Below are 461,373 nucleotides of genomic sequence, written 5' to 3'. Positions count from 1 at the left end.
AAACATGAGTAAAAACAGAGAACAAATAATCAAATTAGCTTGTCAGGGAGATGAACAAGCAATTGAAAAGTTATTGTTGATTTGTCAGCCCGATATTAAACGATTCGCTCGAAGAACATGTTCAACCTCAGAAGATGTTGAGGATGCTGTTCAAATTGCATTATGGCAGTTATATCGAAAAATAGGGATGTTAAAAACAGTAGCAACGTTTACAGGATGGTTATTTCGTATAGTTGAACGAGAATGCTATCGGTTATTTAAAATTAGGCGCTCAAAAACTATTAATTCAGACTTTGAACTTGATAATTTGCCTGCAACATACCTTGATATGGATCTAAAAATTGACTTAATTAATGCAATTATTGTTTTGCCATTAATCTATCGAGAAGTCCTAATTTTAAAAGATGTTCAGGAATATTCCTCTCCTGAAGTTGCGACCAAATTAGGCATTAGTGTCCAAGCCGTAAAAAGCAGATTGCACCGAGCTAGAACAATAATAAAAGAACAAATTAATTCACAAAAAATTTCTAATATTTAAATTAACAATAGGAGAGCATTATGTATTGTCGTAATTCAATAACTTTAGATTTAATAAGAGGGTTGTATGCAGTTATATTGATTATAGGAGTCTTTGTATTTCAACTTTCACTTGTTACACAACTGTTTTTTATTCTTTGTGCAGTTATTTTGTTACGAGGCTGTCCTGCTTGTTGGTTTTTCGGTTTAATTAAAAAACGACAAATACAAAAAGGAGAATAACATGAGTAATTATCAATCAAGTAGTGATTTTAAATATCTTGCTTCATTATTGAAATATGCACCCAATGAAACCCAAGCATTTATACATTTTGATCAGCAGACGATTAAGCGAACTGATGGAGTTATTCCAACAAAAACACGAGAATTAATTGCATTAGCTATAGCACTTACGACGCAATGTGCTTATTGTATTGATGTTCATGTTAAAGGTGCAAAACGAGCAGGGGCAACCGTTGATGAGTTGGCTGAATTGATTTCGATTTCCGCATCGGTAAGAGCTGGCGCAACCATGGCTCACGGTCTGTTAGCAATGCGCCTGTTTGAACAAAATAATAGTTAAATTCTATTTGTTATAATCGTATTTTAAAAAATGGCAGTAATTAAGAAAAAAGTTAAACTGCCAAATTTTACTATTTAACTATCTAATTAGATGGCATTTTTATCTTTTCTTCTCCAATTTTATCTCTTTATCTTAATGTAAGATAAATTTTCCTTATTATGTTTTTATTTATTATTTTTCCTTATCAATAAGGAAAAAGTTGGTTAGTAATTAATTATTTTTCCTTTTATACTGAAGTTGAAATGTTAATAAATATAGGTACTTGATTATGAATAATAAAGGTTTACCAGAAGGTTTTTTATGGGGAGGAGCTGTTGCCGCTCATCAATTAGAAGGTGCTTGGCAAGCTGGTGGTAAGGGTCCTAGTGTTGCTGATGTGATGACTGTTGGATCGCCAAAAAGTTATCGAAAAATCACGGAAGGCATTATTCCGGGAGAATATTATCCTAATCATGAAGCTATCGATTTTTATCATCATTACAAAGATGATATTAAACTTTTTGCTGAAATGGGTTTCAAATGTTTTCGAACCTCAATTGCTTGGACTCGTATTTTTCCGAAAGGTGATGAGCTTGAACCAAATGAAGAAGGTCTGAAGTTTTATGATGATCTTTTCGATGAGTGTTTGAAATATAACATTGAGCCAGTTGTTACCCTTTCGCACTTTGAGTTGCCTTATTATTTAGTTACCGAATATGGCGGTTTTCGAAATCGAAAATTAATTGATTTCTTTGTGCGCTTTGCTGCCGTTTGTTTTGATCGCTATAAGAATAAAGTTAAATATTGGATGACTTTTAACGAAATCAATAACCAAGCTAATTTTAACGAAGATTTTGCCCCATTCACTAACTCTGGTATTTATTATAAACCAGGCGATAATCGCGAAGAAATCATGTATCAAGCCGCACATTATGAATTAGTTGCTAGTGCTAAAGCGGTACAAATTGGTCATGCGATTAATCCTGATTTTGAGATTGGTTGTATGATTGCTTTAGTACCAATCTATCCAGAAACATGCAAACCAAGCGATATCTTAATGGCTCAAAAAGTCATGGAACGTAAGTATTTCTTTACTGATGTCCATGTTCATGGTGAATACCCAAATTACATAAAAAAATATTGGCAACGTAAAAACATTAAACTTGATATTACCCCACAAGATTTGGAAGTGTTAACGAAAGGAACAGTTGACTATATTGGATTTAGTTATTACATGTCGAATGTGGTTAGACACAATAAGGGTAATGACCATTTTGATTATAATGAAAAAACTGATTTAGTCGGCAATCAGTATGTCAAAAAATCCGATTGGGGGTGGCAAATTGACCCTGAAGGTTTACGTTATACATTAAATTGGTTAACCGATACTTACCGTTTACCACTTTTCATCGTTGAAAATGGTTTTGGTGCCTATGACAAAGTTGAAGCAGATGGAAGTATTCATGATACTTATCGAATTGAATATTTACGTGAGCATATAAAACAAATGAAGTTAGCCGTTGAAGAAGATGGCGTTGATTTGATGGGATATACCCCTTGGGGCTGTATTGATTTAGTTTCAGCAGGAACCGGCGAAATGGAAAAACGTTACGGTTTTATCTACGTCGATAAAGACAATAAAGGCAATGGAACCTTAAAACGTAGTCGAAAAGATTCATTTGCTTGGTATAAAAAAGTCATTGAGTCAAATGGTGAAACTTTATAACGATAAAATTCATTAGGAGAGATTATGAAAAAAGCGTTAATTATTTGTGCTGCAGGTATGTCATCATCACTTATGGCTAAAAAGGTAACTGAATTTTTTGCTAGCCAAAATAAATCTATTGAACTTGATGCGGTATCGGCAACACAAGGCAGTAATATGATTAAAAATAGTGATTTTGCACTGTTTTTAATTAGCCCTCAAACCATGATGATGTTTGATAAATTAAAAGCATTAGGTGATGAAGTAGGTAAACCAGTAGTCAGTATTCCATTTCAAGCCTATATCCCTATCCAATCGGGTATAGAGCAGTTAGCTAAATTAGTTGAGGATAATATTAATTAAAAATTAAGAAAATCCCAGTTCTACCGATCTAAATATGATGCGATTGCTTAATTAAATGATCGCATCATAAAAATGGTTCAAGTTTTTAAGTGATATTTTAATAATTTAACCATTTAGGATAGATTTAGTTAATAGCTTAGGTATAGTAGATAATGATAAAACATAAACAACGAGAACTCATTAGTTTACTAGTTCGTTCTAAAAATGAATATAAAAGTAGTCAAGAACTTGCTACGGAATTATCCTTATCTGACCGTACTGTACGTACTTACCTTAAAGATTTAAAAAGTTTAATTGAACGCAATGGCGGTAATATAGTCAGTAAGCAAGGCTATGGCTTCCAGTTAGAAATTTTAGATAGAACTTCGTTTAACTTATTTTTAATTGAACATCATTTATTAGATAAAAATCTTGAACAATCTCAATGTCGTGAAGCCAGTGAGCGGAAACATTTTATCCTTAATTTGTTATTACTAGAGAGTCAAAAAGTTGATGTTGAAGAGTTATCTGAACAGCTATATATTAGTTCATCACAATTAAATAAAGATATTGCTGAGATAAAATCTCAATTACAGGCTTATGAATTAACCCTTAAAAAAAATCGATCTTTAATTTTTGTCGACGGTGAAGAAAAAGCCAAACGTCATTTTATAATGAGTTACTTTTTCCATGAAGATTCGATTAATTTTTTACACCATTTATCTTATTTCAATCAATCATGTGAAGCTATTAGCTTTGATACTCTTACTATCATTATTTTAGATGAGTGTCGTGAAGCAAATATCAAATTATCTGATGTAATGATTCAAAATATTGTATTGCATCTATCACTAAGCATTAAGCGTTTACAATCAGGACTTTCTATTCAAAATCTTGATTTGCCCGTTTCAACCAGTACAACGCTTGAATACCAAGTTGCCAATAAAATCATTGCACGCATTGAATCTGTAATTGGTTTTCACTTTCCGAAAGAAGAGCAAATGTATCTTACTTTACATTTGATGAGTAAATCTAATTTAATTCAAGATGTTCTTGATGATGAACTCTGCTCGTCATTAACCAATTTACTTTTAAAAATTCAACAAGAGACTGGCTACCCTTTTTGGCATGATGAACAATTAAAAAATGGATTAATTCAACACCTAAAACCTATGTTAGTGCGTTTAGAACAAAATATAAAATTAGAAAATCCATTAATAGATGAAATTAAGGATCAATATTTAGATGTTTTTATGTTAGTTAAACGTTATTTAAGTCAATTACCTAGTTTAAATAAATATAAGGTCAATGATGATGAATGGGGGTATTTAGCGCTGCATTTTTTAGCTTCACTTGAAAAGTTAAAAAACGAACAGAAGGCTAAAGTTTTGATCATTTGTGCAACAGGAGTAGGCAGTGCACAATTATTAAAAAGTCGGGTCCAGAGCGAATTTGATGAGCGTGTAAAAATAGTTGCAACCCGTGGTTACTATGAAATTGAACCCGAAATGATAAATGATATTGACTTTATTATTTCATCTGTCGATTTATCATCAAAAGTATTTAAAGTCCCCGTATTTCATGTATCAGTATTTTTTGGTGAAGAGGATGTTCAAGCAATTCGTCGATATCTTTCTCATAGACAAGCACCCAATTTATTACACAAAGATTCCTTACCAATAACAACAGAACACAAGAAGCAAAATCATTCAAATTATATTGCTCAGATTTTTGATGATATTGCCGCTGATTATTTTTATTTGTGCCATCGAAAGACAACTAGACAAACCGTATTAGATCATTTAGTTGATCTATTATCCGTTAATGAAGTTAAAAACTTCAAACAAGAGATGAAAAAGCAAATGGAAAAACGTATGGCCATTGGCGAAATACTCTTTAGTCCCACAATTGTGGTTCCACATCCTGCTATACCGGTTGGCAAGATAGCGAAAATAGCCATTGCCGTGATTCCCGATGGTTTGTTTTGGGATGACAATTATCAGAACGTCAAATTTGTTTTTATGATTTCACCATCTATTTATCAAAATTCAAACTTAGCCATGATGACAAAAGCAATCGTCAACTTAATTGATGATTTACCCATGCAACAGGCGATGTTAGACATTTCAGATTTTAATCAATTTAAATCACTTTTTATCCAACTAATTGAAAAAGGAGCGTAGCAATGAATGACAAAATGAGCTCAGAGGATATTCAAATTACTGCTTTCAATATTATTTTGCACAGTGGTAATGCTAAAACCAAAATCCATTCGGCTTTCGAATTGATGCGAAAGGGTGAGTTTGATAAAGCTAATCAGCTTTTAGATGAAGCGAATGATGAGATTTTAGAAGCCCATGAGTCGCAAACAGGGCTACTTCAATCTTATGCTAATGGGACTAAAATTGAAATGGAAATTATCATGGTTCATGCTCAAGATCATTTGATGACCACAATGACGCTTCGTGAAATTGCTATTGAGATGTCTCATCTATATCAACAAACATACAAGTTATCCCGTTAATTAAGAGGTCAGCTATGGATTCTCAATTAGAAAGCCAACTTAAAACGCATAAAAAAATGAGTTTGACTAATCTCTATTTTAATCGTTTTTTAGCGGTTCGTTATACCACGGCATTTTTTCTATTTTTAAACCTCTATTGGGCTGTTTTTTTTATGGGGAGCTTATCTGTTGCCATTGTGCTACCACTATTGCTCATTTTGCTTGCTACCTTAACCAGCTTTGAGCAAATTAGACTTTATCGAAATCATCAAAACCATTTACGATATGCTAGTCTTTTCTATAGGATAATGTTGATAAGTATCATTACGTTAATTGTTTCAATTTATACCCCATTATTTCACTTTTTCTTTCCATTTTTAAAATATTCACAAGAGGCTTTAAACGTATTATTAGGAATTTTGGCAGCAAGCTTAGTTTTTACTATTTTTATACTGATTAAACTGAAAAAAATTGAGCGTAATGAGGATAAACATTTTAAAAGAATCCAAGCTTATCAAGAAATCATTAATTAAATGAGGAAAACAAAATGAATAACGGATTTGTGTTGTTACAAAAATATCTAATGACTCCGATGGCAAAAATATCGCAGTTTAAGATTGTTCGAGCCGTAATGGCGGCGGGAATGGCATCAGTTCCTTTTTGTATCGTTGGCTCGATGTTTTTAGTGTTTAATACGTTACCGATGACCTTTACTGGATTGGAAACAGCTTTTGATAATTCTGTTTTCAGAGTAAGAGATCTTTATATGATAGCTAATACTGCAACAATGGGAATATTAGCACTTTATTTTAACATTGTTGTCGGTTATGAATTAACTAAAATCGAGGAAGAAGAGACTGGTTTAAAAGTTAATGCTCTTAATGGCGCAATGCTATCTGTTTTTGCTTTCATCATGACATTACCAGAATTAGTTATGCAAAACGGATCGATGGTGTTATTTAATGATCAAAGTGCAACTGTCTATAACGGCTTACGCCTAAGCCCTTTTGTCGCTCGATTAGGAACTTCTGGTATCTTTATTGCAATTGTCATGGCAATTTTAGCAACACAACTTTATTTTCTGTGTGTACGTCGTAATTTGGTAGTTAAAATGCCTGAAACCGTTCCATTAGGAGTATCACGCTCATTTACTGCACTTATTCCAACATTTATCATTGCATTTACAGTTATTATTTTAAATGGTGTTTTGATTTATTTTGGTACTGACATTTTTAATATCATCGGCATTCCGTTTATCTTTGTAACCAATTTAACTAAAAGCTGGCTTGGCATTATGGTGATTCTATTTTTAATCCATGCTCTTTGGGTTGTTGGTATTCATGGTGCAAGTATTATCGGTGCCTTTATTACTCCGATAATGCTTAGCAATATGAATGAAAATGTTGGTGGAGCAGCCATTCCGTTTGCGGGTGAATTTAATAACTCATTGGTCATTTTAGGTGGTTCGGGCTCAACACTTCTTATGACATTCTTTATTGCTTTTTGTGCTAAATCAAGCCAATTAAAGATTTTAGGTCGTGCCTCAGCGGTTCCTGCGATTTTTAACATTAATGAACCAATCATTTTTGGTATGCCAATTGTATATAACCCATATCTTGCTTTACCATTCTTATTAGCTCCAATGGCATGCGGTACTCTAGGCTACTTTGCTATAAGTTCAGGTTTTATGAATCCAATCATTGCGTTGATACCTTGGCCATCTCCAATGGGCTTAGGTGCGTTTATTGGTACTGGTGGTGATTATCGAGCTATGTTTGTAGCCATACTTTCTGCAATCTTAGCACTGATAATTTATCTTCCATTTGTAAAAATTTATGACAACAAGCTATATAAAGAAGAACAGGCTAAATCTGTAAATCAAGAGCAATTAGCTTAATTGCCAATGGATTGAAAAGAGCGTAGATAATTGTATGTCATTATTTATGCTCTTTTTATTTTTCTAAATTTCAGCCTAAAACTTAAATAAAGTACAAAGTTAGACAGTCTTGCTTTTATTTGTGCTGATCATTATTTGCTCGTCTCTTTGATTTTCTATGCTATATTGATTATTACCTCTTTCATTAAATTCACAATATAAAATTTATTTTTTTGAGTTATGGGAAGATGTTAATTATTTATCTTTAGGAGGTTTAAAATGTTCTATCTTAAACGTAGGTTGATCAAGTATAGCTGTTTTATTGCGTTTTTAATGATAAGTCAGCAAGCTATTTCCGCTGAAAATCTTCAACCTAAATTCGAAGCAGGTGCGGTTGCCTCTCCTGATTATTATGGTGCCATCGCTGCCAAAGAGATGTTATCCAAAGAGGGGAATGCTGTCGATGCGGCTGTCGCTACAGCTTTTACATTAGCGGTTACTTATCCTGAAGCGGGTAATATAGGTGGTGGTGGATTTATGACACTTTGGATCGAAGGAAAACCTTATTTTCTGGATTATCGTGAAGTTGCACCTAGCAAAGCAGATAAAGATATGTTTCTGGATGGTAAAAAAAATGTAATCGACAATCTGAGTTTATATTCTCATAAAGCGTCAGGTGTTCCAGGTACTGTTGCGGGAATGTGGGCTGTTCATCAACGCTTTGGTCGGTTAAGTTGGAAAGAAGTTATGGCGCCAGCGATTCGTTTTGCTAATGATGGATTCAGAGTTAATAAGCAATTAATAACTCGTTATCAAGAAATAGAACCAACGGCACCAGCCAATGGTTACTTTAAGCACTATTTTGGTTCTATGCAAGAAGGACAGATGTTTAAACAACCTGAACTGGGAAAAGTATTAGAACGTATTGCAAGGCAAGGTAGTGATGGATTTTATAAAGGAGAAACCGCTAAATTAATTGCACAGCAAATGGCAAAAAATGATGGTTTAATTACGGAGAGTGATTTAGCCAATTATCAAGCAAAATGGCGAGATCCTTTAGTTGCAAATTGGCAAGATATGCAAGTTATTACCGCACCACCACCGAGTTCAGGCGGGGTAGGTTTAATTCAACTATTATCAATGAAACAAGAATTAGCGAATGATTTTGAAGGTGTTAAAGTTAATTCATCAAAATATATTCACCTAATGGCAGAAATAGAAAAACGTGTTTTTGCCGATCGAGCGGAATATATGGGAGATCCTGATTTTGTAACCGTACCCGTTTCTCAATTAATCAATACTCATTATATGGCTCAAAGGGCTAAACAAGTTAATCCAAAAAGCATTTCCAATACAGAACACGTTAAACCTGGTTTAGATAATGGAGAAAAATTACAAACAACCCATTTTTCAATTGTGGATAAATGGGGCAATGCAGCTTCTAATACTTATACACTGAACGGTTGGTTTGGTTCTGCTGTCGTTGTGCAAGGTACTGGTATTATACTAAATAATGAGATGGATGATTTTAGTAGTAAACCTGGTGTCGCTAACCAGTTTGGTGTTGTAGGTAAAGATGCAAATGCAATAGAACCCAATAAACGACCTTTATCTTCGATGACACCCAGTATCTTCATTAAAGATAATAATGTGGTAATGGTTATTGGTACACCGGGCGGCTCAAGGATTTTTACCTCTATCTTTCAAGTTGTAACCAATGTTTTTGATAACCATATGACTTTGAAACAAGCTGTACAAGCGCCGCGTTATCATCATCAATTATTACCAAGCAATGTTATTTATATCGAAAGTTTTCAAAATAATGTACCAAAGCAATTGAAAACTGAACTTGAGCAGATGGGATATAGCTTTTATCAACAAGATTTTAGTGGAGATATTCAGGTTATAAAAATTACCAATAATAAACCTGATGCTGTATCAGATATCCGTGGTCGAGGTAAAGCAATAATTGTAGAATAAAATTTTTATAACATTCTTGTTGCTATAGCAATTTATTTAATAGTAGTAAAAAATTGTTACTAATACATAATAAAAAACCCGCCAGTTTGACGGGTTTTTTTATTGAATGATAATTATTCAGGAATAATTTCAATAATAAGTTTAGCAAAAGCTTCGCTGTGTACTTGGAAGAACACTTCGTGTTCACCAGTTGTACGTAATACACCATTTGGTAAACGAACTTCGCTTTTTGATACTTGAACACCGCGAGCTTTAACTGCATCAGCGATATCACGAGTACCAATAGAACCAAATAAACGACCTTCGTCACCTGCTTTAGAAGCAATGGTTACTTTTTCAAGTGCGTTAATTTCGTTAACACGTTGTTCAGCGGCTTTTAATGTTTCAGCAAGTTTTGCTTCTAAATCAGCACGACGCGCTTCAAAGAATTCAATATTCTTTTTAGTTGCTGGTACTGCTTTACCTTGTGGAATTAAAAAGTTACGTGCGTAACCCGCTTTAACATTAACTTGATCACCTAAGCTGCCTAAATTAGCAACTTTATCGAGTAGAATAATTTGCATTATATGTTCCCTCTGTTGCTAATTACTGATGGTTGTCAGTATATGGTAATAATGCCAAGTAACGAGCGCGTTTGATAGCGCGAGCTAATTGACGTTGATATTTTGCGCTAGTACCAGTAATACGGCTTGGTACAATTTTACCACTTTCTGTGATATAGCTTTTTAATAAAGAAACATCTTTATAATCAATTTCTTTAACGCCTTCTGCTGTAAAACGGCAGAATTTGCGACGACGGAAATAACGTGCCATTTGGCTATTCTCCTAATAGTTTAACTTGGTCAGCATGCAAAACAAGTTGACTTGTTTGATTGCGTTTTGTGTGGGTACTTATAAAACCGCTCACTAAAACTTTGCTGCCTTTTTTTATGTAACTTAACTCTTGTTGTCCACTGACAATTACGGGCATTATGCACCATGCTTGTCTGGTAAGTTCTGCTTCAATTTGTTCAGAAACATGTTCTAAATAAAACTGACAATGCGAGATCCCACTTGGACTCATTTTTTGTATCGGTGTTTTTTTTACAATACCCGATAACACTAAACGATTATTCGTCCGAATCATCGTCCATGTTTACTTCGCTAAAATCTTCTTCAGAGTTACGACGCTCATCTTTAGCTTTTAACATAGGTGAAGTTTCAGTTACAGAATTTTTGGTACGCATAATTAAACTGCGAATTACTGCATCATTAAAACGGAAGTTATCTTCAAGCTCATTCACAGCTTCTTGAGTTGCTTCAACGTTCATTAACACATAATGTGCTTTGTGCAGTTTTTCGATAGGATAGGCTAATTGACGACGACCCCAATCTTCTAAACGATGAATTTTACCACCATCAGCGGTTAATGTACCAGTATAACGTTCAATCATACCCGGTACTTGTTCACTTTGATCTGGGTGAACCATAAATACTATTTCGTAATGACGCATTATCGCTCCCTACGGATTAATCAGCTTTCTGTCGGGGCAACCGCAACCCATTGAAAGCAAGGAACATGAAAATAAGCGGTTGAAATCGACGGGGCATTATATATCAACTTATTTTAATTGACAAATGAATATATTAAGGATGTTCCCTACTGTGTCTGAATTTATGTTTAGAAGTTAAATTCAGACTAAAATAACAATTAAATGGTATAGACTCCTGAATAATTTTTACAAAATATGATATATTTATATTTAAAAATTGTTTTGGTTAATCATTCTTGACAATAATGTTGTTGTCTTCTGATTAAACATAAGTATTTTAATAAAACAGCAAGTAGACTAGTATTACCATTATTTTTTATATTGAAATAAATGGCTGAACGCTAAAATGTAACGATATCTATACATTATTAATATCAAAATATGTTATGCTTGAACTAATGTAAATTTTTATTCTTAGGCATACAATAAAAGGAGAAATATGATGGCTCAGGAAACTATTTTTAGTAAAATTATTCGGAAAGAAATTGTCTCTGATATTGTTTTTCAAGATGATAAAGTGACCGCTTTTCGTGATATATCGCCTCAAGCTCCGACGCATATTTTAATTATTCCAAATAAACTTATCCCTACCGTTAATGACGTTCAAGAAGAAGATGAGATTGTGCTTGGGCATATGATGATTGTTGCCGCAAAAATTGCAAAGCAAGAAGGCATTGATAAAAGTGGTTATCGTTTAATTGTGAATTGTAATGAAGATGCAGGGCAAGAAGTCTTTCATATCCATATGCATTTATTGGGTGGAAAAAAATTAGGTCGATTAATAGGTTAATGTATGAAACAGATAAAACGTATAGTTGTTACTTCGGCAATAGCTTTTGTTTTAACGGGTTGTCATCTTTTAGATAATAAAGATGATATCATGACGCCTCCTGTTATTATAAATCCAACTGATGGAGATGTAATTGAAACCCCACCTTTAATTACTAAGAAAACGGATTGGAATACAATTTTGTCACCATTTACAAATAAACTGATAAATGATTCATCTTCTCTGAATGATGAAAACAAAGTTTTGTTAATTAGTGATATTCAAAATCGCAGTGGTGATTATTTGATAAATAACCAAATTGATGAAGCGTTACATCAATTAATGAATAAACAAAATAAATTCACTATCGCTAGTAGACAATCTATCAACCAAGCTAAACAAGCATTAGGCATTTCACCTGATGATAAATTGGTTTCAAGAGGTAAAATGATTGGGTTAGCCAAATCAATGAATGCTGGTTATGTACTTTTTACCACCATTTACAAAATACCAACAGAAAATAATGAAGCTAATCTTTCTATGGAATTAATTTCAACCCAAACAGGTGAAATATTAAATCGAGTAACATCTAAAGATTTTTCTAAGCAAAGTACCAATGATAATCAACAAAGTGAGGCTAGTGAGTAATGGGTCCATTGTTGATTGATTTTGATGGCATAACCCTAACTGATGATGATAAGAAACTACTGCAAAATCCATTGGTTGCAGGTGTAATTCTATTTAGCCGTAATTATCAAGAACCAAAACAATTGAGCGAATTGATAAAGCAGATCCGTGCAGCATCGAATGAGCGATTATTAATTTCGGTCGATCATGAAGGTGGACGAGTTCAACGTTTTAAACAGGGGTTTACTCTTATTCCACCAGCCCAAGCTTTTGCTGCACTTAACGATCTTGAACATGCTAAATCATTAGCATTTGATGCGGGTTGGATGTTAGCTATGGAGCTGATTGCTTTTGATATCGATCTTAGTTACGCACCCGTTTTAGATTTAGGCTATGACTGTCTAGCTATTGGCACAAGATCATTTCATCATGATGCTGATATTGCCTATCAAATTGCCTCATCTATGATTGATGGTATGCATATGGCGGGAATGAAAACTACAGGTAAACATTTTCCGGGACATGGTCATGTTATTGCAGATTCACATAAAGAAACGCCTATTGATGATCGTGAAAAATCAGTGATTGAACAAGATATGCAAATTTTCTCGAAACTTATCTCAGATAATAAACTTGATGCAATTATGCCAGCACATGTGATTTATCCAGTATTTGATGATAAACCCGCTAGTGGATCGTCATACTGGCTCAAAACAGTGCTTCGAGAACAGTTACATTTTAACGGTGTGATATTTTCTGATGATTTATCTATGGAGGGTGCATCAGTAATGGGAAATCATGCTCAACGAGCACAGGCTGCGTTAGCTGCAGGTTGTGATCTACTTTTGGCTTGTAATAATCGACAAGGTTCATTAGCGATTTTAGAACAGCTGATGATTTTGGATAAAACTCAGCCTTTAGCAACAAATAAAGCAAAACTTCTATTATCCAACACTAAAATAACCTTTGATGAATTAACTAAAAGCCTTGAGTGGCGGCATCGTCGTGATAAATTAACCAAACTAAATGAGAAATGGGCAGATTATGCAAGCAGCAATCATTGAAATCAATAATGACCAACAATTAATTAACTATAATCAACAAGCTGGTGAACTGATTTCGTCTGATTTGTTAAATTTGGATCAACCTTTTAATTATCATGATGTATTTTCTCTTGATAATTCCGTGAATTTGGATAAGCAAGATGATACGATTATTGTTTTAAATAACCAATACTATTTATTACAAAAAGTAGTGGAATCGTCAAAAACGATTTTTATTATACAATCAATCGAATATCTAAAAAAACGTTTATCAAAAATTAATGTTGTTGATCATCAGGCTTTTAATATTTTTGCAACGCAAAGCGCTGTTATGCAAAAACTTATTGCACAGGCAAAAGCCTTTTCAATGCAGCGTGAACCACTATTAATCTCGGGTGAGACGGGAACAGGCAAAGATCTGCTTGCCCATGCTTGCCATCAATATAGTTCACGGGGCGATCAAACCTTTTTAGCATTAAATTGTGCAGCAATGCCTGATGAAGTAGTTGAAAGTGAACTTTATGGTCATGCAGTAGGCGCTTATCCTGGCGCAATAGAAAGTAAAAAAGGTTTTTTTGAACAAGCAAACGGCGGTTCTGTATTACTTGATGGTATTGATGAAATGTCATTTCAAATGCAAACCAAATTATTGCGTTTTATTAATGATGGCTATTTTCGGCGTGTCGGCGATGATGATGAAGTCTATGTCGATGTGCGCATAATATGTGCGACAAAAGTTGACCTAGCTGGTTTAGTTGAGCAGGGAAAATTTAGGAAAGATCTTTATTACCGTCTAAATGTTTTGCCTCTTAATTTACCGTCATTGCAAGAACGTAAAGATGATATTGCCTTACTTACACAAATTTTTGTCGATGAATTTGCCCTTAAACAAGGCATTACTTCTCCCACCATTGATACTAGTGTGACCGAATCTTTAACACGCTATCCTTGGCCGGGTAATGTAAGACAACTTAAAAATGTTCTTTATTCAGCATTGGCACAATTGAAATCGACAATATTAACCATGGAAGATATAGTGTTACCTACAGCAAACAGTTCTCAATTACCATGGACTAATAATATTGGAAATAAAACGCTTGATGAAATGACTAAACAGTTTGAAAAAGAAATTTTAAAAAGCTTGTATATTGAATATCCAAGCTCCAGAAAACTCGCAAAAAGATTAGGGGTATCACATACTGCAATTGCTAATAAGCTTAGGGATTATGGGATAGGTAGATAAATTCAATTGATTTATCTAAATTTAGATTGAAAAGAGAATTATATCTATCAAAATAATATATTTATAAGCTACATTTGAAGTTTTATAATCAAAATATAAATAAATTAACATGATATAAAACGTATAAAAGGACAAGGAAATTATGAGAGTTTTATCAAGTTTTTAATAGTAGCTTTTACTAATGTGATTGCTGAAAAAAGATGATTGCATCTTTGTTAAATAGTGATACAGTGGCGAAAAAACTTGTCGTAGAAGTTTCATTAAAAGGAAACCATTATTCTAATATAGAGCTCAATATATATAGAGCATCTTTCTATAGTGATTATATATTTGATTGTTAAAAAATCAAAAATTACTAAATATGATATACCAGACGCTTATCCGATGGTTGAAAATACATAAATAATAAAAAGAGCCATTTTAAATCCCCATAATAATGGTGCTTCTTTTATTGTACCTTATCATGTGGATATTTTACCTAATAACTTTGAAGAGGACATTAATCATGCTACATCCAAATTGAAAAAATAATAAGGAGTATCATTCAAATGTATATTTCAAAGCCCTTATTAAGTATTGAGCAATAACTAATTGGGTATCTAATAATTAATATTATTTTGAATTATCATTGTTTTATTTTTTATAATGTAAATAAATTAGCTTTTAATTTAAAAGATAATTTATTAATAAAATAATAGGCTTAAATGTTTATGCTAAAAGTATTAATATGTACTAATCATATGGCAAGCATTGGTGGTTCAGAAATAGTTGCATTGGAAGTAGCAGAATGCTTCAAGAAGAATAATTATTTAGTTGATATTGTGGCGAATTATATCGATTCTCCAGTAATTGAGATCGCTAAAAATTCTGATATCAATTTATTCAATACTGATGAATTACCAAACCCATTCAATTATGATATTGTTTGGTCCCAACATCAGGTACTACCAATTCTTATCAATCATTATATAGATAGTTTTAATAATAAAACTTTCTTTGTATTTGCACACCTATCTCCTTATGAGCATTTAGAGACTTTTGGATTATATACAGAAAGGTTATTAGCTAATAAGATTTTTTTTAATAGCGAGGAAACATATAATCAGTTAAGTAATTTTGGTGTTCCTATTAATATTAGTGAAGTTTTTTATAATGCTGCTCCATCAGAATTTATTTGTGAAAAAGATTCTAAAAATGAACAATTAAAAAATATACTTTTAGTCAGTAATCATCCTCCACAAGAAGTGTTAGATGCACTGGATATTTTAAAAAATGAACATGGATTAAATATAATAAATATAGGTGTTAAAGGTCATGTAGGTCGATTAACACCTAAAATGATTGAGGATGCCGATGCGGTAATAACAATAGGAAAAACAGTTCAATATGCCATTGTTAGTGATACACCAGTTTACTGTTATGACCATTTTGGCGGAATAGGGTGGCTTTTGATTGACAATTATAAAAATTCAGAACAGTTTAATTATTCTGGAAGATGTTGTTTAAGACGAATATCTGCTAGGGAAATTGTTGACGAAATAATAACTTATTTTCCAAAAGCTAAACGTGATGTCTCAAAAATTAAGAGTGAAACTTTAACAAAATACAATTTAAATAAATATATTATAAATATAATCAATATTGCTAAAGAAAGCATTTCAGAAAAAACTTTAAATTTAGATGATCGTCAGAAGATAAAATCGGAATCAGAAATCGTAAAATCCATTAAGCAATATTATAACGCATATAATAGATTATTATTAGAGCATAAACAACTAACTATTAATAACAATGAATTAATCATTAAAAATTCTGAGTTAAATTCTGAAAATAGGGTGAAATCTGCAAGGATTGAAGATCAAAAATTAAAACACCAAGAACTTTTAACAAAATTTCAAGAAATATCATATAATAATGAAGAATTAATAGAGGAAAAGGAATCTATCTCAAACAAACTGGGACAATTAATAGAGGAAAAGGAATCTATCTCAAACAAACTGGGACAATTAATAGAGGAAAAGGAATCTATCTCAAACAAACTGGGACAATTAATAGAGGAAAAGGAATCTATCTCAAACAAACTGGGGCAATTAAAAGAGGAAAAGGAATCTATCTCAAACAAACTGGGACAATTAAAAGAGGAAAAGGAATCTATCTCAAACAAACTGGGGCAATTAAAAGAGGAAAAGGAATCTATCTCAAATAAACTGGGACAATTAAAAGAGGAAAAGGAGTCTATTTCAAACAAACTGGAACAATTAATTGAAGAATATAATAATCAATTATTGGAAAATCAGCTTAATTTGGATAATTACAACCAATTACTCAATTCATATAATACGTTAGAAACTCAATATCAGAAATATAAAAATACATTTTTTAACAGATTAACCAGAAGAATTAAAAGACTATATAGCAAAAATGTTGATTAATATTAGTATATAAAAAACCAATCTTTTATATGTTATTGAGTGATAAAACATAAAAGAAAGATTGGTTTACATTAATTATCATTTAAAAATTAAAAATGATATTACTTTGAAGCTTCATTCCATAGTTTATCTATGTTTAAATTTAGTATTAAATCCGAGATGCCTCTTGGGTTATGCATTAACAATGGGTCTAATTTTACAACCCAATTATGGTCTTTGCCTCTCTCTCCTTGCGCTCCAATATCAAACACTAACGTAGGTATTTTTAAGGCTAACGCGATTGATAATGTATAAGAAAAAGTTTCTTCCCATATACTAGGTAACAATATCAAATCAGGCGAAATTTTTCTAAGTTGGTTAATACATTCTTCATCATTATGATATTTACCAGTGACTTTAACATTATTGGTTTGCATCACATGTTGATCACTAGGATTACTATACCCAACTAAAAAATAGGATAATTTCAAATCTCGATTTTTGGCATCGACGGCTAATGCAGCTAATACTTGTGAACCTTTTTCGATACTTAATGCACCTATTGATGCAATTTTTATTTTATCTTTATCCTTATTTCTCTGTGCTGGTACAATATTTTTGAAAACATTTTCATGTGGAATAACATCAATATTTATTTCTGGAAAATCATATAATACAATGTCACGAGTTCGATAAGATGGCGCTTCAATCTTAGAACATTTATTAAAAAATAGATTATAAGCTTTATGCTTTTCAATTGCGTCTGAAATATTTACTTCATAATCAGCAGGTAATGATTTCCAGTTGTTCCAAATATTCCTTTGAGCTAAAGTTGGAAGTCCTTTGTAAATATATTCAGGGCTCAGTAGTTTGTAATCGTACGACATGCAAGCATAATCATGAATGATAAATTTATAATTCCAATCTGATGAAGCAAAATAATACAATAGTTTTTCATGATGATGCCAATCAAGGCCCGCAAAGCTATTGATGTGTATTAAATCTGGTTGACTTGTTTTAAAAAAGAAGTCTAAAAATCCAAAATCGCAACTCAAAGATAAATTCTTCAAATTAGGTAATTCTATATTATAATTTTCTGGAACTTCAATTGAATAATATTTTTTGTCATGAACTTTTAATAGAATGCAATCAATATTTTGATTTTTATATTGTTTTACTATTTGTTTAAGATAGGTATTGATACCGCCATCCCATGCATGAGAAACAATCACAACAGTTTTTCGATTTTCGAGTTTCAATTTTAGTCTAGCGATATCTAAATTACGTCTAAGGATTAAAACTGGATCAACATTTAAAAAGTGATGTACCATGTTTAAATAGTTTGGATGCTTCAGTTTTAGAGCATTTTCCCCTTTTTTCATATTTTCGGCTTTAATGGCAGAAAAAGAGACTGAACCAACATGAAAGACAAAGACATCTCCAATGATAATATTTTTGTAACCGGCATGAAGTGCCCTCATACAAAAATCATTTTCTTCACCATATCCAACTTTGAAAGCGTTATCATCTAACATACCTATTTTATTGATAACTTCTCTTCTCATATAAAAACAAAAACCAACCCCGGTTGGGGTTTCTATATATGCCCCTTTATTTATCTTGGCTGCTAATTGATCCAATTCAGCAGGAGTAACCTCTAGAACCTTATTGTTATCTTGACATGTGAATGGATAACTACAGATCGTTGCATTATTAGACATTGGTGTAATTGTGGCTATCGATTTATCACTATTAGCATAATCAATCATTCTTTCAAACCAGCCTTCAAACACAAAAGCATCAGAATTTAATAATATTACATCAAGATTATGCGATAGATTGCTTATGGCAAAATTAATCGTTTTAACGAATCCTAGATTTTCTTTATTCAGATGATAATCAAATAGCCCTTTTTGAGAAAGCTCATCAAGTTTTAGATTTAACTCCTGATCAGGACCTGCATCATTGATAACTAATAAACTATACTCATCCGTTGTTTTACTTTTTAATGCATGATAAATAGAACATAAAGATTCATCTAAACCTTTATAAATAGGTAATATAACGACACAACGTGTTCTTGAAGAATATTTGGCTGGTTGCAACTCATCCCATAAATGATCTTCAGGAGTTAGGGGGGTAAACCATAATTTTTTTTGTACATCGGATATTATGTCTGAATGATTGTACAAATTATTATCTGGATTTAATACATTACTTTTTACAGGAAGCTTTTTTGATAAAATATTTAAACCAAGAAAACTTATTTTTTTATAGCCATTATCGCGTTTTATCACGAAGACTTTTTTTAAAAAAAATTGCTCATTTGAGTCAAGTTTTCTTTTATAAATAGTGATTCCCAAACATTTGAGCTTCACTGCTGATTGTGTCGTAATTCTTTTTAGCATTATTTCCACACCATTTTATGTTATGATTTCGATTTTAAAAAATTATAACCTTATTTTGAATTCAATTAAACATGTAAAATTAATTCATTTTAATTCAATTAAACATATAATATTAATTCATTTATATTTATATTAAAGCATGATAAAATAATTTTTTAATTATATATTTACTTAAACTAACTATCTTATTCCGGATCTAAATTATGAAAATAATAGTAACTGGAGGTGCTGGTTTTATTGGTTCTGCTGTTGTTCGCTATATTATTGAGCAAACCGATGATGAAGTATTAGTCATAGATAAATTAACTTATGCTGGGAATTTGGAGTCTTTAGATCAAGTATCTAAAAGTAATCGATTTCATTTTAAACAAATTGATATTTGTGATAGAAACTCTTTAGCTAAAGCAATTAATGAATTTCAGCCAAATATTATTATGCATTTAGCTGCTGAAAGTCACGTTGACCGATCAATTGATAATCCATCAACATTTATAGAAACCAATGTAATCGGTACTTTTTCGCTTTTACAAGAATCATTAGTATATTGGAAAAAATTAGATTCAGATAAACAAAAATGCTTTCGTTTTCATCATATTTCTACCGATGAAGTATATGGTGATTTACATGGTACAGAAGATCTTTTTACTGAAACGACGCCTTATTCACCAAGTAGTCCATATTCAGCCTCTAAAGCATCAAGTGATCATTTGGTTCGTGCTTGGCATAGAACATTTAATTTACCTACAGTTATTACCAATTGTTCAAATAATTATGGACCTTATCACTTTCCAGAAAAAATAATACCATTGATGATACTCAATGCTCTTGAAGGTAAACCATTGCCTGTATATGGTAATGGTCAGCAAATAAGAGATTGGTTATATGTGGAAGATCATGCTAAAGCGCTTTATCTAGTTGCTACTAAGGCAAAAGTAGGTGAGACTTATAATATTGGTGGTCACAATGAACAAAAAAACATTAATGTTGTAAATATTATTTGTAAATTACTTGAAGAGTTTGTTCCAAATAAACCAGATGGAGTTAAGTATTATAAAGATCTTATTACTTATGTTACCGATCGACCGGGTCATGATCAACGTTATGCTATAGATGCTTCAAAGATCTATCTAGATTTAGGATGGAAACCTCAGGAGACATTTGAAACAGGAATGCGTAAAACAGTAATGTGGTATATACAGAACAAACAATGGTGTGAGCATATTAAAGATGGTTCGTATGCGCGTTCAAGACAAGGTATTATAAACTAAGGTAAATATATGAAAGGAATTGTACTTGCAGGTGGTTCGGGAACACGGCTATATCCTATAACTAGAGGTATTTCAAAACAATTACTTCCTATATATGATAAGCCAATGATTTATTATCCAATATCTGTTCTTATGATAGCTGGCATTACTGATATATTAATCATTTCAACTCCAGATGATTTACCGATGTTCAAGCGACTATTAGGTGATGGTTCCCGATTTGGAATTAAGCTCAGTTATGCCGAGCAACCAAAACCAGAAGGCTTAGCCCAAGCCTTTTTAATTGGTGAAGAGTTTATTAAAGGTCAAAGATGCAGTTTGATCTTAGGTGATAACCTATTTTTTGGTGAAAGTTTTAGTAAAAAATTACAAAAAGTAGTGAAACAAACAGAAGGTGCGACTATTTTTGGTTATCAAGTTGTTGATCCAGAACGTTTTGGTGTTGTTGATTTTGATGAAAATTTTAAAGCATTATCAATTGAAGAAAAGCCTATTAAACCAAAATCGAATTGGGCTGTTACAGGACTCTATTTTTATGATGAAAATGTTGTTGAAATGGCTAAACAAATTAAACCTTCTCATAGAGGGGAATTGGAAATAACAACACTGAATCAGATGTATTTAGAAGCAGGATTATTGAATGTTGAAATCCTCGGCAGAGGATTTTCTTGGCTCGATACTGGAACCCATGATAGTTTAATCGAAGCTTCATCTTTTGTTCAGATCATTGAAAAACGTCAAGGATTAAAAATAGCGTGTCTTGAAGAAATTGCCTATCGTAATGGTTGGTTAACTTTAGAGCAAGTAAAACAAGAAGCAGCAAGTTTAGGTAAAACATTGTATGGGCAATATTTATCTCAATTAATTGAGGAGTAGGTAAGTAAATGCAAGTAATCAAAACAGAAATTCCTGATGTTAAAATTATTAATCCTAAAGTTTTCGGCGATCAACGCGGTTTTTTTTTAGAAACCTATGAACAAAAACGTTATCAAGAAATGTTAAATATCAACTTAACTTTTGTTCAAGATAACCATTCTCGGTCACAAAAAAATGTTTTAAGAGGTTTACATTTTCAAAAAGAAAATCCACAAGGGAAACTCGTTAGAGTTGTCAGGGGTGAAGTATTTGATGTGGCTGTAGATATTAGAAAAGATTCATTGACTTATGGTAAATGGGTCGGTGTTATTCTTTCAGAAGACAATAAAAGTCAACTGTGGATCCCTCCAGGTCTTGCTCATGGATTCTTAGTTTTGTCTGATATAGCTGATTTTGAATATAAATGCACTAATTATTATGATCCTAAATCTGAAGGATGTTTACTTTGGAATGACCCAACAGTAAATATCAATTGGCCTATATCAACACCAATCTTATCTGACAAAGACAGATTAGGTAAAACATTACAGGAGCTATAATAAATCATATGAAAGTTTTATTAACTGGAGCTAATGGTCAACTAGGTAATTGTTTTGTGGATATTTTCCCATCAAAATGGGAACTGATTAAGACCGACACTGAACAACTTGATATTACTGATGAGTATGCGGTAGATAGTTTCATTGCTAAATATAAACCTGATGTCGTTATTAATGCTGCTGCATATACTGCGGTTGATAAAGCGGAGGACGAACCTCAACTGGCTTACAACGTCAATGTTATAGGCCCTAAAAATTTAGCCATTTCATCAAAAAAATATAATGCGAAATTTTTTCATGTTTCGACTGATTATGTCTTTGATGGAACTAACAATATTCCATATACGGAAGAAGATACTACTAACCCGATTAATATCTATGGCAAAACAAAACGTGATGGTGAATTAGCGGTTTTAGATAATGCTCCATCTTCTATTATTATCAGAACTTCTTGGGTATTTAGTCCATATGGTAATAATTTTGTTAAAACAATGTTGAGATTAGCTACTGAAAAACAACAATTATCAATAATTGATGATCAACTTGGTAATCCAACTTATGCAGGCGATCTGGCCCAAATTATTATTTATTTACTTGATAAAAAAATAGATGGAGGGATTTATCATTTTTGTGGCGATAGTTCAACCTCTTGGTTTTTATTTGCCAAAAGAATTTTTGAAATTGCCTTAACCCTAAAAGTGATAAACCAATCTCCAGAAATTATTCCAGTCAAAACGCAAGCATTTCCTACAAAAGCTAAAAGACCAAAATATTCAGTAATGAGTGTTGAAAAATTAAGAAAGTATGGTTTATTAGCTTCAGATTGGAATAAAGGTTTGATTCACAGTATTTCTAAAATTAAATTTGATAATTAATTTAAATAATCTAACATATTATGACTATTTATTTTGCAGAATGGAATGCTGATTATGAAAAGTATATGATCAACGCCCTTAAGCATGAATATGATGTTATACTTTTTAATAAATTGATGAAGCATTTTAGAGATATCAATTTTTCTTTAGAAAGAAAAAATCTTCCACGACAATGGTTTATCAAACTAAATAAATTAATAAAGTTAAGAAAATTAAAGCCTGATGATATTTTATTATGCAGTGGTTTTGCTATATCCGGATTTATAGATTTGGTTAAATATGCTAATTGCCATCGGGTGTTAGTTTTAAGAGATACTATTGATGTATTAAATAATAGTATGAAAAATAAAAAAAAATGGCTACGTCAGGATGAAGATTTTATCACCAAAATTACCCCTCATTTTAATAAAATATACAGTTTTGATTATGAAGATTGTAAAAAATATCACTTTAACTATTTGAATCAGTTTCTACCTTTTAGTTTCTCTGAAATGAAAAAGATTCGAGAAAGATCATTTGATAATAACACTGAAAAAAAATGTTTTTTTATTGGTGAATATTGGGATAATCGAGTTGAAGTGATTAATAAACTCGCTCCTATATTACAACTTAATAATTGTAGAACTGATTTCAATTTAATCAATTATGAAGTACTTAAAAAAGCTAATATAACTTATAAACAATCAGAATATTACAATATAGGACAAAAAATTAGCTATTTTGACAATATAGAAAAGGTAAAACAAAGTGATATTATTTTAGAAATTGTGCAAATAGGTCAATCAGGGGTAACCTTAAGATCCATAGAAGCGATATTATTTAATAAAAAATTAATCACTACAAATAAATCGATAAAAAAATATGATTTTTATAACCCTAATCAGATTTTTATTCTTGAAAATGAGAATTATAGCGACATCATAAAATTTTTACATACAAAATTTACACCCGCTCCTTTAGACATTTTGTACCAATATAGTTCTGATGCAATGTTAACGACCATTAAAAATGATTCAATAAAATATAATTGATTTTATTAATTTTTAGTTAATTTTTTAAGGCAATAGATGATATTACAAATTATTCCAGAAAAATACTTTTTTTGGTGTATTTTGTGTTTGGAACAATATCTCATTTGAGTAGCTGTAGTAGCAGGCAGTAGTGGCATAGATTTTAATGGTGATTGTTGTTTTGCATTTATAAAGTATTGTGCACATTTATAATGGTTTGCCCATGTATGCCAAGGCTTGGTTGGTCCGATATAATGTATTAATATTGCTTGCTCTAAATTAGGTGAACAGGTGTTATTCTTATTTTTATATTTTAGTTCATAATTAATGCTTACTTGTTGATTGTACTTTTTATTAAGATATTTAACCTTATCAAGTAGTAATAAATTCAAAACATCTTGATCGAGATGCGTAAATTTTTTTGATTTATTGGTATCAGAAAGTAATTCTAATGCTTTATCATTTATATTGAATTCATGCCATTTATTTAAATTCATTAGTAAAAAACCAGCATTAAAATAACTTTTTGATAATTTACTTTCATCAAGTCGAATTGCACATTTATTCCACCAAATAGCATCTTTATCTGTAACCACATAAGCGATATTTTCTTCGAATGGTAACGTTAATAATTCTTTTAATGATCCAGTGCATATTATATCTGCATCAATATAAAGAATTTTATCAATTTTTTTATAAAAATAATCGGCTATTATAAATCTAAAATAAGTTGCTATTGTCCAGTTTTTTGTTGTTGGAAGTTTCGACAAGCCTACGTCATCAACTAAATATAGTGTTATATTCGTTTTATATTGTTCAGATAATAATTTTAGATTTTTTTCAAAATCGCATGATAAATGGTTAGTAAAGATGTGAAAAGAAAATTCGAGATTAGTATTAGATATTAGAATAGAAGAGATTGAAACAGCACAACCTAAGAAAAAATTTTCATCGATTCCGTAGGCTATATCCAGCTGATCAGCATTGCTCCTATTATTACTATGAAAAGTTATTTTTTTTTTAATAATATGATTAGCATCGAGATACATTAGTGATTTCCTATTTGGAATAATCCACAAATAAACGCATTCAATAAAAATAAGGATATTGTTGTTGTAAAAATTAACTTGCTAATTAAATTAAATATAAAATGAATTGAATTACAGATAAAGTCTAACCCATTAGACATCATACACATTATATAGATAATACAAATAATATCTAGTTTGTACAATAAATGGTTAGTAAAGATGTGAAAAGAAAATTCGAGATTAGTATTAGATATTAAAATAGAAAAGATTAAAACAACAAAACCTAAGAAAAAGTTTTCATAGATTCCGTAATCTATATCTAGCTGATTAACATTGGTACTATTATAGTTATAAAAAATTTTATTTTTAATAAAATGATGACGATAGAGACACATTGATGATTTCCTATTTGGAATAATCCATAAATAAACGCATTCAATAAAAATAAGCATACGATTATTGTAAAAAAATTAACATGGTGATTAAAATAAATATAAAATATAGATAATACAATTTAGATCTAGTTGAAAAAGAATTGAAATAAAATATTAAACAATATAGTTTATATAGTATAATTAGTGTTTTGATAAATTATTCTCTTTTATGAAAAATAAATATAGCTCATTAAACACAATTAAGCAATTGTGGCCATTTATTTCTCCATATAAAAAAGCTTTAATAGTTGCTGTTATTGCACTTTTACTAAATGCTGCAACTGATGCAACATTAATCTCGCTAACTAAACCACTATTAGATAATGGCTTAATGGATAAAAATTATGAACTTTTAGTCCTTTTCTCAATTGGTATTATTGGTTTGATTGCTTTACGTGGATTATCAAATTATTTTTCTACCTATTGTCTTTCTTGGTTATCAGGAAAAGTTGTAACTAAATTTCGTCAATTAATTTTTAACCATTTAGTCAAAAGTCCAACAAGTTTTCTCCATAAAAGTTCAATTGGGGATCTCGTCACACTTATTACTTATAATACGCAACTATTATCTAAAGCATCATCGGATGCCTTGATTATACTCGTTAGAGAAATCGCATATGCTATTGGTTTAGGTATAGTAATGTTCTATGGTAATTGGAAATTAGCTTCTGTATTAATTATTGTTGTACCTGTTGTTATTTTTATTGCTCAATTTATTGCAAAAAAATTTCGTCATGCTCTAATATCTATGCAAAAAGGAATTGGGACCATAACGACAGCTGCCGATGAGATGATTAAAGGGCATAAAGAAATTCTTGTCTATAATGCTCAAAAATATGAAAAAGAAAACTTTTATATAATTAACAAAATTTTTAGGCGAGGTTTATTGAAGATTGTTTTAGTTTCTGGATTATCCTCACCTATTATTCAATTAGTCGCTACAGCCGCTTTAGGCTTAATATTATTTCTTGTCGCAAATCAAACTTTAGATATTACACCGGGTTCATTTACTGTTGTTTTTTCTGCAATGGTTGCTATGATGAGACCATTAAGAGAATTAACCAGTGTTCACCTTGAATTACAAAAAGGTTCTGTTGCTTGTGAAGCACTATTCACTCTTTTAGACACTCCTTTAGAGGAAGACAATGGAAAAATTGAATTAAAAGATGTAAAAGATGATATTGTTTTTCGTCATGTAACTTATACCTATCCAACCAATAGTGTGCCATCATTAAAGAATGTAAGTTTTAAAATTAAGAAAGGTGAAACAGTCGCTTTAGTTGGTCGCTCTGGCGCAGGCAAATCAACAATAGCAAGTTTATTACCAAGATTTTATGATATTGTTAAAGGCGAGATATTAATTGATTCTATCAATATCAAACAATATACTCTTAAATCATTACGTGACCAAATTGGGTATGTATCACAGCAAGTTCACTTATTTAATGGAACTATTGCAGATAATATTGCTTATGGAGCTAAAAATAGATATACCAGACAAGATATTATCGAGGCTGCTAAGCAAGCTAATGCAATGGAATTTATTGATAAATTAGAAAATGGAATTGATACTGAGATTGGCGATAATGGAATTTTGTTATCTGGCGGTCAGCGCCAACGAATTGCGATTGCAAGGGTTCTATTACGTAATAATTCAATTCTTATTTTTGATGAAGCGACTTCTGCGTTAGATAATGAGTCGGAAAGATTAGTACAACAAGCAATTGAAAACTTACAAAAAAATAGAACTTCAATCGTTATTGCTCATAGATTATCAACAATTGAAAAGGCAGATCGTATTTTAGTTATTGATGGAGGGAAGCTGGTAGAGGATGGGACTCACCAAACTTTGTTATCCCAAAAAGGCATTTATGCCTCAATGTATCAACTACAATTTAACTCTTAATTAAACTTAAATTATGAAACAAAATAGCACAACAACAAATAATGATATTGATCGAGACTTCTCAACGTTACATACGTTTTCTAAATTATGGCCATATATAACCAAGCATAAATTTCTACTTTTTTTAGCAATAATATTATTAATTATTAGCGCTTTTGCTGATACTTCACTTATTGGAATATTGCAACCATTACTTGATAAGGGGTTTGTTGAAAATGATCAGCACTTTTTATTTATGGCACCAATTTATATTTTTACTTTAGTTTTTCTTCGTGGTGCTGCAAATTATGGGTATTCTTATTTTTTATCACTAATTTCAAGTAAAATTGTGCTTAAAATTCGTCAAAGGCTTTTTAATCATTTCGTTGATGCACCGGTGAGTTTTTATGATAAAAACTCTACTGGTCGGTTATTATCGCGTATAACGTATGATACTGATCAAGTAGCCTCTTCTTCTTCTGATGCATTAATTACTATTGTACGTGAATCAGCATTTATTTGCGGCTTATTTTATACAATGTTTATAAATAGTTGGCAATTATCTCTATCTTTGATTTTTATTACACCTATCGTTATTGGTCTAATCACATTTGTGTCAATAAAGTTCCGAAAAATGGCCAAAAACATGCAGAACTCAATGGGTAATGTCACTATGTCTGTTGAGCAAATGCTAAAAGGTCATAGAGAAATCATTCTTTTTGGTGCTCAAGATGAAGAGTCGGCTAATTTTGAAAAAGCAAGTAATAAATTCCGAAGAGATACGATGCGATTAGTTTCCATTTCTGCTTTGTCTACTCCAATTGTTCAATTAATTATATCGTTTGCCATCGCTTTTGTATTATTAATGGCGAGTAATCCAGATTTAAATATTACCCCAGGACAATTTACAGTCGTATTTTCTTCTTTAGTTGCATTAATGCAACCAATCAAAAGTTTAACAAGTGTTAATGCTGACTTTCAAAAAGGAATGGCTGCATGCCAAACTTTATTTTCGATATTTGATCAACCTATTGAAAAAGACAATGGCAATTTAACTATTGAACGAGTAAAAGGTAAGATAGAATTTAAACATGTTTCTTTTACATATGAAACTAGACAAGAACCCGCATTAAAAGATATTAATTTTACAGTAGAGTACGGTAAAACCATTGCCTTTGTAGGTCGTTCAGGTTCTGGTAAAACGACTATAGCAAGCTTAATTACACGTTTCTATGATATAAGTGAAGGAGAAATTCTAATTGATAATCATAATATCCAGGATTTAACTCTATATAGTTTACGAAACCAAATTGGTTTAGTATCTCAAAATGTTCATTTATTCAATGATACCATAGCTAATAATATTGCTTATGGGCAAATAGGTGAATATTCACAAAGTCAGATTGAAGAAGCCGCTAAAAAAGCTTATGCGTATGATTTTATTAAAGAACTTGAGGATGGATTCGAAACTGTTGTTGGCGAAAATGGAATATTATTATCTGGAGGACAACGTCAACGCATTGCTATCGCTAGGGCTTTATTGCGTGATAACCCAATTTTAATTTTAGATGAAGCAACGTCCGCGCTTGATTCAGAATCGGAAAAAGCAATACAAAACGCATTGGAAGAATTACAAAAAGGGCGAACTTCAATTGTTATTGCACATCGATTATCGACGATTGAAAAAGCTGATAAAATTCTTGTTATTGATAGTGGTGAAATTATTGAACAAGGAACCCATCAAGAACTATTATCTCAACAAGGATTATACTCAAAATTATATGAAAATAAATTAGCAAACTAGTTTATTTACTTTCAAAATAAAATTGAAAACATATATTTTTTATATATGAGATTAAAAATTTAATATACTTAGTTTTAGTTTACCTATAAACTCTCAAAGGAATTTATTGTGTAAACACAGCAATAATATTATAATAGTTTAATATATCTAAAACCTAATATAAGCAATACAGATTTATTTTGAATTAAATTTTTTTTATATTTTTTTTAGATATATTAGTTGAAAATATTAACACAGTATTAATAACATTCATTAAAAACCAATCATTTCTTTAAGTAAAATTTATATTTTAAGTATAAAATATAATAATACATAGATGATATAAACTTACCTTTGTGTATTAAGTATTTTGAGTAATTTCTTATAGAAGAACTATTTCCGCTTAATGGTAAGTCATTTTCTTTCCAAGGAGATAAACTTAAATAGCGATTGAATATTTCAGATTGATAAACTTTAAACCAAGGTTTATTTTGTGAGATATAATGTAGAATCACTGTATATGGTCTAATTTCTTTTTCTTGATGTGCATCAATTGCAATTTTTATTTTAGTATTAAATTTTATAGGCAATAGTAATGTTTTATTTTCCAAAAGGATATTCAAAACATCTTGATCAGCATATTTATAAATTTTACCACTATTAATTAAATCAAATGCTTTTTGTGAAATTTTTTCCTCACACCACCGTTTTGTATTAATTAGTAATACACCAGCATTAAAATATTTCTCTGCGTTAATTTTATACATTGCCTTGATTTCTTTTTGCATGTCCAAACTATCAGGTATAACGCCAGCAATATAATTTTCAATAGAGTATTTTGCTAATTTTTCTAAGGATTGTAAACATATTGTATCGCTATCTAAATATATGATTCGGTCTGTGATTGAAAATAATATATCAGGTATAATAAAACGAATACATGTTGAAATAGTTGTTATATGTAAAACTAAAGTTTTTGGATTTATAATAAAATTACTATTAATAGTATAAAGTGTTATTGCAATTTTATCATTTGCTAATTGTTTAAATTTATCAATATTTGAATTCGATACCTTATCAACGAAAAGATGAAAATGTAAATTATAGTTTGGTGTATTATTTATAACTGATAATATAGTTACGCCTGCGGGTAAAGCATAATTATCATCAAAACCTAGAGCAATGTGCAAAGTTGAACAATAAGGGACAAGGTTATTAACTATTGTTTTTTGGGATTCAATAAAATCTTCTGCATTAAACATATATTTATATCATCATAAGTATTAACTAAAGATATTATAAACTAAATTTATTTATTAAAATAACCTAATAAAATAATTCTTTATCCTTTAATAAAATATCGAGAAATGAACCCTCTATTTTGTTTTTATATCTATATGTTAATTTATGTATGGATGATTGTTGTTTAATCTCATTTAACTCATATAAAGAAAAATCTCTATTAAACGATGATTGTATTCTATGGGTAGGTTCTTCAATTAAGTTAAAAGCTAATTCCCACTCTTCAGCTAAATGAGAATATTTATTTATCAAACCTGTAAAAATAAAATATATTAAAAAATAATCAATAATCTTGTTTTCATTTTTCCAATACTCAAAAAGTGCATTTCTTACACTACAAATGATATTATTATTTGGTTGGGCGTGCATAAACCAACTAGCAGACGTTAAAAAACTATGACAATCAAACCAAGAGCTTTCTTGAGTAATTCGAAAACCAAAAAAATCAGAATTAAGTATTTGAGGGTTAATTTCATTAGTTAATAATACCGTTGCATCAATCCAAGTTCCACCATATTTTGCTAATAAACAAACTCTAATGATGTCAGAAAGGTGTACTGAAGTAATAATACCTTTATTGTATTTATCGATTATATAATCAGGTAAATCGATGTAATTAAGGTAATTCTTTTCCGTTAGCCTAATTATTTGCCTATTACTATTATATTTTTCAATGCTTTGAAAGCATAATTTTATTATTTGAGGTGCTGCTGTTTCACCTTGAAACCAAATTTGCCATATAGGTAATCTATCAGATTGAATAAAATTTGATTTATTCTTCTCTGGTGTATACTTACAATATTTCAAAATATATTCATAGAATTCTTTCTGTCTACGATAAGGTAAGTCAAATATTTTATATTTTAAATAAGTTTTAACCTGTTTTCTGATAGGTTTTATAAATATAGGAAATGTTATGATTTTAATGATTTCTTTTGAGATTTTGTATGATAGCATAACGTTAAATTTTAACTATTTATTTGGGAATGGTAACATAATGTAACTTTACTTTCTATAAATTGTATATGGGGTTTGTTTAAAATTGCATCATAAATAAAATATTTATCAAGAGTGGTATATGTTGGAATTAAAGAAATACATTAATAAGATAGAATCTTTTTCAAAGAATGAATTACGATTATCTAATTTAGTTCATGTTGCACTAGCATTTGATGATAACTATGCTATGCCTGCAGGTGTAACTATAACTTCAGTAATAAAAAACAATGATAGCTTACACTTTTGTTTTCATCTTCTTGTTGATAACGTATCTAATGATAATATAGCTAAACTAAAAGAACTTGTTCAACATAATGTTAGCATTAAAATATACTATTTAAATGATAATTTTGATATTAACCCTGATACTTTAGTGTTAGGTTACTTATCTGCCGTTTCTTGTGTGCGTTTTATTCTACCTGCTTTGTTACATTCTCAAACCAAAAAATTTTTATACCTTGATAGTGATATTCTTTGTTTGAAGTCCATTTCAGAATTATATAATACGGATATATCTAATTATGTTGCAGGGGTTATTCCAGACGATAAACCAATGCAGAATGAAATAAAAACTCTATATACTATCGATGCTAAAAAATATTTCAATTCAGGTGTGTTATTAATCAATACTGATGAGTGGATGAAAAATAATCTTACAAATAAATGTATTAATAAGGTAAATGATGGGAATGTTTATCGTTTTGCTGATCAAGATGTTCTAAATATTTTATTAGAAAATAAAACTATCCTTTTACCTATTAAATATAATACAAAAATTCATATCACTATCCCTTGTAGTGAAGAAAAAGAAATTGCGCCATATACTGTTTTGTTACATTATGTGACAGGATATAAGCCATGGTATCAAACGTTTAATTCTCAATTATTTAAGAAATATTATCAACTATCGCCCTGGAAAAATATGGAATGCCCATTAGCATTAAAAAAATCATGGTTACGAAATTATGCAAAGTATTGTTTCAAACAAAAAAAATATATTTTATCTATACAATTTTATTATTTCTACTTGCTAAGAAAAATAAATTAATTACTTCTTAAATAGTTTTAGTTTTAAATAATGTAAAAAATATTTAGCGCTTTCTATGAATTTTTTATTTTTTAAGGAAGATATAGAATAAATTCGATAATCATTTACTCGCATTTTGGATTTATAACTTTTTAAACTGTTGTTACTCCAAGGAGTAAAATGTTTATAGAAACAATAAATATTTTGGGCAATACCGGTATGCTCTTGGTACCATATTTTTCTTGCGCCAGTAAAATGCACAAAATAAGGTAATGATTGTTTATTATGGAAAAAAGATTCTTTTTCCTGATTATTCATCCAAGTAAATAAATAATTCCATTTAACATCAATATAAGCAACTTGATTTTGTAAAACAATGTTCAGAGCATCCTGATCAGGATATAATAAATTAAAATTTTGAGGTGATAATAATATTTGATTAGCTTTATTTTCAGTATCAAACTTTTTCCAATTTTGGGTATTTATGTATAAAAAACCTGAATTAAAATATTTTTCAGATGCTAAATTTAACCGCTTTTTATTTTGTAACATATTATTTGCATCTAAAGAGTCAGCTGTTGCAGCACAAACTACAGAATCTATATTGATATTCAAAATAGAAGATATATCTCCGAAGCATAATATATCCGCATCTAAATAAATGAATTTATCAACATAATCAGGTAATAATCGAGGTACAGATAAGCGAATATACATCGAGCGATTGATATGTGTTATTTTGTGGTTTTGAATGTCGGGGTATTTATTCAACTCATTAAGAGGAATTGAATAAAGAAAAATTGAACTGCTGATTTGCTGTAGCTTGTTTTTCTCTTCTTCTGAAACATCATATAAGAAAACATGAAAATGAATATTATTGTGTTTATTATTAAGTATAATTGAAGTTATAGATACACCTACATGTTCAAAATAATTTGAATCAGTACAATATACAATATTAATAATACTATTATTCATTTCAAATACTCATCAATACAATTTTTTAAATATACCATAGCTATTTATCTATTACAAAATAGTTATACAAATATAAAATTGATAGTTAATTTTTTCATAATAATTGGTTATGCTACAATAAATCAAATTTCAAATCCTCGGTATTACTAGAATATGTTAGCAGAAAATCTTTTTATCAGTAAGACTACAACATTATTTAATAACACTCTGGCAGCTTTAGAAACTTTACACATTGCTTTTTGTTTCGATGATAATTATGCAATGCCTGCCGGTATTGCAATGTCATCAGTGATATTAAATAATCCTAATAAAAATCTGGTTTTTCATTTATTTGTCAATAATGTATCAAATGAGAAAATCCAGCGATTCAATCAGTTAAATAAAGCAAATGCTTCAATAATTTGTTATGAAATTAGTAATGAATTTTCGATAAATCCAGATACCTTAGTTTTACATGTTTCTGCTTCAACGTGTCTAAGATTTGTTGTTCCGCAAATTTTGAATAAAGTGACTTCTCGTGTTTTATATCTTGATTGTGATGTATTATGTATCAATAATCTTGATGAGCTTGTTTCCACTGATTTAACAAATAAGTTCTCTGCCGTTGTAGCTGATATCGGTAAAACACAAGAAAAGCAATGTGCGGCTTGTGATATTCCATATGGAGAATATTTTAATGCAGGTATGATTTATATCAATACGGATATGTGGGTTGAAAATAACTTAACTGAAAAAGCGTTTAACATGATAAACAGCGGTAAAGTCTATAAATTTGCTGATCAAGATGTATTGAATATTTTAATGCAAGGTCAAACGGTATTTTTACCTAGACATTTTAACACCATTACTGCGCTTACCGTTGGCGGTAATGAAGATAGTTTTATTGAAGCCAATACAGCTATCATCCATTATGTAACAGGTAATAAACCTTGGTATCAATTATACATTACACCACTTTATCAACACTATATAGCCACTTCACCATGGGCAAACGATAAATTATTACTTGCTAATGAAAATGCTCCATCGACAACAAGAAGATATGCAAAATTACTTGCTAGTCAACATAAGTATTTAGCTGCGATTAAATATTATTTGCTTTACTTAAAGCATAAAACTACAAAAAAACGTTAAGGAATAACTTTGTGATTGAAGTTGATAACTTTATTACTCAAAAAAATGAACTATTATCATCTGGTTTGGAATGTAAACAAACTGTATTACATATTTTATTATGTTTTGATGATAACTATGCTTTGTCTGCTGGTGTAGATATAATTTCTGTTATCGAAAATAATAAAAAGTATCAGCTTCATTTTCATTTGTTTACTCACAACCTATCAGAAGCTAATAGGAAAAACATAGCTAAAATCAAATCGGATAATAGTTCAATAACAGAATATGTAATTAATGATCAGTTTAGCGTTGATCAAAAAAATACTGAACAGTTTCCCATTGCAGCTTGTATGCGATTAATTGCCCCAGAGATATTAAAAGATATTACTGCAAAATTACTTTATATTGATAGTGATACGTTATGTATTAATAGCTTTGATTTTATTAATAAAATCAATTTAGACGATGCAATTGTTGCAGCTGTCGCTGATGAGCAATATATGCAAGAATCTCAATGCAGTAAATATGATATTGTTATGGGAACATATTTTAATTCTGGAGTGATGCTGATAAATATACCTCTATGGTGTCATGAAAATATCACAACTAAAACATTGACGTTATTGAATAGTGGTGAGAAATATCAATATCCAGATCAGGATGTTTTAAATATTGTTATCGGTCAAAAAAGAATCATATTGGAAAGGCAATATAACAATCTTTTGGCTCTTTCAATAAATGGTAATGAAGATTCTAACGTACCAGAAAATACGACTTTGATTCATTATATTACAAAAAATAAACCTTGGCATCAGCCTTACCGTTCAAAATTATTTGATTTTTATTTAGATAAATCACCTTGGAAAAACGACCCATTGCCTTTGTATAGTCGGAAAAAAACTTCCTCAATACGAGCCTATTCTCGATTGATGTTTAAACAAAATAACTATTTGTCTGGAATAAAGCATTATTGTATTTATTTAAAAACCAAATTCATTAACTAGTTGTTTGTTAACATTTTTTATGTTGAAATTTATTGATTATATAATAAATAATATTTAAAGTAATAAGAGTAAATTTAGCTATTTGATTAGGGTTTATTCATTACATTGATTATTAATTGTAAAATTTATTGTTTACTTATTTCAAATACATCATATTAGTTATAAGTAAACAATATTGTATATCTTTTTAACTTGGTAACTGTTATAGTATATCTGTTAATTAAGTTTTTAATCGTTCAATTCCATTACAATAAATTCATCCCATTTTGAAATGAAGTCATGATATTTTCATAGCGTTGTATTATCCCTTTAATCTATTTTTATTGGTATATTGAACTTATCTTTATATTAGGTGTGTTTTAAGTGATTGATGATTTTTCAGAAAATGGTTTGCTTGCGACTGCTATAGATGGTTTTGTTGCAAGAGAGCCACAAAGACGTATGGCAAATAAAGTCACTGAAGCAATCAAAGCGGAACATTCTCTGGTGGTAGAAGCGGGAACCGGAACAGGCAAAACATTTGCTTATTTAGTGCCAGCTTTGCGTAGTGATAAAAAAGTAATTCTTTCGACGGGGTCAAAAAATTTACAAGAACAACTCTTTAGTAAAGATCTACCTATTATAAAAAAAGCCCTTAATTACACAGGTAAAATATCACTCCTTAAGGGACGAGCTAATTATCTTTGTTTAGAGCGTTTGTATCATCAATATGCAGGCGCAGGCGATCTTGATAAAGATTTACGCGTCGATCTTGTTCGAGTTAAAAATTGGTCAATTAAAACTAAAGATGGTGATATTAGTAAATGTACTACTGTAACTGAAGACAACCCTGTTTGGTCAATTTTAACCAGTACTAACGATAATTGTTTAGGGAGTGACTGTGAACATTATAATGATTGCTATGTTGTCAAAGCGCGTAAACGAGCATTAAACGCAGATGTTGTCGTGGTGAATCACCATCTATTTTTAGCTGATGTAGTAGTAAAAGATACGGGGTTTGGGGAACTTATCCCGAAAGCAGATGTCATGATTTTTGATGAAGCACATCAGCTACCCGATCTAGCTTGTCACTACTTTGGGCAACAGTTAACCAGTCGGCAACTGTTCGATCTGGCTAAGGAGATAAATCTTGCATATCGCACTGAAGTGAAAGATATGGCACAGTTACAGCAGTGTGCGGATAAACTTCATAAATGCGCACAAGATCTACGATTAGTCATCAACCAACATTCGCCAAAAGGGAACTTACGTTATTTATTCAATCAAGAAGCAGTAAAAAATGAGTTATCTTATTTGGTTGATGCTTTAAATTTTTGTCATGAAGTTTTATTACTAGCTGTGGGACGATCGTCAACTTTAGATAATTGTTTTGAAAGAATAAATCAATACCATGCTCTTTTGAGTCGATTACAGCAGACAAATATAACAGGCTTTAGTTATTGGTATGAAAGCACTAATAACTATTTTATTTTTGCTTTGACTCCATTATCAGTAGCTGACAAATTCACTCAATTAATTGCTGAACGTAATGGCAGCTGGATTTTTACTTCTGCAACACTATCGGTTGATAATCGATTAGACTATTTTACTAAACGTTTAGGCTTAGATAATGCAGAGTCGCTAATTCTAGAAAGCCCATTTGATTATGCAAATCAAACTATTATGTGTGTTCCACGCTATATTCCTTCACCAAATGAACAAGGGAATGCACAGAAATTAATTGATATTCTATTGCCTGTTATTGAAGCTAATCAAGGGCGTTGTTTCTTTTTATGTACTTCCTATGCAATGATGAATGCACTAGCCAAACAATTTCGAGAATTAACTACTTTGCCGGTATTGGTTCAAGGCGAAACCAGTAAAGTTAAATTGTTGGAGCAATTTATTCATAAAGGTAATGCATTATTGATTGCAACCAGTAGCTTTTGGGAAGGTATTGATGTTAGGGGAGACACCCTCTCATGTGTTATCATAGATAAATTACCTTTTACTTCGCCAGATGATCCTCTAATTAAAGCCCGTATGGAAGATTGTCAAATGCAAGGAGGCGATGCATTTAATGAAGTTCAATTACCTGAAGCTGTAATCACGTTAAAACAGGGGGTTGGGCGATTGATACGCCACCATAACGATCGAGGTGCAATTATCATTTGTGATAATCGATTAGTGATGCGAGCTTATGGTGCAACATTTATTAATAGCTTGCCACCTTCGCCAAGAACACGTGATATAAATAAGGTGATAAATTTTTTATTAGCTAAAAGTTAATTACAAAAATAAATTATTTTGGGAAAAAAATGAGTACTATTTTAGCCATTGATACCGCTACAGAAGCTTGCTCTGTTGCATTACTCTATTGTAATGAAATCACATACGATTTTAAAATTTCTGCCCGTGATCATACTAAGCAGATCTTACCTATGATTGACAACCTTTTAAAACAATCGGATTGCTCACTTTCTCAGGTAGATGCTGTAGCCTTTGGGGCTGGTCCAGGTAGTTTTACTGGTGTTAGAATTGGTATAGGTGTAGCGCAAGGATTAGCACTCGGTATTGATAAACCCATGATAGGGGTTTCAACCTTAATGACATTAGCTCAAGGGGTGTATCGTACCAGACAGATAACAAATGTTATTCCTGCGATAGATGCCAGAATGAATGAAGTCTATTTAGGTCAATATCAATACATCGATGACCATTGGCAAGCAATTATTCCAGAGTGTGTCATTGCGCCAGAAAAAGTAATAGATAAAGTTCAAGATATTCGTAATGATAGTTATAGCGCTGGTACTGGATGGCAAACTTATCCAGATATGCTGGAAAATATTCACACAAGCGATATTTTGTTACCACATGCTCAGGATTTAATTGTCATAGCCGATAAGAAGTGGCAAAAAGATGAATGGGTTAGTGTTGAAAATGCTGAGCCAACCTATTTGCGTAATGAAGTTACATGGCAAAAACTGCCTGGCCGTTAAAAATAAAAAGCCACCTAATGGTGGCTAAATGAATATCAAAAAACTATGTTCGCTTACTCACTAAATAGTCCTAAGTGCTCTTTAGCATAAGCTTCAAAATCAGTGCAACCACCAATTGGCTTTTCATCAATAAAAATTTGAGGAACTGTTTCTACTGGTTTGCCAACACTTTTAGAAAGATCTTCTTTAGTAATGCCTTCAGCATTAATATCGATATAACGATAAGAAAAATCATCACGTTCTTTAGACAGTTTTTCAGCTAACTCTTTAGCTCGAACACAATATGGACAACCTTGACGACCAAAAATTACAGTATACATTTTTCACCTCTGATAAATTATTTTTTGAATATATTGATACTATACTTTACTTTTTGAGAAAAAAAAGCAGTTAAATATAGTTGTTTTAATAGATTATATCTATTGATACTATGAGCTCATTATAAAGATCGTCTGTAAAAGAGATAACTTTAATATGTTTCTTTTATTCGTAGTATTTATTGGGTTAATTTATTATAACATTCAGGAACCTGAAATTTTTTATATCCTGTTATTAGACTTTTATAAAAATGAAATAGTACATAACCTATTAGTTAAAAACAATTATCAAAACGGAACAACGAAAATAAAACTAATGAGTGGAGTTGAATCTTCAAAAAAATTTTTAATTGTTGTAAAAAAGTTTCAGGTTAACTATACGTTTCAGTATAAATTAGATATATATGCTTGGCAACTTCATTCATCAACTGTATTAGGTTCTTTTGGTAAGAGAGATTTCAACGCGACGCTATGACGATCTAAAAAATATCTTTAAAAATGGTTAAATAAAAAATGCTTTAGATAAGTAATTTAAGTAACCTTGATAAGAATAGATGAATAATATCTTTTATTAACAAGTTTATTGCTACTTACACTTAAAAAACGCTCTAATAAATTAGAGATAAACTGTAATGACATAATAAAGATTTTTTATTATATTAATTGAGAATCAATCGCTATAATTTATTTTAATAAAAAAACTGGATACAGATATGTTAAAGAAATTATTATTGATGGTAATCATTTTTCCTGCCACATTATTTGCCGCTCAAAAAGAGTGTCCAGTTAAACCGAGCTATAATGTCGCAATAACCAAAGAAAATGTCCATATTTTCAATAAAAAAAATGATTTAATGATCAAATCTAACGGAGAAGTTGTATTTAATGAAAAAATTGTTTTACTGCAACCTCCACTCGAAAAACAAACGCAAAAACTCCAGACAGATTTACGACAGCAATTACCAAAATTGGAACAAGAAGCATTAAGTATTTTAGCTGAAATTAAAATAACATTTGAAAGTGCGATAAAAAATAAATTAGGTAACGATAATGAACTGTATGGTGAATTAAATAAATTATATAAAAGATTAGTCAAATTACTCCATAAATCCATAATATCAGAAAGTGGTAATACTCAATTTTATTACCAAAATTTTAATAATTTAAAAAAAGATGGAGAAGAGATTGGTAAGCATATTTTTTATAACATAGTGGGTGGTAGCATTATAAATTTTGATTTTTTTAAAAATTATGGCGCAATAAAACAGATTTCAAAAAATGAATGGAAAGCTCAGAAGCCTAAACTAAAAGCGTTTGATGCTCATATTTGTTCCGTTATCACTAATATTGATGGTCAATATCAAGAAATATTAACTCAACTTAACCAATCAACCTATAAGTGAATAGACATTAATAAAAACTTTTGCGAAAATATCTAACTATTATCAATCCAGTTGAAGATGCAGAAGTTTATGACAGCCAATATTATTGATGGAAAATTTTTAGCGAAGCAAATCAGAGATGATATTGCTGATAAAGTAAAACAAAGAATTGAAAATGGTTTATCTGTTCCAGGACTTGCTGTAGTGCAGGTGGGGTCAGACCCAGCTTCAAAAATTTATGTTAGAAATAAGCAAAAGGCCTGTGATGATGTTGGATTTGCTTCTTTCTCTTATGATTTTCCTACTTCAACCACAGAAGAGTTGTTAACTCTTATTGATAAACTTAATCAACGTGACGATGTCCATGGTATTTTAGTTCAACTTCCTTTACCGGATAATATTGATAAAACTAAAGTCCTTGAACGTATACATCCTAGTAAAGATGTTGATGGTTTTCATCCCTATAATATTGGCCATTTATTGCAACGAGATCCGCTTTTACGTCCATGTACCCCTTATGGTGTGGTTAAAATGTTAGAATCAACGGGTATTAATTTAGCTGGATTAAATGCCACCGTTGTCGGGGCTTCAAGTATTGTTGGTCGCCCTATGGCACTTGAGCTTTTATTACTAGGTTGCACAACAACGATTACTCATAGTCGTACCGTGGATTTAGCAAAACATGTTAGTAATGCTGATATTGTTGTTGCAGGCGTTGGTATTGCCAATTATGTTAAAGGTGAATGGATCAAACCAGGGGCAATTGTCATTGATGTCGGTATCAATCGATTACCCGACGGTAAGCTAGCTGGGGATGTTGAATTTGAAACGGCTGTTGAACGTGCTGGTTGGATAACTCCAGTTCCTGGTGGTGTTGGTCCTATGACAGTTGCAATGCTAATGAGTAACACGCTAGAAGCATGTGAAAAATTTGGCAAATAAATAGAGAATCATTCTTTTAGTTTTTGATTTGTAAGTGTAAGTTAAAAAATGAAAATAATAAGGAACATTTTATGATTATATTTCATACTTCTTTAGGTGATATAAAAATTGACACTTTTGACGATAAAGCGCCAGAAACAGTTAAAAATTTTGTTGAATATTGCCAAGAAGGTTTCTACAACAATACGATCTTCCACCGTGTTATTAATAATTTTATGATTCAAGGTGGTGGTTTTGAACCTGGTATGAAGCAGAAAAAAACCAAGGCTCCGATCAAAAACGAAGCGGATAATGGCTTAAAAAATAATCGTGGCACTTTAGCTATGGCTCGCACATCCGATCCTCATTCTGCTACTGCGCAATTTTTTATTAATGTCGTTGATAATGATTATTTGAATTATCGTTCATCTGACATTAATGGTTATGGCTATTGTGTTTTTGCACAAGTAGTTGATGGTATGGACGTGGTTGATAAAATTAAAGGAGTAAAAACAGGACGCAGTGGTATGCATTCTGATGTGCCTGTTGAAGATGTAATCATTAAGAGCGTAACGGTTGAATAATCCAATTCGTTATTTTATTGCAGATATTCATCTAACAGATAATGAGCCTGTTTCGGGTTATTTTGATATAACCGCGGGCTTTTTATCTTTCTTAGAGAGCCTTCCTGATTGCTGTGAGCTTTATATTCTTGGTGATTTATTTGATTACTGGATAGGTGATGATGTTGATTCAAAATTGCATCAACAAATTTCACTTGCATTGCGATCACTAACAGAACGTCAAATTAAAATCTATTTTGTTCATGGTAATCGTGATTTTCTATTAGGAGAAAGATATGCTAAATCATGTAATATGACGATTTTAGCCGATATTAACTGTTTACCTAATGCATATAGTAATATCCTCTTTTTACATGGTGACTTATTATGCACGGATGATCCACAGTATCAAAAATTTCGTAAGATCATGCATAAAAAATGGTTACAAAAACTTTTCTTGAAACTTCCACTGTTTATTCGTTTAAAGATTGCAGGCAAATTGCGACAAAAGAGCAGTTTACACAATCAAATTAAATCAGAAAGTATTATGGATGTGAATCAACAAGCTGTTGAAAAAATGATGAGTAAATATAATGCCAATATTATGGTACATGGTCATACACATAAGCCAGCGACACATCAATTCTTAATTGATGGTAAACCTGCTAGTCGATTGGTGTTAGGTGCTTGGCATGATGGCGTATCTTACATTAAACAAGACAGTAATTGTGATATATTGCAACTTTATAACCACTCTTTTAAATAATCACTTTGTAAAATGTTTTGAGTTTCCCCATGAGACAGTAATTTTCCCTGTTCTAAAATAACCACATAGTTGGCTATGCGTTTAACTTCATTAATGTTATGAGTGACATAAATGATCGGCACTTTTAACTCGTTAACTAATATATCAATGTAGCTTAATAGCTCTTTTTTTCTTGGTATATCTAGTGCCGATAATGGCTCATCCATTAATAATAATTGGGGATTAGTTAATAACGCCCGACCAATTGCCACTCGCTGTTTTTCACCACCAGATAACATTGCAGGGTAGCGTTTTAATAAGTGGTTAATGTTGAGTACTTCAATAATTTCATCGAATTTTTGTTGATTAATCTTCTTTGTACCATAAGTGAGATTCTTTATTACATTCAAGTGAGGGAAAAGTAAAGCATCTTGAAAAACGGTACCAATATTCCTTTGTTCGGGGGGAACAAAAATATTTTGTTGAGTCGAAACCAACGTCACATCATTAAGTATAATTTTACCCTTATCAGGTTTAATCAAACCATTTATTAAGTTTATTAATGTTGATTTTCCCGCACCTGAAACACCTAAAATAGCTGTCACACCTTGACAGGGAATGGTTTGCTTGAATTCAAAGGAAAAAGTGGTCAATTGTTTAATAACATCTATATTTATCATCATTTATTGTCCCAATAATTTCCTTTTATGCCAGCGGTTTAACACTTCTGATAAAAATAACGCAACCAACGATAGCGCAATTGAAATAATGCATAGCCTTAAAGCCGCATTTTCTCCATTAGGCATTTGCAATAATGTATACATTGCAAGGGGGAGAGTTCTTGTTTCACCTTGAATATTCGATACAAATGTAATAGTAGCCCCAAATTCGCCAAGACAACGCGCGAAACCTAGCACTGTGCCCATTAAAATACCAGGAAAAGCCAAAGGCAGTGTGATTGTCATAAACACTCGTAAAGGGTTTGCGCCTAATGTCCGTGCGACATTTTCCAAACGTGAATCAATCGACTCTATCGCTAAACGAATTGAGCGAACCAGTAATGGAAAAGCCACCACAGCAGAAGCTAATGCAGCACCTTGCCAGTTAAAACTAAAGCTAATATTCAAATAATGGTTTAACCAATTACCGATGATACCGTTACGCCCCATTGTTAACAGCAATAAATAACCAAGTACTACCGGTGGTAATACTAAAGGCAAATGTATAATGCTATCTAATAGCGATTTCCCATAAAATTGACATCTAGCTAAAATCCAAGCGGTTAAAATACCAATAGGCAAACTAAATAAAATGGCTACTCCAGCTATTTTTAAACTAAGTAGCAATGTTTGCCATTCATATACGGTCAATATCATAATACTTCGTTGCTATTTTGTTACAAATCCGTATCTTTCAAAAATCATTTTAGCTTGTGGTGATTTTAAATATTGGTAAAAATCGTTTGCTTCTGGTTTTAATAAAGTAATGGGATACTCAATAGAAGTAAAAGTTTCGGCAGGAAAGATACCAACAATTTTTACTTTATTACTTACTTTTGCATCAGTACTATAAACAATACCCAGTGCTGCTTCATTACGTTCAACCAACATCAATGCATCACGAACATTACTTGCAGGGGCAAATTGTGGTGCAAGTTTGTCAAATACACCTAAATGAGTTAATGACTCTTTAGCATAAAGCCCTGCTGGAACATGATCGGGATCACCGATTGCTATCCTTTCTCCTTTAGGAAGGATCTCATTCCAATTGGTATTCATATTAATGTCAACTTTGTCTAGTTTTGATTGTGTCGGTGCGATCAAAACTAATGCATTTTTAAGTAAATCTTCTTTATTTTTAATTAATTTATTTTCAATAAGGTAGGTCATCCATTTTTGGTCGGCTGACATGAAAATATCGGCAGGAGCACCTTGTTGAATTTGCTTGGCTAAAACCGAAGAAGAAGCAAACGAAAAAACGACTTCAACATTTTTATGATCTGCTTTATATTCTGAAGCGATATCTTGCATCGCATTCGTTAATGATGCAGCTGCAAATACCGTGACTTTTTCAAGTGCCTGTGCTGTAAAAGTGAATATTAAAGTCGTTAAAGCAACAATTAATATAGAGATTTTTTTCATTCTATTCCTCACTACCAAAGATAATTGATCGTAATTAGTTAATAATGTACGTTATGATTATTTTACTAATGCTCGATGTATTTTATTTAGAAAACATGAAAACTGAATCATAGTGCAAAACATAGTAACATTTGGTTATATAAAATAAAACATATCGATGTAATTGAGCGTATTGATAATAAACAAATAAATTAGCAAAAATCTAATTTTGTATCACTTAAGTAATAAAGGTTGCTGGGATAGAATTTATCTAATTGAGTTATCAATTTTCTTTGTCAAAGAAAGAATTATTTCTCACAAATTTTGTAGGAAGCAATAAAAGGGTCTACAATACCTAAATTGTTTTTTAATAGAGCTATTTTAAAGTTTATCAAGGTATACAAATGATCCTCTCGCCCGATATTTTGTTAACACTCAATTTGAACCAACAACTCTTTATTGATCCAAAGCGCATTGCTTTACTCAAAGCCATTGAAAAAACAGGTTCATTAAGCCAAGCAGCCAAACAAATAGGGTTGAGTTATAAAACGGCTTGGGATGCAATAAGTGAAATTAATAGGCTGACAACCAAGCCTTTTTTAATTACCGCAATTGGTGGTAAAAATGGTGGTGGTACTAAATTAAGTTCCTACGCAGTAAGATTTATTCAACTTTACGATCTTTTAACCCACTTACAACATAACGCTTTTAATATATTAAATGATGATAATGTACCTCTAGATGATATTTTAAAAGCCACCGCAAGATTATCATTACAAACCAGTGCTCGAAATCAATTGTATGGTAGTGTTAAACATATTGAAACCAACCATGTTGCCGGATATGTTACGGTTAAATTAAGCGATAACCAAACAGAATTAAAAGGTTATATCACGCAACAAAGTATTGAAAGATTAAAGCTAAGTGTGGATAAAACCGTACTTCTGCTAATCAAAGCGCCCTTAATTGAGTTAAATGATGCCAATGAAAATAGTTTATCGGTTAAGGTTGAAACTATAAAAACTGATGGTGAATGGACTGAAATTGAATTTACATTGCCATCGGGTATCAAACTTTATGCAAGTAAATTAACCCAAGAAGTCAAGCAGTATAATTTATACAAAGATAAACCACTAACAATATCAATTAATCCTCTGCATATTATTGTTGCCACATTAGTTTAGTAAAACGAGGTCATTATGTTAACCATTGAAAATGCTCACTACAAGATTAGTGACTATAAAGTTTTTACCATTGAATCACTCACTATCAGTCCAGGACAAAGTATTGCTTTTGTTGGCCGTAATGGGAGTGGAAAGTCTGTATTGGCTAAAGCACTTGCGGGCGAACAGAAATTATTATCGGGTCGAGTGATTAATCAGTTTGAATCCTTAGCCTATATTTCGTTTGAACAGTTACAAAAGTTAATTGAAGAGGAATGGCAACGCAATAATACCGATATGCTTAGTGAAGGTGAAAATGATACAGGATTAACCACTCAACAAATTATTCAAGAAAATAAAAAAGATGAAAAACTTTGTCTCAAACTTGCAGAACAGTTTGGAATAAGTCATCTGTTAAATCGGCGATTTAAATATCTTTCGACGGGTGAGACACGTAAAACACTCATCTGTCGAATGTTAATGCTAAATCCTCAATTATTAATATTGGACGAACCGTTTGATGGTTTAGATATCTTATCGCGCGAAAATTTAGCAGAAAAACTTGGTCAATTAGCCAAACAAGGCATTTCAATAGTATTGGTTTTGAATAGATTTAATGAAATTCCAATCTTTATTGAAAATATTGGTCTTCTTGTTGATTGTCAGCTATTGAAATTTGGTCCTAAAGCAACCATATTAAACGATGAAATCGTTAAGCAGCTAGCAGATTTAGAAAACCTGCCCAATATGCCGTTACCCGAAGCAGACGAACCACCAATTCAATTAGCCGATCAATTAGAACGTGTAAGCTTAAATAATGTTTATATTCAATACGATGATAAATTTATCATTAATGGATTAACGTGGCAGGTAAAAGCCAATGAGAATTGGCAAATTGTCGGGCCGAATGGTGCAGGCAAATCCACGCTATTGAGTTTAATAACTGGGGATCATCCACAAGGTTATTGTAATGATCTTACTTTATTTGGTCGCAAACGTGGTTCTGGCGAAACCATTTGGGATATTAAACGGCACATTGGTTATGTGAGCAGCAGTTTGCATCTCGATTATCGTGTAAGTACCAGTGTTAAAGCTGTACTAATTTCTGGATATTTTGATTCGATTGGGGTGTATCAGGCCGCTAGTGATAAGCAAGCGAAATTAGCTGATGAATGGTTACATCTACTAGGTCTAAAAGATCATGCTGATAAGCCTTTTCAATCATTATCATGGGGACAGCAAAGATTAATATTGATAGCAAGAGCGTTGGTTAAACATCCAACACTACTTATTTTAGATGAACCTTTACAAGGGTTAGATCATCTTAATCGAGAGTTAGTAAAATGTTGGATAGATCGCTTAATAAATGAAGGGCACACACAACTATTATTTGTATCTCATCATGTGGAAGATGCTCCAAAATGCATCACTCATCGATTAATATTTGTGCCCAACTTCGATCATAGCTATCAATATAAATTTGAAGTACTGAATTAGTTATTAGTTTTTAACTATTAAAACCGACTTAAAAAATAGAAATAACCTTAAAAAAAAAGGTGTTTTTATTAAGTATTTTTTGCTTGATCTTTGAAAAAAGTTTATAGCAATTATACTTAGAGAGTTATCCCCGTTGCCTGTGGATAACTCTGTGAGTAGTTTATTGAAAAAAGCTCAGAAGCCAGTGGCTATCAGGTTTTAAGTTGGTTTGGTCACATGTTGGTCATGATTTATATTATTGTTATTTATCAATGAGTTATATTAAATCAAGCTGTTGTTTCTGAACTAATCTGATAAGCGTTTTTGTTAACTGAACAAAAAATATAAGATTTTAAAAGGTCAAGCCTTTTTGGGGATAATTTTTATTAATAGGTAAAATATTAGGTTACGATGTAATGAAAAAATTTAAATTGTGTTCCGAATTCAAACCTGCTGGTGATCAACCAGAAGCAATAAAAAGGATTAATCAAAATCTTGATGATGGAATTGCACATCAAACATTATTAGGTGTAACAGGATCGGGTAAAACGTTCACTATGGCAAACGTTATTGCTCATCACAATCGCCCTACAATTATTCTTGCGCCAAACAAAACATTGGCAGCTCAATTATACGGTGAAATGAAAGCTTTTTTCCCCGAAAATGCTGTTGAGTATTTTGTTTCTTATTATGACTATTATCAACCAGAGTCTTATGTGCCTTCAACCGATACATTTATTGAAAAAGATGCATCGATTAATGAACACATTGAACAAATGCGTTTGTCAGCAACCAAATCATTACTTGAACGTCGTGATGTCGTGATCGTTGCCTCCGTGTCCGCTATCTATGGATTAGGTGCGCCTGAGACCTATATGTCAATGATATTGCATTTAACTAAAGGTACGATAACCGATCAACGAGCAATCCTAACCCGTCTTGCTGAACTACAATATACGCGTAATGAAATTGGTTTTAGCCGAGGTACGTTTCGGGTTCGTGGCGATGTGATCGATATTTTTCCTGCTGACTCAGATGAACTTGCTGTGCGCGTTGAGCTGTTTGATGATGAAGTTGATCGGATTGTGATGTTCGATCCTTTAACGGGGAGTGCTGTGAATGAAGTATCACGTATTACCATCTATCCAAAAACTCACTACGTGACACCAAGAAACATTATGGACAATGCGATAGCACAAATTAAGCAGGAACTAAAAGAGCGTCAAAAGGTACTTCTTGATAATAATCGCCTTTTAGAAGAGCAACGATTAACGCAACGTACACTCTTTGATATTGAGATGATGACAGAGCTTGGTTATTGTTCGGGGATCGAAAATTATTCGCGTTTTCTATCACAGCGTAATCCAGGCGATCCACCTGCAACGTTATTTGATTATTTACCGGCAGATGGGCTACTGTTTATTGACGAATCGCATGTGGCCATTCCACAGCTTGGAGCCATGTACAATGGTGACCGATCACGTAAACTGAATTTGGTTGAATATGGATTTCGTTTACCATCGGCGTTAGATAATAGACCTTTAAAGTTTTCTGAATTTGAAAATATTATGCCACAAACGATATACGTATCGGCAACACCAGCGGCCTATGAAATTGAAAAATCTGGGGGCGAAATCATTGAACAAGTCGTGAGGCCAACAGGTTTATTGGATCCAATTATCGAAGTTAGACCAGTTGCGACACAAGTGGATGATCTCTTATCAGAAATTAAACTCCGTATTAATAAGGATGAGCGAGTGTTGGTTACTACATTGACTAAACGAATGTCAGAAAACTTAACGGATTACTTATCTGAACATAATGTGAATGTTAAATATTTACATTCAGATATCAATACCGTTGAACGAATGGAAATAATTCGTGACTTACGTCTTGGTAAAGTCGATGTTTTAGTGGGCATTAACTTATTGCGTGAAGGGTTAGATATTCCTGAAGTTTCACTGGTTGCCATTTTAGATGCTGATCGGGAAGGCTTTTTGCGTTCTGAGAGTTCATTGATTCAAACCGTTGGTCGAGCAGCGCGTAATGTGAATGGGAAGGCAATTTTATATGCTGATAAGATTACCCCTGCAATGCAGAAAACGATTGACGAAACGGCTCGGCGCCGTAAAAAGCAGCAGGATTTTAATACTAATCACGGTATAACACCAAAATCAGTACGCAAAGAAATTAAAGATATTTTGGACGCAGGATTGAGCACTAAAAAAGCAACAGCTAAAATACAGGCGTTTGAACCAAATAAACCGTATAATTATGTGTCGGTTAAAGACGTACAAGCAAGAGTTAAAGAGCTTGAAGCAATGATGTACGAAGCTGCGCAAAATCTGGAGTTTGAAAAAGCGGGTGTATTACGTGACGAGATCAAAAAATTGCGTGCAGATTTTATTAAAGTATCTTAGTTAATCATCGAACAAGGAAATCATGATGACAATTATTCGAATTGACCCACAAGATCGTTGGTCAGAAGCAGTGATTCACAATAATGTTATATATTACACTAGTGTGCCAAGCAATTTAATCCATGACGCTTATGAGCAGACTAAAAGTGCTCTAACAGAAATCGATAAAATTTTAGTCAGTGCAGGCAGTGACAAAAGTCATATTTTAGATGTGACGATATTTTTAGTAAATAAAAGTGATTTTGAAGCAATGAATAAAGCTTGGGACGAGTGGGTTGCTAAAGGATCTGCGCCTGTGCGGTGTACCGTACAGGCTGGCTTAATGAACCCTGATTACTTAGTTGAAATAAAAATCATTGCTGCTATAAAAAAATAAAGTTGTACAATTCCGCCATTAAAGATGGCGGATCCCTTTTAAACGGTCTGTTTACCTACTTAAATCTTCAGAAATAAAATCTCTTTCTATTAGTAAAATGATCGAATTTTTTAACTTTGATATTTCAAATCATGGTTATTCTTATCCCCATAAGATAAAATTTGGTGTATACTTCAACAACATAATAATTTATATACACATATAATTTTATATGCATATTCAACCTAAAATTGCCATTGTAATGGGCTCCAAAAGTGATTGGGCAACCATGCAACATGCTGCCGATATTCTTGACGCTTTAGCTATCAATTATCATGTCGAAATTGTTTCCGCTCATCGAACTCCTGATAAATTATTTCAATTTGCACAAGAAGCCAAACAACGAGGTTTTGATGTCATTATTGCTGGAGCAGGCGGTGCGGCGCATTTGCCTGGTATGTTAGCGGCAAAAACCTTATTACCAGTATTAGGTGTACCTGTTCAAAGTGCAGCCTTAAATGGTGTTGATAGCCTCTATTCTATTGTACAGATGCCAAAAGGTATACCTGTTGGAACACTGGCTATTGGTAAAGCAGGTGCAGCCAACGCGGCACTATTAGCAGCGCAAATCCTTGCTTTACATAACCAAGAACTCTATCAACGTTTAACCACTTGGCGATTAAGTCAAACAGATGAAGTATTAAATAACCCCGATCCAAGAGTAGATGCTTAAAATGACGATTAAATCAGTTTGTGTTTTAGGGAATGGTCAATTAGGCCGAATGTTAAAACAAGCAGGTGAACCATTAGGCGTTCATGTATTTCCTGTTGGCTTAGATGTTGATCCAACAACTATCCCATACCAACAATCGGTCATTACAGCCGAGATTGAACGTTGGCCAGATACCCCTTTTACTCAAATTTTAGCTAATCATTCTCATTTTATTAATCGAGATATTTTTCCGATTATTGCTGATCGACTAACCCAAAAACAGCTATTTGATGAACTAGGTTTGCCTACCGCTAAATGGTCATTATTAGAAGATCCGCAAAATTGGACAAAATTATTTGCAGAGTTTGGTGAATTGTTAATTGTCAAACGTCGAACTGGAGGATACGACGGTCGAGGGCAATGGCGTATCACTAATCAAAGCGATATAACCGTACCTGATGATATATACCATAATGCGATTGTAGAACAGGCTATTGCTTTTGAAAAAGAGATCTCCTTAGTTGGAGCACGTAATGGAAAAGGTGAAACTGTTTTTTATCCGCTGACGAATAATTTGCATCAAGACGGTATTTTAAAAATGAGTGTCGCTATCCCTGATCAATATCCAATATTACAAGCTAAAGCAGAAAAAATGCTAAAGGCTATTATGGATAAACTTAATTATATTGGTGTAATGGCAATGGAATGTTTTGTCATGGGCGATAACTTATTGATTAATGAGTTAGCGCCAAGGGTACATAATAGTGGACATTGGACACAAAATGGTGCTTCTATTAGTCAATTTGAGTTACATTTGCGAGCGATATTGGCATTACCACTCCCACAACCGAATGTATTTGCGCCATCGGTTATGATCAACTTAGTTGGGACTCAATTAAACCTAAATTGGTTGTCTGTTGATTTAGTTCATCTACATTGGTATGAAAAAGAAGTTAGAGTAGGTCGTAAAGTTGGGCATCTAAATTTAACTCACAATCAACCAGAGAAATTAAAACACTCTTTATCTCTTTTAACACCGCTTTTACCGGATGAGTATCAATCATCGATAGAATGGGCAAAAAAACAATTTTTGTAGTTTAAATACAAAGGATTGAATATGGTAGACTTTTCAAAAAAAATCAATTATCAACGTGATGCAAGTAAAGCACACGAGGTTTTAACTGATCCCTATTCAATCGTTCGCCAGTTTGAGAGTGATCGAGGAAGAATAATTAATTCCGCTGCGATAAGACGTTTACAACAAAAAACACAAGTCTTTCCTCTAGAAAGAAACTCTGTTGTTAGAACTCGTCTTACTCACTCAATGGAAGTTCAACAAGTCGGTCGATATATTGTTAAAGAAATCATCCATCGACTAAGCAAGTCAAAAAAACTTAAAACCTATGGATTTGATAATATTGTTTCCTCGATTGAAAGTTTAGTTGAAATGGCTTGCTTAATGCATGATATTGGCAATCCGCCATTTGGCCATTTTGGTGAAAAAGCAATAAATCACTGGTTTGTTAAACAGTTAGGTGTAGATGTTCAACCAAAATATTCCGTACTTCAACCCCAAGAGTCGGATGATGAGACGATTAAGGAACTAAAAATTAAAATTCGTCGTGATTTATCCAACTTTGAAGGTAATGCTCAAGCCATAAGGTTAGTGCATAGTATCCAAAGATTAAATCTCACTTATTCACAAGTCGCATCAATATTAAAATACACTAAACCTGCTTATTTGCCTAAAGAAGATATACCTACAGAGTTTTCTTATTTAATGAAAAAACCTGGTTATTATTTGTCTGAAGAACTATTTATAAAAAAATTATCTAACCAACTGGAAATTCAGCCATTTCATCGTTATCCACTCACTTATATTATGGAAGCTGCGGACGATATCTCTTATTGTATAGCGGATCTTGAAGATGCAGTAGAAAAGAAACTCTTTACGGTTCAACAGCTCTATCACTATTTAGAAAAAGCTTGGGGAATTATTAAAGAGGGTGATTTATTTGACAAAGTAGTAAAACGCCCATACGTAAATCTGGAGCAAAAAAAGTTTAACTCAATTGCTATTGGGCAATTTTTTATGTATCTGCGAGTGAATACCATTGGTAAACTTGTTTACCATGCCGCTGAACGCTTTGTTGAAAATATTGAAGACATCTATCATGGTTCGTTTAATCATGCATTATTGGAAGATCATGGAGCCGAATATCAATTATTAAAAATATTTAAAAGCGTGGGTGTCGAACATGTTTTTAATCATGAATCGGTAGAAAATATAGAATTACAAGGTTATCGTATTATCAGTGGATTATTAGATATTTACAGTCCGTTGTTAAAGATGCCGACTAATGAATTTTTCAAACTTGCTGAAGAAAACAATCATCATCAATACCCAATTGAAACTAGGCTTTATCATAAACTCTCTGCCAAACATTGTGATGCTTATCTACAGGCAACGAACTTGATTGGAAAAAAAGATCCCAAATTTGCCTATTGGGAATTTTATTACCGTTGTCGATTGTTGCAAGATTATATTAGCGGTATGACTGATCACTTTGCTTATGATGAATACCGTAAATTGATGGTAACTTTTTAATCTTATTATCATTTTATCGAACAGAGCACCAAATAGAAGCATAAGCACTATATTTGTGCATAATAAAATAATACATCTATTTTTGTTAATTAGAATTTTAAAAGAGAGTAAATTAACACATCAACATTGGTATATTAATAATAACTCCAGCTCAATTAATATCAATTCGGATAATTTTCAACACAATACTACTGATTAATTGCTTACTACTTTAAATATTTCGTAGGTTAATAAAGTTGCATTTTAATTATCCAGTATTTTACTTAAATAACATTGAAATTAAAGAGTCCTTTATTGCATAAAACTTCGAATAAAAGAACATTTGTAATTTATTGTAAATCTATTTAATGACAGAAAAAACAAATCGATTTTGCAGTTTTTAATAATTTTTATATGAATTTTAAAAGCAAGATATAGGAGTAGCGTAAATATAGTTTTGTGGCACAGAGTTTGCATATTTCATCATATACCATATTCATGAGGAAAAATTAATGAAATTAGTCACAGTAATTATTAAGCCTTTCAAGTTAGAAGAAGTCAGAGAGTCATTATCAAATATAGGGATCACTGGATTAACCGTTACTGAAGTTAAAGGTTTTGGGCGACAAAAAGGGCACGCAGAACTCTATCGCGGGGCGGAATACAACGTTAATTTTTTACCAAAAGTGAAAATAGATTTAGCTATCAATGATGAACAACTTGATGAAGTTATTAGTACTATTTCTAAAGCTGCTTATACTGGCAAAATTGGTGACGGTAAGATTTTTGTAACTTCACTTGAGCATGTCGTTCGTATTCGTACCGGTGAAACGGATGAATCAGCTTTGTAATCATAATTAAGGATATTATTATGTTGAAGAAATGTATTTTACCATTGTGTCTTATTTTTCCTTCATACGCCTTTGCAGATGTTGTTCTAGAACACGCGGATAATGCGGATAATGGTTTTATGATGATTTGTACTGCATTAGTACTATTTATGTCTATTCCTGGTATTGCATTATTCTATGGTGGTTTATTACGATCTAAAAACGTGTTATCTATGTTATCACAAGTATTAGTTACTTTTTCACTGATTTCTGTGTTATGGATCGTTTATGGTTACACGCTTACTTTTGGTGAGGGAAATTGGTTTTTTGGTGATTTCGAACATTTGCTCTTAGTAGGTATTGATATAACGGATGTTAATGGTTCAATTTATGAACTCATTTGGGTTGCATTTCAAGGGTCCTTTGCTTGTATTACATGTTGTTTAATACTTGGTGCTTTTGCTGAAAGAATACGCTTTTCTGCTGTACTAATATTTATGGTGTTATGGTTTACGTTCTCATACATACCAATGGCTCATATGGTATGGGGTGGTGGTATTTTAGGTGATGAAGGTGCTTTAGATTTTGCTGGTGGCACGGTTGTTCATATTAACGCTGCGGTTGCTGGTTTGATAGGGGCTTATTTACTTAAAAATCGAATCGGTTTTAATCGTGAGCCATTAAAACCATTTAATCTTCCTTATGTTTACCTTGGCGCGGCAATTCTTTATATAGGTTGGTTTGGATTCAATGCAGGCTCTTCAACTCGTGCTGATGAAGTTGCAGGATTAGCGTTTATTAATACTGTCGCAGCAACAGCTGCAGCGGTTTTATCTTGGTCATTTGCCGAATGGGTTTTACGAGGAAAACCGTCATGTTTAGGTGCCGCATCAGGTGTAATAGCTGGTTTAGTTGGAATCACACCAGCAGCAGGATTTGTTGGTGTAGGGGGCGCAATGCTTATTGGCCTTATTTGTGGCTTTGCAGGTGTTTGGGGCGTCTCTTCACTAAAAAGAATCTTAAAAATTGATGATACTTGTGACGTATTTGGTGTACATGGAGTTTGTGGTATCGTTGGTTGCTTATTGACGGGTATCTTTGCTTCAAAATCATTAGGTGGAATAGGCTATGCCGATGGAATAGGTATGACGACTCAAGTTGGAATCCAATTAATGAGTGTGATTACCTGTGTCATTTGGACGGCTGTTATCGCTTTTGTGGCTTATAAAATTGCGGATATTTGTGTTGGTTTACGCGTTAGTGAAGAACATGAACGAGAAGGTCTTGATATTAACAGTCATGGTGAAAGTGCTTTTAACAGTTGAGTTAAACTAACGAAATAGTTTATAGAAATAGAATCTCTTTATTAAAAAGTTTACCAACTAAATGTGGTAAACTTTTTATTTATATTGGTTAGAATATTTTTCTGCTTCATTTGTCTTCTTAGAAATGACCTTGTATCATCATAAATGATACTTTTTTGTTTGTTTATCTTAAGAGTTAATGTGGATAAAAAGTTGAATATATAAAATTATTGATTATCTTAACAAAGCAATATAAATAAAATCTACAGCATAACCGCTGTAGATTTTTTTATATTATTTAATATTAACTGATTAATCATCCCAAAGCATAATGGCATTATCATCCGTTAATATGAGTGGCGGAGCAAAAAGGTGTTCTTTGATTTTTGTTGGTATCACATTGATATTATTTAGATCAATCTCAACACAAGGGTAAATCTTTGCCATTTGTTTTAAACGGCTACCAAGTAATTGTTTGACTTTATTTGATTCTTTAGCTAAAGCTAATTCATCTTTTAAAATACCAATTTGTTTTTTATGATGTTCTGACTCAAAATTTTCACCAAATATAAAACGAAATTCTTTATTGCTTTCATTATGGTGTTTACAGTTGAATTCTTTATCTTTATATTCACCGTGATGTAATTTAAGCTCTTTGATGCGCAATGCAATAATTTCATTAATACTATCAGGATAATTTAATTTAGAATCTAAAAAACTTAATGTATTTGTTTCGGGTATTGATTCACTGCTCTGTACTAAGGTAAATAATGGTTTTTTATGTGTCTTCATTCTATAACTTCCTTTTTATTCAGGACAATAATATAACAATGTGTAGGACAATTAAAAAAACGATTGTTACTATGTTGTAAAGATGTTTTATGCCAATGTAATGTTTTAGTATAAAAATAAACTAAAACTGCCAAATTTTATTTCTACTTTCTCATTAATTTTCAGGGTGTTCTAATTTTGAAAAAAACACCATAAAAATAATTATTTATAATATTAACTGTTTAATTTATTTTATATTTTTGCTAGGCTAAGATATTTTCCCATTTCCTCCTTTGGAACCATGCCACCACCAGTTGCCCAGACTAAGTGTATCGCATTTGTTAAAATTTCTCGTGAAACATTAATTCTTTCTAAATATGTTGAATTTTTTTCAACATGTAATAAACCAAGCATTCCCGCTAAAGCTGAAGGTTCTAATTGAATTTGTTGTTGTTGATTTAATAAACCGAGTAAATCGTACATCTCTTGATCATTAATGGTGTAATAGCCATCAATTAATCTTTCCATTGCTCGTCCTACAAATCCAGAAGGTCTGCCTACGGCTAAACCGTCAGCAGCGGTGATATTATCAATACCAATATCTTGAACAGAAATATGGTTATGTAATCCAGTGTAAACACCTAAAAACATACAAGGTGAATGTGTTGGTTCAGCGAAAATGCAGTGTACATCATCACCAAAAGCAAGTTTTAATCCAAAAGCAATGCCTCCCGGTCCACCACCTACTCCACAAGGAAGGTAAACAAACAATGGATGTTGTTTATCCACTTTTATATTCATTTCAGTAAACTGTTTTTTAAGGCGTTCGCCAGCCACTGCATAACCTAAAAATAAGGTTTTTGAGTTTTCATCATCAATAAAAAAGCAATTAGGATCAGACTCAGCTGCTTTGCGGCCTTTTTCAACTGCAACACTATAGTCTTGATGGTATTCGATAACATTTACACCGTGTGAACGTAATTTCTGTTTTTTCCATTCGCGAGCATCACTAGACATATGAACATTAACTTTAAAACCTAATTTGGCACTCATAATACCAATAGATAGGGCTAAGTTACCTGTTGAACCTACTGCAATACTATATCGACTAAAAAATTGGGTGAATCTGTCAGAAAATAATTTGGTGTAGTCATCCTTTTCGGTTAATAAGCCATTTTCAATAGCAAGCTTTTCTGCATGGGTCAGTACTTCATATACACCACCGCGAGCTTTTATAGAACCAGAAATTGGTAAATGGCTATCTTTCTTGAGGAACAGACTTCCTATGATCTTGTGTTGATAACGGCTTTCAAGAACCGCTCTCATATTGGGAATCGCAACAACCTCGGATTCAATTACTCCTTTCGTTACTGCTGTTTCTGGAAATGCTTTACATAAGTAAGGTGCAAATCTTGCTAATCGCTTACTTGCATCCTTAACATCTTGCTTTTTAAGTGTTACATAAGATAACCCATCTGTCAAGTTCGTTATATTTGGGTTAAACCAAGCTGTTTCTTTTAGTTGTATTAAGTTAGCGACTAAAGGATATTTTTGTATTAACTTTTCAATATCTTTAGGGATCATAATTTATTCCTGTAATATATTTTTAAATAATATAAGATAGTAAAAAAGTACCTGCTAATACGACTAATGATGCAATAAAAGTGACTGATGTAGAGTATTTAAATATTTCATTTAATGTTGCGCCACAATATTGCTTAACTAACCAAAATAAAGAATTTATAACAATTGTGCGTCCAATAGTTCCCGAACCGCTTGCTAATGTAATGATTTCTGGACTTACGTCAGGGTAACGCGGTAAAATTGGCGAAACGACGACTGTTGAGTCCATCATTGCGACTGTTGCCGATCCTACCGCTGCATGTAAAATGATTGCCACTAACCATGCCAATAAAATCGAGTGCATATCTAAATGGGAAAAAATGCCAACTAAACCATCACTTAATCCACTATTTTTTAAAATACCGTTAAATGCTCCACCTGCACCAATGATTAATAAAATATTCGCAATGGATGAAAAGCACTTCTCTGTCTTAAATAAGAACATGGGTATAGCCATATTGCATCGAATGCCTAACATATGGTAAGCAACAAAGGCTCCTATAAACATTGCTGCAATAGGATTACCGATAAATTCTAACACTGAGTAACTAAAATAATTTTTATCCACAATAAAGTCACCTACTGTTTTTATTAGCATCAAAACAATCGGAAGTAATATTGTAAATAATATGCAACCTAAAGAAGGAAGTGTTTCTTCCGTTCTCTCTTTCGTATCTGAAAACTCTTCAGGTACTGTTTTAAAAGGGATCTTATTGCTAATGCAATTTAAAAAGATAGATCCTCCAATTAGCGATGCTAATAATTCAATAACCAATCCGTAAACGATTACAGTTCCAATATCAGCACACAATGCTTTGGTGACAAATAGTGCAGAAGAATGAGGTGGAACAATACAATGAACTGCCATTAATGCAGTGCAGAGAGGAATAGCTAGCACTAAAAGAGAAGTTTGAGTTTTTTTAGCAATTGAAAAAGCTATTGGAATTAATAAAACAACACCCACTTCAACAAACAGGGTAATACCGCAAATCAGACCTACCAGCACCATAATAACTTGTGGTGATAACCAGCGACATTTTTGTAATGTCAGTCCTATTCGTTCTGCTGCACCTGAAATTTCCATCATTTTGCCAAGAATAGTACCTAAACCAATTACCGCAGCTAAAAAACCTAATGTACTACCAATACCGTCTTCAATTGCTGCAATCATTTTTAGTAGGGGCATTTTCATTAACGCACCCACATAAAAGCTGGCAAGTAATAACGCTAAAAAAGGATGAAGTTTAAATTTTATGATCGAGATTACTATAAGGATAATACTGGTGATTAATACACTAATAATCCACAACTGCGAATCCATATTACCCTCCATTCTTTTTATTAATTGTCAGCTTTATTAGAAGTTTTTGGTGATAATTTGACAAATGATCAATAATGGTTTTAACCTGAATTAAATTCATCTATAAGTGTGATTAAAATCAAAAAATGCTAATATTTCAATAAATTTCGTGTAAATAATTATTTAGAAGCGTAAGCTTTGGAATGTTTATACATGAAATAGTATACTAATGGATTAGTAAAGGAGAATTATTATGTATGATGAAAATAGATTTTTTAATAAAAATCATGTTATTAATCGTTATCAGCTCTCTAAGCTGCATACGTTTGAGTCAGTCGCTCGTCATTTATCATTTGCATTAGCAGCTGAAGAACTTTGCATTAGTCCGAGTGCAGTAAGTCATCAAATTAATAAACTGGAAGATGAACTTTCATTTAAATTATTTCAGCGCTATCATCGACGAATAGCCTTGACTCATGAAGGTATGAACTTATTTAAAGTAGTCAAAAAGTCTCTAAATATTTTAAATCAAGAAATATTGGAAATTAAAAATCAAGAAGCTTTTGGAACTTTGACTATCTTTTCAAGACCTTCTTTTGCTCAAAATTGGTTAATTCCAAAATTATCACTATTTGCTAGGCACTATCCTTATATATTGTTAAACATTGTTTCAGGTAACGAAATTATCAATTTCAGTCGCCATCGGGTTGATCTAGCCATTTATTATGATGATCTGACTTATGATGATTTAACCTGTGAACATTTGTTAGATGAAACCATTATTCCCGTTTGCAGTCCTTATTATGCACAGCAAAATGATTTATATAACAAGATTGAGAATTTATCGAAATGCTTTATACTACATGACACTCAAGCGTGGGGATATGATTCAAATTTTGATGAATGGGAAAGTTGGGCAAAACATTTTTCCTTAACTTATGATTTTAATGAAATGCAAAATATATGTTTTGACCGTTCCGATTTGGCTGCAATAGCTGCAATAAATCATGCTGGTATTGCAATGGGAAGAAAGCAAGTCATTAAAAATTACCTCGAATCTGGCTTACTAATTACTCCATTTGAAGGGATGGAGGTAAAGTGCTCTCAACATTATTATATCTGTACACCAAAAGAGAGATATAACCCTAAAGCTGATTTATTTATCAAATGGTTAAAAAGTTATATGTAAGACTTTTTTAGCAAAACATTAGATTGATTAATATACTCACCTTAACTAAAGGTGCGGAAGTTAACCGCACTCACTCATAAATTACCTACTATTTTTAAAATGTTTTAAATTTGATAGTGCAATGGCCAATAGGATAATTATTACGCCCATCCATTGGTTAAAAAACACTAACTCTTTTAGATAAAGATAAGAACAGGTAACCGCCACGGGCAATTCTGCTGCTGATAGTATTGCACTTAATGAAATCCCAATTTTAGGCATACCCACTGCAAATAAAAATGGTGGCAAAACGGTACCGAACAAAGCTAATAAAAAGCCTAACTGATAAAGTTTATCACTGATATCGAGTTTAATGAAAAATATAGGCGGAAAAATTAAAAATGTCACAATGCAAGCGCCCGTTATCATCAATGCACTTTTTTCTAATTTCGGTAAATCATTACCAATATTACTACTTGTTGTGATGAATAATGAGTACATCAATGCGGCTAAAAAACCAAACAGACAGCCAGTTAAATTCAATTTAATGTCTTCATTAAAAATACCTGCAGCTAAACAGCTACCAAAAATAATTGCTATTACGGTTAAAATTTGAATGTTAGTTGGTTTATTTTTAAAGATAACAAAATCAATAATGATACTGATCCAAAGGTATTGCATCAATAAGATAATAGCAATTGAAGCGGGAACTAATTGTACGCATTGATAATAACAAATGCCCACTAATCCAGGAAAAATACCGACGGCACAGGCTTTCCATTTTTTAGTTAATTGAGGTTTTGGGGTTAAATCAGGTTTAGATTTATTCAGTGTTTTAACCAGAAAATGAATCAACCACAACATTATCATACCTAAAAAGCATTGAACACCCGTCACTTCGCCAAGTGTGTAGCCATCTTTATAAGCGGTTTTTACAATAGATGAGAGCACCCCAAAGCTACATGCTCCTAAAAAAACTAATAAACCACCCAAAAATTTCTCTTTCATATTTAAATCTCATTACTCTAACAAAATATTTTATTTAACACACACAATTAAAGCTCACAGGGGATATCCCCTGTGACTCTTAAATTATTTAATAATTAGTATAAAGAATACTAAACGAATCAGAACTGAATGAACGTTATTAGGTTTAGCTCATTAGTTTGACCAGTAAATTTGACCAGTAAATTATTGCTCAACAGGCTCTGACTTACTGTGGCGGTAGTTAAATGTAAAATAAAAAACTACTCCTAATACCAGTGCATAAGATGCAAAAATGATCCAAATTGTTTGCCAATCTTTAACACCGTCATGCGTGCACATATCAACAACAAAACCACTCAATATTGACCCTAAATAAGCACCAATGCCATTCACCATGGTCATATATAATCCTTGTGCACTCGCTCGGATATTTGGGCTTACTTCTTTTTCGATAAAAATAGAACCCGAAATATTGAAGAAGTCAAAGGCACAGCCATACACAATCATCGACAGCATTAACAGTACAAAACCAAATGGTGTCGGATCACCAAAAGCAAACAGACCGAATCTGAGTGTCCAAGCAATTAAGCTTATCATAATGACTTTTTTGATGCCAAATTTCTTAAGAAAGAATGGAATGGTCAAAATAAATGCCACTTCTGCCATTTGTGAAACAGATAACAAAATTGCTGGATACTGTACAATTAAGCTATTTTTAAACTCTGGAATTTTACCAAAATCATGTAAAAATGCACCACCAAATGTATTGGTGATTTGCAATATTGCGCCAAGTAACATCGCAAATAGAAAAAAAAGAACCATAGTGGGATTCTTGAATAGCACAAATGCATCTAAACCTAAACGGGAACTCCAAGACTGTTGCTGTGTTTTATTCATGTTAATGTTAGGTAACGTGGCGCTATACACCGCTAGCAAAACTGATGCCGCGCTCGCTACATAAAGCTGAGCGTTGCTCAATTCAAATTTCAGTAAGCTAATCATCCACATCGCAACAATAAAACCAATAGTACCAAATACCCTAATTTTAGGAAAAACAGCGACTGTATCTAATTTTTCCTCATCCAGACAGTGGTAACTGATTGAATTTGATAATGCAATGGTTGGCATAAAAGCAAATGCATTACATAACATCACCCAAAATAGCATTATCGAACTATTGACTGATGCAGCATAAAACAGAGCAATAGCACAAATGCAATGGCAAAGCATATACAAATATTTAGGTTGTAAAAATTTGTCTGCAATAATGCCAATAATACATGGCATTATTAATGCGGCTAAACCTTTTGTACTAAAAATCATTCCTACTTCGGCGCCTGAAAAGTGCAACGTGTTGAACAGATAACCGCCGAAAGTCACTAACCAGCTTCCCCAAATAAAATATTGGAAAAACATCATTATTTTCAATCTATCTTTAATGTTCATTATTTATCCCTAAAATAATGTGAACTTTTTATATAAAATAATAAATAATAAAAAGTATTGATTAAAAACGCGCTATTGTTTTAGTGATTAGCTGTAAAAATGTTGATTTAACACGCTCTGCTGTTTCAATTACTTCTTCGTGGCCTAAAGGTTGATCTAATATGCCGCATGCCATGTTAGTTAAACAAGAGATACCAATGGTTTTAATACCTGAATGATGAGCAATGATTGCTTCAGGTACTGTTGACATACCCACTGCATCCGCCCCTAAAACTCGAATCATTCTCACTTCGGCTGGAGTTTCATAGGTTGGTCCTGTCCACCATGCATAAACACCTTGTTGTAGTGTAATATTTAGTTCGTTTGCTACATCAGACACGATTTTACGTAATTGTTTATTATAAACTTCGCTTACATCTAAAAAGCGAACGCCAAGTTCTGGATTATTTGGTCCAATTAACGGGTTATTAGCTGTTAGATTAATATGATCGGTGATGAGCATCAAATCGCCTGGTTTAAAACTCGTATTTACAGCACCACAAGCATTAGTAATAATCAGTTTTTCAACGCCGAGCATTTTCATTACACGAACTGGAAAAGTAACCTGATCTAATGTAAAACCTTCATAATAGTGAAAACGGCCTTTCATCGCGATTACAGTTTTATCTCCACTTTTACCAATGACTAATTCGTTAGCATGTCCAACTGCGGCAGATTTCGCAAAATGAGGAATTGTGTCATAAGGAATGTGAACCGCATCTTCAAGCGTATCGGCAAAAGGGCCTAAACCTGAACCAAGAATAATCCCAATCGTTGGTTTTTTATCGGTATGTTGTTGAATAAAATTAACTGCTTGCTGTATATCAGATGTTTGATGCATGACTGTACCCTTTCAAATTATCGAAAAAAACGAAAAAAATGGGTGATTAAACATAATCACAAAAAACTTAGATGTCTCTTTACTAACAATTATTGTTAGTTTTGAGAAACAGAGTTATAAATAATATACTATTCAGTAAGAGAGAATAATCGATATAAATAACTCTATTTTTCATTTACAGAAAAAGATCACCTAAAAATCTACAAGAAAAACAAAGTATTTGTTATTCATAGTTGTATATTATGCTGATCTTCATGGAATAAAGAAAGATGCTTATTAATTTATCTTTCATTTAATTATGGGATAAAAATAGTTTTATTATTTTCTAATGTACTATTTTGGAATGCATCACATTGATAATATGAAAAAAATACTTTTTGAGTATCGTATGGTTATTTGATAACGCTTAGTTCAGATTAAATTTAATCTCATCCCAAAATACGCCCGAAATCGGAATAAATAACCCCTTTATCACCTCGAAAAAAACCAATCAACGTTAAGTTATTTTGTTTGGCTTTATCAATGGCCATTGACGTTGCGGCAGAAACAGCCAAAAGAATTTCGATTCCACAGATAGCTGTTTTTTGAACCATTTCGTAGCTAGCGCGGCTAGAAACCAGAATAACGCCTTTCTGTTCTCGATTACTCAATTGTTGCTGTTTTGCTCGATAACCGAGTAATTTATCTAATGCAACATGCCTACCGATATCTTCAAAGCCAGCTAAAAATTGCCCGTTTAAATCAAGCCAGACAGCAGCATGGGTACAGCCAGTTTGTTTGCCAACCAATTGAACTTGATTTAAGCATGAAAGAGAATCGCTAAAATTGGATAATTCGATTGTATCGTTTATTTGAAGCGGTGAAATACTTTGACAAACTTGCTCAATTTGTTCAGTACCACAAATTCCGCATCCTGTTCTGCCCGTTAAATTACGACGTTTTTCTTTTAATTGAGCAAAACGTCTTGATGATAATTCAATATTAACTTCAATTCCTTGCGATCTTTCAACGATATCAATGCCATAGATATCATTAACTGATTCAATTATGTTTTCAGTTAATGAAAAACCAATAGCAAAATAGTCAAGATCTTTAGGTGTTGCCATCATAACAACATGGGAAATTCCGTTATAAACTAAGGCAACGGGTTTTTCGATAGCTACTTTATCCGCTTGTGGGTTTTGTAATGTACTGTTACTGAATTTGGTTACTTCCAATGAAGTGGTTCCGATCGTCATAATTGAACTCTGGCTATTTTAATTGTTAACAAATAGGTTTTTTTATGATCAGCTTATTAATGTTAATAATGAGTAAATCAATACACTTATTATTATAAAAGCAGCCAATAATTAATACGCTCAAATCCTATACGTTTAATATTATGGTAAAATAAAAAGCTAATATCAATTGCTAATTTATCAAGTCAAACTATGTCATTACAAGAAATTACACATATAATAATGCAATTTATTCAAACACATCAAATGTGGGCATTGCCAATTATATTTTTACTGGCTTTTGGTGAGTCAATGGCTGTTATTTCCTTACTTGTGCCAGCAACTGCCATATTATTGGGGGCAGGCGCCTTAGTTGGCGGTGGTGCGATATCGTTTTTTCCTGTGATGATTGCTGCTTCAGCCGGAGCAGTTTTAGGGGATTGGGTATCTTATTGGTTAGGTAAGCACTACCATCAACAAGTGATTGCCTCATGGCCATTAAACAAACACCCAAAACTTATTTTTCGAGCCGAACAATTCTTTCAACGTTATGGTACGTTAGGCGTCTTTATCGGTCGGTTTTTTGGTCCATTACGAGCATTTGTACCACTCATTGCTGGCACGATGCATATGCCAGCAAGTAAATTTAATTTAGCTAATATCGCTTCAGCACCAATTTGGGCATTTGTGCTTTTGGCTCCCGGTGCATTTGGTGTACCTTGGTTAGAAACCCTATTTGGTTAAATCGTACCAACATTATAACTACGACGCCCACTTTTGCGACCAAGCGCTTCCAAATTGGTTTGTAAAGGTGGGAATGGTAATTGTAAATTGTGTTCACGGTAAGCTTCTAATATCAATTTATGAATTGCACTGCGTAGCCGCATACGGTGTCCCATTTCTGCTGCAAATACGCGTATTTCAAACAACTGAATACCTTCTTGAATGTCCACTAAAAACACTTGTGGTTCAGGATCTTTAAGTACATATTCACACTCTTCACAAGCCTGTTGTAGCAATTTGATCACAAGATCACTATCCGCATCAATGGTTGCGGGAATGGTTAATACAATTCGGGTTATTGAATCGGATAATGACCAATTGACTAGTTGCTCGGTAATAAATGCCTTATTGGGCATAACAATTTCTTTGCGATCCCAATCGACAATGGTAATGGCACGCGTATTGATTTTGGTGATATTTCCCGTTAAATCCCGAATGGTAACGGTATCGCCAATTCGCACAGGTTTTTCAAACAAGATAATTAAACCTGAAATAAAGTTTGCAAATATCTCTTGTAAACCAAATCCTAAACCGACACCTAATGCCGCAATAAGCCACTGAATTTTTGCCCAATCAATACCGATAAACGAAAACGCAATCATACTGCCTATCATCAAAACGATATATTTTGATACGGTTGAGATGGCATACCCCGTGCCTGGGGCTAAATCTAAATGTTGAAGAATACCTAATTCAAGTAGTGCTGGCAGATTTTTTACTAATTGAACGGTAATGGTCATAACTAAAATGGCAATACAAATAGCACCTAAAGTAATGTACTGTTCAACTTCGGTTCCATTTATTATTACACTCGTGCCCCAGAGTTTAATATTGTTCATAAAGGCAAAAGCTGAGTGCAATTCTGACCAAAGTAATATCATACTGATTAATGCTATCAGCATAATAATCGATCTAACTAACTGTAATGATTGAGCACTAATTGCATCTAAATCTATGACAGGCTCATCCATGTTGTCATTAATTGTTAACTCTTCCTCATGACTTCTAGCGCGTTGCATACGTTCTAGTCGGCGCTGTTTTGCTCGTTCAAATTCAATGCGACGTTTTTGAATCCACATCCAACGACGAATCATAAAATAGATAACTAATAAACCGAACCAAATAAAAACAGAAGCTTCAAGGCGACCTAATAGAACTTGAGCCGTTGATAAATATCCTAAACAGGCAGCGATAATGGCTAACCACGGAGCACTTAATAAGATAAACCATAAAATATGGCTTAAGAGATTATCACCTGAGCCTTTTTTATCTATATACAATGGAACACCCGCTCGGTGAATTGAGTTGCTCATAAATACCAATGCAAAACACAAAATAATAAAGGCACTACGACCAATAGTAGCAGCGAATTGGCGGTTACTAAATTGATCAAAACTCATCACAATCATTACAAGGGGGATCACTAACCAAACTGAAAGTTTATAATATTTCATTGCTTCACGGACGTTAGCTTTTGACCAGCCAAAATGGGTAATAAAGAGTCCTGATTCTTCCGCAAAATGAGCCGTGATTATAAAGACCCATAAAATCGGTGCTGCAGCATTAACACCATAGCCTAGTGCTATAGCTACCGGATAATCCCAATTAATTTGTTGTAATGCATAACCAAAAACAGCCCATAAAATGGGTACAGGTAACGCCATGATTAATGAGTAAACAACCACTTTTAACGTTAATGAATAACTGTCTTGGGTCACTTTACCCACACGCGCAGCGGATTTGTTTAAAAATGCATAATATTTAGCTCGCATTTTGAAATGTGCGAAAACAAATATTATGGATAATGTTAATAAAAATAGTAACTTAGGTGAAGATAATATTTCACAACTGGCATTATAGAGTTGAGTTAGGGTATCAATAGAAAAAAGAACATAAACCACATCTTTAGCTAAATTTACTGGATATTCCAACGAAATTGGATTTACATCGGCAACCCAGAAAAAATAACGATGTGCAGCATCATTAACTTCATCGATGGCATTGGTTAATTGCTTATTGGATATTTTTAATTTTGTTAACTCCAAAATAGTGGTATCTGTACCTGAAATTAACGTTTTAAGCAATTCGCTTTGTTCTCGAATTGATCGGCGATACTGGCTGGCAAGTTTTGAACTATTAAGTTGGGTTGATAATATAGGATAGTTCTCTAATGCCTTTAAATTATTACTGTAATTTAATTGCTGAACTTTTGCTTCCGCTATTTCTGCATCAAGTGGTTGTGATTTTGGTTTTTCTGGTAGATTTAACAATTGTTGGCGAAGTGTTTCGCCAAGTGCAGTTGAAAAGCTTAACCATTCCCCTTGTTCAGCAAGGGTTGATAATGTATTTTGAACATGCGAAATTTGCGTAGTAATATTATTTTGTTCATTAGTAATGCTGGTTAAATGTGTTTTTTGAAGTTCTAAATTTTGACGGAGTTCATCATTTTTATCACTTATTTGATTGACTGTTTGTGACAGTTCTTCTTCATTATCAATGGTAATAGCTGTTTGTTCAGCTAATGTTATTGATGTAAACAGCAATAAAGCACAACATAAAATACTACGCATCCACATAAAGCTATATCCTTTCAGCTAATTTTTGACCAACACGTGTTGTATTACCAACTTTTAAGTGGCTATCAAATTCAATTGTGTTAGATGCAAACAAGGTAATGACGGTTGAACCGAGTTTAAAACATCCCATATCTTGTCCTTTAACTAATTTTACTTCACCTGAATAGACCCAACGTTTCATTATGCCTTCACGTGGTGGAGTAATACAGCCTTCCCATTGTACTTCAATACTGCCAACGATGGTTGCACCAACTAAAATCTGTGCCATTGGCCCGAAATCGGTTTCAAATAAACAGATTACGCGTTCATTGCGAGCAAAAATATTTGGTATGCATTCAGTAGTTGCTTGACTCACAGAAAAGAGTGAACCCGGTACATAAATCATTTCACGTAAAACCCCATCACAAGGCATGTGAAAACGGTGATAATTTTTCGGCGAAAGGTAGGTGGTTGCATAAGAGCCATTTTTAAAGAATTTAATCATATCGGAATGGCAAGCAAGGAGTGATTCTAAAGAATAATAATGTCCTTTTGCTTGTAATAATAAATTATCTTGAATCGTACCAAATTGGCTAATAGTCCCATCAGCAGGCATAACTATAGAGTTAACCGCGCTATCAATTGGGCGTGCATCTTCTTTTAGTTTACGCGCAAAAAAATCATTGAAAGTTTTATAGTCTTTGGCATTTTCTAATTTTGCTTCACTCAGATCTATTTTATACAGTTTCATAAAGCCCTGAATTATCCAAGTAGTAACTTTACCTAATTGCTTTTTAGCCAGCCAACCAAATAACGAGGTTAATAACTGTTTAGGAAGAAGATACTGAATAACTGCTTTTAACTGATTTGACATGGATTACTCTCAAATTTTGTCTAAAAGAATTATTATACCAATAATTTATTGGAATGTATAAAACCGATAAAATCGGCAATTTGTGTGATAGATCACACTTAGTTTAAAAATTTTGCCAATATCCATTAAACAATGGCAATCAATTAAAAGTCTCTATATTTACTTCTATCTAAACTATCACCATTAATAAAACTAAGGGCAGTGTTAATGGAAGATAGATATATTGTAGCAATAGACTTAGGGGCATCCAGTGGTCGGGTAATGCTGTCATGCTATCAACAGCAAAATCAAAAAATAACGCTTGAAGAGATTCACCGATTTAATAATGGATTTAAAGCGATAGGTAATCATTTTTGTTGGGATTTAGTTTATCTTGAACAACAAATATTAATCGGTCTAAATAAAATTATTCAGCAAAATATCAAAATTGATAGTATTGGTATTGATACTTGGGGGGTTGATTATGTATTAATTGATAAAAATGGACAAGTAGTTGGCCCCACTTACGCTTATCGTGATCACAGAACAGATAATATCATGTCACTTGTGCAATCAGATCTGGGCACAGAAACGATTTATCAAAAAACGGGTATCCAATTTCTTACTTTTAATACTCTTTATCAACTCAAAGCGATGATGATTGAGCATCCTACTTGGTTATCACAAGTAACCGATTTAGTGATGATCCCTGATTATCTTATTTATAGATTAACTGGCCAATTAAATCGTGAATACACTAACGCCTCTACCACTCAATTAGTTAATGTTGCTACTCATGACTGGGATGATGACTTGCTCAACTATTTAGGTGTTCCGCGTAAATGGTTTGGTGAAATTACTCAACCTGGTAATCAAGTCGGAATGTGGCGGGCACCAACAGGCGATCAAATTCCTGTCATAGCCATTGCTAGCCATGATACGGCTAGTGCAGTTATTGCCGCACCCATTACCGATAAAAATAGTGCTTATTTATGTTCTGGTACGTGGTCATTAATAGGGATCGAATCAAAACAATCGTTTACTGGGAAACAAGCATTAAACGCGAATATTACCAACGAAGGTGGCGTTGATGGGCATTATCGGGTATTAAAAAACATAATGGGACTTTGGTTATTCCAACGAATCTGCGCTGAAAACGAAGTTAAGGATATCACCTCATTAATTCAATTAGCACAACAAGAATCCCCATTTGCCTACATTATCAACCCAAATGATTCTCGTTTTTTAAATCCTCAATCAATGACAGAAACCATAAAACAAGTTTGTTTAGAAAATTACGGTCATGCACCTGAACGTTTATCGGAGTTAGTACGATGTGTTTTTGACAGTTTGGCTCATTTATATCGTGATGTAACTAAAGAATTGGCAACGATCACAAATGAAGAAATCAATACTTTACATATCGTTGGAGGTGGCTGCCAAAACACCTTTTTAAATCAGTTATGTGCCAATCTTTGTCAAATCAATGTTACTGCTGGGCCAATTGAATCTTCAGCACTCGGGAACGTGGGTTATCAATTGATTTCGTTAGGCGCTATTAAAAATGTCAAAAATTTGCGTCAGATCATTGCTCAAAATTTTGATACCAAATACTACTATCCAAACAATAGTTAATTAATAAAAAAATTATATATCTTATAAAGGAGTATTCCATGAATGTAGTTGAAAATGCATATCAAATTGCCAAATCAAGATTTGCTGAAATAGGTGTAGACACGGATGCCGCCATTGCCGCTATGGCTCGCTTGCCAATTTCAGTACATTGCTGGCAAGGTGATGATGTGGCTGGTTTTGAAAAGCAAGAGGGCGAATTAACCGGAGGTATTCAAGCAACTGGAAATTATCCTGGCAAAGCTCGTAGTGCTGATGAACTTCGCTTAGATTTAGATAAAGCATTTAGTTTAATTCCTGGACCTAAACGTCTTAATTTACATGCCTGTTACCTAGAAGCCGATCACAAAGTTGATCGTAACGAGATCAAACCCGAACATTTTGTCAATTGGGTGCGGTGGGCAAAAAAACAGCAAATTGGTTTAGACTTCAATCCTACTTACTTTTCGCATCCATTGAGTAATGACGGGACTTTAACTCACACTAACGACCAAATTCGTCAATTTTGGATCGATCATGGCAAAGCGTGTCGTAAAGTATCAGAATACTTTGGTAAAGAGTTAGGTACGCCATCAATTATGAACATCTGGTTACCAGATGGCATGAAAGATATCACCGTTGACAAATTTGGACCAAGACAACGTCTAGTCGAATCTATTGATGAGATTATTAGTGAAAAAATCGATCCAAAATATCACATTGATGCAGTCGAAAGTAAATTATTTGGTATTGGTTTAGAATCATATACTGCTGGCTCTAACGAATTTTATTTAGCTTATGCCACCTCTCGTAAAACGGCATTATGTTTAGATGCAGGCCATTTCCATCCAACAGAAGTTATTTCAGATAAGATTTCAGCTGTTATGCCATTTGTTGAACATCTTTTACTACACGTTAGCCGTCCGGTACGTTGGGACAGCGATCATGTCGTGTTATTTGATGATGAAACTCAAAATATTGCCAGCGAAATCATTCGTAATAAATTGTTCGATCGTGTTCATATCGGCTTAGACTTTTTTGATGCTTCCATCAACCGAATTGCTGCTTGGGTAATTGGTACTCGCAATATGAAAAAATGTCTATTAAAAGCTCTATTAGAACCAACAGATAAACTCAAACAATATGAACATAACCGTGATTTTACTTCCCGTTTAGCATTATTAGAAGAACAAAAATCACTGCCTTGGCAAGCAGTTTGGGACAAATATTGTCAACTTAATGATGTCCCAGTAGGGCAAGCATGGTTAGACGAAGTTCGTCAGTATGAACAACAAGTATTAAGTCAACGATAATAAAGGTGATAACTATGCAACAAATACAATCTTCATGGTTTGTTCAAGGCATGATTAAAGCGACCTATGACATGTGGTTAAAAGGTTGGGATGAACGTAATGGCGGTAATGTAAGTCTGCGATTATTGGAAAGCGATATCATATCTTTCAAAAACGATTTTTATCAAAACCCACGTCATGTAACGCTTACTCAAGATGTAAGCAAATTGACCAATCAATACTTTATAGTTACAGGTTCGGGTAAATTCTTTCGTAATGTGATTTTAGATCCTGCTGATACTTTAGCGGTTGTAAAAATTGACGAAGAAGGCAAAGGCTATTACATCATGTGGGGATTGATTAATGGTGGATTGCCAACTTCAGAATTGGCAGCACATTTGCAATCACATATTGTCCGAATTGAGAAAAGTCAGGGTAAAGATCGTGTCATTATGCACTGCCATGCGACCAATTTAATTGCATTAACCTATGTGCTTGAACTTGATACTGCGGTCATTACCCGCTTGTTATGGGAAATGAGTACCGAATGCTTGGTAGTCTTTCCTGACGGTGTTGGAGTGGTGCCTTGGATGGTGCCGGGCAAAGATGAAATTGGTTATGCAACCGCGCAAGAAATGGCAAAACACACTTTAGTACTTTGGGCATTTCATGGTGTTTTTGGCACAGGGCAAAACTTAGATGAAGCCTTTGGCTTAATTGATACAGCTGAAAAATCAGCAGAAGTATTAGTTAAAGTATTATCAATGGGAGGTAAGAGACAAACCATTACGACAGAGCAATTTAGGCTACTTGCTCAACGGTTTGATGTTACTCCTTTAGAGGATGCTTTAAAACAATAAATAAGCTTAGTAAAAATAGCCTAATTAATATTGTTTAGATATAAGGATACAAATATGGGTAGTTCGATTTTTCTAGGCATCTTTTGGCACTTTGTGGGTGCCACTTCTGCTGCTTGTTTTTATGCACCATTAAAAAAAGTGAAAAACTGGTCATGGGAAACGATGTGGTCAATAGCAGGTCTGTTTTCTTGGATTATTTTACCATGGTCTATTAGCTACTTTTTATTACCCGATTTTTGGGCTTATTATGGTTCATTTGGTTCACAAATATTGATACCCGTTTTTCTATTTGGCGCAATGTGGGGAGTGGGTAATGTCGGCTATGGCCTTACCATGCGTTATTTGGGTATGTCGATGGGAATCGGTATCGCAATTGGTATTACCTTAATTGTTGGTACTTTGATGACGCCGATTTTACAAGGAAAATTTGGTGAACTGGTTGCTTCGACTGGCGGTAAGATGACATTATTAGGCGTTGCTGTCGCAGTTGTCGGGGTTGGTATTGTTACTTATGCTGGACTTTTAAAAGAGAAAACCCTTGGAGTACAAATCGTCGATTTTAACCTTAAAAAAGGGTTATTGCTGGCTATTATGTGTGGTATTTTTTCAGCCGGTATGTCATTTGCAATGAGTGCAGCTGTACCTATGCACACAAAAGCGGCTGAATTAGGTGTGGATAACCTTTATGTTGCACTACCAAGTTATGTTGTCATTATGGGTGGCGGAGCGATTATTAATCTTGGTTTCTGTATTACACGCCTCTGTATTAAAAAAGATCTGTCATTCAAACAAGATATTTCTGTTGCAAAATCGTTACTCATCAGTAATGTACTTTTTGCCATATTGGGCGGGGCAATGTGGTATTTCCAATTCTTCTTTTATGCATGGGGACATGCCAATATCCCAACCGAATATGGTTTTATGAGTTGGATGTTACATATGAGTTTTTATGTATTATGTGGTGGTATCGTTGGATTAGTATTAAAAGAGTGGCTTGGTACCGGTACAAAACCAGTAAGAGTTCTTTGCATTGGTTGTTTGGTGATTATTGTTGCTGCCAATATTGTTGGTTTAGGCATGGCAAATTAATTTGAAGGAAAAAATTATGTCTTATCGTATGATTCTAAATGAAACGTCATATTTTGGCGCAGGTTCAATTGTTCAAATTGTGGATGAAGTTAAAAAACGAGGTTTTAAAAAAGCTTTGGTTGTAACGGACAAAGATCTTATTAAATTCAATGTTGCGACCAAAGTTACAAAATTATTGGATGACAATGGTTTGAGTTATCAAATTTTTGATGATGTCATACCTAATCCTACGATTGGTGTAGTGCAAAAGGGCGTTGAAATTTTCAAACAATCAGGTGCTGATTATCTAATCGCGATTGGTGGTGGTTCACCACAAGATACTGCTAAAGCAATTGGCATCATTATTAATAATCCTGAATATTCCGATGTCCGCAGTTTAGAAGGCGTTGCACCAACTAAAAAACCGGCGGTTCCAACCATCGCCATACCAACTACAGCTGGAACTGCTGCTGAAGTAACGATCAATTACGTTATCACAGATGAAGAGAAAAAACGCAAATTTGTTTGTGTTGATCCGCATGACATTCCAGCTGTTGCCATTATTGATTCCGATATGATGGCAAGCATGCCTGCAAGTTTAAAAGCAGCAACGGGCGTTGATGCGTTAACTCATGCTATTGAAGGGTATATTACTAAAGGTGCATGGGAACTCTCTGACATGTTCCATCTTAAAGCGATTGAAATCATTTCACGTTCACTGCGTGATTCGGTTAAAGGCGTAGAAAAAGGGGGAGAAGAGATGGCACTTGGGCAATATATTGCTGGCATGGGCTTTTCAAACGTTGGTTTAGGGCTTGTCCATGGTATGGCTCATCCTCTAGGTGCATTTTATAGTACACTGCATGGTGTGGCAAATGCGGTTTTGCTCCCTCACATCATGGCTTACAATGCTGATTTTACCGCTGATAAATTCCGTGCTATTGCTAAGGCAATGGGGGTTGTTGGCACTGAAAGTATGAGCATTGAACAAGCCAGACAAGCCGCTATTGATGCCGTAAAACAACTTAATCAAGATGTTGGTATTCCAGCTAATTTGAAAGCAATTGGTGTGAAACGTGAAGACATCCCAGCACTTGCAAAAGCTGCTTTTGATGATGTATGCACAGGCGGTAATCCTCGTGATACAAATGTTAGTGAAATTGAACAACTTTATCATGCTATATATGAATAAAACATTCATCCGTTAATAACGTCGGGATAGGTTAGATGATGTTTATTTTAATCTATCTTGTTATTTATAAATAAGATTAAAAGGAGTGATCATGTTAAGAAAAGCGACAATCATGCAAGTACATCCAGATAAACATGCGGAATATAAAAAAAGACATGATGAAATATTTCCGGAGTTGGTCACAGAACTTAAAGCTCACGGTGCACACAACTATTCGATCTTTTTGGATACTAAACGCAGTTTACTTTTCGCATATGTAGAAATTGAATCCCAAGAGCGTTGGGATGCGGTTGCTAAAACTCAAGCTTGTCAAAAATGGTGGGCATTTATGAAAGATATTATGCCAAGTAATGCCGATAATAGCCCAATAAGTGAAGAGTTATTACCGGTATTTTACCTCAATTAATGTGTTGCTCTCTTTTACTGATTTAAAAGAGAGTTAACTTTAACAATCTATTTTAATTCAATAAATTTAGATTTTTATTAATTTTATCTTTGAATTTCGCTCGATATTGGGATGGCGTTTGTTGCGTCTCTTTTTTAAAAACAACAGAAAAATAGTTACTATCATCATAACCACATTCTGATGAAATCATACTGATCGAATATTGAGTATTGCGCAGTAATGACATTGCATTACATAAACGGCGTTTTTGCAGATACTCATTAATGGTCATGCCAGTTTGGCTTTTAAATAAACGACTAATCGAACGTTTAGCAATATGATTTTGTTTGCAAAACATCTCTAAATTAAATGAACTGCCAATACTGTTATGCAGTGTTGTAAAGAGCAGATCCAACTGATGAGTTGCCGTAGGGGATTGTTCATTAGGAACTTGCTTGATTCTATCTAACAAAATCACTAACTGTAAAAATAACGCTTCGGACAAATGCACTGAAGCTAAATTATTTTTTTTTGATTCTAAGGTTAATTGATCAACTAACGGAGTTAGCTGCTTAATAAATGAAGGATTAATACGCCAAACGCGTTCCGTATGTTTAGTGTTATGTTTAGGAAGATATTTTTCAATTATTGTTGATAAAAAAAGCGTTTCTCGCAAATATAATATATTAAATAATTTAAGGTTATTTACTGATTCATAACCATGAATATCTTTAGGTGTGATATATAAAATATCGCCACTGGTAATAGGATAAATATAATCATTCCAATGATGCAAACCATTACCCGAACAGACAATGACAATTTCATGGAAATCATGATCATGCAAAGGAAAAGGTTGTTGATGATCTCTTTTTTCGACAGTAACACTATTTATTTCTGATATAAAATAGTCCTGTTTATATAAACGTAAATGTTTATTCATAACCTGTTCCTGACGTCCGTGTATAGCCATTAATGATAACGTTTTTCTGGATCATTACGTAATATTTGTGGACCAACTTTAAACTCTTGTTTAAAACATGTTGAAAAGTAGGCGCTATCATTAAATCCACATTCCTGAGCAATTTCGGTAATTGATTTACTAGTATATATTAATTGGCTATAGGCCTCTGCTAAACGTAATTTTATTAAATATTTTTGAGGAGTAATACCTAATTGGTTTTTCATGTGGCGATGAAAAGAGCGCAGTGACAGTGAAAATTGTTGAGTGATCTTATCCCAATCAATGGTTTCTTTAAAATGAATTTGTAGCCAGTGTAATAACTGTTTAACTCGAGTATCTGTCGAACCTGATCCCTGATTCACATACTGATTTTGTTTAAATAACAAAAGTAGCTGTAAAAAAAGGCTTTCCTGAATAGGATTTGGCTGTTCATTAACTTGATTGAGTTGATTCAAAATGGTTTGCACATGTTGGTTACATTTTTTGTCTACAAAATAGTGCGATTGGCTAGAATTTTGAGTAGGTATTAATTCGCCAATGCCATTGATGAAATTGAATTTATCGGGCTGTCTATATAAGATATTTGTTAAATGTAGATTATTAACGTTTTCGTATAAATGGCAATCACTAGCATGAATATAAAACATCATGCCTGGATAAAGGTCAAAAAGCTGACCATTTAAAATATGTTTACCCGAACCCTTTGTAACAATAACAATTTCATTAAAATTATGAGTATGTTCAGGATATACGGGTTGTGGTGCTCGAGGTTCAAGGGTGATGTTTTGCTCACTAGAAACAAAAAAATCCTTATCAAGTAGCTTCTGAATCATAGATGACCTCATCGATTTACTAATCATTATATCTATATTCTAAGAGTAAAATCTTATCTGACCTTTAATATCTGGACATGGAAAATCTTTTTTTGGCTGTAATTTATAGGAAGTTTGGACTTTTTATCAAATTTGTGCGAAGACTCACACTTTTGACAACCTATTAAACTTACAAGCTGAGCTATTAATTATTAGCTTAATCAACTGAATTTTGTTTACCGATTTTCCTTTCTTCACTTGGTGTAATACCAAATGTTTTTTTATATAACGTTGTAAAATGAGTACTATTGATAAAACCGCAAAGTAAAGATATTTCAGTAATGGTCATATCACTTTCACGAATTTTTGAGCGTGCGGATAATAATCTTAGTCGTTTGATGTAGTTTTCTGGTGTTAAACCTGTTGCTTGTTTAATATGCCTGAACATTGTTCTAAGCGTTAAATGAAAATGTTGAGCAATAGTATGCCAATCATATTCATCAAAGCAGTTTTCTTGTAAATGATTAAGCAGAAGGTGAAGCTTATAACGTGTGTTATTTTTTTGTGCTTGCCGTTGTGATTGATCAATAATGGTAATTAATTTAAAAAATAAAAATTCACGATACTCTAATGAGTTTTGCAAATCGAACATTTGATCGATAACAGCATTACACTCTTTTCTTAGGCTAGGTGCTAACCAAACATAAGAATTTAAATCACTTGCGGAAATTCGATTTAATAACATTTCTATCTTATCCAAAAACATAAATTTTCGACGAGGATTAATCAAGATATTTGTCAGTTTTAAAGTGCCCAGATCATCATAGAAATGATAATCATGGCAACGTACTAAAAACACATCACCTTGTTGAATAAATAAAGGTTTACCATTAATAACGTGCAGTCCATGGCCTTGCTCTACAATGACCAGCTCATCAAACTCATGGTTATGCTCACAACTATTATCTTCTGGATCACTTTTATACAGTGCTAATTTATCTAATTCAGAATTAAAATAAGTAATGATTTTTAAATGGTTCATAATGCTTACCTAACTTCTTTTAATTAATTCTAATTATGCTGAGTGAAAATGCAGAGTTAAAAAAGGTGTAGCCGTAATGATTGTTAAAATTATTTTCACTTTCACTCCTCATACAATAATGTAATTAACTTTCCATTTAAAAATAATAATTCTAAAAATGTGAACTGACACTTAATGATCTTTTTACTACTGCCATTTATACCGCTAATCTGGCAGTGTCAAAGTAGCTGCCTTAAGCACCGCATAGCTATACTCCTAAAAATAGATATTTTAAAGGAGAAGACTATGTCACAAGCGATGCAAAAAAATGATGATCTTGTTATGATTCGAGACATAACGTTTATTTCTAAAGCCGAAAATTTATTACCCACAATTCATCAAACAATCATCAAAGCACAAAATATCATCTCATTAGTCAATGATCCTAAAGCGGTTCATGGATGGTCGGCTAAGGTCATTAGCCCTGCGACAGTTTATTTCAATCAAAGCTTTCAAACTGGCGAAAGTTTTATTATTGATTTTGGACAACATGGTGTTGGGTATTTATCTTTTTTGTGTGATGCGGTAGGAAGTCCTCCCGATGCTCCTGCACATATCAAGTTCACCTTTGTGGAAACTTTAGGTGAACTTGCAGAGCCATTTAGTCAATATCAAGGATGGTTAAGTAAAAGTTGGTTACAAGAACACGATGAATACATTGATGTGCTACCTGCACAAATAAGCTTATCCAGACGTTACTGTTTTCGCTATTTGAAAATAGAGATTGTTTCACTATCGCCTAAATACAATTTGACGTTTAAAGATCTCGAGTTTAAAACGGTAAGTTCAGCACCTAAATACTGTATTGAATGTCAAACACAAGATCCTCAACTGGCTAAAATAGATCAAGTATCAGTGCACACATTGCGAAACTGTATGCAAGAAGTGTTTGAAGATGGCCCTAAACGAGATAGACGATTGTGGTTAGGAGACCTACGACTTCAAGCTTTAGTCAACAATGTTACATTTAAACAACATGACCTTGTTCGCCGTTGCTTATATTTGTTTGCAAGCCATAGGCGAGAAGATGGAATGGTTTCGGCTAATATTTTTGTCAAACCACAAATTATTGCTGATGATACGTTCTTATTTGATTATTCGTTGTTTTACATTGATGTCTTATATGACTATTTCATGGCAACAAGTGATCATAATACGGTCAAAGAATTATGGCCTATAGCCTTACAACAGATCGACATCGCGCTAAAACGTTGTGATGAATATGGGCTAGTAGTTGATAGTGATGACTGGTGGTCATTTATTGATTGGCATGAAAAACTCAATAAACAAGGTGCTTCACAAGGTGTTTTAATTTATTGTTTAGATAAAGCGATAAAGCTATCTCAAACCTTTCAACCAGAAATATCCTCAAATTTACAACAAAAATTGGATTTTGTTAAACACGCTGCCGACCAACTATGGGATGACAAATCAGGATTTTACATAAGTGGAGCGCAACATCAAGTTAGCTATGCAACGCAAATTTGGATGATTCTTGCTGATGTAGGGGATCGTAACCATCAGCAAAAATTGATGAATAAGTTGCTATTAACTCCTCCTGATATCGGCATGAACACACCTTACTTACGTCATCACTATATTTTAGCTTTATTAAAAGTCGGTATGACAAAACAGGCGATAGACGAAATTAAAGCCTATTGGGGAAAAATGGTTGAATATGGCGCTGACACTTTTTGGGAACTTTTTGATCCCAACGATCTCAATTATTCACCTTACGGAAACAAAATAATTAACAGTTACTGCCATGCATGGAGCTGTACACCTGCTTGGTTTATTCGTCAACACTCTCTTTAACCAATCAATATTATTAAAGGATCTTAAAATGATGCATTCAATATTTAAACTTTGGCAACAACGAATTGGTTATGGGATTGCTGATTTATCCTGTAACTTAGTATGGCAATTAATTTCATTGTATCTTATGTATTTTTATACCGATGTAATGGAACTTCCCGCTTACTATGTTGGTATTATGTTTTTAGTTACCCGATTGGTTGATGGTGTCGCTGACGTATTAATGGGGCTTATCATTGATAATACATCAACCCGTTGGGGACGTTGTCGCCCATGGTTATTAATCGGCGCAGTTCCTTTTGGTATACTATGTGTGTTGGTATTTTATGTGCCTGATTTTGGCACCACAGGTAAACTTATCTATGCATTTGTGACCTACTTGTGTCTGTCATTTATCTACACCATTGTTAATATTCCTTTTAGTGCAATGTTACCGTTTTTAACGGCGGACTCCTTAGAACGTACAACATTATCCTCAGTAAGAATTTTATTAGGATCGTTAGGATCAACCATTGTTGCGGTGGCAACATTACCTTTAGTTGCAACACTAGGTAATGGTAATCAAAATCATGGTTTTTTATATACTGCAATCATTTTTGGTGGCATTGCAACTTTCTTTTTAATTGTCAGTTTTAAAAATGTTGAAGAAAAAATCTCAATAACCCAAGATAAAATGACGCTAACACGAGCATGGCAAGGTTTAAAAAATAATACCCCTTGGAAAGTATTTGCTTTCAATATCTTTCTCATGTGGGGAGCATTCTTTTTACAAACGGGCGCGTTAGTTTATTTTTTCAATTATTATGTCCAAAGCACTGAATTAACCGCCATTATTGCAGGTGTATCAACTTTTGTACCATTACTTGGAACGCTCACCGTTCCTTTCTTAGCTAATCGTCTTAAAAAACGCCATATTTACCTATTTGCTAGCACCATTAATTTAGTTGGAATGGGGATTATGATGCTATCAGGCATTAATCATCTTGGCTTAATAATTGGTGCGGTGATTTTATCGATTGGAGCAGGTCAACGTTTAGCGATCTATTTTTCAATGCAAGCCGATCCTGTTGATTATGGCGTCTGGAAAACAGGCATTAATACTGCCGGTATCTTAACCTCTATAAACGGTTTTTTAGGTAAGGTTGCGATGGCAGGTGCGGGTGCAATTACAGGCTTTTTACTCTCTTCTGGTGGTTATATCGCTAATGCAGAACAAGTACCAAGTGCACTTTTTGCCATCAAGCTTTGCTACCTCTATCTACCTGCAATTTTAATCATAGCTTCTATGTTTTGGATTGGTAAATTTTACAAACTTGATGACATTTATGCGTCCATCTGTGCAGAACTTGATGCCAAACGATTAAATGAAAGTGAATAAGAAGATAAGTAAGCGTACTAAAGGTTATTTTGATAATTTAAAAGGAGAGGTCTATGTAGCTAAAAATTGTCGTTGCAGGCTGATGTTTATATTTGCTTCCAACACCTGCATCATTTGAATGGTAGACAGAACAAGGTACACTTAAGTTAAAGGGTGAGGGTGAATTCAATATTGATGCTACAAATGAAAAATATCAACCATCTATTAAAATGACAGTAAAAAAGATTTAGATGTCAAATATGGCGAACGGTGGAGAGTGAATAGTCGAATCTCAATTAGTTTAGACGGTAAATATGAGTTAGCCAATCACTCTTATGCCGCTTTTTCAATACAACCACTGGTCGATCTCAGTGGTAAAGTTAATTTAGATGATGCTAGCTTTTATTTTGGTTAAAAAGATGATTGGCAAAGTTAATTTAGAACAGTACAAAAAAGATTAAATTATCTATTATAAATACTGGAATCAAAATACCAATTGACCATTTCATATAACCAAAAAAGCTAGGCATAATGATTTTGCTTTGGGTTGCAATACTTTTAACCATAAAGTTAGGGGCGTTACCGATATAGCTAAGTGCTCCCATAAAAACCGACCCCATTGAAATTGCAAGTAAAGTTTTTTCAAGTGTGGTCATTAAAAGTTCGGCATCGCCAGAGGCTAAATTAAAAAAGACTAAATAAGTGGGCGCATTATCTAAAAATCCTGACAACAAACCTGAAAGCCAAAAATACATACTATTAATTGGGTCATTTTGTGAATCACTTACCAAAGCAACAACGGGCGCCAAAGCACCGTCATGACCCTCTCTTAAAATAGCTAGTACTGGCACTATAGTAATAAAAATTCCTAAAAATAATTTAGCAACCTCAATAATTGGATCCCAATTAAATTCATTTCCAGCTCTTACTTGCTTCGGGGTAATGAGCACTGATGTAATGGTGATTATCACAAAAATGATGTCGCGGACTAAATTAGGTAATGCAATATGAACTTCTAAAAATTCAAAACTAATGGATGATTGCCAAATGCCCGACATAAGCACACTAGCAATAATTGCTATCAATAAAAATACATTCTTAATCCCATAGATCTTAATTGATTTGCTATGTGAAAAGGTGGATGCCATTACGGGCAATTTACCATATTGTAGACTAAAATATTTGTGATCAATCACATAAAAAATAGCCAATAACAAGCTCGATGTCAGCAAAACAGGCAACAGCATATGTTGAACTGTCCAACCAAAATCGACACCTTTTAAAAAACCAATAAACAAAGGAGGATCACCCAGTGGTGTAAGACCGCCTCCAATATTGGCGACTAAAAAGATGAAAAAAATAACAATATGCACGGCATGTTGACGATCACGATTAGCTCTAATTAAAGGCCGAATCATTAGCATGGCTGCACCTGTTGTGCCCATTACTGATGCAAGCAGAGTTCCTATTGCCAGCAAACCAACATTTAATTTTGGGGTACTTACTATATCACTTTTAATTAAAATCCCACCCGAAACTGTAAACAGTGCCAGCAGTAATAAAATAAAAGGGATAAACTCAGCAATAATGGCGTGCGCTGTTAAATTTAACGTTGTTTGCCAGCCAAACGTTACCAATGCAAACAATAAAAATATCAGCGTCCAGCCTAATGTGACTTTACCATAATGATGATGCCAAAGCCGTGGTAAAAACAGCGGCATTAACGCAATTGAAAGTAAAATTCCGACAAAGGGAATACCCCAATAAATTGACAAATCATGACCACTAAAATCTGCAGCATAGATATCAAACGGCATTAATATTAATAAAATAGATGATAGTAATGATAAATTAAAGTGGGTTTTCATATGCTATTACAGGCGTTAAAGCAAAGAATTATAGCCGAAATGTTCAACGTTTACCAATCAAACTATTAATGAAACTTTAGGCAAAAACTGGTTAAACATTGAAATAAAAAGTTAGAAAGATTTGTATGCTAAATTGGATCTTAGGGTAATGATCCCTTAGTGAATGTTTTATCGACAATATAATGAAAAATACTCTTTCAGCATTTGTAAAAAATATTCAGGAGTCTATACCGTTTCAATTTTTTATATGAATTTAATATTTAAAAACGGATCAAACTAATACAAGGCTTAACCTTTTTACTAATATCCTTTGAGCTTATCTCTTATAAACTGTGTTTTTAATAACGAAATGGTATAGACTCCTGAATATTTTTTACAGAATAAATTGTAACCTGATAATATAATTATATTTTTATATTCATTTAAATCTAATCATTCAATATTATCTAAATTCTATTCATTATCTTAGTAATACTTTTAAAAAGTATTTTTTGCTGTTGTGCTGTCAGTTATTTTGTCAAAAAGTTTCAGGTTATGGGTATGTTTGAGTAAAATGAAATTTCTAGATATAAAATCTTAAATAATCTTCAATACAAAATCCATAAAATCCAAGATCTGTTTATCCTTTTTTGATCATATTTAGACCAAATTTTAATTATATTTTGTTGGCAAAATTGAATATCGGGAGTTATCTCAAAATCACAAGATTGCATGACTTATTGCAGTGAAAGTTAGCAAATCTATCTAAAGATAACTTGGTAACAGCTATTTATGAAAAAAGATAATAGGGGATAAGCATGTCTTATAAATGATGGTTTATTTGCTGATAGAATTGTTTTATAAATTTAGTCATCCTAAAAATAAGGTTAATATTTTTGATATTTTTTATTATGTGATTACAACGTATCAGCTTGAATACTCTTTTTTATTAGGCAAAATGTTTTAAGCTAATCTGATCATCATCACGATTGTCTTGTTTATCGATAACGATAATATTTTTTATCAACATTTTTGGATTCATCTGTTCATTATGTCTTTTATTTTCTCCTTTTTCTTTAATAGCACAATATGTATCTATTTTATTTATTTTAGCGGTTATAAAATAATCAATTGCAATTTTGGGTGATCTTTTAATTTTTTATATAGGAAAAAAGACTATGAACAGCAACGAAACAACGGCGTTTATTGAAAAACTACAATCCATTGTGGGCAAGAAACATACATTAACCGATCCTGCACGTACCTTATTTTACCGTCAAGGTGCTCGTTTTGGTAAAGGCGATGCGTTGGCGGTGGTTTTGCCCGGTACGCTCGTTGAGCAGTGGCATGTATTAAAAGCGTGTGTAGAAGCTGATGTCATAGTGATCACTCAATCTGCAAATACTGGATTAACAGGGGGATCAACACCAGACGGTAATGATTATGATCGCCCAATTGTAATTGTTAGTACTCGTCGTTTGGATGGCATTAATGTTATCGAAAATGGCGAACAGGTGGTCTGTTTACCTGGTAGTACGTTGTTTCGTTTAGAAAAAGAGTTGAAAAAATATAAGCGAGGTCCTCACTCGGTTATTGGTTCCTCTTGTATTGGGGCATCGGTGATGGGGGGAGTATGCAATAACTCAGGAGGCGCACTGATTCAACACGGTCCTGCTTATACACAAATGGCAGTATTTGCTCAGCTTGATGCACAAGGTAAGTTGCAATTGGTAAATCATTTAGGAATTGAATTAGGTAATGATCCCGATACCATTTTGCAAAATCTTCAAAATCATAATTATTCCGATAAAGATATTCAGCGAGATGCTGGTTTGGGGCATGATCATGATTATTGTGATCATGTGCGTCAAATCGATGCAGATACACCAGCAAGGTATAACGCTGATCCAGCTCGTCACTATGAAGCATCAGGCAGTGCTGGGCGGTTGATGGTATTTGCTGTTCGGTTAGATACGTTTCCTTTAGAAGAAAATACGGCGGTGTTTTATATTGGAACGAATAATACCAATGAATTGGATGATATTCGCCGTCATATTTTAGGACAATTTAAAAATTTGCCTGTATCGGGTGAGTATATTCACCGAGATGCGTTTGATATAGCAGCAGTATATGGTAAACATCTGTTTTTGGCGATTCAAAAGTTGGGTACCGATACCATACCAAAGATGTATGCATTAAAGAATTTTGTCGATCGAATAATGAGTAAAATTCCTTGTTTTTCTGGTAGCTTTTCCGATAAATTCGCAGTAACTGTATGTAAATTATGGCCAAATCATTTACCAAAATCTCTGCGTGATTATCGTGATCGTTATGCACATCACTTGATTTTAAAAATGTCAGATGAAGGTATTGCCGAAGCTGAAGCATTTTTGAAATCCTACTTTGATAATAGTTCAACCGCTGAAAAACGTGATGGCAGTTATTTCCGTTGTAATAATAAAGAAGCGGAGGCTGCAATGTTGCACCGTTTTGCCGTTGCTGGCGCAGCTACAGTGTATCGTAATGTGCATACCAAAACGGTTGAGGATTTAGTGGCGTTGGATATTGCTTTAAGACGCAATGATAAAGATTGGTTCGAAACGTTACCTGAAAGTATAAGTCAGCATTTCATCTATAAATTGTATTATGGTCATTTTTTCTGTTCTGTATTCCATCAAGATTATATTGCTAAAAAAGGTACTGATTGCAGTAAAGTGGAAGAGGAGATGTTAGCTATACTTGATCAGCGTGGAGCGCAATATCCAGCAGAGCATAATGTTGGGCATTTGTATCATGCTAATGAGGATTTGAAAAAATTCTATCATGCGCTAGATCCAACTAATAGCTTTAATCCAGGAATAGGTAAAACATCTAAGAAGAAATATTGGCAGTAATAATCGGGCAGATTTTATCTGCCTTAAAATTGTCATTATTGGGAAATGCTATAGTAATAACGAGTCTAATAAAAATGTTACCCAATGTTTAGCATTGGGTATGTATCATTTATTAATTCAATATGGTTTTAAAGCATTTTCTTTAATTGATATAACACGTCAAGCGCTTGTTTTGGTGATAAAGCATCAGGATCAATCTGTTTTAGTGCTTCTTCAACTTCTGAAGGTTCGCTTATTGCTTCAAAACTCAGTTGCGATTGGTCAACGTGACTATTTGCTGCTTGTTTTGAAATGATTTCAAGCTCTTTTAGCTTTTGTTTGGCGCGTCTTAATACCTGTTTGGGTACGCCTGCCAGTCCTGCCACCGCAATACCAAAACTTTTACTGGCAGCGCCTTCAGATACTTCGTGGATAAAGGCCACCGTGTTGTCATGTTCTATGGCATCAAAATGAATGTTATAAACGCCTTGCATATGTTCAGGTAATTGCGTTAATTCAAAATAATGGGTGGCAAAGAGCGTCATCGCTTTAATTTGGTTTGCTAAGTTTTCAGCACATGCCCAAGCTAAAGATAGTCCGTCATAAGTTGAAGTACCGCGTCCAATTTCGTCCATTAGCACTAGACTTTGTTCAGTGGCATTATGCATAATATTAGCCGTTTCAGTCATTTCGACCATGAAAGTTGAACGGCCTGATGCTAAATCATCCGATGCACCAATTCGAGTAAATATGCGATCAACCGGTCCAATGATTGCTTGTGATGCAGGTACAAAACTACCAATATAGGTGAGTAAAACAATTAAGGCCGCTTGGCGCATATAAGTACTTTTCCCACCCATATTCGGCCCAGTAATAATTAACAACCGTCTGTCAGGCGATAATTGCAGGGAATTGGCGATGAATGGGGTTTGTAATACTTGTTCAATCACCACATGTCGACCATCTTTTATATTAATTCCCGCTTTATTTGCAAGCGTTGGTTGCTGATAGTTTAATGTTAATGCCCGTTCAGCAAGGTTAATGAGTACATCAAGTTCAGCGATAGCATCGGCACTCAGTTGCATATCGGCAAGCTGTGGCATAAGTAAATCAAATAATTCATCATACAACTGTTTTTCAAGTGCTAAAGCACGACCTTTTGAGGTGAGGACTTTATCTTCATACTCTTTAAGCTCTGGAATGATGTAGCGCTCAACATTTTTAAGCGTTTGGCGTCGTGTGTAGTGAATCGGTGCTAAATGGCTTTGTCCTCGACTAATTTGAATATAATAACCATGTACAGCATTAAACCCTACTTTGAGTGTGTCTATACCTAAGGTTTCACGTTCTCTTATTTCTAGTTGTTCTAGGTAATTAGTGGCACCATCTGCAAGATTACGCAGTTCATCAAGTTCGGCATTGTAACCACCTGCAATGACTCCACCATCACGAATTATTACAGGAGGCGCTTCAACGATTGCTCGCGTTAAAATATCTGCAATGTGATCAAATTGGTTGATTTTCGCTCGCAAGCCAACTAAAGCTGGTGCATTGAGTTGGTTTAGTAATTGCTGCATTTGAGGCAGTAAGTTATATGCATCACGCAAACGGGCAAAATCACGTGGGCGAGCGGTACGCAAGGCAAGCCTAGCTAAAATTCGTTCAAGATCGCCAATCAGTTTTAATAACGGTTGAATATCATCAATATGGTTTTGTAACTCACTGATTGCCTGCTGACGGTGTTGTAATAAGTTTATGTTACGAATAGGGGCATGTAACCAGCGTTTCAGCATGCGGCTACCCATTGGAGTTTGGGTTTTATCTAAAATTTCAGCAACCGTGTTTTGCGTACCTCCAGATAAATTTTCGGTGATTTCAAGGTTGCGCCGCGTTGCTGCATCAAGTACCACAAAGTCGAAAGCTGATTGTTTGATGATTGAACGAATATGCGGTAGGGCGGTGCGCTGTGTATCTTTCACATATTGCAGTAAACAGCCAGCCGCGCTAAGTGCATAACTGCAATCGTCCACCCCAAATCCGACTAAATCATTAGTACCAAATTGTAAATTAAGCTGCTGTTTGGCGGTTTCAAGATCAAAATCCCAAATTGGGCGACGTCTTAACCCATTGCGTTGTTCAATCAAAGTCATTGATTGAAAATCTTCCGGATAAAGCAGTTCGGCTGGATTGGTGCGCTGTAATTCAGCCTGCATTGACTCGTAACTTTCCGTTTCAAAAATAAAAAATCGTCCAGAACTAATATCGAGTGTGGCATAACCATAATGGTTTTTTGATTGCCAAATTGATGCTAATAAATTATCTTTCCGATCTTCTAATAATAATTCATCACTGACGGTACCCGGTGTGACAATACGGACAATTTTTCGTTCGACGGGGCCTTTAGTTGTCGCAGGATCGCCGATTTGTTCACAAATCGCGACCGATTCACCAAGGGAAATTAATTTAGCTAAATAGCTTTCAACCGCATGATATGGCACGCCTGCCATAGGAATCGGTTCACCATTAGAAGCACCACGTTTAGTTAACGAAATATCTAAAAGCTGTGAGGCTCGCTTGGCATCATCATAAAACATCTCATAGAAATCCCCCATACGATAAAACAATAAGATATCGGGATTTTCAGCTTTTAACTTTAGATACTGTCGCATCATTGGAGTGTGGTTGTCAAAATTGTCTTCGTTTATCATGGTGGTATTTCTTATTAATATTTCAATTGGAAGTATAAAGTATTGGGTTTTATTAAAAACCATTAATCTCACAAAATTATACTGATTTTTAATATAGCTCAGTGTTATAGCTAATTTTGGTTAGATAATAGAATTAACCAATAAATAATGATGCATTATAACTGATTCTTCATGTGTAGTAGAGTGGGAATTTATATCAATGACTAAACTAAAAACATTATTTTATCAAGCTTTATTAAAATTCTCTGATAAACCCTTATCTGATTCAAATGAAAATCGTGGATTAAGGGTGGAATGTTCAAAAACAGGTAAGAAAAGATTTATTTATAGATACAGACGGAAAGATGGAAAACTTGTTGAAATGACATTAGGTTATTTTCCTCAATTACAATTAGCTGAGGCTCGTTTAAAACTGCAAGAATTAAAAAAATTCGTGAGCTAGGGTTATGTCCTAAAACAGAGCAAAAAAATCAAAAGCACAATGAGTTGAAACAACAGGAATTGCAGTTAAAACAGTCTAGTTTCACTATTAAAGCAATGATTGATCTATACTTAAATGAATATATTCAAGATAGATATACGATTGAAGGTAAATTAATAAAGGGCGCGAGAAAACCTAAGGGACAAGATGAAGTTAGAAGAACTCTGTATACTGATGTAGTGCAGTCATTAGGAGAGAAAACCGGCAATCGAAGTAACAAGAAAAAATATTATTGATCTTATTAATGTTATTTTGAGTAGAGGTGCAAATGTTCAAGCAGGTAATGTTTTACGAGAACTAAATGCGGCATATGAGTATGCAATAGGTACTGGCAAAATTGATACTGATTTTAGCAATCCAGCAGTTCTTGTAAAGAATAGCTTGCGAAAGGCTAAAGTCAAATTGTCTGCAAAAAAAGGTACAAAGGTATTATCTGATCTCGAACTTAAAAAGTTTTTAGATTGGTTGCCTAATTGTAAGTTACCAGATAAAGCCAAACAAATATTTTTATTAACTTTATATACTGGATGTAGAACTGGAGAATGGTGTAATGCCAAATGGGAGGATATTAATTTTGATAAAAAAACTTTCCATATAAAACAAACCAAATCGAGAACTGAGCGTTATATACAATTAACAGATTATGCGATCAATCTTTTAAGTAGTATTAAAGAAAATTGTACAACCGATTATATATTTGTTTCCAATTATACTGGTAAGCCATTGTCACAAAAAAAATTAACAGAATATACCTGGTGTTTACGAAGAGATAAACAAATGTTAGATATATTCCACATTGGACTCCTCATGATCTACGTCGAACTGTTCGCACAGGGCTAGCACGATTGGAATGCCCTAATGTAGTAGCCGAAGCTATATTAGGGCATTCACGAAAAGGAATTGAAGGTACATATGACTTATATTCATATGATAAACAATGCGTTAAATGGTTAAAAAATGGGGCGACTATTTATAGGAATTATACAGTACTCATTTTATAATAAGCTGCTGATTATTAGCTAAAATGGCTACAACTATTATATTATAGGTATTAATATGGAAATATTACTGGTAAAAAGTGATGAATATTCAAAATATTATAAAAAACTTAAAGAAGTATTAGATAAAGAAAATAAAGAGACTAATTATTCTGTGGGTATTGTTGATTTGATTAGTAATGCTCCTTATTTTCATTTTATTACAGTTGAAAATGATGAACCCTTAGGCATTGCTACAGTAATTTTTTTCCATGAAATATTTAAACTTTATGTGGTTCCCGAAAAAAGAAAAAGCCATGTTGCCTCTGAGCTTGTTAAACATACTATGTCTTTTTTAAAGACAAATGATGAACACTCGTTATTTATCGAATATACAGAACAGTCAAAAATTTTTTGGGAACAATTTTTGCTAAAAAATAAACTAGATTACATATTTTACCGCGGACAATCAAAATTTTCTATCAAGTTAAAATAAAGTATGTCTATAATTTATATTATCAATAAATTAAGTTCAAAACGAATTAAAAAGGGGGAGTATTTCCCTCTTTTTAATTAGATATATTTATATAAAATAGTTAAAAAATATAACGCATACCAACCATTAAATCTGTTGTACTAAGTTTTAATGATGATTTTGAGCTATTATCATTTGTCGTTACACTTATTTTCCCACCGTAAATATAGTGAGCTTGTAAATCTGTATACCAATTCTCTGAAATTTTATAAGAAGCTCCAATCCCCACAGAATAAGCAAAATTGGTTTTACTTTTTGAATCAGTATCAGCATCTTCGTTACTTTCACCTTTTACTAATCCAGTCCTTTCATATTTCAAAAATGCAGCACCAAAACCTAGCGAAGCATAAGGTGTAAATTTTGTGCCAGTATCAAACTCATAATATGTATTTAACATTAAAGTATTCATACGTGTTTTCATTCGTAAATAATAATTAGCAGTTTGTGCATCACCATCATCATCAATATATGACACATTTCGGGAGTTAGTATTTTTGTTTAAATTTCCTCGTTTAGTAAATATTAAATCGGTGCGTATGGGAATGTTAAATTGTGGTTTAAAGTCATAACCAATTCCAATACCTCCATTGAATACAGTTTTATTTTTAGAACCAAATCCTAAATTAGATGATTCATTACCATCTTCATAGAAATTATGCTTAATACTTCCTGCTTTTAACCGACTAGCACCAAGTTGACCATTAAGATAAAGTCCTGATGTTTCAGCATAGGAAAAACTACTTATACTTGCTAAAAGAGTTGTTGCGATAAAATATTTTTTCATTTTCATTCCTTGTCTATCCAAAATTAACTTTAAAATTATAAATCAAAATTATTTTTATATTAATTATTGAATTATTTTTGGTGTTTTATATCAATAAATGATATTCAACAAAAGAAATAACATCTCGACAATAAGTATTAATGTAAATTAAGTTTGAGCAAAGACGATTAATGGCAAAAGCACCTGTATCAGATATAGACAAAAAAGTAGGTAAACGAATACAACAATGTAGAAAAGAAAATAACTTAACAATAGCTGAATTATCTGAGCTAGTTGAACTATCTACCCAGCAATTATCTCGTTATGAAAGAGGTGTAAATAAAATTAATCTTGACCATCTTACTAAAATATCAATTAAATTAAATACACCAATAAGTTAGTTTCTGATTGATGAAGAACAAAATTATATTTCTGATGTACCAAACAAAATCAATGAAAACAAAGTGGGATATTATACTACTCAAAACGATTTAAAAACTCGTCTACTGCAACGTTGGGATAAGCTCTCAATCGATCAGAAACGAGCGTTAATAATTTTAATTGATACTATGTAATGAAAATAAATTTTATTATATTTTTTTTAAACCTTTTGGTGCTTTTTCCGACGTTTTTAAATGATAAGAAGATATATATAAATAAGTTATTCGAACTCCTTTATTTGAAAAAATTTCGTATATATCAATACATGAATTAATATTATTTGTATATGTACTTCCTACTCTTTTCCATCTTATTTTTGAGCCATCAGCTAAACGTAGGCTAGATAGATAATAATCATTTTCTAAAATACTATTAACAGGAATAGGGTTTGTAACAGACAAACCAAACTCACCAAAATCTTGTGGAATCCCATTTGTTTCACATGCTTGAGGATTTTTATTAATTAATAATTTAAATATTTGTGATAAATTTTATCTTTTATATGTTTAACTGTTTTTTTCATAACTTTTTAGTCCTATTTAAATTTTAATTGGTTTATCAATAATTACTTAACCAATTCAGAATATTTTTATTGGTTAAGTTAAATTTAATTTACAAAAAATTTTTATTGATATTGGAGTAACCAACTTTAAATGGGTTCGTTTAAGTTTTTGATATTATTAAATATTTTTTATGATTTGTGTTTTTTGTGGTATAATAAAATAAAGTGAAAATCAGTATTTCATTGGTAATAGGCAACAAATGATATTGTCCAAACAGGGTAGTCTTGATAACTTTTGTGGCATTTATAGTATAGTGAATGCAGTCTCTTACCTATATATTAAGAAACTCAAACCTAAAAATTTATTTCTTAGGTTAATTAACCAATATCATCAAAAATACAATATTACTGATTTGATCAATTATGGTATGACTAATGTTGAAATGGATAATCTAATAATTGATGTGCTTCAACAAGGATACTATTATCAACATTATCCTATAACAGTAACTATGCCATACCGAAATACTTCAAACCTAACAATACCACAATTATTTTCTCAAATTAATCGATTTCTTAATAAATATCCAGATAAAAGAACATGTGTCATTATCGGTACTCAATACCACTGGTCTTTAATACGTGCTATGAATAGTAAGTTTATTTATTTTTCAGATAGTAGTAATTTTAATAAACTGTATCGACATAGTTTTTCAATAGTAAATCACAATAAGACTTATCAGATTAATTTAGATGATATTTATTTTTTTGAGCGTTCAACATGATGATACCAAGTATTAGTGAACATGATTTAATTATTATTCAAGAAGCTAAAGCTATTATTGCTAAACTTGTGCAAACAGGTAAAAAAATATGTTCTCCTAAAGATGTAAAAGATTATTTTATTTTAAATTTTGGTTTATATGAATATGAAATGTTTGGTGTTTTGTATTTAAATCAGCAAAATCAGGTTATCAAATTTGAAGAAATGTTTAGAGGTACCTTAAATGAAACGAGTGTTTATCCTAGAGAAATAGCTAAACAAACACTCATTTATAATGCTGTATCAGTTATCTTGGTACATAATCATCCAAGTGGGGAGTGTAAACCTAGTCAACAAGATATTTTACTAACAAAAAAATTGAACAAATATTGGCATTTATTGATGTTAATATTTTAGATCATTTTATTGTAAGTAATCATAATTATCTTTCATTAAAAGAACATGGATATTGTTAATACTAGATATCATTTATCACTAATAGAATTCAGTTTTTCGATATTTTCATTTATAAAATTACTGTCTAGTGATCTTTTTAAAATATTTTCATCCCACTTTTTATTTGATTTAGTATTTTTATTTAGATTTAGCTTATTTTCAGAATAATATATAGGGTTACTTAAATTAACAGATTTGTCATTTTGTTTATTTTCTAACTCATTCAATTTTTCTATAATTTGTGAATTAGATAGGTTTGGTATATCTTTATAAAATTGGGCAACGAGACACCGACGATAAAATCCTTTTGTAATTTTTTTCTCAGGAATTTGTCTTTGATAATTTTTTATAATATGTATAAAAATTTCACTGTAAGTTTTTATTACTTTTTTTTGACCAGGACTAATATTTCCTTGCAAAAGAAACCTACTCATTTTATTAAGAAGCTTATATTGTTCTTTATTTAATTCTAAAGTTACTTTAATAATCCCATCCTCTTTCTTTTTTTTTCGGATTTCTTTCTGTATATACGTATTTCTTTTCATTTTAATATTCCTTTTTTTATGACTGTCATTTTTAAATAATAAATGACAGTCATTTTTTAAAGAGTTAATGACTGTCATTTATTTATAACATATTAATTATGGTGAATGACAGTCATTTTAACTTAGAAATGACTGTCATTCTAATGATAAATTAATTTTAGTTTCATTTTTATTTTAATTGTCTAATAGCCAGCTATAGCTACATTTATAAGGATAATAATTTATAAAGTTTAATGCTCAATGGTTAATTATTTTAATTCTCTAAGATTAATTTTTTGATCTTGTAAATGACCACCGTTGGAATTGCATGGTGCGATTCCTTAATTGGAAAAGGTCAATCAAGATGACAGTCATTTTTAAATTAAAAACGGTATGTGACATTACTACATTATCAAAAGCAACAATTTATCGGGAGATTAAACAAGGAAAATTTCCTGCACCAATTCAATTAACAAATAGAAGTGTTGGCTGGTTAGAAACTGATATTAATGCTTGGGTGTTATCACGAAAAAAAGTTGATTTAACTCGTTCATCAGAAGTATGGAGGGGTGAGTAATGAATAACTTAGTAAGTACTATCCCTAAAAAAAATATTGATTTTGGGAAGAATTATATTGAAGTTTTGGATAATGTTTTTACTGGTCATAAAACAACGTTAAGAGTAGATAAGTTATCTTTTACCAGTGAGCCTAAAAATAGAGAAAATCTGACGGGTTCCCTTAAAAGCTTAAAAAGCACATCAAAATATAAGGTTGAGCATTACGAATCGACAGGAGATATAAGTAAGCTTTATACAAGAACTATTGAAATATCATCTAAAAAGAACAGGAATATTGGTCTGATTATTCATTACAAACCAAAGGTTAAAAATATTAATTTTATTCGGTTTGAACTATCACCACAGCATATTAAACCTAAAAAAATGGCTTATTTAATCAATTTTTTGGCAAAGCCAGTTCATTTAGGCGATGAGATATTTAATTTATTAAAAATTGCCAAAGTTACTCGCATTGACATTGCATTAGATATATATGGTATATCTTGTTTTGACTATTACTTTGGTTTAGATAAAGCAACAAAGGGCAAACTTTATCCAAAAGAAACAAATAATGGTTTTGGCGGTGTAAGATTAGGAAGCTACCTTTCTAATTTACACATTACTGCTTATGATAAGGTTTTTATAAAAAAAAGCACACTGACGCTTGATGTAGTTAGTAATGAAATATTTAGGTTTATGAGAATCGAAGCAAGGATAAAACCCAAATCACAGGATGCCCCATTACTGTCAGATTTGTTTTTTGTTGAAAATTTCCCTAATCCGTTTGAACGATTAAGTATTTATCCGTTGAGTATTAAGGAACAGTTATTTAAACATCGCTATTTTTGTGATTTATTGGATAAAATGACGATTCCAGAAGCACTTTGTCATCTTGAAAAAGGATATGGTAAAGACTGTATCCGTAAAATTTTACAACAAAATAAAGTATGTGTATTTGATAGCAAATTGCTTTGGGAGCGTGAAAAAATGTTGTGTATGCAACTGATTAGCCCATTACAGCAACCCGCATATTGGGATAGAGTCCAGTGGAGTAAATTTATTTCTAAGCTAAGGTGCTAGTAGTACAAATATATTATACTTTAGTTATATATGAATTAATATATAACTAAAGTAAAATTTAAGTTCAATTTTTTGTGTTTATAAAAGGTTAACAATATGAGTTTATTATCCAAGGCTTACTACAAAGAAAAAGGAGGGCAGCTAGTTACCCCATCTCAATATGAGGCAAATAATCGAGCCAATGATATTGAATATCCTGCATTATGTATCTCCTGCAATGAACCGTTATTTTCGTATGGTGTGAATAGCCCAAATGTTACAGAATGTTTTAAACACCATAAAGCAACTAATATAATTCATAAATGTCCATTGCATAGTTCATCAGCTAGAAATGGTTTTTTGGATCGGACACCTTTAGATATTGAAAATGGCATGTCATTACGTAATGAGTTTTTTAAAAAAGAAAATCTGCTTTGTGCTTATGAATTATGTCATAAAATTAAAGGTGGAAAAAGTGGATGTTTATCTCAAAGTGAATTCATTGACATAATTCAAGCAGCTGATGCAACAGGTATATGGAATTATAAGGGAATTAAGCTATGGGGGATCATGATTATTCTTTTACTTAAATCTAATTACTCATTTAGTAGTGGAATACAGTATTACTACAAATTTAAGCGTAAAAAAATACGTAGAAAATGTCCCGAAAATGAATGGTGGAATGATGTGATTTTACAGCCATGTTTTCTTGAGAATAACAAAGAAGTTGACGAAAAATATAAAAAATGTATTCCTTTTTCTGAAAGTTGGTATCAAAAACAAATTAGTACTCGGCATTTCAAAGAAGAGCACGCAAAAATAATTTTTTCTTATTTTAAGGTCTAAAGTATATGTATTTATCTAAATTGATAATAAAAAATTTTCGTAAAATAGAATATGCGGAATTTAATTTTGTTTCAGGTTTAAATGTCATTTTAGGGCCAAATAATATTGGTAAAACAGCAGTTGTTGATGCTTTAAGGTCCCTTTTGGCTGGTCATGAAGACCCTTATCCTCGATTGTCTATTGACGATATCCATCGAATTGATATGAAACCTTGCAGTGACAATATAGAGTTTAATTTTATATTTAGTGAATTAGATGAACAAGATGAAGCTGAGTTCCTTAATGCCTTAGTTCCAATAGAAGAAAACAGGTTTGAGGCGCACATTAATATTCGTTATAGTCTAATAGATGAAACAGGTAAAATGCGTATTAAACGCTGGAGTGGTAAACTTGAAGATACACCAGTAACTATAGATATGTTAGAAAGCCTTAAAGGAGTCTATTTGCAGCCTCTTCGAGATGCTTCATCAGGCTTAAAACCTAATCGTAACAGCCAGCTAGCTCGTTTAATGCGTTTATATGGTAAACAGGATTTAAAAGGTAAAGAAAGTGTAGAAACATTAATTAAGAGGTTCGAACTTTTATTAAAACGACGATCACCAGTAAAAAATACTGAACAATCTATATTAGAAAGGCATAACTTAATGCTTGGGAAACAATTATCTCAAGCATTACAATTAGATGTAAGTGGAACAACCTATGAGCAATTAACTTCTAGATTATCAATGTTAACTAATGGATTTGATATAGATTATAATGGATTAGGGTATAACAATCTTATATATATGGCTGTAGTCCTTAGTGAAATGATCAATGATCCTAATGTCATTTATCGAGGCTTAATAATAGAAGAACCAGAAGCACATTTACATCCTCAATTACAAGTTATTTTGTTAGAGTATTTTAAACAGATTCAATCTAACAATATCCAGTTATTTATTACAAGTCATTCATCTAATTTTGCTAGCTTAGCAAAACTCAATTCTTTAACGTGTATGATTGAAAATAACAACAAAGTTAGAGCCTTTTCACCTAGAAATATTAAATTTGATACATCTAAAACTGAACATAAAAAAAAGTTGTATAAACTTGAACGATACTTAGATATAACTAGAGCAGAGTTGTTTTTTTCGCAAAAAATAATATTAGTAGAAGGGGCTGCTGAATTAGTGCTTGTTCATTCATTAGCTAACTTTACTAAAAATAAATTTAATTTAAGAGAACATGCAATTAGTTTGATTAGTGTAGATGGTTTAAATTTTGATTGTTTTATACCATTGTTCTGTGATGATGGATTAACTATACCTGTTAGTATTATTACCGATGCAGATCCTGAAAAAATCAAAGGGTTAGATGGATATAAATATTCTCAATACCCAAAATTAGGTGAAATAGTTACAGTTTCTAATAACACAAATAGGTTAAAAGCTCTAGAAAGTGATTTAATCAAGGTCTTTTACGGAGTGAAAACCTTCGAGTATGATCTTGCATTATATGAAAACAACCGAACTATAATGTTAAAAGCTTTAAGTGAGTTACATCCTAAAATAGCGAATGACTTAAAAGATAAGTTAGATCCAACAAAAAGCAATGAAGAAAATGCTAAAATTTTGTTTTGTGGTATGTTTGAACGTGAAAATGGTGATAATATTTCAAAAGGTCGATTTGCTCAGTCTTTAGCATATATATTAGCTGATCTAGACGATATAGATTCATTTACTGTTCCTGAATATATTGAAAATGCGTTAACTCATGTTTGTGTTTGAGGTAAAAATTATAATGGAATTATCTGAACAACAACAAATAGTAGTAGATTCGGAACCCGAATCAATGTGTATTATTGCATGCGCAGGTAGTGGAAAAACAGAAACTGCAATACAAAAATTGATAAAATTACGTACAAGAATGGCTAATCATAGAGGATATATAGCTTTACTCTCATTTACCAATACTGCTATAAAAACCTTTAGAGAAGGATATTATGGTTCAGTTCAGAAAAATATTGATAGATTTAGTAATAGGGTTTGTATAGAAACTCTTGATAGTTTTATCACTAAAAATATTTTACATCCTCATTCATTTCATGTAATGGGTTGTAAATCATCTCCTTTTTTGATTTCTGGAAAAGAAGCTTTTCTAAAAAATAGTAGTTTTACATATTGGTATGAGACAAAGTTGGGCAATAAACAACCTGTACCCAGAGAAGATATAAATAACGTTACTATTAGAGTAAAAGATAACAAATTGAAGTTTTTTTATAGAATACACAATGAGTTATTTTCTATAAATAATGGTGTTGATGTAACTAAACGTTTGGCTAATATTGGTGCATATACTCATGAATTAGGTAAGTTTTGGGTTTTACAAACCCTTGCGAAAAATAAAAATCTATTATCTGCAATAGTTAATCGTTTTCCTATTATCATTGTTGATGAAGCTCAAGATATTGATCTTATGCACGGATTAATATTGGAAACTTTACATAAAGCAGGAAGTAAATTAATATTAATTGGTGATCCTAATCAAGCAATATTTGAATTCTCAGGAGCGGATGGTTCGTTTCTTACATCATTTAGCGAGAAAATAAAGAATAGTTACTCGTTATCAACTAATTATCGTTCTATTCCAAATATTGTTTTAACGGCGAATTCAATTTCTAAAAGAGATGATACCGCATACAGACAACAAGAAAATGCTGATTATGGCATATATTATATATTGTATAATGAAAATCAAACTGAAAATGTGATAGATAATTTTATTTCAAAGGTTGATTCAATAGGAATGAATCTTGATAATTCTGCTGTTTTATATCGGGGTTGGTCTGGTATTGACAAATTATTAAAGGTAAAAGAATTAGGGCAAGGTAAGACTAAACAATTAGCTTTGGCAACGATAAAAAGAGATAAAAATAAAAATTATAAAGAAGCTTTTGATATTGTTGTTTCTTGTTTATCTGGACTGTTAATTTCATTACCTATTAATTTCGTTCAAATAATTAATACTGATCCTGAGTTTAAACTTTTAAAAAAAATGATTTGGACATTTGTTCGTAATCCACTGACAGGATTACCGTCAGGAAGTTTATTAGCGAAAAAACAATGGCATCCAATGCTAAAATCTAACATCACTAATTTATTAACTGAAATAGAAAAAAATTATGGATATGAAACTGATGGCATGATTGGTCATATTATATCTTCAAAAAAACTTTCAGAAGAAGCTTTGATTGCAGATTCTGATTTATTGAAAGGTGATGGTAAAAAAAATATACGAATTGATACAGTTCATCAAGTAAAAGGAGAGAGCCTTGAGGCTGTGTTATATATGCCAAAAGAAAAAAAGCATTTAAGAGAAATGATGAATGGTACAGAAACTGAATTAGGTCGTATTGGTTATGTAGCATTAACTCGAGCTAGGAATTTTTTTGTGATTGGCATTCCAAATAAATGGCATAAAGAATTTGCTAAACAACTTTTGGATTTAAATATAAAACCTTTATCAATTATTGACAAGAGGCTAAGAATTGATAGATGTTATTTGTGTGGAGAGGAGTTCAATCAATTATCAGTTGTGGATCATCGTGAACATATCATACAACAGGCAATTGGGGGACAATTGACTGGTGATAGAATTTTATGTAAAGATTGTGGAATTCTACTAGGGAAAGGGATTGATAAACCATTCTCTGATATATTTAAAAATATATCCAGTCTACTTGATATTCGAAAAGATAGAGAGTCTAGAACAAAAACAAAATCTATAAAAGGTATAATTATCAGTGAAATAGATGAATATGGAGTAAATGTAAAAGGAATAGAGGTGGTTTGGAATAATTTTAAAATTACACCTGTTAAGCCATTTTATCGATATATTGAGAATGGAAAAAAATTAATTATATATGCGAGTAAAAAGCAGTTACCAAAATATATTAAGAAGGTTGAGAGGGAAATTAAAAATAATAAACCAGAAATAATAAAGTGCCATAATATTAAAGCGTTAGTTGAATTTTCATTTCCAATGAATAGTGAACATTTTAACAGAGGAATTGCAAAGATTGCGATTGGTTTTGCTTGTAGTCAAGGTATTTTGAGAGACAAACTACCACTAGTATTAGATTTGAATGTTAATTTATCTAATAGAATTAAAGAAAAAATAACATTAGTACAATATTATCCATTGCAGATTATTGACTCGATAATAGAAAGAGAGAAATCAGAAATTAGGAATTTCCCATCTCATTGTTTGATACTGTTTACCACGTTAACAAAACCAACTAAATTGGTTTGTTATATTGAACTTTTTTCAACATTTCAGTGGTATGTAATTCTCAATAATGACTATCAAGGAGAAGAAATATATAAATACTATTTCCAATCACTTAAAAAATTAGATGATTATCATTTTGAGCCAGATAGAAGGTATTACAAAGAACGAAAGATGCACCTTGACCAATTAGGTATTACTGAAGATATGATAGAGACTGCATTCCGTAACCAGAAAGATGGAAAAGAGAAAATGTCAAAAGAGGAGATAGAATATAAAATAGTTAAAGAGGAATATATTAAACAGAAATATAAAGTTGATTTTGAAGATCAAGTCAAAGTATTTGTTCGTTTTGCTTCACAAAAATTTTTATCTAAAAATAAAAAATTTAATGAATATATTAATTTTTATATAAATTTTAAATTATTTTACCCTACGATGGATGAAAGTGACTTTAACATCAACAGTTATAGGCGATTCTATAGTAGAGGTGAAAGTTACAGGGATTATGTTAATGATTCATATGTTCTATCAAAAGTGGATCCTGATAAAATGAGTAAATATGCCAGTTTTAAGTATAATGAATTATTAACTTTTATAGAAAATCAGATAAAAAAGTAAAAATTCTCGAAATAATGATATGTATAAATTTCTTCTCTTTATTATTAATATCCAGTTAAGATGATTACTCAATGAATAATAATGAATTAATAAAACTAAATTGGTTTCATAGAACTAATTGTTAACCATGTGAAAGTGGATATGGCCGCCCCTACTAAACCGAAAGAGCCCAAATGTACGTACAGGTATTTTTTTACCCCTAATTTAACTATAACGAAGAATGTGGGTAATAATATTGCTCGGGTATCTCTTAACAGTAATATATAAATATTTAATTCTATTCATGACCAAGAAAAAAAGTGAGAAACGAAGGCTAGCGGTTATAAAAAATAATCCAATATCTATGTATACATCTAATGTACAGTATGACTATTGATTGGATTACTGGAGATGTCCTTCGTATCGCTTTATTTAAAGATAGTTAACCATTACGTAAAAATATTGATTTCTTGAAGTAAATGTTAATGAAAGAAAATTATCTTTCTGAAGATCAAGGAATTAAAATAGTACTTCATTTATCAACTAAATATCATATTGAAATGATTTGTGTTGAGGCTAAGAGATTAGATTTTGATGTTATATTGGGATGCCAAGTTTATAGACAATCAAAGTTTGGAGAGAAATTAAAACAACCGTAGTTATCCATATTTTATGAATCTAAAATATCCTCACCTAATTGGAGTATTATAGATAAATTAACTAAGTGATAATGGTAGTATTAATTGATTAAGTATAACAAAAAGTATAACAAATCATTTTCTTTGATAAAAATCCATTAAAAATCAAATTAACCATACAAACGCATCATTGGAGTGTGGTTGTCAAAATTGTCTTCGTTTATCATGGCGGTATTTCTTTTTTATTTAAAGTTCAGGCGATTACTGTATTACACTATCTAACTTTCTACAAAATCTAAGATTTTGCTATTTTTATGGTCGGTTACTGCAATAACGTTCAATTTGTGATATACCAAAAGGTATAATCAATAAAGATTATGCAATTTAATTGTGTACTAAATCATAGATAATAAGCGGTTATTATAACCTATTATTTAAATGGTTTGTATAAATACAAAATAGGTGGTAATAAGTTGATATTCTTGGTTGAACCTTGTGCTTGTAATAGTCAGTTATATTACTGAAAGTTATAATCACTAGGTAAGTTTTTATAACTTTAAAACTTCTGTTTTAGCGATTGTAATCAACAATTTTAATTCGAAGTTTTTAAGTTGCATAATCAAATCCACATAAGGGTTTATTTGCTGATATAAAAAGCCAAGAGTCAATGTAAGTCGCTATGTTGTATAAACGTCAATATGAATTGCGTATTGTGAGATCTAAACTTTGAAAGTATTTTGAAAATCCTTACATATGATCTTACCTCATTTATTTCAAATTTATCTTTACCATTTAAAGTGAAAGATTGAGCATTTAAATATAATTATTAAGCAATAATAAGTACATAGATTAATAAAGTGCATAATTTATGCAGTATAGGTGAACAATGGTCATGTAGTTGAGTCAGCCGTTACTATTGTTTTAATTTTAGGTACTATTTTTTGCTTCTTTATTTTGTCAGGTCGAATGTTTTGAATAAGTAAATGATTTTATTGCCAATCATCTTATTCCAATAATTTTCCGTTAAAACTATTTAATGAATTAGTGTCTAAATTGATCGAATGATCTTGAATAAACCGTTAAAATTTGATAGTTTACAGCAAAGATTTTTTACATTTAAAAACACAAAAAAGAAGGTAATTGTTATGACAATCAAAGTAGGTATTAATGGTTTCGGCCGTATTGGTCGTATTGTTTTCCGTGCTGCTCAAAAACGTTCAGACATCGAAATCGTTGCTATCAATGATTTATTAGATGTTGAATATATGGCTTATATGCTTAAATATGACTCAACTCACGGTCGTTTCGACGGTACTGTTGAAGTTAAAGATGGCAAATTAGTCGTTAACGGTAAAACTATCCGCGTTACTGCTGAAAGAGATCCTGCAAACTTAAAATGGAACGAAGTAGGTGTTGATGTTGTTGCTGAAGCAACAGGTCTTTTCTTAGATGATGCAACTGCTCGTAAACACATCCAAGCTGGTGCTAAGAAAGTTGTTTTAACTGGTCCTTCTAAAGATAGCACTCCTATGTTTGTAATGGGTGTTAATGATAAAGACTACGCTGGTCAAGATATCGTTTCTAACGCTTCATGTACTACTAACTGTTTAGCGCCTTTAGCTAAAGTTATCAATGATAACTTTGGTATCGTTGAAGGTTTAATGACTACCGTTCACGCTACAACAGCTACTCAAAAAACTGTTGATGGCCCATCTCACAAAGATTGGCGTGGTGGTCGTGGTGCTGCTCAAAACATCATCCCATCTTCAACTGGTGCTGCTAAAGCTGTAGGTAAAGTTATCCCTGAATTAAACGGTAAATTAACTGGTATGGCTTTCCGTGTTCCTACTCCAGACGTTTCTGTAGTGGATTTAACTGCGCGTTTAGCTAAACCAGCTAAATACGAAGATATCTGTAAAGCTATCAAAGCAGCTTCTGAAGGCCCAATGAAAGGTGTTCTTGGTTATACTGAAGATGCAGTTGTTTCAACTGACTTCTTAGGTGAAGTTTGTACTTCTGTATTTGATGCGAAAGCAGGTATCCAAATCAGCGATACTTTCGTGAAACTTGTTGCTTGGTATGACAACGAAGTGGGTTATTCTAACAAAGTATTAGATTTAATCGCTGTAGTTTCTAAATAATAGAAGCAATTCTGCCTATTTCAATAAGCGGCCTTTGGGTCGCTTTTTTATTGCAAGATTGTTATCAATTTATAAATGCAATAAAAAGCCCATTTGGTTTAATGGGCTTTTGCATTCAAACTAATAAAGAAATTAGTTGGTTAAATAACAACAACTTCAGCTGCTGCTGGTCCACGAGGGCTATCTTGGATAGCAAATTCGACTTGTTGACCTTCAGCTAAAGTTTTAAATCCGTCGCCGGAAATAGCTGAGAAGTGAACAAATACGTCCTTACTTCCATCGGTAGGGGTTATAAAACCGAAACCTTTACTCTCGTTAAACCATTTTACTTGGCCAGTTTTCTTATTCATTTACTAGACATCCTAACAATAATTAATAATTTGCCTTTAAGGCACGAATAGACCTTCACTTAGTATTATTAATTCAACTCAAAACTAAAAATATGATTAATGTTACATAAAAAAAGTTAATCGTTTTCATAATAAAATACTGCGTTGTAAGTCTGGTACTATTACCGCATAAATTATAATCGAAAGCAAGGTTTTAATGACAATTTTTTAATCTTAGAGTGCCGTTTTATATAAATTTTTGTTTAAAATAAATTTAATTTGATATAAAACAATTAAAACATGACAAAAAAATTATATTTATTTCGAAAGTCAAAGTTCACTCAAAAAAAAGAGTCACTAAACATTTTTTAGCGACTCTTTTTTTTAACGTTTACTTAATATAAATTTTGTAAATTTTTTATTTAAGTCTATTTTTTGTTAGCTCTTTCGAAAGATTCGATAATTTCTTTACGAGCCGCATCTGCGTTTTCCCATCCATCAACTTTAACCCATTTACCTTTTTCGAGTGCTTTGTATTGTTCGAAAAAGTGTTTGATTTGAGATTTAAGTAATTCTGGTAAATCTTCAACATCTTTAATATGGTCATATTCTTTTGAAAGTTTAGTATGTGGTACCGCAACTAATTTAGCATCTTCACCCGATTCGTCAGTCATTTTTAATACACCAACAGGACGACAACGAATAACTGAACCTGGTTGTAATGGGTATGGAGTTGGGACTAATACATCAACAGGGTCACCATCAAGAGATAATGTGTTATTGATATAGCCATAGTTACATGGGTAAAACATAGCTGTAGCCATAAAGCGGTCAACAAATATCGCGCCAGTATCTTTATCTACTTCATATTTGATTGGATCTGCATTGGCAGGAATTTCAATCACAACATAAATATCATCTGGTAATTCTTTACCTGCTGGTACATTTAAAAGTCCCATTTTTGTATCCTCTATCTAGGTTAATAATAGTTTAGTTCATCAGTAATGAGCGTACATTATAAAACTTATTCTGTATCGCTCAATTCTTTTAAATATTGAAAAATTTGTCTTGCTGTTTTAGGTGGCTTATTGGATTGTAACTCTTTTTTGGCTAAACGAGCTAAAGTACGCAGTTGTTGCCTGTCAGCATTAGGGTATAAACCAATAATGGTTTCTGCATCACCTGTTTCAATAAGTTCATCGCGCAATTTTTCTAATTTATGAAATATTGCTACTTGTTGATTATGGCGATTTTTAAGTTTGTTTAGAGCAAGGGTTATCGGTTCGATATCTCGACTGCGAAGCAACTTGCCAATATATTGAATTTGTCTTCTATAACCTTCTTTTTTGATTTTTTGCGCTAATTCGATAGCGTAAAGTAAATCTTCATCAAGAGGAATTTTAACAATTTCATTTTTACTTAGATTAACTAGCTCAATTCCGAGTTTTTTAAGTTCTTCAGCATCTCTTTTGATTTCGCTCTTACTGACGTAAATGATCTCATCTTCGATCTCGTCGACAGCTAAGTTTGGCTCTTTGATTGTCTCTTGATTTTGATTCATATGATTTCTTTTGTTAACTAAAATGCAATTCTGGCTTATTATAACGTATCACTAGCAGAATTGTAGAAAATAATAAAATGAGTATAGAACAAATCAAAAAAGACGCTTTAACCCAAAAAGAAAATTTATCCGCTATTGTTGCTCATGCTATTGAGCAAGCTAAACCAAGAGTTGATTCGGTTGAAGTTTCAATTAATCAATCCACGGGTATAAGTATCAGCACTCGTATGGGTGAAACTGAAAACGTAGAATTTAATAGCGATGGTGCATTAGGCATTACGGTTTATCAAAACCAACGTAAGGGAAGTGCATCAACAAATGATTTATCCCCGCAGGCGATTGCCCAAACCATTGATATGGCCATCAACATTATGCAATATACTTCACCCGATCCTTATTCTGGTTTAGGTGATGTAGATTTGATGGCATTTGATGCACCTGATTTAGATCTGTTCTATCCAAGTGATTTGAATGTCGATAAAGCCATAGAGCAAGCCAAACAAGCAGAAGAAGCTGCTTTAGCCTATCCCGAAATCATTAATAGTGATGGCAGTTATTTTGGAAGCCGTTATGGTATTTATATGTATGGGAATAGCTTGGGTATGTTGAATGGTTACTGTGCAAGTTCTCATTCACTATCTTGTTCAGTTATTGCAAAACAAGATGAACAAATGGAGCGCAATTATGCTTTCACTTCATCACGGGACATTAACAATCTAAAATCACCACTATGGGTCGGGCAACAAGCTGCCGAAAAAACGATTTCCCATTTAGGGGCGAGACAAATTGAGACCATGCAAGTCCCCGTTCTGTTTTGTGCGGATGTAGCGGTCGGATTAATTAGACACTTAGTGAGTGCGATAAGTGGTGGTGCAATTTATCGTAAATCTTCGTTTTTGTTAGATAGTGTGGGTAAAACAATATTCCCATCTTGGTTAACTATTTTGGAAGATCCTTTCATTTTAAAAGGAATTGGTTCTTCACCATTTGATAGTGAAGGAACAAAAACCGTTAAACGTAATATTATTGAGCAGGGTATTTTACAAACTTATTTATTGAGTAATTACTCAGCCAGAAAATTAGGTCTAAAATCAACAGGACATGCTGGGGGGATACATAATTGGTTAGTCTCATCAAGTCAAACAGATGCAGACTTTAATGCTATGTTAGCCAAATTAGATAAAGGTGTGGTTGTAACCTCTTTAATGGGGGATGGTGTTAATAATGTCACGGGAGATTATTCACGTGGAGCCACTGGATTTTGGGTGGAAAATGGTCAAATCCAGTATCCAATCAATGAATTTACGGTTGCTGGTAATCTCAAAGATATGTATCAAAATATCGTTGCGATAGGGAATGATCTTGAAACAAGAAGTAATATTCAATGCGGATCAATTTTAATTGAAAACATAAGTATAGCTGGAAGATAATAAAACATGCAAAAAGTGGAAAACAAAGGGATATTACAAAAAATAGCATTGTGGATGCCAGGATTAATCAGTTTATTGCATTATAGACGGGAATATTTTAATTCTGATATAAAAGCAGGCTTATCGGTCGCGGCTGTTTCGTTACCTGTATCAATTGCATATGCTGAATTAACGGGAGTAGGTGCTATAGCTGGATTATATTCAACCATTTTACCCCTTATTGTTTATGCACTTTTTGGCTCTTCCAAACAACTTATTGTAGGTCCAGATACCGCAACCTGTGCGGTAGTTGCAGCCGTTGTTTTTCCTTTGGCGGCAAATGATCCCATCTTACGTTGGCAACTGGTTATATTGTTAACCATTATGATTGGAATATGGTGTATTATTGCTGGTAAGTTGCATTTAGGGGCGTTAGCTGATTTGCTCAGTCAACCGATTTTAATTGGTCTACTTAATGGGATTTCAATCACAATTATCATTGATCAGTTGGCTAAAACATTAGGTTTCTCTTATGACTTTTCATACTTAATTGAACGAGTCGTGTATTTACCTTTTAAAATCTCTGAAATCCATATTTTAACTGCATTGGTCTCGTTTTTTACTTTACTCATACTCGTTGCTTTGAAAAGATTAAGGCCTCGCTATCCAGCTCCGCTTTTCGCTGTAGTGATAATGACCTTTTTTTCATGGTTATTTAATTTTGAATCGCACAGTATACGTATCATCGGTCAAGTTAGTGGTGAATTTATACCTGCTGAATCATGGATTGGCTTTGATAAATCAAAAATGCGAGATTTAGTGGTTCCATCATTGAATATAGCGGTTATCTGTTTTGTTAGTATGATGATAACGGTTCGTAGCTTTGCCTCTAAAAATAATTATGAAACAAACGCAGATGTAGAATTTAGAGCATTAGGTATGGCAAATATTGTAGCAGGATTATCACAAGGATTTGTGGTCAGTGGCACTTCATCGCGTACTGCGGTTAATGATGCCAATGGTGGTAAAACTCAGCTTGTTTCAATTATTGCTGCGATATTAATTGGTTTTGTGGTTCTGTTTTTTCTGTCGCCTTTACAATACATTCCCACTTGTGTATTAGGGGTGATTTTAATTTACTCTTCGCTATCTCTTATTAATTTCCAAACTATATTTCGTTTTTTCAAGTTTGATCGCGATGCGTTTTACTTAAGTTTAATCACGTTTATTTCGGTGTTATTGATTGGCATTATCCCAGGTATGGCGCTCGCAGTGTTGTTAGGACTCTTTCTGTTTTTACGCCGTGTTTTCAGACCAAAAGATCAACTTTTAGGGATGGATGATAGTGGTCGCATTCACTCTTTAGGTAAAGAGGTTAAACCACTAAAAAGTACAATTATTTATCGATTTAATTCCCCACTCACTTATTTCAATATTGCATATTTCAAGCGAAAAATTATAAGTTATATTGACGAGTCAGAAGAGCCAATAAACTACGTGATTGTAGATGCGATTCCTTGTTTTACTTACAAAGATGTCAGCGTTTTACTTGGTATTGAAGAGTTAGTTAAATCTTTAAAGGTTAGGAATGTTATTTTGATCCTATCTGGTAGGCGAAAAACACTCAAAAATTGGTTTAAACAGATGAATATACAGCTTGATGAAGAGTATATTGAATTTGCTTATGATCTCTATTTTTCAGTCAGGTTAGTGCAAAGTAAAGAACATATAAACAATGACGAAGACGATGTGAATAGCATAGAACATATAGACAATAATGATGAAGAAGATGTAGATAGCAAAGATATTGATAATTGATCATTGCGTGGTTTATGGGGTATTTTATGAATAAAAAAATAATTAAGATCGAAATGCTCAGTACTGGTGATGAGGTTTTATATGGGCAAATAATTGATACCAACGCGGCTTGGTTGTCTGAATTGCTTTTACAGGAAGGCATCTTAATGACTTCCAGACACACGGTTGGCGATGATTTAACTCAACTTATTTGCACACTTAAACAACATAGTTTAGATAATGATATTATTATTGTAAACGGTGGTTTAGGACCAACAAGTGATGATTTAAGTGCACAGGCAGCAGCTTTAGCCAATCACGAATCCCTTATATTGCATCAAGAGTGGGTGGATAAAATTGAGCAATATTTTTTAAGCCGTGGTAAAACGATGTCACCAAGTAATATAAAACAGGCGATGTTACCCCAAAGTGCTACTTTAATTGATAATCCTATGGGAACGGCATGTGGCTTTAAAATGCAGATCAATCAGTGCTTTTTATATTTTACTCCTGGTGTCCCGAGCGAATTCAAAGAAATGGTTAAAACCTCAATTTTGCCTGAAATTAAATTAAGGTTTCCAACATTAGAAAAGAAATTATGTTATCGACTGATGACCATGGGACAAACAGAAAGTGATTTAGCAACGAAAATTGATAACAAACTAAATATACCAACTGATATTGTGGTTGGATATCGAGCAGCAATGCCAATGATTGAACTGAAATTAACGGGTTCAGAACAACAAAAAAATAAGATGGATGAGTTATGGCAACAAATAAAATCAATTGTGGCTAACAATTTCTTGTATGAAGGTGTTTTAACTCAACATGGCGATCTAGGCTTAGCAATGCTTGTTTCTAGAATTTTAATCGAAAAAGGACAAACAATCGCTGTTATTGAACAACAATCAGCAGGCGTTATTGCTCAGCAATTATTTGAGTGTGAAGCTCCGCTGGTTAAGTCGGAAATCGTTCCATTGTTTCCTGAGGATTCTAAAGACTATTTTTTAGACACATTAACTAAAAATAGGGCTGATATCGTACTTGGGCTAGTTAATTTTAGAGAAAGGAATACGGAATTTACTTTGATCATAGCTACGTCACAGCAGTTTTTAAAATTTAATTTGAAATACACAGGTCGACAACAGAATCGTCACATCACTCAAAAAATTCTTTGTGCAATTGCTTTAGATGCTTTACGCCGCTATTTTGAAAACATGCCAATTATTGGTACGAATGTTTGGTTAGATTTGATTGAATAACGATTGATAGTTTTTTGTAAAAAATCCAGCTAGCTTGGGTTTAAAAATAATATTAATATGGACAATTTGCTACAAAATTAAGTACAATAATAGATCTTTCAAATAAAGCAATTTAGTAAAACAAATTAGAGGTAAAAATGGCTCGTGTAACTGTCCAAGATGCAGTAGAAAAAATTGGTAATCGCTTTGATCTCGTTTTAGTTGCAGCAAGACGTGCTCGTCAATTACAAATTGAAAATAAATCGCCATTAATTCCAGAAGAAAACGACAAGGAAACCGTTGTTGCGTTACGTGAAATTGAAGATGGCCTTGTCAACAAACAAATTCTTGATACTGCTGATTTCCAAGCTCGTCAAGATGAAGAAGCGGAAGTTCGTTCTGCACTTCATGAATCGATTCTTCTTGATAATACTCCCTCGTACGAATAAATTCTGATGAGAATTGCTTATGCAATATTTTGATGGTTTAAAAGAGGTTGTCACATCTTATCTTCCAGCTAAACAAGTTGAAATTATTCAAGATGCTTATCTCTTTGCTCAAAAGGCGCATGACGGGCAATTCCGATGTAGCGGTGAACCTTATATCACTCATCCAGTCGCGGTTGCGACAATTTTAGCCGATATGCGACTGGATTATGAAACAATCATCGCTGCACTCTTACATGATACTATTGAAGACACACCTGTCACCTTTCAAGATATAACGGAAAAATTTGGTAAACACGTTGCTATCTTAGTTGAAGGTGTTTCTAAATTAGATAAATTAAAATTTCGCAACAGACAAGAGGCACAAGCTGAAAATTTTCGCAAAATGGTTCTCGCCATGACCGAAGATGTACGCGTTATTTTAATTAAACTTGCTGACCGTACCCATAATATGCGAACACTGGGCTCATTAAGACCCGATAAACGCCGTCGCATAGCAAAAGAGACATTAGAGATTTATGCTCCTTTAGCACATCGTTTAGGTATTCATCATATTAAAACTGAGCTTGAAATATTGGGCTTTACCGCGATGCATCCTAATCGCGCAAAAGTTTTAGAAAAAGTCGTTGATGTCGCTCGTGGCACCAGAAAAGAACTTATTAAGCAAATTTTGTCAGAAATTAGAGGGCGTTTAGCTGATGCTCATATTGATGCAGTCGTGGAAGGATTAGAAAAAAATATCTATGTGATTTATCAGAAAATGCAAATGCGTGAACAGCATTTTCACTCAATCATGGATATCTATATTTTTCGCGTTGTCGTTAAAGATGTTGATGCCTGTTACCGAGCTCTGGGTTTAGTACATAATCTATATAAACCACGTCTTAATCGTTTTAAAGATTATATTGCCATTCCTAAAGCCAATGGTTACCAATCGTTACATTCATCGTTAATTGGTCCACATGGTACCCCAGTAGAGGTGCAAATACGCACTGAAGATATGGATCAAATGGCTGAAATGGGTGTAGCTGCTCATTGGGTATATAATGAAAAAGATGAGATTACGCATACAACAGCCCAAATTAAGGCTCAACGTTGGATGCAAAGCTTATTAGAACTGCAACAGAGTGTTGGTAATTCATATGAATTTATTGAAAATGTGAAATCGGATCTGTTTCCTAAAGAGATCTATGTCTTTACGCCTAAAGGCCGCATTGTTCAATTACCTGAAGGGGCAACAGCCGTTGATCTCGCTTACGCAGTCCATACTGATATTGGTCATCAATGTATTGGTGCAATAGTTGATCGCAAACCTTATCCGCTATCTCAGCCATTAAGTAATGGACAAACGGTTGAGATTATTACTTCACCTGAAGCTCGACCTAATGCTCGCTGGCTCAGTTTTGTGGTGAGTTCCAAAGCTAGATCGCGTATTCGTCAAGCGTTAAAATCGTTAAAACGTGAAGATGCTATGGTGCTAGGGCGTCGATTACTCAATTTAGCACTAGTTAACACAGGTGGAATTGAAGATCTTACTGATCAACAGATCAAGAAAATTTTACAAATTACCAAATTACAATCCTTTGATGATGTGTTGGCTGAAATTGGTTTAGGTAATATTATGAGTCACTTTATCGCCAAAGGCTTAAAGCATAATGAATTATTGCAGGATCAATCTGATCCGAGTTCAACTTTAGTGATAACGGGAAGTGAAGGTGTTTTAGTTACTTTTTCTAAATGTTGTCATCCAATACCTAATGACCCTATCATTGGTCATGTGAGTACAGAAAAAGGTTTAACTGTACATCATGAATCTTGTCGTAATATAACCGGTTATCAAAATAATCCTGACAAGTATATTCCTCTTAAATGGGCGACAAATATTGATCAGTTTTTTGTTGCTGAAATTTGGGTAGATATCTTAAATAATCAAGGATCATTAGGTCATGTTCTTTCCATCATAAACGATGAAAAAGCTCATTTACAATGGTTAAATACGGAAGAAAAAGATCGACAAATTTATACTATTATCTTACAAATTGAAGTGAAAAACTCTCAACAACTCAATGAGTTAATACGAAAACTATCTTTACAACAAGATGTTGTGAGTGTGACTCGCAATATCAATTAATTATTATGGTAAACCGTTTTTTCAATCACATTCCATTAATTAAATTAAGTGGAATTGGTAGTAGTTTAGAAAAAAAATTTCATGCCCTTGGTATTGATACCATTCAAGACTTATTATTCCATTTTCCCTTACGTTATGAAGATCGCTCTTCATCATGTGCCATTGGTGATGTAGCTATTGGCGAACATACCACGATTGAAGGTTGCATTATAAAAACCGAAGTGATCTTAAAACGCAAACAAATGTTAGTTTGTCATATACAGGATGAATCAGGCATAGCGATATTGAGATTTATGAATTTTAATGCTGGTATTAAAGCAAGTTTGGCTCAAGGAAAATGGGTAAGTGCCTACGGTGAAATAAAAAGTGGAAAAAATTATCCAGAAATTATTCATCCACAATATAAAGTTAAAGCGAGTCGTGAAGATAATGCCTTAGCCGATGCAAGTCAGGAAAGATATACCCCTATATATCCGACAACCTATGGGTTAACTCAAAATGTGATTCGTAAGTTGATTCAATCTGCTTTATTACTGTTAAAACGTAATCCTCCTGCTGAGATTTTACCTCCTCAATTAGCGAGCCATTTTTTACCCGCGTTAGATTCATTAAATATCATTCATAACCCACCAATTGATACCGATATTAATCAATTAGTTACTGGTGAGCATTGTGCGATTAAACGATTTATTTTTGAAGAGTTACTTGCTTATCACTTAAGTATGTTGCTATTGAAAGTCGATAATCAAAAGCAACAAGCTTATGCCATGCATACAAGTCAGAAGTTTATAAACCCTTTTTTAGCATCATTACCTTTTAGTCCTACGAATGCTCAGCAACGTGTCGTTGGGGATATTTATAAAGACATGGCTAAACCTATTCCGATGATGCGTTTAATTCAAGGGGATGTGGGTTCAGGTAAAACTTTAGTTGCTGCATTGGCGGCATTAAATGCCATAGAAAATAATCAACAAGTTGTCTTAATGGCACCGACCGAGATATTAGCGGAACAGCACTATAACAATTTTAAACAATGGTTTGAACCTCTTGGCATAACTGTGGATTGGTTATCTGGGCGTTTAACTGCAAAAAATAAAAAGCTGCGTTATGAAGGCGTACAAAGTGGCAATATCACTATGTTAATTGGTACGCATGCTGTTTTTGTTGATAAAGTGGAATTTGCAGCTTTAGGCTTGGTGATTATTGATGAACAGCACCGCTTTGGTGTTAATCAGCGATTAACATTGTGGGAAAAAGGTATAAAAGAAAGTATGCATCCTCATCAGTTAATTATGACGGCAACACCGATCCCAAGAACGTTGGCAATGACTGTCTATGCTGATTTAGATGTCTCGGTGATTGATGAGTTACCGCCTGGCCGCACGCCTGTTACAACGGTCGTTATACCTAATTCTAGACGAGATGAGATTATTGAAAAAGTCAATCAAGCTTGTTTAAGTGCACGGCAAGTTTATTGGGTTTGTACCTTAGTTGAAGAGTCAGAAACACTTGATGCCCAAGCTGCTGAAATATTAGTTGAGGAATTGCGTGAGCGATTACCTAATTTATCCATAGCGTTAATACATGGCAAAATGAAATCAGATGAAAAGCAGTTAGTCATGCAAAACTTTAAAGCAGGTAACACTCAACTCTTAGTTGCAACAACGGTAATTGAAGTTGGTGTTGATGTTCCCAATGCAAGTTTGATGATTATTGAAAATGCTGAACGACTGGGATTAGCTCAATTGCACCAATTACGTGGGCGAGTCGGTCGGGGTAGTGCCGTTTCTCATTGTGTTTTAATGTATCAAGCTCCACTTAGTAAGGTCGCTCAAGCCCGAATGAGAGTCATGCGTGAAAGCAATGATGGTTTTGTTATTGCCCAAAAAGATCTTGAAATTCGTGGTAGTGGTGAAATTTTAGGGACTCGTCAAATGGGTGTGGCAAACTTTAAAATCGTTGATTTAATCCGTGATCAACATCTGATTAGTGAAGTACAAAAAACATCTAACTATCTACAACAAAACTACCCTCAAGTTGCCCAGCAATTAATAGCTTGTTGGCTTCCAGATCGTCAAAAATACATTAATGCTTAGTGCTAAACGATTATTTATTTTTTAAGCTTAATCAATCAGATTAAATATAACTCTAATACGACTGTTCTTTTTATAAATAATTTTTTTTAGAAATTTTTTTGTAAAAAAGTTTCAGGTAACACCTACGTTTCAGTAAAAAATGGCTGGGATAATGGTATGAGTCGTAATGATCTAACGTTAAATGCTCGTATTTATCAGTAAAATCAGACGTATTAAAAGATCTTTTTTTTGACTAAATAAAAGTAGGTTTGTAAAAAAGTTTCAGGTAACACCTACGTTTCAGTAAAAAATGGCTAGGATAATAGTATGAGTTGTTATGATCTAATACTATATGTCACATCTATCAGTAAAAAAGACCAGTGTATGGATTGTTAAATAGCATTCAAAAAAAGTGATCAATATAAAATAATTGGATACGCCCATTTTTTAATTGATGTCGTTATAGATCGGTTCATAAAAACTCATTTGATCCAAAAAATTAAAAATTAGATTGAATATTGCAACCTAACTTAACATAAGTAAACAAATGAATATTTTTGATATCAAAGTAATATATAACGATTTGATTATTTATGCTTTGCACGGATATGGCTATCGTGTAATATAGTCGGCATCATACAAATGAAATAATTGTGAATGTTCTATGAAATCATCTATAAAATTACTTTCTATACTTTTAGTTACATTGACATTATTGGGGTGTGGATTGAAAGGGCCTCTTTATATGCCGGCTGAAAACCCAACAGCATCAATGGATTCGTATTCAATTAACCAAACATCATAACGGAATAGCTTATGGATTTTCTACATTATCAAAACGGTCAATTATTTGCTAGTCAAGTCGCCATATCTGATTTAGCTGAGCAGTATGGTACACCACTATATGTCTATTCATCAGATTATATCACTAAACAGTTTTTAGCTTATCAACAAGCTTTAACCGATACGAACCACTTAATCTGTTATGCAGTTAAGGCTAACAGTAATTTATCCGTATTAAAACAATTGGCAAATTTAGGCGCAGGATTTGATATTGTATCTCAGGGTGAGTTGGAACGCGTGCTAAAAGCGGGGGCAGATGCTAACAAAGTTGTCTTTTCTGGTGTGGCAAAATCAATTGTTGAAATTGAACGTGCACTGACAGTGGGTATCAAATGTTTTAATGTTGAGTCCGAACCTGAGCTTTACCGAATCAATGATATTGCTAAAAGATTAAATAAGATTGCAGCAATATCGTTAAGAATTAACCCCGATGTTGATGCCAAAACTCATCCTTATATTTCAACCGGATTACGTGAAAATAAATTTGGTATTAGCTATCAGTTAGCGTTGGATGTGTATCGTAAAGCCCAATCATTATCGAATATCAAAATAGCAGGCATTGACTGTCATATCGGTTCTCAGTTAACTGAATTATCGCCATTTTTAGATGCTGCTGATCGTATTGTGGCATTAGTTGACGAATTAAACGCTAATGACATTAGTATTGAACATATTGATTTAGGTGGTGGACTTGGTGTTTGTTATAATGAGGAAAAAACCATATCACCTTTACAACTTGTTACTGAGTTGAAAAAGAAATTTGCCAAATACACTAATGTTGAGCTTCTCTTTGAGCCTGGTCGTTGTATTGTGGCCAATGCGGGACTATTAATTACAAAAGTAGAATATACTAAGCATCAAGATGGTAATCATTTTGCAATTGTGGATGCGGGTATGAACGATTTAATTAGACCAGCCCTATATGACGCTTGGATGCGAGTTTTACCAGCAAAAGAACCAAAATCATCAGATGAGACCTTGATATATAATGTCGTCGGCCCAATTTGTGAATCAAGTGATGTATTGGCTCATCAACGTGAGCTTTCGGTTCAACAAGATGATTTGTTAGTGGTTTGTAGTGCTGGTGCTTATGGATTTAGTATGGCATCGAATTATAACAGTCATCCAAGACCTGCAGAGGTGATGCTAATTGGCGAGCAACAACATAAAATTATTCGCCAGCGAGAGTCATTTGACGATTTATGGCGAGGTGAATCTCTATAATAAATAAAATTTCTGATGATTTAGAAATTCAGTGATAGGGTTTCATTCATCAGTCATTGTGATGAACCTTATTAGGTAATATAACTCAATAGATAATTATGTTTTTTTCAATAGAAGGTAGAAATAGATGAACTTTTCAAAAATGCATGGACTCGGAAATGATTTTATGGTCATTGATGCGGTAACCCAAAATGTTCATCTTTCGACTGAAATGATTAAACGTCTTGCTGATAGATATACTGGAGTTGGTTTTGATCAACTTTTGATTGTTGAGCCTCCTTATGCTCCAGATACCGATTTTCATTATCGAATTTTTAATGCTGATGGTAGTGAGGTTCAGCAGTGTGGAAATGGAGCTCGTTGTTTTGCGCGTTTTGTTCGCTTAAAAGGTTTGACTAAAAAACGTACTTTAAAAGTTAGCACGATGAAAGGTAATATTGTGTTAACTGTTAACGATGATGAGACGGTAAGAGTCAATATGGGGCAGCCTACTTTTGAGCCGAGCAAAGTACCATTTAAAGCAATCAAAGAAGAAAAAACATACATCATTCGTGCCCAAGAACGCACAATATTATGTGGCGTTGCTTCAATGGGTAATCCGCATTGTGTTCTTCAAGTGGATAATGTCATTACCGCAGAAGTAGAAAAATTAGGTCCATTATTGGAGTCGCACGAACGTTTTCCTGAACGAGCCAATATTGGTTTTATGCATATTATCGATCGTAATAATATCAATTTACGCGTATTTGAACGTGGTGTTGGTGAAACTCAAGCTTGTGGAACTGGGGCATGTGCTGCTGTCGCGGTTGGTATTAATCAAGGATTGCTTAACAGCAGAGTTAAAGTAAACCTGCCTGGGGGTAAGTTAGTCATAGAATGGCAAGGAGCAAATAAACCGCTTTACATGACAGGCCCCGCAACGCATGTTTACGATGGATTTATTGCGATTTAAATTTGGTTTGATAGTAAAGTCGATTAGTAAAATTTCATTTTTGGTTAATAAATTATTTAAAAAAACTAACTATTATGATTTTAAGTAATTTTTTAGCCTAGTGTGTCATATCGGTTATAACAGAGATTCAGCATGGTTGCTAAAACAACACAATCTTATAAAACAAAAAATACAAAACCAACAACTCGTAAAATGAAATTGAATGATGAGATGGTTAGTCAATATTTGAATGACAATCCAGATTTTTTTATTAGAAACGCAAGTCTTTTTGAAAATATGCGCATTCCTCACCCAATTAGAGGAGGCGTTTCACTCCCTGAATGGCAAATGGCAAGGCAGCGCAATAAAATTAGTCATCTTGAGGCTGAAATAACTTTGTTAATGGAATATGCGCGTTCTAATGAATTGTTGTTTAATCAATTTATGGATCTGCAAATTCAAATATTTAAAGCTGATGATCTTGATGAATTGGTACAAATATTAAAAAATTGGGCAAAATCGTTGGGTCTTAATGGTGCTTATTTATATCTTTTTGATGATAAATGGTTAATTAACGCTCCTTCAAAATATCAACACTATGCTTTAAATCGTTCAGGTTTTGATTTTATTCGAGTTAGGCATCTACAATACAGCAACCAATATCTAGGTCCATTAAATACTACTGAACTAGATTTTTTATTATCTGAACGTAATTATATCGGTTCTGTTGCTTTATCCTTATTAGGACAATTTGGTGATTTGGGGATCTTAATGTTTACCAGTTCTGATCCGCATCATTATCAAGAAAAACAAGGTACACTATTATTGGAAAAAGTGAGTCAACTATTACCTATATTAATTGAAAAATGGGTTATGCGAAAAAAATAAGGTAAGTTATGATTCAATCCTCTCAAAATAATCTTTGTTTACTAACCGAACCGGTTGATCGTTTTCTAAATTATCTAAAATCGGAAAAACAGCTTAGCCTAAATACCCAAGTCAATTATCGACGTCAGCTTTATGCGCTTATAGCCATCGCAAAAGAAGTGGGTATCACCAAATGGCAAGATGTAGATTCATCAGCAGTAAGATTATTAATTAGTCATAGCAAACGAACCGGTTTACAGGCAAGAAGTTTATCTTTAAGGTTATCGGCGCTACGCAGTTTTTGTGATTGGATGATAAAAAATGAATCTATTAGTGCCAATCCCGCTCGTGGTGTTTTAAATCCTAAATTAGGGCAACATCTTCCTAAAAATATTGATATTGATGAAATTAATCAATTGCTCGATATTAATTATAATGATCCTCTTTCTGTACGCGATAGAGCAATGCTTGAACTTATGTATGGTTCAGGTCTACGATTGTCAGAATTAGTCAATCTTAATTGCCGTGAATTGAACTTGAATGAAGGCGAAGTCCGAGTGATGGGGAAGGGGAATAAAGAGCGAAAATTACCATTAGGTTATGAGTCTATTAAATGGATTAATAATTGGTTATCAATGCGTAATTTATTGGATCCCAAGGATGATTCCTTATTTATATCCAAATTAGGTAAACGCATTTCACCTCGTAATGTCGAAAAAAGATTTGCACAATGGGGTGTTAAACGCGGATTATCAGTGCATGTTCATCCGCATAAATTACGGCACTCATTTGCCACTCATATGTTAGAATCAAGTGGTGATTTGCGAGCTGTACAAGAGTTGTTAGGTCATGCAGATTTATCGACCACACAAGTTTATACTCATTTAGATTTTTCACATCTGTCTGAAGTTTATGATTCTACCCATCCAAGAGCGAAAAGAGGAAACAAGTAATGCATATTTATCGTTCCATGAACACAATTAAGGCAATCACTTTCGATCTGGATGATACTTTGTATGATAATAGTGACATTGTTGAAAAATCCGAAGAGGAAATTGTCAAATATTTAAAGCGTTATGAGGGTTTACAGCATTTGACCGTATCAGGACTGCATTTAGAGAAAAAAGCAGTGCTTACTGCGAATCCAGAAATTTATCATGATGTTGTAGTTTGGCGAATTGAAACTATCAAATCTCTTTTAAATAAAGCAAAAATTCCATCAGAAAAATGGTCAAACATTATTGACGAAACAATGGATACATTTAATTTTTGGCGTCATAAAATGCATGTTCCACCGTCGACTCACGCCTTATTAACTAAATTAGCATCCAAAGTCCCTTTAGCGGTGATCACCAATGGTAATGTTGAGGTTAATAAAATTGGATTAAGTGATTACTTTCAATTTTCTTTACGTGGGGGCGCTGATGGACGTTCAAAACCTTTTCCTGAAATTTTTAATTTAGCGATTTCCAAATTGGGTGTACCAGCAGGTAACATATTACATGTAGGCGATAACTTGTTAACTGATGTGAATGGTGCCATCAATAATGGTTTATTAGCGTGTTGGATAAATATCTTTAATCAAGATATTTTTCATCTTGCCGATGCTCGATGTTTACCCCATATTGAGATAAGCCAATTGCCTGAATTGGATAATCTGTTATAATTTTGTAAATATCTGTATAAATAGACAGTGAGGCTAAGTAGGATCTACATTTAATTAACAACCTTTCTTTATATCCTATTTATTTACAGTCCATAAACAATATTTAGAAACACAATGAATATATTTATAATGCTTATGAAATTGAAACCAACACGTATTTGTTATAACCAAAATAGGTTTAAATATAATGGAAATTAAAAAATCATTATTAGAAGACCTCAATACCGAACAACAAAATGCAGTGACTACCGATAACCAATATACTGTTGTACTTGCAGGTGCTGGAAGTGGTAAAACACGTGTTTTAGTTCACCGAATTGCATGGCTGTGCATGGAAAAACATTACTCTTCCCAATCCATCTTTGCCGTAACTTTTACGAATAAAGCGGCTGTTGAAATGCAAGAGCGTATCCAAGCATTAGTTGGCGAAGGGTATTTTAGTGGGATGTGGATTGGTACCTTTCACGGATTAACTCATCGTTTGTTACGGATGTTTTCACAGCAAGCCAAATTACCTTCTAACTTTCAGCTTATTGACTCGGAAGATCAGATTCGTCTTATTAAACGAATTTTTCGAGAGCATAAAGTTGATGAAAAACAGTGGTCAGCGAAAGAGTGCGCAGCTTTTATCTCTAATCAAAAAGAGATGGGATTACGAGCTAATGACATCACACCAGAAGATCCTAAGCAAGTAATGTGGCAAACCATCTATCGAGATTATCAAGCAATTTGTGACAGAGTTGGGTATGTTGATTTTTCGGAATTAATTTTACGAGCTTATGAACTGCTTAACCAAAATCATGACGTACTAAATTATTGTCATCAGCGTTTTTCTAATATTTTAATTGATGAGTTCCAAGATACGAACTTAATTCAATATCGATTAGTAAAAAAATTGGCTGGCGATACAGCTAACGTCATGATTGTTGGTGATGATGATCAATCCATCTATAGCTGGCGTGGTGCTAATGCCGATAACTTACAATTGTTTATTAATGATTATCCAGATACTGAAATCATCCGTCTAGAACAAAACTATCGTTCAACCAGTAATATTTTAGATGCGGCTAACATTTTAATCGCCAAAAATCAAAATCGCTTAGGTAAAAACCTATGGACAGATAGTGGCGAAGGTGAAAAGATTTCACTCTATGTCGGTTTTAATGATATTGATGAAGCAAGATTTGTAATTGGTCAAATCAAAAAACGTCATGAAGAAGGTGATAAATATTCAAGCTGTGCCATTTTATACCGTAATAATGTTCAATCGCGTATTTTTGAAGATACTTTATTACAAGCAGGATTACCGTACCAAATTTATGGTTCAATACGCTTTTATGAACGGCAAGAGGTTAAACTAGCACTGGCATATTTGCGTTTACTGCATGATCACAGCAATGATATGGCTTTTGAAGCGACCGTCAATACTCCAACCCGCGGTATTGGTAATGTTACACTTGATAAAGTGAGGCTTACTGCTAAACAACATAATCTTTCATTATGGGATGCTTGTTTAATGTTAATCCAAACAAATGCGTTAACTGAAAGACAGCGTTCAGGTTTGAGTCGTTTTCTTGAATTGATGGCATCAATTCATGAAGAAGTGAGACAGTTGCCATTTTATCAGCAGCTTGATGTAATGATTAAATTATCTGGTGTACAGCAAATGTATGAGCAAGAGCCAGGAATTAAAGGACAATCACGATTAGAAAATCTTGAAGAACTGGTGTCGGCTGCGGAACAATTTTTCCATAACAATGAAAACACGGTTATTCAGGATAATGTAACGGGTAAAACACTCACAGTACTTGAGTCCTTTTTAGCTTTTACCTCACTAGAAAGCCGCGATGTTGTCAAAGCTCAAGATTCAGTGCAGTTAATGACGTTGCATTCAGCTAAAGGATTAGAGTTTGATAATGTTTTCATTGTCGGATTAGAAGAAGGCCTCTTTCCTGCGCAACGTTCAGTGAAAGATAATGACCGTATGGAAGAAGAGCGACGCTTAGCCTATGTTGGTATCACTCGTGCTCGAAAACATTTGACATTAACTTTATGTGAATTAAGACGACTTTACGGCCGCGAAGAACGTAATTTACCTTCTCGTTTTTTAGCGGAATTACCGGTTGATCGATTAAACGAAGTTAGTTACCGAGGTATGATCACCTCATCTGAGTTTAAATCGAATGATCTAAACAAAAAAGACCTCAGTAAAAATGAGCAATTTATTCTTGATCGTAAAAAATCCTATCTTGAAAAACAACGGGAAAGTGATGGTTATATTTTAGGTCGAAAAGTTAAACACCATCGCTTTGGAGAAGGCACCATTATTAATCTTGATGGCGAAGGTGATCATAAACGCGTTCAAATTGCCTTTGTTGATGAAGGGGTTAAATGGTTGGTGATTAAATTAGCTAATCTTACTTTACTTTAATATTGAAAACTTGAGTAATAATAAAGGCAAAAATTTAATTTGCCTTACCTATTTTTAGAACTTTGTCGTTATACTGTCGCTTGATCCGTGACTGATTGTGAGAAGATTTTATCAAATGATTGCTTAGTGCGAGTGCATACCCAATCATTTTCTGAATAATCAAAGTGATATCCTTGTTTTTCTGTCGCTAGCCAAACTTGGAAAAGAGGTTCTTGAGTATTGACGATAATTTTACTGTAATTGGGAAAAGTTATGGTAATCACATTACCATTTATTTCATAATCAATGTCAATGTCTTGTTCTTCGGCAAAGTGATCTAAAAATAATTCGATCTTATTAAATAGTTGATCGGTAATTGCATGAAATTCAGTGATGTTCATAGGAAATTAATCAATATTGATGTAGTAAAATGATATTAGCATAATCGATAACTATCTGCCACAAGAAGTGGCAGTCAGATATCAACAAAAAATCAGTAATATTTAATGAGCAATAGATAATGAACAAGCAACAATTAACAATCGACGTTGTTCATTATTGTCAATTGCATTTGCCCATTGGTTAGGTGTGTCATTAGTACTCACCAAACGACCATCACCAAAGTAATTTTCAAATAATTGGATTATTCCTTTAGCGATTTCTTTCTTGTCACAGTTTGCGAAATGTTGAATCACAATTGATCGGTATGTGATTTTTTCACCTTCACTATTTTCTTGCGTGAGTGGAGGGATAAAATTCACCACCTCATTAAATACTCGAATTTTTTTATTATAGGGATGCAGAACAATAGAACTCCTATCAATAAAAGAATAGCCTATCGATTTATCTTCATTAAATTTAGTCATTGGGATAAATTGTTCCCCAATGCGCGAATCTTTTAAATTTTCATTTGTTTCCTGAGAGTTACTTGTATTACTTTTATTATTACTGGTTGAAGCTGAAGTGTTAAAATCATTACCTAAAGCTGAAAAAGAAAAGAGAATAAATAACAAATATAATTTTTTCATTTAGAGTTTATCCCCATTTTTTGAATTAGTTATGATTAACTTTTGATTAATATCTTTTTCTTGCTGGGATTTCAGTTTTTCTTGATTCTCTTTTTGTTTTAATCGGTTATAATCTTCAATTCTTTTTTTACGCTTTGCTTCATACTCCTTATCGATAGGTTTCATATCTGGGCGTACTGAATAGAGAATTTTTTTATTAATATCTCCTTGTATTGAGCAAATTATACGACTCTGATTATCTGCAATCGGTTCTAAATATAAGGACTTTTCAACAGTACCCGGTTTTGGTATCACCATGTCAATTGAATAAGGGTTATCTAACCAAGTTTGATTTTTACTTTTGCGGTCATAAATTCTAGGATTAGCAAAATAAATTTTTTCGTTAAAATTTAACCAGTTAATGTTAGTAAGCGACTGTTTAACGTCTTGAGATTTATTGTCTAAAATAAATCCCCAATAATAAAATTGGCCAGATAATGGTGTTGGGATAAAGATATTTTGATAGCCAACAATCTTTAATCCTTTGTATTCAATTGGTTTTTTAAATATCACCTTATTTTTGTTATTATATTCAACCGAATCGACAACAATATAAGCAAAGTTATCAACAGTGGCTAAATCCGCATACTGACCGAAAGTGTTTTTACTTATTGCTAATTGCTTGAAAAATTGATTATCACACTGAAAAAAAGAATCAACTACTTTATTTGTTTCATTTACGATAGTTTGGTCTTGTGCATAAACCACAAAAGAAATTAGTGAAGAGCAAATAAGCACAAACAGTTTTTTAATGAACATGGAGGAGGCCCTTTTTAAGTAATTCTTCTGCTAATGTGTGTATAGTTGTGTACGGTATTGTAAAGTAATGTAAATGTTATTGTCAATCTTGTGTACATTTATTTTCTATAAAAACAAGTAAATCACCGTTTTTAAAGGATATTTCTACAAAATCCATGATGGCTTTATTTCTTAAGCTTGTTAATCCTCTTAACGTTAATGTTGCATTACTTAATGGATATTTAACGCCTGTAATTGTGACATTTGTGACTTTAGACAAAGGGATAAAAGAAATGATATGGTTTTTTACATCATAAATAGTTTGCTGTTTTTTGGAAAAAAAGAACTGACAATAGTTATCATAAAAAGTAAAATCCAATCGATGATAATAATACATTGCAACTGATAAATTTCCTAAGAAATGGTCACTGGCATGACCAGAAGCACCATAAATATCAAATTTTTTCACCCCTTTATTTGCTAAAAATAAGATTGCTTTCTCAAAATCCGTTTTATTCTGATCAGGGGTATGAATAATTTCAGTTCCTCTTGGTAGAGAACGGCTTTTATCTAAACTATCTAAATCACCAATAATATAATTAGGGATTATTGATGAAGTATAAAGATAGTTATGATAAGCCCCATCTGTTGCGGCAATAAAAGCATATTTATCTATATTGTTGGGATAGCACTTGGGCGGTTCCCCATTTACAAAAAGTAGGGCTCTATTGCTTTGCATTGTCATATACTTTGCTGTTTTATAAAGTTAAGGTATAGGCCATTATAATGGCATCTTCCTGTTTTCCATCAACAGTTGGGTAATAATTTTTTCTGATTGTTATTTGGTTAAAACCAAGTGAATGATATAAGCGAATCGCTGCATTGTTGGATTTTCTCACTTCTAACCATAAAGAGGCAATAGGTTTATTAGAATTGAGTGACATCAATTCTTCAATTAATTTATTTAAAAGCTCTTTAGCTAAGCCTTTCTGTCTAAATTCAGGATGAATAGCAATGTTAAATAGATTGGCTTCATCGGCAACTAGTTGGCAGATGCAAAAACCAATTATTTTATTATCTATGGTCAGTTTTAAATTTAAATAACGATCGCCTTGATTTGAAAAAAACGTCGTTTTAGACCATGGAAGCGTATGGCAAAGCTGCTCTAAAGCAAAAGCCTCGGTTAAATCATTGTGGTTGAGGATGGAAATAGTTTTCATATTGGCATAATTGTCGCCAAAGTTGGCGTTTTTGTTGTGGTGCATTAGCTAAAACATCTAAACTTGCTGTTTGTATGGTTAATTGATTTTGCCAGTTTTCATCAGGCGTAATATCGATAAACCAAACTACTGTTTTTATATCGCTAGCTGGAATAATCAATTGTGATGGTGTAAGTATTAATACTTGATCTTCTTTAAGTCGAATAGCATTAAGAATATCTTTGTATATTTTTTGCATTGGTTTTTGGTCGGCAACAACAATTAAACGAATTTCATCACTAATATGGGTTGCCATTTCACCTTTAAATACTGCTGAATTACGCAAAATATATTGAGTAATATTGCATTGTTGCAAATACCAATCTTGTTCAGTCATTATGGAATTACTATTTTTTATTAGTGAATAATAAGGGTTAATTGTATAATCAACGACTAAAATTATAAAGGTTTTTTCATTGAGGTACTATGGCAACATCTGTTTTTACTCCAGCAAGTCAGGTAATTGAACGTCATCAAACATTTTTTAATGATAAAAATGTGATTATTGCAGGTGATATTCAAGATAGTTATCCTGCAATAATGGTCGCAAATCAAGTTAAAATTCACTGTACTCAGTTTCATACTTATTTGCGTCTAAAAAATAGTGTGCGTGGAGCGCAAACTAATTTTTCGTTACTCCCGGATGCTAAATTTTATGCTGGAATGAATACGCTAATTTATTACTGGCCAAAAACGAAAAGTGAAGCACAATTTCAGCTCTCTTATTTACTTAATAATATGCCCAAAGGGAGCGATATCTTTATCGTCGGCGAAAATCGTACTGGTGTAAAAAGTGTTGAAGCTTTATTAAATGATTTTGGTACCATTCAAAAAATTGATAGTGCAAGACGCTGTGGATTGTACCATTTTCAGGCTGAAAGTCGTTTAGCGTTTGATTTAAATGAATGGTGGTTGAGTTATCATCTAACCATTGAAAATCAAAATATTGAAATTAAAAGTTTGCCAGGTGTGTTTAGCCAAAAAGGGTTAGATTCTGGAACCGAATTATTACTCAATGCTTTAGTTGACCATGCTGAAATCATCAAAGGCAATGTGTTAGATGTTGGCTGTGGTTCGGGCATATTATCTACGGTTGTCGGTAAACTATATCCAGATATTGAGCTCACCCTGTCAGATGTGAGTAGTGCAGCAATTGAGTCAAGTAAAGCTACGCTAAATTGTAACCATGTCAAAGGAAGTGTTGTTGCAAGTGATGTATTTTCTAATTTGAATGATAAATATCATCTTATCATCTCTAACCCTCCTTTTCATGATGGTAAAGAGACAAATTACACAGCCGTCAATACGCTAATTAAAGAAGCCAAAAAGCATCTAAAATTAAATGGTTATTTGTGCATTGTGGCAAATTCATTTTTGCCTTATCAATCAATTTTAGACGAAACATTCAAAAGTGTGGAAGTCATTGCACAAACAACTAAATTTAAAGTTTATTTAGCGAGTCATTAAATAGCTAAAAGCATTTCTTTCAATTTATTTAAATAAGTTACGGTGTTAGCCGTAACTTTTTGGGCTTAACTAAAATTAAATTACTCGCGAAAACTGCTGTTGTCTTGCCATTTTACGCATATAAGTATCAAAACACATGCAGATATTACGGATCAGTAAATGACCTTTAAGTGGAACTTCAATTTTATCGCAATGAATGATGACCAATCCATCTTTCTGCAATGGCTGTAAAAGTGCTAAATCTTCGGCAAAATAATCTTCGAAATTAATATTGTATTGCTGTTCAATCATTTTTTTATCAAGATAAAAATGACAAATTAATTGTTTTATCACATCACGACGGATAAGGTCATCACGATCTAATGTGAAGCCTTTCCATAAACCATTACCAATCTCTTCGACTTGTTGCTGGTAGATTTTAAGATCTTTTTGATTTTGCGCATAACTATCGCCTAACATACTAATTGAAGAGACACCTAATCCGAGCAAATCTGCATCGCCTTGTGTGGTATAACCTTGAAAGTTTCGATGTAATTTATTGTTCTGTTGAGCAAGAGCAAGTTCATCGGTTGGTTTAGCAAAATGATCCATACCAATATATTGATAGCCTGCTTGGGTTAGCTTTTCAATACTGGTTTGTAAAATCAATAATTTTTGCGCCGCATTGGGCAAATCGTTATCTTTGATTTTGCGTTGAGCTGCAAAGCGACTTGGTAAATGTGCATAATTGAACACACTTAAACGATCCGGCGAGATATCAATCACTTTATTGAGTGTTTCGGTAAAGCTGGCAACCGTTTGTTTGGGTAAACCATAAATTAGATCAAGGCTAATTGAATGAAAACGATTTTTGCGAGCTTGGTCGATCAATGACCGAATTAGATTTTCGTCCTGTTCGCGATTAATCAGATTTTGGATTTCATGATTAAAATCCTGAATCCCCATACTTAAGCGATTAAACCCAACACTGGCTAAATGATCGATAGTTTGTGGCGTAATTTCACGAGGATCGATTTCAATTGACAGCTCGGCATTATCAGCAAAGTTAAAATGGGATTTTAGAGAGGTAATTAATCGGCTAATTTCTTGAACCGTTAAAAAGGTGGGGGTTCCTCCTCCCCAATGCATTTGTGTAACAACTCTGTTTTCAAAAAGTTTGGCGCGTTTTGCTATTTCAATGTCTAAAATATCAAGGTATTTAGTGACTTTGTGTGTTTGACGAGTAATAAGTTTGTTACAACCACAAAAATAACAAAGTTTATGACAAAACGGAATATGTACATATAAGGATAATGGTTGAGTGGGGTAACGAGAAGTCGCGTTCAAAAAATCCTGTTCATTATAACTTTCATTAAATTCAAGTGCAGTGGGATACGAAGTATATCTTGGACCAGAATAGTTATATTTTTCAATTAAGGTCTGATCCCATAATTGTGTTTCAGTCATGCTTCTTTTTCCGTTTAAGTCTGTGTTTAGCGTTATTATATCCATGACTTATTAAAGTTGGTTTTCGCTTAGTTATACGTTTTGCTCTGGTTTTTGTTGTCAGTTTCAGTTTAATCTGGTTTGTTTTATGCAAATACAATAATGTGCAAATTAATAATCCAAAATATAAACTTAACATTATCAATATTGGCATTACTATTTGCTCGCTATTGTTATAAATTATGATTTGAATAAGACATCCATTATTATCAACGTGTGTCAGGGATTTTTTATGACTCAATCCCTGACGTTACTGAAAAATTAATATTAGGCAAGCTAAAACCATTACCTACTATTAATTACGTTTTAATAAACTCACGATATCTTCTTTTTGATCATCGAGATCTTCAAAATCATCGTCGGTATAACCCAATTCTTGCATCAGTTCATCAATTCGATTTAATTTGCTGTCCAAATAAGTTTGTTGCTCTTTAGTCAACTTGCCATTTTGTTCAACTAAATCGAGTAACATATCCAATTTAGGATCGTTTTCAAGTTGCTCTAATTCTTGTTGTGGTGAAAAAACAGTTTTTTTAGGTTTAGATTGTTTAACTACTTTAGTAGTATTGATATTTGTATCAACGACTAAAGCAATCGGCGTTTTACTGCCTATACGTGGATCTTTTACTGCTTTTTGAGTATTGTTATTTTTGTTATTATCTGTATTATTAAAGCGTGAACCACTAGGCAAACCTTTATGTTTGCGTTTACGTTTGAGTTCACGAGACTCTTCATTAATTTCTTGACGGCTTTTTTTGGGTTTTTGTTTCGATTTAGTTTTTAACATACTATCTCTGTTTTACACTTTGGTTAATCATTTATTCAACGTATTTTATCAGTAAGTCTTAAATATAGCTATGAGGAAGACACATTGTGAATTTGTGATTGTAAAATTACAGTTTTATGTATAATCTGAGCCGAATATTCTAGAGTCAATCATTATAGAGAAATAAACATGAATAATCATTTGAGTCCATACATGCAATTTAGCCGTAAAGAATGGGCAAGCTTGCGTAATGCGGAACCAATGACCTTAACACCTGGAGAACTCGTTTCTCTACAGGGAATCAATGAAGATTTATCAATGGATGAAGTGAGTGAAATTTACTTACCTTTATCAAGATTGCTTAATTTCTATATTAGTAACAGTTTTAGTCGGCAGGCAGTATTATCCAAATTTTTAGGTAAAAGCCAAAAAATCCCTTATATAATTGGTATTGCTGGCAGTGTTGCTGTCGGTAAAAGTACTACAGCACGTGTATTACAGGCATTGTTAACTCGCTGGCCTGAACATAGAAAAGTAGCTTTAGTTACCACTGACGGTTTTTTATATCCAAATAAATGCCTTGAAGATCTAGGCATTATGAATAAAAAAGGTTTTCCACAATCTTACAATCTTAAAAAGCTAATTAACTTTGTTGCGGATATTAAATCAGGACAAGCGGAAGTTAAAGCGCCGGTTTATTCACATTTAGTTTATGATATTGTAGAAAATGAAGAGATCGTAATTGACAGCCCAGATATTTTAATTTTGGAAGGATTAAACGTATTACAAGGTCCGGTCAATTATACTCAAGCACATAATCGAGTCTTTGTTTCGGATTATGTCGATTTTTCAATATACGTTGATGCTGATTTATCTTTATTAAATCAGTGGTATGTGAACCGTTTTTTAAAATTTAGAGCAGGGGCTTTTAGTGATCCTAATTCATACTTCAATCACTATTCTAAATTGCCTGAACAAGAGGCAATCAGTATTGCCAATCGCTTATGGCGCGATATAAACGAATTAAATTTAGTTGAAAACATTTTACCAACCCGAGAAAGAGCCAGTTTAATTTTGACAAAAGGTGAAGATCACAAAGTAGATTATGTTCAATTAAGAAAATAAACTTAGGGGGTTCAATATGAAATCAGCAATAGGGTTATTAAGTAAATTAGGCATTATCACTTTAGTTACAGCGTTTTCAGTAAATAGTTATGCATCAAGTAAGGATACACGTGAAGAATTAACTTGCAATGCTAAAAAGCAAGCAATCGAAACAAAAATAGAACAAGCTAAAAAAGCCAATAATACTTTTGAAGTAACAGGGCTTGAAAAAGCACTTCAACAAGTTAATACCAATTGTTCCGATGAAACATTGGAGCAAAAATATAAAAGATTGGTGGATGAAAAAAGCAAAAATGTTTCTGACAAAACCAAAGAATTAGCCGAAAAAACGAAAGAGTATGAAAAAGATGGTGTTGATGCAAATCATGATAAAATTGATGCATTAAAATCTAAATTACATGATGCAGAAAAAGAACTTTCTGAAGCAAAAAATAACCTAGCGGATTATTATGAAAAAGCTAAAACTAAATAATCTGAATTTTTTAATTTTGCCCTAATTAAAAAAATAGGTTCATACGGCAAAATAATATTGAAATTTATTTAATCAACATTGACCTCATGTAGTTATTTAACTATTTGAGGTCATCTTTTATATGTTATATAACTAAAATTCTGGCAAATATATTTTCATTTCACTTAGATTATTCCTGTAAAAATTGTTTTAACCCTTAACGCTAGTAAAAAAGATGAAGTTTTGTATTATCATTTACCTGACTATTTTTTAATAAACGATTAGAAATCGAAGGGTATTATGACGTTATACAGATAATTTTGTAGAGAAATATTCGCTAGTTTTTACAGTTAACTAATTCATTCGTTCACACGTCATATGTTTAATCACAAGGGTTAAGAACGATATTCTAGACTTTTTTTGTAAAAAAGAGTAATGTGTGCGGTTTGTCTCGTGGTTCGTGAACCTCCCACGCTAAAAAACTAAGGAAAATTATGAGTAAAGTTACATTATTAGGCGATCAGTCTGTTCGCTATCCAACAAACTATAGTCCAGAAATTCTGGAAACTTTTGATAATAAACATCCCGGTAATGATTATTTTGTTAAATTTAATTGTCCGGAATTTACCAGTCTTTGTCCTATTACTGGGCAACCTGATTTTGCCACAATTTATATTTCTTATGTGCCTAACATTAAAATGGTTGAAAGCAAATCTCTTAAGCTGTACCTGTTTAGCTTTCGTAATCATGGTGATTACCATGAAGATTGCATCAATATCATTATGAAAGATCTGATCAAATTAATGGATCCTAAATACATTGAAGTGTGGGGTAAATTCACACCACGTGGAGGTATTTCAATTGATCCTTATGCCAATTATGGTAAAGCTGATACTCGATGGGAGCAAATTGCGCTCAATCGTTTAGCGAATCATGATCTTTATCCTGAAAAAGTCGATAATCGCTAATTTGTTCAATCTGACAGGAATTTTTTTCATGAAAAATCGTAAAGCACTCGTGATATTTTCTGGCGGGCAAGATTCGACTACATGTTTATTACAAGCCATTGCCGATTATGGACGTGAGAATGTTGAAACTATCAGCTTTCAATATGGTCAACGTCATAGTATTGAATTAGATAAAGCTAAATGGATTGCTGAAGATTTAGGTGTCAAGCAAACCGTAATTGATACATCGGTTATTAAACAGACGACCAATAACGCTTTGATTGACGATTCACAAGAAATTAAAGCTGCACAAGATGGCGATTATCCAAATACGTTTGTCGATGGTCGTAATATGCTGTTTTTATTGTTAGCAGGTTGTTATGCCAAACAGCAAGGTATTAACGATATTATTATTGGCGTATGTGAAACAGATTTTAGTGGTTATCCCGATTGTCGAGATATTTTTATTAAGTCTGTGAATGTTTCCATGAATTTGGCAATGGATTTTACGTTTAATATTAAAACGCCGTTGATGTATCTTACTAAAGCACAAACATGGGAAATGGCTGATAAATTGGGTTATCTTGATTATATTCGTCAAAATACTCATACCTGTTATTACGGTGTAGAAGGGGGATGCGGTAAATGCCCAAGTTGTATGCTGCGTGATAAAGGTCTACAAGAATATCTGGCTAAAACTTAAAAAATATTTATCTGGGTTCTCTCACCCCATTAAAAAAGGAAACAAATATGTATTTGAACGTTCATTCACAATTGATTGAAAAACAATTTACTCGACAGCAAAAGCATAACGCACTAGGCTGGTTAGCTTTTTTTCATATTATTGTTATTGCTTCCAGTAACTATTTGGTGCAAATTCCATTTGATATTTTTGGATTTCATACTACTTGGGGAGCCTTTACATTTCCATTTATTTTTTTAACCACTGATTTAACTATCCGTATTTTTGGTGCCAGTTTGGCAAGAAAAATTATCTTTGTGGTTATGATTCCCGCTTTACTGTTTTCATATCTGATTTCGGTTCTATTTTTCGAAACCCATTGGGTAGGTTGGTCAGCATTGACCCAATTTAATAGCTTTGTTTTTCGCATAGCATTAGCCAGTTTTGCAGCTTATTTAGTTGGGCAATTAATGGATATTACTGTTTTTAACTATTTAAGAAAAAATCAATTTTGGTGGGTAGCACCCTCAGCTTCAGCAATCTTTGGTAATGGTATTGATACTATTGTCTTTTTTGCTATTGCCTTTTACAAAAGTAGTGATGAATTTATGGCTAATCATTGGGGTGAAATTTCGTTAATGGATTATAGTTTTAAAATTTTAATTTGTGGTTTATTCTTTTTACCATTATATGGAATTATTTTGAATTTTATCTTAAAAAAATTAACTGCAAAAAAACAATAAATCAACCAGTTTTTGCTTAATAATTCTGAAATTGTCAATATTTAGAACTTATTGATAACACAATAAGTTCTAAATATCAGTAATACTACTTTCCAATAAACACAGATCAATGATTCTTTCAAAAATTTGCTTGCTTACCTAAAATTCAATTTATCTGTAAAGATATTTTGCTAAATGTTTGGTGACAGTGCATAATATTGACAAAAAATAGTCACAACATTTAGTGAAATAAAAGGAATTGGGTGGAATAATGAGATTAATAAAACACTTAGCTATGTTGGGTTTGTTTTTAACACTATGTGCACAAGCAAAAAACAACGAGCTAACGACAAATATACCCGCTAATCAAAAAAATAGCACAACTCAAAACTCGAGTGTTAATTCGCAATTGCATAATGTATTTAATCCAACACCAGAATTAATCGAAAAATATAAAGATAAAAAATTTGAAATTCTTGATTGTTCTGAGATGATTATTGATGGATCAAGTACTTTAGTCGTGACTTTTTCTGTTCCACTTCTTCCTAAATTAAATTTTTCAAATTTACTGAAATTAGTTGACAAGGAAACGGGTGTTGTCGATGGTGACTGGGAGTTGTCTGATAATGGTTTGGAATTAAGACATCGTTATCTTGCACCAAATCGTAAATTAGATTTAACCATTGATAAAATGTTAACGGCGATTAATAACAAGAGTTTACAATCAGTTTATGAAAAAGAATTAACCACTAGGGATCGTCAGCCATTAGTAAATTTTGCAAGTACTGGATTATTATTACCGAGTAAGTCCATGAGTGGATTACCTGTGACGACATTGAACGTTAATAAGGTCGACATAAACTTTTTTAAAATTAAGCCAGAAAAAATAAGTGATTTCTTTGATAAATTTGGCTTTATTAATATGCTATATGCTTGGCGCTCAGAAGAACTCAATAGTTATGCTGATTTAGTTTACTCGTCACGTTTTGATCTCAATCCTAAACCTAATGCCCAAGAAACTGTTTTAGTCAATCTTTCTAAAATTAGTGAACTTAAACAAGAAGGTGTTTATGTTGCGGTGATGAATGAAGCTGGAACTTACAATGAATCAAATCCAGCAACCCTATTTTCAATAAGTAATATTGGTATTTCAGTTCATAACTACAAAAACCATAGATTTTCGGTTATGGCTCATGGTTTAGATGATGGTAAGCCTCTTGCAAATATCGAAATATCTTGTCGTTATGTAAGAATAAAAGACGACGATTGTAGTGTTTTGGAAAAAACAGATAAAGATGGTTATGCTGAATTTTCTATGAATACCCATGATGATAACTGGATATTGCTTGCCAATGATGGAAAACAAACTTCATTTATATATGTAGATCGCAATGCCCTTAATTTGACTGAATTCGATTTATCCGGTACTCCTTATTCTCATGCACAATTATTTGTTTTTGGTCCACGAGATCTTTATCGTCCAGATGAAACCGTCTATTTTAATGCATTATTGCGTGATGCGGATGGGCAACCATTGCCTGATCAACCAATTATTGCCGATGCGATTTCAACTGATGGGCGTGTAGTTAAAAATTTTCAATTAAAAAGCAGTGCTAATACCAATGGTTTATATCAGGCAAATTTTGTCATTCCATCTGATGCGGCAACAGGTAAATGGTCAATTCGTTTTAATTTAGGTGATGATATCTATCGTTATTGGTATTTCAACGTGGAAGAATTTTTGCCAGAACGTATGGCGATGGAAATAACCAGTTCGTCAGACGGTCCAATATTAAACGATGAAGATGTTAACTTTGATATCAAAGGTTGGTATTTGTATGGTGCACCAGCATCAGATAATCGCCTAAACGCTAATGTTTATTTAAAGAAAGTTGACTCCATTACCGGATTAGCCGATTTCAAAATTGGTTCAGTGACAGATGGTAATCTTTATAGTGAACTTGGTTCTTTTGAAGAAACATTAGATAACGATGGTCTAACCCAGCTTCATATTAAAAGGAGTAATTGGGCAAATTTACATTCTCCAGTGAAAGTAGTTTTACAAGCGAGTTTACTCGATTCAGGCGGTAGACCGGTTACACGTTATGCAACTCAAACCATTTGGCCTGCTAATCAATTACCAGCTATCCGAGCATTGATTGGTGATTCACCTTATTATGATTGGAATACTGATAATTATTATGAGCGTCCTACCGTTGATATAGGGACTAATGCGGAATTTGAAATTGCTTATGTTGATCTAGACGGTAACAAACTGGCCACAAACTCGTTAAAAACAAGATTGATTCGTGAACGTCGTGAATATTATTGGACTTGGTCAAGTGAAGATGGCTGGCAACTTAATCATAATTCCAGTGAGATTGTTATTTCGGAAGATCAGCTATCAATTGAAAAGGATAGTACGACTAAAATAAGCTATTTAACCAGTGATTATGGATCTTATCGTGTTGAAGTGATCGATGAAGCGTCTAAAGTAGTGACAAGCTTTCGCTTTTGGTCAGGTTATGATTGGGAGGATAATACACGTGGTACGAAATCAGTACGTCCCGATCAAGTTAAGTTAAGTATTGATAAACCATTTTATAATGTCGGTGATGTGGCTAAAGTCAACGTTCAAGCTCCAGTAGCAGGCTCTGGTTATATCTCTCTTGAAACGAATGATGGTATCATTTGGAAAAAAGCAATTACTGTTGGTGAAAAAGGTTTAGATGTCGATATACCAATTAAAGATTGGGGAAGACATGATATTTATATTAATGCCATGATAATCCGTCCATCAACTAATGCTGCCGTACAAACAGTAAAACGAGCAATTGGTTTGCTTTATTTACCTACTGATACAACAAATCGCCATTTAAATATTTCAATAAATGCACCAAAACAAGTGAAACCAGAAAGTACTGTTCCAATTAAAATCAAAATGGATGAAAAATTTATCCAAAAAGATAAACAAGTCACAGTGTTAGTTTCAGCTGTTGATTCTGGTGTATTAAATATTACTGATTATGTTACGCCAGATCCTTATGCTGGATTTTTAGGGCGTAAACGTTATGATGTCGATATTTTTGATGTTTATGGTAAGTTAATTGAGGCTTCAGGGCGTAATGTTAACATGAGTTTTGGTGGTGATGCGATGGGCGCTGGCGGAAAAAAACCGTCTAATGAAGTTCTTATTGTTGCTCAACAATTGAAAACCATTCAGTTAAATGACCAAGGTGAGGGTGTTATTGATTTACCATTACCTAATTTTAATGGTGAATTGCGCATCATGGCGCAAGCATGGGATGACAATCGTTTTGGTAAAGCAGAAAAAACGATGAAAGTTGCCGCTCCTGTTATTGCCGAATTAACAACTCCACGCTTTTTATCTGGGGGAGATCAAGCAGTATTAGCATTAGATCTTCATAATTTGACTGATACGACTCAAAATATGCAAGTTGAAGTATCAACAACGGGGTTGATTCATCAAAATGATGTAAAATCTATTCCTGTCAGACTTGATAGCAAACAAAAAAATATTATTCAAATTCCTGTTGTCGCAGATTATGGTTATGGTAAAGGTACTATAAATATAGATGTGAAAGGGATTGTTATTGATGATAATTCAGATTTTGATATTCATCGTTCATGGGCTATCGGCGTAAGACCAGCCTATGCTGCAACTACAAGATATTTTGATGTAGTGTTAGATGAAAAGAAAAGTTGGAAATTACCTGACGAAGCGTTAATGGGACTGATTGAAAATACCATTGAAGGGCAATTGGTTATCTCTAATCATCCACCATTGAATATTGCTCAATATATCAAAAGTTTATTTGCCTATCCTTATGGCTGTTTAGAACAGACAACCAGTGGATTATTCCCATCTTTATATGCTAACAGTGAACAGCTTGCACAGTTAGGTATTAAAACTGATTCTGATGATAAACGCCGAGAAAAAATTCAAAAAGGCATTTCACGGATTTTATCAATGCAACGTAGTAATGGTAGTTTTGGTTTATGGAGTAATCATAGCGAAGAAGAACATTGGCTTACTGTTTATGCTACTGACTTTTTATTGCAAGCTAAAGAGCGAGGTTATCAGGTAAATGATAAAGCTCTTGATGTAGCAATGTCGCGTCTTGGTCAATATATTTATGATACTTCTGCATTTAATAATCTTTATTATTATAGGGATGAAAATGCACTTGAGTTTGAAAAACTCTCTATTAAAGCTTATGCGTTGATGATACTATCTAAACAAAATAAGATTACCTCAGCGATGCGTAATGAGATTAATTATTTATCAGATAAGATCAGCAAGGATAAATCATTTATCTATAGTCCGTTACCTTTGGCTCAATTAGCCTTAAGCGCGAAGTTAAATGGTTTGACATCTGTTTATGATAAATTATTACCATTAATCTTCACTACTCCGTATAACTACAGTACATGGCGGGGTAATTATGGTACTGAGGTTCGTGATCAAACATTAATTTTATCGTTATTAATTGAAAACGACATGGACACAAAAAATCAAGCCAATTATTTAGTTAATTTATCAGAATTATTAAAAAATAAACGTTATTACTCAACTCAGGAGTTAAATTCATTATTTATTGCTGGTTGGTCATTAGAGCAACATAAAAAAGATGATAAATTTAAACTGGCAATAAATGATAGTATTGTTGAGGTTAATTCAGTCTATTCTCATTCCTATAATTATGAAGCCTTAAGCCAAGGGTTATCTATCAATAATTCAGAACATGATAGACCACTTTATGCTAAATTCTCGCTTTCTGGGTATGGAAAAACGCCACCGGCACCAACATCGAAAGATAGTTTCTTCAATATTACTCGAACCTATTACGATTTACATGGCAACGAAATCAATCCATCCCAATTAGAAGTGGGTTCCATGATGGTTGTGATTTTAGATGTAACATCAAAAGAACCTGTTCATGATGCATTGATTGTTGATTACTTACCAGCTGGGTTAGAACTTGAAAATCAGAATCTTTCAAATAGCAGCGTGAATTTATCATCAATTCCTGGTGTATCTGATTTATTGAAAGATGATGATGTAAGTCAACTTAAATATCAGGAATTTAGAGATGATAGATATGTTGCTGCTGTTAATATCCAAAATTATAAGGAACGCCAAAAATATCATAAACGTGTTGCTTATTTAGTTAGAGCGGTAACAACAGGTAATTACATGATTCCTTATCCTTATGTTGAATCTATGTACAGCCCTGATCGTTTTGCAATCGGACAATCACCAGATTTGATGACGATATCTGTTCCTAATAAAGAAAGTAATTAATTAATCAAGGGATAGTAAAAATTCCAATACTATCGCTAAGATTAACTTCATTGACTATTCCGCCAATAGCGTTGGCGGAATTTTTATTTTTTTAAAATTGTGTTGGATAATCGAATATCAATAATGAAAAAGTTCTTTTATAAATCATTTCTTTTTTTATTATTATTATCAGTTTTGTTAGTCGGCAGTTTTTTTGTCTTGGATTATTTTTTTCCATTATCTATTTCGCAAAATAAAACAACACAAACCGTTGTTGCTCAAGATGAAACACCTTTATGGCGATTTGCTGATGAAAAGGGTATTTGGCGTTATTCGGTAAGCCTTGATGAAGTTCCTGATTATTATCTTGATGTGTTATTAAATTATGAGGATCGTTATTTTTATAATCATATTGGTATTAACCCGATGTCGTTATTTCGAGCTGCTTGGCAAAACTTATCCAATAATAAAATTATTTCAGGAGGTAGCACCATTTCAATGCAGGTGGCTCGGTTACTCTCTCCTCATGATCGAACAGTTATCGGTAAATTAAAACAAATCTTTCGGACTTTTCAACTTGAACTACATTATAGTAAAGAAGAGATTTTAACTTTATATATTAATCATGCGCCTTATGGAGGCACAATTGAGGGTATTGGAGCCGCTAGCTGGTCTTATTTTGGTAAACAACCTAAAGCATTAACTCGAAGTGAAGCGGTATTATTGGCGGTATTGCCTCAAGCACCAAGTCGATTAAGACCAGATCGATTTCCTGAAAAAGCTAAGCAAGCTCGTGACAAAGTATTAGATAGACTTGCTCAATATGATGTTTGGCCAAAAGAGTTGATTGAACAAGTTCGACGTGATGAAGTTTGGGTTTATCCACGAAAAGCACCACAGTTAGCACCATTATTGGCTTATCGTTTAAAACAGCAATATCCTAATGATAATATTATTCATTCCACTATTGATGTTTCTATTCAATATATTTTAGAAGATCTTGCTATTAATCGAAAAAAACAGCTCCCGCCTAAAACATCATTGGCAATTTTAGTGGTAGATCATGACGATATGACGGTTAAAGGATATGTTGGTTCTGCTGACTTTAACGATAAAGAGCGTTTTGGTCAAGTCGATATGATTAGAGCGTTACGCTCTCCTGGTTCTACACTCAAGCCTTTCATTTATGCCTTTGCTATTGATGAAGGTATGATTCATTCTGAATCGTTACTACAAGATATTCCGCGTATTACTACTGATTATCGACCAACAAATTTTGATGAGGGTTTTCATGGACCAGTTAGTGCCTCTGATGCATTGAGTAAATCATTAAATTTACCGGCAGTTCAATTAATTGAATTATATGGTCCAAAAAGGTTTGCAGGAAAACTCGCGGGTATTGGTTTACCTTTATCCTCTATCGCAAATGATCCGAATATTTCCTATATATTAGGTGGAGCTTCACTTAGAATGGATAACCTTGTTAGTGCATACAGTGCATTTGCAAGGCACGGGGATGTGAGCCCTTTACGATATATTCAATCTGATCCTTTAATTAATAAACCCTTTATCTCTGATGGTAGTGCATGGATAACACGGCAAATGTTAATTAATAGCAATTTATTAGCTTATAAAACAGGAACCAGTTATGGTTATCGCGATGCTTGGGCAGTTGGTATGAATCCTCGATATTTAATAGGCATTTGGGTTGGGCGCCCTGACGGTACGCCTGTTGTTGGGCAGTATGGTTCAATGTCTGCAACTCCAATTTTGCAACAAGTAAATTCGATATTATTAAATAGAGAAAGTCGTTTAAATCATCCTCTCCTCACTTATGAGAAACCTGAATCAGTCTCAAGCGCCCAAATTTGTTGGCCATCAGGGCAGCCACTTCCTGAATCTGATGCTAATTGTCATCGTCAAAAAACAGCATGGGTATTAAATAATATGTTGCCACCAACATTAAGCACCTATAGTGAATTAAAAAATAATATTTACCGTTCAGGTTGGATAAATATTTGGGTAAATGATCGTGGTGAGCGTGTAGCAGCTGATTGTATAGGAGCACAAAAAAAACAGATAGCTTTGTGGCCAATTTCATTAGAAAATTGGTTATTAACTAAAGAAAGACGACAATCTTTACTGCCCCCAATTGATAAAAATTGTCCTGTAATGGGTAAAGATATCTTTGCCTCACTTAATATTGTTGGTTTACGGGATAAACAACTCGTTAGACCATTACCAGGCAATAATCAAGTCACGATTGATTTAATTCCTGAAGGTGGATTTGGTGAAAAATGGTGGTTTTTAGATGGTACTTTAGTGGCTAATTCGAAGGATAATGAAAAAGTCGCTTTAACTGTGACTAAAAATGGAAAACATCGTTTACTGGTATTAGATGAAAGTGGACAAATTGTCCGAATAAATTTTATGTCAGATTAGTAAAGGAACATTAACATGGCTATTGAACAAACTCTCAGCATTATTAAACCTGATGCGGTAAAAAAACAGATTATTGGCGAAATTCAAACAAGAATTCACCAAGCTAAACTCGATATTATTGCGATAAAAATGGTGAAGTTAACAAAAGAACAAGCTGAAGGTTTTTATGCTGAGCATCAAGACAAGCCTTTTTTTGCTAATTTGGTAAATTTTATGATGTCTGGACCAATTGTTGTTCAAGTTTTACAAGGTGACAATGCCGTTGAGCGCTACCGACAACTTATGGGACCCACTGATCTATCTAAAGCCGCTGCTGGGACTTTAAGAGCCGATTTTGCGAACAGTATGAGAGAAAACGCCGTGCATGGTTCCGATTCTTTAGCATCAGCAGAACGCGAAATTGCTTATTTTTTTGTTGATAGTGAGATATTTCGTTAGGTGATTATAATTTAACAAAGAGTTATATAACTTATGAAAATTACCTATAAACAATTAACGAGTGCAGTGGAACAAAAATTATTGACTCATCAGCAGGCAGAACAATTATGGTTGTTTTTCAAAGAACAGAATAAACATCTGCCTAGCTTTCAATTTACGCATATATTGTATTATCTTGGAGGTTTGATTGCGATAGGTGCGATGTCACTATTTATGACTTTAGGTTGGGAGCATTTAGGCGGTATTGGTTTATTGTGTATTAGTGCGATTTATGCCATCTCTGCACTTTGCGCTGCACAATTTTTATTAAAACGTTATCATCTGATCATTCCAGCGAATATATTAATAACGTTAGTAATTGTATTAACGCCTTTAGGGGTTTATGGACTTGAAAATGCTATAGGCGTTTGGGATAACCATTATAATTACAAAGATTATCATCGATATATTGACTTTCGTTGGTTATTTATGGAGTTAGCGACCGTATTGGTTGCTGTTTGTCTAATTCTTCGATATCGATCTTCTTTTTTATTTATGCCACTAGCATTTACACTGTGGTATATGAGTATGGATCTTACACCTTATTTAGTTCATTTATTGGATTATGCAAAAAACGATATTAATTATTCGGATTATTTTAATGTGCGTCAACAAGTATCGCTATGGTTTGGATTATTGGTTGTTGGGGTGGCCTTTCTTATTGATATAAAGAATAAAAGTAATAAAGATTTGTCATTTTGGCTCTATTTATTTGGCGTTCTCACTTTTTGGGGAGCATTAAGTTCAATGAATTCAGACAGTGAGTTAAATAAATTTCTCTACTGCTGTGTTAATTTACTCATGATACTAATAGGGGTAATAATCGTTAGAAGAGTTTTTGTTATTTTTGGCGGTTTAGGAATAACGGGATATTTAAGTTATCTGTCATATGACGTATTTGAAGATAGCCTACTGTTTCCTTTTGCCTTAACAATAATAGGTTTATCTATTATTGTGGCTGGTATTTTTTGGCAACGTCACGAAAAAGCAATAAACATTTACTTATTGCAATCTGTGCCGCCAGGATTAAGAAAATATCTTGAATTTAAACATCATTAATGTGTTTGTTCACTGAGCCTAACTCGCTATATTAATCCACATTTTATACTATATTATGGATACACGGTTAGTGTGAAATAATATAGTATAGTCATTCATAAAATCCTCCCTTTTGATCGCGTACAATCTTATCAATTTGAATCTCAATCTCTAAGCATATTCCAGCAATATTATTGAAATGGGTGGGTGTTCACTCTTACCAATACATCTATTGATTTTAACAATATGTATTTTTAATCGTTTATTTTTTAAAGACCAGATTTTTTTAATGTAAGGTCTGATTATTATCATTTTTAATGTGTTATTAAAAAGAGTGTATTCTCTAGGCACTAACAATCTTATAAAGCAAATTTAATTCTCTTAATATAACTTTTAGTTATAACTATGTGATGATTTGTTATTTATTTATTTCATTTTTTTGTTGATAGACTTTAGCGGTACCTAATATAACTTTTAATGAGGTTTTGAATGAAATTTCTTACTAAATCGCTAATAACGATTGCTTTTCTCGGCACATTATTAAGCACCAATTCTGCTTTTGCCGATCGTTTAGATGATATCGAAAAACGGGGTGAAATTAAAATAGCTGTATTTGATAGCAACCCGCCTTTTGGTTTTATTGACGAAACAACCAATAAAATTGTAGGTCTTGATATAGATTATGCTAATGCAATTGCCAAAGAATTAAATGTCAAAGTTGAATTAGTACCAACTAATCCAGCGAATCGTATTCCATTATTAACCTCAAAAAAAGCGGATTTAATTGTGGCAAACTTTACAGTTACCGATGAAAGAGCAAAAACAGTCGATTTCAGTTTGCCGTATTTTGCTACCGGTCAAAAATTTATTGCTAAAAAGGGCGTACTTAAAACAGCCGATGATCTGAAAAATTTGCGGATCGGCGCTGATAAAGGCACCGTGATGGAAATTACTCTTCGTGAAAAGTATCCAACTGCAAAAGTGATCTCTTATGATGATACACCATTTGCGTTTGCAGCATTACGTAATGGTGTGGTGCAAGCGATTACTCAAGATGATGCTAAATTAATTGGCTTACTCGCCAATATACCAGAAGAACAGCGTGAAAACTTCGAAATTTCACCCTTTAGTATCACACAAGAATATCAAGCGGTTGGTATCCCTAAAGGAGAAACTCGCTTAATAGACAAAGTGAACCAAATATTATTAAAACTCGAAACCAATGGTGAGGCATTAACTATTTATAATCGTTGGTTCGGTCCTAACACTAAATCAGCAATGCCGCGCGGTGTATTTAAAATAGGGTCGGCTCAATAAATTATGTTAGAGCAATTACTTGAAGCTCGCTATTTATGGTGGTTATGGGATGGTTTTTTAGTAACCTTAGCTATCTCACTACTTACTATCATTTTTTCGACGATTTTAGGTTTTTTGTTGGTTATTGCTCAGCAAAGTGGAACCAAATTGATTAAAGGTATTGTGGTAGGTTATAACGCAATTTTTCGTTATTCTCCATTATTGCCACAACTGTTTTTTTGGTATTTTGGTATTGGTAACTTGTTGCCCACCGAATTTAAAATATGGTTGTTTGACGAGCCACAAATTCAATTATGGTTTTTTACACTGAAAATGCCATCATTCGAATTTATTATTGGTTTTATTGGCCTGACTTGTTATTCCAGTGCTTTTATTGCTGAAGAATTTAGAGCAGGGATTGCTGGTGTGAGTGTAGGGCAACAACAGGCATCACTGGCATTAGGATTAACTTGGTGGCAAAGTATGCGTTTTATTATTTTACCTCAGAGCTTTTGTATTGCTTTTACGCCTCTTATTGGTCAATATATGAATATTGTTAAAAATTCATCGTTAACGATGGCCATAGGTGTGTTAGAGCTATCTTATGTTTCAAGGCAAGTTGAAACAGAATCATTAAAAACTTTTCAAGATTTTGCCGTTGCAACTTTTTTATATATTTTGGCTATTGTTATTATTGGCACGTTAGGCAATATTTATCAAACCAAACGATTCCCTACGGGTAGGATGTAATTACTTATTATGGAATTTAAAGGTCTAGAAGTTATCTATAATAACCTAAATTATATGATGTGGGGTAACTTTCCAGGTGGGATATTTTTAACACTGTTATTGAGTTTAGCCGCAATTGTATTTTCATCTTTTATGGGTATCATAGCTGGCATTGGTTTAACGGTTAGTAAAGGGCTTGTTAGCTCCTTATTTATTGGTGTGCTAGGATTTTTAAGAGCAATTCCAGTGATCATGCTCATATTTTGGGCTTACTTTTTATTGCCTGTGTTACTTAATGTAGATGTGCCTGCAATTACAACGGTAGTTTTCGCATTATCTGTTATCGGTGCTGCTTATATTGGGCACTCAGTACATGCAGGGATGATTGCTGTATCGAAAGAACAATGGCAAGCTGCGTTTTCACTAGGTTTATCTAAAACCCAAGTAATTATCTATATTATTTTACCGCAAGCTCTAAAAATGATGATGCCATCTTTTGTTAATCAATGGGTGTCTTTGATTAAAGATACCTCCTTGGCTTATGTTGTTGGCGTTGCTGAATTTACCTTTATTGCTACGCAAATTAATAATCGCAGTATGGTGTATCCGACCGAAATATTTTTATTTGTTATTGTTGTCTATTTTATCATTTGTTTATCTCTTGATATTGTTGTATCTTTTTTAGCAAAAAGGTGTTTTTTTAGTACAAAATAATTGTTCATTTAACGATTTTGTTTGATAACTTTGTTTATTAATTGACTTATTATTATTAAGGTTCTTTTAAGGTTTAAGCGTTAAATTGTTATAAATTTAATTAATCTGGTAGCTGTTCAATGTGGCATGATTTCAATACTCAACTTTTTCTATTAATCAATGCATCGGATCAAGCATCAAAATCATTTATTAGCTTCGCTGTTTTTTGTGCAAAATATTTAGCCTATTTCCCTATTATTGTTATGGGTATTTGTTGGTTCATTCATCCCATTTATCGGCAGCTCATGTTAAAAATGCTGATAGGTTTATGTTTAGCATTATTGATTACTTTTATTATTCGTCATCTATTTTATTCTCCACGTCCATTTGCAGTAGATGTTGGAACTAATTACCTTTTTCATGATAAAACAAGCTCGTTACCAAGCCAACATGCGGTGTTTGTCTGGACTCTTTTTTTTACTGCTTTATTCAATAAAACGCAACGAACTAAAACAATCTTATACTTATTGGCGATAGTTGCATTATTGGTCAGTTGGAGTCGTATCTATTTAGGAGTGCATTGGCCATTAGATATTTTTGTTGGATTTGTTGTAAGCATTATATCTTCATTTATAATTAAAAAATGTTGGATAAGTGTAAGTAAATTGATCAATCGATAGTTATTTTATGGATTTTAATTAACCGTGTTGTTAAGCAAGGCCAAATATATAATAAATCATCAACTATCGACTTTATTATAAAATACCGATTAGAGTAAATGATAATGAAAATACTTATTATTGAAGATGATAGTTTATTACAAAAAGGCCTGTATGATGGTATTACCTCCAATGGTTATGTGTGTGAACTAGCATCAACGGGTAAGCAGGCCGAACAGTATATTCAATTTGGGCAATTTAGTTTGATTATTCTTGATTTAGGTTTGCCTGATTGTGATGGCTTAGAATTACTGACACGCTGGCGAAAAAAGCAAATCGATACGCCCGTTCTTATTCTTACCGCACGTGATACTGTTGAGGATAGAGTAGAAGGTTTAGATTTAGGTGCCGATGACTATTTAATAAAACCTTTTGCCTTAACGGAATTGTTAGCCAGAGTGCGGGCATTAATTCGTCGTAATCAAGGTACCTCTGATAATCTGATTAGCTATGGACCCATTACTATTGATATTAAACAGAAAAAAGTGACTGTCAATAATCAAGAAATAGTATTAACACCAAAAGAGTTTATCGTTTTATCCCGATTGATGTTAAAAGCAGGTGAAAAGGTGCATCGTGATTTACTGCAAAACGATCTCTATGATTGGCAAAGCGATCCAAACTCAAACGTCTTAGAAGTTTATATTCATGGATTACGTAATAAGCTCGGAAAAAACTTTATTCGAACTGTTCGTGGCTATGGCTATCAACTAGCAATGATTGTTAATTAATACTACTAACTATATAAATTTATTATGATAGCAAAATCCCTTAGTAATATCCGTCATAGTATCCGCTGGAATCTTTTTTTTACTTTAGGCGCAATTATGCTCATTTGCCAAACTATTACCGTTTTTTGGTTATGGCATGAAAGTAAGGAACAAATTGATGTGTTGGTTAATTTAACGCTGAGTAAAAATAAAATTGATGAAGTGATTGAGCATGAAGAGCTTGAAGCTATTTTTGCTCTGTTTTGTTCTGCTTTTACCATGATGCTGGTGACATTATTTTTAGCCTATAAAGCCATCAAATGGATTACTAAACCACTAGAGATTCTGGAAAAAGATCTTAATCAACGCACTGAAGAAAATTTAAAACCTATTGAACCAATTAGTAATATGCGTGAAATTAAATCCATCACTTCGGTGTTGAATCATCTGTTTATTCGGCTTAGTACAACTTTGGCTCAAGAACGGCTTTTTACTGCCGATGTTGCGCACGAAATGCGAACGCCACTTGCAGGTATACGTTTGCATTTAGAATTATTAGAAACTAGAAATAATATTGATTGTACAGAATTAATCGACAGAATTGATCGTTTAGTTAATACCGTTGAGCAATTATTGATGTTAGCGCGAGCAAGCCAAAAATTTACAGTTGGGCAATATCAACAGATTAATTTCAATGATGATATTATGCTTCCTTTATCTGATGAATTAACGGAATTAACCAAAAAAAAATTTCAATCTATTGAATGGAATATACCTGATGCGAAACTTTCCTTTAACGGTGATGTTACTTTAATAAGATTACTACTGCGTAATTTAGTCGAAAACAGTTATCGCTATAGCCCAAAACATACCAAAATAGTGGTAAGTTGTTATAAGGATAAAAAAGATATTTTTATAAGTGTGGAGGATGAGGGAGCAGGCATTGACGAATCCGAAAGCGAAAAACTCACTCAAGCCTTTTTCCGTATGGATCGTAAACATGACGGTATTGGGCTTGGTTTAAGTATTGTTAATCGTATTGCTAAGTTACATCATGGCTTATTTATGTTAAAAAATCGATCTGGCGATGTGAAAGGTGCGATTGCGCAATTGCAACTTACTGATTCAACACGTCAATTAAACGAGTAAGCAAAGGATTATGACTATTTTCTTTAATAATAGACTTTAAAAACCGCTGCCAAGTCCGTTCAATTTTAGATTTTGCAAAATAAGGAATATAATTCGCAATTGGAATAAAAGTTGAATTGCCAATGTTGTCGATAATAATTAAACGACCTTTAGTCTCGCTTAAATGTTGAAATAAGATATTTTTACTTTTGATAGTCATAGTAATGATACGATCTTTTAATAATGTTGATTTTAACTCTTTGAGTCCGGTGACTAATTGATCAAAATATTTTTCGGTTAATGATTTACTAGCAAGGTATTTTTCCAATGGAATTGCAGTTTCACCGTTATAATCTCTAATCAGTTCAAAGATATGACCATTACCATAATTGGTTGAAACCGGCCCATAATATTTAGCTAATGCATCAAATGATACATTACGTTTAATAAGATGTTTATAATAGGCAATTTCGCGGTTAGTTTCTTCTTCTGCTCCATCATTATAGTTGATTTTAATGCATTTATTCTCATCCTCGGGGTGATGATAACATTTGCGGTGTAATCCACGATTTATATAATCTTTTTCGGAAAGTGTGATGGTAGTATTCATGATATAAATTTTCTATTATTTTGGGCTTGACTTTAAGTGTAACAGCAAGAGTGTATTCTCGCCATGATTTTTTATTTTTAAACTAGCGCTTTTATATTATTTCTGTATAATATCGGCACCCACGTTACAACAACGTTTTTCCCAACGTTGTTTTCGGTTGTCAAAGTTAATGTAACAACTCGAAGGGGTTAGTTAGTTAATAGCAACAATCAAAAAGTGTAAATAAATCAAATGATTTATTAACGTGAGATTAATTAAAAATTGGATAATTACGAATGAGTACTTTTTCAGCTAAACCAGAAACAGTTAAACGCGACTGGTATGTTGTTGATGCAGCAGGTAAAACGTTAGGTCGTTTAGCTACTGAAATCGCAAGCCGTTTGCGTGGTAAACACAAAGCAGAATATACACCACATGTTGATACAGGTGACTATATCATTGTTATCAATGCAGAAAAAGTTGCTGTAACAGGCAAAAAACGCACTGATAAGATTTATTATCGTCATACTGGCTATATCGGTGGACTTAAAGAAGCGACTTTTAAAGAAATGATTGAACGTCATCCTGAACAAGTCATCGAAATTGCTGTAAAAGGCATGTTACCGAAAGGTCCTCTTGGTCGTGCAATGTACCGTAAACTAAAAGTTTATGCTGGTAGTGAGCACAATCATGCGGCACAACAACCGCAAGTATTAGATATTTAAGGGGATAGAAGATGGCTGATAATCAATATTACGGCACAGGTCGCCGCAAAAGTTCTGCTGCTCGCGTGTTTATTAAACCAGGTAGTGGAAATATCGTTATTAATAAACGTTCATTAGAGCAATACTTTGGTCGTGATACTGCTCGTATGGTTGTTATGCAACCTTTAGAGTTAGTTGAAATGACTGACAAACTTGATTTATACATCACTGTAAAAGGTGGCGGTATTTCAGGTCAAGCTGGCGCAATTCGTCACGGTATTACTCGTGCATTAATGGAATATGATGAAACATTACGTTCTGCATTACGTCAAGCAGGCTTTGTTACTCGTGATGCTCGTCAAGTTGAACGTAAAAAAGTGGGTCTACGCAAAGCACGTCGTCGTCCACAATTCAGCAAACGTTAATAGCATACGTTACAAAATTGTTTTCAAAACCCAGCCAAAAGCTGGGTTTTTTATGTCAAATTATTGTTTATCTAAAATAGTCATTGAGATGATTGACTAAGTGTCATTTAGCCTTTTTGTAATATAACCTTCTGATTTTTTAATTTAATTATTACTACTCATAAAAACGATTATTTTTACTAAAACGTATAGCTAACCTTAAACTTCTTGTCAAAAAGTTTTTCAATATAAGAAAGATAGTAATAAAATGCATTTTTTTAACAAATTTGTTATCCAATTTGTTAGAATAGACACATAACTAACTTATTTTAACTTTGCTTATTGGGAGTGAACATGGTTGTTGCTGTTAATAAACGTTCTGTTATGACACTATTTTGTGATACAACAGATATTTACGGCCATCAGATTCGTTTTGTACTAGCAGAAAAAGGTGTGACTGCTGAAATCGAGTTTGTAACCGCAGATGATTTACCTCAAGAATTATTGGATCTTAATCCATATGCTACTATCCCAACTTTAATTGATCGCGATCTCACTTTATACGAGCCTCATATCACATTAGAATATCTAGATGAACGATTCCCACATCCTCCTTTAATGCCTGTCTATCCTATTCTTCGAGCAAACGCACGTTTAACGATGTATCGTATCAAAAAAGAGTGGTATGCCGCTTACGAAACAATTATTGCCGATCCTAATAGCAATACGGCTAAAACAGCCCGAAAAAATTTACTGGATGATCTTGTTTCAATCTCAGTTATTTTTAAAGAAAAAGATTATTTTATGAGTGATGATTTTACTTTATGTGATTGTTATTTTGCTCCATTATTATGGCGTTTACCAATGCTTAATATTGAATTACCAAAAGTTGCTGAAAAAAATTATTTAAATTATATGGCACGCATTTTTGAACGTCCTGCTTTTACTCAGTCTCTTACTGACGATGAAAGAAAGATGAGAGCATAATAAATAATTTTATCTGATTTGCACTATTTTTTATACAAGGTATTTTTATGGAACTTGAGCAAATGACTCCACGCCGGCCTTATTTATTTAGGGCTTTTTATGATTGGATTCTGGATAATGATTTAACTCCCTATATTGTGGTGAATACTTCTGTCTATGGAGTATTGGTTCCACAAGAGTTTGTACAGAATAATCAGATAGTGCTAAATATTGCACCACAATCTGTAGGTCAATATGTATCAAATAATGAGCAAATTGAGTTTAATGCTCGCTTTTCTGGTGTGCCACAACATATCGTTGTTCCTATGGCTGCGGTTGAAGCTATCTATGCTCGTGAAAATGGAGTAGGGATGGGATTTGAAGATGAACCTCAATATCGAGCGTTACAAGAAAAACAAAATAATCAATCCGAAACACCTCCTGCAAAAAAGGCCAATCCATTCAGAGTGGTAAAATAATTTTTAATAACAAAATTATTTTCCAGATTTAATTCTCAATGTCTATTAACGCCCGGTTAACTAACGGGCAATAAGTAAAATAATAAATCAATCGCATTTAAAATATTAATAGTTATCACTTATCAAATGAAGAGATAAAACTTATTATCATTTTAATTTCTTATAATTGATAATGATTATTATTAACATTAAAATGCGTGCGTGTTATGTCATGAATTCAACTGATATCAATCCAAGTTCTCGCTTATGGAAATTAGCATTTACTTATAAAACTTTAATGATTTTTTCCTGTTTATTCTCTATTTTTAGTGTCATCACTTCATTTATACCATTCATTGCCATCTATTTCATTGTTTGTGAAATTATATTGAGCATCAGTCATCAAATAGAATTAAATAGCGAATTAATTATTAGTTATGGCTGGCTGGCATTTATGGCCGCTGCATTAGCGATTGTTTTTAATTTCCTAGCGCTATGCTTATCACATATTGTTGCATTTAAAACACTTTATAATCTTAAATACAACTTTATTCGTTATTTATCCTGTTTACCTTTAGGCTTTCATACAAATCATTCTAGTGGCGAGCTAAGAAAAATCGTGGATGATGATATCGAAAAAATTGAACAATTTATTGCTCATCAATTGCCCGATATGATTGGATCCTTTGCTTCTCCTGTCGTTATTTTAGTAATTCTAGCCATTTTCGATTGGCGATTAGGTTTAGCAACGTTATTACCTATTATCCTTGCCTATATCGTATTAATTAGTGGTTATCGACGTAAGGATATCAAAACCAATCAACAAGAGTTGCAAAAAAAACTGATTGAAATGAGTCATGCTTCAGTTGAATATATAAGAGGTATTACCGTTATAAAGGCTTTTAATCAGACATTTTTTTCATTTAAACGATTTAATGACGCGATTAAAGCTTATCAATTTTATTGTTTAAAATTTATATATTGTTTTAAATACCACATGGCATTTTTTATATTGTTATTAAATAGTATTTATCTCTTTATTGTTCCGGTTGTTATCTTTTTGATCAGTGATACGGATAATTACGCTAATTTCATTTTGTCAGCCATTTTTTATTTGATTTTTTCTTTAGGATTACCTGCACCATTTTTCAAATTGATATATGTCACTCAAGGATTTCAAAAAACAGTTAAAAGCGTCCAAAATATGGATGAGGTATTAAATGTTCCTCCTCTTAGCGAACCCAAAGAGGGACTGAAAGTTGAAAGCTACGATATTCAATTTGATAATGTGTGTTTTTCTTATCATGATGAACAGGTATCAAATACAACCGAAAGTAATAACGCGCTTAATCATATCTCATTTACCGCTAAACAAGGAGAAATAACGGCTTTAGTCGGTTTATCAGGCAGTGGCAAAAGTACCATATCTTTACTCATTCCACGATTTTTTGATCCCGATGAAGGTCATATTACAATTGGTCATGTTGATTTAAAACAGATGACTAGTGGTTATCTATTGTCTTTAGTAAGTTTTGTTTTTCAAGATGTGTTTTTATTCAAGCAAAGTGTAATAAACAACATTCGGATCGGTAAACCTGACGCAACAATTGATGAAGTTATTGCGGTTGCTAAAACTGCTCAATGCCATGAATTTATTGAAAAATTACCAAATGGTTATGATTCAATTATTGGATCAGATGGTATACATCTTTCTGGGGGTGAAATGCAACGACTGGCTATCGCTCGTGCACTATTAAAAAATTCTCCAATTTTAATTCTTGATGAAGCCACCTCATTTGCCGATCCTGAAAATGAGAGCAAAATTCAATTAGCAATGAAAGCATTAATGAAAAATAAAACGGTCATTATGATAGCTCACCGTCTATCAACAATAAGAGATGCTAATAAGATCATCGTATTAGATAAAGGAAATATTGCTGAGTCAGGAACACATGAACAACTATTTTCAAATAAGAGAACTTACTACAAGATGTGGCAATATTATCAGCAAACATTAGATTGGCAAATGCATCATTCTGATATGAGTAGTCAAACAATGATGAGCAAATAAGTTATCAGCAGGAGTCAGAAAATGTTTAAGCGATTATTGATGTTATCCGATACAGGAAGTAAAAATTTAAGACAAGCTATCATCGCATGTACGATCTCAAATCTTACATTGATGTTACCGTTTATTATTCTATTGCAAGTCATTGTCTCGTTAATTACCCCGTTAACAAGTCATTTAGCAGTAAATAAGAGTTATTTATGGTTAATGGTAGGGTTAGGCATATTATCTAGTTTACTTTTTTTATTTTGCTATCAAAGGGAATATAAAAAAACTTATGCAAATGCTTTTGGACAAGCAGCAAATACTCGCATTGAAGTGGCAGAGAAAATTAGAAAACTTCCACTTAGTTTTTTTAATCGTAAAGATTTATCTGAACTAACAACCAATATCATGGGTGATTGTGCAACAATTGAGAACATGTTAAGTCATGTCATTCCCCAACTAATTGGTTATTCATGTAGTAGTGTTATTACTTGTGCTTTATTAGCTTTTTACGATTGGAGAATGGCAAGTGCTATTTTTTGTACTTTACCTATTGCATTTTTGATTATGCTTATCGGCAAAGGTTTTGAAAAAAAATTAGGCGAAAAACAAGTACAAAGTAAATTAGCTGTCTCAAATGAAGTTCAAGAATATCTTGATGGAATTAAAATCATCAAAGGCTTTGGTATTAGTGGTGAAAAATTTAAAACACTGGATAGAGCGCTTAAAAATATGATGTGGGCATCGATCAAATTTGAAGGTATAAGTGGAATTTTTGTCACGTTATCTACTTTGGTTTTGCAGGTAGGTTTGGGCATAGTTGTTTTAGTCGGTGTGAAGTTGATCGTTATTGGTAGTTTAGATCCGATAACATTTTTAGCCTTTATCGTTATTGGTTCACGCATTTACAGCCCTTTAATTTCTGTATTAACGCTATTACCTGAGCTTTTTTATATGCTGACATCTATTGAGCGGATGAAAAGTTTACAAACAGAACCAATAATGGAAGGTCGAGATGATGTTTTATTGAAAAGTTTTAGTGTTACCATTGATCACATTAATTTTTCATATAAGCAAAAAACTGTTATTAATGATCTGAGTTGTGTTATTCCGTCAAACAAAATGACTGCATTAGTAGGGCCTTCAGGAAGCGGTAAAAGCACGTTATTACAATTAATTGCCCGTTTTTGGGATGTCGATAAAGGTGTGATTAGTATTGACGGTAATGATATTAAAACTATTGATCCTGAGACGTTGATGCGCAGTATGTCGTTTGTATTTCAAAATGTTATTTTATTTGATGATACCATTTTAAATAATATTCGTATCGGTCGACATGATGCGAGCGATGAAGAGGTTAAACTTGCAGCCAAAAAAGCTCGATGTGATGAGTTGATTGCTCGTTTACCTCATGGCTGGGATACTTTAATTGGTGAAAATGGCAATAAGCTATCAGGTGGCGAAAGACAGCGAATATCGATAGCAAGAGCATTATTAAAGAATGCTCCGATTGTACTGCTGGATGAAGCAACTGCGTCGCTTGATCCTGAAAATGAAGTTTATATACAACAAGCTATTTCAGAATTAGTTAAAGATCGAACCGTGATTGTAATTGCCCATCGTTTAAAAACAATTATCACGGCCGATCAAATTATTGTATTAGATAAAGGCAGTATTGTTGAACAGGGTAGCTACCAACAATTAATCGATAACAATGGTTTATTTGCCAGACTTTATTCTCTGCAAAAACAAGAGTTTTCTGTCAGTAATTGATTAAGTGTATTTCTTGGGTAAATCGGTATATGATATAAAAAATTAACTGATTTACCTGAACATAATGAAAGAAATCGAATTAAAATTTGAAATTGCAACTAAAGATATTCATGATTTAAAAAATTTTTTAAATCAATGGGTAAGTTGTGATCAAGCTGAATTTGAATCCTCTTCAAAAATTCAAAACAATATTCACGAACTTAAACTTTTTAATACCTATTATGATACTCAAGATTACTATTTACGTTCTAATGGATGTGGTTTACGGATTAGGGGAACACAAGACAAACTCAGTAAACAATTTGAAATTACCGTAAAGCATGGTAACAAAGCCGTTGCTGGTTTACATGAACGATCTGAATATAATGCTGATCTACCAGACAACCATCTTGATTTGACTTTGCTCCCAAGTGAGGCTTTTCCTAAAGATTGTCATATCGAAAATTTACAAAAAAAGCTGCGTCCATTATTTTCAACACATTTTGATCGGCAAACATGGTTAATTTCATTTGCCAATAGCGAAATAGAAGTCGCTTTAGATCAAGGTGAAATCATTTCTAATGGAGAATCAAAATCGATACAAGAAGTTGAGTTAGAAATAAAACAAGGTAATAAACATGATTTAATCAATTTTGCTATTGAATTAAGTAGATTTAACATACATCTCTTTTCTCAAAGTAAGGCCTCACGCGGTTATCGATTATTAAAAAACGCGCCTGTTAATCGCGCTCCTTTTAGCGTGCAATTTAAACATGATTTATCAAGCTTATTAAATTTTTGGCAACAAAACGAAGAGTATGCGCTCGAAAATAATGATCTAGCGTTTTATCAACAACTCTTAATTCAAATAAACGAAATACTAGCTAATCACGATATTGCACACGAATCTGAATTTAAACAGTGGCAACAAGCAATCACCCATATTCACTCCGTTTATGATTTTGCTTATAGCCCAATAAATACAGTATTAAAACTACTGCTAGTTGCACGGTTAAATAAAGAGTAATGTTATGATTTTATGATAAATAGGACGAGCCGATAACGTCATCAATGCGAGAGAAGGATATGTCACAATCTGAAATTTTGAATCAACAAAAACAGAAAATAACATCACAGCTATCACAATGTAATTCTGTTTTCGTACAGGATAATCTTAATATTTTGGTACAAAGTGATTTTATAGTAGATGCTTTTTATCGATATCCACAGTGGCTTACAAATATTATTAATCATCCGCCACAAGCTGATGAAAGACGTTATTATCAACAATGGCTTAATGAACACTTAACATCGGTATTGGATGAAACGGCATTAATGAAAGCATTGAGATTATTTAGGCGTTATATCTTAGTAAGGCTTGAATGGTCACAATTAACTTATACCAGTAGCGATGAACAAATATTAAGTCAATTAAGTGAACTGGCTGAAATCATTATTGTAACGGCACGTGATTGGTTGTATGAATTAAGTTGTAAAGAGTGGGGGACACCGTGTAGTCATCAAGGTGAACCTCAACCTTTGCTCGTATTGGGTATGGGAAAACTAGGGGGAGGAGAGCTGAATTTTTCCTCTGACATTGATTTAATTTTTACTTATCCTGAACATGGGCAAACGCAAGGTGGCAGGCGAGAACTAGATAATGCTGTATTTTTTACCCGTTTAGGACAACGTTTAATAAAAGCGCTTGATAGTATTACTGAAGATGGTTTTGTATACCGTGTTGATATGCGATTACGTCCACTTGGTGAGGGTGGGCCATTAGTCTTAAGTTTTTCATCTATGGAAGATTATTATCAAGAACAAGGGCGAGATTGGGAACGTTATGCTATGGTAAAAGCCAAAGTGTTAGGCGATCAGCAAAATTCTTTCACCAAAGAACTTTACCAAATGCTTAAACCTTTTGTCTATCGTCGTTACATTGATTTTAGTGTTTTGCAATCTTTGCGAAATATGAAAAGCATGATTGAACGTGAAGTACGCCGACGTGGTTTAAAAAACAATATTAAATTAGGTGCTGGAGGCATTCGTGAAATCGAGTTCATTGTACAGGTTTTTCAACTGATTCGCGGTGGTCGTGTCATAGGGCTACAGACACGTTCTCTGCTTACAGCCTTACAAGTAATTGAACAAGAATCATTGCTTGATACTAATGAAGTGACTCAATTGCGTAATAACTACTTATTTTTACGCCGTTGCGAAAATTTACTGCAAGCCATTAATGATGAACAAACCCAGACATTACCAGAAGAAGAGCTCGACCAAATTCGTTTAGCTACCAATATGGGATTTACCAATTGGTCTGAGTTTATTGAACAATTATCTGTGCGTATGCAACAAAATCGCTTGATATTCAATGCTCTTATTGGTAATGATGATTCACAATCGGCTCCTAACATAAAACAATATAATGATCTGTTTGATGACTTATGGGTTCCTGATTTGCAATTAAGCGATATAAAAGCTGTATTACCAAACTATTCTGATAGCGATGCCGAGCAACTTTATCAGATGCTTATCCAATTTCGTAATGATATTGGCAAACGGACAATAGGTGTGCGTGGGCGTGAAATACTTGATCAACTTATGCCTCGTTTATTAGATGCTATTTGTAATGGACAACAGGCAATTATGGTGTTTTCACGCATATTGCCTTTGTTGGTTAATATTGTTAGTCGTACGACCTATTTAGAGCTATTGCTTGAATATCCGAGTGCATTAAAGCAGTTGATCCGTCTATGTAGTGCCTCTCCTATGATTAGTGATCAACTGGCTCACTATCCGATTTTATTAGATGAATTAATTGATATTAATTCACTTTATCAAACGATTGAACCTAATGAGTATAAAAGTCAACTTTATCAATACTTATTACGTATTCACGTTGACGATGAAGAACAGCAATTAGAAGCCTTGCGCCAATTTAAGCAGATGCAATTACTGCACATTGCTGCGGCTGATGTGGAACATGTATTAACCACTATGAAAGTAAGTGATCACCTTACTTATGTGGCGGAAGCATTACTTGATTTTGTTGTACAAATGGCTTGGAGTCAGATGGTCGAACGTTATGGTAAACCCGCTCACTTAGCTGATAATCATAAAGGATTAGTCGTGGTTGCTTATGGTAAATTGGGGGGCTGGGAGCTGGGTTACGGTTCGGATCTGGATTTAGTTTTTTTGCATGATTGCCCTGCAAATAGTGTTACCAATGGTGACAAACAGATTGATAGTCGTCAATTTTATTTACGCTTAGTGCAACGCATTATCCATTTATTTAATGTGCGCACTAGTTTCGGTATTCTTTATGAAGTAGATGTCAGATTACGTCCACAAGGTGATGCAGGTTTACTTGCGTGTAGTTTAGATTCCTTTGCGGATTATCAAATGAATGAAGCATGGACATGGGAACACCAAGCGCTGGTACGAGCTCGAGCGGTATATGGTGAAAATGATCTCATAAAACGTTTTAACCAAATCCGTCATGATGTGCTTTGCAAACCACGAGATGAAAATCAATTAAAAACCGAAGTTAGGCAAATGCGTGAAAAAATGCGAAATCACTTAGGAACGACGCAAGCTGAACTATTTAACCTGAAAATTGATGAGGGAGGCATTGGTGACATCGAATTTTTATCACAATATTTGGTGCTCAATTATGCTAATTCACACCCTAAAATGACAACTTGGAGTGACAATGTACGAATTTTAGAGCTAGCCACTCATTACCAAATTATGGACAGTGATGAAGCAGAACAATTGACTCAAGCTTATATTGATATGCGTAATCAAATTCATCAACTTGCATTGCAACTATTACCAAGTACGGTCAACAGTTCACAATTTTATCGAGAAAAACAGATTGTTAAACAAAGTTGGCAAAAGTGGTTAATGTAATTGTTTAGGTGAACCATTATCGGTTAATAGTGTTTATTTAGCCGATAATGGATGTCAAAAGTTCACTAGCAGGTTATTTTGCTTCTTTCCACAAAATCATATCTTGCTCTTCAAGTTCTGATGCATCAAAACCCATTGCAGGAGCAATGTCTTCTCGGTCAAAAGCGATATCACCACCATTAATGGCATCATCCCCTTTTTGGATTCCTTTAAAATCAAAAAGGTTTGTGTCACACAGGTGAGACAGAGTGATATTTTGGGTAGCACGGAACATGGTTTCAATGCGTCCTGGGAATTTTTTATCCCACTCATTAAGCATCTCTTTAATGACTTGACGTTGTAAATTAGGCTGTGAACCACAAAGATTACAAGGAATAATTGGAAATTGCTTAATTTCAGCATATTTGGCAATATCCTTTTCTTTGCAATAAGCAAGTGGACGGATGATAATATGTTCACCAGAATCATTCATCAATTTGGGTGGCATGGCTTTAAGCTTGCCACCATAGAACATATTTAAAAACAGCGTTTCTAAAATATCATCACGATGATGCCCTAATGCTATTTTGGTCGCACCCAGTTCGGTTGCTGTACGGTATAAAATTCCACGTCGTAAGCGTGAACAAAGCGAACAAGTAGTTTTACCTTCAGGGATCTTTTCTTTCACAATTCCATAAGTATTCTCCTGTACAATCTTATACTCGATACCTAATGATTCTAAATATTGAGGTAGGATATGTTCAGGAAATCCTGGTTGCTTTTGATCTAAATTTACCGCCACTAATTCAAAATTGATTGGCGCGCTTATTTTCAAATTAATAAGGATATCAAGCAAGGTATAGCTATCTTTACCACCTGATAAACAAACCATAATACGATCGCCATCTTCGATCATATTAAAATCGGCAATTGCCTCGCCGGTTAGGCGACGCAATCGTTTATGTAGTTTATTTTGATTATATGTATTCATCACAATTTTATAGATTACTCAGCACGGCTCATGTAACGACGTTCAGCGATATGAATTTTAATTTTTTCATTGTTATCAATATATTCAGGCACTTGAATAACAAGACCCGTTGATAATGTTGCGGGTTTAGTGCGAGCACTTGCTGAAGCACCTTTAATACTTGGTGAAGTTTCGATAATTTCTAAATCTACCGTTTGCGGTAATTCTAAAGCAATCACGTCACCATCAGCCATCAATACCTGAATGCCACTCATACCGCCTTCTGGAATGAACAGTAATTCTTCTTCAATTTGTTCTTTTTTGAAGATAAATGGTGTGTAGTCTTCATTGTCCATAAACACATATTCATCACCATCGATATAAGAAAAACTAACTGGACGACGAGAAAGCTCAATGGTTTCGATAATATCGTCACCTTTGAAGCGTTCTTCCACTTTACCACCATTTTTTACATCGGTAAAACGCATTTTATACAGCGTACTGGCACCACGAGCACTCGGGCTTTGAACGTCGATATCTTTTACAAGAAGAAGTTTTCCATTGTACGTGACCGCATCGCCACGTTTTATTTCATTTGCTTTAGCCATAATATTTATTCTTCACAATTAATGATAATAAAGGTTAGATAAGGTAAAAAATTAGCTCGCTATTTTACCGCTAACTTGCTATTGTCACCATCAAAATTTATCGCAGAACTTTAAAATAAAGGAAATACTATGGCAGATTCATATGAATGTCGAAAAAATTGTGGCGCTTGCTGTATTGCTCCCTCAATTTCATCTGCAATTCCCGGTATGCCTAATGGCAAACCTGCGGGTATTGCATGTATTCATTTGGATAATAATTATCAGTGTGGTCTTTTTCAAAAATCATCAAGGCCGATAGTTTGTAGTCGATTAAAACCCTGTTTTGAAATGTGTGGCAATAATCGAGAACAAGCTATGCATTATTTAACTCAATTAGAACAGTTGACTAGCAATTGAGTATTGCATAAATTTAATAAACCAGATCGATTATTAGAATTATTTATCTCGCAAAGTTGTTTTTTTGATAAACTTCACCGCACTTCAATATCTAGTAATAAATATCAATAATTATAGAATTAATTTTCGCTATTTTCAGATTAGGAAATATCTTAATTGATAGCTTTTTTTTCTATTAAATTTAATATCAATAAACAGAAGAACATTGTTATGAAAAATAAATTAAAACGAGATTTAAAAGCTCGTCATTTAACGATGATTGCTATCGGCGGGTCAATCGGAACAGGGCTATTTGTTGCATCGGGTGCAACCGTTGCCCAAGCAGGTCCAGGTGGTGCGCTGGTGTCATATGCCATTATTGGGGTGATGGTATACTTTTTAATGACCAGTCTTGGCGAACTTGCCGCCTATTTACCTGTTTCAGGAACATTCGCAACTTATGGCGCACGTTATGTTGATGAAGCTTTTGGTTTCGCAATCGGTTGGAACTACTGGTATAACTGGGCCATTACAGTTGCGGTTGATTTAGTTGCCGCACAGCTCGTTATCTCATATTGGATTGATGCAGGGGCTTACAGTTGGTTATGGAGCTTACTGTTTTTAAGCATTATATTTTGTTTAAATTATATTTCTGTTAAAGGTTTTGGTGAAGCTGAGTTTTGGTTTTCATTAATTAAAGTTGTCACTGTTATTGTCTTTATCATAGTTGGTTTGTTGATGATAATTGGCATTTTACGAGGTGCAGAAAGTGCAGGTTGGCAAAACTGGCAAGTAGGTGATGCGCCTTTTGTTGGTGGGTTTTCTTCAATGATTGGTGTCGCAATGGTGGTTGGGTTTTCATTCCAAGGTACTGAATTAATCGGTATTGCTGCGGGTGAATCAAAGGATCCTGAAAAAAATATACCAAGAGCTATGCGACAAGTATTTTGGCGTATATTACTATTTTATATCTTTGCAATTTTAGTTATTAGTTTAATTATTCCTTATACCGATCCTAATTTACTACGCAATGATGAAACGGATATAAGTGTTAGTCCGTTTACGTTAGTATTTCAACATGCTGGACTACTGTCTGCGGCAGCACTAATGAATGCCGTTATCTTAACTTCAGTTTTATCGGCTGGTAACTCGGGTCTTTACGCATCAACACGTATGCTTTATGCACTTGCTCGAGAAGGCAAAGCGCCGAAAATCTTTGCTAAATTATCATCATCAGGTGTGCCACGAGCAGCGTTGTTAGCAACTACATTTGTTGCGATGCTCTGTTTTTTAACTTCAATGTATAAAGATCAGGCCGTTTATTTGTGGTTACTTAATATGTCAGGTATGACAGGATTTATTGCTTGGCTAGGTATTGCAATTAGCCATTATCGCTTTAGAAAGGGTTACACCATTCAAGGTAACGATGTCAGTAAATTACCTTACCGTTCAAGTTGTTTCCCATTTGGTCCTATTTTTGCATTTGTATTATGCTTAATTATTACTTTAGGACAAAATTATGAAGCGTTTTTACAAGATACTATAGATTGGAATGGGGTGATTGCAACTTACATTGGTATTCCATTATTCTTTGCAATTTATTTTACCTACAAAATAGTTAAAAAGACTAAATGGGTAAAATACGAGGAGATGGATTTTTCCAAAGCTGATTAATATCCCAAATTCTCCAAAACTTTCTAATTTCCGTCGACATCTGTCGACGGCCTTTTTATTAAGAAAGAGATAAATAATCTGTTATATTATTTATTTTGATAACGATATTAGCGACTACGGAATATGATACGTGCTTTAGATAGATCGTAAGGCGTCATTTCAACAGTCACTTTATCACCAGTTAAAATACGAATATAATTTTTTCGCATCTTTCCAGAAATATGTGCAGTAACAACATGACCATTTTCAAGTTCAACACGAAACATCGTGTTTGGGAGTGTATCAAGTATTGTACCTTGCATTTCAATGTTATCTTCTTTTGCCATTGGGGCCTCTTAAATAATAAATACAAATTAAATATACTTAAAGTGCTAGTCTTATTTCGCACAATTAACATGTGCATGAAAAAGCTCTAAGCTTTTTCGTAACCATATCGGTTGTTTATAATAGGATTTAGCAAATTAACGTATAAACGTAAAAAAACTGAATTTAGAATATATAAACTTAGCGGCAAAATAATGCCGAAAAAACTGTCAGATGTAAAGTCCTTTCTACTTTTTCTTTGCGTTATAAAGTGCATGTTGATGAATATAATGCCAAACTTTGGCTGGTAACAAATTTTCATAGTTTTGTTTATTGTTGATATTTTGTCTGATTTCTGTTGCCGAAATATTTTCAAGTGGCGTATGAGCAAAAAAAATATATCCATATGGATTATCGTGTAAATCTTTAATATTTGTTGTCTGATGTGTGGTTATCCAATTTTGTAACTCGATATCATCGGTTTTTTCTGCATAACCAGGCCTACGACAGATTAACAAATGGCAGTAATCAAGCAGTGTTTGCCATTGATACCAAGTAGGCAAGCTTAGTAATGAATCTTGTCCCATAATAAAGGCTAATCCTTTTTGATAACCATTTTCTTGACGCCACTTTTCCAATGTTTCGATTGTATAGGAAGGTCTCATCAATTTTTCAGATGATATTTCTCGAGTATCAATCGAAAATAGAGGTAAATCTTCTACTGCCAAGTTTAGCATTGCCAAACGTTGTTCTGTTGTTGCTTCTGGCTGTGGTTTATGTGGGGGGATTTGGTTAGGCAACAAGCTGATTTGTGTTAAGCCAATTTCTTTGGCTAAAGCGATAGCAGGATGTATATGTCCATAATGTACGGGATCAAATGTACCGCCAAACAACGCTGTTAACATCTGTTTAACCCCATAAATTGCATGGTCAAAGCAGATAAAGCATCCCAAATTTGTAATTGATTATCATGTTTAAAACTTATTTCTATCTCGGTTAGTCGTTTAAGTATATTAAATAGATCTTTAATATCAAAGCGATTCAAATAAGAGGTATACATGGGTCTTTTATTTTGCCAAATTTTATATTCGTCAAAAATTTGTTTAAAAGATTTGTTTGATAATCCTTTTTTCAAATTGATGAGTAAGATAAGTTCTCGTTGTATAACACGCAATAGAATTAGTGGTTCAAACTCATTCATCTTTAGTTGTTGCATTATGTGTGTTGCGCGCTTAGTTTTGTGCGACACCATTGCATCAATCCAATGATAAGGCGTAAATATAGCTGAATCATTAATATTACTTTCGACTTGATCATATGTAATAGTCTGATTTGGGAAAAGTAATTTTAATTGTTCAATGATTTGGGTTAAAGCGAGTAAATTACCCTCATAATAGTAACAGAGTAACTCAATTGCCTGTGGTTCAATCTGCATCTGTTTTTGTTGCAAATGATTAGAAAGCCACTTAGGTAATTGCACTTCATCGGGAGTATTACAACTCACCACAATTAATTTATCAGATAATGTTTTATACCATTGTGCATTTTCATTCGTTTTAGTGATTTTATTTAGACTGATGATTAAGACAATCTCAGTAGTTAACATTTCACTTAACGTATTGAGTTTTGTGGTAACATTGGCATTTATTGAGTTTTCTCCAAAATCCAAAAAAATAAGTGTATTATCAGAGAATAAATTCATTTCTTGGCAACTATCGAAGATAGTTGACCAATCGGTTTGATTATCTATATTAAACGTGAGCTGCTCATCAAAACCTAATTGTTTAAATGAAGTTTTTAATTGAGTTTGCGCATAATGTTGTAAATAAGGATCATTCCCTATTATCAAGTAATAAGGTGATCCTAGTTTAGTGGTGATTTGATCGGCACTGATTTTAATCATATCAATTTTTTAATTTACGGCATCAACAGATTTTAATTTTCGAATAATTTGTTTTGCTGCTTCCATATACATTTCATCTTCAATTAAATCTTGTTCAGTCGTTTTGGCAAGCGCGGCTGAAGGATTATCGAAAAATGTCCGGAAAACACGGACATTAATAGGATAGATTTTTTCATTTTCGATAATGATTTGTGTTTCAACAGTCAAAACTAGTTGATATTCAGCAGCTTTACCATCTTTATAAATTGAGATAGTGCTACGATCCATTGAATCTCTCACAACCTTTAATACAGGATGATTTTGTGAAGCTTCATTATTGGTTAACGTAACATGATTGTCGCGTAATAATTCTTTAATATCTCGTGAAAGCTGTCCATAAGGATCATGACTCATATAAGACATCGTTTTAAAACGCGTAGGCACTTCTGTTTCATGTTGTAAATGAAATCCACATCCAGTCAAAGATATTGTCAATAACATGAGAGAAGCTAAATATTTTTTCATATCTACTACCGCCTATATTTAGTTATAAACAATATTAACCAACAACAAGATTCAATAATTTACCAGGTACATAAATCACTTTGCGAATTGCAACATCGACTAAATATTTTTGAATATTTGGTTCTTGTTTAGCTTGAGCTATGACCGATTCTTGATCAGCATTTGCTGGCACGGTAAATTTGCCACGTACTTTACCATTGATTTGTACCACAATAAGCTTTTCATCTTCAACCATTGCTGATTCATCAGCAACTGGCCATAGACTATCATCAATCGATTCACTATGACCTAATGCTTGCCACATCACAAAACAAGCATGAGGCATCATAGGATAAAGTAAACGAACAATGGCATTTAACGCTTCGTCCATTAATGCTCGGTCTTGTTCAGATTCTTGCGGTGCTTTTTGTAAGCGATTCATTAATTCCATTACAGCCGCTATTGCTGTGTTAAATGTTTGACGACGACCAATATCATCAGTTACTTTTGCAATCGTTTTATGTAATTCACGACGTAATGATTTTTGATCGTTGTCTAAAGCAGAAACATCAAGCTCCACTGTTTGACCTTTTTGTGCGTGCTCATACACTAAACGCCATACACGTTTAATAAAGCGATTGGCTCCTTCAACGCCAGATTCTTGCCATTCCAGTGTCATATCAGCCGGTGAGGCAAACATCATAAATAAGCGAACTGTATCTGCACCGTATTTTTCGACCATCTCTTGTGGGTCAATGCCGTTATTTTTGGATTTTGACATCTTTGTCATACCAGCATGCACCAGTTCATTGCCTTTACTATCGACTGCTTTAGAAATGCGACCTTTTTCATTACGCTCAATGGTCACCTCAGTTGGTGATACCCAAATACGTTCATTAGTTGGGCTGGTGTAATAAAATGCATCAGCTAATACCATGCCTTGGCAAAGCAAGCGTTTGGCTGGTTCATCAGAGGTAACTAAACCAAAATCACGCATTAATTTATGGAAGAATCTGAAATAGAGAAGATGCATAATTGCATGCTCAATACCGCCCACATATTGGTCAACTGGCAACCAATAGTTAGCCGCATTTTCATCTAACATGCCTTTGTCATAATGAGGGCAAGTATAACGTGCGTAATACCAAGATGATTCCATAAACGTATCGAAAGTGTCGGTTTCGCGTAATGCAGGTTGACCATTAACCGTAGTTTTAGCCCAGTTAGGATCTGCTTTGATTGGGCTTGTAATACCATTCATTTCGACATCTTCGGGTAAAATCACCGGTAACTGGTCTTCTGGTGTTGGAATTGTGGTGCCATCTTCAAGCGTAACCATTGGAATTGGTGCACCCCAATAACGCTGGCGTGAAACGCCCCAGTCACGTAAGCGATAATTGACTTTACGAGTACCAATACCAAGCGCAGTTAACTTATCAGCAATTGCATTGAATGCTTGTTCAAAATCAAGTCCATCGAATTCGCCCGAATTAAATAATTTGCCATGTTCAGTATAAGCTTGCTCGGAAAGATCAGGTTCATTGCCGTCTTGGTTTAAAATAACTGGTTTAATTGGTAAGTTATATTTAGAGGCAAATTCATAATCACGCTCATCGTGACCTGGTACTGCCATAACGGCACCTGTACCATATTCAATTAGCACAAAATTAGCGATCCAAACTGGAACTTTATCGCCAGTTAATGGATGAATGGCATAATAGCCTGTTGGCATGCCTTTCTTTTCCATCGTCGCCATATCGGCTTCAGCCGTTTTAGTGTTTTTACATTCGGCAATAAATTCAGCAATTTTAGGATTGCTTTGTGCGGCTAATTGTGCAAGAGGGTGCTCGGCTGCAACCGATACAAAGCTTACACCCATTAAAGTATCAGGGCGAGTTGTATAAACACGTAATTTATCAGCATAGTTTTCAACAGCAAAATCAAATTCAACACCTTCTGAACGTCCAATCCAGTTACGTTGCATGGTTTTAACTTGTTCAGGCCAGCTTTCTAATGTATCTAAATCATTGAGTAACTCTTCTGCGTATGCTGTAATTTTAATAAACCATTGTGGAATTTCTTTACGTTCAACTGGGGTACTACAACGCCAGCAGCAACCTTCCACTACTTGTTCGTTAGCAAGTACGGTCTGGTCATTTGGACACCAGTTAACGGCAGAAGTTTTTTTATAGACTAAACCTTTTTCATAAAGCTTAGTAAAAAACCATTGTTCCCATTTGTAGTATTCAGGACGGCAAGTAGTCACTTCACGATCCCAATCATAACCAAAACCTAATAATTGTAACTGCTTTTTCATATAAGCAATATTTTCATAGGTCCATTTTGCTGGAGCAGTATTGTTTTTAACAGCAGCACCTTCAGCTGGTAAACCAAATGCATCCCAGCCAATAGGTTGCAACACATTTTTGCCATTTAAGCGTTGATAACGCGAAATGGTATCGCCGATTGTATAGTTACGAACATGACCAAGATGTAAACGCCCAGAAGGGTAAGGTAGCATCGACAAACAGTAATATTTTTCTTTTGATGGATCTTCTGTGACGTGGAAAGTTTTATTTTCTAGCCAATGTTTTTGTACTGTGGCTTCAATTTCATCGGGGCGATATTGTTCTTGCATGACGAATTAATGTCCTATCTATTATTGCTAATAAAAATATTTTGCTAATTGTATTGGTTATTGTAGTGTTTTACAAACGTTATATGCATGGTTAGCCTGAATTGTTAAGCAAAAAGGAAGGGAGGTGATGATTAAAAGTATTAACTTATAAAAATAAATGATCCTAACATAATCGTTTATTCAGGCTATGATGATAATAATAAGCGGAGTGAACTCCGCTCGTTAAGTTTTAACCACCATTAAATATACTGGTAAATCGCGCTAAATATGATTTTTCCTCTTTTTTAGGTATATTTTCAAGGTTGGCTTGAATTAGTTCATCGATTTTTTTTGTTTCGTTATCTAAACCTAATTCATTATAGGCATTACGCATTAATAAAAGTGCCGTTTTTGTTGAGTCTGTATCAGGAAATAACGATATCATTCGGCTTACCCTATTAATCACCGCAACATAAGCTCCGCGTTTGGTATAATATTCTGCAATTTTTAGTTGATATCGAGCTAATCTGTTTTTTAAAAAGATTAAACGTTTCTGTGCATCAGCCGCATAAGGACTGTCTGGAAAGCTTGAAACCAAATAGGTAAAATCTTTGAAAGCGGCGATAGCGAAATCTGGATCTCTATCGGAACGATCGACGTTAAACCAACCTTGGATGGTATTATCATCTTGCGCCATATTAGTAATACCACGCATATAGATAATCCAATCTATATTAGGATGCGTTGGATTCAATTTTAAAAAACGGTCAATTGATGCAATAGTCAATGGAAAATCACCTGATTTGTAATAAGCGTAAATTAAATCAAGTTGTACTTGTTGTGAATAAGGACCAAATGGATAGTTCTTATCGATTGTCTCTAATATGGTAATACTGGATTTTATGTTGCCACTTTCGAGTTCACTTCGAGCTTTGTTATGAAGATCTAATTCTGATACATTTTCAACATCTGGTTTGGAAGAAGTACAGCCAATTAGCATGCCAGCTAAAGTGATTGCTAATAAAGTGTGTAAACGTAGTTTCATTCGTTTTTCAGTCCAAATTTAATTAAACATTAAAGGCAATGATTGGTATATAATACTCTAAAACCTAACAGCTTAAAATAGATAAATTACACATGCACGAGTTAAAATTATCGACCGAAATTGAACAAACCCAGCTAGGAATGCGCTTAGATCAAGCATTATCAGAACTTTTCCCTGATTACTCAAGATCTAGAATTAAAGATTGGATCGTTAATAATAAAGTTACTGTCAACAATATCATTGTCAATAAACCGAAAGAACGTGTTCTTGGCGGCGAAAAGATAAGTATATGTGCTGAAATTGAGGAAGAAACTCATCATCAACCAGAAGATATTAAACTCAATATTGTTTATGAAGATGATGATATTTTAGTGATTAATAAACCGCGCGATTTAGTTGTGCATCCGGGCGCAGGTAACCCTAATGGCACCGTATTAAATGCTTTATTGCACTATTATCCAGAAATATCACGTGTACCACGTGCGGGCATTGTGCATCGATTAGACAAAGATACTACTGGTTTAATGGTTGTGGCTAAAACAATTGTCGCCCAAACCCATTTAGTTGAATCATTACAACTGCGTGAAATCACCCGTGAATACGAAGCTGTCGCAATGGGAATTATTACCGCGGGGGGCACAATTGATCAACCTATTACACGTCATCCTACTAAACGAACGCATATGGCGGTATTCCCGACAGGTAAACCTGCGGTTACCCATTATCGCGTAATGGAAAAATATCGGTTACATACTCGATTACGCTTACGTTTAGAAACAGGACGAACTCACCAAATCCGTGTGCATATGTCGCATATAGCGCATCCATTGGTTGGTGATCCATTATATGGAGGACGTCCAAGACCGCCAAAAGGTGCTAGTGAGTCATTTATTCAAACCTTACGAGATTTTGACAGGCAAGCACTGCATGCTACTATGTTACGTCTATTCCATCCTGTTACGGGCGAACAGATGGAGTGGCATGCGCCGATTCCTGATGATATGCAAAAATTAATTCAAGCATTACAGGAAGATACCGAACTTCATAAAGATGAACTGGATTGGTAACAAATATGATTAAATCGATTTACCCTTATTGGACTGCACCTAAAAATATTCATGCATTTACTACCACCAGAACAGGTGGTGTTAGTTTAGCACCATTTGCCAGTTTAAATTTGGGTAATCGGACTGATGATAATTTAGATCATGTTGCCGAAAATCGTAAACGTATCATTAACGCACAGCAGATACCCAGTGAACCTTATTGGCTCAATCAAACGCATAGCACTATCGCGCTCGATATTTCACAAATTGCTTTACAAGCACCAACAGGAAAGATAAATACTCATCAATCATTTGAAGCCGATGCTTCTTATACTAATCAACCCAAGCAAGTTAGTGTTGTGCTAACAGCAGACTGTCTGCCTGTATTATTTTGTTCAATGAAAGGCGATGAAGTCGCCGCTGCCCATGCGGGTTGGCGAGGGTTATGTCATGGTATTTTAGAAGAAACAGTTAAAAAATTTGTCTGTCCAACCAGTGAAATCTTAGCTTGGATGGGTCCCGCCATCAGTGCAAAAAAATTTGAGGTAGGTATTGAAGTTAAACATCAATTTGAAAAAGTTGATTCTAACGCTAAATTGGCTTTTACTTTAATTAACCCATCCGAGCAAAAATATCTAGCTGACTTGTATTTAATTGCCAAACAACGTTTGCAAGCTATGGGTGTTGTTCATGTGTTTGGTGGCGACTATTGTACTTATACCGAACAAGATAAATTCTTCTCATATCGTCGTGAAAATAAGACTGGTCGAATGGCATCAATGATTTGGTTTGATTAAACCGAGAAGTATTAAATTGGAATAAAAATAGCTGTATATTGTTTATTTTTTAAACATTTGATTTTGAATTAAATAAATAAAAATATTTACCTATTTAATACTGTGTACTCTATTTTTGTTAGGACTTGCGTTTTTTTATATGAATTTTGATTTATTTTCGAGTATAGATAGTTTATGGAAGCTCCATAACGTTTATTCATCAAATTTAACACAATTGGAACGATTTGATTTATAAAGACAAAGTTTGTGTAATAACATAATTCTTGTCTCTAATATGAATTGTGGCTAAAAATAAAATGAAACGGTATAGACTCCTGAATATTTTTTACAGATTGTTTGTTTTAGCTTATTAAGGCTTTTGTAATAAAAGCCTTAATTATGAGAAATATCTATATAATAAAAAAAGAATTAAAACAAGATTAAGCAAAAACTCAATCTAATTTCGGATGTTGATCAACTAAATCTTGACGTTGTTCTTGTAGATTTTCTATCTGTTCGTCGATATCTTCCACTTTTTGCTCGATGGAATCAAAGTGATCCGATAAGATCTCCTTTGCTTCTGAACGATCTGATGCAGCAGGTGTTGCACCTCTTAGTGGCTGATTGGCGGTTTCTCTCATTTTTATACCGGTAAATAATCCTACTAATGCAACAATCATCAAGTAGTAAGCTGGCATGTATAAGTTATTAGTTTCCTCTACTAACCAAGCGGCAACGGTTGGTGTTGCACCAGCAATTAACACTGAAATATTAAACGAGATAGCCAATGCACTGTAACGGATGTGGGTTGGAAAAATAGCCGGTAATATTGATGCCATTACTCCTGTAAAACAGTTTAGCAAAACTGCTAATATCAATAATCCTAAAAAAATAAGGCCAATAACATCACTATTAATCATTACAAAGGCAGGATAGGAAAGAATAAATAATCCTAAACTTCCTCCTATTATAAAGGGTCTACGTCCTATTTTATCACTAATCAACCCTATCATAGGTTGCACAAATAACATGCCAATCATGATAGCAATAATAATTAATACACCATGATCAGTATGATAATTTAAATTGTGTGATAAGTAACTCGGCATATAGGTCAGTAGCATGTAATAGGTAACATTAGTGACAATGACCAATCCAACACAAACAAATAAACTTTTCCAATACTTGGTTATGATTTCTTTGAAAGTCATTTTAGGTGGATTTGCGATATTGGCTTGTTCATTTTTATCCATTGAATCAGTATGTTGTACAAATGCAGGGGTCTCTTCTAATGCATGACGTAAATAAAGACCAACAAGTCCTAATGGTAAAGCAAATAAGAATGGAATTCGCCATCCCCACTGTTGGAATTTAGTATCACCAAGGATAGTTGATAATAGCACGACTAAGCCCGCACCCACTAGAAAACCCGCAATGGAGCCAAAGTCTAACCAACTTCCCATAAAACCACGTTTACGGTCTGGCGAGTATTCGGCCACAAAAATTGCTGCGCCAGAATATTCACCACCAATCGAAAAGCCTTGCGCTAATTTAGCCAACAATAATAGTACAGGGGCAGTAATGCCAATTGATGCATAGGAAGGAATTAGACCAATACAAAATGTACTTAATGACATGATAATGATGGTGACAGAAAGTACTTTTTGGCGACCAAATTTATCGCCTAATATACCAAACACTAATCCACCTAATGGTCGAACTAAAAAAGGCACCGAGAAAGTTGCCAATGCAGCAACTACTTGTACATTGGGTGAAGCATTAGGGAAGAATACTTGCCCTAATACATAAGCTAAAAAGCCATATACGCCAAAATCAAACCATTCCATTGCGTTACCAAGTGCTGCTGCAATAATGGCTTTTTTTAATTTGCTATCATCAATAATTGTTATGTCATTTATATTTAATGGGTGATTTTTCGGTTTTATCGTTTTCTTCATAAAATACCGCCTGTTTTCATGTCATAAATGAAAAGAAATAGTGCAACAAGATGAATACAATTCAAACGACACATTTACAATGTGTTACTCAGTTAATTTTATTGATGAAAATTTAAGCAAAGATAAAAGAGGGCAATAAAAAAGCAAAAAATGATGTTTTGTTGATGCATTCTAATATAACTTAATATCGACAAAACTGTTCCTTTAATTAAAATCAGTAACTAATTATAGCAAAATATCTAATTATGTAAAATGAGGCAAATAAAAAGTCTAATTTTTATTTAATAATCAATCAGTTCTTACTCATAAGTGTTAGGGTTACAATTTGTAACAGTATGATTGATAGCTATTTTATGATTGATATTTGATCTAAAATAAGTTATTTTATACACTACTTATAATAATTATAATTTTTAATTTATATTAATAATAAATGGTTAAATAAAGCACTGTAGAATTTGCAGTGCACATGAAATTATAGAGGATAACATGGATAAAGGATTAACCAATCTGATTAGTCAGTTGGGGAATGGTTTAAGTCGTGGTTTAAAGAATGGTTTGGTTAATGGAGTCGGTCACAATCGCTATACGTTAAATATTGATGGTTTGCCTGCTGAGGTTTCAATCTTACAAGTCGAGGGTAATGAACAACTAAATCAGCCTTGGCATTACACGATTACTTTCACCAGCTCGGATAAACAACTTTCTGTTGAGTCATTTCTTAACCAAAATGCCCGTTTGAGTTTTAATCCTGCTAATTCTGGCAGTTTAAGCGATTTTACCGCCAAAGGACTTAATGCACTTAATTCCTTAACCTCTGCTAATCCATTAGATGCATTAAAACACTCTGAGCCATTAAAGCAGTTAGATAACCTTAAACAATCTAATCCACTCGATTCGCTTAATTCTTTAACCCAATTTAATCCGCTTAATCCGTTAAATTCACTATTATCTCAAGGCGGCTCACGCACTCTTTATGGTGTGATAACCCAGTTCAGTCAATTATCAGTCAGTAACGATGAAGCCCGTTATCAGGTTGTTTTATCCTCGCAATTAGCCAAACTGGCATTAAGTCATAACTGTGCTATTTTTCAAAATCAAAGCGTTATCAGTGTGGTTGAAGAGGTCTTACGTGGTCATGGTTATACAGGGATTGATTATCGTTTAGCGCTTAAAGAGCAATACCCAGAGCGTGAGTTTATCACCCAGTGGCAGGAGAGTGACCTTGAGTTTATTCAAAGACTGCTTGCTGATGTGGGGGTCTATTTCCGATTTGAAACGCATGGTGAACACAACTGTGATGTAATGGTCATCAGTGATTATGAGCAAGGTTATCAGCAGGTGGCTGATATTGTGTACAAACAACCAAGTGGCACACTGGATAACAGCGTTGAAAGTGTCTGGGATATAACCTTACACAGTCAGATGGTGGAATCTTCGGTACAAGTACAGGATTATAACTACCGCGATGCAGAGGCGAATTTACTGGGTGAGGTTAACAGCCAACAGAAAGATAACACCACTTATGGTACCGATTACCGTTATGATGAGCACTATAAAGGGTTAAATAGCAATGGTGACGATGATAATGAAAACAGTGGTGATATCGATACCGACGACAGTCAAGGCAGTAACGGCAATAGTAATGACAACGACAATAATAGCGATAAAACTAACACTAATAATAACAATAACAACAGCAGTGATACTAACCGTAATCAAGCTAACACGAGTAATAGTGTTGAAAGTGGAGAATGGTATGCCCGCATTCGCCATGAACACGCCATTAGCCGTCAAATTGTTATCCGGGGTAAAAGCAATCAGGCCAATTTAGCCCCGGGACAACATATCCGCATCAAAGGCAGTGCGATTGCCGGAATAGATGAGGGGGTAATGATATTAACGGTGCAAGGACAAGGAAACCGCAGTGAGGCTTATGAACTGATTTTTACCGCCATACCTTACCAGCCATTAAAACCTTACCGCCCGGAGCCGATTCCTTTTCCGACTATTGACGGCACTTTACCGGCAAGGGTAACCAGTCCGAATAATGACACCTATGGTTATATTGATACACAAGGGCGCTATCGGGTTAAATTTAACTTTGATTTAAAAGAGTGGCGAAACGGTGAAGAGAGCTTATGGTTAAGACTGGCTAAACCGTATGCGGGCAGTACCTATGGTTTTCACTTTCCACTGATTGACGGCACAGAAGTTGCGGTTGCGTTTACTAACGGTAATCCGGACCGACCTTATATCGCGCATGCGATGCATGACAGTGGCCACCCTGACCATGTGACCACCATAAACAAACACCGAAATGTAATTCGTACCCCTGCTAACAACAAACTGCGGATGGATGATAAACGCGGACAAGAGCACATCAAGTTAGCGACCGAATATGGTAAAACCCAGCTTAATATTGGGCATTTAGTTGACCAAAACAAAGAGCAGCGTGGTGAGGGATTTGAACTGCGCACCGATGAGTGGGGAGCGATTGCTGCCAATAAAGGTTTATACCTGACCAGTCAGACCGAGCCTAAGGCACAGGGTAAACAGCTTGATATGCAAGGTGCCATTACCCAGCTTGAAAATGCGTTATCAATTGCTAAAGCACTGCAAAATGCAGCAACCTCATCTGAAGCCCATGGCGCAGACACTGACAGTCAGGAGCAACTTAAAGCGACATTAACCCAATTAGCCCAAAGTGGCATTATTGCTTATGCACAAGAGGGCATTGCTTTAACCAGTCCGGAAAACATTCAACTGTCAACGTCAAACAGTGTATCGGTGACCAGTGAAAACCAAACTGACATTAATGCGTTAAAAAACATTACTGTCTCATCCGGTGAATCCATCGGTCTATTTGCCCATAAGTCGGGAATGAAAGTCTTTGCCAACCAAGGTGATGTTGAGGTGCAGGCGCAAAATGCCAACCTGAATATGGCTGCTAAGCAAGATATTAAAATAGACAGTGTCGATGGTGAGCTGACGATTACTGCAAGTAAAGAGCTGACGTTAATGTGTGGCGGTTCATATATCAAAATCAGCAGTGCAGGGATTGAACTGGGCACCGCTGATAATGTTTATATAAAAAGTAATGCATTGCAGAAAATGAGTCCAGCAGCGATGCAAGTTGATTCATTAGCATTACCTGATCTTATAGGTGATTATGCAATTAAATTCATATGTAAAGATGAAACAGGAAGAATTTATGCTAATGAAACTTATATTGCAACATTGCCAGATGGCAGAAAGGTGCAAGGTCAAACTGATAAAAAAGGATATACAAAAGCATTTTATACACAAAATGAAAATGAAACAATAACATTAGAGTTTATTTAAAGGTAAGATAAAATTATGCCGGATAAAACTAAAATAAGTACAACACATGCAGCACAAACAACTAAAATTAATAATGGTAATGTTGCCGTTAAACAAGTTATAGTAAAAAAACCGCCCAAACCATTATTTGTATTATTTGCATATGGGGTTAATAGAGATGGTAGTGGAGATATAGGTTTCTCATGTGCTGTTCAATTTAAAAAAGAACGATTAGAAAAAAAATATCCAAATGCCGAAATTCGAATTATAAAAGGGTTTAAATGGCCTTCTCATTTTAAAGCAGAATGGGCTAAATTATATAAAGAGCTAACCAACCCTGAAACAGCTAATAAATATGCACTATGGCAAATTCATTATTTTGGTCATGGGGGAAACGATTCGCTTTATTTAAAACCAGAAGGAGGAATAGAAGGAGCGAATAATAAAATTTTTTTTAATAAAAGCGATAATATGGCACGCTTACCTTGGCATCCGGATAAAGGCATTTTTGTTTTACACTCTTGTCGAGGTGGAGCATATGAAGATTCCCACGATCAAACGCTGATTAATGCAAAAATTTGTTTAGCTAATATAATCTCTAAGCAACAAAACACTCGTTGCTTAGGACAAACTATTTATGCTAATTTTGCTATTGATGTGTTGAAAATTCACCGTTATTCATCATTAAGTGATAGATATAATTATTCTTTTGCACCTGAACTAAAAACAACCGCAGAAGAAGATGCACAAAGATTTAAATACCGATGCAATCGCTTTACTAATAGATATTATTCTGGTAGCGGAATAGATCGAGTTTTGTGGGGATATGCTTTATTGTATGGTAAAACAGAATCAAAAATGATGAAAAATAAAAAAGAGTATGAAGAAGCTATTAAAAAACCTTATCCTATTTACGAAGAAATGAAAAAATTAGAACCAAAAAATCAAATTCTTCCCTGTCGAGTATTTAATAGAGGTGTATTAGAAAAACGCATTGTAGAAGTTGACGTTTTTAATCGCAATGATATGGAGTATATCTAATGAATGACTCTTCCAAAATAACAAAGAGGATACAAAAAAAAACGATAGCTATAGGTATTTTTTTTATTGTCAGTATTTTACTTTTTCATTTTTATAATTCAATAAATTCAGATAATAACTCAATTCAGCAGGACAATATAAGCATGGACTACACTATTTACCGTTCAACCATTCCTGAAAACCAATTATTACGTATAGAAGAGGCTAAAGAGCTATATCGTCGAGCATTCGACAATCAACTATATTATGCTGTCAGAGATCCTGATGAGTTAGTAAAACTTATTAAACATGCTTGGCAGTGGGATAAAAATGCAATGCCCTATTATTATGATCTTCTTCTTTGGCATGACGAATATGATGAAAATGGCAAAAAAGAAGGTAAGATGTCATTTACTGAATTTATGAAAAAATATCGCGATCAGTTGGTTGATAATACCAGCAAACCGCTAGTTGAACCAGTAGTATTTAAAGATCGTAAAATGCTTAGTTATTTATGGGATAAATTTGCTGATTTAAAATATCCAAAATTTGCTTTCCAAAAGGGATGGAGATTTAGTCCGTGTGAAAGTGATAATAATGAGAAATATATTCCATGCTCTAATGAACAATTAGAAGAGAGTATTAAATATTTCAATTATGCTATGGAGGGAGGTTATCACTGTTATGAGGATTTAACAGCACGAATGCTGTTTCAACAAGGCTATCATTATAAAGATAAAGAATTTAAAAAAATTAGTAAATTAACCGAATATCGTAAATCATTAACACCAGAAGATTTAAAACTGGCAATCGATTATGCCGAAATAATGGCTGAGCACAGCTCAATTATTGGTATATTAAGGGTGACTGAAGCCTTTCTATATGGTTTAGGGCGTGAGCAAGATCCAGTAAAAGCCTATGCATGGTCACGACTAAATGATTATGCAAAACAAAAAATTATTGAAATCGATAATAATTTAGCATGGGATTATTATCAGCTTCCCCCAGTTTGGGAATATAATAAGGAAATTCAAACTCGTTTAGAACAAATTCTTACCCCAGCACAAAAACAAGCCGCTCAAAATGAGTTAGCTGAGTTAAAAACCAAGATTATTGTTTGGGATTACAACGAATGGAAAGAGCAAATTGATGATTTTCATCCTAAGCCTTAATTTTGGGAAATTTTTTATGGAACATTATAATACGTACTAATGTAAGCCCGATCTGGCTGTCATCTATTTCTTTAAATGATGGTCAGATTGAAATAGTTTACTTTTTTTCTTTCCAAGTCATCTTATCAAATAAATTTTTATTACAATTCTATTAAAGCACATTACAATTTACAACCATCGGAAATATTTATAAATTTTTACAATTATTTAGATATTCAATGTTATGTTTTGATGGTAATTATCGTTTATGGACATTGTCATTTTTTATTTCTTAAAATTTCAAAGTAAAAAAAAACGGCTGAGTGACATTTGCTGGTAGAAATTAATTATTATTTATGTTGTTATTTATGTAAGTAATGCATAATATTAATCTAAATAGTTTTAGAAAAGATATTTTTTGATGATAGGAATAGAGATATGATGAAATATAGTTTATTGTTTTTATCGGTTTTAAGTTGTTTGGGCGCTTCTGCTTACGCAAAACCACCATCAATGTGGGATTCAGCCGAAAGTTGCAAAAGATTAAGTGATTTGAAATTAGATAATGCAAAAGTCGTAAATACTGAGTTAATTGAAGGAAATTTTACGCCACCTTCTAAATTAGCTGATACTCTACGGGGAGCGAAAGCAAAAGAAATCGTTGGTTTACCACAGATTTGCCGAGTTGAATTAACTATTGATCCTGCTATTAATGTTGAAGTATGGTTGCCAAGCCAATGGAATCATCGTTTACAATCAATTGGTGGTGGTGGGTATGCAGGGTTTATACCATTTGATAAGTTAGCTGTAGCGGCTAAAAATGGTTATGTCACAGCAGCGACCGATACTGGGCATGCAGGGAATTGGGTTGATGGTAAATTTGTCTTTAAAGATGGCAAATTACAAACTGATTCGGTAAGAGATTTTGCACATCGTAGTGTACATGAAATGACGATAAAAACTAAACAAGTTATTGAATCATATTACGGTCAAGCTGCAGATTATTCATATTGGAATGGTTGTTCTACAGGTGGGCGGCAAGGACTAATGGAAGCTCAATGGTACCCAACTGATTATGATGGTTTATATATTGCCGCACCAGCAATCTATTGGGATAAATTTGTACCTGCAGAATTATGGCCGCAAGTTGTAATGCAAGAAGAGTTAGGTAGACCTATTGGAAGCGATAAGCTAGATAAAGTTAGAAAAGTGATCATTGAATTTGCGGATGAAAAAGATGGCATTAAAGATGGAATAATTAATGACCCAACAACATTAGAAATCAGTGATGATCTACTTAATCAAGCAGGCCTAAACAAAGATGAGATTCGAACATTACGAAAAATCTGGCAAGGTCCAACAGATCAAAATGGAAAGTCTTTATGGTTTAGTATTGAACCATCCGCGCCACTTGATGTATTAGCGGGTAATGAAGGACCTTTTCCTATACCACTTGATTATTTGAAGTATTGGATTAAACAAGATCCTAATTTTGATTGGAAAAGTTTAGGATATAAAGGTTATGAAAAGTATTTCAATCAATCAGTCAAAATGTTTGCTCCAATAATGGGAACTGATGATACAGATTTAAGTCAGTTTAAAAAATTAGGTGGAAAAATGATTATTTGGCATGGTTTGGATGATCGTTTGATAGCACCAAAAGGATCAATTCAATACTATAACGATGTATTGAAAACCATGGGCGGCAAAGAGAATGTAGATAATTTTGCGAAACTTTATTTAGCACCTGGTGTTGATCATTGTAATGGTGGTGATGGCCCAGATAAAATTAATGGTTTTGAAACATTAGTTAATTGGGTTGAGAAAAAACAAACGCCAACGACTCTAATAGCTAAAAAAATAAAAAATGGTCAAGTCACCATGCAAAGACCTTTATGTCAATATCCTCAACAAACAATATATACAGGTAACGGTGATACCAATAACCCTGAAAATTTTGTATGTAAATAATTCAGTAACTAGCTAACCTAAATATTGGGTTAGCTAGCTTTTTAATGCTTAAAGCGCACATCATTTTCTTTTTTGTTGAAATTAGCCTTTTATATGTGCGCAAGTAAGAACTTTTGTTTTTTTTCTCTTTCATTATAGACCTTGAGTTTATAATGAAATGGTATAGACTCCTGAATATTTTTTACATGATATAACTGTTATATATTTAAAAATGCATATAACCTAAAAAATTTTAAAATAAAATCAATCTATAAAATTAGTTTAAAAAAATTTTCAATAAATCGCTGGTACTATCCCTTTTGCTAGATACAAAATTTGATAGATATTTTTTTGTTCGCTAGCTAGTTTTTCTTGAAAAAAGTATACGAAGTATATTGCCATTTGTCAGGATTATAGATGACGACATTGCCTACTTGATCTTGGTGTTTAGTTGTTTGGAAATTAAAATTTTTCAGTTGAGCTTGCACAGGTATAGCGTGATGTTCTTCTAATACATATTTACTGAGAAAAAAGTTATCTTCTAATTCAATTTTTGTCGTAATGCCAATATTAATATTTTGCCAACCAAATGAGTCAATTATATTGTCAAAATAGCCATCAAAAATAAATTTATTCATACCGTTAGTATGATGCCAAATATACAGCGGGCAATAACTATTGGTTAGATTGTCATTACCTTGTTCTAAAATTAAATTCCAATGTAAAAAAATACGACAGAGTGACATTTGCTGATAAAAATTTTAATTATTATTAATGTTGTTATTTATACAGGTAATGCATAATATTAATCATAAATAGTGTTAGAAAAGATATTTTTTAATGATAGGAATAGGGATATGATGAAATATAGTTTATTGTTTTTATCGGTTTTGAGTTGTTTAGGTGCATCTGCACATGCCACACCACCTTCACCTATACCGGTTGATACAGTTGAGAACTGTGAAAGATTAAGTGAATTGCAATTAGATAATGCAAAAATAGTAAATATTGAGTTAATTGAAGGAAATTTTACGCCACCGTCCAAATTAGCAGATACATTACGAGGAGCGAAAGCTAAAGAAATCGTTGATTTGCCCCCGATTTGTCGAGTCCAATTAACTATAGAGCCAGCTATTAATGTTGAAATATGGTTACCAAGAAAGAGAAGCATACTACGTTTACAATCCATTGGTGGTAGTGGATACGCAGGATTTATACCATTTGATAAGTTAGCCGTAGCTGTTAAAAATGGTTATATTGCTGCGGCGACCGATACTGGACATGAAGGGGATCTGTTTGATGGTAAATTTGTTTTTAAAGACGGTAAATTTCAAATTGATTCGTTAACGGATTTTGCGCATCGCAGTGTACATGAAATGACGATAAAAACTAAACAAATTATTGAATCATTTTATTATGTACCTTTGAGTTATTCATATTGGAATGGTTGTTCAACGGGTGGGCGGCAAGGATTAATGGAGGCTCAAAGGTACCCAGCTGATTATGATGGTATATATATCGCAGCACCCGCAATCTATTGGGACAAATTTATACCAGCAGAAATATGGCCTCAAGTTGTAATGCAAGAAGAGTTAGGTAAACCTATCGGAAGCGATAAGCTAAATAAAGTTAGAAAAGCGATCATTGAATTTGCAGATGAACAAGATGGCATTAAAGATGGAATAATTAATGATCCAACAACATTAGAAATTAGTGATGAATTACTCAACCAAGCAGGGCTTAATAAGGATGAGATTCGAACATTACGAAAAATTTGGCAAGGTCCAACAGATCAAAATGGAAAGCCTTTATGGTTTAGTATTGAAACCACCGCGCCACTTGATTTATTAACAAGTAATGAAGGACCTTTTCCTCTTCCAGTTGATTATTTGAAGTATTGGATTAAACAAAATCCTAATTTTGATTGGAAAAGTTTAGGATATAAAGGATTTGATGAGTATTTTAATCAATCAGTCAAAATGTTTGCTCCAATAATGGGGACTGATAATACAGATTTAAGTCAGTTTAAAAAATTAGGTGGAAAAATGATTATTTGGCATGGTTTGGATGATCGTTTGATAGCACCAAAAGGATCAATTCAATACTATAACGATGTATTGAAAACCATGGGTGGTAGTGAGAATGTGAATAATTTTGCAAAACTTTATTTAGCGCCGGGTGTTGATCATTGTAGCGGTGGTGATGGTCCAGATAAAATTGATGGCTTTGAATCATTAGTTGAATGGGTTGAGAAAGGGCGAGAACCAACGACTCTAATAGCTAAAAAAATAAAAAATGGTCAAGTCACCATGCAACGACCTTTATGTCAATATCCTCAACAAACAATATATACAGGTAACGGTGATACCAATAATCCTGAAAATTTTGTATGTAAATAATTCAGTAACTAGCTAACCTAAATATTGGGTTAGCTAGCTTTTTAATGCTTAAAGCGCACATCATTTTCTTTTTTGTTGAAGTTGGCCTTTTATGTGTGCGCAAGTAAGAACTTTTGTTTTTTTTCTCATTAATTATAAACCTTGAGTTTATAATGAAATGGTATAGACTCCTGAATATTTTTTACATGATATAACTGTTATATATTTAAAAATGCATATAATCTTAAAATTTTTGAAGTACTTTAAGGCGAAATCAATCTATAAAATTAGCTCTAAAAAATTATCAATAAATCGCTGGTATCATCCCTTTTGCTAGATACAAAATTTGATAGATATTTTTTTGTTGGCTAGCTGGTTTTTTCTTGAAAAAAGTATACGAAGTATATTGCCATTTGTCAGGATTATAGATGACGACATTGCCTATCTGATCTTGGTGTTTAGTTGTTTTGAAACTAAAATTTTTTAGTTTAGCTTGCACAGGTATAGCGTGATGTTCTTCTAATACATATTTACTGAGAAAAAAGTTATCTTCTAATTCAATTTTTGTCGTAATGCCAATATTAATATTTTGCCAGCCAAATGAGTCAATTATATTGTCAAAATAGCCATCAAAAATAAATTTAGTCATGCCGTTAGTGTGATACCAAACATACAGCGGACAATAACTATTGGTTAGATTGTCATTGCCTTGTTCTGAGATTAAATAAGCTTTAAAAAGTAAATCTTCAAAGCCATCCATTTTATAACCATTTTGGTTGACGCGATTTTTTATGATCTGCATATCATAATCGGCAGGTAAAAGAATTTTATATTGCATAGCTTGCATTGTTTTTCCTCCTTTTAATTTTATCGTTAGTTTAATAACTTAATTGAGGTTTGAATAATTCTAATTTATGATTGAGTTATCAAAAAAAATGATAGGTTACTGAGCAAAAATGGATTTTAAAGGATTACATATTTTTAAAACGATTTATGATCTTAAAAGTCTTAATAAAGCGGCTAAAGCGTTGAGCTATACACAATCAAATATAACAGCTCATTTAAAAAAGATTGAACATGAATTGCGAGCAACGTTATTTATTCGTGGTTTTGATGGCGTTAGACCTACCGAAAAGGGGGAACAATTTTATCAATTTACTTTGCAGACGTTAGAGCAGTTTTCACAACTCAAACAATCTTTTAAAGGTAAACATTCTACATTATTAATTTCGGAACTTTTATTTCAGTTTCTGGTTATTGAAACGAAAAAATATTGCCTTGAATCCACAGAAATTATTATTAAACGAACCAGTGATATATCTAATGCAATTCATCATCATTATTATGATGAAGTAATTACTTTTGAAAAATTTAAACATCCTGATTATCTTTTAACAAAAACCGAAAATTTACCGATTGCTTTTTTACAAAGTCAATCAGTTGTGGTGTCCGATCTTTTGCCAATATTTATCAATAATGATGAACATTGCCCATTAAGAGCCAAAACACTTGCTTTAAATTATCCATCCGAAAATCTTATTACGGTTGATTCTTTAAGCCAAATATTAAATCTTGTCGAGAAAGGACAAGGTATAGCATTGTTGCCAATTTTTTTAATGAAAGATAAATTTAAAACCATTAATAATCATTGCGACTTTATTAAATATTATGGTTATCAACATAATCGCGTTTAATTTTTACTAAAATCGCATTATTTTTTATATAACTTACTGTGATATTGTCGACGGTATTCGGTTGGTGAGCGTTCAGTTTTTTTTCTAAAAATTCGACAAAAATAGTTACTGTCTTTAAAGCCTGAAGCATGGGCGATCTCTTTTACATTTAAATCATAGTTTTTAAGTAATGATTTGGCATATTCTAAACGGATTTGATTCAAATATTCATTCAGTCCAATCTTTCCTTCACGTTGGAAAAGATGTGATAAGTAATTAGGAGAGATATAGAACATTTTCGCTAAAAAGTCGCGGGTCACATCTTCCCGAAAATGCGTATCAATATACTGGCGAATCGCTTCAAATAAACTGGTGGTTTTTGAGGAGGTTTCAATATCGGCATTGAGCAAATCAAGCGTACTACTCAGCAAGCTATGAATAAGAAAATAAGCGGTTTGATTTTGTTCTGACGGTTGATTATGCCAAGTAAGTTCTGCAATTGCTTGAATAATAAAGGCACCAACACGTGGTCCACGTCTTGCAATATTGAGTTGACCTTTAGGAATTATCTGCGTGCCATCCCAATGTAATAAACTCAGACCAATTTGTTGTTTGCCAAATAAAATACTCAAAATGGTAACAGGTTTATGCCACAAAGGTTTATTCCAACTATTAGAGGTCACATAGAGAATATCATTGGCATACAAAGTATTACTGATTTGTTCACCTCTATCATTTGCCCATAATATTTCTTGTTGACCATTGATAATGATCTCTATACGAGGAAAATTAACTTGGTAAGCAAGAACAGGGGCGAGTAGAGCATTATTGGCAAAATATATTTTATTGATACTGTTAATTTTGCTTGTAAATTGTCTCAGTATTTGTTCAATAGATAAATCCATAAAAACGCTCCAACTAAATTAATTTATACTTGCCAAAATTTTTTATATAACCAGTGGTTAAACTGCATAATTTGGATTGAGCACATGATGCGCGATAAAAAGTAAGTGTATAGTAGGGGAAAGTAACAATTTATTAGATTAATAATGGAAAAATTATCCTGATTCAATCGCTGTTTTACCATTAGTTTTATAGATGAAATAAAACCACAATTTATCATGTTTTATTTCTATTTTATAGTGTTAATGTTTTCACTATTTAATCGAAAATATACACAACATTACAATTAATGACATTTAAAAATATAAACTTAGCATTGTTTCGATACCTATAGTAATTAACTCTCTTATTTTCTGATTATGTGATCAGACTCTCATTTTTATTTACAGCATACAAAAATCCAGTAAATGACAGATTCGTCTTCTAGGTTTTTGCTTAAATATTCTTTATTATCAAACTATTATTTATGTACTGCTTTTTTTATATAAAGATTAATTATCCAAGTTAGAGGGTTCAATATGGAATTATATTTAGATACAGCCGATATTGCGGCAATTAAGCGTTTAGCGCCCGTGTTACCAATTAATGGGGTAACAACCAACCCAAGTATTGTGGCAAAGTCAGGTAAAAATATTTTTGAGTTGTTAGATGAACTGCAAAATGTGTTAGGTCCCGATAAGTTGCTATTTGCACAAGTGCTGGCAAGTGATGCGCAAGGAATGATTAAAGAAGCCGAACAACTTAGAGAGGTCGTACCGTCAATTGTGACTAAAATTCCCGTTAATGCACAAGGTTTAATGGCTATTAAAGAGTTAACTCAACAGGGAATTACAACGTTAGGAACAGCAGTTTATGGTGCTGGGCAAGGATTTTTGGCGGCACTTGCTGGAGCAAAATATATAGCTCCCTATGTGAATCGTATTGATGCACAAGGTGGCAATAGCAAAGAAACGGTTTTAGAATTACAAAAATTGCTTGATTTGCATTGCCCTGAATCAGTGGTGTTAGCAGCAAGTTTTAGAACGCCAAGACAAGCATTAGATTGTATGTTAGCGGGTTGTAAAGCCATTACCTTGCCAGTTGATGTTGCCGAATTATTTATCTCTGACCCCGCAGTCGATGCGGCAGTAGCTAAGTTTGATCAAGATTGGTGTAGCGCATTTGGTTCATTAAAATATTAATTTTATCTTCTCGGCTATTTTTTAGGTTAAGTAATATTTTTATTTGCATCGGTGAAATCTGTTCCATTAAATTTAAATGAAACAAGTGAGTTTTATTTTTGGACTAAAAAATAGCGTTTTTTTTGATATTTTGCTGTATGATAATCCAACATCCAAAGGCAATAATATCCATAAAAAATTTAAGGAGTTAACTAATGACAGATAAACCCCAAAAATCCAAAAAACTTATTGTTAATGCGCTATTAACAGTATTAAAAGTTGAGAAGATTTCACCGAGCTTTATACGTGTGCAGTTTAGTAGTAATAAACCGTTTGATGTTGATTCTGCGTGGGTTTGTCCTCATGTTAAATTGCTTTTTCCTGAGCCTATTACAGGTGAAATTTTATTTCCTAAACTAGACGAAGATAATAAGATTGTGGTAAGTGATAAAGTTCGTCAATTGGCGCGCAGTTATAGTGTACGTGAATTTGATAGTGTGACTAATCAGTTGTTTATTGATTTTGCGATTCATGAAAGTGGTTTGGCGACTGTTTGGTCAAGACACGCTAAAGTTGGTGATCAGATTGGTTTGGTCGGTTCTGCTGGTAAACTGCCGTTCACAGATAATTGTTTGGTGTTGATGGGGGATATTTCAGCTGCACCAGCAATCTGTTATACGCTTGAACATTTACCTGAAAAACAAAAAGTTTATGCGTTTATTCTGGTTAATCATCCTAAAGATATTGTGCCACTACCAGATAATGAAAATGTGCAAGTTAATTGGTTAATCCAAAATAATACAAAACCTAATCAATTGGTCGATGTAGTAATAAATACTGAATTTGCCGAACAGGATAAACTTATGTTTTGGGGCGGAATGGAAAGTTCATTAGCTCAACAATTACGACGAGCATTGAAAGATAAATATACTCAGCTCGCACCAGAAGCGATTCATATTACGAGCTATTGGCGCGAGGGTTTTGCTGAAGGTGAGTTTAAACATCGTGACTAATCAATTATACTTGATTTTATGAATATTTTAGCGCATCTACATTTAGCTTCGCTAGTTAGTAGTTCATTAATTGGCAATACGGTAGCGGATTTTGTTAAAGGTGATCCTTATTTAACTTATCCTAACGATATTGCTGATGGAATTATGCTACATCGCAAAATCGATAGCATGACCGATAATCTGCCTGAAGTGAAACAAGCGAAATTATTGTTTCGCCAAACACATCGGCGTGTGGCGTCAATTGCATTGGATATCGTGTGGGATCACTTTTTATCAAAACAGTGGTTGACCTTTGGGGTTATGGGAACTGTTAGCGAATTTAATCAATATACCAAACAGCAAATTCAACCTTTTATTACTCAATATCCTATTGATTATCAAAATTTTATGCAAGCTATGTGGCAAAATGAGTGGCTAGAAAACTATGCCTCAATTGATTTTGTTGAAAAGGTATTAAATGGTATGGCAAAAAGGAGACCCAAACTCTTTTTATTAAAAGAAAACATCATCGATATTCGGCAAAATTATTCTGAGTTAAAAGCATTATTTGCTATTTTATATCCTAAAATACGCACAGCAGTGCTCTTATCTAAATTTACTTTATAAATATTTTAACTACCGGTATTAAGTCAGTTTAGAAACTTAACCCGATAGTTAAAGATGAATTCTTAATGATTAATTAGGAATAATCAGTTCGCCATTTTCTTTCTTGATGATATTGCTACTGTTAGGCGATTGTAATATTGGTACTAAATTTTGGGCAGTGGCATCAGGTGTAAATGCAATTTTTCCTGCACGAGGCTTAGCATGAATAACTTGGCTGTCAGGTAGCGTTGCATTGTTGGTTAAATTAGCCCACAACCACTCTATCGCATCCTCACCATAATAATCAATTGAGACGAGCGAATTATCAAATGGAGGTTTTCCTTCTAAATAACTACTATTTTTTACCTCAATATAACGTAATTGTGAATTGTTACCTTCCACTTGACTGTTTAACGCCACATAAGCGCGGGAAGTATAATCCGGTAGTTGTTTTACATTATTACGACCATGGATGATAAATGTTTTAATTCCATTTAAATTGGCTGAGGCGATAACTTGTTTCATACCTAACTCAACTTGAGGCTCTTTTAATTTGTTATATAAACAAATTGCTCCTTTGCTGTTGTAGTCAATTTCATCTTTATTATCGGAACTTGAATAGAAATCTCTTCTTGGTGAATATATATCTTCATCATTGACAAGGGCCAACACGGTTGATTCATCCCCTAACCATATCGGAAGTTGTCCATTTGCCAATCCCCATAATTGCTGGAAATCTATTTCTGATAAAGGTTCAACTTTACCTATATAAAGGAGTGGATTTTTTTGGGTGCTTGCAACTGAATAATTACACATTTTTTCCATAATGTCATAATGACCATAGGCACTAATATATTGATAAGGTAAGCCTATTGTTTCTTTAAAATAAAAATATGGAAGTTGCCTCTCCATTTCGGGTGTCCAACCATATTGATGCAATTTTTCAAGCGCTTCTTTTGGAGTCCCATGAATTAATAATTGTGCCTTTTTTAATGCATTACAACGATTTTGCGCATAGGTATAATTATCAGCAAAAGGTAAATTAATATCTTTATTATTATTAATAATCGCTGGAACGGCGCAAGGTATATATAATGATGCATAAGCGCTATATTCCGCTATTGAACGATACTCAATTTTTGTCGGCGGTTTTTTTCCGAGTTTAACCGTTACTGGTATCGTTTCTGAGTAAGGTGCAATTTGTGGATTAACTGCAACAATACCTTTTATCGTATTATTTTTATCTAACTCGCCTGCTTTTAAAGCGGCTCCTGCGCCATCAGTTGCACCATAAACTAATACTAACGTATTATCTTTATCAAATATGACCTTTTTAGTCGGTGAAAATTGAGTATTGATTTGGTAAAAAGCAAACTCAATGGATTTTAAAACAAATTCTCCCCAACGTTCTTCAGAATTCTGTTTTGAGTGCAGTTGTTTTATTGCATAGCGATTAGGGTAGGTTTTTACATATTGTTCTCTATTTTCTATTTTTGGTTTAAACAGTAAATTGTCTGTTTGTACCTTGCCATTGATCGCATAACCACGTTGATTGGTTATATCATAAATACCATTCCCTAAACCCTTATCATTATAAACGACAGCACAGTTATGACGAAGTCCCCATAATCCTCGAATTTGTACATCATATGCATTAAATAACCCATCAGAATCAGTTGATGGTACTGCAACAATACATGGTTTATTTTTATCAAAATCCAATGGGATTTGTACTAATAACCCCACACTCTCATCGTTATTTTTAAAGGTTGCTAATATTTCAGTACCAGCTATTTTGCCATCAAACATAGGAGTAAGATTTTTTCTTTGAAAACCAAAAAATGTCCCTTCTCCTGTTTTGGTATCAATAAAACGATTCAATTTTAGTTGTCTAAGTTCTTGTGGGGTTGGTTTGGCAGGGTCAGCAATGGTTGGTTTAATCACGAGTGTTGATAAAGGCGTAAATCCCAACCCAGCTGTTACTAAGTCATCGGTATCTCCGTCATAGTAGGTCGAACTTTCAATTGTTATCCCGGTTGGATACTGGATGAGATTCATCTCTTCACGAGATATACTTAATCTTGAATCATTTTTAGCTTGAGCTGCAAAAGAAATGATAACGGTCGTAACACATATTAACGATACCAATGCTTTTATTTTTATATTTTTAATTCTCATTGCAAGTATTTCCTTTCTTAACAACCAAATTATTTTAGGTAGAGCTATCTAGGTGTGCATTTGGTTGTTTAAATAAAATTATCTCTATTTTTTTATTTGGTGAATAAATATTATATTTTATTTTTTTGATTATTGGGTAGATTAAGAACACAAAGTGTCCAAAATGCCGAGATGATCCTTTCGGACAATCGTCTTTTTTGCACGCAGATGCCCACATCAAAGGGTTCCATTAAATTGGTTGACCATTCGGTTATTCGCTCTCTGATTCTTTCAGGACTGTTTTCCATTACTACTTTAGGTAACAATGCTACGCCACATCCTAATGCGACCATTGAAACGATTGCTTCGTGCCCAGCAACAGTGGCATAAATTTTTGGACTGGTTATTTTTTGTTGTTTAAACCAAAGATCAATTCGGTGTCGGCTTGGTCCATGCTCAGGTAAAATAAAAGGGATATTATGCCAATCGGGCTGTTTTTGATGAAGTTTATCACTAAATGAACTGTTAAGCTTTGGTATTAATAGTACCATTTCAATTTCACCAAATTTTAAGAATTCAACGCCGGCTGGTAATTGTTTGGGTTTACCGGCAATGGCTAAATCAGCAAGGTTTGATTGTACTTTCTCAACGGCATCGGCCGCATCGCCTGTAGAGAGCTTAATTTCAATCTGAGGATAATGAATACGGAATCTATCCAGTATTTCAGGTAGATGGCTATAAGCAGCTGTAACCGAACAAAAAAGGGTAAGTTCACCGACTAATTGCTGATCTGATTGATCTAAATCTTGTCTAACTTGTTGATGTAGATTCACAACTTGTTGAGCAAAGCGCTTTACTTTTTCACCTTCCGATGTAATTTGTACTTGGCGATTATCTCGAATAAATAGAGTATGACCAAAATGCTCTTCCATTCGTTGGATCTGTCTGGATAACGTTGATGGACTTACGTGCATAGCATCGGCTGTCATTCCAAAATGACAAGTTTCACATAAATGTAAATACAACTTTAGATCACGGATATTCATAACAAGTTCCATTTTTATACTGAAACGTTAGTGTAATCTGAAACTTCTTGTCAAAAAGACAAATAACAGCTAACAATATTTAATGTAAACATTATGCATAGATACACAAATAAGGCAAATAGCATCGTTTATAACATCAATGGCAAAACAGTTAGATACCTGTTAAAATACGCGATTATTTTGTATAGATTAAAACAGTTAATTTTATGACAGAACAAGCTTATTTAGATGAAGTGAATGCACGTCGCACTTTTGCTATCATCTCGCATCCCGATGCTGGTAAAACAACCATTACTGAAAAAGTACTATTATTTGGACAGGCGATTCAAACAGCGGGTACCGTTAAAGGTCGTGGCGCCAATGCCCAACATGCCAAATCTGACTGGATGGAGATGGAAAAACAGCGTGGTATTTCGATCACTACTTCCGTTATGCAGTTTCCTTATAACAATTGTTTAGTTAACTTACTCGATACTCCTGGGCATGAAGACTTCTCAGAAGATACTTACCGTACTTTAACCGCAGTAGATAGTTGCTTAATGGTTATTGACGCGGCAAAAGGGGTCGAAGATCGTACTCGCAAATTGATGGAAGTTACCCGTTTGCGTACGACACCAATATTAACCTTTATGAATAAACTTGACCGTGATATTCGTGATCCAATGGAGTTGCTTGATGAAGTTGAAAATGAGCTTAATATCATGTGTGCGCCTATCACATGGCCAATTGGTTGCGGTAAGCTGTTTAAAGGTGTTTATCATTTAGCTAAGGACGAAACGTACTTATATCAATCAGGCAAAGGTCATACCATTCAAGAAGTGCGAATAATTAAAGGTCTAACAAATCCTGATTTAGATGCTGCTGTGGGAGATGATTTAGCACAACAACTGCGTGAAGAATTAGAATTAGTGCAAGGTGCATCAAATGAATTTGATTTAGAAGCGTTTTTATCAGGCGATTTAACCCCAGTGTTTTTTGGTACTGCATTAGGCAATTTTGGCGTCGATCATATGCTGGATGGTTTAACTGCTTGGGCTCCGACCCCGCAACCTCGTCAAACTGATAAACGTCAAGTTGAATCATCAGAAGAGAAATTCAGTGGTTTTGTATTTAAAATCCAAGCCAATATGGATCCAAAACATCGTGACCGTGTGGCATTTATGCGCATTGTTTCGGGTAAATACGAAAAAGGGATGAAGTTGCGTCATGTTCGTTTGGCTAAAGATGTAAATATTTCTGATGCATTAACCTTTATGGCTGGCGATCGGGAGCAAGTTGAAGAAGCTTACGCTGGCGATATTATTGGTTTACACAATCATGGCACAATTCAAATTGGTGATACTTTTACCCAAGGTGAAGATTTTAAATTTACAGGTATTCCTAATTTTGCACCAGAACTGTTCCGTCGTATTCGTTTAAAAGATCCTCTTAAGCAAAAACAGCTATTAAAAGGGTTAGTTCAGTTGTCAGAAGAGGGGGCTGTACAAGTATTTCGCCCAATCACCAACAACGATTTAATTGTTGGAGCGGTTGGGGTACTTCAATTTGATGTGGTGGTAGCTCGATTGAAATCGGAATATAACGTTGAGGCAATTTATGAGCCAGTTAATGTCACTACAGCGCGTTGGGTTGAGTGCAGTGATGTGAAAAAACTTGAAGAGTTCAAACGCAAATGCGAGCAAAACTTAGCATTAGATGGCGGCGATAACTTATCTTATATTGCGCCAAGTATGGTGAATCTGAATTTAACCCAAGAGCGATATCCTGACGTTGAATTTAGAAAAACACGTGAACATTAATCATTTTTTATGAGTACATGTACCGATAGTTAAAGAGCTGGTTTGCCAGCTCTTTTGCTTTGTTTAAAAGGCGTTTATCGTTATAAAGCAAGACCATGTAGAGCAATGCCGTCAAAATAACGCCATTGCGTTAAGTCATTTTGCAGTAAACGTACCGTTTCAAATAACCTTTTTTCATCCCCCATAAAACTAATTTCATTATTTGCTGTTCTTGGCGATAAGTGTGAAGAGTAAGTATGAACTTCATTATCGCCAATTGAATTATCTTTATTGGGTAAAATAACATTGTTATCATTGAATGCAAGTTTTTCTATCTTGTCATTAATCCTACTTGAAATGTTAAATTTATCAACTTCATCCTCAATTAGACCATTTTCAAGCGCAATAATAATTTTTTGTTCGTTTTTATCACCCCAAGTTAACCATTCCGCACTAATATTATAAATTTGAGTGTAATTGGTACGGTAAGCCATAATAATATATTTTGAGGTATAGGATTTAATGCTTTTTACAGTTTGTTCACCATTGTCTATATAGAGTAACCAAAAAGGGATAACGACCTCAATTTTATCTCCCCATGATTGACTGAGCATCTTTATGGCATTAATCCAAAGTTTCCAAATATGATTGGCGTCTTGATTGTATTCATCTAATATATAAGGTTCGATATCATATTGAATACCAGCAAGACTAGGTTTATTTTTACGCATAGAACAAAACTGTTTGATTATTTTATTACGTTCAATGGCATTTTTTAAACCTGAATCAATGACCATATCGGGTGACCCTTCTATCGCAATGATTTTTATTCGATTTTTATAGGCTATATCGAGCAGTTGGTTTAACTGATCTATATATTTTATTGTTTTATTTTCAATTTCTAATTGAAGATAGATTTGATTTATCCCTTTTGACTTTATTTTGGCTATAAATTGTTTTGGTGAAGTATTCCAAGTATGCGCTTCCCAGTTCCACATACCAAGATTAAGTGATTTTTTGGTACTTTTTGGATTATTGGTGGCAAAAGATTGGGTCGTTATTGTTTGATTATCACAGGATGTATTATCATTTTGTATTGAATCAGATATTTCAGTTGCAGTGGTTGATCTAACTTCATCGTTGTTATCGTAGCTAGAAGAAACGATATTGTAATTTTGTTCTTGTGTGGTGGAAATTGAGGTAAACGTCTCGTTTTTTGTTTCACTTGAAACTTCTTTTTTTTTCTTATTGATATGAACCATTATTCGATTGCTCCTTTAACATGTTATAAGTACCATTTGGAGTTTTATATAAACCAATCATAGTACAGATGAAATCAATATAGGGAGTGTTTGAAATAGAATTGAACGAAGTACTCCCTTCCTTTTTGAATCAATGCATTTTCGATAAAAATCTAAACTACTTTAAATCAATTGGAGCTACTACATAATTATGTTAATTTGGACTGATAATAATTTTGATACTGATAATGACGTATCATTTTTGTGACATAAAATTGTAAACAATTTATAAAATTAAAGAACTGACTGTGTAATTGTTAAGATTACTTATCCAACGGTAGTAACTGAATTATAGTATGATTTTTCAACAAAAGATATTTATCACTGGTCATTTTTTGTAAAGAAACTTTAACATTCAAACATTGTGTTTTTCTCCCTAATTCATTAAAAAAAGACTATAATGTTATTTTTTTGTTAGGCGAAGATTATATGGATAAGATAAAAATTATTTTTTTTATAGTATCAGTATTTTTAATTTTTAATTCATCTTTTGCAATTGAAAACAAAATTTCCTTCCCTGTGCTTTTAGAAAAGATACAACAAAGTGATCGCGATAAACGCCAATATGAGGTAATTGAATTGGCAAATCAGATGCGCGTACTGTTGGTTTCCGATCCTAAAGCGGCAAAATCGTTAGGATCTTTAGCATTACCAGTAGGTTCACTGCAAGATCCCAAAGATCAGCAAGGATTAGCTCATTACACTGAACATATGGTACTGATGGGATCGAAAAAGTACCCTGAACCCTCAAGTTTCTCCGAATTTTTAAACCGCCATGCAGGAAGTTATAATGCCAGTACTGCTGCGCATCGCACCGCTTTTTATTTTGAAGTTGAAAACAGTGCGTTAGATACTGCGATAGATTATTTAGCCGATGCGATAGCGGAACCTAAATTAGATTCTAATTTTGCAGATAAAGAACGCAATGCGGTTAATGCTGAAATGACTATGGCGAGATCAACCGATGGTTTTAGAATAAGGCAAGTTAATGCAGAAACCATTAATTCTGATCATCCAGCAGCACAATTTGCAGGTGGTAACTTAGAAACATTAAGTGATAAACCAACGAGTAAACTTCAAGATGCTTTAGTGGCTTTTCATAAAGATTATTATTCATCCAATATTATGGTAGGGGTGATTTATAGTAATCAACCTATCAATAAATTGGCAAAATTAGCTGAAACAACCTTCGGCAAAATCCCGAACAAAAATATTACTGCTCCAAAAGTGGATAAATCCGCATTAACGCCAAATGTACTCAGTAAACAAATTGCTATGGTGCCGGCCCAGCCCAAAAAAATGCTGTTTTTACAATTTCCAATGGAAAATAATTTAGCTAAATTTGCCGATAAAACAGATGAATATATCAATTATTTGATCAGCAATAGCAGTCAAAATACTTTATCAGACCAATTGAAAAAACAAGGTTTAATTGAAGGCATAAGCTCAACTTATGATTCTATTCGTTACGGTAATAGTGGTACGTTTAGTATAAATGTGAGTTTAACTGATGAAGGTCTTGCTCAAAAAGATAAAGTAATTGGTGCTATTTTCAATTATTTACATTTAATCCAAAAGCAAGGTGTTTCAGATGCCTATTATGAAGAACTCAGAAAAGTTTTAGCATTACAATTTAAGTATGAAGATGTAGAACGGGATATGTCTTATGTAGAATGGCTATCTGATCAAATGTTGTTATATCCAGTGCAAAACGTTTTAAATTCCGATTATGTTGCCACGAATTTTGATAAAGCGGCAATAATTGCTCGTTTAAAAAGTTTAACGCCTGATAATATTCGAGTTTGGGTGATTTCACCAGATCAAACTACTGATAAAACTGCTTATTTTGTCGAAGCACCTTATAAAATTGAAAATATCACCAGCGAACGAAAAGCCAGCTGGTCAACATTGGGTAAAAGTTTTACTTTCACGTTGCCGGAATTAAATCCTTATATCCCAGATGATTTCTCAATAGCAAAACAAAATTATGATCAAGCTCAACCAACCGAGCTTAGTAAGCGTGGTAATCATATCCATTTTGTTAGTCAATATTTTAAAGATGAACCTAAAGCTGCTATTGTGGTTTCATTGCGTAACAATCAAGCTTTCGACTCAGCCAAAGCAGATGTCGAATTTGAATTACTTGACTATATTGCAAACCGAAGTTTAAGTAATTTACAATTTCAAGCTGCGGTAGCGGGGATTTCGTTATCCACTCAAAGTGATAATGGTTTAATGATCTCAGCAAGTGGTTTTAGCCAACATTTACCAAAAATGGTTACATCAATTCTTGATAGTTATCGCAATGTAACAATTGATGAACAAACTTTAGCTTTAGCAAAATCTTGGTATCTGCAAAAACTTGATAATGCCGATCATGCGAAAAGTTACTGGCTAGCTGTCCAACCAATTAATGCGTTATCGGTGTTACCTCATTATTATGAAAGAGATGAGCGACGCCAAATTACTGCTAATATTACCATTGAAGATATTGTCAATTATCGTGATAACTTACTTTCTCGCTCTGTTCCATACATGATTAGTTTGGGCAATTTATCTAACGAGGACTCTTTAGATCTTTATCACTCAATCCAAAAAACGTTAGTAAGGGATGTTGAATATACACCGAATGAAAATATTAATATCAAAAATTCACTGGATGCCAAAATTACTCAACAAGCTAAGAGTACTGATAATGCTTTAATAATGGGGTATATTCCAACAGGCTATGATAGGATTAGTGGTGGGATGTTGAGTTATACCTTGACTAAAATCATATCCCCATGGTTTTATGATCAAATACGTACTAATGAACAATTAGGTTATGCGGTATTTGCAGCTCCTATGACAATAGGGGATTCCATAGGAATGAGCTTTATCGTACAAAGTAACCAGTATGATCCAGCTTATTTATTTAAACGTTATAAAGAATTTTATCCTGTAATATCAAGTAAATTGCATGCATTATCTAAAGATGATATAAACCAATATAAAAAAGCGGTACTTGATGAATTAACTATGCCACCGCAAACTTTAGATGAAGAATTAAGCCGTTATTTACCTGATTATCGCAATAACCGTTTAACGTTTGATTCGTTAAGAAAAAAAATTGAGCAAGTGAAGAAAATCACCAAGCAAGATCTTATTGATTTTTATCACCGCTCCGTTATGGAACCAAAAGGCTTGGTGTTAGTGTCACAAGTTTTAGGTAAACGCGAAGCTGATGCAAAACAACCTGAAGCCATTTCAGAATTTACTGAATATAAAAATGTAACATCTTTACAAAAAGTTCTATTAAACTAATTTGTGTTTTAAAAATAAACATAAAAACGGGTTAAGCCTGAAAGATATTCACAAAAATTGGCATTGTTATCACCATGTGATACACTGCCAAAATCCCAATGTTTTGAGTGTATTATGATTACTGGAACGATTGATTATTGTGCTATAGGTCAGCGATTGCGCGCATATCGAATTGCGGCTTCGCTAAAAGCGGAAGATGTTGCAAAAAATCTTAAAATTTCTCGAGCAGCTGTCTATCGGTTAGAGAAAGGTGAAATTGTTAAAATAGAAACTTTAGAGCGGTTGGCCTCTTTACTCAATACTTCTTTTGCGAGTTTGCTTGGAATCGATACTGAATATTATTCAAGTGGTGAAGGATTTTTTGAAAGAATGCGACAACTTGAAGAGCAATCAACTCATATTTATTCTCATTTCGATCCTTTCTCATTTTTATTAACTTCACCAAACTATCTTAACCATTTAGCTATGATGCTAGCAGAGTCTAGCGAGTCAATCGATCCGCAAAAATATGCAATGATTTTGTCAATTTTAAGACACCGTAAAACACAGTTTTACCAATCAATTCCTAAGGTTATTAATTTAATTAGCTTACGTAATGTTGAACGTTTTTTACATATCGGCTTAGTAGGCAACTTAACTATTTCGCCAGGTAAAAAGTCTGAAAGAATGCTGCTTGCTCGTAAAGAAGTTTATCATTTGATTGAACTTATTGAGCAACAATCTTATGCGCCAACCATTGCTATCACACAAGAAGCTATTCCATCAATTGCCTTTCAAATTTTTTATCAAAATGGTGAGCCAATTTCACTTGCAATGAGTCCTTTTCGTTTGGGTGAATTGCCAAATGTAACGACGGGTATTGCTTCAATTACTTCTTCGCATGATGCCATTAAACATCATCGTTCGTTATTTGATAAATTATGGCAAAATAGTGCCAAAGATGAGCATGCAATTGATTTGCTAAAAACAACATTAGATAAATTCTAAAGAATACAAAAATATTTAAGAGAGCCATTATGTTATCCCTAACATTACAACCAATAAAAAAATTTAACGGCACCATTAATTTACCCGGTTCTAAAAGTGTATCTAACCGTGCATTATTATTATCCGCTCTAAGTAAGGGGAATACACGTTTAACCAACTTACTTGATAGTGATGATGTTCGCTACATGCTTGATGCTTTGGCGGCTTTGGGGGTGAAATATCAGTTATCGCATGATCGAACCATTTGTGATGTTGAAGGTGTAGGCGGTATGTTACATTCGACGCATGCCTTAGAACTTTTTCTGGGTAATGCAGGTACAGCAATGCGACCACTCGCTGCGGCTTTATCTTTAGGCAATAATAATATTGTGCTAACGGGTGAGCCTCGCATGAAAGAGCGACCAATTGGGCATTTAGTTGATTCGCTCCGTCAAGGTGGTGCTAAAATTGATTATCTTGAAAATGAAGGTTACCCGCCACTTCATATTCAAGGCGGTTTTATTGGTGGTAATATTCAGGTTGATGGTTCGGTTTCTAGCCAATTTTTAACCGCTTTATTAATGGCTTCACCATTGGCGCCAAATGATACTGAAATCACGATAGTCGGAGATTTAGTTTCTAAGCCTTATATTGATATTACGATTAAGATGATGGCAATTTTTGGTGTCACAGTGACCAATCATTATTATCAAAAATTTACAATTAAAGCTAACCAAAGTTATCAATCTCCAGTTAATTATTTAGTTGAAGGCGATGCTTCGTCCGCTTCTTATTTTTTAGCCGCTGCTGCAATTAAAGGCGGAACGGTGCGTGTTACAGGTATTGGTGAAAAAAGTTTACAAGGCGATACTCAATTTGCCCATGTACTTGAAAAAATGGGCGCTAAAATCACTTGGGCAGATGACTATATTGAATGCACTTGCTGTGAGTTAAATGGCATTGATATGGATATGAATCATATTCCTGATGCAGCGATGACTATTGCAACAACAGCACTTTTTGCAAAAGGACCAACAACAATTCGTAATATTTATAATTGGCGAGTTAAAGAAACTGATCGTTTATATGCGATGGCAACTGAATTAAGAAAAGTTGGTGCTACGGTTGAAGAGGGTAAAGACTATATTACTATCGAACCACCCGCTAAATTAACTCATGCTGAGATAAAAACTTATAACGATCACCGCATTGCAATGTGTTTTTCATTAGTTGCATTATCTGATACGCCTGTAACCATATTAGATCCTAAATGTACAATGAAAACTTTTCCTGATTATTTTGAACAATTTAAACGATTAAGTGAAGAATAAAATGAATCAATCAGTTCCTGTTATTGCAGTTGATGGGCCAAGTGGTGTTGGTAAGGGCACATTATGTCAAGCATTGGCAAATCATTTTAAATGGCACCTTTTGGATTCTGGAGCAATTTATCGTGTACTTGCGCTTTCGGCGCTCAAGCAAAATATTGCTCTTGATGACGAACAAAAGCTTGCCCAATTAGCGCTTAATTTACCATTGACATTTGATACGACTAGCGGTGAAGTAAAAGTTTTGTTAAATAATATTGATGTGTCAAAAGATATTCGCACAGAACTTACAGGGGGAGCTGCCTCAAAAGTTGCTGCAATAAATAGTGTTCGAACTGCTTTATTACAACGCCAACGAGACTTTAGACAAGCACCGGGACTGATTGCTGATGGTCGAGATATGGGTAGTGTAGTGTTTAAAGATGCGCCAGTTAAGATATTTCTTGATGCGAGTGCAGAGTCCCGCGCTGAAAGAAGAATGAAACAGTTGCAAGATAAGCAAAATCATGTTAAATTCGCCGAAATTTTGCAGGAGATAACTGCGCGTGATGAGCGCGATCGAAATCGAACTGTTGCGCCACTTAAACCTGCGGATGATGCTTTAATAATTGATACCACATCCCTATCTATTCAAGATGTTTTCAATCAATCTATTAAGTATATAAATAAAGAACTTGCGTTGTGAGTTTGCTTACAGCGTGGAACTCGCTCCAATATAAGGATGTATGGAGTATCACCAACAACCCCACAAGACATGATGTAATGTGGACGTTAATTTTAACTAAAGTATATAAATATGACTGAATCTTTTGCTCAACTCTTTGAAGAGTCTTTAAATCAACTAGACACTCGTTCTGGTAATATGATCCGTGGTACTGTCGTTGCAATCGACAAAGATGTTGTTTTAGTTGATGCTGGTTTAAAATCTGAATCAGCAATTCCAGTAGAGCAGTTTAAAAATGCCCAAGGCGAATTAGAAGTTCAAGTTGGCGACGTAGTTGATGTCGTTCTTGACTCAATTGAAGATGGTTTTGGCGAAACAATCTTATCTCGTGAAAAAGCTAAACGTCACGAAGCGTGGCTAACACTAGAAAAAGCAGTTGAAGATGCTGCAACAGTTTTAGGTGTTATCAATGGTAAAGTTAAAGGTGGCTTTACGGTTGATCTTAATGGCGTTCGCGCGTTCCTTCCTGGTTCGCTTGTTGATGTTCGTCCATTACGCGATACTTCTCATATTGAAAACAGAGAAATCGAATTAAAAGTTATCAAATTAGACCAAAAACGTAACAACGTAGTTGTTTCACGTCGTGCTGTTATTGAATCTGAAAACAGTGCAGAAAGAGAACAACTTCTTGAAAATCTACAAGAAGGTTCAGAAGTTAAAGGTATTATTAAAAACCTTACTGACTATGGTGCATTCGTTGATCTTGGCGGTGTTGATGGTTTACTTCATATCACTGATATGGCTTGGAAACGTGTTAAACATCCAAGTGAAGTGGTTGAAGTGGGTCAAGAATTACTTGTTAAAGTACTTAAATTTGACAAAGACCGTTCACGCGTATCTCTAGGCTTAAAACAATTAGGCGAAGATCCATGGGTATCAATTGCTAAACGTTACCCAGAAGGTACTAAAGTAACTGGTAAAGTAACTAACTTAACTGATTACGGTTGTTTTGTTGAAATTGAAACAGGTGTTGAAGGTTTAGTTCATGTTTCTGAAATGGATTGGACAAATAAAAATATTCACCCATCTAAAGTTGTTAGCTTAGGTGACGTGGTTGAAGTTGTTGTTCTTGAAATTGATGAAGAACGTCGTCGTATCTCTCTAGGTCTTAAACAATGTAAACCAAATCCATGGTTACAATTTGCTGAATCACACAATAAAGGTGATAAAGTTAGCGGTAAGATCAAGTCAATCACTGATTTTGGTATCTTCATTGGTTTAGATGGTGGTATCGATGGTTTAGTTCATCTTTCAGATATTTCATGGAATATGCCTGGTGAAGAAGCAGTTAAATCTTACAAGAAAGGTGATGATATCGAAGCTGTTGTGTTACAAGTTGATGCAGAACGTGAACGTATCTCTTTAGGTATTAAACAACTTGAAGACGATCCATTCAGTAGCTTTGCAGCTAACTACAAAAAAGGCACAATCGTTAAAGGTACTGTTACTGCAGTTGATGCTAAAGGTGCAACTATCGAAATCGCAGAAGGTATTGAAGGTTACTTAAAAGCCCAAGATATCGCTCGTGAACGTATCGAAGATGCAACTACTGCATTAAAAGCTGGTGATGAAGTTGAAGCTAAGATTGTTAATATCGATCGTAAAACTCGTGCTATTTCGTTATCAATTCGTGCTAAAGATGAAGCTGACGAAAAAGAAGCACTTGCAGCGGTAAATAACACAACTACTCAAGAAGATGCATCATTTACTAACGCAATGGCGGAAGCATTTAAAGCAGCATCAAAAACTGAGTAAAAAATGTTTATGTAAAGAGTAAAGAGGGCTTGCCCTCTTTTTCTTTTGTAGTATAAAATGAATCGATTTTATGCCGCGCAAAAATTAATTAGGAGTGACCATGAACAGATCAGATTTAGCAGAAAAAATAGCCAACTGGCGGGCACACCTTCCCGTGCAGCTAGTTGATGATGCTGTGAGAGATATTATCGAACAGATCGCGTTGGCTATGGAAAGTAATGATCGTGTTGAAATTCGAGGTTTTGGTAGTTTCAGTTTGAATTACCGAGCCCCACGTAAAGCAAGAAATCCTAGAACTGGTGGTAATGTTGAAGTTAAACACAAATATATTCCACACTTTAAACCAGGTAAAGAGTTACGTGAAAGAGTAAATAATGCTGCTAAAGCGTAATATTTAAATATTACCATTCTTAAAGCCTTTGATTTCGATCAAAGGCTTTTTATTTCATTGCTATTCAATCTTGGCTAGCAATAATTTACTTACCTCACTACTATAAAATCTTTCCTTAAGATTGCAATTCATTGGTCTATCGAATCAACTTAACTTTTGTTCTGATAGATAACAATATTTCAAAATAAAATTATTAAATAAACTTATTATCTCAAAATTATTCTCAAATTATTAATAAATTGGAAGTTAGCTCCAAAATTTCAATACAGATTGTTTTAATCAATTATCAATATGATAAGTTGATTGTTCTATAAAATGAATCTTAATTAGGTTTATGCGACGATTATCACTTGATTTATTGGCAATCATATTTTCGTTAGGCTGTTTGCCATTGATGTTTTTACCTTCACTACTCTGTGACGATCAATGGTATATGATAACGTTGATATTGATTATTGTGATTTTAATTGCTCCATCTAAATTTCAAAAATATATTACTGTTATTACAGTATTTTCTATTAGTTTTTTATGGTCCGTAGCGTATTCTAAACAATATTTAATAAAAATTGAGCCATATATCGATAAAACGATTGTGGTAAAAGCAAGAGTTGAAAGTATAAATACTCGTGTTTCCACTTCACCAACCGATCCTTATTATGTAAAAATTGCAATCAATGATGATTCTCAATCTTTTTTATATCCTAAGGTAACAATATCGGTATATTGGGATCAACAAATTAAACCAAAAGCAGGGCAAATTTGGCAATTAACCTTAAAAACAAAAGTAGTACATAGTTATTTAAATGAAGGAGGATTTGATAGCCAACGTTATGCCATAGCTAATCGTAGCCTTCTATCAGCAAAATTAATTCAAGCTGAGTTACTTGAAGATAATTTAAGTATTCGGCAGTTAATCGCTGATCATTCGTTACCTTACATTGATCGATTTACTTATCGAGGTATTTTACTCGCATTAGCTTTTGGTGATCGTAGTCAAATGGTTGATGAGCATCGAATTATTATGATGCAAACAGGTGTTGCCCATCTAATGGCTATATCAGGTATGCACATTTTATTGGTTTTTGGACTTTGTTGTACTCTATTAAAAATTTTGATGTTTTTTATTCCTCAGCGTTTTATCTACTTTTTCATCCCAATCATAATAGCATGGCTAGCTGCACTATTTTATGCATGGTTAACAGGACTTAATCCTCCTGCATTAAGAGCCATGTTAGCATTATCTATTTGGATATATTTACGTTTTAAAAACAGTCAAATCAGTGCTTGGCAAAAATTAAACCGTATTATTGCGTTATTATTACTTTTTGATCCGCTAATGATTTTATCAGAAAGTTTTTGGTTATCTTGTTATGCGGTAACGAGCTTAATTTTTTTATCTGACTGGCTACCTCTACCTAAAGTTATAAATAATAAGAAACGCTGGTATTGGATAAGATTGTTGCATTTACAATTTGGTTTAATCTTATTAATGTTACCTATTCAATTGATTATCTTTCAAGGTATCAGTTTGGTATCTTTGTTAACAAACTTAATTGCTATTCCTGTTATTACCTTATTGACTTTACCCTTGATTATTTTTGCCCTGTTCTTTAGTGTTAGCCATTGTACTCATCTTGCTTCATGGTGTTGGTTTATCGCTAATAAATCGCTTGAATGGCTATTTGTTTGTTTAGATAAATTAAATCTGGTATGGCTTGATATTTCCTCAGATTTTTATCTATTAAGTATTTTCGGTTGGCTAGCTTTTGTTATTGTACGTACCGAATTATGGCGACGTTTTGGGTTCACCTTATTAATCATTTTAATGATACTTTGCACACCGTTTTTTAAACAGCATGAGGATTATTGGCGTTTAGATATGCTTGATGTTGGGCATGGGTTAGCAATTGTAATTCATAATGGTAAATCAGCAATTTTGTTTGATACGGGGGCTAAATGGGAAAAAAACTCCGCAGCAGAGCGGATTATTCTCCCTTTTTTACGATGGCATAATTTGAATTTGGAAGGAATTATCATAAGCCATCAGCATAATGACCATATAGGTGGTTTAGATTTACTGCAAAGTCGTTATCCTAATGCTTGGCTAATGAGTTCATCTTTAGCATTAAATAATCATTACCAATGTTTAGCAGGTAACACTATTCTATGGAATAGTTTGTCTGTTAATGTGCTATGGCCAACTCAATTAGTTAAATATGCTCAAAATGCAGATTCGTGTGTGGTTCAGGTGACCGATGGGCATTTTTCTGTACTTTTGACTGGGGATTTAGAACGCAATCAAGAATATCAATTAGTCACTAAATATCGAAATCAGTTAGCATCAACCATATTGCAAATTCCTCATCATGGCAGTAGTACTTCATCTAGTTATGCTTTTTTAAATCATGTTAAACCTGTAAATGCATTAATTTCAACTTCTCGATATAATCCTTGGAAATTACCGTCACATAAAGTCATAGCACGATATCAAGATTTACACATAGATTACTATATTACCGCTAAGACAGGGCAAATCAGTCTGATTTTTGATAATCAAAAGTGGAGATTAAAAACCATGCGCAGTGAAATTAAACCAAGATGGTATCATGATTGGTTTGGTAGTTTACCGATTTATGAGTAAAATAGCTTATCTTTTGCTGTAAGCAATTAATCTTGTAAATGCTATATCTAACAGGTATAAAAACAAGACTAAACATAATTGAGTGATATTAACGTGATGATTGAAAAACTTTGGTATGGTAAAAATCGGTTATTTTGGTTACTAATACCATTTTCTCTATTATATGGTTTAATTGCGTTTGTTCGTCGTTTTCTATATAAAATTGGTATTTTTAAATCTTGGCAGTCACCCGTACCAATCATCATTATTGGTAATTTATCTGTAGGCGGTAATGGCAAAACGCCATTGGCTATTAGTTTGATTGAAGCTTTACAGACAAAAGGATTGAAAGTTGGTCTTGTCTCACGTGGATATGGAGGTAAGGCTCAAAACTATCCGCTTATTTTAGATGACACAACAACAACCGACCAAGCAGGCGATGAACCTGTACTCATTTATCAACGAACCCATGCCCCTGTAGCTGTGTCGCCTAATCGATGCCAAGCTGTTAAAGCATTATTGGAACAAAATCAATTAGATGTAATTTTAACGGATGATGGTTTGCAACATTACGCATTAGCAAGAGATATTGAAGTTGTTGTCGTGGATGGTAAACGATTATTTGGAAATGGTTGGTGGATGCCAGCCGGCCCAATGAGAGAGAGACAAAATCGGTTAAAATCAGTTGATTTAATCATTGTAAATGGTGATAGTATCAATAATTTGACCCAGCAATATCCTGATAAAACTTACACTATGCAATTAGTACCGAAATATGTGATAAATTTGCTCACTAAAGAAAAAAAAGAGTTATCTTCGTTATCAAATATTTGTGCTGTTGCGGGTATTAGTAACCCGAAAAGATTTTTTGATATGCTGATGAATATGAAGGCTGATTTAAACAAAACTGTCGCATTTGCTGATCATCAAAAATTTACCTTATCATTATTAAATAATGTTGTTAGTAGTGAGCAGACACTTTTAATGACTGAAAAAGATGCCGTTAAATGTCAGCAGTTTGCTCAACCCAATTGGTGGTATTTGCCTATAGATGCTGTGATACCCAAATCAGCCATTGATCAGATCTGTGTATTATTAGATAAAACCAAATCTCAAAGAGAATAAAAAATGAAACAAATTCTATTAAGTGCGCTTGCTTGCCCTAAATGTCATGGACAATTGCAGTATGATGCAGAACATCAACAACTAATCTGCCAAGCCGATAATCTTGTTTTTGCAATTAAAGATAAGATTCCAGTGTTGCTTGAATCAGAAGCTCAACCAATCAAACAAACACAATCTATTGAAGAATAAAAAAGATATAAGGCTTTAGTTATGAAATTTTCAGTTATTATCCCTGCTAGGTATGCTTCAAGTCGTTTACCCGCTAAGCCGCTGGCAGATATCCATGGTAAACCAATGATTGTGCGCGTAATGGAGCAAGCACAAAAATCTTCAGCTCATCGTGTAATTATTGCTACTGATCATCAGCAAGTATTTGATGTTGTCAAAGCCTATAAGGGTGAAGTGATTCTTACTAGTGATAAACATAATTCTGGCACTGAACGTTTAGCTGAGGTGATTAATCGTTATCAATTCGCTGACGATGAAATAATTGTTAATGTGCAGGGCGATGAACCATTAATTCCACCCGTTATTATCGATCAGGTGGCTAAAAACCTAGCGCAATATAAAACCGGCATGGCAACATTAGCCGTACCTATTGATTCAGCTGAAGAGGCCTTTAATCCTGGAGCAGTAAAAGTTGTGACTGATAAAGATGGTTATGCGTTGTATTTTTCTCGAGCAACGATACCTTGGGAGCGAGATCGATTTGCTAAATCAACCGATTTACTGAAACAATCAAGCATTGGTGATTTTTATCTTCGTCATATCGGTATTTATGCTTATCGTGCTGGTTTTATCCGCCAATATATCAACTGGGCGCCATCATCACTTGAGCAGATTGAAATGTTAGAACAGTTGCGGGTACTTTGGTATGGTGAAAAAATTCATGTAGCAGTTGCAAAACAATCTCCTGCAATTGGTGTAGATACACAAGAAGATTTAGAAAAAGTAAGAGCATTATTTAAGGAGTAAGCTATGGCAAACTTTACTGGTTTTACGCAAGCAGGGCTTAATTTTCTACAAGATGCTTGGATCAATAATAGCAAACCTTGGTTTGAAGAGCACCGAGCAATTTATGATAACGATTTAGTTAAACCTTTTCGCTTATTGGTCGAACAACTAACGCCAGATATGCTTAAAATTGATGAATGGTTTGAAACGCGTCCAGCGATTGGTAAAACAATATCACGTATTCATCGTGATACGCGGTTTTCCAATGATAAATCGCTTTATCGAAGCCGTTTATGGCTAACCTTTAAACGCCCCAATCGTGATTGGAAAGAAGCGCCTGCTTACTTTTTTGAAATAAGTCCAAGTAGTTATCAATATGGACTTGGTTATTACTGTCCTTCCAAACAGACAATGGATATCTTCCGAGAAGAAATTCTTAATGATACGAATAAATTTCTTGAAATGACACGCTGCGTTAAAAAGCCATTTGAATTGGTTGGTGAAAGCTATAAACGCCCTTTAATTAAAGAGCAAGATGAAAAGATAGCGACATGGTATAACCGAAAAAATTTAGCTGTGATGGTAACAAGCAACCATATTGAAGATGTGCTAAATGGCGAACTACCTAAAAAATTGGCAAAAGGATTTAAACAGTTAGTTCCACTTTATGATTTTCTAATGCGTGTAGAAATGATTAAAAATATCCCAAAACTATAAATTCTATTTGTCGATAAACTATATATTTGGGAAATTTATCACTAATTCTTTAATGCCATTAATAATAAATTGTGTACCTACACAAACCAACAAAAATCCCATTATCCTTGAGGTGGCTTCGATGCCACTTTTTCCCATAAATCGCATGATGCTGCCAGCACTACGCATACAAAACCAAAGAATAATGCATAATGATAAAGGAACCAAAATCGATGCTGTATAAACAACCCACGTTGAAATATCATAGCCACCACTTTTAACTGTTGAAGACATACTGATGATCATCGCTATGGTACCTGGACCTGCGGTACTTGGCATAGCCAGTGGCACAAAGGCAATATTATTGGAAACTTCTTTCTTTTTAGCATCTGCTTCAACGGTTTTATGCGATGGTTGTTGAGGAAATAGCATTCTAAAACCTATCACACCAACAATCATTCCTCCTGCAATACGTAATCCGGGAATAGATATTCCAAAAGTGTTCATCACTAGTTGCCCACAATAAAATGAAACAACCATAATCAAAAACACATAAATGCAAGTTAACTTTGATTGGTAATTACGTTCTTCATTGGTCATATCGCCAGATAGACCCAATAAAAGAACAACGGTGGTTAATGGGTTCGTTAATGGGAGAAAGAGAATTAAGCCAAAGCCAACAGTCTGTATGAGTTCCAACATAGTTATATCTTGAATCCATTAAAATTATAACTAAGTATAATAGAAATAAACAAAAAAAGATATAAGGGCGCAGATTAACGCCCGAATATAACAGAGGTGATAGTCTTAGAATGGTTATTTTTATATTATAAATTTATTAAAAATAAGTTGGTTACAATTTGTCTCTATATTGTAAATATATACTTGTGTAAAATAAAGGTAGAAAATACTATTCCTTAAATTTTATCTTCACTAAAGTTTAACACTTTTTGTTAATGATTTTCCACGATCTTGATTGGTTTAGTTAATCTTTTCCGTACAATACCATTGTGAACATTACTGATGCTATTCAGATCTTCAACCCAACATTCACTACCGAGCAAAACTCCACTTGAATACTAAACGATGTTTGAATTTTGTGATGAATCCGGTCAGACAAAAATTCATATTGTTGGAAGATTACCGTGTTGTTTTAGTACAGTAGATGAACATCAGTTATTGGTGGTTTCTATTAAGACAAAAGTAGCTCAAATTTTGCTGGAATATAGCTATAGATAATTGGAAGTTGATAAATATTTATATTTTGCTCAATTATACTTTGCATTTTAAATACAATTTACTTCTATATACTGGATTTGTGAGCCACTTCTTAAGTGACGAAGGTTGATATTCTTCATATAAAAACGCAATACTATTATTTATAGAATCAAATCAACCTAAATTAACTCAACTAAACTTGATTTTTTCGATAGATCCTGAATTAACGTAGATTTAAAGGACAATGTTCGAAATTCGCAAAAATTTTACAGATTTTGATTGCTTGCTTTTAAGTAAGGAATTAGTTGGATGGATGAATCACACATTTATGCAGTGTTTTCTGCCCAGTAAGAATTTCGACTATTCAACTCGTTTGTATTACTTTCTGAATCTAATAAGGAGGACAAAATACTAATTGTCAATCTTGCAACAAGCCATTATTGATAATAGAGGCAGCCCGGATGACATTCAATTTATCGCAGGATTAATGCCTATGCTTGGTGACAGTAAACATATCGTAGTAAACAGCCATACCTTTTATGCTTTACCAATGTATCTGCAATATTGGAATGATGCTCGGCGTGGATCTTGAATAGAACCATTTGGGACAAACCTATTGCCTTGACCACTTGTGTAAAGTGCAATTATACCTTATTTTGACTCACGCACATAAAACATACTATAAAACATCCATGAATGTTGTCACTTAGTAATATTGCTGATCTTTTTGTGATTGATTATCAACTTGTAAGCGTAGCGATACTATAGAGACGAGGGACTTTATTATCTGGTGGTTCAGTTATTGGATATATGACGGTTTTTACATCATATATATTTAAAGCGCTTTGTAGATGAAGTTGTGCCAATATTGTAGAAATGTTGCATTTTCTATAGAAAATATGAAAGCGATACTTTAAGCTAGCATTTAGAGGTAAAGGAGCAGCATGGAATAAGAATGTAAAATCTTTAGTCAGATTAAAAAATAATAAAACATTGGAGTTGAATAATTTTTAACAACCACAATATATATTTAAATATTTAATTTAAATTTGAGCTTTATAATGGATATTAACTGGCATCAAATAAAAAGTTACCAACAGTCTCAACGTACAGCTTTTGAGGAGATAGTTTGTCAATTAGCATTTAGTGAAAATAGAAAAAATGGATATTTTACACGGATAGAGGCACCTGATGGTGGTGTTGAAGCCTATTTAGTATTAGAGAATGGTGACGAGATTGGTTGGCAGGCAAAATATTTCTTTGATATTCAAGACCCGCAATTTAAACAAATAAAAGAATCGTTTCAAACTGCTTTAGAAAAACATCCTAGATTAATTAAATATATTGTCTGCTGTCCTATTGACAAACAAGATCCTAGAATTAAAGGTAAAAAATATCTTCAAGATAGATGGAATAAATTTGTTGATGAATGCAAAAATTTCGCTTTAAATCAAGAAATAAATATTGATATTGAATACTGGGGAGCTTTTGAGTTAAACAACAAATTAATGAAACCAGAAAATAGCGGCATTCTTAAATACTGGTTTGATAAAGAATTCTTTTCTGAAATGTGGTTTCAAGAGCAGGTCAATGGTTCAATAAAAAATTTGGGTGCTAGATACAGTAAAGAATTCAATGTAAAAATAGATGATATTGCTATTTTATTTAACTCAACAATTTATAACGAATTATCCAGAAATAATGTTTTTAATGAAATTGATGCATTGCTTAAGTTATTGGAAAATTTTAAAGGAAAATTTACTGAAAATAATGTAAGGTTGGAAGATGTTATTAATTATTTAATTCAATATGTTAATCAATATTGGAAGTATATATCTGATTGTGTCAATCCAAAAGAAATAAGAAATCATGTTATCACTAATTTAAATAAATTTATTGAATTATTAAATACTAACCAAACTAACCAAATTGAAATGGAAGAGTTTAGCTCTGAAATATATCAATTAGAAAAGCTGTCCAATAAATTAAAAAGTACTCAATTCAATCTGATTGATTATCCATATTTGGTTATTTATGGAGATGCCGGTATAGGTAAGTCGCATTTATTGGGAGATTTTGCCAATCATTTAATTTTACAACATAAGCCTTGTATTTTTATATTGGGTCAAAGATTAACGACACAGATCAATCCTTGGACTCAAATTTTGCAAGATGAATTAAGATTGAATTGTAATGAAGCTGAATTTTTAGGTGCATTAAATACAATTGGACAGATACAGAAAGAACGAGTTCCTGTTATTATTGATGCTTTAAATGAAGGGCAAGGTCAAAAGTTGTGGAAAGATACATTAGCAGGTTTTATTGAAAAGTTTAAAAAATATCCGTGGGTAGCACTTATTTTATCAATTAGAAGTGAATATAAAGATAATATCTTAACCAATTTAAATTCGGATATAGCCAAAAATTATCTTAATGTAGTAATGCATAAAGGTTTTGAGACTAATATTTATCAAGCTATTCAATCTTTTTTTGACTACTATCAATTAGCTTTTCCAACTGAACCACTGATGGTAGATGAATTTAAAAACCCATTATTTCTTAAAATTTATTGCGAATATAGAAAAAGTACATCTGGCTCAATATATGATAACATTGATATTGATAAAATTTTTAAAAAATATTTTGATGTTATTAATGAAAAAGTTTCAGAAAAATTTGAATATAGAAAATCATTAAAGTATGTTGAGAAATATTTACTAAAAATTGCTGAAACTATTTTTCATACAAATTCTTCTAGTATTAAATATGAAGAGGCATTAAATGTTTTAGCTTCTCTAAATTTCAGAAATATCAATGAGAATTTATTTTTACAGGAATTAATTTCAGAAAATTTACTCATGTCTTATCAGATTAGAGGGGAAGAGGTTCTAACTTTCTCTTATGAGAAATTTAATGATTACTTTTCTGCTCAAGCCATTATTAGTAATATTGAAGATATTAATAATTTCAAAAATCTTTTAAAAATAGACAATGACACAATAAAATATAGTGGTAAGACCATATCTCAAGGTGTGCTAGGGGCTTTATCTATATTGTTACCTTTAAAAAGTAATTTTGAGTTTTTTGAAATTTTTAGTGAAAATGATAGATTTAATAATTATTTGCTAGGATATGCGTTTATTGACAGTTTATATTGGAGAAATAATAAGAATTTTAGTTTAGCTAAATGTAAGAGATTTATTTATGAAAATATATTTAAAAATGACTCTTTATTAAAAAAATTTATTGATATGCAATATCAGGTTGCAGGAAAAGAAAATCACCCATTAAATGCAAATCAACTTTATCGCTGCCTATCAAAAAGCAGTTTAGCTATTAGAGATTCATATTGGACTACAGCTATTAGTCAAAAGGAATATGATTTTTACCCTGCAATAATGACTTTAATAGAGTGGGCAAAGGAAAAAGGATTTTCAGAGAGTTTATCCAAAAATAGTAGATTGCTAATTGCAATTGCAATTAGTTGGATTTTATCAAGCACTCATATTAAACTACGAGATAACGCTACAATTGCATTGGCAAAACTATTACAAAACAATCTTGATGTTGCAGAGAAACTAATTAAACACTTTATCGTCATTGATGATCCTTATATTTTTGAACGAGTATTATCAGCTGCATATGGAGCATTGCTTTCATCATCTTATTATCAAGGTATTGATAAATTGTGTTACTTCCTAATTGAGGATTTATTCTCACAATCAGAGGTTTATCCTAATGTTTTAGTTAGGGATTTCTCTAGAAATATTATTGAATATTCTCATATTCATAAACTAATAGAGTGCGACTTAGTGATGTTGGAAAGAATACAACCACCATACAAAAGCACACCTATACCAACTGTTTTACCAACTAACGAAGAAATTGATAAAAAATTTAGAATTGATGAAAAAAATAAATCTATTCCAGATTTTTATTTAGCACAAAATAAAATATTATCTTCTATGACAACTGAATACGGACGTGGTGTATGTGGGTATGGTGATTTTGGGCGTTATATATTTCAATCACATTTACATAATTGGGAAAATATTGATGTTAATAGATTAAGTAACTATGCTATTGAATTAATTTTTAAAAAATATGGTTATAATGTTCAAAAACATGGAAAATTTGACAGCCAAGAATGTTCTAGCGATTATTTTCTCAATACCGTTGAAAGAATTGGTAAAAAATATCAATGGCTTGCTATGTACGAAGTAGTTGCAAGATTAGCTGACCATACACAAATGACAGACTCTGCTACTAGGTGGAATGATGATAAAAAGAAAACATGGTATAACGGTTCTATTGAACCATCTTTTAGGGATGTTGACCCAAGTTTTATTTTGCCAAATAAGTCCGATATTAGAGAAATAAAAAAACCTACTTACAATGATTGGGGAGACGATTTTGAATCTTGGGTTGAGTCTAAAGCTAATTTAATTAACTCAAAGTCATTAATTTTAAATTCTTATCAAAACAATGAATGGTTTTCATTAGATAGATTTGTTGAGTTTAGACCAGAAAAGAGATTGGGAAAAGAAGATATTTCATCTGAATATCAATTTATGTTATATACGGTTAATGCCTATCTTGTTATAGATCGGGATTTTAAAAACGTTGTCGAAAAATTAAAAAATCAGAATTTTAAGGATAATCAAATGCCAAAGCCTGTACAGCATTATAACGATATTTTTAATCTAGAATATTACTGGTCACCATTGTTAAAAATCTATAAAAGTGATTATAATAATACGGGTTGGCAAGAAATTGAATTTAATAGAGGCGAAAGAGAAAAAAATATAAAATTAAAAGTTTATTTATGCTCAGAACAACATATTTTCGAAGGTATAAAAAATCATAATATGTCTTATGATATTTCTTTCCCTACTCGTTTTTTGTATGAAACTTTACAACTTAAAAACGACCAATTTGCAGGTTCTTGGGTTAACGATAATGGGGAAGTGGTTATGTATGATGAATCTCTTTATGGCAATAATAAAGAAACCAATTTATTGATTAGGAAGGATTATTTAAAAATACTGCAAGAAAAGACTGGTTGTAGAGTAATTTGGACTGTACTGTCAGAAAAGGGCATATCTCATTCAAGGAAAACAACAAAAAGGAGACTAAATATTTCGGGGATATATTATTTGGAAAATGATGTTTTAGTTGGAGAGGATTTTTATTTTATAACTTAATTTATAGTATAAAATTGAATTTATGGTTTAATAAAACTATCTTGACAAGCCGGAAAATAATCTTCTAATTTTAATTTATTCACTTTTAAAACGAAATCAGTAAACTAATTCCTTACTCAAAATCAAAAGAATAATCGCGATGTCATCCTAATCACATAAATTCCTATATTTATGCATAGTATCAAGTGATTATAACGGTATTTTTACATTCAAATAAGCATTTGAGTGTTATTTCTGAACTTTAGTCATGTTTCATTTTCAAAGCAGTCGTGCATATTTTATCGCCATTTCCTTTGAATTTAAGCTTGTAAAGATTTTAATCATTGTAATGAGCTTTCTCATTATCAAAGGAAGTTTATATTGATAGCTCTTATGTTCATTTAGCTCCATGCCCAAAAAACAAGAAAACTAAAAGTTTGTATAAACGTTTAGAATTAAAATGCCAATTCAAAAAAGTGGTTAGTATTGATGATGCATGAATGTTATTTGAAGCATGTTATCTCTGTTGACACTTAATCGTAATAAATTATTTTTTATTAATTTTTCCTAATCGTTGTACCTGAGCCTTTAAATTATTAACTTATTTGCAAATAATTCATCGTTAAGTTTGGTACAGGATTATTTTTAGCTTCTGTTTGCTAAAAGTTTTTTGCATATCAATTTAGTTAGCTAGTGATTGTCTTTCAATACTTTTAACATTCAATAACTCTGAAACTTTAGGGCAAAGTAAATCCCATGTTAATTTGCCTTCCCAATTATTGAGCAACATGATGATATATTTTTATTCTGTGACAAGAATTCTTGTTATTCTATAATTTAATTAATGAAAATAAATGATCGCATGAATTAACTATTTCTGGCTTTTGGACAGATATCTGTTCCTTTTTCCAATCGAGTTAGTTTTTCGGGGAAAAGGGCTATATTTATCAAACATTCCAGTTTTTTATTAGCTAATTGAGGAAAACATTCTCCTATACCTGCTAATTTGATTTTACAAAATCAGTATACGTAAATACTATCAAATCAACTGGAATACTTAAAAAAGAGGAGCCTTTTAGAAAAAGGTTCCTCTTTGTATGTTATAGCTGATTTTTACAAAATTTATGTATGTAAATTCTAGAATGGAATGTCGTCATCAAAATCCATTGGTGGTTCTGGTGCTTTAGGTTGTGGTGCAGGCGCATTTTTATTTGGTTGACGAGATGGTGCAGCCGGTGCCGATGAAATATTATTGGCACTTTGCCCCCAATTTTGAGAGCCATCATCATAACTATCATTATTGTTTGCACGTGAGCCTAGAATTTGTAAAGTTCCACCGATAGGATTAATGACTACTTCTGTCGTGTAACGATCTTGTCCTGATTGGTCTTGCCATTTTCGAGTTTGTAGCTGCCCTTCAAGATAAACTTGAGTACCTTTTTTGATGTATTCACCAGCAATTTCGGCTAATTTACCAAAAACGACAACTCGATGCCATTCAGTGCGATCACGGGTTTCACCAGTTTGTTTATCTTTCCATGATTCTGAGGTTGCTACACTAAAATTAGCTACAGCATTTCCATTTGGCATGTAACGGACTTCAGGATCTTGTCCTAAATTACCAACTAAAATGACTTTATTTATTCCTCGGTTTGCCATTATAAACTCCTAAAAATTGCATAAGTATTTAAGTGGCGTATTGTAGCATGAGACAGTAGTAATATCAGCGAATTTAATTTAATAATGGAATTTTTATCCCATTTTGTAAATGTGTAGAAAGATTGGCTTAGACATAGGAATTTGTAGCTATAACGAGTATAATGCCTACCATTTGTTAACGTATTGTAATAAAACGTTCCCCCACTACAGGAGTCCTTATGATTAATGCGTTTGGATTAAAAAACAAACAATTAGTAAAAATTAATGAAAACGATATAAATAATGCGACATGGATTGATTTAATTGAACCAGAAGAAGCCGATCGCGATTTTGTTTTAACACATTTAGGACAAAACTTAGCAACGAGTATTGAATTGGATGATATCGAAGCGTCAGCCCGTTTTTTTGAAGACAACGAAGGCTTACATGTGCACTCATTCTTCTTTTATGAAGATGCAGAAGATCGTGCAGGTAACTCGACGGTTGCATTTACTGTACATAATGGTCGACTGTTTACTTTACGTGAGCGTGATTTACCTGCATTTCGTTTGTATCGAATGCGTTCACGTTATCAGGGGATGAACGATGGGAACCCGTATGAAGTATTACTTGACCTATTTGAAGTTAAAGTTGAACAATTAGCTGACCAAATCGAGAATATTTATAGTGAACTGGAAGAATTAAGCTTAATTATCATGGATCGTTCATCTCAAGAACATTATGATGAAGCAATTACATCATTAGCCGAACTTGAAGACACTGCATGGAAAGTAAGACTCTGTTTAATGGATAGTCAACGTGCCGTTAATTATGTAGTACGCCGTGCTAAGATGCCAGCCGATCAATTAGAACAAGCTCGAGAGGTTATTCGCGATATTGAGTCACTTGTTCCACATAATGAATCATTATTTCAGAAAGTAAATTTTTTAATGCAAGCAGCAACTAGCTTCATCAATATTGAGCAAAGCCGAATTATTAAAATATTTTCGGTTGTGTCTGTTGTATTTTTACCTCCGACAGTGGTGGCCTCAGCTTATGGTATGAACTTTGAAAATATGCCAGAATTGAAATGGGAATATGGTTATCCATTTTCGTTGTTATTGATGTTACTTGCAGGGGTTGCACCTTATATTTATTTTAAACTTAAGAAGTGGCTATAATTGTTATTTACTTACAATATTTAAAATATTTATCTGCTGACTGAGTTAGCACAAGTGTTTATTGGAGTAATAATCAGTTAAGGGAATTAACTTAATGTAACTAGTTAATCACATTGACCGTTTTACTTTCTTTAACAAATAAATGTAATGCTTGCTATTTAAAGAAAAGAATTAATTTTTACAGAAGGGAATAACATGAATCAACATGCACTAGTTACGGATATTGGTGGAACCAATGCCAGATTTGCACTTTATAATTTAGCAACTAACGAACTATCAGGGGTTACTAAGGTTGTTCTTTCCAAAAATGATGTTTTATTAAATTTAATCAAGGATTACTTGCAAACACAAGCAGTCAAAATTAGTATGGCTTGCATCGCAATTGCTTGTCCAATTGATAATGAAGATATCATCAATATGACAAATAATCATTTGTCATTTTCACGTTCAGAACTTATTAAAGAATTAAATCTGACTAAACTTGAAGTAATTAATGATTTTACGGCTGTATCGACTTCAATTCCTAAATTAACGAAACAAGATTTAGTAAAAATTGGTGGTGATGAACCTGATTTAAATTATCCAATTGCGATTTATGGAGCAGGCACCGGACTTGGTGTATCGCATTTAATCAAAGTTAATGAGCGGTGGATTAGTCTGCCAGGAGAGGGGGGGCATACTGAATTACCGATGACCAGTGAAGATGAAGATCGGATTTTAGCCCAATTACGTAAAAAATTTGGTCGTGTTTCAACAGAACGCTTTTTATCCGGTAATGGCATTGTCAATATTTATCAAGCTTTATTACAAATTAATAATCAACCACAACAAGATATTACACCTGATGTTGTTGTTAAAAAAGCATTAGACAATAGTTGCCCAATTTGTTTACAGACGCTTACCTATTTTTGTACTTTTATGGGGCGCTTTGGTGGTAATTTAGCTTTAACGCTTAATACGCAAGGTGGTGTTTATATTGCTGGTGGTATTGTACCGCGATTTATTGAATTTTTTAAAGCATCCCCATTTAGAGCGGCTTTTGAACATAAAGGCCGTATGTCATTTTTAGTCAAAAAAGTTCCTGTTTATGTGATAACACATGAAGATCCAGGTCTATTTGGCGCAGGTGTTTATTTACAAAATAGTCTTAAATAATTGAGTAAGGTCCTATTCTATGATGTGGTGTTATATTTACCGAAGTACTAAAAAAGAAAATTGTTATTTGTACATGGAAAATAAAAATAATTTTTCTGCGATTCCGGAAAAAATAATGTCTATTTTTGGTGCTCCAGTGTTTGTAATGAAAGTACTTCTTGATGGTAAACGTCAATTTGTGGTGGGTACTGCACAAGAAATAGAAGAAAGAATTAAAACGGATGGTTTTTTCTTACAAATGTTAAAAGAAGACGATTTCAAAGTATGATTGAGCCATTTTGGGAACACAAAACCTTAGAACAAATGAGTGATGATGAGTGGGAACAACTTTGTGACGGTTGTGGTCAGTGTTGCTTAAACAAATTACAGGACGAAGATACTGGCGAAATATTATATACCAATGTTGCATGCAATTTGCTTGATTCTAAAACTTGCCAATGCAGGCATTATCATAATCGTTTTGCCTATGAGCCTGATTGCATTAAATTGACGCGAGAAAATCTTCTGACCATTGAATGGTTACCATTAACCTGTACTTATCGTTATTTTTCAGAAACAGGGCAGTTACCTGAATGGCATCCTCTTATAATGGGAAATAAAAAGCTTATGCACAAGCTAAAAATTTCAGTTAAAAATCGCATTGTGTATGAAAAAGATGTGATTTGTTGGGAAGATCATATTCTATAATAAAGGGAGCAATTGCTCCCTTTATTAGTTTAAGAAAACTTAAAGTAAAATCCATAGATAGCCCACAATATCAAAAGCGAGCATATTTAAAAACATTAAAATAAACACAAAAATCATGAACGAGATATCAATTATACCAAGAGGTGGTACAATACGACGGATAGGAGCTATAAACGGTTCAGTTAATTGAGCTAATAATTCATCGGCTCCAGATTGCCCTCTACTTACCCAACTTAAAATCGCGCGAAATAGCAATAACCAAAATAAAAGATTCCCGGCATCATGAACTATTGCGGCGACAGCATATAACAGATATTCAATAGAAAATATTGGAGTGTTAGTTAAGTTAAAGTACAAAACAAAAATAATTTTAATAACTGCAAATAGATATAAAAGGATCCATGTAGCAGTATCAATTCGGCCAATTGACGGAATAACTTTACGTAATGGACCAATGATAGGTTGCGTTATTTTGACGATAAATTGGGTAAAAGGATTATAAAAATTTACGCGCACACGTTGCATCCATAACCTTAAAATCAAAACATACAAACAAAAGGTTAATACAGTTTTCCCTAAAAAGAGAATCGATGTCATTTAAAATTCCTCAAAATAAAGATATTTAGTCAATATATCACAAATACTGCCGTGCACCAAAGATAGCCGTACCAATGCGAACCATAGTACTACCTGCACTAATGGCAGCCGGCATATCGCCACTCATGCCCATAGATAATGTATCCATAAATGGATAATCTTTCTGTAATGAATGCAAGAGTTGTTGCATCTTAGTAAATACATTAAGTTGCTTATCATAGTCATTTTCAATTTCAGGGATTGCCATTAATCCTCGTAGATTCAGATTAGGTAAGGCAACAATCTGCTTGACCAACTCCGTAACCTCTTCAGGTTTTACTCCGGATTTACTGGCTTCTTGACTAATATTAACTTGAATCAACACATTCAATTTAGCCATATGGTTTGGACGTTGATCACTTAATCTTTGTGCTATTTTGAATCGATCAATGGTGTGCATCCAATCAAAGTGTTCAGCAACTAATTTACTTTTATTTGATTGTAATGGACCTATGAAATGCCATTTTAAATCATTATTTGGCATGTTCTTTTCGAAATACTGAATCTTTTCAATTCCTTCTTGCACATAATTTTCACCAAAAGCTAATTGACCAGCATTAATTGCTTCCATAATTTGCTCGACAGGTTTGGTTTTACTAACTGCAATAAGTTGTATTGTATTGGAATCTCTTCCGCATTCTTTAGCAATTTTTTCAATTTCATTTTTAATATTAAGTAAATTTTCTTGTACTGTATTCATGTTAATTCCCAAAGGATAATTAATAGGTAGAATTTAATGTTAAACTCAATGTTGGCTCTTAGTGTAACGCAAAATGCTTCGGATTTGCACCTTTCAAGCGGTGAAGCGCCTTACGTTCGTATTAATGGGCAATTACAGTTTTTAAATGCTGATAAACTAATACCAAACACACTTGAAATAGCGTTATTTGGTTTATTGAATGAATCCCAAAAAAAAGTTCTACAGCAACATAGGCAAATAGATTTTGCTTATGATTTGAGTAAAATAGGGCGATTTAGAGTTAATATTTTTTATCAACACCGTGGTATTTCAGCCGTGTTTCGGGTGATTAATCATCGTATTCCTACATTGTCTGATATTGATGCTCCCGCTATTTTTAGCGAACTTGTAAAAAATGAATCAGGCATCATCCTTGTGACAGGAGCAACCGGTAGTGGTAAATCCACTACTTTAGCCGCATTGATTCAGTATATTAATACGACAATTGCCAAACATATTATTACGCTTGAAGATCCTATAGAATATATTTATAAAAATGATAAATCGTTAATTCAGCAACGTGAAATAGCCGATTTTGATCAAGCTATTGATAGTTTATTAAGGCAAGATCCAGATATAATTTTATTGGGTGAGTTACGCAATAAATCATCAATTCAAGCTGCATTGACTGCCGCAGAAACAGGTCATTTGGTTTTTGCCACTTTGCATACTAACTCTGCTGTCCAAAGTATCAATCGCATTATCGATGTCTTTGAAGGTAATTCTCGTGATTTTATTCGTAGCCAACTCTCTAACTGCTTGAAAGCTATCATAAGTCAAAAGCTAATACGTCATAATAATGATCGTAAAGCGCTATTTGAAATATTGATTAATACACCAGCAATCAGTAATTTAATTAATGAAGGCAAAATCAAACAAATTTTATCACTTATGCAAACAGGACAACAATATGGTATGCAAGTAATGCCAAAAAGTTTTTAATAAAGCTTAAAAGTTATATTGTGAAAGATTTTATTTAAGAATCAGAATTAATAGAAAGATAAATTTTGGGTTTTATTAAAAAAATAATCTATAATCAATTTAACTTACATTCATAGGAGTATACAAATGGAACAGCGTATTGGTTTGATTGGTTTAGGTAATATGGGTAATGCTATATTACAAGGTATTTTAGTGAGTAATATTGTACCAGGCACGCAAATTTATGTTTATGATACTCATCCAGAAAAAGGTGAAGATTTAAATAAATCTCACGGAGTGAATAATTTAACATCAGCAAAAGACGTAGCTCGAGAGTCAGATATCGTTTTTGTTGCTGTAAAACCTAATGTTATTGTTGATGTTCTTAGTGATATTCAAAAAGAATTAAAAAAGAATACGATAGTTGTCTCAATCGCTGCTGGAGTGACAATTAAAACAATTGCGAAAAGTATTGGTTATGAGCAAAAAATTATCCGAGTAATGCCAAATACACCAGCATTAGTTAACGCCGCCATGTGCTCTATCACACCCAATACCGAAGTTACCGATGAGGAGTTAACAATAGTACAAGAACTTTTAAATTGTATTGGTGAAACTGAAGTTGTGCCAGAATATTTAATTGATGCGGTTATTGGTGCAAGTGGTTCTTCACCTGCATTTGTTTTTATGTTTATTGAAGCTTTAGCTGATGGCGCAGTTAAAGGCGGATTATCAAGAAAACAAGCTTATAAATTTGCTGCTCAAGCGGTTATGGGATCTGCAAAATTGTTGCTTGAAACAGGTAAACATCCTGGCGAGCTTAAGGACATGGTTTGTTCTCCTGCTGGTACAACCATTGAAGGCGTCCATGCGCTAGAAGAAAAAGGTTTTAGAGCGGCAGTTATTGATGCAGTAGAAGCAACAATAAAAAAATCTCAGTCAATGGCTGAAAACTAATTTATCAAAATAAATTATATTGTTATGTTATTAATGTAATATTATGATTTAGTTTATTTTGCTATTATTAACAATTATTATAAAAGATTGCTTGCATTAGTTAACTAATTATGAGTAAATAGCTTCCAGCATATGACATGCGGATTTATTTTGTAACATTTAGATATATGTAGTTGTAGTTTACTTTAACTCAGGTATTGGTTTTCTTCAGTCTCTTCTTATCAGTGTTAATAAGTAGTCTAAGTTTTATGTTTTATGAGTATAGCCTTAAATGGCTGAGATTAAATTATTTATTTATAGGAAGATTATTATGTCTAAGATTACTGGTCAAGTAAAATGGTTCAACGAAAGTAAAGGTTTTGGTTTTATTTCCCCTGCTGATGGTAGCAAAGATGTGTTTGTACATTTCTCTGCAATTTCTGGTGACGGATTTAAAACATTAGGTGAAGGTCAACAAGTAGAATTCTCTATTCAAGATAGCCCACGTGGTCCTGCTGCTGCAGACGTTACTGTGATCTAATCTTCATCTGCTTATCTTATCAGTAAATTATTACTGGTAAGATAGATATCACCGATCAACGTTATATTCCAAATCTTACCTTATCTTCCGCTAGAAATCATAAAGTATCATTTTCAAGAAAAATTTTAATAACTATTAGAAGATCACAAAGGCAAACAATGAAAAAGTTAATATTAACTGTGGTAATGTTGGGTTTCTGTTCTGCTGCAACAGCAGATATACCAGAATCATGTAAAGTATATTTTGATAAAGTAGAAAATATTTATAAAAATATGCCTGAAAATACCTTTAATAAAGAAATACTCGACATAATAAAACAAAACCTTGAAAAAGCAAAACAAGAAATTATTGCTTTGCCGGAAGATAAACAAGTTGCTGCTTGTGCTCAAGGTTTAGAATTACTTAAACAAATCGATAAATAGAATTCTGGTAGAAAAATTTAACGTTTATTATTACGTCGAAAATCCCAAGGGGCTATAGGTTTTTTATCTTTCCATAGTCCTTTTTTGCTTTGCTTAGCCTTTGCTTCAATTTTAACCATCAATTTATTATTAGCCACGCCTTTATAACGATAAGCCCAAGCATAGCCACTTTCAACCATTTTGGCATTTATATTTACCTTATTTAAGAAAATAGTGCCTAATGTTCTTTTATAAATATCTTTCTTGCTCGACTTTACAAAAACTTTTTTACCTGCGATAAGTGAGGCTAAATATTGCTTCGACTTATTGCCATAAGCTTGATTGCTTTCTGGTGCATCGATATCAAGTAAACGAACACGAATTTTTTGTTTCTTAATGGTTAATATATCAACTGTATCGCCATCGATAACTTTTACGACTTTGCCACTGAAATCAGCGTAAACGAAACTATTTAAAAAAAAAGATAAAATAAAAAAAATAAAAAAACGTTTTAAGAAAATCATAAATTATACTAGATCAAAAAAGTTAATTATTAAAAGTAGACGGGTAAAGTGATGAGTTAGCGATATGACTTATTGAAAATTGTAAGGCATTTTGCATTATTGTGAATCTATCTTTAAATTTTGTTTTATAAAAATCACTCACATAAAAATATTATTAAATTACATTAATAAAGCATAACCACCAGTGTGACAATAGTTTATAAAGCTAACTGAATAAATTCGGTATTCTATTCTTATATTTTGAGCAAATATAAGAATAGAAAGTCAAAGTAATTTAAAATTCACTTGTATCTTTAAAAAGACCCACTTTTAAATCAGTTGCTTCGTAAATTAATTTTCCATCAACAAAAACTTCACCATCGCCAATACCCATAATTAATTTACGGTTAATAACACGTTTAAAATGAATTTTGTAAGTAACTTTTTTATTGATTGGAAGTATTTGACCTTTAAATTTAACTTCGCCCACACCTAAAGCACGACCTTTACCTTTACCGCCAATCCAGCCTAAATAAAACCCAACTAATTGCCACATAGCGTCAAGACCAAGACAGCCAGGCATTACTGGATCATTTTTGAAATGACATTTAAAAAACCATAAATCGGGATTAATATCAAGTTCTGCCTCAACATAACCTTTACCAAAATTACCACCATCTTCATTCATTTCGATAATGCGATCCATCATTAGCATTAAATCAGACGGTAATGGAGGGCCATCATGACCAAATAATTCATTATTACCTGATTTAATCAGATCTGCTTTATCATACGAAGATTTACGTTCAAATGTCATAGAAAAACCCTTTATCTTATGTAATTACATGCGTGGCAAACAAAATTAAATTATTAAGAGCCATGCTTTAAAAAAAACCTAAAAGCGAATAACACACTTAATTTTAACTTATTAATCAATTAAATGCTAAGATAAAGTTTATTAGGTATTATTGTTTTTTGCAATATTTTTGCCATTTACTAAGCCAGCTATCACGCTTTTTGTCTTGTATTAGTACTGATTGCATACGAGCATGAATCAGTTTATACAAATTGATGCTACTGCTATCTTTATAAGGCATACCTGTAAGCAGATAGAGTGCATCAGCGATATGCTCAACTGTCCAAATTGAAAACTGCTCTTTTTCAATTGCTTCAATAACTTCATCATTTAAACTTAAATGACGTTGATTGGTCGCAGGGATAATCACACCTTGTTGCCCAGTTAAGCCTTGATGTTTGCAAACAGCAAAAAACCCTTCAATTTTTTCATTTACACCGCCAATAGATTGTACATGGCCAAACTGATCAACTGACCCAGTGACTGCCAATTGCTGATCGATGGCTTGCTCTGATAATGCGCTTATTATTGCGCAAAGTCCAGCAAGAGATGCACTATCTCCATCAATTTCATTATAAGACTGCTCAAACACTAATGATGTGGAAAAAGGGATCTGATGATTAATAGCAAATTCAGACATTATAAAAGCCTGCATAATCATCATGCCTTTAGAATGGATACTGCCCGCTAAATCAGTTTTCCGCTCAATATCAATAAATTCTCCATCCCCAAAATGAATAAGGCAGCTTAAGCGTGTTGGCTCGCCAATTGCTTTTGGGTATCCAGGATATTCAATTACCGATAATCCATTAACTTGACCCACAACTTGATCTTTTGTGTTAATCATAATTTGATTAGTAAAGATTTCATCATGTAATCTTTCTTGCAAATAAGCTTCATGCCAAGATTTTTGTTTTATTGCTTGGGTAACAGCAAATTCATTTATAGCATTATTTTGTGAAAAATGTGTCGCATTCACCAAAACAGAATTAATCCAATCTACTGAAAGGGGTAAATAATATTGATCGCCTGTATAGCGGGTCGCTTCTTTATAAAGTTTACCAATCGCTGAATTATCAATATTAGGCAACTGTTGCTTATCAGCAATAAATTTTAAGTAATCAACCCATTGTTCAATATTTTCTATTGATTTTACTGGTAATTCATTTTCAAACTCAGTATAGATTGAGGTTGCATAAAACTCTGGTTCAAAATCTTGCAACTCAGCTAAACTTAATCTATCACCAACAAAAATAACACGCAAATCTAGAGGCATAGGAGGAATAGACAATGGTAACGGGTGTGATTCATCAGACGAAAACCATTCAAATTCTTGTTTAATGACCATCTGTTTTAACTTTATCCAAAGCTCTGGTTGGCTTAGTAATGAGCGTAGCCCTAAAATTAAAATGCCACCATTAATTTGATGAACTAAACCTGCTTGTAGCTTAATCTGACCATTTTCAGGTTGTCTGACGCAACCAAAAAGCTTTTCAGAATCGACAGCGGAAACAGCTAAACAACTATCTTGAACGGCAAAATTATCTTGCTTACTTTTTGCTTTGTTCAGTGTGATTTTATTTTCATTGAAAAAATAGCTGTAGCCTAATTCTGATGATGACAAATCAGATTTAACCGCTTGCTCAAGTAAAGAAAATAAAAGTTCACTTTCAGGTGCTTTTAGTAGCATAAATCGTGGACTATAATTTGTTCTTGTATGCGGAGATAACAAAGATAAAGCCGAAGCAATGCGAGGTTGCCATTTAAGTAAATGGGCTGATTTATCTGACACCAATCTGGTTGTATCTACTTGGGTACTCAATGCAGAAATTTTTGTTAAATCAGGTTGGATGTGTTGTGATTTAAGTTGTGTAATTGCCAAAGTTATAGTCTTTATTGTTAGCTGAATAGATCTGGGAATTATAACAAGTATCGATTATAACGCCAACAAGTTACCTAAATCTTTATGCTAACGAATAAAAAAATTACAGAAAGATTTTTTAAAATCAGGTAAACTATGCCACAAATTAATATGTACTTACCATCTCATCATTACCAACGATTAAATATGCTCAAACTTAAAAGTAACCACTTCAAAGATGAACAGACCACACAAATTGTCAGTTGGGGTCATTGGTTTACATTGTTTAATGTATTTGTCGTAATTGCTTTGGGAAGTCAATATTTATTTATCGCTGATTGGCCTCGTACTTTTATGGGACGATTTTATGCAATTATTAGCGCAATTGGTCACTTCAGTTTTTTAACATTTATTGTTTATCTGATCTTACTTTTTCCGTTAAGCTTTTTTATTCGTTCGGCTTGTTGGCAACGAATGATTGCCATAATCATTGCAACATTGGGTATTGCACTACTTCTAATTGATATTGAAGTGTTTACGCAATTTAGAATGCATCTTAATTTATCGATTTGGCGACTGTTAACAACGCAAAAAGCCTCATTTTTAAGTACTAACCTGATTATTATTCCATTCATTCTACTTTTAGAAATATTGTTTGCAACATGGAGTTGGAAAAAATTACGCAGTTTAAGTAAGCGAAAATGTTTTGCTAGGCCTATAGTCATTCTTTTTATGCTAAGTTTTGTCTCTTCCCACTTAATTCATATTTGGGCTGATGCCAACTTTTATAGGCCAATAACCATGCAACGGTCAAGTTTGCCTCTTTCTTACCCGTTGACAGCTCGGCATTTTCTTGAACGTTATGGTTTTATAGAAGAAAATGACTATCGCAATCGTATTACTCAAGAAGGCAATCCGTTTGCACTTGCAATTGAATATCCATTAGATCGCATTACTTTTGACGATACACAATTATCGAAAAAAAATGTGCTTATGATAGTTATTGATGGTTGGAACTATAGTTTACTGACGGAAAATATGCCGTGGTTAAATGACTTTGCAAAAAGTAATATTTACTTTGGTAATAATTATGCTTCAAGCAATCAAGCTTATTTAAACGATTTTTCACTATTTTATGGTTTAGATCCAAATTATTACAACAGTATTTTAACCAGTCATAAAACATCTATTTTATTTGAAGTAGTCAACCAGCAGCACTATAACTTAGGCTTATTTTCAACAGAAGGATTTTCGGAACCTCTTTATCGTTATGCATTATTGTCTAATTTTACCTTACCTGATCCTATAAAAAAGAATAACAAACAGACAACAGATAATTGGATCACATGGTATGCTAAACAAAATGAGTTAAATAACCATGCGCCATTGTTTTCTGTTATCCAATACTCTCTGGGTAACAAAAATAAAAAAATGCCAATAGCTGAATTAGAATCCAATGCGATGAAGCTCGATCAATATTTAAAATCAATAATTGATCATTTAAAACAGTCAAACCTATTTGATAATACTATTATTATTATTGCAGGAACTAACGACATAAAAGTTGATAAAGTTAAAAAAACAGCTTTACGTAATGATGTTAATAACTTTAATCGAGAATATCTAAAAGTACCATTAATTATTTCTTGGCCAGGTAAAGAAAGTCTTAAAGTTAATCATATTACCTCACAAATAGATATATTGCCGACATTGATGCAAGATGCATTTAATGTAACAACATCTCCACAAAAATATAGTCAGGGTAATAATTTATTTAGTCAAATCTCGAAACAATGGATTATTGCAGGTAATGAAAATAAAATTGCCGCACTTTATAAAGATAAAACTATTGTCATCGATGAATATGGTCGTTCTAAAGTTTATGATTTAACGGGTAAACAATTGAAAAATGAAAAAATCAGCTTACCTATCTTTTTACAAATTGTTACCGAGAATCGACGTTTTATGGTAGTGGACAATTAACAGTTTAGATTAAAGAGAACGGATTTATTTAAGTAAAAAAATAATTAATCACTTCTTAATTAAAAAAATTGTTCTTCAAATTTCAGATTTAATTTTGTTAAAAACGAGATCACAAATAAAATATTTAATATCCATCCATATAAATCATTAACAAAGAACCGTTTAATTATGGTTCTTTTTTACAAATAAACAATAAGCCAATCAAAAATTCTGAATAAGAATTTCATTCAAAAACCGATAAAATTGACAATTAAAGCCTCAATAATGCGCATTGATAGATAGAAAAATTATTTATTAAAGCAAATTGTTGAATTTTTAATTGATAAAATTAATGAATCAGATATAAGTGGCTGAAATTAGAGCTTTTGATGTTCATGAGAACTTTAACTTTATTAATTTTATAAATTAAAAGCTCAATTCATTTACTCAAATAACGTCATGATCACAAGAATTATTTTTAATATTAGCTATCAAATTATTAACAAAATGTAAAAAAAATTTACAAAATCATTGACCGTCCAATTTGAGGTTGTGTATTATTTATATCATCTGTTTGTTTTTTGATTAAATAATATTTAATTGGACTATATCAACCGTTTTTTGAATTAACCAAGGATCCCAACATGGATATAAAGGAGATAAAAGGAGTAGTTGCCGATAGCTTTTCTTCTTTAGTTAGTAATTTTTCACATAATAACTATTCTCTATCAATTGAAAATATTGAAACTTCTCAAATTTCAATATTATCGATAGAAGGTCATGAACATCTAAATCAACCTTGGCAGTATACCATACATTTTACTAGCCAAAATAAACAAATCGCTATTGCATCTGTGCTTAGTCAATTTGCCTCATTGACTTTTCACCCTGCCAATTTACCTAGTGAATTGATTAACATCGGTTCATCAATAGCAAGTGACAAACCCAAAACCATCTATGGTGTTATCACTGAGTTTAGTTTAATTTCAATTAGCAATGATGAAGCACATTATCAAGTCATACTTGAACCACGAATAGCATTACTGGCTAACAACCATCAAAGCGCAATATTCCAAAATAAAAGTGTGATCGATGTTGTGGAAGAGGTTTTGCGTAATCATAATTTTACAGGTGTTGATTTTCGCTTCGAATTAAACCAAACCTATCCTATTCGAGAATTTATTACTCAGTGGCAAGAAAGTGATTTAGCTTTCATTCAACGACTACTGGCAGACATAGGTGCTTATTTTTATATTAGTACTCATTTAGAACATAATTGCGATACTATCGTCATCAGTGATTATGAACAAGGATACCAAGATGCTGGAAGTACTATTATTAAGCAACCAAATGGTTTAAATGACAGTCAGCGATATAGTGTATGGGATTTACAATTCAGTAGTAAAACAAAACCTAACCAAGTTAGTGTTAATGATTACAATTATCGTATGGCTGACAGTTCACTTTATGGCAGTGATAACAGTCAACCAAATGATACTACTACCCGTGGTGAAGATTATCGTTACGAAGAGCATCATAAATCGCTCGGCGATGCACAGACAGTTGAAAGTGGTAGTTGGTATGCACATATAAGACATCAACATTACATGAGCGAACAACTCATTATTTCGGGCAAATGTAATGACTATAAACTCATTCCTGGTCAACATATCACAATTGAAGATTGTCCAATTGCAGATATAAAAGACGGTATTATTATTGTTTCGACCAATTGTACGGGTAATCGAACTGATTCTTATCAAACACAATTCACGGCTATACCTTATGATGGACTTAAACCGTATCGTCCTGCACCATTGCCATGGCCACAAGTAAGTGGCACCTTACCTGCAAGGGTAACAAGTCCTAATGATGATACTTATGGTTATATTGATACCCAAGGCCGCTATCGTATTAAATTCAATTTTGATTTAAAAAATTGGAAAAAAGGTGAGGAAAGTTTATGGGTCAGATTGGCAAAACCGTATGCTGGTGATACATATGGCTTTCATTTTCCCCTTATTGATTCCACTGAAGTCGCCGTAGCGTTCACTAATGGTAATCCAGATCGTCCTTATATTGCTCATGCTATGCATGACAGTAGCCATCCAGACCATGTTACCACTATCAACAAACATCGCAATGTGATACGCACTCCAGCTAATAATAAACTGCGAATGGATGACAAACGCGGGCAAGAGCATATAAAACTGGCAACAGAATTCGGCAAAACTCAACTTAACCTTGGTCATCTGGTTAATGAAAAAAAAGAACAGCGAGGTAGTGGGTTAGAGCTACGTACCGATGAATGGGGGGCGATAAGAGCAGGTAAAGGGTTATACATAACCAGTGAAGAACAAGTAAAAGCGGGTAATAAACAGTTACAAATGGATAGTGCCATTAGTGAGCTTGCACAAGCCAGTGAAATGGTGAAAAGGCTCAATGAATTGGCACAAGCGGCTCAAGCCGAACTTTCTGATTTACAAACACAAAAACAGCTATTTGAACAAAGCTTACAAGAATTAAAGCAACCAGGAATATTAACTTACTCACCTTCTGGGATAGCTGATGTGACTCCAAGTTCTATCCAACAAACTGCGGGTGAAAACATTATTCAAACAGCGCAAAGCAGTATTGATGTTAACGCCTTTAAACGTTTTATGGTAACCGCTGGCAATATGATTAGCCTTTTTGCCAATGCTATGGGTATAAAAATATTTGCATCAAAAGGTAATGTAGATATCCAAGCACAAAATGAAGAAATGCTATTAACTTCTAAACAAAATATGAAAATTACAAGTACTGACAGTGAAGTCATTATCTCAGCAAACAAAAAACTTACTCTTGCGTGTGACGGTGTTGGTATTGTATTGGAAAACGGCACTATAAAATTTATGGCTCCTGGTGATATTGAAGCGCATGTTGCTAGCTTTGGTGTGATAAGTCCATTAAGTTACAATGGCAGTTTACCTGAATTACCAGCAGGTAGTACATGTAAGGAGAAAGGGTAATGAAGCAACAATTAATTGCTCTGCTAGATAATGAAAATAACCAAAAATATTATCGTTACTTATTGCTTGATCCACTCACATCGGTAAGTGAACTTGATTTTGTTGGGTTAAATAATATAAAAGATTTATATGGCGAACAAGCCGTTACACCAGTTGTCAGAAAAGATTTAGCTTATGACTTAGACGCTTGCCCGCAATTAGTAACGCTTGGTAAACCAAACCAAGAGCTTGAAAACCGATTACTACATTTTAGTTTGATTGAGGCAAAAGGTGAGATATTGCAAAGCAAACGTTATGTATGTTGCTGGCTAGTGAGTCAATATGAGCCTAAAATTGTGGCTAAAATTTTATCTGAAATTGGTATGCATTTAACTCAGTTTTTAGGATCAATATTTGTCCCTTTTTATGAGCCGTTTCGGATGCAATTGTTGCATCAAGGTAATCTAATCTGCCCAGAATTTTTGGCTGATTTATTGAGCAGTTTTGTGAGTTACAGTTATTTAACCGTTAATAAAACTATCGAAACGATCAATAATTTAGGTTACAAACCGAATCCATCAACGATCTTTTTGAGTGAAGATGCAAAATTTTATAATCAACATATCAAAAAGATTTTTGATATCTATTTATCACAAGCAAATATTTATATAAAACTTGATAAAGAAACTACCCAAATTAATTTACTCGATTTGGCCAGAGCTTATCACAGAGCTTGCTCTTACGGTTTAACCAATTTAAATGATCAACGAACTTTCACAATAATGACACTTCGTTATGGTAATCTACTGAGTAATAGCACGTTAAAAATGGCTATAGATCAAGCTAAGTTAAATGAAGGAAGCTTAGCAGAAAGATTTCAAGCGATAGATAGACAAGAGTTTTTATCGATAAAAAACTAAAATAAATAAGAATGAATAATGGAAGAAACAATGACCGGTAATTTAGAAAATACAGAACAAACAGAAACAATAAGTAAAGAAAAACAAAAAAAAGCAGAAGATTTAGAAGATAGAATAATTTATGGTGAACTGGATAAAGGAAAGGATTCTCATTCACCTTTAGCCAATGGCAACTGTGGTGTATGTGAACGTAAAGGTTTTCCGATTTTTTTAGTCCGAAAAGCACCGGTTAGTGCATCTTTTATATCAGCTCATAATATTGGTCTCGCTGAGAAAAAACTCTCTGACGACAATCGTGAACCGGAAGTGGATTTAATTACTCATAAATATGTGTATCGAACCTTACGGGTAGGTTATGTTTATATTCTAGTCAAACATAAACAAAAAGGTTGGGAATTTATGGGATATGAAGTCACTCCATCAGGAGTATTTCGTCATAAAACCATTACCGATGTTAAAGAACGCAATGTTAAAGAAATTCCTACAGATTGTACTAAAGACGGCAATAATCATCATATACCCGGTTCTTTTATTAATATAGATACCAGTGTGTATGAGGGAGAGGCCTATATAGCCTATACTCGCAGAGCTTGGTCACAAGGGAAAAACAGCACAATTGAAAAATACCTTAAATTGATGAACGAATCTTCCCTTACCATCGATTTACCCTCTAAGAAAGAGCAAGATTCATCTGAATCACAAGATCAAGCAGCTCAAGTCGTTGAACGCAACACAAAAACGATTGAGTTAGATACTGCATTAAAACGCTTTACCAAAATAAATTTGAATGAAGAGTCTTACAAAGATCCTGATAAGCTTACTGAAGGGGGGAAACGCAGTTTTAGATTAAAATCGTTAGACTCTGAAAAATCATTATTAGAGTCAAATTCATTATTAGAATCAAATTCATTATTAGAATTAGCCGTTGATCCAAAAATGATAGTGCATAATGATAATGAAAATAATGATGAGAACAATCAAAAAGAGTTAATTCCAGATAGAAACACCTTTATAACTGCCCATAAATTCAATTCACTACGCGACCGTAAAGGAAAAGGCGTAGAAAAAGGAGACGGCGTAGAATATGAATATGAGGCTAAATCTAGTAAATTGGTCGAACAGATTAAGAAATTTGAACAATCAGGCAAATATGTTGTACCGGTAGTTATTGTTGAAGATCCATTTGGTATTGCTGAAGAATTAAGTCTACAGCGTCAGTTAAAAATTGAACCGATAGCACAATCGGTTGTAAGAGCGGAAGAAATATATAATAAAAAAATAGATGAGCACTTTAGAAAATTATTTGAATCTAATAAACGGTTAGATGAAAAACTCAAGGAAAGTCTTGATGAAAATATAGAAAAGTCAGAGGAAAAGACTTCTGACATAGAAGACTATAAGCCAGTTTACCATGCGATAGAGAAAACTTCAGTTGCTAAAAGCAAGTATTTTAGTGAAGAGCGTCTTCACCTACGTAAAACATTATCACTTATTAATGATTATCGAAACCAAATTGAATCGATAGAGATATCCCAAGCCAAAGATATTATTTATTATGATTATATTATTGAAGCGAACGTAGAAAATAGAATGGAAACATATACTTGGCTAAATTCAGAAGAATATCTAAATCAAGGACTTATCGAAATCACCTTGAGTGAAGAAGAAAAGCGTAAACAACTGGAAAAGAAGCAAAAAGGACAAGATAAATCATACCTTTCTTATGAAGATGTTCGAGCGTTCCGATGTGATAATACTATTCTACAAGCTACTAAAGAAAAAATTGCGAAAGAACGAGCTAAATATGATAATTTACTTGATTTGGAAAAAGAAAGAAAGTTTCTTGAGGAAGATAAAGCGGATTACAATGCTATTTTGGAGTCAATATCAAATTTTTCACAAGATTATTTTTATTATTTAACATGGCTATTTGGGTTTGAGGGTTGTTCAGAATATGCACCAAAATCAATCAATAAGTTTAATGATTGTGAATTTTGGCTGATTGAGTGTGATACCAATGCATCCAATAACCATGTTGGGTATCTAACCGATTTTTTAGCCTTAATTGATTTTGCTTATTTAGGCGGCATTAAGACCGAAGAACAAACAGCCGTATGGGATACATTACTAAATAACAAAAATAGTCTGCTTTATCATATTATTGACGGTAAAAAAGGCAGTTTTTGGGAACTTGTTTTACATAAACGTCTTAAAATTATGGAAGATGAACTGTCGACAATTTCTGAATTCCAACCACAATTAACGCATGAAACCAATAATGAAGAAATTAAAAAACATCTGCAACAGCAGGAAGAAAACCAACTGAAAGCAGAGCAGGAGCGACAACAACAAACTAAAATCATTTTACAAGAACTTGAAGCTGAACAGCCCCAAAATCAATTGGATGAGAGTTTTTTCAGTGAAAAAGGTCAATTAATGCTAACGCTTTACTCCATGTTATTAACACGTGTATCTTCAGGAATAACTAATCGCCCTACTGAAAAAGCTGAAACACAAAAAGACAGTTTGATTAAACAAAATGCCAAAAAACTCATGATTGAAAGTGGCCTAATTATTAATGGGGAATTAATATTATATTTACAGTTACAAAACATCCCAGCTCTTGAATTAAATTCAATACAGACTTATTTTGAGCCGTTATCCCACAGTGCCACTCCATTACCAACGTTTGATTATACGGTATCGGACAGTAGTCAACAAGCCGAAACTGACTGGGATGCTGTTGACCGTACTTTGAATTATATAGATATGGCCAATAAAATAGTTGAAGTGGCGAATGCACCAAAAATTCTGGCCAGTGGTAGGACATTTTTCCGTGCAGTGTACCGCTATATTTTACGCGATCCATCGGTAATGAGGTTCCCAGTTAAAGATTTAAAAAAGATATTCATTCAAAGCTATAATAATATTAAAAAAATGAATGGAGAATCTATTTTAAATTCAGTTAAAAACGCAGGATTAAATCCTACCACCAGAGTGAATGCCATAAGTGTTAGTCTTGCTAGCAGTCAGTTGTTAACAGCTGGATTACAAGCAGGTGTTACTTATATCCAATATCAGGAAAATTTAAAAAAATTAGAAGATAACTCGATTGGCGAAACAATACGCTATGAAATTAAGCGTGATGTACAGTTTGGTTTTTATAAAGTTGTGGCGGGATTCACAAATGCCATAAATGAATTGCTTAAATTTGCTGATTTAACGCTGAGTCAAGCTGTCAGAACATTTATTACCAACCGGGCAAGTTTAAGCACGTTAGTTAATGGTGTATTTAAAATCTCAGCTGGTGCTGTGGGTGTTATGGGCATAATTAGCAGTGTGATTTCCATTACTGAAGGATGCTTCCTTTTTGCTAAAGGAATGCAAAAAAGTGGTGCTGTTGGTACAGCTTTATGTATCGCAGGTGGTTTACAGGTTATATCGGGGATAGCTAGCTTAGCACAATCGATAGGCTTAATGTTATCCATATCTATATTCAGCGGGCCTATTGGCGTGGCGATTTTTGTGTTCGCATTGGTGGCACAACTTGCCGTAGCAATTATCCAATTAATATTTAAAGATGAATCAGATGATTGGGATAAAATGCAAATCTGGTTTAATAACTGCTTGTTTGGCACCAAATCATCAGATAAAGGCATCGCTTATGCTGAGACCTTTGATGGTATGGCACTGGAAATTAATGACTTTATGGCTGCTTTGATTAATCTAGATGCAGTAATACAGTTAGAAGAACAACCGATTTATTACCAAGAACAGATGCGTTTGTACAAACAAACTAAACTTTATAATGACAAGCAAACTAATTCGGGTCGACCCACAGGACCTACAAATATTGCACACTTGTGTCGGGAAATTTATATCTCATTTATTTTACCAAATTATGATGAAAACCAAAGTGAATATGAAGGTATGTTAAGATTTTTTGATAGAAATAATCAAGAAACCGTGGCGCTGAAAATTACCAATGGTGATGAATTTCCAATTTTGGAGTTTGTTAACGATTCACCAGAAGATTTACTGATAAAACGGCAGATACCCCTAGAACCTGTTGATGATGATGAAGATTTAATTCCAAGAAAAGTTGGACGAATTGAGTCATATAAAAAAGCAACTGACTCGGAAGAGAATGAATTGAATTATTTTCAAGTTTTTTATAAAGTGGGTGAATTTTGTTATTTGAGTATTAAAGAGCTTTATTTACAATTAAATTATTGGCCAAAAGGTCAAACGTCACAAAATAGCCAAAATAAAATTGTCAACAACCCACCATTGATGATTTATTACACTTATAAAAATCCTCACGCCTAGTAAGCGGTTTTTAACCTATAAGGAAGCGCATAATGAAAAAAATTATCCAATTAACAACCGCAATATTTGTAACGAGTCTTCTTTTGGGTTGTGATACCTATAATAAAGAGGAGTTCAAAAAATCAGCTCAAAATATGTATGATAGAGTTCAAACTAACCTCAAAATCAAAGGAAATTTCTGTTTTTATTTGGGGTCTGTAAAATTTCCTTATACAGATATTCTTCCTTCAAACGAAGATACTCAATGGGAAGGTTGGAATAAAGCTAAATTAATTAAAACATTACCCTTATTTGCAGAAATAGGCTTATTAACTCGTCAGCCCGTTGAAAGTGAGGAAAGACTCTACCATTATGATTTGACCGAGTTGGGGCAAGAATATTTATATTCTTTTTTTAACAAAACACCAAGTGGATACACAATTTACAATAATGCTTTTTGCTATGGTCCAATAAAAGTGATTAAAGTCAGAGATGTGAGCGAAAAAACGTATGAACGAGGTTTGAGCGGTTATAATGAAACGCAAATTACAGTAAAAATCAATTATCAAGTAGTAAACACTCCAGAATGGGTAATTAATAATCAAAATAAACTCAAAACATTATATGGTTCTAGTTCCGTGCGCTTGCCAGATGTTACATACCCTCAGAGCTTACTGTATATAAAAGGCAAAGATGGCAAACTATATCAAGATTCATCCGCTTATTTTCTTAAAAAACCTTCTGGAGAATTATTAACTGATAAAGAATAAATGATGAAAAAAATTATCCAATTAACAACTGCAATATTTGTAACGAGTCTTCTATAAATAAGAATGAATAATGGAAGAAACAATGACCGGTAATTTAGAAAATACTGAACAAACAGAAACAATAAGTAAAGAAAAACAAAAAAAAGCAGAAGATTTAGAAGATAGAATAATTTATGGTGAACTGGATAAAGGAAAGGATTCTCATTCACCTTTAGCCAATGGCAACTGTGGTGTATGTGAACGTAAAGGTTTTCCGATTTTTTTAGTCCGAAAAGCACCGGTTAGTGCAACTTTTATATCAAAACATAATATTGGTATTGCTGAGAAAAAACTCTCTGAGGACAATCGTGAACCGGAAGTGGATTTAATTACTCATAAATATGTGTATCGAACCTTACGGGTAGGTTATGTTTATATTCTAGTTAAACATAAACAAAAAGGTTGGGAATTCATGGGATATGAAGTCACTCCATCAGGAGTATTTCGTCATAAAACCATTACCGATGTTAAAGAACGCAATGTTAAAGAAATTCCTACAGATTGTACTAAAGACGGCAATAATCATCATATACCCGGTTCTTTTATTAATATAGATACCAGTGTGTATGAGGGAGAGGCCTATATAGCCTATACTCGCAGAGCTTGGTCACAAGGGAAAAACAGCACAATTGAAAAATACCTTAAATTGATGAACGAATCTTCCCTTACCATCGATTTACCCTCTAAGAAAGAGCAAGATTCATCTGAATCGCAAGATGAAGCAGCTCAAGTGGTTGAACGCAACACAAAAACGATTGAGTTAGATACTGCATTAAAACGCTTTACCAAAATAAATTTGAATGAAGAGTCTTACAAAGATCCTGATAAGCTTACTGAAGGGGGGAAACGCAGTTTTAGATTAAAATCGTTAGAATCTGAAAAATCATTATTAAATTCAAATTCATTATTAGAATTAGCCGTTGATCCAAAAATGATAGTGCATAATGATAATGAAAATAATGATGAGGACAAACAAAAAGAGTTAATCCAAGACGAAAACACCTTTATAACCGCCCATAAATTCAATTCACTACGCGACCGTAAAGGAAAAGGCGCAGAAAAAGGAAACGGCGTAGAATATGAATATGAGGCTGAATCTACTAAATTGAGAGACCAGATTGAAAAATTCCAACAATCAGGCAAATATGTTGTACCGGTAGTTATTGTTGAAGATCCATTTGGTATTGCTGAAGAATTAAGTCTACAGCGTCAATTAAAAATTGAACCGATAGCACAATCGGTTGTAAGAGCGGAAGAAATATATAATAAAAAAATAGATGAGCACTTTAGAAAATTATTTGAATCCAATAAACGGTTAGATGAAAAACTCAAGGAAAGTCTTGATGAAAATATAGAAAAATCAGAGGAAAAGACTTCTGACATAGAAGACTATAAGCCAGCTTACCATGCGATAGAGAAAACTTCAGTTGCTAAAAGCAAGTATTTTAGTGAAGAGCGTCTTCACCTACGTAAAACATTATCACTTATTAATGATTATCGAAACCAAATTGAATCGATAGAGATATCCCAAGCCAAAGATATTATTCATTACGAATATCTTACAGAGGTGATTTTTCGTGGCGAACCTGAACGAACAAGTTGGAAAGGAGTCAACGCTTATTTAGCTCAAGGTTATATTGAAATTCCTATGAGTGCGGAAGAAAAGCAAAAGCATCTGGAAGATGTAAAAGCTAAGCGACCACCAGGATCTCAAGTTCGTTATTTAGATGTTCGAAAATTTCGATTAGATAATACAGTTGGACAAGCTACTAAAGAAAAAATTGCGAAAGAACGAGCTAAATATGATAATTTACTTGATTTGGAAAAAGAGAGACAGTTTCTTGAGGAAGATAAAGCGGATTACAATGCTATTTTGGAGTCAATATCAAATTTTTCACAAGATTATTTTTATTATTTAACATGGCTATTTGGGTATGAGGGGTGTTCAGAATATGCACCAAAATCAATCAATAAGTTTAATGATTGTGAATTTTGGCTGATTGAGTGTGATACCAATGCATCCAATAACCATGTTGGATATCTAACCGATTTTTTAGCCTTAATTGATTTTGCTTATTTAGGCGGCATTAAAACCGAAGAACAAACAGCCGTATGGGATTCATTACTAAATAACAAAAATAGTCTGCTTTATCATATTATTGACGGTAAAAAAGGCAGTTTTTGGGAACTTGTTTTACATAAACGTCTTAAAATTATGGAAGATGAATTGTCGACAATTTCTGAATTCCAACCACAATTAATGCATAAAACTAATAATGAAGAAATTAAAAAACATCTGCAACAGCAGGAAGAAAACCAGCTGAAAGCAGAACAGGAACGACAACAACAAACTAAAATCATTTTACAAGAACTTGAAGCTGAGCAGTCCCAAAACCAATTGGATGAGAGTTTTTTCAGTGAAAAAGGTCAATTAATGTTAACGCTTTACTCCATGTTATTAACACGGGTATCTTCAGGGATAACTAATCGCCCTACTGAGAAAGCTGAAACACAAAAAGACAGTTTGATCAAACAAAATGCCAAAAAACTCATGATTGAAAGTGGTCTAATTGTTAATGGGGAATTAATATTATATTTACAGTTACAAAACATCCCGGCCCTTGAATTAAATTCAATACAGACTTATTTTGAGCCGTTATCCCACAGTGCCACTCCATTACCAACGTTTGATTATACGGTATCCGACAGTAGTCAACAAGCCAAAACTGACTGGGATGTTGTTGAACGTAGATTGAATTATATGGATTTGGCCAATAAAATAGCTGAAGTGGCGAATGCACCAAGAATCCTGGCTAGTGGTAGGACATTTTACCGTGCAGTGTGCCGCTATTTTTTAGGCGATCCATCGGTAATGAGGTTCCCATTTAAAGATTTAAAAAAATATTCATTCAAAGCTATAATAATATTAAAAAAATGAATGGAGAATCTATTTTAAATTCAGTTAAAAACGCAGGATTAAATCCTACCACAAGAGTGAATGCCATAAGTGTTGGTATTGCTAGCAGTCAGTTGTTAACAGCTGGATTACAAGCAGGTGTGACTTATATCCAATATCAGGAAAATTTAAAAAAATTAGAAGATAATTCGATTGGTGAAACAATACGCTATGAAATTAAGCGTGATGTACAGTTCGGTTTTTATAAAGTTGTGGCGGGATTCACAAATACCATAAATGAATTGCTTAAATTTGCTGATTTAACGCTGAGTCAAGCTGTCAGAACATTTATTACCAACCGGGCAAGTTTAAGCACGTTAGTTAATGGTGTATTTAAAATCTCAGCTGGTGCTGTAGGTGTTATGGGCATAATTAGCAGTGTGATTTCCATTGCTGAAGGATGCTTCCTTTTTGCAAAAGGGATGCAAAAAAGTGGAGCGGTTGGTACAGCTTTATGTATCGCAGGTGGTTTACAGGTTATATCGGGGATTGCTAGCTTAGCACAATCGATAGGCTTAATGTTATCCATATCTATATTCAGCGGACCTATTGGCGTAGCGATTTTTGTTTTTGCATTGGTGGCACAACTTGCCATAGCGATTATCCAATCAATATATAAAGATGAATCAGACGATTGGAATAAAATGCAAATCTGGTTTAATAACTGCTTGTTTGGCACCAAATCATCAGATAAAGGCATCGCTTATGCTGAGACATTTGATAGTATGGCACTGGAAATTAATGACTTTATGGCTGCTTTAATTAATCTACATGCAGTAATACAATTACAAGAAAAACCGATTTATTACCAAGAACAGATGCGTTTGTACAAACAAACTAAACTTCATAATGACAAGCAAACTAAATCGGGTCGACCCACAGGACCTACAAGTATTGCACACTTGTGTCGGGAAATTTATATTTCATTTATTTTACCAAATTATGATGAAAAACAAAGTGAATATAAAGGTATGTTAAGGTTTTTTGATAGAAATAATCAAGAAACCGTTGCTTTAAAAATTACAAAAGGTAAGGAATTTCCAATTTTGGAGTTTGCCAACGGTTCACCAGAAGATTTATTGATAAAACGTCAAGAACCTTTGAAACCGGCTGATTTGCCTACAACGTTAGTTCCAAGCAAAGTAGGAAGAATTGAATTATATAAAAAAGCAACTGATTCAGAAAATAATGAATTGAATTATTTTCAAGTTTTTTATAAGGTGGGCGAATTTTGTTATCTAAGTATTGAAGAGATTTATTTACAATTAAATTATTGGCCGAAAGGTCAAACGTCGCAAAATAGTCAAAATAAAATTATTGACAACCCACCATTGATGATTTATTACACTTATAAAAATCATCACTCCCTTGTGATGGGTTTTTAAAATATAGGAAAATAGATAATGAAAAATAATGTCCAATTAATAATCCTAATACTTGTGTCCAGTCTTCTTTTTGGTTGCGATACTTATAATAAAGAGGAGTTCAAAAAATTAACTCAAAACGTTTATGATAGAGTACAAGCCAAAACTAAAATCAAAGGAAATTTCTGTTATTATTTGGGATCTGTGAAATTTCCTTATACAGATATTCCCCCTTTAAAGGAAGATACTCAATGGGATGGTTGGAATAAAGAGGATTTAGCAAAAACCTTACCCTTATTTGCAGAAATAGGCTTATTAACTCGGCAGCCCGTTGAAAGTGAGGAAAAACTCTACCATTATGATTTGACCGAGTTGGGGCAAGAATATTTATATTCTTTTTTTAACAAAACACCAAGTGGAGACACAATTTATAATAATGCTTTTTGCTATGGTCCAATAAAAGTGATTAAAGTCAGAGATGTGAGCGAAAAAACGTATGAACATGGTAGGTATAGTAATAATGAAACATTGGTGTCTGTTAATATTGATTATCAAGTAGTTAATACGCCTGAATGGGTAATTAACAATCAAGATAAACTCAAAGCATTATATGGTTCACATTACGTATTCTTGCCAAATGTTACTTACCCTGAAACGCAACTGTATATTAAAGGTAAAGATGGCAAATTATATTTAGAATCATGGTCTTATCTTCTTATGCAACCTTCTGGAAAGTTATTAACTGATAAAGAATAAATGATGAAAAAAATTATCCAATTAACAACTGCAATATTTGTAACGAGTCTTCTATAAATAAGAATGAATAATGGAAGAAACAATGACCGGTAATTTAGAAAATACAGAACAAACAGAAACAATAAGTAAAGAAAAACAAAAAAAAGCAGAAGATTTAGAAGATAGAATAATTTATGGTGAACTGGATAAAGGAAAGGATTCCCATTCACCTTTAGCCAATGGCAACTGTGGTGTATGTGAACGTAAAGGTTTTCCGATTTTTTTAGTCCGAAAAGCACCGGTTAGTGCATCTTTTATATCAGCTCATAATATTGGTCTCGCTGAGAAAAAACTCTCTGACGACAATCGTGAACCGGAAGTAGATTTAATTACTCATAAATATGTGTATCGAACCTTACGGGTAGGTTATGTTTATATTCTAGTCAAACATAAACAAAAAGGTTGGGAATTTATGGGATATGAAGTCACTCCATCAGGAGTATTTCGTCATAAAACCATTACCGATGTTAAAGAACGCAATGTTAAAGAAATTCCTACAGATTGTACTAAAGACGGCAATAATCACCATATACCCGGTTCTTTTATTAATATAGATACAAGTGTGTATGAGGGAGAGGCCTATATAGCCTATACTCGCAGAGCTTGGTCACAAGGGAAAAACAGCACAATTGAAAAATACCTTAAATTGATGAACGAATCTTCCCTTACCATCGATTTACCCTCTAAGAAAGAGCAAGATTCATCTGAATCGCAAGATGAAGCAGCTCAAGTCGTTGAACGCAACACAAAAACGATTGAGTTAGATACTGCATTAAAACGCTTTACCAAAATAAATTTGAATGAAGAGTCTTACAAAGATCCTGATAAGCTTACTGAAGGGGGAAAACGCAGTTTTAGATTTAGTCAGTTAAAATCTGCAAATTCATTATTAGAATTAGCCGTTGATCCAAAAATGATAGTGCATAATGATAATGAAAATAATGATGAGGACAATCAAAAAGAGTTAATCCAAGACGAAAACACCTTTATAACCGCCCATAAATTCAATTCACTACGCGACCGTAAAGGAAAAGGCGCAGAAAAAGGAAACGGCGTAGAATATGAATATGAGGCTGAATCTAGTAAATTGAGAGACCAGATTGAAAAATTTCAACAATCAGGCAAATATGTTGTACCGGTCGTTATTGTTGAAGATCCATTTGGTATTGCTGAAGAATTAAGTCTACAGCGTCAGTTAAAAATTGAACCGATAACACAAATTATTATTAAATCGGAAGAGATTTATTCAAAAAAAATAAATGAACACTATAATCAAATAATTAAATCCAATAAGCGATTGGATAAACAAATAAATGCACATATAAATCAACAAGAGCCAAAGCCAGAAAGTTTGTCTTCTAGCCAAGTTGACAAATACCAATATCAGGAAATTTTCAATAGATTGGGCTTGGAAAAAAATAATTATTTTAGTGAAGAAAGACTGCATAAACGTAAAACATTATCTTTAATAAATGAATATCGCAACCAAATCGTATCATCTGAAACAGCAAAAGCAGAAGATAAAATATATTATGATTTTGCTTTGATTAATAACGTCTCTGAACCCCCAGGCGAGATTAGTGATTTTCCTTTAACGAAGAGATATCTAGAAAAAGGTTATGAAGAAGTCGAGATGACTTTAGAAGAAAAACAAAAGAAGTTGGAAGAAATGAATGATCAATTTCGTCCGTTATATGACTATATAGATGTCAAAAAGTTTAGGGAAAATAACACTGCTGAGCAGAATGCTAAGAACAATATTGCCAAGGAGTTAGCGAAATATAATGAATTGTTAGATCAAAAAGAAGAATTAGATTTTATACATCAAGAAAAAAACGATTATGATAAATTCCTTAAGACAATAGCTACACATTCGCAAGATTATTTTTATTACCTTAGTTGGTTATTTGGATTCAAAGACTATTCGAAATATGCACCAACAGCGATCACCAAGTTTAATGATTGTGAATTTTGGTTGTTAGAATGTGATACAAATTGCTCGAACAATCATGTTGGTTATTTAACAGATTTTTTAAAACTGATCGATTTTACTTGTTTAGGTGGGATAAAAACAGAAGTACAATCCGCAGTATGGGATGCATTGCTTACTAATTTAAATAGTCTATTTTTTCATCTAATTGATGGTCAAAAGAGTAGTTTTTGGGAATTACTTTTAAATAAACGTCTTGGAATTTTGCAGCAAGAGTTAGCCACATACCCAAGCTTTCAACCGCAATTGGCTAATAAAAATAAAGAAGAATTAAAAAAATATATTGCAGAGTGTGCAGAAAAAGAAAAAACTGCTAAAGAAAAGCGGCAACAACAAACAAAACAAATTTTACAAGAATTTGAAGAAAGCCAAGGTGATGGAAAACTTGCTGATGACTTTTTCTGTGAAAAAGGCGAATTAATGTTAACTCTTTATACAATGCTAATATCGCGGGTTATGTCGGGATTAGCCAACAGACCACTTGAATGTCCACAAAATGAACAACTATCGCCAGAACAAGAAAAGTCATTAGTAACTAAACAAGCCGAAGAAATTAAACATCAAATTATGCCGTTAATGTTCCAAAGTGCGATGGTGATGCAAGGTAATTTAATGTTCAATTTTCAGTTACAAAATATACCAGGCGTTGAATTAAGCTCTATACTGAATTATATGGAATCATTAGCAACTACTGGTAAAGAGTTATCTTATGATAAACATCCAATAACAAACTCAAATCAAAACGATACCATTAATTGGAGTTTTTTTTCAGAGGGAGCTGATTATGTAAGCCAGATTATCAAAATTGCCGAAATTGTCAGAAATGGTGACATGGTACTCAGAGGTCAGAATTTATTTCGGGCAATTAGAGCATGTTTAACCATGCCAATGATGCGAAACTGGAGTGACTTTACGATAAGACTAAATTTTGTAAAGAATAATTTGTTGGATGTATTCAATGAAGTAAAAGTACAGTTTTGTGAAAGTCTATCTGGTTCGATAACAAATACTAGATTAAATACTAATACCCCTCCTAAAAAAGAAGTTATGTTTAGTGTCGGTAAAATTGTCTTAGCGGGTATACAAGCCGAGGCTTCTCGACATCTTTATTACCAAAATATGGAAGCATTACAAGACCTTTCCATCAGTCAAACTTTACGTTTTCAACTTGAACGTGACGCTAAGTTTGGATATTGTAAAATGCTGGCAAATTATTCCTCCTTAATTAATGAAGTTATGGTCTTTCTCAATAACACTCTAGCACCTATATTTAGAGGGATTTTAGATGCAAGTAGAACTCTAAGAATGTTTAGTAATGGTGTACTTAAAACATCAGTAGCCGTTTCAGGCGTTTTTGGCATAGTAACCTCAGTGATCACAGTTATCGAAGGTGGTATGCTAATGATGAAAGGGTGGTCAAAAGGCGGTAAAGTAGGGACAGCATATATGATAGCTGGCGGTTTACAAATGTTTTCCGGTTTTATTACCTTGATGCAATCTGTGGGATTGTTAAGTTTATTAGGTGGACCAATTGCTGGTGGATTATTTGTTTTAGGGCTAGTTGCCGCTTTTGTATCAACGATTATCTTAAGCATATTTAAAGATGAATCCGATGATTGGAACAGCATGCAAATCTGGTTTAATTACTGTTTATTTGGATTAAAAAAGCCAACCGATAAAGGTAAGGCCTATTTATCAAGTTTTGATAGTATGGCAATGGCAATTAATGACTACATGGTGGCAAGAAGTGGAGTTTATGCCGTTATACACTTAGGTAATTCAACCTTTTATTCAGATAAAACACGAGCAAATAAAGATGTAATGGCGGCCACTTCCGGAATTGTGACGACATTCCCAATTTTTACGGCAGTTGACTCAGCGAGTAAAGAGGTTTATATATCACTTGGTTTGCCGAATTATGATTTGAATATAAGTGATTATGAAGGGATGCTTCGTTTTTATGACGCTAAAAGTAATGAAGTGGCTACGGTTAAATTAAGTAATGGTGAAAAATACCCAATACTGGACTTTGTTGATAATTCGCCAACGGATATTTTGGTCAAACGACCCGAGCCTTTAAAGCCAGTGACCCGAGAAAAAGATTTGAGAAAAAGTAAAGTTGGCCGAGTTGAATCCTATAAAGATGCCGCAGATGAAGAAGGTAAAAATTTAGGGTATTTTCAAATTTATTATAAAACGGGTGAATGTTATTTCCCTGTTGATAGTGAAATCTATATGCAAGTGCTATATTGGCCTAAAGGAAAAACAATCAAAAATGACCAAAATAAAAGTGTTGAAACTCATCCAATAGTGATACACGATACTGTAAAAAGCGAGATATTCTCATGAAATTAAATTTAATTAAAATAAGCCAATTAATAATTATGGTTTTAACTATTAGTACTTTATTCGGTTGCTATAACAAAGAAGAGTTTAAGCGAAGAATTAAAGATGGTTGGGACAAAGTGCATGCTAGTACTATACTAAAAGGCGACTTTTGCTACTATGTGGGTGACGTTAAATTCCCTTATACTGATGAGCCCATATTAGAAGATGATAGTAAACAGCGTAAGTGGAATAAAGAAAATCTTGCCAAAACATTGCCTTTATTTGCCGAGATTGGTTTATTGACTCGTGAGCCAGTAGAAGGACACCCCGAACTTTATCATTATGAAGTGACCGAATTAGGGGAAAAATACCGATATCAAGATATTGTTAGAAGAGGAAGCAAACCGAGATATGAAAATTCTTTTTGTTATGGTCAGATAGTGGTAGGGGACGTAACAGATGTCGAAAAAAATGAATATACACGTGCAAAGGGTTATAGTTACAATCAAACCAATTTTTATGTTACTTATAATTATCATGTAATTAATGTACCGGATTGGGTGTTAAATTCAGAAAATAAACTCAATGCTATATATGAACCAATAACAGTAAGTTTACCAGAAGAAACTTACCGAGATATCGTAACATTTTATGTAGGTAAGGGAGATAAATTATATCAAGATGGTATACGTTATAAATTGATTAAGCCTTAAGACTAATATCAAGTAAGTTATGAAAAATTAATCTCAATTATCAGTCATTGGTTAAGTATGAATGCAAAAACTAAAATAAATAAGAATGAATAATGGAAGAAACAATGACCGGTAATTTAGAAAATACAGAACAAACAGAAACAATAAGTAAAGAAAAACAAAAAAAAGCAGAAGATTTAGAAGATAGAATAATTTATGGTGAACTGGATAAAGGAAAGGATTCTCATTCACCTTTAGCCAATGGCAACTGTGGTGTATGTGAACGTAAAGGTTTTCCGATTTTTTTAGTCCGAAAAGCACCGGTTAGTGCATCTTTTATATCAGCTCATAATATTGGTCTCGCTGAGAAAAAACTCTCTGACGACAATCGTGAACCGGAAGTGGATTTAATTACTCATAAATATGTGTATCGAACCTTACGGGTAGGTTATGTTTATATTCTAGTCAAACATAAACAAAAAGGTTGGGAATTTATGGGATATGAAGTCACTCCATCAGGTGTATTTCGTCATAAAACCATTACCGATGTTAAAGAACGCAATGTTAAAGAAATTCCTACAGGCTGTACTGAAGGCAGCAATAATCACCATATACCCGGTTCTTTTATTAATATAGATACCAGTGTGTATGAGGGAGAGGCCTATATAGCCTATACTCGCCGAGCTTGGTCACAAGGGAAAAACAGCACAATTGAAAAATACCTTAAATTGATGAACGAATCTTCCCTTACCATCGATTTACCCTCTAAGAAAGAGCAAGATTCATCTGAATCGCAAGATGAAGCAGCTCAAGTGGTTGAACGCAACACAAAAACGATTGAGTTAGATACCGCATTAAAACGCTTTACCAAAATAAATTTGAATGAAGAGTCTTACAAAGATCCTGATAAGCTTACTGAAGGGGGAAAACGCAGTTTTAGATTTAGTCAGTTAAAATCTGCAAATTCATTATTAGAATTAGCCGTTGATCCAAAAATGATAGTGCATAATGATAATGAAAATAATGATGAGGACAATCAAAAAGAGTTAATCCAAGACGAAAACACCTTTATAACTGCCCATAAATTCAATTCACTACGCGACCGTAAAGGAAAAGGCGTAGAAAAAGGAAACGGCGTAGAATATGAATATGAGGCTGAATCTACTAAATTGAGAGACCAGATTGAAAAATTCCAACAATCAGGCAAATATGTTGTACCGGTCGTTATTGTTGAAGATCCATTTGGTATTGCTGAAGAATTAAGTCTACAGCGTCAGTTAAAAATTGAACCGATAGCGCAATCGGTTGTAAAAGCGGAAGAAATATATAATAAAAAAATAGATGAGCACTTTAGAAAATTATTTGAATCCAATAAACGGTTAGATGAAAAACTCAAGGAAAGTCTTGATGAAAATATAGAAAAATCAGAGGAAAAGACTTCTGACATAGAAGAATATAAGCCAGCTTATCATGCGGTAGTGAAAACTTCAGTTGCTAAAAGCAAGTATTTTAGTGAAGACCGTCTTCACCTACGTAAAACATTATCACTTATTAATGATTATCGAAACCAAATTGAATCGATAGAGATATCCCAAGCCAAAGATATGATTTATTATGATTATATTTCTATAGGGAAAGCAGGCCCTAGAGAGATAACACAAGTCTGGCCAAATTCAAAAAAATATTTAAATGAAGGGCTTATCGAAATCCCCTTGAGTGAAGAAGAAAAGCGTAAACAACTGGAAAAAAAGCAAAAAGGACAAAATTCAGACCTTATTTATAAAGATGTTCGAGCGTTCCGATGTGATAATACTATTCTACAAGCTACTAAAGAAAAAATTGCGAAAGAACGAGCTAAATACGATAATTTACTTGATTTGGAAAAAGAAAGAAAGTTTCTTGAGGAAGATAAAGAGGATTACAATGCTATTTTGGACTCAATATCAAATTTTTCACAAGATTATTTTTATTATTTAACATGGCTATTTGGATTTGAGGGTTGTTCAGAATATGCACCAAAATCAATCAATAAGTTTAATGATTGTGAATTTTGGCTGATTGAGTGTGATACCAATGCATCCAATAACCATGTTGGATATCTAACCGATTTTTTAGCCTTAATTGATTTTGCTTATTTAGGCGGCATTAAAACCGAAGAACAAACAGCCGTATGGGATTCATTACTAAATAACAAAAATAGTCTGCTTTATCATATTATTGACGGTAAAAAAGGCAGTTTTTGGGAACTTGTTTTACATAAACGTCTTAAAATTATGGAAGATGAATTGTCGACAATTTCTGAATTCCAACCACAATTAATGCATAAAACTAATAATGAAGAAATTAAAAAACATCTGCAACAGCAGGAAGAAAACCAGCTGAAAGCAGAACAGGAACGACAACAACAAACTAAAATCATTTTACAAGAACTTGAAGCTGAGCAGTCCCAAAACCAATTGGATGAGAGTTTTTTCAGTGAAAAAGGTCAATTAATGTTAACGCTTTACTCCATGTTATTAACACGGGTATCTTCAGGGATAACTAATCGCCCTACTGAGAAAGCTGAAACACAAAAAGACAGTTTGATCAAACAAAATGCCAAAAAACTCATGATTGAAAGTGGTCTAATTGTTAATGGGGAATTAATATTATATTTACAGTTACAAAACATCCCGGCCCTTGAATTAAATTCAATACAGACTTATTTTGAGCCGTTATCCCACAGTGCCACTCCATTACCAACGTTTGATTATACGGTATCCGACAGTAGTCAACAAGCCAAAACTGACTGGGATGTTGTTGAACGTAGATTGAATTATATGGATTTGGCCAATAAAATAGCTGAAGTGGCGAATGCACCAAGAATCCTGGCTAGTGGTAGGACATTTTACCGTGCAGTGTGCCGCTATTTTTTAGGCGATCCATCGGTAATGAGGTTCCCATTTAAAGATTTAAAAAAAATATTCATTCAAAGCTATAATAATATTAAAAAAATGAATGGAGAATCTATTTTAAATTCAGTTAAAAACGCAGGATTAAATCCTACCACAAGAGTGAATGCCATAAGTGTTGGTATTGCTAGCAGTCAGTTGTTAACAGCTGGATTACAAGCAGGTGTGACTTATATCCAATATCAGGAAAATTTAAAAAAATTAGAAGATAATTCGATTGGTGAAACAATACGCTATGAAATTAAGCGTGATGTACAGTTCGGTTTTTATAAAGTTGTGGCGGGATTCACAAATACCATAAATGAATTGCTTAAATTTGCTGATTTAACGCTGAGTCAAGCTGTCAGAACATTTATTACCAACCGGGCAAGTTTAAGCACGTTAGTTAATGGTGTATTTAAAATCTCAACTGGTGCTGTAGGTGTTATGGGCATAATTAGCAGTGTGATTTCCATTACTGAAGGATGCTTCCTTTTTGCTAAAGGAATGCAAAAAAGAGGTGCTGTTGGTACAGCTTTGTGTATCGCAGGTGGTTTACAGGTTATATCGGGGATTGCTAGCTTAGCACAATCGATAGGCTTAATGTTATCCATATCTATATTCAGCGGACCTATTGGCGTCGCGATTTTTGTGTTCATATTGGTGGCACAACTTGTCATAACTCTTATCCAAAAAATATTTAAAGATGAATCAGACGATTGGGATAAAATGCAAATCTGGTTTAATAACTGCTTGTTTGGCACCAAATCATCAGATAAAGGCATCGCTTATGCCGCGACCTTTGATAGTATGGCACTGGAAATTAATGACTTTATGGCAGCTTTGATTAATCTAGATGCAGTAATACAATTACAAGAAAAACCAATTTATTACTTAGAACAAATGCGAACATATAAGGATTCTAAAGAAGCTTATGATCAAGTAGGTCAAAAAGAAAGAGCTATATATGAAGTTGCAAAATATTGTAGGGAAATTTATATCTCATTTGTTTTACCAAATTATGATCGTGATGAAAGTTATTTTGAAGCCATATTAAGGTTTTTTGATAGAAATAATCAAGAAACCGTTGCTTTAAAAATTTCCAAAGGTGATGAATTTCCAATTTTGGAGTTTGTGAACGGTTCGACAGAAGATTTATTGGTAAAACGGCAGGAACCGCTAAAACCTATTGATGATAGAAATTATTTAATTCCAAGTAAAGTAGGACGACTTGAGTCATATAAAAAAGCAACTGATTCAAAAAATAATGAATTGAATTATTTTCAAGTTTTTTATAAAGTCGGCGAATTTTGTTATATAAGTATTGAAGAGATTTATTTACAATTAAATTATTGGCCGAAAGGTCAAACTTCGCAAAATAGTCAAAATAAAATTATTGACAACCAACCATTGATGATTTATTACACTTATAAAAATCATCACTCTCTTGTAAACGGTTTTTAAGATATAGGAAAATATATAATGAAAAATAATGTTCAATTAACAATCCTAATACTTGTGTCCAGTCTTCTTTTGGGTTGTGATACCTATAATAAAGAGGAGTTCAAGAAGTTAACTCAAAACGCTTATGACGAGGTAAGGGCTAACACCAAAATTAAAGGGCATTTCTGTCTTTATTTGGGATCTGTAAAATTCCCTTATACAGATATTCCTCCTTCCAAGGAGGATAGTCAATGGGAGGGTTGGAATAAAGCTAAATTAATTAAAACATTACCATTATTTGCGGAAATAGGCTTATTAACTCGTCAGCCCGTTGACGGTAAAGAGGGACTTTATCATTATGATTTGACCGAGTTGGGGCAAGAATATTTATACTCTTCTTATAAAAAGTCAACAAGTGGGAGAACATATTATGATAACTCGTTTTGCTATGGCCCGATAAAAGTCATTAAAGTTACAGATGTGAGCGAAGAAACTTATGAACGAGGTTTGAGCGGTTATAATGAAACACAAGTATCTGTTTATTTTGATTATGAAGTTGTTGATACGCCTGAATGGGTAATTAACAATCAAGATAAACTTAAAGCTCTGTATGATTCTAGTTCCGTGCACTTGCAAAATGTTACTTATCCTCACATGCTACTATATATAAAAGGCAAAGATGGCAAACTATATCAAGATTCATCCGCTTATTTTCTTAAGACACCCTCTGGAGAATTATTAACTGATAAAGAATAAATGATGAAAAAAATTATTCAATTAACAACTGCATTATTTGTAACGAGTCTTCTTTTGGGTTGTGATACTTATAATAAAGATGAGTTCAAAAAGTTAATTCAAAACTCTTATGATAGAGTACAAGCAAAAGCCAAAATCAAAGGAAATTTCTGTTATTATTTGGGTTCAGTGAAATTTCCTTATACCGACGAGCCAGTATTAGCAGATGATATTCAGTGGGTAATTTGGAATAAAGGAAAATTATCTAGATCATTACCCTTATTTGCAGAAATAGGCTTATTAACTCGTCAGCCGGTTGACGGTAAAGAGGGACTTTATCATTATGATTTGACCGAGTTGGGGCAAGAATATTTATACTCTTCTTATAAAAAGTCAGGGAGCGGACGAACAATTTACGATAACTCGTTTTGCTATGGCCCTATAAAAGTCATTAAAGTTACAGATGTGAGCGAAAAAACTTATGAAAGAGGTTTGAGAGGTTATAATGAAACGCAAATTACAGTAAAAATCAATTATCAAGTAGTAAACACTCCAGAATGGGTGATTAATAATCAAGATAAACTTAAAGCTTTATATGGTTTATATTCTGTTCTCTTGCCAGATGTTACATATCCTCAAAGCTTACTGTATATACAAGGTAAAGATGGCAAATTATATGAAGAGTCATGGTTTTATCTCGTAATGAACCCTTCAGGAAAGTTATTAACTGATAAAGAATAAATGATGAAAAAAATTATCCAATTAACAGCCACAATATTTGTAACGTGTCTTCTTTTGGGTTGCGATACCTATAATAAAGAGGAGTTCAAAAAATCAGCTCAAAATATGTATGATAGAGTTCAAACTAACCTCAAAATCAAAGGAAATTTCTGTTATTATTTGGGTTCGGTCAAATTCCCTTATACAGATATTCCTCTTTCAAACGAAGATTCTAAATGGGAACGTTCGAATAAAGAGGATTTAGCAAAAACCTTACCTTTATTTGCAGAAATAGGCTTATTAACTCGTCAGCCCGTTGACAGTAAAGAGGGACTTTATCATTATGATTTGACCGAGTTGGGGCAAGAATATTTATACTCTTCTTATAAAAAGTCAGGGAGTGGGAGAACATATTATGATAACTCGTTTTGCTATGGCCCGATAAAAGTCATTAAAGTTACAGATGTGAGCGAAAAAACTTATGAAAGAGGTTTGAGCGGTTATAATGAAACACAAATATCAGTTGATATTGATTATCAAGTAGTAAACACTCCAGAATGGGTAATTAATAATCAAGATAAACTCAAAGCTTTATATGGTTTATATTCTGTTCTCTTGCCAGATGTTACATATCCTCAAAGCTTACTGTATATAAAACGCAAAGATGGCAACTTATATCAAGATTCATGGTCTTATCTACTTATGCAACCTTAATGAAAATATTAATTAAGAATAAGTGATGAAAAAAATTATTCAATTAATAACTGTGATATTTGTAACGAGTCTTATTTTAGGTTGTGATACCTATAATAAAGATGAGTTTAAAAAATCAGCTCAAAATATTTATGATAGAGTTCAAACTAACCTCAAAATCAAAGGAAATTTCTGTTTTTATTTGGGGTCGGTCAAATTCCCTTATACAGATATTCCTCTTTCAAACGAAGATTCTAAATGGGAACGTTCAAATAAAGAGGATTTAGCAAAAACCTTACCTTTATTTGCAGAAATAGGTTTATTAACTCGTCAGCCCGTTGACAGTAAAGAGGGACTTTATCATTATGATTTGACCGAATTGGGGCAAGAATATTTATATTCTTCTTTTAAAAAGTCAACAAGTGGGCGAACATATTACGATAACTCGTTTTGCTATGGACCGATAAAAGTCATTAAAGTTACAGATGTGAGCGAAAAAACTTATGAACGAGGTTTGAGCGGTTATAATGAAACACAAATATCAGTTGATATTGATTATCAAGTAGTTAACACTCCAGAATGGGTAATTAACAATCAAGATAAACTTAAAGCGTTATATCGTAATAGTTCTGTGTGCTTGCCAGATGTTACATACCCTGAAACCTTACTGTATATAAAAGGAAAAGATGGAAAACTATATCATAAATCTTACTCTTATTTTCTTATGCAACCTTATGGAAAGTTATTAACTGATAAAGAATAAATGATGAAAAAAATTATTCAATTAATAACTGTGATATTTGTAACGAGTCTTCTTTTGGGTTGTGATACCTATAATAAAGAGGAGTTCAAAAAGTTAACTCAAAATGCTTATGACGAGATACGGGCTAACACCAAAATTAAAGGAAATTACTGTTTTTATTTGGGATCTGTAAAATTCCCTTATACAGATATTCCTCTTTCCAAGGAGGATAGTCGATGGGAAGGTTGGAATAAAGCTAAATTAATTAAAACGTTACCCTTATTTGCAGAAATAGGCTTATTAACTCGTCAGCCGGTTGACGGTAAAGAGGGACTTTATCATTATGATTTGACCGAGTTGGGGCAAGAATATTTATACTCTTCTTATAAAAAGTCAGGGAGCGGACGAACAATTTACGATAACTCATTTTGCTATGGTCAGATAAAAGTGATTAAAGTCAGAGATGTGAGCGAAAAAACTTATGAACGAGGTTTGAGCGGTTATAATGAAACACAAATTACAGTAAAAATCAATCATCAAGTAGTTGATGTGCCTGAGTGGGTTATTCACAATCAAGATAAACTCAAAGCATTATATGGTTCTAGCTCCGTGAGTTTGCCTAATGTTACTTACCCTGAAACGCAACTATATATAAAAGGTAAAGATGGTCGATTATATCAAGAATCATGGTCTTATCTTCTTATGCAACCTTCAGGAAAGTTATTAACTGATAAAGAATAAATGATGAAAAAAATTATCCAATTAACAATCCTAATACTTGTGTCCAGTCTTCTTTTGGGTTGTGATACCTATAATAAAGATGAGTTCAAAAAGTTAATTCAAAACTCTTATGATAGAGTACAAGCTAAAGCCAAAATCAAAGGAAATTTCTGTTATTATTTGGGTTCTGTGAAATTTCCTTATACCGACGAACCAGTATTAGCTGATGATATTCGGTGGGTAATTTGGAATAAAGGAAAATTATCTAGATCATTACCCTTATTTGCAGAAATAGGCTTATTAACTCGTCAACCGGTTGACGGTAAAGAGGGACTTTATCATTATGATTTGACCGAATTGGGGCAAGAATATTTATACTCTTCTTATAAAAAGTCAGGGAGCGGACGAACAATTTACGATAACTCGTTTTGCTATGGCCCGATAAAAGTCATTAAAGTTACAGATGTGAGCGAAAAAACTTATGAAAGAGGTTTGAGCGGTTATAATGAAACACAAATATCAGTTGATATTGATTATCAAGTAGTAAACACTCCAGAATGGGTAATTAATAATCAAGATAAACTCAAAGCGTTGTATGGTGCTAGTTCTGTGCGCTTGCCAGATGTTACATATCCTCAAAGCTTACTGTATATACAAGGTAAAGATGGCAAATTATATGAAGAGTCATGGTTTTATCTCGTAATGAACCCTTCAGGAAAGTTATTAACTGATAAAGAATAAATGATGAAAAAAATTATTCAATTAATAACTGTGATATTTGTAACGAGTCTTCTTTTGGGTTGTGATACTTATAATAAAGATGAGTTCAAAAAGTTAATTCAAAACTCTTATGATAGAGTACAAGCTAAAGCCAAAATCAAAGGAAATTTCTGTTATTATTTGGGTTCAGTGAAATTTCCTTATACCGACGAGCCAGTATTAGCAGATGATATTCAGTGGGTAATTTGGAATAAAGGAAAATTATCTAGATCATTACCCTTATTTGCAGAAATAGGCTTATTAACTCGTCGGCCGGTTGACGGTAAAGAGGGACTTTATCATTATGATTTAACAGATTTAGGACGTGAATATCAATATGAAGATATTGATCGTCGAGATGTCGAACCAATTTATGATAACTCGTTTTGCTATGGACCGATAAAAGTCATTAAAGTTACAGATGTGAGCGAAAAAACGTATGAAAGAGGTTTGAGCGGTTATAATGAAACGCAAATTACAGTAAAAATCAATTATCAAGTAGTAAACACTCCAGAATGGGTGATTAATAATCAAGATAAACTCAAAGCGTTATATGGTTTATATTCTGTTCTCTTGCCAGATGTTACATATCCTCAGAGCTTACTGTATATAAAAGGCAAAGATGGCAACTTATATCAAGATTCATGGTCTTATCTCGAAATGAACCCTTCAGGAAAGTTATTAACTGATAAAGAATAAATGATGAAAAAAATTATTCAATTAATAACTGCTATATTTGTAACGAGTCTTCTTTTGGGTTGTGATACCTATAATAAAGAGGAGTTCAAGAAATTAATTCAAAATGCTTATGACGAGGTACGGGCTAACACCAAAATCAAAGGAAATTTCTGTTATTATTTGGGTTCTGTGAAATTTCCTTATACCGACGAGCCAGTATTAGCAGATGATATTCAGTGGGCAATTTGGAATAAAGGAAAATTATCTAGATCATTACCTTTATTTGCAGAAATAGGCTTATTAACTCGTCAGCCCGTTGACGGTAAAGAGGGACTTTATCATTATGATTTAACAGATTTAGGACGTGAATATCAATATGAAGATATTGATCGTCGAGATGTCGAACCAATTTATGATAACTCGTTTTGCTATGGACCGATAAAAGTCATTAAAGTTACAGATGTGAGCGAAAAAACGTATGAAAGAGGTTTGAGCGGTTATAATGAAACGCAAATTACAGTAAAAATCAATTATCAAGTAGTAAACACTCCAGAATGGGTAATTAATAATCAAGATAAACTCAAAGCTTTATATGGTTCTAGTTCTGTGCGCTTGCCAGAAGTTACATACCCTCAAAGCTTACTGTATATAAAAGGCAAAGATGGTAAATTATATGAAAAATCATGGTTTTATCGGGTAATAAAACCTTCTGGAAAGTTATTAACCGATAAAGAATAAATTATGAAAAAAAATATCCAATTAACAACCGCAATATTTGTAACGATTCTTCTTTTGGGTTGTGATATCTATAATAAAGATGAGTTCAAAAAGTTAATTCAAAACTCTTATGATAGAGTACAAGCTAAAGCCAAAATCAAAGGAAATTTCTGTTATTATTTGGGTTCGGTCAAATTCCCTTATACAGATATTCCTCCTTCCAAGGAGGATAGTCAATGGGAGGGTTGGAACAAAGAGGATTTAGCAAAAACCTTACCTTTATTTGCAGAAATAGGCTTATTAACTCGTCAGCCCGTTGACAGTAAAGAGGGACTTTATCATTATGATCCAACCGAGTTGGGGCAAGAATATTTATACTCTTCTTATAAAAAGTCAGGGAGTGGGAGAACATATTATGATAACTCGTTTTGCTATGGCCCGATAAAAGTCATTAAAGTCAGAGATGTGAGCCAAAAAACTTATGAACATGGAAGACATAGTAATAACGAAACACAAATTACAGTGAAAATCAATTATCAAGTAGTAAACACTCCAGAATGGATAATTAACAATCAAGATAAACTCAAAGCGTTGTATGGTGCTAGTTCTGTGCGCTTGCCAGATGTTACATACCCTCAAACGCTACTGTATATACAAGGTAAAGATGGCAAATTATATGAAGAGTCATGGTCTTATCTTCTTATGAAACCTTCTGGAAAGTTATTAACTGATAAAGAATAAAAGATGAAAAAAATTATCCAATTAATAATCGCAATATTTGTAACGAGTCTTCTTTTGGGTTGTGATACTTATAATAAAGAGGAGTTCAAAAAGTTAATTCAAAACTCTTATGATAGAGTACAAGCTAAAGCCAAAATCAAAGGAAATTTCTGTTATTATTTGGGTTCAGTGAAATTTCCTTATACCGACGAGCCAGTATTAGCAGATGATATTCAGTGGGTAATTTGGAATAAAGGAAAATTATCTAGATCATTACCCTTATTTGCAGAAATAGGCTTATTAACTCGTCAGCCGGTAGATGGACACCCAGAGCTTTATCATTATGAGGTGACCGAATTAGGGGAAAAATACCGATATCAAGATATTGATAGAAGAGGAAGCCGAACGAGATATGAAAATTCTTTTTGCTATGGTCAGATAGTGGTAGAGAGTGTAACAGATGTCGAAAAAAATGAATATACGCGTGCAAAGGGTTATAGTTACAATAAAACCAATTTTTATGTTACTTATAATTATCATGTAATTAATGTACCTGATTGGGTATTAAATTCGAAAAATAAACTCAATGCTCGCTATAAACAAATAACAGTAAGGTTACCCGAAAAAAATTACCGAGATGTCTTAAAATTTTATGTAGCTAAGGGAGATAAATTATATCAAAATAGTATAATAGTATAAATTATAAATTGATTCAGTATTAAAACTAAAAGCGAGTAAGTTATGAAAAATTAATCTCAATTATCAGCCATTAGTCATGTATGAATACAAAAATTATATGGATATCTTTTTCTTGAAGGAGTAAGAAGTACTAATGAAAGTAAACTTAATTAATGTTCATCAATTAATAATCCTGACTCTAGTTATTAACACTTTATCAGGTTGTTACAATAAAAAAGAATTTAAACGCGTTATTCAAGATGGTTTTGACAGTGCTCGCAAAAAAGCTAATGTCAAAGGGGATTTTTGCTTTTATTTGGGATCTGTAAAATTCCCTTATATAGACATTCCTCCCTCAAAGGAAGATACTAAATGGATGAGTTGGAATAAAGAGGATTTAGCAAATACTTTACCTTTATTTGCAGAAATAGGGTTATTAACTCGTCAACCCGTTGAAACTAAACAAAGCCTTTTTCACTATGATTTAACCGAGTTGGGACAAAAATATCTATATTCTTTTTTTAACAAAACACTAAGTGGAGATACTATTTACAATAATGCCTTTTGTTATGGACCGATAAAAGTCGTTGAAGTCACAGATGTGAACGAAAAAACGAATAAACTCGGAAAGAATAGTAATAACGAAACACAATTTGAAGTAACAATCAATTATCAAGTAATTAACACTCCTGAATGGGTAATTAACAATCAAGATAAACTTAAAGCGTTATATGGTTTTAGTTCCGTGCGCTTGCCAAATGTTACATACACTCAAACGCTACCTTATATAAAAGCAAAAAATGGTGAAATATATCAAGAATCGTCATCTTATCGAGTTATGCGGCCTTTTGGAAAATAATTAACTGATAAAGAATAAACAATGAAAAAAATTATCCAATTAACAGCCGTAATATTTAGCTAAATATCCTTTTTAGTTGCAATAACTATCACCAAGTAGCGGGAAGTAGATATTTCTATATATTGGTAAGTTAGTATTAGAATATAATATTTAAAATCAGTGTATTGATAGAAACAAATGGTGATAAATAAATAGCAGAAGTTAAATGGATTTTATATATGAATATAAGTAAAATTATCTGAAAGATTTATCTAAATTCAATAATGTTCTTAAAATTAAAGGAAATGAAACATACTATAATGATTCATTAGGTTATAATAGAAGATAAATAATACTATGATAAATAACGTTATATTATAGAATTTTGATGAAAGAAAGTATAAACAAGGATTGAAAATGAGTAAGTATCGAGGCGTCATTCGATTAGGAGATGATACAGATCATGGTGGTAAAGTCATTACTGGATCAACAACGATAAAAGTATGTGGAAAACCAATTGCACGTGTTGGCGATCTTGTCAGTTGTCCAATACATAAACATGGAGTTAACCCAATTGTTGAAGGTGAAGCAACAATGAAAGATCAGGGTAAAAAAATCGCCTTAGATGGACATCATGCTGCCTGTGGTTGTGCCTTAATCTCTTCACTGCCTGAAGTAGGAAAAAGCTGATGGCTATTGATTTTGAATCTTTATCCAAACCATTGCCAAAAAAAGGAAAAATCAAACTATGGCGTTGGTTTGCACTGCTTATAATATTTTTTCTTATCGGGTTTATTGCTACACTCAGTTATGGTTACTTTTTTGGTATATCTGATTTTTGGTTTATCTGTTGCTCTGGTGTAACACCATTTTTATTATGGTCTTTTTGTTTTGTATATAAAATATACATACGATTTTATAATAATATTTATATTGAAGAATGGAATTATAATTGTGAAAAGGAGCATCAACACCTGATTGAGTTTGCAAAAAGAGGATTATATGTTGTTAGTCATTCTCTTGAAACCAGTCATGGTAAATATGGAAATGGTGTAGGCGTTGCCGAAAGTAAACTTTCCTTAAGTACAAAACCTGCTGGTAATCATGGTCTATTTTTTAAATATGGTTCCTTAACAGTTCCTGAAAATATTTATCCAAGTGATATTCCCAAAAGGATTGAATTGTTATTTAATAACTGGTTACCTGATTATCAACTGATTCTTAATCAATTATCATCACAACTTAAATTGCATGTGCATATATTTATTGATACGCAAATAACAACTGATGAGTTAGAAAGCATATGGCTTAAAACATTTGGTAAATTTGTTAAACCAACTAGCTTTGAAATTAACGATTCGGCAACAAGCACTACATTTATAGAATCATGGTTAGATAATAGCGATTATGATAGTGATTTATTGTTGGTGATAAATGCCCACCTTTTTCAATCACCAACCGAAAATGAAGGTGAATTTGCTTCAGTTATTCTTTTTGCAGGAGAAGAAGCAATAGAAGATCCATTATTATCCGATTTTAAAGCTCGAACCGTGAAAGTTCATCGCAGTGAACAAACTTCAACATTAACGGAAACTCTCGATAAAGCACTATTGTGGGGAGAAGATAATCAAAGTGATTATGATGGTATTTGGACAAGCCAAGTATCAGAAGAACAGAATAAATCGATTATGATGCATCTGAATGATATTCAATTTAAATTAAATAATTTTTTTGATGTCGATTTTTCTATAGGTTCAGTTAGAAACTGTGCCTATTGGTTATCTTTAGCATTAGCGGTTGAAAATAGTCAAGAAAACAGAAAAAAGCAGCTTGTTCTAATCGGTAAACCGAATGTGACTGCTTTTGTTGTTGCTTTTCCAAACCAGAGTTAATTTTAAAGGATAAGTGATGATATTCATAAAATGGTATCAACGCTTATCTTCTCATTGTTCATTAACAATCTTTATAAGGTGACTGTTTTTTATTTACTTCACCTCTTTTCCCATCGCTTGTAAATCAGCATGATAAGAGGATCGAACAAATGGTCCGCAGGCCGCATGAGTAAATCCCATACCTAAGGCAATTTGCTTGAGTTCGTCAAATTCTTCTGGTGAAACATAACGCTCGACGGGTAAGTGATACTTACTTGGTTGTAAATATTGCCCCAGTGTTAACATGGTTACGCCATGAGTTCGTAAATCTTTTAGAACCTGAATTAACTCTTCATTGGTTTCACCAAGTCCAACCATTAAACCTGACTTTGTCGGAATATCTGGGTGTTTTTCTTTGAATGCCGATAATAATTTAAGTGAACCTACATAATTGGCACCAGGGCGTATCTTTTTATATAATCGCGGAATATTCTCTAAATTGTGGTTAAATACATCAGGTGGATTATCACTTAATACTTCGACAGCCTCATCGATACAACCGCGAAAATCAGGTGTGAGCGTTTCAACTTTAATATTTGGACTTAATGCGCGAATTTCGCGAGTACAGTCTGCAAAATGGCTGGCTCCACCATCTTTTAAATCATCACGATCTACAGAAGTTATTACCACATAACGCAATTTCATCTCTTGAATGGTTTGAGCGAGTTTAACCGGTTCTTCGCGGTCTGGAGGTAATGGTCGTCCGTGCGCAACATCACAAAATGGACATCGTCGTGTGCAGATATCCCCTAAAATCATAAAAGTGGCGGTACCATGATTAAAACATTCGGCTAAGTTAGGGCAAGATGCTTCTTCACATACGGAATGTAATCCATGTTTACGCATCGTACTTTTAATATGCGCAATATTGGTGGAATGAACTGGTATTTTGATTTTCATCCAATCGGGTTTTTTTAAAGGCGCTGCATCTTCTAACGTAACGGTTGGAATGAGTCGTGTTTTATCCGCATCTCGATATTTTGAACTTCTGACTATGGTTTCATTATTTTGCATAATAGATATCTTATTCGATTAGTTTGTTAACAGATTAATAAAATTGTTGGTCAACAATTGTTTTAATTCAGAACGGTTAATTTGTGGGACAAATTCTTTTAATTGAGTCATCTGCAATCCTGCGTAACCACAAGGATTAATGTTTTTAAATGGTGCCAGATCCATATCGATATTTAATGCAAGCCCATGCAGTGTACATCCTCGTTTGATATGTAATCCTAAAGAGCAAATCTTTTTGTGATCAATATACACACCGGGAGCTTCTGCTTTAGCATAAGACATAATATCATAATGTGCCAAAGTTTGAATGACGCATTTTTCTAAACAGCTAACAATATCACGAATACTTATTTTACGACGTTTTAAATCAAATAAGATATACATAATTTGCTGACCGGGCGCATGATAGGTAATTTGTCCACCACGATCGGTTGCGACAATTGGAATGTCTGTTTGATGTAATAAATGTTCTGGTTTGCCAACTCTGCCTTGCGTAAAAACAGGATAGTGCTCAACTAGCCATATTTCATCAGGCGTTTGTTCATTGCGATTGAGCGTAAAATCATGCATAGCTTGATAGGTTTGCATGTAAGGTTGAGTATGTAACTCTCTAATTATAATATTGTTTGTGATCATATTATTTTTTGCTCTATGCAAATTTTATTTTAGTAAATTTACTTCTATATATCAGATTTTACTATAGCTTGACAACACATAGGTAAACACGGTATAACCGATGTTACTAGTTCTAGCAATTCAATGTTTCTTAAATTTGATTTATATCAAATAATTATCTTTTTCTTTACATAACAATTGGAATAGTTGATTAATTTAATAGGAATTAACATTCTTTTCTAACCAGTTGTCTGCTTTACTTTTTTTTGGAAAATGGCAGACTTATATTCATAAAGCTCCGTAATGCAGATTTGAAGTTTGTAAAGTTAGTTATAATTTTTAATTTTAGCTAAGGATGGCAAATCCTGCATTTTTATAAACAAAAAAGAGGTTTTTATATGTCGGACATGCAAATGAATGATATCGATCCTGTTGAAACGCAAGATTGGCTCAAAAGTCTTGATTCAATCATTCGTGAAGAAGGAATTGAACGTGCGCAGTATATTATTGAACAATTAGTCAATAAGGCAAAAGAAGGAGGAGTTCCTTTACTTTTTGGTTCTTCAACCAGTAATTATATTAATACTATTCCGGTAGAAGAACAGCCAGCGTATCCAGGCGATTGGGAAATAGAAAGACGGATTCGTTCAATTGTGCGTTGGAATGCAATTATGATGGTGTTAAGAGCATCTAAAAAGGATTTAGAGCTTGGTGGGCATATGGCATCATTCCAATCAGCAGCAACTTTTTACGAAGTCTGTTTTAACCACTTTTTTAGAGCTAGAAATGACAAAGACGGTGGTGATTTAGTTTATTTCCAAGGTCATATTTCCCCAGGTATCTATTCAAGAGCATTTATTGAAGGCCGACTCACTGAAGAACAACTTGATAATTTCCGTCAAGAAGTACACGGCAAGGGACTTCCATCTTATCCGCACCCTAAATTACTCCCTGAATTTTGGCAATTCCCAACCGTTTCAATGGGATTGGGACCGGTAAGTGCTATTTATCAAGCTCGATTCTTAAAATATTTAAATCATCGTGGTCTAAAAGACACCACAGAACAAACTGTTTATGCTTTCTTAGGTGATGGTGAAATGGATGAGCCAGAATCTAAAGGTGCAATTACGGTTGCTACTCGTGAAAAACTGGATAACTTAGTATTCGTCATCAACTGTAACTTACAACGTTTAGATGGTCCAGTTACCGGTAATGGTAAAATCATCAATGAACTAGAAGGTGTTTTTGCTGGTGCAGGTTGGAATGTTATCAAAGTTATTTGGGGTGACCGTTGGGATAAACTCCTACAAAAAGATAAATCTGGCAAATTAGTCAGATTAATGAACGAAACGCTTGATGGTGATTATCAAACCTTTAAATCAAAAGATGGTGCGTATGTACGTGAGCATTTCTTTGGTAAATATCCTGAAACAGCAGAATTAGTAAAAGATATGTCTGATGAAGAAATTTTCAGACTTAATCGTGGTGGTCAAGACCCATCTAAAATGTTTGCAGCCTTTATGCGTGCTAAAGAGACCAAAGATCGACCAACAGTTATTTTAGCGCATACCATCAAAGGTTATGGTATGGGTGAAGCAGCGGAAGCGAAAAATATTGCTCACCAAGTGAAAAAAATGAATATGGATGGCGTGCGTCATGTGCGTGATTTCTTCAATATTCCTGTTACGGATGATGCTTTAGAAAAATTACCATATATTAAATTTGAAGAGCATACACCTGAATATAAATACATTCATGAACGCCGTAACGCTTTAAATGGTTATGTACCATCAAGATTAACTCATTTTTCAGGAACGGTCTCAATTCCTCCTTTAAGTGAATTTGCTCCACTACTTGAAGCACAAACTAAAGAAATTTCAACTACTATTGCTTTTGTACGAGCGCTTAATATCATGTTGAAAGACAAAGATCTTGCGCCACGTCTAGTACCAATTCTAGCTGATGAAGCTCGTACTTTTGGTATGGAAGGTCTATTCCGTCAAATCGGTATTTATAATCCGCATGGTCAACAATATACGCCGCAAGATAGAGAACAAGTCGCTTATTATCGTGAAGATGAAAAAGGGCAAATCCTACAAGAGGGGATCAATGAATGTGGTGCAACAGCATCATGGATTGCTGCGGCAACATCATACAGCACTAATGATTACCCAATGATTCCATTTTACATCTATTACTCAATGTTTGGTTTCCAACGTATTGGTGATTTGATGTGGGCAGCTGGTGATCAACAAGCGCGAGGCTTTATGATTGGTGGTACTTCTGGCCGAACAACCTTAAATGGTGAAGGGTTACAACATCAAGATGGTCACAGTCATATTCAAGCTTTAACTATTCCAAACTGCGTATCTTACGATCCTGCTTATGCTTATGAAGTTGCTGTTATTATGCAAGATGGTTTACGTCGTATGTATGGCGATCAAGAAAACGTCTATTACTATATTACGACACTAAATGAAAACTATGCTCAACCTGCAATGCCTGAAGGTGTGGAAGAGGGGATCCGTCGTGGTATCTATAAACTTGACACTGTTCAAGGTCAAAACGGTAAACCAACCGTTCAGCTATTAGGTTCTGGTTCAATTTTACGTCATGTACGTGATGCAGCGGATATTTTAACCAAAGAGTATGGTGTTGGTTCTGATATCTATAGTGTCACTTCATTTACTGAACTTGCTCGTGATGGTCAAGATTGTGAACGTTACAACATGTTACATCCAAGCGAGACACCGAAAGTGCCTTACGTGGCGCAAGTAATGAATAATAATCCAGCTGTTGTTTCAACTGACTATATGAAACTATTTGCCGAACAAATACGTGGCTTTGTACCAGCGGAAAATTATCGTGTATTAGGAACGGATGGTTTCGGACGCAGTGATAGCCGTGAAAATTTACGTCATCACTTTGAAGTCGATGCTTCTTATGTTGTCATTGCAGCATTAGGTGAGCTTGCTAAACGCGGTGACATTGAAGCAAGTGTCGTTGAAGAAGCGATCAAAAAGTTCGAGATCAATGCTGATAAACTCAACCCACGTATTGCATAAGAGGTAAAAAGAATGAGTATTGAAATTAAATTGCCTGATATTGGTAATGATGAAGTTGAAGTTACCGAAATTTTAGTAAAAGTGGGTGATAAGGTCGCTGTTGATGATAACATCATGACGGTTGAAGGAGATAAAGCTTCAATGGAAATTCCTGCTCCACAAGCAGGCATTGTAAAATCAATCATTGTTAAAGTTGGTGATAAAGTTAAAACCGGTGTGGATATTATGGTATTTGATGAAGAGGACAGCGCAGCTGCTCCAGCGCCACAATCAGCATCACAACCAGTTGCACCAAAAGTTGAAGTCACACCGACTACTTCATCAGTGAGTCAAACTGTTGATGTCAATGTTCCAGATATTGGTGGCGATGAGGTTGAAGTTACCGAAATTTCAGTCAAGGTAGGTGATACTGTTGCGATTGATGACAATATTATAACGGTTGAGGGTGATAAAGCCTCAATGGAAGTTCCTGCGCCAGTTGCCGGTGTAGTTAAAAATATTATCATTAAAGTTGGTGATAAAGTTAAAACTGGTTCCAAAATTATGGAATTTGAAACGACTACAGCTGCGGCACCTACGGCTAATAGTGCAGCGACAGCTCCTGCTCCAGCTTCAACACCAACTGCATCCGCACCAACCCCTGCGGTTGCTGCAACGCCAACTGCATCTGCAAAGGTACCAGCCACTTCAGGTAATGATTTTGTTGAAAACGATGCTTATGCACATGCTACACCGTCAGTACGTCGCTTAGCGCGTGAATTTGGTGTTAATTTGGCTAAAGTCACACCAACAGGACCAAAACATCGTATTTTACGTGAAGATATTCAAGCGTATGTTAAAAATGCGGTTAAACAAGTTGAGAGTGGCGCTGCGGGTGGTGCTCTACCAGGCTTATTACCTTGGCCAAAAGTTGATTTTAGTAAGTTTGGTGAAATAGAAAGCTTACCATTAACTAAAATTCAAAAAGTATCAGGCGCTAATTTACATCGTAACTGGGTAATGATCCCTCATGTTACTGAGTTTGATGAATCAGACATTACTGATCTTGAAGCATTCCGCAAACAACAAAATGCCGAAGCTGAGAAGAAAAAACTCGACCTTAAGATCACACCACTGGTCTTTATTATGAAAGCAGTAGCCAGCGCATTAAAAGCTTATCCACGTTTTAACAGCTCACTATCTGAAGACGCGCAAACGCTAATTATCAAAAAATACATTAATATTGGTGTAGCGGTTGATACACCAAACGGACTTGTAGTACCTGTATTTAAAGATGTTGATAAAAAGGGTATTGTTGATCTTTCTCGTGAACTGGCAGAAATCTCTAAAAAAGCACGGGATGGTAAATTAACGGGTAGCGATATGCAAGGTGGTTGCTTCACTATTTCCAGCTTAGGGGGAATTGGTACAACTTCATTCACGCCAATTGTGAACGCTCCGGAAGTGGGTATTTTAGGTGTTTCTCGTTCTAGCATGAAACCTATTTGGAACGGTAAAGAATTTACACCTCGCTTAATGTTGCCATTATCTTTATCTTTCGATCACCGAGTGATCGACGGAGCAGATGGTGCACGCTTCCTAAGTCATATTGTTAACGTTTTATCCGACTTACGTCGTTTAGTGATGTAGTGGGGGAATATAGATTATGAGTCAAGAAGTTAAAACACAACTTGTCGTCTTGGGTGCAGGTCCAGCGGGTTACTCCGCTGCCTTTCGCGCTGCCGATCTTGGGTTAGATGTCACCTTAGTTGAACGCTATTCAACGTTAGGTGGTGTGTGTCTAAATGTGGGTTGTATTCCATCTAAAGCATTGCTACATGTTGCTAAAGTTATGGATGAAGCCAAATCATTGACCGCGCACGGTATACATTTTGGTACACCAAAGCTAGAACTGGATAAAGTGCGAGCTTGGAAAGAAAAGGTCATTAATCAATTGACTAACGGTCTTGCAGGCATGGCTAAAATGCGTAAAGTGAATGTCATTCAAGGTGACGCTCAGTTTACTGGTAGCCATACAATGGATGTGACATCTGCTAAAGGTATTACTAAAATTACTTTTGATAATGCCATTATTGCCGCAGGCTCACGCCCAATTCAATTACCTTTTATTCCTCATGATGATCCGCGAATTTGGGATTCAACTGATGCGTTAGCATTAACTACCATTCCTAAAAAATTATTATTAATGGGAGGCGGAATTATCGGTCTTGAAATGGGAACCGTATACCATGCCTTAGGTTCAGAAGTTGATGTGGTTGAAATGTTCGATCAAGTGATCCCTGCTGCGGATAAAGATGTGATCAAAGTCTTTACTAAGCAGATTCAAAATAAATTCACTTTAAGACTTGAAACTAAAGTGACGACAGTTGAAGCAAAACACGATGCAATTTATGTCACTATGGAGAAGAAAGACGGCACCACTGAAACTCACACTTATGATGCAGTATTAGTGGCAATTGGTCGCTCTCCAAATGGTAAACTTATCGGCGCTGAAAATGCGGGTGTAAATGTTACCGATCGAGGTTTCATCGAAGTTGATAAGCAAATGCGTACCAATGTTCCTCATATCTATGCTATAGGTGATATTGTAGGTCAACCAATGTTGGCTCACAAAGGTGTACATGAAGGACATATTGCAGCCGAAGTCATTGCTGGTAAAAAACACTTCTTCGATCCTAAAACAATCCCTTCCATTGCCTATACTGAACCCGAAGTTGCTTGGGTTGGTTTAACCGAAAAAGAGGCAAAAGAAAAGGGCATTGATTACGAAGTTGCGATTTTCCCTTGGTCAGCGTCAGGACGAGCTATTGCATCTGATTGTTCAGAAGGTATGACGAAGTTAATTTTTAATAAAGCGGATAATCGTTTACTCGGTGGTGCCGTAGTAGGTGCGAATGGTGGTGAATTACTTGGTGAAATCACCTTAGCCGTTGAGATGGGCTGTGATGCAGAAGATATTGCTTTAACCATCCATGCTCACCCAACACTGCATGAATCAATCGGTTTAGCTTCTGAAATTTATGAAGGCTCTATTACCGATTTACCTAATGCAAAAGCAGTAAAAAAATAAAATTTTTATTTTAAGTTTCCTTCAATAATTTGCCGTCAGTTTACTCTGACGGCTTTTTTTTTATTTTGTTCGTTATTTTAATTAAATTTCATTTTTATAAAAAAGCCCAAAGTTAATTATTAAGTTACTTTCAAATTAACGACACATTTACTTAATAGAATCTATTTCGTGAAAAGAAAATGAAATGGTATAGACTCCTGAATATTTTTTACAAATTAAAAAAACTATTAAGATTCATTTTTTGTTAATTATAGCTAATAATGGTTTTAGATTGTTTAGTGTTATTCTACTCGTTCAGCAAGTATCATTAATCTTTGCAACTTAAGTTTGTTGCATAATATACAACAAAAATTTTTAGAAAATTTAGATGTTAGCGTGAAGTAATGATGTTTAAAAAAGAGAATTATGGGCAATACAAGTAGTATCTAAGGGAATCAGTAGTAATTCCCTTAATTTATATGAGATGGTTGTAATGAAAGCGTTTATTCATCCCTCAATTTGAAATTAATTGAACTAAAATATACCAATCACGACACCCACTGAAGTAATGGCCGTTAGGATCAAAATGACTTTGGTCGCGCTCATCTGTTTGGCTGACACGAGCCACCAAGCCAGTAATACCATAGTTAATGGTAGAATTTTAGGGAATATACCATCAAGTACACTTTGTAATGAACGCATGCTTTCACCCATCGGAATTTCAAGCTCTGAATTAAGCACAATATTCCCTGCGGCAAGTCCTCCCACCACCATAATACCAAGAACATTAAAAGCATCTGTAATACGTTTTACATTATCACCAATAATATTATCAATGGCATTTACACCAAGTTTATAACCGTAATGGAAGCTGATGTAAGAAATCAATGGTCCTAAAATACCATACGATAAAATATAGAAGATTGGACCTATAGCATTTCCTCCTGCTGCCATACCCATCGCGATGGATAACAAAATAGGAACAATGATGCCTTGAATTAATGAATCACCAATTCCTGCTAATGGTCCCATTAATGTTGCTTTGATATTAACCGGTAACTCTTCAGGAACGTTGTGACCTAAAGCTATCTCTTCTTCCATTGAGGCGACAATACCATTGATGATTTGTCCCGTTTGCGGTTCGGTATTGTAAAACATTGAATGCCTGGTTAATAAACGGCGTTTTGCTTCGGGATCATGTTTGTAATATTTTTCGGCAAATGGAATATAAGAAAACGCCCAAGCGTGAGCTTGTAATTTTTCATAGCTCATTGAAGATAAATGTGTAAAACCCCATCGATACCAAATTTGACGTAACTCTTTTTTAGTCAATTTTGATTGGTTACTAATTGCTTTATCCATTGTTAATTCTCCTATCAAAATAGATCATCATCTTCAAATACATCAGAATTTGAGGTCGAATTATTCGATTCTTTGATTGCTAATGCAGCGGGTTTATTGATTGCCATATAGTATAAATAGGCTACTAAAGCGGAAATAAACACTAACGCAACCATACTTAATCCAGCGAACGCTAATAGTACAAAGCCTGCAAAGAAAAAGATAAGCTGAATTTTTGATTTAATGACAATATTCATTAGCATTGCAATACCTAATGCAGGTAATACACCGCCTAATACTGAGATGATTTTTGTTATTACTTCTGGTACATGATTTAATAACCAATCAACTAAACCTGAACCGTAAAAGATCGCCAAAAATATTGGCACTGCTCTTAATAAAAATGTAGTAATTTGTGGAAAGAATAGATGATTAAGAACGATACCCCGTGTATCATTGTTTTCAGCAGCTTGCTGTGCTCTATTATTCCAAAACGAATAAACTGCCATTCGCGTATTATAGAAGATTAAACCAAATGTTTGCCCTAAAAATACTGACAAGGTCACAGCTACCGCAGGCTCTTTAGTCGTTGCTAATGCTAGACCAATACCGCCATAAGCCGCATAAGTAATTTCACTGTTGGTTGCGCCACCTGTTGATAAGTTGGCGATAAAAACAGCTTGAACGGCTAAACCACAAGCAACTCCCGCTTGAACGTCGTTAAAGGCTAAACCAACTAAAAGACCTGCAACCAAAGGACGTCCAACAACATAAAATCCTCCTGACATACCAAATAACCAAGGTGATTCAATCGCTCCTAAGTAACAGAATATACCTGTAAGCAAGGCTGGGATAAATAGTGTTTCCATGATGTTTTCCTCAATTATTGAAAACTATAAGGTGTCATATTTTTTCTTCATAACTGACCAGCTTTTCGGTTCATCATCGGGTAGCAACTGAAATTCAATGGTGATACCTTGACTTTCGATATAATCAAAAGCTTGATAGTCTTTATCATCTATGGCAACCGTTCGTCCTAACACTTTAGTGTCCGGTCTGGTATTCATACAACCGATATTAAGTACTGGATTGAGTTTTGCTCCAGCTTTAAGGAGTTTTTCAAACGTTTGAGGTGAATCACTTATTAAAAAAAAATTCTTAGCCGATTCCATGCCTTGCTCGATTTTTTCTACTCCTTGAGCAACAGTATAAATGCCTATTTTTAAGTTGCCAGCCGCCGCTTTTAGTACACGTTTTCGTAAGTCATCTGCGGCAATATTATCGCCAACAACTAAGATGCCATCGACAGGTCTTACTTTTGTCCAACGGGTCATTATTTGACCATGAATCACCCGATCATCCACTCTGGTTAATGTGATTGCCATAACTATTTACTCCTATCATTTAACTTTTAAAAATCCAAATCGTCATTGTTCGTTATTGCTGTTGGTGCAAGTGAAATTGAGTCTTGACCCGCTTGCAAAATTGAATTAAGTAATGTGTGAATATCTGATTCATCTTCAGATGCGGTACCTGCTTGAATCAACATCGGTAAATTTAATCCTGAGATTAAAAATACTTTTTTATCAGGGTTAGCGAGCAGGTAACGAAATGTTTCGTTATAGGGCGTTCCCCCCATAATGTCACTTAACACAATGACAAACTCATTTGATGTTAGTGAACTATCTAGAACGTTATTTAGTCTTACTGAAAAGTCACTAATCCCTTTTTCATCAAGTTTTACTACCGTAAAATGTGATGTATCCCCAGCAATCATTGCATAGCTTGTTAAAATGCCTTCACATAAGTCTCCATGTGAAGTGATCACTATTTTCATTATTCTTTACCCTCCCTTAAAACTACTTTTATTAAATATATATTTACATATTGATTTTTTTATAACAAATAAATTATATTTTATTTTTTGTGATATGAGATGTTTATCACATTTTAAGGGTTATTATTATTGACATTATTGTTGTTGTTTTTAATATATGTATTTACATATATAAATAACAAGGTGGAATTATGAATAAATATTCTTTGATAGAGTTAAGCCAACTTATTGATCACACAAACTTAAAACCTGATGCGACCACAGCCATGATGGAAAAATTATGTCAGGAAGCAAAAAACTATCATTTTAAAATGGTGGCAATCAACCAGGTTCAGTCGCATCTTTGTGCGCAGTTATTGAAAGGAACGGGTGTTGATATCGGAGCAGCCATTTCTTTTCCTTTAGGGCAAACCACCATTGCTTCGAAATGTTTTGAAACTCAAAATGCTATTGAAAATGGTGCAACCGAAATTGATTATGTAATTAATATCTCAGAGTTAAAAGCAGGAAATTTACAATATATTGAAGATGAAATGACGCAAATAGTTAAAATTTGTCGACAACATAATGTGATATCGAAAGTTATTTTTGAAAACTGTTATTTAACCGATGAAGAAAAAATCGCACTTTGTAAAATTGCGGTTAAAGTTAAACCTGATTTTATAAAAACTTCTACAGGATTTGGCACTTCTGGAGCCACGGTTGAGGATGTTAAATTAATGAAAAATCAGGTAGGTGATGCAGTTAAAGTTAAAGCTGCTGGCGGAATACGTAGCGCTGATACTTTTAAAAAAATGATTGCAGCAGGTGCACAACGAATTGGAACCAGTTCAGGCATAGCTATTATTGATGAGCTAAAACAGGAGTTAGCAGCAAGTAATAAAGATACAATCGAGCTTTAATCATCAATTTACTGAAATACTATCTGTCTAGATGCTTATTATCCTCGCGAACAACTAAATTGCGAGGATAATTTTTTCACATCAATTTTTAAATGTGAGTTAACTTGCATGATTTAGTTCAAATACAAAAGAGTTAATATCACCACGGTATTTGGAAATTGAGTACTCAATGGGGAGCCGGTCGTTAGTAAAAGCAATGGAATGGAAATAAAAAATCGGATCGCCTGCTTCTATATCCAATAGATCACTTGTAGTTTCGTCGGCTTTTAATACTTCAAGTTTGCGGCGAATTTGCAAAATAGGAAAGTCCATCTTCTGTAATACTGAATACAGTTTTTCCTGAGTAAAATCATTATTGATAAAATTAGGTAAAAGTTTGGCGGGCAAATAAGTGGTAACCAATACTACGGGTTTACTTTCTGCATAGCGCAGACGAACGAGCTTATAGACATCTTCATACTCATTTATCTGTAAATTATTGGCAATATCAGCATTAGCTTTATCCAGCTTAAATGTAAGTACTTTAGTTTTAGGATGAAGTCCTTTCCGATTCATTTCGGAATCATAACTTTCAATAATGTGGGTAAATTCTTGACTGATCTTTTGTTGTTTAACAATCGTGCCTCGGCGTTTTCGACGTTCAAGGTAACCATCATTAACTAATTGCTGAATTGCTTGACGCACTGTTGGTCTACTGACTTGATAGATTTCAGTAAGTTCACATTCTTTCGGTATTAACTGCCCTTGTGAATAGACACCTGACTGTATTTTTTTTAATAGATCTTGTTGAATAGTCAAATGACGTGGCATTTTATTAATATGATTCATGATGATAGTAAATTATTTGTTATGTTGCTACATATTAGTCGAAAGATTTTATTATGTAAAATTATTATCATAATTATCTTCCGTTTATTGTTGAAAAAGAGTAATAAAAGATTGTTTGATGATGCTAACGGTTTATTATTCTTGGCTAACACGAAAAGTCCGTAACACTAATTAACGATTATAAATTCGATAAATCTGTCAAAAAGTTTCAGATTAACTATACGTTTGAGTATAAAAAGAGAATCGATTTATTGATTCGAAACGTTAGTTAATACACTCAAGATTTGATGGCTAATGCATTAAATGCCATAAGCGACAAAATCTGAAACTTTTTGAATAATGATAATTTATGACACTATTTAATAATAATAAATCCGCTAAATCTGTCAAAAAGTTTCAGGTTAACTATACGTTTGAGTATAAAAAGAGAAGCGATTTATTGATTCGAAACGTCAGTTAACACACTCAAGATTTGATGGCTAATGCATTAAATGTCATAAGCAACAAAATCTGAAACTTTTTGAATAATGATAATTTATGACACTATTTAAGAATAATTAAGTCGCTAAATTTGTCAAAAAGTTTCAGGTTAAACATACATTTGAGTATAAAAAATAAATACATCTTTTATTTAATTTGAAACTTTTGCTAATACGCCTTGACCTTGATAACAATAACTTTTTGCATCATAGGCGACAAAAGCTGATTCACCTTTAATCAGTGTTAGTGTTAACGATTTTGATGTTAAAGTGATATTGCCCTCAATGCAAAATAGAATCTGCGGACTGGTTATCTTTTCATCTCTTGATTGATTATCACTTTCAATAATTTCAAATTTAAAATCATCAACGGGAACAGGAAAATCAATTTTATTTTGATGAATAACAGGCCGAGTTAATAACTTATCTAAACTAAGGCTATTAAACTGAGTATTTTTCAATAATTCATCGACATCTAAATGCTTATTGGTCAAACCTGCCCGTAATACATTATCCGAGCTTGCCATCACTTCAAGTCCAGTACCACTTAAATAAGCATGCGGTGTTTGGGCGGATAAAAACATAGCTTGCGTTGGTTGCAGTTCAATAACATTTAAGATTAATGGCATAAATACCCCAATATCGTTTGGGTAATCCTTAGCAAGTGTTTTAATGGTTGAATAAGGCTCGTTTAAAAACGGTTCAATATTAGTTAACAATTGGTTAATTGCTTGCTCTTTTCTTTCTGGAGATAGTGTTAGCAATGCCTGAAAAAATAGTTTTAATTGTTGTTCATTTGCATCATTTTGCAATTGTTCAAATTCTTTGCTTAATGCCGTAACATTAATTTCCTTAAACAACTGCAAAATTTCCGCAATAGGGCGAAAAGAGCGCAGAGCTTTAAAAGGTGTTAGAGCATAAATCAGCTCTGGTTTGTGGTTAGGATCTTTATAATTGCGCTTAGGATCATCTAAAGCGATACCTAATTGATTCTCTTTTGCAAAACCTTGTTCGGCATTTAACTTAGTTGGGTGTACTTGTATCGATAATGCTTTATTTGCTGATAGCACTTTAAATAAATAGGGAAGAGCGGCATATTGTTGATAAGTTCTAGCACCTAATGTTTCTAAAGGATGTTTTTTAATAAGATCATCAAGTCTGATTTTTTTATGGTGATTATCGATAGCTAATGAACATCCCATTGGGTGAGCGCCCATCCAGATTTCAGCAATGGGTTTTTTCGTTGGATTTTTGATAGCAAACAATCTAGGAATATCATCAATGCTGCCCCAATCGTAATTTTTAACACTATTTTCAAGTTTCCATATGGTTTGGTGCATAAATTTAATCCTCTAATTTTTCAGTTATATCCATACTATTTGATATTTGTTATAGGCTACTATACTCTTGGTAATCACCAATGCATAACCTAAAAACAAACCAATATATTGCAATAAATTGGTTTGTTTTAAAAGTCATATTACTGTTCGCTTTGAATTAATGGCGATTAATTAATAAAAATATTTAAATCTTATACGAGTACCGTATCGATCATCAGTATTATCACCATGTGATTTATTTCTATCTAATAATGACCAATAAGCACCTAAATAAATATTAAAATTATCCATATCCAATACATTATCAATCAAATAAGAGGCATTAACGGTGTGAATTTTATATTTGCCTTTGCTATTAATATGCCCATCTTTGATTTTATTTTCTGGATTAAATTTTTTAATATTATTGTTGGCATAGTAGTAACCTAGCCCGACTTTTTCCCAGATGATATCGGCACCTATGGTCATGTCATTTTCATCTTTGGCACTCATATAAGCAAAACTGGTATTGATTTTGAGTCCTTTGTTTTCCGCACCCCAATCACCTTCACTGTTCCAAGAAAAAGTTGCGCCATAACCAGTACGCTGTGATTGATCGCGGAATTTACCATTTTTGTCGTAATACCCATACGCGTTTTTTACCACATTGGTTTCAGCTGCGATGGCGGTTGAGAAACTATTATTTTTCCATGATAAAACGGGACGAACATAAACTACATTTTTCTTTTTCTCAATGTCATAACCGTGATAGGTCGATTTATTAAACATTTTTTCGCCGTTATTGACTAACGCATTGACTTCTAAATTAAAATTATTCAAAAAAGGCTTATTTAATTGGATGCTACCGCCGTTTTTACTGCGTCCACGACCTTCTTTCATCATATAAATATAGCCAAAACCATCTTCATAGATATCATTAGCCGTATTGCCTGAATATTCAATAAAGGTATCTTGACCAAGAGGAAACATATCATAGGCTTCGTAACGTCCTACTTTGATGCTCCATTCTTGTTTTTGTCCAAAATAAAAAGCAGCATCATCCAAATTCATATCTCCGCCTAAATCAGCCAGTGGTTGTACTACAAAACCCGCAAAATTGTGATCATTTATTTCTCGATAACCATCTAAACCTATCAAAATTCGACCATTAATATCCCAACGATCTTTATCAGCAGGTTTATTTTTTTTCTCAGCGCTTTCTTTTAAGGAGCTAAGTTGTTGCTTGCTACTTGCGGCATCAACATTTATTTCAACATCACCATAGAGTTTAAGTTTTCCTTGTGGAGTATCCCACTCAATTGCAGCATTAGCAATTGAACTTAACCCTATTAAACTGAATATAACTATTTTTTTCATAAAACTAACTCCTTTCCTATTTTGTATTATTTCAATGTGTTGACTATGTAAGCGATAACATTCAATTTGATCACAACACAGCAATGTGATTTGTGTAATATTAAGAAATGTTAATGTTATCGTTAACAAGAAAGATGTTATAGGTTGATTGATATTTTTTAAACTTCAAAAATGTGTTTATGTGACAGGTGTAACATTTTTAATTTTAATTTATCGCAAATTTTTAATTTTGAGTTTAATAAATATGTTCAAACAATATGAATATGACCCTAAGCTATATTTTACGAGTGTTTAAGTATATAATGTTGAACATATCCTATTAATTTAAGTTAAAGTTATATATCTATGAAATCTTCAATTATCAGTAAGTTAGAAACTTTGCAAGAACGCTATGAAGAAGTTCAAGCATTATTATCTGACCCTTCGGTAATCGCCGATCAAAATCGCTTTCGTACACTTTCTAAAGAATATGCACAATTAGGTGGTGTAGTGAAGTGTTTTGCTAGTTGGAAGCAAACTCAAGAAAATATTGAAACAGCAAAAATGATGCTTTCTGATCCAGAAATGAGTGAAATGGCTCAAGAAGAACTCAATGAAGCATTAGGACAAGTTGAAGAACAAGAAAGACAGTTACAGGTATTATTATTACCAAAAGATCCAAATGATGATTATAACTGTTTTGTCGAAGTTCGCGCAGGAACTGGCGGAGATGAAGCGGCAATTTTTGCTGGTGATTTAGCTAGAATGTATACCCGTTATGCTGAATCACGCCGTTGGCGAGTTGAAATAATGAGCTCGAATGAGGGTGAGCATGGTGGCTATAAAGAAGTGATCATGCTAATTAGTGGTGATGGTGTCTACGGCAACTTGAAATTTGAATCGGGTGGTCATCGTGTTCAACGTGTGCCCGAAACAGAGTCTCAAGGACGTATTCATACTTCTGCGTGTACTGTTGCTGTTTTACCAGAAATCCCTGAAGCGGAAATGCCTGAAATCAATCCAGCCGATTTAAAAATCGATACTTATCGTTCATCGGGTGCGGGTGGTCAACACGTTAATACTACCGATTCAGCTATTCGTATTACCCACTTGCCAACGGGGATTGTTGTTGAGTGTCAAGATGAACGTTCACAACATAAAAATAAAGCTAAAGCTATGTCTGTATTGGCTGCTCGTATTCAGGATGCTGAAATACGCAAACGTCAGCAAGAAGAAGCGTCAACTCGGCGTAATCTTTTAGGTTCTGGCGATCGCTCAGATAGAATTAGAACCTATAACTATCCACAAGGGCGAGTGACCGATCATCGAATTAACCTGACTATCTATCGCTTAGACGAAGTAATGGAAGGTAAACTAGAAATGTTAATCGATCCAATTGTACAAGAATATCAAGCAGATCAACTTGCAGCTTTATCGGAACAGGATGAATGACATATTTAGAATGGCTTAAGGGCGCTTCACAAACGCTAACTGATAGTGAAAGCCCTAAGCGTGATGCCGAAATTATATTAAGTTTTGTCACACATAAAACACGCACATTTTTAATGGCATTTAGCGAAACCAAATTAACCGATGATGAGCTAATTGCCCTAGATAGAAATTTAAAACGTCGCCAAGCTGGTGAACCTATCGCTTATATTACGGGCGAAAAAGAATTTTGGTCTTTGAAGTTTAATGTGTCAAACGCGACGTTAATCCCAAGACCCGATACTGAAAAATTAGTTGAGCTTGGTTTAGAATATTTACCCAAAGTACCGTGTGAAGTGTTAGATCTGGGTACGGGTACCGGTGCCATAGCCATTGCTATGGCAACTGAACGCCCAGATTGTTTATTTACCGGCGTTGAAAAAAATAATGACGCTTTAAATTTAGCTCAGAAAAATGCTAACCAAATTGGGGTTAACAATGTCTATTTTTTAAAAGGTGATTGGTATAAACCAATAAAAAACCGTAAATTTTCAATGATAACCAGTAATCCACCTTATATCGAACCCACTGATATTCATTTATCACAAGGTGATGTTCGATTTGAACCAAAAAGCGCCTTGGTTTCTGAAGATGAGGGTTTAGCTGATATAAAATTGATTGTTCAAGGTGCAACGAAACATCTAAATCAATATGGCTGGCTACTCATTGAACATGGCTGGAAACAAGGTGAAGCAGTACAGACCATTTTTAAACAACACGGATTTCAATTAGTTGAAACTTTTACCGACTATAGTGGCAATGATAGGGTCACACTCGGTCGCTGGTTTAAACCTTAACAAGGATAAATTTATTATGAAACAAAAAAGAGTAAACGTCGGTGATATTACCGTAGCTAATGATCTACCATTTGTGTTATTTGGTGGTATGAACGTACTTGAATCACGTGATTTGGCTATGAAAGTTTGTGAACATTATGTCACTGTAACGGATAAATTAAATATCCCTTATATTTTCAAAGCATCTTTTGACAAAGCTAATCGCTCATCAATTCACTCGTATCGTGGACCCGGTTTAGAAGAAGGGTTAAAAATCTTCCAAGAGCTTAAACAGCAGTTTGGCATAAAAATCATTACTGATGTTCACACTGAAGAGCAATGTCAACCCGTTGCTGATGTTGTTGATGTCATTCAATTACCAGCCTTTTTAGCCAGACAAACTGATTTAGTTGTTGCAATGGCAAAAACAGGTGCAGTGATTAATGTTAAAAAACCACAATTTGTCAGTCCTGGTCAAATGGGAAATATTGTGGAAAAATTTGAAGAAGCGGGTAACAACAAAGTGATTCTTTGTGATCGTGGTAGTTGTTTTGGTTATGACAATTTAGTTGTTGATATGCTTGGTTTTAATATCATGAAAAAAGCCAGCAAAGGCTCGCCAGTGATTTTTGATGTCACTCATGCTCTCCAATGTCGTGACCCTATGGGTGCAGCCTCTGGCGGACGACGAGGTCAAGTGACTGAACTTGCCCGTTCAGGTATGGCGGTAGGTATAGCAGGACTATTTTTAGAATCACATCCTGATCCAAATCACGCAAAATGTGATGGTCCGTCAGCATTACCATTAGCGAAACTGGAACCCTTCTTAAAACAGATGAAAGCGATTGATGAACTTGTAAAAAGTTTCGAAGAAATTGATACTGAAAGTTAATCTAGTTCTATATTAAATTTCAATTTTAAAGAGAAGAGAAATGCTGGGCATTTCTCTTTTTTTGCCTTTCATTTCAAGCCAGCCTTAACAAAAATTATGTTGCTAATTTAACCCATCATAATAATATAAATTATTTATTTAACCTTTTTTATTTCAATGCATTATTATTTTTTAAAATAAAAAAAGTGAACTTTTTTTCAACTAAAATCATTCAAAATTAGATCTTTTTAGTGATTGGGATCACGAATTTAAATTATTTAATTTGCTAACAAAAATATGTTTATGCATTATAAAAATGGACATTTAGCTTCTTTTTTGGTTTAGCAAAGCTTTCTAAAAGTGTTAATGAAAACGTATAAAATAAAAATGGATTCAATTTTGAGTTAAATAACGAGATCTTTTAACGAAGAATTGCTATTTAAATTAAACGGAATCGTTTTAAGGAAATAAATTATGAACCACTACAATAGATTAAACATTCCTCGTTCTTTGAGTTGTTTGACTAAACTCATCCTTTCTTTGACAGTGTTAACCAGTGTTACGCCCGTTTATGCTGCTTATGAAAGTAATTTTGTTGATGATTCGTCACTCACTGGCAATATATTTTTCTGGAACCGTGATCGTGAAAGAAAAAATATCGACGAACATAAATATGAAAAAAACCTTAGGCACTCATCATTTAACACAAATTTAGATTTTAAGTCTGGTTATATTGCTGATAGATTTGCGATTGAATTAGGCGGTTATGGCGCTTGGGAAGTGAGTAACGGTGGTAATGGACATCCTAATGAAATCGGTTTTAGTGGCGCCAATACTCGATGGGGTGAAGATTGGAAAAAAGATGTCAGTGGACTAAGTTTTTATAAAGCATTAGTTAATTTTAAACTCGACGATAAATTTTGGCTCAGAGCAGGGTATATCCAACCATCAGGTCAAACTTTACTTGCTCCACATTGGAGTTTATTACCGGGCACTTATCGAGGCGTAGAGTTTGGTACTTTGCTTGATTTCGATGATGCGGGTGCGTTATCTATGTCTTATATGTGGACAGATAAATATAAAGCACCTTGGTATAAACGACTTTATGAATTTAAACAATGGGGAAAAGGGAAAAAAATTGATTACCTCCATTCTGCTGGTTTGAAATATGACTTTAAAAACGATTTTGTAATAGAAAGTGCTTTCGGTCAGGCGCAAAATTATATGAACCAATTTTTTGGTAAAGCCTCATATAAAACAGATGTATTTAATAACCCACTGACTATGAGCTACCAATTTTATGGTGCTAAAGATCAGTCTCACAAAGGTAAAAATGTTTATGATGGCTTAGCATGGTTGCAGGCCGCTACTTTAGGTTATCAAATGGGGCCTGTTGGTTTACGCCTCGAAGGTGTTGTTGTTAAAGCAGAAGGGGAGCAAGGATTCTTTTTGCAACGTATGACGCCTGATTATGCTTCTTCAAATGGTCGATTAGATATCTGGTGGAATTCTCGTTCTGACTTTAATGCCAATGGTGAAAAAGCGCTATTTGCAGAAATCACTTATGATTTAGGGGATTTATCAAATTACTTAACAGGATGGAGAACAGGTGCTTCTTATGCTTATGGTTGGGATGCAAAACCAAGCACAAACAAACAATTTAATCAGAAAAAACGTTTAATTGAATCAGCATATAACTTTGATTTAGGTTATACCGTACAAAATGGTTGGATAAAAGATACCTCTTTGCAACTTCATTTTACCAAATATAACAATCACACCAATATCCCAAGTTGGGGAGGTGGATATGGTAATATCTTCCAAGATGAACGCGATATCAAATTTATTGTTACTGTACCTTTCACCGTTTTCAATGCTAAACAAAAATAGGTAATCGTCATGAAAAAGTTTAAATCAGCTATTATTGCTACCTCCATAGCAACATTATTAAGTATGGGAGCAACACAATCAGCTAGTGCTTCACAAAAAATTGTTGATACCATGAGTTCACAATTACGCCTAAATTATCAAATCGTGGATAATGATGCTGTAAATCATGGGGTAGATTGTGCGGCATTGGGTGCAGATTGGGCATCATGTAACAAAGTGACCTTAACTCTTAAAAATACCGGGCCTGCGATTACTGACAAAGATTGGGCAATCTATTTTCATAATATTCGAATGATTTTAGCGGTAAACAATGATCAATTTAAAATTACCCATGTCACTGGTGACCTACACAAGCTTGAACCAACGGAGAAATTCGAAAATATTCCCGCAAATGCTGTTGTGACTATTCCAATCATTGGTGAATATTGGCAAATCAGTGAAAGTGATGTTATGCCTAGATGGTATGTTACCTCATCAAAAGCTGAACCAAAAGTGATTGCCAATACCGATACCGATTCTGATAATCTCTCTGCATTTGTAAAACCATTAGGTGAACAATGGAAAATCTCTCCAAATGATCATAATATTTTAATGACGCCTGAAAATCGTTATCAACGTAACAAAGATATACAAGAAATTAACGAAGAGTTGTTAAAAGGGCAAATTTTACCGACTCCATCCAAACTTACTGTTGGTAAAGAGACGATTACCCTAAATGAAAATGGTGTTAATTTAGTGCTTAATCACTTATCAAAAGAGAGTAAATCAGTATTAGAGGAACATTTTAGAAAATTAGAGATTGCTGTTAGCAGTAAAGGTTTTAATATTAATGCTTCAATTGATAAAAGTGCATTTGAAAAAGGTGTAAAAGGTAGTTATAAATTAGAGATAACACCTCAAGGAGCAACCATTTTAGCCTTTGATGAAAGCGGAATTTTTTATGGTGTAGAATCGATATTATCAGTAATACATGCCAAAAGCCCTCAAGTTATACCTACACTTTCAGCCGAGGATGCTCCTAGATTTGAATATCGAGGAATGATGTTAGATACCGGTCGAAACTTTAAAAGTAAAGAAGCGGTATTACAGTTACTTGATACGATGTCAAAATATAAAATGAATAAATTTCATTTCCATTTAAGTGACGATGAAGGTTGGCGAATTGAAATTCCGGGTTTACCTGAATTGACCGAGTTTGGAAGCAAACGCTGTCATGATTTAAGTGAGACAAAATGCTTATTACCACAACTCGGATCGGGTCCAAATAGCAACAATAGTGGCAGTGGATACTTTACACGAAATGATTATATTGAAATAGTGAAGTATGCAAATGCTCGATTTATTGAAGTCATCCCAGAAATAGATATGCCTGCACATGCTAGAGCGGCGATTATGTCGATGGAAGTGAGATATCAACGCCTAATGAATAAAGGTAAAGAACAACAAGCTAATGAATATCGATTAGTCGATCCAACCGATACATCAAATACGACCACAGTACAATTTTACAATCGACAAAGTTATCTTAATCCGTGTTTAGATTCTTCGAAAAAATTTGTAAATAAAGTCATTAGTGAAATAGCCAAAATGCATGCTGAAGCTAAACAACCAATTTCAACTTGGCATTTTGGTGGTGATGAAGCGAAAAATATTCATTTTGGTAATGGCTACCAAGATATTAATGCGGCTCAAAAAGAGGCGGGTAAAGGTTTAATTGATCAAAGTATTGAAGATCATCCATGGGCAAAATCACAAGCTTGCCAAACCTTTGTTAACAAAGGGATTGTTAAAAACATTGAGCATCTACCAAGTCATTTTGCTGTCGAAGTGAGTAAAATCATTAAAAACAACGGAATTAATCGCATGCAAGTATGGCAAGATGGCGTAAAATTTGCGACCGATGCTAAATCTTTTGCCACCGATGAAGTGATTGTCAATTTCTGGGATAGTTTGTATTGGGGGGGATATGATTCAGTAAATGAATTCGCCAATAAAGGCTATAAAGTTATTGTATCCAACCCTGATTATGTCTATTTAGATATGCCTTACGAAGTTAATCCAAAAGAAAGTGGTTACTATTGGGCTTCTCGTTTCAATGATGAACGCAAAATATTCAGTTTTGCGCCCGATAACTTACCACAAAATGCAGAAACATCGTATGATCGTAACGGTGATGCATTTGCTGCAAAAGGCACCATGAATTGGCCGGGCGCATACGGATTATCCGCTCAAATTTGGACTGAAAATATTCGAACAGATGATAAAATGGCTTACATGGCTTACCCTCGATTGCTCAGTGTTGCAGAGCGTGCATGGCATAAAGCCGATTGGGAGACAAATTATCAAAAAGATCGTCAATTCCAACAAGGCGAAACCCATTATGTTGATCAGCAAAAGCTTTTCAATGATTGGAATCAATTTGCCAATTTAATCGGTCAACGAGAATTAGCTAAATTAGATGCAGCTTCAATTAATTATCGTCTACCTGTCCCAGGTGCGAAGATTGAAAATGGTAAATTGATCGCGAACATCGTCTTCCCTGGTTTAAGTATTGAATATTCAATTGATAAAGGTAATCAGTGGCAACGCTATCAAGGTCCTACTGCCATTAAGAAAGGTGAAAGTGTCATCATTCGTAGCGTCTCGCCAAATAAACAAAGGACCAGTCGCATTGAAATCGTGAAATAAATTAATATTAATCATTATTCTTATCCGTTATTTAACGGATAAGAATAAAATAAAGAAGAATAAATAATCGATAAAACAAATAGATTAAATAATATAACCCCTATTAATGAAGTGTTTCCATATTATCAACTTCATTAAAATCATCACTGCCATCTTCAAAATAGGTTCCCCAACCATCATAATTGACACCAAATTGGTTAGTTAATGTGATGATTTCCGCTATTTGGGCATTAATTAATTCTGCATTAAGTGGACTTTCAGCCACAATATCAAACCCGATAACAACATTGCCAGTATCATCTACATCTTCATCAGGGTCGGTAGCTTCATAACCCAATTTATAAGCTTCTACGGCGACTTTTTCAAGTAGATCAAAATTTTGTGATGAGATATGATGTTCAATAATATAAAGCGCATGAGGATCACTACCATCTTCTAATAGTTCTTCAATAATAGCGTTAGTATCTTGTTGAGCAAGCATAATTTGATCTTTCATAATTTACCTTTTAGTGGTCATGCAATTTGTGTGGTATATTACACGTTTAAAAATAATTTTCGAGAAAAAAAGTGATCGTTGATTTACATTCGCATACAACTGCGTCAGATGGCATATTGACACCTAGTGAACTGGTCAAAAGAGCAGCTGATAATCAAATCAGTATGTTAGCAATTACCGATCATGATACTATCAAAGGTCTGTTAGAAGCAAAAAACACGATAGAACGTGACAATTTACCCGTTAAATTAATTTATGGCGTTGAAGTGTCAACAATTTGGAAGAATAATGAAATTCATATTGTTGGATTAAATATCGATATTGAAAATTCACCGTTGCTTGAATTGTTATCAGCCCAGGAACAAGGTCGAATTGATAGAGCAATGAGCATTGATCAAAAATTGGCGAAAGTCAGCATTGATAATGCATATCAACAAGCACAACAATTTTCGAAAGGTGATATTGTATCACGTGCCCATTTTGCCCGTTTTTTAGTTGCCAATGGCCATGTTAAAGATGTTAAACAAGCATTTAAAAAATATTTAGGCAAAAGTGGTTATGCTTATGTGCCTGCAAAATGTTGCTCTATTAGTGATGCGGTTAATGCTATTCATGCAGCAGGTGGGCAAGCAGTACTTGCTCATCCTAGTCGTTATGATTTAACGTTAACTAAATTAAAAACATTAATTGGTGAATTTAAAGAATATGGTGGTGATGCAATGGAAGTATCACAAAGCCGACAAACACAAGATGATTTACAACGATTGGCAAAATTAGCTAATGAATTCGGATTATTGGCATCTCAAGGTTCCGATTTTCATGATTTGGTTAATTATCTTGATTTAGGTAAAACCACGCCTTTACCAGCCAGTGTGACACCAATCTGGCATAATTGGAATGACTAAATTAAAAAAACAAAACTTAACCATAACACTAATATAGAAGAAAACTATGAGCCAAACTTTTTATATTCATCCTGATAATCCACAAACAAGATTATTAGATCAAATTGTCAAAATTTTAAATGATGGTGGCGTTATCGCTTTTCCGACAGATTCAGGTTATTCACTAGGCTGCTTGCTCGATAATAAGTATGGTGTTGATCGTATTTGCCAAATTCGCCAGCTTGATAAATATCACAACTTTACTTTAATGTGTCGCGATCTTTCGGAACTATCATCTTACGCTTTTGTTGATAACACGACTTTCCGACTCTTGAAGAATAATACCCCGGGTAAATATGTCTTTATTTTGCAAGCCAGCAAAGAAGTACCTCGTCGATTAATGAATGAAAAACGTAAAACCATTGGTTTACGTATTCCTGATAATAAAATTGATTTAGCATTACTTGAATTGTTAGGGCAACCATTAATGACAACCACATTAATTTTACCTAATGAAGATGAAGCCCAATCCGATCCTGAAGAGATTGAAGATAAAATTGGTCATCAAATTGATGCTATTGTGCATGGCGGATACATTGGTCCGCAACCTACAACAGTAATCGACTTAACTAATGACTATCCAGATATTATTCGTCAAGGCAGTGGTGATATAAGCCCGTTTATTTAATGTAACTTTCTGTATAGATTAATGAAATATAAAATTATTATACCTTTTGCTTTGGTAGGTATATTTTTCTATTTGTTAAGTGCTTTGTGGGCTTACCTACAAATTGGTTTTATTAATGAATCAGACTCAACAATAGGTTATGTTACAAATTTTAAATATGAATATAGTCTTTTTAGAGACCGATATAATCATCATGGTTTAATTTATTATCCTATTGTTACTTTTACTGATAAAAATGAAAAAAAGAGAATCTTCACTTCATCACTTGGGTCTAGTCCCAGTCCTTATGATCTAGGTCAACAGGTGAAAGTTCTTTATAATGATAGCACAGCTAAAATATCGGATTTTAGGACACTTTGGTCTGGTATAATTTTTATCGCTTTTATGGGAACGATATTTAGTGCAATTGGATTTTATCTGCCTTATTTTTTGGCAAAACATTCTGAAAATTATAGAATTAATCTTTTAAACAGCAAACGACATAAACGCAAACACAAATATAAAATACATCGAAAGAATAAACGTAAATAAAATAATTATTTAGTAACATTAAAAATTTATACCTATTTTTTGTTGCAAATTGAGTAACTCAATATTCAGCAAATAAAATTTACTAGCTGTATCAAAATAATAAAATCGATTTTGATATAAGTTTTCACTTAAAGTTAAACAAATATGATACCTGTGAAGGTAGCGAGAACTGCTTATGAAAAACATAAAAGATAATACTGAAAAATTACAAAAGGTACTAGCCAATTTAGGCAATGGTTCACGGCGTGAGATTGAAGCCATGATAGCGGCAGGGAAGATCAGCGTTAACGGTAAAATTGCCAATTTAGGCGATCGTGTCGATGTCAGTGCTAATCCCAAAATTCGCATCAATGGGCATTTAATTCAACTAAGAAGTAAAGAAAAAGAGATCTGCCGAGTTCTGGCTTATTATAAACCAGAGGGTGAAATTTGTTCACGTAATGATCCTCAAGGTCGAGCGACGGTATTTGAACGATTGCCACGTTTAAAAAATGCACGTTGGATCAATATTGGTCGTTTAGACATCAATACGTCAGGACTATTGTTATTTACTACCGATGGTGAATTGGCTAACCGTTTAATGCACCCAAGACATGAAATCGAACGTGAATATGCTGTGCGAGTGTTTGGTAATATTACCGATCAGCAAATTAATCAATTGCGCAAAGGTGTACAACTGGAAGACGGTCCTGCTTCATTTAATTCAATTAAAGCACAAGGTGGTGATGGTCTTAACCAATGGTTTAATGTTGTTATAACCGAAGGTCGTAATCGAGAAGTGCGTAGAATGTGGGAAGCAATAGATGTACAAGTAAGCCGCTTATTGCGTATTCGTTATGGCAACATCAACTTACCAAAAGGCTTATCACGCGGTACATGGATGGAACTAGGTATTGATTCTGTCAACTATTTACGTGAACTTGTTGGCTTACCAGCAGAAGTTAAAAGTTTTACTAAAACAACTTCATCATCGGACAAAAAAACGGTTAGACCAAAACGTATCAAATTGAATAATCCCTCTAAATCACCTCGTCGTGCTACGGCTAAAAAACCTACTCGAAAATAGAGCTACTTATCACCTCAATACATAATTTGTATTGAGGTGTGCGCCCATCAAAAAATTGATTAATGTTAAAAATATTATTTTTTACGCTTTGTTATCATCGCTGTGATGTAGAAATATAGCATTAAATGAAAAATGCTAAGTTTTTTTTTTTCATAAAATCGGCAAAAATAATTAAAGGCTATTTTAATTAACTTGTTACCCATCAAACTTGTTATATTCTAAATAGTTTGATAAAGGATAAATAATTATTAAAAGGAAATATTATGCGAATAGTAATAACAATTTTTGTCATTTTTTTTCTTACCGCTTGTCATACACGTACAAGTGAGGAAGCATATAAAGAGGGAAAATATCTAGAAAGTATCAGTTTATTAACTAACAGTATTGAGGAAAAAGGCCTTAAAAAGTATGACAAAAAGAAAGCCGAAAAGTTACATACTTTAGTCACTAATGTTATGGAGCATTATGAAACCAATCTAGCCAATACTTCAAGCACCGATTATGAAAAACGTATTGATATCTACCAAAACTTGTTGAAAATGAAAATGATGCTTAGGGATCGTTTTTATAGTTCAACGGTCGATTTTTTTAATAATAAATATGATTCGGAACAATTAGAGCAAACCATTGCTAAACAATATTATGATTATGGAAATTCAATAACGGGCACAGACAGTATAAGCTATAAAAACAAAGCCAATTTATACCAACGTGGTTTAGAACGATATAATTATAAAGATATTGAAAAACGGTATCAAAACGCCAATACGAAATATATGCAGGTTGCAGCAAAAGAATACTATGATTTAGGTAAGAAATTTGCACAAGAAAGAAACTACAAAGAGGCTGCAAGGGCTTTTAGCAATGCTTCACAAGTTTATCAACCACTCGGTAAATATAGAGATAGTGATAAACGAGCGATTGAAAATGACAAAAAATATCGCACGGAACAAGCCGAGGCTGCTTATCAACAAGCTCAATACATTTTAGAAAGTGCAACCAAGCGTCATGAGTTTCGAGAAGTAGCGGAATATTTTAACAAAGCAGCAAATGTTTACCAGCCATATGGTAAATATCGTGATGCAAGAGTATTAGCTGAAACTTACCAAAAAAAGGGAATTGTTAAAGTCTACTATGATTCATCTTCATCTTTCGCAAATGAAATAAGAGAAAATATAGGCGCAAATTATATTGTATTTAGTGATTATTTGGGTAATTCAGATGTTAATATACAAATTAACTACGATATTGATTTTAATGATCTTGGCAAATCAGTTAATTATGAAACAAAAACTGAACAGGTATTTGATAAATATGTCGAAGTGCCAGATAAAAAAGGGAGAATAACCAAACTCAAAAGCTATAAAGATCAGCGCTACACTATAGAAACAGAAACTCATAGCAATCAACTAACATTAACGACAAACATCATGGTTAACGGTATGTATAGCTATATTAAATCATTTAAAGTTAAAGAAACTTCCGCTAAATATAAATATATTTATAGTGGTGATGTACCTTCAAAATACCGTAACTATAGTGAAGGAAGTTTAAAATCTCGAGATGAACTCTATAAGCAAGCCCAAAAAGAACAACTAACCGAATTAAGGTCTAGATTAAAGGATATTGCTAATGATCTTTCTTATCTTTAATAGAAAGATTTAAGAGAAGATAAAAAGTATCTTGAGGTTGGTAATGGACAAGTTGCACATACTTTTTTTAGTATATTGCACAACTACGTTAACACCTCAAGATACCAACTCAACAGCTAATTATCATAAAATAAGAATCATTTAGTAGTGAAAGTAAAAAGTTTAAATTGACTTATATATAATCGGTATTAGAACGGGGACTATCTCCGTATGCATCAATAATCAATACGGATGATTGTGCATTAGTGCCTACAACCATTGCTAATGAACATGACGTGATGATGAGAACGACAATCAAACATTTTGATATTGGTCAGTGTCAGGCAGAAGAGTGGATTGAACGAATTCGTCAAAAGGGTGTAGATATTTATGATTCAAATCAGATTGATTGGACTAATATATCTGACCAATATTAAGTAATGCTGATATGGCGAATAACGTTAATCTTAAATAAAGTTGATAAGGCAACAGAAAGTTCTAAATTAATTGACATATTGGTATAAACAAAGTTGAAGATAATTCAAATTTTTTCTTCGTTATATAATCGCCTAAGTTTTTCGGTTCGTTGGATTAGTTCTTGACGGACGTGTTCAGGCTCTAAACAGAGGCATTGATGCCCAAAACTCATTAATATACCGTAACTATAATCATCTTCGATAAAATCAAAATCGACTAGATATTTATCATCATTGAATGGATTTATATCTTTCTCATCACAATAATCTAAAATGCGTTCTAAGATAGAGCTATCAATTAATAATTTTATTTTAAAGACTTTTGTTTTCATATCACGTTTAAATAAAGAAACCATGTCTGGAATCGATCTTTTGGTAAAATTAATGTCTGTTTTATGAACGTTAGACATTTTAGATAATTTAAATAGGCGAAAATCATTTCTATTTAAACAATAACCTTGTAAGTACCACTCTTTTTCTTTAAATAGTAGTTGGTAAGGCTCAATTAATCGAGAAATCGCATCATGTTTAATTTTTACATAATCAAACGATAAAAGTAATTGCTGACTTAACGCCACTTTAATAATAGCTATTTTATTATTAATGTTTTGTTTTAAAAACCAAGGCGATAAATCTACAGCAAGCTGATTCAGTTCATTGCCTAAATCATTAAGTTCTTCCTGAGACAAAAAGCTTTTAATTTTTTCGTGAGTATGGAATTTTTCATTTTCACTTAAAATTGGAGAAGATAATAAATTCAGACCTTTTAAAAGAACAGTCACATCATCTTTAGTAAATAGACCTTTACTGATTTTATAATCTTTTAAAATACTGATTCCGCCCTGACTTCCTGCATATGTGATGATCGGAATTCCAGCACGCTCAATAACTTGTATATCTCGATAAATAGTTCGCAATGATACATCTAATTTTTCCGATAATACTTTAGCGCTTATTCTATCTTTTTGAAGTAGTATCATAATGATAGTAATTATACGGTTAATTTTCATATTTTAAGTTTTGAAATAATTGATTTTAAATATGACATACAGTTGTCAGGGTTACCTCATCATAATATAGATAACATAATTTAAATATATTAATTTTTTTAATATCTATTACAAAAAGGTAACCAAAATGTTTAAACCAAATAGCGTTATTATCTATGTTAAAAACATCGATATTAGTACCGATTTTTACACAAAAATACTTGAACAAAATCCTATTGAAACCTATCCAGGATTTGCAGTTTTTTCATTAAAAGACGATTTTATTTTAGGATTACAACAAGCCGATCAAATCACACCTAGAGCGCCGAATTATTATGGCGGTTTTGAGCTCTCTTTTAGTGATGTAACAAAAGATAAGGTAGACGAAATTTATTCATTATGGAAAAAGTTGAACGTAAAAATAGAACTTGAACCTCAAATGCTTGATTTTGGATATACATGTGTTGGCAATGATCCAGATGGCCATCGCCTTAGAGTTTGTGCAACTGATACTTCAAAGTTTGAATAGAAGTAATTAAATAAAATTAAAAAGCAATGATTATCTTTTTTTATGAAGGGTTAACATTTAACTTAATTTTCGATAAAGATATATAGGAGTGAGAAATTCGCTCCTATATAAATATGATATCCTTAATAATTAAATGCTATTTGATATTTTATCTTGTTCTTCAAACCACATTTCAATGAAATCATCTTCTTTTGAAGACCTTTGATAAAGGGTACCTACAATAATTGCCCCGATAATAAAAAGTCCCGCAATAAAAGAAAAAACGCCTATTTGCATCAAAAATTCTGAATCTGTTTCTTCAAGTGAAAATATTATTGTTAAACAGATGCAAAACAAGAGTAATAAGCAACTTAAACAAGTTATGGTTGGATAGTAACCTTTTATATTATCTTCTTTTGTCGGTGTATATGCCGTTTTATCGGATAATTGCATAATATTAATTGAATCTTTATTTTGCGTAGCAATGATTTGCCCTTTTTGCTCTTTAACTATACCATCTGCAGCGAGTGACAATGCAAGCCATGCATGACTATAATCTAACTTACCTAAATTTATCTCCAATTGATAAAATTTATTTGGTTCGAGTTTTATTCCGCTATTTGGATCAAATAATGTAGCTTTAAAACTGTGTAAAGCTGGAGATGGTAAATATAGTGTCCATGCTTGGTTAATCTTTCCTCTTTGTACTTGTTTAGAATCCAAAAAGTACTCTAGATCTTTATTGAAATTAGTTAAATTTGTATTAAGGGAGCGGAATAAATTTATTTTCAAAGGGGATTGATTTAATACCTCTTCATCATTTGAAAACAATAGTGCACAACAATATTCTGTTACCTGTAATTGAGTTTCAGTGTCAAATAATAGATTAATTAATAGTATATTTTGTATCGAATTATCATCAATCCAATCATTAATCTTATCTATGGAGGGTATTATGTTGGAAAAGGTAATATTGGACTGATGAATGTTTAGTTCATTGAGTTGGCTATAACTCATTAACGCATTGTTTATAACTTCTTGGTCTTGATTAGTGTTTAAAAAAATTGTCACACTTGAAAGAATGTTTAATTTAGATTTCATTGGTAATAAAATCTTATCAAACAAATAGAATAATGGAGAACTGTCATTTTCTCTTATAATTGAAATGGGTATTACTTTATCTGGATTTGTTGGAGAGTGTCCCTCAAATCTCATTATTTTTAAAGAGACATTATCAATACCTGTAATATAATGGTAATCGATCAGATTTATTGAACTTTGGCACCAACTTTGCCAATTTAAACGCATGTTTTTTAGATAGTGATTAAATATTAACGCATCAACTTTTTCATAAAAAAAGAAGCTATATAAAAATCCCATCACAGACAAACCAAATAATATTGGCATAATAATAAAAAAAATGAAGATAAGATTAAATTGTGAGAACACAGCATCGTTATCATTCTGAACAATAAAAATAAAAATGATATAAAATAAAAAACTAATCACAAAAATCAATAAATAAACCCATTTTGAAAAGTTCTTGGGTATTGTTTTTTCTTCAATATTTGGTAATTGCCATTTCATTAGTTGCATCCCACTTGTGTTAATGTTGATATTAATACACAGCCACATGCGGCATGACATCCTTCAACAGCAACTTGGCGTTCATGCATTAACCAAGTAGGATGCCCTTCAATAATCGGATTTATACCATGTCCTTTTTTCGGGCAAGATACACTGTCTCCCACTAAAGCAACAGGTTTACCATCAAAATCAGCTCCAGATGCACTAATAACATTTCCACCATGCGAATGTGGATCACCTAACCGTATTACACCTTTCATAAATAAATTCCTTACTTATATTTTATTTACCTTTTTTCAGATCTAACTTCATGACGAATTTTGTCCCAACCTTGATAGGGTTCAAGTTTAATATTACGTGCGCCAGTTAATCGCTCTATTTTTGCCAATACATCAACAATGGTTAACCTGACGCTTTTATCGGCTTGTGTGTCAATATTAGAATTATTTTTCTGCCCCAATTTCACAACGTATTTTGTCCCAACCTTGATAGGGTTCAAGTTTAATATTACGTGCGTCAGTTATCCGCTCTATATAAGCAGGTTTATAATAAATTTCCCAGTATCGCCCAAATAGTTGAACTTCTTTCAGGTGTTCACCATTAAGGTATAAATTAATATTTGTTTGGGTGTCTATAACACCATTTAATGAATGGTATGATTGTCTAGGGTTTAACCCAATCCGTTCATAAAATGCTGTTTCTCCAAACAGTACATCATTTTTTAGAATAAAATAGCCTGTATTACCAGAAATGGTAACGGTATTAATAAAGCCTTCCATAGTCGATTTTTTAACATCATTAAATTGCAGGGTTAATGGGTTATCATCTACCCCAATAAAACGCTCGACTTGCTCACTTGGGTTAGCTGCAAAATCGGTCACCTCGCCAACATAAAAAGTTTTACCGCCATCAATTGAAAACGGCACTGCAGACATATCATCGGTTGGAATGCCAATATAATCCTTGCCTGGGTTGTAATAGTTAAATTTTGGTAACCTATCATGAGTAAAAAAGATTTTGTCGATACGCGTATGAATATTTTTGGCCTGATCGTGGTACCAAATTAATCCTTCACAGTTTTCACCTTGCAGCTCTAAATAACGAGCTGCATCATAACGGTAAATAACCTGACGTTTTTCACTTAGATAATAAAACGAAGCTGTATAGTTGGGATTACTTGTTTTAATAACTTCTGGATAAATAATTTCATAACCTTGCTTTGGCTCTGGCATTGGAATATCCAGTCCCATTGTTTCTTCATATCTTTCCGGTAAATTTGAACCAAAGTTAATGATAAAAGCCCATAAACCGCCAGGAATGACAATGCAACAGATCAACAGTTTAATTAGTTTCTTTTTCATGTTTTGCCTCCTCTGCGACGCCTAATAGATGGCGTAATTGGGTTTGTAATTTAATAAGCGGCGCATAACGGTTATAGACGGTTATCGGTTGTTTTAAGTTAGGATTACACTGCCATCGCTGCCAACCAGTATAATTGGCAGGCATGATTGGCATAGTTTGAGGTTGATCCGTCCAGCGAAGTCCCATATATCTTATACTGCCTTCAAAAGATTTTTCACTGGTAGCTGAAATTATGGCAGAACGTGTACCGTAAGGTTTGGGTGAACGGTAAATACTTCTATTTTTATCTTTTAAGAAAAATTGATTATTCATAACCATAATGTTTTCTATAGTATTATAAGTAGGTTGATAACTTCCCATACCCTCATACGTCTCAATATGAATGGTACGAAAAGAACGTCCGCCGTCTTGGGAAACATCTATAGCAGAATAATCACTTAAAGGTACAAAGATATAATCTTCAGGCATATGGGCAAAAGGCTCGGTTAAAACCTTTGCCGAGTGCCGAGCTAATTCGTAATAGATCTGCTTTTGATCATCAACATAGTACATTCGCCCTTGGCAACCATAGCCAGTAAGTTGAATAAATCGGTGCTCATCAAAACGGAACACAACTTGGGTAGGGGCTGTATATTTAATTTTATCTTCACCCGGTAAAGGAATAATTGCCAAAAAACAGACCAAAAAAACGCTGTAACTTAACCAACAAAAAAGATGCCAACGTTTAAAAAAACAAAATAGAAATAATGCTAAACTCAGTAGTAAATAACTTATAATCAACAACTAATATTCCTTCTATAGCAAATGACGCAATATTGTCATTTTGTTGCATTTCAATACAGCTAATCTAGCTATTACATCAATAATAGTTAGCTTGACACTTTTATCGGCTTGTGTGTCAATATTAAAATTATTTTTCTGCCCCGATTTCACAACGAATTTTGTCCCAACCTTGATAGGTTTCAAGTTTAATATTACGCGCGTCAGTTATCCGCTCTATATAAGCGGGTTTATAATAAATTTCCCAATATCGCCCAAATCTTTGGACTTCTTTCATGTTTTTACCTTTAAGGTATAAATTAATATCTGCTTTAGTGTCGATACCATTTAATGAATGATAAAATTGTCTAGGGTCTAACCCAATCCGTTCATAAAATACTGTTTCCCCAAACAGTACATCATTTTTTAGAATAAAATAGCCTGTATTGCCAGAAACGGTAATAGTATTAATAAACCCTCTCATATATTCATCAACATCCCTAAATTGCAGGGTTAATGGGCTATCATCTACCCCAATAAAACGCTTCACTTGCTCACTGGGTTTAGCTGCAAAGCTGGTCACGTTGCCAACATAAAAAGTTTTACCGCCATCAATTGAAAACGGTATTGCTGACATATCATCAGTTGGAATGCCAATATAGCCCTTGCCAGGGTTGTAATAGTTAAATTTAGGTAACCTATCGCGAGTAAAAAAGACTTTGTCGATACGCGTATGAATATTTTTGGCCTGATCGTGGTACCAAATTAATCCTTCACAGTTTTCACCTTGCAGCTCTAAATAACGATCTGCATCATAACGGTAAATAACCTGACGTTTTTCACTTAAATAGTAAAACGAGGCTGTATCGTGGGGGTCATTAGTCCGAATCGCATCAGGGTAAATAATTTCGTAACCTTCTCTTGGCTCAGGTATTGGAATATCGAGTCCCGTTGTTTTTTCATATCTTTCCGGTAAATTTGAACCAAAGTTAATAATAAAAGCCCATAAACCACCAGGAATGACAATGCAACAGATTAACAGTTTAATTAGTTTCTTTTTCATGCCTTACCTCGTCTGTGACGCCTAATAGATGGCGTAATTGGGTTTGTAATTTAATAAGCGGCGCATAACGGTTATAGACGGTAATCGATTGTTTTAAGTTAGGGGCACACTGCCATCGCTGCCAACCAGGATAATTGGCTGGCATAATTGGCATAGTTTGAGGTTGATCCGTCCAACGGTACCCTGCATATTGAATAAGACCTGCTAAATATTCCTCGTGAGCGGGCGATAATATCGCAAATCCCGAACCGATAGGCTTGGGGGAACGGTAAATACCTCGGTTTTTATCTTTTAAGAAAAATTGATTATTCATAACCACAATGTTTTCTACCGTATTATAATCTGGGCGATAATGACCCGTAAGATCCGTTGTTGGAAGTTGTATAGAGGTGAAAGAACGCCCGCCATCTTGGGAAAAATCTATGTCAGAATAGTCAGTACTTGGAATGAAAATATAATCTTCAGGCATATGGGCAAAGGGTTCGGTTAAGACTTTTGCCGAGTGCCGAGCTAATTCGTAGTAGATCTGCTTTTGATCATCAACATAGTACATTCGCCCTTGGCAACCATAGCCAGTAAGTTGAATAAATCGATGCTCATCAAAACGGAACACAACTTGGGTAGGGGCTGTATATTTAACTTTATCTTCACCCGGTAAAGGGATGATTGCTAAAAAACAGACCAAAAAAACGCTGTAACTTAAACAACAAAAAAGATGCCAACGTTTAAAAAAACAAAATAGAAATAATGCTAAACTCAGTAGTAAATAACTTATAATCAACAACTAATATTCCTTCTATAGCAAATGACGCAATATTGTCATTTTGTTGCATTTCAATACAGCTAATCTAGCTATTACATCAATAATAGTTAGCTTGACACTTTTATCGGCTTGTGTGTCAATATTAGAATTATTTTTCTGCCCCAATTTCACAACGTATTTTGTCCCAACCTTGATAGGGTTCAAGTTTAATATTACGCGCGCCAGTTATTCGTTCTATATAAGCGGGTTTATAATAAATTTCCCAGTATGAACCAAATTGTTGAATTTCTGACATGTTTTTACCTTTAAGGTATAAATTAATATCTGCTTTGGTGTCGATACCATTTAATGAATGATAAAATTGTCTAGGGTTTAACCCCATCCGTTCATAAAATACTGTTTCCCCAAACAGTACATCGTTTTTCAGGATAAAATTGCCTGTATTGCCAGAAATAGTAATTTTATTTTTAAAATAACCTAACCCTTTTTTAATGTCTGAATCTGAAAACTCAAGTGTAAGTGGACTATCATCAACACCAATAAAACGCTCGACTTGCTCACTGGGTTTAGCTGCAAAACTGGTCACGTTGCCAACATAAAAAGTTTTACCGCTATCAATTGAAAACGCTATTGCTGACATATCGTCGGTTGGAATGCCAATATAGTCTTTACCCGGGTTGTAATAGTTAAATTTTGGTAACCTATCGCGAGTAAAAAAGACTTTGTCAATACGTGTATGAATATTTTTGGCCTGATCGTGGTACCAAATTAATCCTTCACAGTTTTCACCTTGCAGCTCTAAATAACGATCTGCATCATAACGGTAAATAACCTGACGTTTTTTACTTATATAATAAAATGAAGCTGTATAGTTGGGATTACTTGTTTTAATAACTTCTGGATAAATAATTTCATAACCTTCTCTTGGCTCAGGCATTGGAATATCCAGTCCCGTTGTTTCTTCATATCTTTCTGGTAAATTTGAACCAAAGTTAATGATAAAAGCCCATAAACCGCCAGGAATGACAATGCAACAGATCAACAATTTAATTAGTTTCTTTTTCATGCTTTGCCTCCTCTGTGACGCCTAATAGATGGCGTAATTGGGCTTGTAATTTAATAAGTGGCTCATAACGGTTATAGACGGTTATCGGTTGTTTTAAGCTAGGATCACACTGCCATCGCTGCCAACCAGGATAATTGGCAGGCATGATTGGCATAGTTTGAGGTTGATCTGTCCAACGATACCCCTTATATTGTCTGTGACCTTCTAAATATTTCTCGTTAGTCGCCGACAATACCGTAAATGCCGAACCGATAGGTTTGGGTGAACGGTAAATACCTCGATTTTTATCTTTTAAGAAAAATTGATTATTCATAACCACAATGTTTTCTACGGTATGATAAGTAGGTTGATAACTTCCCATACCCTCATACGTTTCAATATGAATGGTTTCGAAAGAGTGTCCACCATCCTGGGAAAAATCTATAGCAGAATAGTCACTTAAAGGTACAAAGATATAATCTTCAGGCATATGGGCAAAAGGCTCGGTTAAAACTTCTGCAGAGTGCCGAGCTAATTCGTAATAGATCTGCTTTTGATCATCAACATAGTACATTCGCCCTTGGCAACCATAGCCAGTAAGTTGAATAAACCGGTGCTCATCAAAACGGAACACAACTTGGGTAGGGGCTGTATATTTAACTTTATCTTCACCCGGTAAAGGGATAATTGCCAAAAAACAGACCAAAAAAACGCTGTAACTTAACCAACAAAAAAGATGCCAACGTTTAAAAAAACAAAATAGAAATAATGCTAAACTCAGTAGTAAATAACTAATCAACATCAGAAACTCCTTTTAAGTCAGGATCGGGAAACACCCATTGTGGTGGTTCGGTTAATTTTTGGTATTTTGGTTTTTCCAATTCTTCTTTTATTGGTTTAAGTATCCTATTTGGCATGCTGTGGTAAAAATGGTTGACAACTAATTTTTCATCTTCTGGCATATGTCGATTTGGATAGTTCATGGCTGTTTTTAACTCTTTAGGTAGTATCCCCTTATGAACATATTGAAAGGTTTCGGGATCGGTATTTTCAGGGTGGCGCCAATCAGCCAGTACCCGCCAACTATTTAATAATGTTTGATGTGATTCACTAATATTTTCAACAACCCCAATTGCCAGATCATAAGCCATGATTTTAGCTGGCGCTTCCAAACTGTTGGTTATGCCCGAATGGTGAGAACTGGTATCCTCTTTTTCGTCTACTTCTTTACCTATTTCGGACTCAATTTGTTTTTGTGGATTACGGTAAATCACTAATATTTTATTTTCCCGCTTGACCATATAACTTGCGGACTCTATGCCTCTATCCCATTCAGGATGCTCGTCGAGCAATTTTTTTAATTGGAGTTCATCAGTGATAAAAGGCGATGAAATATCCTTTTCATCTATTTTTTTTTCAGGTATATAATCAGGTCGATCAATGATTTGATAATTTAATTTTTTTTCAAAATGTTCAACAAATTGGTTATCACTATTATAAATATCATTATAGTGGATGGCTCTGCTTAACTTTGTTTTGCCACTTGGTTTATCTACTGTGTAGATCATGGTTTCCGGAACGGGCTCACCATTAATCAATCGGGTGGTTAATATATAAGGTGCAGTTGTTAAGCCACCTGTTGTTACTGTATTACATTCATACACTGATTTACCGTAAAGATCAGATGCTGATAGCTTTGGATTTTTATTTGAATTTTCATTTATTTCATAATCTATACAATCTGACTCTAATTGACCAGAACTAGTCTTTTGATAAACAAGTTCCGGATAATCTCGTTTTATTTCTTCGTTAGAAGGTATATAATGCACATGAATTGATTGACCTTCATTTGCATAACAGCCATGACTAAAAAATCCATCATGCCCTTTGAATAAGGGTTCTTGAATTAATTTAGTTAACTGTTCTGAAAGTAACACAACCGGTATGTTTACTCCGTAATAGGTTTTAGCCCCACGACGTTGTTGATAATCCTTCACACTAATATAACTTGGGTAATCTTTTTCTTGTACCTCAATAAGAATAAGAGGAATTTTTACTTCTTTATTTTTAGGATCATTACCAACGATATGACCATGACTAAAAATTCGTTGTTTAAGGTTTTGATGTTTACACTGTTTAAAAATATTATCGGGAATACCTTGCCAACCCATGCCTTGAACATTCCATAACGATACTACATGATCATTGGGACTAAAGTATTGATACACTTTACCAAAGTTATCGCGATAAAACAGTTCTACATCATCGCCAAGTCTATCATACTGCTTTTTAGTTCCATCCGCTTGGGTATAAAGTTCACTATCGTCAATTGCAGTATTTATTACCCCTGTTTCTATCAAATTTTCTGGATTGAACTTTTTTGATCTTCGATCTGTTTGAAAATTATGCATTTGATCAACAAAATTAATAAATGTTTGCTCTCGCCCGTATTGTGATTGAACCCCCATAGATAGATCTTTGGAAACTATTTCAGCTAAAGTTGGCTCAAAAGCATAGGGTGAATGCGCCAAAATCACGCAATCAGCAGGTAGTGGCTCGCTTTTATCATTGGCTAAAATTAGATTGGCTAACATGGTAATAATAGTGCCTTGACTGTGGGCAACTATATTAATTGGAATATTTTGACCTTCGGTATCCTTTCTAATCTGTTTGATTAACTTCGCCAAACGATGGGCTGCAAAGGCATAATAGATACGATGTGGGTTTAGATAGCTTCTTGCCCCCTTTGGTGTAGCTAGCTCGCCAGCAGATCCTAAAAAGCCAGCCATTCCCGGACCATACATATCGGGTATACAAGTGGTTGCATTGGCGAAAGGCCCGCCATTACGTCGATAAAGGTAATCGATCCAGTTACCAAATTTGTCGCAATTAAGTTTATTGACCTCTATATTATCAGTTTTGAGATGGTAGTTGCGTTCAACCCAATAGCTATTGTAGGGTAATTCAGGATCTTTAACATTGCTATCCTGTAATCTTTTGTAATAGGCGATCTGTTCTTGTTTATAGGTCTCTTCGTCAACTGGTCTGTATCCCCAGGTAAAGGGAATAATAGGTGAATAACTTTTATGTTTTACCGTTTTCGGTTTTAAAGGCGGTTTTATTTGATCAACATTTTCTTGCCATTCTGGCAACATCTGGATTCGTGGCGAAAAATCATCAGCACTTGTTTGCGCCCATCGCCATTTGTTAGGTTTTAAATCTTTACGACCTAAACGACGATTTAAACCTTCGCAAATCATTTTATCTTGATTTTCAAACGCTTCTCCAACATCATTTACGCCATGAATTAATATTACAACACAGGGTAAAGGGCGTGATGCTTCTATATTACTTGTTAACATGGCTCCCGATTCAGGGGGAAGTCCTGTAGTACTATCCGAGATATTGTTTCCTTTTAAGTTATCAAAATCAGGCATAACCTATTCCTTTTTTAATATTTCTATTTTTATTTGTTCTAATTCTGTCATTGGAATGATTTCTGTTTCTCCATTCTCATCGGTTATACCATCTTGCGTACTTCCGTCATTGAAGTGGATACGATACGGTTGATTTTTTAGCACCTGTGAGGGTGAATCATTAAAGTGCAATTTGAATTTTCGGGCAAGACTGCCTTTTTCAAATGAAGGTACCGCTTCTTTTATACTTTCAGGACCACTGTAAGATAAAACTGCCGTTTTTTGTAATATGCTGGTTGGTGCTATCATTTCGATAGTGCCATTTTTGATACGAATTCCGCCACCACCACTAAGCAGTAGCAGTTCATTTTGGGCATTAATGGTAATTTTACCTGCACAGCTAGTGATAAACATATTTTTTTGGGCAGTTAATTCCATTTCATCGGATTGGGCTTGAATTTGAACTCGTCCTGAAGCAGCAATAAGTTTTATTCCTAACTTATGGGCAAAAAGAGATATCATTTCACCTGCTGCCATAGAGAGCTTTTTAAAAATATTGATGCTTGCATTGTTACCTGCGGTAGCAATAATATTTTCATTTGCAGCATGTTGAATGCTTCTGGGCGAAATTTGTGTGATCCCTTGTTCACCATGAATAACAACGGTAGATTCCTGTAATTGATTACTGGCATCGAATAATGCTTGCTGTTCGGTTATTTCGGCTAGTTCAGCGCCACTCACTTTGCCGCAACCGATCAACGCTTGAGATATATCAAGAGACTTTTCAATCTGTTTAACGGTACCTTTCATTTCAAGCTGTTCACCAGTCGCTTTTTCTTGGCTTATGGTTGTAAGATAAACACCTTTACTGGCTCTTATTGCTCCAAACTCATCGGTCCTAAGTTCAAACCCTTCGCCACGTTGTTGTTTTTTATTATTTACTAAATGCCCAAGGTTAAGCTGAGTTTTACCATATTCGGTGGCTAATTTGATGTGTTCTTGCTCACGCTTATCATCCATGCGCAGTTTATTATTGGCAGGTGTTCGAATTACATTACGGTGTTTGTTACTGGTCGAAACGTGATCCGGATTGCTGCTGTCATGCATTGCATGAGCAATATAAGGTCTATCTGGATTGCCAGAAGTAAAACCGATCGCCACTTCTGTGCCATCTATAAGCGGGAAGTGGAACCCATAAGTATCACCCGCATAAGGTTTAGCGAGTCTAACCCATAAGCTTTCTTCACCTTTCTTCCATTCGGTTAAATCAAAATCGAATTTAACACGATAACGACCTTGAGTATCAATGTAACCGTAGATATCATTATCTGGGCTGGTGACTCTGGCTGGCAAGGTTCCACTCACCTTTGGCCAAGCAACTGGAGCAGGCCGGTAGGGTTTTAATTCTTCAAATGGAATAGCAGTAAAATGGGTTTTGTAAGATGAGCTTCGGTCTGCATAACTCTGCGTCGATAGGATTATAATCCCTTTTTGAATATGATTAATTGGACTTTCATCAACGGTAATTATTTGCCCTGGCATTAATTGATAATCATTACACTCACCACGGATAATGATTTTATCACTGATGTAATATTCATGACGGATTTGCGCATACCAATGGCCACTTTCTACTGTGTTTGAACTACCTTTTTGCTTATAGTGTTCACCATAGCGGTAATCATTGCCATAAGTAGTGGTGTCCTTAATTTGGGTATTAACGTTAGATTTTAGATTACTCTCGGCGGCGCGATAATTATAATCATTAACTGATACTTGTTGTTGTTTGGTTTTACTTTTAAATTGTAAATTCCAAATACTGTTTTGTTGAACATCATTCATGCCGCTAGGCGGTTTAAAAGGCAAGTGTCCTTTATTATCAAATCCTTGTTCGTAATCACTGATAACCATGACATCACAAGAGTGCTGTACATGTGTTTCAAAACGAAACCAAATCCCAATATCGGCTAAAATACGCTGAATAAAAACAAGGTCACTTTCTTGCCATTGAGTAATAAATTCACGAGCAGGATAGGAGTTTTTCAGTTCTAGGCGATATTCAATACCAGTAAATCCATGGGAACGTAAAACATCTTCTACAACATCAACTACGCTTTTATTTTGATAGATAGCACACCGATGTTCATTGGCTAGTAAGGCTAAGCGTGAATTTAATCTGACTTGATAACGAGCTTCATCCTTACTTACTGATATCAAGCTAAATTCAGTAATAACACCATATATTGTCCTATTTTGTGCTGGAGGGGTTAGCGAACTGACTTGAATAAGTTGTTTTATAGGATCTGGTGCATGAAAGGTAAGCAAAGCAGGTTGATTAAGTATTGAGCTAATGTCGATTTGTTTATTGGTACTGGTAAATGTTATTTCGTAATGCCAAGGTTCATTCAATGACTCTTGCCCGTTAATGGAGTAAATTGAGAGAATTGTGAGCTCATCAAGTTGATCAATTGACAGGCTATAGTGATTGAGTTGACTATCAGTTGCTAATGAAGCAATTCCATTTATTAAGGAATTTATCCTATCCATTTTTGTCTCTTATACTTATCTTTACTTTTTCACATCAAATTATGTGAATTTTTGTAAATAAGATACGTTAAAATTGTCTATTGTCAATGGGTTAGTCTAATATATTTGATTGTTTCTTATAATTAAAACGATTGATAAGTGATACGACTTAGTTTTTTATTATCCTAAAACTTAAAAGGAAAAAGCTACAGATCGCTTTAATAAAAAAATTCGAATAGTTAAGTACATATCTTTTATTTTATTGAAATATTGAATTAATTTTAAATGAGATTAATTATGGTTGTAATATCCAATATTTAACAAAAAATCGGTCAAATTAACATGGATTTTATAAAGTATGCTGAGATTTATACTATTTAATCTATCAAAAAAATAGACATAATCACGTATATTCTACTAAACCATTAATCGTGAAAAATCAAATCGTTTTGATAATGAACATTACATGTTGATTCAAAGTTGAAAAAGAAGCCTTCTAAAATGAGATAATATCCATAAAAATCTCACCATAGTTTTATTATTTTTGGCGAGATTTTTATTTATAAAAGGCGATTTATTTTTCCAGTCCTAATACCATTCGTCCATTTTTGGTTGCTACATTTACCACATTATCCAAATCGGTATAGCGGCAGCCGGTAACAAGTAGTTTAAGTTCTTCCCACATATTGCCGGTTGAAAATGGAAGCATATAATCACTAATATTATCGGTACCAATGGCAACGGGAATCCCGGCTGAGGCAAGTTCGTCAACGGGGGTGAGTGAGTTACGAGTAGGGCCTTGTTCTTCACGGCGTGGGCTATCAATCCAAGCAAATGGGCAAGCAATGACCATCATTTTTGCTTCTTTCATTTTTTGATAAAGTTTTTGACGATATTCCAAGCTGTGCGCTGTGATTGAAATACTGTGAATGGCAACGACACGTCCATGCATGCCATGCTCTAAAGTTTTATCGGTGAGTTGTTCGGTTTCGATTTCGTCGGATGAGTTAAATTGGTCAACGTGAACATGAACCATTTTACCCAATGATTTACCCGTTTGCATTAAAACATCAAGATGTTTTAATCCCATTCCTTTACCATGATCACGTTCATCTCGGCGAGGTAAGCCACCAATGATATCAACCAAATCAGCACCTTTATCAAACCAATAGCGAGCTTCTTTATCGATGACACCTTTAAGCGTTTGATTGACTAATTTAATGATAATGTCATTTTTATAAGTCTCGCGAGCTCGAAGTGCGCCTCTAATAGCGCGTTCTTCAGCAATTGGATCAATATCCACAAATGACCCCATTGCCGTTACACCTTGTTCAATCATACGTTCAACCGCCATACTAAAATGGCGATAGTAATCATCTTCACTCATTGATGCTTTAACTTTATCTAAAGTATCCCATTTTTCAATTAAGGTCTGTTTTTGGTACACATCAAAACTATCTACCGTTATGGTAAAAGCACGATCGGCATGCATATGTGAGTTAACCCAACCGCCATTTTGCTTTATTTTATTCATCAAATATGCTTTTAAACTTTGATCTCGACTGGTGGATAACATTTTTTTATTATCGGTCATAATGTGCCTCTATAATTCAATTACTTTTGGGATTTAATAAAAATGGTGGATAAAAAAATCCTCCATGAAGGAGGATTAAAAACATCAACAATTGTGGACGAAAATATTGTTGATTAAAATTTAACATATCAAGCTAACCTAGACTGGTTTATAAAACTATTGAAATTCTAACCAAATTGGGGCTAATAGCAAGCTTAAAATTTTAGAAAATATCTAAATAAATGAAATGGTTAAAGTATTATTTTTTAGATTTTTATAAGACTAAACACACGGTTTTTATAGGATGGTTTTGGGGCTATGGCAATTTTTAGCATATAACTCTATATTTTATATTAAGATTTATTAGTCCAAAAATCGAGATATTTTTATGTGAATCAATATTTCAACTTTCAGATAAATATAGAAAAATTTATTGGATGTCTGACATCATTTACTCGTGTTTAAACAATCTATATGAGTAATTAATGATGAGTAGAAATAATTAAAAATAGACATCATGTTCGTAATCTCTTTTTATTAATCGGTAATTTCAGCTATACTCTTAACCAGATTTTCTATATTAAGCGTCAAGAGGTTTATATGAGCCATTTAAATATTATTGCTACAATTACAGTTAAACCAGAGTCCTACGAAGCCTTTCAACCAATTTTTAAAAAACTTGTTGAAGAGAGTCGAAAAGAAGCAGGTTGCATCCATTATGAACTTAATCAGAGTATTAGTAATCCTAATATTTATGTAGTAATTGAAACATGGGCTTCACAAGCTGCTATAGACAGTCATAACGCAACGCCACATTTTGTTGAGTTTGCTACGTTTGCCAAAGATCACGTAGACGGTTTAGATATTTGTGTAGCTAAACCTGTTAAATTCTAAATTTTTTTTAGGTAAACGATACATTTTTATAAAAAAGCCGCCAATACAATTTTATCAGCGGCTTTTAGATGAATTTTTTGCTTGATAATTTTATTTAATTATCACTGACTACCTTTTTAATTACATCTTATCGACGGTTTTAATACCTAACATATCTAGACCAACTTTAAGTGTTTTAGCCGTTAATGAAGCCAATTTTAAGCGGCTTTGTTTCAAGCTTTCATTTTCAGCCGTCAAAATAGGGCAGTTTTCATAGAAACTTGAAAACAGCGTTGCAATTTCATAAAGATAAGCACAAAGCACATGTGGCGTTCCTTCGTTTGCTACAGAAGTGAGCGTTTCATCAAATTGGATTAAACGAGTCGCTAAAGCGCGCTCTTTATCGCTGTCCAAAATTATATCACCCGTTAAACTGTCTTCAGAAATATCAGACTTTCTAAACACGGACAGCACTCGAGTATAAGCATACTGTAAATAAGGCGCAGTATTCCCTTCAAACGACAACATATTATCCCAATCAAATACATAATCGGTAGTACGGTTTTTGGAAAGATCTGCATATTTTACAGCACCGATAGCAACGGCATCAACGATTTGGGCAAGTTCAGCTTCTGACAGATCAGGATTTTTGCTACGAATGAGAGAGCTTGCGCGTTCACAAGCTTCATCAAGCAAGTCATTTAATTTTACGGTATCACCCGAACGTGTTTTAAATGGTTTGCCATCTTTACCAAGCATCATACCAAACATATGATGTTCTAATTTTAATGATTCTGGAACATATTTAGCCTTATGTACAATCGTCCATACTTGCTCTAAATGTTGATGTTGACGAGAATCAGTATAATAAAGAATACGATCAGCGTGTAACGTTTCATAACGGTATTTTGCACAAGCGATATCGGTTGTTGCATACAGATAGCCACCATCACGTTTTTGGATAATAACGCCCATTGGTTCGCCTTCTTTATTTTTATACTCATCTAAAAATACAACAATGGCACCTTCACTCTCAACCGCTAATTTTTTCTGTTTAAGATCGGCAACAATACCCGGTAGCATACTGTTATAAATGCTTTCGCCCATGGTATCTTCAACTGTTAATGTCACATTTAATCGTTTATAAGTTGCGATGTTTTGTGTCATGGTAATATCAACAAGCTTACGCCACATATCACGACAGTACTCATCACCGCCTTGTAATTTAACCACATAATTACGAGCTTTTTCAGCAAAGACTTCATCTTCATCATAATGTTTTTTTGCTGCACGATAGAAAGATTCTAAATCCGATAGTTCCATATCATTAGCATGTTCGTTTTGCATCTTTTCAAGATAAGCAATCAACATACCAAACTGTGTACCCCAGTCGCCGACATGGTTAGCTCGAATGACATTGTGACCTAAGAAAGATAATACCCGCACACTGGCATCACCGATGATGGTTGAACGCAAATGGCCAACGTGCATCTCTTTAGCGACGTTTGGCGCTGAATAGTCAACCACAATCGTTTGTGGCTTAGCAGGTAAAGTAATATTGAGTTTATCACTGTTTAATGCGATTTCATTCTGCTCGGCAATCCAACTGTTTTTTAGAAAAATATTAATAAAACCCGGACCAGCAATTTCAACTTTATCAGCAATATCATCAATATCTAAATGCTGTAAAACTTTTTCTGCCAATGCTCTTGGTGGCATACCTAGTTTTTTGGCGGTTGCCATAATACCATTAGCTTGATAATCACCAAATTGCACTTTAGCCGACTGCTTAATCAAAGCATCACAGTTGTTATCGGCGCCAGCCAGAATCATTGCTTGCGAAACGCGTTGCGTTAATAATTGTTGAATATTCACATTAAACCTAATCGATTATAATAAAATGTCGAATATGATACCGACAAAGTGATAAATTGTCACTGTAGGATTATTTTTTGAAGGCTTTTTTTAGAATAGTGGGACTGCTTTTAATGACTCAATGGCTATTTTTATAACAAAATTTATGCATGATTTCAAAAAGTTATTCAAACTACCAATCCATTAATTACCTCATCTGTTTTTTACTAATTAAATAAATTATTACTTCAAACAAAAGAAAATGAAACGGTATACACTCCTGAATAATTTTTACAAAATTATAACTGTCGTTTTTAATGCGATTTGATTTTTAATATTTTTATTATATTAGACTTTTCATTTGTTTTTGGTTTAAACCTAAAAAAGATCGGTTTTGGAAGTGAATTAATCATGTTTTTTTAAACATTTATGTAAACCGTTTTTATGCAATCAACTTTGTTGTTTACAAAATTTTAATTTATTGAGGTAAAGGATACTATAGAAAATTTATTAGTATTCGATGATTAGTGCATATAGGTTAAAAGAATCTGTAATCAATTATCTCATTACATTTAATAACAATGATAAGTAGTCTTTTAAACAATTATTTCAAGCTAAGAAAATGAAACGGTATAGACTCCTGAATAATTTTTACAAAGTTATAACTGTCGTTTTTAATGTGATTTGATTTTTAATATTTTTATTAAATTAGATTGATCATTTGTTTTTGGTTTAAAATTACAAAAGCTCCGTTTATTGAATACTTTTTTATAAGAAAATCCTTATATTTTGCAGTAGGTTAATAATATTTTTTTATTATTAAAAATTTCGATAACCAGTTATATTACTTATTTAATAAATTACATGAGTACTAGGATGAAAAAATTTATAAAAGTATTATCTAGCATTGTCTTTTTAAGCATATCCCTAAACAGTCAGGCGGCATTACCTGAATCAATTAAAATAGGTTCTGATACTTCTTATGCTCCATTTGATTACATTGATGAAAATGGTGAAATTACCGGGTTTAACATTGAAATAACCAAAGCACTTTGTGAAAAAGCAAATGTTAAGTGTGTTTTTCAAACAACAGACTTTGATGCGTTAATTCCATCTCTTTTATCAAGAAAGATTGATATGATTTCATCATCATTGATGATGACTGAAAAACGTAAAAAGCAGATTGCTTTTTCAGATGAAATTTTTGCTACCAAATCACGTCTGATAACAAAAGAAGGCACCAATATCCTGCCGACAATTGAGTCATTAAAAGGGAAACGAGTCGGCATTGAACAAGGCACTTCACAAGAACATTTTGCTAATGAAGTATGGCGCTCAAATGGAGTGACCATTGTTCCTTATCAAAATCAGTTACAAGTTTTTTCTGATTTAGTAGCGGGGCGTTTAGATGCGGCGCTACAAGATGAAGTAACAGGAAGCTATGCATTTTTAAAACAACCTCAAGGAAAAGGTTTTATTTTTGCAGGTGAGGCACTTACCGATAAAAAATATTTTGATGTTGGGGTAGGTTTAGGATTCCGTAAAAAAGACAATGAACTTAAGGAAGCTTTTAACAAAGCACTTGTTGAGATTTTAGCCGATGGCACCTATAAAAAAATCAACGATAAATACTTTGATTTTGATGTTTATAATAAGAAATAAGTAATGCAGGGCTATAGTTTACTCATCTTTCAAGGTGCATTAATTACCATAGGATTGGCAATTGCTTCTTTAGTAGTTGCCGTTTTACTGGGTGTAATTTGTGCACTTGGTAAATTGTCACATTTAAAATCATTGCGATTAATATGTCAGATTTATACTTCGGTCATTCGAGGCGTGCCTGATTTAGTGTTAATGATGTTAATTTTTTTTGGTTTGCAATTTGCAGTCAATAATATAACTGATTTTTTTAATGACGATATTATTGAAGTTAATCCCTTCGTTGCGGGTATTTTAACGCTTGGATTTATTTATGGAGCGTACTTTACGGAAACCTTTCGCGGTGCTTATCAAGCTGTATCAAAAAATACCCTAAATGCAGCGGTAGCTCTTGGATTTAGTCAGATGCAGGTATTTCGTTATGTGATGTTTCCTTTAATGATGCGTTTTGCGCTTCCTGGTATGGCTAATAATTGGCTCATTATATTGAAAGCAACGGCGTTGGTTTCACTATTAGGACTATTTGATTTAGTTAAAGCGACTAAGACAGTAGGGGAAGCAACTTATCAACCGTTATTTTTTGCATTAATCGCAGCGGCTTTTTATCTATTTTTTACCACTATTTCGATTCTTATATTAAATTGGCTAGATAGGCGTTATTCAGTCGGCCTAACAAAAGCAAAATCATAAAAAAGAGCATTATAGAATGATAGAAATTCTTCAAGATTATTGGCAAGCTTTGTTATGGAATGATGGCTATAATATTACAGGCCTAGCTATGACGCTTTGGATCTTAATTTTATCTGTTTTGTTTGGCGGTATTTTGTCTGTTTTTTTAGCCATTGGGCGTAATTGTGCAAATAAATTTATCAAACTGCCAATTTGGTTATTCACCTATGTTTTTAGAGGCACTCCGCTATATGTACAATTACTTGTGATTTATACAGGAATTTATACGTTAAGCATTGTTAAAGATCACCAGTGGTTAGACGATTTTTTTCAAAGTGGTTTGAATTGTACTATTTTGGCTTTCACGCTTAATACCTGTGCTTATACAACTGAAGTTTTTGCAGGGGCCATACGCAATGTGCCAAGCGGTGAAATTGAAGCAGCAACGGCATTAGGCTTTAATCGTTGGCAATTATATCAATACATTATCTTTCCAAGAGCCTTTCATATTGCTTTACCTGCTTACAGTAATGAAGTGATTTTTATGTTACATTCGACGGCACTGGCATTTACGGTAACGGTTCAAGATGTAATGAAAATTGCTCGAGATATTTATGCTGAAACCTATCAACCTTTTCATGCGTTTGGTATCGCGGCAGTTATCTATCTTTGTGTGAGTTTTGTATTAATCTTTGGTTTTAAAAAGTTAGAGAAGTATTGTTTAGCATATCAGCATTATTAGTATCATTATTTTAAACATAAATATACAAAACAGCGTTATTAAGATTTTATCGTAATAAAAAAATCAGGTTATCATAGTTGTGATAGCCTGATTTTTAAGATTTAATTATTTAATTAGTTGGATAGAAATCATTTATGTCATCATGATTACCGTGGTCACTTGAGCCAGGTAATGCTCGAGTTCGATCGATCGGTACATAACTGCCACTTGGTGTTTCTATCTGACATTCGCCCAAATAGATGGAATATTTTGTTTGGGCATGCATACTCACTCCGCGAAAATAACAATGAGTGGCATTGTAGAGATCATTTCGACAAAGTATGGCTATTACCAACCAGACGCCAACAATTGACAATAATATCCACTTTAAATATTTCCAAGTAAACGACCAAAATCTTTGATTACGAATACGACAGTAAGCAACGATAAGTAAAATAACTGCAACAAATCCTAAAAATTCATATAACCAAAATAGCCACATATTGTTATCTCCTAATTAACAATTATTCGCCATTTTATACTAACTTTGTTCTTACATCCATGATCCATTACGAATTATACCAACAGCAATTCCCTCAATTGCAAAACTTTGTTGTTCAAGATCAACTTCGATAGGTGAGAACTCTTCGTTTTCGGCAATTAATTGTACATGTTTACCTTTGCGTGAAAGTCTTTTAACCGTTACTTCATCATCAATGCGAGCAACCACGACTTGCCCATTTTTTACGTCTTGCGTTTTGTGTACGGCAAGCAGATCACCATCAATGATTCCGATGTCTTTCATTGACATACCATGAACTCTAAGTAAAAAATCGGCATGAGGTTTGAATAAGGATGGATCAACTTGGTAGTGACTTTCAATATGTTCTTGTGCCAAAATTGGCGAGCCTGCTGCAACTTGTCCAATTAATGGAATTCCTTGAAAATCATTTTGCTCCTCTTGTCTTTCCAGTAATAAACGAATTCCTCGAGATGATCCGGCAATCATTTCAATTGCCCCTTTTTTGGCAAGTGCTTTTAGGTGTTCTTCTGCTGCATTTGCTGAGCGAAATCCTAATTTTTGGGCAATTTCAGCTCGAGTAGGTGGCATGCCGGTTGTTTGAATATTATCTTTGATTAAATCATAAATCTGTCTTTGGCGTTCCGTTAATGGTCTCATTATTAATTCCTGTTTTTTTATACAGATGTATGTAATTATATACAGCTAAAAATATAAAACCAACAATTTTATTAAATTTATTTTTGGTATAATGATAACTCAAAGTAATAGTGGGATTATTTTTGCAAAATAAACACTATTTTTTCCACTATTTGAAAGATTATTTGTTTAAAACACCTATTTATTTTAATCAATTGCGTAATAAAAAATAACATAGTTTTATTATTTTTTTAAAATCAATTTGTTGATAAATTCTAATGCTATTTTGAAAAAATGTTGCTTATGATATCTAAACAAAATTCGCTGTTTTCTTTACTTTTTAGATAATTTGGCGTATGTAATGAAAATCACTTGTATGATATACTATTTGAAGAATTTTATTTGATTGGATTTGGAATCTATTTCATGCCTTATATTGTAGCTCTGAGTGGCGGAATCGCTAGCGGTAAAAGTACCATCGCTAACCTTTTTGCCCAGTTAGGTGTGCCTATTATTGATGCTGACGTAATTGCTAGGCAAGTTGTTGAGATAGGAACTGATGCATATAAGCTGATTATTAAACATTTTAGTCAAGAAATTTTATTACCCAATAATGAGATAGACCGTAGTCAATTAAGAGAAATTATCTTCAATAATGATCATGAAAGACTTTGGCTAAATAATGTGTTACATCCAATCATTCAAGAACAAACACAAATCCAAATTGCCAAGCAAACTGCTGCATATGTAATTTGGGTTGTTCCCCTATTAGTTGAGAATAATTTACATAATTTTGCTGATAGAGTCTTAATGGTTGATACGCCAGAACAATTACAATTAGAGCGACTTATCCAAAGAGATAATATCGATGAATCGCTAGCAAAGAAAATGATATCGTCACAAATTTCTTCTCAAAAACGATTAACGTATGCTGATGATATTATTGTTAATAATGGTGATTTGACTTCATTAACCGCACAAGTAAATAAATTGCATCAACAATATCTAAATAACTTTAATATGAAGAATGGTTAAGTATGGATAAGATTATTTTTGAACATCCACTAAATGAAAAGATGCGAACATGGTTACGTATTGAATTTTTATTAAAGCAATTAAATTTACATAGTCATTTTGATCAAAATAATGCGCTTTTATTTTTTCATGCTCTATCTGAACTATTAGAAATCATTGAACGTAATGATGTAAAAAGTGAATTAATCAAGGAAATTGAGACCCAAAAAAATAGACTTTTATCTTGGGTAAATATCGACGGTGTCGATCAAGAGTTATTAAATAATTTAATTAGTCAATTTGATGCCTACTTAGTTAAATTCAACTCGGTTATGCGATTAGGGCAAGCCTTAAAAGATGACCGTTTTATTACTGCGATTCGTCAACGTTTAATGATCCCAGGAGGATGCTGTAGTTTTGATCTGCCATCCTTTTATCTATGGTTAGAGCAGTTACAAGAGAAACGCGACAGGCAAGTGCAAAACTGGTTACAACATTTGACAATTCTTGATGAGGCTTTGTCATGTTGTATGCAAATGATTCGGCAAATGGGTGAATTTAAACCATTTGTTTATAACAATAATTTTTTTCAAGAAACCAATGGCGAGTTTAATTTAATTCGAATTCGTGTTTCATTGGATAAAAATGTATATCCGCAAGTTTCTGGGCATATGTCTCGTTATAGTATTCGATTTATACCGCTCGAAGCGAGTGAAAATACCCATACCGAAGCAATCGAATTTGAATTAGCTTGTTGTTAACATTATTAAATATTTTAAAAGAGTTTAAATGAATAAAGAAACTATCCAATTTGTCAAATGTCCAACTTGTCAAAAGGATGTTGAATGGTCAGACAAAAGTATATATCGACCGTTTTGCAGTAAACGTTGTCAACTTATCGATCTCGGTGAGTGGGCTAATGAAGAACACCGCATTGCAGATAAAGAGATATCTGAACAAGATCTTTGGAGTGAAGATGACCTTTCCGATTATGTAGGTAAACATTAATGAAAGTACTTGGAATTGAAACTTCATGTGATGAAACAGGTATTGCTATTTACGATGATGAGCAAGGCTTGATCGCAAACCAACTTTATTCACAAATTAAATTACATGCTGATTATGGTGGCGTTGTACCTGAACTGGCTTCACGTGATCATATTCGCAAAACAGTACCTTTAATTCAAGCTGCATTAAAAGAGGCTAACTTAACCTCAGCGGATATTGATGGTGTTGCTTATACTGCAGGGCCTGGTTTAGTGGGAGCTTTAATGGTTGGAGCGTCAATAGGTCGTTCTCTTGCCTATGCTTGGAATGTTCCGGCTGTAGCAGTGCATCATATGGAAGGGCATTTACTTGCACCAATGTTGGAAGATAATCCTCCGCAGTATCCGTTTGTGGCTTTGCTTGTTTCTGGTGGGCATACACAGCTTATTAGTGTGACTGGTATTGGACAATATCGCTTAATGGGCGAATCTATTGATGATGCCGCTGGTGAAGCATTTGATAAAACAGCTAAATTACTTGGTTTAGACTACCCAGGAGGTGCTAAACTTTCGAAATTAGCTGAACAAGGTGATTCTTCTCGATTCCATTTTCCAAGGCCAATGACGGATCGTCCTGGACTGGATTTTAGCTTTTCGGGATTAAAAACGGCTGCGGCCAATACTATCCATCAGTATAGCCAAAGTATTGAGCTTGATGAACAGACTAAAGCCGATATTGCACGTGCGTTTGAAGATGCGTTAGTCTATACATTATTAATAAAATCTCGCCGAGCACTTGAGCAAACGGGTTTTAACCGTTTAGTGATTGCTGGTGGGGTAAGTGCCAACAAAACATTACGTAATAAATTAGCTGAGCTGATGGCACAACGTAAAGGTCAGGTTTACTACCCTCGCATAGAATTTTGTACAGATAATGGCGCTATGATTGCGTATGCAGGTATGATTCATCTAAAACAACAACAGTATAGCGATTTAGCAATTAATGTCCGACCAAGATGGCCGTTAAGCGAGCTAAATGTGTCATAATGTTATTTATTAATGGTTGGTCTGTTATTCGTTTTAAATTTTTTTAGGGAATGATTTTATTAAAGTGGGAATTTTTCCCACTTTTTATGTGACTTGAAAACTAAAATTAATTTTGGCTAATTGTAGTTTGTTCATCTGAACTATTATTAGGATCATCATCTTTATTTAATGCTAACTTTTCGATGTTTCGGTTAATATTAAATAAAACACATATTAATTCAAAACCAATTCTGGCTGAAATAATTCCAACTACAAGAGTAACAATACCGCTGATAAGCGTAAACATTCCACCAAAAAAGCTGTATTGAAAACTTGCAAAACTAGCAAAAATTACACCCAGTCCGCCCATAGCGATAAAAACTAATGTTATCCAATAAATAACAGTGATGAATACTGGAGTGATCATTTTTTTGAAAAAGAAAAAGTCGGCTAGTGAAAAATTCTCAGAATTTACTATTTTTTTCATTTTATTTCCTTAATTAAAAATTATTGATGATTAATACTTTTAATTTAGAACAATAGCGTATACATTTAAGAATAAATCTACCAATAAAGCAATATTTTTATCATATAAAAAAACTTTTGAGAAACTACATGAAAACTTTTATCCCCGGCAAAGACGCTGCCCTTGAAGATTCTATCAACTATTTTCATCAACAATTAGCTAACTATAATTTAGAAGTGAAAGAAGCCTCTTGGCTTAACCCTGTACCAAATGTTTGGTCTGTTCATATTCAAAATACTGAATGTCCGCTTTGCTTTGCCAATGGTAAAGGAGCAAGTAAAAAAGCTGCGTTAGCGTCAGCGCTAGGGGAGTATTTTGAACGATTATCGACTAACTATTTCTTTTCAGATTTTTATTTGGGTGAAAATGCTGCCAATGCAGATTTTGTACATTATCCAACAGAAAAATGGTTCCCAATTTCTGAAGATGGGCTTTTACCTGAAGGATTATTATCTGAAAAATTGCTTCAGTTTTACAACCCCAATGGTGAATTAACGGCTATGGATTTAATTGATTTGCAATCAAGTCATCCAGAACGAGGAATATGTGCTTTACCTTTTGTTCAACAGTCAGATCATAAAACGGTTTATGTGCCTGTAAATTTGATTGCTAATTTATACGCTTCTAATGGTATGTCTGCGGGTAATACACGTAATGAAGCTCGAGTGCAGGGGTTATCAGAAATTTTTGAACGTTTTGCCAAAAATAAAATTATCGCTGAGGCCATTAGTTTACCAATTATTCCAACTGATGTAATTAATCGCTACCCAGAGGTATTAGCGGCGATAGAGACACTTGAAAATGAAGGTTTCCCACTTTACTGCTTTGATGCGTCTCTTGGTGGCGAGTTTCCAGTAATTTGTGTCGTGTTATTTAATCCTCAAAATGGTACAAGTTATGCGTCGTTTGGAGCGCATCCTAATTTTGGGGTTGCCCTTGAAAGAACCGTTACTGAACTATTACAAGGTCGTAGCTTGAAAGATCTTGATGTATTTTCGCCACCAAGCTTTGATAACGATGATGTTGCTGATTTGAGTAATTTAGAAACACATTTTATTGATTCAAGTGGTTTAATTTCTTGGGATCTATTTAATCAACAATCTGATTATGAATTTGTGGATTGGGATTTTTCTGGAACCACAGAACAGGAATTTGCAAACTTAATGGCGATTTTTAACCGCTATGAAACCGAAGTATTAATTATGGATTATGAGCATTTAGGAGTCTATGCTTGTCGAATTTTAGCGATTGGTATGTCAGAAATCTATCCACCAGAAGATTTGTTGCTTGCCAATAATAATATGGCGATTCATCTTCGAGATCTGATTTTGTCATTGCCTTATGAAAAGCTGACGGCTAAACAGTATCTGAATATTATTGAACAATTGGATGAAGAGGGCTTAGATGATTTTGCCCGAGTTCGAGAATTACTCGGTATTGCAACTGGACCGGATAATGCTTGGCTAACGTTGCGTATTGGTGAACTCAAAGCGATGTTGGCATTGGCAGCAAAAGATTTAGAGCAAGCTCAAGCTTGGATTGACTGGACAGTAGAAATGAACGAGTCAATTTTTACCCCTCAACGCAATCATGCTTATCGTTGCTTACAAACATTGGTTAATTTTATTCTTGAGCGAGATAAAAAACAGTTCAACCATTATCAAGATGCATTTTATAAAATGTATGGTAAAGAGTGTGTTGATGAAATGTGGCAATATGCTAATGGCGAAAAAACGTTTTTCGGGTTAGCTGATTTAATCTCGGCGGATAAATCATCTAATAACAATTTGCAACAATTTGCAATGCATCAAAAGTTATTGTCCGTGTACCAGAAATTACACCAAGCTATGTTATAAGCGCTCAGTTATTAAAGAGTAAATCATCTACTTTTGATACTATTCCACCCATAAAGCGGGTGGAATAGTTTATGATTTAGCCTTGTCTAGCAAAATCCCCAGCTTGCTTCACTAACTCTTTGCTTGGCGTAACGCCTGTGTATAACACAAATTGTTCCAGTGCTTGTATCACAGCGACATCTGCACCCGAAATAATGGTTTTATTAAGTGATTTGGCGAATTTAATCATAGGTGTTTCTACGGGCAGAGCAACCACATCAAATACAATATCGGCATTTTCAATCATTGTTTGTGGAAAGGCCAAATCATTGGCTTCAGCACCGCCTAGCATTCCAATTGGTGTTACATTAATAATGAGTTTTGCCTGTTCAGGCGCGATGTCTTGCTCATTTTTAACCCAGGCATAACCATAACGCTTGGCTAAAGCTTCACCTTTAGTTTGGTTGCGTGCGGCAATTATTCCATTTTTAAAACCTGCATCATAAAAGGCACCAATCACCGCATTGGCCATTCCACCACTTCCTTTTAATACAAAAGGGGTATTATTATCAATGTGATTTTCTTCAATCAGTTTAGCAACAGCAATATAATCCGTATTATAAGCCTTTAAATAGTGATCAGTATTAACAATCGTGTTGACTGATTGGATCGATTTTACAGAATCATCCAATTCATCAATAAACTCAATACAAGCTTCTTTATAAGGCATTGAAATAGCGCAACCACGAATGGCTAACGCTTTAATACCATAAATCGCATCTTTTAAGTTATTAGTGGTAAAAGCTTTATAGAGATAATTTAAATCAAGTTGTTCATATAAATAGTTATGAAAACGAGTACCGAAATTGCCAGGTCTTGCTGAAAGGGACATGCAGACGGTTGTATCTTTATTAATAATTCTTGCCATTGTAACAAATCCTTGTGATCATAGTTAAATTCATATTTATTTTAACACTTTATTCATCTGACATGTAAGATTATGGTTGCAAATAATACTGGACCCAAAATACAAGAAGAAAAGAAAACCGTTAGTGCAATGATTTATCTATATTGCAACAAACATCATCACTCTAAATCTAATCAGTTATGTGAAGAATGTAACGACTTATTGCAATATGCCATGCAACGCTTAACCATGTGCCGTTTTGGAGAGCAGAAAACGACCTGCGAGCGTTGCCCTAAACATTGTTATCGTAAGGATTATAAACAGAAAATTAAACAAGTTATGCGTTTTTCAGGACCACGAATGATTATCCATCATCCTATTATGGCATTTAAACATTTGTATAAAAATTTGACTAGAAAATAGCGTGACTAATCTGTTTTACTCACTCAAAACGATTTGATGTTGATCATAATCGCTAATGAGTGAGCAAGGTTAATCTTTCAATCTAAAATTTCATACTTGCGCTAATTATAGCGTGGAATTTAGCCGCAGGAATCGATTCATAAGCAGTCCTATAGTTCTTATTTAATATATTATTGAGATTTATCCCAATATGGTATTGACGATCTAAACCGAACGAAGTTGTTGCCGATAAATTGAGTGTTGACCAACCACTGTAATGATATACCGATGAATCACTACGTTGTGTGGCTTTGGTCGCAAATCGCATAAACAGATCGGAATCTATATCAAATTTATCAAAGTAAGCAGTATGTTTTATCCCTGCATTTCCTGTAAAGCGTGGATTGCCAGTATCATGAGTTGTATAGGTTTCTGTTTCAATTTTACGATGTAAATAATTGCCTTTTAGATAAGGGGTAACGGGTAGTTCTAAATATTCAATACTCAATTCAAGACCATGCGTTTTGGCTTTATTGGCATTACCGTAATAAGTGTAATTTCGCCCAGATGTGCCATCACAAATCGCCGAACCATTACAATTCATTTGCGTAATGTAATCTTTTGCATCTGAAAAATAAATCGCCCCATCAATTAGCCATTGGTTATTATTATAACGTAACCCAATTTCGTAGTTATTTGATTTTTCAGCTTTTAAATTAGCATTGCCATAGATTGTTTGCGAAGCTGCTGAAGTGACTGCATAAAGATGTGAAAGTGTTGGATAAACATATCCTTGGGCAAAAGAGGCCCTTAATTGAGTATTTTCAATTCCAGAATAGGTTAAACCTGACGATACAACGAAGTTATTGTCATGATCTTTCTTTTTGCCATCAATTTTATGATTGGAAGACGTTGCACCTATAACTGGAACTTTATTGATTGTCGTGTGACCTTTTTTTAGTTTTGATTGTACCCAATATTGGCGAGCGCCAATATTCCAAGAAATATCATCGGTAATTGCCCAATCATTTTGGCCAAAGAGTGAGATACTTGATTGTTGCCATTTATTGGTTAGATATTTGTGTTGTGTATAACTTGCTTTTGGTGAAGGCATTTTTGATACGACGACATTATGTGAATCTTGATCGACATTATCTTGTTGATATTGCATACCGGTAATAAGATTCATATCCTTGCGTAGCTCAAAATCTGATTGCAATGTCATACCATACGTTTTTTGTTCATCATCAGTGGCGGTATTAGTTGTTACATTCATAATAGGTGCAGGTGATACTACAACATGATTTCTAAATTGACGATTTAGTTTTTGTGCATAAGCATCATAATGAAGTTTTTTTAAGAAATTACCATTAGCTTCATAATCATAAAACAATCCAACTTTTTCTCGTTGTAATTTGGGTAGTTTTACCCAGAATTCTTTAACTTGTGGTGAATTATCATCTTTGTCAGTATAGGTTTTAGTATCAAGTTTATAACGATCTAGTGAGATACCCAATTTATGTTTATCCAGATTAAGCCCAAACCATGAACTTAAACTGTTATTACCAAAATCGGTATTGTGTAGTTTGCCTTGATAAGCTTTGCGATCATTATTTTCAGCATAAGTTCCACTAATACGGTAATCAAAAATACCGTCAATTGAACCGTTTACGGTGCCCATCTCAGTAAAACCATCTGTCGATTGATTATAAATAAATTTCATATCACCATTGATGGGAGAACCATTTTTGCTACCTTTACGTGTAATAAAATTAACCACACCACCAATAGCTTGTGAACCGTATAATACAGAATGAGGTCCTTTAATCACCTCAATGCGTTCAACCGATTCCATATCAATTAACACACCGGCACTCGATCCGTGTCCGGAACGATGATAAGTTACTTCTTGCCCATCAATTAACATTAAAATGCGTGAAGGCGCTTCACCACGGATCATGATCTGTTTGCGTCCTGCAAGAGCGTTATCGGTAATTTCAATTCCAGGAATATCACGTAATGCTTCAACAACAGAATCACCATTTTGCTTTTCGATATCATCCCGATTGATTGCACTGACTGATACTGAACTATCCCAAACAGTTTTTTCATTACGATCGGCTGTAACAATAATGGTATCTTGTGGATTGTTTTTTCGCTCTTCTGCAAAAGTATCCACACAAAAGCAGATATTTAAAATTGCTATATAACAGCTTGGTTTAATGAAATTTTTGGTACTAATTGTTCTCATTATCTATTTTATCCTGTACAGCTTTAAATTATTTATGTAAATTCAATGTAAATGATAATCATTATTGTTAAATGTGTAAATAATTAAATTAATTAGAATTGTGAAAATTTTGAAGACTAAAGCTGTTTTTTTTATGAAAAGAAAAATTTGTCATTATTGATAACAATATTTACAATGATGACTTAGAAAAAATTTAGGTTGATAAAAATGTCTATCGCAGTAATAGAAGTTAATCGTCAAGCAATTGTAGATAATGTCGAGTATATTCGAAAGATTGCACCAAATAGTCAGTTGGTTGCAATCATTAAAGCAAACGCGTATTCGCATGGTATTGTAGGTGTGGCTGAACTGTTACAAAACAAGGTGGATTGTTTTGGTGTATCTCGTATTTGTGAAGCGATGCTGTTGCGTCAAAAAGGGATCATTACTCCTATCATTTGTTTAGAAGGCTTTTTCCCCCATGATGATATCGTTGATTTAGTAGATTTTAATATCCAATCAGCTGTTCACAGTCAGTGGCAAATTGATGCATTACAATCATCTCCTCTAGAAAACGAAATTACTGCATGGTTTAAACTTGATACAGGGATGCATCGTTTAGGGTTTAATCTTGAGGAAGCAAAGGCAGAATTTTATCGCTTAGCCAGTTGTTCGGTGGTGCGAAAACCAATTAATATTATAAGTCATTTTAGTTCTGCAGATGAGTTAACCTCTCAACAAACTGTAAAACAGATCAAATTGTTCGATAAGTTCATTGCCTCAATTGAAGATAAATCATTAATTGGTAAATGTTCGATAGCAGCATCAAGTGGTACGCTTGCTTGGACTCAATCACAACGTGAAATAGTGCGTCCTGGCATCGCTTTATACGGCATATCACCCTTTAATGACCCCATTGCTGAATTGAGACCAGCCATGACATTTAAATCAGAACTTATCGCGGTACGTAGCCATAAAAAAGGTGAATCCGTCGGTTATGGTCAGATCTGGTGTAGCCAGCAAGATACAAAACTCGGCGTCGTAGCTATGGGATATGGGGATGGTTATCCAAGAAATATTCCCGAAAATACGCCCGTTTTAGTGAATGGTCGCAGAGTGCCGATTGTTGGTCATGTATCAATGGACATGATTGTGGTCGATTTAGGTATTGATAGTCAGGAAAAACCTGGTGATGAAGTGATCTTTTGGGGGCAAGATTTACCTGTTGAAGAAATCGCTAAATACACGGGTATTAGCCCTTATGAATTAGTTACACGCTTGACTGAACGAGCAAAAATCCATTATGTAGATAGATGAGTTATGATTAAAAAAATATTTTTATATACGTTATTTACCTTTGTTGTAATTGTCGTTGGTTCTTTCAGTATCTGTTATTATTCTTTACAGCAATTTTCCAAGCAGCAAATTAATGTGACACCTGATAATCAAATGTTTGTTTTGAAAAAAGGCACATCAATGCATCAATTAATTACTCAACTCAAAGAATCGAAATTGATGGATAGAGCTTTTCTACTGCCTTATTTATCTAAGTTAGATCCCTCCTTGAGCTCCATAAAAGCTGGAATGTATCAATTACATCCTCATATGACTGTCGAAGAATTTTTGCGATTATTAGTATCAGGTAAAGAAAGTAATTTCTCTATTCAATTTGTTGAGGGTAAACGTGCGAAAGATTGGCTAAAAGTGATTCAAAACACTCCTTATATACAGCAAACCTTAGCTGACAAAACAGATGAAGAGATCGCAAAATTATTAGGAATTGAAGGTTCAATTGAAGGTTGGTTGACTCCTGATACCTATCTTTATACGGCAGATACGTTAGATATTAATATTTTAAAACGTGCGCATATGACCATGAAAAGTAATTTACAAAAAATATGGGTTAACCGCGATAAGGATTTACCTTATCAATCACCTTATGAAATGTTGATTATTGCTTCAATTATTGAGAAAGAAACGGCTCTTAGTTCTGAGCGCGCCAATGTTGCTTCAGTTTTTGTTAATCGCTTAAAAGCCAAAATGAAGTTGCAAACCGATCCCACTATTATTTATGGTTTAGGCGATAATTATACTGGAGTGATTAGGCGTATAGACTTAACAGATACCCAAAATCCTTATAATACCTATGTTATTGATGGATTACCGCCAACTCCCATTGCTATGCCAAGCTTAGCCTCATTAGAAGCAGCGGCGCACCCAGCTAAAACAAATTATCTATTCTTCGTAGCCAATGGCACAGGTGGACATACGTTTTCTGATAATTATGGAAATCATCTACAGGCAGTCAATGAGTATCGTAAATTGTCAAAATAGGGTAATTAATTTTAAAGTCACCTAAATGAGATTAATGGTATTATCAACTGTTTTGATTGACACCACATTGATGTTAACTTGAAAATTACCGCAAATTGAATGCGGTAATTTTTTTACCTTTATTTTTGTGATGAGGATAATTCATCAAGCTGTTTAATTAGATTTAATAAATTATGAATGTTTGCTTCTTCATCTTTTAATGCTTCTTCAAAATACGGGTGTAAAGCAAATTGAGGTAAATTGGCATTAGCTTCAATAAGTGCTCGCATGCGTGGAATAAAAATCCATTGTAACCATTCATGAGCTTGCATAGTATCAAGCGCAAAGGGTTGTTCACTTAAAAAGGCATCAGGGTTAGGTGGCGATGTTTGCCATAATGCAATTTTTTGTAGCTCTGCGATAATTAACTCTAGTTGTTTTTCAAATAGCTCTACTTGTGATTTTTGAGCAAGCAATCCTCGATAAAATTGCCAATCAAAACATGGGCCAGGATCCGTTTTACGGTCGGGTGCAATATCACTATGACCAATAATATTTTTTATAGCATAAGTTTGTTGTAGTAGTAAGGTTACCGCTGCAAGTTTTTGATACTGTATGTCCGTAAAATTATCTGTATCACATCCCTCCATTTCAATACCAATTGAAAAGTCGTTACAGTTTTCTTGCCCCTCAAAGAATGACTTACCTGCATGCCAAGCTCGTTTATCGAACGGTACAAATTGAATAATTTCTCCATCTCGACGTATGAACAGATGAGTTGATACTTTTAATTGATAAATTGTTGCAAAGTAGGGATGTTCGTTCGGATCAAGTTTACCGGTAAATAACTGTTCTACATAAGATCCACCGTATTGATTAGGCGGTAAGCTGATATTATGGATCACCAGTAAAGATATAGATTTATCGGTTGGGCGTTCATCATAAAAAGGCGAAATGATCTGTTTGACCCCTTGTAACCAACCATTAACAATTTTTAGTGACATAGTAAACTCCAACTCATTTTAAAAGATCTTTCATTCATCAGCTTGTCTCTGCGACATATTTCACAAACAAAGCTTACTAAATTCGGATCGTTGCAAACATAGTGCATTCTTTTTTCCAGAATATCGATTTTCTTATTATTTCATTTTTTTGTTTTGCTATAAAGGTACAACTTAGATTATTAACTTTGTTTACCGAGGAATTTATGTCCAATCAATCAGGATTTACTTTATTCGAACTGATGATTGCAATTGTTGTAATCGCTATTTTAACTGCCATTGGTTTGCCTGCTTATCAAGGATATGTAAAAAAAGCAGCTTTAACGGATATGTTGCAAACGATGACGGCTTATAAAACTGCCGTTGAAATTTGTGCAATAGAACAAGGAAATTTAACTCATTGTAAAAGTGGTAGCAATGGCGTGCCACTGACTAAAAGTACGAATTATGTAACATCCGTTACCGTTACAAATGGCGAAATTACATTAGTTGGTGCCAGTGCTTTGACTGGGTTAACGACAACTTTAACACCCACTGAAAATAGTGCTCATGGCGGACTAGATTGGACACGAACTTGCTTAACTTCACCACTAAACGACAGTTTGACAGCTGCTTGTGAAGATATTTTCAAATTCTAATCTCGTAAAAATTCAGAATAAGGAAAATTTTTAATGCAAGAAGAACAGTTGGTTGCCAGCCTTGATAAACTACTCCTATCGGCATTGGATAAACGTGCTTCAGATATTCATTTTGAACCTTATCAAAATTACTATCGTATTCGAATGCGTATTGATGGTGTGCTGCAAGATATGCTTACACCGCCATTATCGTTAGCTAAACAAATAACGGCTAGGTTGAAAATTATGGCCAATCTTAATATTGCTGAGCAGCGGTTACCCCAAGATGGACAATTGGTGATTGACCGTTATGCCATGCGAATAGCAACTTTACCGGTCATAAATGGTGAAAAAATTGTATTACGCGTTATGGATAATCATGATTCAGAGTTGACTATTAATGATTTAGGTCTGAGTGCTGATGATTTAAATAATTTTCAGCAAATACTCGATTATCCGCAAGGTTTAATTTTAGTAACAGGGCCAACTGGAAGCGGTAAAACGCTAACACTGTATAGTGGACTGAAAAAATTAAATAGCAGTTATCGAAATATTTGTAGTGTTGAAGATCCCATTGAAGTGCCAATTGAAGGTATCAATCAAACTTCGGTGAATGTTAAAGCTGGTTTGACTTTTTCTATCATACTACGTGCACTGTTGAGGCAAGATCCAGATGTGATGATGATCGGTGAAATTCGCGATCAAGAAACAGCAGAAATAGCCATTCAAGCAGCACAAACAGGACATTTGGTTTTATCAACATTACATACTAATTCAAGTATTGAAGCGTTGACACGTTTAAATCAAATGGGCATTGAAAATTATCTGCTCTCATCCAGTTTGAAGTTGATTATTGCACAGCGATTAGTACGTAAGCTTTGTAATAACTGTAAGGTTGTGGCCAACGAGTTTATTTTTTTAGGTGATGAAACCATCCCTCATTATGTCGCATCGGGATGTTCACATTGTGTTGGTGGTTATAAAGGACGAATTGGATTATATGAATTTCTGGTAATTACTCCAGAAATTCAACAACAAATATTGACTCATCAGCTTCGTGCGCCATCCAATATGATCACCTTAAAAAAAGCTGGTCAGAAAATGGTTAAAGAGGGTATTACCTCAGTTGCCGAATTGTATCGTGTTTTAGGTGATTTTGTATGAAGAGGCTCTTTTTTTGGTATGACTTGGATTTTCATCAATATCAAATAATTGCAACTTCACAAAGTGATGCCAAAAAACAGCTATTATTACAAGGTAAATTGGCCATAAAAGTAAAAGCGGGCAATTTTATAACGGCGCATAGCTTTAGCCGTTCGGAATTACTGAATATAACGACGCAATTGGCGACGATGTTAAAGGCTGGATTATCTATAATTGAAAGTTTAAATTTATTGGCCGAAGAACAATCTAAACCTCATTGGCAATATTTAATAAATGAAATTGAGTTGCAAATTGTAAAAGGTGAGTCCTTATCCAGTGCATTATCCAAATATAATTATGTGTTTTCTTCACTTTATTGTGAAATTATTGCCACAGGTGAACTGACGGGTAAACTTGATGAGAGTTTTGAGCAATTAGCATCATTGCTCGAAAAATCCATTAAATTACAAAAAAACCTTAAAAAAGCGATGCGGTATCCTGTATTTTTATTATCGGTAGCCATAATTGTAAGCTTAGTCATGTTATTATTTGTTTTACCAAAATTTGTTGATATCTATCATGATTTTGATGCAGAGCTTCCTTTTTTTACTCAATGCATTATTGATATTGCTGACTATCTGCAACAAAGCTGGCAAATAGGGGGTATGATTTTCGTAGGGAGTTTTTTTGTTTTTCAACGTTACATTAACAAGCGATATCGTAACAAAATTGAAATCGCCTTAATGAAAATCCCTTTTGTTAATAAGATCATTCAAACAAGTTGTTTAACTCAAATTTTCCAAACAATTGCGATCACTCAAAAAGCTGGAATTCCGTTATTGGCGGGTTTAACCGCTGCGGCTAATGCTTCTTACCATTGTATTTATCGCAATAGTATTTTACAAATCATTTCAGGCATTGAGCAAGGACACTCATTCAGTCATGTTTTACATCTACAACCTTGTTTTCCTAACTTGTGTCGTCAGTTAATTCATGTCGGTGAGCAATCCGGTACTTTAGATCTGATGTTAAGTCGTTTAGCTCTTTATTATGAAGTACAGAATCAAACATTGATAGAAAATCTATCCCAAGCTTTTGAACCTTTATTGATGTTAGTTTTGGCTGTGATCATTGGTGGTTTAATTATTGCTATGTATTTACCGATATTTCAACTCGGAGAAGTAATTCACTAATGATAATGCTTATAGTTACATGTTTAGGTCTTTGTATGGGTAGTTTTATTAATGTTGCATATTGTCGTTTTGCTCCGTCACAAACATTATCAGCTTATCTGAAAGAAATAAGTCTACAACGTTCAATCTGCCCTTGTTGCCGAACGAAATTAGAATTTTGGCAATTAATTCCGATTGTCTCTTGGATTATCTTAAAAAGGCGTTGTTATTATTGTCAAAGCATCATTTTATTCAAATATGTTGCTTGGGAATTGCTGATCGCTACTTTATTTTTAGTGATTTATTCGCATAAAGGCCTCAGTTATCAGAGTTTTATTTTAATGTTTCTGAGTTGTTATTTTTTATTATTGGCATCCATTGATTTTAAATACTTTTTGCTGCCTGATTTTTTTACTCAACCTTTGATGTGGGCAGGATTAATTGCAGCCTATTTCAATATAACAAACATTAGGTTAGATGACGCATTAATTGGTATTTTATGTGGTTATCTTTTACTTAAATTACCTGCTATTTTATTTTATCTGATTTCTAACAAACAGGGATTAGGTGGAGGTGATATAAAACTGCTTGCAGCTCTAGGTACTTGGATTCCATATCAATTACTTGCACTATTATTGATAATTTCCTCGATACTAGGTATGTTCTATTATTTTTTTCAGAAGAATATTTTGAAAAAACAGTCTTTGACGATTATTCCATTTGGTCCCTTTTTATTAATTTCGGGTTACTGTCTATGTTATTTTAGTCAAGAAGTTTCAGGTCAACTATACGTTTTAGTCAACAAGTTGTAGGCTTATAACTGTTTCAGTTTCACGATATAACTAAAACCAATAATCTTAGTAAAAATAGTTATTTTCATAAAAGATGAAATAGCAGTATAGTAATGCACATATATACTGACTCAGTTAAAAACGAGAATCAATAAGGAATTTATAATGAGTACTATCAATGAATTGAAATCAGATATGATCACTTGGCGTCATCATATCCACGCCCATCCAGAAACCGCTTTTGAAGAGTTAAACACGACAAAATTTATAATCGAAAAACTGAAATCTTTTGGTATTAACGAACTTTATACAGAGTTTGCTCCAACGGGTGTAGTTGGTATTATTAAAGGTAATAAAGATGGACGATGGATTGCTTTACGAGCTGATATTGATGCATTAGATATTATTGAAGAAAATAAAATTGCTTATTGCTCTACAATACCGGGTAAAATGCATGCTTGTGGTCATGATGGTCATACAGCTACATTATTAGGAACAGCCAAATATTTAAGTGAACATCGAGATTTTGCTGGAACAGTAGTTGTCATTTTCCAACCAGCAGAAGAAAATGAAGGCGGAGCACGCGTTATGGTGGAAAATGGATTATTTGAACGTTTTCCAATTGAAGCTGTGTATGGTATCCATAATCAACCTAATATGCAACTTAACCATTTCTATGTAACCCATGGTCCAATGATGGCATCCTATGATGTTTTTGAAATTAAAATTACGGGTGTCGGGGCTCATGCAGCAGCACCTCATTTAAGTAAAGATACTATTTTAGTGGCAACTCAAATTGTTAATGGTTTACAGAGTATTGTAAGTCGTAATGCAGATCCACTCAGTTCATTAGTGGTCAGTGTAACTCAAATACACAGTGGCGATACTTGGAATGTAATACCGCAACAAGCCGTTATTCGAGGAACAGTCAGAACTTTCGATGCACAAGTTCAAGACATGGCTGAAAACCGTATTAAAAAAATTGCTACAGGTATTGCATCCACATTTGACGCTAAAGCTGAGGTAGACTATCAAAGACGTTATCCTGCTACTATCAATTATGCAAAGCAAGCAGACATCGCCATTAAAGCAGCTAAAAATGTAGTCGGGGAAACCAGTGTTATTATTGATCCAAATCCATCAATGGGTGCTGAGGATTTCGCTTTTATGTTAAAAAAAATACCCGGTGCTTATGTGTGGTTAGGTGCAGGGCAGGGCGCTAATTTACATAATCCAGCTTATAACTTCAATGATGAAGTTTTAACAACTGGCGTTGAGTATTTTATTGAAATAGTTAATCAAGAATTAGGCAAATAAAAGTTAATATTAATTAATTAATTAATTAATCTATAATTTGTAAAAATACTTAAATAATTAAACAGTTAATCAATTAACAATATTTTTTGGTTAACTGTTTGACGAATATCAATGAAAGAATGTTTGGCTAATTGAGACAACAAGAATTGGTCAAACAAAAGTTAATATTAATTAATCTATAATTTGTAAAAATACTTAAATGATTAAACAGTTAACAAATTAACAATATTTTATGGTTAACTGTTTGACAAATATCTATAAAATAATATTTAACTAATGAAAACTAAGTACACTATCAATTTCCCCTTTTACTCTAAATGGGGTATTAAAATCGATGCCATTAGCCAACACAACTTGTACATAAATATCATTATTTTGATTAAGTTTCAAAGTTGCTAAAACTTGACCGCTTTCTCGCCAATTACCATCAATTTGGTATTCTATGGTGCCACCAATAACAGGTAAAACAGCACTTTTGCCAGCTAATAAATAAAGTCCGCGTTTATTGGCTCCCCGATATTGTGCACGAGCGACCATTTCTTGCCCACAATAACATCCTTTATCAAAACTAATAGCATCAAGATATTGCAAATTACAGGCTTGAGGTAATAAGCTTTCGGCATTTTCGGCATCAATAATGGCATAACCTGCTTCTAACTCGAGTTGTAACCAACGGCTACAAGGTTCTAAATCATCATCAATTGCCTCTGGTGTTATCTTAATTACCCGAACATGAGGAGAGGTTAATTTTATATAGGTAACATTATTTTCAGTAAAACAATTATTATCCGTAAATTTTGCAAGTATTTCGCTCGGTATTGCTTGAGAATCTAATCCGACAATATTTAAGTCGGTAACAGGTTCAATACTGACTTTTGAAAAGACTGCATATTTTTTTAAGGCAGCCATTTGTTTTTCTACTACACTTTTTCGAACAATATAGTAAATATCGTGACCTCGTTGGAATAATAATAAATTGCTCCACATTTTTCCCTGAGAATCACAATGAGCAGCAAATAATGCTGTTTGTTCTGTGAGATTGTCAATATCTATTGTTACTTGTCCTTGCAAGTATTTATGATTATCAGTACCAGAAACTTTGACTAATTGCCAATCAGCAAGTGAGATGGGTTTAATTGAGAGAATGCTCATAATAACGCCTATATTATAGTAATGGAATCTAGAATCAGTATTGCCAGAGATTAACTTATTAAGAGTTTATATAAATACGATAAAAATGACAATAAAATCAATAAATAATATTTTAAATAAAATTATTAAACATTGTTTTAATTAGTTTTATTTCTCACAATTTAATATATTTTTTGATTAACAAAATTTGTATTGCTTATATCATTGAGTTTATTGATTTTATGTATAAGTTAATGCAAAATGAAGTATTAAATGACAAATTAGTTATATTGGAGGCAATAAGCATGGCAAAATTGTCAGGTGCGGAGATGGTCATTCAATCTTTGATTGATCAAGGAGTAAAACAGATATTTGGTTATCCTGGTGGTAGTGTTCTTGATATCTATGATGCAATTCACACACTCGGTGGCATTGAGCATATTTTAGTTCGTCATGAACAAGCCGCCGTGCATATGGCGGATGGTTATGCCAGAGCAACTGGCGATGTCGGCGTGGTTTTGGTCACATCAGGGCCTGGCGCAACCAATACAATAACTGGCATTGCTACTGCCTATATGGACTCAGTGCCATTGGTTATTTTGTCTGGTCAAGTTGCCAGTAATCTTATCGGTAATGATGCTTTCCAAGAATGTGATATGATTGGTATTTCGCGTCCAATTGTTAAACATAGCTTCCTAATCAAAAATAGTAAAGATATTCCTGAAACGATAAAAAAAGCGTTTTATATCGCCTCAACAGGTAGACCTGGACCGGTCGTAATTGATTTACCGAAAGATATTGTTAATCCTGCTAATAAATATACTTATTATTATCCAGAAACAGTATTAATGCGCTCTTATAATCCAACTATTCAAGGTCATAAAAAACAGATCAAAAAAGCGTTAACTACTTTATTGTCTGCTAAAAAGCCAGTGTTATTTGTTGGCGGCGGTGTAATTAGCGCTGATGCGAGTAGTGAAATTAAAACGCTTACGGAAACGTTGAATTTACCTGTTGCTTCAACACTAATGGGTATCAGTGCTTTTCCTGGATCGGACAAACATTCTTTAGGGATGATTGGTATGCATGGTGTTTATGAAGCCAATATGGCGATGCATAATGCCGATGTGATTCTTGCTATCGGTGCACGTTTTGATGATCGAACGACCAATAACGTTGAAAAATATTGTCCAAAAGCCAAAATTATCCATATTGATATCGATCCTACCTCAATATCCAAAACAATTCATGCAACAATTCCTGTTGTTGGTGATGCCAAAGTCGTTCTTGAAGTCATGTTATCCATGTTGGATGAGTTAAATATTGAACGTGATTTTGATGCATTAGTTGATTGGTGGAAACAAATTGAACATTGGCGTGCACGACACTGCTTAGCCTATAGTCATGAAGGTCAAAGTATCAAACCTCAAGAAGCCATTGAAGTGTTATACAAATTAACTAAAGGTGATGCATATGTGGCAACGGATGTGGGACAACATCAAATGTTTACTGCACTTTATTACCCATTTGATAAACCGCGTCACTTTATTACATCGGGTGGGTTAGGGACCATGGGATTTGGTTTGCCTGCTTCACTTGGCGTTAAATTAGCGTTTCCTGATAAAACAGTTGTTTGCGTTACAGGTGATGGCAGTATTCAAATGAATATACAAGAACTTTCAACAGCATTGCAATATGGTTTGCCTGTTATTGTCTTAAATCTTAATAACCGTTTTTTAGGAATGGTTAAACAGTGGCAAGACATGATTTATGCCGGTCGTCACTCTTCATCTTATATGGAGTCGTTACCTGATTTTGCAAAAATTGCTGAAGCTTATGGTCATGTGGGTATGATGATTAACAAACGGGAAGATCTTGAACCTATGCTTAAAAAAGCGCTTTCGATAAAAGATCGTTTGGTTTTTATTGATGTCATGACAGACGCCACAGAACATGTTTATCCAATGCAAGTTCGCGGTGGGGCAATGAATGAAATGTGGTTAAGTAAAACGGAGAGAACCTAATGCGTTATATTTTATCAATTTTAACAGAAAACGAGCCAGGCGCATTGTCACGTATCATTGGTTTGTTTTCACAACGTGGGTTTAATATTGAATCCATTACGACCGCACAAACTGAAGATCCGACAATGAGTCGAATGACGATTCAAACCTCAGGTGATGAACATGTGCTTGAACAGGTCCAAAAACAACTTCATAAACTAGTTAACGTGTATCGTGTTAATGATTTAACCGAAGGCCCACATGTAGAACGTGAAATTATGTTAGTGAAAATAGCCGCTAAAACGTCAGATGCTCGTGATGAAGTTAAACGTTGTGCCGATATCTTTAGAGGTTCGATTGTCGATGTGACAGCAACTCATTATATTGTGCAATTATCAGGGACGAGTGACAAACTTGAGTCATTTCTCTCTTCAATTCGAGAGACCTGCAATATAGTTGAAATGGTTCGATCTGGTATTATCGGCTTATCACGTAGTGAAAAAACAGTCAAATAAGTTATCTTCAAAATAAAACGAAAGGCGCATCAAGCGCCTTTTTTATAACAGAAACGAGTGAAAAACTCGAATCATTCATTTCTACGATTTGAGAGACTTGCAATATAGTTGAACTAGTTAGATCAGGTATTTATTGGATTATCACCCAGTGAAAAACAGTTAACTAACCAATTGATCTATTACAAAAATAGTATTAATCGCTTTTTATAATAAATGATAATTTAATTATCAAATTACCAAAAAATTCCAAAAATATCGCATAGAACAACGATTTCGGACTTATGTCCTAGTTGAATGAAATATATCCTGATTATAATTTGGAAATAAATTACGATTTAATCAGGAAATATTATGACCGCACATATCAATGCTAATCCAAACGATTTTGCACAAACTGTTATCATGCCTGGCGATCCTTTACGAGCCAAATTTATTGCAGAAAATTATTTAACTGACGCAAAACAAGTTTGTAATGTACGTAATATGCTTGGATATACAGGCCTTTATGATGGTGTTGCTGTTTCTGTGATGGGGCATGGAATGGGTATCCCATCAATGACACTTTATGCACATGAATTAATTAATGACTATAACGTTAAACGCATTATTCGAGTTGGTAGTATAGGCGCAACCCAACTAGGAATTAAAATGCGAGATGTTATTTTAGCGATGGCTGCTGGAACAGATTCTATGACTAATCAAAAAAGAGCGGGTGGTTATAATATTGCAACTTCCGCGACGTTTTCATTATTACATCGTGCATATGAAATAGCTAATGAGATGGGTTTACCTGTAAAAGTTGGTAATGTTTTTAGTGGTGATCTTTATTATGACCCAGATGAAAAGTTAATTGGTACGCTCGAAAGATCGGGTGTTTTAGGTATAGATATGGAGGTCGCAGGTCTATATGGTATTGCACAGCAGTTTAATATTGAGTCATTAGCCATTTTAACAGTTTCAGATCATTGTTTAACTGGCGAAGAAACGACTGCAGAGGAGAGGCAATTAACATTCAATAATATGATAAAGCTGGCTTTAAATGTTGCCACATAATCCTAATTAGTTATGTAATGTATATCTTTGGATAATGATATGATAAATAAATTATCTCTTACTCTTATCAGTTTTTTAGCTAATTTCATTATGGCTGGTTTTGCCAGTCAATTTGGTATGCTAATTGAACCAATTGCACAAAGTTTCAGTGCTGATGTCGATAATGTTGCATTCATTTTTTCTTTATTAAATGGAGGGGCATTATTGGGAACAATTTTAGCATTTTTTTTAATTGATATTATTGGTATTAAACGAATTACCTTACTAAATTATAGTATTATCATAATATGTTCATTTATTTTATATCTCACTAAATCTCTAATAATACTTAAATTTTGTATGATTTTGGTTGGTTTATGTGGTGGAATAGGTTTGTGTATTGCTGGTACAATTGTGGTATCTACTTGGCAAGATAAAATACAAAGTACAATATTAGTTGTACAAGATGCTACTTTCAATATTGCTGGCGTGATCTTTCCACTTATTACAACCTACGCTTTAACTCATGACCTGTCTTGGGCTACTAGTTATTTAACGGTTGGCATTGTCACTGTATTGATGTTAGTTATCATTCTATTTACCAATTTTAATTTAATTAGTAAGCCTTATGCTGATCAAAAACAGCAAAGTCATCAAAAATCTGAATGGAACTTTGGCATTTTATCTGCTGGTTTTGGATTATTTTTGGCAATGCTTGCCTTATACACTTTTTTAACTTGGGCGCCATTATTTGTGAGTTATAAATTTTCTATTTCATTTGAAAATGCAGGCAATATTATTACTCAATATTGGGGTGCAGCCTTGATAGGGGCTCTCGTTTCGACAGCAATTGTTACACGCATTAAAATTGAGTATTTTTTTGTAACTATTATTATATTAGCCTTTATTATGACGTTGTTGATTGTTAATATTCAACATATTGATTATATTGGTTACTTTACCTATGGATATGGTTTTGTTTGTGCTGCATTATATAATGCCTTTGTCGCTTACGGCGTGACATTTGTAAAAAATGCCTCAAGTAAAAATGTGTCATATATTTTAATCAGTGGCAGTGCTGGAGCCATGTTTAGTCCGGCAATTAGTTCTGTATTGAGTAAGAATTTCAGTATTCAAATTATTATGAATGCAATCCCAGTTTTTTATGTAATTATTATTATAATGTTAGCTATTTCAATGATCGAGAAGAAGAGGACAAGTAGCATCGATAAAATTTAACAAAAAATAATGAATTACAAAAAGTTAAAATAAAATAGTATATCGCTATTATTATCACAGTTGATTATAATTATGCCATATTAAAATAAGATAATGATATGGATAATTGAATATCTAGATTTTACAAATATAAAGTAATATTGTGATTAAAAGTTCGTTAGTTGTGATAATTTTATGCAGTTGAGATCATTAAATAAAGGTCGTTTTAGCCAATATTGGCAAGATAATAATCAATTATTTGAAAGAATTATAGAGCAGTGTATTGTTGATAAAAAAATTGTTGATAAAAAGACTATTCTTTTTCGTCAGGGATGTAAAGTCGATAAGTTAATTGTTGTTTATAATGGAACGATTTCGATACGTTATCAGGCAAATAATGGGCGCTGTTTTCATCTTGGTACCGTAGATTGTGATGAGCATATTTTCGGTGAAATGGAGTTTTTTACCGATTATTTATGTCAATTTGATATTATCGCAGAAGATGTGTTGACCATTGCTGTAATTAGTATCGATAAATTATATCTATCATTACTTGAACATCCTAAATTAGCACTGTTTTTTGCCAGTGCTATCGCCTTTGATTATCAGGAAACATTAGATATTTTATTAAAGAGAACGTTATATTCAATTTGTTTTAATATTGCATTTGATATTTATCAGCATCATCTAAATGTCCATCCAGTAAATAATTTCCAAAAAAACTATTTAGAAGCTGAACGTTTTGGCACAACAGATCGTGTCTATCGCCGTGCTGTTAATGAATTAATAAATTTAGATATCGTACATAAAGTTGCAGGGAAATTGGAAATTAAAGATATCAATAAGCTCAAAGCTTTTATTGAATGTCAGGAGAAATTCGCTAAATAATTAAAAAAAAGTTAACACATTTCAGAAAAAGTACCCACTTTTGAGATTTTAAACAAAAGAGAAAAAATCAATTTGAAATCGCAATCGAAGACCGGAGCAACGCTGGCAAATTAGTGATTGGGTTGTTTGTATTAGGCGTGATGGAATTATTAATTTTAAAGTATTTTCAATCGCTCGTACTGGTTGCTTTTTCAATCATCTGTTTCATATAATCTATGATAGCATCGTATATAAAGCGAGAAATACCTAGCGAATATGTTAATCATATTAAAGCACAAATTAGGGATAATCGTCCTGTTAATCATCAATTAAGTATTGAATCAAATTTTAATGTTCTTTATCCCGATCACCGGAAAATGTTTCCTCCTAATAACAGTGATATATCGATTGATATGCAGGCAGAACTTAAAACTACACAATTACTCAGTTACGGTGACTATTTATCATTAAGTGATGAAGTGAAAAATTATGGTGCACCAAAATTTATCTACCATAATGTTTTATTGGCTTTTACGCGGTTAATACTTGCCGTGTTAATTTTCTTTTTTACCAATGCCGATAAAAAATTTGATCTTACCTTTCAGATATTAACTGATTTGATCACCATTAGGAATATTGATGATAAAAAAAGTATAAATAAATCGTCAATAAAATTAATTAGTTAATATAATGCAAATTTTTCAGGTAATAGTAGCACCCATAAAAAAGCAGATAAAGTAAAAAATATAAATTATCACAATTAAAAGAATTCGAAATTATTAGTTACTATTCAAACGATATATAATTTTGATAAAGAACAGTTATTCTCATTTTCGTAGCCCATTTTGATCAACAATTTTGTATTGCTATTAGTTATCTTAATCATCTTTATCAATAGTATTTTGATTATTTGGAAAAAAGGTACGAATCAGTTGAGATTAGGAAAAAATCATCAGTAATTATAAAGAAAAAATTATTCAAGATACAAATTAATGGTTTTGGATTAATATTTAGACGGATTAGCTAAATAATCAATATTATTTAATTGAGCAAAGTGAGTAACTTATTTGCTGTGCTTAATTATTCAATTGTGAGCTAAGACAGAATCTGTTATACTAATTTCCCGTCTGATTCATCGTATATTGCAGTGATTTTTATAGTTTAAAATCGATGTAATATTATTCAATTAAATTAATAATGGTCTGGTATTAATGGTCACTAATTATATTTTTGTTACAGGCGGTGTCGTTTCTTCTTTAGGTAAAGGCATTGCCGCAGCGTCTCTTGCTGCAATTTTAGAAGCCCGCAATTTAAAAGTCACCATGCTAAAACTTGATCCCTACATTAATGTTGATCCGGGTACAATGAGCCCTATTCAACATGGTGAAGTTTTTGTGACTGAGGACGGTGCTGAAACAGATCTAGACTTAGGTCATTATGAGCGTTTTATACGTACAAAAATGACACGTAAAAATAACTTCACAACTGGACGTATCTATTCTGACGTATTACGTAAAGAGCGTCGTGGAGACTATTTAGGGGCAACTATTCAAGTTATTCCTCATATTACTAACGAGATTAAATCGCGTGTAATTGAAGGTGCAAAAGGTTTTGATGTCGCGATTGTTGAAATTGGTGGCACGGTAGGGGATATTGAATCGTTACCATTTTTAGAAGCGATCCGTCAATTAGCCGTTGATGTTGGTCGTGAGCATACTCTATTTATGCATCTAACATTAGTTCCATATTTAGCATCATCTGGTGAAGTTAAAACCAAACCAACTCAACATTCAGTGAAAGAACTTCTTTCAATTGGTATTCAACCAGATGTTCTTATTTGTCGTTCAGATCGCATTATTCCTGCAAATGAAAGATCTAAAATTGCACTATTTTGTAATGTGCCTGAGCGTGCAGTTATTTCACTTAAAGATGTCGATTCTATTTATAAAATTCCGGCATTATTAAAATCACAAAATTTAGATACCTTCGTTTGCAATCGTTTCCATCTTGAATGCAAAGAAGCGGATCTTTCTGAGTGGGAACAAGTAATTTATGAAGAAGCCAATCCAGTTGGTGAAGTTACAATTGGTATGGTGGGTAAATATATTGCTCTACCTGATGCTTATAAATCAGTGAATGAAGCATTAAAACATGGTGGATTAAAAAATCGTTTAACTGTGCATATCCGTTATATTGATTCAGAAGATCTTGAATCACGCGGTACGGAACTGTTAAAAGGTTTAGATGCGATTCTCATTCCTGGTGGATTTGGTTATCGTGGCGTTGAAGGTAAAATCATGGCAGCTCGTTATGCCCGTGAAAATAAAATCCCTTACTTAGGTATTTGTCTTGGTTTACAAGTTGCAATGATTGAATATGCACGTAATGTAGCTGGGATTAAAGATGCCAATTCTACTGAGTTCGTTAAAGATTGTGCTAACCCTATTATCGCTTTAATTACTGAGTGGAGCGATGAATCAGGTAATGTGGTACAACGTAATGAAAACAGTGATTTAGGTGGTACTATGCGTTTAGGATCTCAGATTTGCCATTTAGAACCGAATTCATTAGTATATAGCATGTATAAAAATGAGTCGATCACGGAGCGTCATCGTCATCGCTACGAAGTAAATAATAATTTATTACCAAAAGTAGTTGAAGCTGGGTTAAAAGTAACAGGTCTTTCAACAGATAGAAAACTTGTTGAGATCATTGAAATCCCAGATCATCCATGGTTTGTTGCTTGTCAATTCCACCCGGAATTTACCTCGACACCACGAGATGGACACCCACTATTTGGGAGTTTTGTGAAAGCTGCCAAAACTTATCAAGAGCAGCAACAAAAATAGTTTTTGGATTAACATTAGTAATATATCTGTCATATAGAGGAAAATAACATGGCAAAAATCGTTAAAGTACATGGTCGTGAAGTAATCGACTCTCGTGGTAACCCAACTGTTGAAGCAGAAGTTCATTTGGAAGGTGGCTTTGTTGGTTTAGCAATCGTTCCATCAGGAGCATCAACAGGTTCACGTGAAGCATTAGAACTTCGTGATGGTGATAAATCTCGCTTTTTAGGTAAAGGCGTATTAAAAGCTGTTGAAAATGTAAATGGCCCAATCGCTAAAGCTGTTGTTGGTAAGGATGCGCTAGATCAAGCAGCTATCGACCAAATCATGCTTGACTTAGATGGAACTGACTTCAAATCTAACTTAGGTGCTAACTCAATTCTTGCTGTTTCTTTAGCAACTGCTAAAGCTGCTGCTGCTGCTAAAGGTGTTCCACTTTTTCAACATATCGCAGATCTTAACGGCACACCAGGTCAATACTCTATGCCATTACCAATGATGAATATTATCAATGGTGGTGAGCACGCTGATAACAACATCGACTTACAAGAATTCATGATTCAACCAGTTGGTGCTAAAACAGTTCGTGAAGCAATACGTATGGGTTCTGAAGTATTCCATAACTTAGCAAAAGTTTTACATGCTAAAGGTATGAATACTGCTGTTGGTGATGAAGGTGGTTTTGCGCCTAACTTAGGTTCAAATGCAGAAGCATTAGCATGCATTAAAGAAGCTGTAGAAAAAGCAGGTTATGTACTAGGTAAAGACATTACTTTAGCGATGGACTGTGCCGCTTCTGAATTCTATAACAAAGAAACAGGTAAATATGTACTAAAAGGTGAAGGTAACAAAGAATTCACTGCAGAAGAATTTACTCACTATTTAGAAGGTTTAACTAATGAGTATCCAATCGTATCTATCGAAGACGGTTTAGATGAAAGTGATTGGGAAGGTTGGGCATACCAAACTAAAGCTCTTGGTAACAAAATCCAATTAGTTGGTGATGATCTATTTGTTACTAATACTAAAATCTTCAAACAAGGTATTGAAAAAGGCATCGCAAACTCTATATTAGTTAAAGTGAACCAAATTGGTACATTAACTGAATCTATCGCTGCAGTTAAAATGGCGAAAGATGCTGGTTATACCGCTGTTATTTCTCATCGTTCTGGTGAAACTGAAGATTCAACTATTGCTGATTTAGCTGTTGGTTTAGCTGCTGGTCAAATCAAAACTGGTTCTATGAGCCGTTCTGACCGTGTTGCTAAATATAATCAATTAATTCGTATTGAAGAAGCATTAGGTTCTAAAGCACCTTTCAACGGTTTGAAAGAAGTTAAAGGACAATAATTATTGTTATTAAACTGATTATTTACTTTAATAGAAAAACGGTGACCAGTTCACCGTTTTTTATTTTCACATAATTCAGTCTTTTATTCGGAACAGTTGCGCCAACTCAGATTGTGTTGTAACCTTATTGTTCGATTTTTATGGCTTTTTACTAATATTTCATTATTATTTATTAGTTTAGTCATCATATAACTATTTAATAAAATAACTTATTGATTTAATTTTTTTGCTTATGAATAATATTACGAATATGTCCCAGCCTAAAAGTAAGTGGCAACTGTTTAACTGGCTTTGTACCGGTAAACTTCCGCTCAATGAACTGTGGCTAAAATCGACTTATCGTTTCAAATTTTTTTTTCGAACCTTATTTTTAAGTCCGATAACATTCAAATTATTGGATAAATTGAGATTATATCCATTACTGGGCTATTATTTATCATGCCAAACCAATTTACCATGTAAATTACAACGACCTTATTTAGCCTCTTGTTTAAGTCAACAAGAACGTTTTGAGGCATTAGCCTACCATTATGACTTTTTTGCTAAACATCCTGACAGTATGACTAAAGCTTTTTATAATCCAAATATCGCTTTTGTATTAGCTGATGTTAAGGTAAAAAATGATGCTAATATCAAAATCGCTATTCAAGCACGCAATAAGTTTGCTCGTGAAGGTGAAATCAGTCTATATTTTTATGATAACGATGGCATTGATCTGGCTACAATAACTTTTACAATAATGCAATATCAACAAAAAACAACACTTTTTATCGCTGGACTACAAGGTACAGGTCATCGTGAGGCTCGCATTCGAGTACAACAAGCAACAAAACAGTGTTATGGACTGTTTCCTAAACGTGTTGCGCTAGAGGCGATATTAGTCATTGCGCGCTATTTTAATCTAGAACAAATAGTGGCGGTGGGTAACAAAACGCATATTTACAACAATTGGCGCTACAATAGCCGACAAGAACGTATTTTATCGGATTACGATGATTTCTGGTTAACCATTGATGGCAAGCAAGACAGCAATGGTTTATTTATATTACCAAATCAAATCTATCGAAAATCACTGGATGAAATCGCTAGTAAAAAACGATCAGAATATCGCAATCGTTATGCTTTATTGGATCAACTCGAAAATAGTATTATAGAGAATTTGGCTTTATTAAAATAATAAACTAGCTTTATTGTTAATTACAATATCTCTATATTAAAATATACAAAAGTGTCGCTTGTATAAGGTGTTTACAAGCGACACGTAAAATCGACTTATCCTGCATAATTATGCTAGTCTACTTAGCCCAATTGTCGATTTATCGAAAGCTTCATATAAGTAAGATAATAATTAAAACTAAATAGTCAGGGAATAAAAAATGTATTTTGGTCTTCTTATTGCATTTGTGCCATTGTGTTTGGGATATTTAATCACTTTTAAAAACCAACAATGGATAACCAAAATTAACAAAACCCTTAGCTGGATGGTTTATTTTATTCTATTTCTAATGGGTTCCGAATTAGCTCACCTTGATAATCTCAAAGATAATTTACAAACTATCTTATTTTATGCTGGTATTTTATTTATATGTACTTTTGGTGGTAATTTTATCTTTTTAATGTTATTTGATATTTTCCTACCTTGGCAAACCACTCATACTAAACATGATATTGGTTCACGTTTTAAAATGATTTTAGAATCATTACGGGTTTGTATTGCTTTGATTCTAGGTTTTATTGCTGGCCTAATTCCTCTTTTTATCTGGCATTACAATGAAGACATTACTAAGATTGTTTTGATCTTTTTACTCTTATTGGTCGGTATTCAGTTACGGAGTAATAATATCTCATTAAAGCAAATCTTACTTAGTAAAGTTGGTATTGCTACCACAATAATTGTAATAATTAGTACTTTTTTAGGCGGTATTTTAGCGGCATTGATATTCAATCAGCCAATTCGGGTCGGATTAGCTATGTCATCTGGGTTTGGCTGGTATTCACTTTCTGGACTCTTAATGACAGAAGCGCATGGTGCAATTATTGGTAGTGCCACCTTTTTAAACGATATTTTACGAGAATTATGCGCCATCATTTTAATTCCGAGTTTAATAAAACGTTATAAACTTACTGCATTGGGTTTATGTGGTGCCACCTCTATGGATTTTACCTTACCGATGCTACAAAAAGGCGCAGGTATAATGATTGTTCCTTCTGCAATTGTTCAAGGATTTTTATTAACCTTAATTATGCCAATATTTATGACGTTATTTAATTATGGCTTCTTTTTTTAATAATGAGTAATAACTCATTATTAAAATTTAACTTTTTACTTTTGTTTTAATCTTAAACTTATGATCATGCATTTAATAACTTATTACTCTGCTCTTATTATCCACTATTAAGAAATTTAAGTCATTTATCCTATCTTTAATTCAATAATTACTAATGATAGTCATTCATTTAGCCATAAATTCTCATCATTTTAATATTTAGATCTTAGTCACAAATTTATTAAAAAATAATTTTCTCTATTTTTTTACTCTATATAATCGAACAAAAGATTAGCTATTAATCATTTGTTCGGAGGTTTCATGGTTAGTATCGTATTAGTGTCACACAGTAAAAAAATCACTGATGGACTTAAAGAAATGATAGAAGATATGGTGGATTCAACGGGTGATGTAAAAATTTTTTCAGCAGGAGGAACGGAAGATGGTCGAATGGGAACAGATCCTCTCGCAATTTATAACATCATCAAACAATCTTCTGATCATCGTAATATTCTAATCTTTGCTGATATTGGTAGTGCCATTTTGAGTGCTGAAACAGCCATTGACCTTATAGAAGACGAACCATTAAAAAACAAAGTGACATTAGTTGATGCACCTTTAGTCGAAGGTGCTTTTGTTGCATCAATTCAAGCTATGGTTGATGACGATATTGAAGGTATTTTAGCTGAATTACAAAATATTTAATAAGAGATAATTGAGATGAAATTTTTTCGAAGTTTTGTTGGTTATTGTATCGCAGGAATGATCGTTATGGCGGTTTGGTCTCAATTAGGCGCTTACGGCATCTTTGGCGGATATTTGGCTGCAATTATGATTATCGGACCAATGTGGTATATGAATCATTATATCAATTTAACAGGTAATGAAGATGATGCAGCTTTTGTTGACATGGGATTGGCAATTGCCGTGTGTGGCATTATGCGAGACACCTTTATCCAAGGTGGTAGCGCTTTTGTTGCTTCATTACCCACTATATTGTTAGTTATATGTGGTGCGACTTTAGGTGGTATTACAGCAGCTTACATTGAAAAGGATATGGCAAAGAAAAAAGACTTTATCAATGAAAATCCAAGAGAGCCAGGTTTGAGGCGTTCTGATTTTGAAAAATTAAAAGAGACAAAAGAGAAGATTTTACGTAGCAAACAAATCAAAGTTTTTCAAAAAAAGAGATAAATACTGAATTCTGGAGTGAATAATTATGTCTATAAAACTCGCGATAGCCACTTTAATTGGGGCGTTTATTTTCCCATTTGTGATAAGGATGGCATGGGGACGGATGGTCGATAATTGGGGTCCTATTGGTGGATGGATGGCCGCTGCTTTCATTGTTGGTACTGTATGGTGCATTAATCACGGCATAACAACACCCATGATCACCCAAAGTGGTTCGGCATGGGTCGACCAAGGGTTAGCAGCAGGGGTCGGTGTGTGGGTAGCTTCGGCTTTAACGGGTGGTAGCAAACTCAAATCTGTAAAAAATGTTATGGCAGCGATAAGTGCAGGTATTGTCGGTGGATATATATTATCACTTTTCCTAGTTTGATTAGTGATACAGTAGATGTTGGAAGGATGGAGAGGTAACAATATGAAAAGATTGATTAATGATGGTTATGATGTTGTTGAAGAGATGTTAGAAGGATACTGCTTGGCACACAGCAGTTATGTTGAACTTAAACAAAATTGTGATCGAGTTGTGGTAAGTAAACATATTAGTACTGAACCAAGAGTAAGAATAATTATTGGAGGTGGTTCTGGACATGAACCGGCATTTTTAGGATATGTTGGTAAAGATTTTGCAGATGCAGCTGCGGTGGGGAATGTAAATACTTCCCCTTCTCCTGAATATTGTTATGAAGCGGTAAAGGCTGTTGATTGTGGCAAGGGATGCCTTTTTGTATATGGAAATTACGCTGGTGATGTAATGAATTTTGATATGGGGGCAGAATTAGCTGCTGAAGAGGGGATCCGTGTTGAAACGGTTACCGTGACTGACGATATCTATTCATCACAAAATGTTGCTGATCGGCGAGGTGTGGCTGGCGATGTGTTTGTTTTCAAAATTGCAGCCAGCGCAGCAGCGAAAGGTTATGACTTAGATAAAGTTAAGTCGCTAGCTGAAAAAGCCAATGCGAATACTTATTCTATGGGGGTCGCATTATCTTCGTCTACCTTGCCAGTGACAGGTGAAGTCATTTTTGATATGCAAGATGGTGATATGGAAGTTGGCATGGGTATTCATGGTGAACCTGGTATAGAAAGAACTAAATTAGCAAAAGCCGATATTGTGGTGAGCCAATTAGTCGATCATCTTTTACAAGAATCAAAACTACAAGCTGGTGACGAAGTTCAATTACTGATAAATGGATTAGGTGGTTTAGCTTTAATGGATCAATATATCTGTTATCGAAAAACACATAAATTACTTGAACAAAAGGGGATCAAGATTTATCAACCGCTTGTTGGTAATTATGTCACTTCAATGGATATGGTAGGCATGTCTATTTCTATGATCAAACTTGATGATGAGTTGAAAGGTTTATTAAGTCATCCTTGTGATACACCTTATTTCAAGATTGCCTATTAATCATCAAGGAGAGAAAAAATGAGCGCTTTGGAACTAAACAAAACTTATTTTATTGAGACATTCAAAAAAATTGCTGATATGGCAGAGCAAAATCGCGATCATTTAAGTCAATTAGATTCTGATATTGGTGATGGTGATCACGGTATCAATCTTACCATTGGCTTTCGTGAAGTTTCAAAGCAACTGGATATATTATCCGATACAACGGCGGATATTGCAGAGTTGATGAAAAAAGTTGGCATGATTTTATTGAGTAAAGTTGGGGGTGCATCAGGCCCTTTATATGGTAGTTTTTTTATGAAAATGGCTAATCATACAGTTGGAAAACAATCGGTAACTTTCAAAGAATTTTGCCAAATGTACCAAGATGGGGTAGAGGCGGTACAATTCCGTGGAAAAGCCGAACTCAATGATAAAACCATGATTGATGCTCTCATACCGGGTCTTAATGTATTGAAACATTATCAAGAAGAGGATGATCCGATTAAGACATTGGAAACATGTGTAAGTGAAATGAAAAAAGGCTCAGACAATACCATTAATTTAATTGCAAAAAAAGGTCGATCAATGCGATTAGGTGAAAGGGCAATTGGTCATAGGGATGCAGGTTCTGAATCAGCTTGGATGATTATGAATGAATTTTTAAAACAATTAAAACTAGAGAAGTAATTCTAGAGTAGTAAATTAATTATTATTTAATTTAATTTAATTTAATGATAATTAATTGGTTAGCGATGTATTTCTATGAGGGTAATAATATGGATAAGGTTTTTGTCAGTCCTAACAGATATGTACAAGGGAAAGATCTACTTACACGAGCAGATGCTTATATCAAACCTTTTGGTTCAAATTTTTTAATTTTAGCCGATAAAAATATTTGGAATATTGCCGCCAATTTACTTGCAGATTCATTACAAAAATCCGATTTAAACATTACAAAAGCCGTTTTTAATGGTGAATGTTCAATGGTTGAAATTAATCGATTACTTGAAGAGTATAAATCTCAAAAGTTTGATGCAATTATTGGTGTGGGTGGTGGTAAAACTTTAGATACAGCCAAGGCTCTAGCAGCTAAATATAACATACCAAAAATATGTGTACCGACGACCGCATCGACAGACGCGCCTACCGCTAAAGTTTCAGTTGTGTACACTCAAGAAGGTGTTTTTGATTTCTTATGGCACCATTATAAAAATCCAGATTTAGTATTAGTCGATACAAGAGTCATTGCTCATGCTCCTGTAAGATCATTAAAATCGGGGATTGCTGATGGTTTAGCAACTTGGGTTGAAGCAAGAACCTCTATTCGCATTTGTCATAAAACTGATGCTGGTGGGATTGCTACTATTGCAGGAGAAGCTATTGCAAGGGAATGCGAAAAGACGATTTTTAAATATGCATTATTAGCTGTTGAAGCTAATGAACAAAAATTAGTAACCCCAGCGTTAGAAGCTGTCGTTGAAGCGAATACTTTGTTAAGTGGCTTAGGATTTGAAAATGGAGGATTAGGTGCTGCCCATGCTATCCATAATGGCTTTACTGCGGTACCCGGTGATGTACATCATTTAACCCATGGTGAAAAAGTAGCTTATGGAACCATTGCTCAACTTGTTTTAGAAGGCCGTCCAATTGATGAACTTGAACGATATATTGATTTATATATTAAGTTAGGTTTACCAATTACATTGGAAGAGGTGCATTTAGATAAAATTAGCGAAGAGGAATTTCAACTAATTGGGAAAAAAGCAATTGATCCGGTTGAAACAATTCACAGTATGCCTTTTGAAGTTACCGCTGATGATGTTATTCAAGCTATTAAAGCGACCGATTATCATGTTAAAAGTTATAAAAAACGTTTAGGCATTAAATAAGATTAGAATAACACTTTATTCTTGAAATTTAAAAAATTCGAGAATGAAGTGTTTTTATATAACCTTTTTAAATTGTTCTAGGCAAGTTAGTTTATTAAATCAATGATAAGTGAAACTATTTTTATCTCTATGTTATTACACTCATTTATTCATATTTAAATTGGCTAACACTTTTGCCTGAAAATTATGTAACTATTTAAAGGATGAGTTATGAAAAAAATATACATAGGCACCAGTTGGAAAATGAATAAAACGCTTGCAGAAGCGTTATTATTTTGTGAACAATTTCGAACTTTTTACCCAGAAAACTTAAAACCTAAAATCCAACCTTTTGTTATTCCTCCATTTACTTGTGTTCGTGAAGTTTCAGATTATCTACTAAATAATAAAATTAATTGTTTAACTGGTGCCCAAAATATGCACTTTGAAGATTCGGGCGCTTTTACCGGTGAAATATCGCCTATCATGGTCAAAGATACAGGAGCAAAAATTGTTGAAATAGGGCATTCTGAACGTCGAGCTAATTTTGGTGAAAATGATATAACCATTAATAAAAAAGTGAAAGCTGCTTTGAAACATGGATTAACACCTTTAGTTTGTATTGGTGATAGTCATGAAGAAAAGTCTTTAGGTGTATCAGCTGAAACAGTGATTAAACAAATGAAAATAGCCTTATTTGAGATTGATAAACAGCACGCGACCCAAGTGATTATAGCTTATGAACCAATATGGGCGATAGGTGAAAATGGTATTGCTGCAACTCCAGAAGAGGCTCAATATATTCATCATCAGCTGCGAACAGCTTTAGTTGAACTCTATGGTCAACAGATCGCCAATCAAATGATACTTTTATATGGAGGCAGCGTAAATCTTGAAAATTCAACTTCATTAATCGCTCAACCAGATATTGATGGCTTATTTATTGGTCGTAGTGCATGGCAAGCTACAGGTTTTTGTAATATATTATCAGCAATTAATCAGCAAAATTAATGTTATGACAAAAGGCTAAAATAATGGATATATTTGAAGATAAGCAAGAAACAGAGCTACTTACCGAAATTGCTGTCGCTTACTATGAGTATGAGCAGACTCAAGAAGAGATTGCCAAGCGATTTGGTATTTCTCGCATTAAAGTCGGTCGGTTACTTAAAAAAGCAAGATCTGAAGGAATTGTAGAAATTAATGTTAAATATCATCCAATATTTAGTTCAAGAATCGAACAACAATTTATTAATAGTTTTGGTATAAAACGAGCGCTAATTGCTTTAGATCATCAAGATGAGGATGAACAACGCAGACAAGTAGCCGCACTTGTGACTAATTATTTATCGAGTGTTTTAAAAAAAGGTGTGACAGTGGCGGTTGGACAAGGTCGTAATGTTGCCGCGATTGCAAGTCATGTGGGTGTTTTTCCTGAAAAACAGTGTAAATTTATTTGCGGAATTGGTGGTACCCAAAGAGTTGGAGAAATTATTGATGCCGATCATATTAGCCGAAGTTTAGCTAGAAAATTTAATGCGAGCAGTGAAACGCTTTATGCGCCAGCCTATGTTGAAAATCGAGAGCTTAAAGAAGCTTTTATTCAAAATAGAGTCATCAAAGATACATTAGAACGAGCAGCCAAAGCAGATATTGCGTTAGTCGGTATTGGTGATATGAACGAAAATAGTTACATGGTGCAATTGGGGTGGTTTACTCCCCAAGAGATAACTCATGCAACTTTGAAGCAAGGTGTGGTAGGCGATATTGCGGGTTATGGTTTTTTTGATATCAATGGGGATCCCGTTGATACGGCTATGAATGATCGAGTAATTGGTCTTAGCATAGATGAACTCCGTAATATCCCGTGTGTTATTGCCATAGCTTCTGAAAATACTAAAGCAACAGCGATTTTAGGCGCGCTTCGCTCTGGTGTTATAGACATTATTGCAACCAGCGCATCAAATGCTCGAACGGTACTCAATTTACAACAAAATCAGATTAAATAATTGGCTGTAAAAAAGTTTGAGGTTAACTATACGTTTTAGTATAAAAAAGTGAAACATCCTAAATATTCAATAATAAATAGGTTATTAAAACGATGAACGTTTGTTAAATTAACAAAGAAAAATAAGTTAATAAAAATTCATGTTGTCATTAACAACTGATCATTAGCAAATAATAATTTTATAGATCTTGTATCTAATTTAAGTAGGATTGATTGGTGTATTCATTTTTATGGATGATTGATTAAAACATTGCTCTAATACATGGATAAATGTATTAGAGCATTTTATTTTAACACTAATATAATGATTTCAAGTCTAACTTATATAAATCAATTATACTAATTTATTTATTTTAAAGAGTTATAACAAACGCTTGATCACTTTATCTACGCGGATTCGGCTCAATCTTTTTATTAATTTATGAACGCGCTTCGGATAAAATTGACTCGCTTGAATCTGTTGAAAATGTGTAATTAATGTCGTTTTTTGGCGTATTGTATCAAGCTCATGGATGATTTGTTCCTGTAATTCTTGTTTAGGATCATGAATCAAAATACCATTTTCAAGGTCTAAACGCCATGCTCTTGGATTAAGATTGTTACCGGTAATTAACATCCATTCATTGTCAACCCAAACCCCTTTTAAATGATAGGTCTGATCATTATCTTTCCATAATCTGATAATTAACTGTTCCTTATCAACATATGACTGCAATCGTTCAATAAAGTTTCTTAAATAAATTTCATACAAATAAGGTAAACCGCCGGAAATATTGAATGGTTTGTCTTCAGGAATATAAAAGTCATTCGCTTCTTTATCACCAATAATAATTTCAACTTGTTTGCCCTTTCTAAGCAAACGAATAATGTCACGAACTAAGATATTTGGCAGATTAAAATAGGGCGTGCATAAAGTCACTTTTTGTTGTGCTGAATTAATTAAATGGTGAATGGTTTTATTTAATGAATTATTTCGACCTAAGCCTGCAATCGGTGATACGGATAATTCATTATTATTTGCATTATTGGTATATTGATAATTCGTTTCAGAAAGATGTTGACGTAATACTTTAATTTCGCCTTTAATTTGCTTGCGTGATTTATGTTCTGAAACATCTAAACGTTGCAAAGCGTCAGAAGGTAAAAAGTTATTATCGATATAATCAATCATGCTTTGTGCAAGTAATTTATTGGTAATAAGATGATATCTGTCATAACGATAATGATCGAGTTTATGCAGGTATACGTTATTCAGGCTAGCACCACTGTAAATAACTGTATCATCAATAATAAATCCTTTAAGATGTAAAACCCCAAGTACTTCACGACGATTAATTGGAACACCATATACCGGAACATCGACATCAGGATGCAGCAATTTCATTTGGTGATAAAAACGCGCATTGGTGTGCGTTTTATCTTCTCCAATTCGACCACGTTGTGCACGATGCCAATCTACAAAGACTTTAATATCTAAATTAGGATTGATTATTTTTGCTTGGTAAAGAGCATTAAGTATTTCTTGTCCAGCTTCGTCTTGTTCTAAATAGAGTGCAACAATATAAATTCGAAATTGGGCATTTTTGATTTTTTCAAGTAAAGCTTGCCTATATGCTTTAGGGTTATACAAAATACTATATTGATCTGCATTTTGCTGGATTTTTGCTAATTCATTAAGATGCTTTTGGTGATTATATTTAATAAAAGGTATTCTCATGATTCATATATTATTGTGACTGGTTCAAATTGTAGAATAACACACTTTAAGCCAGAAAATAACACTCCTTATATCATAGGCCTGAGCCAATATTGTTTATATAATTTTTCTTATTTAATTTAGTACATAAATATTATTTTTTTAAGATTGTTCATTAATCCATGTTTGAATGATTTTATACGTCAATGCCAATACCACTGGACCAATAAATAATCCCATTAAACCAAAGCTGAGTAAACCACCGATTACCCCAAATAAAATCAGTAAAAATGGTAAATCAGCCCCTTTTTTTATTAAATATGCACGCATTACACTATCAAGAGTGGTTAAAATAATTGCTACAACAATTAATATAATTCCTGAAAGAGTATGGCCATTCCAAAATTGCCAAATGATACAACCGAGCATGACAATGACAGGGCCGATTTGTGCAACACAGCAGATAAATAACACCAGTGTTAAAACGCCAGCTAGTGGCATTTTTGTTATAATAAAACTGATTCCACCAATTAGGGCTAGAGTGATTGCCGTTACTACCACGCCAAGTGCTACTGCACGAATTGATTGTCCTGCTAGTGTTACGGTAATGGCACCATATTGTTTAGATAAACGATTAGCAAATAAATAAACGTATTTGGTAATCATTTCACCTTTAAGGTAAAGTAATAAACTGAAAATGATCATGACACCAGCATGAAAGATGAATATACTGATGTTGGTTACTTGTGATAACAACCAACCTATTAGCGTTCCAATGTAAGGTTGAATACTGGAGATCAGGTCAGAACCATCCGTTTTAATGATATTTAGCCAATTTTGATGAAGTTCTGGTCCGAAAGTCGGGATACTTTCCAGCCAATCAAATGTAGGTAATTCATGATGTGATAAAGATTTGGCCCATTCAATGAGATGGTGACCATTTTGTGCAACACTGCTGATAATTAAAAGAAATGGAATAATACAGACAAGTGCTAAAATTAATGCCATTATTGTTAACGATAACCAGCGTTTATTAAACATTTTTTTCTGGATTTTTATCATTAATGGCCATGTCGCTATAACTACCATAACAGCCCAAAAAAAACCAAATAAGAAAGCTTCAACAACACGATAGGTAATAATGATTAGTAATCCTATCAGTAATAAGTTTAAAATTAACTTCAATAAATCATAGGTATTTTTTTCTGCTGGCATTTGTGCACCATTTTTATTAATCTAAATAGTGTTATTATACGCACTATCATTAAAAAATCATATGTTAGTGTAAATGATAAATCTTTGATGGAGAAACAAAAATGAGAAAATTATTGTTATTGGTGTTAATGAGTGTAGTGTTACCTGCATGTTCTACAACTCCAAAACTCACCAATTCAGTTCAAAATGCGAATGATACCGCACCATATCCGGATGCTATGGTTGGCTATACTCGCTATGCAATTCACCTTCCTTCATTAGCTGATGAAAATAAAGCGCGAGTTGAAATTTTAATTGGCAAAGAGATGAATGCTGATTGTAATACACGCAGTTTAGGTGGTCTCGTTAAGCAAGAAGAATTAAAAGGATGGGGTTACAACTATTATGTTGTTGATAAAGCAAATAATGATATTTCAACACTTATGGCTTGCCCTACTGGTACTAATAAAAATCAATTTGTTACTATGAATCATAATTTAGGATTATTAGATTATAATAGTCGTTTACCAATTGTGTTTTATGTACCAAATGATTTAACAGTTAAATATCGTGTTTGGCAAACAAACTCTAAATTACTTCAAGCGAGCGCTGAATAAAAAAGAAATTTAACTGTTAATTATCGGTGAAATAAGGATTGTTTGATTAAAATATAATCACTCAATCCTGAAACTTAAGATATTTGATTTTTTAAGTAGACATCTCAAAAAAAAAATGTATTTTATCCCTCGTAATACAAGGTTAGCTCTACATGTTCATTAGCTTTTTTAATGACTTGTGATTGCCTGATTATCTCGGTTTCGCCATATCATTCAATAACGAATAATGGCAAAATTTGGGGGTCCGTTGTTTTTTCACAATGGGCTTGTGTCTAACATGTAATATCCCTAACTAGAGGAGAAGTGGTGAGCATGTTTACTCAACGTAAAACAATTCTTTCAATCATAGCTGGTGTTTCACTAGCATTATCTCAATCTGCTATAGCTAAAGATCGCGTTGTGCATTTTTATAATTGGGCAGGTCAAATTGGTAATAGCACTATCAGCGATTTCGAAAAATCGACTGGAATCAAACTTGTTTATGATGTGTATGACTCTAATGAGGCTCTTGAAGGTAAGCTAATGGCTGGTCATTCTGGTTTCGATGTCGTTTCACCATCGGACAGTTTTTTAGAAAGACAAATTAAAGCTGATATTTATCTACCATTAGATAAAAGTAAATTGCCAAATTGGAAAAATCTTGATCCAAATTTAATGAAATTAATGGCTAACCATGATCCAGATAACAAGTATGCGATCCCTTATGTATGGATGACTACAGGTATCGGTTATAACATTGATAAAGTTAAAGAACGTCTAGGAGATAATGCTCCTGTTGATAGTTGGGATTTAGTTTTTAACCCTGAAAATATGGAAAAACTTAAAGATTGTGGTGTGGCATTTTTAGATGCTCCAACTGAAATCTTTTCAAGTGCTCTGAAATATTTAGGCAAAGATCCAAACAGTACAGATGCAAAAGATTATACTGGTGCAACTTATGAATTGTTGTCGAAAGTCAGACCATATATCCGTTATTTCCATTCATCTCAATATGTTACTGATTTAGCAAATGGTGATATTTGTGTGATTTTAGGATGGTCTGGAGACATTTTACAAGCTCGTGATAGAGCTAATGAAGCAAAAAATGGTGTGCACATTGGTTATCAAATCCCGAAAGAAGGCGCGTTAGTTTTCTTTGATACATTTGCTATTCCAAAAGATTCTGCAAATCCTGATGAAGCTTATGAGTTATTAAACTTCATTCTGAAACCAGAAATTGCTGCACAAGTGACTAATGATGTTAACTTTGCAAGTGCGAATAAAGTTGCAAACGATCAGTTTGTTAAACCAGAAGTGAAAAACGATCCTGCGGTTTATCCAAGACCGGAAGTAATGGAAAAGCTATTCACTTTAACAGTGAAAGAGCCAAAACTTGAACGTGTGATCACTCGCACATGGACAAAACTTAAAACGGGCAAATAACCGTTTGAAAAAGTCAAATAATTGACTTATTTATTCTAGACGGGGAGATTCAATAATCTTTCCGTCTCGTTTTTTATGGCTTGTTGTTATGAGGAAAAAAGCGTGAACGATAAAACAACAAATCAGGTACAGCCTAAAAAAAAGATGATAACTCCATTATTGGAGATCAAAAATTTAACGAAAGTTTTCAATGATGATTATTATGCTGTTGATGATGTAAATTTAACCATTTATACCGGAGAAATTTTTGCTTTATTAGGTGCTTCGGGTAGTGGTAAATCAACATTATTGCGGATGCTTGCTGGTTTTGAACAACCAACGTCTGGACAAATTATTCTCGATGGTAAGGATTTATCACAAGTCCCTCCTTATAATCGTCCTATAAATATGATGTTTCAATCGTATGCTCTTTTTCCTCACATGACGGTTGAGCAAAATATAGCTTTTGGTCTAAAACAAGACAGACTAGACAAGAGTGAAATTAAGCATCGTGTTGAAGAAATGTTAGCACTTGTGCACATGGAACAATTTGGTAAGCGCAAGCCACACCAATTATCAGGTGGTCAAAGACAACGTGTCGCATTGGCAAGAAGTTTAGCGAAAAGACCTAAATTACTCCTGTTGGACGAACCAATGGGGGCATTAGATAAACAACTGCGTGATCGAATGCAGCTTGAAGTCGTTAGTATTTTAGAGCAGGTTGGCGCTACATGTGTAATGGTTACTCATGATCAAGAAGAAGCCATGACAATGGCAGGGCGTATTGCAATTATGAATAAAGGACAATTTGTTCAAATTGGTGAGCCTGAAGAAATCTATGAACATCCAAATAGTCGTTATAGTGCTGAATTTATTGGCTCGGTTAATGTATTTGACGGTATTTTGCAAGAAACATTAGAAGATGGCTTAATCATCAGTTGCCCTATGATTAAACAACCTTTAAAAGTGGATTACGATTCACCTGCTGTTGAAGGTGTTCCAATTCAGGTTGCCTTACGACCAGAAAAAATTAAACTTTGTGATGAAATACCAAAAGAAGGCTACAATTTTGCAACCGGTGAAGTGGTTGAAATAGCCTATTTAGGTGATCTCTCTATTTATCACGTTAAATTGGAAAGTGGACAAATTATTATTGCTCAACTACAAAACGAACATCGCTATCGTAAAGGTATGCCAACTTGGGGCGATGTCATTAACCTCAGTTGGGAAATTGATAGTTGCGTTGTACTTACTGAATAAACACAAGAGGATATATTGATGCGATCCATTTATTGTGGTTTGTTTCTAAATGCATTGGTGTTACTCAATGTTTATTTACGTTTTGTAACGACAAATGCATTTGACAATTTGTTTTTAGATGCGTTATTTACCTCTATGGTATTAAGTCTACTATTATCTTGTTTAGGTGCATATTTGGTGCATTATAAACCCTCTAAATTCGCTTACCGTTTAATTATAGCGGGCAGTATTTTATATATACCTGCCGGGTTGGGTTTAGTTGCGATTTATTTTGCATTCAAAAAAATGCGTCAACAACGAGATGATTCTGACTTAATGACATTGTACGGGCGTCTATTAGTGATAGCGATTCCTTATTTATGGATGCTATTGCTATTTTTATTGCCGTTTTTGATTGTTTTTCGTATCAGTTTTTCGGAAGCTGCTATAGCAGTACCTCCTTATACTGATCTGTTGAGTTATGAAGATGGTCTACTTAATATTGTTTTAAATTTTGGTAATTATTTCAATTTATTTGAAGATACTATCTATATCGATTCTTATTTACAATCATTAAAAGTCGCAGCTATCTCAACACTGTTATGCATTTTAATTGGTTATCCGTTAGCTTGGGCTATATCACAGTGTAAACCATCGAGTCGAAATATTTTATTATTGTTGATTATTTTGCCTTCTTGGACTTCATTTTTAATTCGTGTTTATGCTTGGATTGGTATTTTAAATCCTAATGGACTTTTAAATAATTTCTTAATGTGGTTGGGGGTAATTGATCAACCTTTAATAATTATGAAAACCTATTTAGCGGTTTATATTGGTATTGTCTATTCTTATCTACCATTTGTTGTATTGCCAATTTATACATCGTTAAGCAAAGTCGATACCACACTTATTGAAGCAGCTTTAGATTTAGGTTGTAAGCCAATTAAAACTTTCTTTAACATTATTGTACCATTAACCAAAAATGGGGTTATCGCTGGTGGAATGTTGGTCTTTATTCCTGCGGTAGGGGAATATGTAATACCTGAACTGTTAGGTCCATCGGATAGTTTAATGATTGGTACACAGCTATGGGCTGAATTCTTTAATAATCATGATTGGCCAGCAGCTTCCGCCGTTGCAACCGTGATGTTATTGATATTAATTGTCCCTATTTATTACTTTAATAAATTTCAGAACCGACAATTGGGAGGTAAATAAATGAATAATTTACCATTAATTATGCGATCTGCATTGATTGTTTTTATCTCCTCATTTTTAGGTTCATTAGTGCTGTCGATTTTAATTTCGGCATCAGGCTTTGCTTTATTGGGCAGTATTAACTTATATGTGGGATGTTTGATATTTAGCCTTATTTTGACTGGTCTTGTAACAATATCGCTATTAGTTCGATGTTTAAAAGGATTAATTATTTTATTATGTTTATCCTTTTTATATATCCCTATGATTATTTTAATCGTTTATTCGTTCAATAGTTCAAGACTTGTTACAGTTTGGGCTGAATTTTCGACCAAATGGTATTTTGAATTGGTTCATAATCAAGCGTTACTTAAAGCGGTAGGATTAAGTTTGAGTATTGCTGCAGGGGCTGCTTCGTTGGCAATAGTACTTGGTACTTTAGCTGCTTTTGCCATTATTCGTTTTAAACGATTCCGTGGCTCTAATTTATTCTCTTTTATGACAACCGCACCGCTTGTTATGCCTGATGTAATAACTGGTCTAGCATTATTATTACTATTTGTTGGAATGGGGCAAGTGCTTGGTTGGCCTAAGGAACGAGGAGCAATGACCATTTGGATGGCTCATGCAACGTTTTGTACTGCATATGTGACCGTTGTTATTAGTGCTAGATTACGAGAGTTGGATAAGTCAATTGAAGAAGCCGCATTAGATTTGGGCGCAAATCCATTAAAGGTATTTTTCATTATCACCTTACCTATGATTGCCCCAGCTCTTGTTTCTGGTTGGTTATTGGCATTTACTTTATCGCTTGATGATGTGGTTATCGCGAATTTTGTGACGGGACCAGGTGCAATGACGTTACCGAAACTTATATTTTCGAAAGTACGTTTAGGTGTGGATCCACAAGTTAATGCGTTAGCAACGATTATATTGTTAATTGTGGGTATTATTGGTTTCATTTCATGGCTTTGGATGCGACGTGCTGAAAAACGACATTTACGTGAAATTCGTATGAGCTAATTACCTTATTTATATCAAAGATTGCCGCATGATGCGGCAATTTTTTTAACCTTATAAAATATCCGTGTGTTTTTTCCTATTTTATATTATAGTGTTGGCGGTCAGTTCGCTGACAAAATTCTCAGGGCGGGGTGTAATTCCCCACCGGTGGTTATAGCCCACGAGCGCTTAATAAATTTCAATTTTATTGAGGACAAGCAGATTTGGTGAGATTCCAAAGCCGACAGTTAAAGTCTGGATGAAAGAGAGTGGCTTATCTTTTCTATATTTGCTTTATAGCAAAATCACTATGGTCAAGCACTTGCCCTGATTCTGGTATTTAATATATTTATAACTTAACTAATTTAACTTTGCTTTTGGCAATTATTGTAGATGTAAACTTATTTTAATTAATTAGATGAAATATTAGTTTGGATTAGGTTTATTTTAGTTAAGAATAAATATAATTAACTTAATAAAACAGGATAGGTATCTACCATGAATCAGTTTAATTTAAATGAATTTGGAACATCAATTGAGCGAGTAAAAAAAGCTATTGCTTCAATTAAGGCAGGATCTGGGGTATTAGTTTTAGATGATGAAGATCGCGAAAACGAAGGCGATGTCATTTGGGCGGCAGAAACAATTACAACTCAACAAATGGCACTAACTATTCGATATGGAAGTGGTATCGTTTGCCTATGTATGCCACAATCTTTTTGTGACAAATTAGAATTGCCTATGATGGTCGCCAATAATACCAGTAAAAATCATACTGCTTTTACCATTACAATTGAAGCCGCTAAAGGTGTTACTACTGGAGTATCTGCAGCAGATAGAGTAACGACTGTAAAAGCCGCCGTTGCTGATAATGCGAAACCTAGTGACTTAAACCATCCTGGTCATGTATTTCCATTAGTTGCTAAAGAGGGCGGTGTTTTGAATCGCCGAGGGCATACTGAAGCATCAGTTGATTTGGTTTCATTAGCAGGTTTTAAACCAGCTGCTGTAATTTGTGAGTTAACTAATGATGATGGAACGATGGCAAGGGCACCGCAAGTTGTCGAATTTGCCAAACAGCATCATTTACCCGTTGTCACAATTGAAGATATTGTTGCTTATCGGAACACTTTTTCAGTCTAAACATAAGGATGTAAACTGTCGAATTAACCATTCGGCAGTGGCATTATTTTATTAAGTTTATTATTGAATAAATTAGATGTGTTCATTAATTTTGTTTCAGCAAGCTATGATTGTTTAGGATAAACTATGCCACGTTTTATTCTGTTATATATAATAATGCTTTTGGTCATAACAGGTTGCCAATCAAAATCCATTTCTACAAACAACGTGGTTATTCCTAATGCTCAGACTGAAATATTTCATTCAACGGCAAGTGGTGATTATAAAGTTTCTATTTACACTCCTAATAAACCTACACCGAAAGGTGGTTGGTCAATTATTTATCTTCTTGATGGTGACAATTATTTTTTAACAGCAAATGACATTATTAAAAGCCAAGCTTGTGAGCGTTGCATTCTTCAAGAAGGTATAATTGTCGCAATTGACTATCTTAATCAAACACGTCGTGATTTTGATTTTTTACCTAAACCAGATCATTTTGTTTTTGAGACCTTACCGAATAATCAAATTAATTTATCGGGTAAATATGGTGGAGCAGATGCGTTTTATGATTTTTTAACAAAAGAACTTAAACCTGAAATGGAAAAACGCTATAAGATTAATTTAAAACAGCAAGCTATTTTTGGACATTCATACGGTGGATTATTTAATTTATATATTTTTTTAACAAAACCAGTGATTTTTAATACCTATGTGGTATCGAGTCCATCTATGTGGTTTAGCGATGGATATATGTTTAAAGTATTATCGAAATACTTATTAGATAATCAGCCACCACTCATTAATCCCGTCAATTTACTTATCTCTGTAGGGGGAGCTGAACAATCTTTACTTCCTTTTGATAGCAAGTTACCCAAAGAAAAGCAGAATCTCTTATTAAAGCATCGGCAAAATCGTAAAATGGTGGATAATTCGAAACATCTATTTGATCAATTAAAACAAGCTAAGATTCATAACTTAAATTTAAGTTACAAAGTTTACCCGCAACAATCCCATAAAACAGCTGCGATTATAGCATTACAAGATAGCATTCAAATAAATTTTAACGTTCATTAACCAGTATTTGGGCAAATAGTTATTAATCAACTTGAATATATGATAGTTTGATTTATATTACTTCCACTTAATAATGATAATCATTATTGAAAAATAATATTAGGGATAATATATGCGTTCAAAATATAAATCGACTTGTTTTATTGCCACACTTGTTAGTCTTGCAAGTCATAATGCTAATGCTGAGATCACAAATTCATTAACTCATAAAGCGAGTGATTCAGATGATGTTATGGTTGTGACAGCAGCAGAGCAAACTAAACAAGCATTGGGTGTTTCGGTTATCAGCCAAAAAGATCTGAGCAAAATGCCGCCCAAAAACGATATTTCTGAAATTATTCGTACTATGCCAGGTGTCAGTTTGACGGGTAATTCAACAAGTGGTCAACGTGGTAATAATCGACAAATTGATATTCGAGGAATGGGGCCTGAAAATACGCTCATTTTAGTTGATGGAAAACCAGTAAAAAGTCGTATGTCTGTTCGATATGGTTGGCGCGGTGAGCGAGACACAAGAGGCGATACGAATTGGATACCTGCAGATATTATTGAAAGAATTGACGTGCTTCGTGGTCCAGCAGCCGCACGTTATGGTGATGGTGCGGCTGGAGGTGTAGTAAATATTATAACTAAACAACCCGCTAAAGAGTGGCATGGATCTTTAAATAGTTATATTAATGTACCATCTCACAGTGAGGAAGGTTCAACAAAAAGGACTAACTTTTTATTAACAGGTGGATTAACCGATAATCTAAGTGTGCGCCTATACGGCAATATCAATAAAACCGATGCTGATGAATGGGATATAAACAAAAAACATCAAATTAATCCGAATTCGGTCAGTGCAGGACGGGAGGGGGTGCGCAATAAAGATCTCAATGGCCTATTGCGGTGGGATATTACTGATAAACAATCAATTGAATTTGAAACTAGCATTAGCCGACAAGGAAATATTTATGCTGGAGATACACAAAATAATAATCCTAATCAATTGGTGAGTCGTTTTTATAATGATGAAACTAACAAAATGATTCGTCAAAATTATTCAATAACTCATCAAGCATATTGGGACAATGGCTTAAATACAATATCTTATATTCAATTTGAAAAAACACATAATACCCGTTTAAATGAAGGTTTAGCTGGTGGAACTGAAGGTCGATTTGATAAAGATAGTTTTTCTACCATCAAATATAATAATGTTACTTTACATAATGAGACCAGCTTCCCATTAACTATGGTGATCCCCCAAACTATGACTGTTGGTGGTGAGTATAATCATCAAAAAATGAAAGATCCAACCTCAAATAATCAATCCGTTGAAGAAGGAGGAAGCATATCTTGGATCAAAGATAAAATGCGTAGTGAAAACTCCTCAGCTAATCTTTGGGGTGTGTTTATCGAAGATAACATTGAACTGACACAAACTACCATGCTTACACCTACATTACGATATAATCATCAAAGTAAATCAGGTGGTAACTGGAGTCCAAGTTTGAACTTATCCCAAGAATTAGGCGACTATTTCAGTTTAAAACTTGGTATTGCTAGAGCTTATAAAGCACCTAACCTATATCAAACTAACCCAAACTATCTTCTTTATAGTCGTGGACAAGGTTGTCATGGTGCGGGTGGCAGTTGTTATTTAATTGGTAACAAAAATTTAAAAGCGGAAACAAGCGTGAATAAAGAAATTGGGCTTGAGTTTCATAATAATGACGGATTAATTGCTGGCATAACTTATTTCCGTAATGACTATCATGATAAAATTGATTCTGGCACAAAAGTGGTTGGTCATGCACAAGGTGGAAAAAATAAATTTAGTAATTCAAATATCTTTCAATGGCAAAATGTGCCTAAATCTGTTGTAGAGGGATTGGAAGGCAGCTTGACGATTCCCGTTACTTCAACAGTCAACTTTCGAAATAACCTAACTTGGATGTTGCAGTCAAAAAATAAAAAGACTGGCGATTATTTATCAATAATACCAAAATATACTTTGAATTCATCAATAGATTGGCAAACAACCGATAAATTGTCGTTGTTAACTAAGGTCACTTGGTTTGGTAAACAAAAACCGAAAAAATATGATTATCTTGGGGATGAGGCTACGGATAGTGCAACTCACCAACTTAGTCCTTATGCTATTTTAAATTTTAGTGGGCAATATCAATTTAATAAAAACTTTACGTTAACGGCTGGAATAGATAATGTGTTTAATAAGCGCTTATTCCGAGAGGGTAATTCCACAACGTTAAAAAATCCTGTAAATGGTATCGTAACCGTTAAGGGAGCAGGAGCAGCAACATACAATGAACCAGGTCGAACATTTTTTGTAAGTACTAAACTTTCATTCTAGATCTATCAATTAAATAAAATCGCCAAACTAACTATTAAATTAATTAAGTTTGGCGATTATTTAGTTGCTTTATGTCATTTATCGTTCTCATCATTAACTATAATTGTATCTGTAAAAGTGTGATACATTGAATAATAACAGTTTTATTCTTGATTTTTGTCTTTCTTCATTATAGAATATCTTATACATTTGATAAATAAGGATAAAATTTTTTTAAGTCTTTTAGAAACGATAGATGTTTTAATATCATACTAATTTTAAAAATCTAATTAGCATTCAATTAAGTTGTTTCTTTGTAAATAATATTTAAGTTCTTTTGGTGGCAAATACTTTGTTTGCGAACCATCTATAGTTTTGTCGATGCTTATTGGCAAAATAGCAGAATCAGCATATTTAACATGTGAATTGCATTAAAAAAATAGATTGTAACAAAATAGATAGTAATAAAAACGGGGTAACTATGTTTAGCGCGAATAAAGAGTGGGCATTTGTGATACTGACCTGCTTTTTTGAATTGTGTTGGGTATTTGGTTTTACCACTGCCAGCCAGTGGTGGCATTGGGTTATTATTATACTCATAATTATTGTTGATTTTACGTTTTTAACGAACGCATGCAAGACAATTCCTACGGGTACTGTGTATGCAATATTTTCTGGTGTCGGAGCGATTGGTTCACTCGTTATTGATATGGTCGTGTTTGGTAAAGAAATCAAACTTATTGAAATATTGTTTGTTGCATTAATAATTATTGGCGTTGTGCAACTTAAACGAGCAGATAGTTGATCAACTGAAATTTGGATTACAGTATGGGATGGTTATTTATTTTAACAGCTGCAATTTTTGAAGTTATTGGCGCTATTGGCCTTAAGCTTTATTCGCAACAAAAAAGTGTATTTCGGTTAACACTGTATTGGGGTGGTTTTTTTGTTTCGTTTACCTTGTTTTATTTTTCACTTCAATATTTGGATTTAAGCATAGTTTATCCTGTGTGGGTTGGGCTTGGTACGTCAGGTGCGGTGTTGGCTAATATGTTTATTTTTAATGAACCAAAAAATCTTCCTCGCTTATTAGGAATTACTTTTATTATTATTGGTATTGTAGGATTACACGCGACAATGTAATTCAATATATAGTTAAAAAATCAGATATAGAGTTAAAAAAGCGTTATTTGTTTCGTTTATTTGATTTTCTAAATAAAAAAAGACCGGAGATGAACTCCGGTTAAGCAAAGTGTAAGCTAAAAGGATGTATGAATAAAAGAGAAAAACAGTGTATTGTACTAAATTTCGTTACCATGTTGTTTTAGGTAGCTAGCAACACCATTAGGGTTAGCCTGCATACCTTGTTTACCTTTAGTCCATTGAGCAGGACAAACTTCGCCGTGTTCTTCATGGAATTGGAAAGCATCAACAATACGGATCATCTCGTCAATATTACGACCGATTGGTAAATCATTGATTGTTTCATGACGTACAACACCTGATTTATCAATAAAAAATGATGCACGAAGAGCAACACCAGCTTCAGGATGTTCAACGCCGTAGGCTTGCATAATAGAGTGTTTTATATCTGCAACAATTGGGAATTTAACTTCACCAATACCACCTTTATCTTGTGGAGTATTACGCCATGCATTATGTACATATTGTGAATCCATAGAAACCCCAATAATCTCAACGCCGCGTTTTTTAAATTCTTCTAAACGATGATCGAAAGCGATAATTTCTGATGGACATACAAATGTAAAATCCATTGGCCAAAAGAATACAACAGCATATTTACCATTAATGTGTTTAGCTAAATTGAAATCTTCAACGATTTCTCCTGAGCCTAACACCGCTGCTGATGTAAAATCTGGGGCTTTACGAGTGACTAAAGTCATTATGGTTCTCCTAACTATTTAATGCTTTTTAATATGTGGGACATTATAACAATTTAAACTTACACTCCAAGTTGTTATAAACAATTGATACCATAAGTTTAAACTATTAACTGATAAATTATTATTCGGTAGTACTTATTAATTTCTTTGGTTTACCTTTATTTTTGGTATCGCGATGGCGCAGTTTGACTTTTTTCTTTTTGTTATCTTCTTTTTTGGTAGCACTTTTTAATTTCGCTTTTTGTGAAGGTTTTTTCTTAGTTGCCGGTTTTGGAGCCTTCGTTTTTGGGCGTAACTCATCAATAGTTCGTAACTTTATTGGTTCTTTGATGTAGCGTTCAATTTTTTGTAACAATTCGTTGTCATGAGCCTCGACCAATATAATAGCGGTCCCTTTTTTCCCTGCACGTGCAGTACGACCAATACGATGCAAGTAAACATCGGCGGTTTTAGGAGCATCAAAATTAATAACATGGGTAATATCATCAATATCAATGCCACGAGCCGCAACATCAGTTGCAACCAGGACATTAACGGTATTGTTGTTCATTCTTTTAATTGCTTCGTTACGTTTAGCTTGTACCATTTCACCTTCTAAATAACAGCTTTGGATACCGGCCTGATGTAATAAGCTAACCAATTCATGTACACGTTCACGCTTACGTACAAAAACGATTGTCTTTTTCAAATCTTCTTGCTTTAATAAATGTATCAGTAAGGCTACTTTATGCTCTAAATTGTCAGCGCGATAATAGAATTGTAGAATCTTTTTACGTTCTTTTCGTGAAGGATCTGCATTAATTTCAATGGGTTTATTTAATATACGATTAGCAAAATTATGTAATCCTTCACCTTCTAGCGTTGCAGAAAACAGTAGTGTTTGTTTGCGCCAGCGAGTTTCTGCTGATATGGTTTCGACATCTTGGGAAAAACCCATATCTAACATACGGTCTGCTTCATCTAAAATAAGCATTTCAACAGCTCGACAATCAAAATTTTCTTCTTTAATGTATTGTAATAACCGTCCAGTTGTCGCAATCACAATATCTTGATTTTTACTGAATACTTCAGCATGATTCATATAAGCAACGCCTCCGGTTATTGTGGCTATGCTTAAATGAGTGGATTGCGTTAATAGCTTAGCTTGCTCAGCTATTTGCATCGCTAACTCTCGAGTAGGTGTTAAAACCAAAATACGAGGCGGTCCTGGTTTGCGACGTGGAAAATCCAATAAATGTTGCACAGCAGGAATTAAGAAAGCAAGTGTCTTACCCGTACCCGTTGGCGCCGACCCTAAAATATCTTTGCCATCTAATGCGACAGGTATTGTTTGAGTTTGGATTACTGTTGGCGTGTGGATGTTTTGTGCTTGTAGATTTTGAATTAAAATCTCATCTAATTCTAAATCTGAAAAAGTTTTTGCAGTCATATTGATCATTCTATCTTAAATTTTGAGACACATTATAACGGCAATCGTTATAACTACAATCAATAAAACGTAGTGAATAACTAACATCAATATTCATTTTTGTTCATTTTATAGTATATCAATTAAGATAATTAAATACTTTGTAAAAAATTTTGAGGTTAAGTATACGTTTAAGTATAAAAGTTCAAGAATGATTGATTCATTAACTCTTATCAATGCTTGTAACAGAATCTTTATTTATATTACACTTTGCCTTTGTGTTAAGATATCAAACTGAATTTTATGACATTAGGTAAAAAAAAGGGATTAAAACTCAATATTTACTTAATAATTTAATATAATCTTGTTGTTATTTTATAATAGACAATATTTCTTTTAACAATTTACAAAATCACCCATTACAGAATATGACTGAAATTTTTTCGAACGATAAATATAATCTTCAACTTGAAAATAAAATAACCCATTTAAAAACAATTTTTAGTGATTTCTCACTTCCAGAATTGCAAGTTTATAGTTCCCCTATCAGTCATTACCGTATGCGAGCTGAGTTTAGAATATGGCATGATGGTGAAGATATCTACCATATTATGTATGATAAAAAAACGAAAAAGCGTACGCGAATTGATGATTTCCCGATTGTAACGAAATTGATTAATCAAGCAATGAAAGCTATTTTACCACTGCTTAAGCACAATCAATTATTACGTCATTTATTGTTTCAGATAGATTATTTTTCAACACTGAGTGGTCAATTACTCATTACACTTTTGTATCATAAAAAGTTAGATGATAATTGGATTGCTGAGGCAAATAGACTTAAGCAACAACTTGCCAAGCAGGGGATCGATGCTAATATCGTTGGGCGAGCAAGTAATCAAAAAATTGCTATTGATGTCGATTATGTTGATGAGGCCTTACCAGTATTAGATAAAACCTTTATTTATCGTCAAGTTGAAAATAGCTTTACTCAACCCAACGCCACAGTCAATATCAAAATGCTTGAGTGGGCTATTGAAGTTACCAAAGGTTTATCTGGTGATCTACTTGAATTTTATTGTGGCAATGGTAATTTTTCTATCGCTTTGGCTCAAAACTTTCGTAAAGTATTAGCGACAGAAATAGCGAAAGCGTCTGTATATTCAGCGCAATACAATATTGCAGTAAATGAGATTGATAATTTAATTATTGCACGTCTATCCGCAGCTGAGTTTACCAGTGCCATTAAAAAAGAACGTGAATTTAATCGATTAAAGGATATCAATCTTGATGATTATCAATGCCAAACTGTACTAGTTGATCCTCCTCGTGCAGGAATAGATACTGACACAATTAATATTCTTAAAAGTTACAATACTATTATTTATATATCGTGCAATCCTCTTTCTTTACGGGATAATTTACAGCAATTGTTAGAAACTCATAATATTAAGCATTTTGCTATGTTTGACCAGTTTCCTTATACGGATCATATTGAATGTGGTGTTGTGTTGCATAAAAAATAGATATATTCATATCCAAGGATGGTTAATTTTGTTAGAATAAATAGACTTAATACTAAGATAATTAGTACTTCATTGGTTAATGGCTACTGTCAAAATTGTTTTTGATAAAAAAAAACCCTAGGTAAACTAGGGCTGCATTAAATTGCAAGGAATGGATGAAAGGAAATAAAACAATGAAACAATAATGTCTAGCCTCATGAATCATTGTGTGAGTAATATAACAAAGTTAAACGAACGAATTAATGACCAAAAAATTACAATATAGTCATTAAAATGTCATGATGCCATTTGGTTTTTTCATATATCCTACTACATCAGTATACATTTTCGATAATCATATAAAATAACAAAGGAAATACTCAAAATGAAATTGTTAGTTGTTGAAGATGAACATAAAACAGGTGAGTATCTTCGTCAGGGTTTAATTGAATCAGGCTTTATTGTTGATTTAACCGATAACGGTTTAGATGGCTATCATAGAGCAATGACAGAAGATTATGATTTAATTATTCTTGATGTAATGTTGCCAGATATAGTTGGCTGGAAAATAGTCCAATCTTTGCGTGAAGCGGGGAAAGATACACAAATTATGTTACTCACAGCGATGGGGAGTGTCGAAGATAAAGTTAAAGGATTGAACTTAGGTGCGGATGATTATTTAGTTAAGCCGTTTTCTTTTGCTGAATTACTTGCAAGAGTCAAATCCTTACTCAGACGCAATGTTCCACAAGTCAATAATTATCAATTAAGTATTGCTGATTTGGTAATGGATTTACCTAAAAGAACAGTAACGCGAGCAGATAAAAGAATTGATTTAACTAATAAAGAATTTCTGTTATTAGAATATTTTTTACGTTATCCAGGTGAAGTTCTACCGAGATCACTGATAGCATCCCAAGTTTGGGATATGAACTTTGATAGTGATACTAATGTTATTGATGTAGCGATTAGGCGATTACGCAATAAAATTGATGCAGGATTTGAGCCTAAATTAATTCATACTGTACGTGGAATGGGATATAAATTGGATGTAATGGATGAAGCGGACTAAAATTATTTCTTTTCGTTTACCACTAATTGTTTGCCTACTTACTTGTGGGCTCCTTTATTGTTTCAGTTATCTTATCGAAAGTTCTTTTGAAAAATTTTCCATCCAGCAAAATGTTTCCGAATTAAATTCAGTTATCTCATCAATAGAACGTGAACTTATTTATTTTTCACCTAATGACAATCGTGATGAGCTTTTTCAAAATCTATTATTGATATTAACTGGCCATCATCACTTGTTTGTTTATATCATTGATGAATCAGGTAAGGTACTTTATCGGACACGTGGACCTAATCTGGCTGTTGCATTAAAACCCTCAAATTTAGAAAAAATTATAACTGAACACGGTACGACCATATCCAATCTGAATAAATCATCTTATCGAATTGCTGCATCAAGAGTTATAGTTGAAAATAACAAACAATACACCACTATTGTGGCAGTTGGTCGCGATTTACAGCTTGAATTTATCAGTCGATTAAGAAACGGTTTAGGATTGCTTATTGCCATTTCTTGTGTTTTAGCATTGATTGGTTCATTTATTTCAATTTATTATACTCAAAAACCGATTAATCGGCTTATTAAGAAGATAGAAAAAATCAATCTTAAAAGTTTAAATTATCGAATACCAACTTCCTCAGTACCAACCAAATATATTAGTTTAGTGAGAGCGTTCAATAAAATGCTTAATCGTATGGAAGATGTTTTTCAGAGACAACGTAACTTTACGGCTGATATTGCTCATGAAATGAGAACCCCCATTACTAATCTAACAACCCAAACGCAAATTGTTTTGAATAATGCTCGTTCCACCGAAGAGTATCGAGAGATTTTATACTCCAATTTAGAAGAGTATGAAAAAATGTCACAAATGATCTCTGATATGCTTTTTTTAGCTCAAGCCGATAATCATCAATTAGTACCAAATCTTATTGATATTGATTTGGTTAGTATGCTTACCATGATGTGTGACTATTTTGAACCGCTCACCGATGAGAAAAATATCACATTTAATTTAGAGGGTAACTGTTCACACATTCAAGGCGATAAACTGATGTTAGGCCGAGCGATAAGTAATATTTTATCCAATGCCATTCGTTATACTCCTCAAAATGAAGTAATTACTATTACTTTAAGTCAAACTTCAGAAAAAAGAGTCAAAATCATCATTGCCAATCCAGGTAAAAAAATTGATAGTCGACATTTACCTCATCTTTTTGACCGTTTTTATCGAGTAGATGAATCACGTCATCGTAATGGTAATGATACTTCGGGTGCAGGAATAGGGTTGGCAATCGTTAAATCAATTATCCAAACCCATAAAGGAACGATTTTTGTCGAGTCTGATGATAGATCAACCCGTTTTATTATCAATCTACCAACCTCTATTTGACCTCATAATCACTAATCAATAAATTAGCTGCCGCATAGGCAGCTTTATCTTTTAGTTCTTGAGGAACTTTATCGCAATCTACTACTTCATTTAGAACCAGCATCACGGCTCCTAAGGCATCTTCAATGTAACCCAGTTCATTACTTCCAATTTGGGCATACTTTTCACGAATGAGTTCACAATATTTATTCATTAAACTACTTCCTGTTATTTTTCGTAATCATTATTTGTTGTTATAAAAATTGAGCCAATTGTTGGTATACTTGCTCGGCTTGAATAGTGCACATGCTTTTTTCAGGCGAAATTATACTAAATTGATTTTTGCCATAACCACCAATTAATTTTGGATCGGTTTCACCAAATAGAGTAATATTTGGGCGATCTAATGCAGCGGTTAAATGGCTTAACCCTGTATCAACTGAAACTACTGCTTTTGCTCCAGCAATAATGGTTGCAACATCAGACAGTGATAGTTTAGGTAATACTTCGACATGATTAAAACCTTGTGCAAGGCGAATCGCTCTTTGTTGTTCGTGCTCGGCTCCCCAAGGTAATTTTATTTTTAATCCAGTTGCTTCAGTTAATTTAATTAATTTTCTCCATGCTTCTTCCGTCCAGTGTTTTTCATCTCGAGTTGTAGCATGTAAAAAAACAAGATACTGTTGATTATCACTAGGTAGAGACGATAGAAAATGGCGGGCAATAGCATAATCCCCCATTGAATCTGGTAGTGGATATTGTAAGCTTTGAGCAAACAACATTCTAACTCGTTCAATGGCATGCATTTGCTTGGGAATAGCATGTTTTACATCATAAAACCAACTGGCAATGGGCTCTTTAATACTTTGACGATCCAAACCATGTTTTATGCCTCGTGCTTTACGAGTTATAAGAAATGCGCTTTTAATAAGTCCTTGCGCGTCAATAATACAATCATATTCTTGCTGCCTAAGGGTTTGGATAAACGCATGACGTTCTTGGCGAGTATTTTTTGAAAACCAACTTTTGCGCCAACGTCTTATAGCAACAGGTATTACATTATTTACAGCATAGTGCCAACTAGGTATTTGAGCAAAATTTTCTTCAACTACCCAATCAAAAGTAATATCAGATATGTTATTTGCTGCATCGGTTAATGCTGGTAGGGTATGCAGTACATCACCCATTGATGAAGTTTTAACGACTAAGACACGCATTATTCATTACTCTTTTTGCTACGCATGATAAGATTCATCAAAGTTTCAAATACATTATCTGGTTTTATATCAATCAAGCTTTGATGATAACCTTGTTCAGCATCACCTTTACGAACACGATGATAACCAGTAATTAAACGAATAACTTCTGCTTTATCCGATAGTGGAGGGGTAAACTCTGGGCTACTTGGACCATATAATGCAACTAATGGTCTATCTAATGCAGCAGCAACATGCATTAATCCTGAATCATTGGTCACAATGGCTTTACAAGCTGCGATTAAAGCAATAGCTTGTTCTAGCTTGGTTTGACCTGCTAAGTTGATACATTTATCACTTTGCACCATTTTAGCAATAATCTGATCGCCGACTTCTCGATCTTTGGCTGAACCAAAGATTATAATTCTAGCATTTTGTTTAACCAGCATATCGGCAAGTGTAGCATAATGATAATCTGGCCAACGTTTAGCGGGTCCAAATTCTGCACCAGGACAAAAGCCAATTAATGGTTCATCTTGTGGAATCGCAAAGGTGACTAATGCCTCATCAATTTCTTTTTGCTCAACACTCAGTTTTGGCCATAATAGTGGTTGTGGTAGATCTTTTGCCGAATGAATTTGATCTTTGGGATAAGCCAGCGCAACATAGCGCTCAACCATCAAAGGAAACTCAGCTTTATCAAGTGTGCGAATATCATTTAATAATCCGTAACGCAGTTCTCCTTTCCAGCCTGTTCGTTTAGGAATTTTGGCAAAAAATGGAATGAGTGCAGACTTAAATGAATTCGGTAAAACAATAGCTTGATCGTAATGATTAGCTCGTAAAGATCTACCTATTTGACAACGTTTAGCGAAAGCAAACTCACCATGACCGATTGGCATTTCAAGCGCCTGATTGACTTCTGGCATTTTATTTAATAAAGCCCGACTCCAAGCCGGGGCCATAACATCAATTTCATTATGAGGATCAAGCTGCTTTAAAGTACGATATAGGCTTTGTGACATCATCATATCACCAACCCATGAAGGACCAATAATGAGTGTTTTCATCTTATCAATTCCTTTCTATTGTTCGTTAAGCCATTTCATATATTCAGTTGTACCTTCAGTTACAGTTTTAAATTCAATTGGGCATCCAGTTTCTCTAAATTTAGTGAGATCAGCTTGAGTGAAGCTTTGGTATCGTCCTTTAAGGTTATCAGGGAACGGAATATAATCTATTTCCCCTTTTCTATGATAATTGACGACAGCATCAGCTACGGTTTGGAATGATTCTGCTCGCCCCGTTCCACAATTGAAAATACCTGAAATTTTATTTTCCCAGAACCATAAATTTACATCAACAACGTCACTTACATAAATAAAATCGCGTTTGAAGTTATCACTACCAGTAAATAATTTCGGTTTTTCACCTTTGTTAATTTGTTCATTTAAATGGAATGCAACGCTTGCCATGCTACCTTTATGTGATTCACGTGGCCCATAGACATTAAAATAACGGAATCCACAAACTTGTGATTTAGCTTTAGGTAATACTTGTCTAACATATTGGTCAAACAGAAATTTAGAATAACCATAAACATTTAGCGGTTTTTCATAAGCGCGATCTTCAATGAAATTATTACTGCGCCCACCATAAGTAGCAGCCGAAGATGCATATAAAAATGGTATATCAAGATCTAAACAGCAATCTAACAAGTCTTTTGAATATTGATAGTTGTTTTCCATCATAAATTTGCCATCCCATTCGGTGGTCGATGAGCAAGCTCCTTGATGAAAAATAACATCAATATCCATATCTTCACCTGCTATAATTAATGAGATAAATTCGTCTTTATCCATATAATCAGCGATATCTAAATCAACTAAATTACTAAATTTAGTGCCGTCAGTTAAATCATCCACCACTAAAATATTTTTGTGTCCTTTGTCATTTAACCCCTTAACAATATTACTACCAATAAATCCAGCACCACCAGTTACTACGATCATATCAAATTCCTTAACCAATAAAATGAATCTACTTATAATACCGATTTATGACAAATTTTTCGAGTGATGATTTATTTTCAACGCTGGTGCGCATTGAAAATTCATAACCTGATATCATCATTATTTGCATATCCATTGGACTGATAGTTGACAAAATACGAATAAGCTCAGTTAATTAATTGTTATTTGCTCTGACAATGATTCTGTCATGTCAGGCATATTACTTAAATTAACATCGTTAGATAGATAAAATATTTAAAAATAAACAAGTTATAACCTATGAAATAGATGATAACTCTTTTGATATTGTTAATTTTTTTATCAATTAATTCTTTTTCGCTGTGACTAAAATATATCTAGCTAAATTAAGATAAGGTTCAGTACGACAGTATTGTTTTTCAAGCTCTAATAGCTGTTCAAAGTGTGTTTCAGCCTTGGATTTATTCGCTAGATAGTCGTGGAAAATACGAATACCTATTTTTTGTAAAATATTAAAATCTAACTGGGTCAGCCAATAATAGACATCTTTAGGCTCTCTTGGAAAATCAGGGGAGAGTGTCTTTTTTTTACGTTTTGCAAGGCCAGCTTGTGTATAACCAAAATTACCCAAGGTGACTGTTTTAAATAGCAGTCCGTGGTAGTTATAAAACATCAAAGATAGATAGCCATTTACCTTTAAATATTTTTTTAATGATTGAATTAATTCAATCGGCTCTGCAACCCATTCTAAAACGGCATGACAAATAACGATATCAAACTGTTCATCAAGTAAAGTATGAAGTTGCTGTATTGAGCAGCAAAGACAATTGATGTCAACATTTTCCTCGTTCGCTTTTTGTTTTGCTAGTTCAAGCATTTGCTGCGAAATATCACAAATGGTAACATGGTGGCCGAGTTTAGCTAGTCTACAGGCGATTTGACCTTGTCCACCACCAGCATCAAGGATATTTAGGGGTTTATGTGCAGGATAGTTAGCTAAAATATTCTCAAGTTCTTGCCAAACTACCGCTTCACGAATTCGACCTTTGGTTGTACCATAAATATTTTGTGCAAATTTATTGCTGATATCATCAAAATTGCGATCTTGTTTACTCATAAATTACTTTTGATTGTTAAGTTGTTGTACTTCAGCATTAATTTCCGCTATTTTGTTAGACATTTTTGCATAGCACTGTTCCATTAATGTTTTGGCATCTTCTTTATGAAGGTTTTTAGTTTCAATTGGATCGAGCATTTCAACAATCATATGACCATTATTGAAACGATTTAACTTAATATTATTTGTCTCTGATATACAAATTGGTACAATGGGTACACCAGCTGCTATTGCTGCTTTAAAAGCACCCATTTTAAAGGGTAACAGTCCTCGACCGCGGCTACGTGTACCTTCAGGAAACATCCAAATAGAAATACCATGATTTTGAATTTCTCTAACCACTTGTTCAATTGTATCGCGTGCTTTTGATTTATTGTTGCGGTCAATGAGTATGTTACCTGTAAGATAATAAAGTTGCCCAAAAAATGGGATCCAAGCTAAACTTTTTTTACCTACGGTAACCGTTTTTGGTTGTACAATATCAGCAGCAACCACCAAATCGTAATTATTCTGGTGATTAGCAATAAAAACACAGCTTCCCATATTACTAATTTTAGAATAAGGGCGTGTAGTGACTTTAACGCCAAATACAGGTTGGAATAACAAACTAAATAAATGGGCGAATCTTGCTACATTTTTGGGGTTTCTTGGGTTAAATAAACAAAAAATCACTCCTAAAACACAAAGAATAATTCCTGTGATGACGACAAAAATTAAGCGAAAAATAAAAACCATAATTTACCTCATAAGTTAAGTTGGCGTATTATATACGTAATCAACGTTAATATACAGTTTGTAAAAATAACGCCGTCTATAGGATGTTTATGCTTAAATCAACGATTATTTGGGACGAAAATCAAACCCCAATTTCAACTTATTTTAATGATGTGTATTTTAATACGGAAGGAGCAATTGACGAAACCCGTTACGTGTTTATTGAAGGTAATGATTTATATCAACGTTTTTTGCAACATGAGCAAGAGACATTTATAGTTGGCGAAACCGGTTTTGGTTCAGGTCTTAGTTTTTTGATTTTATGGCAAACATTTTTACATTTTAGAGATCAACATCCAAATCATCTTCTTAAAAAAATTAAATTTTTTAGTGTTGAAAAATTTCCATTATCATCAGATGAATTAAAGCAAATTCATCATAATGTATTAACCAAAGATAAAGATTTACAAAACTTAGCATCGCAACTGCAGACCAATTTCAGTGAAATTCAAAGCAGTTACCAGTTTGATAATGTCTCTTTGTCCATTTTTTATGATGATGTTAGCGATTTCCCCGATTTCCTAAGAAAACAAAATATATTGATTAATGCTTGGTTTTTTGACGGATTTTCGCCAGCTAAAAACCCTGATATGTGGTCAGAATCATTATTTAAAAAATGTTATACATTAACGGCACATAAGGGCACTTTTGCGACTTTTACTGCTGCAGGATTTGTACGTCGTAACCTGCTTAATGCTGGGTTTAATGTATTTAAACATAAAGGATTTGGTATAAAGCGTGAAATGTTAATCGGCAATAAGACTGAATAATCTTGTTTCTTCCACAAAACATAAGATGGAGTGAAAAATCTCAATTAGAAAGTACGATTCTTGAATCGGAACATTGTAGTCAAGCTAGAGATGTTCATCGTAATCAGAGAATGTGGTATATTCCTTTTAAGGAAAAATTTATGAATACTTAAAAATTTAACCCCCATTCAAAAATGGGGTGTAACTAATTATGAATGTTAAAATTAGCTTTTCAGGGTTATTTTAATTAAGAAAAAAAACTAATCAATATAATCTTTGTCTTATTTTTTAACATTTAGATGCATTTTTTCAAACCCATCCATATCCATAAATTTTATCGTTTACATTAACTTTGATTAGTAAATTTAAAACTCAAATTGATAAATTACATCTAGTGCTTGAGCTAAACCTGAAGTCGCTTCTAAATAGAGACTTGGCATAAGTCTATAGCGTAATGTAAAAGTTGCCAGAGAATCGAAAATACCGACTCCATATTTAAGTTGTAGATGCGGTAAAATATAGCCACTTACGACCACTTTTGAACTGTCACCAGCGCCTTGAGTATCTAAAGTAAGGTTTTTAATCCCAAACATATTACCGAAATCACCAATGTATTTGCCTGTTTTGGAGGTGCCAATTCCGACTAATAATGCTGTCATCGTATCGTTTTCACTTTGATCTGAGTTATCAAGACCTTGTCCACGGATAAGGTAAGATAATGCTTCTTGCTGCGACATTGCAGGATCTGAAAAAATGTCTATTTTTGGATCTTCCGATGAGCCAGTTACCCGAATACCTGCGGTAATATTACTTTTATCCATTGAATCTGGATTACGTATTGCTTCAACATCAAGTATGGCGCGATCGCTTGGACCGGAAAAAGTAATCACTCCTTTGCGAATAACTAAGTCTTGACCATACGCATTAAACCGTCCACTAGGAATTAATACTTCACCATGTAGATCTAAACCTTTATTCGTCTGAGTGGCAACTAAATGTCCTTTTAGTTTAGCTTTTAAACCAAATGCATCAACAGAAACATCATTCCCAATATTAATTTCAAGATGACTATTGATTTTCATACCAAATTTTTGTGGTTCTATTTGATTTCCATTTCTATCAAGCATCACTTCATCAGGTGAAACATCGACACTTGATTCTGGCAGTGAATCAACAGTAATCTTACCTTTAGGTATGTTAACTTTTCCTAATAGAGTTAACTCATCTTGAGTTGCGTTAATTTTGATATCAGGGACAATACTCATTACAATCATTGGTGGAACCGATACCTGCATTGCTGCACCATTGACCGTTAAATTAGCTTGCCATTTATCTAAATTTTGCCAGCTTGCATTACCGATAATATCAACATTACCTGATTGAGTCGTTAGAATCCCATGTAAGGTTGAAGATTTACCATTCAATTTTATATCAAGCGTTGCTGATTTAATGTCGATAGGTAATTGATTAGTTTTTATTTCACTTTGTTTAAGATTGATATTGCCCGTTAGATAAGGATCCATTAATGAACCAGAAAATTTAACCGCTCCATTAATGGCACCTTTAGTGTATTCATTTTTATCTAACAGTGGATTAAGGATTGCCAAAGCCAAATTATCAATTATTAATTGACCACTTAATTTTTTCTGATTGTTTGGATCAGTAATAAGTAGATCTCCATTAATTCTTCCTAATTCTTTTAGACTAAAATGCCAATCTAACTTAGCCTGTTGTTCATTAAATTCTACATTAATATTAAATAAATCAAATGGAATAGGTAAGGCTTGATTTACTATCATTTGCTGAACAAAAACCTTATTACTGGTTATATTGGCTTTAATAGCCGGCGTTTTGCTGTTATTGCTAAATTTAATTTCTGCTTTACCGTTTATGCTACCTGCAAGTTTTGTCTCGCCATCATTAGGTATAGGTAATCTAGCTAAATCAATATCTTTCAGGGTTATTGTTGATTGAGAATTAGGTATAGGTGATAATGGCTTATCTAAGCAGATGCTTGAAGAGCTATTGTGCCAACAATGGGCTCCAATAGTGGGTATTTGTTGATTTAAATTATAAGTTAAAGTTAAAGGTTGAGTTAATGACCAATGGTTATTATTACCTAAATTTAATAGTGCATTAGATATATTACCACTCCATTTAGTATGGTCTTTATCAATTTTCCCCGTTAATGATGTTTTTAATGATGCAGGATTACCCTCAAGATCAATACTTAAAGTATGCTTACTTTCATTACCAACAAGATCAATGTCTGCTTTTTTAATTATCTGATTGGAAACCTCAATATTTTGTCCAATAAGTTTTAGTTGTAAGTTTAATTGGTCTTGATAATGCATTTTACCGGATAAATTTGCTTTAGATATTGAGATATTTGGCATCTTTAAAGCGTCTACGGTTAAATTTGTATCAATGATAGGATTTGATTTCGTTCCTGCCATTTTGATGTTACCAAAAATTGATCCTTGCATCTCATCGACCAATAATGCTAAAGATGCTAGATTAAGCTTTGCATTCAAATTTCCTTTTTCCGTTGAACCATCTACATTTATTCGGTTTTTATCCCAGATTATTGCTAGATCATTAGCGGATAAATTACGTTTAGAATCAACTTGTAAATTACCGTTAGCCGAAAAATCAGCGTGTTTAATTTTACCTATTAAATCTAAATCAGTAACATTGAATTGCCAAGTTTCACCTGCTAATTTACCCGTTGTATTGAGTTGACCATTTAATTTTATAGGGTAATCAGGTATCTCTTTTGCAAGGTCAACTTGATTAATTTTCACATTGGTATTCCATTGCAGTGAATTTTGCCAATTCACATTTCCTGATGCAGCAATCTCACCTTGGGGTAACTTGATAATTCCTCGTTTGAAGGTTGCTCCTTGGTTGGTGCCGTTACCAGCAATGTCAAATATTGTTGCTGGTAAATTTTCACCTGCGACAGACCCTTTGGTTGATAAATTATATTGTTCTACATTGCCATCAATAGCGAGATCAAAATCATTAATTTGATATTGGGCCACTCCCTCAAGAGGCCATTGAATATGTTTACCATTCAATTTGGCCATAACAGGTAAATATTTTTCGATAAAATTAATATGACCATCGATATTAAGTTGATTTAATCCTTTAATTGAGGTGTGAGTCGCTAATTTACCTAATAATTTTCCAGAAAATTGTCCATCTAAATGATTTTCTTTTGTATCCACTTTAATAAACGCAACGAGTGGCCAATCATCACCAAGAATGATCTCACCATTAACAGATGCATGTCCATTTATATATGGAGTCTGTATGTTGGTATCAACTTGTTTTACCATAATATGATTATTTATCATATCCGTTTCAATGTTAACTTGATTAAATCGAAAATCTTCCCCTCCGATATGTAATAACCAATTATTTCCGCTTAGATTACTCACATTGATATCTAATGGAATACTTACTTGAGGTAAAGAAGTAATCAGTGGTTCATTAAATAATTGATTAATCTGTTCATTAATAGGCAAATTATTTTCTGTTTTTTGTCCTTGAGGTGATGTGTTATCAGAAAAAATTGCACTCAAATCCATAGCAACCGCAGGATATACGTAAATTTTTTCATTAACCCATATCGCTTTACCAGTAAAACTTGACATACCGAATTGCATATCATCAACGTTCACTTTGACCTTGTTAAGCTGTGTAGCATTTAATTCAATCGGTAATGGTGTTTTGATAATAAATCGTTCTTCGTCTACTGTTGTATCTGTTGTATCTTTTTCTGAAGGTTCGAATTGTTTGGTATCAATCTGAACGTTTACTCCATCTGCATCAAAGTTTTTCAGGCAGATCTTGGTCTGTATTAAACATGAACCTGATAATTCAAGAGAAGCATCTTGAACGCTTACATGGACCCCAGTTAAATCTAATGAAAGTCCTTGTATATGTAAATTATGAAACGATCCTTCAACTTGTTGAATTTTCAGTTCTGGCAGATATTTATTTAATGCAAACATGGTGAGTTTTACACCTAAACTTGTGTAAATGACCATAATGATAAATGTAATTAGAAAGATGAAAATAGACAGTATAATAATACTTCTTTTTTTCCATTTTCGTTTGGATTTTGAGTTTTCTGCAACTGCATCATGATTAGCATTTTCAGACATTTTATAATTCGCTTCCTAAACCAATATAAAGGTGAACAGAGCCTTTATCTTTTCTGTTTAATGGGGTTGCCAGATCCAATTTTATAGGGCCAACAGGTGATGACCATCTAATACCAAATCCGCTACCAGTATAAAATTTAGCTTTATCAACTTTATCTATTGCTTCACCACTATCAATAAATACTGCTCCCCACCATGGACCAGATAAATTGTATTGATATTCTGCAGAACCAGTGATAAGTTTAGATGCACCTTTAAGTTTCCCTTTTTTATCCTCTGGAGAAATAGATTGGTAGCTGTAACCTCGAATACTTCGATCACCACCAGCAAAAAATCGAAAAGAAGGTGGTACTCTGTTAAAATTACTCGCTTGAATTATCCCAAAATTTCCTCTAACAATAAATCGATGAGATTCTTTTAATGAACGGATCCAAGTTTGTTGTGCTTGGAAACGAACTAAATTGATATCAGAACCTAATGATTCCGCTGCGGCTTCAACTGAATAACGTTGGGAATCACCCCACATAGCTAATATATTATCGTCACTACGGATGCGTGAAAGACTAAGCGAGGGATAGTATAAGAATGTTTTATAACTTGAGTCCCCTTGGGTAAAATCATCCCGTAGCATACTTAGCCCCAATGCTGTTTGCCATCCTTCAAAGCGATCCCAATTGCGCAATGCTCCAAAAGTATAGGAGCGCGAATAGGTATCATTATTGTCAATTTTTTTATAACCACCTTGGATGGTGTAATACTGTTCTAAAGGTGATTGTTTTAATGGTATTTTATAACTCATAGTTATCATTTGTTCAGGTGATGATAAAGATAAATTACTTTGAAAACTTTGTCCTCGACTATTAATCCAAGGTTTGCTCCAGCCAATCTTACCATGTACACCATTATCCGTTGAGTATCCTAACCCTAGATCCATACTATTTTTTTTCCGTGGTGAAGTTGTTACTTCAATAGGGAGCGTTTTATCATCACTTAGATGAGGAAAGTCTGGTGTAACAAGAACAGAATTAAACCAATTGGTTGAATTAAGACGTCTGTTTAATACAGATAGCTGTTCAGCCGTATATTTTTCACCTTCTTTAAATGGTACAAGATTCGCCAAATAGTCTTTTCGGATTTTCACATTTGGAAAACTAACTTTACCAAATTTGTAACGTTGACCAGTATTAAAATCAATATTCCAATAAGCTTGGTGTTCATAATTTGATACGGCTAACTGATGCTTAGACATATTAGCATCGAAATATCCTTTTTCTAAAGATAAATTAAGCAATGCTTTTTTGAATGATTCGTAACTACCATGATTTAAAATATCGCCTTTTTTAGGCAAGTCATGTTCAAGTAACTCATTGAAATCTTTATCTTGTTCACCTTCACCTGTAATATTTATGTTAATTTGTTCAATTAATATTGGTTCGCCGGGTGAAATTTTTACAGTTAATACTTTAGGATCTTGTTCAAAATATTCAAAACTAGGGGAGTAATATCCTAATGCTCGAAGAGCTTTTTGTGCTTCGCTTTCAAAATAACGTTTAAAATTTGGTGAATTATTGATTTTACTCTGTTCAATTAACGAAACTCGGGCATTTACATTATTAGCAAGTTCCCCAGATAAACCTTTAATTGATAACTGCATATCGGCATAACAATATGCTGTAGTTATCATTAAAACTAAACATAATGAACGGGAAAATCGTGACACAAACACCTCGATGATTTTTTAGAAATTGTTTTTGGAAGCTATTATGGGTTTGTTATGGTCTGTAAATTTAACATATTTGCTGTTTCATCGTCTATGATACGCTTTGTAAAATAAAGTTAATTCTCATGAAATATTATGTTCGATAAGGGAACTTTACAATCCATTGTTTTAAATGTTTTAGTATCGTTGCTAAGTTATCTTTAGATAATTTAAAAAAGATTGTCCAATTATCTTGTAACTCATAGGGGGCATCAAGACAAAAATCCGGTTCAAGCTCACAACTAAGTGTAATTGAAATTGTTACTATTTGATTTTTGTAAGAAATAAATGCAAGTGAAAAGCAAGGCTCAGTAAAGCGTAACTTAGCATCACTTGGTAATTGGCTTTTTGATAAATCATTAAACCAATTGTAAAGTGTGCGTAAATCAGCAATTTCTAAAGCAGGATCGGTTTTTTCAAACCGATTACCACTTTGTTGGACAATGACTTTTAGTAAACACCAATCATCTTTGCTGTTAGGGAACTCATAACCGACGATATTAAATTGTAAATTTACTGTCTTTGTAATATCTGTTAACTCGATCATTTATTCGTCCTTGCTTGCTTTTTTAAATTTTAAAACTAACCCTTAATTAAGAGTCAAGTAGTGTTACATGACCAATATAAGGTAAATGACGATAGTGCTGAGCATAGTCGATACCATAACCAACTACAAACTCATCTGGAATAGAAAAACCGATATATTTTACTGGTACATTTACTTCTCGACGTGACGGTTTGTCAAGTAAGGTACAAATTTCAATACTACGTGGATGACGTAATTTTAAGATTGCCATCACTTTACTTAGTGTATTACCTGTATCAATAATATCTTCAACAATTAATACATCTTTATCGCGAATATCTTCATCCAAATCCTTTAGAATTTTGACATCACGATTACTAACAACCGCATTACCATAACTTGATGCAGTCATAAAATCGACTTCATGACCAACTGTGATTGCTCGACTTAAATCGGCCATAAATATAAATGAACCTCGTAAAAGCCCAACTAAAACTAGTTCGTTTTGACTATCTTTATAATCTTGACTAATTTGTAGACCTAAATCAATTACGCGTTTTTTGATATCTTCTTCGGATATCATCATTTCTAATGTGTGTTTTTTCATTAATTGTGCTCAAAATAACTTTTTAAATAAATCAAACTAGATTTTATCAATTTTCCTGACTAAAAAGAATAAGTAGGCAATTTTTTATTAACCTAATAAAAAATACTTGTTTTTTTACTGAAACGTATAGTTGACCTCAAACTTCTTGGCAGCACTTCTTAAGTGCTTTTTTTTGTAAGCGCCGTTTTTTGAAAAATTCACTTAAAATATTACCACATTCATTTGCTAGCACTCCTCCAGTTACTTCTGCATAGTGATTGATACCCTGATGTGCAAGAATATCAATTAATGAACCTGCAGCTCCCGTTTTATAATCACTTGCACCATAGACAACTCGTTTAACACGACTGTGAATAATAGCGCCTGCACACATGATACAAGGCTCCAATGTGACATAAAGGGTAGTATTAATTAATCGATAATTTTTTAAATATTCACCCGCGTTTGCTAATGCTATCATTTCAGCATGAGCAGTGGGGCTATGTGTCAAAATTGATTGATTAAAACCTTCGCCAATAATGTTATTATTTTCGTCGACAATAACCGCACCAACAGGAATTTCCCCAATTTCTTCAGCTTTTTTAGCTAACATGAGTGCATGTTGCATCCAAACTTCATCTAACATTTTAAGAATTTACAAGCTATTTAAATTAAGGACATCGCGCATGTCATACAAACCAATAGGTTGTTTTGCAAGCCACAATGCTGCTCGCACTGCACCATTAGCAAAGGTCATCCTACTGGATGCTTTATGACTGATTTCAACTCGTTCACCAATATCAGCGAAGATGGCTGTGTGTTCGCCAACAATATCACCAGCTCGAATGGTAGCAAAGCCTATGGCTCCTTTAGAACGTTCACCAGTATGTCCTTCACGACAGTAAACAGCCCGATCTTTTAAATCACAATTCAGTGCATCAGCGATTGCTTCACCCATAGCTAAAGCGGTGCCTGATGGAGCATCGACTTTGTGTCGATGATGTGCTTCGATGATTTCGATATCACTATAATCGCCCATAATTTTAGTCGCTTTTTCAAGCAACTTAAGCACTAAGTTTACACCAACGCTAAAATTAGCCGCAAAAACAATGCTGATTTTTTTTGCAGCATCAGCAATTGCTTGTTTGCCTGCATCATCAAAACCAGTTGTGCCAATTATCATCATTTTTTTATTTTCGACACAAAAAGCTAAGTGATTCAATGTGCCTTCAGGTCGAGTAAAATCAATGAGTACGTCAAATTTATCTTTAGCTTGGTCGAGTTTGTCCGATACTTTAATTCCACAAACACCAATACCAGCAAGTTCGCCTGCGTCAGATCCAATAAGAGAGGAACCTTCACGTTCAAATGCTGCTCCTAATGTTACGCCATCGATTTGCGCAACAGACTGAATAAGCTGTCGTCCCATTTTGCCACCGGCACCAGCGATAGCGATACGAATAATGTTTGTAGACATATAACTTTCCTTACACTTTTGTCTATGGTCGTTAATTGGTGGCATTATAACGGAAATTAAATGACTTATACATATTGTTAAACTAAAATGAGATTACAGTTGGTAAATTATCTATAAAAAATATTTGGGAATAGGTATGCGTTTTTCGTGGTATTTTGGTTGGAATATTGTCGTTGCTGCATCAATTTTAACATTGCTTTCCAGCGGACTTAGAATGAGTATGGGTGTATTTTTTCTTCCTATAGCTAATGATCTTGGTTTTAGCCGCAGTGTTCTTTCTGGTGTTATCGCTATTGGCATGCTTTTTTCTGGTATTGCTATGCCAATAGCTGGTTATTTGGTTGGTAAATACGGTACTCGCTTTGTGCTATTGCTTGGTACCCTGATAATTATACTTTCAACTATTTGGTCGGCGATGTCTCGTGATTATTGGAATTTTCTTTTTTCATTTGGCATTGCATTATCATTTGGCACATCATTTGTCGGTTCAGTCAGTTTTACACCTATTGTGACAAAGTGGTTTTACAAACATAGAGGATTAGCCTTATTTATCTTATCATCAGGAAGTATGGCTGGAATAGCGGTAATGCTACCAGTATTTGCTTTTTTCATTCCTATGTATGGTTGGCAAACTACTTTAGTTGGGTTTTCTATTCTTTTTATGATTATAGCCGTGCCAGTTGCACTTATTATAATGAAAGATCATCACACAGATATCATTGAGTTTAATCAAGATACTGTACAAGAACCACAATCCAGTATCAAACTTATCGAAGTATTAAAAACTATACCATTTTGGCAGCTTAGTTTTGGCCTTTTTACTTGTGGTTTTAGTATGAATTTATTAGGAACACATGGTGTTCCAATGCTCATTGACCATGGATTTAATGAAATGGTGAGTTCTAATGCAATTGGAATGATTGGTTTTGTCGCCATTTTTAGTACATTAGCTCTAGGGTATCTTTCTGATATTGTCCAAAGAAAAAATATTTTAGTGATGGTTTATTTAGTTAGAGGCATCGGTTTTATTGCTTTGGTTTTAGCATCAAATGAATGGCAACTATTTACTATTGCAGTGTTAGGAGGATTAGTTTGGGCTGGTGCTTTGTCCTCTTCAGGGGCGATTACCGCAGATATTTATGGTGTAAAAATTGTAGGATTACTTTCTGGATTAACTTATTTAGGTCACCAATTCGGAGCTATGATTGGTTCATGGTTAGGCGGTTGGGCTTATGATAATCTACATACTCATCTTGTTGCTTTTGGTATAGCAAGTGTTTTATTGTTTATCGCTGCATTTAGCTCTTATTTTTTACCAAAAACAAATCATAATTAAAAGGTAAATGGACGCTTTCGCGTCCATTTTTACTTATAAAACTTTCAATAATTCAACATCAAAAATTAATGCACTATAAGGTGGGATTGATGCGCCAGCACCTTGTGCTCCATAAGCCAATTCTTGCGGAATATACAAACGCCATTTAGAACCTTCAGGCATAAGTTGTAAAGCTTCAACCCAGCCAGGTATCACACCATTAACAGGAAACTCAGCAGGTTGACCACGTTCAACAGAACTGTCAAATACAGTGCCATCAATTAATTGACCAGTATAGTGAACTTGTACGCGATCAGTTGCTTTTGGTAGTGCTCCTTCACCAACAGTAATGATCTCATACTGTAAACCAGATTCGGTTGATTTAATGCCATCTTTTTTTAGATTTTCTGCAAGAAAATCTTTGCCTTCTTGCGCAATTTTTTCGGCCTGTTTAGCCTTTTCTTTGGTTGCTTGTTCATGTACGTGGCGTAATGCATCATGTAATTCTTGCAAAGGGAGTGCAGGTTGATTACCTGATAATACATCTTCCATTGCAAATTTTAATGCATTGAGATCTAAATTATTTAGACCTGAGTCTTTTAATTGTTGGCCAATTTGTAATCCTATAGCGTAACTTGCTTTTTGATCAATCGTTTCTAATTTCATTTTTTACCTTTAATGGTTAATGGATAGAATTTATAAATAAGTTAATTAGTTTGTAGATAAGCAAATAAATGTCAAGCAGTAATTTACATTATCAATGCGTTATTACTGTTTTATTACACAATCGGGAAAGAATTTATTAATTTGGCTAGCACTCAGCTAAAATATCAGCGATAATATGCGCCATTATATTCTCAAAATAGGTTAAGTGTAGATGCCGTTTCGTAAATTTACCTCGCTTGCAATTTTAACTAGTATTTTATTAACTGGTTGTTCAGTCGTTGATAATTGGGTGTATCGACCTGACATCAATCAAGGTAATTATGTGACACCAGAAGCAATTGATTTATTGAAAGTTGGTCAAACAAAAGATCAAGTTGTCTTTATTATGGGTGCACCGATGTTAACTTCTATTTTTGGTGATAACGTTTGGTATTATGTTTTTCGTCAACAACCACAACATAAAAGTATCAGTCAAAGAACGTATTCCATTTACTTTGATGAAATGGGTAGAGTGACAGATATTAAAGTTTCAGCATTGGAAGGTTCAAAATCTTTAGAAGAAATGAATAAGCAAGAAATATCGGATCATATTGACATACAATCTGATGATGAGACTAATCTTAGTAATCAATAATCATCTAACACTTCATTTTAATCGCAATTTTGTCCATCTTTTCACTAAAATAAAAAAACCTCGTAATATTGCGAGGTTTTTCTTTTTTTATTGAGCTCAGTAAAACGATAAACTATAGTGCGGACAATCTGAACTTAACGATAGCCTTGAGCGAAAGAAGCTACAAATACAACTAGAATTATAACATATAGAATAAAAAATAGAATTGAACAAATGAAAGTGATTAATTGAAATTTCCAATAACCATGTAAATTAGTTATGGCTTCAACAATGTCATCCCCTTTTTGCAGATTTGCAGCTAGACTAAATGAATTTCCTGATTTAAACAGTTTTATCCCCCCCAAAATAACGGGAACACCGACAATTGCGGTGATAATACCTAAACAACTAATCGCACCAGCTATAATAGCTATGACTCCAAAAATTTGTTGCATAATCGCAATAAATCGCATTTGTTTTCTTAATAATTCCGTAGAGTTAATTGAAATAATGTTTGTTTCATTGATATCCATGTTAATTCCCTTATACTATGAATCTTTGTCTTAAAAAAAGACGGATAGAATAACACTTTTTCTTATAATGTCGAGGTAAGTTTGCAAAAAAAAATTGATTTAAATCATTTCTCTGTTGCACCAATGTTGGATCTAACTGATAAGCATTGTCGTTATTTTCATCGAATTCTAACCAAAAAAACACTTTTGTATACCGAAATGGTAACAACTGGTGCAATACTATTTGGCAAAGGTGATTATTTAGCTTTCAACCAAGAAGAACAGCCAATTAGCTTACAATTAGGAGGTAGTGATCCTAAAGCACTTGCACAATGTGCAAAGTTGGCTCAACAACGTGGATATAACGAAATTAATTTAAATGTAGGCTGTCCATCCGATCGTGTACAAAATGGTATGTTTGGTGCTTGTTTAATGGGGAAAGCTGATTTAGTTGCAGATTGCATTAAGCAGATGCAAGATCAGGTTGATATACCCGTCACAGTCAAAACACGAATTGGAATTGATGATTTCGATAGTTATGATTTTTTGCGTGGATTTATCGATAAAGTGATGCCTTATACTAATACTTTCATTGTTCATGCTCGCAAAGCTTGGTTATCTGGTTTAAGTCCTAAAGAAAATCGTGAAGTACCTCCACTTAATTATGAGCGTGTTTATCAGCTTAAGCAAGATTACCCAGATTTAACTATTGCCATTAATGGTGGTATAAAAACAATAGACGAAATCAAACAACATCTGTGTCATGTAGATGGTGTAATGGTTGGTCGAGAAGCATATCAAAATCCATTATTATTAACCCATATTGATTCACAGATTTTTGGATCAGATTCGCCAATCATCAAACCTAAAGCAGCTATCCGCGCACTCTATCCTTATATTGAACAACAATTAACACAAGGTGCACAACTAAACCACATCATGCGCCATACACTGGGAATTTTTAACGGTTGTAAAGGAGCAAGGCAGTGGCGTCGATATCTTAGCGAAAATGCTCATAAAAAAGGTGCAGGCATTGAGGTTGTAGAACAAGCTTTAGGCTTTATTCAATAAAATTTACTTCAAATTTGTTACAATTGCACGTGGCTAGCATATCGTTATATACTAGCCGCCAATTTTCTTAATGGTTTATACTCTGTGCGTTTAAATTCAAGTCAACAACAAGCCGTCGAATATGTCTCAGGTCCATGCCTTGTTTTAGCAGGTGCTGGCTCTGGCAAAACTCGTGTTATTATTAATAAAATTGCCTATTTAATTCGGGTTAAAGAATATTTGCCAAGACATATTGTTGCAGTTACTTTTACCAATAAAGCTGCACGTGAAATGAAAGAACGTATAGCTCATTCAATTACTAAACAAGAGGCTAGGGGACTTAAAATTTCAACGTTCCATACTTTGGGACTTGATATTGTTAGGAAAGAATATAAACATTTGGGGATCAAATCCAATTTTTCATTATTTGATGACCATGATCAAACAGCATTACTGAAAGAATTAACCCAGCAATGGCTGGAAGGGGATAAAGATCTAATTAATCAACTTCGCGCTATGATATCAAACTGGAAAAATGACATTGTTGATTCAACCTTAGCTATGGCGCGCGCGCAAACCAATAAAGAAAAGCTTTTTGCGCATTGCTACCAACTATACGAAAAACAGTTGAAAGCGTGTAGCATTTTAGATTTTGATGATCTTATTTTATTGCCAACATTGTTGTTAAAAAATAATGAAGAAGTCCGCGAAAAATGGCAAAATCGAATCCGTTATTTGTTGGTAGATGAATACCAAGATACTAACACAAGCCAATATGAATTTATTAAATTACTGGTTGGCGATCGAGCTAAGTTTACGGTGGTTGGAGATGATGATCAATCTATCTACTCTTGGCGTGGAGCCCGCCCACAAAATTTAGTATTACTTAATCAAGATTTTCCTAATTTAGAAGTCATCAAACTTGAACAAAATTACCGATCATCTGGGCGTATATTAAAAGTTGCTAATATTTTAATCGAAAATAATCCACACATTTTTGAAAAGAAACTCTTTTCAGAACTGGGTTATGGTGAAACATTAAGGATAATATCTTCAGATAATGAAGATTCCGAAGCTGAAAAAGTGGTAAACGACTTAATTGGACATCGTTTTGCTAACAATAGCCAATATGGTCAATATGCCATATTATATCGAGGTAATCATCAATCACGCTTAATTGAGAAAATGCTCATGCAATACCGCATCCCATATCGAATATCAGGGGGAACTTCATTTTTTGCGCGTATTGAAATTAAAGATCTTATGGCATATTTGCGTTTATTGACTAATCCTGATGATGATAATGCCTTTATCCGTATTATCAATACTCCAAAGCGGGAAATCGGTCCAGTAACCATTCAAAAACTGGGTGAGTGGGCAAATCATCGTGGCGTGAGTTTATATCAAGCAAGCCATGATATCGGCCTAACGGAACTACTTTCAAGCAAACGTATGGAAACGTTGCATACTTTCATTCATTGGTTTGATTCATTAATTGAAAAATCACACACTGAGCCAATGGATGCTATTCATGAACTATTACATGGTATTCATTACGAAAGTTGGATCTATGAAACGTCAGCATCACCAACAGCTGGTCAGATGCGAATGCGTAACGTTGAACAGCTAATTAGTTGGTTAAATGACATGTTACAAGGCGATGATATTGATGAAAGTATGACCTTAGAACAAGCTGTAGCAAGATTTACTCTCCGTGATATGTTAGAGCGTAATGAAAACGAAGAAGATCTCGATCAAGTTCAGCTTATGACATTACATGCTTCAAAAGGTTTGGAATTTCCTTATGTTTATCTGATTGGCATGTCAGAAGGGCTATTACCTCATCAGACCAGTATTGATGAAGATAATATTGAAGAAGAGCGTCGTCTTGCATATGTAGGTATCACAAGAGCACAGCGTGAACTTACTTTCTCATTTAGTCGTCAACGTAAACAGTTTGGTGAAACAGTATATGTCGAACCAAGTCGATTCTTATTAGAATTACCTCAAGATGATTTAGATTGGCAAGATGTATCAAACCAACTATCGCCAGAAAAGAAAATGCAACAAGGCCAAAGTCGGCTAGCCATGCTAAAGGCTCAAATAGCTAATGCCAAATAGCTAATGCCAAATAACTTATGTTATTGCTAAATATTATATTGGTAGAATTATTAAACAAAAAAATTAAAAATCTACCAATATTGTCACGTTAAATTTCCAAATATTCAAACAAAGTTAATTTTATGTATCACCAATAATATATAAAAAAATTAATTGGTTATGATAAATGGTAATTTTGAAACCATAATTTCTAATACCTTTAACGAATAATAAATGTATTTTATAAACATCGTTAAAGAATTATTTATTCAAAGTAGTCTCTTGACTTTATTTAACCTAAATAAGCTAGTTGTGAATTTGATATCTGGTAATTTTGAACCAATCGGAATAAAACTTAGAAACATTAAACTATAAGTAAGTTTAATCAATGTGTTGATATAAGTGGAATAGTGTCGTTTCCATGAAGTAATGTATAAATATAGGCTTTCAAAATCTAGTAATTTTTATGATTGTCATTGGTTTTAGACGAGTCAATAGGTTTTATCGTTAATATGGTTACGGTATTTTTATCTTTATCCCAAAAAATACCATAAAAATAATGTAGTTGTATATTCGTTGTTAATCGTTTTATATCAATAACAGTCTTGGTGGGTTAATTTAACTCTTGTTTTTATAAGGGTTTATCATGATTGATTGTTGTGATATTGTCTCAAATAGCGTCCTCTACAAAATCAAAATTTACAATATAATTAATTGTTACTAATCAATTTTTATCAGTTAATTTTTTATTGTAGTTTGAATATAAATCAAATAGTTAATGATATTTTATTAATGATGGAAAAATAAAAAACTTTTTTGTGATTTTATGATACAAATAACACTTACAAATTTAATATTAATTAAGTCCATGTTGTTATAGTGTTGTATGTTGATCATAACATGATATTATTAATACAAATTTATTGAAAAGGATAATAAAATGGAATGTTTAGTATGGTTAATAAATAAATTAAATGAATATAATGGACTATTTTTAGTAATGTTAACAATTATTGGTTTTTGGTTTGTTAATAAACAAATTAAAATTGCTAAAAATAAAGATATTCTAATTATATTAAATCAGGAGATGAATATACTGTTTGATCATTATAATGATATATATAAAAAATATTTTAGAGAAATAAGGGAGGAATTATCATATCAATCAAATATAACATCTATAACACAATATGATTACATTGTAAAATCCAAAAAAGATCAGGATTCACCTTTTGAAACTGATGTTGATTATTTTAAAAAAACAATTAAGAGAAAATATCCAAATCAATGCATTGATTTAAATGCTTCGATTGAAAAATTTAATTGGTGGATTAAGATTATTTCAGATAATAAATTTCTTTTTGATGATGAAAAAGAAAAAAAAATAGTTGAATTAAATAATAATTTGATTGATCAAATTTCAGCTTCTTACTTAAATGAGATTTATAAGGAAAAAAAAATCACCGCTAAAAAACAAATTTCATCATTAATCGAGGAAATGGAAAAAAATCATCAAGATTACATCAATAATGAAAAGAACAGGTTCTATAATTTTTTAATCACTTTGTCTAAAGATGCTCTATAAAACTCTAGTCAGTTAAATTCTTTTAATGCTTGTTTTGTTCATCTGATAAGTTTTTGGTTGATATCTATCTCGCCATATTCAAGTAAGTAGGTACCGAATGACATCAGGAAAGCAACTGCAGGGTCTATCTTGTTGGCTGCTCTCTTTTTATTGGGTTTAATATTGGCCTTAGCATCTGTTTCCATCATTATATTACCTATAGCCCAAGCCAAAACAGGATCGTCATTATGTTTAATCCGTTTACAACTAATAAATACCTCAGCAGTTTTCGACGTTGGGCTATAGCGTGCATAGGTCTGTAGGGATGGCTCGACATCAAAGCAGATATTTTTAATTGAGTGGTATTGTAAACATTAAAGTATGATTAATGTGCTTTAAATCTTTCTATAGCGTAGTCCTAAATGGGGTCACAACCTTTTGAATTTATATGATATTTTAAAATATAAATGCATGTTAATTTAAGTGGAAAGCTTGGAATTAAATGTTTTTTAGAATGTATTTGAACCTAGTAATGGCGTCCCCTACAGGATTCGAACCTGTGACCTACGGCTTAGAAGGCCGTTGCTCTATCCAGCTGAGCTAAGGAGACTTTGATGCGTTTTTTTGAGTAAACGCAGTGTATTATATAAATCTATTTTGATCCGTCAATGATTTTTAACTGTTTTTCGACTGGATTGACAAAATATCATCAATTTAACCAATTAACTTTTTAAGTTAACCAAAATTCTAACTTAAAATTGAACAATATTTAACTATTATTGGAGGTTAAATTAGACGGGTTTATAGCGTCAGGGTATTGAGTATAACCATCACAAATATTATCCCAGTTTGCTTTTGAATCGGTATAAATGTGTATACGATCTTCAGTCATAATTGGTTCATTAATAAGCCCGATACGTAAACGGTAAGTATTACTATCATTATCTCGAACTGAAAAAATATGCGATCCACAATTTGAACAAAAATGGCGATTAACGCCATTTTTGGCATAAATTTTTATATTTGATTCACCTCTAATGAATGTTAAATCTGTTTTTTTTATTATTGCAGATGCATTAAATGCTGTTCCAGTTTGCTTACGACATCTTGAGCAGTGACAAAACACAATAGTTTTAATATCACTATTTAACTGGTAAACAACTTCTCCACATAAACAATTGCCTGTTATCATGATTGAATTCCTTTTGTTAATTTAATAAATTTAGACTTATTTTTACATGGTAATCTATAAAAACAAATAAGTAAGTGAATTAGGCAATTAAATTTTGTAAATGATTATTATTGAAAAGCCGCTATAAGCGGCTTTGAATGAAAGAGATGCAAGGATGTTAATAATTTTCGTTTAAAATTTTCATCATTTTTAGTGCATTCAAATGCATCATTAATTAATCCTGCTATCTTAATCTCTTCTTTCATTTTTTTTGTTAATTCTATTGGTAATAGAATGAATGGAAATTGCTCGCGGTGCACTGTTCTAATAACAAACAAATTACCTATCAGATTTTTTTTTGATAAAGTATTCTGAAATAGGATTTGATATTTTTATTTTTTTAGCAAATTAGACAATACAAATAAATCATTAGAAATTTATATCAAAGTGTGCAAATTTTTACTTTTGTAAAATCACAATGTTTAATACTTTCTTACAAAATTTAATATGAGTTAATTTAGAATTATTAATTGATGCACTAAAATGCTTGAATAACGATAGTATTTATATGTTTTATGGAGTAGTTTTTTAATAAAGCGGGAAAAGCGGTCCCGCTTTTATTTTTATTAGTATAGATGTGATTTATGAGCAGACTAAACAATGTGATTAGCGATAGTTTAGTCTGCATATTTTATAACTTTAACGCTTGTATGCTTTGTACAAGATCAGCGAGTTGAGTGACAATTTGATTTCCGGTATTGGATTCGTCACCACCCAGCGTTTTATTTCGCATAAAGTCATTTTTGATTTGTTGCCATCGCTCTGTTTGTTCTTTTGTTAATACTCCTCGAATTTCGGCTAATTTGAGTAGATTTTCTTCTGCGCCGTTGGTTAGCAATTGTGCTTCACCCAAGTAATGATCTTCAATAACTTGATTAAGTTCTTCATCATTCATTACTGATGAAATTTTTTCGGCGAGTTTATTCATATTTCGATAACTACCTTGTAATTTGAACGGAGGTTCAGTACGGTATTTATCCGATTGTGCTGCACTAATGATATATTGTTGATTAACTTTAAATACTACTTCACGAATTTTTAATAAGTGGCGTAAAACTGCAACAATTTCACTTATTTCAGCTTGGCTATAGTCATAACTCAATTCATTGGTATTAAGTGGTTTGCCTTGGGCATGATCAATTAGATGATACAGATCATTAAGGTCACGTAATGCCAAAGGAGACAGAATTGAATTAGAGGTGAGACAGTTTTCAATATAACTTGATGCAAAAACTTCATCCATTCCACCAAGAACTTCTCCCAAGTTATATATGTCAGCACGGTTAGCTAACATATCGGGTATTTTGAATACTTCACCTGACTCGGTATATGGGTTACCGGCCATTATCACACAGAATTTTTTACCTCTTAAATCATAAGTTTTTGTTTTACCTTTCCAAACACCTTCGATACGACGTGAACCATCACATAATGAGATAAATTTCTGTAAAAATTCAGGATTGGTGTGTTGAATATCATCCACATAAAGCATGACATTATTACCCATTTCCAAGGCTAAATTTAACTTTTCAAGTTCTTGACGTGCTGTTGCATTTGGCGCTTGTTCGGGATCGAAAGATAAAACACTATGTCCTAATGCTGGCCCATTAATTTTCATAAAAATTAGGCCTAAACGATTAGCGATATATTCCATTAATGTTGTTTTACCATAACCAGGAGGGGAGATAAGTAATAATAATCCCATTAAATCGGTTCGTCGGCTTTCCCCTACGGTACCCATTTGTTTGGCTAGGTTATCACCAATGATAGGAAGATAAACTTGATTGATAAGTTTATTACGAACAAATGAACTTAACGGTTTAGCTTTGAACTCATCAATGTGCAAAAAGTATCGCTGGTCATCAAGAACTTCTTGGCGTAAAGTCTGATAATGCCGAAATTCTGGAATGATGATTCTTGCATGTTTGCGCATACGACTGAAGAAATCATCAAGGTTGATATTTAAAACTCCTTGTTTGATTGTTGGATGTTCGCCTAACAAGTCGCTAACCGTTATATCCAGTTCAAGTTCACTAATTTGCATGCTTATACTATTTTCTTTGTCTAGCATGCATAGCAAAATTGCTTCAGGTATGTAGTCAACTAATTTCTGATATTGAGGAAGTGTGCAAAGTCCCTTATACCAACTTTCAATAAGATTCCAACGATCAGCCAAGCGAGTTTTCAAATTAAGTTGCGATTGATTAAAATCGCCCCACATGTGAAGTTCTTCCAATTTGGCTTTTAGTCCTTCATACATGTAAATGCTATATTTGCTTAAGTTAAACTCCTGCGGTATTTCAGCCAGCGCATAACTTAAATATTCAGTCGCTTGTTTGATATGAAAATAATCATGTTTTATTGGATACGTTTGCAAGAATTGATTTAGCTCTGTAGCCATTTCTGCTTGTAAATTAATTAATCCTTCATCATGACCAAATAGAGCTTGAATATCTTTGCAGGTCTTGGCTCTTTCCGGCCATAATTTTGCGATATCACTTTTTTGATTATATTGCCAAAATAATATAGCCAAACTACGAGCTAATGGATTGTAACGCAATAAGCCGGCTGCTTCACCTAGTGGAATAAGTTTTGATAAGATTTTTACCGCATCGTGATCGTGAATACCTTTTTCATAACCTTCTCGATATCGCATGGCTGCATAATCACGAACGGTTTTAACCAAACTTTCTGGTTGACTTAATTGAGTAACTAATTCTTCATAACTGATATCAAGATCTTTTTTTAATATGGCGTTGATTATAGAGTAGGCTAGGTATTCACCACGATAGACTGTTGGTGACTCTGATTCAAGTGATATAGTCCAGAACGGTTTATAACTCTCTAATTTACTATTCTCTATTTTTTCTTGATAATCCGTACCCGTTAATTGCAAATATAAATGTGTTTCTTTCGGAACAATGGTTAGGTCAAGTTCTTGTGTGTTTACGCTGAATTTGTGTTTTGGACCTAATTTTATAACGTTGCCACCCGATTCGAATATTTCTGATTTATCTCGTAATGCGCGTATGGCCTGATCACGTGCACTTTTAAAACGTGATTCAATATCATCGGCTTTGACGTTATCAAACAGATCTCTCAATTTTTCAACAATTTCTCGGATTTTTAATGCTAGTGGATCTGCTACAAAGAAAGCATTAAGTTCATTTTGATCTGAAAATTTAGCCGTACGTCTCGGAATGCTATCTAAAATGCGAACAGCTGCGGTAAGTAGGGCTTCGGTGCGTCTTGTACGATCTTCAAGTAACGCTTGTTTGTGTGTTTCGAAAGATTCTAATATTTCTTCGCGTTTCGTCAGAATGTCATTAAGGAACTCTTCACTTTCGCTAAATTGATTTTCAAGTTCTTCAAGTTGAACAAGTAGCCTTGAAAGTTCATCGTCACATTTTTCTGGTGTGGTTGCGGTGCTTAAAGCACTTGCGATACTTTGACTAAATAGTTTGAATTGGGCGCCAAATTGCGCAATCATTTCGACACTAGATAGATTTTTTCGTTTTTGATTGATTCTTGCTTTAGTTTGATTGAGTTTGGCATAAACTTCGGCAATTGATTCAATAATTCTGGTTTGTAGTGTAACGTCTTCAAATTTTAATGATGCCATTAATTGCGAAAGCATATCCAAATCATTGGACATTTCGTCAGTGTTTTTTATTGGCTCAATAAGTTTGGCGACAGTGTCAGCTTGCTCAAGATATTTTTCAATTTTATCTATTTTTGAAATGAATGGTTCAAGTGCTTTGTCACTACCTAAAAATTCGGCGGTGGCCAATGAAACTAAAGATTGACGTTCTTTCAGCTCATTTTCCATTTTATCAATTTGTTCTAAATTGATATAACGATAGGTTCTTAATGTTACAAGGCGGCCTAATTGCATTTTTATTGCATTAAGTGCATCGACAAATTCTTGAGTTTCCTGCCAGCTATCAGGATATAATTTAGTTAACAAATCTTGTTGATTGGTAATAGCTTCACGCATCGCACTTTCGGATTGACGGCGTATGCTTTCTACTTTTTCATATTCATCAAGTACTAATTCACTGGTTTGGGTAATATTACGAAGTATTGGTGAAAATGATAGGTTTTTTTCATCAGCAAGCCAAAAATAACTATCAAATAATCTTTTAGTATCTTCACTTAGTTTGCCGTATAGTTGCGAAGAGACGGATTGATTATCAATTTCGCGAGAAATAAAATAGAGATCAGAAATACCACGCACTAATTCTGCGTTGCCAATTTTGCCTAAAAAGGTATTGTGGGTTGGCTGTGTTGCCGCAAATTCATCACTATAAAAAGGGGTTTGCCAGATTTGCATAGGATGAACACGAGTTGGTTCATCGTTTTCGCCTTCAAATACGACCATTCGACCATCTTCAAATACAGCATAACCATGACCTAGAATTGGGTTATCCAATTTTCGCTCTATCATGTTGTAATTAAATAAAGCTAAGCGACCAGAATTTGGATCGTAAAAAATGTATAAAACATCTTCCCCATTTGGTGAACGACGAATTCGTCTAAAACGCATTCCCCCCATAGATTGATCGAATGTTTTATATTCCCCATTTTGTAGATAGTAACCACCTGGGAATATCACCCCATGATCTTCTGGAAGTTGAATACAAGCTTGCCCAATAAAGTCAATTCGTTGTACTTTTTGAGTAAGTGTGTTATAGATTAGATATCGCCAATTGTCTTCTCGGTAGGGTAGGACTTTTAAAAGAATTAGTGCACCTACTTTTGCATATTCGATTTTTGCATCGTTTATTGATTGATTTTTATCTAATACCTCTTCACGATAAATACCTAATCCATCGTTTGTATTGTTTTCACATTTTATGGTAAGGTCACCACCAATGGTTTCAACAAAAACGGTATCAAGAATATTTACATGGGAGAATCGACCGTTAACGATGTTTTCACGGGTGGTTTCAGTCCATTCAAAATCATAAGCAGGAGGTAAAGCAATATCACGTTCACCCCGATTATCAATATAGTTAATCGTTTTTTTATCACTGGATATTGACCAACGAAATACCCGAATATCACTTACTCTTTCACCAATCTGGAAACTGGCAAGGAGCTTGCCATCACGTTCAACAAGTTGCAATAATTGAGCATTTTTGTAGTAAGTATAAAGTTCATTGAAGTCTTGAACAAAACGGTCAATGTTCAAAAAGGTATTTGATAGATCAACGGGATCCGCTTCGTAATTTTCATCACGTTCAACAAGTTGATAAAGTGAAAATACATCTTCAATTTTGGTTTCTTTTTTCAATCCTAAAAAGACGTTGTAACCAAATAATAACCAATCACCAAATCTAACGATATCTCGAGCGATACAATTGTTTTCGGTTCTTATGCGAATGCGACCGATGATCGACATATCGCTTTTACCAAATTCAGAAAGTCGTTGTTGATTTAACGCTTCAGTTTTTTGATTGAGTTCTTGGCCCAATGATGTCAAACGTTTACGAAGAATTTCGTAGGCTCCGCCTTCTGCGACTGCTTTATCGAGTGTATTTTGTTGCTCGTTTTCTTGTTCTATTTCTGCCATTTTTTACTCTTGATTTTGTTACAGAAAATCTATTACCTTCGGTAAAATTTAATATTTCACCGAAGGAAGATAATAGTGATAATGTTAATTTAATAACGATTTAACGATAATTGAATTGTTTGATGCTATAAATCATCATTCCTTTCATTATTCGCTTTTTTCATCACTATTTGACGGTAAAAATTGTTTAGCCAGTGCTTTTAAATCAGTGTTTTTTAGTGTTTCGTTTAAATCGATATTTTTATTACCAGATAAACGTGATAGTACTGATTGTAAAGCAGATTGTAATACTGGGCTTTGGTTTACAGTTCCTTCAATTGCTTTACCGACACTGATAGCTTTAGAGAAGCTGTTAAAGAAGTTATCATTACCTCCAACAATTTCAATGTTCGCTTTGCTAAATGCAGCAGCAAGAACATCTGCTTGTTCTCTAGCAATCTCTTTATTAGCAGCAATAGCAGCCATAGCTTGTTCGAAGCCTTTTTCAAGCGCCAAGCGGAACTCTTCATGATTTTTAGATTGTTCATTCATCGTACCCATTGCTTGGAATTTCTCAACTAGGCCATTAGCTTCGGCTGTTAAGCGTTCACGAATAACCAGTGCTTCAGCTAAACCTTGTTCTTTAGTTGCTGCAGCTTTAGCAAATCCAATGCGTTCATCACCGCGAGCTTGAGCTGAAAGTTTTTCTTCAAGAACTTTAGCTTCGGTTAGACCTTGTTTTTCTGTTGCTAATGCTTTTGCTTCAATAACTTTTGCTTCTGATAAGCCTTTTTCTTGATTACCTTTTGCTTCAGCAAGTAAAAGTTCAGCAGTAATATTTGCTTTTACTAAACCTTCTTTTTCTTCCGCTTCAGCACGAGCTTTGCGAACTTTGGCTTCTGCTAAACCGATAGCAGCTTCTTCTGCTTCAATACCTTGAGCAAGTTGTTTTTTCGCTTCAGCTTGTTTAGCTGCAACTTCAAGTTCAGCTTGTGCTATTGTACTAATTTCAATTGCACGGTGTTTAGATGATTGTTCATCTGCTTCAGCTTGCTTAACTTGTTTAACTAACTCTTGTTCAGCTCTAGCTTCTGCTTCTATAATGGTTGTTTGTTTTTCACGATCAGCTTTAGAAATTTCTCGTACTTCTTTGATATTTTCTTCTTCAACAGCTACCGTTTTTTCAACTGCAACTCGCTCACGAATTACATTGGCAATATGTTTCTTTTCCTCTTCAAGAACTTTATCTTTTTCAATGCGTTGTAATTCTACTTCTCGTTCACGAGCAACAATTTCCAATGAACGAGCACGTTCGACGCGTTCTTCTTCGATAGCAATTGCTCTAAGACGATTTTGCTGAGCAACTTCAACTTCACGCAAACGGTTTTCTTCACGCACTTCAATTTCTTGTTGTGCTTGGATTCTTGCTTGTTCCGATTTTAGACGTTCTTCTTCTTGTACTTTTAATGTTTCAGCTTGTTCGCGAGCTCGAATGGTTTCAATTTCGCGTTTTTGACGAGCTTCGGCATCTGCTTGTTGACGTTCAAGTTCTAATTTGGCTTCAATTGTTTCAGTATCTTTTTTCTTTAAAGCTAATTCAAGATCTCTTTCGCGTTTATTAGTTTCATCCTTATGAACAGCTGTGATCGAGGTAATTTTGTTAATACCTTCGGCATCAAAAATATTATCAGGATCGAGTGATTTGATTGGGGTTTGTTCTAAATAGTCGATAGCCACATCTTCAAGTGCATAACCATTAAGATCTTTACCAATTACATCAATAATACGTTCACGGAAATTCATACGATCTTCAAATAGTTTAGACAATTCAAATTGCTTACCTACTGTTTTTAACGCCTCTGAAAATTTCGCACTAAATAGTGAGCTTACCGCTTTTTGATCAGACGCTCTATCTACACCAATCGACTTAGCAACCTTTAAAACATCTTCAGTGGTTTCATTAACACGAAGATAAAAAGCGACACATATATCAGCACGTAAGTTATCTTTACAAATTAAACCATCTTTACCACGACGTTCTACATCAAAAGTAATTAATGATATTTTCATGAATTCTTTTTTGTAGATGACAGGGTAAACCAACGCACCTGTAAAATGCACTTTAGGTTTTGACGTCATGTCATTAACGATAAGTGCTGTACCTTGCGGAACTTTGATATAGAACGCTTTAAACAATAAGAAAAATCCAACGATTACTAGAAAGACTATTCCAACAATCACTAGAAAAAACATGATGGTATCAGTATTGATTGACATAATTTATTATTCTCCAAAAAATATTTACTTTTCTATCCATTAAATTCTTTAACGCTAATAATTTCATAGCTGTTATTGGTTGTGTCATAACGTAGTAGAACAGCTTTATCTCCACGTTTGAATTGATATGAGCTCGTGCATCTAACTTGTAAAATTAAACCAGCGCCACCATCTTCGTAAATAGCTTCTCCTTTTGTTTCATTCACATAGCTTGAACGAATTTCAACAGTTTGCCCTAATAATGATTTGTGATTATTGGTGCTTTCTAATTTAGTAAACAGTGGTCGAAGAGGTTTTATAATAAATGAGGTAAGATATACTGCAGCAATAAATGCAGTTACGAAAATAAAAAAACCAGCTATGTAATAAATTAGCAATAAATCACACAGAGGTAACATAAAGAAACGAAAGGCGAAATAAGAGATTGACCAACCTATTAATGAAATCAAAGTGACAATAAGTGTCATTGGGACTTTGTTAAAACCTAATTTCATCAATAGGCCTGTAAATCCTGATGGAGTATTTGGAATGTCTAATGGTATATCATCAACATCGACATTTAGTTCTATATCTAAACAATCAATGCTTAAAATACCAAAAGCAGCAACCAACCAATATAGTACACAAAGTGTTAACAACCCACTAAATATGATTACTGGAAAAGAAAAAAATATACCCCAGAAAAGCTCCATTATTTTCCCTTATATTAATTTTCTGAATTAACTAGTCTAAATTAATTAAATAATTTATTACGTTAACTATATTAACCTAAAAGTTTATTTTATTAAATAGTTTGATTTTCTTGCTTTTCTTTTAATCTAGCTAATATTGCAGCAGCATTTTGGTTGCCTGATTTGATTCCTGCTGCTTCAAGCTTACTATCAAGTGTACTTTGATTTTCAAGCTTAGCTAATTCATTTTTAGCTTCAATGACTGCGCTGTTTTTCTCTTGACGTTTTTTTATTCTATCTAAAGAATCCAGAGCCGTTTGTAATTTTGCAGTTGAACCGCCATATCGTTGTGCAACTGCTGATTGTGCTTTTTGAACACTTTCAGTTGCTTTCACAATATCAACTTGCTGTTTTAAATTTCGAATATTGATTTCTGTTTGTGAAATTGATTGACGTAAGCTTTTTACAGTTTCAGCAAAGTAAGTGGCTTGTTGCTTATTATTTTCAAGTTCATTTTCAAGAAATCCAATTTTTTCAGAAACTTCAAGTGCTAATTCTTCATTGCCACTTTCAAGAGCTTTGATTGCATAACTTTCATATTCATCAATTTTAGATTGTGTTTCTTTAACAACTTTATCTGCTAGTTTTTGCTGTGCAAGTATATTTGCTAATGATTCTTTAGCTTGTTTTAATTCACTGTCAGCATCGCGAATTTCTTGATCGAGAATTCTTAGAGCTTGAGTGTCAACGATCGCTTCTCCTGCTTCATTGATGCCACCACGAAGAGCTGTAACAAGTTTTTTGAAGATAGCCATGTTTAATCTCCTTATTATTTATATAAATTTAATTAGTTAAGATTGATGTGATGTTCATAAGCTTCTGTAGCTTTAATAACATTGTCAGATAAAGTTTCTAATTCATAGACAATATTACTTAAAAGTGAAGATGAACTTAACGCACCATACATAATGTAGTTGACCGAGCCGTCTCCAGCTTTTTCAATTGCTATTGTTGATAGTGGAAATAGTTTACGAGTGCATAAAATTTCTTCATTGAATTGAGTTTTATTTTTAACAATATCAACTGGCCAAAGTAAACATTCAACAACAATTTGTTGATTTGATATACTTAAAAATAAAGGCAAATCACCATATTCATGCATAATGATATGCAAGCAAGCATCCACACCATCGATGATTTCTATACTTGCATGGCTTTGCTTAACTAATTCTGATTGCATTAATTTATTATAAAGAGTTTCTATTGACCAAATTTCATTTCTTTCCATTTCATTAAATTCCTGTTTACGATTAATATTATTGTTTTTAACTAAAGACTGGCGAAATTGTTTTTCGATTTCCAATAATTTAGTTGTATTTTCAGGTAAAATCCAAACTTCTTTTTTGACCAAACCTTGTTCACGCAACCTTTGACGGTATTGTTGCTGGTAAAAAGCTGAATTTTTGGTCTCTTTGGTTTTTTTCATAACGCCTGTTTGGTGCTTTGTTAAATTTATGTAAACCATATTACCATAAAAATATTACATGTAAATATCACATGTAATTTTTTTGATAAAAAAATAATCCGTAATGGCGCCTTAGAAGATGATAAGTATATTTTAAAATATTCTTTAGAAATAGATGGTTAAACATTACCAAAATGTTCTAATTGGTGTGGTAAACCTATCCGTTAGATAATTTGTTAAATTTATGTAAATCATATTACCATAAAAATATTACATGTAATACTTTTAGAAAAAAATAACCCGCATTAGCGGGTTATAAAATGATAAATATATTTTAATATATTTCTAGAAATCAATATTCAAACCTAACTGGAATGTTCTACCAGGTGCGGTAAACATCTCTAGATATTTATGATCAGATGTACTGTATAATTTATTATTACTGAGGTAATCCCAATATTTTTGATCAGTAAGGTTGTAGATGCCACCGCTCAGTCTAATATTATTGGTAATATTTATATAACCTGTTAAATCAACAATACCGTGACCAGCGATTCTAAAATAATCATCAGATGAGTCTTCGATTGGTTTGCCTTCGTTGCGATATGTTTCTCGGGAGGTGGCATCAGTTTTCTTACCTTTTTGGAATGTCGTTGTTAAGGAAACACCGTAGAATTTATTCGGATCATCCCATGATAAACCAATAGTACTTTTTAATGGTGCAATAGTATCCATCTCAATGTATTTATCACCTAAATAACTTGATTTTGATTTACCTTTGTTATATCCAATTGCGAAACGTGCGCTTAAACCATTGAGTGATTCTACCCAAGTACCAATATTAAATTCACTATTTAATTCTGCACCAAAGGTATAAGCTTTGTCACGGTTCTCAGATTGATAAACTAAACGATTGCCAATACCAACAAAATTTTTCCTATAACGCGTAAAAGCAATAAAGTTTTTGTACTTGTTATAAAAAGCTGATGACGATAACGTAATTCCTGATATTGGTTGACCTTTTACACCGAGTTCAAAATTGTCGCCTGTTTCTGTTTTTAAATTAGAGTTGCCAACAAGCACATACATAGTGCTGTGCGCTAAATAAGAGCCATATAATTGGTTCTGATTTGGCATTTGAGCGCTACGTTTATATTGTAGATAAGCAGTGAAATTAGGATTAATATCATACATTAATGCCATTGATGGTAAAATTTTGAAATCACTGTTACTACTATATTGTGTACCTAATTGATGTGAATTAACATTTGATACTGACATGTTTTCAAGATTGCGTGGCTTGGTATTCTGATAAATTGCTCTGACACCAGGCACTAAATAAAAGTTATTACTATTGTTGGTATTAAAGCTAATGCGATCTTCAAAAAATCCCCCTAACTGATAACTTTTACTGTCGGCTTGTGGTTTGGAATAATCACCGTCCGGGAAAGTATCGACGTATTGTGATTTAGCTGATGTAAAGAATGGCGATTCATCTTCACTCCATTTACCATTTAAACCAGCGCTGATTTTTTGGTTATCAATTTGTTTTATTAAAGTAGTAATAAAATTATATGATTTAGTATTATAGTTGGTTTGAGTATAAAAATTACCTTTGGATTTGTGCTGCAATTTTGTGTCATCAAAGACATTAGTCCGTTGGTAATTTAACTGTGTCGTTAATGTGTCAATCCAACTAATATTGGTAGGTTGCCATGTATCTTTAATTGCTAAGTTAAAGCGGTTATTTTTACTGCGTTGATGGTCGAGTGATTCAATATGTTTACCTTTTTGGTCCCAAGTATCATAATGGGAATTTTTAGTTTTATTATTATAATCGACAGTCGTATTGAGTAAATGTTCTTCTGTCATTTGCCAACCAAAGCCAGCTAAAATTGAGTTAGAGTGCCAATTTTCTGGATAACTGCTTATTGAATCACCGTGATTTCTTGTTTGTTGTCCATCTCGACGACTTAATACAATAATGCCATTGAGGTGATCATCACCACCAGCCATAGTGATTCCTTGATGATAGCTTCTATCTGAACTGTCATAATTGTTTTCGAATCCAAAATAACTGGTTTTACCTGGATATAGATAATAGCTAGCCGTTTTAGTTTGGAAAGATACTGAACCGCCTAGGGCATTATTCGCATTACTTACAGATGTGGCACCTGATTGAATATCAACTTTATTGTACATGTAGGTATCGATGTAATCACGACCAATACCATAAGAACCGAAACCTGCTCGACCCACTGAATTAACTCGACCTTGTGCTATAGGTAATGGCATACCGTCAACATCAATTGATACACGGTTAGCATCTAGACCACGAATATTATAACCACTGAAACCTCCTCGGTCCCAACTACTTTTACCGGTACCTGAACCGGAAATATTACCTGGAGCTGAAATGAGTGGTTGATAACGCATAAGAGTACCAAAATTAGTACCACCGTCACGGCGGATATCATGTTCGGATATTTCAGTATTTGTACCTGGTTTTTTAATCGCTTCGTGAGCGGTCACAGTTATGACGTCGTAGTTTTCATCATCGAGTTTGACCGTAGCCATTGCAGGCATGGCAATTGTCAAGCCTAAAGCTAACGTGCTGGTTTTTTTAAATTTAGTAAAATTAATCATTTTAATCCTTTCAATTATAATAAACTAAATAAAATCACTCAGATTAATTAATAGTTAAGTTGATCATCTTTTTAATTTAATCAATCTGCTAAACAATTTTTTATTTCAGTTTTATCCTTAACCGTTATTGAGGATAAAAGCTGTCACAAAGAATCTTTGCAACTTCATCCACTCGAGGGCCAATACCAAATAGGTATCCGTCATCAATGGTAATAATTCGGTGATTTTTGAACGCTGCTGTTTCTGTGATACCTGGTATAGTGTTGATTTTATCTACTCCACCAATTTGCTGAATTGAGTGGCTATTTAAAATAATAACATCAGGATTCATTGCAATGATTGATTCGGCTGTGTAGCTTTTATAACTTTTATGTTTAGCTAGATTTTCACCTCCAGCAATAGTAATTAAAGCATCCGCTGTGGTGTTTTTACCTGCTACTGAATTGGTTCCACCCATGCTCATTAAAAATAGAACTTTGGCTTTATTGGGTTGCATATCTATTTTTTGTTGGATTTGTGAAAGATTATTCTTGATATGCTTTATTAGCTGTTGTCCTTGATCTGGTTTTTGTAGTTTGTTAGCTATTTTTTCAATATTTTCATAAAGTAATTCAATAGTTCCAGGCACACGTTGTAAAGATAAAACATCAACTTTAGCTTGAGTAACTTGACTAATAATATTATCGGGCTCTGCATCACTTAAAGTAATAAATAACGTTGGGTTTAAAGATAAAATTCCTTCTATATTTAATAATTTCCAATAACCAATTTGGGGTAGAGTGGTGACAGATTGCGGATAAGTGCTAGTTTTATCAACGCCGACTACTTTATCTCCTTCACCCAGCGCAAAAACAATTTCGGTTAATGAACCACCCGCAATAACAATTCTATCTTGAGCTGAGCTGAAATTTATGAACGCGTTAAAAGTGAAAATTAACAAAAATATATTTAATTTTGTTATAAAATTTTTCATTATTTACTTCCTGTTTGTAAATTTTAATATCCGCGATAATATAGTGAAAATGATAACTATTATCAACATAATTGTCTTTTATCCCTCACTTTTTTCAAGCAAAAAAATTGTTGCTTAACGAGATTTTTAACAATTTCAATATAAATAATCAGTTAAAACAAGTTGTAAAGATTTGAGAAATGGCTTAAAAAACAGACAAATTATAAAGGAAATGAATTCAAAAACATTTTTTTGTAAAAAAATAATAATAAATATATCAACATATTATAAAAATGGTTAATAAAAGATATTGATAAATGAAAATAATTATTATTTAATTTTGCAGTTTATTTAATTAAGATCGGTTGTTATGAAATCATTAGATGTCAGCGCTTTTTTTGCTCAAAACGCGACTTTACCTTTTAAAGATCGTTGGGCTGTTATGCCTTTGCAGGCAAGTATTCCACTACCACCTCATGAAGTTACCTCTCAATGGGACACAATTCAATCAACTTCTCTAAAGGGTAAAAAAAGGTTGATTTATATTCATATTCCTTTTTGTGATATACATTGCCAATTTTGTGGTTTTTATCAAAATCCATTAAGAAAATTTGATACTGATACTTATATCAATTATTTATTAAAAGAGATATCGCTAGAAATTAATAACAAAGCAATGCAATCAGCACCTATTCATGCTGTTTATTTTGGGGGGGGGACGCCATCCGCTTTGGCGGCAGGTCAAATAGCACGCGTTATTCGCTATCTTAAAGAGCATGCACCATTAGCTCCAGATTGCGAAATTACGGTTGAAGGTCGTATTTCTGATTTTGATGATGATCGTGTTGATAGTTATATTGAAGCGGGAGCAAATCGGTTTTCAATCGGTGTCCAAACCTTTAATACTGAAATTCGCCAACGATTAGGTCGTGAATCAAGTGAGCAACAAATTATAAGTAGCTTTGAACGTATTGCTGAGCGTGATAGTGTTGCGTTAGTTTGTGATTTAATGTTCGGTTTACCAAATCAAACCAGAGAAACTTGGCAACGTGATTTAGATATTGTCAATGAATTGCCGTTAGATGGTGTAGATTTGTATTCACTCAATCTTTTACCAACCACACCTTTGGCCAAAGGGGTCGAAAATAAGCGTATTGAAATACCCTCCATTACAGATAAAAGTAATTTTTATCATCAAGGTGCAGAATTTTTAGCTAAACAAGGTTGGGTACATTTGACCAATGCACACTGGGCTAAAAATAGTCGTGAACGAAATTTATATAATTTTCTGATCAAGCAAGGTTCTCATTTTTTTGCATTTGGATCTTGTGCCGGGGGCCGATTAGGTGGTCAGTCATTTATGATTCATCGTGATTTAAATCAATATTATACCCAGCTTGATGAGGGTAAAAAACCAATTATGATGTTGACTGGTAAACCAGTGATAGGAGAATGGCTTTATCAATTACAAGCAGGGATAGAAAAAGGGCGTGTTGATTTAACTAAATTGACTGAACAATATCATCTCTTCGCACCTTTAATTAAACAATGGCATCAAGTTGGGCTTTTGGAAAACGAAGATTATTGTATGCGATTAACTTTATCGGGACGTTTTTGGTCAAGCAATATAGTTCAAGCACTTCAGCAGTTATTGTTACAACTTAATAATCCCGAATATATTGAAATACAGAAAAAAATGGCTCAAGCGAGACAAGCTATGAATAGTCATCCTGCAATGGCTAAATCCAATACAGAAAAATCTAAACATCCACATCAAATTTCATAATTAAAGGATACTATTATGACAGAAAAACCAACACTTTTAGATAATTTAAATGCTTATATGAAAACAGATCCAGAAGAGTTATTAGAAAAAATTGCTCAAGATCATCATGTTACATTAACACAAGTTATTCAAGCTTTACCTGATGCGAAAATTGTTGATGGTAGTAATTTTGACACGATCTGGGAAGAAGTTACAACATGGGGAGATGTGCTATTTTTAGTTCATACCGGTGATGTAATCGCTGAAATTTCTGGCGAATTACCGACAGGATCTCATAGCCAAAGATATTTTAATCTTCGTCATCAAAAAGGGTTAAGTGGACATATTAAGGCTGAACATTGTCAATATATTGCATTTATTGAACGTAAATTTATGAAAATGGCAACTGCTTCAATAATTTTCCTAAATCACACAGGACAAGCAATGTTCAAAATCTTTGTAGGTCGTGACGAAAAACATCAATTAAAAGCGGATCAATTAGAAAAATTCCGTACATTAGCAAAAAAAATTAATTAATTATAAGTTATTAACAAAATGCAGACATTATTAATTTTTGGTGTAAGCCCTAAACAAGGTACAGGATATCAAATTGCACATCTAGCCAAGCAATATCACCCCCAATGGCGTTGTATTGTATTAGTTCGTGATGCTAATTTTGCCAAACAATTAGTTAATCAAGGTATTGAGGCTCATGTTGGTGATGCAACTGATTGTGAATTAGTTAAAAAACTATGCGAATTAGCCGGTTGTGAAGCAACTATTATATCAACCTTAGGCGGTGAAACAGGTAATTATTCTGCTCAACGCGTGATTATCGACTGTGCTGAACAAACCAGAATTAAACAAATGATTCTGGTGACCTCTTTAGGTTGTGGTGATTCATGGGTTACGTTGTCTGAACGTGCTAAACAGGCGTTTGGTCGTGCTGTTCGTGAAAAATCATTAGCTGAGGTTTGGTTGCAAACAAGCAAATTAAATTTCTTGATTTTAAGACCGGGTGGATTACGTGATGGTGAAATGACACAAAAAGCTGAATGTTATTATCAACAAGAGGTGCATGGTTTTATTTATCGTACTGATTTGGCAAAAATAGTTATTGATAAAATTGTCAATCAACAAATTGATAATCATGCTTACAGTGTCGTCGATCCTAGCTTGAAAATAACCTATTAATTGGCTCGAGTTGAATGAATAAATTAATACAGATAAGAGGATAATGGGTGGGCAAATATAGTCATCGTTCTTTGTTATGGGGATTATTTGCCATTCTATTGGTGCTAATTCTATTTTCTGCAAATTCAGGCGCATTAAAACTAACTTTTGATAAACTAGTGGATATGTCAATGGATGATCCTTTATGGAACATTTGGTTAAATATACGTATGCCACGAATAATGTTAGCCATTATAGTTGGAATGGCATTAGCCACCTCTGGCGCGGTGATGCAAGGGTTATTTCGTAATCCTTTAGCTGATCCGGGTTTACTTGGCATTAGTAGTGGTGCGGCTTTAATGGTTGGGTTATCTATTTTGTTTCCTGCCATTTTTCCACCTATTATGGTCATGTATGGCAAAATGTTCGCAGCATTTGCAGGAAGCTTTTTTATCTGTTTATTAATTTATCTTTATAGCATAAATTCGCAATGTAATTTGGCCAAAATGGTATTACTAGGTGTTGCTATTAATGCTGTTATTGGGGCGGTTATGGGTTGCCTAAGTTATATTAGTGATGAAGCGCAACTGCGACAACTTTCTTTATGGTCCATGGGACATTTAGGTAAGGGCTCTTGGGATTTAGTTCTGGTTGCGTTATCACTTATTATCCCTGCTTTAGTGTGTTTATTTAAGCTTTCTCATCAACTTAATATTCTTCAGCTAGGTGATGAAGACGCTCATTATTTAGGTATTAAAGTCAGACGAATTAAGCAGTATTTATTATTACTATCTGCTATGCTTATTGGTACATCTGTCGCGGTTAGTGGCATGATTGCTTTTGTCGGTCTGGTTGTCCCCCATATGATTCGATTGAGAGTCGGTGCTAATCATAGCTGGTTATTGCCGGGTTCAGCACTAGGTGGTGCTTGTTTATTACTACTAGCCGATACCTTTGCACGCACTTTAATTGCACCCACTGAAATTCCTGTCGGACTTTTCACAAGTTTGATTGGTGGTCCTTATTTTATTTGGCTGATTTTAAAACATAAGTAATAGATGGTATTTAATGATGTTAACTGCTGAACATTTAACTTTTGGTTATGCTAATCGCACTTTAATTAACGATGTGTCTTTAAACATACAAGCCAGTGAAATTGTAATTATCATTGGTCCCAATGGTGCAGGTAAATCGACACTTTTACGTTTATTGACAGGTTATCAAAAACCAGCTTCAGGCGAATGTTATTTATTTAATAAACCATTATCACAATGGTCCGAAACGCAATTATCTAAAATTAGAACCGTTATGTTGCAACAAAGTCAATTAACTTTTCCATTCAAAGTGAAAGAAGTGGTGGCAATGGGGCGAGCTCCTTATGGTAAGACCAATTTTGAGCAAGCGGTGCAAGAAAGTATGCAACAAACTGATTGTTTAAAATTGGCAGACCGCGATTACCGTAGTTTGTCAGGAGGTGAACAGCAACGAGTTCAACTGGCGCGAGTATTAGCGCAATTGTGGCAGCCTGAACCTACAGAAAAATTATTATTTTTAGATGAGCCGACTTCCGCCCTTGATCTATATCATCAACAACATACATTAAGATTGTTGAAACAATTAGTTAGCAAACAAAAATTAGCAGTTTGTTGTATTTTGCATGATCTTAATTTGGCTGCTTTGTATGCTGATAAAATAGTATTAATTCATCAAGGTCGAATTGTCGAGCAAGGTGCGCCAGCGGATGTGCTAACGGTTGAAAAAATTCATCGATGGTATGGTGTTGAAACAGGGATTTTTAATCATCCCAATCATTCGTCAATACCGCAAATTTATTTAAACCCTTAACGGTTAAATCTCGACAATTAATCATTCGCTGCATTTTTAATCAAAATCAGTATATAATTAAGCAAACTTAATAAATGGGGCTGATGATGATTAACGAAAATAGTAATAGTTCTATTCTGGTTTCAGATATACTTGCAGCACAACCTGTTTTTAGTTGCCAATTGGATGGAAAGGGCAAAGCCAATTCTTTGAATGACAAAACAGAAGCTTCAAAGACCCAACCTTATTGGATCCATCTTGATTTTGCTAAAAGTGAAACAATCAATTGGATTAATCAAACAAATTTGATTCCTGATCTTGTCAAAAATGAGTTGATAAAACCTAATCAATTTCCAAAAGAAATTCGTTGTGATGCAGGGATTTTAGTTGTGCTAAAAGGTGTTAATTTTACCCCAAATGAACTACCCGATCCTATCGTCACTTTTCGTTTTTATATTACCGATAATTTAATAATCTCAACCAGACATCAAAAAATAGATGCTATTATAAAATTAAAACAGAATTTAGAAAAAGGAATTGGCCCTGTAGATGTTGCTGACTGGTTGATTCAGCTTTCTGAATTAATCTGTGATCAAGTTAATTTATCATTTGATGGTGTCCATAATAAAATTATTAAATTAGAAGATTTACTCTTAAATCAGCGAATTTTTTCGCATAAAGAAATAGGAAGAGTTCGTAAACAACTTTTCATATTACGTCGTCTACTTTCACCACAACGTGATATTTTTGTGAAAATTTCAACAGAACGAATATCTTGGATTGATGATAATGATCGCCAGCGATTGCATGATATTTCAAATCAACAAAATCACTATGTTTCTGAAATTGACAGTTGTTTAATAAGAATTGGTTCAGTTATGGAGCAAATTAATAGCATTTTGGCTGAATCCACCAATAACCGTATTTATCTAATGTCACTGTTTACCATTATATTTACGCCAATTACTTTTATAACCAGCTTACTCGGTGTTAATTTGGCTGGTATCCCTTTTAATGAAAATGAATGGTCATTTGTGGGTTTAATTTTACTGCTTATTGCTATTAGTATTGTTTCAGTAATATGGCTTAAACTCAAAAAATGGTGGTAGCTGAAGTGATTTTTTAAATCGCTGAAGTTTATAATGGATTTTTATAAATTCATTAATAACAATGGTGTTAAGTCGTTATTTGGAAGTGCGACTTAAACACTCATTCATGTTTATTGGAAAGGAGATATTGGATCGGCTTATACTGATAATTTATTGCAACCAAGTTCAGCTGTAACTAATATTGTCTGTTTCTTTTTTAGCAAGCCAATCTAATCAAAATTTCATTTGTAATATTTCAAAAATTTATAGTAATGATTATGCCATTCAGTTTACATTGAAAAAGAATAGCAAATTTTAATCGAGAATCTATACCCAAAAAATTACGATAAAATTATACGTTATAGTTTCAATTCGAATCCATTATGTGGACATAACAAACTGAGATTAATTGTTTCAAAATTACGCAAAGATTATCAATTACAATCTATTGATTAAAATGGTTATCAGGAAATTTTCAAACTTGAATGGGCTAAAGACTTATGTAACAATTTTAATTCATATTCTGAATTTGTAGAAACAGGTTTAGGATTTATTGTTTTAAAATATAATGTTATTTTTCCTAAAGCATTATCTTATTTAGTATATAATGATAGTATTGAAGTAGATGCTCTAGCAAAAGAAAGAGAAAAGGGACTTACATTGACTTGTTCTGGAAATTTACTTTTAGCCTGTTTGGAACGTCAAGTATCACCAAATTAGGATAAACATAATCGGGTATTTTTAAAGAACATCACTAATTTAGGCTATATCTTAAAATAAACTCTATAATGCTTATGTCGTTTGGAATTTATGATTAATATTTATTATGCAAACTAATCAATCTTTTCGTTTATTTATTGCCGAAAAGCCCAGCTTAGCTAGGGCTATCGCGGATGTATTGCCCAAACCTCACCAAAAAGGAAACGGTTTTATCCGAGCCAGTAATGGTGATGTGGTTAGCTGGTGTATTGGACATTTATTAGAACAAGCGACCCCTGAAGTCTATGATGAACGATTTAAAAAATGGTCTTTAAATGATTTGCCTATAGTGCCTGAAAAGTGGATATTAATCCCTAAAGGAAATACTGAAAAACAATTAAATATTTTGGTTGATTTGATTAAATCTGCAGATCTGATTGTGCATGCGGGTGACCCCGATAGAGAAGGACAATTATTAGTAGATGAAGTATTAAATTATTGCCAGCTTGCACCCGAAAAGCGCAAAACCATCCAACGTTGCTTAATTAGTGATTTAAATGCTAGTGCAGTAGAAAAATCTCTTGAACAGTTGCGAAATAATCAAGATTATGTCCCTTTATCGACTTCTGCATTAGCTAGAGCTCGGGCTGACTGGCTTTATGGCATGAATATGAGCCGAGTTTGTACATTGGTAGGGCAAAGAAACGGTTATCGTGGCGTACTGTCCATTGGTCGAGTGCAAACGCCTATTTTAGGATTAGTGGTAAGACGCGATTTAGAGATAGCCCAATTTGTACCTAAACCGTTTTATGAGGTGTTTGCTATTTTGCAAACTAAAAATAATGAAACATTTAAAGCTAAATGGCAACCGAGTGAAGCTTGCGAACCTTATCAAGATGAAGAAGGTCGAGTACTCGTTAAAGCATTAGCTGAAAATGTTTGCCAACGGATTAAAGATAAATCCGGTATAATTGATAAAGTAAGCAATAAAAAGAAAGAGCTTGCTCCACCAATGCCATTTAACCTGTCTTCTTTACAAATTGAAATGGCGAAAAAAAATGGGTTAAGCGCCCAAGAGGTGCTTGATATTTGCCAGTCATTATACGAAAAGCATAAGTTAATAACTTATCCACGTTCAGATTGTCGTTTTCTGCCTGAAGAGCATTTAAAGCAAATTAATGGCATAAAATCAGCCATTGAAAACAATTGTCCAGTTCTGCAAACAGCAATTGATAATGCTGATTTTTCATTACGTTCCAAAGCATGGAATGATAAAAAGGTGGAAGCGCATCATGCCATTATTCCTACCTTACGTAAAGCCAAAATGGACAGTTTGTCCAATAATGAGCGGGCTGTTTATCAAGTTGTAGCAACCCAATATTTAGCCCAATTTTATCCCGCCTATAAATATTCTGAATTACAAATTGATGTTGAAATTCAAGGAGGGAAATTTATATCAAAAACAAATCAAATGTTTGATGAAGGTTGGAAAGTTTTATTTAGAAATAAAAACAATCCAATCGATAACGATGCTGATGATAACAACAATGGTTTATTAACTAAGCTCATTAAAAAAGGGGAATCTGTCCAATGCATTGATACTGAACTGCTTGGTAAAGAAACTCAGCCGCCAAGACCATTTACTGACGCTACGTTATTAGCAGCATTGACCGGGATAGCTCGCTTCGTAAAAGATCCTGAAATTAAAAAGATCCTACGTGAAACAGATGGTTTAGGTACGGAAGCAACCCGTGCAGGTATTATTGAGTTGTTATTTAAAAGGCAATTTTTAATTCGACAAGGTAAATCAATACGCTCTACACAAATCGGACAAAATTTAATTTTATCATTGCCAGATATTATGTCTATGCCAGATATGACAGCGCATTGGGAATTACAATTAGATGAAATTAGTAAGAAATCCTTTTCATACCAACAATTCATGTATCAACTTAATTCATCATTATCAAATTTAATTGATCAAATGAAAAATGCACGATTGAATATTCATTCTTAACCCTCATATTAAAAAAACAGGATGAATCGTATTATTGAAAATAGCGTTTAACCTATTTATTTATATCACTTGGTTACCAATCGGTTTGTTGATCAATTGTTATTCTAACGTACGGTTGTTTGTGTGTCGTTCTTCAATAATTTTAGTCAGTTCATTGTTTGCTCTTTGTAAAAAAGTTTGATTTTTTAGAATGACCAAATAGGTTTTCAATCGTTTGATTGGATCGAGTGCAAAACGACATGTAATAAACAAAATGATAAAAATAGTCAAAATCGAAATGATAATATTGACAATCCAAGGTGAACTAAAGATTCTATCAATATTAAATAGTAATAAAATAAGTGCAAAAATTAATATGATACCGCTAAGTACAACTTCTTTAATTGAGTAAAATGCTAGTGGTATTAGGCGATTTTTTTGGATAGTAAAATATTGGGTTAATAAATTTAATTGTGTCAGATCAATAATATTATTTACGTCGGCATTAACAAGTGACATAGCAATATTCTCTTTTTCAATATCACCTGATTTATAAAAACAGATTTTATCCCAAAGTAATTTCTTTTTTATATTACTTAAGTAGTCACGTTGATACTTTGGTTGAGATGTTTTTTCTAAAATATCGGCATATTTGATGAGGTTGTCGAAGTATTTACTGGATTTTGGACTTTTGTATACAAAAGCAACACAAGAAAGTGTGAATATAATAACCAAATTGAACCAATTGTCATGGAGTAATTCTGAGATTTCCATTTCAATAATCCACATTAATTAATCATAGTACAATTATATCTGATATCGAATAAAACGTGTATTAATTCTATGCTAAATTTAAGCATTAAGCAGTTTTACGTGCTGTTTTTAAGCGAACTCGACATATTTTTTTGATAACAGGTTGACTTCTTTTTATGAAAAGCGTATAACTTGCCCGCCTTGGAGCTTTTCTTTCTTTTTTAACTATCAAAGCAGTTTAAAAATGAGGGTGAAGAAAAGTTGAAATCCAAAGGGTAGAGTTCAATTTACAGGAGAAATATGGACACTCAATCGGGTCACCCCAAACAGTGGGGAGATAAATTCAAACACATCATTGTCGGTTAATGAACCTGTCTAAATAGTTATTTTTTCAGTTCACGAGCCGAAATTGATAAAAACGGTAACGGTGAACGATATGCAGTTTTCTACATGCTATCACTCAAATTCAAAACATCATTGCGCCCTTAAAGTGCTTTTAAGAGTATTATATCTTACAGACAAGCATTTAGAGCCACCAAGTTGTATCTAACTCTTAACTAATTTTAATTTCTCTAAAATTTTATTTTATGCCAAGCATTAGCTTGAATAGCTAGTTATTGCTTTGCGTTTAGATTTTAGCCAATAAGAACTGATATATGCCTAGTTAGAATTTAACTTAGGAATAGGTTCCTTTTGTCTAAAAAGTATGGATAGGTACAGACTATGACTAAAAAAACATCTAAAGTAAAGACAGAAAATACTTCAAACATAAAGGCACTTAAAGAAGCTCAAAACAGTCTTGATAACATTTTATCTAATTTCCAATCAAGTCTTTCTGGATTAACTCAAGAAAGTGCAAAATCAAGATTGGAACAATATGGAAAAAATGAAGTTGCTCGTGAAAAAGTACCTTCTGCTTTTGCCCAATTACTATTAGCTTTTAAAAATCCATTTATATTTGTATTGTTGATATTAGCTATAGTTAGTTTTGTTACTGATTACTGGTTACCACTACAAGGCGGTGAAGAGACCGATTTGACAGGCGTTATCATTATCCTCACTATGGTAACACTGAGTGGAATATTACGTTTTTGGCAGGAATTTAGATCAAACAAGGCTGCCGAAGCTTTAAAATCTATGATCCGAACCACTGCAACGGTATTGCGCCGAGCACATAAAGATATGAGCCCAGAACGTATTGAAATACCATTAAGTGAAATTGTACCAGGTGATATTGTTTATTTGTCAGCAGGCGATATGATCCCTGCCGATATTCGTTTGATTGAATCACGTGATTTATTTGTTAGCCAAGCAGTATTAACAGGAGAATCAATTCCTGTTGAAAAATATGACACATTAGGTGCTGTAACTCAAAAAAACAGTGATAATGTTGATGCTGCCGATATCGATAAAGATAATGTACTGGATGTTAATAATGTCTGCTTTATGGGCACAAATGTAGTGAGCGGAACGGCAACTGCTATTGTGGTTGCGACAGGTGCTGATACCCATTTTGGTTCGTTAGCTAAATCGATAGTAGGATCGAGAGCCGAAACTTCATTCGATCGTGGTGTGAACAGCGTAAGTTGGTTATTGATTCGCTTTATGTTAGTAATGGTTCCTATTGTTTTATTAATAAATGGATTCACTAAAGGTGATTGGGGAGAAGCAGCATTATTTGCTTTAGCTGTTGCGGTTGGTTTAACACCTGAAATGTTACCAATGATCGTGAGTGCAAATCTTGCCAAAGGTGCTGTTGGAATGGCAAAGCGCAAAGTTGTTGTGAAACGTTTGAACGCTATTCAAAACTTTGGTGCAATGGACATTTTATGTACTGATAAAACGGGTACATTGACTCAAGATAAAATCATTTTAGAACATCATTTAGATATTAATGGGCAAATTGATCCATCTGTATTACAACTAGCATGGCTCAATAGTTACTATCAAAGTGGAATGAAAAACTTGATGGATAAAGCCATCATCCGTTTTGCAGAAGAAAAGACCAGTGTCAAAAAAGTAGGTATTGGTTTTTATAAAAAAATTGATGAATTACCTTTTGATTTTGTTCGTCGTCGCTTATCTGTTGTTGTTCAAGGCAATGATGATAATCATTTAATGATCTGTAAAGGTGCCGTTGAAGAAATGCTATCAATTTCGGATTTTGTTTATGAAAATGGAGAATATTTACCGTTAGACGAAAACCGTAAGAAAGCATTGATTGAATTGGCTCATAACTACAATAAAGATGGTTTTAGAGTATTAGCTGTTGGTATAAAAGATATTCCTGTTACCCAGACTAAAACTCAATACAATGTTCAAGACGAAAAAGCTTTAGCGATTCGTGGATTTTTAACTTTCTTAGATCCGCCCAAAGAGAGCGCTTATGAGGCTATTTCAGCATTAAACGAACACGGTGTTGGCGTTAAAGTGTTAACAGGTGATAATGAAATAATCACCATTAAAGTCTGCCGTGAAGTAGGTTTAGAACCTGGTATTCCCTTACTAGGTACTGAAATTGAAACAATGGATGATGCAGAGCTAAAAGTACAAATTGAACAACGTACTATTTTTGCTAAATTAACACCATTGCAAAAATCACGTATAATTCGTTTATTGCAAGATAATGGTCATACCGTTGGTTTTCTAGGTGATGGTATTAATGATGCACCTGCATTACGTGATGCTGATGTGGGGATCTCAGTTGATACCGCGACAGATATTGCCAAAGAATCGGCAGATATTATCCTTTTGGAAAAAAGCCTTATGGTATTAGAAGAAGGTGTTATTTGTGGTCGTGAAACTTTCGGTAATATCATGAAATATCTTAACATGACGGCAAGTTCTAACTTTGGTAATATATTCTCAGTATTGGTAGCTAGTGCGTTTTTACCGTTTTTACCTATGTTAGCAATACATTTACTTATTCAAAACTTGCTGTATGATATTTCACAACTCTCCTTACCATGGGATAAGATGGATGAAGAGTTTTTACAAAAACCACGTAAATGGGATGCACGAAATATTGGACGTTTTATGATTTGGATAGGACCAACATCGTCCATTTTTGATATCACAACGTATGCACTAATGTGGTTTATATTTGGTGCAAACAGTATTGAAGCGCAATCACTGTTCCATTCAGGTTGGTTTATTGAAGGATTGTTATCACAAACGTTGGTTGTGCACATGCTTAGAACACAAAAAATTCCATTTGTTCAAAGTACAGCAGCATTCCCAGTTATTGTAATGACAATGCTAATTATGGCAGTGGGTATTTATATTCCATTTTCACCATTAGGTGGATTAATTGGATTGCAACCATTACCTTGGTCATATTTCCCATGGCTATTAGCAACTTTATTTAGCTATTGCTGTGTTGCTCAATTAATGAAACGCATTTATATCAAGCGTTTTGGGCAATGGTTCTAGCTTTATTGATGACTATATAAGTGATGTCAATTTCACTTATATAGTAAAACTATATCTCAAAATTATATTTATTAAAAATATCTTGTGAATCATACAATTACAACAAAAAGGAAATAACACATGAAAACACCACATAAAAACTTAATTGTACTAATTAAAAGCCGTAAACAAAAAAAGGCTCAACAACAATCAGTTAAGTAATAAAAAGCTTAATCATCAACATTATAATGAAATGGTTGGTGTAACTATTCAAGTTGATATAAAATAAAAAACCCCATTAATTGGGGTTTTTTATTACACACTAATTTTCACATCTATTTATCAATTTATAATAACTATCTAATTAATCATAATTTTAAATGGTTATCATTGGTTTTCCTTAAAATATCATAAATTTCATCTTTCAGCTTTAATTTTTGTTTTTTCAATGCATCGATCGTTTCGCTAGTGTCAACAGTAATTCCAGACTCAATATTTTTGATTTTTTGATCAAGTTCATTGTGTAAATCGAACAATTTTTGAAAACGTAAATCGTTATTTTTTAATTTAGAGATTAATTCGCGATATTCTGGAAACATAACGGCTCCTTATATTGGCTAGATGGATAATAAAAATAGCGGTTACTGCTAATTCAGAATACAATATTATTTAAAACTTTAACAGTAAAAAGCATTTAATTGACAAAATTGGCCAATTGTTTTTGTAACATCCAATATTAAATAACAATTTTACAAGAGGTTAATCCATGAGTGAATCGATCATCATCGCCAAAAGCCATGGCAAAGATTTATCCATCGTAGCAGCATTAGCTAATCGTCATGGTTTAATTACTGGCGCAACAGGTACCGGTAAAACAGTCACATTACAAAAAATGGCTGAAGGATTTTCGCAAATAGGCGTACCAGTTTTTCTTGCTGATGTTAAAGGCGATCTAACTGGTCTTGGCGAAAAAGCTGTTTTAACAGAAAAATTAAAATCTCGTTTAGAAAATATAGGAGTTTATAATTGGCAACCTGATGCATCACCCATTGAACTATGGGATGTATTTGCTGAAAAAGGGATTCCTGTTCGTAGTACAGTATCAGATATAGGGCCAATTTTACTGGCTCGGTTACTCAATCTTAATGATATTCAGTCAGGCGTATTACAACTGATTTTTAAAATTGCTGATGATAATGGTTTATTATTACTCGATTTCAAAGATCTACGGTCATTAATTCAATTTGTAGGTGATAATGCCAAACAGTTTACCACTCGATACGGTAATATTTCTTTGTCATCAATAGGGGCGATTCAACGTGGATTGTTAACACTTGAACAACAAGGCGCGGAATTTTTTCTTGGCGAACCAATGCTTGATATTCAAGATTTGATGCAAGTAAATGCAGAAGGAAGAGGAATTATCAATATTTTATCTGCACAGAAATTATATAATTCACCTAAATTATATTCTGTCTTTCTTTTATGGTTGTTATCCGAACTTTTTGAGCATTTACCAGAAATAGGCGATCCAGATAAACCGAAATTGGTATTCTTTTTTGATGAAGCCCATTTATTGTTTAATGATATCTCGCCAGCATTATTAGAAAAAATTGAACAAGTAGTACGCTTAATTCGTTCTAAAGGCGTGGGTATTTATTTTGCTTCGCAAAATCCGACAGATATACCGGATACTGTTCTCGGGCAATTAGGTAATCGTGTTCAGCATGCCCTGCGAGCTTTTACACCGAAAGATCAAAAAGCTGTTAAAACTGCTGCGCAAACAATGCGTGCTAATCCAAGTTTTGATACTGAAAAAGCAATCATGGAATTAGGTGTTGGTGAAGCTTTAATTTCATTTTTAGATGAAAAAGGCCGTCCAAATATGGTCGAACGTGGTTTTGTGATTGCGCCAGGATCGAAAATGGGAGCTATGTCTCCAGAAAATCAATCGGCAATTATTCAACATTCCCAGTATTATAATAAATATCGATCAACTATAGATCGTCAATCTGCTTATGAGATATTAAAAAATGGATTTTCATTAGATAACTTATCTAACTCTCAAACCGATAAAAATAATCAAAACCTCAATAATGACGCTGATAACCAACAAAATAAAAATAGTGGTGGATTGCTTGATTTTTTCAGTTCAATATTTTTTGGTTCGAAAGGACCAAAAGGGGGACAGCATGATGGTATTGCCCAACAATTAGCTAAAAGTGCCACCAGACAAGTAGTTAATCAAATTAGTAGAAAAATCACCCGTGGTATATTAGGTGGTTTTAAAAAATAATTAATCAAAAAGTGTATAATTTAAAAAAAACAAGCATGATAGGAGAATTTTGATGTTAAAAATGTTTATGGAATGGTATAAAAAGCGTTTTAGTGATCCGCACGTGGTGTCATTAATGGCGGTTATTTTAGGCTTATTTATTATCATCTATTTTTTCAATAAAATTCTGCTACCTATCTTAATTGCCATCGTACTATCCTATTTACTCGATAGTCCGGTTAATTTTTTACATAAACGAGGTTTACCGAGAACACTCGCCGTTGTGATTGTTTTATTACTGTTTATTATGGTGGTTTTTGTTGGGTTTATGATTTTATTACCGCTAATTTGGCAACAAAGTATTAGTTTGATAACCAATATCCCTAACATGCTCAATTTTGCTAATAATTTCTTAACTACACTACCTCAACATTATCCTGAATTAATTGATGTTGGGTTATTTGATTCCATAATTCAAGGTATTACTAGTAAAGTTGTGCAAACAGGCAACTCATTATTGCAATTTTCCATTGTTTCTTTATTAGGATTTGTATCGATGGCAATTAATGCTGTCTTGATACCAATAATGATGTTTTTTTTATTAAAAGATAAAACCAAAATCTGGGCCTATTGTTCTAAAATATTACCTAAAAATCGTACAATTTTAGATAAAGTTGCCACTGAAATGGATATGCAAATCTCAAACTATATCGTTGGCAATGTGTTACACATTATCATTTTAGCTGTATGCGTATATATTCCGTTTTGGTATTTTGGATTGGATTATGGTTTATTACTTGCTGTTTTTGTTGGTTTATCGGTATTGATTCCGTATATCGGTATTATTATTTCAAGCATCCCTGTGGTTTTAATTGCTATTTTTCAGTGGGGAATAAGTCCTGAATTTAGTTATTTAATTCTATGTTACGTTTTAATACAAGCTTTGGATGGCAATTTATTAGTGCCTTGTTTATTTTCAGAGAAATTAAATCTTCATCCTTTAGTTATTATTGTCGCTGTGATCGTGTTTGGTGGCTTATGGGGATTTTGGGGAATATTTTTTGCGATACCATTGGCAACATTAGTTAAAGCCATTATTAACGCTTGGCCAACACCTGAAGATATAAATAATAATAGTTTAAAAGAAATTAAAGCAGATTAAGCAATTTAATCTGCTTTAAAAATTAGTTAGATTGATTTCTTAGATAGTCTAAAACGACTTCATGATGATCACTCGTTTTGAAATTATCAAAAACTTTTTCAATGTTACCGTCTTTGCTAATTAAAAAACTTATTCGGTGAATACCTTCATAGGTTTTACCCATGAATTCTTTTTCCCCCCAAGTACCAAACGCTTGGGAAACTTCATGATTTTCATCAGAAAGCAAAGTAAAATTTAACATTTCTTTTTCAACAAATCGAGATAACTTTTCAGGTTTATCGGTACTAATACCAAGGATCACCACATCGTATTTTTTAAAATCGTCAGAGCTATCTCGTAAATTACAAGCTTGCACTGTACAACCGGGTGTCATGGCTTTGGGATAAAAATAAATTAAAACACGTTGACCTTTAAAATCTTTTAAGCTGATGTGCTCACCATCTTGGTCAGGTAATGAAAACTCAGGTGCTTTTTCACCTTCTTTTAGTGGATTAACCATATAATATTTACCTATTTTAATAGTTTAATTTTTTATCTTTGTATTGTATTAAAAAATAGTGTCGTGTTTTCAGTTAAAAAATAAAGAATTTAAAAACTAAAAATTTAAGTTACTAAAAAAACGATTTGCTGCATCAATTGTGTGATTGATCTCCCTGTCGGTGTGCTTAATCGACATGAAGCCTGCTTCAAATGCAGATGGTGCAAGATAAACACCTTCAGCGAGCATATGATGATAGAATTTTTTGAATAATTCAATATTACACTGCATAACATCCTGATAACTGGTTACTTCATCAGCAGTTGTAAAAAATAGTCCAAACATAGCACCAGCATAATTGACTACCAATGGTACATTATGTGCTTTAGCCGCTATTTTTAGACCATTAGCTAGGGTTGTGGTTTTATCTGTTAATTCTTGATAAACACCCACATCCATTAGTTTATTTAAAGTTGTGTATCCTGCAGCCATAGCAACAGGGTTGCCAGATAATGTACCCGCTTGATAGATAGGTCCAGTTGGGGCCAGTTGTTGCATAATGTCAGCACGCCCCCCAAAAGCACCTACAGGCATGCCACCACCAATAATTTTTCCTAAGCATGTTAAATCAGGTACTACATCATAATAATCTTGAGCTCCTCCCAATGCGACTCTAAATCCTGTCATTACTTCATCTATAATTAGTAAAGCTCCATATTCATCACATAGTTCCCGTAATCCATGTAAAAACTCTTTTTTCGCAGGCACACAATTCATATTACCCGCGACAGGTTCGATAATAATAGCCGCAATATCGTTAGGGTATTGCTCAAATTGTTGTTTGACTGATGCTAAATTATTATAATCACACACTAACGTATGCTTCACAAAATCATTAGGCACGCCTGGTGAAGTAGGATGGCCAAAGGTGAGGGCACCAGATCCAGCTTTAACTAATAAATAATCTGCATGCCCATGATAACAACCTTCAAACTTAATAATCTTGTCACGTCTTGTAAATCCACGCGCAACTCGAATCGCGCTCATGGTTGCTTCAGTACCCGAATTTACCATACGTAGCATTTCAATTGAAGGCATTAACTGTGTAACAAGATTAGCAACTTTAGTTTCTATTTCTGTTGGAGCACCATAACTTAAACCATTATGAACGGCATGAATAACTGCATTGGCTACATCTTGATCGTTATGTCCTAAGATCATGGGCCCCCAAGAACCTACATAATCAATATAAGCTTTTCCATCAACATCATAAATATAAGCGCCATCGGCGCGCTCAATAAATAATGGCGTACCACCGACACCATTAAAAGCTCGCACGGGAGAATTTACACCGCCAGGCATTACAGATAATGCTTGATGATACAACTTTTCTGACTTAAATTTATTTAGCCTCATTAAGGTGACCTCTATGAAAAATTTTGTTGTATTTATTCATAAATTGAAAATAAATTCAAGTTAGCTATTAAAAATTTATTTAATAGAAGTTTTCATTTTGTATTTTCAATCAGTAAAGGTTTATAATATCTCAATCAAATATTGGGAGAAAAAAATGAGTAATGCTTTTCCGATTAACTTTACAGATGCTGCCGCTAATAAAGTTAAATTATTAGTAACAGAAGAAGAAAATCCAAACCTCAAATTACGAGTTTACATTACGGGTGGTGGTTGTAGTGGTTTTCAATATGGTTTCACTTTTGATGAAAAAGTAAATGAAGATGATCTCGCTATCGAAAAAAATGGCGTTTCACTTGTTGTTGATCCAATGAGTTTGCAATATTTAGTCGGTGGTACAATTGATTATGTTGAAGGCTTACAAGGTTCACGTTTTGTGGTGGACAATCCAAACGCGACAACAACATGTGGTTGTGGCTCATCTTTTAGTGTGTAATTAAATTACCGTTGTTAATTTTCATCATTCATTTATCTTAGCAAAATTGCCTTATTGTTGAATAGCATTTTGCTAATGCTACTACTCAGAACATAATTTTATATAGTAATCCTAAATATTTTTATGTTCTGATCTTCAATCAAATTTGAATTTGATGTTAAAAGCCTCATTACAATTTAGCTTAAAAAAATATATGCCCATTTAATTTTACTTTTATTCGGTTAAAAAAACATCTTTAACCCCTGAAAAGGCTAATAATTTCCCAAAATATGACAAACATTGAGCAATTGAACAATTATTTTTAATTTTTAGTTGACGATATTTTTCAGATGAGTAAAATGCACAGCATCAAAACGCAATTACATTTTGTAATAAGTTTTAAGCCCGGGTGGTGAAATCGGTAGACACAAGGGATTTAAAATCCCTCGGCCTTTTTGGCCGTGCGAGTTCAAGTCTCGCCCCGGGCACCATTTAAAAAATTGTTATGCGGGAATAGCTCAGTTGGTAGAGCGCAACCTTGCCAAGGTTGAGGTCGCGAGTTCGAACCTCGTTTCCCGCTCCAATATAGTATTTAAAATATTTAATAAAATATTTTGTAGATTTTAATTGATATTTTATGAAAAATAAAAGGATCTATATCATTAAAGTTTATTAATATTAGATAGGGTAAAAAGAATTTTTTGAGTGTCATATAATTTATATATAAAATATTTTTAGCATTTACTGTTTTTAGGTATATTTTTGAAGATTTATGAGATTTAACGTTTTAACATATAAAACAATAGATTTTCAAATATATAATGCTTGAAAGATATTGTGTAAACAGTAATATTTTCCACACATACTACCATTATGTTCAACACATAAGGCTTGCCTTAATTGTGATGGTCTTATGCCGAAACTAGATAAACATGTTCTACTAAAGTGAGCTGAATCGGAAAATCCTTTATCATTTGCTAAAGTTGTCAGTGTTTCCGAAGAATCAGAAGAATCAATATTATCAATAACATCTTGTAATCTTTTCCAAAGAAGATAACTTCTAAAGTTAATACCTAGCTTTGATCGAAAAAGATGAAGGAATCGACTCTCAGAAAGATGTATTTCTGCAGCAATTTCTCTACATGAAATTTTTTTTACTGGTAATGATGAAATTATAGATACAGCTTTATTAATCCTATTATCTTGATTACATAAATAATTAAGATCACATTTACACAAAAATCTATATACATGATAAATATCAATAGGTTGATTGATGGTAACCGATTTAATAAAATAGTTCGCAATTTTCAAAGCTTCTTCACTACTAAGAAAATAAACTGATTTTTTTTCAGTAAAATGTGATAATAAATGATAGTGATTTGATTCTGGATCAACGAACAAATTGATACAACAAATATCTTGTGCTTTTATTTTATGAAGTAAATTTGATTGCACAATGAAACCAAAAACTTCTTTTTTTTCAGATTTTGTTTCTAATTCAAAAGATATATTGTGTAACGATACAGTTAGTTGAAAGCAAGGGTGGCGATGCCAATCTGTTGTAATATTGTAAAAAAAACATAAGGTTACTAAATTTTGCTTATATATTTTGATTAATGACTTCTTGCCAGACATATTTGTTTATCCTTGTTTATAATTATTAAATGAATATCCTTTTATTGACACCTACAATATCTGAAAAAAGTAATCTGCTTTGATTAATCTAGTTTGTCCAGAGAGTAACATATTTAATATATGAAGTTAATTAAAAACATTGAGCCATTATTTTCTGGATGATTTATATTTATTAACCAAAGAGTTTTTAAAGTTTTAATTTGGTATTTATTCAATTCAATATGAATTGGTAATTTCTGAACTAAACCAATCCAACTTTCTATAGCTTTTGGATCTGGCTATAATGAAGAATACACTTTATTATTCTTATTATTTCTAGAACACTTGATTCAAGTGTGGCTATTACTATTATATTTTTTGTTCGACAAAAATATTATCCTCATTATACATGGTCAATATCCCGATCATATTTGAGCATAAATGGGAATTATGATTTCCCATAATATATGCATCATTTGTAAATTATACTAATCGTGAAAATATACCAAAATTTAGAACATCTCAAATCAATAACAAAAAAACTGCAAGTAAAATAATATTTTTATTTATCTGATTTAATTAATTTTTTCTGGATTGCCATTTGTCATTCAATATCCTATTTATTTGATAACTATTTTTTAATAAAAATATAAAAAAACAATCTTAATTAAGAAGACATTCCCCCATCAATTACTAAAGTTTGACCTGTAATATAATTACCTCCACAACCAAGTAAAAAGTTTACTGCCATAGCAACTTCTTTAGGAGAACCTATACGACCTAGTGGAATTTTCTTTATCATATTTTTATATACACTACCTGAAAGACCTTGACTCATATCTGTTTCAATTAAACCTGGTGCTATTGAGTTGACTCGAATATTGAAACGGCCTAGTTCAATAGCTAAAGAATGTGTCATACCTAACATTGCAGCTTTTGAAGCAGCGTAGTTTACTTGTCCTATATTACCTTTAAATGCAGTTATTGAACTAATAAAAAGAATACAACCATCTCCTTGGTTGATCATATGGGGTAGAAAAGCTTTATTAATTAAATAACCAGATAGAACATTATTATTCATTATTTCTGACCATGTATTTTCTTCAATATTTATGAATAAACTATCTTTTGTAATACCTGCATTATTAATTACTGCATAGGGTGCACCAAATAACGAAATACATTCTTCAGCTAATTGGTTAACTTCTTTGGAAATAGACGCATCACATTGATAAGTATAGCATTGTTTACCCTTTGAATTCAGATGATTACATAACTCTTGGGCTTGCTTCTTATTGTTTTTATAGGTAAAAACAACACGATAATCGTTATTAGCAAGTTCGGTTACAATTTCAGCCCCAATACCACGCGATCCACCTGAAACGAAAACCCATTTATTTTCATTTGACATATCTAATCTTTCTCCTTTATTTGATTATAGGCTTTTATACCCATAATATTCATCGTTATTATTATTGATATTTTATTCTCGACCCAGACAGGAATAGTTACACTAAATGATAATGAATTTTCTTGTTGTGTTGTATCATTTATTATTACACTATAACTAACGGTTTCTGGTATGTTAACCAAATTTAATTTACTTATATCATTACTAACATAAACTTTGTGATTTGTGTGTAAAAATAGAACATCATCACCAATAAATTGTTTTTGTTTTCCCATGAATTTTTTAGATCTTTCAGTAAATAATTTAGGTGTATGTTTGGTTAAATAAATCGAAAATATAAGTGCATCAAAATATATCCATAAGAATGAAATTTTTGTGAAATTCTTCTGAAATTCATTAAATTTTTGTTTCATGAAATCAGAAGGAATAGTAAATTGATGAACATTGGAAAAATCAAATTCCTCCAATGTCTGATCAAAATTATTTGTCTGAATTCTACCAATAAAATATTTTTTTGTTGATTGCATATCATTCAGTGAGAATGTTATTTTACTATCAGAGCTTTTTAATAAAAGCTCATAGTCCTCATTTATACCCAAAGGATAACGTAATGAAGAACTCCAAGAATATCCTCCAACAAGTTCTTTCAAAAACAGGTCTGTGGTATGTTGTTTAAGGGGAAGCATTGCTAACATTCCATGTACGGCTAAATCATTGAGACCAATCTGTCTAGCTTTGAGTGCATCAAAATGGATTGGATTGAAATCACCTGAAAAATCGGCCCACTGTTTTACGGAATCTTTATCGAAATTTAATATCATTGCGTAAACCTTTTGAAAATAAGTGCAGTGTTAGAGCCACCGAATCCGTAATTAACATTAAGAACTGATTGAATATTTTCTTTATAACGATGTTTATTTGGTACATAATCTAAGTCGCAATCAGGATCTGGATTATTTAAATGTATTGTTGCAGGAATAATATTAGTTTCTATCGATTTAATACTTAGTATCGATTCTAAGGCACCAGCAGCAGCAATAAGATGACCTGTATACGATTTTGTACTTGATATTGGTATTGAGTAAGCTCCATCACCAAATAACATCTTGAACATTTTCGTTTCATTGGAATCATTTAACTGTGTTGAAGTTCCATGAGCATTTATATAATCAACTAATTCTAAGTTAGATTGCTTTAAAGCATATTTGGCCGCATTATATTTACCCAAACAATCGGGAGCCGGACTTGTTACATCATAAGCATCCGAGTAGTTCCCATAGCCTGTTACTTCTGCAAGAATTGTTGCTCCTCTGGCTAATGCTGTTTCATACTTTTCTAGACAAAGAATTGCAGCTCCTTCAGATAAAACAAAACCATTGCGATTTTTATCGAATGGGCAACATGCAATTTCGATATTGTTTTGTTCCTTACATAATGCATTAAGAATATCAATACTCCAAATATTAAAAACGTTATTTAAACTTTCTCCTCCACCAGCTAATATCATTTCAGCACGTCCACTTCTAATCATTTCAACTGCATCACCAATTGCTACTCCCCCCGTCGCGCATGCTGATACCGGAGTATTTTGATATCCACGCAGTTTCCAATTAGTAGCTATCATAGCGGTGCAATTACTATGCATACATAAAATATTAGTTAAAGTGGAAGCATAACCATCTTTATTATAAGATACTGAATTTTCAGATAAAACATCATCTCCTCCCCATCCAGTTCCAAAAATGACTCCACAAGAAAAAGGTGAGTAATATTTATGTATTTCACTTATATCGTTTTTGAAAGCCATTTGTAGTGCTTCATTTGCAGCAATTAAGCCTAATCGACCAAAACGAGGTATATTTTTCAAAATTCTTCTAGAAAATGAAGAAATATCTAATTCGAACGGAATTTTACCAAAAAACTTAGCAGTAATAGATTTATCGCTCAATTCATATTTAGAATATCCAACTTTATAATCCATTATAGCATTCCAAATCTCGTTCACATTTTTTCCTAATGAAGTAACTGCTCCATAACCAGTAACGACTACACGTTGTTTAGATGTTTCATTCTGCATATTGATTCCCTAACTTTTTATAGCTTGTGATACATAATCAACAAAATCACCAAGAGTATTTATTTTTTTTTGCCCTAAATTTTCTATATTAATGGGTACCCCATATTTTTTCTTTAAAGCTACTTCAATAGAAACATAATCTAAACTAACTAAATCTAGCTCCGTTAAGGGTGTTTCTCTAGTAATTTTTTCAGAGTTGACGTCTGTTAATTCAGTAATTTGTTCTACAATAAAATCAAATAATTCCATAATTTCCTCTTTTTTAAATAATTTAATATGTTTTAGTTAATTTTCCAGATAATAAATGTGGAAAATTGCCTTATGAATTGCTTTTACTAATTTTCCTTATTCCTAGATAATCAGATTTGTTAAGATTATCTACCATAATTTGATTGAATATTTTGACTCCTATCTAATTTAAGTTACATGATTCTAATTTAGAAAAGCAGACTTCATTAAAATGCATGTTTTTTTCATGGTTAATAGCACAGCAACTAAATTCTTTTGCTGTTGCAGGACGATTAATATAGTTAATTCGTTGAGAGTTTTGCCAAAATTGAGTTTTATTCTTACTAACAAAAATAAGGTTTTCTGTTTGTGTCATTAGTGATACCGAAAGTGATAGAAGATCAAAAATGGCTAGCTGTCCAATTTCTTCATTTGTTACTTCTTTGGGTAAATCATTAGGATCGCGTACTGAAAAATGTCTATATGCTGGTATGTGTTTATGATTATATTTATCACATCGTTTTTTGAAGTAGGGATTATTTTTGGAATAATGTGTTACTGCATTTTTTATTAAGTATAACTTTAATTGTTTTTGTTCAGGTATTGATAATTTATATAACCTATCAACATCAGAAATCAAAAGGCTCAATGGTTCAAAACTAAATTGCTGTGTTTTTTCGTGTAATTTTGCAATATCATTTGCGGTCATATTACTCTACTCATTTTTCCGTTTATTAGACTATTAAACTAAATATTCAAAGTCATTGTATAAATGGCAGAGTAATATTGTCTTGAATTAAATAGCTAATTTTAGCTAAAAATTGCGTTTTCTATTTTATTGCTTAACGATAATTATTAATAAATATCTATAGTTAGAAATTCAATTTTATTTTAAATTTGAATCTATATAACTTGTATAGCTAATTTGTTCAAGTAAATAACTATTGAATTAATATATATTTATTCAAATATATTAATTGGTTAGTGGATAATAAAGTGATTTAGGTTTGTTTAATTATAGAAGCCGGTCAGGCAGGCTAAAGCGAACAAAAAGTTCTAACTAAAGTGTCGATAGATTTTGTGGGCATAGCTATGGTTGGGGGTAATATATATTAAGCAAGTTTATGGAATAACCCAGATAACAGGCAGTATTATTTCAATTAATAACTTGAGTCCTAGGGATATAATTAAATTTAAGGGCAGATTGGTGAACCCCGCCAAAACATTAGACAGTGCTCACCTTTATAATATTGTTATTTAAATGATATTATTTTTATTCTTCAGCATCCGATAAATTTTTTAATTTGGCCGGTTTTGAAAAAAGAATTATGATTAATTGAATTAAAAAACCGATTAACACTGCAAGAATACAACTTTTTACACCAAAATTTGCACTTATGTACACTCCTATGGCTGCCCCCAAAGGCCGAGCCCCAAAAGTAACAGTCATGATCACCGACGATACTTTAGCTATCATATTAGTAGGTGTGACTAGCTGTCTTAATGATACTGTTGATATAGTCCATATAATAGGTCCAAATCCAAAAAAGAAGAAAGCGACAAAAACTAATATTTTGGCAGAATATATAAGAGTTAAGAATATCAAAATTGAAGCCATAAATGCAGATATAGGCCCTAAAGTCAGTTGCAAACCAAAATTAATTTTTTTAGATATAATTTTGTATAAAAATGATCCTATTAACATTCCTAAACCAATTAAACTTAATGAAGCTCCAACTTCAAAAGAAGTAAAGGATAGATTATTGATAACATAATAAGCAAAAATAGATAATAACAAGTATTGCGATAGATTAAACACAAAGGCTGTTATGGTTATTGGCATAAGGTATTTATTTTTAATTAAAAAAATTAAACCATCACAAAGTTCTTGAATAATATTTCTTCCAGATTTTTCTAGAAGTGGCTCTTTTGGTAAACATATTAGAAAAACAGCACTTACTATTGAGAGCGAAAAAGCCAAGATGAACGCTAACCCGCCAGATAAATAACTAGCAAGAATACCACCTAAAGCGGGCCCAGCTGTAAAAGCCACACTTTTGGCAATTTCTATTGATCTATTGGCATTAATAAGTTGCTCTTTTATGACAAAAGATGCCACTAAAGCCGGATTTGCTACACTGTAAATAACGGTACCCATGGCTATAAAAAAACCGAATAATGCAATTTTATTGATTGATAGGCTCCCTGAGAACGTCAAATAAAATAATATAAATATAGCTGTTGCTCGAACTATTTCTATTATGATCATTAATTTTTTTCTAGATACTCTATCTGCAATTACTCCCATTGGAATCGATAGTAATAAAAAAGGTAAAGTATTTATCATTTGTATAAAAGCGGTTTCAGCTGCTGAAGCATTCATAGATAGCACTGCTATAATCGGTAGCACAGCTATTATTATTTGTTCAGAGAATTGCGCGCATAAATTTGAATAAGAAATCTTATGAATTAGCAATTTGTTCATCTTCTCTTCCCATTATTTATTAGTAAAATACCATAAGAAATTTTAGTAAAAATGTATTATTTGCGATCGCCAATATTACTGTTAATCGCGTGTTCATCTATAGCAAGTAAGCTTTTAATTAGCTCTATGTATGGAAAGGATAGGTACCTTAATGATCGCTTCCATACATTTTTATTTTCTATTAAAGATTCATGTCTATCTTTTACAATAGAAAAATTGTCTGCATAAATATTATAATTTCTGCGTTTTTGAATTTTATTTTTAACACTTTCCATTTATCCTTTCTTTGTGTTTACCCGATTGTTTATTTTTAAGTTATAGTAAAATTCATTCAGCATTGTTAACAATCCGAATCTTGCTAAAGTTTCAAATGACAGTTATCAATAATGTAAAAAATTGGGTGGGTCGTACTAATTAATATTGGTTTTATTAGATCATTGTTATGAAAAAAATAAATAAGGTGAGAACAATGGCAATGAATTAACCTTGTAGAAAAAACAGTCTTACAAACGAGTTTTAAAGTAGATGGTAATACTGAATCAAAATGGAAAGAATTTAGTTGAGATTGTTGATAATTCTGACCTAACTAAATTAGCGCCAAATAAATGTATAATTTAGTACCAAACGACTAGTTTATATACTGCTCAAAATAATCGCTATACATAAGAGGATGAACTTGCAAAATGCTTAGTTATTTCTTCTTTATGAAATTCGCTTTAATTATTGCTAATATATTGTAGTCAATCATCTGTTTTAACGCCTTCCCAACCAATCATCGCGGCTTTCCGATCGCAACCCCAATGGTATTGCCCCAGTAATCCTGTTGATTTTATAACCCTATGGCAAGGAATTAAAAATGCTACTGGGTTATCGCCAATAGCAGAGCCAACCGCACGGCTAGCTTTGGGATTATTTATTTTGCTTGCTATGTTGCTATAGGTTGATAGCTTTCCCATAGGGATTGTCAATAAAGCCTGCCATACCTTAAGTTGAAAATCAGTACCCTTGATATGTAGCTTTATTTTATCTAGTCTTGACCAATCTTGAGTAAATACAAGGATTGCATTTTGTTGCATCTGATCTCTGTGTTTTTGGTACTGAGCATTAGGATATTGGTTTTTCAATAATTTAAGTGATGATTCTTCGTCATTAACAAAAGCGATATAACAAATTCCTTTTATTGTTGATGCAACAATGGTTTTTCCAAAAGGGCTTTCAACAAAACTGTAGTTAATTGATAAGTTTTCACCGCCATTTTTATATTCTCCAGGAGTCATACCTTCAATATCAATAAACAAATCGTGTAATCGGCTCGTACTTGACAACCCCAACTCATAGGTAGTATCCAATAATGAAGCTTTATCTTCTTTTAGAAGTTTTTTAGCATGAGTTATATTGATGTATCTTAGGAATTGTTTAGGACTAACACCCGCCCAGTTAGAAAACATACGTTGAAAATGATAAGAACTTAAATTTACATGCTCTGCTGCTTGTTCAAGTGTCGGTTGAGATTTATAGTTTTCACTCAAATATCCGATAGCTTTTCTTATTCGAGCAAAGTCTATCTGTTTTTGTCTTTGTATCATGAATACTCCTTTTCACCTAGCCAGTGAAGCAATGTAGGAATGTTCTTGTTTATTTGAACATTGACTAATCTGTTTTAATCCTCGGAATAACAAATTGTATTTAGGAAAAACAAGTGTATCAGTATCTCAATTCGTACTAGCTCCATTCAACTTTCTTAAGTTTTTTCAATGTAAGTTACTTGAATTTGTTTATTAGTATTTGGCTTTTTAGCAACACTCTCAACCAGTTTTAAATAATCACTTTTGTATAACTTTTCATACTTTTTTATTATAATTAATGATAGAACCTATAATATTTAAAATTTCAACAATTAAAAACCCGAATCTTGCTATTAAAATAATTCATTTTGCAAAGTAAATAATGAGTGCATTGGCTTATTTTTGATTATGTCTGTTTCAAGGAGAGCACCTATTAATTTAGGCGAACATTTATTATGTAGGCGTCTATTAGCTAGGGCTTTTCTCTTTGATGATGTTGCATAACAGTATACACATCCAAAAGAGCAGGTATCATATGTTCCAATATCAATACTTTCTATACATTGACAGATTGGTCGCTGATTTTTATCTTTCTTAGCCAATAATAAGCGACCCGTCATCTTTTCAATGCGTGTTTTATCGATACAAGCTCCATGAGAAATATTGCAATTCAATAACTCTATTTCCTCAGCACATGTTTGTAAAGTTAGCTGATTGTATCTAGCAATTTCAGATAGTGAACTGCATAGATTTAATATGTCAGCTAACTTTAATCGCATGATTCCTTCTTTAATTAGAGATTGTCGTATGTGCGGATAATCATCAATAAAACTAATGATACAGGTATCTGTGTAACCGCGAAGAGAGGAAGCAATTTGATTAAAAAAATCGATGTGATAATCAACTGTATAGTGAGTATTTATTAATATAGGATCATATCGCCAAATAACACGATCTTGTCCAACTTGCTCAGCTAATTGCTTGAATATAGCTATTCGTTTTTGCAAAGAGGGAAGATGTTTTTCAATGTCTGTTTGATAAGCTGTTAATGTAAACTGAAAATAAAAAGGATAACCAGAAAGATTCGCCAGTTTATTTAACATGGGAAGTGGGTTTTTAGTCCAAAATACAATACAATCAACTATATCAGGTGATAGAGAAATGCGACTTAATTGCTTTGAATTCCTTGGATTAGGAACCAGAACAAACCCATCTTTCAGTCGGTTAAAAAACCACGAAGAGTAAAAAGCTGGAATATCTGTTCTACGGCTGGCACTGATAATCATAATTTATTTATTTTACGTTTCATGGAGCGAATGATGATTTTTGTTCTAGAATCCACTTTCAATGATTCCGTTATTTTTTGTAATGCTTTATTATAAATCCAATCATCTAGCTGATTTTTCTGAAAGTATGACATTGTTAACGTAGGCAACTCACGAACGTAAATAGAAATCGCCCATGCAACAGCCATCTTAACATAGTAATCATCGTTTTTTATTTGATTAAACAAAGTGAATGCTTTCTGCGCATACTCATCATCTACAAAATAAAAAAGCAACATGACGACAGCAAAGCGAATATCATATGGTTTATCCGATGCAAAATAGGGCTGTAGAAATTGCCATACAAGCTCTTTTTCTGAAACCTCAAACTTTAAACCACAACAAAAACTATCACAGATTGACCAATTATTAATTTTAGAGATAAATTGTTTCACATAATGTGAACGTTTAGTCCATGGCAATTTAATTTCACCTATAATCATACCTTGTAACATCACTTCCTCGAAGTATAAGTGATTATCCATTGCAAGGTAGTATTCATAATCAAGCTGTACTATTTTTTTTGCTATTTTACGCAGTTTAGGTACTCTCACACCTAATAAATTATCAATGTTAAGAATAAGCTTTGAAGCAAAGATTCGATAATTTTCTTCGGTTATTTTTTCAAGTTCTTTGCGAATTTTTTCTCTGATGATCTGATTTTACAAACTCTATTATCTATTACAATCTGAATCTTGCTATTTGATAATTACATTCTATATGTTGAAAAATGAAATGTCCTCGCTTGAGTCAAATCAAGCTATAAGATTTAATTCTTATCATCGAGATTTATTTAAAAAACTTAAACTAGTATATTTTACTGTTTATTTCCAACAACTTTATTTTTACATTCATGTTAAATCAATATCACTTGCTAGTTCTAATTAATTTTCTTCTACTTCGGAATAGTGGCTGAAATAATTATTTGATTATCATTCCTAATAATTAAAGATTAGTATTTTTCATCTAATTTACCAATAATGTTGATATACAAGATAGTTTTGTATAACAAAAATAACTTAATTGATATTATTTTTTAGAACAGAGGACTACGCCAATAATGATTAAAAAAGCACTTACAATATGAAACCAATTAATTTCTACATTTAAAAATACTATACTAAATAATCCTCCGGATAGAGGGATTAGGTGAGTATAAATTTCACCACGTGTAGCTCCAATTTCCACGATACCTTTATTCCAAAATAAATAAGCTAGCCATGATGGAAACAAAACTAAATATAACAATCCTAAAATAAAATCTGATTGTAGATAAGGACTAATATCGGTGACAGGAAATAGAATAAAATAAAAAATAGAAATGGGTGATAATATCAATGCTCCTAATACAGAACTTACTGTTACAAACACATTCCCTGAAATAGCCTTATCTTTTATTCTCAAAAAAGAACAATAAAAAGCCCAACGTCCTTCTTAAAGTATCATGGGATTTGAGTTAGACACTAATATATGACCCACGACATAATTACCCCCCAAAAACAAGCTGCTAATGTGAGTAAGATATAGGCCATATTCATTTCCTGCTTATATAAATTTATTGAGTATTAGATTTTTATATCTTTATTTTAATTTAGTAGAATTGTTTTAATAATTAATAGAAAAAATTCACTGATACTCATATAAATAATTGAAATTACATAAGTAGATATCAACATAAAATCATATCATCCAAGACCATCCTTTAAAAGGATATACCTGTAATTTCTTAATTAATGATATCGACATAATGCTACAAAGCTGTATCGACGCTCGTTGTTTAATAATTAATTAGATTTTCATCTCGAATGTATTGCTCTATGTATTCTTTAAATATTTTCACCCTATTAGGAATGTAACTTCTATCTCTAACCATCATATAAACTGGACTTGAGTTACCAATCCATTCTGGTAAAATTGGGATTAACTTCCCATCCTGAATATCAGAAAAAACGAATTGCTCAGGAACAAAGCAAATGCCTAAATCCTGCTTAGATGCATTTATCATCAACTGAGTGTCATCAACAACAAAGTGAAACGTCATATCTGTAACATACAACTCTTGTGTCTTAGTGTTTTTCAATGTCCATCCATTACTAATGGTAGAACATATTAGTTTGTGATTCTTCAAATCTACTGGATGTAAAGGGATCGAATTTAATTCTAAATATTTAGGAGATGCACATAAAATATTTTTTGATAGAAACAATTTTTTTGCTACCCAATTGCTATCATCTAAATTTCCTACTCGAATTGCAATATCAATGTTTAATGCAGTTAGGTCAACAATACGGTTAGTTACCATTAAATCAATCTTGATATCTGGATATTGCTTCATAAAAGAAAAAATACAATTCGCTAGCCATTTGTGAGTTAAATTACTCGGTGCTGTTACTTTTATTGTTCCAGATAACTGATAGTGGCTGTCATTTAAGTGCTTTACGGCCATTACACATTCTGTTAGAGGATTAAAACATTGGTCAAAATACATTTGTCCTAATGTAGTTAATGATACAGATCTGGTACTGCGGTTTAACAGATGTTCACCTATTGATTCTTCTAATTGAGTTAATCGACGACTGATAGTAGCCATAGGGATTGAAAGATTTTCTGAAGCTTTAGTAAGGCTACCTGCCTGAACGACATTTATAAAAAGATTTAGGTCATTTAAAGAAATTGATTTTTTCATTTTTGGAATTCTGTATTGAAAATATGTTCATTGTGCTATAAACGAGATAATAATATTATTTTATACCAATCATACTATCAACATAAGGATATTAATTATGAATGTATTTACAGCAGGCATTGAAAGTGAGATTGGTAATGAAATTTCTTTTAGATTATTACAAGAAAGAGATCATCTATTTTCGACAATCCTTAATGCATTTTTATGGAGATAGAGTTCATGCCTAACAATAGATATTTAGTGTTACTAGCTGTCACTCTTTCCACTTTTTTTTGGGGATCTAATTTTAATGCTGGGGAGTCAGTGGTTGCGGATGCATCTCCTTATGTTGTTGCAACCGAAAGGTTTGTTTTTGCGACGATAATTATAATGATTTTCATGTTATTAAAAGATCGAAATTATCTTATGGCACTACAAAAGAACTGGATTGCATTTATAGCTCTAGGTTTATTAGGTATAACTGGCTTTAATTTAGCGTTTTTTATTGGTTTAAAAACTACGTCAGCTATCAATGGAGCATTGATAATGGCTACATCTCCGATAACAACAGCATTGTTGGCAGCAATGATTGATAAACATAAAATTACTCTAATCCAAACTGTCGGTATGCTGATTAGCTTATTTGGCGTGGTTATTGTCGTAAGTAATGGTTCAATAATGAATTTAATTTCGCTTAATTTCAGTTCAGGCGATCTAATTATTATGTTGGGTAATCTCGCATGGGCGACGTACACTGTTGGTTCAAGAAAATATATATCTAACTCGACACCTTTACAAACTACAACTTATACAATGTTATTTGGTACCATAGGGATCTTATTATTTACTGTTTATAACAACAATTTACTTATATCACTCAATAATATAACAATAAAAAATCATTTAATATTAGTATATATGGCCGTTTGTGGTACGGTACTGGCATATTTATTTTGGAATTTTGGCATTAAAGAAATCGGGGCAGCCAATACAGCCGTATTTTTCAACTTAGTACCTGTATTTACTATGATTTTAGCATTATTCACTGGATCAGTTCCTAATCTGTTACAAGTCTGTGGAGCATTAATTGTCATCTGTGGTGTAATCCTTGCTACAGGTTCATATAAAACCATGCTAACTAAAAGAGACACTAAATCATTTACGAACCATTGATAATGAAAATTTGCTATATATTTAATTTTTTATTTATTAGAACAAGTGTAATTATTAGATCTTCAAAATCTAATAATTAACTATAATATTCAATATGTAATGAGAAAGATTTCTTTATGTATGCAAAGAAAATAAGAGTATTTATTATATTAGCTATCAGTGATAGTTTTCTCGATGCAACTGAGAAACTGAATATAACTCAACCAACACTATCCAAACAAATTCAACTTCTTGAGGAGAAATTCGGTTTTAAACTATTTCTTAGGGATAATCATGGGTGTTACCTAATTGATGAGGGCAAAATAATATTATAAATAAGCAGTTAACTTAACCAATGAATTAGATAGATTATTATGTGTAGTAAAAAATTATGTCGTAATAGTAAATGGGATAGCAGATAGCAGGGACCTAATACGTAAAGGGGCACTAATTGTCGTTTGAGCTTCTGTAACACTTAGATCTTCACTTATTAACAGTAAAAAACCAGCTGGTAATGCTTTTGTCATAATAGAAATAAACAGTGCTGCTACTAAAGCAAACAGATTTAATGCGTGAAATGTTTTATTTATCCTTTCTATATAATTCACTCATATTAGAGATTTCTTGGATAGACTAAATTGAATTCATGCTAACAAATAATCTTATTACTGTATAATCCCAATGATTTATTGCATTATCAAAACTATTTATCACTAATAGTTATTAAGTTAAATGGATTTAATCACATAAATGTTAGATGAGTTTATTAAATATTTCATGTGGTTTTTCATTTATTTCTACTGGTCAGTGGGAGGTGTGTTGTATATAACTAATTGAAAAATAATTTATTTTTTAGGTGTTGCCTAAAAAAGGGCTATAGTGTACAAAAAGTTTTAGAGACGTATTGATATATTTAGAAAATAATGATGAGTGTGAGAGACATATTATGCAATTTTATAATCTGTAATCTAAAAAAAACAATAAAAATAGAAATAAACTTAATTTAAAACAGACCAATTTAGTAAATACGTAAGAATATAATTGCGACTATTAATTATCTTTTTTCTCATCAGATCAACAATCCGAATAATAGAAGAGGCAAATTGATTACTTACTGTGCTTTCCTCTCTTACGATTGATAAATAGATTAATGCCGGAATTATTGGGTCATTTGAAAAAATATTATAATCATCATGATTAAAATGTCTGATACTTTCTCATTCACAAGGATTCACTAACATTAATCGTATTGAGTGATTTTTCCCAGAATCAATATGGTGAATACCATGTAAATATTGTAGAGTAAGTTCAGGCAAATGATGTGAAAAAACCTTGTTATTTATCGTATATTTAGAATCAATAATACAAGACATTTTTTCTAAACTTCCAATGTGCGTTAATAAAATATCAGGACTTCTTAGTGGATATTTATACGAAGGATTTCGTTCTCCAATATTTTTACCAATGGCCCATTTTTCAGAAAGGATAACGCTTCAATGGGTGAATCTCCTCATAGGTTTGATTTAAATAGATTACTTTGTTTTAACAAATAAATTATAAAACTATCGTAGGTTTACACGATTTATTCACTGTTTACCATCATTTCAAATTGACATTAGTTCACATGAAATTATTAGTTCGAATTTAACTGATTATTTTCATTTATCAATTTTTTGTATATCTAAAATAGTGAGTTTTTATACAAATGTAGCTATGAAATTCCAAAAATAGTTCAAAAATGCTACATTGTTGATTTTGAAATTTTTTGCATACATAAAGATACACAAAATAAGTGGGAAATATAAAAATTATCTCCCACCTAAATTATAATATTTGACATTTTATTTTTTAATATTAGAGCAAGTATATTTCTACTCTTTTATAAAGTTTTCCAGTTAGTAGAAATCAGCTCTAATAAGCCAGGAAATTCTTTTTCAATTTCTTTTCTTCTCAAAGTTGCCAGAGAGCAATTACCCTTATCTACCTGAGATATGAGTCCAGCTTCCCTTAAAATTTTAAAATGATGTGAACGTGTAGCTTTCGTTAGTTGCAACCCAAACGATGTACAATGACGCTCTGCTCCAGGTTCATCTTGTATTAAACTTTGTATTATCCATAAGCGATTTGGATCGCTTAGTGCTTTAAACACTTGAATTAAATTCATTTTATTCTTTCATTTAATTTAAATTTATTTATGATAAATGATAACAGTTTTTATCAAAAAAATTGACATACATAAAAAAATATATTAATAATAGAACGTTCGATAATTATCGAACGTAATGTGTTAATAGAACGATATTATTAATCATTCTATAACGATATAAAAAAATTAATTTTTTAATATATTATTAGAAACAGTAAAGGAATAAATATGGATATTACAAACGTTGTCAAAACCCAAAATACCTTTTCAGAAAATAGTCAGATACTTAAAAAGCAACTTGTTCACTGCTTAGTTATACATGAATTGTTTTTAACTAATATTAATCAACTATCTTACAGTTATTATGTTATTGCTGATCAACTGCCAAATACTCATATAAACTTCTATGATGAAGTAAATGAATACTATGATGCTGCTATATTATTGGTGCTTTTCAGTCAAGTATCAATTGGTGTTACAAATCGTTCTTATAATATAAGTTACCCCACTAATTTTATCTTTAATAGAGTGGGATTTAGAATATTAAATAACCTTTTTAGAACAATATGAATATTTCACTAGTAGTTGCTATTTAAAACTTACAAGTAATATCTTCAATTTTTATACGGCATACATAACTAAATGTGAAAGGAATCAATTTGTCTTGAGATTTATATTGTTATTAAAACACTACTTTCATTGTTAGCCTAACGGATATTAGCCCCGAAATTCATTATTGATATATCTTAGAACAAAGAAATTGTTTTGAGATATTTAAATACATTACTTGTGATTATTTACTTTTTTTACGGACAGTAAAATATTTATAAAGAGAAATTACAAATGAACACAAAAATTGAAAATCCCAAAACAGGCATAATATTAATATCAATACTACTTGCTGTATTTGTGGTTCCAACATCTATCTCAGGAACAGCAATTGCGTTACCATTTATAGGAGCAAATCTTTCTGCTAATGCAACTTCACTACAATGGATAGTTAATAGTTTTAATTTAACTTTTGCTTGTTTTACTTTGTTATGGGGATCTTTTGCAGATACGTTTGGGCATAAAAGAGCATTTATAATTGGTGCAACAATTTATACGATAGCTTCGTTACTATCCGCTATTGCCATTAGCCCTTTAATGCTTGATATTGCCAGAAGTTTTGCAGGAGTTGGCGGTGCAGCTATATTTTCATGTGGAAGTGCCATATTAATCAAAACATTTGATGTGGATAAAAGAACCAATGTATTTGCATTTTTTGGAACAACGGCGGGTATTGGTATTACATTTGGACCAACAATATCGGGTTTTTTGTTAGATTTATTCAATTGGAGAGCTATTTTCATATTGCATACTATTATTTTAGCTATCGTAATATTTATGATTTCAACTATTAGAAATGATAATCCCATTAAACGCCAATATCATTTTGATAAAATTGGTTCAATATTTTTTACTATAGCTTTATTACTATTAATGTTTTCAATTACTGAAAGTACACGATTGGGTTGGTCAAATTTAAAAACATTAATACTTTTAGGTATCAGTTGTCTTTTTAGTGTTACATTTGTGATTTATGAGAAATATAATACTAATCCAGTCTTAAATTTAGAACTATTAAAAAATAAAAGATATGTAGGTTTAACACTTGTTCCTGTTGTTGCAAGTTTTAGTTTTGTTACGTTGCTTACCTATTATCCAAGCTATTTAACAGGAGTGATGCAGTACAGTCCTTCTTATGCAGGTATTATCATGATCTCATTGACTTTTCCTGTGTTATTTTGTCCTTTATTAGCAGGAAAAATTGTTTCATTTGGAGTATCAGCAATATTTATTATTTTGATTAGTCTAGTACTAATGATTTTGGGTGGAATTCTATTATTTTTAATTGGAGGTATTGATGGGCAGCTATATCTGATCAATATTGCATTATTTATGATTGGCACGGGAATGGGGCTGACAGCTGGGCTTGTTGATGGATTAGCATTAAGTTGTGTTGAGTCTGATCAGACTGGAATGGCCGCTGGTTTATTGAACACATTGCGTTTGGGTAGTGAAGCAATAGCTGTTGCTTTATATGGTTCATTATTAATTACTAATCTTAATAGAAATTTACCAAATTTATTGACAAAATATAGTTTGTCAAGTGATTTAATGGAAGGTTGGATAAATTCTGTGGCTAGTGGGAATCTAACTGCACCACTGACTAATGTTGCCACAAATATGCATTCAATAATGCTTGATGATATAATTTTAAGTTATCATAGTGCTTTCAATTTTACCTTAGTTATGTTGATCGTTGTTAGTGGAATGATCTCTTTGGTCTGCTTATTTTTATTGAAAAGAAAAAGTTCCCATTAAATAAAATAGATTTCAAAAATAAATATTTATGAGCACAATGACAGGTTTCTGTTCTTGTTTCATTTCAAATAGTTGAAAGTATGATGAGTTAAACTAAATCAAATCTTAACTAATAACTAACCGTTTTTTATAGTTGCCTATTAGGTTTAATATTGTTCATAAATTTTCTTATAAATTTGTTTTCTATATATAAATGTGCCATTGTGTTTTAAGCAAGAGCATATATTTATATCAATGAATTCATTGATTGCTATAATATTAAAATCTATTATCTTGAACTATTAGTAAATATACAGGCTTTATTTTGTTATCATCAAGATCATTAATCGCTAAATAGATTGATTGACTTAGGCTTTACTATTGTTCGACAAGATTATATTTTTGGGAATATCTCCACTTTTTCATATAACAAAATTAAGTGGTAGTCATATATGTTGTACCAATGCACATAAGCAGAAAAACATTGCTGTAATTTATTGGTATTAATAAATTTTTTATTTTTTATAAATTCAGTTTTAAATGTTGCTTCAGCAACCTCAACATCATAAGGGAATAGTTTATTTCTTAACAAATGAGTTATAACAAATACATCATAACAACTATTGAGTAATTGATTATCAAACTTTTCCCCTCTGTCTGGATGAATATGACTCAAGTTGATAATATTCTATTAGTTCTTAGAACCTTTATACTTTTTACCCAACAAATACTTACGGGTATTAATTTTATAAAGAATCAACAATATATAATTCATAAGTTTTCTTAACTATTAATAGTGATAGGATTTATCATATTTAACCAAAGGAAGTCGAATTTCTTTTCTTTTTTGGTAGCGAAATGAAACACAATAAAGATGCAAATGTTAAAATAGCTACAACCGCCCAAACTGCTCCCCATCCATAGCTATGTGCAATATTGGATACTAGAATAGGTGTTAAAAAATATGCAAAAAATACTGTGCTACCAACCATTCCCAATGCAGTTCCTGCTCTTTCTATACCAGCTTTTACAGCTGCTTCAGTATAAGCAAGACCGTGCCATGCATGTCCAAATAAACCCGTTAATACAAGAAAAGTAACACCCGAGTAAGTGTTATTCACCATTAAACAAAGTATAAAAGAAGCAATTCCACTTAGTACAGCATAATACTTTAATAAAGAAATACGATTCTTTTTCCGGTCAGTATAAAAGCCGGACCAAATTCTGAGAATTCCACCACCTATTTGAACACCAATAAGAATAATAGAGATCAAAGTTAAATTGATGTCAAGAACATCTCTCATATAAACGCCTCCAAAGGTAAGTACTGCCATTTGCGGTACAGTTAGAAAGCCTGCGGCGATAACAACTTTCCAAACGTCAGCACTTTTCAGTGGTGACACGGTAAGAGTAGATGTTTTTTCTTGTTTGAATTCATCTTGTTTAGATTTAATAAAAAACAAAACAGCAAAACCGACAGTTAAACCTATTACAGCTAAGGCTAAAAAAGTCACTTCAAAACCATATGAATATGCTAGCCAAGGAAGTAAACCAGTACCAATTGCCCCACCTACTGGAATTGCAGTTTGGCGAACACTCATAGCAAAGCCCCGCTCACTATCATCAAACCATTGCATTACTGTTCTACCTGATGACGAGTTAATACTACCGCCACAAGCTCCAGCCATTGCCAAAGCAGCTCCTAAGTGTAAATATTTAATTCCATTATTAGAATTTCCTGGTGTAAGCCATAATGCTATAACGACAAATACCAGTGTTGATGACCATAGTCCTAAAATTAGAACTGTCTTATCGCCTAACTTATCCGTGATGATTCCCCATACTATCTCAGAAGCTGCAACACCAAGTCCCATTGAACCTAAAACAAAACCAAGTTCATGCAATGAAAAATTGTAAGATTCTCGCATTAAAATTCCAGTTATAGGAATGCCAGCAAACCCCATTGCGAATGTTGCTTGTGCCAACACTCCGATTCCAAGCACAAACCAACGATAATTATTTTTTTTATTCATATATTTGTATTTCCTTAGTTAAGAGTTTCAATTTAGTGTTTTAGATTCTGTTTATAAATGATGCAAATTTTCTGCTTGACTCATTGTGCCTTTTAGCTCAAGTAGGAAAATCACGATTATTGATTAATAAAGTGAACTGTTTAATCATTTCATCAATAGATTGTGAGCAAGTGATGTTATATTTATTTGCTAGGCAAATATCATTATCTGTAGCCACGATCTCAATAGTGTGATTTTTACTTCTACCAATAGCATCAAATACAAGCTCAACATTTTTATTCAATGCCCGAGAAAATCTTGCAATTTCAGACCAAGTAACGCTCCGACAAATCAATTTTATTGCTTCAAACTCAAATGTAGATGAAGCTGGAAATTCTTATTCGATATGATTAACTCCAAGTGACTTTAACTTTAGAGTTATTTGGAGTTTATGTATTGGATTCATCACGTTTTGTGATGTTTGTTCCTTGTCATTTGATGTTGTATCTAAAATTGATATTTTTTTCATTTTACAATTTCCTTTTTTTCTTTATAATAAAAATACATACTATTATGTATGTTAGTGGATTTGCTAAGACTTGTACACTATTAAATTAAACTAATTTTAATATATTGATTAATAATTGTAATTTAATTTGAACATGGTTAAATAATTTAATTGATAACATACTAATAAGTATGTTTTAATTTAAAAGGAGATAATGATGACAAATGTAGCTATTAATGGTTTTGGTCGTATTGGACGAAGTTTTATACGTGCCTTGCAAGAGAGTTCGAATGATATCAAAGTTGTTGCAATCAATGATTTAGGTTCAATTGAACAACTAGCTCATCTTTTAAAATATGACACAGCTTTTGGACGTTTTACTAAAAGTATTGAAGTAAAAAAAGATTATTTAGTTATTGATGGTTACGAAATTGCTGTTTACCAAGAACGTTATCCTGAAAATCTTCCATGGGCTAAACATAAAATTGATGTTGTTCTTGAATCAACAGGAATATTTAATGATGGGAAAAAAGCACAAGCACACATAAAAGCTGGGGCTAAAAAGGTTCTGATCTCCGCACCGGCCTCAAATGTTGATTTGACTATTGTACAAGGCGTGAATAACAATATGTACAATAGGAATGAACATCACATCATTTCAAATGCTTCATGTACTACAAATTGTTTAGCTCCTTTAGTAAAAGTAATACATGAAAATTTTGTTATTAAATCAGGGTTTATGACAACTATTCATGCTTACACTCAAGATCAGAATCTTCAGGATGGTCCACATCGAGATATGAGGCGAGCACGTAGTGCAGCTCAAAATATCGTCCCGACGTCAACTGGTGCAGCACAATCAATTGGTATAGTTATACCTGAATTAAATGGAAAACTGGATGGTGGTTCGATACGAGTTCCAGTTATCACCGGTTCAATGATAGATCTGACAGTAGAACTAGAGAAAGAAGTGACAGCACAATTAGTAAATAATACCATTAAGGACGCAGTTAAATCCGAAGAAATGGAGGGTATTCTTGTTTACACCGAAGATGAAATTGTTTCATCTGATATTATTCAAAATCCAGCTTCCTCTATTTTTGACTCTAAACTGACTAAAGTTATAGATGGTAAATTACTCAAAGTTATTAGTTGGTATGATAATGAATGGGGGTTTTCAAATCGTTTAGTGGATACAATATTGCAAATGAAATAATTATTTAATATGATCATACCATCTTAGGGTGGTATGACGTTCTGTCGCAAAAATGAATACAAAACGAAATTCAAAAGAAAAACTAATCAAAGCTATGGCTGTTCTTTTGTTAGAGAAAGGTCTAGCCAATACAAGCCCAAATGATATTTTGACTCGTGCAGAAGTTGGTCAAGGTAGCCTGTATCATTATTTTCAGGGTAAAGAAGATTTATCACTAGCAGCAATAAAATATAATGTAGAGCAATTAGTAAATTTCAATACGTTAGTTTTAAGTTCTGATAAAAATGCATATGATAAACTTTCAGATCTTCTATTAAAATCCCGTAATATAGATAGAGGGTGTTTAGTTGGTCAACTTGCTCGAGATAGATCGATTATGGAAAATAAAGGTTTAGCTGCGGAAGTTAATCGTGGATTTGAGTCAATGAAACAAACTTTAGAAAGTATCATAAAAGTTGGGATTTCTGAAGGTACTATCTCTAATATTCTCGCTCCGTTAGAGGCCGTAACACTTATTATGTCTACTTCGCAAGGTGCTTATATTATAGCAAAAGGATTGCAAGATGATTCCTATTTCCACTTAGCTATTAATACACTATTGAAAATATTTACTCCATAACAGCATGTTATAATTCAGATTTATTTTGGTCAATGACCAGTAGTTTCATATAACCACTTTAAAACACGTTTAGTATAGGAGCGATCATTAAGATATGAAAATAGCGTATAGAATAGTAGAAAGAGTAATGGAATAATCTGTGCTAACGGAAATATCCATAAAAAAACATTTATTATTAAATCAAGTTTTTGAAATGGTAATATTACTAATAATATAAATGCAATTGGTGCAGAGATGGTATAAAAATACCAATAACGTAATAAAGTTTTTGCTTTTTGTTTACTTATCCAAACACAATGAGTAATTAAATAGCTTGAACCGTCGGTATGATTGAAAATTCCTTGAATTTTGTTATTTTCAAATATTAAGCTGAGTTTATCTCCTGATGCAATAAAAGTCGGATGGCAAAAATAATAAATAACAGGTATAAAATAATTAGTTAAATCATATTCATTGAATGATAATCTAACACCATTGAAATCAAATGATAACCTTGTTCTCGAAAATTAATGATGAAGTCTATATATAAGTAACAATTCTTTCATATAAAGGTAAGTTTGTTAATGAACAATTTAAGGGTTTGCGATTTTTTGAAAGCGGACTTTTCATAAAACTTAGATCACTTTGTTTTAGTCTATAATAACGCTTCCGTAAAAAAATTTGTTTAGGCAAAAACAAATTTATTAAACAAAATAAAGTTGTACAAATACACCACATCAAAATAAAAATTAGCCCAAAGAATAAAAATATTGTTATAAATTCAAGATCAAACCAAAACCCTATCAAGATAAAAAATGGTATAAGTAATATATAAGGTTGTGGAATACAATAATGTAATTTATCTCGAATAGCCAAGTCTCCTTTCCATGAAACTAGCCAGTGAAGCCAAAAATTTCCATCATTAAATGCATGAAAGCCAATATGGATAACATTACCTTCTTCCAAATTATCTAAGATTTTAAAATCGATAAATTGGTATTCATAAAAAATATACTCCGTTATCTATAATAATACGATAACAATTAGTAGTTTCATGAAGAAAGTAGTCATATTGATAAAATTTGGCAGTATTGAATTGGCAATTCTATTTATATAAATAACCATCATAATAAAACACCTATAGCCCTTTCATTAATCGTATTCAATAAAACCAATGCAAAAAAACTAATGAAGTAATTTTTTCATAAGAGATTTCAGACTTTTGTTCAATTTTATAGCTTTGTAATAAATAAAGTACCAACAGACTATAGAATAATGGTTTAGTGATGATGGCGACATAAAAAAGGCTGGTCATTCCAAATTATGATTCTAACTATATTAAGCTAACTTATATTTAGGAGATATATTAAAGCCCGATTACAGGGTAATTAAATAAACGTCATAAAATTAAAGGTATAAATTCAATAGACATTGACAGCTTTCGAGAAAAATTTTTAGATATTAGTCCAATTGCCTTTAAATAACGGTTTAACAAATGTTAAAAGTTAAATCTTTTAGTTAAACTTAAATATAGAATAACATTATACAGTGGGTCATAGCTTATTTTTAATTTAATTAATAATCAGTTATTTATTTCAATTTTTCATATAGGTTAATTATTTAAATTTAATTTAAACATAAAAATTTTTTATCTTGTTTATTTGATTATTTTTTTAAACTCAATGTAAATCGAATTAGAAATATTTTTAATACTTACTTATTACTTTTGTAAAAATTATTTAGGAGTCTATGTCATTTCAATGTTAATTCTAAATGTAATTTATTATTAAAACTAATTTATAAAAGGAATAAATTTATTTACATTTTGTTGAATCTGATCTCTGTGTTTTTGGTACAGAGCATTAGGATATTGGTTTTTCAATAATTTAAGTGATGATTCTTCGTCATTAACAAAAGCGATATAACAAATTCCCTTTATTGTTGATGCAACAATGGTTTTTCCAAAAGGGCTTTCAATAAAACTGTAGTTAATTGATAAGGTTTCACTGCCATTTTTATATTCTCTAGGAGTCATACCTTCAATATCAATAAACAAATCGTGTAATCGGCTCGTACTTGATAACCCCAACTCATAGGTAGTATCCAATAATGAAGCTTTATCTTCTTTTAGAAGTTTTTTAGCATGAGTTATATTGATATATCTTAGGAATTGTTTAGGACTAACACCCGCCCAGTTAGAAAACATACGTTGAAAATGATAAGAACTTAAATTTACATGCTCTGCTGCTTGTTCAAGTGTCGGTTGAGATTTATAGTTTTCACTCAAATATCCGATAGCTTTTCTTATTCGAGCAAAGTCTATCTGTTTTTGTCTTTGTATCATGAACACTCCGTTTCAACTAGTCAGTGAAGCAATGTAGGAATGTTCTTGTTTATTTGAATATTGACTAATCTGTTTTAATCCTCGGAATAACAAAATATATTCACAAAAAAACAAGCGTATCAGTACCTAAATTCGTATCAGAATCAATCTGTCTTCTTAAATTTTTCAATGTAAGTTACTTGAATTTGTTTATTAGTATTTGGCTTTTTAGCACCACTCTCAACCAGTTTTAAATAATCACTTTTGTATAACTTTTCATGCTTTTTTTATTATAATTAATGATAGAATCTATAATATTTAAAATTTCAACAATTAAAAACCCGAATCTTGCTTATTAAAATAATTCATTTTGCAAAGTAAATAATGAGTGCATTGGCTTATCTTTGATTATGTCGGTTTCAAGAAGATCACCTATTAATTTAGGCGAACATTTATTATGTAGGCGTCTGTTAGCTAGGACTTTTCTCTTTGATGATGTTGCATAACAGTATATATTTTTTGATAGAAACAATTTTTTTGCTACCCAATTGCTATCATTTAAATTTCCTACTCAAATTGCAATATCGATGTTCTTACACTAAGGTTATGAAACCTAGAAAAGGTTTATTTTATTAATTTATCATTTTGGATAGCAGTTTTAGTAAAGTTTCGCCATGCGAGACGGTTTATCATGGATTTTTGGTAGTTTCCCGGCGTTACCCCAAAATTTTGTCGAAATATAGAAATAAACCCACTAATATTGTCATAACCTAAATATAAAGATATTTCTGTGATTGGTTTTCCAGCAGCAAGCAATTCTAACGCTTTTAACATGCGCAGTTTCTGACGCCATTGTGTGAAATTAAACCCAGTTTCATTTGTAAATCGACGTGTTAATGATCGTCGGGAAATGCCCGCCCAAACGCCCCAGTCATTGATTTTTTTATTATCACCAGGATTATCAGATAAAGCTAAAGCGATTTTTAGCAAACGCATATCTTTTGGCATTGGAAGAGCTAGCTCAACTTTAGGCATTGTTCTAATCTCGTCAAGGATCACGGCAATTAAACGCTTCTGTTCCGGCTCCAATTCTGAATTATGCCATGACATGGTCCGTGTAATTGCTTCGCGCAATAAGTTAGATAATTCTAAAATGTATGGTTTGACAGGTAGTTTAGTACATGCATTTTTTTGTATATAGATGCTCCATCCCTCGAATGGCCCATGCGATCTAAGAAGACTATGTTGTACATTTGGAGGTATCCAGACACAGTGAGTTGCAGGCACTACCCATTGACAACTTTCTGCTTCAATTGAAATTAAACCCTGTAAGGTACCGAGTAATTGTCCTCTCGAATGATCATGACGTTGTGTCACTCTTTGTGAAGAGTGACTGACTGTCGATACGATCATCGGTTCGCTATCAGAAGAAGCTAGTTGTGGAGAAATAAGTGGCGTATTCATTTATATGGCCCCGATGGGATATTTTGTGGCTTAAATTGGCTAGTAAAACACTATTCTACTGGCTATCCTAAAGTCCTCTTAGTTAAATTGAAGATAACAAGTTAGCAATAAATAGATAAGTTGTAAATGAGTAAAATAATAGTTTTTTATACAAATCAATTGTTAATTTTTCAAATTTATTAATTGGTTAACAATCAGGTTTTGAGAAGGAACAGATACATGAAAGGAAAACATGTTCTATTTGGAATTAGCCCTTTTAATTATAAATTTGATCAGAGTTATATTAAGAGTATGTTGGAGTGGGAATTCATGCTTGTATTGGCGCTCAATTTGCAAATATGCAATTAAATATCGCTCTGCAAAAATTAGTATTAATACTTAAAAAATATAAAGAAATTACGCCACCAACATTCGATGGAATATATACACGGGGCGCAACTAAATATAATCTGGAAAGGGTTTAATATGAAACAATCGATTGACCTGACAACCTCAGAGAGAAAGTTAGTGTTTGCTATGACGTTATCTAGTATATTGCCGTTATTAGATAGCAGTATAGTTAATGTTATTTTACCTTCAATTTCGAATGACATTAATACCTCTTATGCCTATATACAATGGGCTGTTACAGTATATATGCTTGCTTGCGCAGCCGGCATATTACTATCACCTTATATACATGAAAACTTTGGGCTCAAGAAAGCATGGATATGCTCAATTTTTGTTTTTCTTGTTGGTTCTATATTAGTTGGATTTTCCTTTAATCTGGCTTCTTTGATCTTATTCAGATGTCTACAAGGTTTTGGTGCAGGAATATTAATTCCCATTACTCAATCCACAATAGCGATTTATTTTGGTAAGGAAAGACTAAAGCCGACTATGGCATTGATTGCTATTCCGTCAGTCTTTGCCCCTGCGTTAGGACCAATTTTTGGAGCGGTCATATCAGAACAGTTAAATTGGAGAATAGCTTTTTTTATCAACATGCCTTTGGTGCTTGTAGCTTTTTTTTGTGGTAGGACGACAATACCTGATAATAAAACTTCTAAATACAATATGAATATTTATGTATTTATGACATTTTTAATTGCTTTAATACTCTTTTTTATCTCTATTAAAAATATCACTTCTGGGGGCTTTTTTGATATTTTTAATATTATTATGCTAGTTTTAGGTATTGGTTTAATGATGGTTTCGCTTATTACTAATAACAAGTCAGACAGTAAATTGATCGATTTAAGTGCATTTAGTTGTATTCAATATTCGTTTGCAATAATTATGGGATTTCTGACGTCACTTATCTTTTTTGGTTTTATGATTTTTTTCCCTTTAATACAAGCAATAAATGATAATATATCTATTACCTATATTGGTATGCTGCTTGCTCTACAAGGTGTAGGTGCTTGGTTGGCTAGAAAATTTATTTATAAATCTCTAAGTGAGATAAATTCGTTTCTAATTATTGGCGTAGGATTAATAATATCAGCAATAAGTATATTAATAATTCAAGTTGGTGGGATCCCCTCTGAAATCATCGGTTTTATTGTTCGAGGTTCCGGATTAGGCGTCGCCACGATTGCTGTTCTCTCTTCTCCATTCGAGTTTTGTGATAAAAATCAAATTAAGGACACGAGTGCAATCACACGAGTTATACAGCAAATTGGTGGTGCATTTGGAGGTGTATTATCAGGAATATTAATCCATCTCACTCAAGATCAGATAATATCAGTAAACTGCGCTTATCAGACAATGTTTTTTGTGTCTCTTACTTTTGGTCTTCTAGCGGTTATTGTCTATATTTTCTTTGGTCGAGTGAATATAAAGATTTAGTATACAAAAAAACAGAACATGTGAATGAATTGTCTCTCTAATAGTTAGGCGACCAATTAACTGACCTATTGATGTACCCAATGGAATACCTATTGATAATGCTATTGGAACGCCTAGGATAACTATAATTGTTGCTCTATCTTTTTTATCATCCCTAATCATTTTTGTTGCATAACCAACCACCATTACCCATAAAAGGCCAGCAAAACACCTGCTAAAAATCTAGCTATTAATATCAGAATAATAGATAAAAAATAGGCTGTCATAAAATTAGTAATGCCAAAACCAAGTGTAACTATAATTAATAATTTTTTCTATTCCAGCTCTGTGTAGCAGTTGTTAACGGGATAGCGTATAGCAGGGAACCCAATGCGTAAAGGGCCACTAATTGTCGTTTGAACTTCTGAAACACTTAGCTCTTCACTTATTAACAGTAAAAAAACCAACAGGCAACGCTTTAGTTATAATAGAAATAAACAGTGCTGTGGCTAAAGCAAACAGACTCAATGAGGGAAATGTTTAATTTATTCTTTCCATGCAATTCACTCATATTATAAATTTCTTGAGTAGACTAAATTGAATTCCTGCTAACAAATAATCTTATAACTGTATAATTCCAATCGTTTATTGCATTATGAAAATTTGTTATCACAATTAATGATTAAGTTAGATGGATTTAATCACATAAATGTTAGATGGTTTTATTCATAGACTTGTAAAAAATTTTTGCAGGCTTTAAAGATATCAGCCATAGAAAAATATACTTCCAAATACGCATCAAATTTTGATAAATCATATCTAACAGAAGAAATATAAAATTTAAATTTTATAGAAAGGATATGAAGATAAATCAAATATCTAGACAAAGATATGAGAAATTTAAAATATTAAATACATTAAGCTAAATAATTTTTGTAAACGAAAACAGTTATTACATTATATTGTGTTAAAATCAGTAATATAAACTTATTATTCAAATACAATAATCTATAACCTCTTCAAGGAATTGTGATACTTAATGGAAAATTTAAATTACCTTTCTTTCAACGAAAAAGACATAAAGGATATCATAACTGCTAGTCAGAACAATAAGCTAGTATTTTTTATAGGTGCAGGTTTTTCTAAATTAAGTGAGACAGAATCACTAAAGATTCCAAGTTGGGAAGAGCTAATTAATGAACTAAAAGAAGATTTGAATATATCAAATGAAAGTGATTATTTAAAAATTGCTCAACTCTATTTCCTTAAGTTTGGAGAACATGCTTACGAGAATAAAGTAAAATCATCAATTAAAGACTTAACCCCAAGCAAATTTCATAAAAACTTATTTGATTTAAAACCTCATTATATTATTACGACAAACTGGGATTATTTAATTGAAAATACACCACAAGAAAAAAGGCTTGCATATGATCTTATTCGTTCAGATGCAGATCTTGCTAACAGCCAATTAGATAAAAAAATTATTAAAATGCATGGTGACTTTCAACAACATAATTTTGTTTTTAAAGAAGATGACTATTTGCAATATGGTCAAAATTTTCCACTGATCGAGGGTTATATTAAAGGCATCTTTTCGACATGTACAATTGTTTTTTTAGGATACTCATATAATGATTATAATTTAAAACAAATTGTTTCATGGATTACTCGAATATCCAAAGCAACACCCAAAAAATATTTACTTCAAGGTAAATTTGACCTAGCCCAGAATAGATATCTTGAAAATCATGGAATTTCACTATTAACTCCTTTTACTCAAGATTTATCTTATGAGCGTTTATATGAGTCTTTTTTTGAAGACTTAAACACAGCAATAAAACCAGAAAAACTAATAGTAAAATTAGTAAATTCAGTTAAGAATTTAGTTGATACTGAATCGAATGAAAAACAAAAAGATAATTTAAATGAATATTTAAATAATAAAGTGGTTAAATACTTTAATGATAAAATTAGCCCTTTATCACAATACCAAATACTGTTACCAGAACAAGTTAGAAACAAACTAACTAACTGCGCCTTAAGTTATGATGGCTTAGATGTAATACTAAATATTTTGGATAATGAGCCTAAAAGCAATTTAACTTATGACTTCAATAAAGACATTAGAGATATAAATCTTAACTATATTAAATATGTCTTAAAAGCTGATGACCATCATAGTCAAAATTTTTTATCCATTTTGAATAAAGCTTTTATAACCAAGATACAAATTAACGGTAAGTTAGAGAAAGTCAAAAATAAATCAAATGAGATTCAAGAATATTTTTGGAAAAAAATGTATTTTCAATACAGCCCGAATGATATTGAAATTTTATTTTCTAATAAAAAATATGACTCGTTACTAAAATATTTTTCTGAAAAAGTAAGTTATTATTTAGATCAAAAGAACTATATTATGACTACCATATACATGGCTAATCATGATTATATCTATGATATTCTTAAGTTTCATGCGGATAATATTAAAGACCCTGAATATGAGATCTCAAAAGAAATAATAAAAAACAATATACATTATGATTACGAAAGTAAGGTTCGTGATTTTCCAGAAACTATACAACCAGATCTTCAGAAATTACAAAAGATTATTGATCTTTCAGAAATATATAAAGCATATTATGAATTTCATACAAAATCTCGAGAAAATAAAGAGCGCGCACAAAACAGAAAAAATGGAGGAATATCTTGGTCCAATGACGAATATACTTTAAGGGATAAGCTATATCCTTATGTGTATTTTATTTCAGGCAATGACCTCTTAATTGAAAATGGTACCGCAACGAAACAATTTTTTGAATCCATCATTTTAGAAAGCTTCGAACATTATTTAATAGAAGACAAGTTTTCTATTAACCAAAAAGACTTATTTATCATTATCAAATACTGCCAGGCAAAGAAAATAAAAGCATTTGCTGAAAAACTTATTGATGGAAATAAGTTAGTTAGTATTTGTAAGTTAGGACAGAAACAAATAATCCAAATAAAGCAATATCTGTTAAAGGCATTAACTAATATCTGTAAATCATTAGGCTATAGAGAGAAAAATAATATTCAAGAAACTTTTATTAATAAATGTTTTAGTAATATATTGATTGTGCTAGGATTTGTAAGTTGGGAACCCCAAGAATTTGAACAAATAATAGATACAATTATTCCTGTTTATGAACAAAGAACCTTAAGTACAGATATTTATGAAAATCTCAAGTATTTTTTATCGGTTAACTGGAATTTATACGAAACTTCACACCCTAATATTCTGAAATTTATAGATATTACACTTAGTAAGATTATTAAAAAAAAGTTGAATGGATATGATAACTTTATTCTAAATCAAAATATTTTAATAAATATATACGCTGTCTCAATAAATGCTGGATATGAATATAAAAATATTGAATTATTAAAAGATGCTTTAGAGGTAATAAAAAAATATCAATATGAATCTCAACAGTATTTTGTAGATAAATTATTATTAGATATAAAGCAGATCGGCTCTGAAGAAGTAAAAGAACTAATTGATAAATTTGTTAATGAAAATATTTTAAATCTCACATGCGAAACCCCATATGATTATATTTTAAAACTATTACTTATTTATTATGGTTATCAACCCCCAACAGATTTTATTAAAAATTTAAAACATTTTATTGATAAAAATATTCCCAATAATTTAAATGAGCCAGATTTTTTAAAATCAAAAATTCAATCACAATTGCCGGAACTGTTAAAATCTATTATCAAAGATGAAAACTTAGACTCAAAGATAAGAGAACAATTTCAAAGTATACTCGAACAATTTGAAGAAAAAACGAAAAGTTCACCAAAGATTACAGATAGTTAAATTTAAACAATGATATGAAAAAAATTTAATCAATAATTAATACAACCCTCATATTTAACTGGTTAACTTATCTGTGTGGAACAAAATTAGATTTGAGGGTGGATGATTGCCTATAGTCTCCACTATGACAAATCATCTTAATTAAAATTTATTTACATAGTTTATCTTATAAGGTTGCTTGCTTTTTTCTAAACTTCATAACTTTATGTCTATTGCCACAAACTTTCATGCTACACCAGCGTCTTTTGTGGGCTTTTGTCTTATCATAGAACCATAGCACACAGTCTTTGTGCTCACAGTGTTTTACTAAACTAAAATCTTCTTGCGCGATTAGCTTGGCTGTAGCCTCTGCCAAAGGAGCTAAAACCTGTTCTGGACTATGTTTGGCATAATGATGAGTGACGATAAGCGACTGGTTAGCATCATATTCTAAATTTAACCATCGACTAGCTTTGTGCAAAAATGCATTTAATGGTTCAATATCTAAACTATGCCCTTCTTTTTTTTGTTGTATAAGTACTCTTGTTATTTCTCTTAGCTCTTTAGCTTTTTCAAGTAATGCTGACGAGGAGTGCAAATCATCAGGAACTATAATGCCAGCCACTTTGTTAAGCCAATAGATGAGTTGTTCTGTTGAGCTCCAACGATCAATCAAATTGCCATCTATTTTAACGACGGTATTTATCATGTTAAGCGCGTCGTTATCTCCTACCAATGCTAAATCATCTAATGTATTTGTTTTCATATTCACATACCTTTTTTACAAGGAGATTGTAACCCTTAAAATACGAATTGACAAGTTACAATAAATTTAAATATTATAAATAACCCTTTAAATTTGAATTTAGTGGTTACAAAGCGAGGTTTTTATGGCAAATAATATTCATCATCCGATTCAATATAAGTACGTCAATATTGAAGATGTAAACATGTTCTATCGGGAGGCAGGGGAAAAAAACTTACCAACTCTTTTACTATTACATGGCTTTCCTAGTTCATCACATCAGTTTAGAGAATTAATTCCTTTACTTGCGGATAAATTTCATCTGATTGCGCCTGACTTTCCCGGCTTTGGTTTTACTGAAGTGAAAGAGACTGTCAACTATATTTATAGTTTTGATAGTATAAGTAAAACACTCATTAAGTTCGTCGATGCTTTAAATCTTAAAAAATATGCAATGTATGTTTTTGATTATGGCGCTCCCATAGGTTTTCGTCTTGCTTTAACTTATCCTGAAAGGGTAACAGGATTTGTATCCCAAAATGGCAATGCTTATTTGGAAGGTTTGGGTAGTGCTTGGGATCCAATAAAGGCTTACTGGGATCATCCAACAGAGCAAAATAGAAAAATTATTGAAGACGCGATATTAAATTTGGAAGGAACGCGTGGGCAATATATACATGGAGTACCATCGATTGAGAGCATAGCGCCAGAATCCTATTATTTGGATACATTTTTGTTTGAGCGTGGAGCTAATAAATCTATTCAGTTAGATTTATTTTTAGATTATAAAAATAACCTAAAAATGTACCCTTTATTTCAACAGTTTTTTAGAGATTATCCATTGCCGTGCTTAATTATTTGGGGAAAACATGATTTATTTTTTATACCTGCTGGCGCAGAAGCTTACAAAAAAGATAATGCTAATGCAGTGGTTGAATTATTAGATACAGGGCATTTTGCATTGGAAACGCATGTAGAATATATCG

At 33.3% G+C, this 461,373-nt stretch carries 391 protein-coding genes, 3 tRNA genes, 7 pseudogenes and 2 riboswitches (1 of these 403 cut by a window edge); of the genes and pseudogenes, 254 read left to right on the top strand and 147 right to left on the bottom strand.

The annotated features are described in order from the left end of the window. Window positions 1-4 precede the first annotated feature (4 nt). The 9 genes from A9G17_RS03465 (at window position 5) to ggt (ending at window position 9,484) form a co-directional block, all read left to right on the top strand. Window positions 5-538: an RNA polymerase sigma factor gene (locus A9G17_RS03465; RefSeq protein WP_065737516.1), complete on the top strand. Its 534-nt coding sequence runs from the start codon at window positions 5-7 to the stop codon at window positions 536-538. Window positions 539-760: 222 nt separating this feature from the next. Beyond that, the gene (locus A9G17_RS03455; RefSeq protein ID WP_065737514.1) at window positions 761-1,099 is read left to right on the top strand and encodes a carboxymuconolactone decarboxylase family protein; all 339 of its coding nucleotides are present in this window, start codon (window positions 761-763) and stop codon (window positions 1,097-1,099) included. A gap of 268 nt (window positions 1,100-1,367) precedes the next feature. Further along, complete coding sequence (locus tag A9G17_RS03450) at window positions 1,368-2,804, top strand: 6-phospho-beta-glucosidase (protein WP_065737513.1); 1,437 nt, start codon at window positions 1,368-1,370, stop codon at window positions 2,802-2,804. 24 nt (window positions 2,805-2,828) lie between these two features. Continuing rightward, window positions 2,829-3,146, top strand: coding sequence for a PTS cellobiose transporter subunit IIB (locus tag A9G17_RS03445; protein ID WP_065737512.1), 318 nt, complete (start codon window positions 2,829-2,831; stop codon window positions 3,144-3,146). 152 nt (window positions 3,147-3,298) lie between these two features. Further along, window positions 3,299-5,308 (top strand): BglG family transcription antiterminator, encoded by a 2,010-nt coding sequence (locus A9G17_RS03440; RefSeq protein WP_065737511.1) that lies wholly within the window; start codon window positions 3,299-3,301, stop codon window positions 5,306-5,308. Between the two features lie 2 nt (window positions 5,309-5,310). Then, on the top strand, window positions 5,311-5,649 hold the full coding sequence (locus tag A9G17_RS03435; RefSeq protein WP_065737510.1) for a PTS cellobiose transporter subunit IIA: 339 nt from the start codon (window positions 5,311-5,313) through the stop codon (window positions 5,647-5,649). Between the two features lie 14 nt (window positions 5,650-5,663). Beyond that, window positions 5,664-6,161 (top strand): hypothetical protein, encoded by a 498-nt coding sequence (locus A9G17_RS03430; protein ID WP_065737509.1) that lies wholly within the window; start codon window positions 5,664-5,666, stop codon window positions 6,159-6,161. 14 nt (window positions 6,162-6,175) lie between these two features. Further along, window positions 6,176-7,525: a PTS cellobiose transporter subunit IIC gene (celB, locus tag A9G17_RS03425; protein WP_065737508.1), complete on the top strand. Its 1,350-nt coding sequence runs from the start codon at window positions 6,176-6,178 to the stop codon at window positions 7,523-7,525. Between the two features lie 312 nt (window positions 7,526-7,837). Next, a complete protein-coding gene (gene ggt / locus A9G17_RS03420) occupies window positions 7,838-9,484 on the top strand; it encodes a gamma-glutamyltransferase (RefSeq protein ID WP_442903428.1) in 1,647 nt (548 codons plus the stop codon). 113 nt (window positions 9,485-9,597) lie between these two features. Here ggt and rplI read toward each other — a convergent pair whose 3' ends face one another. Genes rplI through rpsF form a run of 4 tightly spaced genes read right to left on the bottom strand, consistent with a single transcriptional unit; the run spans window position 9,598 to window position 10,977 of the window. Continuing rightward, entirely contained in the window at window positions 9,598-10,047 is a 450-nt protein-coding gene (rplI, locus tag A9G17_RS03415; protein WP_039129438.1) for a 50S ribosomal protein L9, read from the bottom strand. 22 nt (window positions 10,048-10,069) lie between these two features. After that, complete coding sequence (gene rpsR / locus A9G17_RS03410; protein ID WP_025314965.1) at window positions 10,070-10,297, bottom strand: 30S ribosomal protein S18; 228 nt, start codon at window positions 10,295-10,297, stop codon at window positions 10,070-10,072. A gap of 4 nt (window positions 10,298-10,301) precedes the next feature. Beyond that, window positions 10,302-10,607 carry a primosomal replication protein N gene (priB, locus tag A9G17_RS03405; protein WP_363317501.1) on the bottom strand — a complete coding sequence of 102 codons (306 nt, stop codon included), beginning with the start codon at window positions 10,605-10,607 and terminating at the stop codon, window positions 10,302-10,304. Further along, complete coding sequence (gene rpsF, locus A9G17_RS03400; RefSeq protein ID WP_065737505.1) at window positions 10,594-10,977, bottom strand: 30S ribosomal protein S6; 384 nt, start codon at window positions 10,975-10,977, stop codon at window positions 10,594-10,596. The genes priB and rpsF overlap by 14 nt, the downstream gene beginning before the upstream one ends. A 481-nt stretch (window positions 10,978-11,458) precedes the next feature. Here rpsF and A9G17_RS03395 point away from each other — a divergent pair, with 481 nt between their 5' ends. The 5 genes from A9G17_RS03395 to A9G17_RS03375 all read left to right on the top strand — a co-directional run bounded on the left by A9G17_RS03395 (window position 11,459) and on the right by A9G17_RS03375 (window position 17,130). After that, a complete protein-coding gene (locus A9G17_RS03395; RefSeq protein WP_065737504.1) occupies window positions 11,459-11,806 on the top strand; it encodes an HIT domain-containing protein in 348 nt (115 codons plus the stop codon). A 3-nt stretch (window positions 11,807-11,809) separates the two neighbouring features. Beyond that, a complete protein-coding gene (locus A9G17_RS03390) occupies window positions 11,810-12,433 on the top strand; it encodes a penicillin-binding protein activator LpoB (protein WP_065737503.1) in 624 nt (207 codons plus the stop codon). After that, on the top strand, window positions 12,433-13,476 hold the full coding sequence (gene nagZ, locus A9G17_RS03385; RefSeq protein ID WP_065737502.1) for a beta-N-acetylhexosaminidase: 1,044 nt from the start codon (window positions 12,433-12,435) through the stop codon (window positions 13,474-13,476). The genes A9G17_RS03390 and nagZ overlap by 1 nt, the downstream gene beginning before the upstream one ends. Beyond that, on the top strand, window positions 13,457-14,698 hold the full coding sequence (locus A9G17_RS03380; protein ID WP_065737501.1) for a sigma 54-interacting transcriptional regulator: 1,242 nt from the start codon (window positions 13,457-13,459) through the stop codon (window positions 14,696-14,698). Before nagZ ends, A9G17_RS03380 begins: the two co-directional genes overlap by 20 nt. Window positions 14,699-15,438: 740 nt before the next feature. Further along, window positions 15,439-17,130 carry a hypothetical protein gene (locus tag A9G17_RS03375; RefSeq protein WP_141677553.1) on the top strand — a complete coding sequence of 564 codons (1,692 nt, stop codon included), beginning with the start codon at window positions 15,439-15,441 and terminating at the stop codon, window positions 17,128-17,130. Between the two features lie 101 nt (window positions 17,131-17,231). Here A9G17_RS03375 and A9G17_RS03370 read toward each other — a convergent pair whose 3' ends face one another. After that, window positions 17,232-19,517: a glycosyltransferase gene (locus A9G17_RS03370; RefSeq protein ID WP_065737499.1), complete on the bottom strand. Its 2,286-nt coding sequence runs from the start codon at window positions 19,515-19,517 to the stop codon at window positions 17,232-17,234. Between the two features lie 200 nt (window positions 19,518-19,717). Between A9G17_RS03370 and rfbB the strand changes: the two genes are divergently transcribed. Genes rfbB through A9G17_RS03345 form a run of 5 tightly spaced genes read left to right on the top strand, consistent with a single transcriptional unit; the run spans window position 19,718 to window position 24,106 of the window. Then, window positions 19,718-20,785 carry a dTDP-glucose 4,6-dehydratase gene (rfbB, locus tag A9G17_RS03365; RefSeq protein ID WP_141677552.1) on the top strand — a complete coding sequence of 356 codons (1,068 nt, stop codon included), beginning with the start codon at window positions 19,718-19,720 and terminating at the stop codon, window positions 20,783-20,785. Between the two features lie 9 nt (window positions 20,786-20,794). Next, window positions 20,795-21,661, top strand: a complete 867-nt coding sequence (gene rfbA / locus A9G17_RS03360) for a glucose-1-phosphate thymidylyltransferase RfbA (protein WP_065737497.1) — start codon at window positions 20,795-20,797, stop codon at window positions 21,659-21,661. 8 nt (window positions 21,662-21,669) lie between these two features. Continuing rightward, window positions 21,670-22,200, top strand: coding sequence for a dTDP-4-dehydrorhamnose 3,5-epimerase (rfbC, locus tag A9G17_RS03355; protein WP_065737496.1), 531 nt, complete (start codon window positions 21,670-21,672; stop codon window positions 22,198-22,200). An 8-nt stretch (window positions 22,201-22,208) separates the two neighbouring features. Next, window positions 22,209-23,075 carry a dTDP-4-dehydrorhamnose reductase gene (gene rfbD / locus A9G17_RS03350; protein WP_065737495.1) on the top strand — a complete coding sequence of 289 codons (867 nt, stop codon included), beginning with the start codon at window positions 22,209-22,211 and terminating at the stop codon, window positions 23,073-23,075. 20 nt (window positions 23,076-23,095) lie between these two features. After that, window positions 23,096-24,106: a WaaS/CpsH family glycosyltransferase gene (locus A9G17_RS03345; RefSeq protein WP_065737494.1), complete on the top strand. Its 1,011-nt coding sequence runs from the start codon at window positions 23,096-23,098 to the stop codon at window positions 24,104-24,106. Between the two features lie 5 nt (window positions 24,107-24,111). Here the strand turns inward: A9G17_RS03345 and A9G17_RS03340 are convergent, their stop codons facing one another. Then, window positions 24,112-25,134, bottom strand: a complete 1,023-nt coding sequence (locus A9G17_RS03340; protein ID WP_065737493.1) for a glycosyltransferase — start codon at window positions 25,132-25,134, stop codon at window positions 24,112-24,114. A 585-nt stretch (window positions 25,135-25,719) separates the two neighbouring features. On the opposite strand from A9G17_RS03340, the gene msbA (A9G17_RS03335) reads away from it, so the two are divergent. Further along, window positions 25,720-27,456 carry a lipid A export permease/ATP-binding protein MsbA gene (msbA, locus tag A9G17_RS03335; protein ID WP_065737492.1) on the top strand — a complete coding sequence of 579 codons (1,737 nt, stop codon included), beginning with the start codon at window positions 25,720-25,722 and terminating at the stop codon, window positions 27,454-27,456. 13 nt (window positions 27,457-27,469) lie between these two features. Continuing rightward, a complete protein-coding gene (gene msbA / locus A9G17_RS03330; RefSeq protein ID WP_065737491.1) occupies window positions 27,470-29,239 on the top strand; it encodes a lipid A ABC transporter ATP-binding protein/permease MsbA in 1,770 nt (589 codons plus the stop codon). Between the two features lie 263 nt (window positions 29,240-29,502). Here the strand turns inward: msbA (A9G17_RS03330) and A9G17_RS03325 are convergent, their stop codons facing one another. Then, on the bottom strand, window positions 29,503-30,480 hold the full coding sequence (locus A9G17_RS03325; protein ID WP_065737490.1) for a glycosyltransferase family 8 protein: 978 nt from the start codon (window positions 30,478-30,480) through the stop codon (window positions 29,503-29,505). 64 nt (window positions 30,481-30,544) lie between these two features. Then, window positions 30,545-31,477, bottom strand: coding sequence for a capsular polysaccharide synthesis protein (locus tag A9G17_RS03320; protein WP_065737489.1), 933 nt, complete (start codon window positions 31,475-31,477; stop codon window positions 30,545-30,547). 121 nt (window positions 31,478-31,598) lie between these two features. Here A9G17_RS03320 and A9G17_RS03315 point away from each other — a divergent pair, with 121 nt between their 5' ends. Beyond that, window positions 31,599-32,567: a glycosyltransferase family 8 protein gene (locus A9G17_RS03315; protein WP_065737488.1), complete on the top strand. Its 969-nt coding sequence runs from the start codon at window positions 31,599-31,601 to the stop codon at window positions 32,565-32,567. Here the strand turns inward: A9G17_RS03315 and A9G17_RS03310 are convergent, their stop codons facing one another. Beyond that, complete coding sequence (locus A9G17_RS03310) at window positions 32,568-33,524, bottom strand: glycosyltransferase family 8 protein (protein WP_065737487.1); 957 nt, start codon at window positions 33,522-33,524, stop codon at window positions 32,568-32,570. Window positions 33,525-33,677: 153 nt separating this feature from the next. Here A9G17_RS03310 and A9G17_RS03305 point away from each other — a divergent pair, with 153 nt between their 5' ends. The 4 genes from A9G17_RS03305 to tsaB all read left to right on the top strand — a co-directional run bounded on the left by A9G17_RS03305 (window position 33,678) and on the right by tsaB (window position 38,622). Then, window positions 33,678-34,658 carry a glycosyltransferase family 8 protein gene (locus A9G17_RS03305; protein WP_065737486.1) on the top strand — a complete coding sequence of 327 codons (981 nt, stop codon included), beginning with the start codon at window positions 33,678-33,680 and terminating at the stop codon, window positions 34,656-34,658. Between the two features lie 11 nt (window positions 34,659-34,669). After that, window positions 34,670-35,644, top strand: coding sequence for a glycosyltransferase family 8 protein (locus A9G17_RS03300; RefSeq protein WP_065737485.1), 975 nt, complete (start codon window positions 34,670-34,672; stop codon window positions 35,642-35,644). Between the two features lie 363 nt (window positions 35,645-36,007). Continuing rightward, the gene (locus A9G17_RS03295; protein ID WP_065737484.1) at window positions 36,008-37,912 is read left to right on the top strand and encodes a DNA repair helicase YoaA; all 1,905 of its coding nucleotides are present in this window, start codon (window positions 36,008-36,010) and stop codon (window positions 37,910-37,912) included. Window positions 37,913-37,941: 29 nt separating this feature from the next. Continuing rightward, window positions 37,942-38,622 carry a tRNA (adenosine(37)-N6)-threonylcarbamoyltransferase complex dimerization subunit type 1 TsaB gene (gene tsaB, locus A9G17_RS03290; protein ID WP_025314988.1) on the top strand — a complete coding sequence of 227 codons (681 nt, stop codon included), beginning with the start codon at window positions 37,942-37,944 and terminating at the stop codon, window positions 38,620-38,622. Window positions 38,623-38,675: 53 nt separating this feature from the next. Here tsaB and A9G17_RS03285 read toward each other — a convergent pair whose 3' ends face one another. After that, window positions 38,676-38,942 carry a GrxA family glutaredoxin gene (locus tag A9G17_RS03285; RefSeq protein WP_025314989.1) on the bottom strand — a complete coding sequence of 89 codons (267 nt, stop codon included), beginning with the start codon at window positions 38,940-38,942 and terminating at the stop codon, window positions 38,676-38,678. Window positions 38,943-39,652: 710 nt separating this feature from the next. Here A9G17_RS03285 and A9G17_RS03275 point away from each other — a divergent pair. From A9G17_RS03275 to A9G17_RS03260, 4 genes are all read left to right on the top strand, one after another. After that, a complete protein-coding gene (locus A9G17_RS03275; protein ID WP_065737482.1) occupies window positions 39,653-40,342 on the top strand; it encodes a YggN family protein in 690 nt (229 codons plus the stop codon). Between the two features lie 69 nt (window positions 40,343-40,411). Then, the gene (gene folD, locus A9G17_RS03270; protein WP_065737481.1) at window positions 40,412-41,263 is read left to right on the top strand and encodes a bifunctional methylenetetrahydrofolate dehydrogenase/methenyltetrahydrofolate cyclohydrolase FolD; all 852 of its coding nucleotides are present in this window, start codon (window positions 40,412-40,414) and stop codon (window positions 41,261-41,263) included. Window positions 41,264-41,334: 71 nt separating this feature from the next. Beyond that, window positions 41,335-41,826 (top strand): peptidylprolyl isomerase B, encoded by a 492-nt coding sequence (gene ppiB / locus A9G17_RS03265; RefSeq protein WP_065737480.1) that lies wholly within the window; start codon window positions 41,335-41,337, stop codon window positions 41,824-41,826. Further along, window positions 41,819-42,571 (top strand): UDP-2,3-diacylglucosamine diphosphatase, encoded by a 753-nt coding sequence (locus A9G17_RS03260; protein WP_218059748.1) that lies wholly within the window; start codon window positions 41,819-41,821, stop codon window positions 42,569-42,571. The genes ppiB and A9G17_RS03260 overlap by 8 nt, the downstream gene beginning before the upstream one ends. Here A9G17_RS03260 and modC read toward each other — a convergent pair. From modC to modA, 3 genes are read right to left on the bottom strand one after another with little or no spacing between them, the layout of a single operon-like run. After that, window positions 42,550-43,233 carry a molybdenum ABC transporter ATP-binding protein gene (modC, locus tag A9G17_RS03255; protein WP_065737479.1) on the bottom strand — a complete coding sequence of 228 codons (684 nt, stop codon included), beginning with the start codon at window positions 43,231-43,233 and terminating at the stop codon, window positions 42,550-42,552. The genes A9G17_RS03260 and modC overlap by 22 nt on opposite strands. Beyond that, on the bottom strand, window positions 43,234-43,926 hold the full coding sequence (gene modB / locus A9G17_RS03250) for a molybdate ABC transporter permease subunit (protein ID WP_065737478.1): 693 nt from the start codon (window positions 43,924-43,926) through the stop codon (window positions 43,234-43,236). 12 nt (window positions 43,927-43,938) lie between these two features. Beyond that, the gene (modA, locus tag A9G17_RS03245; RefSeq protein ID WP_081301786.1) at window positions 43,939-44,703 is read right to left on the bottom strand and encodes a molybdate ABC transporter substrate-binding protein; all 765 of its coding nucleotides are present in this window, start codon (window positions 44,701-44,703) and stop codon (window positions 43,939-43,941) included. Window positions 44,704-45,074: 371 nt separating this feature from the next. Between modA and A9G17_RS03240 the strand changes: the two genes are divergently transcribed. The 9 genes from A9G17_RS03240 (at window position 45,075) to amtB (ending at window position 55,538) form a co-directional block, all read left to right on the top strand. Further along, complete coding sequence (locus tag A9G17_RS03240; protein ID WP_065737476.1) at window positions 45,075-45,854, top strand: TOBE domain-containing protein; 780 nt, start codon at window positions 45,075-45,077, stop codon at window positions 45,852-45,854. A 15-nt stretch (window positions 45,855-45,869) separates the two neighbouring features. Next, window positions 45,870-47,330, top strand: coding sequence for a molybdate ABC transporter ATP-binding protein ModF (gene modF, locus A9G17_RS03235; protein WP_065737475.1), 1,461 nt, complete (start codon window positions 45,870-45,872; stop codon window positions 47,328-47,330). A gap of 395 nt (window positions 47,331-47,725) precedes the next feature. After that, the gene (gene uvrB, locus A9G17_RS03230; RefSeq protein ID WP_065737474.1) at window positions 47,726-49,729 is read left to right on the top strand and encodes an excinuclease ABC subunit UvrB; all 2,004 of its coding nucleotides are present in this window, start codon (window positions 47,726-47,728) and stop codon (window positions 49,727-49,729) included. A gap of 25 nt (window positions 49,730-49,754) precedes the next feature. Next, window positions 49,755-50,105, top strand: a complete 351-nt coding sequence (locus tag A9G17_RS03225) for a RidA family protein (RefSeq protein ID WP_065737473.1) — start codon at window positions 49,755-49,757, stop codon at window positions 50,103-50,105. A 211-nt stretch (window positions 50,106-50,316) separates the two neighbouring features. After that, window positions 50,317-50,817, top strand: coding sequence for a 5-(carboxyamino)imidazole ribonucleotide mutase (gene purE / locus A9G17_RS03220; RefSeq protein ID WP_065737472.1), 501 nt, complete (start codon window positions 50,317-50,319; stop codon window positions 50,815-50,817). 7 nt (window positions 50,818-50,824) lie between these two features. After that, complete coding sequence (gene purK / locus A9G17_RS03215; RefSeq protein ID WP_065739070.1) at window positions 50,825-51,892, top strand: 5-(carboxyamino)imidazole ribonucleotide synthase; 1,068 nt, start codon at window positions 50,825-50,827, stop codon at window positions 51,890-51,892. Window positions 51,893-51,913: 21 nt separating this feature from the next. Then, window positions 51,914-53,404 carry a dGTPase gene (gene dgt / locus A9G17_RS03210; RefSeq protein ID WP_218059746.1) on the top strand — a complete coding sequence of 497 codons (1,491 nt, stop codon included), beginning with the start codon at window positions 51,914-51,916 and terminating at the stop codon, window positions 53,402-53,404. Window positions 53,405-53,895: 491 nt separating this feature from the next. Next, the gene (gene glnK / locus A9G17_RS03205) at window positions 53,896-54,234 is read left to right on the top strand and encodes a P-II family nitrogen regulator (RefSeq protein ID WP_025315005.1); all 339 of its coding nucleotides are present in this window, start codon (window positions 53,896-53,898) and stop codon (window positions 54,232-54,234) included. 20 nt (window positions 54,235-54,254) lie between these two features. Then, window positions 54,255-55,538, top strand: a complete 1,284-nt coding sequence (amtB, locus tag A9G17_RS03200) for an ammonium transporter AmtB (protein WP_065737470.1) — start codon at window positions 54,255-54,257, stop codon at window positions 55,536-55,538. Window positions 55,539-55,829: 291 nt separating this feature from the next. Here amtB and A9G17_RS03195 read toward each other — a convergent pair whose 3' ends face one another. The 3 genes from A9G17_RS03195 to dsdX all read right to left on the bottom strand — a co-directional run bounded on the left by A9G17_RS03195 (window position 55,830) and on the right by dsdX (window position 59,232). Then, window positions 55,830-56,309, bottom strand: coding sequence for a hypothetical protein (locus A9G17_RS03195; RefSeq protein ID WP_065737469.1), 480 nt, complete (start codon window positions 56,307-56,309; stop codon window positions 55,830-55,832). Between the two features lie 231 nt (window positions 56,310-56,540). Then, window positions 56,541-57,872 carry a D-serine ammonia-lyase gene (gene dsdA / locus A9G17_RS03190; RefSeq protein WP_065737468.1) on the bottom strand — a complete coding sequence of 444 codons (1,332 nt, stop codon included), beginning with the start codon at window positions 57,870-57,872 and terminating at the stop codon, window positions 56,541-56,543. A gap of 22 nt (window positions 57,873-57,894) precedes the next feature. Continuing rightward, window positions 57,895-59,232 (bottom strand): D-serine transporter DsdX, encoded by a 1,338-nt coding sequence (gene dsdX, locus A9G17_RS03185; RefSeq protein WP_065737467.1) that lies wholly within the window; start codon window positions 59,230-59,232, stop codon window positions 57,895-57,897. A gap of 232 nt (window positions 59,233-59,464) precedes the next feature. On the opposite strand from dsdX, the gene dsdC reads away from it, so the two are divergent. Next, window positions 59,465-60,400: a DNA-binding transcriptional regulator DsdC gene (dsdC, locus tag A9G17_RS03180; RefSeq protein ID WP_065737466.1), complete on the top strand. Its 936-nt coding sequence runs from the start codon at window positions 59,465-59,467 to the stop codon at window positions 60,398-60,400. An 81-nt stretch (window positions 60,401-60,481) separates the two neighbouring features. Here the strand turns inward: dsdC and A9G17_RS03175 are convergent, their stop codons facing one another. From A9G17_RS03175 to fdhD, 4 genes are all read right to left on the bottom strand, one after another. Then, window positions 60,482-61,387, bottom strand: coding sequence for an EamA family transporter (locus A9G17_RS03175; RefSeq protein ID WP_065737465.1), 906 nt, complete (start codon window positions 61,385-61,387; stop codon window positions 60,482-60,484). Window positions 61,388-61,570: 183 nt separating this feature from the next. Continuing rightward, window positions 61,571-62,812, bottom strand: coding sequence for a nucleoside permease (locus A9G17_RS03170; protein WP_065737464.1), 1,242 nt, complete (start codon window positions 62,810-62,812; stop codon window positions 61,571-61,573). A gap of 61 nt (window positions 62,813-62,873) precedes the next feature. Continuing rightward, window positions 62,874-63,692 carry a purine-nucleoside phosphorylase gene (locus A9G17_RS03165; RefSeq protein WP_065737463.1) on the bottom strand — a complete coding sequence of 273 codons (819 nt, stop codon included), beginning with the start codon at window positions 63,690-63,692 and terminating at the stop codon, window positions 62,874-62,876. A 428-nt stretch (window positions 63,693-64,120) separates the two neighbouring features. After that, window positions 64,121-64,930 carry a formate dehydrogenase accessory sulfurtransferase FdhD gene (gene fdhD, locus A9G17_RS03160; protein WP_065737462.1) on the bottom strand — a complete coding sequence of 270 codons (810 nt, stop codon included), beginning with the start codon at window positions 64,928-64,930 and terminating at the stop codon, window positions 64,121-64,123. 192 nt (window positions 64,931-65,122) lie between these two features. Here fdhD and A9G17_RS03155 point away from each other — a divergent pair, with 192 nt between their 5' ends. Then, window positions 65,123-65,653 (top strand): DedA family protein, encoded by a 531-nt coding sequence (locus A9G17_RS03155; protein WP_065737461.1) that lies wholly within the window; start codon window positions 65,123-65,125, stop codon window positions 65,651-65,653. Here A9G17_RS03155 and mscM read toward each other — a convergent pair. Further along, a pseudogene (gene mscM, locus A9G17_RS03150) lies at window positions 65,650-68,148 on the bottom strand (miniconductance mechanosensitive channel MscM); the annotation flags it as partial. The gene A9G17_RS03155 and the pseudogene mscM sit on opposite strands and share 4 nt — an antisense overlap. Before the next feature lie 124 nt (window positions 68,149-68,272). Next, complete coding sequence (asd, locus tag A9G17_RS03145) at window positions 68,273-69,121, bottom strand: archaetidylserine decarboxylase (protein ID WP_065737459.1); 849 nt, start codon at window positions 69,119-69,121, stop codon at window positions 68,273-68,275. Window positions 69,122-69,328: 207 nt separating this feature from the next. On the opposite strand from asd, the gene rhaB reads away from it, so the two are divergent. The 6 genes from rhaB (at window position 69,329) to rhaM (ending at window position 75,529) form a co-directional block, all read left to right on the top strand. Beyond that, complete coding sequence (rhaB, locus tag A9G17_RS03140; protein WP_065737458.1) at window positions 69,329-70,735, top strand: rhamnulokinase; 1,407 nt, start codon at window positions 69,329-69,331, stop codon at window positions 70,733-70,735. A 38-nt stretch (window positions 70,736-70,773) separates the two neighbouring features. After that, window positions 70,774-72,024 (top strand): L-rhamnose isomerase, encoded by a 1,251-nt coding sequence (locus A9G17_RS03135; RefSeq protein WP_065737457.1) that lies wholly within the window; start codon window positions 70,774-70,776, stop codon window positions 72,022-72,024. A gap of 14 nt (window positions 72,025-72,038) precedes the next feature. Next, window positions 72,039-72,863 (top strand): rhamnulose-1-phosphate aldolase, encoded by an 825-nt coding sequence (rhaD, locus tag A9G17_RS03130; RefSeq protein WP_065737456.1) that lies wholly within the window; start codon window positions 72,039-72,041, stop codon window positions 72,861-72,863. A 54-nt stretch (window positions 72,864-72,917) separates the two neighbouring features. After that, a complete protein-coding gene (gene rhaT / locus A9G17_RS03125; protein ID WP_065737455.1) occupies window positions 72,918-73,952 on the top strand; it encodes an L-rhamnose/proton symporter RhaT in 1,035 nt (344 codons plus the stop codon). A gap of 16 nt (window positions 73,953-73,968) precedes the next feature. Next, on the top strand, window positions 73,969-75,123 hold the full coding sequence (gene fucO / locus A9G17_RS03120; RefSeq protein ID WP_065737454.1) for a lactaldehyde reductase: 1,155 nt from the start codon (window positions 73,969-73,971) through the stop codon (window positions 75,121-75,123). A gap of 91 nt (window positions 75,124-75,214) precedes the next feature. Further along, a complete protein-coding gene (rhaM, locus tag A9G17_RS03115; protein WP_065737453.1) occupies window positions 75,215-75,529 on the top strand; it encodes an L-rhamnose mutarotase in 315 nt (104 codons plus the stop codon). A gap of 52 nt (window positions 75,530-75,581) precedes the next feature. On the opposite strand, the gene A9G17_RS03110 is transcribed toward rhaM, so the two are convergent. From A9G17_RS03110 to A9G17_RS03100, 3 genes are all read right to left on the bottom strand, one after another. Next, window positions 75,582-76,451: a helix-turn-helix domain-containing protein gene (locus tag A9G17_RS03110; protein WP_065737452.1), complete on the bottom strand. Its 870-nt coding sequence runs from the start codon at window positions 76,449-76,451 to the stop codon at window positions 75,582-75,584. 29 nt (window positions 76,452-76,480) lie between these two features. After that, on the bottom strand, window positions 76,481-77,305 hold the full coding sequence (rhaS, locus tag A9G17_RS03105; protein ID WP_065737451.1) for an HTH-type transcriptional activator RhaS: 825 nt from the start codon (window positions 77,303-77,305) through the stop codon (window positions 76,481-76,483). A gap of 196 nt (window positions 77,306-77,501) precedes the next feature. Beyond that, window positions 77,502-78,326 carry a helix-turn-helix domain-containing protein gene (locus A9G17_RS03100; protein WP_065737450.1) on the bottom strand — a complete coding sequence of 275 codons (825 nt, stop codon included), beginning with the start codon at window positions 78,324-78,326 and terminating at the stop codon, window positions 77,502-77,504. Between the two features lie 285 nt (window positions 78,327-78,611). Here A9G17_RS03100 and A9G17_RS03095 point away from each other — a divergent pair, with 285 nt between their 5' ends. From A9G17_RS03095 to A9G17_RS12805, 3 genes are all read left to right on the top strand, one after another. Continuing rightward, entirely contained in the window at window positions 78,612-80,180 is a 1,569-nt protein-coding gene (locus A9G17_RS03095; protein WP_065737449.1) for an alpha-L-rhamnosidase-related protein, read from the top strand. A gap of 28 nt (window positions 80,181-80,208) precedes the next feature. Beyond that, a complete protein-coding gene (locus tag A9G17_RS03090; protein ID WP_065737448.1) occupies window positions 80,209-81,558 on the top strand; it encodes an MFS transporter in 1,350 nt (449 codons plus the stop codon). 256 nt (window positions 81,559-81,814) lie between these two features. Next, the gene (locus A9G17_RS12805) at window positions 81,815-81,952 is read left to right on the top strand and encodes a carbohydrate porin (protein ID WP_081301654.1); all 138 of its coding nucleotides are present in this window, start codon (window positions 81,815-81,817) and stop codon (window positions 81,950-81,952) included. A gap of 22 nt (window positions 81,953-81,974) precedes the next feature. On the opposite strand, the gene A9G17_RS03085 is transcribed toward A9G17_RS12805, so the two are convergent. Then, window positions 81,975-83,405 carry a sodium:proton antiporter gene (locus tag A9G17_RS03085; protein WP_065737447.1) on the bottom strand — a complete coding sequence of 477 codons (1,431 nt, stop codon included), beginning with the start codon at window positions 83,403-83,405 and terminating at the stop codon, window positions 81,975-81,977. 1,157 nt (window positions 83,406-84,562) lie between these two features. Here A9G17_RS03085 and dld point away from each other — a divergent pair. Next, window positions 84,563-86,278 carry a D-lactate dehydrogenase gene (gene dld, locus A9G17_RS03080; RefSeq protein ID WP_065737446.1) on the top strand — a complete coding sequence of 572 codons (1,716 nt, stop codon included), beginning with the start codon at window positions 84,563-84,565 and terminating at the stop codon, window positions 86,276-86,278. A gap of 128 nt (window positions 86,279-86,406) precedes the next feature. Here dld and mutS read toward each other — a convergent pair whose 3' ends face one another. Further along, on the bottom strand, window positions 86,407-88,965 hold the full coding sequence (mutS, locus tag A9G17_RS03075) for a DNA mismatch repair protein MutS (RefSeq protein WP_065737445.1): 2,559 nt from the start codon (window positions 88,963-88,965) through the stop codon (window positions 86,407-86,409). Between the two features lie 199 nt (window positions 88,966-89,164). Here mutS and A9G17_RS13145 point away from each other — a divergent pair, with 199 nt between their 5' ends. From A9G17_RS13145 to A9G17_RS03065, 3 genes are all read left to right on the top strand, one after another. Beyond that, complete coding sequence (locus A9G17_RS13145; protein WP_218059745.1) at window positions 89,165-89,407, top strand: Arm DNA-binding domain-containing protein; 243 nt, start codon at window positions 89,165-89,167, stop codon at window positions 89,405-89,407. A 291-nt stretch (window positions 89,408-89,698) separates the two neighbouring features. Further along, window positions 89,699-90,286, top strand: a complete 588-nt coding sequence (locus A9G17_RS13140) for a tyrosine-type recombinase/integrase (protein ID WP_218059744.1) — start codon at window positions 89,699-89,701, stop codon at window positions 90,284-90,286. Window positions 90,287-90,502: 216 nt separating this feature from the next. After that, window positions 90,503-90,919, top strand: a complete 417-nt coding sequence (locus tag A9G17_RS03065; protein WP_065737444.1) for a GNAT family N-acetyltransferase — start codon at window positions 90,503-90,505, stop codon at window positions 90,917-90,919. A gap of 100 nt (window positions 90,920-91,019) precedes the next feature. On the opposite strand, the gene A9G17_RS03060 is transcribed toward A9G17_RS03065, so the two are convergent. Next, window positions 91,020-91,742 (bottom strand): outer membrane protein, encoded by a 723-nt coding sequence (locus tag A9G17_RS03060; RefSeq protein ID WP_065737443.1) that lies wholly within the window; start codon window positions 91,740-91,742, stop codon window positions 91,020-91,022. A 170-nt stretch (window positions 91,743-91,912) separates the two neighbouring features. Here A9G17_RS03060 and A9G17_RS13135 point away from each other — a divergent pair, with 170 nt between their 5' ends. The 3 genes and pseudogenes from A9G17_RS13135 to A9G17_RS03045 all read left to right on the top strand — a co-directional run bounded on the left by A9G17_RS13135 (window position 91,913) and on the right by A9G17_RS03045 (window position 93,903). Then, window positions 91,913-92,122, top strand: a complete 210-nt coding sequence (locus A9G17_RS13135) for a helix-turn-helix domain-containing protein (protein ID WP_218059743.1) — start codon at window positions 91,913-91,915, stop codon at window positions 92,120-92,122. Between the two features lie 985 nt (window positions 92,123-93,107). After that, on the top strand, window positions 93,108-93,449 hold the full coding sequence (locus A9G17_RS03050; RefSeq protein ID WP_141677551.1) for a hypothetical protein: 342 nt from the start codon (window positions 93,108-93,110) through the stop codon (window positions 93,447-93,449). Beyond that, window positions 93,446-93,903 (top strand): annotated as a pseudogene (locus tag A9G17_RS03045) (JAB domain-containing protein). The gene A9G17_RS03050 and the pseudogene A9G17_RS03045 overlap by 4 nt, the downstream one beginning before the upstream one ends. A 9-nt stretch (window positions 93,904-93,912) precedes the next feature. Here the strand turns inward: A9G17_RS03045 and A9G17_RS03040 are convergent. After that, the gene (locus tag A9G17_RS03040; RefSeq protein WP_065737441.1) at window positions 93,913-94,428 is read right to left on the bottom strand and encodes a hypothetical protein; all 516 of its coding nucleotides are present in this window, start codon (window positions 94,426-94,428) and stop codon (window positions 93,913-93,915) included. Between the two features lie 343 nt (window positions 94,429-94,771). Between A9G17_RS03040 and A9G17_RS03035 the strand changes: the two genes are divergently transcribed. The 7 genes from A9G17_RS03035 to gapA all read left to right on the top strand — a co-directional run bounded on the left by A9G17_RS03035 (window position 94,772) and on the right by gapA (window position 104,515). Beyond that, on the top strand, window positions 94,772-94,984 hold the full coding sequence (locus tag A9G17_RS03035) for a helix-turn-helix transcriptional regulator (protein ID WP_065737440.1): 213 nt from the start codon (window positions 94,772-94,774) through the stop codon (window positions 94,982-94,984). Next, window positions 94,984-96,045, top strand: a complete 1,062-nt coding sequence (locus A9G17_RS03030; protein WP_065737439.1) for a hypothetical protein — start codon at window positions 94,984-94,986, stop codon at window positions 96,043-96,045. Before A9G17_RS03035 ends, A9G17_RS03030 begins: the two co-directional genes overlap by 1 nt. A gap of 96 nt (window positions 96,046-96,141) precedes the next feature. Next, complete coding sequence (locus A9G17_RS03025) at window positions 96,142-96,870, top strand: hypothetical protein (protein ID WP_065737438.1); 729 nt, start codon at window positions 96,142-96,144, stop codon at window positions 96,868-96,870. A 5-nt stretch (window positions 96,871-96,875) separates the two neighbouring features. Beyond that, window positions 96,876-98,636 (top strand): ATP-dependent nuclease, encoded by a 1,761-nt coding sequence (locus A9G17_RS03020; RefSeq protein WP_065737437.1) that lies wholly within the window; start codon window positions 96,876-96,878, stop codon window positions 98,634-98,636. Between the two features lie 13 nt (window positions 98,637-98,649). Then, a complete protein-coding gene (locus A9G17_RS03015; protein ID WP_176714246.1) occupies window positions 98,650-101,757 on the top strand; it encodes a UvrD-helicase domain-containing protein in 3,108 nt (1,035 codons plus the stop codon). Between the two features lie 464 nt (window positions 101,758-102,221). Continuing rightward, a complete protein-coding gene (locus A9G17_RS13045) occupies window positions 102,222-102,395 on the top strand; it encodes a hypothetical protein (protein WP_176714245.1) in 174 nt (57 codons plus the stop codon). 1,124 nt (window positions 102,396-103,519) lie between these two features. Then, window positions 103,520-104,515 (top strand): glyceraldehyde-3-phosphate dehydrogenase, encoded by a 996-nt coding sequence (gene gapA / locus A9G17_RS03010; RefSeq protein ID WP_025315031.1) that lies wholly within the window; start codon window positions 103,520-103,522, stop codon window positions 104,513-104,515. 140 nt (window positions 104,516-104,655) lie between these two features. On the opposite strand, the gene cspE (A9G17_RS03005) is transcribed toward gapA, so the two are convergent. The 3 genes from cspE (A9G17_RS03005) to yjgA form a co-directional block, all read right to left on the bottom strand. Continuing rightward, complete coding sequence (gene cspE, locus A9G17_RS03005; RefSeq protein ID WP_065619463.1) at window positions 104,656-104,865, bottom strand: transcription antiterminator/RNA stability regulator CspE; 210 nt, start codon at window positions 104,863-104,865, stop codon at window positions 104,656-104,658. A gap of 407 nt (window positions 104,866-105,272) precedes the next feature. After that, on the bottom strand, window positions 105,273-105,803 hold the full coding sequence (gene ppa, locus A9G17_RS03000) for an inorganic diphosphatase (protein WP_065602219.1): 531 nt from the start codon (window positions 105,801-105,803) through the stop codon (window positions 105,273-105,275). A gap of 65 nt (window positions 105,804-105,868) precedes the next feature. Further along, entirely contained in the window at window positions 105,869-106,405 is a 537-nt protein-coding gene (gene yjgA, locus A9G17_RS02995; RefSeq protein ID WP_065737435.1) for a ribosome biogenesis factor YjgA, read from the bottom strand. 77 nt (window positions 106,406-106,482) lie between these two features. Between yjgA and pmbA the strand changes: the two genes are divergently transcribed. The 13 genes from pmbA to uvrD all read left to right on the top strand — a co-directional run bounded on the left by pmbA (window position 106,483) and on the right by uvrD (window position 123,466). Next, on the top strand, window positions 106,483-107,835 hold the full coding sequence (gene pmbA, locus A9G17_RS02990) for a metalloprotease PmbA (RefSeq protein WP_065737434.1): 1,353 nt from the start codon (window positions 106,483-106,485) through the stop codon (window positions 107,833-107,835). Window positions 107,836-107,841: 6 nt separating this feature from the next. Next, a complete protein-coding gene (locus tag A9G17_RS02985; RefSeq protein ID WP_218059742.1) occupies window positions 107,842-109,632 on the top strand; it encodes a SulP family inorganic anion transporter in 1,791 nt (596 codons plus the stop codon). Window positions 109,633-109,658: 26 nt separating this feature from the next. Next, entirely contained in the window at window positions 109,659-110,873 is a 1,215-nt protein-coding gene (locus A9G17_RS02980; protein ID WP_176714244.1) for a CinA family nicotinamide mononucleotide deamidase-related protein, read from the top strand. 137 nt (window positions 110,874-111,010) lie between these two features. Beyond that, on the top strand, window positions 111,011-111,301 hold the full coding sequence (gene rpoZ / locus A9G17_RS02975) for a DNA-directed RNA polymerase subunit omega (RefSeq protein ID WP_025315037.1): 291 nt from the start codon (window positions 111,011-111,013) through the stop codon (window positions 111,299-111,301). Between the two features lie 19 nt (window positions 111,302-111,320). Then, a complete protein-coding gene (spoT, locus tag A9G17_RS02970) occupies window positions 111,321-113,429 on the top strand; it encodes a bifunctional GTP diphosphokinase/guanosine-3',5'-bis pyrophosphate 3'-pyrophosphohydrolase (RefSeq protein ID WP_065737433.1) in 2,109 nt (702 codons plus the stop codon). Window positions 113,430-113,434: 5 nt separating this feature from the next. Beyond that, on the top strand, window positions 113,435-115,525 hold the full coding sequence (recG, locus tag A9G17_RS02965; protein ID WP_065737432.1) for an ATP-dependent DNA helicase RecG: 2,091 nt from the start codon (window positions 113,435-113,437) through the stop codon (window positions 115,523-115,525). Between the two features lie 643 nt (window positions 115,526-116,168). Next, window positions 116,169-116,309, top strand: coding sequence for an LPS translocon maturation chaperone LptM (lptM, locus tag A9G17_RS12795; protein ID WP_081301649.1), 141 nt, complete (start codon window positions 116,169-116,171; stop codon window positions 116,307-116,309). An 11-nt stretch (window positions 116,310-116,320) separates the two neighbouring features. Continuing rightward, window positions 116,321-117,571 (top strand): diaminopimelate decarboxylase, encoded by a 1,251-nt coding sequence (lysA, locus tag A9G17_RS02960; RefSeq protein WP_065737431.1) that lies wholly within the window; start codon window positions 116,321-116,323, stop codon window positions 117,569-117,571. 127 nt (window positions 117,572-117,698) lie between these two features. Continuing rightward, window positions 117,699-118,523, top strand: coding sequence for a diaminopimelate epimerase (dapF, locus tag A9G17_RS02955; RefSeq protein ID WP_065737430.1), 825 nt, complete (start codon window positions 117,699-117,701; stop codon window positions 118,521-118,523). 132 nt (window positions 118,524-118,655) lie between these two features. Beyond that, window positions 118,656-119,390 (top strand): DUF484 family protein, encoded by a 735-nt coding sequence (locus A9G17_RS02950; RefSeq protein ID WP_081301648.1) that lies wholly within the window; start codon window positions 118,656-118,658, stop codon window positions 119,388-119,390. Between the two features lie 8 nt (window positions 119,391-119,398). Beyond that, complete coding sequence (gene xerC / locus A9G17_RS02945; protein ID WP_065737429.1) at window positions 119,399-120,322, top strand: tyrosine recombinase XerC; 924 nt, start codon at window positions 119,399-119,401, stop codon at window positions 120,320-120,322. Beyond that, the gene (gene yigB, locus A9G17_RS02940; protein ID WP_065737428.1) at window positions 120,322-121,035 is read left to right on the top strand and encodes a 5-amino-6-(5-phospho-D-ribitylamino)uracil phosphatase YigB; all 714 of its coding nucleotides are present in this window, start codon (window positions 120,322-120,324) and stop codon (window positions 121,033-121,035) included. The genes xerC and yigB overlap by 1 nt, the downstream gene beginning before the upstream one ends. 187 nt (window positions 121,036-121,222) lie before the next feature. Continuing rightward, window positions 121,223-123,466, top strand: coding sequence for a DNA helicase II (uvrD, locus tag A9G17_RS02935; RefSeq protein ID WP_065737427.1), 2,244 nt, complete (start codon window positions 121,223-121,225; stop codon window positions 123,464-123,466). 68 nt (window positions 123,467-123,534) lie between these two features. Here uvrD and cyaY read toward each other — a convergent pair whose 3' ends face one another. The 6 genes from cyaY to A9G17_RS02905 all read right to left on the bottom strand — a co-directional run bounded on the left by cyaY (window position 123,535) and on the right by A9G17_RS02905 (window position 126,846). Next, the gene (gene cyaY / locus A9G17_RS02930; protein WP_065737426.1) at window positions 123,535-123,846 is read right to left on the bottom strand and encodes an iron donor protein CyaY; all 312 of its coding nucleotides are present in this window, start codon (window positions 123,844-123,846) and stop codon (window positions 123,535-123,537) included. 102 nt (window positions 123,847-123,948) lie between these two features. Beyond that, on the bottom strand, window positions 123,949-124,473 hold the full coding sequence (locus tag A9G17_RS02925; protein WP_065737425.1) for a surface-adhesin E family protein: 525 nt from the start codon (window positions 124,471-124,473) through the stop codon (window positions 123,949-123,951). Beyond that, complete coding sequence (locus tag A9G17_RS02920; RefSeq protein WP_065737424.1) at window positions 124,474-125,271, bottom strand: hypothetical protein; 798 nt, start codon at window positions 125,269-125,271, stop codon at window positions 124,474-124,476. Window positions 125,272-125,353: 82 nt separating this feature from the next. Beyond that, on the bottom strand, window positions 125,354-125,989 hold the full coding sequence (locus tag A9G17_RS02915; protein WP_065737423.1) for a thiamine diphosphokinase: 636 nt from the start codon (window positions 125,987-125,989) through the stop codon (window positions 125,354-125,356). Window positions 125,990-126,008: 19 nt separating this feature from the next. After that, entirely contained in the window at window positions 126,009-126,470 is a 462-nt protein-coding gene (gene rimI / locus A9G17_RS02910) for a ribosomal protein S18-alanine N-acetyltransferase (protein ID WP_065737422.1), read from the bottom strand. Continuing rightward, window positions 126,439-126,846, bottom strand: a complete 408-nt coding sequence (locus tag A9G17_RS02905) for a DNA polymerase III subunit psi (protein WP_065737421.1) — start codon at window positions 126,844-126,846, stop codon at window positions 126,439-126,441. Before A9G17_RS02905 ends, rimI begins: the two co-directional genes overlap by 32 nt. Window positions 126,847-126,935: 89 nt before the next feature. Here A9G17_RS02905 and rsmC point away from each other — a divergent pair, with 89 nt between their 5' ends. Next, entirely contained in the window at window positions 126,936-127,976 is a 1,041-nt protein-coding gene (rsmC, locus tag A9G17_RS02900) for a 16S rRNA (guanine(1207)-N(2))-methyltransferase RsmC (protein WP_065737420.1), read from the top strand. Between the two features lie 75 nt (window positions 127,977-128,051). Here rsmC and hemN read toward each other — a convergent pair whose 3' ends face one another. Both hemN and yihI read right to left on the bottom strand, forming a co-directional pair. Beyond that, entirely contained in the window at window positions 128,052-129,422 is a 1,371-nt protein-coding gene (hemN, locus tag A9G17_RS02895; protein ID WP_065737419.1) for an oxygen-independent coproporphyrinogen III oxidase, read from the bottom strand. A gap of 334 nt (window positions 129,423-129,756) precedes the next feature. Beyond that, window positions 129,757-130,248: a Der GTPase-activating protein YihI gene (gene yihI, locus A9G17_RS02890; protein ID WP_065737418.1), complete on the bottom strand. Its 492-nt coding sequence runs from the start codon at window positions 130,246-130,248 to the stop codon at window positions 129,757-129,759. Between the two features lie 168 nt (window positions 130,249-130,416). On the opposite strand from yihI, the gene coaA reads away from it, so the two are divergent. The 15 genes from coaA (at window position 130,417) to pmrB (ending at window position 148,712) form a co-directional block, all read left to right on the top strand. Further along, window positions 130,417-131,352, top strand: coding sequence for a type I pantothenate kinase (coaA, locus tag A9G17_RS02885; RefSeq protein ID WP_065737417.1), 936 nt, complete (start codon window positions 130,417-130,419; stop codon window positions 131,350-131,352). Window positions 131,353-131,368: 16 nt separating this feature from the next. Continuing rightward, complete coding sequence (locus tag A9G17_RS02880) at window positions 131,369-131,824, top strand: DUF1090 family protein (protein ID WP_065737416.1); 456 nt, start codon at window positions 131,369-131,371, stop codon at window positions 131,822-131,824. 426 nt (window positions 131,825-132,250) lie between these two features. After that, window positions 132,251-132,295, top strand: a riboswitch (PreQ1 riboswitch). Window positions 132,296-132,297: 2 nt separating this feature from the next. Continuing rightward, window positions 132,298-132,771: a preQ(1) synthase gene (queF, locus tag A9G17_RS02875; protein WP_065737415.1), complete on the top strand. Its 474-nt coding sequence runs from the start codon at window positions 132,298-132,300 to the stop codon at window positions 132,769-132,771. A gap of 28 nt (window positions 132,772-132,799) precedes the next feature. Then, window positions 132,800-133,453 carry a 7-cyano-7-deazaguanine synthase QueC gene (gene queC, locus A9G17_RS02870; RefSeq protein WP_065737414.1) on the top strand — a complete coding sequence of 218 codons (654 nt, stop codon included), beginning with the start codon at window positions 132,800-132,802 and terminating at the stop codon, window positions 133,451-133,453. Between the two features lie 47 nt (window positions 133,454-133,500). Continuing rightward, window positions 133,501-134,175 (top strand): 7-cyano-7-deazaguanine/7-aminomethyl-7-deazaguanine transporter, encoded by a 675-nt coding sequence (locus A9G17_RS02865; RefSeq protein ID WP_065737413.1) that lies wholly within the window; start codon window positions 133,501-133,503, stop codon window positions 134,173-134,175. Window positions 134,176-134,425: 250 nt separating this feature from the next. Then, window positions 134,426-139,480 carry an alpha-2-macroglobulin family protein gene (locus A9G17_RS02860; RefSeq protein ID WP_065737412.1) on the top strand — a complete coding sequence of 1,685 codons (5,055 nt, stop codon included), beginning with the start codon at window positions 134,426-134,428 and terminating at the stop codon, window positions 139,478-139,480. A 123-nt stretch (window positions 139,481-139,603) separates the two neighbouring features. Then, window positions 139,604-141,901 carry a penicillin-binding protein 1C gene (gene pbpC, locus A9G17_RS02855; RefSeq protein WP_065737411.1) on the top strand — a complete coding sequence of 766 codons (2,298 nt, stop codon included), beginning with the start codon at window positions 139,604-139,606 and terminating at the stop codon, window positions 141,899-141,901. A 15-nt stretch (window positions 141,902-141,916) separates the two neighbouring features. Further along, complete coding sequence (gene ndk, locus A9G17_RS02850) at window positions 141,917-142,339, top strand: nucleoside-diphosphate kinase (RefSeq protein WP_065737410.1); 423 nt, start codon at window positions 141,917-141,919, stop codon at window positions 142,337-142,339. A gap of 33 nt (window positions 142,340-142,372) precedes the next feature. Further along, the gene (locus A9G17_RS02845) at window positions 142,373-143,437 is read left to right on the top strand and encodes a DUF2157 domain-containing protein (RefSeq protein ID WP_065737409.1); all 1,065 of its coding nucleotides are present in this window, start codon (window positions 142,373-142,375) and stop codon (window positions 143,435-143,437) included. Between the two features lie 468 nt (window positions 143,438-143,905). Beyond that, complete coding sequence (locus A9G17_RS02840; protein ID WP_065737408.1) at window positions 143,906-144,733, top strand: ABC transporter substrate-binding protein; 828 nt, start codon at window positions 143,906-143,908, stop codon at window positions 144,731-144,733. 3 nt (window positions 144,734-144,736) lie between these two features. Then, the gene (locus tag A9G17_RS02835; RefSeq protein ID WP_065737407.1) at window positions 144,737-145,462 is read left to right on the top strand and encodes an amino acid ABC transporter permease; all 726 of its coding nucleotides are present in this window, start codon (window positions 144,737-144,739) and stop codon (window positions 145,460-145,462) included. A gap of 9 nt (window positions 145,463-145,471) precedes the next feature. Then, complete coding sequence (locus tag A9G17_RS02830) at window positions 145,472-146,155, top strand: amino acid ABC transporter permease (protein ID WP_065737406.1); 684 nt, start codon at window positions 145,472-145,474, stop codon at window positions 146,153-146,155. A 119-nt stretch (window positions 146,156-146,274) separates the two neighbouring features. Next, a complete protein-coding gene (locus A9G17_RS02825) occupies window positions 146,275-146,814 on the top strand; it encodes a phosphatase PAP2 family protein (protein ID WP_065737405.1) in 540 nt (179 codons plus the stop codon). A gap of 104 nt (window positions 146,815-146,918) precedes the next feature. After that, the gene (gene pmrA / locus A9G17_RS02820; protein WP_065737404.1) at window positions 146,919-147,584 is read left to right on the top strand and encodes a two-component system response regulator PmrA; all 666 of its coding nucleotides are present in this window, start codon (window positions 146,919-146,921) and stop codon (window positions 147,582-147,584) included. Between the two features lie 24 nt (window positions 147,585-147,608). Further along, window positions 147,609-148,712 carry a two-component system sensor histidine kinase PmrB gene (gene pmrB / locus A9G17_RS02815; RefSeq protein WP_065737403.1) on the top strand — a complete coding sequence of 368 codons (1,104 nt, stop codon included), beginning with the start codon at window positions 147,609-147,611 and terminating at the stop codon, window positions 148,710-148,712. On the opposite strand, the gene A9G17_RS02810 is transcribed toward pmrB, so the two are convergent. Next, complete coding sequence (locus A9G17_RS02810; RefSeq protein WP_065737402.1) at window positions 148,681-149,301, bottom strand: YrbL family protein; 621 nt, start codon at window positions 149,299-149,301, stop codon at window positions 148,681-148,683. The genes pmrB and A9G17_RS02810 overlap by 32 nt on opposite strands. Before the next feature lie 275 nt (window positions 149,302-149,576). On the opposite strand from A9G17_RS02810, the gene rplM reads away from it, so the two are divergent. The 8 genes and pseudogenes from rplM to glnE all read left to right on the top strand — a co-directional run. Beyond that, the gene (gene rplM / locus A9G17_RS02805; RefSeq protein WP_034901369.1) at window positions 149,577-150,005 is read left to right on the top strand and encodes a 50S ribosomal protein L13; all 429 of its coding nucleotides are present in this window, start codon (window positions 149,577-149,579) and stop codon (window positions 150,003-150,005) included. A gap of 11 nt (window positions 150,006-150,016) precedes the next feature. Then, window positions 150,017-150,409, top strand: coding sequence for a 30S ribosomal protein S9 (gene rpsI, locus A9G17_RS02800; RefSeq protein WP_034915459.1), 393 nt, complete (start codon window positions 150,017-150,019; stop codon window positions 150,407-150,409). A 333-nt stretch (window positions 150,410-150,742) separates the two neighbouring features. Beyond that, window positions 150,743-151,375, top strand: a complete 633-nt coding sequence (locus A9G17_RS02795) for a glutathione S-transferase N-terminal domain-containing protein (protein ID WP_065737401.1) — start codon at window positions 150,743-150,745, stop codon at window positions 151,373-151,375. A 47-nt stretch (window positions 151,376-151,422) separates the two neighbouring features. Next, entirely contained in the window at window positions 151,423-151,833 is a 411-nt protein-coding gene (locus A9G17_RS02790) for a ClpXP protease specificity-enhancing factor (protein ID WP_065737400.1), read from the top strand. A 211-nt stretch (window positions 151,834-152,044) separates the two neighbouring features. Beyond that, window positions 152,045-153,883 (top strand): ABC transporter ATP-binding protein, encoded by a 1,839-nt coding sequence (locus A9G17_RS02785; protein WP_065739067.1) that lies wholly within the window; start codon window positions 152,045-152,047, stop codon window positions 153,881-153,883. 21 nt (window positions 153,884-153,904) lie between these two features. Beyond that, the gene (locus A9G17_RS02780) at window positions 153,905-155,638 is read left to right on the top strand and encodes an ABC transporter ATP-binding protein (RefSeq protein WP_065737399.1); all 1,734 of its coding nucleotides are present in this window, start codon (window positions 153,905-153,907) and stop codon (window positions 155,636-155,638) included. 64 nt (window positions 155,639-155,702) lie between these two features. Next, on the top strand, window positions 155,703-156,644 hold the full coding sequence (locus A9G17_RS02775) for a CYTH domain-containing protein (protein WP_065737398.1): 942 nt from the start codon (window positions 155,703-155,705) through the stop codon (window positions 156,642-156,644). Between the two features lie 137 nt (window positions 156,645-156,781). After that, window positions 156,782-159,532, top strand: a pseudogene (gene glnE / locus A9G17_RS02770) (bifunctional [glutamate--ammonia ligase]-adenylyl-L-tyrosine phosphorylase/[glutamate--ammonia-ligase] adenylyltransferase); the annotation flags it as partial. 73 nt (window positions 159,533-159,605) lie between these two features. Here glnE and ttcA read toward each other — a convergent pair. Continuing rightward, complete coding sequence (gene ttcA, locus A9G17_RS02765) at window positions 159,606-160,502, bottom strand: tRNA 2-thiocytidine(32) synthetase TtcA (RefSeq protein WP_065737396.1); 897 nt, start codon at window positions 160,500-160,502, stop codon at window positions 159,606-159,608. Window positions 160,503-160,516: 14 nt separating this feature from the next. Further along, the gene (gene yeiP / locus A9G17_RS02760) at window positions 160,517-161,089 is read right to left on the bottom strand and encodes an elongation factor P-like protein YeiP (RefSeq protein WP_039126116.1); all 573 of its coding nucleotides are present in this window, start codon (window positions 161,087-161,089) and stop codon (window positions 160,517-160,519) included. A gap of 129 nt (window positions 161,090-161,218) precedes the next feature. Here yeiP and A9G17_RS02755 point away from each other — a divergent pair, with 129 nt between their 5' ends. Then, a complete protein-coding gene (locus A9G17_RS02755) occupies window positions 161,219-161,485 on the top strand; it encodes a YkgJ family cysteine cluster protein (protein ID WP_065737395.1) in 267 nt (88 codons plus the stop codon). Window positions 161,486-161,695: 210 nt separating this feature from the next. Further along, entirely contained in the window at window positions 161,696-163,138 is a 1,443-nt protein-coding gene (locus tag A9G17_RS02750; RefSeq protein ID WP_086308619.1) for an amino acid permease, read from the top strand. Between the two features lie 107 nt (window positions 163,139-163,245). On the opposite strand, the gene infA is transcribed toward A9G17_RS02750, so the two are convergent. The 6 genes and pseudogenes from infA to bamD all read right to left on the bottom strand — a co-directional run. Further along, on the bottom strand, window positions 163,246-163,464 hold the full coding sequence (gene infA / locus A9G17_RS02745; protein WP_025315083.1) for a translation initiation factor IF-1: 219 nt from the start codon (window positions 163,462-163,464) through the stop codon (window positions 163,246-163,248). Window positions 163,465-163,689: 225 nt separating this feature from the next. Beyond that, window positions 163,690-164,346: a nicotinate-nucleotide adenylyltransferase gene (gene nadD, locus A9G17_RS02740; protein ID WP_065737394.1), complete on the bottom strand. Its 657-nt coding sequence runs from the start codon at window positions 164,344-164,346 to the stop codon at window positions 163,690-163,692. Continuing rightward, the gene (holA, locus tag A9G17_RS02735) at window positions 164,340-165,344 is read right to left on the bottom strand and encodes a DNA polymerase III subunit delta (protein WP_065737393.1); all 1,005 of its coding nucleotides are present in this window, start codon (window positions 165,342-165,344) and stop codon (window positions 164,340-164,342) included. Before holA ends, nadD begins: the two co-directional genes overlap by 7 nt. A 9-nt stretch (window positions 165,345-165,353) precedes the next feature. After that, a complete protein-coding gene (gene lptE, locus A9G17_RS02730) occupies window positions 165,354-165,848 on the bottom strand; it encodes an LPS assembly lipoprotein LptE (RefSeq protein WP_065737392.1) in 495 nt (164 codons plus the stop codon). A 34-nt stretch (window positions 165,849-165,882) separates the two neighbouring features. Then, window positions 165,883-168,465: a leucine--tRNA ligase gene (gene leuS / locus A9G17_RS02725; protein ID WP_065737391.1), complete on the bottom strand. Its 2,583-nt coding sequence runs from the start codon at window positions 168,463-168,465 to the stop codon at window positions 165,883-165,885. Between the two features lie 301 nt (window positions 168,466-168,766). Continuing rightward, a pseudogene (bamD, locus tag A9G17_RS02720) lies at window positions 168,767-169,489 on the bottom strand (outer membrane protein assembly factor BamD); the annotation flags it as partial. A gap of 92 nt (window positions 169,490-169,581) precedes the next feature. Between bamD and rluD the strand changes: the two are divergent. Both rluD and pgeF read left to right on the top strand, forming a co-directional pair. After that, a complete protein-coding gene (gene rluD, locus A9G17_RS02715; protein WP_065737389.1) occupies window positions 169,582-170,556 on the top strand; it encodes a 23S rRNA pseudouridine(1911/1915/1917) synthase RluD in 975 nt (324 codons plus the stop codon). 8 nt (window positions 170,557-170,564) lie between these two features. Then, window positions 170,565-171,332 carry a peptidoglycan editing factor PgeF gene (pgeF, locus tag A9G17_RS02710; RefSeq protein WP_086308626.1) on the top strand — a complete coding sequence of 256 codons (768 nt, stop codon included), beginning with the start codon at window positions 170,565-170,567 and terminating at the stop codon, window positions 171,330-171,332. A 431-nt stretch (window positions 171,333-171,763) separates the two neighbouring features. Here the strand turns inward: pgeF and proP are convergent, their stop codons facing one another. Continuing rightward, the gene (gene proP, locus A9G17_RS02705; protein WP_065737387.1) at window positions 171,764-173,269 is read right to left on the bottom strand and encodes a glycine betaine/L-proline transporter ProP; all 1,506 of its coding nucleotides are present in this window, start codon (window positions 173,267-173,269) and stop codon (window positions 171,764-171,766) included. Window positions 173,270-173,758: 489 nt separating this feature from the next. Here proP and A9G17_RS02700 point away from each other — a divergent pair, with 489 nt between their 5' ends. From A9G17_RS02700 to A9G17_RS02685, 4 genes are all read left to right on the top strand, one after another. Continuing rightward, on the top strand, window positions 173,759-176,614 hold the full coding sequence (locus A9G17_RS02700; RefSeq protein WP_065737386.1) for a type VI secretion system Vgr family protein: 2,856 nt from the start codon (window positions 173,759-173,761) through the stop codon (window positions 176,612-176,614). Between the two features lie 15 nt (window positions 176,615-176,629). After that, the gene (locus A9G17_RS02695) at window positions 176,630-177,634 is read left to right on the top strand and encodes a hypothetical protein (RefSeq protein WP_065737385.1); all 1,005 of its coding nucleotides are present in this window, start codon (window positions 176,630-176,632) and stop codon (window positions 177,632-177,634) included. Window positions 177,635-177,777: 143 nt separating this feature from the next. Beyond that, window positions 177,778-178,785 carry a hypothetical protein gene (locus A9G17_RS02690; protein ID WP_141677549.1) on the top strand — a complete coding sequence of 336 codons (1,008 nt, stop codon included), beginning with the start codon at window positions 177,778-177,780 and terminating at the stop codon, window positions 178,783-178,785. A 417-nt stretch (window positions 178,786-179,202) separates the two neighbouring features. Next, complete coding sequence (locus A9G17_RS02685; RefSeq protein ID WP_065737383.1) at window positions 179,203-180,735, top strand: tannase/feruloyl esterase family alpha/beta hydrolase; 1,533 nt, start codon at window positions 179,203-179,205, stop codon at window positions 180,733-180,735. A gap of 341 nt (window positions 180,736-181,076) precedes the next feature. Here the strand turns inward: A9G17_RS02685 and A9G17_RS02680 are convergent, their stop codons facing one another. Then, on the bottom strand, window positions 181,077-181,460 hold the full coding sequence (locus tag A9G17_RS02680) for a DUF4865 family protein (protein WP_065737382.1): 384 nt from the start codon (window positions 181,458-181,460) through the stop codon (window positions 181,077-181,079). A 111-nt stretch (window positions 181,461-181,571) separates the two neighbouring features. On the opposite strand from A9G17_RS02680, the gene A9G17_RS02675 reads away from it, so the two are divergent. Further along, complete coding sequence (locus A9G17_RS02675; RefSeq protein ID WP_065737381.1) at window positions 181,572-183,113, top strand: tannase/feruloyl esterase family alpha/beta hydrolase; 1,542 nt, start codon at window positions 181,572-181,574, stop codon at window positions 183,111-183,113. Window positions 183,114-183,396: 283 nt separating this feature from the next. Here the strand turns inward: A9G17_RS02675 and A9G17_RS02670 are convergent, their stop codons facing one another. Beyond that, entirely contained in the window at window positions 183,397-183,939 is a 543-nt protein-coding gene (locus tag A9G17_RS02670) for a DUF4865 family protein (RefSeq protein WP_065737380.1), read from the bottom strand. Window positions 183,940-184,048: 109 nt separating this feature from the next. Between A9G17_RS02670 and A9G17_RS02665 the strand changes: the two genes are divergently transcribed. Continuing rightward, window positions 184,049-184,786 carry a LysR family transcriptional regulator gene (locus A9G17_RS02665; RefSeq protein ID WP_065737379.1) on the top strand — a complete coding sequence of 246 codons (738 nt, stop codon included), beginning with the start codon at window positions 184,049-184,051 and terminating at the stop codon, window positions 184,784-184,786. A 17-nt stretch (window positions 184,787-184,803) separates the two neighbouring features. Here A9G17_RS02665 and A9G17_RS02660 read toward each other — a convergent pair whose 3' ends face one another. Then, window positions 184,804-185,670 carry a helix-turn-helix transcriptional regulator gene (locus A9G17_RS02660; protein ID WP_065737378.1) on the bottom strand — a complete coding sequence of 289 codons (867 nt, stop codon included), beginning with the start codon at window positions 185,668-185,670 and terminating at the stop codon, window positions 184,804-184,806. A 516-nt stretch (window positions 185,671-186,186) separates the two neighbouring features. Here A9G17_RS02660 and fsa point away from each other — a divergent pair. The 3 genes from fsa to A9G17_RS02645 all read left to right on the top strand — a co-directional run bounded on the left by fsa (window position 186,187) and on the right by A9G17_RS02645 (window position 188,447). Further along, window positions 186,187-186,849: a fructose-6-phosphate aldolase gene (gene fsa / locus A9G17_RS02655; protein WP_065737377.1), complete on the top strand. Its 663-nt coding sequence runs from the start codon at window positions 186,187-186,189 to the stop codon at window positions 186,847-186,849. Between the two features lie 194 nt (window positions 186,850-187,043). Further along, window positions 187,044-187,841 carry a siderophore-interacting protein gene (locus A9G17_RS02650; protein ID WP_065737376.1) on the top strand — a complete coding sequence of 266 codons (798 nt, stop codon included), beginning with the start codon at window positions 187,044-187,046 and terminating at the stop codon, window positions 187,839-187,841. Window positions 187,842-187,859: 18 nt separating this feature from the next. Continuing rightward, entirely contained in the window at window positions 187,860-188,447 is a 588-nt protein-coding gene (locus A9G17_RS02645; protein WP_065737375.1) for an acyl carrier protein phosphodiesterase, read from the top strand. 69 nt (window positions 188,448-188,516) lie between these two features. On the opposite strand, the gene A9G17_RS02640 is transcribed toward A9G17_RS02645, so the two are convergent. Both A9G17_RS02640 and ilvY read right to left on the bottom strand, forming a co-directional pair. Then, window positions 188,517-190,604 carry a 3-hydroxybutyrate oligomer hydrolase family protein gene (locus A9G17_RS02640; RefSeq protein ID WP_065737374.1) on the bottom strand — a complete coding sequence of 696 codons (2,088 nt, stop codon included), beginning with the start codon at window positions 190,602-190,604 and terminating at the stop codon, window positions 188,517-188,519. Between the two features lie 110 nt (window positions 190,605-190,714). Next, window positions 190,715-191,629: an HTH-type transcriptional activator IlvY gene (gene ilvY, locus A9G17_RS02635; protein WP_065737373.1), complete on the bottom strand. Its 915-nt coding sequence runs from the start codon at window positions 191,627-191,629 to the stop codon at window positions 190,715-190,717. Between the two features lie 206 nt (window positions 191,630-191,835). On the opposite strand from ilvY, the gene prfC reads away from it, so the two are divergent. Beyond that, window positions 191,836-193,428 carry a peptide chain release factor 3 gene (gene prfC, locus A9G17_RS02630; RefSeq protein ID WP_065737372.1) on the top strand — a complete coding sequence of 531 codons (1,593 nt, stop codon included), beginning with the start codon at window positions 191,836-191,838 and terminating at the stop codon, window positions 193,426-193,428. 80 nt (window positions 193,429-193,508) lie between these two features. On the opposite strand, the gene A9G17_RS02625 is transcribed toward prfC, so the two are convergent. Beyond that, window positions 193,509-194,669, bottom strand: a complete 1,161-nt coding sequence (locus A9G17_RS02625) for a hypothetical protein (protein ID WP_065737371.1) — start codon at window positions 194,667-194,669, stop codon at window positions 193,509-193,511. Between the two features lie 468 nt (window positions 194,670-195,137). On the opposite strand from A9G17_RS02625, the gene ptrA reads away from it, so the two are divergent. The 11 genes from ptrA to A9G17_RS02570 all read left to right on the top strand — a co-directional run bounded on the left by ptrA (window position 195,138) and on the right by A9G17_RS02570 (window position 208,591). Continuing rightward, entirely contained in the window at window positions 195,138-198,011 is a 2,874-nt protein-coding gene (gene ptrA / locus A9G17_RS02620; RefSeq protein WP_065737370.1) for a pitrilysin, read from the top strand. 114 nt (window positions 198,012-198,125) lie between these two features. Next, window positions 198,126-198,998, top strand: coding sequence for a helix-turn-helix domain-containing protein (locus tag A9G17_RS02615; RefSeq protein WP_065737369.1), 873 nt, complete (start codon window positions 198,126-198,128; stop codon window positions 198,996-198,998). Window positions 198,999-199,027: 29 nt separating this feature from the next. Then, window positions 199,028-200,308, top strand: coding sequence for a 3-phosphoshikimate 1-carboxyvinyltransferase (gene aroA / locus A9G17_RS02610; RefSeq protein ID WP_065737368.1), 1,281 nt, complete (start codon window positions 199,028-199,030; stop codon window positions 200,306-200,308). A 1-nt stretch (window position 200,309) separates the two neighbouring features. After that, window positions 200,310-200,990, top strand: a complete 681-nt coding sequence (cmk, locus tag A9G17_RS02605; RefSeq protein WP_065737367.1) for a (d)CMP kinase — start codon at window positions 200,310-200,312, stop codon at window positions 200,988-200,990. 111 nt (window positions 200,991-201,101) lie between these two features. Next, window positions 201,102-202,784, top strand: coding sequence for a 30S ribosomal protein S1 (rpsA, locus tag A9G17_RS02600; RefSeq protein WP_065737366.1), 1,683 nt, complete (start codon window positions 201,102-201,104; stop codon window positions 202,782-202,784). A gap of 100 nt (window positions 202,785-202,884) precedes the next feature. Next, window positions 202,885-203,175 carry an integration host factor subunit beta gene (gene ihfB / locus A9G17_RS02595; protein ID WP_025315113.1) on the top strand — a complete coding sequence of 97 codons (291 nt, stop codon included), beginning with the start codon at window positions 202,885-202,887 and terminating at the stop codon, window positions 203,173-203,175. Between the two features lie 334 nt (window positions 203,176-203,509). Further along, window positions 203,510-205,816 (top strand): DNA internalization-related competence protein ComEC/Rec2, encoded by a 2,307-nt coding sequence (locus tag A9G17_RS02590; RefSeq protein ID WP_065737365.1) that lies wholly within the window; start codon window positions 203,510-203,512, stop codon window positions 205,814-205,816. Between the two features lie 96 nt (window positions 205,817-205,912). Then, window positions 205,913-206,920 (top strand): tetraacyldisaccharide 4'-kinase, encoded by a 1,008-nt coding sequence (lpxK, locus tag A9G17_RS02585; RefSeq protein WP_065737364.1) that lies wholly within the window; start codon window positions 205,913-205,915, stop codon window positions 206,918-206,920. A gap of 3 nt (window positions 206,921-206,923) precedes the next feature. After that, a complete protein-coding gene (locus A9G17_RS02580) occupies window positions 206,924-207,109 on the top strand; it encodes a Trm112 family protein (RefSeq protein ID WP_065737363.1) in 186 nt (61 codons plus the stop codon). Window positions 207,110-207,130: 21 nt separating this feature from the next. Continuing rightward, complete coding sequence (gene kdsB / locus A9G17_RS02575) at window positions 207,131-207,895, top strand: 3-deoxy-manno-octulosonate cytidylyltransferase (RefSeq protein ID WP_065737362.1); 765 nt, start codon at window positions 207,131-207,133, stop codon at window positions 207,893-207,895. 3 nt (window positions 207,896-207,898) lie between these two features. Then, on the top strand, window positions 207,899-208,591 hold the full coding sequence (locus tag A9G17_RS02570; protein ID WP_065737361.1) for a DUF2461 domain-containing protein: 693 nt from the start codon (window positions 207,899-207,901) through the stop codon (window positions 208,589-208,591). Window positions 208,592-208,609: 18 nt separating this feature from the next. Here A9G17_RS02570 and A9G17_RS02565 read toward each other — a convergent pair whose 3' ends face one another. After that, complete coding sequence (locus A9G17_RS02565) at window positions 208,610-209,272, bottom strand: MarC family NAAT transporter (protein ID WP_039127685.1); 663 nt, start codon at window positions 209,270-209,272, stop codon at window positions 208,610-208,612. A gap of 931 nt (window positions 209,273-210,203) precedes the next feature. On the opposite strand from A9G17_RS02565, the gene A9G17_RS13040 reads away from it, so the two are divergent. Further along, window positions 210,204-210,380: a hypothetical protein gene (locus tag A9G17_RS13040; RefSeq protein WP_176714243.1), complete on the top strand. Its 177-nt coding sequence runs from the start codon at window positions 210,204-210,206 to the stop codon at window positions 210,378-210,380. A gap of 469 nt (window positions 210,381-210,849) precedes the next feature. Beyond that, complete coding sequence (locus A9G17_RS02560; RefSeq protein WP_065737360.1) at window positions 210,850-214,992, top strand: NACHT domain-containing protein; 4,143 nt, start codon at window positions 210,850-210,852, stop codon at window positions 214,990-214,992. Window positions 214,993-216,108: 1,116 nt separating this feature from the next. Here A9G17_RS02560 and A9G17_RS02555 read toward each other — a convergent pair. Further along, entirely contained in the window at window positions 216,109-216,630 is a 522-nt protein-coding gene (locus A9G17_RS02555) for a single-stranded DNA-binding protein (RefSeq protein WP_039127675.1), read from the bottom strand. 218 nt (window positions 216,631-216,848) lie between these two features. Between A9G17_RS02555 and corA the strand changes: the two genes are divergently transcribed. The 4 genes from corA (at window position 216,849) to A9G17_RS02535 (ending at window position 219,632) form a co-directional block, all read left to right on the top strand. Beyond that, window positions 216,849-217,790, top strand: coding sequence for a magnesium/cobalt transporter CorA (corA, locus tag A9G17_RS02550; protein WP_039127672.1), 942 nt, complete (start codon window positions 216,849-216,851; stop codon window positions 217,788-217,790). Window positions 217,791-217,985: 195 nt separating this feature from the next. After that, window positions 217,986-218,945, top strand: a complete 960-nt coding sequence (locus A9G17_RS02545) for a glucokinase (RefSeq protein WP_039127669.1) — start codon at window positions 217,986-217,988, stop codon at window positions 218,943-218,945. A 73-nt stretch (window positions 218,946-219,018) separates the two neighbouring features. Then, complete coding sequence (locus A9G17_RS02540; RefSeq protein ID WP_442903423.1) at window positions 219,019-219,213, top strand: YcgL domain-containing protein; 195 nt, start codon at window positions 219,019-219,021, stop codon at window positions 219,211-219,213. Then, a complete protein-coding gene (locus tag A9G17_RS02535; protein ID WP_065737359.1) occupies window positions 219,210-219,632 on the top strand; it encodes a YcgN family cysteine cluster protein in 423 nt (140 codons plus the stop codon). The genes A9G17_RS02540 and A9G17_RS02535 overlap by 4 nt, the downstream gene beginning before the upstream one ends. Before the next feature lie 39 nt (window positions 219,633-219,671). Here the strand turns inward: A9G17_RS02535 and A9G17_RS02530 are convergent, their stop codons facing one another. Then, window positions 219,672-220,229 carry a YggT family protein gene (locus tag A9G17_RS02530; RefSeq protein WP_065737358.1) on the bottom strand — a complete coding sequence of 186 codons (558 nt, stop codon included), beginning with the start codon at window positions 220,227-220,229 and terminating at the stop codon, window positions 219,672-219,674. A gap of 37 nt (window positions 220,230-220,266) precedes the next feature. Further along, window positions 220,267-220,968 (bottom strand): YggS family pyridoxal phosphate-dependent enzyme, encoded by a 702-nt coding sequence (locus A9G17_RS02525; RefSeq protein ID WP_065737357.1) that lies wholly within the window; start codon window positions 220,966-220,968, stop codon window positions 220,267-220,269. A gap of 36 nt (window positions 220,969-221,004) precedes the next feature. On the opposite strand from A9G17_RS02525, the gene A9G17_RS02520 reads away from it, so the two are divergent. The 4 genes from A9G17_RS02520 (at window position 221,005) to A9G17_RS02505 (ending at window position 223,827) form a co-directional block, all read left to right on the top strand. Further along, window positions 221,005-221,949: a type IV pilus twitching motility protein PilT gene (locus A9G17_RS02520; RefSeq protein WP_065737356.1), complete on the top strand. Its 945-nt coding sequence runs from the start codon at window positions 221,005-221,007 to the stop codon at window positions 221,947-221,949. Window positions 221,950-222,075: 126 nt separating this feature from the next. Continuing rightward, window positions 222,076-222,885, top strand: a complete 810-nt coding sequence (gene proC, locus A9G17_RS02515; RefSeq protein ID WP_065737355.1) for a pyrroline-5-carboxylate reductase — start codon at window positions 222,076-222,078, stop codon at window positions 222,883-222,885. A 310-nt stretch (window positions 222,886-223,195) separates the two neighbouring features. Then, complete coding sequence (cspE, locus tag A9G17_RS02510; protein ID WP_065737354.1) at window positions 223,196-223,405, top strand: transcription antiterminator/RNA stability regulator CspE; 210 nt, start codon at window positions 223,196-223,198, stop codon at window positions 223,403-223,405. Window positions 223,406-223,563: 158 nt separating this feature from the next. Further along, entirely contained in the window at window positions 223,564-223,827 is a 264-nt protein-coding gene (locus A9G17_RS02505; protein ID WP_065737353.1) for a DUF5339 domain-containing protein, read from the top strand. Between the two features lie 17 nt (window positions 223,828-223,844). Here the strand turns inward: A9G17_RS02505 and A9G17_RS02500 are convergent, their stop codons facing one another. The 3 genes from A9G17_RS02500 to A9G17_RS02490 form a co-directional block, all read right to left on the bottom strand. After that, complete coding sequence (locus tag A9G17_RS02500; RefSeq protein ID WP_065737352.1) at window positions 223,845-224,330, bottom strand: thermonuclease family protein; 486 nt, start codon at window positions 224,328-224,330, stop codon at window positions 223,845-223,847. 274 nt (window positions 224,331-224,604) lie between these two features. Then, window positions 224,605-225,126 (bottom strand): bifunctional 3-hydroxydecanoyl-ACP dehydratase/trans-2-decenoyl-ACP isomerase, encoded by a 522-nt coding sequence (fabA, locus tag A9G17_RS02495; RefSeq protein WP_065737351.1) that lies wholly within the window; start codon window positions 225,124-225,126, stop codon window positions 224,605-224,607. A 148-nt stretch (window positions 225,127-225,274) separates the two neighbouring features. Continuing rightward, window positions 225,275-227,047: an AAA family ATPase gene (locus A9G17_RS02490; protein ID WP_218059741.1), complete on the bottom strand. Its 1,773-nt coding sequence runs from the start codon at window positions 227,045-227,047 to the stop codon at window positions 225,275-225,277. 135 nt (window positions 227,048-227,182) lie between these two features. On the opposite strand from A9G17_RS02490, the gene A9G17_RS02485 reads away from it, so the two are divergent. The 24 genes from A9G17_RS02485 (at window position 227,183) to A9G17_RS02370 (ending at window position 262,405) form a co-directional block, all read left to right on the top strand. After that, window positions 227,183-229,009 (top strand): DUF3413 domain-containing protein, encoded by a 1,827-nt coding sequence (locus tag A9G17_RS02485; protein WP_081301644.1) that lies wholly within the window; start codon window positions 227,183-227,185, stop codon window positions 229,007-229,009. Window positions 229,010-229,632: 623 nt separating this feature from the next. Then, window positions 229,633-231,999: a type VI secretion system Vgr family protein gene (locus A9G17_RS02480; RefSeq protein ID WP_065737349.1), complete on the top strand. Its 2,367-nt coding sequence runs from the start codon at window positions 229,633-229,635 to the stop codon at window positions 231,997-231,999. Further along, window positions 231,999-232,898 (top strand): hypothetical protein, encoded by a 900-nt coding sequence (locus A9G17_RS02475; RefSeq protein ID WP_065737348.1) that lies wholly within the window; start codon window positions 231,999-232,001, stop codon window positions 232,896-232,898. Before A9G17_RS02480 ends, A9G17_RS02475 begins: the two co-directional genes overlap by 1 nt. 30 nt (window positions 232,899-232,928) lie before the next feature. Continuing rightward, window positions 232,929-237,227, top strand: a complete 4,299-nt coding sequence (locus A9G17_RS02470; RefSeq protein WP_141677548.1) for a toxin VasX — start codon at window positions 232,929-232,931, stop codon at window positions 237,225-237,227. A 32-nt stretch (window positions 237,228-237,259) separates the two neighbouring features. Next, window positions 237,260-237,976, top strand: a complete 717-nt coding sequence (locus A9G17_RS02465; protein WP_065737346.1) for a hypothetical protein — start codon at window positions 237,260-237,262, stop codon at window positions 237,974-237,976. 82 nt (window positions 237,977-238,058) lie between these two features. Next, on the top strand, window positions 238,059-240,953 hold the full coding sequence (locus tag A9G17_RS02460; protein ID WP_141677547.1) for a toxin VasX: 2,895 nt from the start codon (window positions 238,059-238,061) through the stop codon (window positions 240,951-240,953). Continuing rightward, complete coding sequence (locus tag A9G17_RS02455) at window positions 240,950-242,356, top strand: hypothetical protein (protein ID WP_065737344.1); 1,407 nt, start codon at window positions 240,950-240,952, stop codon at window positions 242,354-242,356. Before A9G17_RS02460 ends, A9G17_RS02455 begins: the two co-directional genes overlap by 4 nt. Window positions 242,357-242,374: 18 nt before the next feature. Continuing rightward, the gene (locus A9G17_RS02450; protein ID WP_065737343.1) at window positions 242,375-243,091 is read left to right on the top strand and encodes a hypothetical protein; all 717 of its coding nucleotides are present in this window, start codon (window positions 242,375-242,377) and stop codon (window positions 243,089-243,091) included. Between the two features lie 82 nt (window positions 243,092-243,173). Further along, window positions 243,174-247,469, top strand: a complete 4,296-nt coding sequence (locus tag A9G17_RS02445) for a toxin VasX (protein WP_141677546.1) — start codon at window positions 243,174-243,176, stop codon at window positions 247,467-247,469. A gap of 35 nt (window positions 247,470-247,504) precedes the next feature. Further along, entirely contained in the window at window positions 247,505-248,161 is a 657-nt protein-coding gene (locus A9G17_RS02440; protein ID WP_141677545.1) for a hypothetical protein, read from the top strand. 104 nt (window positions 248,162-248,265) lie between these two features. After that, entirely contained in the window at window positions 248,266-252,534 is a 4,269-nt protein-coding gene (locus tag A9G17_RS02435) for a toxin VasX (RefSeq protein ID WP_141677544.1), read from the top strand. 18 nt (window positions 252,535-252,552) lie between these two features. Next, window positions 252,553-253,269: a hypothetical protein gene (locus tag A9G17_RS02430; RefSeq protein ID WP_065737339.1), complete on the top strand. Its 717-nt coding sequence runs from the start codon at window positions 252,553-252,555 to the stop codon at window positions 253,267-253,269. A gap of 3 nt (window positions 253,270-253,272) precedes the next feature. Next, window positions 253,273-253,989: a hypothetical protein gene (locus tag A9G17_RS02425; RefSeq protein ID WP_141677543.1), complete on the top strand. Its 717-nt coding sequence runs from the start codon at window positions 253,273-253,275 to the stop codon at window positions 253,987-253,989. 3 nt (window positions 253,990-253,992) lie between these two features. Continuing rightward, the gene (locus tag A9G17_RS02420) at window positions 253,993-254,682 is read left to right on the top strand and encodes a hypothetical protein (protein ID WP_141677542.1); all 690 of its coding nucleotides are present in this window, start codon (window positions 253,993-253,995) and stop codon (window positions 254,680-254,682) included. 25 nt (window positions 254,683-254,707) lie between these two features. Then, complete coding sequence (locus A9G17_RS02415; protein WP_065737336.1) at window positions 254,708-255,424, top strand: hypothetical protein; 717 nt, start codon at window positions 254,708-254,710, stop codon at window positions 255,422-255,424. A 3-nt stretch (window positions 255,425-255,427) separates the two neighbouring features. Then, complete coding sequence (locus A9G17_RS02410) at window positions 255,428-256,144, top strand: hypothetical protein (protein WP_141677541.1); 717 nt, start codon at window positions 255,428-255,430, stop codon at window positions 256,142-256,144. A 3-nt stretch (window positions 256,145-256,147) separates the two neighbouring features. Beyond that, window positions 256,148-256,864 (top strand): hypothetical protein, encoded by a 717-nt coding sequence (locus A9G17_RS02405; RefSeq protein WP_141677540.1) that lies wholly within the window; start codon window positions 256,148-256,150, stop codon window positions 256,862-256,864. Between the two features lie 3 nt (window positions 256,865-256,867). Further along, complete coding sequence (locus tag A9G17_RS02400; RefSeq protein ID WP_141677539.1) at window positions 256,868-257,581, top strand: hypothetical protein; 714 nt, start codon at window positions 256,868-256,870, stop codon at window positions 257,579-257,581. Window positions 257,582-257,584: 3 nt separating this feature from the next. Further along, window positions 257,585-258,298 (top strand): hypothetical protein, encoded by a 714-nt coding sequence (locus tag A9G17_RS02395; RefSeq protein WP_141677538.1) that lies wholly within the window; start codon window positions 257,585-257,587, stop codon window positions 258,296-258,298. 3 nt (window positions 258,299-258,301) lie between these two features. Continuing rightward, window positions 258,302-259,018 carry a hypothetical protein gene (locus A9G17_RS02390; protein ID WP_065737331.1) on the top strand — a complete coding sequence of 239 codons (717 nt, stop codon included), beginning with the start codon at window positions 258,302-258,304 and terminating at the stop codon, window positions 259,016-259,018. Window positions 259,019-259,021: 3 nt separating this feature from the next. Next, entirely contained in the window at window positions 259,022-259,696 is a 675-nt protein-coding gene (locus A9G17_RS02385) for a hypothetical protein (protein ID WP_065737330.1), read from the top strand. A gap of 133 nt (window positions 259,697-259,829) precedes the next feature. Next, a complete protein-coding gene (locus A9G17_RS02380) occupies window positions 259,830-260,534 on the top strand; it encodes a hypothetical protein (protein WP_065737329.1) in 705 nt (234 codons plus the stop codon). A gap of 396 nt (window positions 260,535-260,930) precedes the next feature. After that, entirely contained in the window at window positions 260,931-261,203 is a 273-nt protein-coding gene (locus A9G17_RS02375) for a PAAR domain-containing protein (RefSeq protein ID WP_039128253.1), read from the top strand. Beyond that, entirely contained in the window at window positions 261,203-262,405 is a 1,203-nt protein-coding gene (locus tag A9G17_RS02370) for a hypothetical protein (RefSeq protein WP_065737328.1), read from the top strand. The genes A9G17_RS02375 and A9G17_RS02370 overlap by 1 nt, the downstream gene beginning before the upstream one ends. Window positions 262,406-262,498: 93 nt before the next feature. Here the strand turns inward: A9G17_RS02370 and lipA are convergent, their stop codons facing one another. After that, window positions 262,499-263,458, bottom strand: a complete 960-nt coding sequence (gene lipA / locus A9G17_RS02365; protein ID WP_065737327.1) for a lipoyl synthase — start codon at window positions 263,456-263,458, stop codon at window positions 262,499-262,501. Between the two features lie 18 nt (window positions 263,459-263,476). Continuing rightward, window positions 263,477-264,094: a lipoyl(octanoyl) transferase LipB gene (gene lipB / locus A9G17_RS02360; protein ID WP_065737326.1), complete on the bottom strand. Its 618-nt coding sequence runs from the start codon at window positions 264,092-264,094 to the stop codon at window positions 263,477-263,479. A gap of 377 nt (window positions 264,095-264,471) precedes the next feature. Here lipB and aceE point away from each other — a divergent pair, with 377 nt between their 5' ends. Genes aceE through lpdA form a run of 3 tightly spaced genes read left to right on the top strand, consistent with a single transcriptional unit; the run spans window position 264,472 to window position 270,208 of the window. Continuing rightward, window positions 264,472-267,138: a pyruvate dehydrogenase (acetyl-transferring), homodimeric type gene (gene aceE / locus A9G17_RS02355; RefSeq protein ID WP_065737325.1), complete on the top strand. Its 2,667-nt coding sequence runs from the start codon at window positions 264,472-264,474 to the stop codon at window positions 267,136-267,138. A 12-nt stretch (window positions 267,139-267,150) separates the two neighbouring features. Next, the gene (gene aceF / locus A9G17_RS02350) at window positions 267,151-268,767 is read left to right on the top strand and encodes a dihydrolipoyllysine-residue acetyltransferase (protein ID WP_081301643.1); all 1,617 of its coding nucleotides are present in this window, start codon (window positions 267,151-267,153) and stop codon (window positions 268,765-268,767) included. A gap of 16 nt (window positions 268,768-268,783) precedes the next feature. Further along, a complete protein-coding gene (gene lpdA / locus A9G17_RS02345; RefSeq protein WP_065737324.1) occupies window positions 268,784-270,208 on the top strand; it encodes a dihydrolipoyl dehydrogenase in 1,425 nt (474 codons plus the stop codon). 513 nt (window positions 270,209-270,721) lie between these two features. On the opposite strand, the gene A9G17_RS02340 is transcribed toward lpdA, so the two are convergent. The 4 genes from A9G17_RS02340 to A9G17_RS02325 are packed head-to-tail and all read right to left on the bottom strand — an operon-like array spanning window position 270,722 to window position 273,365. Then, window positions 270,722-271,549, bottom strand: coding sequence for a PTS system mannose/fructose/sorbose family transporter subunit IID (locus tag A9G17_RS02340; protein WP_039126833.1), 828 nt, complete (start codon window positions 271,547-271,549; stop codon window positions 270,722-270,724). Between the two features lie 14 nt (window positions 271,550-271,563). Beyond that, entirely contained in the window at window positions 271,564-272,397 is an 834-nt protein-coding gene (locus A9G17_RS02335) for a PTS mannose/fructose/sorbose/N-acetylgalactosamine transporter subunit IIC (RefSeq protein WP_065737323.1), read from the bottom strand. 24 nt (window positions 272,398-272,421) lie between these two features. Beyond that, a complete protein-coding gene (locus A9G17_RS02330; RefSeq protein WP_065737322.1) occupies window positions 272,422-272,913 on the bottom strand; it encodes a PTS sugar transporter subunit IIB in 492 nt (163 codons plus the stop codon). 26 nt (window positions 272,914-272,939) lie between these two features. Continuing rightward, on the bottom strand, window positions 272,940-273,365 hold the full coding sequence (locus tag A9G17_RS02325) for a PTS sugar transporter subunit IIA (RefSeq protein ID WP_065737321.1): 426 nt from the start codon (window positions 273,363-273,365) through the stop codon (window positions 272,940-272,942). A gap of 191 nt (window positions 273,366-273,556) precedes the next feature. Between A9G17_RS02325 and deoC the strand changes: the two genes are divergently transcribed. After that, window positions 273,557-274,267: a deoxyribose-phosphate aldolase gene (deoC, locus tag A9G17_RS02320; protein WP_065737320.1), complete on the top strand. Its 711-nt coding sequence runs from the start codon at window positions 273,557-273,559 to the stop codon at window positions 274,265-274,267. A 99-nt stretch (window positions 274,268-274,366) separates the two neighbouring features. Here deoC and A9G17_RS02315 read toward each other — a convergent pair whose 3' ends face one another. The 3 genes from A9G17_RS02315 to A9G17_RS02305 form a co-directional block, all read right to left on the bottom strand. Continuing rightward, window positions 274,367-275,095 carry a GntR family transcriptional regulator gene (locus A9G17_RS02315; protein WP_065737319.1) on the bottom strand — a complete coding sequence of 243 codons (729 nt, stop codon included), beginning with the start codon at window positions 275,093-275,095 and terminating at the stop codon, window positions 274,367-274,369. A 631-nt stretch (window positions 275,096-275,726) separates the two neighbouring features. Beyond that, window positions 275,727-276,914 carry a mannose-6-phosphate isomerase, class I gene (gene manA, locus A9G17_RS02310; RefSeq protein ID WP_065737318.1) on the bottom strand — a complete coding sequence of 396 codons (1,188 nt, stop codon included), beginning with the start codon at window positions 276,912-276,914 and terminating at the stop codon, window positions 275,727-275,729. A 171-nt stretch (window positions 276,915-277,085) separates the two neighbouring features. Further along, window positions 277,086-278,270 (bottom strand): carbohydrate porin, encoded by a 1,185-nt coding sequence (locus A9G17_RS02305; RefSeq protein ID WP_065737317.1) that lies wholly within the window; start codon window positions 278,268-278,270, stop codon window positions 277,086-277,088. A 345-nt stretch (window positions 278,271-278,615) separates the two neighbouring features. Here A9G17_RS02305 and prfA point away from each other — a divergent pair, with 345 nt between their 5' ends. From prfA to A9G17_RS02280, 5 genes are all read left to right on the top strand, one after another. Then, window positions 278,616-279,701, top strand: coding sequence for a peptide chain release factor 1 (gene prfA, locus A9G17_RS02300; RefSeq protein ID WP_039126855.1), 1,086 nt, complete (start codon window positions 278,616-278,618; stop codon window positions 279,699-279,701). Beyond that, the gene (gene prmC, locus A9G17_RS02295; protein WP_065737316.1) at window positions 279,698-280,534 is read left to right on the top strand and encodes a peptide chain release factor N(5)-glutamine methyltransferase; all 837 of its coding nucleotides are present in this window, start codon (window positions 279,698-279,700) and stop codon (window positions 280,532-280,534) included. The genes prfA and prmC overlap by 4 nt, the downstream gene beginning before the upstream one ends. A gap of 16 nt (window positions 280,535-280,550) precedes the next feature. Continuing rightward, a complete protein-coding gene (gene kdsA / locus A9G17_RS02290; RefSeq protein WP_065737315.1) occupies window positions 280,551-281,405 on the top strand; it encodes a 3-deoxy-8-phosphooctulonate synthase in 855 nt (284 codons plus the stop codon). Window positions 281,406-281,858: 453 nt separating this feature from the next. Further along, window positions 281,859-283,274 carry an OprD family porin gene (locus A9G17_RS02285; RefSeq protein ID WP_065737314.1) on the top strand — a complete coding sequence of 472 codons (1,416 nt, stop codon included), beginning with the start codon at window positions 281,859-281,861 and terminating at the stop codon, window positions 283,272-283,274. A 9-nt stretch (window positions 283,275-283,283) separates the two neighbouring features. Next, the gene (locus A9G17_RS02280; protein WP_065737313.1) at window positions 283,284-285,962 is read left to right on the top strand and encodes a beta-N-acetylhexosaminidase; all 2,679 of its coding nucleotides are present in this window, start codon (window positions 283,284-283,286) and stop codon (window positions 285,960-285,962) included. 103 nt (window positions 285,963-286,065) lie between these two features. On the opposite strand, the gene rraB is transcribed toward A9G17_RS02280, so the two are convergent. Then, window positions 286,066-286,458 carry a ribonuclease E inhibitor RraB gene (gene rraB / locus A9G17_RS02275; RefSeq protein WP_065737312.1) on the bottom strand — a complete coding sequence of 131 codons (393 nt, stop codon included), beginning with the start codon at window positions 286,456-286,458 and terminating at the stop codon, window positions 286,066-286,068. A 71-nt stretch (window positions 286,459-286,529) separates the two neighbouring features. Here rraB and rnm point away from each other — a divergent pair, with 71 nt between their 5' ends. The 6 genes from rnm to A9G17_RS13035 all read left to right on the top strand — a co-directional run bounded on the left by rnm (window position 286,530) and on the right by A9G17_RS13035 (window position 291,695). Next, on the top strand, window positions 286,530-287,363 hold the full coding sequence (gene rnm, locus A9G17_RS02270; RefSeq protein ID WP_065737311.1) for an RNase RNM: 834 nt from the start codon (window positions 286,530-286,532) through the stop codon (window positions 287,361-287,363). A gap of 46 nt (window positions 287,364-287,409) precedes the next feature. Further along, window positions 287,410-288,030: an L-threonylcarbamoyladenylate synthase gene (locus A9G17_RS02265; protein ID WP_065737310.1), complete on the top strand. Its 621-nt coding sequence runs from the start codon at window positions 287,410-287,412 to the stop codon at window positions 288,028-288,030. A gap of 21 nt (window positions 288,031-288,051) precedes the next feature. Further along, entirely contained in the window at window positions 288,052-288,561 is a 510-nt protein-coding gene (locus A9G17_RS02260) for a DUF3592 domain-containing protein (RefSeq protein WP_065737309.1), read from the top strand. A 175-nt stretch (window positions 288,562-288,736) separates the two neighbouring features. Beyond that, entirely contained in the window at window positions 288,737-289,627 is an 891-nt protein-coding gene (rluB, locus tag A9G17_RS02255) for a 23S rRNA pseudouridine(2605) synthase RluB (RefSeq protein ID WP_039126869.1), read from the top strand. Between the two features lie 263 nt (window positions 289,628-289,890). Further along, window positions 289,891-291,279 (top strand): hypothetical protein, encoded by a 1,389-nt coding sequence (locus A9G17_RS02250; protein WP_065737308.1) that lies wholly within the window; start codon window positions 289,891-289,893, stop codon window positions 291,277-291,279. Window positions 291,280-291,524: 245 nt separating this feature from the next. Then, on the top strand, window positions 291,525-291,695 hold the full coding sequence (locus A9G17_RS13035; protein WP_176714242.1) for a hypothetical protein: 171 nt from the start codon (window positions 291,525-291,527) through the stop codon (window positions 291,693-291,695). A 104-nt stretch (window positions 291,696-291,799) separates the two neighbouring features. Here A9G17_RS13035 and A9G17_RS02245 read toward each other — a convergent pair whose 3' ends face one another. Next, a complete protein-coding gene (locus A9G17_RS02245) occupies window positions 291,800-292,714 on the bottom strand; it encodes a helix-turn-helix transcriptional regulator (RefSeq protein WP_176714241.1) in 915 nt (304 codons plus the stop codon). 157 nt (window positions 292,715-292,871) lie between these two features. Between A9G17_RS02245 and A9G17_RS02240 the strand changes: the two genes are divergently transcribed. Continuing rightward, window positions 292,872-293,252, top strand: coding sequence for a VOC family protein (locus tag A9G17_RS02240; protein ID WP_065737306.1), 381 nt, complete (start codon window positions 292,872-292,874; stop codon window positions 293,250-293,252). 129 nt (window positions 293,253-293,381) lie between these two features. Here the strand turns inward: A9G17_RS02240 and A9G17_RS02235 are convergent, their stop codons facing one another. From A9G17_RS02235 to A9G17_RS02180, 12 genes are all read right to left on the bottom strand, one after another. Beyond that, a complete protein-coding gene (locus A9G17_RS02235) occupies window positions 293,382-294,818 on the bottom strand; it encodes a hypothetical protein (RefSeq protein WP_065737305.1) in 1,437 nt (478 codons plus the stop codon). Next, window positions 294,818-295,078 carry a PAAR domain-containing protein gene (locus A9G17_RS02230; RefSeq protein ID WP_065737304.1) on the bottom strand — a complete coding sequence of 87 codons (261 nt, stop codon included), beginning with the start codon at window positions 295,076-295,078 and terminating at the stop codon, window positions 294,818-294,820. Before A9G17_RS02230 ends, A9G17_RS02235 begins: the two co-directional genes overlap by 1 nt. Before the next feature lie 26 nt (window positions 295,079-295,104). Then, a complete protein-coding gene (locus tag A9G17_RS02225) occupies window positions 295,105-295,284 on the bottom strand; it encodes a hypothetical protein (RefSeq protein WP_065737303.1) in 180 nt (59 codons plus the stop codon). Beyond that, window positions 295,262-296,179 (bottom strand): T6SS immunity protein Tli3 family protein, encoded by a 918-nt coding sequence (locus tag A9G17_RS02220; RefSeq protein ID WP_065737302.1) that lies wholly within the window; start codon window positions 296,177-296,179, stop codon window positions 295,262-295,264. Before A9G17_RS02220 ends, A9G17_RS02225 begins: the two co-directional genes overlap by 23 nt. Then, window positions 296,160-296,963, bottom strand: a complete 804-nt coding sequence (locus A9G17_RS02215; protein ID WP_065737301.1) for a T6SS immunity protein Tli3 family protein — start codon at window positions 296,961-296,963, stop codon at window positions 296,160-296,162. Before A9G17_RS02215 ends, A9G17_RS02220 begins: the two co-directional genes overlap by 20 nt. A 127-nt stretch (window positions 296,964-297,090) precedes the next feature. Then, on the bottom strand, window positions 297,091-298,002 hold the full coding sequence (locus A9G17_RS02210; protein WP_065737300.1) for a T6SS immunity protein Tli3 family protein: 912 nt from the start codon (window positions 298,000-298,002) through the stop codon (window positions 297,091-297,093). Beyond that, window positions 297,983-298,786 (bottom strand): T6SS immunity protein Tli3 family protein, encoded by an 804-nt coding sequence (locus A9G17_RS02205; RefSeq protein ID WP_065737299.1) that lies wholly within the window; start codon window positions 298,784-298,786, stop codon window positions 297,983-297,985. The genes A9G17_RS02210 and A9G17_RS02205 overlap by 20 nt, the downstream gene beginning before the upstream one ends. 127 nt (window positions 298,787-298,913) lie before the next feature. Then, a complete protein-coding gene (locus A9G17_RS02200) occupies window positions 298,914-299,831 on the bottom strand; it encodes a T6SS immunity protein Tli3 family protein (protein ID WP_065737298.1) in 918 nt (305 codons plus the stop codon). Further along, the gene (locus A9G17_RS02195; RefSeq protein ID WP_065737297.1) at window positions 299,812-300,612 is read right to left on the bottom strand and encodes a T6SS immunity protein Tli3 family protein; all 801 of its coding nucleotides are present in this window, start codon (window positions 300,610-300,612) and stop codon (window positions 299,812-299,814) included. Before A9G17_RS02195 ends, A9G17_RS02200 begins: the two co-directional genes overlap by 20 nt. After that, entirely contained in the window at window positions 300,602-303,247 is a 2,646-nt protein-coding gene (locus A9G17_RS02190; RefSeq protein ID WP_065737296.1) for a T6SS effector phospholipase Tle3 domain-containing protein, read from the bottom strand. Before A9G17_RS02190 ends, A9G17_RS02195 begins: the two co-directional genes overlap by 11 nt. 3 nt (window positions 303,248-303,250) lie before the next feature. After that, window positions 303,251-305,773, bottom strand: a complete 2,523-nt coding sequence (locus A9G17_RS02185) for a type VI secretion system Vgr family protein (protein ID WP_065737295.1) — start codon at window positions 305,771-305,773, stop codon at window positions 303,251-303,253. A 553-nt stretch (window positions 305,774-306,326) separates the two neighbouring features. Then, window positions 306,327-307,346, bottom strand: coding sequence for an amidohydrolase family protein (locus A9G17_RS02180; protein WP_216354852.1), 1,020 nt, complete (start codon window positions 307,344-307,346; stop codon window positions 306,327-306,329). Between the two features lie 579 nt (window positions 307,347-307,925). Here A9G17_RS02180 and A9G17_RS02175 point away from each other — a divergent pair. Further along, on the top strand, window positions 307,926-308,219 hold the full coding sequence (locus A9G17_RS02175; protein ID WP_065737294.1) for a putative quinol monooxygenase: 294 nt from the start codon (window positions 307,926-307,928) through the stop codon (window positions 308,217-308,219). A 120-nt stretch (window positions 308,220-308,339) separates the two neighbouring features. On the opposite strand, the gene argS is transcribed toward A9G17_RS02175, so the two are convergent. Continuing rightward, window positions 308,340-310,073, bottom strand: a complete 1,734-nt coding sequence (gene argS / locus A9G17_RS02170) for an arginine--tRNA ligase (protein WP_065737293.1) — start codon at window positions 310,071-310,073, stop codon at window positions 308,340-308,342. A gap of 855 nt (window positions 310,074-310,928) precedes the next feature. Between argS and A9G17_RS02165 the strand changes: the two genes are divergently transcribed. From A9G17_RS02165 to hisM, 3 genes are read left to right on the top strand one after another with little or no spacing between them, the layout of a single operon-like run. After that, the gene (locus tag A9G17_RS02165) at window positions 310,929-311,714 is read left to right on the top strand and encodes a lysine/arginine/ornithine ABC transporter substrate-binding protein (protein WP_065737292.1); all 786 of its coding nucleotides are present in this window, start codon (window positions 310,929-310,931) and stop codon (window positions 311,712-311,714) included. A 3-nt stretch (window positions 311,715-311,717) separates the two neighbouring features. Next, window positions 311,718-312,401, top strand: a complete 684-nt coding sequence (locus tag A9G17_RS02160; protein WP_065737291.1) for an ABC transporter permease — start codon at window positions 311,718-311,720, stop codon at window positions 312,399-312,401. 16 nt (window positions 312,402-312,417) lie between these two features. Further along, a complete protein-coding gene (gene hisM / locus A9G17_RS02155; RefSeq protein ID WP_065737290.1) occupies window positions 312,418-313,122 on the top strand; it encodes a histidine ABC transporter permease HisM in 705 nt (234 codons plus the stop codon). A 109-nt stretch (window positions 313,123-313,231) separates the two neighbouring features. On the opposite strand, the gene A9G17_RS02150 is transcribed toward hisM, so the two are convergent. Both A9G17_RS02150 and lexA read right to left on the bottom strand, forming a co-directional pair. Continuing rightward, window positions 313,232-313,603, bottom strand: a complete 372-nt coding sequence (locus A9G17_RS02150) for a hypothetical protein (protein ID WP_065737289.1) — start codon at window positions 313,601-313,603, stop codon at window positions 313,232-313,234. Window positions 313,604-313,654: 51 nt separating this feature from the next. Then, window positions 313,655-314,281 (bottom strand): transcriptional repressor LexA, encoded by a 627-nt coding sequence (gene lexA / locus A9G17_RS02145; protein WP_065737288.1) that lies wholly within the window; start codon window positions 314,279-314,281, stop codon window positions 313,655-313,657. A 405-nt stretch (window positions 314,282-314,686) separates the two neighbouring features. Here lexA and coaE point away from each other — a divergent pair, with 405 nt between their 5' ends. From coaE to tsaD, 4 genes are read left to right on the top strand one after another with little or no spacing between them, the layout of a single operon-like run. Further along, the gene (coaE, locus tag A9G17_RS02140; protein WP_065737287.1) at window positions 314,687-315,295 is read left to right on the top strand and encodes a dephospho-CoA kinase; all 609 of its coding nucleotides are present in this window, start codon (window positions 314,687-314,689) and stop codon (window positions 315,293-315,295) included. Window positions 315,296-315,297: 2 nt separating this feature from the next. Beyond that, on the top strand, window positions 315,298-316,035 hold the full coding sequence (gene zapD, locus A9G17_RS02135; protein WP_065737286.1) for a cell division protein ZapD: 738 nt from the start codon (window positions 315,298-315,300) through the stop codon (window positions 316,033-316,035). A 28-nt stretch (window positions 316,036-316,063) separates the two neighbouring features. Beyond that, complete coding sequence (yacG, locus tag A9G17_RS02130) at window positions 316,064-316,282, top strand: DNA gyrase inhibitor YacG (protein WP_065737285.1); 219 nt, start codon at window positions 316,064-316,066, stop codon at window positions 316,280-316,282. Further along, on the top strand, window positions 316,282-317,307 hold the full coding sequence (gene tsaD / locus A9G17_RS02125; protein ID WP_065737284.1) for a tRNA (adenosine(37)-N6)-threonylcarbamoyltransferase complex transferase subunit TsaD: 1,026 nt from the start codon (window positions 316,282-316,284) through the stop codon (window positions 317,305-317,307). The genes yacG and tsaD overlap by 1 nt, the downstream gene beginning before the upstream one ends. Before the next feature lie 106 nt (window positions 317,308-317,413). Here tsaD and A9G17_RS02120 read toward each other — a convergent pair whose 3' ends face one another. Further along, on the bottom strand, window positions 317,414-317,773 hold the full coding sequence (locus tag A9G17_RS02120; RefSeq protein ID WP_065737283.1) for a DUF4282 domain-containing protein: 360 nt from the start codon (window positions 317,771-317,773) through the stop codon (window positions 317,414-317,416). 128 nt (window positions 317,774-317,901) lie between these two features. Between A9G17_RS02120 and ycaO the strand changes: the two genes are divergently transcribed. Beyond that, window positions 317,902-319,668 carry a 30S ribosomal protein S12 methylthiotransferase accessory factor YcaO gene (gene ycaO / locus A9G17_RS02115; RefSeq protein WP_065737282.1) on the top strand — a complete coding sequence of 589 codons (1,767 nt, stop codon included), beginning with the start codon at window positions 317,902-317,904 and terminating at the stop codon, window positions 319,666-319,668. Window positions 319,669-319,744: 76 nt separating this feature from the next. On the opposite strand, the gene A9G17_RS02110 is transcribed toward ycaO, so the two are convergent. Further along, a complete protein-coding gene (locus A9G17_RS02110; protein ID WP_065737281.1) occupies window positions 319,745-320,575 on the bottom strand; it encodes a shikimate 5-dehydrogenase in 831 nt (276 codons plus the stop codon). Window positions 320,576-320,647: 72 nt separating this feature from the next. Here A9G17_RS02110 and A9G17_RS02105 point away from each other — a divergent pair, with 72 nt between their 5' ends. Beyond that, the gene (locus tag A9G17_RS02105) at window positions 320,648-320,977 is read left to right on the top strand and encodes a nitrous oxide-stimulated promoter family protein (protein WP_025315185.1); all 330 of its coding nucleotides are present in this window, start codon (window positions 320,648-320,650) and stop codon (window positions 320,975-320,977) included. Between the two features lie 82 nt (window positions 320,978-321,059). Here the strand turns inward: A9G17_RS02105 and A9G17_RS02100 are convergent, their stop codons facing one another. After that, on the bottom strand, window positions 321,060-323,207 hold the full coding sequence (locus A9G17_RS02100) for a TonB-dependent receptor plug domain-containing protein (RefSeq protein WP_081301642.1): 2,148 nt from the start codon (window positions 323,205-323,207) through the stop codon (window positions 321,060-321,062). Between the two features lie 207 nt (window positions 323,208-323,414). Between A9G17_RS02100 and alr the strand changes: the two genes are divergently transcribed. Together alr and mltG are read left to right on the top strand one after the other, a co-directional pair. Next, window positions 323,415-324,503 (top strand): alanine racemase, encoded by a 1,089-nt coding sequence (gene alr, locus A9G17_RS02095; RefSeq protein WP_065737280.1) that lies wholly within the window; start codon window positions 323,415-323,417, stop codon window positions 324,501-324,503. 6 nt (window positions 324,504-324,509) lie between these two features. Then, window positions 324,510-325,520 (top strand): endolytic transglycosylase MltG, encoded by a 1,011-nt coding sequence (gene mltG, locus A9G17_RS02090; protein WP_442903427.1) that lies wholly within the window; start codon window positions 324,510-324,512, stop codon window positions 325,518-325,520. 119 nt (window positions 325,521-325,639) lie between these two features. On the opposite strand, the gene A9G17_RS13375 is transcribed toward mltG, so the two are convergent. Together A9G17_RS13375 and ampD are read right to left on the bottom strand one after the other, a co-directional pair. Continuing rightward, window positions 325,640-325,975: a YqcC family protein gene (locus tag A9G17_RS13375; protein WP_367301802.1), complete on the bottom strand. Its 336-nt coding sequence runs from the start codon at window positions 325,973-325,975 to the stop codon at window positions 325,640-325,642. Beyond that, window positions 325,949-326,503 (bottom strand): annotated as a pseudogene (gene ampD / locus A9G17_RS13370) (1,6-anhydro-N-acetylmuramyl-L-alanine amidase AmpD); the annotation flags it as partial. The pseudogene ampD and the gene A9G17_RS13375, both read right to left, overlap by 27 nt. Window positions 326,504-326,706: 203 nt before the next feature. Between ampD and ppdD the strand changes: the two are divergent. The 5 genes from ppdD to A9G17_RS02060 all read left to right on the top strand — a co-directional run bounded on the left by ppdD (window position 326,707) and on the right by A9G17_RS02060 (window position 331,540). Beyond that, entirely contained in the window at window positions 326,707-327,138 is a 432-nt protein-coding gene (gene ppdD / locus A9G17_RS02080; protein ID WP_065737277.1) for a prepilin peptidase-dependent pilin, read from the top strand. Between the two features lie 33 nt (window positions 327,139-327,171). After that, the gene (locus tag A9G17_RS02075; RefSeq protein ID WP_065737276.1) at window positions 327,172-328,281 is read left to right on the top strand and encodes an ATPase, T2SS/T4P/T4SS family; all 1,110 of its coding nucleotides are present in this window, start codon (window positions 327,172-327,174) and stop codon (window positions 328,279-328,281) included. After that, on the top strand, window positions 328,278-329,453 hold the full coding sequence (locus tag A9G17_RS02070) for a type II secretion system F family protein (protein WP_065737275.1): 1,176 nt from the start codon (window positions 328,278-328,280) through the stop codon (window positions 329,451-329,453). Before A9G17_RS02075 ends, A9G17_RS02070 begins: the two co-directional genes overlap by 4 nt. A 35-nt stretch (window positions 329,454-329,488) precedes the next feature. Beyond that, a complete protein-coding gene (locus A9G17_RS02065; protein WP_065737274.1) occupies window positions 329,489-330,244 on the top strand; it encodes a prepilin peptidase in 756 nt (251 codons plus the stop codon). Window positions 330,245-330,388: 144 nt separating this feature from the next. Next, the gene (locus A9G17_RS02060) at window positions 330,389-331,540 is read left to right on the top strand and encodes a M20 aminoacylase family protein (protein WP_065737273.1); all 1,152 of its coding nucleotides are present in this window, start codon (window positions 330,389-330,391) and stop codon (window positions 331,538-331,540) included. Window positions 331,541-331,813: 273 nt separating this feature from the next. Here the strand turns inward: A9G17_RS02060 and ygfZ are convergent, their stop codons facing one another. Beyond that, a complete protein-coding gene (gene ygfZ / locus A9G17_RS02055) occupies window positions 331,814-332,692 on the bottom strand; it encodes a tRNA-modifying protein YgfZ (RefSeq protein ID WP_065737272.1) in 879 nt (292 codons plus the stop codon). A 284-nt stretch (window positions 332,693-332,976) separates the two neighbouring features. Between ygfZ and ilvI the strand changes: the two genes are divergently transcribed. The 18 genes from ilvI to A9G17_RS01965 all read left to right on the top strand — a co-directional run bounded on the left by ilvI (window position 332,977) and on the right by A9G17_RS01965 (window position 351,236). After that, window positions 332,977-334,695 carry an acetolactate synthase 3 large subunit gene (gene ilvI, locus A9G17_RS02050; RefSeq protein WP_065737271.1) on the top strand — a complete coding sequence of 573 codons (1,719 nt, stop codon included), beginning with the start codon at window positions 332,977-332,979 and terminating at the stop codon, window positions 334,693-334,695. Next, window positions 334,695-335,189 carry an acetolactate synthase small subunit gene (ilvN, locus tag A9G17_RS02045; RefSeq protein WP_039128719.1) on the top strand — a complete coding sequence of 165 codons (495 nt, stop codon included), beginning with the start codon at window positions 334,695-334,697 and terminating at the stop codon, window positions 335,187-335,189. The genes ilvI and ilvN overlap by 1 nt, the downstream gene beginning before the upstream one ends. A gap of 351 nt (window positions 335,190-335,540) precedes the next feature. Next, window positions 335,541-336,242, top strand: coding sequence for a purine-nucleoside phosphorylase (deoD, locus tag A9G17_RS02040; protein ID WP_065737270.1), 702 nt, complete (start codon window positions 335,541-335,543; stop codon window positions 336,240-336,242). A gap of 39 nt (window positions 336,243-336,281) precedes the next feature. Beyond that, on the top strand, window positions 336,282-337,460 hold the full coding sequence (tsgA, locus tag A9G17_RS02035; protein ID WP_065737269.1) for an MFS transporter TsgA: 1,179 nt from the start codon (window positions 336,282-336,284) through the stop codon (window positions 337,458-337,460). A gap of 174 nt (window positions 337,461-337,634) precedes the next feature. Further along, window positions 337,635-338,327: a Crp/Fnr family transcriptional regulator gene (locus tag A9G17_RS02030; RefSeq protein WP_065737268.1), complete on the top strand. Its 693-nt coding sequence runs from the start codon at window positions 337,635-337,637 to the stop codon at window positions 338,325-338,327. Between the two features lie 215 nt (window positions 338,328-338,542). Next, the gene (locus A9G17_RS02025; protein WP_065737267.1) at window positions 338,543-338,992 is read left to right on the top strand and encodes an IgaA/UmoB family intracellular growth attenuator; all 450 of its coding nucleotides are present in this window, start codon (window positions 338,543-338,545) and stop codon (window positions 338,990-338,992) included. A gap of 525 nt (window positions 338,993-339,517) precedes the next feature. Then, window positions 339,518-341,155 (top strand): glutamine hydrolyzing CTP synthase, encoded by a 1,638-nt coding sequence (gene pyrG, locus A9G17_RS02020; RefSeq protein WP_065737266.1) that lies wholly within the window; start codon window positions 339,518-339,520, stop codon window positions 341,153-341,155. Between the two features lie 48 nt (window positions 341,156-341,203). Continuing rightward, on the top strand, window positions 341,204-342,505 hold the full coding sequence (eno, locus tag A9G17_RS02015) for a phosphopyruvate hydratase (RefSeq protein ID WP_025315203.1): 1,302 nt from the start codon (window positions 341,204-341,206) through the stop codon (window positions 342,503-342,505). 232 nt (window positions 342,506-342,737) lie between these two features. Next, window positions 342,738-343,682 (top strand): VirK/YbjX family protein, encoded by a 945-nt coding sequence (locus A9G17_RS02010; protein ID WP_065737265.1) that lies wholly within the window; start codon window positions 342,738-342,740, stop codon window positions 343,680-343,682. 199 nt (window positions 343,683-343,881) lie between these two features. Next, window positions 343,882-344,793, top strand: coding sequence for a LysO family transporter (locus tag A9G17_RS02005; RefSeq protein WP_065737264.1), 912 nt, complete (start codon window positions 343,882-343,884; stop codon window positions 344,791-344,793). 300 nt (window positions 344,794-345,093) lie between these two features. Further along, window positions 345,094-345,477 carry a dihydroxyacetone kinase phosphoryl donor subunit DhaM gene (gene dhaM, locus A9G17_RS02000; protein ID WP_065737263.1) on the top strand — a complete coding sequence of 128 codons (384 nt, stop codon included), beginning with the start codon at window positions 345,094-345,096 and terminating at the stop codon, window positions 345,475-345,477. A 15-nt stretch (window positions 345,478-345,492) separates the two neighbouring features. Beyond that, entirely contained in the window at window positions 345,493-345,966 is a 474-nt protein-coding gene (locus A9G17_RS01995) for a Lin0368 family putative glycerol transporter subunit (RefSeq protein WP_065737262.1), read from the top strand. A 25-nt stretch (window positions 345,967-345,991) separates the two neighbouring features. Beyond that, window positions 345,992-346,336 carry a Lin0368 family putative glycerol transporter subunit gene (locus tag A9G17_RS01990; protein WP_065737261.1) on the top strand — a complete coding sequence of 115 codons (345 nt, stop codon included), beginning with the start codon at window positions 345,992-345,994 and terminating at the stop codon, window positions 346,334-346,336. Between the two features lie 42 nt (window positions 346,337-346,378). After that, on the top strand, window positions 346,379-347,377 hold the full coding sequence (locus A9G17_RS01985) for a dihydroxyacetone kinase subunit DhaK (RefSeq protein WP_065737260.1): 999 nt from the start codon (window positions 346,379-346,381) through the stop codon (window positions 347,375-347,377). Window positions 347,378-347,395: 18 nt separating this feature from the next. Further along, window positions 347,396-348,046: a dihydroxyacetone kinase subunit DhaL gene (gene dhaL / locus A9G17_RS01980; protein WP_065737259.1), complete on the top strand. Its 651-nt coding sequence runs from the start codon at window positions 347,396-347,398 to the stop codon at window positions 348,044-348,046. A gap of 89 nt (window positions 348,047-348,135) precedes the next feature. Next, entirely contained in the window at window positions 348,136-349,248 is a 1,113-nt protein-coding gene (locus A9G17_RS01975; RefSeq protein WP_065737258.1) for a glycerol dehydrogenase, read from the top strand. Between the two features lie 210 nt (window positions 349,249-349,458). After that, window positions 349,459-350,238: a triose-phosphate isomerase gene (locus A9G17_RS01970; RefSeq protein WP_065737257.1), complete on the top strand. Its 780-nt coding sequence runs from the start codon at window positions 349,459-349,461 to the stop codon at window positions 350,236-350,238. Window positions 350,239-350,261: 23 nt separating this feature from the next. Further along, on the top strand, window positions 350,262-351,236 hold the full coding sequence (locus A9G17_RS01965; protein ID WP_065737256.1) for a sugar-binding transcriptional regulator: 975 nt from the start codon (window positions 350,262-350,264) through the stop codon (window positions 351,234-351,236). A 360-nt stretch (window positions 351,237-351,596) separates the two neighbouring features. Here the strand turns inward: A9G17_RS01965 and pssA are convergent, their stop codons facing one another. Then, window positions 351,597-352,952: a CDP-diacylglycerol--serine O-phosphatidyltransferase gene (gene pssA, locus A9G17_RS01960; RefSeq protein WP_065737255.1), complete on the bottom strand. Its 1,356-nt coding sequence runs from the start codon at window positions 352,950-352,952 to the stop codon at window positions 351,597-351,599. A 141-nt stretch (window positions 352,953-353,093) separates the two neighbouring features. Then, window positions 353,094-354,146 carry an AI-2E family transporter YdiK gene (gene ydiK / locus A9G17_RS01955; protein WP_065737254.1) on the bottom strand — a complete coding sequence of 351 codons (1,053 nt, stop codon included), beginning with the start codon at window positions 354,144-354,146 and terminating at the stop codon, window positions 353,094-353,096. Window positions 354,147-354,247: 101 nt separating this feature from the next. Here ydiK and eco point away from each other — a divergent pair, with 101 nt between their 5' ends. The 10 genes and pseudogenes from eco (at window position 354,248) to A9G17_RS01905 (ending at window position 365,261) form a co-directional block, all read left to right on the top strand. After that, entirely contained in the window at window positions 354,248-354,742 is a 495-nt protein-coding gene (gene eco, locus A9G17_RS01950; RefSeq protein ID WP_065737253.1) for a serine protease inhibitor ecotin, read from the top strand. 312 nt (window positions 354,743-355,054) lie between these two features. After that, entirely contained in the window at window positions 355,055-356,164 is a 1,110-nt protein-coding gene (locus A9G17_RS01945; RefSeq protein ID WP_065737252.1) for an extracellular solute-binding protein, read from the top strand. Window positions 356,165-356,308: 144 nt separating this feature from the next. Then, a complete protein-coding gene (gene potG / locus A9G17_RS01940) occupies window positions 356,309-357,403 on the top strand; it encodes a putrescine ABC transporter ATP-binding subunit PotG (RefSeq protein ID WP_065739062.1) in 1,095 nt (364 codons plus the stop codon). A gap of 327 nt (window positions 357,404-357,730) precedes the next feature. Beyond that, window positions 357,731-358,600, top strand: a pseudogene (gene potH / locus A9G17_RS01935) (putrescine ABC transporter permease PotH); the annotation flags it as partial. 243 nt (window positions 358,601-358,843) lie between these two features. After that, window positions 358,844-359,602 (top strand): ABC transporter permease subunit, encoded by a 759-nt coding sequence (locus A9G17_RS01930; RefSeq protein ID WP_141677602.1) that lies wholly within the window; start codon window positions 358,844-358,846, stop codon window positions 359,600-359,602. 113 nt (window positions 359,603-359,715) lie between these two features. Further along, window positions 359,716-359,856, top strand: a riboswitch (FMN riboswitch). Window positions 359,857-360,079: 223 nt separating this feature from the next. Next, window positions 360,080-360,724, top strand: a complete 645-nt coding sequence (ribB, locus tag A9G17_RS01925; RefSeq protein WP_065737251.1) for a 3,4-dihydroxy-2-butanone-4-phosphate synthase — start codon at window positions 360,080-360,082, stop codon at window positions 360,722-360,724. Window positions 360,725-360,850: 126 nt separating this feature from the next. Next, on the top strand, window positions 360,851-361,780 hold the full coding sequence (locus A9G17_RS01920) for an alpha/beta hydrolase (protein WP_065737250.1): 930 nt from the start codon (window positions 360,851-360,853) through the stop codon (window positions 361,778-361,780). A gap of 112 nt (window positions 361,781-361,892) precedes the next feature. After that, window positions 361,893-364,139, top strand: a complete 2,247-nt coding sequence (locus A9G17_RS01915; RefSeq protein ID WP_065737249.1) for a TonB-dependent siderophore receptor — start codon at window positions 361,893-361,895, stop codon at window positions 364,137-364,139. 460 nt (window positions 364,140-364,599) lie between these two features. Further along, the gene (locus tag A9G17_RS01910) at window positions 364,600-364,923 is read left to right on the top strand and encodes a DMT family transporter (protein WP_065737248.1); all 324 of its coding nucleotides are present in this window, start codon (window positions 364,600-364,602) and stop codon (window positions 364,921-364,923) included. Window positions 364,924-364,946: 23 nt separating this feature from the next. Next, on the top strand, window positions 364,947-365,261 hold the full coding sequence (locus tag A9G17_RS01905; RefSeq protein ID WP_065737247.1) for a DMT family transporter: 315 nt from the start codon (window positions 364,947-364,949) through the stop codon (window positions 365,259-365,261). A gap of 158 nt (window positions 365,262-365,419) precedes the next feature. Here the strand turns inward: A9G17_RS01905 and A9G17_RS01900 are convergent, their stop codons facing one another. Then, entirely contained in the window at window positions 365,420-366,022 is a 603-nt protein-coding gene (locus A9G17_RS01900) for a peroxiredoxin C (protein ID WP_039127151.1), read from the bottom strand. A gap of 121 nt (window positions 366,023-366,143) precedes the next feature. Beyond that, window positions 366,144-367,451, bottom strand: a complete 1,308-nt coding sequence (gene srmB / locus A9G17_RS01895; protein WP_065737246.1) for an ATP-dependent RNA helicase SrmB — start codon at window positions 367,449-367,451, stop codon at window positions 366,144-366,146. Between the two features lie 407 nt (window positions 367,452-367,858). Between srmB and trmA the strand changes: the two genes are divergently transcribed. The 3 genes from trmA (at window position 367,859) to A9G17_RS01880 (ending at window position 371,397) form a co-directional block, all read left to right on the top strand. After that, window positions 367,859-368,956 (top strand): tRNA (uridine(54)-C5)-methyltransferase TrmA, encoded by a 1,098-nt coding sequence (trmA, locus tag A9G17_RS01890; protein WP_065737245.1) that lies wholly within the window; start codon window positions 367,859-367,861, stop codon window positions 368,954-368,956. A gap of 364 nt (window positions 368,957-369,320) precedes the next feature. Then, window positions 369,321-370,007 (top strand): heavy metal response regulator transcription factor, encoded by a 687-nt coding sequence (locus A9G17_RS01885; protein ID WP_065737244.1) that lies wholly within the window; start codon window positions 369,321-369,323, stop codon window positions 370,005-370,007. Continuing rightward, the gene (locus tag A9G17_RS01880; RefSeq protein WP_065737243.1) at window positions 369,994-371,397 is read left to right on the top strand and encodes a heavy metal sensor histidine kinase; all 1,404 of its coding nucleotides are present in this window, start codon (window positions 369,994-369,996) and stop codon (window positions 371,395-371,397) included. Before A9G17_RS01885 ends, A9G17_RS01880 begins: the two co-directional genes overlap by 14 nt. On the opposite strand, the gene A9G17_RS01875 is transcribed toward A9G17_RS01880, so the two are convergent. The 6 genes from A9G17_RS01875 to A9G17_RS01850 all read right to left on the bottom strand — a co-directional run bounded on the left by A9G17_RS01875 (window position 371,390) and on the right by A9G17_RS01850 (window position 376,415). Continuing rightward, window positions 371,390-371,590, bottom strand: a complete 201-nt coding sequence (locus tag A9G17_RS01875) for a YaeP family protein (RefSeq protein WP_065737242.1) — start codon at window positions 371,588-371,590, stop codon at window positions 371,390-371,392. The two genes, A9G17_RS01880 and A9G17_RS01875, sit on opposite strands and share 8 nt — an antisense overlap. Before the next feature lie 40 nt (window positions 371,591-371,630). After that, window positions 371,631-372,593 carry a lipopolysaccharide heptosyltransferase RfaC gene (gene rfaC / locus A9G17_RS01870; RefSeq protein WP_065737241.1) on the bottom strand — a complete coding sequence of 321 codons (963 nt, stop codon included), beginning with the start codon at window positions 372,591-372,593 and terminating at the stop codon, window positions 371,631-371,633. Beyond that, complete coding sequence (gene rfaF / locus A9G17_RS01865; protein WP_065737240.1) at window positions 372,593-373,642, bottom strand: ADP-heptose--LPS heptosyltransferase RfaF; 1,050 nt, start codon at window positions 373,640-373,642, stop codon at window positions 372,593-372,595. The genes rfaC and rfaF overlap by 1 nt, the downstream gene beginning before the upstream one ends. A gap of 15 nt (window positions 373,643-373,657) precedes the next feature. Beyond that, a complete protein-coding gene (gene rfaD / locus A9G17_RS01860) occupies window positions 373,658-374,584 on the bottom strand; it encodes an ADP-glyceromanno-heptose 6-epimerase (RefSeq protein ID WP_065737239.1) in 927 nt (308 codons plus the stop codon). Between the two features lie 325 nt (window positions 374,585-374,909). Continuing rightward, window positions 374,910-375,680, bottom strand: a complete 771-nt coding sequence (locus tag A9G17_RS01855; RefSeq protein ID WP_065737238.1) for a methyltransferase domain-containing protein — start codon at window positions 375,678-375,680, stop codon at window positions 374,910-374,912. A gap of 3 nt (window positions 375,681-375,683) precedes the next feature. After that, window positions 375,684-376,415: a 1-acylglycerol-3-phosphate O-acyltransferase gene (locus A9G17_RS01850; protein WP_065737237.1), complete on the bottom strand. Its 732-nt coding sequence runs from the start codon at window positions 376,413-376,415 to the stop codon at window positions 375,684-375,686. An 89-nt stretch (window positions 376,416-376,504) separates the two neighbouring features. Here A9G17_RS01850 and mnmD point away from each other — a divergent pair, with 89 nt between their 5' ends. Continuing rightward, entirely contained in the window at window positions 376,505-377,224 is a 720-nt protein-coding gene (mnmD, locus tag A9G17_RS01845; protein WP_065737236.1) for a tRNA (5-methylaminomethyl-2-thiouridine)(34)-methyltransferase MnmC2, read from the top strand. Between the two features lie 344 nt (window positions 377,225-377,568). Here the strand turns inward: mnmD and tamB are convergent, their stop codons facing one another. The 6 genes from tamB to dapB form a co-directional block, all read right to left on the bottom strand. Next, window positions 377,569-381,375, bottom strand: a complete 3,807-nt coding sequence (gene tamB, locus A9G17_RS01840; protein ID WP_065737235.1) for an autotransporter assembly complex protein TamB — start codon at window positions 381,373-381,375, stop codon at window positions 377,569-377,571. 1 nt (window position 381,376) lies between these two features. Beyond that, window positions 381,377-383,095 (bottom strand): autotransporter assembly complex protein TamA, encoded by a 1,719-nt coding sequence (gene tamA, locus A9G17_RS01835; protein ID WP_065737234.1) that lies wholly within the window; start codon window positions 383,093-383,095, stop codon window positions 381,377-381,379. A gap of 133 nt (window positions 383,096-383,228) precedes the next feature. Next, on the bottom strand, window positions 383,229-383,681 hold the full coding sequence (locus A9G17_RS01830) for a WapI family immunity protein (protein WP_065737233.1): 453 nt from the start codon (window positions 383,679-383,681) through the stop codon (window positions 383,229-383,231). Between the two features lie 46 nt (window positions 383,682-383,727). Continuing rightward, window positions 383,728-384,267: a hypoxanthine phosphoribosyltransferase gene (gene hpt, locus A9G17_RS01825; RefSeq protein ID WP_065737232.1), complete on the bottom strand. Its 540-nt coding sequence runs from the start codon at window positions 384,265-384,267 to the stop codon at window positions 383,728-383,730. Window positions 384,268-384,403: 136 nt separating this feature from the next. Further along, the gene (gene tadA, locus A9G17_RS01820; protein ID WP_216354781.1) at window positions 384,404-384,874 is read right to left on the bottom strand and encodes a tRNA adenosine(34) deaminase TadA; all 471 of its coding nucleotides are present in this window, start codon (window positions 384,872-384,874) and stop codon (window positions 384,404-384,406) included. A gap of 27 nt (window positions 384,875-384,901) precedes the next feature. Then, window positions 384,902-385,723 (bottom strand): 4-hydroxy-tetrahydrodipicolinate reductase, encoded by an 822-nt coding sequence (gene dapB / locus A9G17_RS01815; RefSeq protein WP_065737230.1) that lies wholly within the window; start codon window positions 385,721-385,723, stop codon window positions 384,902-384,904. Window positions 385,724-385,859: 136 nt separating this feature from the next. Between dapB and A9G17_RS01810 the strand changes: the two genes are divergently transcribed. After that, window positions 385,860-387,059 carry an MFS transporter gene (locus A9G17_RS01810; protein ID WP_065737229.1) on the top strand — a complete coding sequence of 400 codons (1,200 nt, stop codon included), beginning with the start codon at window positions 385,860-385,862 and terminating at the stop codon, window positions 387,057-387,059. Between the two features lie 33 nt (window positions 387,060-387,092). On the opposite strand, the gene A9G17_RS01805 is transcribed toward A9G17_RS01810, so the two are convergent. Further along, on the bottom strand, window positions 387,093-387,704 hold the full coding sequence (locus A9G17_RS01805) for a BamJ family beta-barrel-assembly machinery protein (RefSeq protein WP_065737228.1): 612 nt from the start codon (window positions 387,702-387,704) through the stop codon (window positions 387,093-387,095). Window positions 387,705-387,915: 211 nt separating this feature from the next. Here A9G17_RS01805 and bamE point away from each other — a divergent pair, with 211 nt between their 5' ends. After that, window positions 387,916-388,338, top strand: coding sequence for an outer membrane protein assembly factor BamE (gene bamE / locus A9G17_RS01800; protein WP_065737227.1), 423 nt, complete (start codon window positions 387,916-387,918; stop codon window positions 388,336-388,338). 134 nt (window positions 388,339-388,472) lie between these two features. Here bamE and A9G17_RS01795 read toward each other — a convergent pair whose 3' ends face one another. Continuing rightward, a complete protein-coding gene (locus A9G17_RS01795) occupies window positions 388,473-388,850 on the bottom strand; it encodes a DUF5362 family protein (protein WP_065737226.1) in 378 nt (125 codons plus the stop codon). Window positions 388,851-388,931: 81 nt separating this feature from the next. On the opposite strand from A9G17_RS01795, the gene dusA reads away from it, so the two are divergent. From dusA to A9G17_RS01780, 3 genes are all read left to right on the top strand, one after another. Then, window positions 388,932-389,900, top strand: a complete 969-nt coding sequence (gene dusA / locus A9G17_RS01790) for a tRNA dihydrouridine(20/20a) synthase DusA (RefSeq protein ID WP_065737225.1) — start codon at window positions 388,932-388,934, stop codon at window positions 389,898-389,900. Window positions 389,901-389,984: 84 nt separating this feature from the next. Continuing rightward, on the top strand, window positions 389,985-392,000 hold the full coding sequence (gene rep / locus A9G17_RS01785) for a DNA helicase Rep (RefSeq protein WP_065737224.1): 2,016 nt from the start codon (window positions 389,985-389,987) through the stop codon (window positions 391,998-392,000). Between the two features lie 919 nt (window positions 392,001-392,919). Next, entirely contained in the window at window positions 392,920-393,564 is a 645-nt protein-coding gene (locus A9G17_RS01780; RefSeq protein ID WP_065737223.1) for a hypothetical protein, read from the top strand. A gap of 38 nt (window positions 393,565-393,602) precedes the next feature. On the opposite strand, the pseudogene A9G17_RS12780 reads toward A9G17_RS01780, so the two are convergent. From A9G17_RS12780 to A9G17_RS01730, 10 genes and pseudogenes are all read right to left on the bottom strand, one after another. Further along, window positions 393,603-393,881: pseudogene (locus A9G17_RS12780) on the bottom strand (terminase TerL endonuclease subunit); the annotation flags it as partial. Between the two features lie 195 nt (window positions 393,882-394,076). Beyond that, window positions 394,077-394,153, bottom strand: a tRNA-Arg gene (locus tag A9G17_RS01775). A 159-nt stretch (window positions 394,154-394,312) separates the two neighbouring features. Further along, a complete protein-coding gene (locus A9G17_RS01770) occupies window positions 394,313-394,735 on the bottom strand; it encodes a GFA family protein (protein ID WP_065737222.1) in 423 nt (140 codons plus the stop codon). A gap of 670 nt (window positions 394,736-395,405) precedes the next feature. Next, window positions 395,406-400,349: a DNA repair ATPase gene (locus A9G17_RS01760; protein ID WP_065737220.1), complete on the bottom strand. Its 4,944-nt coding sequence runs from the start codon at window positions 400,347-400,349 to the stop codon at window positions 395,406-395,408. 147 nt (window positions 400,350-400,496) lie between these two features. Then, on the bottom strand, window positions 400,497-402,605 hold the full coding sequence (locus A9G17_RS01755; protein WP_065737219.1) for a flotillin family protein: 2,109 nt from the start codon (window positions 402,603-402,605) through the stop codon (window positions 400,497-400,499). 32 nt (window positions 402,606-402,637) lie between these two features. Continuing rightward, window positions 402,638-403,297, bottom strand: coding sequence for an OB-fold-containig protein (locus A9G17_RS01750; RefSeq protein WP_065737218.1), 660 nt, complete (start codon window positions 403,295-403,297; stop codon window positions 402,638-402,640). 92 nt (window positions 403,298-403,389) lie between these two features. Then, window positions 403,390-404,091 carry a PspA/IM30 family protein gene (locus A9G17_RS01745; protein WP_065737217.1) on the bottom strand — a complete coding sequence of 234 codons (702 nt, stop codon included), beginning with the start codon at window positions 404,089-404,091 and terminating at the stop codon, window positions 403,390-403,392. 32 nt (window positions 404,092-404,123) lie between these two features. After that, a complete protein-coding gene (locus A9G17_RS01740; protein ID WP_065739059.1) occupies window positions 404,124-404,762 on the bottom strand; it encodes a YjfI family protein in 639 nt (212 codons plus the stop codon). Between the two features lie 324 nt (window positions 404,763-405,086). After that, complete coding sequence (locus A9G17_RS01735; protein WP_065737216.1) at window positions 405,087-407,387, bottom strand: TonB-dependent receptor domain-containing protein; 2,301 nt, start codon at window positions 407,385-407,387, stop codon at window positions 405,087-405,089. A gap of 124 nt (window positions 407,388-407,511) precedes the next feature. Then, complete coding sequence (locus tag A9G17_RS01730) at window positions 407,512-408,360, bottom strand: heme/hemin ABC transporter substrate-binding protein (RefSeq protein ID WP_065737215.1); 849 nt, start codon at window positions 408,358-408,360, stop codon at window positions 407,512-407,514. Window positions 408,361-408,709: 349 nt separating this feature from the next. Here A9G17_RS01730 and hutW point away from each other — a divergent pair, with 349 nt between their 5' ends. The 8 genes from hutW to A9G17_RS01695 all read left to right on the top strand — a co-directional run bounded on the left by hutW (window position 408,710) and on the right by A9G17_RS01695 (window position 416,905). After that, window positions 408,710-410,125, top strand: coding sequence for a heme anaerobic degradation radical SAM methyltransferase ChuW/HutW (gene hutW / locus A9G17_RS01725; protein ID WP_065737214.1), 1,416 nt, complete (start codon window positions 408,710-408,712; stop codon window positions 410,123-410,125). Window positions 410,126-410,140: 15 nt separating this feature from the next. Continuing rightward, window positions 410,141-410,641, top strand: a complete 501-nt coding sequence (gene hutX, locus A9G17_RS01720) for a heme utilization cystosolic carrier protein HutX (protein WP_065737213.1) — start codon at window positions 410,141-410,143, stop codon at window positions 410,639-410,641. 18 nt (window positions 410,642-410,659) lie between these two features. Continuing rightward, window positions 410,660-411,298 (top strand): NAD(P)H-binding protein, encoded by a 639-nt coding sequence (locus A9G17_RS01715; RefSeq protein ID WP_065737212.1) that lies wholly within the window; start codon window positions 410,660-410,662, stop codon window positions 411,296-411,298. Between the two features lie 47 nt (window positions 411,299-411,345). Beyond that, window positions 411,346-412,332, top strand: a complete 987-nt coding sequence (locus A9G17_RS01710; RefSeq protein ID WP_172397862.1) for a FecCD family ABC transporter permease — start codon at window positions 411,346-411,348, stop codon at window positions 412,330-412,332. Window positions 412,333-412,345: 13 nt separating this feature from the next. Next, entirely contained in the window at window positions 412,346-413,122 is a 777-nt protein-coding gene (locus A9G17_RS01705) for a heme ABC transporter ATP-binding protein (RefSeq protein ID WP_065737211.1), read from the top strand. An 86-nt stretch (window positions 413,123-413,208) separates the two neighbouring features. After that, entirely contained in the window at window positions 413,209-414,210 is a 1,002-nt protein-coding gene (zntB, locus tag A9G17_RS01700) for a zinc transporter ZntB (RefSeq protein ID WP_065737210.1), read from the top strand. A gap of 450 nt (window positions 414,211-414,660) precedes the next feature. Beyond that, window positions 414,661-414,909 carry a GNAT family N-acetyltransferase gene (locus A9G17_RS13365; protein WP_081301780.1) on the top strand — a complete coding sequence of 83 codons (249 nt, stop codon included), beginning with the start codon at window positions 414,661-414,663 and terminating at the stop codon, window positions 414,907-414,909. 106 nt (window positions 414,910-415,015) lie between these two features. Continuing rightward, entirely contained in the window at window positions 415,016-416,905 is a 1,890-nt protein-coding gene (locus tag A9G17_RS01695; protein ID WP_065737209.1) for a DNA topoisomerase III, read from the top strand. A gap of 99 nt (window positions 416,906-417,004) precedes the next feature. Here A9G17_RS01695 and A9G17_RS01690 read toward each other — a convergent pair whose 3' ends face one another. Beyond that, window positions 417,005-417,658 (bottom strand): hypothetical protein, encoded by a 654-nt coding sequence (locus A9G17_RS01690; protein WP_141677534.1) that lies wholly within the window; start codon window positions 417,656-417,658, stop codon window positions 417,005-417,007. Window positions 417,659-418,360: 702 nt separating this feature from the next. Between A9G17_RS01690 and mgtA the strand changes: the two genes are divergently transcribed. Beyond that, a complete protein-coding gene (gene mgtA / locus A9G17_RS01685; protein WP_065737207.1) occupies window positions 418,361-421,069 on the top strand; it encodes a magnesium-translocating P-type ATPase in 2,709 nt (902 codons plus the stop codon). A gap of 347 nt (window positions 421,070-421,416) precedes the next feature. Here the strand turns inward: mgtA and A9G17_RS01680 are convergent, their stop codons facing one another. Beyond that, on the bottom strand, window positions 421,417-421,647 hold the full coding sequence (locus tag A9G17_RS01680) for an HP1242/YdcH family protein (protein ID WP_039127841.1): 231 nt from the start codon (window positions 421,645-421,647) through the stop codon (window positions 421,417-421,419). Window positions 421,648-421,814: 167 nt separating this feature from the next. Here A9G17_RS01680 and A9G17_RS01675 point away from each other — a divergent pair, with 167 nt between their 5' ends. Together A9G17_RS01675 and A9G17_RS01670 are read left to right on the top strand one after the other, a co-directional pair. Next, window positions 421,815-423,344 carry a helicase HerA-like C-terminal domain-containing protein gene (locus A9G17_RS01675; protein WP_065737206.1) on the top strand — a complete coding sequence of 510 codons (1,530 nt, stop codon included), beginning with the start codon at window positions 421,815-421,817 and terminating at the stop codon, window positions 423,342-423,344. 52 nt (window positions 423,345-423,396) lie between these two features. Beyond that, complete coding sequence (locus tag A9G17_RS01670) at window positions 423,397-424,485, top strand: AI-2E family transporter (protein WP_065737205.1); 1,089 nt, start codon at window positions 423,397-423,399, stop codon at window positions 424,483-424,485. Between the two features lie 22 nt (window positions 424,486-424,507). On the opposite strand, the gene bcp is transcribed toward A9G17_RS01670, so the two are convergent. Together bcp and hemL are read right to left on the bottom strand one after the other, a co-directional pair. After that, window positions 424,508-424,984, bottom strand: a complete 477-nt coding sequence (bcp, locus tag A9G17_RS01665) for a thioredoxin-dependent thiol peroxidase (protein ID WP_065737204.1) — start codon at window positions 424,982-424,984, stop codon at window positions 424,508-424,510. 96 nt (window positions 424,985-425,080) lie between these two features. Then, entirely contained in the window at window positions 425,081-426,379 is a 1,299-nt protein-coding gene (gene hemL, locus A9G17_RS01660) for a glutamate-1-semialdehyde 2,1-aminomutase (RefSeq protein WP_065737203.1), read from the bottom strand. A 154-nt stretch (window positions 426,380-426,533) separates the two neighbouring features. Between hemL and erpA the strand changes: the two genes are divergently transcribed. The 3 genes from erpA (at window position 426,534) to A9G17_RS01645 (ending at window position 427,434) form a co-directional block, all read left to right on the top strand. Continuing rightward, on the top strand, window positions 426,534-426,872 hold the full coding sequence (gene erpA, locus A9G17_RS01655; RefSeq protein ID WP_025315260.1) for an iron-sulfur cluster insertion protein ErpA: 339 nt from the start codon (window positions 426,534-426,536) through the stop codon (window positions 426,870-426,872). 382 nt (window positions 426,873-427,254) lie between these two features. Further along, window positions 427,255-427,342 (top strand) — tRNA-Leu (locus A9G17_RS01650). Window positions 427,343-427,358: 16 nt separating this feature from the next. Then, window positions 427,359-427,434: transfer RNA gene (locus A9G17_RS01645), tRNA-Gly, on the top strand. Window positions 427,435-427,661: 227 nt separating this feature from the next. Here A9G17_RS01645 and A9G17_RS01640 read toward each other — a convergent pair. From A9G17_RS01640 to A9G17_RS01580, 13 genes are all read right to left on the bottom strand, one after another. Next, the gene (locus tag A9G17_RS01640) at window positions 427,662-428,489 is read right to left on the bottom strand and encodes a helix-turn-helix domain-containing protein (RefSeq protein WP_065737202.1); all 828 of its coding nucleotides are present in this window, start codon (window positions 428,487-428,489) and stop codon (window positions 427,662-427,664) included. A gap of 646 nt (window positions 428,490-429,135) precedes the next feature. Next, a complete protein-coding gene (locus tag A9G17_RS01635; RefSeq protein WP_065737201.1) occupies window positions 429,136-429,879 on the bottom strand; it encodes an SDR family NAD(P)-dependent oxidoreductase in 744 nt (247 codons plus the stop codon). A 2-nt stretch (window positions 429,880-429,881) separates the two neighbouring features. Next, a complete protein-coding gene (locus A9G17_RS01630) occupies window positions 429,882-430,700 on the bottom strand; it encodes a MaoC/PaaZ C-terminal domain-containing protein (protein WP_065737200.1) in 819 nt (272 codons plus the stop codon). Beyond that, on the bottom strand, window positions 430,697-431,956 hold the full coding sequence (locus tag A9G17_RS01625) for a beta-ketoacyl-[acyl-carrier-protein] synthase family protein (protein ID WP_065737199.1): 1,260 nt from the start codon (window positions 431,954-431,956) through the stop codon (window positions 430,697-430,699). Before A9G17_RS01625 ends, A9G17_RS01630 begins: the two co-directional genes overlap by 4 nt. 9 nt (window positions 431,957-431,965) lie before the next feature. Beyond that, window positions 431,966-432,205: an acyl carrier protein gene (locus tag A9G17_RS01620; RefSeq protein WP_065737198.1), complete on the bottom strand. Its 240-nt coding sequence runs from the start codon at window positions 432,203-432,205 to the stop codon at window positions 431,966-431,968. A 163-nt stretch (window positions 432,206-432,368) separates the two neighbouring features. Continuing rightward, window positions 432,369-432,893, bottom strand: a complete 525-nt coding sequence (locus A9G17_RS01615) for a hypothetical protein (protein ID WP_065737197.1) — start codon at window positions 432,891-432,893, stop codon at window positions 432,369-432,371. Between the two features lie 564 nt (window positions 432,894-433,457). Then, on the bottom strand, window positions 433,458-434,669 hold the full coding sequence (locus tag A9G17_RS01610; protein ID WP_065737196.1) for an MFS transporter: 1,212 nt from the start codon (window positions 434,667-434,669) through the stop codon (window positions 433,458-433,460). 56 nt (window positions 434,670-434,725) lie between these two features. Then, on the bottom strand, window positions 434,726-434,944 hold the full coding sequence (locus tag A9G17_RS01605) for a hypothetical protein (protein ID WP_065737195.1): 219 nt from the start codon (window positions 434,942-434,944) through the stop codon (window positions 434,726-434,728). Window positions 434,945-435,409: 465 nt separating this feature from the next. Then, window positions 435,410-436,252: a methylated-DNA--[protein]-cysteine S-methyltransferase gene (locus A9G17_RS13280; protein WP_065739057.1), complete on the bottom strand. Its 843-nt coding sequence runs from the start codon at window positions 436,250-436,252 to the stop codon at window positions 435,410-435,412. Window positions 436,253-436,587: 335 nt separating this feature from the next. Continuing rightward, window positions 436,588-437,520, bottom strand: a complete 933-nt coding sequence (locus A9G17_RS01595; protein ID WP_065737194.1) for a DUF1848 domain-containing protein — start codon at window positions 437,518-437,520, stop codon at window positions 436,588-436,590. Then, the gene (locus A9G17_RS01590) at window positions 437,517-438,140 is read right to left on the bottom strand and encodes a DNA alkylation repair protein (RefSeq protein WP_442903426.1); all 624 of its coding nucleotides are present in this window, start codon (window positions 438,138-438,140) and stop codon (window positions 437,517-437,519) included. The genes A9G17_RS01595 and A9G17_RS01590 overlap by 4 nt, the downstream gene beginning before the upstream one ends. Before the next feature lie 448 nt (window positions 438,141-438,588). Further along, a complete protein-coding gene (locus A9G17_RS01585; protein ID WP_081301636.1) occupies window positions 438,589-438,963 on the bottom strand; it encodes an EamA family transporter in 375 nt (124 codons plus the stop codon). Window positions 438,964-439,336: 373 nt separating this feature from the next. Continuing rightward, a complete protein-coding gene (locus A9G17_RS01580) occupies window positions 439,337-440,245 on the bottom strand; it encodes a LysR family transcriptional regulator (RefSeq protein ID WP_065737191.1) in 909 nt (302 codons plus the stop codon). A 219-nt stretch (window positions 440,246-440,464) separates the two neighbouring features. Between A9G17_RS01580 and A9G17_RS01575 the strand changes: the two genes are divergently transcribed. Both A9G17_RS01575 and A9G17_RS13360 read left to right on the top strand, forming a co-directional pair. Next, entirely contained in the window at window positions 440,465-441,397 is a 933-nt protein-coding gene (locus tag A9G17_RS01575) for a DMT family transporter (RefSeq protein WP_065737190.1), read from the top strand. A gap of 116 nt (window positions 441,398-441,513) precedes the next feature. Next, complete coding sequence (locus tag A9G17_RS13360; protein ID WP_065737189.1) at window positions 441,514-441,711, top strand: helix-turn-helix domain-containing protein; 198 nt, start codon at window positions 441,514-441,516, stop codon at window positions 441,709-441,711. Between the two features lie 54 nt (window positions 441,712-441,765). Here A9G17_RS13360 and A9G17_RS13025 read toward each other — a convergent pair whose 3' ends face one another. Beyond that, the gene (locus A9G17_RS13025; protein WP_176714240.1) at window positions 441,766-441,903 is read right to left on the bottom strand and encodes a hypothetical protein; all 138 of its coding nucleotides are present in this window, start codon (window positions 441,901-441,903) and stop codon (window positions 441,766-441,768) included. A gap of 1,352 nt (window positions 441,904-443,255) precedes the next feature. Next, entirely contained in the window at window positions 443,256-443,540 is a 285-nt protein-coding gene (locus A9G17_RS01565) for an ArsR/SmtB family transcription factor (RefSeq protein WP_065737188.1), read from the bottom strand. 210 nt (window positions 443,541-443,750) lie between these two features. Between A9G17_RS01565 and A9G17_RS01560 the strand changes: the two genes are divergently transcribed. Together A9G17_RS01560 and A9G17_RS01555 are read left to right on the top strand one after the other, a co-directional pair. Next, complete coding sequence (locus A9G17_RS01560) at window positions 443,751-444,092, top strand: hypothetical protein (RefSeq protein WP_065737187.1); 342 nt, start codon at window positions 443,751-443,753, stop codon at window positions 444,090-444,092. 273 nt (window positions 444,093-444,365) lie between these two features. Beyond that, the gene (locus A9G17_RS01555; RefSeq protein ID WP_065737186.1) at window positions 444,366-445,889 is read left to right on the top strand and encodes an MFS transporter; all 1,524 of its coding nucleotides are present in this window, start codon (window positions 444,366-444,368) and stop codon (window positions 445,887-445,889) included. 794 nt (window positions 445,890-446,683) lie between these two features. Here A9G17_RS01555 and A9G17_RS01545 read toward each other — a convergent pair. Next, window positions 446,684-447,856 (bottom strand): MFS transporter, encoded by a 1,173-nt coding sequence (locus tag A9G17_RS01545; RefSeq protein WP_176714239.1) that lies wholly within the window; start codon window positions 447,854-447,856, stop codon window positions 446,684-446,686. 142 nt (window positions 447,857-447,998) lie between these two features. Beyond that, complete coding sequence (locus tag A9G17_RS01540; RefSeq protein WP_141677533.1) at window positions 447,999-448,184, bottom strand: hypothetical protein; 186 nt, start codon at window positions 448,182-448,184, stop codon at window positions 447,999-448,001. A 418-nt stretch (window positions 448,185-448,602) separates the two neighbouring features. Between A9G17_RS01540 and gap the strand changes: the two genes are divergently transcribed. Together gap and A9G17_RS01530 are read left to right on the top strand one after the other, a co-directional pair. Next, on the top strand, window positions 448,603-449,604 hold the full coding sequence (gene gap, locus A9G17_RS01535) for a type I glyceraldehyde-3-phosphate dehydrogenase (RefSeq protein WP_065737182.1): 1,002 nt from the start codon (window positions 448,603-448,605) through the stop codon (window positions 449,602-449,604). 52 nt (window positions 449,605-449,656) lie between these two features. After that, window positions 449,657-450,223: a TetR/AcrR family transcriptional regulator gene (locus tag A9G17_RS01530; RefSeq protein WP_034901040.1), complete on the top strand. Its 567-nt coding sequence runs from the start codon at window positions 449,657-449,659 to the stop codon at window positions 450,221-450,223. Between the two features lie 1,771 nt (window positions 450,224-451,994). Here A9G17_RS01530 and A9G17_RS01520 read toward each other — a convergent pair. Next, a complete protein-coding gene (locus A9G17_RS01520; protein ID WP_065737180.1) occupies window positions 451,995-452,546 on the bottom strand; it encodes a helix-turn-helix domain-containing protein in 552 nt (183 codons plus the stop codon). Between the two features lie 603 nt (window positions 452,547-453,149). Next, complete coding sequence (locus tag A9G17_RS01515; RefSeq protein ID WP_065737179.1) at window positions 453,150-453,989, bottom strand: AraC family transcriptional regulator; 840 nt, start codon at window positions 453,987-453,989, stop codon at window positions 453,150-453,152. Window positions 453,990-454,208: 219 nt separating this feature from the next. Between A9G17_RS01515 and A9G17_RS13355 the strand changes: the two genes are divergently transcribed. The 3 genes from A9G17_RS13355 to A9G17_RS01505 all read left to right on the top strand — a co-directional run bounded on the left by A9G17_RS13355 (window position 454,209) and on the right by A9G17_RS01505 (window position 459,663). Further along, complete coding sequence (locus tag A9G17_RS13355) at window positions 454,209-454,337, top strand: tRNA-dependent cyclodipeptide synthase (protein WP_141677532.1); 129 nt, start codon at window positions 454,209-454,211, stop codon at window positions 454,335-454,337. 117 nt (window positions 454,338-454,454) lie between these two features. After that, window positions 454,455-455,819, top strand: a complete 1,365-nt coding sequence (locus A9G17_RS01510; protein WP_065737178.1) for an MFS transporter — start codon at window positions 454,455-454,457, stop codon at window positions 455,817-455,819. Window positions 455,820-456,837: 1,018 nt separating this feature from the next. Then, on the top strand, window positions 456,838-459,663 hold the full coding sequence (locus A9G17_RS01505) for an SIR2 family protein (RefSeq protein WP_065737177.1): 2,826 nt from the start codon (window positions 456,838-456,840) through the stop codon (window positions 459,661-459,663). Window positions 459,664-459,829: 166 nt separating this feature from the next. Here A9G17_RS01505 and A9G17_RS01500 read toward each other — a convergent pair whose 3' ends face one another. Next, the gene (locus tag A9G17_RS01500) at window positions 459,830-460,408 is read right to left on the bottom strand and encodes a CGNR zinc finger domain-containing protein (protein WP_065737176.1); all 579 of its coding nucleotides are present in this window, start codon (window positions 460,406-460,408) and stop codon (window positions 459,830-459,832) included. Window positions 460,409-460,532: 124 nt separating this feature from the next. Between A9G17_RS01500 and A9G17_RS01495 the strand changes: the two genes are divergently transcribed. Further along, window positions 460,533-461,373 carry the 5' portion of an alpha/beta fold hydrolase gene (locus A9G17_RS01495; protein ID WP_065737175.1) on the top strand. 32 nt of this gene lie beyond the right edge of the window, so only the first 841 of its 873 coding nucleotides appear in the window; its start codon is at window positions 460,533-460,535; its stop codon lies beyond the right edge, outside the window.

The sequence above is a fragment of the Gilliamella sp. wkB7 genome (assembly GCF_001693435.1).
In the GTDB taxonomy this organism is placed as follows: domain Bacteria; phylum Pseudomonadota; class Gammaproteobacteria; order Enterobacterales; family Orbaceae; genus Gilliamella; species Gilliamella apicola_N.
This window is presented reverse-complemented; position numbering and strand designations above follow the sequence as displayed.

Excerpts from the sequence above, each read along its gene's own strand:
- A9G17_RS03465 (WP_065737516.1), top strand. The coding sequence starts at position 5 with ATGAGTAAAAACAGAGAACAAATAATCAAATTAGCTTGTCAGGGAGAT.
- A9G17_RS03455 (WP_065737514.1), top strand. The coding sequence starts at position 761 with ATGAGTAATTATCAATCAAGTAGTGATTTTAAATATCTTGCTTCATTA.
- A9G17_RS03450 (WP_065737513.1), top strand. The coding sequence starts at position 1,368 with ATGAATAATAAAGGTTTACCAGAAGGTTTTTTATGGGGAGGAGCTGTT.
- A9G17_RS03445 (WP_065737512.1), top strand. The coding sequence starts at position 2,829 with ATGAAAAAAGCGTTAATTATTTGTGCTGCAGGTATGTCATCATCACTT.
- A9G17_RS03440 (WP_065737511.1), top strand. The coding sequence starts at position 3,299 with ATGATAAAACATAAACAACGAGAACTCATTAGTTTACTAGTTCGTTCT.
- A9G17_RS03435 (WP_065737510.1), top strand. The coding sequence starts at position 5,311 with ATGAATGACAAAATGAGCTCAGAGGATATTCAAATTACTGCTTTCAAT.
- A9G17_RS03430 (WP_065737509.1), top strand. The coding sequence starts at position 5,664 with ATGGATTCTCAATTAGAAAGCCAACTTAAAACGCATAAAAAAATGAGT.
- celB (WP_065737508.1), top strand. The coding sequence starts at position 6,176 with ATGAATAACGGATTTGTGTTGTTACAAAAATATCTAATGACTCCGATG.
- ggt (WP_442903428.1), top strand. The coding sequence starts at position 7,838 with ATGATAAGTCAGCAAGCTATTTCCGCTGAAAATCTTCAACCTAAATTC.
- rplI (WP_039129438.1), bottom strand. The coding sequence starts at position 10,047 with ATGCAAATTATTCTACTCGATAAAGTTGCTAATTTAGGCAGCTTAGGT.
- rpsR (WP_025314965.1), bottom strand. The coding sequence starts at position 10,297 with ATGGCACGTTATTTCCGTCGTCGCAAATTCTGCCGTTTTACAGCAGAA.
- rpsF (WP_065737505.1), bottom strand. The coding sequence starts at position 10,977 with ATGCGTCATTACGAAATAGTATTTATGGTTCACCCAGATCAAAGTGAA.
- A9G17_RS03395 (WP_065737504.1), top strand. The coding sequence starts at position 11,459 with ATGGCTCAGGAAACTATTTTTAGTAAAATTATTCGGAAAGAAATTGTC.
- A9G17_RS03390 (WP_065737503.1), top strand. The coding sequence starts at position 11,810 with ATGAAACAGATAAAACGTATAGTTGTTACTTCGGCAATAGCTTTTGTT.
- nagZ (WP_065737502.1), top strand. The coding sequence starts at position 12,433 with ATGGGTCCATTGTTGATTGATTTTGATGGCATAACCCTAACTGATGAT.
- A9G17_RS03380 (WP_065737501.1), top strand. The coding sequence starts at position 13,457 with ATGCAAGCAGCAATCATTGAAATCAATAATGACCAACAATTAATTAAC.
- A9G17_RS03375 (WP_141677553.1), top strand. The coding sequence starts at position 15,439 with ATGGCAAGCATTGGTGGTTCAGAAATAGTTGCATTGGAAGTAGCAGAA.
- A9G17_RS03370 (WP_065737499.1), bottom strand. The coding sequence starts at position 19,517 with ATGCTAAAAAGAATTACGACACAATCAGCAGTGAAGCTCAAATGTTTG.
- rfbA (WP_065737497.1), top strand. The coding sequence starts at position 20,795 with ATGAAAGGAATTGTACTTGCAGGTGGTTCGGGAACACGGCTATATCCT.
- rfbC (WP_065737496.1), top strand. The coding sequence starts at position 21,670 with ATGCAAGTAATCAAAACAGAAATTCCTGATGTTAAAATTATTAATCCT.
- rfbD (WP_065737495.1), top strand. The coding sequence starts at position 22,209 with ATGAAAGTTTTATTAACTGGAGCTAATGGTCAACTAGGTAATTGTTTT.
- A9G17_RS03345 (WP_065737494.1), top strand. The coding sequence starts at position 23,096 with ATGACTATTTATTTTGCAGAATGGAATGCTGATTATGAAAAGTATATG.
- A9G17_RS03340 (WP_065737493.1), bottom strand. The coding sequence starts at position 25,134 with ATGTATCTCGATGCTAATCATATTATTAAAAAAAAAATAACTTTTCAT.
- msbA (WP_065737492.1), top strand. The coding sequence starts at position 25,720 with ATGAAAAATAAATATAGCTCATTAAACACAATTAAGCAATTGTGGCCA.
- msbA (WP_065737491.1), top strand. The coding sequence starts at position 27,470 with ATGAAACAAAATAGCACAACAACAAATAATGATATTGATCGAGACTTC.
- A9G17_RS03325 (WP_065737490.1), bottom strand. The coding sequence starts at position 30,480 with ATGTTTAATGCAGAAGATTTTATTGAATCCCAAAAAACAATAGTTAAT.
- A9G17_RS03320 (WP_065737489.1), bottom strand. The coding sequence starts at position 31,477 with ATGCTATCATACAAAATCTCAAAAGAAATCATTAAAATCATAACATTT.
- A9G17_RS03315 (WP_065737488.1), top strand. The coding sequence starts at position 31,599 with ATGTTGGAATTAAAGAAATACATTAATAAGATAGAATCTTTTTCAAAG.
- A9G17_RS03310 (WP_065737487.1), bottom strand. The coding sequence starts at position 33,524 with ATGAATAATAGTATTATTAATATTGTATATTGTACTGATTCAAATTAT.
- A9G17_RS03305 (WP_065737486.1), top strand. The coding sequence starts at position 33,678 with ATGTTAGCAGAAAATCTTTTTATCAGTAAGACTACAACATTATTTAAT.
- tsaB (WP_025314988.1), top strand. The coding sequence starts at position 37,942 with ATGAGTACTATTTTAGCCATTGATACCGCTACAGAAGCTTGCTCTGTT.
- A9G17_RS03285 (WP_025314989.1), bottom strand. The coding sequence starts at position 38,942 with ATGTATACTGTAATTTTTGGTCGTCAAGGTTGTCCATATTGTGTTCGA.
- A9G17_RS03275 (WP_065737482.1), top strand. The coding sequence starts at position 39,653 with ATGTTAAAGAAATTATTATTGATGGTAATCATTTTTCCTGCCACATTA.
- folD (WP_065737481.1), top strand. The coding sequence starts at position 40,412 with ATGACAGCCAATATTATTGATGGAAAATTTTTAGCGAAGCAAATCAGA.
- ppiB (WP_065737480.1), top strand. The coding sequence starts at position 41,335 with ATGATTATATTTCATACTTCTTTAGGTGATATAAAAATTGACACTTTT.
- modC (WP_065737479.1), bottom strand. The coding sequence starts at position 43,233 with ATGATGATAAATATAGATGTTATTAAACAATTGACCACTTTTTCCTTT.
- modB (WP_065737478.1), bottom strand. The coding sequence starts at position 43,926 with ATGATATTGACCGTATATGAATGGCAAACATTGCTACTTAGTTTAAAA.
- A9G17_RS03240 (WP_065737476.1), top strand. The coding sequence starts at position 45,075 with ATGATCCTCTCGCCCGATATTTTGTTAACACTCAATTTGAACCAACAA.
- modF (WP_065737475.1), top strand. The coding sequence starts at position 45,870 with ATGTTAACCATTGAAAATGCTCACTACAAGATTAGTGACTATAAAGTT.
- uvrB (WP_065737474.1), top strand. The coding sequence starts at position 47,726 with ATGAAAAAATTTAAATTGTGTTCCGAATTCAAACCTGCTGGTGATCAA.
- A9G17_RS03225 (WP_065737473.1), top strand. The coding sequence starts at position 49,755 with ATGACAATTATTCGAATTGACCCACAAGATCGTTGGTCAGAAGCAGTG.
- purE (WP_065737472.1), top strand. The coding sequence starts at position 50,317 with ATGCATATTCAACCTAAAATTGCCATTGTAATGGGCTCCAAAAGTGAT.
- dgt (WP_218059746.1), top strand. The coding sequence starts at position 51,914 with ATGGTAGACTTTTCAAAAAAAATCAATTATCAACGTGATGCAAGTAAA.
- glnK (WP_025315005.1), top strand. The coding sequence starts at position 53,896 with ATGAAATTAGTCACAGTAATTATTAAGCCTTTCAAGTTAGAAGAAGTC.
- amtB (WP_065737470.1), top strand. The coding sequence starts at position 54,255 with ATGTTGAAGAAATGTATTTTACCATTGTGTCTTATTTTTCCTTCATAC.
- A9G17_RS03195 (WP_065737469.1), bottom strand. The coding sequence starts at position 56,309 with ATGAAGACACATAAAAAACCATTATTTACCTTAGTACAGAGCAGTGAA.
- dsdA (WP_065737468.1), bottom strand. The coding sequence starts at position 57,872 with ATGATCCCTAAAGATATTGAAAAGTTAATACAAAAATATCCTTTAGTC.
- dsdX (WP_065737467.1), bottom strand. The coding sequence starts at position 59,232 with ATGGATTCGCAGTTGTGGATTATTAGTGTATTAATCACCAGTATTATC.
- dsdC (WP_065737466.1), top strand. The coding sequence starts at position 59,465 with ATGTATGATGAAAATAGATTTTTTAATAAAAATCATGTTATTAATCGT.
- A9G17_RS03175 (WP_065737465.1), bottom strand. The coding sequence starts at position 61,387 with ATGAAAGAGAAATTTTTGGGTGGTTTATTAGTTTTTTTAGGAGCATGT.
- A9G17_RS03170 (WP_065737464.1), bottom strand. The coding sequence starts at position 62,812 with ATGAACATTAAAGATAGATTGAAAATAATGATGTTTTTCCAATATTTT.
- A9G17_RS03165 (WP_065737463.1), bottom strand. The coding sequence starts at position 63,692 with ATGCATCAAACATCTGATATACAGCAAGCAGTTAATTTTATTCAACAA.
- fdhD (WP_065737462.1), bottom strand. The coding sequence starts at position 64,930 with ATGACGATCGGAACCACTTCATTGGAAGTAACCAAATTCAGTAACAGT.
- A9G17_RS03155 (WP_065737461.1), top strand. The coding sequence starts at position 65,123 with ATGTCATTACAAGAAATTACACATATAATAATGCAATTTATTCAAACA.
- asd (WP_065737459.1), bottom strand. The coding sequence starts at position 69,121 with ATGTCAAATCAGTTAAAAGCAGTTATTCAGTATCTTCTTCCTAAACAG.
- rhaB (WP_065737458.1), top strand. The coding sequence starts at position 69,329 with ATGGAAGATAGATATATTGTAGCAATAGACTTAGGGGCATCCAGTGGT.
- A9G17_RS03135 (WP_065737457.1), top strand. The coding sequence starts at position 70,774 with ATGAATGTAGTTGAAAATGCATATCAAATTGCCAAATCAAGATTTGCT.
- rhaD (WP_065737456.1), top strand. The coding sequence starts at position 72,039 with ATGCAACAAATACAATCTTCATGGTTTGTTCAAGGCATGATTAAAGCG.
- rhaT (WP_065737455.1), top strand. The coding sequence starts at position 72,918 with ATGGGTAGTTCGATTTTTCTAGGCATCTTTTGGCACTTTGTGGGTGCC.
- fucO (WP_065737454.1), top strand. The coding sequence starts at position 73,969 with ATGTCTTATCGTATGATTCTAAATGAAACGTCATATTTTGGCGCAGGT.
- rhaM (WP_065737453.1), top strand. The coding sequence starts at position 75,215 with ATGTTAAGAAAAGCGACAATCATGCAAGTACATCCAGATAAACATGCG.
- A9G17_RS03110 (WP_065737452.1), bottom strand. The coding sequence starts at position 76,451 with ATGAATAAACATTTACGTTTATATAAACAGGACTATTTTATATCAGAA.
- rhaS (WP_065737451.1), bottom strand. The coding sequence starts at position 77,305 with ATGATTCAGAAGCTACTTGATAAGGATTTTTTTGTTTCTAGTGAGCAA.
- A9G17_RS03100 (WP_065737450.1), bottom strand. The coding sequence starts at position 78,326 with ATGAACCATTTAAAAATCATTACTTATTTTAATTCTGAATTAGATAAA.
- A9G17_RS03095 (WP_065737449.1), top strand. The coding sequence starts at position 78,612 with ATGTCACAAGCGATGCAAAAAAATGATGATCTTGTTATGATTCGAGAC.
- A9G17_RS03090 (WP_065737448.1), top strand. The coding sequence starts at position 80,209 with ATGATGCATTCAATATTTAAACTTTGGCAACAACGAATTGGTTATGGG.
- A9G17_RS03085 (WP_065737447.1), bottom strand. The coding sequence starts at position 83,405 with ATGAAAACCCACTTTAATTTATCATTACTATCATCTATTTTATTAATA.
- dld (WP_065737446.1), top strand. The coding sequence starts at position 84,563 with ATGAACAGCAACGAAACAACGGCGTTTATTGAAAAACTACAATCCATT.
- mutS (WP_065737445.1), bottom strand. The coding sequence starts at position 88,965 with ATGATAAACGAAGACAATTTTGACAACCACACTCCAATGATGCGACAG.
- A9G17_RS13145 (WP_218059745.1), top strand. The coding sequence starts at position 89,165 with ATGACTAAACTAAAAACATTATTTTATCAAGCTTTATTAAAATTCTCT.
- A9G17_RS03065 (WP_065737444.1), top strand. The coding sequence starts at position 90,503 with ATGGAAATATTACTGGTAAAAAGTGATGAATATTCAAAATATTATAAA.
- A9G17_RS03060 (WP_065737443.1), bottom strand. The coding sequence starts at position 91,742 with ATGAAAAAATATTTTATCGCAACAACTCTTTTAGCAAGTATAAGTAGT.
- A9G17_RS13135 (WP_218059743.1), top strand. The coding sequence starts at position 91,913 with ATGGCAAAAGCACCTGTATCAGATATAGACAAAAAAGTAGGTAAACGA.
- A9G17_RS03050 (WP_141677551.1), top strand. The coding sequence starts at position 93,108 with ATGGATAATCTAATAATTGATGTGCTTCAACAAGGATACTATTATCAA.
- A9G17_RS03040 (WP_065737441.1), bottom strand. The coding sequence starts at position 94,428 with ATGAAAAGAAATACGTATATACAGAAAGAAATCCGAAAAAAAAAGAAA.
- A9G17_RS03035 (WP_065737440.1), top strand. The coding sequence starts at position 94,772 with ATGACAGTCATTTTTAAATTAAAAACGGTATGTGACATTACTACATTA.
- A9G17_RS03030 (WP_065737439.1), top strand. The coding sequence starts at position 94,984 with ATGAATAACTTAGTAAGTACTATCCCTAAAAAAAATATTGATTTTGGG.
- A9G17_RS03025 (WP_065737438.1), top strand. The coding sequence starts at position 96,142 with ATGAGTTTATTATCCAAGGCTTACTACAAAGAAAAAGGAGGGCAGCTA.
- A9G17_RS03020 (WP_065737437.1), top strand. The coding sequence starts at position 96,876 with ATGTATTTATCTAAATTGATAATAAAAAATTTTCGTAAAATAGAATAT.
- A9G17_RS03015 (WP_176714246.1), top strand. The coding sequence starts at position 98,650 with ATGGAATTATCTGAACAACAACAAATAGTAGTAGATTCGGAACCCGAA.
- A9G17_RS13045 (WP_176714245.1), top strand. The coding sequence starts at position 102,222 with ATGAAAGAAAATTATCTTTCTGAAGATCAAGGAATTAAAATAGTACTT.
- gapA (WP_025315031.1), top strand. The coding sequence starts at position 103,520 with ATGACAATCAAAGTAGGTATTAATGGTTTCGGCCGTATTGGTCGTATT.
- cspE (WP_065619463.1), bottom strand. The coding sequence starts at position 104,865 with ATGAATAAGAAAACTGGCCAAGTAAAATGGTTTAACGAGAGTAAAGGT.
- ppa (WP_065602219.1), bottom strand. The coding sequence starts at position 105,803 with ATGGGACTTTTAAATGTACCAGCAGGTAAAGAATTACCAGATGATATT.
- yjgA (WP_065737435.1), bottom strand. The coding sequence starts at position 106,405 with ATGAATCAAAATCAAGAGACAATCAAAGAGCCAAACTTAGCTGTCGAC.
- pmbA (WP_065737434.1), top strand. The coding sequence starts at position 106,483 with ATGAGTATAGAACAAATCAAAAAAGACGCTTTAACCCAAAAAGAAAAT.
- A9G17_RS02985 (WP_218059742.1), top strand. The coding sequence starts at position 107,842 with ATGCAAAAAGTGGAAAACAAAGGGATATTACAAAAAATAGCATTGTGG.
- A9G17_RS02980 (WP_176714244.1), top strand. The coding sequence starts at position 109,659 with ATGAATAAAAAAATAATTAAGATCGAAATGCTCAGTACTGGTGATGAG.
- rpoZ (WP_025315037.1), top strand. The coding sequence starts at position 111,011 with ATGGCTCGTGTAACTGTCCAAGATGCAGTAGAAAAAATTGGTAATCGC.
- spoT (WP_065737433.1), top strand. The coding sequence starts at position 111,321 with ATGCAATATTTTGATGGTTTAAAAGAGGTTGTCACATCTTATCTTCCA.
- recG (WP_065737432.1), top strand. The coding sequence starts at position 113,435 with ATGGTAAACCGTTTTTTCAATCACATTCCATTAATTAAATTAAGTGGA.
- lptM (WP_081301649.1), top strand. The coding sequence starts at position 116,169 with ATGAAATCATCTATAAAATTACTTTCTATACTTTTAGTTACATTGACA.
- lysA (WP_065737431.1), top strand. The coding sequence starts at position 116,321 with ATGGATTTTCTACATTATCAAAACGGTCAATTATTTGCTAGTCAAGTC.
- dapF (WP_065737430.1), top strand. The coding sequence starts at position 117,699 with ATGAACTTTTCAAAAATGCATGGACTCGGAAATGATTTTATGGTCATT.
- A9G17_RS02950 (WP_081301648.1), top strand. The coding sequence starts at position 118,656 with ATGGTTGCTAAAACAACACAATCTTATAAAACAAAAAATACAAAACCA.
- xerC (WP_065737429.1), top strand. The coding sequence starts at position 119,399 with ATGATTCAATCCTCTCAAAATAATCTTTGTTTACTAACCGAACCGGTT.
- yigB (WP_065737428.1), top strand. The coding sequence starts at position 120,322 with ATGCATATTTATCGTTCCATGAACACAATTAAGGCAATCACTTTCGAT.
- uvrD (WP_065737427.1), top strand. The coding sequence starts at position 121,223 with ATGGAAATTAAAAAATCATTATTAGAAGACCTCAATACCGAACAACAA.
- cyaY (WP_065737426.1), bottom strand. The coding sequence starts at position 123,846 with ATGAACATCACTGAATTTCATGCAATTACCGATCAACTATTTAATAAG.
- A9G17_RS02925 (WP_065737425.1), bottom strand. The coding sequence starts at position 124,473 with ATGAAAAAATTATATTTGTTATTTATTCTCTTTTCTTTTTCAGCTTTA.
- A9G17_RS02920 (WP_065737424.1), bottom strand. The coding sequence starts at position 125,271 with ATGTTCATTAAAAAACTGTTTGTGCTTATTTGCTCTTCACTAATTTCT.
- A9G17_RS02915 (WP_065737423.1), bottom strand. The coding sequence starts at position 125,989 with ATGCAAAGCAATAGAGCCCTACTTTTTGTAAATGGGGAACCGCCCAAG.
- rimI (WP_065737422.1), bottom strand. The coding sequence starts at position 126,470 with ATGAAAACTATTTCCATCCTCAACCACAATGATTTAACCGAGGCTTTT.
- A9G17_RS02905 (WP_065737421.1), bottom strand. The coding sequence starts at position 126,846 with ATGACTGAACAAGATTGGTATTTGCAACAATGCAATATTACTCAATAT.
- rsmC (WP_065737420.1), top strand. The coding sequence starts at position 126,936 with ATGGCAACATCTGTTTTTACTCCAGCAAGTCAGGTAATTGAACGTCAT.
- hemN (WP_065737419.1), bottom strand. The coding sequence starts at position 129,422 with ATGACTGAAACACAATTATGGGATCAGACCTTAATTGAAAAATATAAC.
- yihI (WP_065737418.1), bottom strand. The coding sequence starts at position 130,248 with ATGTTAAAAACTAAATCGAAACAAAAACCCAAAAAAAGCCGTCAAGAA.
- coaA (WP_065737417.1), top strand. The coding sequence starts at position 130,417 with ATGAATAATCATTTGAGTCCATACATGCAATTTAGCCGTAAAGAATGG.
- A9G17_RS02880 (WP_065737416.1), top strand. The coding sequence starts at position 131,369 with ATGAAATCAGCAATAGGGTTATTAAGTAAATTAGGCATTATCACTTTA.
- queF (WP_065737415.1), top strand. The coding sequence starts at position 132,298 with ATGAGTAAAGTTACATTATTAGGCGATCAGTCTGTTCGCTATCCAACA.
- queC (WP_065737414.1), top strand. The coding sequence starts at position 132,800 with ATGAAAAATCGTAAAGCACTCGTGATATTTTCTGGCGGGCAAGATTCG.
- A9G17_RS02865 (WP_065737413.1), top strand. The coding sequence starts at position 133,501 with ATGTATTTGAACGTTCATTCACAATTGATTGAAAAACAATTTACTCGA.
- A9G17_RS02860 (WP_065737412.1), top strand. The coding sequence starts at position 134,426 with ATGAGATTAATAAAACACTTAGCTATGTTGGGTTTGTTTTTAACACTA.
- pbpC (WP_065737411.1), top strand. The coding sequence starts at position 139,604 with ATGAAAAAGTTCTTTTATAAATCATTTCTTTTTTTATTATTATTATCA.
- ndk (WP_065737410.1), top strand. The coding sequence starts at position 141,917 with ATGGCTATTGAACAAACTCTCAGCATTATTAAACCTGATGCGGTAAAA.
- A9G17_RS02845 (WP_065737409.1), top strand. The coding sequence starts at position 142,373 with ATGAAAATTACCTATAAACAATTAACGAGTGCAGTGGAACAAAAATTA.
- A9G17_RS02840 (WP_065737408.1), top strand. The coding sequence starts at position 143,906 with ATGAAATTTCTTACTAAATCGCTAATAACGATTGCTTTTCTCGGCACA.
- A9G17_RS02835 (WP_065737407.1), top strand. The coding sequence starts at position 144,737 with ATGTTAGAGCAATTACTTGAAGCTCGCTATTTATGGTGGTTATGGGAT.
- A9G17_RS02830 (WP_065737406.1), top strand. The coding sequence starts at position 145,472 with ATGGAATTTAAAGGTCTAGAAGTTATCTATAATAACCTAAATTATATG.
- A9G17_RS02825 (WP_065737405.1), top strand. The coding sequence starts at position 146,275 with ATGTGGCATGATTTCAATACTCAACTTTTTCTATTAATCAATGCATCG.
- pmrA (WP_065737404.1), top strand. The coding sequence starts at position 146,919 with ATGAAAATACTTATTATTGAAGATGATAGTTTATTACAAAAAGGCCTG.
- pmrB (WP_065737403.1), top strand. The coding sequence starts at position 147,609 with ATGATAGCAAAATCCCTTAGTAATATCCGTCATAGTATCCGCTGGAAT.
- A9G17_RS02810 (WP_065737402.1), bottom strand. The coding sequence starts at position 149,301 with ATGAATACTACCATCACACTTTCCGAAAAAGATTATATAAATCGTGGA.
- rplM (WP_034901369.1), top strand. The coding sequence starts at position 149,577 with ATGAGTACTTTTTCAGCTAAACCAGAAACAGTTAAACGCGACTGGTAT.
- rpsI (WP_034915459.1), top strand. The coding sequence starts at position 150,017 with ATGGCTGATAATCAATATTACGGCACAGGTCGCCGCAAAAGTTCTGCT.
- A9G17_RS02795 (WP_065737401.1), top strand. The coding sequence starts at position 150,743 with ATGGTTGTTGCTGTTAATAAACGTTCTGTTATGACACTATTTTGTGAT.
- A9G17_RS02790 (WP_065737400.1), top strand. The coding sequence starts at position 151,423 with ATGGAACTTGAGCAAATGACTCCACGCCGGCCTTATTTATTTAGGGCT.
- A9G17_RS02785 (WP_065739067.1), top strand. The coding sequence starts at position 152,045 with ATGAATTCAACTGATATCAATCCAAGTTCTCGCTTATGGAAATTAGCA.
- A9G17_RS02780 (WP_065737399.1), top strand. The coding sequence starts at position 153,905 with ATGTTTAAGCGATTATTGATGTTATCCGATACAGGAAGTAAAAATTTA.
- A9G17_RS02775 (WP_065737398.1), top strand. The coding sequence starts at position 155,703 with ATGAAAGAAATCGAATTAAAATTTGAAATTGCAACTAAAGATATTCAT.
- ttcA (WP_065737396.1), bottom strand. The coding sequence starts at position 160,502 with ATGAATACATATAATCAAAATAAACTACATAAACGATTGCGTCGCCTA.
- yeiP (WP_039126116.1), bottom strand. The coding sequence starts at position 161,089 with ATGGCTAAAGCAAATGAAATAAAACGTGGCGATGCGGTCACGTACAAT.
- A9G17_RS02755 (WP_065737395.1), top strand. The coding sequence starts at position 161,219 with ATGGCAGATTCATATGAATGTCGAAAAAATTGTGGCGCTTGCTGTATT.
- A9G17_RS02750 (WP_086308619.1), top strand. The coding sequence starts at position 161,696 with ATGAAAAATAAATTAAAACGAGATTTAAAAGCTCGTCATTTAACGATG.
- infA (WP_025315083.1), bottom strand. The coding sequence starts at position 163,464 with ATGGCAAAAGAAGATAACATTGAAATGCAAGGTACAATACTTGATACA.
- nadD (WP_065737394.1), bottom strand. The coding sequence starts at position 164,346 with ATGTTAACAGCGTTGTTTGGCGGTACATTTGATCCCGTACATTATGGA.
- holA (WP_065737393.1), bottom strand. The coding sequence starts at position 165,344 with ATGATTAAAATCAGTGCCGATCAAATCACCACTAAACTAGGATCACCT.
- lptE (WP_065737392.1), bottom strand. The coding sequence starts at position 165,848 with ATGAAAAAATATTTAGCTTCTCTCATGTTATTGACAATATCTTTGACT.
- leuS (WP_065737391.1), bottom strand. The coding sequence starts at position 168,465 with ATGCAAGAACAATATCGCCCCGATGAAATTGAAGCCACAGTACAAAAA.
- rluD (WP_065737389.1), top strand. The coding sequence starts at position 169,582 with ATGCACGAGTTAAAATTATCGACCGAAATTGAACAAACCCAGCTAGGA.
- proP (WP_065737387.1), bottom strand. The coding sequence starts at position 173,269 with ATGAAGAAAACGATAAAACCGAAAAATCACCCATTAAATATAAATGAC.
- A9G17_RS02700 (WP_065737386.1), top strand. The coding sequence starts at position 173,759 with ATGGATAAAGGATTAACCAATCTGATTAGTCAGTTGGGGAATGGTTTA.
- A9G17_RS02695 (WP_065737385.1), top strand. The coding sequence starts at position 176,630 with ATGCCGGATAAAACTAAAATAAGTACAACACATGCAGCACAAACAACT.
- A9G17_RS02690 (WP_141677549.1), top strand. The coding sequence starts at position 177,778 with ATGGACTACACTATTTACCGTTCAACCATTCCTGAAAACCAATTATTA.
- A9G17_RS02685 (WP_065737383.1), top strand. The coding sequence starts at position 179,203 with ATGATGAAATATAGTTTATTGTTTTTATCGGTTTTAAGTTGTTTGGGC.
- A9G17_RS02680 (WP_065737382.1), bottom strand. The coding sequence starts at position 181,460 with ATGTCACTCTGTCGTATTTTTTTACATTGGAATTTAATTTTAGAACAA.
- A9G17_RS02675 (WP_065737381.1), top strand. The coding sequence starts at position 181,572 with ATGATGAAATATAGTTTATTGTTTTTATCGGTTTTGAGTTGTTTAGGT.
- A9G17_RS02670 (WP_065737380.1), bottom strand. The coding sequence starts at position 183,939 with ATGCAAGCTATGCAATATAAAATTCTTTTACCTGCCGATTATGATATG.
- A9G17_RS02665 (WP_065737379.1), top strand. The coding sequence starts at position 184,049 with ATGGATTTTAAAGGATTACATATTTTTAAAACGATTTATGATCTTAAA.
- A9G17_RS02660 (WP_065737378.1), bottom strand. The coding sequence starts at position 185,670 with ATGGATTTATCTATTGAACAAATACTGAGACAATTTACAAGCAAAATT.
- fsa (WP_065737377.1), top strand. The coding sequence starts at position 186,187 with ATGGAATTATATTTAGATACAGCCGATATTGCGGCAATTAAGCGTTTA.
- A9G17_RS02650 (WP_065737376.1), top strand. The coding sequence starts at position 187,044 with ATGACAGATAAACCCCAAAAATCCAAAAAACTTATTGTTAATGCGCTA.
- A9G17_RS02645 (WP_065737375.1), top strand. The coding sequence starts at position 187,860 with ATGAATATTTTAGCGCATCTACATTTAGCTTCGCTAGTTAGTAGTTCA.
- A9G17_RS02640 (WP_065737374.1), bottom strand. The coding sequence starts at position 190,604 with ATGAGAATTAAAAATATAAAAATAAAAGCATTGGTATCGTTAATATGT.
- ilvY (WP_065737373.1), bottom strand. The coding sequence starts at position 191,629 with ATGAATATCCGTGATCTAAAGTTGTATTTACATTTATGTGAAACTTGT.
- prfC (WP_065737372.1), top strand. The coding sequence starts at position 191,836 with ATGACAGAACAAGCTTATTTAGATGAAGTGAATGCACGTCGCACTTTT.
- A9G17_RS02625 (WP_065737371.1), bottom strand. The coding sequence starts at position 194,669 with ATGGTTCATATCAATAAGAAAAAAAAAGAAGTTTCAAGTGAAACAAAA.
- ptrA (WP_065737370.1), top strand. The coding sequence starts at position 195,138 with ATGGATAAGATAAAAATTATTTTTTTTATAGTATCAGTATTTTTAATT.
- A9G17_RS02615 (WP_065737369.1), top strand. The coding sequence starts at position 198,126 with ATGATTACTGGAACGATTGATTATTGTGCTATAGGTCAGCGATTGCGC.
- aroA (WP_065737368.1), top strand. The coding sequence starts at position 199,028 with ATGTTATCCCTAACATTACAACCAATAAAAAAATTTAACGGCACCATT.
- cmk (WP_065737367.1), top strand. The coding sequence starts at position 200,310 with ATGAATCAATCAGTTCCTGTTATTGCAGTTGATGGGCCAAGTGGTGTT.
- rpsA (WP_065737366.1), top strand. The coding sequence starts at position 201,102 with ATGACTGAATCTTTTGCTCAACTCTTTGAAGAGTCTTTAAATCAACTA.
- ihfB (WP_025315113.1), top strand. The coding sequence starts at position 202,885 with ATGAACAGATCAGATTTAGCAGAAAAAATAGCCAACTGGCGGGCACAC.
- A9G17_RS02590 (WP_065737365.1), top strand. The coding sequence starts at position 203,510 with ATGCGACGATTATCACTTGATTTATTGGCAATCATATTTTCGTTAGGC.
- lpxK (WP_065737364.1), top strand. The coding sequence starts at position 205,913 with ATGATTGAAAAACTTTGGTATGGTAAAAATCGGTTATTTTGGTTACTA.
- A9G17_RS02580 (WP_065737363.1), top strand. The coding sequence starts at position 206,924 with ATGAAACAAATTCTATTAAGTGCGCTTGCTTGCCCTAAATGTCATGGA.
- kdsB (WP_065737362.1), top strand. The coding sequence starts at position 207,131 with ATGAAATTTTCAGTTATTATCCCTGCTAGGTATGCTTCAAGTCGTTTA.
- A9G17_RS02570 (WP_065737361.1), top strand. The coding sequence starts at position 207,899 with ATGGCAAACTTTACTGGTTTTACGCAAGCAGGGCTTAATTTTCTACAA.
- A9G17_RS02565 (WP_039127685.1), bottom strand. The coding sequence starts at position 209,272 with ATGTTGGAACTCATACAGACTGTTGGCTTTGGCTTAATTCTCTTTCTC.
- A9G17_RS02560 (WP_065737360.1), top strand. The coding sequence starts at position 210,850 with ATGGATATTAACTGGCATCAAATAAAAAGTTACCAACAGTCTCAACGT.
- A9G17_RS02555 (WP_039127675.1), bottom strand. The coding sequence starts at position 216,630 with ATGGCAAACCGAGGAATAAATAAAGTCATTTTAGTTGGTAATTTAGGA.
- corA (WP_039127672.1), top strand. The coding sequence starts at position 216,849 with ATGATTAATGCGTTTGGATTAAAAAACAAACAATTAGTAAAAATTAAT.
- A9G17_RS02545 (WP_039127669.1), top strand. The coding sequence starts at position 217,986 with ATGAATCAACATGCACTAGTTACGGATATTGGTGGAACCAATGCCAGA.
- A9G17_RS02540 (WP_442903423.1), top strand. The coding sequence starts at position 219,019 with ATGGAAAATAAAAATAATTTTTCTGCGATTCCGGAAAAAATAATGTCT.
- A9G17_RS02535 (WP_065737359.1), top strand. The coding sequence starts at position 219,210 with ATGATTGAGCCATTTTGGGAACACAAAACCTTAGAACAAATGAGTGAT.
- A9G17_RS02530 (WP_065737358.1), bottom strand. The coding sequence starts at position 220,229 with ATGACATCGATTCTCTTTTTAGGGAAAACTGTATTAACCTTTTGTTTG.
- A9G17_RS02525 (WP_065737357.1), bottom strand. The coding sequence starts at position 220,968 with ATGAATACAGTACAAGAAAATTTACTTAATATTAAAAATGAAATTGAA.
- A9G17_RS02520 (WP_065737356.1), top strand. The coding sequence starts at position 221,005 with ATGTTAAACTCAATGTTGGCTCTTAGTGTAACGCAAAATGCTTCGGAT.
- proC (WP_065737355.1), top strand. The coding sequence starts at position 222,076 with ATGGAACAGCGTATTGGTTTGATTGGTTTAGGTAATATGGGTAATGCT.
- cspE (WP_065737354.1), top strand. The coding sequence starts at position 223,196 with ATGTCTAAGATTACTGGTCAAGTAAAATGGTTCAACGAAAGTAAAGGT.
- A9G17_RS02505 (WP_065737353.1), top strand. The coding sequence starts at position 223,564 with ATGAAAAAGTTAATATTAACTGTGGTAATGTTGGGTTTCTGTTCTGCT.
- A9G17_RS02500 (WP_065737352.1), bottom strand. The coding sequence starts at position 224,330 with ATGATTTTCTTAAAACGTTTTTTTATTTTTTTTATTTTATCTTTTTTT.
- fabA (WP_065737351.1), bottom strand. The coding sequence starts at position 225,126 with ATGACATTTGAACGTAAATCTTCGTATGATAAAGCAGATCTGATTAAA.
- A9G17_RS02485 (WP_081301644.1), top strand. The coding sequence starts at position 227,183 with ATGCCACAAATTAATATGTACTTACCATCTCATCATTACCAACGATTA.
- A9G17_RS02480 (WP_065737349.1), top strand. The coding sequence starts at position 229,633 with ATGGATATAAAGGAGATAAAAGGAGTAGTTGCCGATAGCTTTTCTTCT.
- A9G17_RS02475 (WP_065737348.1), top strand. The coding sequence starts at position 231,999 with ATGAAGCAACAATTAATTGCTCTGCTAGATAATGAAAATAACCAAAAA.
- A9G17_RS02470 (WP_141677548.1), top strand. The coding sequence starts at position 232,929 with ATGACCGGTAATTTAGAAAATACAGAACAAACAGAAACAATAAGTAAA.
- A9G17_RS02465 (WP_065737346.1), top strand. The coding sequence starts at position 237,260 with ATGAAAAAAATTATCCAATTAACAACCGCAATATTTGTAACGAGTCTT.
- A9G17_RS02460 (WP_141677547.1), top strand. The coding sequence starts at position 238,059 with ATGACCGGTAATTTAGAAAATACTGAACAAACAGAAACAATAAGTAAA.
- A9G17_RS02455 (WP_065737344.1), top strand. The coding sequence starts at position 240,950 with ATGAATGGAGAATCTATTTTAAATTCAGTTAAAAACGCAGGATTAAAT.
- A9G17_RS02450 (WP_065737343.1), top strand. The coding sequence starts at position 242,375 with ATGAAAAATAATGTCCAATTAATAATCCTAATACTTGTGTCCAGTCTT.
- A9G17_RS02445 (WP_141677546.1), top strand. The coding sequence starts at position 243,174 with ATGACCGGTAATTTAGAAAATACAGAACAAACAGAAACAATAAGTAAA.
- A9G17_RS02440 (WP_141677545.1), top strand. The coding sequence starts at position 247,505 with ATGGTTTTAACTATTAGTACTTTATTCGGTTGCTATAACAAAGAAGAG.
- A9G17_RS02435 (WP_141677544.1), top strand. The coding sequence starts at position 248,266 with ATGACCGGTAATTTAGAAAATACAGAACAAACAGAAACAATAAGTAAA.
- A9G17_RS02430 (WP_065737339.1), top strand. The coding sequence starts at position 252,553 with ATGAAAAATAATGTTCAATTAACAATCCTAATACTTGTGTCCAGTCTT.
- A9G17_RS02425 (WP_141677543.1), top strand. The coding sequence starts at position 253,273 with ATGAAAAAAATTATTCAATTAACAACTGCATTATTTGTAACGAGTCTT.
- A9G17_RS02420 (WP_141677542.1), top strand. The coding sequence starts at position 253,993 with ATGAAAAAAATTATCCAATTAACAGCCACAATATTTGTAACGTGTCTT.
- A9G17_RS02415 (WP_065737336.1), top strand. The coding sequence starts at position 254,708 with ATGAAAAAAATTATTCAATTAATAACTGTGATATTTGTAACGAGTCTT.
- A9G17_RS02410 (WP_141677541.1), top strand. The coding sequence starts at position 255,428 with ATGAAAAAAATTATTCAATTAATAACTGTGATATTTGTAACGAGTCTT.
- A9G17_RS02405 (WP_141677540.1), top strand. The coding sequence starts at position 256,148 with ATGAAAAAAATTATCCAATTAACAATCCTAATACTTGTGTCCAGTCTT.
- A9G17_RS02400 (WP_141677539.1), top strand. The coding sequence starts at position 256,868 with ATGAAAAAAATTATTCAATTAATAACTGTGATATTTGTAACGAGTCTT.
- A9G17_RS02395 (WP_141677538.1), top strand. The coding sequence starts at position 257,585 with ATGAAAAAAATTATTCAATTAATAACTGCTATATTTGTAACGAGTCTT.
- A9G17_RS02390 (WP_065737331.1), top strand. The coding sequence starts at position 258,302 with ATGAAAAAAAATATCCAATTAACAACCGCAATATTTGTAACGATTCTT.
- A9G17_RS02385 (WP_065737330.1), top strand. The coding sequence starts at position 259,022 with ATGAAAAAAATTATCCAATTAATAATCGCAATATTTGTAACGAGTCTT.
- A9G17_RS02380 (WP_065737329.1), top strand. The coding sequence starts at position 259,830 with ATGAAAGTAAACTTAATTAATGTTCATCAATTAATAATCCTGACTCTA.
- A9G17_RS02375 (WP_039128253.1), top strand. The coding sequence starts at position 260,931 with ATGAGTAAGTATCGAGGCGTCATTCGATTAGGAGATGATACAGATCAT.
- A9G17_RS02370 (WP_065737328.1), top strand. The coding sequence starts at position 261,203 with ATGGCTATTGATTTTGAATCTTTATCCAAACCATTGCCAAAAAAAGGA.
- lipA (WP_065737327.1), bottom strand. The coding sequence starts at position 263,458 with ATGCAAAATAATGAAACCATAGTCAGAAGTTCAAAATATCGAGATGCG.
- lipB (WP_065737326.1), bottom strand. The coding sequence starts at position 264,094 with ATGATCACAAACAATATTATAATTAGAGAGTTACATACTCAACCTTAC.
- aceE (WP_065737325.1), top strand. The coding sequence starts at position 264,472 with ATGTCGGACATGCAAATGAATGATATCGATCCTGTTGAAACGCAAGAT.
- aceF (WP_081301643.1), top strand. The coding sequence starts at position 267,151 with ATGAGTATTGAAATTAAATTGCCTGATATTGGTAATGATGAAGTTGAA.
- lpdA (WP_065737324.1), top strand. The coding sequence starts at position 268,784 with ATGAGTCAAGAAGTTAAAACACAACTTGTCGTCTTGGGTGCAGGTCCA.
- A9G17_RS02340 (WP_039126833.1), bottom strand. The coding sequence starts at position 271,549 with ATGGATAAAGCAATTAGTAACCAATCAAAATTGACTAAAAAAGAGTTA.
- A9G17_RS02335 (WP_065737323.1), bottom strand. The coding sequence starts at position 272,397 with ATGGAAACACTATTTATCCCAGCCTTGCTTACAGGTATATTCTGTTAC.
- A9G17_RS02330 (WP_065737322.1), bottom strand. The coding sequence starts at position 272,913 with ATGGCAATCACATTAACCAGAGTGGATGATCGGGTGATTCATGGTCAA.
- A9G17_RS02325 (WP_065737321.1), bottom strand. The coding sequence starts at position 273,365 with ATGAAAATAGTGATCACTTCACATGGAGACTTATGTGAAGGCATTTTA.
- deoC (WP_065737320.1), top strand. The coding sequence starts at position 273,557 with ATGAATAAATATTCTTTGATAGAGTTAAGCCAACTTATTGATCACACA.
- A9G17_RS02315 (WP_065737319.1), bottom strand. The coding sequence starts at position 275,095 with ATGAATCATATTAATAAAATGCCACGTCATTTGACTATTCAACAAGAT.
- manA (WP_065737318.1), bottom strand. The coding sequence starts at position 276,914 with ATGCACCAAACCATATGGAAACTTGAAAATAGTGTTAAAAATTACGAT.
- A9G17_RS02305 (WP_065737317.1), bottom strand. The coding sequence starts at position 278,270 with ATGAAAAAAATAGTTATATTCAGTTTAATAGGGTTAAGTTCAATTGCT.
- prfA (WP_039126855.1), top strand. The coding sequence starts at position 278,616 with ATGAAATCTTCAATTATCAGTAAGTTAGAAACTTTGCAAGAACGCTAT.
- prmC (WP_065737316.1), top strand. The coding sequence starts at position 279,698 with ATGACATATTTAGAATGGCTTAAGGGCGCTTCACAAACGCTAACTGAT.
- kdsA (WP_065737315.1), top strand. The coding sequence starts at position 280,551 with ATGAAACAAAAAAGAGTAAACGTCGGTGATATTACCGTAGCTAATGAT.
- A9G17_RS02285 (WP_065737314.1), top strand. The coding sequence starts at position 281,859 with ATGAACCACTACAATAGATTAAACATTCCTCGTTCTTTGAGTTGTTTG.
- A9G17_RS02280 (WP_065737313.1), top strand. The coding sequence starts at position 283,284 with ATGAAAAAGTTTAAATCAGCTATTATTGCTACCTCCATAGCAACATTA.
- rraB (WP_065737312.1), bottom strand. The coding sequence starts at position 286,458 with ATGAAAGATCAAATTATGCTTGCTCAACAAGATACTAACGCTATTATT.
- A9G17_RS02265 (WP_065737310.1), top strand. The coding sequence starts at position 287,410 with ATGAGCCAAACTTTTTATATTCATCCTGATAATCCACAAACAAGATTA.
- A9G17_RS02260 (WP_065737309.1), top strand. The coding sequence starts at position 288,052 with ATGAAATATAAAATTATTATACCTTTTGCTTTGGTAGGTATATTTTTC.
- rluB (WP_039126869.1), top strand. The coding sequence starts at position 288,737 with ATGAAAAACATAAAAGATAATACTGAAAAATTACAAAAGGTACTAGCC.
- A9G17_RS02250 (WP_065737308.1), top strand. The coding sequence starts at position 289,891 with ATGCGAATAGTAATAACAATTTTTGTCATTTTTTTTCTTACCGCTTGT.
- A9G17_RS02245 (WP_176714241.1), bottom strand. The coding sequence starts at position 292,714 with ATGATACTACTTCAAAAAGATAGAATAAGCGCTAAAGTATTATCGGAA.
- A9G17_RS02240 (WP_065737306.1), top strand. The coding sequence starts at position 292,872 with ATGTTTAAACCAAATAGCGTTATTATCTATGTTAAAAACATCGATATT.
- A9G17_RS02235 (WP_065737305.1), bottom strand. The coding sequence starts at position 294,818 with ATGAAATGGCAATTACCAAATATTGAAGAAAAAACAATACCCAAGAAC.
- A9G17_RS02230 (WP_065737304.1), bottom strand. The coding sequence starts at position 295,078 with ATGAAAGGTGTAATACGGTTAGGTGATCCACATTCGCATGGTGGAAAT.
- A9G17_RS02220 (WP_065737302.1), bottom strand. The coding sequence starts at position 296,179 with ATGAAAAAGAAACTAATTAAACTGTTGATCTGTTGCATTGTCATTCCT.
- A9G17_RS02210 (WP_065737300.1), bottom strand. The coding sequence starts at position 298,002 with ATGAAAAAGAAACTAATTAAACTGTTAATCTGTTGCATTGTCATTCCT.
- A9G17_RS02200 (WP_065737298.1), bottom strand. The coding sequence starts at position 299,831 with ATGAAAAAGAAACTAATTAAATTGTTGATCTGTTGCATTGTCATTCCT.
- A9G17_RS02195 (WP_065737297.1), bottom strand. The coding sequence starts at position 300,612 with ATGTTGATTAGTTATTTACTACTGAGTTTAGCATTATTTCTATTTTGT.
- A9G17_RS02190 (WP_065737296.1), bottom strand. The coding sequence starts at position 303,247 with ATGCCTGATTTTGATAACTTAAAAGGAAACAATATCTCGGATAGTACT.
- A9G17_RS02185 (WP_065737295.1), bottom strand. The coding sequence starts at position 305,773 with ATGGATAGGATAAATTCCTTAATAAATGGAATTGCTTCATTAGCAACT.
- A9G17_RS02180 (WP_216354852.1), bottom strand. The coding sequence starts at position 307,346 with ATGACCGATAATAAAAAAATGTTATCCACCAGTCGAGATCAAAGTTTA.
- A9G17_RS02175 (WP_065737294.1), top strand. The coding sequence starts at position 307,926 with ATGAGCCATTTAAATATTATTGCTACAATTACAGTTAAACCAGAGTCC.
- A9G17_RS02165 (WP_065737292.1), top strand. The coding sequence starts at position 310,929 with ATGAAAAAATTTATAAAAGTATTATCTAGCATTGTCTTTTTAAGCATA.
- A9G17_RS02160 (WP_065737291.1), top strand. The coding sequence starts at position 311,718 with ATGCAGGGCTATAGTTTACTCATCTTTCAAGGTGCATTAATTACCATA.
- hisM (WP_065737290.1), top strand. The coding sequence starts at position 312,418 with ATGATAGAAATTCTTCAAGATTATTGGCAAGCTTTGTTATGGAATGAT.
- A9G17_RS02150 (WP_065737289.1), bottom strand. The coding sequence starts at position 313,603 with ATGTGGCTATTTTGGTTATATGAATTTTTAGGATTTGTTGCAGTTATT.
- lexA (WP_065737288.1), bottom strand. The coding sequence starts at position 314,281 with ATGAGACCATTAACGGAACGCCAAAGACAGATTTATGATTTAATCAAA.
- coaE (WP_065737287.1), top strand. The coding sequence starts at position 314,687 with ATGCCTTATATTGTAGCTCTGAGTGGCGGAATCGCTAGCGGTAAAAGT.
- zapD (WP_065737286.1), top strand. The coding sequence starts at position 315,298 with ATGGATAAGATTATTTTTGAACATCCACTAAATGAAAAGATGCGAACA.
- yacG (WP_065737285.1), top strand. The coding sequence starts at position 316,064 with ATGAATAAAGAAACTATCCAATTTGTCAAATGTCCAACTTGTCAAAAG.
- tsaD (WP_065737284.1), top strand. The coding sequence starts at position 316,282 with ATGAAAGTACTTGGAATTGAAACTTCATGTGATGAAACAGGTATTGCT.
- A9G17_RS02120 (WP_065737283.1), bottom strand. The coding sequence starts at position 317,773 with ATGAAAAAAATAGTAAATTCTGAGAATTTTTCACTAGCCGACTTTTTC.
- ycaO (WP_065737282.1), top strand. The coding sequence starts at position 317,902 with ATGAAAACTTTTATCCCCGGCAAAGACGCTGCCCTTGAAGATTCTATC.
- A9G17_RS02110 (WP_065737281.1), bottom strand. The coding sequence starts at position 320,575 with ATGGCAAGAATTATTAATAAAGATACAACCGTCTGCATGTCCCTTTCA.
- A9G17_RS02105 (WP_025315185.1), top strand. The coding sequence starts at position 320,648 with ATGGTTGCAAATAATACTGGACCCAAAATACAAGAAGAAAAGAAAACC.
- A9G17_RS02100 (WP_081301642.1), bottom strand. The coding sequence starts at position 323,207 with ATGAGAACAATTAGTACCAAAAATTTCATTAAACCAAGCTGTTATATA.
- alr (WP_065737280.1), top strand. The coding sequence starts at position 323,415 with ATGTCTATCGCAGTAATAGAAGTTAATCGTCAAGCAATTGTAGATAAT.
- ppdD (WP_065737277.1), top strand. The coding sequence starts at position 326,707 with ATGTCCAATCAATCAGGATTTACTTTATTCGAACTGATGATTGCAATT.
- A9G17_RS02075 (WP_065737276.1), top strand. The coding sequence starts at position 327,172 with ATGCAAGAAGAACAGTTGGTTGCCAGCCTTGATAAACTACTCCTATCG.
- A9G17_RS02070 (WP_065737275.1), top strand. The coding sequence starts at position 328,278 with ATGAAGAGGCTCTTTTTTTGGTATGACTTGGATTTTCATCAATATCAA.
- A9G17_RS02065 (WP_065737274.1), top strand. The coding sequence starts at position 329,489 with ATGGGTAGTTTTATTAATGTTGCATATTGTCGTTTTGCTCCGTCACAA.
- A9G17_RS02060 (WP_065737273.1), top strand. The coding sequence starts at position 330,389 with ATGAGTACTATCAATGAATTGAAATCAGATATGATCACTTGGCGTCAT.
- ygfZ (WP_065737272.1), bottom strand. The coding sequence starts at position 332,692 with ATGAGCATTCTCTCAATTAAACCCATCTCACTTGCTGATTGGCAATTA.
- ilvI (WP_065737271.1), top strand. The coding sequence starts at position 332,977 with ATGGCAAAATTGTCAGGTGCGGAGATGGTCATTCAATCTTTGATTGAT.
- ilvN (WP_039128719.1), top strand. The coding sequence starts at position 334,695 with ATGCGTTATATTTTATCAATTTTAACAGAAAACGAGCCAGGCGCATTG.
- deoD (WP_065737270.1), top strand. The coding sequence starts at position 335,541 with ATGACCGCACATATCAATGCTAATCCAAACGATTTTGCACAAACTGTT.
- tsgA (WP_065737269.1), top strand. The coding sequence starts at position 336,282 with ATGATAAATAAATTATCTCTTACTCTTATCAGTTTTTTAGCTAATTTC.
- A9G17_RS02030 (WP_065737268.1), top strand. The coding sequence starts at position 337,635 with ATGCAGTTGAGATCATTAAATAAAGGTCGTTTTAGCCAATATTGGCAA.
- A9G17_RS02025 (WP_065737267.1), top strand. The coding sequence starts at position 338,543 with ATGATAGCATCGTATATAAAGCGAGAAATACCTAGCGAATATGTTAAT.
- pyrG (WP_065737266.1), top strand. The coding sequence starts at position 339,518 with ATGGTCACTAATTATATTTTTGTTACAGGCGGTGTCGTTTCTTCTTTA.
- eno (WP_025315203.1), top strand. The coding sequence starts at position 341,204 with ATGGCAAAAATCGTTAAAGTACATGGTCGTGAAGTAATCGACTCTCGT.
- A9G17_RS02010 (WP_065737265.1), top strand. The coding sequence starts at position 342,738 with ATGAATAATATTACGAATATGTCCCAGCCTAAAAGTAAGTGGCAACTG.
- A9G17_RS02005 (WP_065737264.1), top strand. The coding sequence starts at position 343,882 with ATGTATTTTGGTCTTCTTATTGCATTTGTGCCATTGTGTTTGGGATAT.
- dhaM (WP_065737263.1), top strand. The coding sequence starts at position 345,094 with ATGGTTAGTATCGTATTAGTGTCACACAGTAAAAAAATCACTGATGGA.
- A9G17_RS01995 (WP_065737262.1), top strand. The coding sequence starts at position 345,493 with ATGAAATTTTTTCGAAGTTTTGTTGGTTATTGTATCGCAGGAATGATC.
- A9G17_RS01990 (WP_065737261.1), top strand. The coding sequence starts at position 345,992 with ATGTCTATAAAACTCGCGATAGCCACTTTAATTGGGGCGTTTATTTTC.
- A9G17_RS01985 (WP_065737260.1), top strand. The coding sequence starts at position 346,379 with ATGAAAAGATTGATTAATGATGGTTATGATGTTGTTGAAGAGATGTTA.
- dhaL (WP_065737259.1), top strand. The coding sequence starts at position 347,396 with ATGAGCGCTTTGGAACTAAACAAAACTTATTTTATTGAGACATTCAAA.
- A9G17_RS01975 (WP_065737258.1), top strand. The coding sequence starts at position 348,136 with ATGGATAAGGTTTTTGTCAGTCCTAACAGATATGTACAAGGGAAAGAT.
- A9G17_RS01970 (WP_065737257.1), top strand. The coding sequence starts at position 349,459 with ATGAAAAAAATATACATAGGCACCAGTTGGAAAATGAATAAAACGCTT.
- A9G17_RS01965 (WP_065737256.1), top strand. The coding sequence starts at position 350,262 with ATGGATATATTTGAAGATAAGCAAGAAACAGAGCTACTTACCGAAATT.
- pssA (WP_065737255.1), bottom strand. The coding sequence starts at position 352,952 with ATGAGAATACCTTTTATTAAATATAATCACCAAAAGCATCTTAATGAA.
- ydiK (WP_065737254.1), bottom strand. The coding sequence starts at position 354,146 with ATGCCAGCAGAAAAAAATACCTATGATTTATTGAAGTTAATTTTAAAC.
- eco (WP_065737253.1), top strand. The coding sequence starts at position 354,248 with ATGAGAAAATTATTGTTATTGGTGTTAATGAGTGTAGTGTTACCTGCA.
- A9G17_RS01945 (WP_065737252.1), top strand. The coding sequence starts at position 355,055 with ATGTTTACTCAACGTAAAACAATTCTTTCAATCATAGCTGGTGTTTCA.
- potG (WP_065739062.1), top strand. The coding sequence starts at position 356,309 with ATGATAACTCCATTATTGGAGATCAAAAATTTAACGAAAGTTTTCAAT.
- A9G17_RS01930 (WP_141677602.1), top strand. The coding sequence starts at position 358,844 with ATGATTATTTTAATCGTTTATTCGTTCAATAGTTCAAGACTTGTTACA.
- ribB (WP_065737251.1), top strand. The coding sequence starts at position 360,080 with ATGAATCAGTTTAATTTAAATGAATTTGGAACATCAATTGAGCGAGTA.
- A9G17_RS01920 (WP_065737250.1), top strand. The coding sequence starts at position 360,851 with ATGCCACGTTTTATTCTGTTATATATAATAATGCTTTTGGTCATAACA.
- A9G17_RS01915 (WP_065737249.1), top strand. The coding sequence starts at position 361,893 with ATGCGTTCAAAATATAAATCGACTTGTTTTATTGCCACACTTGTTAGT.
- A9G17_RS01910 (WP_065737248.1), top strand. The coding sequence starts at position 364,600 with ATGTTTAGCGCGAATAAAGAGTGGGCATTTGTGATACTGACCTGCTTT.
- A9G17_RS01905 (WP_065737247.1), top strand. The coding sequence starts at position 364,947 with ATGGGATGGTTATTTATTTTAACAGCTGCAATTTTTGAAGTTATTGGC.
- A9G17_RS01900 (WP_039127151.1), bottom strand. The coding sequence starts at position 366,022 with ATGACTTTAGTCACTCGTAAAGCCCCAGATTTTACATCAGCAGCGGTG.
- srmB (WP_065737246.1), bottom strand. The coding sequence starts at position 367,451 with ATGACTGCAAAAACTTTTTCAGATTTAGAATTAGATGAGATTTTAATT.
- trmA (WP_065737245.1), top strand. The coding sequence starts at position 367,859 with ATGACTGAAATTTTTTCGAACGATAAATATAATCTTCAACTTGAAAAT.
- A9G17_RS01885 (WP_065737244.1), top strand. The coding sequence starts at position 369,321 with ATGAAATTGTTAGTTGTTGAAGATGAACATAAAACAGGTGAGTATCTT.
- A9G17_RS01880 (WP_065737243.1), top strand. The coding sequence starts at position 369,994 with ATGAAGCGGACTAAAATTATTTCTTTTCGTTTACCACTAATTGTTTGC.
- A9G17_RS01875 (WP_065737242.1), bottom strand. The coding sequence starts at position 371,590 with ATGAATAAATATTGTGAACTCATTCGTGAAAAGTATGCCCAAATTGGA.
- rfaC (WP_065737241.1), bottom strand. The coding sequence starts at position 372,593 with ATGCGTGTCTTAGTCGTTAAAACTTCATCAATGGGTGATGTACTGCAT.
- rfaF (WP_065737240.1), bottom strand. The coding sequence starts at position 373,642 with ATGAAAACACTCATTATTGGTCCTTCATGGGTTGGTGATATGATGATG.
- rfaD (WP_065737239.1), bottom strand. The coding sequence starts at position 374,584 with ATGATCGTAGTAACTGGTGGTGCTGGATTTATTGGTAGTAATATTGTT.
- A9G17_RS01855 (WP_065737238.1), bottom strand. The coding sequence starts at position 375,680 with ATGAGTAAACAAGATCGCAATTTTGATGATATCAGCAATAAATTTGCA.
- A9G17_RS01850 (WP_065737237.1), bottom strand. The coding sequence starts at position 376,415 with ATGGTTTTTATTTTTCGCTTAATTTTTGTCGTCATCACAGGAATTATT.
- mnmD (WP_065737236.1), top strand. The coding sequence starts at position 376,505 with ATGCTTAAATCAACGATTATTTGGGACGAAAATCAAACCCCAATTTCA.
- tamB (WP_065737235.1), bottom strand. The coding sequence starts at position 381,375 with ATGTCTGAAAATGCTAATCATGATGCAGTTGCAGAAAACTCAAAATCC.
- A9G17_RS01830 (WP_065737233.1), bottom strand. The coding sequence starts at position 383,681 with ATGATCGAGTTAACAGATATTACAAAGACAGTAAATTTACAATTTAAT.
- hpt (WP_065737232.1), bottom strand. The coding sequence starts at position 384,267 with ATGAAAAAACACACATTAGAAATGATGATATCCGAAGAAGATATCAAA.
- tadA (WP_216354781.1), bottom strand. The coding sequence starts at position 384,874 with ATGCAACATGCACTCATGTTAGCTAAAAAAGCTGAAGAAATTGGGGAA.
- dapB (WP_065737230.1), bottom strand. The coding sequence starts at position 385,723 with ATGTCTACAAACATTATTCGTATCGCTATCGCTGGTGCCGGTGGCAAA.
- A9G17_RS01810 (WP_065737229.1), top strand. The coding sequence starts at position 385,860 with ATGCGTTTTTCGTGGTATTTTGGTTGGAATATTGTCGTTGCTGCATCA.
- A9G17_RS01805 (WP_065737228.1), bottom strand. The coding sequence starts at position 387,704 with ATGAAATTAGAAACGATTGATCAAAAAGCAAGTTACGCTATAGGATTA.
- bamE (WP_065737227.1), top strand. The coding sequence starts at position 387,916 with ATGCCGTTTCGTAAATTTACCTCGCTTGCAATTTTAACTAGTATTTTA.
- A9G17_RS01795 (WP_065737226.1), bottom strand. The coding sequence starts at position 388,850 with ATGGATATCAATGAAACAAACATTATTTCAATTAACTCTACGGAATTA.
- A9G17_RS01780 (WP_065737223.1), top strand. The coding sequence starts at position 392,920 with ATGGAATGTTTAGTATGGTTAATAAATAAATTAAATGAATATAATGGA.
- A9G17_RS01770 (WP_065737222.1), bottom strand. The coding sequence starts at position 394,735 with ATGATAACAGGCAATTGTTTATGTGGAGAAGTTGTTTACCAGTTAAAT.
- A9G17_RS01760 (WP_065737220.1), bottom strand. The coding sequence starts at position 400,349 with ATGGCAGAAATAGAACAAGAAAACGAGCAACAAAATACACTCGATAAA.
- A9G17_RS01755 (WP_065737219.1), bottom strand. The coding sequence starts at position 402,605 with ATGTCAATCAATACTGATACCATCATGTTTTTTCTAGTGATTGTTGGA.
- A9G17_RS01750 (WP_065737218.1), bottom strand. The coding sequence starts at position 403,297 with ATGGAGCTTTTCTGGGGTATATTTTTTTCTTTTCCAGTAATCATATTT.
- A9G17_RS01745 (WP_065737217.1), bottom strand. The coding sequence starts at position 404,091 with ATGGCTATCTTCAAAAAACTTGTTACAGCTCTTCGTGGTGGCATCAAT.
- A9G17_RS01740 (WP_065739059.1), bottom strand. The coding sequence starts at position 404,762 with ATGAAAAAAACCAAAGAGACCAAAAATTCAGCTTTTTACCAGCAACAA.
- A9G17_RS01735 (WP_065737216.1), bottom strand. The coding sequence starts at position 407,387 with ATGATTAATTTTACTAAATTTAAAAAAACCAGCACGTTAGCTTTAGGC.
- A9G17_RS01730 (WP_065737215.1), bottom strand. The coding sequence starts at position 408,360 with ATGAAAAATTTTATAACAAAATTAAATATATTTTTGTTAATTTTCACT.
- hutW (WP_065737214.1), top strand. The coding sequence starts at position 408,710 with ATGAAATCATTAGATGTCAGCGCTTTTTTTGCTCAAAACGCGACTTTA.
- hutX (WP_065737213.1), top strand. The coding sequence starts at position 410,141 with ATGACAGAAAAACCAACACTTTTAGATAATTTAAATGCTTATATGAAA.
- A9G17_RS01715 (WP_065737212.1), top strand. The coding sequence starts at position 410,660 with ATGCAGACATTATTAATTTTTGGTGTAAGCCCTAAACAAGGTACAGGA.
- A9G17_RS01705 (WP_065737211.1), top strand. The coding sequence starts at position 412,346 with ATGATGTTAACTGCTGAACATTTAACTTTTGGTTATGCTAATCGCACT.
- zntB (WP_065737210.1), top strand. The coding sequence starts at position 413,209 with ATGATTAACGAAAATAGTAATAGTTCTATTCTGGTTTCAGATATACTT.
- A9G17_RS01695 (WP_065737209.1), top strand. The coding sequence starts at position 415,016 with ATGCAAACTAATCAATCTTTTCGTTTATTTATTGCCGAAAAGCCCAGC.
- A9G17_RS01690 (WP_141677534.1), bottom strand. The coding sequence starts at position 417,658 with ATGGAAATCTCAGAATTACTCCATGACAATTGGTTCAATTTGGTTATT.
- mgtA (WP_065737207.1), top strand. The coding sequence starts at position 418,361 with ATGACTAAAAAAACATCTAAAGTAAAGACAGAAAATACTTCAAACATA.
- A9G17_RS01680 (WP_039127841.1), bottom strand. The coding sequence starts at position 421,647 with ATGTTTCCAGAATATCGCGAATTAATCTCTAAATTAAAAAATAACGAT.
- A9G17_RS01675 (WP_065737206.1), top strand. The coding sequence starts at position 421,815 with ATGAGTGAATCGATCATCATCGCCAAAAGCCATGGCAAAGATTTATCC.
- A9G17_RS01670 (WP_065737205.1), top strand. The coding sequence starts at position 423,397 with ATGTTAAAAATGTTTATGGAATGGTATAAAAAGCGTTTTAGTGATCCG.
- bcp (WP_065737204.1), bottom strand. The coding sequence starts at position 424,984 with ATGGTTAATCCACTAAAAGAAGGTGAAAAAGCACCTGAGTTTTCATTA.
- hemL (WP_065737203.1), bottom strand. The coding sequence starts at position 426,379 with ATGAGGCTAAATAAATTTAAGTCAGAAAAGTTGTATCATCAAGCATTA.
- erpA (WP_025315260.1), top strand. The coding sequence starts at position 426,534 with ATGAGTAATGCTTTTCCGATTAACTTTACAGATGCTGCCGCTAATAAA.
- A9G17_RS01640 (WP_065737202.1), bottom strand. The coding sequence starts at position 428,489 with ATGTCTGGCAAGAAGTCATTAATCAAAATATATAAGCAAAATTTAGTA.
- A9G17_RS01635 (WP_065737201.1), bottom strand. The coding sequence starts at position 429,879 with ATGTCAAATGAAAATAAATGGGTTTTCGTTTCAGGTGGATCGCGTGGT.
- A9G17_RS01630 (WP_065737200.1), bottom strand. The coding sequence starts at position 430,700 with ATGATATTAAATTTCGATAAAGATTCCGTAAAACAGTGGGCCGATTTT.
- A9G17_RS01625 (WP_065737199.1), bottom strand. The coding sequence starts at position 431,956 with ATGCAGAATGAAACATCTAAACAACGTGTAGTCGTTACTGGTTATGGA.
- A9G17_RS01620 (WP_065737198.1), bottom strand. The coding sequence starts at position 432,205 with ATGGAATTATTTGATTTTATTGTAGAACAAATTACTGAATTAACAGAC.
- A9G17_RS01615 (WP_065737197.1), bottom strand. The coding sequence starts at position 432,893 with ATGACCGCAAATGATATTGCAAAATTACACGAAAAAACACAGCAATTT.
- A9G17_RS01610 (WP_065737196.1), bottom strand. The coding sequence starts at position 434,669 with ATGAACAAATTGCTAATTCATAAGATTTCTTATTCAAATTTATGCGCG.
- A9G17_RS01605 (WP_065737195.1), bottom strand. The coding sequence starts at position 434,944 with ATGGAAAGTGTTAAAAATAAAATTCAAAAACGCAGAAATTATAATATT.
- A9G17_RS01595 (WP_065737194.1), bottom strand. The coding sequence starts at position 437,520 with ATGATTATCAGTGCCAGCCGTAGAACAGATATTCCAGCTTTTTACTCT.
- A9G17_RS01580 (WP_065737191.1), bottom strand. The coding sequence starts at position 440,245 with ATGAAAAAATCAATTTCTTTAAATGACCTAAATCTTTTTATAAATGTC.
- A9G17_RS01575 (WP_065737190.1), top strand. The coding sequence starts at position 440,465 with ATGCCTAACAATAGATATTTAGTGTTACTAGCTGTCACTCTTTCCACT.
- A9G17_RS13360 (WP_065737189.1), top strand. The coding sequence starts at position 441,514 with ATGTATGCAAAGAAAATAAGAGTATTTATTATATTAGCTATCAGTGAT.
- A9G17_RS13025 (WP_176714240.1), bottom strand. The coding sequence starts at position 441,903 with ATGACAAAAGCATTACCAGCTGGTTTTTTACTGTTAATAAGTGAAGAT.
- A9G17_RS01565 (WP_065737188.1), bottom strand. The coding sequence starts at position 443,540 with ATGAATTTAATTCAAGTGTTTAAAGCACTAAGCGATCCAAATCGCTTA.
- A9G17_RS01560 (WP_065737187.1), top strand. The coding sequence starts at position 443,751 with ATGGATATTACAAACGTTGTCAAAACCCAAAATACCTTTTCAGAAAAT.
- A9G17_RS01555 (WP_065737186.1), top strand. The coding sequence starts at position 444,366 with ATGAACACAAAAATTGAAAATCCCAAAACAGGCATAATATTAATATCA.
- gap (WP_065737182.1), top strand. The coding sequence starts at position 448,603 with ATGATGACAAATGTAGCTATTAATGGTTTTGGTCGTATTGGACGAAGT.
- A9G17_RS01530 (WP_034901040.1), top strand. The coding sequence starts at position 449,657 with ATGAATACAAAACGAAATTCAAAAGAAAAACTAATCAAAGCTATGGCT.
- A9G17_RS01520 (WP_065737180.1), bottom strand. The coding sequence starts at position 452,546 with ATGATACAAAGACAAAAACAGATAGACTTTGCTCGAATAAGAAAAGCT.
- A9G17_RS01515 (WP_065737179.1), bottom strand. The coding sequence starts at position 453,989 with ATGAATACGCCACTTATTTCTCCACAACTAGCTTCTTCTGATAGCGAA.
- A9G17_RS13355 (WP_141677532.1), top strand. The coding sequence starts at position 454,209 with ATGAAAGGAAAACATGTTCTATTTGGAATTAGCCCTTTTAATTATAAA.
- A9G17_RS01510 (WP_065737178.1), top strand. The coding sequence starts at position 454,455 with ATGAAACAATCGATTGACCTGACAACCTCAGAGAGAAAGTTAGTGTTT.
- A9G17_RS01505 (WP_065737177.1), top strand. The coding sequence starts at position 456,838 with ATGGAAAATTTAAATTACCTTTCTTTCAACGAAAAAGACATAAAGGAT.
- A9G17_RS01500 (WP_065737176.1), bottom strand. The coding sequence starts at position 460,408 with ATGAAAACAAATACATTAGATGATTTAGCATTGGTAGGAGATAACGAC.